This is a genomic window from uncultured Ruminococcus sp. (assembly GCF_947301925.1).
Lineage (GTDB): Bacteria > Bacillota > Clostridia > Oscillospirales > Ruminococcaceae > Ruminococcus.
Genome location: NZ_CAMYUE010000002.1, coordinates 115,343 through 532,103 on the forward strand (window position 1 = coordinate 115,343; position 416,761 = coordinate 532,103).

The 416,761-nt window shown below is 47.2% G+C and carries 356 protein-coding genes, 1 tRNA gene, 2 pseudogenes and 2 other annotated features (1 of these 361 only partly in view); of the genes and pseudogenes, 116 read left to right on the top strand and 243 right to left on the bottom strand.

The annotated features are described in order from the left end of the window. Nucleotides 1-1,215 carry the 5' portion of a glutamine-hydrolyzing GMP synthase gene (gene guaA, locus Q0Y65_RS03975; RefSeq protein WP_297957368.1) on the bottom strand. The gene continues 339 nt to the left of window position 1, outside the view, so the window shows 1,215 of its 1,554 coding nt (coding positions 1-1,215); it begins with the start codon at nt 1,213-1,215; the stop codon falls past the left edge of the window. Nucleotides 1,216-1,523: 308 nt separating this feature from the next. On the opposite strand from guaA, the gene Q0Y65_RS03980 reads away from it, so the two are divergent. From Q0Y65_RS03980 to Q0Y65_RS03990, 3 genes are all read left to right on the top strand, one after another. After that, nucleotides 1,524-2,126, top strand: coding sequence for an HD domain-containing protein (locus Q0Y65_RS03980; RefSeq protein WP_297957370.1), 603 nt, complete (start codon nt 1,524-1,526; stop codon nt 2,124-2,126). 17 nt (nt 2,127-2,143) lie between these two features. Further along, nucleotides 2,144-3,730, top strand: a complete 1,587-nt coding sequence (locus Q0Y65_RS03985) for a DUF1653 domain-containing protein (RefSeq protein ID WP_297957373.1) — start codon at nt 2,144-2,146, stop codon at nt 3,728-3,730. A gap of 166 nt (nt 3,731-3,896) precedes the next feature. Beyond that, nucleotides 3,897-4,679 carry a ZIP family metal transporter gene (locus tag Q0Y65_RS03990; RefSeq protein ID WP_297957376.1) on the top strand — a complete coding sequence of 261 codons (783 nt, stop codon included), beginning with the start codon at nt 3,897-3,899 and terminating at the stop codon, nt 4,677-4,679. Between the two features lie 28 nt (nt 4,680-4,707). Here Q0Y65_RS03990 and Q0Y65_RS03995 read toward each other — a convergent pair whose 3' ends face one another. Further along, complete coding sequence (locus tag Q0Y65_RS03995; protein WP_297957378.1) at nt 4,708-5,172, bottom strand: GNAT family N-acetyltransferase; 465 nt, start codon at nt 5,170-5,172, stop codon at nt 4,708-4,710. Nucleotides 5,173-5,431: 259 nt separating this feature from the next. Between Q0Y65_RS03995 and Q0Y65_RS04000 the strand changes: the two genes are divergently transcribed. Continuing rightward, entirely contained in the window at nt 5,432-8,155 is a 2,724-nt protein-coding gene (locus Q0Y65_RS04000; RefSeq protein ID WP_297957380.1) for a cellulose 1,4-beta-cellobiosidase, read from the top strand. 326 nt (nt 8,156-8,481) lie between these two features. On the opposite strand, the gene Q0Y65_RS04005 is transcribed toward Q0Y65_RS04000, so the two are convergent. Together Q0Y65_RS04005 and Q0Y65_RS04010 are read right to left on the bottom strand one after the other, a co-directional pair. Beyond that, the gene (locus tag Q0Y65_RS04005) at nt 8,482-9,213 is read right to left on the bottom strand and encodes a MerR family transcriptional regulator (RefSeq protein WP_297957382.1); all 732 of its coding nucleotides are present in this window, start codon (nt 9,211-9,213) and stop codon (nt 8,482-8,484) included. A gap of 183 nt (nt 9,214-9,396) precedes the next feature. Next, nucleotides 9,397-10,284, bottom strand: a complete 888-nt coding sequence (locus Q0Y65_RS04010; protein ID WP_297957385.1) for a leucine-rich repeat domain-containing protein — start codon at nt 10,282-10,284, stop codon at nt 9,397-9,399. Between the two features lie 276 nt (nt 10,285-10,560). Between Q0Y65_RS04010 and Q0Y65_RS04015 the strand changes: the two genes are divergently transcribed. The 9 genes from Q0Y65_RS04015 to Q0Y65_RS04055 all read left to right on the top strand — a co-directional run bounded on the left by Q0Y65_RS04015 (nt 10,561) and on the right by Q0Y65_RS04055 (nt 25,598). Continuing rightward, the gene (locus tag Q0Y65_RS04015; protein WP_297957388.1) at nt 10,561-11,256 is read left to right on the top strand and encodes a GTP pyrophosphokinase family protein; all 696 of its coding nucleotides are present in this window, start codon (nt 10,561-10,563) and stop codon (nt 11,254-11,256) included. Between the two features lie 213 nt (nt 11,257-11,469). Beyond that, nucleotides 11,470-15,753 (top strand): glycoside hydrolase family 2 TIM barrel-domain containing protein, encoded by a 4,284-nt coding sequence (locus Q0Y65_RS04020; RefSeq protein WP_297957391.1) that lies wholly within the window; start codon nt 11,470-11,472, stop codon nt 15,751-15,753. A gap of 89 nt (nt 15,754-15,842) precedes the next feature. Continuing rightward, entirely contained in the window at nt 15,843-16,196 is a 354-nt protein-coding gene (locus tag Q0Y65_RS04025; RefSeq protein ID WP_297957394.1) for a hypothetical protein, read from the top strand. Between the two features lie 111 nt (nt 16,197-16,307). After that, entirely contained in the window at nt 16,308-17,369 is a 1,062-nt protein-coding gene (locus tag Q0Y65_RS04030) for a hypothetical protein (RefSeq protein WP_297957397.1), read from the top strand. 11 nt (nt 17,370-17,380) lie between these two features. Then, a complete protein-coding gene (gene radA / locus Q0Y65_RS04035) occupies nt 17,381-18,757 on the top strand; it encodes a DNA repair protein RadA (RefSeq protein WP_297957402.1) in 1,377 nt (458 codons plus the stop codon). A 107-nt stretch (nt 18,758-18,864) separates the two neighbouring features. After that, nucleotides 18,865-21,408 carry a LamG-like jellyroll fold domain-containing protein gene (locus Q0Y65_RS04040; protein ID WP_297957404.1) on the top strand — a complete coding sequence of 848 codons (2,544 nt, stop codon included), beginning with the start codon at nt 18,865-18,867 and terminating at the stop codon, nt 21,406-21,408. A 143-nt stretch (nt 21,409-21,551) separates the two neighbouring features. Then, on the top strand, nt 21,552-22,952 hold the full coding sequence (locus Q0Y65_RS04045) for a family 16 glycosylhydrolase (protein WP_297957406.1): 1,401 nt from the start codon (nt 21,552-21,554) through the stop codon (nt 22,950-22,952). 163 nt (nt 22,953-23,115) lie between these two features. Then, on the top strand, nt 23,116-25,035 hold the full coding sequence (locus Q0Y65_RS04050; RefSeq protein WP_297957409.1) for a GGDEF domain-containing protein: 1,920 nt from the start codon (nt 23,116-23,118) through the stop codon (nt 25,033-25,035). Between the two features lie 11 nt (nt 25,036-25,046). Then, nucleotides 25,047-25,598, top strand: a complete 552-nt coding sequence (locus Q0Y65_RS04055; protein ID WP_297957411.1) for a GNAT family N-acetyltransferase — start codon at nt 25,047-25,049, stop codon at nt 25,596-25,598. On the opposite strand, the gene cls is transcribed toward Q0Y65_RS04055, so the two are convergent. Continuing rightward, the gene (cls, locus tag Q0Y65_RS04060) at nt 25,595-27,127 is read right to left on the bottom strand and encodes a cardiolipin synthase (RefSeq protein WP_297957413.1); all 1,533 of its coding nucleotides are present in this window, start codon (nt 27,125-27,127) and stop codon (nt 25,595-25,597) included. The genes Q0Y65_RS04055 and cls overlap by 4 nt on opposite strands. A gap of 111 nt (nt 27,128-27,238) precedes the next feature. Between cls and Q0Y65_RS04065 the strand changes: the two genes are divergently transcribed. Continuing rightward, a complete protein-coding gene (locus tag Q0Y65_RS04065) occupies nt 27,239-27,673 on the top strand; it encodes a thioesterase family protein (protein WP_297957415.1) in 435 nt (144 codons plus the stop codon). Nucleotides 27,674-27,726: 53 nt separating this feature from the next. Here the strand turns inward: Q0Y65_RS04065 and Q0Y65_RS04070 are convergent, their stop codons facing one another. Further along, nucleotides 27,727-29,820, bottom strand: coding sequence for a glycosyl hydrolase (locus Q0Y65_RS04070; protein ID WP_297957417.1), 2,094 nt, complete (start codon nt 29,818-29,820; stop codon nt 27,727-27,729). Between the two features lie 247 nt (nt 29,821-30,067). On the opposite strand from Q0Y65_RS04070, the gene Q0Y65_RS04075 reads away from it, so the two are divergent. Then, entirely contained in the window at nt 30,068-32,104 is a 2,037-nt protein-coding gene (locus tag Q0Y65_RS04075; RefSeq protein WP_297957420.1) for a dockerin type I repeat-containing protein, read from the top strand. 82 nt (nt 32,105-32,186) lie between these two features. On the opposite strand, the gene Q0Y65_RS04080 is transcribed toward Q0Y65_RS04075, so the two are convergent. The 35 genes and pseudogenes from Q0Y65_RS04080 to Q0Y65_RS04245 form a co-directional block, all read right to left on the bottom strand. Continuing rightward, a complete protein-coding gene (locus Q0Y65_RS04080; protein WP_297957422.1) occupies nt 32,187-32,693 on the bottom strand; it encodes a DUF6465 family protein in 507 nt (168 codons plus the stop codon). A gap of 19 nt (nt 32,694-32,712) precedes the next feature. Then, a complete protein-coding gene (locus Q0Y65_RS04085) occupies nt 32,713-32,988 on the bottom strand; it encodes an HU family DNA-binding protein (RefSeq protein ID WP_297957424.1) in 276 nt (91 codons plus the stop codon). Nucleotides 32,989-33,428: 440 nt separating this feature from the next. Next, the gene (gene clpB / locus Q0Y65_RS04090; protein WP_297957426.1) at nt 33,429-36,026 is read right to left on the bottom strand and encodes an ATP-dependent chaperone ClpB; all 2,598 of its coding nucleotides are present in this window, start codon (nt 36,024-36,026) and stop codon (nt 33,429-33,431) included. A 50-nt stretch (nt 36,027-36,076) separates the two neighbouring features. After that, entirely contained in the window at nt 36,077-36,721 is a 645-nt protein-coding gene (locus Q0Y65_RS04095; protein ID WP_297957429.1) for a hypothetical protein, read from the bottom strand. Nucleotides 36,722-37,235: 514 nt separating this feature from the next. Then, entirely contained in the window at nt 37,236-38,618 is a 1,383-nt protein-coding gene (locus tag Q0Y65_RS04100) for a carbohydrate-binding domain-containing protein (protein WP_297957432.1), read from the bottom strand. Nucleotides 38,619-38,726: 108 nt separating this feature from the next. Then, nucleotides 38,727-39,467: a DUF4956 domain-containing protein gene (locus Q0Y65_RS04105; RefSeq protein WP_297957435.1), complete on the bottom strand. Its 741-nt coding sequence runs from the start codon at nt 39,465-39,467 to the stop codon at nt 38,727-38,729. A 4-nt stretch (nt 39,468-39,471) separates the two neighbouring features. Continuing rightward, complete coding sequence (locus Q0Y65_RS04110; RefSeq protein ID WP_297957438.1) at nt 39,472-40,284, bottom strand: polyphosphate polymerase domain-containing protein; 813 nt, start codon at nt 40,282-40,284, stop codon at nt 39,472-39,474. A gap of 486 nt (nt 40,285-40,770) precedes the next feature. Further along, complete coding sequence (locus tag Q0Y65_RS04115; RefSeq protein WP_297957442.1) at nt 40,771-41,295, bottom strand: DNA-3-methyladenine glycosylase; 525 nt, start codon at nt 41,293-41,295, stop codon at nt 40,771-40,773. A 1-nt stretch (nt 41,296) separates the two neighbouring features. Further along, complete coding sequence (locus tag Q0Y65_RS04120) at nt 41,297-43,048, bottom strand: NFACT family protein (RefSeq protein WP_297957444.1); 1,752 nt, start codon at nt 43,046-43,048, stop codon at nt 41,297-41,299. A 112-nt stretch (nt 43,049-43,160) separates the two neighbouring features. Beyond that, on the bottom strand, nt 43,161-43,979 hold the full coding sequence (locus tag Q0Y65_RS04125; protein ID WP_297957447.1) for a putative RNA methyltransferase: 819 nt from the start codon (nt 43,977-43,979) through the stop codon (nt 43,161-43,163). Between the two features lie 9 nt (nt 43,980-43,988). Next, nucleotides 43,989-45,446: a Nif3-like dinuclear metal center hexameric protein gene (locus tag Q0Y65_RS04130; RefSeq protein WP_297957450.1), complete on the bottom strand. Its 1,458-nt coding sequence runs from the start codon at nt 45,444-45,446 to the stop codon at nt 43,989-43,991. Between the two features lie 95 nt (nt 45,447-45,541). Beyond that, entirely contained in the window at nt 45,542-45,817 is a 276-nt protein-coding gene (locus Q0Y65_RS04135) for a zinc-ribbon domain containing protein (protein ID WP_028521131.1), read from the bottom strand. A 90-nt stretch (nt 45,818-45,907) separates the two neighbouring features. After that, nucleotides 45,908-46,501: a sigma-70 family RNA polymerase sigma factor gene (locus tag Q0Y65_RS04140; protein WP_297957454.1), complete on the bottom strand. Its 594-nt coding sequence runs from the start codon at nt 46,499-46,501 to the stop codon at nt 45,908-45,910. A 91-nt stretch (nt 46,502-46,592) separates the two neighbouring features. Further along, nucleotides 46,593-48,125 carry a hypothetical protein gene (locus tag Q0Y65_RS04145; protein WP_297957456.1) on the bottom strand — a complete coding sequence of 511 codons (1,533 nt, stop codon included), beginning with the start codon at nt 48,123-48,125 and terminating at the stop codon, nt 46,593-46,595. 384 nt (nt 48,126-48,509) lie between these two features. Then, nucleotides 48,510-49,133, bottom strand: coding sequence for a helix-turn-helix domain-containing protein (locus Q0Y65_RS04150; RefSeq protein ID WP_297957458.1), 624 nt, complete (start codon nt 49,131-49,133; stop codon nt 48,510-48,512). A gap of 195 nt (nt 49,134-49,328) precedes the next feature. Next, nucleotides 49,329-50,459: a cell division protein FtsZ gene (ftsZ, locus tag Q0Y65_RS04155; protein WP_297957460.1), complete on the bottom strand. Its 1,131-nt coding sequence runs from the start codon at nt 50,457-50,459 to the stop codon at nt 49,329-49,331. A gap of 182 nt (nt 50,460-50,641) precedes the next feature. Further along, the gene (locus Q0Y65_RS04160) at nt 50,642-51,727 is read right to left on the bottom strand and encodes a cell division protein FtsQ/DivIB (protein WP_297957463.1); all 1,086 of its coding nucleotides are present in this window, start codon (nt 51,725-51,727) and stop codon (nt 50,642-50,644) included. 22 nt (nt 51,728-51,749) lie between these two features. Then, nucleotides 51,750-53,009: a UDP-N-acetylglucosamine 1-carboxyvinyltransferase gene (murA, locus tag Q0Y65_RS04165; RefSeq protein ID WP_297957465.1), complete on the bottom strand. Its 1,260-nt coding sequence runs from the start codon at nt 53,007-53,009 to the stop codon at nt 51,750-51,752. 52 nt (nt 53,010-53,061) lie between these two features. After that, nucleotides 53,062-53,940, bottom strand: a complete 879-nt coding sequence (locus Q0Y65_RS04170; protein WP_297957467.1) for an alpha/beta fold hydrolase — start codon at nt 53,938-53,940, stop codon at nt 53,062-53,064. After that, nucleotides 53,927-55,069 carry an undecaprenyldiphospho-muramoylpentapeptide beta-N-acetylglucosaminyltransferase gene (murG, locus tag Q0Y65_RS04175; RefSeq protein WP_297957469.1) on the bottom strand — a complete coding sequence of 381 codons (1,143 nt, stop codon included), beginning with the start codon at nt 55,067-55,069 and terminating at the stop codon, nt 53,927-53,929. The genes Q0Y65_RS04170 and murG overlap by 14 nt, the downstream gene beginning before the upstream one ends. After that, nucleotides 55,066-56,352 carry an FtsW/RodA/SpoVE family cell cycle protein gene (locus tag Q0Y65_RS04180; protein ID WP_297957472.1) on the bottom strand — a complete coding sequence of 429 codons (1,287 nt, stop codon included), beginning with the start codon at nt 56,350-56,352 and terminating at the stop codon, nt 55,066-55,068. Before Q0Y65_RS04180 ends, murG begins: the two co-directional genes overlap by 4 nt. A 34-nt stretch (nt 56,353-56,386) precedes the next feature. Then, nucleotides 56,387-57,424 (bottom strand): phospho-N-acetylmuramoyl-pentapeptide-transferase, encoded by a 1,038-nt coding sequence (mraY, locus tag Q0Y65_RS04185; RefSeq protein ID WP_297957474.1) that lies wholly within the window; start codon nt 57,422-57,424, stop codon nt 56,387-56,389. A 22-nt stretch (nt 57,425-57,446) separates the two neighbouring features. Continuing rightward, the gene (locus Q0Y65_RS04190; protein ID WP_297957476.1) at nt 57,447-58,886 is read right to left on the bottom strand and encodes a UDP-N-acetylmuramoyl-L-alanyl-D-glutamate--2,6-diaminopimelate ligase; all 1,440 of its coding nucleotides are present in this window, start codon (nt 58,884-58,886) and stop codon (nt 57,447-57,449) included. Nucleotides 58,887-58,925: 39 nt separating this feature from the next. Beyond that, a complete protein-coding gene (locus tag Q0Y65_RS04195) occupies nt 58,926-61,352 on the bottom strand; it encodes a penicillin-binding transpeptidase domain-containing protein (RefSeq protein WP_297957478.1) in 2,427 nt (808 codons plus the stop codon). 317 nt (nt 61,353-61,669) lie between these two features. Further along, a complete protein-coding gene (locus tag Q0Y65_RS04200) occupies nt 61,670-62,167 on the bottom strand; it encodes a hypothetical protein (protein WP_297957482.1) in 498 nt (165 codons plus the stop codon). Beyond that, nucleotides 62,160-63,101, bottom strand: coding sequence for a 16S rRNA (cytosine(1402)-N(4))-methyltransferase RsmH (gene rsmH, locus Q0Y65_RS04205; protein ID WP_297957485.1), 942 nt, complete (start codon nt 63,099-63,101; stop codon nt 62,160-62,162). Before rsmH ends, Q0Y65_RS04200 begins: the two co-directional genes overlap by 8 nt. Before the next feature lie 57 nt (nt 63,102-63,158). Further along, entirely contained in the window at nt 63,159-63,590 is a 432-nt protein-coding gene (locus Q0Y65_RS04210) for a division/cell wall cluster transcriptional repressor MraZ (RefSeq protein ID WP_297957489.1), read from the bottom strand. A gap of 425 nt (nt 63,591-64,015) precedes the next feature. After that, a complete protein-coding gene (locus Q0Y65_RS15725) occupies nt 64,016-64,645 on the bottom strand; it encodes a SpoIID/LytB domain-containing protein (RefSeq protein ID WP_363293519.1) in 630 nt (209 codons plus the stop codon). A 6-nt stretch (nt 64,646-64,651) separates the two neighbouring features. Further along, nucleotides 64,652-64,756 (bottom strand): annotated as a pseudogene (locus tag Q0Y65_RS15730) (stage II sporulation protein D); the annotation flags it as partial. 604 nt (nt 64,757-65,360) lie between these two features. After that, a complete protein-coding gene (locus Q0Y65_RS04220) occupies nt 65,361-66,320 on the bottom strand; it encodes a class B sortase (protein WP_297957494.1) in 960 nt (319 codons plus the stop codon). A gap of 20 nt (nt 66,321-66,340) precedes the next feature. After that, nucleotides 66,341-68,047, bottom strand: coding sequence for a class B sortase (locus tag Q0Y65_RS04225; protein WP_297957497.1), 1,707 nt, complete (start codon nt 68,045-68,047; stop codon nt 66,341-66,343). Beyond that, nucleotides 68,047-68,583: a CinA family protein gene (locus Q0Y65_RS04230; protein ID WP_297957500.1), complete on the bottom strand. Its 537-nt coding sequence runs from the start codon at nt 68,581-68,583 to the stop codon at nt 68,047-68,049. The genes Q0Y65_RS04225 and Q0Y65_RS04230 overlap by 1 nt, the downstream gene beginning before the upstream one ends. 70 nt (nt 68,584-68,653) lie before the next feature. Continuing rightward, on the bottom strand, nt 68,654-69,832 hold the full coding sequence (gene thiI / locus Q0Y65_RS04235; protein WP_297957502.1) for a tRNA uracil 4-sulfurtransferase ThiI: 1,179 nt from the start codon (nt 69,830-69,832) through the stop codon (nt 68,654-68,656). A 32-nt stretch (nt 69,833-69,864) separates the two neighbouring features. Beyond that, entirely contained in the window at nt 69,865-70,377 is a 513-nt protein-coding gene (locus Q0Y65_RS04240; protein WP_297957504.1) for a hypothetical protein, read from the bottom strand. Nucleotide 70,378: 1 nt separating this feature from the next. Then, a complete protein-coding gene (locus tag Q0Y65_RS04245; protein ID WP_297957507.1) occupies nt 70,379-71,509 on the bottom strand; it encodes a cysteine desulfurase family protein in 1,131 nt (376 codons plus the stop codon). 190 nt (nt 71,510-71,699) lie between these two features. Here Q0Y65_RS04245 and Q0Y65_RS04250 point away from each other — a divergent pair, with 190 nt between their 5' ends. Together Q0Y65_RS04250 and Q0Y65_RS04255 are read left to right on the top strand one after the other, a co-directional pair. Further along, nucleotides 71,700-74,216 carry a YfhO family protein gene (locus Q0Y65_RS04250; protein ID WP_297957510.1) on the top strand — a complete coding sequence of 839 codons (2,517 nt, stop codon included), beginning with the start codon at nt 71,700-71,702 and terminating at the stop codon, nt 74,214-74,216. 16 nt (nt 74,217-74,232) lie between these two features. Then, a complete protein-coding gene (locus Q0Y65_RS04255) occupies nt 74,233-74,769 on the top strand; it encodes an NUDIX domain-containing protein (protein ID WP_297957513.1) in 537 nt (178 codons plus the stop codon). 44 nt (nt 74,770-74,813) lie between these two features. Here the strand turns inward: Q0Y65_RS04255 and spoVG are convergent, their stop codons facing one another. After that, on the bottom strand, nt 74,814-75,125 hold the full coding sequence (spoVG, locus tag Q0Y65_RS04260; RefSeq protein ID WP_297957516.1) for a septation regulator SpoVG: 312 nt from the start codon (nt 75,123-75,125) through the stop codon (nt 74,814-74,816). A 265-nt stretch (nt 75,126-75,390) separates the two neighbouring features. On the opposite strand from spoVG, the gene murC reads away from it, so the two are divergent. The 14 genes from murC to Q0Y65_RS04330 all read left to right on the top strand — a co-directional run bounded on the left by murC (nt 75,391) and on the right by Q0Y65_RS04330 (nt 89,137). Beyond that, entirely contained in the window at nt 75,391-76,806 is a 1,416-nt protein-coding gene (murC, locus tag Q0Y65_RS04265) for a UDP-N-acetylmuramate--L-alanine ligase (protein WP_297957519.1), read from the top strand. A 3-nt stretch (nt 76,807-76,809) separates the two neighbouring features. Next, a complete protein-coding gene (lexA, locus tag Q0Y65_RS04270; RefSeq protein ID WP_297957522.1) occupies nt 76,810-77,391 on the top strand; it encodes a transcriptional repressor LexA in 582 nt (193 codons plus the stop codon). A 30-nt stretch (nt 77,392-77,421) separates the two neighbouring features. Further along, on the top strand, nt 77,422-78,306 hold the full coding sequence (locus Q0Y65_RS04275; protein ID WP_297957526.1) for a hypothetical protein: 885 nt from the start codon (nt 77,422-77,424) through the stop codon (nt 78,304-78,306). A gap of 188 nt (nt 78,307-78,494) precedes the next feature. Next, nucleotides 78,495-78,857 (top strand): cell division protein ZapA, encoded by a 363-nt coding sequence (locus Q0Y65_RS04280; RefSeq protein WP_297957529.1) that lies wholly within the window; start codon nt 78,495-78,497, stop codon nt 78,855-78,857. After that, entirely contained in the window at nt 78,857-80,890 is a 2,034-nt protein-coding gene (locus tag Q0Y65_RS04285) for a U32 family peptidase (RefSeq protein WP_297957531.1), read from the top strand. Before Q0Y65_RS04280 ends, Q0Y65_RS04285 begins: the two co-directional genes overlap by 1 nt. Continuing rightward, entirely contained in the window at nt 80,890-81,327 is a 438-nt protein-coding gene (gene dut, locus Q0Y65_RS04290; protein ID WP_297957534.1) for a dUTP diphosphatase, read from the top strand. The genes Q0Y65_RS04285 and dut overlap by 1 nt, the downstream gene beginning before the upstream one ends. Before the next feature lie 36 nt (nt 81,328-81,363). After that, nucleotides 81,364-81,627, top strand: a complete 264-nt coding sequence (locus Q0Y65_RS04295; protein ID WP_297957538.1) for a DUF4321 domain-containing protein — start codon at nt 81,364-81,366, stop codon at nt 81,625-81,627. Between the two features lie 171 nt (nt 81,628-81,798). Next, on the top strand, nt 81,799-82,815 hold the full coding sequence (locus Q0Y65_RS04300; protein ID WP_028521100.1) for a rod shape-determining protein: 1,017 nt from the start codon (nt 81,799-81,801) through the stop codon (nt 82,813-82,815). 11 nt (nt 82,816-82,826) lie between these two features. Beyond that, nucleotides 82,827-83,693 carry a rod shape-determining protein MreC gene (gene mreC / locus Q0Y65_RS04305; RefSeq protein WP_297957542.1) on the top strand — a complete coding sequence of 289 codons (867 nt, stop codon included), beginning with the start codon at nt 82,827-82,829 and terminating at the stop codon, nt 83,691-83,693. Then, nucleotides 83,683-84,261, top strand: a complete 579-nt coding sequence (gene mreD, locus Q0Y65_RS04310) for a rod shape-determining protein MreD (protein ID WP_297957545.1) — start codon at nt 83,683-83,685, stop codon at nt 84,259-84,261. The genes mreC and mreD overlap by 11 nt, the downstream gene beginning before the upstream one ends. A 52-nt stretch (nt 84,262-84,313) precedes the next feature. Next, the gene (locus Q0Y65_RS04315; RefSeq protein WP_297957548.1) at nt 84,314-86,581 is read left to right on the top strand and encodes a penicillin-binding transpeptidase domain-containing protein; all 2,268 of its coding nucleotides are present in this window, start codon (nt 84,314-84,316) and stop codon (nt 86,579-86,581) included. Nucleotides 86,582-86,704: 123 nt separating this feature from the next. Beyond that, the gene (locus Q0Y65_RS04320; protein ID WP_297957551.1) at nt 86,705-87,559 is read left to right on the top strand and encodes a VanW family protein; all 855 of its coding nucleotides are present in this window, start codon (nt 86,705-86,707) and stop codon (nt 87,557-87,559) included. A gap of 149 nt (nt 87,560-87,708) precedes the next feature. Next, nucleotides 87,709-88,497 (top strand): M23 family metallopeptidase, encoded by a 789-nt coding sequence (locus Q0Y65_RS04325; RefSeq protein WP_297957554.1) that lies wholly within the window; start codon nt 87,709-87,711, stop codon nt 88,495-88,497. Nucleotides 88,498-88,597: 100 nt separating this feature from the next. Next, on the top strand, nt 88,598-89,137 hold the full coding sequence (locus Q0Y65_RS04330; protein ID WP_297957557.1) for a flavodoxin family protein: 540 nt from the start codon (nt 88,598-88,600) through the stop codon (nt 89,135-89,137). 40 nt (nt 89,138-89,177) lie between these two features. Here the strand turns inward: Q0Y65_RS04330 and Q0Y65_RS04335 are convergent, their stop codons facing one another. From Q0Y65_RS04335 to Q0Y65_RS04385, 11 genes are all read right to left on the bottom strand, one after another. Further along, nucleotides 89,178-89,507, bottom strand: coding sequence for a hypothetical protein (locus tag Q0Y65_RS04335; RefSeq protein WP_297957560.1), 330 nt, complete (start codon nt 89,505-89,507; stop codon nt 89,178-89,180). Nucleotides 89,508-89,527: 20 nt separating this feature from the next. Then, nucleotides 89,528-90,391 carry a class II fructose-1,6-bisphosphate aldolase gene (gene fba / locus Q0Y65_RS04340; protein WP_297957562.1) on the bottom strand — a complete coding sequence of 288 codons (864 nt, stop codon included), beginning with the start codon at nt 90,389-90,391 and terminating at the stop codon, nt 89,528-89,530. A 308-nt stretch (nt 90,392-90,699) separates the two neighbouring features. Further along, entirely contained in the window at nt 90,700-91,068 is a 369-nt protein-coding gene (locus Q0Y65_RS04345) for a hypothetical protein (RefSeq protein ID WP_297957565.1), read from the bottom strand. 312 nt (nt 91,069-91,380) lie between these two features. Continuing rightward, a complete protein-coding gene (locus tag Q0Y65_RS04350; protein ID WP_100218852.1) occupies nt 91,381-91,578 on the bottom strand; it encodes a (2Fe-2S)-binding protein in 198 nt (65 codons plus the stop codon). Between the two features lie 28 nt (nt 91,579-91,606). After that, nucleotides 91,607-92,950 (bottom strand): UDP-N-acetylmuramoyl-L-alanine--D-glutamate ligase, encoded by a 1,344-nt coding sequence (murD, locus tag Q0Y65_RS04355; RefSeq protein ID WP_297957568.1) that lies wholly within the window; start codon nt 92,948-92,950, stop codon nt 91,607-91,609. Next, the gene (locus Q0Y65_RS04360; protein WP_297957571.1) at nt 92,947-94,329 is read right to left on the bottom strand and encodes a hypothetical protein; all 1,383 of its coding nucleotides are present in this window, start codon (nt 94,327-94,329) and stop codon (nt 92,947-92,949) included. The genes murD and Q0Y65_RS04360 overlap by 4 nt, the downstream gene beginning before the upstream one ends. 20 nt (nt 94,330-94,349) lie before the next feature. Next, complete coding sequence (locus tag Q0Y65_RS04365) at nt 94,350-94,739, bottom strand: metal-dependent transcriptional regulator (protein ID WP_297957574.1); 390 nt, start codon at nt 94,737-94,739, stop codon at nt 94,350-94,352. Nucleotides 94,740-94,888: 149 nt separating this feature from the next. After that, nucleotides 94,889-96,946, bottom strand: coding sequence for an Eco57I restriction-modification methylase domain-containing protein (locus tag Q0Y65_RS04370; RefSeq protein ID WP_297957577.1), 2,058 nt, complete (start codon nt 96,944-96,946; stop codon nt 94,889-94,891). 50 nt (nt 96,947-96,996) lie between these two features. Further along, nucleotides 96,997-97,500, bottom strand: coding sequence for a GNAT family N-acetyltransferase (locus tag Q0Y65_RS04375; RefSeq protein ID WP_297957579.1), 504 nt, complete (start codon nt 97,498-97,500; stop codon nt 96,997-96,999). A gap of 6 nt (nt 97,501-97,506) precedes the next feature. After that, nucleotides 97,507-99,030 carry a xylulokinase gene (gene xylB, locus Q0Y65_RS04380; RefSeq protein WP_297957582.1) on the bottom strand — a complete coding sequence of 508 codons (1,524 nt, stop codon included), beginning with the start codon at nt 99,028-99,030 and terminating at the stop codon, nt 97,507-97,509. Between the two features lie 184 nt (nt 99,031-99,214). Further along, nucleotides 99,215-100,516 carry a hypothetical protein gene (locus Q0Y65_RS04385; protein ID WP_297957584.1) on the bottom strand — a complete coding sequence of 434 codons (1,302 nt, stop codon included), beginning with the start codon at nt 100,514-100,516 and terminating at the stop codon, nt 99,215-99,217. A gap of 187 nt (nt 100,517-100,703) precedes the next feature. Between Q0Y65_RS04385 and Q0Y65_RS04390 the strand changes: the two genes are divergently transcribed. Continuing rightward, entirely contained in the window at nt 100,704-101,228 is a 525-nt protein-coding gene (locus tag Q0Y65_RS04390) for a VanZ family protein (protein WP_297957587.1), read from the top strand. An 80-nt stretch (nt 101,229-101,308) separates the two neighbouring features. Here Q0Y65_RS04390 and Q0Y65_RS04395 read toward each other — a convergent pair whose 3' ends face one another. From Q0Y65_RS04395 to Q0Y65_RS04455, 13 genes are all read right to left on the bottom strand, one after another. Then, on the bottom strand, nt 101,309-102,529 hold the full coding sequence (locus tag Q0Y65_RS04395) for a helix-turn-helix domain-containing protein (protein WP_297957589.1): 1,221 nt from the start codon (nt 102,527-102,529) through the stop codon (nt 101,309-101,311). A 234-nt stretch (nt 102,530-102,763) separates the two neighbouring features. Further along, complete coding sequence (locus Q0Y65_RS04400) at nt 102,764-103,696, bottom strand: AEC family transporter (protein WP_297957592.1); 933 nt, start codon at nt 103,694-103,696, stop codon at nt 102,764-102,766. 1 nt (nt 103,697) lies between these two features. Next, nucleotides 103,698-106,355: a YfhO family protein gene (locus Q0Y65_RS04405; RefSeq protein WP_297957595.1), complete on the bottom strand. Its 2,658-nt coding sequence runs from the start codon at nt 106,353-106,355 to the stop codon at nt 103,698-103,700. Between the two features lie 110 nt (nt 106,356-106,465). Continuing rightward, entirely contained in the window at nt 106,466-107,449 is a 984-nt protein-coding gene (locus Q0Y65_RS04410; RefSeq protein WP_297957597.1) for a hypothetical protein, read from the bottom strand. A 173-nt stretch (nt 107,450-107,622) separates the two neighbouring features. Beyond that, a complete protein-coding gene (locus Q0Y65_RS04415; protein ID WP_297957600.1) occupies nt 107,623-108,123 on the bottom strand; it encodes a hypothetical protein in 501 nt (166 codons plus the stop codon). 124 nt (nt 108,124-108,247) lie between these two features. Continuing rightward, nucleotides 108,248-108,664: a Fur family transcriptional regulator gene (locus Q0Y65_RS04420; protein WP_297957603.1), complete on the bottom strand. Its 417-nt coding sequence runs from the start codon at nt 108,662-108,664 to the stop codon at nt 108,248-108,250. Between the two features lie 11 nt (nt 108,665-108,675). Further along, a complete protein-coding gene (locus Q0Y65_RS04425; RefSeq protein ID WP_297957605.1) occupies nt 108,676-109,215 on the bottom strand; it encodes a hypothetical protein in 540 nt (179 codons plus the stop codon). A gap of 119 nt (nt 109,216-109,334) precedes the next feature. Further along, a complete protein-coding gene (locus Q0Y65_RS04430) occupies nt 109,335-109,976 on the bottom strand; it encodes a DUF2225 domain-containing protein (protein WP_297957608.1) in 642 nt (213 codons plus the stop codon). A 9-nt stretch (nt 109,977-109,985) separates the two neighbouring features. Next, entirely contained in the window at nt 109,986-112,259 is a 2,274-nt protein-coding gene (locus Q0Y65_RS04435; RefSeq protein ID WP_297957611.1) for a Tex family protein, read from the bottom strand. Between the two features lie 72 nt (nt 112,260-112,331). Next, a complete protein-coding gene (locus tag Q0Y65_RS04440; RefSeq protein ID WP_297957614.1) occupies nt 112,332-113,333 on the bottom strand; it encodes an alpha/beta fold hydrolase in 1,002 nt (333 codons plus the stop codon). A gap of 72 nt (nt 113,334-113,405) precedes the next feature. Then, entirely contained in the window at nt 113,406-113,711 is a 306-nt protein-coding gene (locus tag Q0Y65_RS04445; protein ID WP_297957618.1) for a hypothetical protein, read from the bottom strand. Further along, nucleotides 113,695-114,450: an MmcQ/YjbR family DNA-binding protein gene (locus tag Q0Y65_RS04450; RefSeq protein ID WP_297957621.1), complete on the bottom strand. Its 756-nt coding sequence runs from the start codon at nt 114,448-114,450 to the stop codon at nt 113,695-113,697. Before Q0Y65_RS04450 ends, Q0Y65_RS04445 begins: the two co-directional genes overlap by 17 nt. Before the next feature lies 1 nt (nt 114,451). After that, nucleotides 114,452-115,021, bottom strand: coding sequence for a PolC-type DNA polymerase III (locus tag Q0Y65_RS04455; RefSeq protein WP_297957625.1), 570 nt, complete (start codon nt 115,019-115,021; stop codon nt 114,452-114,454). A gap of 209 nt (nt 115,022-115,230) precedes the next feature. Here Q0Y65_RS04455 and Q0Y65_RS04460 point away from each other — a divergent pair, with 209 nt between their 5' ends. Continuing rightward, a complete protein-coding gene (locus Q0Y65_RS04460) occupies nt 115,231-116,778 on the top strand; it encodes a hypothetical protein (protein ID WP_297957628.1) in 1,548 nt (515 codons plus the stop codon). A 312-nt stretch (nt 116,779-117,090) separates the two neighbouring features. Here Q0Y65_RS04460 and Q0Y65_RS04465 read toward each other — a convergent pair whose 3' ends face one another. Beyond that, nucleotides 117,091-118,068 carry an AraC family transcriptional regulator gene (locus tag Q0Y65_RS04465; RefSeq protein WP_297957630.1) on the bottom strand — a complete coding sequence of 326 codons (978 nt, stop codon included), beginning with the start codon at nt 118,066-118,068 and terminating at the stop codon, nt 117,091-117,093. A 148-nt stretch (nt 118,069-118,216) separates the two neighbouring features. Between Q0Y65_RS04465 and Q0Y65_RS04470 the strand changes: the two genes are divergently transcribed. Next, on the top strand, nt 118,217-119,770 hold the full coding sequence (locus Q0Y65_RS04470) for an alpha/beta hydrolase (protein WP_297957632.1): 1,554 nt from the start codon (nt 118,217-118,219) through the stop codon (nt 119,768-119,770). Nucleotides 119,771-119,919: 149 nt separating this feature from the next. On the opposite strand, the gene Q0Y65_RS04475 is transcribed toward Q0Y65_RS04470, so the two are convergent. From Q0Y65_RS04475 to Q0Y65_RS04500, 6 genes are read right to left on the bottom strand one after another with little or no spacing between them, the layout of a single operon-like run. After that, complete coding sequence (locus tag Q0Y65_RS04475) at nt 119,920-121,365, bottom strand: ABC transporter ATP-binding protein (protein ID WP_297957636.1); 1,446 nt, start codon at nt 121,363-121,365, stop codon at nt 119,920-119,922. 9 nt (nt 121,366-121,374) lie between these two features. Then, on the bottom strand, nt 121,375-122,094 hold the full coding sequence (locus Q0Y65_RS04480) for an energy-coupling factor transporter transmembrane component T (RefSeq protein ID WP_297957639.1): 720 nt from the start codon (nt 122,092-122,094) through the stop codon (nt 121,375-121,377). Further along, nucleotides 122,094-122,678 carry an MptD family putative ECF transporter S component gene (locus tag Q0Y65_RS04485; RefSeq protein WP_297957642.1) on the bottom strand — a complete coding sequence of 195 codons (585 nt, stop codon included), beginning with the start codon at nt 122,676-122,678 and terminating at the stop codon, nt 122,094-122,096. The genes Q0Y65_RS04480 and Q0Y65_RS04485 overlap by 1 nt, the downstream gene beginning before the upstream one ends. A gap of 18 nt (nt 122,679-122,696) precedes the next feature. Then, a complete protein-coding gene (locus Q0Y65_RS04490; RefSeq protein WP_297957645.1) occupies nt 122,697-124,433 on the bottom strand; it encodes an ABC transporter ATP-binding protein in 1,737 nt (578 codons plus the stop codon). Next, nucleotides 124,430-126,172 carry an ABC transporter ATP-binding protein gene (locus Q0Y65_RS04495; protein ID WP_297957649.1) on the bottom strand — a complete coding sequence of 581 codons (1,743 nt, stop codon included), beginning with the start codon at nt 126,170-126,172 and terminating at the stop codon, nt 124,430-124,432. The genes Q0Y65_RS04490 and Q0Y65_RS04495 overlap by 4 nt, the downstream gene beginning before the upstream one ends. Beyond that, nucleotides 126,165-126,800, bottom strand: a complete 636-nt coding sequence (locus tag Q0Y65_RS04500) for a TetR/AcrR family transcriptional regulator (protein ID WP_297957652.1) — start codon at nt 126,798-126,800, stop codon at nt 126,165-126,167. Before Q0Y65_RS04500 ends, Q0Y65_RS04495 begins: the two co-directional genes overlap by 8 nt. Nucleotides 126,801-128,040: 1,240 nt before the next feature. On the opposite strand from Q0Y65_RS04500, the gene Q0Y65_RS04505 reads away from it, so the two are divergent. From Q0Y65_RS04505 to Q0Y65_RS04515, 3 genes are all read left to right on the top strand, one after another. Then, nucleotides 128,041-129,288 carry an AAA family ATPase gene (locus Q0Y65_RS04505; protein ID WP_297957655.1) on the top strand — a complete coding sequence of 416 codons (1,248 nt, stop codon included), beginning with the start codon at nt 128,041-128,043 and terminating at the stop codon, nt 129,286-129,288. 457 nt (nt 129,289-129,745) lie between these two features. Beyond that, complete coding sequence (locus tag Q0Y65_RS04510; protein ID WP_297957658.1) at nt 129,746-129,907, top strand: hypothetical protein; 162 nt, start codon at nt 129,746-129,748, stop codon at nt 129,905-129,907. Between the two features lie 98 nt (nt 129,908-130,005). Beyond that, the gene (locus tag Q0Y65_RS04515) at nt 130,006-131,643 is read left to right on the top strand and encodes a recombinase family protein (RefSeq protein WP_297957660.1); all 1,638 of its coding nucleotides are present in this window, start codon (nt 130,006-130,008) and stop codon (nt 131,641-131,643) included. Nucleotides 131,644-131,947: 304 nt separating this feature from the next. On the opposite strand, the gene Q0Y65_RS04520 is transcribed toward Q0Y65_RS04515, so the two are convergent. From Q0Y65_RS04520 to Q0Y65_RS04610, 20 genes are all read right to left on the bottom strand, one after another. Next, on the bottom strand, nt 131,948-133,567 hold the full coding sequence (locus Q0Y65_RS04520) for a carbohydrate binding domain-containing protein (RefSeq protein WP_297957662.1): 1,620 nt from the start codon (nt 133,565-133,567) through the stop codon (nt 131,948-131,950). 268 nt (nt 133,568-133,835) lie between these two features. Then, nucleotides 133,836-134,855 (bottom strand): UDP-glucose 4-epimerase GalE, encoded by a 1,020-nt coding sequence (galE, locus tag Q0Y65_RS04525; RefSeq protein ID WP_297957664.1) that lies wholly within the window; start codon nt 134,853-134,855, stop codon nt 133,836-133,838. Between the two features lie 190 nt (nt 134,856-135,045). Continuing rightward, the gene (gene rfbC / locus Q0Y65_RS04530; protein ID WP_297957666.1) at nt 135,046-135,654 is read right to left on the bottom strand and encodes a dTDP-4-dehydrorhamnose 3,5-epimerase; all 609 of its coding nucleotides are present in this window, start codon (nt 135,652-135,654) and stop codon (nt 135,046-135,048) included. Beyond that, nucleotides 135,654-136,541: a dTDP-4-dehydrorhamnose reductase gene (rfbD, locus tag Q0Y65_RS04535; RefSeq protein ID WP_297957668.1), complete on the bottom strand. Its 888-nt coding sequence runs from the start codon at nt 136,539-136,541 to the stop codon at nt 135,654-135,656. Before rfbD ends, rfbC begins: the two co-directional genes overlap by 1 nt. Further along, on the bottom strand, nt 136,498-137,586 hold the full coding sequence (locus tag Q0Y65_RS15735) for an acyltransferase (RefSeq protein WP_363293506.1): 1,089 nt from the start codon (nt 137,584-137,586) through the stop codon (nt 136,498-136,500). The genes rfbD and Q0Y65_RS15735 overlap by 44 nt, the downstream gene beginning before the upstream one ends. 1 nt (nt 137,587) lies before the next feature. Beyond that, nucleotides 137,588-138,616 carry a dTDP-glucose 4,6-dehydratase gene (gene rfbB, locus Q0Y65_RS04540; protein ID WP_297957671.1) on the bottom strand — a complete coding sequence of 343 codons (1,029 nt, stop codon included), beginning with the start codon at nt 138,614-138,616 and terminating at the stop codon, nt 137,588-137,590. Nucleotides 138,617-138,629: 13 nt separating this feature from the next. Next, nucleotides 138,630-139,517 (bottom strand): glucose-1-phosphate thymidylyltransferase RfbA, encoded by an 888-nt coding sequence (gene rfbA, locus Q0Y65_RS04545; protein WP_297957674.1) that lies wholly within the window; start codon nt 139,515-139,517, stop codon nt 138,630-138,632. 17 nt (nt 139,518-139,534) lie between these two features. Next, complete coding sequence (locus Q0Y65_RS04550) at nt 139,535-140,122, bottom strand: guanylate kinase (protein ID WP_297957677.1); 588 nt, start codon at nt 140,120-140,122, stop codon at nt 139,535-139,537. 2 nt (nt 140,123-140,124) lie between these two features. After that, nucleotides 140,125-141,177: an NAD(P)-dependent oxidoreductase gene (locus tag Q0Y65_RS04555; RefSeq protein ID WP_297957680.1), complete on the bottom strand. Its 1,053-nt coding sequence runs from the start codon at nt 141,175-141,177 to the stop codon at nt 140,125-140,127. A 16-nt stretch (nt 141,178-141,193) separates the two neighbouring features. Continuing rightward, nucleotides 141,194-142,678 carry an oligosaccharide flippase family protein gene (locus tag Q0Y65_RS04560; protein ID WP_297957682.1) on the bottom strand — a complete coding sequence of 495 codons (1,485 nt, stop codon included), beginning with the start codon at nt 142,676-142,678 and terminating at the stop codon, nt 141,194-141,196. 144 nt (nt 142,679-142,822) lie between these two features. After that, nucleotides 142,823-143,971, bottom strand: a complete 1,149-nt coding sequence (locus tag Q0Y65_RS04565; RefSeq protein WP_297957684.1) for an EpsG family protein — start codon at nt 143,969-143,971, stop codon at nt 142,823-142,825. 4 nt (nt 143,972-143,975) lie between these two features. Continuing rightward, on the bottom strand, nt 143,976-144,842 hold the full coding sequence (locus Q0Y65_RS04570) for a glycosyltransferase (RefSeq protein WP_297957687.1): 867 nt from the start codon (nt 144,840-144,842) through the stop codon (nt 143,976-143,978). 2 nt (nt 144,843-144,844) lie between these two features. Beyond that, nucleotides 144,845-146,071: a CDP-glycerol glycerophosphotransferase family protein gene (locus tag Q0Y65_RS04575; RefSeq protein ID WP_297957689.1), complete on the bottom strand. Its 1,227-nt coding sequence runs from the start codon at nt 146,069-146,071 to the stop codon at nt 144,845-144,847. Between the two features lie 24 nt (nt 146,072-146,095). After that, on the bottom strand, nt 146,096-146,815 hold the full coding sequence (locus tag Q0Y65_RS04580; protein ID WP_297957692.1) for a 2-C-methyl-D-erythritol 4-phosphate cytidylyltransferase: 720 nt from the start codon (nt 146,813-146,815) through the stop codon (nt 146,096-146,098). Between the two features lies 1 nt (nt 146,816). Continuing rightward, entirely contained in the window at nt 146,817-147,722 is a 906-nt protein-coding gene (locus Q0Y65_RS04585; protein WP_297957695.1) for a phosphorylcholine transferase LicD, read from the bottom strand. Nucleotides 147,723-147,733: 11 nt separating this feature from the next. Then, nucleotides 147,734-148,696 (bottom strand): ATP-grasp domain-containing protein, encoded by a 963-nt coding sequence (locus Q0Y65_RS04590; RefSeq protein WP_297957699.1) that lies wholly within the window; start codon nt 148,694-148,696, stop codon nt 147,734-147,736. Beyond that, nucleotides 148,693-149,604, bottom strand: a complete 912-nt coding sequence (locus Q0Y65_RS04595; RefSeq protein WP_297957702.1) for a 1-aminocyclopropane-1-carboxylate deaminase/D-cysteine desulfhydrase — start codon at nt 149,602-149,604, stop codon at nt 148,693-148,695. The genes Q0Y65_RS04590 and Q0Y65_RS04595 overlap by 4 nt, the downstream gene beginning before the upstream one ends. Beyond that, nucleotides 149,597-150,106, bottom strand: a complete 510-nt coding sequence (locus Q0Y65_RS04600) for a GNAT family N-acetyltransferase (RefSeq protein WP_297957705.1) — start codon at nt 150,104-150,106, stop codon at nt 149,597-149,599. Before Q0Y65_RS04600 ends, Q0Y65_RS04595 begins: the two co-directional genes overlap by 8 nt. Then, nucleotides 150,087-150,713 (bottom strand): sugar transferase, encoded by a 627-nt coding sequence (locus tag Q0Y65_RS04605; RefSeq protein WP_297957708.1) that lies wholly within the window; start codon nt 150,711-150,713, stop codon nt 150,087-150,089. Before Q0Y65_RS04605 ends, Q0Y65_RS04600 begins: the two co-directional genes overlap by 20 nt. Next, nucleotides 150,713-151,999: a DegT/DnrJ/EryC1/StrS aminotransferase family protein gene (locus Q0Y65_RS04610; protein ID WP_297957711.1), complete on the bottom strand. Its 1,287-nt coding sequence runs from the start codon at nt 151,997-151,999 to the stop codon at nt 150,713-150,715. The genes Q0Y65_RS04605 and Q0Y65_RS04610 overlap by 1 nt, the downstream gene beginning before the upstream one ends. 505 nt (nt 152,000-152,504) lie before the next feature. On the opposite strand from Q0Y65_RS04610, the gene Q0Y65_RS04615 reads away from it, so the two are divergent. The 8 genes from Q0Y65_RS04615 (at nt 152,505) to Q0Y65_RS04650 (ending at nt 158,533) form a co-directional block, all read left to right on the top strand. Beyond that, a complete protein-coding gene (locus tag Q0Y65_RS04615) occupies nt 152,505-153,065 on the top strand; it encodes a DUF3592 domain-containing protein (RefSeq protein ID WP_297957713.1) in 561 nt (186 codons plus the stop codon). 133 nt (nt 153,066-153,198) lie between these two features. Continuing rightward, nucleotides 153,199-153,594: a hypothetical protein gene (locus tag Q0Y65_RS04620; protein ID WP_297957716.1), complete on the top strand. Its 396-nt coding sequence runs from the start codon at nt 153,199-153,201 to the stop codon at nt 153,592-153,594. Between the two features lie 18 nt (nt 153,595-153,612). Beyond that, nucleotides 153,613-153,873 (top strand): PqqD family protein, encoded by a 261-nt coding sequence (locus Q0Y65_RS04625; RefSeq protein WP_297957719.1) that lies wholly within the window; start codon nt 153,613-153,615, stop codon nt 153,871-153,873. After that, nucleotides 153,870-155,003: a nucleotidyltransferase family protein gene (locus Q0Y65_RS04630; RefSeq protein WP_297957721.1), complete on the top strand. Its 1,134-nt coding sequence runs from the start codon at nt 153,870-153,872 to the stop codon at nt 155,001-155,003. The genes Q0Y65_RS04625 and Q0Y65_RS04630 overlap by 4 nt, the downstream gene beginning before the upstream one ends. Further along, a complete protein-coding gene (locus Q0Y65_RS04635; RefSeq protein ID WP_297957723.1) occupies nt 154,984-155,715 on the top strand; it encodes a hypothetical protein in 732 nt (243 codons plus the stop codon). Before Q0Y65_RS04630 ends, Q0Y65_RS04635 begins: the two co-directional genes overlap by 20 nt. After that, complete coding sequence (locus Q0Y65_RS04640; protein ID WP_297957724.1) at nt 155,712-156,149, top strand: S24/S26 family peptidase; 438 nt, start codon at nt 155,712-155,714, stop codon at nt 156,147-156,149. The genes Q0Y65_RS04635 and Q0Y65_RS04640 overlap by 4 nt, the downstream gene beginning before the upstream one ends. Then, on the top strand, nt 156,136-157,842 hold the full coding sequence (locus Q0Y65_RS04645) for an ABC transporter ATP-binding protein (RefSeq protein WP_297957726.1): 1,707 nt from the start codon (nt 156,136-156,138) through the stop codon (nt 157,840-157,842). Before Q0Y65_RS04640 ends, Q0Y65_RS04645 begins: the two co-directional genes overlap by 14 nt. A 148-nt stretch (nt 157,843-157,990) precedes the next feature. After that, nucleotides 157,991-158,533 carry a stage V sporulation T C-terminal domain-containing protein gene (locus Q0Y65_RS04650; protein ID WP_297957728.1) on the top strand — a complete coding sequence of 181 codons (543 nt, stop codon included), beginning with the start codon at nt 157,991-157,993 and terminating at the stop codon, nt 158,531-158,533. A 44-nt stretch (nt 158,534-158,577) separates the two neighbouring features. Here Q0Y65_RS04650 and uvrA read toward each other — a convergent pair whose 3' ends face one another. Together uvrA and Q0Y65_RS04660 are read right to left on the bottom strand one after the other, a co-directional pair. After that, nucleotides 158,578-161,400, bottom strand: a complete 2,823-nt coding sequence (gene uvrA / locus Q0Y65_RS04655; protein WP_297957730.1) for an excinuclease ABC subunit UvrA — start codon at nt 161,398-161,400, stop codon at nt 158,578-158,580. A gap of 135 nt (nt 161,401-161,535) precedes the next feature. Then, nucleotides 161,536-163,005 carry a DUF1846 domain-containing protein gene (locus tag Q0Y65_RS04660; RefSeq protein WP_297957732.1) on the bottom strand — a complete coding sequence of 490 codons (1,470 nt, stop codon included), beginning with the start codon at nt 163,003-163,005 and terminating at the stop codon, nt 161,536-161,538. 219 nt (nt 163,006-163,224) lie between these two features. Between Q0Y65_RS04660 and Q0Y65_RS04665 the strand changes: the two genes are divergently transcribed. The 4 genes from Q0Y65_RS04665 to Q0Y65_RS04680 all read left to right on the top strand — a co-directional run bounded on the left by Q0Y65_RS04665 (nt 163,225) and on the right by Q0Y65_RS04680 (nt 167,165). Beyond that, entirely contained in the window at nt 163,225-164,352 is a 1,128-nt protein-coding gene (locus tag Q0Y65_RS04665; RefSeq protein ID WP_297957734.1) for a GGDEF domain-containing protein, read from the top strand. A 55-nt stretch (nt 164,353-164,407) separates the two neighbouring features. Then, nucleotides 164,408-164,616: a binding site (T-box leader), on the top strand. A gap of 47 nt (nt 164,617-164,663) precedes the next feature. Then, the gene (locus Q0Y65_RS04670; RefSeq protein ID WP_297957736.1) at nt 164,664-165,125 is read left to right on the top strand and encodes a hypothetical protein; all 462 of its coding nucleotides are present in this window, start codon (nt 164,664-164,666) and stop codon (nt 165,123-165,125) included. 117 nt (nt 165,126-165,242) lie between these two features. Continuing rightward, nucleotides 165,243-166,460, top strand: coding sequence for a tyrosine--tRNA ligase (tyrS, locus tag Q0Y65_RS04675; protein WP_297957738.1), 1,218 nt, complete (start codon nt 165,243-165,245; stop codon nt 166,458-166,460). Between the two features lie 141 nt (nt 166,461-166,601). After that, nucleotides 166,602-167,165 carry a type II secretion system protein gene (locus Q0Y65_RS04680; protein ID WP_297957739.1) on the top strand — a complete coding sequence of 188 codons (564 nt, stop codon included), beginning with the start codon at nt 166,602-166,604 and terminating at the stop codon, nt 167,163-167,165. A gap of 87 nt (nt 167,166-167,252) precedes the next feature. Here Q0Y65_RS04680 and Q0Y65_RS04685 read toward each other — a convergent pair whose 3' ends face one another. Further along, nucleotides 167,253-167,789: a hypothetical protein gene (locus Q0Y65_RS04685; RefSeq protein ID WP_297957741.1), complete on the bottom strand. Its 537-nt coding sequence runs from the start codon at nt 167,787-167,789 to the stop codon at nt 167,253-167,255. 69 nt (nt 167,790-167,858) lie between these two features. Continuing rightward, the gene (locus Q0Y65_RS04690; RefSeq protein WP_297957744.1) at nt 167,859-168,842 is read right to left on the bottom strand and encodes an RING finger protein; all 984 of its coding nucleotides are present in this window, start codon (nt 168,840-168,842) and stop codon (nt 167,859-167,861) included. Between the two features lie 199 nt (nt 168,843-169,041). On the opposite strand from Q0Y65_RS04690, the gene Q0Y65_RS04695 reads away from it, so the two are divergent. The 8 genes from Q0Y65_RS04695 (at nt 169,042) to Q0Y65_RS04730 (ending at nt 179,565) form a co-directional block, all read left to right on the top strand. Continuing rightward, entirely contained in the window at nt 169,042-170,307 is a 1,266-nt protein-coding gene (locus tag Q0Y65_RS04695; protein ID WP_297957746.1) for a pitrilysin family protein, read from the top strand. Beyond that, a complete protein-coding gene (locus Q0Y65_RS04700) occupies nt 170,307-171,584 on the top strand; it encodes an EF-P 5-aminopentanol modification-associated protein YfmH (RefSeq protein ID WP_297957748.1) in 1,278 nt (425 codons plus the stop codon). The genes Q0Y65_RS04695 and Q0Y65_RS04700 overlap by 1 nt, the downstream gene beginning before the upstream one ends. Before the next feature lie 4 nt (nt 171,585-171,588). After that, nucleotides 171,589-172,815, top strand: a complete 1,227-nt coding sequence (gene lgt / locus Q0Y65_RS04705; protein ID WP_297957750.1) for a prolipoprotein diacylglyceryl transferase — start codon at nt 171,589-171,591, stop codon at nt 172,813-172,815. Beyond that, nucleotides 172,816-173,673: a bifunctional methylenetetrahydrofolate dehydrogenase/methenyltetrahydrofolate cyclohydrolase FolD gene (gene folD / locus Q0Y65_RS04710; protein WP_297957751.1), complete on the top strand. Its 858-nt coding sequence runs from the start codon at nt 172,816-172,818 to the stop codon at nt 173,671-173,673. It abuts the gene before it with no gap. Nucleotides 173,674-173,877: 204 nt separating this feature from the next. Further along, nucleotides 173,878-175,287: a sodium-dependent transporter gene (locus Q0Y65_RS04715; RefSeq protein ID WP_297957753.1), complete on the top strand. Its 1,410-nt coding sequence runs from the start codon at nt 173,878-173,880 to the stop codon at nt 175,285-175,287. A gap of 236 nt (nt 175,288-175,523) precedes the next feature. Next, complete coding sequence (locus tag Q0Y65_RS04720; protein ID WP_297957755.1) at nt 175,524-177,215, top strand: MBOAT family protein; 1,692 nt, start codon at nt 175,524-175,526, stop codon at nt 177,213-177,215. 12 nt (nt 177,216-177,227) lie between these two features. Beyond that, complete coding sequence (locus Q0Y65_RS04725) at nt 177,228-178,190, top strand: GDSL-type esterase/lipase family protein (protein WP_297957756.1); 963 nt, start codon at nt 177,228-177,230, stop codon at nt 178,188-178,190. Nucleotides 178,191-178,248: 58 nt separating this feature from the next. Further along, entirely contained in the window at nt 178,249-179,565 is a 1,317-nt protein-coding gene (locus Q0Y65_RS04730; RefSeq protein WP_297957758.1) for a protein kinase domain-containing protein, read from the top strand. 49 nt (nt 179,566-179,614) lie between these two features. Here Q0Y65_RS04730 and Q0Y65_RS04735 read toward each other — a convergent pair whose 3' ends face one another. Beyond that, the gene (locus Q0Y65_RS04735; protein WP_297957760.1) at nt 179,615-179,920 is read right to left on the bottom strand and encodes a hypothetical protein; all 306 of its coding nucleotides are present in this window, start codon (nt 179,918-179,920) and stop codon (nt 179,615-179,617) included. An 87-nt stretch (nt 179,921-180,007) separates the two neighbouring features. Continuing rightward, the gene (locus Q0Y65_RS04740) at nt 180,008-181,279 is read right to left on the bottom strand and encodes a hemolysin family protein (protein ID WP_297957761.1); all 1,272 of its coding nucleotides are present in this window, start codon (nt 181,277-181,279) and stop codon (nt 180,008-180,010) included. Between the two features lie 274 nt (nt 181,280-181,553). Here Q0Y65_RS04740 and Q0Y65_RS04745 point away from each other — a divergent pair, with 274 nt between their 5' ends. Continuing rightward, nucleotides 181,554-183,137: a S1C family serine protease gene (locus Q0Y65_RS04745; protein WP_297957763.1), complete on the top strand. Its 1,584-nt coding sequence runs from the start codon at nt 181,554-181,556 to the stop codon at nt 183,135-183,137. Nucleotides 183,138-183,208: 71 nt separating this feature from the next. Here the strand turns inward: Q0Y65_RS04745 and Q0Y65_RS04750 are convergent, their stop codons facing one another. Further along, nucleotides 183,209-185,830 (bottom strand): valine--tRNA ligase, encoded by a 2,622-nt coding sequence (locus tag Q0Y65_RS04750; RefSeq protein ID WP_297957765.1) that lies wholly within the window; start codon nt 185,828-185,830, stop codon nt 183,209-183,211. A gap of 85 nt (nt 185,831-185,915) precedes the next feature. Further along, nucleotides 185,916-186,153: a binding site (T-box leader), on the bottom strand. A gap of 137 nt (nt 186,154-186,290) precedes the next feature. Next, nucleotides 186,291-186,578: a zinc ribbon domain-containing protein gene (locus tag Q0Y65_RS04755; RefSeq protein WP_297957767.1), complete on the bottom strand. Its 288-nt coding sequence runs from the start codon at nt 186,576-186,578 to the stop codon at nt 186,291-186,293. Between the two features lie 494 nt (nt 186,579-187,072). On the opposite strand from Q0Y65_RS04755, the gene prfB reads away from it, so the two are divergent. Continuing rightward, a complete protein-coding gene (prfB, locus tag Q0Y65_RS04760; protein WP_297957769.1) occupies nt 187,073-188,191 on the top strand; it encodes a peptide chain release factor 2 in 1,119 nt (372 codons plus the stop codon). Between the two features lie 103 nt (nt 188,192-188,294). Here prfB and Q0Y65_RS04765 read toward each other — a convergent pair whose 3' ends face one another. The 4 genes from Q0Y65_RS04765 to gdhA form a co-directional block, all read right to left on the bottom strand. Then, complete coding sequence (locus Q0Y65_RS04765) at nt 188,295-188,672, bottom strand: DUF4363 family protein (protein WP_297957771.1); 378 nt, start codon at nt 188,670-188,672, stop codon at nt 188,295-188,297. Next, entirely contained in the window at nt 188,659-189,378 is a 720-nt protein-coding gene (locus tag Q0Y65_RS04770; protein ID WP_297957772.1) for a DUF421 domain-containing protein, read from the bottom strand. The genes Q0Y65_RS04765 and Q0Y65_RS04770 overlap by 14 nt, the downstream gene beginning before the upstream one ends. Before the next feature lie 77 nt (nt 189,379-189,455). Continuing rightward, nucleotides 189,456-190,079, bottom strand: coding sequence for an AAA family ATPase (locus tag Q0Y65_RS04775; protein ID WP_297957773.1), 624 nt, complete (start codon nt 190,077-190,079; stop codon nt 189,456-189,458). A 256-nt stretch (nt 190,080-190,335) separates the two neighbouring features. Continuing rightward, nucleotides 190,336-191,703, bottom strand: coding sequence for an NADP-specific glutamate dehydrogenase (gene gdhA, locus Q0Y65_RS04780; RefSeq protein ID WP_297957774.1), 1,368 nt, complete (start codon nt 191,701-191,703; stop codon nt 190,336-190,338). Nucleotides 191,704-192,037: 334 nt separating this feature from the next. On the opposite strand from gdhA, the gene Q0Y65_RS04785 reads away from it, so the two are divergent. From Q0Y65_RS04785 to Q0Y65_RS04795, 3 genes are read left to right on the top strand one after another with little or no spacing between them, the layout of a single operon-like run. Next, on the top strand, nt 192,038-192,571 hold the full coding sequence (locus Q0Y65_RS04785) for an HD domain-containing protein (RefSeq protein WP_297957776.1): 534 nt from the start codon (nt 192,038-192,040) through the stop codon (nt 192,569-192,571). After that, nucleotides 192,568-193,836, top strand: a complete 1,269-nt coding sequence (locus Q0Y65_RS04790) for an O-acetylhomoserine aminocarboxypropyltransferase/cysteine synthase family protein (protein ID WP_297957778.1) — start codon at nt 192,568-192,570, stop codon at nt 193,834-193,836. Before Q0Y65_RS04785 ends, Q0Y65_RS04790 begins: the two co-directional genes overlap by 4 nt. Nucleotides 193,837-193,875: 39 nt before the next feature. After that, nucleotides 193,876-194,403, top strand: coding sequence for a flavodoxin domain-containing protein (locus tag Q0Y65_RS04795; RefSeq protein ID WP_297957780.1), 528 nt, complete (start codon nt 193,876-193,878; stop codon nt 194,401-194,403). Between the two features lie 74 nt (nt 194,404-194,477). On the opposite strand, the gene Q0Y65_RS04800 is transcribed toward Q0Y65_RS04795, so the two are convergent. Then, nucleotides 194,478-194,942 (bottom strand): hypothetical protein, encoded by a 465-nt coding sequence (locus tag Q0Y65_RS04800; protein WP_297957782.1) that lies wholly within the window; start codon nt 194,940-194,942, stop codon nt 194,478-194,480. Between the two features lie 218 nt (nt 194,943-195,160). Here Q0Y65_RS04800 and Q0Y65_RS04805 point away from each other — a divergent pair, with 218 nt between their 5' ends. The 8 genes from Q0Y65_RS04805 to Q0Y65_RS04840 all read left to right on the top strand — a co-directional run bounded on the left by Q0Y65_RS04805 (nt 195,161) and on the right by Q0Y65_RS04840 (nt 203,296). Further along, the gene (locus Q0Y65_RS04805; protein WP_297957784.1) at nt 195,161-196,135 is read left to right on the top strand and encodes a metal ABC transporter substrate-binding protein; all 975 of its coding nucleotides are present in this window, start codon (nt 195,161-195,163) and stop codon (nt 196,133-196,135) included. Continuing rightward, nucleotides 196,136-196,858 (top strand): metal ABC transporter ATP-binding protein, encoded by a 723-nt coding sequence (locus Q0Y65_RS04810; RefSeq protein ID WP_297957785.1) that lies wholly within the window; start codon nt 196,136-196,138, stop codon nt 196,856-196,858. It begins immediately after the preceding gene. Then, nucleotides 196,851-197,723 (top strand): metal ABC transporter permease, encoded by an 873-nt coding sequence (locus tag Q0Y65_RS04815; protein ID WP_297957787.1) that lies wholly within the window; start codon nt 196,851-196,853, stop codon nt 197,721-197,723. Before Q0Y65_RS04810 ends, Q0Y65_RS04815 begins: the two co-directional genes overlap by 8 nt. A 175-nt stretch (nt 197,724-197,898) precedes the next feature. Continuing rightward, nucleotides 197,899-198,444 (top strand): helix-turn-helix domain-containing protein, encoded by a 546-nt coding sequence (locus Q0Y65_RS04820; RefSeq protein ID WP_297957789.1) that lies wholly within the window; start codon nt 197,899-197,901, stop codon nt 198,442-198,444. 40 nt (nt 198,445-198,484) lie between these two features. Further along, nucleotides 198,485-200,161: an AMP-binding protein gene (locus Q0Y65_RS04825; protein ID WP_297957791.1), complete on the top strand. Its 1,677-nt coding sequence runs from the start codon at nt 198,485-198,487 to the stop codon at nt 200,159-200,161. Between the two features lie 123 nt (nt 200,162-200,284). After that, nucleotides 200,285-201,007 carry a sigma-70 family RNA polymerase sigma factor gene (locus Q0Y65_RS04830; RefSeq protein ID WP_297957793.1) on the top strand — a complete coding sequence of 241 codons (723 nt, stop codon included), beginning with the start codon at nt 200,285-200,287 and terminating at the stop codon, nt 201,005-201,007. Next, complete coding sequence (locus Q0Y65_RS04835) at nt 201,004-202,104, top strand: hypothetical protein (RefSeq protein WP_297957794.1); 1,101 nt, start codon at nt 201,004-201,006, stop codon at nt 202,102-202,104. Before Q0Y65_RS04830 ends, Q0Y65_RS04835 begins: the two co-directional genes overlap by 4 nt. A gap of 187 nt (nt 202,105-202,291) precedes the next feature. Next, on the top strand, nt 202,292-203,296 hold the full coding sequence (locus tag Q0Y65_RS04840; protein ID WP_297957796.1) for a hypothetical protein: 1,005 nt from the start codon (nt 202,292-202,294) through the stop codon (nt 203,294-203,296). A gap of 218 nt (nt 203,297-203,514) precedes the next feature. Here the strand turns inward: Q0Y65_RS04840 and Q0Y65_RS04845 are convergent, their stop codons facing one another. Then, nucleotides 203,515-204,360: a Rossmann-like and DUF2520 domain-containing protein gene (locus Q0Y65_RS04845; protein ID WP_297957798.1), complete on the bottom strand. Its 846-nt coding sequence runs from the start codon at nt 204,358-204,360 to the stop codon at nt 203,515-203,517. Between the two features lie 201 nt (nt 204,361-204,561). Continuing rightward, nucleotides 204,562-204,771: a hypothetical protein gene (locus tag Q0Y65_RS04850; RefSeq protein ID WP_297957800.1), complete on the bottom strand. Its 210-nt coding sequence runs from the start codon at nt 204,769-204,771 to the stop codon at nt 204,562-204,564. A gap of 270 nt (nt 204,772-205,041) precedes the next feature. Here Q0Y65_RS04850 and Q0Y65_RS04855 point away from each other — a divergent pair, with 270 nt between their 5' ends. The 6 genes from Q0Y65_RS04855 to Q0Y65_RS04880 all read left to right on the top strand — a co-directional run bounded on the left by Q0Y65_RS04855 (nt 205,042) and on the right by Q0Y65_RS04880 (nt 211,464). Beyond that, nucleotides 205,042-206,697 (top strand): biotin/lipoyl-binding protein, encoded by a 1,656-nt coding sequence (locus Q0Y65_RS04855; protein WP_297957802.1) that lies wholly within the window; start codon nt 205,042-205,044, stop codon nt 206,695-206,697. 17 nt (nt 206,698-206,714) lie between these two features. Continuing rightward, nucleotides 206,715-207,449: an ABC transporter ATP-binding protein gene (locus Q0Y65_RS04860; RefSeq protein WP_297957803.1), complete on the top strand. Its 735-nt coding sequence runs from the start codon at nt 206,715-206,717 to the stop codon at nt 207,447-207,449. Further along, entirely contained in the window at nt 207,415-208,677 is a 1,263-nt protein-coding gene (locus Q0Y65_RS04865; RefSeq protein ID WP_297957805.1) for an ABC transporter permease, read from the top strand. Before Q0Y65_RS04860 ends, Q0Y65_RS04865 begins: the two co-directional genes overlap by 35 nt. A 97-nt stretch (nt 208,678-208,774) precedes the next feature. Then, the gene (locus Q0Y65_RS04870) at nt 208,775-209,482 is read left to right on the top strand and encodes a response regulator transcription factor (RefSeq protein WP_297957806.1); all 708 of its coding nucleotides are present in this window, start codon (nt 208,775-208,777) and stop codon (nt 209,480-209,482) included. Beyond that, the gene (locus Q0Y65_RS04875) at nt 209,463-210,686 is read left to right on the top strand and encodes a sensor histidine kinase KdpD (RefSeq protein ID WP_297957807.1); all 1,224 of its coding nucleotides are present in this window, start codon (nt 209,463-209,465) and stop codon (nt 210,684-210,686) included. The genes Q0Y65_RS04870 and Q0Y65_RS04875 overlap by 20 nt, the downstream gene beginning before the upstream one ends. Before the next feature lie 115 nt (nt 210,687-210,801). Next, nucleotides 210,802-211,464 (top strand): nitroreductase family protein, encoded by a 663-nt coding sequence (locus tag Q0Y65_RS04880; protein ID WP_297957808.1) that lies wholly within the window; start codon nt 210,802-210,804, stop codon nt 211,462-211,464. Between the two features lie 59 nt (nt 211,465-211,523). Here Q0Y65_RS04880 and Q0Y65_RS04885 read toward each other — a convergent pair whose 3' ends face one another. Next, complete coding sequence (locus Q0Y65_RS04885) at nt 211,524-214,181, bottom strand: CotH kinase family protein (protein WP_297957811.1); 2,658 nt, start codon at nt 214,179-214,181, stop codon at nt 211,524-211,526. A 364-nt stretch (nt 214,182-214,545) separates the two neighbouring features. Between Q0Y65_RS04885 and Q0Y65_RS04890 the strand changes: the two genes are divergently transcribed. From Q0Y65_RS04890 to Q0Y65_RS04900, 3 genes are read left to right on the top strand one after another with little or no spacing between them, the layout of a single operon-like run. Further along, nucleotides 214,546-216,135, top strand: coding sequence for a polysaccharide biosynthesis tyrosine autokinase (locus Q0Y65_RS04890; protein WP_297957813.1), 1,590 nt, complete (start codon nt 214,546-214,548; stop codon nt 216,133-216,135). After that, nucleotides 216,128-216,802, top strand: a complete 675-nt coding sequence (locus Q0Y65_RS04895) for a CpsB/CapC family capsule biosynthesis tyrosine phosphatase (protein ID WP_297957814.1) — start codon at nt 216,128-216,130, stop codon at nt 216,800-216,802. Before Q0Y65_RS04890 ends, Q0Y65_RS04895 begins: the two co-directional genes overlap by 8 nt. 12 nt (nt 216,803-216,814) lie before the next feature. Then, nucleotides 216,815-217,261, top strand: coding sequence for a hypothetical protein (locus Q0Y65_RS04900; protein ID WP_297957816.1), 447 nt, complete (start codon nt 216,815-216,817; stop codon nt 217,259-217,261). A 61-nt stretch (nt 217,262-217,322) separates the two neighbouring features. Here the strand turns inward: Q0Y65_RS04900 and Q0Y65_RS04905 are convergent, their stop codons facing one another. Both Q0Y65_RS04905 and feoB read right to left on the bottom strand, forming a co-directional pair. Beyond that, nucleotides 217,323-217,466, bottom strand: coding sequence for a FeoB-associated Cys-rich membrane protein (locus tag Q0Y65_RS04905; RefSeq protein WP_297957817.1), 144 nt, complete (start codon nt 217,464-217,466; stop codon nt 217,323-217,325). A 3-nt stretch (nt 217,467-217,469) separates the two neighbouring features. Next, on the bottom strand, nt 217,470-219,815 hold the full coding sequence (gene feoB / locus Q0Y65_RS04910; RefSeq protein WP_297957818.1) for a ferrous iron transport protein B: 2,346 nt from the start codon (nt 219,813-219,815) through the stop codon (nt 217,470-217,472). Nucleotides 219,816-220,354: 539 nt separating this feature from the next. On the opposite strand from feoB, the gene Q0Y65_RS04915 reads away from it, so the two are divergent. Continuing rightward, nucleotides 220,355-222,406, top strand: coding sequence for a leucine-rich repeat protein (locus Q0Y65_RS04915; protein ID WP_297957820.1), 2,052 nt, complete (start codon nt 220,355-220,357; stop codon nt 222,404-222,406). A gap of 80 nt (nt 222,407-222,486) precedes the next feature. Here Q0Y65_RS04915 and Q0Y65_RS04920 read toward each other — a convergent pair whose 3' ends face one another. The 23 genes and pseudogenes from Q0Y65_RS04920 to Q0Y65_RS05030 all read right to left on the bottom strand — a co-directional run bounded on the left by Q0Y65_RS04920 (nt 222,487) and on the right by Q0Y65_RS05030 (nt 258,720). Then, nucleotides 222,487-223,284: a trans-aconitate 2-methyltransferase gene (locus Q0Y65_RS04920; protein ID WP_297957822.1), complete on the bottom strand. Its 798-nt coding sequence runs from the start codon at nt 223,282-223,284 to the stop codon at nt 222,487-222,489. Between the two features lie 104 nt (nt 223,285-223,388). Beyond that, complete coding sequence (locus Q0Y65_RS04925) at nt 223,389-223,865, bottom strand: hypothetical protein (protein WP_297957824.1); 477 nt, start codon at nt 223,863-223,865, stop codon at nt 223,389-223,391. Between the two features lie 14 nt (nt 223,866-223,879). Continuing rightward, nucleotides 223,880-231,106 (bottom strand): polymorphic toxin-type HINT domain-containing protein, encoded by a 7,227-nt coding sequence (locus Q0Y65_RS04930; protein ID WP_297957826.1) that lies wholly within the window; start codon nt 231,104-231,106, stop codon nt 223,880-223,882. A gap of 393 nt (nt 231,107-231,499) precedes the next feature. Continuing rightward, nucleotides 231,500-233,134, bottom strand: a pseudogene (locus Q0Y65_RS15740) (DNA mismatch repair protein MutS). Between the two features lie 124 nt (nt 233,135-233,258). Then, nucleotides 233,259-236,624, bottom strand: coding sequence for a glycoside hydrolase family 97 catalytic domain-containing protein (locus Q0Y65_RS04940; RefSeq protein ID WP_297957828.1), 3,366 nt, complete (start codon nt 236,622-236,624; stop codon nt 233,259-233,261). 195 nt (nt 236,625-236,819) lie between these two features. Then, nucleotides 236,820-238,139, bottom strand: a complete 1,320-nt coding sequence (locus Q0Y65_RS04945) for a radical SAM protein (RefSeq protein ID WP_297957830.1) — start codon at nt 238,137-238,139, stop codon at nt 236,820-236,822. Nucleotides 238,140-238,151: 12 nt separating this feature from the next. Next, entirely contained in the window at nt 238,152-239,504 is a 1,353-nt protein-coding gene (locus Q0Y65_RS04950) for a B12-binding domain-containing radical SAM protein (protein WP_297957832.1), read from the bottom strand. Between the two features lie 12 nt (nt 239,505-239,516). Next, on the bottom strand, nt 239,517-240,827 hold the full coding sequence (locus Q0Y65_RS04955) for a B12-binding domain-containing radical SAM protein (protein ID WP_297957834.1): 1,311 nt from the start codon (nt 240,825-240,827) through the stop codon (nt 239,517-239,519). A gap of 3 nt (nt 240,828-240,830) precedes the next feature. After that, nucleotides 240,831-242,156, bottom strand: coding sequence for a B12-binding domain-containing radical SAM protein (locus Q0Y65_RS04960; RefSeq protein WP_297957836.1), 1,326 nt, complete (start codon nt 242,154-242,156; stop codon nt 240,831-240,833). Further along, entirely contained in the window at nt 242,156-243,520 is a 1,365-nt protein-coding gene (locus Q0Y65_RS04965; protein ID WP_297957838.1) for a B12-binding domain-containing radical SAM protein, read from the bottom strand. The genes Q0Y65_RS04960 and Q0Y65_RS04965 overlap by 1 nt, the downstream gene beginning before the upstream one ends. Nucleotides 243,521-243,523: 3 nt before the next feature. Next, nucleotides 243,524-244,540, bottom strand: a complete 1,017-nt coding sequence (locus Q0Y65_RS04970) for a GNAT family N-acetyltransferase (RefSeq protein WP_297957839.1) — start codon at nt 244,538-244,540, stop codon at nt 243,524-243,526. Continuing rightward, the gene (locus Q0Y65_RS04975) at nt 244,521-245,606 is read right to left on the bottom strand and encodes a GNAT family N-acetyltransferase (protein WP_297957841.1); all 1,086 of its coding nucleotides are present in this window, start codon (nt 245,604-245,606) and stop codon (nt 244,521-244,523) included. The genes Q0Y65_RS04970 and Q0Y65_RS04975 overlap by 20 nt, the downstream gene beginning before the upstream one ends. Continuing rightward, the gene (locus Q0Y65_RS04980) at nt 245,603-245,836 is read right to left on the bottom strand and encodes an acyl carrier protein (protein WP_297957843.1); all 234 of its coding nucleotides are present in this window, start codon (nt 245,834-245,836) and stop codon (nt 245,603-245,605) included. The genes Q0Y65_RS04975 and Q0Y65_RS04980 overlap by 4 nt, the downstream gene beginning before the upstream one ends. Beyond that, nucleotides 245,829-247,394, bottom strand: a complete 1,566-nt coding sequence (locus Q0Y65_RS04985; RefSeq protein WP_297957845.1) for an AMP-binding protein — start codon at nt 247,392-247,394, stop codon at nt 245,829-245,831. The genes Q0Y65_RS04980 and Q0Y65_RS04985 overlap by 8 nt, the downstream gene beginning before the upstream one ends. A gap of 196 nt (nt 247,395-247,590) precedes the next feature. After that, nucleotides 247,591-248,490, bottom strand: a complete 900-nt coding sequence (gene pfkB / locus Q0Y65_RS04990) for a 1-phosphofructokinase (protein ID WP_297957847.1) — start codon at nt 248,488-248,490, stop codon at nt 247,591-247,593. Nucleotides 248,491-248,557: 67 nt separating this feature from the next. Further along, the gene (locus Q0Y65_RS04995; RefSeq protein WP_297957849.1) at nt 248,558-249,817 is read right to left on the bottom strand and encodes a DUF4434 domain-containing protein; all 1,260 of its coding nucleotides are present in this window, start codon (nt 249,815-249,817) and stop codon (nt 248,558-248,560) included. Between the two features lie 158 nt (nt 249,818-249,975). Further along, nucleotides 249,976-252,435: a dockerin type I repeat-containing protein gene (locus Q0Y65_RS05000; RefSeq protein ID WP_297957850.1), complete on the bottom strand. Its 2,460-nt coding sequence runs from the start codon at nt 252,433-252,435 to the stop codon at nt 249,976-249,978. A 233-nt stretch (nt 252,436-252,668) separates the two neighbouring features. Then, a complete protein-coding gene (locus tag Q0Y65_RS05005; RefSeq protein ID WP_297957851.1) occupies nt 252,669-253,931 on the bottom strand; it encodes a glycoside hydrolase family 11 protein in 1,263 nt (420 codons plus the stop codon). Nucleotides 253,932-254,119: 188 nt separating this feature from the next. Then, complete coding sequence (locus Q0Y65_RS05010; protein WP_297957853.1) at nt 254,120-255,367, bottom strand: hypothetical protein; 1,248 nt, start codon at nt 255,365-255,367, stop codon at nt 254,120-254,122. Beyond that, on the bottom strand, nt 255,364-255,936 hold the full coding sequence (locus Q0Y65_RS05015; RefSeq protein WP_297957854.1) for an RNA polymerase sigma factor: 573 nt from the start codon (nt 255,934-255,936) through the stop codon (nt 255,364-255,366). Before Q0Y65_RS05015 ends, Q0Y65_RS05010 begins: the two co-directional genes overlap by 4 nt. A gap of 202 nt (nt 255,937-256,138) precedes the next feature. After that, nucleotides 256,139-257,038 (bottom strand): PHB depolymerase family esterase, encoded by a 900-nt coding sequence (locus tag Q0Y65_RS05020; protein WP_297957855.1) that lies wholly within the window; start codon nt 257,036-257,038, stop codon nt 256,139-256,141. Nucleotides 257,039-257,225: 187 nt separating this feature from the next. Further along, the gene (locus Q0Y65_RS05025) at nt 257,226-258,179 is read right to left on the bottom strand and encodes a hypothetical protein (protein WP_297957856.1); all 954 of its coding nucleotides are present in this window, start codon (nt 258,177-258,179) and stop codon (nt 257,226-257,228) included. Next, nucleotides 258,166-258,720, bottom strand: a complete 555-nt coding sequence (locus Q0Y65_RS05030; protein WP_297957857.1) for an RNA polymerase sigma factor — start codon at nt 258,718-258,720, stop codon at nt 258,166-258,168. Before Q0Y65_RS05030 ends, Q0Y65_RS05025 begins: the two co-directional genes overlap by 14 nt. A gap of 354 nt (nt 258,721-259,074) precedes the next feature. Between Q0Y65_RS05030 and Q0Y65_RS05035 the strand changes: the two genes are divergently transcribed. Then, the gene (locus Q0Y65_RS05035; protein WP_297957858.1) at nt 259,075-260,019 is read left to right on the top strand and encodes a flavodoxin family protein; all 945 of its coding nucleotides are present in this window, start codon (nt 259,075-259,077) and stop codon (nt 260,017-260,019) included. Nucleotides 260,020-260,099: 80 nt separating this feature from the next. Here the strand turns inward: Q0Y65_RS05035 and Q0Y65_RS05040 are convergent, their stop codons facing one another. The 13 genes from Q0Y65_RS05040 to Q0Y65_RS05100 all read right to left on the bottom strand — a co-directional run bounded on the left by Q0Y65_RS05040 (nt 260,100) and on the right by Q0Y65_RS05100 (nt 277,722). Next, the gene (locus tag Q0Y65_RS05040) at nt 260,100-262,196 is read right to left on the bottom strand and encodes a glycosyl hydrolase family 18 protein (protein ID WP_297957861.1); all 2,097 of its coding nucleotides are present in this window, start codon (nt 262,194-262,196) and stop codon (nt 260,100-260,102) included. Nucleotides 262,197-262,314: 118 nt separating this feature from the next. Further along, nucleotides 262,315-263,046, bottom strand: a complete 732-nt coding sequence (locus tag Q0Y65_RS05045) for a polyphenol oxidase family protein (protein WP_297957863.1) — start codon at nt 263,044-263,046, stop codon at nt 262,315-262,317. A 1-nt stretch (nt 263,047) separates the two neighbouring features. Beyond that, entirely contained in the window at nt 263,048-264,067 is a 1,020-nt protein-coding gene (locus Q0Y65_RS05050; RefSeq protein WP_297957865.1) for an SGNH/GDSL hydrolase family protein, read from the bottom strand. Between the two features lie 126 nt (nt 264,068-264,193). Further along, nucleotides 264,194-266,893 (bottom strand): cellulose binding domain-containing protein, encoded by a 2,700-nt coding sequence (locus Q0Y65_RS05055; RefSeq protein WP_297957867.1) that lies wholly within the window; start codon nt 266,891-266,893, stop codon nt 264,194-264,196. A 529-nt stretch (nt 266,894-267,422) separates the two neighbouring features. Further along, nucleotides 267,423-268,361 (bottom strand): hypothetical protein, encoded by a 939-nt coding sequence (locus tag Q0Y65_RS05060; protein WP_297957868.1) that lies wholly within the window; start codon nt 268,359-268,361, stop codon nt 267,423-267,425. Further along, entirely contained in the window at nt 268,358-268,912 is a 555-nt protein-coding gene (locus tag Q0Y65_RS05065; protein WP_297957870.1) for an RNA polymerase sigma factor, read from the bottom strand. Before Q0Y65_RS05065 ends, Q0Y65_RS05060 begins: the two co-directional genes overlap by 4 nt. A 234-nt stretch (nt 268,913-269,146) precedes the next feature. Next, nucleotides 269,147-271,486, bottom strand: coding sequence for an ABC transporter permease (locus Q0Y65_RS05070; RefSeq protein WP_297957872.1), 2,340 nt, complete (start codon nt 271,484-271,486; stop codon nt 269,147-269,149). Continuing rightward, nucleotides 271,480-272,244, bottom strand: coding sequence for an ABC transporter ATP-binding protein (locus tag Q0Y65_RS05075; protein ID WP_297957874.1), 765 nt, complete (start codon nt 272,242-272,244; stop codon nt 271,480-271,482). The genes Q0Y65_RS05070 and Q0Y65_RS05075 overlap by 7 nt, the downstream gene beginning before the upstream one ends. Before the next feature lie 135 nt (nt 272,245-272,379). Next, nucleotides 272,380-273,654: a HAMP domain-containing sensor histidine kinase gene (locus tag Q0Y65_RS05080; RefSeq protein ID WP_297957876.1), complete on the bottom strand. Its 1,275-nt coding sequence runs from the start codon at nt 273,652-273,654 to the stop codon at nt 272,380-272,382. Next, nucleotides 273,651-274,343 (bottom strand): response regulator transcription factor, encoded by a 693-nt coding sequence (locus Q0Y65_RS05085; RefSeq protein ID WP_297957878.1) that lies wholly within the window; start codon nt 274,341-274,343, stop codon nt 273,651-273,653. The genes Q0Y65_RS05080 and Q0Y65_RS05085 overlap by 4 nt, the downstream gene beginning before the upstream one ends. Before the next feature lie 23 nt (nt 274,344-274,366). Further along, a complete protein-coding gene (locus tag Q0Y65_RS05090; protein WP_297957879.1) occupies nt 274,367-275,500 on the bottom strand; it encodes a YcjF family protein in 1,134 nt (377 codons plus the stop codon). Nucleotides 275,501-275,732: 232 nt separating this feature from the next. Next, nucleotides 275,733-277,142: a hypothetical protein gene (locus Q0Y65_RS05095; protein WP_297957880.1), complete on the bottom strand. Its 1,410-nt coding sequence runs from the start codon at nt 277,140-277,142 to the stop codon at nt 275,733-275,735. 13 nt (nt 277,143-277,155) lie between these two features. Then, a complete protein-coding gene (locus tag Q0Y65_RS05100; RefSeq protein ID WP_297957881.1) occupies nt 277,156-277,722 on the bottom strand; it encodes an RNA polymerase sigma factor in 567 nt (188 codons plus the stop codon). A gap of 268 nt (nt 277,723-277,990) precedes the next feature. Here Q0Y65_RS05100 and Q0Y65_RS05105 point away from each other — a divergent pair, with 268 nt between their 5' ends. After that, nucleotides 277,991-278,611, top strand: a complete 621-nt coding sequence (locus Q0Y65_RS05105) for a pseudouridine synthase (protein WP_297957883.1) — start codon at nt 277,991-277,993, stop codon at nt 278,609-278,611. 155 nt (nt 278,612-278,766) lie between these two features. Beyond that, complete coding sequence (locus tag Q0Y65_RS05110) at nt 278,767-280,374, top strand: expansin EXLX1 family cellulose-binding protein (protein WP_297957886.1); 1,608 nt, start codon at nt 278,767-278,769, stop codon at nt 280,372-280,374. A 193-nt stretch (nt 280,375-280,567) separates the two neighbouring features. Here the strand turns inward: Q0Y65_RS05110 and Q0Y65_RS05115 are convergent, their stop codons facing one another. The 4 genes from Q0Y65_RS05115 to crcB all read right to left on the bottom strand — a co-directional run bounded on the left by Q0Y65_RS05115 (nt 280,568) and on the right by crcB (nt 284,059). Then, nucleotides 280,568-281,671, bottom strand: a complete 1,104-nt coding sequence (locus Q0Y65_RS05115) for a flavodoxin (RefSeq protein WP_297957888.1) — start codon at nt 281,669-281,671, stop codon at nt 280,568-280,570. Between the two features lie 50 nt (nt 281,672-281,721). Next, complete coding sequence (locus tag Q0Y65_RS05120; RefSeq protein ID WP_297957890.1) at nt 281,722-283,077, bottom strand: MATE family efflux transporter; 1,356 nt, start codon at nt 283,075-283,077, stop codon at nt 281,722-281,724. A gap of 70 nt (nt 283,078-283,147) precedes the next feature. Continuing rightward, a complete protein-coding gene (locus Q0Y65_RS05125; RefSeq protein ID WP_297957891.1) occupies nt 283,148-283,585 on the bottom strand; it encodes a DUF188 domain-containing protein in 438 nt (145 codons plus the stop codon). 99 nt (nt 283,586-283,684) lie between these two features. After that, nucleotides 283,685-284,059, bottom strand: coding sequence for a fluoride efflux transporter CrcB (gene crcB / locus Q0Y65_RS05130; RefSeq protein ID WP_297957893.1), 375 nt, complete (start codon nt 284,057-284,059; stop codon nt 283,685-283,687). Between the two features lie 172 nt (nt 284,060-284,231). Here crcB and Q0Y65_RS05135 point away from each other — a divergent pair, with 172 nt between their 5' ends. From Q0Y65_RS05135 to Q0Y65_RS05155, 5 genes are all read left to right on the top strand, one after another. Further along, nucleotides 284,232-284,756 (top strand): hypothetical protein, encoded by a 525-nt coding sequence (locus Q0Y65_RS05135; protein WP_297957895.1) that lies wholly within the window; start codon nt 284,232-284,234, stop codon nt 284,754-284,756. 14 nt (nt 284,757-284,770) lie between these two features. Beyond that, nucleotides 284,771-285,331: a DJ-1/PfpI family protein gene (locus Q0Y65_RS05140; RefSeq protein WP_297958081.1), complete on the top strand. Its 561-nt coding sequence runs from the start codon at nt 284,771-284,773 to the stop codon at nt 285,329-285,331. 389 nt (nt 285,332-285,720) lie between these two features. After that, the gene (locus Q0Y65_RS05145) at nt 285,721-286,170 is read left to right on the top strand and encodes a low molecular weight protein-tyrosine-phosphatase (RefSeq protein ID WP_297957897.1); all 450 of its coding nucleotides are present in this window, start codon (nt 285,721-285,723) and stop codon (nt 286,168-286,170) included. 141 nt (nt 286,171-286,311) lie between these two features. After that, nucleotides 286,312-286,830 carry a hypothetical protein gene (locus Q0Y65_RS05150; protein ID WP_297957900.1) on the top strand — a complete coding sequence of 173 codons (519 nt, stop codon included), beginning with the start codon at nt 286,312-286,314 and terminating at the stop codon, nt 286,828-286,830. Between the two features lie 167 nt (nt 286,831-286,997). Then, on the top strand, nt 286,998-288,188 hold the full coding sequence (locus Q0Y65_RS05155) for a reverse transcriptase/maturase family protein (protein ID WP_297957902.1): 1,191 nt from the start codon (nt 286,998-287,000) through the stop codon (nt 288,186-288,188). 80 nt (nt 288,189-288,268) lie between these two features. Here Q0Y65_RS05155 and Q0Y65_RS05160 read toward each other — a convergent pair whose 3' ends face one another. Next, nucleotides 288,269-289,360, bottom strand: coding sequence for a DUF5131 family protein (locus Q0Y65_RS05160; protein ID WP_297957904.1), 1,092 nt, complete (start codon nt 289,358-289,360; stop codon nt 288,269-288,271). 620 nt (nt 289,361-289,980) lie between these two features. Here Q0Y65_RS05160 and Q0Y65_RS05165 point away from each other — a divergent pair. Further along, complete coding sequence (locus tag Q0Y65_RS05165; RefSeq protein ID WP_297957906.1) at nt 289,981-290,787, top strand: hypothetical protein; 807 nt, start codon at nt 289,981-289,983, stop codon at nt 290,785-290,787. A gap of 97 nt (nt 290,788-290,884) precedes the next feature. Here the strand turns inward: Q0Y65_RS05165 and Q0Y65_RS05170 are convergent, their stop codons facing one another. Beyond that, complete coding sequence (locus Q0Y65_RS05170; RefSeq protein ID WP_297957908.1) at nt 290,885-291,865, bottom strand: WYL domain-containing protein; 981 nt, start codon at nt 291,863-291,865, stop codon at nt 290,885-290,887. Next, complete coding sequence (locus Q0Y65_RS05175) at nt 291,849-293,111, bottom strand: WYL domain-containing protein (RefSeq protein WP_297957909.1); 1,263 nt, start codon at nt 293,109-293,111, stop codon at nt 291,849-291,851. The genes Q0Y65_RS05170 and Q0Y65_RS05175 overlap by 17 nt, the downstream gene beginning before the upstream one ends. 149 nt (nt 293,112-293,260) lie before the next feature. Between Q0Y65_RS05175 and Q0Y65_RS05180 the strand changes: the two genes are divergently transcribed. The 8 genes from Q0Y65_RS05180 to Q0Y65_RS05215 all read left to right on the top strand — a co-directional run bounded on the left by Q0Y65_RS05180 (nt 293,261) and on the right by Q0Y65_RS05215 (nt 300,241). Next, entirely contained in the window at nt 293,261-294,496 is a 1,236-nt protein-coding gene (locus Q0Y65_RS05180) for an RtcB family protein (protein ID WP_297957911.1), read from the top strand. 396 nt (nt 294,497-294,892) lie between these two features. Next, nucleotides 294,893-295,000: transfer RNA gene (locus tag Q0Y65_RS05185), tRNA-OTHER, on the top strand. A gap of 40 nt (nt 295,001-295,040) precedes the next feature. After that, nucleotides 295,041-296,510: a DUF2828 family protein gene (locus tag Q0Y65_RS05190; RefSeq protein ID WP_297957913.1), complete on the top strand. Its 1,470-nt coding sequence runs from the start codon at nt 295,041-295,043 to the stop codon at nt 296,508-296,510. 179 nt (nt 296,511-296,689) lie between these two features. Next, the gene (locus tag Q0Y65_RS05195; RefSeq protein ID WP_297957915.1) at nt 296,690-297,829 is read left to right on the top strand and encodes a glycerate kinase; all 1,140 of its coding nucleotides are present in this window, start codon (nt 296,690-296,692) and stop codon (nt 297,827-297,829) included. Nucleotides 297,830-297,838: 9 nt separating this feature from the next. Continuing rightward, nucleotides 297,839-298,408 carry a carbonic anhydrase gene (locus Q0Y65_RS05200; protein WP_297957917.1) on the top strand — a complete coding sequence of 190 codons (570 nt, stop codon included), beginning with the start codon at nt 297,839-297,841 and terminating at the stop codon, nt 298,406-298,408. Nucleotides 298,409-298,591: 183 nt separating this feature from the next. After that, the gene (locus Q0Y65_RS05205; protein ID WP_297957918.1) at nt 298,592-299,320 is read left to right on the top strand and encodes a histidine phosphatase family protein; all 729 of its coding nucleotides are present in this window, start codon (nt 298,592-298,594) and stop codon (nt 299,318-299,320) included. 36 nt (nt 299,321-299,356) lie between these two features. After that, nucleotides 299,357-299,656, top strand: coding sequence for a barstar family protein (locus tag Q0Y65_RS05210; RefSeq protein WP_297957920.1), 300 nt, complete (start codon nt 299,357-299,359; stop codon nt 299,654-299,656). Between the two features lie 54 nt (nt 299,657-299,710). Next, nucleotides 299,711-300,241, top strand: a complete 531-nt coding sequence (locus tag Q0Y65_RS05215; protein ID WP_297957922.1) for a 3'-5' exonuclease — start codon at nt 299,711-299,713, stop codon at nt 300,239-300,241. Between the two features lie 59 nt (nt 300,242-300,300). On the opposite strand, the gene Q0Y65_RS05220 is transcribed toward Q0Y65_RS05215, so the two are convergent. Further along, a complete protein-coding gene (locus Q0Y65_RS05220) occupies nt 300,301-301,065 on the bottom strand; it encodes a hypothetical protein (RefSeq protein ID WP_297957924.1) in 765 nt (254 codons plus the stop codon). Nucleotides 301,066-301,267: 202 nt separating this feature from the next. On the opposite strand from Q0Y65_RS05220, the gene Q0Y65_RS05225 reads away from it, so the two are divergent. Next, nucleotides 301,268-302,212, top strand: a complete 945-nt coding sequence (locus Q0Y65_RS05225; protein WP_297957926.1) for a nitroreductase family protein — start codon at nt 301,268-301,270, stop codon at nt 302,210-302,212. Nucleotides 302,213-302,530: 318 nt separating this feature from the next. Here Q0Y65_RS05225 and Q0Y65_RS05230 read toward each other — a convergent pair whose 3' ends face one another. The 3 genes from Q0Y65_RS05230 to Q0Y65_RS05240 all read right to left on the bottom strand — a co-directional run bounded on the left by Q0Y65_RS05230 (nt 302,531) and on the right by Q0Y65_RS05240 (nt 305,098). After that, nucleotides 302,531-303,262, bottom strand: coding sequence for an HAD family hydrolase (locus Q0Y65_RS05230; RefSeq protein ID WP_297957927.1), 732 nt, complete (start codon nt 303,260-303,262; stop codon nt 302,531-302,533). A gap of 358 nt (nt 303,263-303,620) precedes the next feature. Further along, nucleotides 303,621-304,532 carry a hypothetical protein gene (locus Q0Y65_RS05235; RefSeq protein WP_297957929.1) on the bottom strand — a complete coding sequence of 304 codons (912 nt, stop codon included), beginning with the start codon at nt 304,530-304,532 and terminating at the stop codon, nt 303,621-303,623. Nucleotides 304,533-304,558: 26 nt separating this feature from the next. Beyond that, nucleotides 304,559-305,098: a suppressor of fused domain protein gene (locus tag Q0Y65_RS05240; RefSeq protein WP_297957930.1), complete on the bottom strand. Its 540-nt coding sequence runs from the start codon at nt 305,096-305,098 to the stop codon at nt 304,559-304,561. A 368-nt stretch (nt 305,099-305,466) separates the two neighbouring features. Here Q0Y65_RS05240 and Q0Y65_RS05245 point away from each other — a divergent pair, with 368 nt between their 5' ends. Continuing rightward, nucleotides 305,467-306,669, top strand: a complete 1,203-nt coding sequence (locus tag Q0Y65_RS05245; protein ID WP_297957931.1) for an SH3 domain-containing protein — start codon at nt 305,467-305,469, stop codon at nt 306,667-306,669. A 166-nt stretch (nt 306,670-306,835) separates the two neighbouring features. On the opposite strand, the gene Q0Y65_RS05250 is transcribed toward Q0Y65_RS05245, so the two are convergent. Beyond that, complete coding sequence (locus Q0Y65_RS05250) at nt 306,836-307,315, bottom strand: hypothetical protein (protein WP_297957932.1); 480 nt, start codon at nt 307,313-307,315, stop codon at nt 306,836-306,838. 675 nt (nt 307,316-307,990) lie between these two features. On the opposite strand from Q0Y65_RS05250, the gene Q0Y65_RS05255 reads away from it, so the two are divergent. Continuing rightward, nucleotides 307,991-308,212, top strand: coding sequence for a hypothetical protein (locus Q0Y65_RS05255; RefSeq protein WP_297957933.1), 222 nt, complete (start codon nt 307,991-307,993; stop codon nt 308,210-308,212). Nucleotides 308,213-308,293: 81 nt separating this feature from the next. Here the strand turns inward: Q0Y65_RS05255 and Q0Y65_RS05260 are convergent, their stop codons facing one another. The 7 genes from Q0Y65_RS05260 to Q0Y65_RS05290 all read right to left on the bottom strand — a co-directional run bounded on the left by Q0Y65_RS05260 (nt 308,294) and on the right by Q0Y65_RS05290 (nt 318,025). After that, nucleotides 308,294-310,330, bottom strand: coding sequence for a leucine-rich repeat protein (locus Q0Y65_RS05260; RefSeq protein WP_297957934.1), 2,037 nt, complete (start codon nt 310,328-310,330; stop codon nt 308,294-308,296). A 1,214-nt stretch (nt 310,331-311,544) separates the two neighbouring features. Continuing rightward, nucleotides 311,545-312,300, bottom strand: a complete 756-nt coding sequence (locus Q0Y65_RS05265; protein ID WP_297957935.1) for an MBL fold metallo-hydrolase — start codon at nt 312,298-312,300, stop codon at nt 311,545-311,547. Nucleotides 312,301-312,325: 25 nt separating this feature from the next. Next, nucleotides 312,326-314,617: an ABC transporter permease gene (locus tag Q0Y65_RS05270; protein WP_297957936.1), complete on the bottom strand. Its 2,292-nt coding sequence runs from the start codon at nt 314,615-314,617 to the stop codon at nt 312,326-312,328. 1 nt (nt 314,618) lies between these two features. Next, on the bottom strand, nt 314,619-315,365 hold the full coding sequence (locus Q0Y65_RS05275; RefSeq protein ID WP_297957937.1) for an ABC transporter ATP-binding protein: 747 nt from the start codon (nt 315,363-315,365) through the stop codon (nt 314,619-314,621). Between the two features lies 1 nt (nt 315,366). Beyond that, nucleotides 315,367-315,972, bottom strand: coding sequence for a hypothetical protein (locus Q0Y65_RS05280; protein WP_297957938.1), 606 nt, complete (start codon nt 315,970-315,972; stop codon nt 315,367-315,369). Next, nucleotides 315,965-317,227, bottom strand: coding sequence for a hypothetical protein (locus tag Q0Y65_RS05285; RefSeq protein WP_297957939.1), 1,263 nt, complete (start codon nt 317,225-317,227; stop codon nt 315,965-315,967). Before Q0Y65_RS05285 ends, Q0Y65_RS05280 begins: the two co-directional genes overlap by 8 nt. A 495-nt stretch (nt 317,228-317,722) precedes the next feature. Further along, entirely contained in the window at nt 317,723-318,025 is a 303-nt protein-coding gene (locus Q0Y65_RS05290; protein ID WP_297957940.1) for a Fic family protein, read from the bottom strand. A 145-nt stretch (nt 318,026-318,170) separates the two neighbouring features. On the opposite strand from Q0Y65_RS05290, the gene Q0Y65_RS05295 reads away from it, so the two are divergent. After that, the gene (locus Q0Y65_RS05295) at nt 318,171-320,099 is read left to right on the top strand and encodes a dockerin type I domain-containing protein (protein ID WP_297957941.1); all 1,929 of its coding nucleotides are present in this window, start codon (nt 318,171-318,173) and stop codon (nt 320,097-320,099) included. Nucleotides 320,100-320,307: 208 nt separating this feature from the next. On the opposite strand, the gene Q0Y65_RS05300 is transcribed toward Q0Y65_RS05295, so the two are convergent. The 9 genes from Q0Y65_RS05300 to Q0Y65_RS05340 all read right to left on the bottom strand — a co-directional run bounded on the left by Q0Y65_RS05300 (nt 320,308) and on the right by Q0Y65_RS05340 (nt 328,628). Then, complete coding sequence (locus Q0Y65_RS05300; RefSeq protein ID WP_297957942.1) at nt 320,308-321,102, bottom strand: YwqG family protein; 795 nt, start codon at nt 321,100-321,102, stop codon at nt 320,308-320,310. 129 nt (nt 321,103-321,231) lie between these two features. Continuing rightward, nucleotides 321,232-321,939, bottom strand: coding sequence for a CDP-alcohol phosphatidyltransferase family protein (locus Q0Y65_RS05305; RefSeq protein ID WP_297957943.1), 708 nt, complete (start codon nt 321,937-321,939; stop codon nt 321,232-321,234). 11 nt (nt 321,940-321,950) lie between these two features. Continuing rightward, on the bottom strand, nt 321,951-322,529 hold the full coding sequence (locus tag Q0Y65_RS05310; RefSeq protein ID WP_297957944.1) for a hypothetical protein: 579 nt from the start codon (nt 322,527-322,529) through the stop codon (nt 321,951-321,953). 14 nt (nt 322,530-322,543) lie between these two features. Continuing rightward, nucleotides 322,544-323,764 (bottom strand): YqiA/YcfP family alpha/beta fold hydrolase, encoded by a 1,221-nt coding sequence (locus tag Q0Y65_RS05315; protein ID WP_297957945.1) that lies wholly within the window; start codon nt 323,762-323,764, stop codon nt 322,544-322,546. Then, nucleotides 323,761-324,744, bottom strand: coding sequence for an ADP-ribosylglycohydrolase family protein (locus tag Q0Y65_RS05320; protein ID WP_297957946.1), 984 nt, complete (start codon nt 324,742-324,744; stop codon nt 323,761-323,763). Before Q0Y65_RS05320 ends, Q0Y65_RS05315 begins: the two co-directional genes overlap by 4 nt. 117 nt (nt 324,745-324,861) lie before the next feature. Beyond that, nucleotides 324,862-325,377, bottom strand: a complete 516-nt coding sequence (locus tag Q0Y65_RS05325; protein WP_297957948.1) for a hypothetical protein — start codon at nt 325,375-325,377, stop codon at nt 324,862-324,864. Nucleotides 325,378-325,582: 205 nt separating this feature from the next. Beyond that, nucleotides 325,583-327,406 (bottom strand): recombinase family protein, encoded by a 1,824-nt coding sequence (locus tag Q0Y65_RS05330; protein ID WP_297957950.1) that lies wholly within the window; start codon nt 327,404-327,406, stop codon nt 325,583-325,585. After that, a complete protein-coding gene (locus Q0Y65_RS05335) occupies nt 327,406-327,555 on the bottom strand; it encodes a hypothetical protein (RefSeq protein WP_155267021.1) in 150 nt (49 codons plus the stop codon). Before Q0Y65_RS05335 ends, Q0Y65_RS05330 begins: the two co-directional genes overlap by 1 nt. A 707-nt stretch (nt 327,556-328,262) precedes the next feature. Next, nucleotides 328,263-328,628: a hypothetical protein gene (locus Q0Y65_RS05340; protein WP_297957953.1), complete on the bottom strand. Its 366-nt coding sequence runs from the start codon at nt 328,626-328,628 to the stop codon at nt 328,263-328,265. 268 nt (nt 328,629-328,896) lie between these two features. Here Q0Y65_RS05340 and Q0Y65_RS05345 point away from each other — a divergent pair, with 268 nt between their 5' ends. Together Q0Y65_RS05345 and Q0Y65_RS05350 are read left to right on the top strand one after the other, a co-directional pair. Then, complete coding sequence (locus Q0Y65_RS05345; protein ID WP_297957955.1) at nt 328,897-330,069, top strand: DUF6076 domain-containing protein; 1,173 nt, start codon at nt 328,897-328,899, stop codon at nt 330,067-330,069. Nucleotides 330,070-330,140: 71 nt separating this feature from the next. After that, the gene (locus Q0Y65_RS05350; RefSeq protein ID WP_297957957.1) at nt 330,141-331,274 is read left to right on the top strand and encodes an XRE family transcriptional regulator; all 1,134 of its coding nucleotides are present in this window, start codon (nt 330,141-330,143) and stop codon (nt 331,272-331,274) included. Between the two features lie 236 nt (nt 331,275-331,510). On the opposite strand, the gene Q0Y65_RS05355 is transcribed toward Q0Y65_RS05350, so the two are convergent. Both Q0Y65_RS05355 and Q0Y65_RS05360 read right to left on the bottom strand, forming a co-directional pair. Beyond that, complete coding sequence (locus Q0Y65_RS05355) at nt 331,511-331,909, bottom strand: rhodanese-like domain-containing protein (RefSeq protein WP_297957959.1); 399 nt, start codon at nt 331,907-331,909, stop codon at nt 331,511-331,513. A 217-nt stretch (nt 331,910-332,126) separates the two neighbouring features. Beyond that, nucleotides 332,127-332,369, bottom strand: coding sequence for a helix-turn-helix domain-containing protein (locus tag Q0Y65_RS05360; protein ID WP_109727842.1), 243 nt, complete (start codon nt 332,367-332,369; stop codon nt 332,127-332,129). A gap of 140 nt (nt 332,370-332,509) precedes the next feature. Between Q0Y65_RS05360 and Q0Y65_RS05365 the strand changes: the two genes are divergently transcribed. Continuing rightward, complete coding sequence (locus Q0Y65_RS05365; protein ID WP_297957962.1) at nt 332,510-333,001, top strand: SLOG family protein; 492 nt, start codon at nt 332,510-332,512, stop codon at nt 332,999-333,001. A gap of 139 nt (nt 333,002-333,140) precedes the next feature. Beyond that, a complete protein-coding gene (locus Q0Y65_RS05370; protein ID WP_297957964.1) occupies nt 333,141-334,472 on the top strand; it encodes an ATP-binding protein in 1,332 nt (443 codons plus the stop codon). Nucleotides 334,473-334,703: 231 nt separating this feature from the next. Here the strand turns inward: Q0Y65_RS05370 and Q0Y65_RS05375 are convergent, their stop codons facing one another. From Q0Y65_RS05375 to Q0Y65_RS05385, 3 genes are all read right to left on the bottom strand, one after another. Next, nucleotides 334,704-336,128 carry a type I restriction endonuclease gene (locus Q0Y65_RS05375; protein WP_363293520.1) on the bottom strand — a complete coding sequence of 475 codons (1,425 nt, stop codon included), beginning with the start codon at nt 336,126-336,128 and terminating at the stop codon, nt 334,704-334,706. 727 nt (nt 336,129-336,855) lie between these two features. After that, entirely contained in the window at nt 336,856-337,683 is an 828-nt protein-coding gene (gene mutM / locus Q0Y65_RS05380) for a DNA-formamidopyrimidine glycosylase (RefSeq protein ID WP_297957966.1), read from the bottom strand. A gap of 21 nt (nt 337,684-337,704) precedes the next feature. Further along, a complete protein-coding gene (locus tag Q0Y65_RS05385; protein WP_297957967.1) occupies nt 337,705-338,580 on the bottom strand; it encodes a DUF5131 family protein in 876 nt (291 codons plus the stop codon). A gap of 215 nt (nt 338,581-338,795) precedes the next feature. On the opposite strand from Q0Y65_RS05385, the gene Q0Y65_RS05390 reads away from it, so the two are divergent. The 3 genes from Q0Y65_RS05390 to Q0Y65_RS05400 are packed head-to-tail and all read left to right on the top strand — an operon-like array spanning nt 338,796 to nt 339,699. Next, nucleotides 338,796-339,011 carry a DUF3791 domain-containing protein gene (locus tag Q0Y65_RS05390; RefSeq protein ID WP_031562366.1) on the top strand — a complete coding sequence of 72 codons (216 nt, stop codon included), beginning with the start codon at nt 338,796-338,798 and terminating at the stop codon, nt 339,009-339,011. Further along, a complete protein-coding gene (locus Q0Y65_RS05395) occupies nt 339,008-339,490 on the top strand; it encodes a DUF3990 domain-containing protein (RefSeq protein WP_297957969.1) in 483 nt (160 codons plus the stop codon). The genes Q0Y65_RS05390 and Q0Y65_RS05395 overlap by 4 nt, the downstream gene beginning before the upstream one ends. Beyond that, nucleotides 339,487-339,699 carry a hypothetical protein gene (locus Q0Y65_RS05400; RefSeq protein ID WP_031562364.1) on the top strand — a complete coding sequence of 71 codons (213 nt, stop codon included), beginning with the start codon at nt 339,487-339,489 and terminating at the stop codon, nt 339,697-339,699. Before Q0Y65_RS05395 ends, Q0Y65_RS05400 begins: the two co-directional genes overlap by 4 nt. Nucleotides 339,700-340,180: 481 nt before the next feature. On the opposite strand, the gene Q0Y65_RS05405 is transcribed toward Q0Y65_RS05400, so the two are convergent. The 7 genes from Q0Y65_RS05405 to Q0Y65_RS05435 form a co-directional block, all read right to left on the bottom strand. Further along, entirely contained in the window at nt 340,181-340,531 is a 351-nt protein-coding gene (locus Q0Y65_RS05405) for a thioredoxin family protein (protein WP_297957972.1), read from the bottom strand. 12 nt (nt 340,532-340,543) lie between these two features. Beyond that, nucleotides 340,544-341,506 (bottom strand): permease, encoded by a 963-nt coding sequence (locus Q0Y65_RS05410; protein WP_297958085.1) that lies wholly within the window; start codon nt 341,504-341,506, stop codon nt 340,544-340,546. A gap of 32 nt (nt 341,507-341,538) precedes the next feature. Continuing rightward, nucleotides 341,539-341,985, bottom strand: coding sequence for a C-GCAxxG-C-C family protein (locus Q0Y65_RS05415; RefSeq protein WP_297957974.1), 447 nt, complete (start codon nt 341,983-341,985; stop codon nt 341,539-341,541). A gap of 74 nt (nt 341,986-342,059) precedes the next feature. Further along, complete coding sequence (locus Q0Y65_RS05420; RefSeq protein ID WP_024860988.1) at nt 342,060-342,368, bottom strand: helix-turn-helix transcriptional regulator; 309 nt, start codon at nt 342,366-342,368, stop codon at nt 342,060-342,062. A gap of 143 nt (nt 342,369-342,511) precedes the next feature. Then, complete coding sequence (locus Q0Y65_RS05425) at nt 342,512-343,246, bottom strand: GNAT family N-acetyltransferase (RefSeq protein WP_297957977.1); 735 nt, start codon at nt 343,244-343,246, stop codon at nt 342,512-342,514. 14 nt (nt 343,247-343,260) lie between these two features. Next, nucleotides 343,261-343,827, bottom strand: a complete 567-nt coding sequence (locus Q0Y65_RS05430) for a chromate transporter (protein ID WP_297957979.1) — start codon at nt 343,825-343,827, stop codon at nt 343,261-343,263. Beyond that, complete coding sequence (locus Q0Y65_RS05435) at nt 343,814-344,377, bottom strand: chromate transporter (RefSeq protein ID WP_297957981.1); 564 nt, start codon at nt 344,375-344,377, stop codon at nt 343,814-343,816. Before Q0Y65_RS05435 ends, Q0Y65_RS05430 begins: the two co-directional genes overlap by 14 nt. A gap of 129 nt (nt 344,378-344,506) precedes the next feature. Between Q0Y65_RS05435 and Q0Y65_RS05440 the strand changes: the two genes are divergently transcribed. Continuing rightward, nucleotides 344,507-345,235 (top strand): DUF134 domain-containing protein, encoded by a 729-nt coding sequence (locus tag Q0Y65_RS05440; RefSeq protein WP_297957983.1) that lies wholly within the window; start codon nt 344,507-344,509, stop codon nt 345,233-345,235. Continuing rightward, the gene (locus Q0Y65_RS05445) at nt 345,235-346,044 is read left to right on the top strand and encodes an MBL fold metallo-hydrolase (protein WP_297957986.1); all 810 of its coding nucleotides are present in this window, start codon (nt 345,235-345,237) and stop codon (nt 346,042-346,044) included. Before Q0Y65_RS05440 ends, Q0Y65_RS05445 begins: the two co-directional genes overlap by 1 nt. Nucleotides 346,045-346,536: 492 nt before the next feature. On the opposite strand, the gene Q0Y65_RS05450 is transcribed toward Q0Y65_RS05445, so the two are convergent. From Q0Y65_RS05450 to Q0Y65_RS05490, 9 genes are all read right to left on the bottom strand, one after another. Beyond that, on the bottom strand, nt 346,537-346,779 hold the full coding sequence (locus Q0Y65_RS05450) for a hypothetical protein (protein WP_297957988.1): 243 nt from the start codon (nt 346,777-346,779) through the stop codon (nt 346,537-346,539). 89 nt (nt 346,780-346,868) lie between these two features. Next, a complete protein-coding gene (locus Q0Y65_RS05455) occupies nt 346,869-347,342 on the bottom strand; it encodes a hypothetical protein (protein ID WP_297957989.1) in 474 nt (157 codons plus the stop codon). Nucleotides 347,343-347,543: 201 nt separating this feature from the next. Further along, complete coding sequence (locus Q0Y65_RS05460) at nt 347,544-347,765, bottom strand: hypothetical protein (RefSeq protein WP_297957990.1); 222 nt, start codon at nt 347,763-347,765, stop codon at nt 347,544-347,546. Between the two features lie 211 nt (nt 347,766-347,976). Further along, complete coding sequence (locus Q0Y65_RS05465; RefSeq protein ID WP_297957991.1) at nt 347,977-348,765, bottom strand: hypothetical protein; 789 nt, start codon at nt 348,763-348,765, stop codon at nt 347,977-347,979. Nucleotides 348,766-348,811: 46 nt separating this feature from the next. After that, nucleotides 348,812-348,997 (bottom strand): hypothetical protein, encoded by a 186-nt coding sequence (locus Q0Y65_RS05470; RefSeq protein WP_009984301.1) that lies wholly within the window; start codon nt 348,995-348,997, stop codon nt 348,812-348,814. 6 nt (nt 348,998-349,003) lie between these two features. Next, entirely contained in the window at nt 349,004-349,654 is a 651-nt protein-coding gene (locus Q0Y65_RS05475) for an RloB family protein (RefSeq protein WP_297957992.1), read from the bottom strand. Between the two features lie 3 nt (nt 349,655-349,657). Next, a complete protein-coding gene (locus tag Q0Y65_RS05480; protein WP_297957994.1) occupies nt 349,658-350,926 on the bottom strand; it encodes an ATP/GTP-binding protein in 1,269 nt (422 codons plus the stop codon). Between the two features lie 568 nt (nt 350,927-351,494). After that, complete coding sequence (locus Q0Y65_RS05485; protein ID WP_297957997.1) at nt 351,495-352,718, bottom strand: ATP-binding protein; 1,224 nt, start codon at nt 352,716-352,718, stop codon at nt 351,495-351,497. A 281-nt stretch (nt 352,719-352,999) separates the two neighbouring features. Beyond that, nucleotides 353,000-353,122: a hypothetical protein gene (locus Q0Y65_RS05490; protein WP_297957999.1), complete on the bottom strand. Its 123-nt coding sequence runs from the start codon at nt 353,120-353,122 to the stop codon at nt 353,000-353,002. A gap of 175 nt (nt 353,123-353,297) precedes the next feature. On the opposite strand from Q0Y65_RS05490, the gene Q0Y65_RS05495 reads away from it, so the two are divergent. Next, nucleotides 353,298-353,429 carry a hypothetical protein gene (locus Q0Y65_RS05495; RefSeq protein ID WP_297958000.1) on the top strand — a complete coding sequence of 44 codons (132 nt, stop codon included), beginning with the start codon at nt 353,298-353,300 and terminating at the stop codon, nt 353,427-353,429. Nucleotides 353,430-353,611: 182 nt separating this feature from the next. After that, nucleotides 353,612-354,343 (top strand): site-specific integrase, encoded by a 732-nt coding sequence (locus Q0Y65_RS05500; protein WP_297958002.1) that lies wholly within the window; start codon nt 353,612-353,614, stop codon nt 354,341-354,343. A 106-nt stretch (nt 354,344-354,449) separates the two neighbouring features. On the opposite strand, the gene Q0Y65_RS05505 is transcribed toward Q0Y65_RS05500, so the two are convergent. Then, the gene (locus Q0Y65_RS05505) at nt 354,450-354,902 is read right to left on the bottom strand and encodes a hypothetical protein (RefSeq protein ID WP_297958004.1); all 453 of its coding nucleotides are present in this window, start codon (nt 354,900-354,902) and stop codon (nt 354,450-354,452) included. 56 nt (nt 354,903-354,958) lie between these two features. Between Q0Y65_RS05505 and Q0Y65_RS15745 the strand changes: the two genes are divergently transcribed. Then, nucleotides 354,959-355,069 (top strand): hypothetical protein, encoded by a 111-nt coding sequence (locus Q0Y65_RS15745; protein WP_363293521.1) that lies wholly within the window; start codon nt 354,959-354,961, stop codon nt 355,067-355,069. Between the two features lie 400 nt (nt 355,070-355,469). On the opposite strand, the gene Q0Y65_RS05510 is transcribed toward Q0Y65_RS15745, so the two are convergent. The 24 genes from Q0Y65_RS05510 to Q0Y65_RS05615 form a co-directional block, all read right to left on the bottom strand. Beyond that, entirely contained in the window at nt 355,470-359,942 is a 4,473-nt protein-coding gene (locus tag Q0Y65_RS05510; protein ID WP_297958006.1) for an ATP-binding protein, read from the bottom strand. Next, the gene (locus Q0Y65_RS05515; protein WP_297958008.1) at nt 359,924-360,583 is read right to left on the bottom strand and encodes a hypothetical protein; all 660 of its coding nucleotides are present in this window, start codon (nt 360,581-360,583) and stop codon (nt 359,924-359,926) included. Before Q0Y65_RS05515 ends, Q0Y65_RS05510 begins: the two co-directional genes overlap by 19 nt. A gap of 147 nt (nt 360,584-360,730) precedes the next feature. Continuing rightward, nucleotides 360,731-361,642 carry a hypothetical protein gene (locus tag Q0Y65_RS05520; RefSeq protein ID WP_297958010.1) on the bottom strand — a complete coding sequence of 304 codons (912 nt, stop codon included), beginning with the start codon at nt 361,640-361,642 and terminating at the stop codon, nt 360,731-360,733. 26 nt (nt 361,643-361,668) lie between these two features. Continuing rightward, a complete protein-coding gene (locus Q0Y65_RS05525; protein WP_297958012.1) occupies nt 361,669-362,208 on the bottom strand; it encodes a suppressor of fused domain protein in 540 nt (179 codons plus the stop codon). Between the two features lie 59 nt (nt 362,209-362,267). Further along, nucleotides 362,268-364,844, bottom strand: a complete 2,577-nt coding sequence (locus Q0Y65_RS05530; protein ID WP_297958013.1) for a DEAD/DEAH box helicase — start codon at nt 364,842-364,844, stop codon at nt 362,268-362,270. A 13-nt stretch (nt 364,845-364,857) separates the two neighbouring features. Beyond that, nucleotides 364,858-365,487: a hypothetical protein gene (locus tag Q0Y65_RS05535; RefSeq protein WP_297958014.1), complete on the bottom strand. Its 630-nt coding sequence runs from the start codon at nt 365,485-365,487 to the stop codon at nt 364,858-364,860. A gap of 82 nt (nt 365,488-365,569) precedes the next feature. Further along, the gene (locus tag Q0Y65_RS05540; RefSeq protein WP_297958015.1) at nt 365,570-366,031 is read right to left on the bottom strand and encodes a hypothetical protein; all 462 of its coding nucleotides are present in this window, start codon (nt 366,029-366,031) and stop codon (nt 365,570-365,572) included. A gap of 57 nt (nt 366,032-366,088) precedes the next feature. Then, complete coding sequence (locus Q0Y65_RS05545) at nt 366,089-366,871, bottom strand: DUF4238 domain-containing protein (protein WP_297958016.1); 783 nt, start codon at nt 366,869-366,871, stop codon at nt 366,089-366,091. Nucleotides 366,872-366,881: 10 nt separating this feature from the next. Then, the gene (locus tag Q0Y65_RS05550) at nt 366,882-367,715 is read right to left on the bottom strand and encodes a hypothetical protein (RefSeq protein ID WP_297958017.1); all 834 of its coding nucleotides are present in this window, start codon (nt 367,713-367,715) and stop codon (nt 366,882-366,884) included. Nucleotides 367,716-367,736: 21 nt separating this feature from the next. Then, the gene (locus Q0Y65_RS05555; RefSeq protein ID WP_297958018.1) at nt 367,737-368,291 is read right to left on the bottom strand and encodes an RNA 2'-phosphotransferase; all 555 of its coding nucleotides are present in this window, start codon (nt 368,289-368,291) and stop codon (nt 367,737-367,739) included. Between the two features lie 145 nt (nt 368,292-368,436). After that, entirely contained in the window at nt 368,437-369,726 is a 1,290-nt protein-coding gene (locus Q0Y65_RS05560; RefSeq protein WP_363293512.1) for an ATP-binding protein, read from the bottom strand. Nucleotides 369,727-369,876: 150 nt separating this feature from the next. Next, nucleotides 369,877-370,134: a winged helix-turn-helix domain-containing protein gene (locus tag Q0Y65_RS15750; protein WP_363293513.1), complete on the bottom strand. Its 258-nt coding sequence runs from the start codon at nt 370,132-370,134 to the stop codon at nt 369,877-369,879. A gap of 129 nt (nt 370,135-370,263) precedes the next feature. Further along, a complete protein-coding gene (locus tag Q0Y65_RS15755) occupies nt 370,264-370,950 on the bottom strand; it encodes a Fic family protein (RefSeq protein ID WP_363293514.1) in 687 nt (228 codons plus the stop codon). A 106-nt stretch (nt 370,951-371,056) separates the two neighbouring features. Next, nucleotides 371,057-372,664: a recombinase family protein gene (locus Q0Y65_RS05570; RefSeq protein ID WP_297958020.1), complete on the bottom strand. Its 1,608-nt coding sequence runs from the start codon at nt 372,662-372,664 to the stop codon at nt 371,057-371,059. Further along, nucleotides 372,636-373,532 (bottom strand): recombinase family protein, encoded by an 897-nt coding sequence (locus Q0Y65_RS05575; protein ID WP_297958022.1) that lies wholly within the window; start codon nt 373,530-373,532, stop codon nt 372,636-372,638. Before Q0Y65_RS05575 ends, Q0Y65_RS05570 begins: the two co-directional genes overlap by 29 nt. 87 nt (nt 373,533-373,619) lie before the next feature. Continuing rightward, nucleotides 373,620-375,182 (bottom strand): recombinase family protein, encoded by a 1,563-nt coding sequence (locus Q0Y65_RS05580; RefSeq protein WP_297958024.1) that lies wholly within the window; start codon nt 375,180-375,182, stop codon nt 373,620-373,622. Nucleotides 375,183-375,287: 105 nt separating this feature from the next. After that, nucleotides 375,288-375,398: a DUF3789 domain-containing protein gene (locus Q0Y65_RS15760; protein ID WP_363293515.1), complete on the bottom strand. Its 111-nt coding sequence runs from the start codon at nt 375,396-375,398 to the stop codon at nt 375,288-375,290. Further along, entirely contained in the window at nt 375,380-375,559 is a 180-nt protein-coding gene (locus Q0Y65_RS05585; protein WP_297958025.1) for a hypothetical protein, read from the bottom strand. The genes Q0Y65_RS15760 and Q0Y65_RS05585 overlap by 19 nt, the downstream gene beginning before the upstream one ends. Further along, nucleotides 375,552-377,453, bottom strand: a complete 1,902-nt coding sequence (locus Q0Y65_RS05590; RefSeq protein WP_297958027.1) for an ATP-dependent DNA helicase — start codon at nt 377,451-377,453, stop codon at nt 375,552-375,554. Before Q0Y65_RS05590 ends, Q0Y65_RS05585 begins: the two co-directional genes overlap by 8 nt. Beyond that, on the bottom strand, nt 377,453-377,812 hold the full coding sequence (locus Q0Y65_RS05595) for a type II toxin-antitoxin system PemK/MazF family toxin (RefSeq protein WP_297958029.1): 360 nt from the start codon (nt 377,810-377,812) through the stop codon (nt 377,453-377,455). The genes Q0Y65_RS05590 and Q0Y65_RS05595 overlap by 1 nt, the downstream gene beginning before the upstream one ends. A gap of 507 nt (nt 377,813-378,319) precedes the next feature. Beyond that, on the bottom strand, nt 378,320-378,742 hold the full coding sequence (locus tag Q0Y65_RS05600; protein WP_297958031.1) for a hypothetical protein: 423 nt from the start codon (nt 378,740-378,742) through the stop codon (nt 378,320-378,322). Between the two features lie 494 nt (nt 378,743-379,236). Further along, complete coding sequence (locus tag Q0Y65_RS05605) at nt 379,237-379,911, bottom strand: hypothetical protein (protein ID WP_297958033.1); 675 nt, start codon at nt 379,909-379,911, stop codon at nt 379,237-379,239. Nucleotides 379,912-380,044: 133 nt separating this feature from the next. After that, entirely contained in the window at nt 380,045-380,683 is a 639-nt protein-coding gene (locus Q0Y65_RS05610; protein WP_297958035.1) for a hypothetical protein, read from the bottom strand. A 123-nt stretch (nt 380,684-380,806) separates the two neighbouring features. Beyond that, on the bottom strand, nt 380,807-382,723 hold the full coding sequence (locus Q0Y65_RS05615; protein WP_297958037.1) for a hypothetical protein: 1,917 nt from the start codon (nt 382,721-382,723) through the stop codon (nt 380,807-380,809). 286 nt (nt 382,724-383,009) lie between these two features. Between Q0Y65_RS05615 and Q0Y65_RS05620 the strand changes: the two genes are divergently transcribed. The 3 genes from Q0Y65_RS05620 to Q0Y65_RS05630 are packed head-to-tail and all read left to right on the top strand — an operon-like array spanning nt 383,010 to nt 384,212. Then, complete coding sequence (locus Q0Y65_RS05620) at nt 383,010-383,405, top strand: helix-turn-helix transcriptional regulator (RefSeq protein ID WP_297958039.1); 396 nt, start codon at nt 383,010-383,012, stop codon at nt 383,403-383,405. A gap of 15 nt (nt 383,406-383,420) precedes the next feature. Beyond that, nucleotides 383,421-383,912: an ImmA/IrrE family metallo-endopeptidase gene (locus Q0Y65_RS05625; protein WP_297958041.1), complete on the top strand. Its 492-nt coding sequence runs from the start codon at nt 383,421-383,423 to the stop codon at nt 383,910-383,912. 39 nt (nt 383,913-383,951) lie between these two features. Further along, entirely contained in the window at nt 383,952-384,212 is a 261-nt protein-coding gene (locus Q0Y65_RS05630) for a hypothetical protein (protein ID WP_297958089.1), read from the top strand. 96 nt (nt 384,213-384,308) lie between these two features. Here Q0Y65_RS05630 and Q0Y65_RS05635 read toward each other — a convergent pair whose 3' ends face one another. The 22 genes from Q0Y65_RS05635 to Q0Y65_RS05740 form a co-directional block, all read right to left on the bottom strand. Next, nucleotides 384,309-388,550, bottom strand: a complete 4,242-nt coding sequence (locus Q0Y65_RS05635) for a hypothetical protein (RefSeq protein WP_297958043.1) — start codon at nt 388,548-388,550, stop codon at nt 384,309-384,311. A 9-nt stretch (nt 388,551-388,559) separates the two neighbouring features. After that, on the bottom strand, nt 388,560-389,387 hold the full coding sequence (locus Q0Y65_RS05640) for a hypothetical protein (protein WP_297958045.1): 828 nt from the start codon (nt 389,385-389,387) through the stop codon (nt 388,560-388,562). Then, the gene (locus tag Q0Y65_RS05645) at nt 389,380-394,593 is read right to left on the bottom strand and encodes an ATP-binding protein (protein ID WP_297958047.1); all 5,214 of its coding nucleotides are present in this window, start codon (nt 394,591-394,593) and stop codon (nt 389,380-389,382) included. The genes Q0Y65_RS05640 and Q0Y65_RS05645 overlap by 8 nt, the downstream gene beginning before the upstream one ends. Nucleotide 394,594: 1 nt before the next feature. Continuing rightward, on the bottom strand, nt 394,595-396,130 hold the full coding sequence (locus Q0Y65_RS05650; protein WP_297958049.1) for a hypothetical protein: 1,536 nt from the start codon (nt 396,128-396,130) through the stop codon (nt 394,595-394,597). 14 nt (nt 396,131-396,144) lie between these two features. Beyond that, nucleotides 396,145-397,929 carry an AAA family ATPase gene (locus Q0Y65_RS05655; protein ID WP_297958051.1) on the bottom strand — a complete coding sequence of 595 codons (1,785 nt, stop codon included), beginning with the start codon at nt 397,927-397,929 and terminating at the stop codon, nt 396,145-396,147. Nucleotides 397,930-397,941: 12 nt separating this feature from the next. Next, complete coding sequence (locus Q0Y65_RS05660; protein ID WP_297958053.1) at nt 397,942-399,090, bottom strand: aminotransferase class V-fold PLP-dependent enzyme; 1,149 nt, start codon at nt 399,088-399,090, stop codon at nt 397,942-397,944. A 59-nt stretch (nt 399,091-399,149) separates the two neighbouring features. Continuing rightward, nucleotides 399,150-402,704, bottom strand: coding sequence for a hypothetical protein (locus Q0Y65_RS05665; protein WP_297958055.1), 3,555 nt, complete (start codon nt 402,702-402,704; stop codon nt 399,150-399,152). A gap of 3 nt (nt 402,705-402,707) precedes the next feature. After that, nucleotides 402,708-403,613, bottom strand: a complete 906-nt coding sequence (locus Q0Y65_RS05670; RefSeq protein WP_297958057.1) for a DUF4007 family protein — start codon at nt 403,611-403,613, stop codon at nt 402,708-402,710. Next, nucleotides 403,610-405,340, bottom strand: coding sequence for a phosphoadenosine phosphosulfate reductase family protein (locus Q0Y65_RS05675; protein ID WP_297958058.1), 1,731 nt, complete (start codon nt 405,338-405,340; stop codon nt 403,610-403,612). Before Q0Y65_RS05675 ends, Q0Y65_RS05670 begins: the two co-directional genes overlap by 4 nt. Nucleotides 405,341-405,477: 137 nt before the next feature. Further along, nucleotides 405,478-407,511: a MobP3 family relaxase gene (gene mobP3, locus Q0Y65_RS05680; protein ID WP_363293522.1), complete on the bottom strand. Its 2,034-nt coding sequence runs from the start codon at nt 407,509-407,511 to the stop codon at nt 405,478-405,480. Further along, on the bottom strand, nt 407,512-407,985 hold the full coding sequence (locus Q0Y65_RS05685) for a hypothetical protein (protein ID WP_297958059.1): 474 nt from the start codon (nt 407,983-407,985) through the stop codon (nt 407,512-407,514). Nucleotides 407,986-408,260: 275 nt separating this feature from the next. Then, nucleotides 408,261-408,488, bottom strand: a complete 228-nt coding sequence (locus Q0Y65_RS05690) for a DUF6103 family protein (RefSeq protein WP_297958061.1) — start codon at nt 408,486-408,488, stop codon at nt 408,261-408,263. Beyond that, nucleotides 408,485-409,681, bottom strand: a complete 1,197-nt coding sequence (locus tag Q0Y65_RS05695; RefSeq protein ID WP_297958063.1) for an antirestriction protein ArdA — start codon at nt 409,679-409,681, stop codon at nt 408,485-408,487. Before Q0Y65_RS05695 ends, Q0Y65_RS05690 begins: the two co-directional genes overlap by 4 nt. Further along, nucleotides 409,678-410,133 carry a hypothetical protein gene (locus Q0Y65_RS05700; RefSeq protein ID WP_297958065.1) on the bottom strand — a complete coding sequence of 152 codons (456 nt, stop codon included), beginning with the start codon at nt 410,131-410,133 and terminating at the stop codon, nt 409,678-409,680. Before Q0Y65_RS05700 ends, Q0Y65_RS05695 begins: the two co-directional genes overlap by 4 nt. Before the next feature lie 4 nt (nt 410,134-410,137). Then, nucleotides 410,138-411,124: a hypothetical protein gene (locus Q0Y65_RS05705; RefSeq protein ID WP_297958066.1), complete on the bottom strand. Its 987-nt coding sequence runs from the start codon at nt 411,122-411,124 to the stop codon at nt 410,138-410,140. 11 nt (nt 411,125-411,135) lie between these two features. Further along, entirely contained in the window at nt 411,136-411,489 is a 354-nt protein-coding gene (locus Q0Y65_RS05710) for a hypothetical protein (protein ID WP_297958068.1), read from the bottom strand. Nucleotides 411,490-411,546: 57 nt separating this feature from the next. Continuing rightward, nucleotides 411,547-412,797: a HipA domain-containing protein gene (locus Q0Y65_RS05715; RefSeq protein ID WP_297958069.1), complete on the bottom strand. Its 1,251-nt coding sequence runs from the start codon at nt 412,795-412,797 to the stop codon at nt 411,547-411,549. Between the two features lie 46 nt (nt 412,798-412,843). Next, a complete protein-coding gene (locus Q0Y65_RS05720; RefSeq protein WP_297958071.1) occupies nt 412,844-414,670 on the bottom strand; it encodes a VirB4 family type IV secretion system protein in 1,827 nt (608 codons plus the stop codon). Then, nucleotides 414,654-415,241, bottom strand: a complete 588-nt coding sequence (locus Q0Y65_RS05725; protein WP_297958073.1) for a hypothetical protein — start codon at nt 415,239-415,241, stop codon at nt 414,654-414,656. The genes Q0Y65_RS05720 and Q0Y65_RS05725 overlap by 17 nt, the downstream gene beginning before the upstream one ends. Next, nucleotides 415,228-415,509 carry a hypothetical protein gene (locus Q0Y65_RS05730; protein ID WP_297958074.1) on the bottom strand — a complete coding sequence of 94 codons (282 nt, stop codon included), beginning with the start codon at nt 415,507-415,509 and terminating at the stop codon, nt 415,228-415,230. The genes Q0Y65_RS05725 and Q0Y65_RS05730 overlap by 14 nt, the downstream gene beginning before the upstream one ends. Before the next feature lie 11 nt (nt 415,510-415,520). Next, nucleotides 415,521-416,459: a conjugal transfer protein TrbL family protein gene (locus Q0Y65_RS05735; RefSeq protein WP_297958075.1), complete on the bottom strand. Its 939-nt coding sequence runs from the start codon at nt 416,457-416,459 to the stop codon at nt 415,521-415,523. After that, the coding region (locus tag Q0Y65_RS05740) for a helix-turn-helix domain-containing protein (protein ID WP_363293517.1) at nt 416,452-416,761 on the bottom strand (310 nt) is incomplete at its 5' end. The genes Q0Y65_RS05740 and Q0Y65_RS05735, both read right to left, overlap by 8 nt.

The following is a 416,761-nucleotide window of genomic DNA, read 5'->3' on the forward strand; positions in this document are numbered from 1 at the left end:
GATGATACGGACTCCGAGACCCGGACCCGGGAAGGGCTGTCTCCACACAAGATCGTGGGATATGCCAAGCTTCTCACCCACCTGTCTTACCTCGTCCTTGAACAGGTCTCCCAGAGGCTCGATGGTTCCTGCAAACTTGATGTCCTCGGGCATCTTTACCATGTTGTGGTGGGTCTTAATGACAGCTGTGCTGCCGTGACCTGCCTGATTTCCTCTGCCTGACTCGATACGGTCGGGGTAGATGGTTCCCTGTGCGAAAAATCCGTCTGTTCCCTGCTCTCTTATCTTGTCCCAGAATACGTTGTAGAACTCTGTGCCGATTATCTTACGCTTCTGCTCGGGGTCGCTGACGCCCTTGAGCGCCTTGAGGAACTGGTCCTTGCAGTTTACACGGACAAAGTTCATGTCAAAAAGCTTTGTAAAGGTCTCCTCGACGAAGTCTCCCTCGTCCTTGCGCATAAGTCCCTGATCCACGAAAACGCAGGTGAGCTGCTTGCCTACTGCGCGGCTGAGAAGTCCTGCTGCTACAGAGGAGTCTACTCCGCCCGAAAGGCCGAGAATTACCTTCTTATCGCCTATCTGCTCGCGGAGCTTCTTTACTGTATTCTCAATAAAGTCGTCCATTACCCAGTCGCCTGTGCAGCCGCACACGTTATAGAGGAAGTTATGGAGTATCTGCTTGCCGAATTCGCTGTGTGTAACCTCTGGGTGGAACTGTACAGCATAGAGCTTTCTCTCAGGAGCCTCAAAGGCAGCGCAGGGGCAGTCCGCAGACTTTGCCGTAACGCTGAAGCCCTCGGGGAGCTGACTTACAAAGTCGGTATGGCTCATCCATACCACGCTCTTTTCGGGAACATCGCGGAAGATAAGGCTGTCGCTGTTCTGAGAGATCTCGATCTTACCGTATTCGCTTTTCTCGCAGCTCTCTACCTTTCCGCCGAGGGTATATGCCATGAGCTGACAACCGTAGCAGATACCGAGGATCGGAACGCCGATGCTGAATATCTCCTCGGAAATATGGGGCGAGCTGGGATCATATACGCTGTTGGGGCCGCCTGTAAAGATGATGGCGGTGGGGTTCATAGCCCTTATCTCGCTGATAGGTGTGTCGAATCTCTTGATCTCGCAGTATACACCGCACTCACGGACTCTTCTTGCAATGAGCTGGTTGTACTGACCGCCGAAATCCAGGACGATACAAAGCTGGTTAGACATAAGTCCCTCCTTAACCTCCGCTTTGCGGCAGCGGACGCCGTATTTAACAATCAAAAAAACAGTAAGCAGCAAGCATGAAACGGCTTTGTGGGACAAAGTTCCCTGCTGCTCACTGCTTACTACTCTCTACTCACTAATTATGCCACATTTCAGCATAAATTTCAAGTGCCTGAGGGCACTTTTTTTCTGCATGAAAACTTGTACTGCCAATTATAGCTATAATCCATAAAAAAATCATATACGGCTATTGAATTTAGCAACATTTTGTGGTATAATATATTTGTATCGTAATTAAAGGAGTATAATTTATGACTGCAAAAGAAGAATTCATCTCGATCTATAAGGAAAACATCAAGCGTGAAGGAGCCGACAAGCTTCTTGAGTACCTGGAACGGAGCGACTTTTTCAGAGCTCCCAGCAGTACGCGCTTCCACGGTTCCTACGAGGGCGGTCTCGTTCAGCACAGCGTCAATGTCTATCACTGTCTGAAGGACTATCTGTCAAGACCGCGCACAAAGGAGCTCTACGGGATGGATTATTCCGAGGAGACCATCGCTATCGTCGCTTTGCTGCATGACGTGTGCAAAACGGATTTCTACACCACCGAAATGCGCAACAAAAAGAACGAGACCACTGGACAGTGGGAAAAGGTCCCCTACTACACCATAAATGATTCTCTGCCATACGGACACGGGGAGAAGTCCGTATACATACTCTCGGGTTTTTTCTACGGTGACAACCGCCTGACCCGCGAGGAAGCATTCGCAATACGCTACCACATGGGCTTTTCATACGGAGGTACGGAGGAAAGAGGAACTATCGGCAAAGCCCTCGAAATGTATCCGCTGGCACTGGCACTGAATGTTGCGGATATGGAAGCCTCCTATTACCTTGAAGGGTCTGACAAATAAAAAAAGGAGTGTTTATTATGAATTGGTACGATAACGCGATAATCTATCACATCTATCCGCTGGGCTTCTGCGGAGCGCCAAAATTCAACGACGGCAGCGAGGACGTCACCTACCGTCTCGACAAGGTCCTTGACTGGATACCGCACCTCAGGGAAATGAACGTTGACGCCGTTTACTTCGGTCCCGTCTTTGAGTCGGTGGAGCACGGCTACGACACAATAGACTACAAGAAGATAGACCGCAGACTGGGCGACAACAACTCTTTCCGCTTCATCTGCGACAGACTTCACGAAAACGGAATACGCATAATCCTTGACGGCGTTTTCAATCATGTGGGAAGGAAGTTCCCGCAGTTCGTAGACATACAGGAAAAGGGCCAGGGCTCGGAATACTGCGACTGGTTCCAGAACCTGAACTTCGGCGGCCCCAGTCCCTGCGGTGATCCCTTCTGGTATGAGGGCTGGAACGGCCACTACAATCTGGTGAAGCTCAATCTCCGCAATCCCGGAGTCTGCGACCACCTCCTTGACGCCGTAAACTACTGGATAGAGTCATTTGACATAGACGGCATACGCTTTGACGCGGCAGACTGCATAGACTTCGATTTCTTCAAGAGGATACGCAGCTTCTGCAAGGGCAAGAAGCCCGATTTCTGGCTCATGGGCGAGATAATCCACGGCGATTACAACCGCTGGGCAAATCCCGAGATGCTTGACAGCGTTACCAACTACGAATGCTACAAGGGACTGTGGTCCTCACACAATGACAAGAACTACTTCGAGATAGACTACTCCATAAACCGCCAGTCAGGTGCCAACGGCGGCATATACCGCAATATCGACCTTTACAACTTCGTGGACAACCACGACGTCAACCGTCTGGCAAGCACTCTCCACAATCATGCTCACCTGCCGCTGGTATACACACTGATGTACACCATGCCCGGCATACCCTCCATATACTACGGAAGCGAGTACGGCATAGAAGGCCGCAAGGAGAACAACTCCGACGACAATCTCCGTCCCTGTCTCCACCTTCAGGATATGGAGCGTGAGAACGTTTCACTCTATAAGCACATAGTAAAGCTGGGACGTATTTACCGCGCATACCCTGCTCTCAGAACAGGCAGCTACGAGCGCATCATGATAACCAATCAGCAGCTCCTCTTCAAGAAGGTGCTTGGGGATCAGACGGTATATGTAGCCCTCAACCTTGCAGACTATGACTTTGACCTTAACTTCGGCACCCATCTCTCAAGGCTGGTGGACGTATTCACTGCCTCGCCCTTACAGGTGGAGAACGGAAACGCCTATGTCCGCATGAGACCCTATTCCGCTATGATAATCGTTGCAGACGATATCGTGAATACCGAGCCCTGCGACGAGGAAATAGTTGAGGACAAGGATACGGAAATAGTCATCGGCGGCAAATACCGTCACTTCAAGGGCAATGAATACGAAGTCATCGCTGTTGCACGCCACAGCGAGACAATGGAGGAACTGGTAATATACAAGTCCCTGAAGGACGGCGAGGTCTGGGCCAGGCCCAAGGCAATGTTCGTCGGAAAATCAGGAGAAGTAAGACGTTTCACCAAAATAGACTGATCCAAAGGCAGCTTCTGCGGAAGCTGCCTTTTTCATGCACATTTTACTGACCGCTGATGTATAATGTATTGATCTGCATTTTATGCTGTTGACTTTATCCGAAAAACATAATATAATATAATCAGTTAGTATAGCATAACATAATAACATCATGAAAGGAGTCAATATGACCGAGATCATAAAAGGCCTATCCATACCATTTCTCGGAACTGCACTGGGCGCAGCCTGCGTGTTCGCAATGAAGAACAACTTCAGTATTACCGTACAGCGCATACTTACAGGCTTTGCCGCAGGGGTCATGACCGCAGCCAGCGTCTGGAGTCTGATTATCCCCGCCATTGAGCAGTCCCGTGAGAAAATGGGCAGACTGGCGTTCATTCCTGCCGCAGCGGGATTTCTGGCAGGTATTGCCTTCCTGCTGCTTATCGACAAGCTGGTTCCACACATTCACATGAACAGCGAGAGCTCCGAGGGCATAAAGGCACACCTCTCCAAGAACACCATGCTGCTTCTGGCAGTTACCATACACAATATCCCCGAAGGCATGGCCGTAGGCGTGGTATACGCAGGGCTTTTCTACGGAAACGGCGGTATAAACACTGCGGAAGCCTTTGCCCTTGCGCTTGGTATAGGTATACAGAATTTCCCCGAGGGAGCAATAATCTCCATGCCTCTCCGCTCTGAGGGCATGAGCAGGAAAAAGGCCTTTCTCATGGGCGTTCTCTCGGGAGCAGCCGAGCCTGTGGGAGCTGTGCTGACTATACTTGCGGCAGGTCTTGTGATACCTGCAATGCCCTATCTCCTCAGCTTTGCCGCAGGAGCCATGATCTATGTGGTGGTGGAGGAACTTATCCCCGAAATGTCCGAGGGAGAGCATTCCAATATCGGAACCATATCCTACGCAGCAGGCTTCACGGTAATGATGATACTGGACGTGGCACTTGGCTGAACAAAAAAACGAGCCGTAAGCATTACGCTTACAGGCTCGTTTCCTTTTTCATCCCGTCATAGCAGAGGAAGTCTCCGCCCTCGCACGGTATGCTGTGAAAACCCGTACAGGTATATCCTCTGCCCAGATATATGGGCTTTGCAGGCAGCGAAGCGTCTATGACTATGCGTTCATAGACACCGAAGATACGGTTCTCCGCAAAATTCAGCAGTTCTCTGCCGAATCCCCTGCCCTGATACTCCGGGAGCACAAAAAGCCTGTTGAGCTCATTGCCTGCCGTTGTCACCGTACCCACAGACTTACCACTGTCATCACAGAGTATGAACACGTCGCCGCTGCTGATATCCTTCATGATATTCTCATCGCAGTGATGAGCAAGGAAGAAATCCACAGCTCCCTTGGGGTAATAATGTGGATAGACTGCGCTTATAGTGTCCCTGACTATTTGCCTGACTGTACTGAGATCGTTTTTTTCTGCCGTTTTTATTTCCATAGTGTTCACTCCCTTCTGTAATGATTATATACCGAAAACAACTCCGTGTCAAACACCTGCAATACCAGTCAGCATATGTCCTATAGTATCACATAATAGTGCAAGCATGAATACTATTGTGCACATTGTCTGTAATTATGTACAATAAGCGTGAAAAAAGATACAATAAATCATTGCAAAATCCTGTTTTTAATAGTATAATATAATGGACAAGGAGTGTGCTGACTCCGAAAAACGAAAAAACACAGGGGGAATTACAATGAACCTAATACCAAAACGTCTTACAGCTGCCGCAGCCTCTCTTGCGATAGCTGCAAGCTCCACCCTCAGCGGAGCTTCCCTGCTCACCGCTGACGCCGCCTACGGAAACGGCGGAAACGGCTCTGCCATAATGGAATACCTTGACCGCGGCATTTACGCTATAAAGTCCGGCGACGGTATGTTCATCAGCTGGCGCTTCAACGCAAACGACGATGACAATGCGGAGTTCCGGCTCTACCGTGACGATCAGCTCATCTACACCAGCAAGGCAGGCGAAGCTACCAACTACTGGGACGCAAGCGGCAATTCAAGCTCCAAGTACCGCGTTGACACTCTCGTTAACGGCAATGTGGTAAGCTCGGAAGGCTGCCGCTTCACATCTGGCAGCAATTACTTCGATATACCGCTTGATGTTCCGCAGGGCGGTTATCTCAACGGCCAGAATTATTTCTATTCACCCAACGACTGCTGCGTGGGAGACGTTGACGGAGACGGCCAATACGAGATATTCGTTAAGTGGGATCCCAGCAACGCACAGGACAACTCAAAGGCAGGTCCTGATTTCTTCACAGGCAACGTATATATAGACTGCTATACCCTCACAGGAAAGAAGCTCTGGCGCATAGATATGGGCAAAAATATCCGCGCAGGTCAGCACTACACGCAGATGGCAGTTGCCGACTTCGACTGCGACGGAAAGGCGGAGCTCATAACCAAGACCTGCGACGGCACTGTTGACGGTACCGGCAGAACTATAGGAAACGCCAACGCCAATTATGTTGACAGCAACGGAACTATCCTCACAGGTCCCGAGTATATGACCCTTTTTGAAGGCGCAACAGGCGCAGCTCTCGATACTATCGACTTCCCCGTTTCCAGAGGCGACGCCACAAGCAACACCGCCAAGAGCACATGGGGCGACAACTATGGAAACCGCTGCGAGCGCTATAACTGCGCTATTGCTTACCTTGACGGTATTCACCCCTCGGCTGTATACGGCAGAGGCTATTATACAAGGCTTTCCCTTTCCGCGGTTGACGTAAGGGACAAGAAGCTTGTGAAACGCTGGGTATTCGATACGGGATTTGATACGAGCAATCCCGCCTACGGAAACGGTAACCACAACGTAATGGTGGCAGACTTCGACAACGACGGCAGGCAGGAGGTCTGCATGGGACCTTGTGTTATCGATGATAACGGCACTCTCCTGTGGTCCACAGGCCAGGGACACGGAGACGCTATGCACGTCGGCGACCTTGATCCCAACCGAGAAGGCATAGAGGTCTTCATCTGCCACGAAGGCGGAAACCACGGCATCACTCTCGTTGACGGAAAAAACGGTCAGAAGATATGGCATTACGACGGCGATAAAGATACAGGTCGTTGCTGCGCAGACAATGTTCTCGCAGGCAACAGCGGCGCTGAGTTCTGGGGCTCAAGACCTGCTGGCGCGGTATACGACGTATCGGGCACACAGATCGGCAGCAAGCAGCCCGCAATGAACTTCCTCATCTACTGGGACGGTGACCTTGAGCGAGAGCTCCTTGACAATATCTACATCACAAAGATGAAGTCCACATCGGATATACAGACTATATTCACAGCATCAGGCTGCGCTTCAAACAACGATACCAAGGCTGTTCCCTGCCTCACAGCCGATCTCTTCGGCGACTGGCGCGAGGAGCTTGTCCTCAGAACGGAGGATAACTCAAAGCTCAGAGTATGGTGTACAAATACCGAAACAAAGTACAGGCTGACAACTCTCATGCACGATATGCAGTACCGTATGCAGTGCGGCTGTCAGCAGTCGAGCTACAACCAGCCCCCTCACCCCAGCTTCTACCTCGGCACAGAGGCTCCCCTTCCCGCAAAGCCCGATGTTAAGATGAACAATACTCCTCCCGAGCCCGTGAACGGCAGACTGGTAAAGAACCTTATCGTAAAGGATTACACCAACTCCGATTCATGGAAGCTCATGGAATCCAACACCACAGGCGGACTGATATACGGCGACAGAGACTTTACATATACCGAGCTTGCTTCAGAGCTTCAGAACTGCGAGTACATCATGACAGCCTGCAACTCCAAGAATACGGACTCAGACCTTGCAGAATTCACCGCTGCTGAAAAGTCGGAAGTATATGTACTGGTCGATACACGAGAAGAAGCCGCCAATTCTGTCCCCTCATGGCTTGGCAGCTACACAAGAACAGACCTTACCGCAAAATCAAGCAACGGCGTTGACTTTGCAGCTTACAAGAAAACTGTGGAAGCAGGCGAAAAGGTAGTCCTCGGCACAAACGGCATGACAGGAAACGTAATCAACTACACTGTTTTCGTCAGGGAACCCGAGATCGTTACCACAACGACGACAACAACAACTACTACAACGACCACCGAAACTACTACAACGACAACAACTACCACCACATCTGAAACTACAACAACGACCACCACAACAGCTCCCATCATAACCGAAAGGCACTGGGGCGATACTAACTGTGACGGCAAGGTTGAGCTTGCCGACGCGATACTCATAATGCAGGCTCTTGCAAATCCCAACAAATACGGCCTCTCAGGCAGCTACGAGAAGCACCTGACAGAGGAAGGCAAGCTTAACGGCGACGTTGACAAGTCCACAGAGGGACTTACCTCAAACGACGCACTGAAAATACAGCAGTTCCTCCTGAACAAGATATCCTCGCTTGATCCCGACGCATAAAAGAACCAAGCCCCTGTGCATTAACCGCTATACTCATATAGTATTTTTACTGGTGATATTGAGGGAAACCCTTTTGAAAAAGGGTTCTCCCTCAAACTCCCTTCCTAAAACTTTTAGCATTAAATTTAGCCCGTGCAGGGCGCTTCCCGGTTATTACCGGATTTCACATTTTGTGAAGAGCGCCCTGCACGGGCTAAATTCAGTTATAAAGTCTTTGGAAAAGGGGTTCGGGGAAAGAACCTTTCCTCAGAAAGGTTTGTCCCCGATAATTACGCATAAACTTCTATATAAGCACAACTGTTAATGCACAGGGGCTTTTTATTCTTTCAGTTTTCACCGCAGCAGGCCTCTATAGCGGCCGCGGCAAACTCCGCCGTACCCTTTCCGCCTGCCTTGTCGATATTCTCGGTGAATTCCCCGCCTGCGGCGTACATCTTCCCCAGTTCGAGGAGTATCTCGTCGGTGCAGTTATAGAAGTTTTCGGTTATGAACCGCTGAAGCTTCCTTACCTGCTCCGCCGCCTCTGCCGATGAGGGACTTTCGTTTTTCATTGCGCCGAACTCTGCAAACAGAGCCATCATCTCAAGGCTGAGACCGCTTTCCTCCTCCGCAGAACGTCCGCCGTGCTTTTCGGAATACTCCCTGTATTCGGGAGTATCCCCCCACTGTTTTTTTGCCTTTTCGGCATATTCTTCGAGCTTTGACTTGTCAAATGCAGAAAAATCCACTGCTCTCACTCCTAACATCTTTATTCCGCGAGCGAAGCCGATGAGGTCCTCAAGGTGCTGCTTTTTCAGTTCAAGAAGCTCTATCTGCTGTTCAAGAGCCTTTTCGCGGTCGAAATCCGCGGCTCCCATTATGCGGATAATATCCTTCAGTGGGAATTCCAGCTCCCTGAACAGGAGTATCTGCTGCAATCTTTCCAGCGCTGCATAGTCATACAGCCTGTAGCCTCCCTCGGTGTGACCCGACGGACTCAGCAGCCCTATCCTGTCATAGTATCTGAGAGTGCGTATACTCACTCCCGCAAGCTCGCTTACCTGTCTGACTGTCATCATAAATATGACCTCCTCTCGTGTGATATCAGTATAGACCATGACGCAGCGTCAGAGTCAATACTGTTTTCTGATCTTTGTAGGAATGCACAAAAAACAGTTTGTGAAATTATAAAATATGCACCCGACCTGGATCGGGTGCATAATATCATATATTTCTCATGTTTTCAGAATGACCGCTACCGATCAATAAATACCATGAAGTGCGTTGTAGTAAGACATATACATCTTTACATTGTCGTTGTAAAGAGTTGTCTCATAGGGAGTTACATAATCCCTGATCCACTGGTGGATATAGGGCTGACCAGCCTTTGTAGCCCAGATACGGAAACCGTTGAGTTTATCAAGGTTGCTTGCGCCTCTGAAGCCGTGATGGCTGAAAGCGTATGTGAGGTTTGAATACTCTGTATCAATGTTTAACAGATTCTCACAGCCGCTGAATGCATCGGAATTGATCCTCCATGTGCCGGGGAGTGATACTTCACTGAAGTTATGGCAGTTAAGGAACGCATTTGAGCCGATAGTCCTTGTGCCGCTGATAGCATAAGGAATATTGAACGAAGAGATATTGCTGTTTTCAAAAGCATTTGCACCGACAGTCGTAAGGCCTGTGGGAATGTAGAAGGAAATAAGGCTGTTTGTATTCTTGAACGCTCTTGCACCGATAGATGTTACGCCGGGTGAGAGTGTCATGTACTTGAGATTGCTGCAGTTCATGCAGAACTCAGAAGGTACAGAACCGATGCCTCTGGGGATAGTAAGGCTTACAAGCTGACCCTGGTTCTTGAAAGCACCTGAGCCGAAGCTTGTAACTGAATGGCTGTCGATAGCCTCGGGAACGATAACGGTTGATTCATTTCCGAGATACTTTGTTACCCTGCAGGTATAAGTGCTTGTAAATTCGATCCTCCATTTTCCGTCACTTGATACATGATCAGCTGCGGAAGCAGAAATTGTATTTGTGGGGATGATCTTGCTGATAACGTTTGAACCTGCACCTGCTGTTGCAGATGTGATAAGTGTAAGTGCCATTAAAGATGATACGATCTTTTTTGATTTGATGCTAAAACTCATTATTATATTCTCCTTGTAAAGTTACTGTCGCGACAAGCATATCATACCATAGTTTTCGTAATTTGTCAAGTATTTTTTACAAAAAGTATAAAAGTTAACTTGCACATAATTAGGTCTTATTTAACGCAATGGGTTATAAAACTGCTCCACAGCACCGTGATCCGCCTATCTCTTCATCATACTGTGTCAGACAAATGAAAAAAATTCAAAGCGATTGACCTGTATCCGCTTTGATGATATAATAAAGATACCATAAGAAAACAAAGGGGATAGACCATGAATAACAACACCGATATAATACGAACGCTCCACGAGCTGGCGGAGGCGGATATGTCAGAGGCAGAATTCCTTCAGTCCGTGGAAAACAATATGGTGCCCATGCAGCAGTTCTTCACCTATTACAAGTGTGCCATAATGGAGATAGAGACCAAGTTCCGCGTGCTCAACGAGCAGTTCTCCCTTAACGGAGAGAGCAATCCCATTGAGTTCATACAGTCCAGGATAAAAAGCTATTCAAGCATTTTCCGCAAGATCATGACAAGGCACATTCCACGCAACATAGAGGCAGTTGCCCGTGATATCAACGATATCGCAGGCATAAGGGTGGTGTGCTCGTTCGTGCAGGACATATACCGTCTCGCGGACTGCTTCCTTCAGCAGGAAGATATCACCCTCATCGAAAAAAAGGACTACATAAAGGAACCCAAGCCCAACGGCTACAGGAGCCTCCACCTCATCGTAGCGGTGCCCATCTTCCTTGAAAACGAGAAGCGTCTTGTGAAGGCCGAGGTGCAGCTCCGCACCATTGCCATGGACTTCTGGGCAAGCCTTGAGCATAAGCTGCGCTACAAGAAGGACCTTCCGCCATACAAGCTTGACCTGCTCACCGACGACCTGAAAAGATGCGCCGATCAGAGCGCCGAGTGGGACAGCCGTATGCAGGACATAAAAAACATACTTGAAAGCGACTGAGCTTCGCCCCCGTTCTTTAGCAGAGTGGGGGCTTTTTTGGTAAAATCCTGTCATTAATTCCCTCACAGCGCCAAAAATACACCTTATCTTTAATTTTTCTGTTGCATTCCATGCTTTTTTATGATATATTAGACATAATAAGAGGATACACTCCGCAAAAACATATAAACACAGCACAAAAACAGGGGAATTATTAAAAGGAGGAATACTTATATGAAACGACTGATCTCAGCAGCTGTTGCAATCACAACGGCTGCAATGTCGCTGTCTGTCCTGCCGCCCGTGCGGTGGGAAGCCGCAGGCGCTCAGTTCAGCGGCAGCGAATGGACGGGCAGAAACGGCGCGGAGGACGTTTTCGCGGTCAACCGCGAGGACGCTTCATGCAATCCCGTGCCGTTCCAGAGCGTTGACGCCGCTGTGAATGCGGTATGGGACTACAATGCCCGCACCGATTCGGATTATTTCCAGCTGCTCACAGGCACCGGCGAGGACTGGAAGCTGACTGTGGTGCAGAACGCAAAGGAAGCAGAACGCCACCTTGACTATGCACTGAAAAACAGCTACATCGACGATCCTACGGAGAGCATATGGAAAACGGTGCAGCTCCCGAAAAGCTGGACCTGTCAGGGCTTTGACTTCCCTATATACTCAAATATAGGCGAGCCGTGGCAGGCAAAGTACGACAGCAATGTGTCCGTACCCCAGGCTCCCACAAACTATAATCCCGTGGGTATCTACAAGAAGAACTTCACTCCCGACAGCGCCATGCTGGCAGGAGGAAGAAAGACCTACATTGAATTTGACGGCGTTGAATCCGCCTACTATGTTTACCTCAACGGCAATGCCGTAGGCTACAGCGAAGACAGCTTCAGCCCCCACCGCTTCGACATCACCCCCTATCTGAAGGAGGGCGAGAACGACCTGGTGGTAGAGGTACACAAGTTCTGCGACGGCACATGGTTCGAGGATCAGGATATGATATACGACGGAGGTATCTTCCGCGATGTATTCCTGGTAAGCGCTCCCGATGTGCAGATAAGGGACTACACCGTACATACAAACGTCGATACCGCAAAGAACGGTTCATCTCTTACGATAGACCTTGATCTGCGCAACTGCTCGGGCAGCGATACATCGGGCTGGAGCGTAAAGGCCGAGGCCTATGACGCTGATGGCAGCAATATCCTCAGTTCGGACGCATCTGCCTCCGTATCCGTAAAGGCCTTCGGGAACAGCACCGCAAGGATAGAGACATACGTTTCCGATCCTAAGCTCTGGTCAGCCGAGCACCCGAACCTCTACGCACTGGTGCTCACTCTCACAGACGGCAGCGGCAATCAGCAGGAGATACTGTCCACACAGCTGGGCTTCAGAACTATCGGCTTCACACCTGCCGCGGTAGACTCGTCATACAGAGTCACCACAAGCAGCTGGGAGCCTGTTACCATAAACGGAAAGCGCCTGCTCTTCAAGGGCGTAAACCGCCATGACACCGATCCCTTCAACGGAAAGGCAGTCACACAGGAGGCAATGCGCGAGGACATAAAGCTCATGAAGCTCAACAATGTCAACGCGCTCAGGACGTCTCACTACAGCAACGATTCATACCTATACTGGCTGTGCAACAAGTACGGCCTGTATGTAATGGGCGAGACAAATATGGAGTCTCACGCTCTTATGGACGACAACGACGGAAAGGCTCTCTTCTATGAGCTGGCTATGGACAGAACAGAGACCGCCTACAAGCGTCTGAAGAACAATCCCTCCATAGTTGCATGGTCCATAGGAAACGAAATGGCATATACAGGCAACCCAAATGACGCAGGCGGTATGTTCCGCGATATGATCTGGTACTTCAAGAAGAACGACGGCTCACGCCCTGTTCACAGTGAAGGTCAGGGCAGCGGCATGGGCGTTGATATGGGAAGCAATATGTACCCCGGCTCCGACGGCATAAGATACAATGCAGGTCACGGCAAGATGCCTTATGTAATGTGCGAATACGACCACGCAATGGGCAACTCGGTGGGCGCACTCAAGGAGTACTGGGACGCTATCCGAAGCGCCGACAATATGCTGGGCGGCTTTATCTGGGACTGGGTAGACCAGTCAAGAGCAACTCCCCTGCCCAACGGCGGCTGGGACTACTACTCCGAGCCATACGCCCACAAGAACCTCTACTCTGAGGAGAGCAAGGGCAAGTACTTCGCATACGGCGGCGACTGGGGCGACTGGCCCAACGACAACAGCTTCTGCGAGAACGGACTTATCAGCCCCGACAGGACTCCTCAGCCCGAGCTCTCGGAGGTAAAATACCAGTACCAGAGCTTCTGGTTCTCGGCAGACTCCGCCCTTCTTGCGGATCATAAGGTCTCGGTATACAACGAGAACGATTTCACCGACCTCAGCGACTGCAATGTATCATGGAAGCTGCTGAAGAACGGTATACAGATACAGAGCGGCACTATCGAGGACGCTTCCTGCGCTCCTCTCACAAAGAACACTCTGAGCGTACCCTTCTCACTGCCCAAGAGCTCCCTTTCGGGCGACGAGTTCGTGCTTGATATCTCGGTGACCACAAAGACAGGCAATGACCTTATACCCGAGGGCACGGAGATATCCTACGGCCAGATAGGCGTAAACGCCGACGGCAGAACGGTGAAGTACGACTACGGCACCGATACCGTTGAGGTAGTGGAGACTCCAGAGGCATTTGTTCCCGTGGGACACGGCTTCAACATGATGATAGAAAAGTCCACAGGCCTTATGAAGAGCTACGCGATGGAGGGCGACGTCCTCATCGAGGAAGGCCCTGCACCTGATTTCTGGCGCGGCAATCTTGAAAACGATAACGGCTGGAATGCAAAGGGCTCATTCGACTCAGCCTGGAAGGGCGCTATGAACAAGGCCCGCTGCGACGGCATTGACGTAGGCGACGGAGCTGACGGCGCCAAGGTAGTGACCTCCCACCTTACCCTCACAAACGCAGGCAACGCAAAGGTGGATATCGTATACACCATACACATAAACGGAAACGTGGACGTTGAATTCAATGTTGACGCTTCACAAGCAGGCCTGGGCAACTTCATACGCGTGGGCTCCACCATGAAGCTCCCCGAAAACACCGAAAGCCTCAGCTGGTACGGAAACGGCCCCGTTGAGACCTTCAACGACAGAAAGACCTGCGGCAGACTTGGCGTATGGAACAGCACCGTATCGGAGATGTTCTACCCCTATATGAAGGCCGACAGCTGCGGCAATCTCACCGACGTAAGATGGATCTCGGTAAAGAACGATAACGCCGGTCATGCTCTGGTAATCGCAGCAGACGGCACTGTGGAAGCAAGCGCTCTCCACTTCATGACCACCGATTTCGACAACGCAGACCACCCCTACAAGCTCCGTCCCCGCTCCGAGACCTATCTCGGCGTGGATTACGGCTCAATGGGTACGGGAAGCGCTACCTGCGGTCAGGCGACCCTCGATAAGTACCGCCTGCCATCGTCAAGGAAGTACACATGGAAATATACCATTATCCCCGTATCCTCATCGGCAGGAGCAAAGGATATCGCAGACCTTACAGCAAAGCTCCGCTCTGACGGCGTATCCGTTCAGGACAAGAGCAGCAACGCTCTCACTATCCCCGTAGGCGGCACAGCAAAGCTGGGAACCTCCGACAGCGGAAACTATGTAACAGGTTCGCTGACCATACCTCACAACAGCAATATAGACTCATCACTTGAAGGCAATAACTCCTTTACAGTTGAGGCAAATGTTGTTCCCACAGGCACACAGCAGTTCAATATGATCGCCAGCAAGGGCGACTACGCATTCGGTCTCCGCGGCGGAAACGGAACTATCGACTTCTTCATCTACGCAGGCGGCGAATGGCGCAGTCTGAACTGCGATCAGCCCTCCGACTGGATAGGCAGAAAGCATCAGGTGGCAGGAATATACGACGCAGGCAGCAATATGCTACGCATATACTGCGACGGCAAGATACTGGGCGAAAAGGCTACAGGCACTACAGCAGGGGTTGCTCATTCCGACTACAACCTCACTCTGGGAGCCTGCCCCGAAACGGGAAGGAACTCCATAGCCGACTTCTACGAGCTGAGAGTCTACAGCAAGGCACTCACAGCCTCAGAGCTCTCCTCACAGAACACCTCATCGCCTGCATACGCTCCCGACAGTCAGTACGTTCAGCTGTGGCTGGACTTCGACAATCTTGCACAGGCTTCGGAGGAGCCCGTCATAGAGCCTGTATACGGCGACACCAACTGTGACGGAAAGATAGAGCTTGCCGACGCCATACTCATTATGCAGGCTCTGGCAAATCCCAACAAATACGGCCTCTCAGGCAGCTACGAGAAGCACCTTACAGAGGAAGGCAAGCTTAACGGCGACGTGGACAAGTCCACAGAGGGACTCACCTCCAACGACGCCCTGAAGATACAGCAGTTCCTGCTGAACAAGATAAGCTCCCTCGAACCGTAACAGCAATATCAGCCCCGATGCACGGAAAGCATCGGGGCTTGCTTTACACCGCCGCTGAAATATGCTACAATATATCCGAGGTGATATCCATGAACATCGAATACATACACGAGCCTACCGACCTCCAGTGTGGACAGGCCGTTCTGGCAATGGTGCTGGGTAAAACTCCCGAATACATCTGTGAGCTGCTGGATAACGACCGCGAGACCGACCTGAAGGAGATGAAACGTACTTTCCGTTCCCACGGGGTATGGATATCCGACGAGAGAAAACAGGCACAGTCAAAAGCCGACCTTCCTCCCCTTGCGCTCCTCAGCCTGGAAACTCCCCGCTGCTGGCACTGGTCCCTGTACTGCGAGGGCACCTTCTACGATCCCGAGCACGGCGTACTTGACGATTTCCCTCAGTGCAGCAGGAAATACTACTGGGAGCTGAAGCTGTGACCGTTCTCACAGCCGACTGTCAATTTATCTGAACTGTAATAATATATTTATTGACAGCTTACGTCAAAAGTGGTAAAATAATCATATGCAGATATTTGGGAGGAAACAACAATGAAACTAAACAGAATTCTATCGGTACTTGCGGCAGGAGCTGTTCTGACTGCCTGTGCCGGATGCAGTAATACAAAGAAATCAGTAAGCTCGGAGGTTGATCCTCTCGCTCCCAAGACCGCTCCCCAGAACGTTACCTTCGACTGGCAGGAGCCCTTTGAGACCGTTATAATGGCGTTCAAGACCTCCGACAGATGCACTGACACTTCCATGTTCGAGATACGCGACCTTACAGGCGACGACATTCCCGAGCTGATAATCTCCCCCTCCGATGACGTTGCTTCAAAGTGCGAGGTATACCGTCTCATCGGAAGCAGAGCCGACCTTATCACCAATGCAGGCTCCTACGGCACTCTGGACTATATCCCCTCGGAGAACGCTATCGGCTTCTCATACGAGGGCGAGGGCTTCACAATGGGAGAATACCAGACCTATCAGGACGGCAGCTTCTCCACAGCCGTAAGCTTCTACACGAACGCAGGCAGCGCCGCTTCGGGAGCCGTTATCTTCTACAAGATAAACGACGAGGACGTTACCCTTGCCAAGTATCAGGAGGCCCTTATCCCCTATCAGGACGTATTCACCGTAAAGGTAGGCAGAAAGTATTCTCTTGGCACCAACGCCGTGAATTATGCCATCCGCCGCAGCAAGTGCTGGAACGATGTGCTCACGGACGAGCAGAAGCAGCTCTACAAAGACAAGCTCACGGAGATAATGAACAGCTCAGACCTCCACGACGCAGCCTTTGAGATAGTAGACCTTGATCTCAACGAGCTTCCCGAGATAGTGGTATCAACAGGTCTCCTCAACGATTCCGAGACACGCATACTCTACCTGGACACCGACGGCGTAAAGGAGCTAACGGTAACATCTGACGCCGATGGCGGAATACAGTTCGATGTGAACTCCAAGATATTCTTTGCTTCGGATTACTACGGATCAATACAGTGCTGGTCAATGGCAGGCTCGGATATCAGCAGCTTCCAGCCCTCAGACAGCACCCTGCGCTGCGGCAGAGAGTTCAACCTCAACGCAGAAAACATAGAAAAGGCCTTGCTCTGATGAGGTAAAATATGGCAAGATCAAAATATATCTACACCTGTAACCAATGCGGATATGAAAGCTCCAAATGGAACGGAAAATGCCCTTCCTGCGGCGCGTGGAACAGCTTTGAGGAGGATATCGCAGATATCTCTCCCTCAGGGGGACGCGGCGCTGCTTCACAGGGAGGCGCCGCCGACCTGTCCGACAATATCCTCGAACTGGAGGATATCGGAGCCGACAGCGATATCCGCTACGACACAGGTATCGGAGAGCTGAACAGGGTACTCGGCGGAGGGCTTGTGAAAGGCTCTCTTGTTCTTCTCGGCGGCGAGCCGGGCATCGGAAAAAGCACCATACTCCTTCAGATATGCCAGTTTCTCGGCGAGGAGCACTCGGTACTGTATATATCGGGAGAGGAATCCGCAAGGCAGATAAAGCTCCGCGCCAGGCGCCTGGGCGTTGACACGGAGAATCTGTATATCCTTACCGCCACCGACGCAGAGGCGGTATCGCAGACCATCGCCTCCAGCGCTCCCGATATCGCCATAATAGACTCCATACAGACCATGAGCATAGGAAGGATAACCTCCAGCCCCGGAAGCCTTACGCAGGTAAGGGAATGTACCAATCTTTTCATGCATACCGCCAAGGATCAGGAGATCCCCATAATCATAGTAGGCCACGTCAACAAGGACGGCGCTATCGCAGGTCCCAAGGTCATGGAGCACATCGTTGACGCGGTGCTCTACTTTGAGGGCGAGCGCCACCAGAGCTACCGTATACTCCGAGCGGTCAAGAACCGTTTCGGCTCCACCAACGAGATAGGCGTGTTCGAGATGCTGGACAAGGGGCTCCGCGAGGTATCAAACCCCTCACAGATGCTTCTTGAAGGACGTCCACATAACGTATCGGGCACCTGTGTGGCCTGCGTCATGGAGGGCAGCAGACCTATACTTGCGGAGGTGCAGGCTCTTGCGGCCAAGACCAGCTATTCCGCTCCGAGACGTATGGCCACGGGCTTTGACTTCAACAGGCTCAGCATAATCATAGCCGTGCTGGAAAAGCGTCTGGGCATATATATGGGAACTCTTGACGTATACCTGAACATCGTAGGCGGCTTCCGTCTGGACGAGCCCGCAGGCGATCTTCCCGTTGCAATGGCTCTGTATTCGGGAATAATGGACAAGCAGATAGACGAGCAGCTCATAGCCTTCGGGGAGATAGGTCTGGGCGGCGAGATACGCTCGGTATCGCATATAGTTCAGCGTATCCGCGAGGCAGAACGCATGGGCTTCCGCACCTGCATAGTGCCGAAGCAGTCCATGTCCTCCATAGACCCGGGGGACTACGATATAGACATCATACCCGCAGCCACTCTGAAGCAGGCCTTTGCGGTGATAAAATAGCCTTTAAAGATGATACCGGGTGTATCATCTTTTTTGTTGCTATTTGTCGGTCATTATGCTATAATTAGGGTAACAGCATCGTTATTAAAATATAAAGGAGGCAAAATATGAAAATAAGTTCAAGGATACTGTCCCTTGCCGCAGCTGCGGCACTGCTGTTTTCGGCCGCTCCCCTGCTCCCCGATAACGCACGGGCAGCAGGACAGAGCCCCTCGTCATCTGTATCCGACGAGATAGGTCTGGCGGGGAACCTATACACCATATCCGACAGCGGCAGAGCCGATCACGCGGAGCTGCAATGGGCGACCACACTTTCCGCACAGAGCTATGTGCTGTACCGCTCCACAGACAAGAGCAGCGGCTTCGTACCCGTATACGAGGGCACAGGCACCTCATGGCAGGACAACGACATGGCCATAGGTCAGACCTACTACTATCAGCTGAAGGTAAAGGACAAGAACGGAGAGAGCTTCTCCTCCGTAAAGGAGCTTGCTCCCTGTGCACTCCCGTCGGGACTGAGCACCTACGACAACCAGAAGGGCAGCAATCTCGTCTATGAGACAAGCGGCTACAAGGTAGGCGACACCTACTACAGCTATTCCCTGAAAAAGCACGCAGGCAAGGACGACATATACCTTGCGGAGACCACCTCAAAGGACGGAAAATGGTTCTCCAACGAGAAAAATGTGGCGGACAGCTCCCAGAATTCGGCACTGGCAAGCTGTAAGATTGAGTCCGTTCACATCGACTATATCCCCGCTAAGAACAAGGTAGTCGTATGGGCGCACTGGGAAAAGCCCAGCGGCTACAGCGACGGAAAGGCACTGGTCATCACAGGCACTCCCGGCGGACAGTTCACGGTGCATCACGTTTACAATCCGCTGGATATACAGGTGCGGGATATGGCCATCTTCTTTGACGACGACGGCACGGGCTATCTCATAGCCGCCGCCAACAAGGAGGGACAGGGCGCAAACGCCACCATGTACATCTTCCGTATGAACGAGGACTACAGCGACGTCACCAAGGTAGTGAAAACGCTGTTTGAGGATCAGTACAGGGAGTTCCCCAACCTTATCAAGAAGGACGGCTACTACTTCCTGTTCACATCACAGGCAGCAGGCTGGTATCCCAGCAGCGGCGCCTACAGCGTCGCCACCGATATCGCAGGCGAATGGAGCGGCCTGCGCAGCATAGGAAACAGCTCCACATTCTCCTCACAGTCGGGCTGGATAGTGAATATGCAGGACAGGAACTACCTCATGCACGCCTACCGCTGGCTGAGAGCCTCGGAGACCAGCGGCACCACGCTTTGCCCGCTGTACTTCGACAAGGGCTTTGCATTCTATAACTACTATCCATACTTCAAGTACAACACCTCTACGGGAGACCTCTTCCCCGTTCAGCAGGGACAGCTTCTCTCGCAGGACAGGCCTGCCTCCTCATCACTGGCGGCAAAGGGCGGAAGCGCCCCTGCGCAGGCAGTGGACGGCTCATATCAGTCCTCCTTCAACGCTATCGGCGACTATAAGAAATGGCCGTTCTATTTGCAGGTGGACCTGGAACAGGTCTGCGACCTTGCGAATATACAGACCTCATGGTACATATGCAAGGGCTCAGAGGGCTACTATACCTATACCGTGGAGGGCAGCACCGACGGCATAAACTGGACGCAGTTCCTCGACCATACCAACAAGAGCAGCGAGACCGTCAGCAAGACCTACGGCTTCAACAGCGATATGCTCAAGGGCAGGGCAAGATATGTCAGGCTCAATGTAAAGGGAGCGACTCTCCAGAACAATCCCGACAACAACTGGTACAATCCCCAGATATACGAGATGAAGATATTCGGCACCCCCGTCACCGATGCGGAAAGGCCGTCGCCCTATATCGACCTGAACTTTGAAGGCGATACGGGCAACCTCTATCTCGGCAGCGGAGCTTCCGTAAAACAGGACGCACAGAAGGGCGGAGTCCTTTACCTCGACGGAAGCGACGGCTCATATGCGGAGCTTCCCGCAGGTATGCTGGACGGCTGCCGCGACTACACCGTAAGTATGGATATAAAGTCAGAGTCCGAGGGCAATTTCTTCACCTTTGCCGCAGGACAGAACGACGAGAAGTATGTATTCTTCCGCGTTGCACAGGATAAGTTCAGATTTGCGGCAACTACCGATTCATGGCGTGACGAGACCGTAATTGAACGCAACGCAGACGGTACGCAGTGGCACAATTACACCATGGTGTTCAGCGGCGCTGCAACAAAGCTGTATATTGACGGGGAATTCGTCACCGGGACTACCGGGACACACGGACAGATAGCGGATATGGGCTCGGGAAACACCTGCTATATCGGTAAGTCATACTACAAAGACGATACCTGCTTCAAGGGATATATCGACAACCTGAAGATATACAAGCAGGCTCTCACCGACGCGGAGATAAGGGGCGGAGAAGCTCATCCTCAGCCTGTGAAGGGCGATGTCAACAACGACGGCTCGCTCAGGGTCTCAGACCTTGTGGCCATGCAGAGCTTCCTGCTTGGCAAAGGCAGTCTTGAAGCTCCCATGAACGGCGACTTCTGCGAGGACGGCGTCATAGATGTATTCGATCTGACAGCCATGAGGAAGTATATGCTCCGCATGAGCTGAAGGCAGAACGCGCTCTGAAAACGAGCGCGTTTTGTTATGTCACCAGCTTACTATAAATCAGTCCATTTTGCTATATTTTTTCACTGCAAAAAGTTATAATAATGCCATAAGATATCAACTACTATCCTCAAGGAGGACCAAACATGAAAAAGATCAAGGCATTATCCTTAATTGCTGCAATGACAATGATCGCAGGTGCGGCAGGCTGCGCAAACAATAACGGCGGCTCCGTTTCCGAAAACGGGAATGCTTCGGAGACAACAACGGAAGCAGTTGACGTACCCGAGATAGAGGGCTACGACCTGCTGTGGAACGACGAGTTCAGCGGAAGCGAAATGGACGAGAGCAAGTGGAACTACGAGCCCCACGAGCCCGGCTGGACCAATCAGGAGCTCCAGGAATACACCACTTCTACCGATAACGTTTTCGTCCGCGACGGAAAGCTTGTGATAAAGGCCATAAAGACCGACAAGAACGGCAGGGACTACTATACCTCGGGCAAGGTAACAGGTCAGAACAAGACCGACTTCACCTACGGAAAAGTCGTAGTCAGCGCAAAGGTACCCGAGGGTCAGGGACTCTGGCCTGCTATATGGATGATGCCCAAGGAGGAGGGACACTACGGACAGTGGCCCAAGTGCGGCGAGATAGATATTATGGAGGTGCTGGGCAACGACGTTTCCACAGCCTACGGCACTCTCCACTTCGGTGAGCCCCACGGCGAGGTACAGGGCACATGGGGACTCACAGGCCAGACCTACGCAGACAGCTTCCATGAGTATTCTGTGGAGTGGGAACCAGGCGAGATACGCTGGTATATCGACGGCAACCTCTACAATACCGCCAACGACTGGTTCACAGCGGAAAGCGGCGGCGACGAAAAGCCATACCCCGCGCCCTTCGATCAGCCCTTCTTCGTACAGATGAACCTTGCTGTAGGCGGCTCATGGCCCGGCAATCCCGACGAGACCACCGACTTTGACAAGGCAGAATTCGAGATAGACTATGTAAGAGTATATCAGAAGCCCGAATATGACACCAATGTCAAGAAGCCCGAAAAGGTATTCCGCGAGCCCCTTGAGGACGGCAACTTCATATTCAACGGCGACTTCTCCGAGGCCGAGGATCTCACCGACGACGTAAACTGGAAATTCCTCCTCTTCAACGGCGGCGAGGGCTCCGCAGAGATCAGGGACAATATGATAGTCATAGAGTCTCAGGCAGAGGGCACAGAGGACTACTCGGTACAGCTGGTACAGCCCGATCTCCCCATGATAAAGGGCAAGAAGTACCGTGCCACCTTTGACGCCTACTCCGACGAGGAGCGCGATATCGTGGTATGCGTTTCGGCTCCATCAGCAGGCTGGATACGCTACCTGAAGGATACAAAGCTCACTGTGACTCCCGAGAAGCAGACCTTCATCTACGACTTCGAGATGAAGGAAAAGGACGACAACAACGGCCGTCTTGAGTTCAATCTGGGACACAGAGGATCCACCGCAACAGTTTATATCTCCAACGTAAGAGTTGAAGAGATAAAATAAGATTTTTACCCCCCCTCACAAGAGTCAGCCGATACCAAGGTACGGCTGACTTTTTTGCTGTAAAGCCAATGTTTTCACAAGTATCTCTCCTCAGCTATTGATTTTTTTGTCTGTTTGTGCTATAATATGGTATCATTCATACTTCTGCAAGGAGGGACTCACCATGAAAAAAACTGTTGAGATAGCAGTCATCGTCGCAGGCATCGACGAGGAATACCAGAACAGTATACTCGACGGCATAATCAGATGTGCCAGGCTTTCCCATGCGAATATATCCTGCTTCTGCGCCTTTGGTGGAGTCATCTCCAGCAACAAATTCGATATAGGCGAATACAATATCTACTCGCTCATAAACTATGAGAAGTTCGACGGCGTCATACTTCTGACCAATACCATCAGCGACCCCGCCGAAAAGGAGAAGATACTTCAGAGCGTAAAAAACTCGGGACTTCCCGTCACAGTGCTTGACTGCGATGACTATCCCGAATTCTATAACGTCAGCATCGACAACTTCAAAGCCATGAAAGAGCTGGTGGATCATGTCATAACCGTTCATGACGCAAAGCTCATAAACTACATCTCGGGTCCCCTTACAAATCCCGAGGCCGCAGACCGCTACAGAGCCTTCCTTGAAGCCCTGTCGGAGCACGGCCTCAGCACGGATACCGACCGCATATACTTCGGCGAATTCCGTCCCTCAGACGGCATAAAAGCCGTAGCCAGGTTCATAAGCTCGGGCAAGCCACGTCCCCAGGCCATAATATGCGCCAACGACGCAATGGCTCTGGCAGCTGTTGAGGAGCTTGGCAATTTCGGCTACAGGGTCCCCGACGATATCATAGTCACAGGCTTTGACAACACCTACAACGCAAGGCACCATCTGCCTGCGCTGACCACTGTATCCCGTCCCCTTGACGAGGCCGGCTACAAGGCCTGCAGTATACTCATAGACCTCATCGGCGGCAAGGAGCACCCCAGGACCACCACTCTGGAGGCCTCCCCTGTATTTGCGGAGAGCTGCGGCTGCACCGCCGTCAACAGAGCAGATATCACAGAGTATCTCTCGTCCATATACAAGCTGCTGAACAGCTGCAGAACGGACATCTCCGTCATAAACCGCATGACCACTGAGCTTGCGGAAAATGACGACTCGGAATCCAACCTGAGAACTATCGCCCGCTTCATCAACGAGATAAAATGTGAGAGGTTCTGTCTCTGCCTGTGTACAAACTGGGACAAGGTGCTGATGGACGAGCAGCGCGGAAACCCTGACGCCGTGATACAGATACAGGGATACACAAGCAAGATGAAGGCTCCCATCGTACTTGAAGGCGGCGTAAACTCACCCACAGAGCTTTTCGACACCGCAGATATGCAGCCAGCTCCGCTGAAAAACGGCGGCAACGTCAGCTACTTCCTGCCGCTGCACTTCCGCGAGCAGTGTCTGGGCTACTATATATTCACAAACAGCCTTTTCCCCACAAAGAGCCTGCTGTGTCACACACTGCTGCTGAACATAAGCAACTCCGTGGAGAATATACGCAAGCTGCTCCACCTGAGCAGCGTCATAAACGAGCTTGACAGGCTATACGTCATCGATCCCCTGTGCGACATCTATAACCGAAACGGCTTTATCCGTTCTGCCGACGCTCTGTTCAGGAAATGCAAGGCAAACGGCGAAAAGCTGCTTGTATCCTTTATTGATATGGACGGTCTGAAGCTCATTAACGACAACTTCGGCCACAAGGAGGGAGATTTCGCCCTTCAGCGCCTTGCCGCAGTAATAACAGACTGCTGCAGGGAGGGCATGATATGCGCACGCTTCGGCGGCGACGAGTTCATCATAATCGGCAGCAGCGACTCCGAGGACGATATATCCGCCGTTGAGTCCACCTTCTATTCAAGACTGGACGGTATCAATGCCGTTATAAAAAAGCCCTACACCATATCCGCAAGCATAGGCACCATAGTTACAGAGATATCGGAAGGCAAGAATCTTTTCAACCTTATAACGCAGGCTGACGAGATAATGTACGAAAAGAAGAAGCGCAAAAAGACCTCCAGATATCTCCGTCACGATTAAAAGGAGCATATATGCACCATACAGGAACAGTTGAACTTGAAACAAAGCGCCTCATACTGAGGCGCTTTGGATATAATGACGCAGAAGCGGCTTTCAGGAACTGGACAAGCGATCCGCAGGTAACAGAGTACCTCCGCTGGAAGCACCATACAGATATATCCATGACCCGCAGCACAGCGGACTACTGGAACGAAAAATACCATGATATCCGCTGGTATCACTGGGCCATAGTCCCCAGGGACTCAGTGGAGCCCATAGGGACTATATCCGCATCACGCGTGGACGACAGCACCGACACCGTGGAGGTCGGCTACTGTATCGGCAGGAAATTCTGGAACAAGGGCTATGTCACCGAGGCTCTCACCGAGGTGATACGCTTTTTCTTCACCACAGTTGGAGCCTGCCGCATAGAAGCAAAACACGACCCGCGCAATCCTGCGTCGGGCCGTGTCATGGAAAAATGCGGTATGACCTACGAGGGCACCCTTCGCCGCTCAGTGCGCTCCAACAAGGGCGTAGTGGACGTAAGGGTGTACAGTATCCTCGCAGAGGAATTCTCTTAAAGCAACGGAGCAAACATATTAAGCAGCGCACCTGCCACCTTTCTGAATACAGGTCTGGCAGCGCACTCCTCCGCAGTGACAAGATGAGATACCGCAGCAGTCTTTTCAAAGTCGCGGACTATCTCCTTTATTACGGAGCAGTCATATAGCACCGAACCGCACTCAAAATGAAGATAAAAGCTGCGGTAATCGAAATTGATAGTGCCCACCACAGCTGTCCTGCCGTCTGCGACACAGGTCTTTGCATGAATGAAACCGGGAGTATACTCGTATATCTTCACGCCCATTTCCGTAAGGGTGGCATAATTGTTCCACGCTATCATGTGGACATACCATTTATCGGGGATATGGGGCGTGATTATGCGCACGTCCACGCCCTTCTTTGCGGCAAAGCCGAGAGCATTTGTCATCTCCTCGTCAAGTATGAGATAAGGCGTGGTTATGCAGACATATTCGCGGGCATTATTGATAAGCTCCATATACACTCTCTTGCCCACGGGCTCCTCATCGAGAGGAGAATCGGAAAAGGGCTGTATGAAGCCGTCGGTGCCAAGGAAAGAGTACACATCCGGAACAGGAGGCTGATACTTCAGCATCTCGCTGCTCTCCGCCTTTGACCATAGCTGAAGGAACATGACAGTGTAGTTCCACACAGCCTTTCCGCGGATCATTATGGCCGTATCCTTCCAGTGTCCGAAGCGCACCTTGCGGTTGATATACTCATCGGCCAGATTTGTGCCGCCGTTGAAGGCTGTATGACCGTCGATCACCACTATCTTACGGTGGTCACGATTATTCTGAACAGAGGATATCATGGGACGGAAGGGGTTGAACACCTTGCACTTCACGCCTCCCTCTGCAAGTATGCGGAAGGGCTTGACGGAATTCAGCATACCTGTGCCGATACCGTCGTACATGAGGCGGACGTCCACCCCTGCCTTTGCCTTGCGGATAAGGAGCTCGCTCATAACATCGAACATATACCCCTCTGTGATAATAAAGAACTCAAGGAATATGAAATGCCTGGCAGTTTCCAGCTCCGCTACCAGCTTTTCAAACTGCAATTCGCCCAGAGCGAAGTATTCGGTGCCTGTATTCTCATACACGGGATACAGGCCGTATTCCGTTACATAATGAGCAAGGTTATAGGAATCGGGACAGCTGAGCTTCAGCTCCTCCATTATCTTTTCGTCCTGCACAAGGAGCTCCCTGCTCTGCTTCTGATTGCGGACGTCCACCGATTTCGGAAGCTGCTGGGTAAGCTTGATGAACAGGTATGACACTCCTCCCAGAAGCGGGAAGATACTGATAATTATTATCCACGAGACTCGGTATGAAAGAGGATCGTTCTTATTGGTAAGATAGATGGCAAGTACGATATCCAGGATTATGAGAGCGATGTACACGAATACGAACCGCTCCCCGAGGGTCATCACAGCCAGCATGAGGAAGCCTATCTGCAACAGCAGAAGGATAACAAAGGCTGCATTTGTACTGAGTATGCTGCTTAGTAATTTTTTGATCTTCATACCTCACCTCCGTATTGATAAGCATATACGATAAGGCTATTATAACACAAAAAAGCTGAAAAATCAACGTCAGCAGGAATAAGATCACATTTTTCAGAAAGGAAGATACTATTGAACAGGATCAGACCATATGAAAGAAAGGTTTTTTACTACGAGACCGACAAGATGAGCATAATGCACCACTCCAACTACATACGCATTTTTGAGGAGACCCGTGTCCATTATCTTAACGAGGCTGGAATGCCCTTTGAGGAGATAGAAGCGGCAGGAGTTCTCATGCCCGTGCTTTCGGTGGAGTGCAGCTATAAGCGTCCCCTGACCTTTGACGAGCCCTTTGCGGTGTACCCGAAGATAACGAAATTCAACGGCACCACCCTGCACCTGTCATACAGGATAGTCAGCAGGAAAACGGGAGAGCTCTGCGCCGAGGGAAGCTCCTCCCACTGCTTCACCGATCTTGATATGAAGCCTCTGCGAACAAAGAACAAATACCCCGATATATACAAGATATTTGCCGACTATCTGAACTATGAGATAGAAGAATGAAATGAAAAAGCTGCACGATGATGTGCAGCTTTTTCTATGTTAGGAGGTCTTTATCATTTTTCGGGATCAAGAGACGCTCTCTTGTTCAGCAGATATTCCTGTATGAACAGTGCGTCATTGGAGGTAAGCCCCTCAACGGACTTATCCACATCTCCGTTGAGCTTTCCCTGCTCGGTGAGATGCTTTTCATATGTACCCTTCACACCGTATTTATTGGGATTTGCAAGAGCCTGCATGATAAGGATAGCGTCAGCCAGCTCCACCTTTGTATCGCAGTTGGTATCGCCGTAAACTATATCCTCATGGGGTGCAGTTGTTGATGTAGTCGTGGTTGTTGTGGGCCCTGGAGCGGTAGTCGTAGTAGTTATCGGCTGTGACGAGCCGCCTTTGTACAGATCCTTTGGAAGCTCCGAAAGAGTGATACAGAAGTCGCTGGTATAAAGCTCCTTGAGAGTATCGGGATCCTGATAGTCCTCACCGCAGAGGAAGTGAGCCTGCTCGGAGTCATACCACGGGCAGAAGTACAGCCAGTAAGCGTGCTCCACAGTCATATTTGTAAGGCTGGGAACGGAGTCATTCTCGGGCATGGATACCATTTTCTTCCCCTTGACGAACTTGTTGAGGGTATAGAATATCCCTGCCTCAGCGTCCTCATTGGGAACGCCCTGCTGCTTGCCGTCGTGGCGGTTGTACTGGCAGTTGTACTTATCAAAGCCGACTATATCCACTCTGTCATCGCCGGAATACCACTTTGCCGAGGCGTCAGACCAGGCATAGAGATTCTGCTCCCAGATAAGGTTATGGAGACCGTACTCATTGTTGAGAGTGTCCTGGAGGAAGTTCCAGAGCTGATTGTATACCACAGCACCCTCCTTAGACCACCAGAACCACGCTCCCGAGCCGTCAATAGGATCATTGGTGCGGCTGGGGTTGCCCTCGGCCTCGTGGAAGGGACGGAATATAACAGGAACGCCTGCGTCCTGGAGCTTTTTCAGCTCCGCCGCAAGATTTTTCATACAAAGCTGGAAGTAATCGTACTCCATAGTGCCCTTGACCATGCAGTTCTTGGTGACGAAATCGGTCTTTTCGGTATATGTGGTCTTTTCAAAGGCCAGAGGCTCGCCAAGAGTATAATCCGCCTTTTGAGTGGGGACATTAACGTGCCATGAAGCCGTGCATATACCGTTCTTGTTTTTGGTCCAGTCGATCATGCGCTGAGCCACGCCGTCGTCCCAGGCATAGCAGGGGCAGTAGCTTCCGAAGTCAAATCCGCGGATAGCGGGCTCCTCTCCTGTGAGGCCCTTGATATATCTCACCTCATAGTCGTAATCGTTGTAGGTGTAATTGCGGTTCTGAGTGCTGTAGGTATAGACCTGTCCGTCGGGACCCGTACAGTGCCAGGGGAACTTCTCGCCCTGCTCCGTCTTGTCCCAGCTGTCCTGATCGATGACGTATTCCACGCCGTCGGAGTCCACACATTTATCTGCATTTGCGTCATAGCGGATAGTGGTCTGTACACTGTGGCCGCCGCCGTATATCTCCTGCTGGCCGGAGAGGATATTCTTCCCGTAAACGCTTTTCAGATAGGCCATCAGCGCCTTTGTCTCGGGAGTAGCGTCGGGATCAACAGGAGTTCCGTCCGCTAAAGACAGATCAGGGAACTTCGCATTGTCCACAGTAACGGTATCCATGGCCAGATAGCCGTATTCGCTTATAAACTCAATAGTATTCTCGCCCTTGTTCATTCTTACCATACCAAAATCATAATCAGTCCACTCTTCTGAATACGCAGCATAGGTTGTATACTTTACACCGTTTATCTTCACAGCCTGCTGTCTGCCTTCCTCGTTGAGTATCTGCGCTCCCCTTACGACTATGGAGTACATACCGTCCTCGGGAACAGTCACCTTGAATGAAGCGGGATTTGCTGTGAGATAGAAGAAGCCCTCTCCCGAATACCCGGGTATCTCCCTCTGATAGATATCCTTCCAGAGATCTGCGCCCTTCATGTCCTCGCCCTCTATGACATAGGGAAATGCAGTCTCATCTGCGGCATCGGTGGTAAACGCCCCCGACGCTCCGCACTGAACAGCCGCCATTACACCCGCAGCTGCCGCAGCCAATGCTTTTTTCAGTTTTCTGTTCATTTTCATATCCTCCTTAATTGAGTAGGCAAATAATTCTTTAGCTTTATTATAACGTCTTTTAAGTCCGATGTCAAGCTTTATAAGCTATCGGATATGTACAAAAAACGGCATAATTTAAGTTGTTTGCTTAAATTATCACAATAACCATTGAAAACTCCCTCAAAAATTTTTTTGAAAAATGTGAGAGTTTCTTCAGCTTCATACGTCTAAGTTACAGAAAGCATGAAACAGTAAAGGAGGTATTTTTATGCTGTTCAAAAAAATCTTATCATTCACACTTGCGGCTGCTCTTTCATCAACTATGATAGCAGCTGTACCCTCAGTTCCCACCGTTAGCTTCGGCAGCAATGTCAGCGCCGCCGCAGTGACTACAACCACTGTAGCAGGCGGGAACACCTTCGCTCTGCTCAGCACCTTCTACGAAGTGCAGGCAGGCGAGACCATCACTCTCAGACGCTGCGGCACAGCACTGCCCGATTCCTGGGAGATAGATAACGAGGATATCATCTCCATAGACTCCACAGGTCTTGAGATAACCGGCCTCGCAGAGGGTCTTGCCGTTATCACCTACCATACAGGAGATACAACCGTCAAGGTGAATATATCCGTGCAGGAAGGCACCACCACAGTCGATCCCTACGACTTTCCCGTAACCACCACAACGACCACCACCGCACCGCCCGAAAGCTTTGCACTGATGTATAACACCTACACCGCAGTTGTCGGTGATGATATTTACATCGCCATCTGCGGCACAGGCCGTCCCGATTCATGGACAGTTGACAACGAGGACGTTATCTCCGTCAACACCGCAGGAACCAAAGCAAAGGCTCTGAAAGCGGGCAAGGCGACCATAACCTACAAGTACTGCGGCATAGATATAAACGCCTATATAACCGTAACCGATCCCGCTTCCCAGGAGAAGGCTCCCTGCGCAAACTGCGGCAAGGAATATCCGATGGCTGAGCTTACAAAAACAGACCTGGATAAGCTGGTCTGCCATGACTGCATAGACTGCTGCTGGAGCGGAACTATCAGCTCATGCCTCTTTGAGGATACCGTAACCGATATAGACGATACATACATCTGTTTCTCAAACCGCAGCAAATACTACTATACAAGAGCCGTAGAGACTCAGGAAGGCATGAAGCTGGCAGACCTCAGGGTAAATGACAGAGTGATCATCGGCTTCACAAGCTATGAGACCTATGACAGGTTTATCGACCATGTTGGAACGCTCCGTAGGGCAACAGGTATCACAACCTCATCGCAGACAACAGCCCCTGACCTTACCACCACTACCACCATGACCTCATATACTGCTATCTGCGACACCACACCCGTCACCTCTACCACTACAAAGCTGCCGGATCCAACACTTACCACCACATCAACGGAACCCGAGGTCTGGATGTGGATGACAGGCGTGGATCACTTCGACAGCATTAAGACTCTCCCCACAAAGGTGATATACAACGAGGGCGAGGAGCTTGATCTCAGCGGCCTTGTGATAAACGCATATCATCTGGCAGACAAATTCTCAAACAAAGGCAACTTCATGTCTGTAAGGACCGACTATGTATGGGAGATAGAGAGTATTGATCCCAAGTATATCACAATAGAAGACCTCAGCGGTACAGTTGTGGCCTCCGACGGCGATATAAGCAAGCTCCGCGGCAAAGAAGCCTATACGCTGGTCATCGGCGGCGGAAAGGTCATGCAGCTCAAAACAAAGAACGATCAGTATGAAAAGACCCTGTACGACACAAACGAGTTCAGGTTCAGGATATACATTTCTCCCAAGGACGGCGCAGGCAAGTTCATAGCCATTGACAACGCGGAGGTCGAGTCTTTCAGCTACGGATACAATAATAAGGGCTTCAGACTGAAAGAATACGGCGAATACTCTGTTGATATGGATTCCATCGGTGTGAACGCAGGTTATAATTTCGACAGCCGCATCATGAAGGGCGATATCGTTTCCGGAGTCCTCTACGTCAGCACAAAGGACAACTATGTATGCTTCGGAGACCTTGAGATAGTTGATTCTCTTCTCGGCAACGGCGATACCAACTGCGATGGAAAGGTGGAACTTGCCGACGCAATACTCATCATGCAGGCACTTGCCAACCCCAACAAGTACAATGTAGGCGGCACATACGAGCACTGCCTTACAGCGGCAGGAAAGGCCAATGCAGATGTAAACGGCGGCGGAATGACAGTAGATGACGCTCTTGACATACAGCTTCATCTGCTCAACATCACCCACCTGAGAAAGCTCTGATAATACAAGACAAGGCTCCCCGCGGGGAGCCTTCCTTATTAATATACAAAAAAGCTCCGCAAGAAGCGGAGCTTCATAATTCTCAGAACAGATCGAAATTGCCGAATGTGTTATCGTCGATAACATAGTAAACCTTGTTGATCTCGGGTCTAACGTATACAACAACACTCTTAGCAGACTTTACCTTGGCGTCAGCCTTAGCCTTGTCGATAAGAGCTGTACCAGCTATCTCAGCACCGTTGTACTGGATAACAACCTTTCTCTCCTCAACAGCAGCAGTCTTCTTTGCTGCGGGCTTCTTAGCAGCTGTAGCCTTCTTCTCAGCAGGCTTCTTAGCAGCAGTTGCCTTCTTCTCAGCAGGCTTCTTAGCAGCAGTTGCCTTCTTCTCAGCGGGCTTCTTAGCAGCTGTAGCCTTCTTCTCAGCAGGCTTCTTAGCAGCAGCCTTCTTCTCAGCGGGCTTCTTAGCAGCAGTTGCCTTCTTTTCAGCAGGCTTCTTAGCAGCGGGAGCCTTCTTAGCGGCAGCCTTCTTCTCCACAGCAGGAGCAGCAGCTGTCTCTACTACCTTTGTTTCTGCATTCTTCTCCGGCATGATTGTATCCTCCTTAGAATTACTTGTTTACAGCGTTCTTGAGAGCCTGACCAGCCTTGAATGCGGGAGCCTTTGAAGCAGGAGCAGTCATCATCTTCTTAGTCTGGGGATTGATAACCTGCTTCTCCTTACGGTCACGAACCTCAAAAGTACCAAAACCAACGATAGAAACCTTCTCGCCGCCTGCGAGTGCTTCTGTGATCGTAGAAATGATTGCATTTACAGCTGTTTCTGCGTTCTTCTTAGTGAAGTCAGCCTTCTCAGCTACTGCACTGATTAATTCGGTCTTTGTCATAGTATTATCCTCCATAAAATAAGATTTTACAATTGAATTATATACCCTTTATAACGATTTGTCAAGTTATTCCCGAAAAAATGACAAATCCACCTATATTTGGGTATTTACAGCCTGTTTTTTATTCAAATCATCTATAGAATTTGCCTATTTTCCGTTGACATTAATTCGAAGGCGGTGATTTTTGTTTACTATTTGTATAAAACAGGCGTTTTATTCCGAAATATACAGTTTTCCGCCCTCCTTCTCATTTATAAATAGTCCCTTTACATTATTTATCCTGCACAAATACAGCCGCATTATTTGTGCACATCTACAAAGATGAAAAATTCCTTTTTCTTATTCAACTGTTTCCGTTTGAATCCCCCTTTTCCGCCCCTTTTACAGAGGGACAAAAATCAGGAGGGAAGCCCAGACGTCTCCCCTCCTGCACTGATCTATTATTCTGCTGTGAGTTTTCCGTTGATATCCAGGTCTATATCTATAACATCGCCTGCGGCAAGATTGCCGCCGATGATACGTTTAGCCGCAAGGGTCTCAACATTGCGCTGTATGAACCTTCTCAGAGGTCTTGCACCGAAGTTGGGATCATAGCCGCAGTCCACGATGTAGTTCTTTGCGGCCTCGCTGACATTTATGCGGATATGCTTGTCGTCCAGACGCTTCTGGAGATCCGCCAGCATCAGATCGACTATCTTCATGATATTATCCTTTGTGAGCGGCTTATAGAAGATTATCTCGTCAAGACGGTTGAGGAACTCAGGCCTGAACTGTGTTTTCAGCAGTCCCTCCACCTGAGCCCGTGCCTCGTCGGTTATCTCGCCATTTTCGTCGATACCCTCCAGGATATAGGGTGAACCCAGATTTGATGTGAGTATGATGATAGTGTTCTTGAAGTCTACCGTCCTGCCCTGTGAATCGGTGATACGGCCGTCGTCCAGCACCTGAAGCAGGATATTGAACACATCAGGGTGAGCCTTTTCAATCTCGTCAAAGAGAATTACCGAATAGGGCTTTCTGCGCACAGCTTCCGTGAGCTGACCGCCCTCGTCATAGCCGACGTATCCGGGAGGCGCTCCTATAAGACGGCTTACGCTGAACTTCTCCATGTATTCGCTCATGTCGATACGGATGATATTTCTCTCGTCATCGAACAGTATCTCCGAGAGAGCCTTTGCCAGCTCTGTTTTACCAACGCCCGTAGGACCTAAGAACAGGAAGGAGCCTATAGGCCTGTCAGGAGCCTGTATGCCTGCCCTTGAACGGAGTATGGCCTCGCTGACCTTTGTAACGGCCTCGTCCTGGCCGATGACTCTCTTGTGGAGCAGTCCTTCCAGACCGAGTATCTTTTCCTTTTCGCCCTCCATGAGCTTTGAAACGGGGATACCCGTCCAGCGGCAGACTATCTTGGCAATCTCGTCCTCTGTGACCTTGTCGCGGAGGAGCCTGCCGTTCTCCACGTCATGCTCGGCCTGCTTTTCCAGCTCCTCCAGTTCCTTCTGAAGCTGAGGAAGCTTGCCGTATTTCAGCTCTGCGGCCTTGTTGAGGTCGTACTCGCGTTCTGCCTTGTCTATCTCTCCGCCTGTGCGCTCTATCTCCTCGCGGAGCTTCTGAACTGCGGATATATCGTTCTTCTCGTTTTCCCACTTGGCTTTCATGCCGCTGAATTTATCGCGGAGCTCCGCAAGCTCCTTCTGTATCTCCTCAAGGTGCTCCTGAGAGATATTGTCGCTTTCCTTTTTCAGAGCCGCTTCTTCGATCTCCAGCTGAACTATCTTGCGGGAGATCACGTCCAGCTCGGTAGGCATTGAGTCCATCTCGGTGCGGATAGTAGCGCAGGCCTCATCAATGAGGTCGATAGCCTTATCGGGGAGGAACCTGTCGGTGATGTATCTGTTGGAGAGCACAGCCGCAGAAATAAGCGCGTTATCGCTTATCTTGACGCCGTGGAATACTTCATAACGCTCCTTGAGTCCGCGGAGTATGGATATGGTGTCCTCAACGCTGGGCTCGTCAACCATTACGGGCTGGAAACGACGCTCCAGAGCAGGGTCCTTTTCGATGTACTGACGGTACTCGTTAAGGGTGGTCGCTCCGATACAGTGGAGCTCGCCCCTTGCCAGCATAGGCTTCAGCAGGTTGCCTGCGTCCATAGCGCCGTCGGTCTTGCCTGCGCCTACGATAGTATGGAGCTCATCTATAAACAGGAGTATCTGTCCGTTGCTGTTCTTTATCTCATTGAGGACAGCTTTCAGACGCTCCTCGAATTCACCTCTGTACTTGGCGCCTGCCACGAGAGCTCCCATATCCAGCGAGAAGACCTTGCGGTCCTTGAGGCTGTCGGGAACGTCTCCGGCCACGATACGCAGGGCAAGGCCCTCCGCAATGGCAGTTTTTCCCACGCCCGGCTCACCGATGAGCACAGGGTTGTTTTTCGTCTTTCTTGACAGTATGCGGATAACGTTGCGTATCTCGCTGTCACGTCCGATAACGGGGTCGAGCTTGTTGCGCCTGGCAAGACCCACCAGCTCCTGACCGTACTTGGCAAGGACGTCGTAGGTATCCTCGGGATTTTCGCTGGTGACTCTGGTATTGCCCCTGACGGACATAAGAGCGCTGAGAAAGCTGTCCCTGCTTATATTGAATGTATTCAGCAGCTGTGAAACGTCCCTGTCCTTGCTGTCAATAAGGGCAAGCATCAGGTGCTCAACGGACACGAACTCGTCCTTCATATTCGAGGCTATACCCTCAGCCGCAGTGAGAACGCGGTCGCATTCTGCGGATATACCGAGATTGCTGCTCCTTCCGCTACCCGTGACCTTTGGGAGTCCGTTCAGCTTCTTCTCAACCTCGCCGTCGAAAATATCCTCATCTATATTCATCTTCTTCAGGAGCTGCGGAATGAGGCCGTTCTCCTGGCGCACAAGACCTGCAAGGAGATGTATGGGCTCGATAACAGAATTCGACTGCATAACAGCGATACTCTGAGCCTTCCTTACAGCGTCAATGGATTTCTGTGTAAGCTTCTCTGCATTCATAATAATATCCTCCATTCTTCATTTTTCACATTTATCCTTTATTCCTGTGACTAAACTATATACCTTCCAAGCAGTGCCCGATATGCCTTTTCAAGTACGGGAGCATTCTCCCCGAAGGCCTCCGGCGCAGCAAAATAAGTCTTTACCGCGCGGTCGAGATCCTTGATATACTCGCCTATGGCCTCGCCTGCCTGTTCCTCTGTAAGAGCACCCGTGTTTATGAGCCGCCGCGAAAAGCTGCCGTCGCCTATCTCGAAGCTGTACCCCTCAACGCCCAGCCCCGCAAGGTAGCTGTGCTCCAGCTTTGCCCTGTAGGCGAAAAAGCTGTGGAACATATCTATAAGAGCGGCGCTCTGGGTGCGGATATTCACTCTCAGGGTACCAAGATACTGCTGAGGGACTCTTTCCAGCTCCACCTTATAGCTTATAGTGGGACGGTACTTGTATTCCAGCGCGGTCTTAACCGTCATAAGGGAGGGCGACCGCTGCTCCTGTATTCGGAAGCTGCTGTTCATCAGCTCGGCTATCTGGCCGAATATCTCTCTCATGCGCATTTCGGGAGTCACGCAGGACAGCCTTTCCGCAAGTATCTGGTTTATGAGGTTGGAGCGGCTGGTGCCCAGTCTGTAGGCCTGCTCGTCAACAGCCTTTATAACGTCGTCCATGAGGACGAGGCTGTACACGCTTTTTTTCATGGCGGATCACTTCCCTTCTCTGTTATATTCATCTTAGCACGGATTATAGAATTTGTCAAGCAGATTATATAATCTTTCACGCAAATTTCACAATGCAAAAAAAGTCCGCTCACAGGGAGCGGATAATTCGGCCCAAACGGCTTTCACCGTTTAGCACTGTGGACCGAGCCATAGACAATAAGTTAAAAAAAGTTATTGAGAATAGAAAACATGAAAAAATTACAAATGAAAGGGGTTAGTTTTATTACTTGACAAAACTATTTCTATGGCGTGCAAGTGAACTAATACTCAGTATCAAGCACATGAGAGGGGAGGGTACTTGATATTGAATACCAATAATCTTCATTTGCTGATATTATTATATTGCAAAACTGCCCGTTTGTAAATATACATTTGTACACCAAAATATAATAATGTGTACTTTTCTCAGTTTTTTGCGATTTTTTATTGTCAATTTTTTATAAATTTGTTTTCTGTTCTTACATATTTACATCTTATTTATAAAAAATCTTTGTTATTTTAATTTAAACAGGTTTTGTCCCGCGGATACGTTGAATTCCTCGCTGTCGTTTCCGTTTATAACTGTGTAGAAATTTGAACCCTCATGTATATCGGGTGAGAGCATCATCAGACAGCGGAAGTCAATGTGTGGTTCCATAGTCACAACCTGTGTTCCGTCCAGCACCATCTCCACAGAGCTGCCGCCGCTTACGGTCTCTCCCAGATCAACAACTATGAACGGGTGGTCGGCATACTTGGGAGTAGAAACTAAAGTACCTGCCGCATAGAGATAGCCTGATTTGTAGCTGAAGTTGCCTGCGGAATAGACAGAGTTCTTCTCCTCCTTATTGCCGTTTCCGCCCCGTATAACTGTATAGCCGCCATTGATATTCATAGTTCCCTGCGACTTGATACCGTTGGTACCTGCCGTAACATTTATGTTTCCATCGTCTATTGTAACATCAGTGTTGGCGATGATACCTGATTTACGGGAGTCTATATTATATGTACCGCTCTCAAAAACAATATCGTCATCGCTGTTTATACCGTGGGAGGCAGTTGCCGTAACGTTAAGTTCGCCGTTGCCCTTGAACTTGATAGTATCATTTGAGAATATTGCTCCCGTTTCGTGGATATCCTTTTTCGCAACGCCGCTGGAAACGTAGTTTACCGTGCCTTCCTTTGACTTGATAGTGCAGCGCTTCGCCTCATCTATATAAATAGCAGGTGCAGATGAATTGGATATGTCAACGCCGTTGAGGACTATCGTTACCTTGTCCTCTGTAGCTGCTTCGCCTGTCCTTACAACGATCTGTCCCTCTGAAACACTGCCCGTGAACAGGTAATCGCCTTCGGCTGTTACAATGACCTTAGAGCCCTCAACAGTAACATTGCTTCCCGTTACCTTGGGACTGCTTCCCAGTGTTATCTCCGCAGTGTACTCCTTGACTTCCTCGCCGCCGTTTCCGCCCGAGCCGCTTCCCGTACCGCTTCCGCCGCCCGATGACGAACCGCCCCCATTGGAACTTCCGCCGCCAGAATTATTGTCCGAGCCGCCGCCCGATGACGAGCCGCCGCCATTGGAGCTTCCGCCGCCATTCTTTGCGGTTGTGGTGGTCGCAGCCTTCTTGTCCCCTGCCTTCGTTGTAGTCGTATCCTTTTCCTTGCCGTCCTTTGCCGCTGTGGTGACTTCCTTGCCGTCCTTGTCGGTGGTCTTTTCGGCAGTCTCCTTTTCGCTTCCGCTCTTATCAGAGGACTCTCCCGATCCTGCGGAGTCAGATGTGGATGTCTGACTGTCAGTTACCTCAGATGAGCTTTTCTTGTCCTTTCCGCATGAGCAGACCGATGTCATTACCGTAAGAGCTGCAAATGCTGCCAATATCCTTCTATATTTCATAATATACACTCCTTTTTCCCTCCATATACAAAATTTGCCAGACCTGTGATCAAATCAAGCCTGACAAATTTTTATGTAAGAGGGTGGTACTTTCTTATTTATTTCTATTTAGTTTTCGTAGATCTTATCATCGTACTTGAAGAATACGAGGTTTATGGTCATATTGCCGTTAAGTGCGCGAAGCTCGTCAACGAACTTCTTCTGATCCACATTTTCGAGAACGTCAACGCTGTAGATAAGCTCGAACAGTGTTCCGAAGTTTGTGGTCTTTACTCTCCTGAGCTTGTGATATGTGGTATATCTTGAGAGTACGGGCTCGAAAACGCCCTGATAATCGAGGTTTTCGGGAATAGCTATCTTCAGGGTCATGTGTCTCTTCTTGCAGCCGCCGAAGTCGGTCTCGCTGAGAATGAACATCACGATGCCGAGAATTATGAAGAATACGATAGCAAAGCCGATATATCCGATACCGCAGGCAACACCTGCTGCCATTGCGAAGAAGATATACGCGATATCCTTCGGATCGCCCGCCACGCTTCGGAACCTGACAAGTGTGAACGCACCTGCAAGACTGAGAGCGCCTGCCGTGGTATTAATGAGAAGAAGTATCAGCGATACTATTGTCGGGAGCATTATCATTGTAAGAACATAGCTCTGCGAATAGCCTTCTTTTCTGTGAGTAACGATGTATATAAGGCTTATGAGGAAGCCTATAAGAAGTGCAGCGCCCACGCAGAAGAAGAATTCCCCCGGCTTTATGGTGCTGAGATCCGAACCGTTGCTTATCACCGAGTCACCGTTTTCATAATACTTTGAAAGTACATTTCCGAAAAAACCGTGTTCAAACATAAAATCATACGCTCCTGTTCATAATGATGTTGTGGTTTACCATTGAGATCCCCGATATATATATACGTGGCCTGCCTCCCGACGCCTGCTGAGCGCCCTCTACCTGACTTTTAACGAAGTTCTGGTAGGCTCTGCCGTACTTGGAGAAGCTGGTCTTGTAGATCTCAAGCTCGGACAGCTTGTTCACCAGCCAGTCGGGTATCGCATTGGAAACCTTGACCTCCATGAGTCTCTGGTCAGCACCGATTATGTAGTTGCCGTAGCTCTCGTAGTTGAGTCCCAGGTCGTATCTGCGTTCTGTGATCTTTCTGTCGAAGGTAAGGCGGAAGTCTCCGTCGTCCTTTCCGAAAAAGGCCTCGCGCTGATAGCTGATGTACTGCTTGGGAGCAATGGGGTAGTTGTCAAGGAATGCGTCAAGCTCTCTGAATACCTGCTCGGTGATGTACTTTGTACACTCGGGCTTGGAGCGGTCGCGCAGGTAAGCGTCGGACTCCGCAAGAGTCATTGATACACGTCTCTTAGTAACGATGCCGCCGATCTTCTTTTTTATCTCAAGGAATACAGTGTCATCGGGTGCAGCGGGAGAATAATAGCTGCGGAGCCTTATCTTTTCCTTGTAGTAAGGCTTTGACAGGGATTCCCTTATAAGATAGTCGTCAGGGGTGTCGTAGTAGATGTTGTATATGCCGTATTCCTTGCCGCCTATGCAGTACTTATCGGGGTTCATATACTGTGATATGACTTCCATGAGTCCGTGATACTGATCCATATTGAGCAAAAACTTGATTTCTTTACGAGCGAATGTATTAATAGCCATAATCACCTTCGCAGCGGTCACTGCCGCCCGAAGCTCACACTCCTTTCGTATCATTTGATTATATTATAGAATCGTTTTCTTAAAATAGTCTTAAGTTTGCTAAAAAGTCACCAAAAAAGCAACTTTCCGCCGCAATTTTTTCATGTTGCGGGAATTCGGCTGTATTACGTTGTTTAGAGAGACTGTTAATGTGATTTTCAGTGCTTGTAACGACTTGATATAAGTTTTTTACCATTTAAATTCGCTGTTTTTTTGTTTAGTTTTTACTATTTCAACACATGTTTAGTGTTGATTTTTAATATTAATCACTCCCTCGATCCATTATTATAGCAATTTTTGAACAAAGCTGCGCAATAAATGACGCAAACGCCCTTTTTTCGGAGCTTATCAGCTCTTTCCGAGCAGTACAATAATGATATTGTCAGCTCTGATGTTATATGCCTCGTCATGCTCAGACTCGTTTCACGCACGGAGCGCTGCCTGCCTTCACTGCTGCTCATCGCAGGCGATAAAGCGCCACTCAACATCCTTCCAGTACTCCCCCGCGTAGTCTATGCCTACTCTCGGAGCAGTCCTGATAACCGGCCGATAGCCGTCGTCCTCGAACCATATCTCACCGCAGCTGCGGAGATCGGCTCCGTTAAAGCTTCCGTCGATCTTCATATTCTTTGTCAGCTTTGCAGGCCCGTCGTATCTGACCCCTGCACGGAGAAGCAGTCCCTGGGGCTGATCCTTCTCCCCTGTTATTATATTCATGAGCCAGTGCATACCGTAGCACAGGTATACATATATGACACCGCTTTCGCCGTAGAGCAGCTCCGTGCGCCCGGTGCGCCCCTTTGCCGCGTGGCAGCCCTTGTCCTCCTCGCCGCGGTAGGCCTCGGTCTCGGCGATCCTCTCGCGGAGCTCGGTGCCGTCGGGCAGGCGGTGTACAAGTATCTTCCCCACAAGGTCGGGAGCCGCTTCAAGTACGTCGCGGTGGAAAAAACCGGGATCTATCCTCTTGTTCATATCATACCCTCAGACTTTTTTCAAGCTCTGCGTCGGGCTTCACGAAAGCGGTCTTATAGTTTGTGAATATGACCTTTCCGGGCTTTGCGCCGGCAGGCTTCTTCACATACCTTGCAAGGCAGTAATCCACGGGCACAAGTCCCGAATCCCTGCCGCTGCTGTTTACCGCAGCTATGACAGCCGCCTCCTCGATAGTCTTATCGGGAGGAGTCTCCCCGTCTGTGAGTATCAGCACATGGGAGCCCGTGATGAGCTGGGTGTGCAGCCATATATCCGTCTTTTCCGCGAACTTCAGGCTGAGCTGGTCGTTCTGTTTGTTGTTACGGCCTACCAGTATGGTAAATCCGTCGCTTGACTTGTATTCTATGGGCGGCAGAGCCTTGGGCGGCTTAGCCTTTCCGCCTGCATAGCGGACATAGCCCTGTTCCTTCAGCTCAAGTCTCAGCTGTATTATATCATTCTCCGAGGAGGCTCTGGTAAGTGAGTCGAACACGCTTTCAAGGTACTGAAGCTCCTCCTCGCCCTTCTGTATCTGCTCGGCCAGCTTTTCCTCGGCAGTGACCGATTTCTTGTACTCGCTGTAGTAATGCTGGGCATTCTGTGCAGGTGTCTTTCTCACGTCCAGAGGAATGGTCACAACAGGACACTCCTCATCGTAGAAATTCTCCACGGCAGCCGAGCTGTCGCCCTTCTGTATGCGGTACATATTGGCGGAGATAAGGTCTCCCCACAGCTTTGCCCTGTCCTTGTCGGCGCAGGCTGCAAGCTCCTCCTTCTGGGCAGCTATACGCCTTGCGGTCCTGTCGGTCAGGTTCATGAGCAGCTTGAAGAGGTCGTTTGCACGCTGCTTTGTACGGGCAGCTCTGTCACGCTCCGCATAGAAATAGTCCAGAAGCTCGGATGCGCCTCCCAGCTCCTTTGTGTACATAAGGGTACCGAACTGGGAAAGACGTACAAAGGAGAAGTCCTTCAGCTGTCCCTCCTTGTCGCTTACCGCAGAGAAGCAGCACTCGCCGCTTTCAAGCTGTTCACGGGTGCGCTTTATGGTAAAGAGCAGCCTGTCAAGCTGGTCATCGGTAATGGTATCGCTTTCGATATGGGCTCCTCTCCCCGCAAAAAACGCCCACTCACGGGCAAGTATGGGAGATATGCCCTCAAATATCCGTATCAGTGCCTTGGAAAGCTCCTTCGGCTGCGTTTCGCGGAGCCTTTCCCTGATAACGTCAGGCTCTGCTGTCAGGAAATTCAGCCTGTCGTCTCTCGGCGGCAGGGTGTATTCCATTCCCGGGAGCACAATTCTCTCGCGGGACATCTCCTCGTCAACGCGCTTGATACTGTCGATGACCCTGCCCTCCCCGTTTATCATTATAAGGTTGGAGCAGCGTCCCATTATCTCGCAGGCCAGAGTTACTGTGACTATGTCCCCCAGCTCGTTGACGCACTCAAAATCAAGGAAGAGTATACGCTCCAGGCCGTCCTGACGGATATCTATGAGCTTTCCGCTACCCAGACGCTTCCTCATCAGCATACAGAACATGGGCGGAGTCTGTGGGTTATCCACGCTGTTTTCCGTGATGTGGACTCTCGCGCTTCCTGCATTTGCCGATATATAAAGCTTTTTGCTGCCGCTCCTCAGACGTATGGAGATGATGATCTCCTCGCGGGAGGGCTGGTGTATCTTTTCCACTCTGCCGCCTATTAGGGGCATGAGTTCCTGTTTCACTGCATATAAAAACGCTCCGTCCAGAGCCATAAGATCATTCCTTTGCTATTGTATTGCTCATTATAGTATACGGCGGGGCTCCGACAAAAACTGCATAATATTTTCTACATATATTATAACATTTTGTGCGCAATACTTCCAATCAATTATTGCGATAAACAAGGAGCTCAAAGTCAGCTTTTGTTGTAAGCTGCTGAAGCTCCGCAAGCCTCTCCTGCTGCTCCCTGCCTGTACGGTAGTAATAGGGAGTCATGGAGAAAAGTGCCGTTATATCCTCTGAGGAGCCAAGCTCCATTGTATATGTGACCCTCTTTGCAGACACAAAGGTGAAGCCTTCCAGCTCGTATGGCTTTACCTCGTTCCTGTAGGGGGTATCATATACCGCCTGTTTCAGCTCCCACAGGTGGTCTGCCGACGGGATAGCCATTATCATTACCCCGTCCTTTTTCAGTACCCTGCGGAACTCCTCGCCGCAATACGGCGCAAACAGCGTCACCAGCATATCGCAGGAGCTGTCTGCCGCAGGTATGTGGAACACGCTTGCCACGGCAAGCTCCGCCTCTCTGCACCTCTTTGCGCAGTATTCCACCGCCGCCTTTGATATATCTATGCCGCAGACCTTCGCCGCAATATCCTGCGACTTCAGTCGGTCGATAATTGCGCTTGTGTAATAGCCCTCGCCGCAGCCTGCGTCAATAATCGCCCCGCCTTCAAGGTTCTCCGCGACAGCGTCACAGAGGGCGTCACACAGTGGCTTATAGTAGCCCTTGTCGAGAAAGCGCCGCCGTGCCTGCACCATGAGCTTGTTGTCGCCGTGGACCGTCTTGCCCATGTGCTTTGAAAGCAGCAGGTTCACATAGCCGCTCTTTGCTTTGTCGAAGCTGTGACGCTTCGGGCAGATGTAGCTGTTCCCCGATATTTCCAGCCGTTCGCCGCATACGGGGCATACGAATATACTCATAGCCTCACCTCAGACATATTCGCAGGGATCAACAGAGGATTCCGCTATCTCGATATCCAGCTGAGGGAATCTTTCCTCCAGTACGCGGCGGAGCTCCCACAGCACAAGGTTCTCGGTGTGGAAGTGTCCGCAGTCCAGCAGCGCCATGCCGCGGTTGTTGGCGTCTATCCACACATCATGCTTCACATCGCCTGTAATAAGAGCGTCGCAGCCCTTTTCCGCCGCAAGCTCCAGCATTGAACCGCCTGAGCCCGAACAGAAGGCTATGCGCCTTATCTCCATGTCCGCGCAGTGGGACGTCCTTACCCTTTCGCAGCCGAATATCTCCTTGCAGAGCTCCGCAAGAGCCCTTCCCGTAATGCGCTCACGAAGTTCAATTATCCAGCCCAGACTGTTTCCGCCCCCCAGCTCCTCAAATGGCTGAGGCTCGCCTTCAATGCCGAGCTTTTCGCGGAGCTTCCCAAGAATAACGCCGTTTATGCCGCCTGCGGCTATATCCAGATTGGTGTGGAGACAAACCGCGCCTATGCCGCTCTCGATGAGTGTGTAGACGGGATCATCCCGCATCAGGCGCTTACGGGGCTCAAATATAACGGGGTGATGGGAGATCATGAGCTCCGCGCATTTGATATCCGCCTCAGCTACCGCTTCATTTGTTATATCAAGACTGAGCAGTAACTTGCAGCATTCCTGTTCCGAGCTCTCCACCAGATAGCCTGAATTGTCCCATTTTTCCTGAGCTGCAAAGGGATACAGCCCGTCAAGGAAGTCTACGATATCGCTTATCTTCTCAAAGCCTATACCCTTTTCCGTCTTTTTCGCAAGAGCGCGGAAATGCTGCGCTTCGCACTCCCTGCCTGCTTTTCCCAGGTTCTCGGCGACTCTTTCAAGGCGCTGCGCCTCCCTTGCTCTGTACCTGCTGGCAGTCTCGTCATTCTCGTCAAACTCACCGCACAGCGCCTCGGCCTCGGTGAGTCTCCGCGGGAAGGGACAGTATTCCGCTGTCATGATGACATACATCTTGTCTCCGTCCTCAACAGCATACTCGTCGGTTATGGCAAGGTCGTACTCATACAGCTTCCTGCGCAGCACCTCGGGCTTTGTCATGGGCTGAAGTATCCAGCGTATATCTATATTCTCCTGAGCTCTTGTGTCAACGGCTCCGATTATCTCCGCAATGGTCTCGCCGCCCATGCCTGCGATAACGACATCGGACACGCCATCAAGGGGAACATTTTCCAGACCGTCGGAGAGTATCAGCTCCACCTTATCCTGTATGCCGAACCTCTCAACGGTATTGCGAGCCGACTCCAGAGGTCCCTCCTTCACATCGGAGGCTATTACCCTGCTGCACTTTCCGCTGTTTATAAGCTCCGCGGCAAGATAAGCGTGGTCGGTACCAACGTCAACGGCGACGCCCTCTCCGCTTACCAGGGCGGCTATCTTTTCAAGTCTTTTATCAAGCATATTGCACCTCATTCAAAAAATAGCGCACTGCCGAAACAGTACGCATAAACAAAACCAAGCACAGCCGTTTCCGACTGTGCTTTCGGTCTCATTAATTATGCCTCGTTCATCTTTGCAAAGCAATCGCTGCAATAAACAGCTCTTCCTTCCTTGGGCTCGAAAGGAACCTTTGCTTCGCCGCCGCATGAAGCACATACAGCTGTGTACATTACGCGCTCAGCCTTTCCTGCGTTCTTTCTGGCGTCACGACATGATTTGCATCTCTGGGGCTCGTTCACGAAGCCTTTCTCTGCATAAAATTCCTGTTCGCCTGCGGAGAAAATAAACTCCTGTCCGCACTCCTTGCAAACTAATGTCTTGTCTTCGTACATAGTACAATACCTCGCTTAAATTTTTTCGACCACGGTCGGATTTACACCCACATCTTTGTAAAACAACGCTCTCTGGGTTGAGCTACACGGTCATATTTCATTTGTATCGTGCATCACTGCACGGATCTTCCTTCTTGCACGCTGCATGGCGTTATCCACCGCCTTCTCAGTCATGCCCAGCTTTTCAGCCGCACTTCTGTAGCTGAGTCCCTGAACGCACAGCGTCAGGACATTGAGCTCTGTGAGAGACAGCACCGAGCATATATTCTTCCACATCTCGGAAAAGAACTCCTTATAGAAGTAGATGCTCTCGGGAGTTTCCTCCCCTGATATGATATCCTCCGCCTCGTCGCCGATGCTTTCCGTGAACGTCATATCCTTCACCGTTTTACGGGAGAGAGTCCTCATCCTGTTGACGATACATACCTCGGCAAAGGTGGAGAACTTCACGCCCTTTTTCGGATCGAAGGCGTCGATAGCCTTCAGAAGGCTCATCATGCCCTCCTGATGGAGGTCCTCGCAGTCCGTTTCTGAGCCTGCAAAGATCTCGGATTTAATAAATACGAGCCTTGAAAAGCGCGATATCAGTACAGCGGCAGCTGTCTTGTCGGTCTTGCCGAGCACGGCCAGTTCCTCGTCTGTTTTGCTGTTAAGTTCATTGAGATCGTGATCAAAATCAAGCAAGATATCCACCCAACAATCCGCAGTTTATCATACAAGCGTTTTATTTCCGGCTCCCCGGAGATCTCTCCCCGGGAGCCGGATAACAATGATCTTAGTTTTCCTTAGCGGCTTCTTCCTCGGCAGCCTTGAGAAGCTCTGCCATATCGAAGTTGAAGTTTGCGCTCTTGTTGCCCTGTGCAGGCTTGTTCTGCTGCTGATTCTGAGCAGGTGCCTGAACGGGCTTGTTATTGATATTATTATTGTTGTTGTTATTATTGTTGCTCTTGTTGGCGTTATTGAAGTTGCCTACATTTGCAAAGGGATCGCTGACAGCAGCGGGCTTTGCGGAGGCAAGGTCTGAAAGATCAGCCTTGGGAGCCTTTGAAGGATTGAATTCAGCTCTGGGAGCCTCTGCCTTCTTTACGCTGTTATCTGACTTTGCAACATCGACTGTCTTGCGAGCCTCGCCGATGATGTTCTGAGCTTCGTTCATTCTGCTTGAGCACTGACCTGTAAGGTTATTGAGTACAGAAGCGATATCTGTGAACTTGCTGTTTACGCTCTCGATCTCTGTGAGGAGCATCTCGCGTACTGTCTTGGACATAGCGTTGACCTTATCGGCGTGTGTATTAGCCTCGTCAACTGTGTTCTTAGCCTGATCGTTGGCTTCCTTTATGCAGGCCTCGGCAGCAGCATTTGCGTTTGCGATAGCCTTTTCAGCCTCAACGTTAGCGTCCTTGAGGATCTGTGCAGCCTTGTCGTTAGCTTCCTTGGTAACAGCGTCAGCGTCAGCCTTAGCCTGATTCTTGATCTGGTTAACGTTCTTCTGAGCCTCTGCGAACATTGCGCCCATCTGAGCGATAGGATCGGTATTCTCTTCCTTGAGCTTTGTGATCTGCTCGTTGAGTGACTTGATCTCCTCGTCCTTCTTAGCGATCTCAGCGCTGATCTTGGAGGAATCGTCGCCCTTCTTAACAAGCTCTGCTATCTTGCTGTCCTTATCTGCAAGCTCCTTGGTCTTTGCAGCAAGGTCCTTATTCTTTGCATTGAGCTCTTCTGTGATCTTAGCAAGCTCCTGTCTGATCTTGGCAACTTCGCCGTCAGCAGCTGCGGCACCTGCGGCATTGCCTGCTGAAGCAGCCTTTACCTCTGCGGCCTTGAGACGGTTCCTGAGATCCTCGATCTCCTTCTTGGCAGCCTCGAGAGCGGCAGTAGTCTGAGCATTTGCCTGTGCATTATTGCCTGAAGCAGCGATCTTGGCCTCTGAAGCCTTGAGCTGCTCCTTGAGAGTTTCTATTTCCTTCTTTGCAGCCTCAAGTGCAGCAGCAGCCTGAGCGCTTCCTGCGGCTCCGCCAGCAGCCTTGAGCTGTGCAATAGTTTTCTGGAGTTCTTCGTTTTCCTTCTTAGCCTGTCTGAGTGCATTATTGGAGGTATTGAGCTTCTCCTGAAGATTCTCCACCTGATTCCTGTACTTTATAACTTCCTGAGGGTCTGAAGGACCGTTCTCCTTTGAAGCTTTAAGCTCGTCCTCAAGAGCTACGATCTTGGAATTGAGTTCGTCGAGGTAAGTAATAACGTCTTCCTTTACGAAGCCTCTCTGACCCATCTTGGTTTCTCTTAATACTGTTGGTGACTGTTCGCCCATGGTACTCTCCATTCCCCTCGGTAGGACCGAGGTAAAAAATTAAGGAATAAGAACCCATACTCAGCTCATGTGAAGGCTGTTTTTGGTGATGTTGCATATAAAAGAGCCTTCACAGCCCATGAATACAGGTTCTGATGATTACGCCTTACATAAATTATATCATAATTATTATATTATTTCAACTATTGAAATGTAGAAAATTTGGATTGATTTTAGTGCAATTTACTATAAAAACGGGCAAAATTATACCACCCGTTAATAATGCAGTCAACTCCTTTATCATAATACGTTATATCAGCTCATTAAGTTACAATTTGTAAACATAAAAACTATACGAAATATGCTTTTTTCATATCCATTGAAAATTGCCGGAGGATATTCACTTCAAATCCAAAAATATCCCCGACTCTCCAGAAACAGGACGAAAAATACGATAAATTCCACCACCAGGCCTATACCTAAAACCAAAGCCAGAGTCAGAATATATTTCTTTTTCAAGCCCTTTCGCTTTTCGAGCTCCTTTGCCTTTTCGATGTCATCGAGAGTTTCGCCGTTCATGAACGCAATGACCTCGCGATAAGTCTGAACGTCGTTCTCCATCTGCATTTTACCCATTTTATGAAATGCTATATATGCGGCTACCAGAAACGCACCGGTAAGCATCGCAAACAACAATCTCAGCGGCTCGGCGTTCAGTACAGAAGCAAGCACTGCCGATGCAAGAGCTGCAAGTGTTACCATACCTGCAAGATTATAAAGCTTTTTCATTTCTTTTCCGTCATTCTTTGTAACAGTCTCTTTCATAGTATCAACATCTCCTTTGATAAGTTCGTCAAGAGAAACGCCGAATACATCGCTCAGGATAAGCAGACTGTGGACATCGGGATAGCTCTTTTCAGTCTCCCAGTTGGATATGGTCTGGCGGCTGACATACGCGCGTTCTGCCAGTGTCTCCTGTGACCAGCCTTTTTCCGTTCTCAGTTCTTTTATCCTTTTGCTCAGTTCCATACGTTTCACTCCTTTCCGCAGGGGCATCTCCCCTGTCTGAGCTCATCATAGCAGATGCAGCCAGGTTATGCAACCAAATGCCTTTTACAAGATACAGAATACGCTGTCAAATGTCTTTGACACGTCTGTATTATGCCATTTGAAGCCTCTGTTGTATATAACAAAAGCGGCCCCGCAGGACCGCTTATATTACTATTAGTTGCCGAGCATCTTGAAGATATCATCAAGGTCGTAATCCTGGCTTGATGATGAGGGCTTTGCAGCAGCGTTGCCGCCGAAGCCGAGACCGTCAATGAGAGGATTGTCGATAGGAATGATGTCCTCCTCGGGATTTGACTCCTCAATAGTTGTGGAAGCAGGAGCATCGTCATCGTCGAAGCCGGCTGCGATAACCGTAATGGTCATCTCATCCTGCATATCCTCCTTGAACGCTGTACCGAAGATGAACTCAACGCCCTCAGCAGCTGTATCTGTGATCATCTTTGTAGCTGCATCCACATCGGAAGAAAGGATATCCTCGGACATAGCGATATTGATAAGGAGTCTCTTTGCGCCCGAGATAGATGTCTCGAGAAGCGGGCTGGAGATAACTGCGTTTGCAGCGTCTCTTGCCTTGTCCTTGCCTGTACCGTGACCGATAGCCATGTGAGCATAGCCAGCGTCCTTCATGATGGTGGAAACGTCTGCGAAGTCCAGGTTTATGTAGCCTTCCTCAACGATAAGGTCGGAAATGCTCTTTACACCTGTCTTGAGAACGTCGTCCGAAAGTGCGAAGCTCTGCATCATTGTAAGGGGCTTATCGAGGCCTACGAGAAGTCTCTCGTTAGGGATAACGATAAGTGAATCAACATACTTTCTCAGCTCTGCGATACCTCTCTCAGCCTGAGCCATCTTCTGCTCTCTCTCGAAGAGGAAGGGCTTTGTAACGACTGCAACTGTGAGTATATCCATTTCCTTTGCTATCTTTGCAACTACGGGAGCAGCACCTGTACCAGTTCCGCCGCCCATACCTGCTGTAATGAAGATCATGTCGGCACCCTTGAGGTGTGTCTCGATCTCGTCGCGGTTCTCCTCGGCGCTGCGCTGACCGATCTCGGGCTTGTTGCCTGCGCCTCTGCCCTTTGTGAGCTTGGCACCGATCGGTATCCTTGTTGTGGCCTTGGACTTGTTGAGAGCCTTTGCGTCTGTGTTGATAGCGATATATTCTATATTATTGACACCCGAATCTACCATGCAGTTAACAGCGTTTCCGCCGCCGCCGCCGACACCGATGACCTTTATATTAACATCGGGTTCGAGTGTTTCCTCATAATTGAAATCTGACATTTGAACTCCTCCTACTATTTAATTATCCTTATTTTATCAATATTATATATTACTCTATAAATACACTTTATATTTTAGCATATAGGAGCATTTTTTTCAAGTGCATACAAAAATTTTTTTATTTTCAGCATAATTAACAATTACAGAATAGCTGATATTGCCATTTTGCACATATATATCAGTCACCACTGAGTATTTTCGTAGCCTTCGCCGTATCCGTTATCGATATAGCCCCCGTCGGAATAGCCGCCGTAATCGCCCCACTGGCTGCCGTCGTCGTAGCCGCCGTTATAGTCCGTATCGCCGCTCCATTCCGTTACAGCCTCGGTAACTGTGGTAACTATGGTAGTTGTACGGCTGTTGTTTATCTCGCTGAATTTTGCCTCCATATCGGGATCCTGCTCGCTGATCTCGTCTATAGGATTGCCGTATTCGTCGGTCTTCGGAGCTGTTGTGGGCTCGATTATACCGGGTACCGCAGCGGGAGAATCGCTGTCCCTGAAGCTGCACTGGTTGGTGCCTATCATGGTGAGATAACCCTTCTTGCCCTTTACGTTCTCGTCGTTCATGACGGTATTGGCAAGATCGAGCTTATACTCAACGTCGCTCCAGTTGCCCATCTTGAAGATCATATCGTTCTTGTAGTTGACTATTATGGCGTACTCGTCGCTGAGGTCAACGGACATGATATTATTGTAGCCCTTTTCGATCATGCTGGTTATGAGGGCGGTAAAGGCTTCGTTCTTGTGCTCGTTTTCGGAGGCCACCATTTTTCCCGCCTCCGTCTCGGCAGGCTCAAGGCCGTAGATTATGGGAAGTCCGTCGGTGATAAAGCCGTTGTCCGCAAGTATCTTGCCCTTTTTGCTGACAAGGAGCGTTCCTCCGCTGTACTGCACGTTGAAGGCAGGTATGCACTTGGTAACGGTAATGCTCAAAGTGGAGGGAAAGTCGCGCTCCACCTTTGCCGTCTCCACATAAAGGAGCTGATCGAGTATCATCTGCTCGCTCTTTCCGCAGTCCAGCCTCAGAAGATTGTCGCCCTCGTTTATGCCCGAGGCCAGAACTATCTCCTCAGCCGAATACATATCGGATTCGCCCGATACCCTTATCTCGTTTATGTTGAAGAGGAAAGTATAGCTTATGGTTATAACAGCCGTTGCCACAAGGAGGATAACTACCAGACCGTAGACATTCCTCATTCTGTTGCGCCGCCTTATGCGCTTGCGGCTGTTCTTCCTTTCCACACTTGTTTTCTCGACGTCTTTCATACCTTCTCCAATTCTTTCAGCCTTATGCCCGGCGCATATCCCCGCCCAGCATTCTTACGGCTTCCTCCATTTTTTCATATCCTCTGTCTATATGACAGATGCGTGTCATTTCCGTTGTGCCCTCGGCACACAGCGCAGCTATCACCATTGCAGCACCGCCGCGCAGGTCCGTCGCCTCAACAGAGGCCCCCCTCAAAGAGGACACGCCCCTGACTACTGCCACCTTGCCTAGCACATCTATATCGGCTCCCATTTTTATGAGAGCCTCCGCGTGACGGTAACGGCAGTCGAAGATGTTCTCCTCGAATATGCTGGTGCCGTCAGCCACTGAAAGCGCAGCCATAAGCACCGCCTGAGCGTCTGTGGGGAAGCCCGGATGGGGCATTGTCCTTATCCGCTCCTTTACCGCAGTAAGCCTTGCGCCGCTGCGCAGATATATTTTATTGTCGGATGTATACACACTGCATCCCGTCTGTTCCAGCACCGATAAAAAGGGCTCCATTTCGGGAACGCAGGCATTAGTAAGTATAAGCTCGCCCTTAGCCGCGGCAGCCATTGAAAGATAGGTGGCTCCCACTATCCTGTCGGGCATTATTGTATATTCACAGCCGTGAAGCTGTTTTTTTCCGTTTACTGTGATACGGCTGCCGCCGTCGCCTTTTATATCCGCTCCGCAGGCTCTGAGGAATCCGCAGAGGTCGCATATCTCTGGCTCTCTGGCAGCATTGTTCACCACGGTCTCGCCGTCGGCTGTGACCGCGCAGAGGATTATGTTCTCGGTGGCTCCCACAGAGGGAAAGGCAAGTGATATCCTTGCTCCCTTTGCTCTGCCGCCCGCGGCCTTACAGATTATGCTGCCTCCGCTCTCACGGATATCCACGCCCATTTTCCTCAGCGCCGCAAGGTGCATATCTATGGGCCTCGGTCCAAGCTCGCAGCCCCCCGGGACGCTGACTACGCACTCCCCCGCTCTGCCGAGCATGGCTCCCATGAAGATTATTGAGGAGCGCATCTCGCGCATAAGGCATTCGGATATTTCTGTCCTGCCGATGAACTCCGAGCTTATCACAGCCGTATTGTCGGAAAAGCTGCATTTGCAGCCAACCCAGTTCAGTATCCTGGAAGCGGCATACACATCTGTGAGCCTCGGACAGCTGTGCAGCGTACACTCCCCTTTGCAGAGCAGTGCCGCCGCCATTATCGGCAGCGAGCTGTTCTTGCTGCCCTGAAGGGCAAGCTCGCCTCTCAGCCGCCTGCCGCCGTTTATAATGAATTTCTGCATTTCATCACCCCACAGCATTTTTATGTATATTATGCTGTAAGGTGAGCTTATGTTACTCTGCGCCCATGCCGTGCGCAGCAAGGAATTTTTCAAAGGTATCCGCCATTTCGCCGGGAATGGCTGTGTACATCATGTGTCCCCTGTCGGAGAGATGTACCTCGGCGCCGCATTTCTCTGCGTATTCCAGACCTGCCTGACGCCATGTTTTCTTTTTGCTCATGCCCTTCATGTCGCTTATATAGAAGCAGCAGGGGCAGCGAAGATATCCTGTGCCAACGGCCGCTGCCGCATTTGCGGTCATGAGCCGCGACTCCTCGATATACTCCCGGTTTGCTATGTTCTTGTAGAAGTATTCGCGGTAGAGCTGCTTTTCCTCGTCGGTGAGCTCGTTTCCTGCGATCAGTCCCGAGACGTTCTCCGTCCTGTTCTTCAGCAGCCTTGCCAGCAGTCCTCTTTTTGCTATGAGCTTCAGCAGCTTATGCTGCTTTGCAAGGAGTCTGTCCCTCTTTTCATCGGGGACCTCCTCGGCCTGCAATAACGCATAGTCGGGTATGCCCATATCCATGCTGAGCACCGCCTTTACCTCGTCGGGGTATGTATTGGCCCAGTAAACAGCCTCCAGTCCCGAATAGGAATGTGCCGCAAGAACATAGGGCGGCTCAATGCCTGCCCTGCGAAGCGCCTCTCTGTCCTCGCCGACAAGGTTTTCAATAGTTCTCGGAGTCTTCGCACTGCCGCTGAGACCGTAGCCTGCCTTCTCAACAACTGCTATGCGGTACTTCTGCGACATCCTTCTGTATATGGGCTTGTATTCCAGCACGGGAAGAGTGACTCCCCCTCCCGACATGAATACTATGGTAACAGGACCGCTGCCCTCGGTGTATACGTTAAGGGAAGTGCCGCCGACTTCCACTTTCTTACCTTTTTCCATTATCGCTTTTTGCAAACAGCTTTGCCACCACATTGAGGATACGGTCATTTGTATCCGTCAGGTGGAGCTTAGCCGCATTTCCGGACATTTCCTTCACCTTTTCGCTGTCGCTGTAGAGCTTTTCGATCTCTGCGATCATCTTTTCGTTGGTGACGTCCTTCTGTTCGATGACTACTGCCGCCCCTGCGTTGCCCAGCACCATTGCATTGTGGTACTGGTGATTTCCCGCAACTATTGGCGACGGGATAAGTATGGAGGCCTTTCCCGCGGCTTCAAGCTCCGCAAGAGTTGAGGCTCCCGAACGGCATATAACAAGGTCTGCCGCCGCAAGACAAACGTCCATATCGTTTATATACTCGGTAATGCGGAGCCTGTCAGACTTCAGGGGTATGCCTGCCGCCTTCATGGCCCGTGGGAAGGTATCCTTGCCCATTCCGCCGTAGCCGTGTATATGGTTTATGGGGAGCTTCTTCCCCGTATGCCACTTTATGACCTCTGTCATGGTCTCGTTGATACAGCCTGCGCCCAGACTGCCGCCGAAGGAAAGAATGGTGAAGCTGTCGTCGAAGCCCAGCTTCTTCCTTGCCTCCTCACGGCTCATGGTATTTATATTGCTGCGCACGGGAAGTCCCGTAACGCTGTACTCGAATTTGCTCTTGTCCATGAACTTCAGGGCTTCCTCCACGGTGAGCATAACGTAGTCCACTTCCTTGGAGAGGAGCTTGTTTGTAACTCCCGGATAGGCGTTCTGCTCATGTATGGCCGTAGGTATACCCATTCTTGCCGCCTTGCGGATAACGGGACCTGCCGCATAGCCGCCAGTTCCGATGGCTATATCGGGCCTGAAGCCCTCTATTATCTGCTTCGCCCTCCTGCCCGATGTGGCAAGATATGCAAGAGCCTTGGCGTTCCTGCCGATATTCTCAAGGGATATCTTCCTCTGAAAGCCTGCCACCTTTATGGTCTCAAGCCTGTATCCTGCCTTGGGCACCAGCTTTGCCTCCATGCCCTTTGGAGTGCCAGCAAAGAGGAACTCCGTATCGGGATACTCGTCTTTTATTATATCCGCTATGGCCAGACCCGGATTTATGTGTCCGCCTGTGCCTCCGCAGGCAATCAATACTCTCATGCTGATTCTCCTTCAGGCTTTGGTGTTTTTTTCGCTTTGGACTGTTTTTTCTTCTTTTTCTCCTTTGACTTCTCGTCGGGATAGTATCTGTGCTGCGATATGTTCAGCATTATGCCCATTTCCGCCAGCTGCATGATAAGGGCTGTGCCTCCGTAGCTGAAGAAGGGCAGGCTGATACCTGTATTGGGTATCAGATTGCTTACAACGGCAAGGTTGAGGATAGTCTGTATGCCTATCTGTGTGGTTATACCGACCGCAATGAGCATACCGAAGCGGTCCTTGCAGCGCACAGCTATGGAATAGCCCTCTACTATGAGAAGGAAGAATACGATGATTATTGCCAGAGCTCCCACGAAGCCCAGTTCCTCGCAGACTATGGGGAAAACGAAGTCGTTCTTGGTCTCGGGGAGATAGAGATACTTCTGACGGGAGTTGCCCAGTCCCAGGCCGAAAAGTCCGCCCGAGCCTATGGCGATAAGCGAGTTTGCGGTCTGCCATGTGTCGCCAAGCTTGTCGGCAAAGGGATTCTGCCACGACTTGATACGGACGGCAACGTAGCTTCCCGGCACCTGTGCCTGCCATGAGATATAGGCTATGGCAAGGCCGAGAGCTCCTGCGCCCAGGGCGATGAAATGCTTCTTGTTCACGCCGCCGCAGAGTATCATTGCCACGGCGATGGTGCCTATGAGTATGATACCGGAGATGTGCTTCTCCAGCGCGATAAGCAGGACGTAAACGCCCAGTATCACTGCATACTTCACAATGCCTGTGGTGAAGTTGTTCATCTTCTGGCCGTCGCGCTCCATGCTGTAGGCAAAGAAGATTATCAGCGCCAGCTTCGCCACCTCTGAGGGCTGGAGGTTTAGAGGACCGATGTCGATCCATCGTCTCGCGCCCATGGAACCGCCCTCGTCGTTACCGATGAGGAGAACGGCGATAAGCAGCACAGCTCCCAGTATATAGAGCAGGCTTGCGATATTCAGTTTTTTGAGCACGGGCAACTTCAGGTTCTTGAAGTTGTGATAGTCCATCTTCATGAAAAAAACCATGGCAACGAAGCCGATAAGGGCATTCTTTGCCTGATTCTTTGCGTAGTAAAGTCCGTCTCCCCCGTGCTCGCTGTACGCCCATGCATAGCTTGCGGACGACATCATGACTATGCCGACTACCAGCAGTATCATGACATACGCAAAGAAAGACAGACTTATATCACCGCGCCTGCCTCCCGAAAAGGGATTCGGGATAGCAGGACGCTTCTTTTTTTCGGTTTTGCTTGCTGCCATTTTTCCTCCTTAAAGACCTTCGGCTCACGCCTTATCAGAATACCAGCAGTGTAATTATTCCCAGAACTCCGAAAATAATGCCGCAGAGCGAAAAAGTTATGACGATCTTGTACTCGCTGAAGCCGCTCATCTCGAAGTGGTGGTGGATAGGTGTCATCTTGAAGATACGCTTGCCCTCTCCCGTCTTTTTCTTGGTGTACTTGAAGTAGCTCACCTGTATCACTACGGAGAGCGCCTCGATTATGTATACCATTGCAACGAGGAGTATGAGCAGATGCTTGTGGAGTATAAGTCCCACGCCTGTAACGGCTGCTCCCAGGAACATTGAGCCCGTATCGCCCATGAAGCACTTGGCAGGGTTCAGGTTCCACAGCAGGAATCCCAGACAACCGCCTGCCAGAGCCATTGTGAAGCAGGTCATCTCTCTCTGTCCGAGTATTGAGCAGCATACCGTGAATATCAGCATGGCGACGAATGTCACCGAGCCGCAGAGGCCGTCAACGCCGTCTGTGAGGTTCACCGCATTGGTGAGGTAGATTATCACGGGTATCATCAGTATATAGTAGAATATCCCCAGTGAGGGAGATCTCCAGAAGCCCAGGTCAATGCAGGTAGAGCCGTCGCCGAAGAAGTGAACGGCTGCCAGGAAGCCCACGGAGAATACCAGCTGAAGCGCTATCTTCTGCCAGGGGGTGAGTCCGTCGTTCTTCTTCCTTGCCACCTTGGTATAATCGTCTATGAAGCCTATAAGTCCGAAGGACGCCGAGAAAAGCACACAGCTCAGCAGCATATAGAAGGGCTTGAAGCTGTCCTTGTCAGTGGTGTCAATGCCTGTTTTCCACCTGTATATCCAGTAGCCGACTATGGCGGTGATAACAGTGGATATGATGAACATGAAACCGCCCATGGTGGGAGTTCCCTGCTTCTTGGCGTGCCACTTGGGTCCGTCTTCGGTCTTTATGGGCTGACCGAATTTTATCCTGTGGAGGAAGGGTACAAGGAATATACCCGACACTCCCGCGATAACGAATGACAAAAGTGCTGATACAAGATCGATTATCCAGAATGACATTTTATTCCAACAACTCCAGTTTTTAATTCTCGAGGAGCCTGAGCCCCTCAGCTACCACTTCGCGCTCGTCGAAGCGGATATGCTTCATGCCGGCAAGGATCTGATAATCCTCATGTCCCTTGCCCGCAAGAACTATTATATCACCTTTTTCAGCAATTTTCAAGGCATGATATATAGCTTCCCGTCTGTCTGTGACAACATCATAGTTGACGGGCTTATCCTCAACGCCTGTGAGTATGTCCCTGATGATAGCCTCGGGGTCCTCATTGCGGGGATTATCGGAGGTTATTATCAGCTTATCAGCGTACTTTGCAGCCGCCGCAGCCATTTTCGGGCGCTTTGCCGCGTCACGGTTTCCGCCGCAGCCGAAAAGGCAGATAAGATCGTTTTCCGTGTACTCCTTAACGCTTCTGAGGATATTTTCCAGAGCGTCCGGAGTGTGGGCGTAGTCGCAGATAACGGTGAAGTCCCTTCCGGTGGGAATGACCTCGCAGCGTCCCTTGACTCCGTTATAGTCCTCGATGGCGGGGATTATGCTCTCAATGGCGAGCCCCTCCTCAAGGCAGGCGGCTATTGCCGCAGTAATATTCGATACATTGAACAGTCCCGGCATCCTTGTCTTTATAAAGTGGGACTTGTCGCCGCAGCACAGCCAGAAGCTTGAGCCCGTGGACTTTATCTTTATGCCGTCGGCATAGTAGTCGGCGTTGCCCTTTACGCTGAAGCTGCGCTTATCACAGTTTATCTCGCCGAAAAGACGTCTGCCGTAGTCGTCATCGGAGTTTATCACGGCACAGTCGCAGATGTCAAAGAGCATCTTCTTTGCCTGATAGTAATCCTCCATATCCTTGTGGTAGTCCAGATGATCCTGTGTGAGGTTGGTGAACACCGCCACATCAAAGTGGGAAGCTCCTATCCTGTACTGGCAGAGGCCGAAGGAGGACACCTCCATCACCACATACTCACAGCCCGCGTCTGCCATTCTGGCAAGAAGTCCCATGAATTCATAGGTCAGGGGCGTGGTATTGTCGGTGTGAAGCACCTCATCGCCTATCTCGTTCTGTATCGTTCCCACAAGACCTGTCTTGTGACCGTTTCTTGTGAGTATATGCTTGATAACGTTGGTTATGGTGGTCTTTCCGTTGGTGCCCGTAACGCCGATGAGCTTCATTCTGCGCTCGGGATGTCCGAACCATGCGGAGCATATCTGTCCGTAGAGCTTTCTGGAATTGTCCGTAAGTATCTGTCTGTCGCCCAGCCCCAGATCACGCTCACACACCACTGCCGCAGCACCCTTTTCAAGCATTTCCGCAGCTGCGGTATGTCCGTCGAAGCTGCCGCCCTTTACGCAGACAAAGAGGCTGCCCTCAGTCACCTTGCGCGTATCGTCGGTCACGGAGCTTATTTCGGTGTCGCCTATTGCTGTAACGGCATTATCTTCGATAAGATCCCGTAATTTCATTTTTTGTCTGCCTCCTGTCTTTTTCTCTTTTTATATGCGTCAGTCGTTGAACTGCTGCGCTTTGAACTTTACCTCGATGGTGGTTCCCTTGGGCACCATTGAGCCGCCCTCTATGTTCTGGGACTCAACGTAGGCGTCCTCCTGCATACCGACGATGTTCTTGGACACATAGTTCAGCTCATAGCCGTACAGTGTCTGGTTCACCGCCTCGGGAGAATAGCCTGTAAGGTCGGGCACCATTACCATCTCGCTTGTGTTGCCCTTTTCAGTATAAAGGTATACATAGCCATCCTTGGAGATGGACTGTCCCGTCTGGGGAGACTGCTCCACTACCTCGATACCGCTGCCTATTACCTTTATATTGTCCTGTAATACGCCGATGCCTGCAAGAGTCCTCTTTGCGTCGTCTATGGAAGCGCCCTTTACAAGCGGCACCTTTATGTCAAGGTTCTGGAGCTCCAGCTCGCTGTACTCGGGGCTCTTGTCCATGTATTCCAGTACGTCCTCAAGTATATTTCCCGCACAGGGAACCGCGCACTTGCTTCCGTAGTACTGATCGTTGGTCTTGTCGGGCATATCCGCAAGAACAAGAAGTATCAGGTCGGGATCCTCCGCAGGTGTGAAGCATATATATGAAGCTCCGTACTCCTGCTGCTCCGCTCTCTCCTGCTTGTTCTCGTCGAGAGTCTGCTTTGTCTCGCTGAGTCGCTGAGAGGTTCCCGATTTGCCGCCGATGGCATAGCCCTTGATGTTTACGTTGCCTGTCTGGTTCTCTATAACTACGTTTTCCAGAGCCTTGCGCATCTTTGCGGAGGTGTCCTCTGAGATGACCTGACGTCTTACGGTGCGGTCATTCTTCAGGATTATATTTCCGTCGCTGTCAACTACTCTGTCCACCACATAGGGCTGGAGCAGATAGCCGCCGTTCACAACTGCGCTGCAGGCAGTTATGAGCTCAAGGGGAGTAACGGTCTCGCACTGTCCGAAGGAGGAAAGCGCAAGGTCGATATTGGTCATTGCGTTTCTCTCGGGAGTTGCCACAACAGGAGGCACATCGCCCTTCATCTCCGCAGGCAGGTCTATTCCCGTTTTCTCCTCGAAGCCGAATGCGTCGAAGTACCTGTGGAAGTTCTCGATGCCCAGCGCCCTGCCTATAGCCATGAAGGAGGGGTTGCAGGAATCGGTGAGAGCCTTCTGGAAGGACTCGGGACCGTGTCCGTCAAGCTTGTGACAGTTGATGGTGATAGGTACGTCCGTACCGTCGTCAAGGGTCTCATGGCCCGAGCATACATATGAGAATTTATTGATGTCTATAGCCTTTTCCTCAATGGCAGAGGCGGCTGTGATTATCTTGAATACCGAACCGGGCTCATAGCGCTCGCTGACGCACTTGTTGCGCCACTGACGCTCACGCGCCTCGGGAGTATATTCCTCTATGTCCTTTTCCGTCGGCTCGGTGATCTCCTTTTCGGTGAATATCTTGTTGAGGAGCATACCGTCGTCCGCCAGCTTCATGGGCTGGTTGAGGTCGAAGCTGGGATAGGTGGCCATTGCAAGAACTGCTCCTGTCTTGGGATTCATGAGAATGGCACAGGATCTGTTCTTTACGCCGTGATCCACCGACATCTCCTGAAGACGCTTTTCAAGTATGAACTGGAGCTCTCTGTCGATAGTCAGGTATACATCGGCGCCGTCCTTTGGCTCGAAGGTCTTGGAATACCTGTAGGGCAGTTCCTTGCCGTTGGAGTCAACGGCGGATACTGTTCTGCCGTCAACGCCCGAGAGGTAATCGTCGTAGTAGGCCTCCACACCGTAGGCGACGTTTCCCGTAGTAAAGCCCACCACCTGCGCAGCCAGCTCGTTCTGGGGATAATAGCGCTTTGTATCCTCCTTGGTACCTATGGATATGAAGCCCATATCCGCGAAATACTTCTGTATATCGTCCGCCACGGGCTTTTCCACCTGACGGGCGAACTCTACATAGCGGCTGTCGTCGGCCATGGCCTCCTTCACCTTCTCCGAGGTGAGGTTGAGCTTTGAGGCAAGGAAGCCTGCGGCTCTGTCCCTGAACTCATCGGACGAAGCGGGAAGCACGTTCATCTCGTTGCCGGCCTCGTCATAGACGGGAGTGTATGTACCGTTGGCCTTCTCGGCGTTGCGCTTGTCTATGAGCTTCTGGAGGGACTTCAGATCCTCATTGAAGCTCTGGGGGTCGATATAGATCTTGTACACCGTGGCGCTCTTGGCAAAGGTATAGCCGTTGGCGTCGTATATCGAGCCTCTGTGGGCCGATATGCTTATGGAACCGAAGTGCTGGTTGTTTGCCATGGTCTGATACTTCTTGTTATCGAGCACCGATATCCTGAAGAAGTTTGCAGCTATGGCTATAAAAAGCAGGCTGAAAACAGCCGTCATAACTATCTTGCTCCGAAACCTCATGGCGTTGGATGGATTGGTATTTATCACGCAAGGATCTTCCTTTCTGTGAAAAAGTCATCTATAAATAAATAAGGCAGGGTTTTCATGTGCCCCGCCTCTGAACATCTTATTTTTTTCTGGGATGTCCTCTTGTACTGATACGACGAAGGATTTATCGCTATTCAAGCGTGGGACTGCCGCTCCCGGGCTTCTTTTCCGCCCAAAGCCCGGGAACTGCAATTCCGTTATTCCGATCACCCGCTGTATCTCCGTGTTCTACATATAACTTCGGCATATATATTTTTTCGTTGCCGATAGTGTTCATTTTAATAACAGGCAGTCCATGTGTTATATTTATATTGGTACTACCCTCTGAAATATTCCACGCATTTATCGAAAAGGGACTTTATTTTCGCGATCACGCCCTTTTCCTGCTCCGGAATAGTCACGACATCGCCTGTCTGAATCTTCTTGTAAGTGATCTGCGAGGAATTGAGTTTTACCATTCCAAGCGACTGCGCATATTCTTCTATGTTCTTTGCGGACATCTTACTGTCAAGTTCAGACTGGAGTCTTACGTTTTCGGCTTCGGCGCTATCCAGCTTCTCGTTCATTGCGGACACCTTGTTGTACATGGTGTTTCGCTTGTCAAGGGAATAGATAACCGAGCCCAGCAGCGCGGCAGCCAGCAGAGATACGAATAATATGGTGAGTATGGAACCGCTTCTTGCTTCGTTCTTACTCATTTCGATCTCGGGCTTCTGCTCAGAACCGTTCTGCACTACGCCGTCAACATCGGTTGTCTCATCTGTGTCGGCGTCGTAGCTTTCGTCGTTATAATAGCGTACAGTGTTTTCAGCCATTGCTTTCCGCACTCCTTTCTATTATTCTGAGCTTAGCGCTTCTGCTTCTGTTGTTTCTTTCGAGTTCCTGTTCTTTAGCCTCTAACGGCTTTCTGTTTACAAGTTTCCCCTGCGGCTTGTGTCCGCATACACACTGGGGGAAGTCCGGTGGACATATACAGCCCCTGCACCATTCCGCGAATTTCTGTTTGACTATTCTGTCTTCAAGGGAATGGAAGGTTATGACTGCAAGGCGTCCGCCTGCCCTCAGGCTGTGGAAGGCATCGTCGAGGCCCTTTGAAAGGTGCTCGAACTCTCCGTTTACCGCTATCCTTATTGCCTGAAAGGTCTTTTTGCATGGGTTCTTTTCGCGTCTCGCCTTCTGAGGAACACTTTCTCTTATTATATCGGCAAGCTGCATAGTAGTTTCTACGGGAGCGCTTTCTCTTGCTCTGACTATATTCGACGCTATTCTGCGGGAGAATTTTTCCTCTCCGTACTCGAATATTATCCTTGCGAGCTCCTGCTCCGTGTAGGTATTGACTATATCGGCTGCGCTCATGCCCTCCTTGCTCATACGCATATCCAGCGGAGCGTCGGAGTGGTAGGAGAAGCCTCTGCTTCCCTCGTCGAGCTGGAATGAAGAAACGCCGAGATCCATAAGGATCCCATCGACGTGATCGATCTCAAGTTCATCGAGGACCGCTCTTATTTCCGAATAGTTCCTGTGGAACACCTTCGCGTTTTTGTAGACCGAGAGCCTTTCCGTCGCAACTGCGACAGCATCGGGATCTCTGTCAAGAGCGATGAGCCTGCCCTGTGCATTAAGGCGGGCTGCTATTGCAGAGGAGTGACCTGCACCGCCTGCGGTACCGTCAACATAGATACCGTCCGGACGGATATTGAGTCCTTCGATACATTCCTCGAGCATAACAGGTATATGGCTGAATTCCATTTGCTAAAACTCTCCTTAATCCGACGGGTGTCGGAAACAAAGACAAAAACGTCCGTATCAGAGAACGAGATCGGCAAGAACGCTGTTGATCTCTTCCTGAGAGATACTTCCGCTGAATTCTTCCCACTTTGCCTTATTCCATATCTCAGCTCTGTGATTTGCGCCGATAACAACGACCTCGTCGGTGATACCTGCATGGTCTCTGAGCTGCTGGGTGATGAAGATACGACCCTGCTTATCGGGGGTCTGCTTATCCGCACCTGCAAGGAGCATACGTCTTATGTCGCTTCCCTGCTTACCGGGTATGGAATTGAGCTTGTTGCAGTATTCCTGAAATGCTTCAGGCGAGTAAACGGCGATGTAGGCGTCATCAGGTCCCTGACAAAGGAAAAACTCGGGTCCGAGGATCTCTCGGAGCTTGGTGGGAAAGCTCATACGGCCTTTCTGATCTATACTGGGGTAATATGTACCGCATAACAGATCTGCCATTGAACTTCGCCTCGCTTTCCTTTGAAACTCAGGAATGATTTACCATTTTTTGGAAAATTTCACTTCCCATCACCTTTTTTCACCCTAAAACTATTTTATCATCATTCGGGGAGAATATCAAGATGGAGTATTAGACAATGATTAACACAGAAATCGCCTATTTTTTGTTGATTTTGTTCAATCATTAACCAAAGGATGTTCAGAAACGAAACAAACGTTTTTATTTTTGTTAAATTATTTTCTTGCAAATCACCTTTTTTCACCTTTTTGGATGTTTTTCAGGTTTTTTTCACCTCTCGGCTTCACCTTTCATCACCAAAAAGGAGAAATAAGTCTCCGGATATAGAGTGCCGTATCGTTCTCCTCTATCCAAAGACTTATTTCTTTTGTTCTTCTTTTATCTGTTTGCAGCCTTCCGCTGCTCATCAATCATATGTATATGTAAGATTGAATTTCGATGATTTAAGTCCCATCATCATTGAGAAGGGGTAGCCCTTTGCGTAGGTCTGTCCGTCAATGAGGACGTCGGTGACATAGCCTGTCTCGTCTGAGTATACAGGCTGGATCCAGTTGCCCGGATCATCGGAAAGGGTGATGTTGTAGGCTGTTTCCAGCTTCTTCTTCACGGTCTCCGCGCTCATATATGTAACTGTTCCCCAGTGGGGATCAAAGGCTGCGTCGTAATCGCTGGGCACGCTTCTGAGGTAGGGATAATCCGCATAGAACACCTCATAGCAGTTTGCCGAGCAGCCTCCGCTGGAAGCGGAGAATACGGTCAGCGCATAGTTGTCGTCGTAGTAAAGCGCCTCGCCAAGCACCTCCTCACAGGCGTCTATGACAACCTGGGGCGGATTGGGCTTGCCTCTGAGGTCCTTTGAGTCGTCGCCGTTATACTTTATATAAGTATATACCGCAACTGCCTGTGCCTTGATAGCCTCGTAGGAGAAGCTTCCTCCCACCTCTCTGTTGACTATCTCGGATACTACTTTAAGAGTATCGCCCGCAGGCTCGTGAGCTATGGTGAGCTCCTCCTCATCGGTGAGGCCTGTATTCATAAGATATGTTCCGGGATAATAGTGGAACAGGATATCCTGATATGTCCAGCCTGCATAGGCCGCATAGAAGTTGGCGCCGTTCTGGCTCATGCCGACTCCGTGTCCCCAGCCGTAGGTCACAAATGCGAACTCTCCGGGCTGTGCCGCTATGCTGGGATCGGGCTGCGACTCGGGGATATCTCCCACATAGGCGCCCGAGGTCTTGAGCTCGACAGCCGTAGGCTCCTTGCTCCTGCTCTTTGCGGCATTCTTTGACAGAGTAGGCGTACCCTTTCTGAGTGCGCTCTTTTTCTTTGCGATCTCTTCCTCAAGAGCCTTGCGTTCCTCCTCGGAGAGACCCTTGAAGGGATCGGCGGGCTCGCCCACCTTTGCCATTTCAGGCGTTGCAAGCTCATAGCTTATAAGCGACAGACTGGAATCGTATTCGCTGATATCAGCCTTCACCCAGTCCTCGGGCATCTGCTGCTCGTCCTCGGCCGTTTCGGCTCCGGCAGCGGAAGAAGCCTCCGTTTTATCAGCTGCCGTGGTATCCTCCGCAGTTGCAGTTACCGCCGTGGTTTCCCCGGTATCGGTACTGTCCGCAGTTTTCATACCCGTTGTGCCCGAGATAACAAGTACTCCCGAGACAGCAGCTGCTGCGCGTTTAAGCAATTTCTGCTTTTCCATAACGATCTCCTTTTAAAAACATAAGGTCAGTTCACTTTTACGGATATAATCAGTCGTTCTTTTGGGGCGTGTCATGCTCGGCTGCTTCTTTCTCTTTTTCCTGCTGAGCCTTCGTCCATGCCTCCGTGTGCTGTATAGTTGTCATGTCTCCTGCGACCTCGCCCTCCCTGAGTTTTCTTGCCACTACGAGGAAGCGTGAATTGTCCTCGTCCGCATAGCAGGTGGAAAGGGTAAGCAGCTGGTCGCCGTATTTTACGTCAACTCCCGTATCAAGCAGCTGTCTGCTGCGGCAGTTGTCAATGTAGAAATTGAATTCTTCCTCTGAATCCAGCTCCTCCATGTTCCAGTAATGGAAGTCTGTTGCATTGTAGCTTCCGCTGGTTATAAGGAAGGCGAAGATAACATAATCGTATTCCTTATAGTTGGAGCTGTACTGTATAAAGGGACTTGCCTTGTAGAACTCGAAGTCCTGACGGTACCGTCTGAGGCAGCCCATCATATTGCCGTTCCACATGGCGTGTCCGTATATCACCTGATTTTCGGAGTGCATACTCTCGTCGCTTCCGAAATCATCACGGTAATCAAGGTAAAGGGTGCCCTCCTGGTCGTGGTTCCTGTACAGGTCATGATCCAGATAGAAGGCGTCGGGGATATAGCCCTCGGGACCGTAGTAGGGATCGTTTTCTGCGATCTCTCCCGGATCCTTGACAACGGGATAGTCCAGCTGGAGCCCGTCTATTTTAAGCCAGCCGACGATATCCTTGTTTTCTCTGAGCAGGGACTTTGCTCTCTCTGTCCTGCCGTCCTTGGACGGGGCATAGCCGATCTTGTCAGACCAGCCGAGAGGAAGGACTCCGCTCTGCTCGGTAGAGGGCTCGGCAGTCTCTGTGATACTGCTGACCGTGGGCACATCTTCACTGCCCTTGTTCAGCAGCAGAGCGTATCCGCCCAGTCCGAGAGCAGCCGCACAAACTGCGCAGGCTGTAATGGTTTTAACTTTTTTGCTCATTGGTGATTCATCTTCCTCCATCAACCGTACGGAACGAATTCTCCGTCAGGATCGTAGCGCTCATTGGGGTGAGCCTGATAGTACATAGTGGGCCACTTGATATTGGGGTTGGGTCTGCTGTTCTGTGTGCCCGCCTTTGGATCCTCGCCGTCCCTTACACGTCTTGCCATTATTATGAGACGGCCTGCCTCCTCGTCGGGGAGGGTGGTATTGCAGGTCGAAAGAGTTATGAGCGGATCGCCGTACTTCACATCGACGTCGTTCCAGCCGAGAGACCTCTTCTTCGCCTCGTTCACAAAGCCGTAGAACTCGTTTTCGTCAGAGAACTCCAGCTCGTTCCAGCAGTCGTACTTTGTCTCGGACTCGTCTGTTGCGTCAAGAATGAAGTAAGCAAATATCTTATATGTGTACTTCTGGTAATTGGAGCTGAGATATATGATCGGATGCTTGCTGTAGTAATCCGCGTGTCTCTGGTACCATTTAAGGCTTCCGAACATCTGCTCATCCAGCATATTGTGTCCGTATATAACAAGGTTTCCGGAATTGGGGCACTTGAGATAGCCGTCCTCGTCCACCTCGTCGAAATGGTTCCTGAAGTCAAGGAACAGCTCGCCTGCCCTGTTCTCGCTCATGTCGAACTTCTTGTCCAGGTACTTTGTATTGTCCTCGGACTGCATAATGGGGTTATTTATGGGAGTATCGGGGATAGTGATGACTCCGACGATATCGTGGTTCTGATCCCAGAGCTTGCGCGCTCCGTCCAGCATACCCGAAAATCTGATCCTTGTCTCTCCGTTCTCCTCAACAGCCTCAGTGGTGGCTTCCCTGTCCTCGTAGATGTCGTATATTTCCATTATCTCCCTGGTCTTGTGCTTGCTTGCCCACAGCTCGTAGTAATAATCACCCACGAGATATCCGCATACGAATATGGCAGCGACAGATCCCAGGAATACTATCTTTCTTATGCACTCAGGCACGCTGTCGCCCTTTTCGGGGAGAAGTCCGCGCAGCTTCTGTGCAAAGGTCTTTTTCTTCTTCTTTTTCTTCTTTTTTACGGGAGGCTTCTGTGAGACGCCCTCCTCCTGCGCAGCCCTCATAACGGGTGCAGGCTCAAGCTTCTGCTCCTCTTTCGGAGCAGCCTCCCCGGTGAAGCGCTTCACGGGAGTGAACACAACAGTATCCTCGGCGGCGTCAGCCCGTAAAATATCAGCTGCCGACTCTGTGTGTATCTCCTCTTTGCTGAAGCTCTCATCGTTTATATTGCTTTCAGCGGCATACTGCTCCTCAGCTGCGTGATCGTCAGCGAATACATCGCCTGTGTCCGCAGGGGGCTCCGAGAAATCCTCGGTTATCCTCTCCGCTATCTCATGAAGCTCCTCCTGTGCGGGAGACTCCATGGTAGGGATGATGTCCGAGATATCGGGACCTGCTTTTTCCGCAGCGGCGGCAGCTGCTCTGGCCTCCTCGGCCGCAAGTCTTGCAGCCTCCGCCTTTTCGTGGGCAATGGCCTCGTCCAGCTCGTCAAGTATATCAGCGGCAGTGGAACTGTGTCTCGGCTCGGTGCGTCTGAGCTGCCCCAGCTTCGCCTCGGCGCGTTCCGTATCCGCCTTGTTTTCGTATGTCGTCGGAGCGACTTCCGCTTCGCCGCGGATAGACCTTCTGATAGCTCTGATCTTTTCAGCTCTGCGCTGTGCCTCGGTCATTCCGTCGGTCATCTTCTCGCTCATCAGTCCGTCCTCGCCTCCAACAGTGTTTTTTCTACGGTCTCAAAGGCAAAAGCAGCGGCGCATCTTCTGATGTTTTCCCTGCTCATGTCGCTGAGCTTCCAAAGCTCGGGCAGACACACGAATTGCCTGCCGCAGATATCGAAGCCGATATATACCGTTCCCACGGGAGTCTCGGCAGTTCCGCCCGAAGGACCTGCGATACCCGTTACCGAAATGCATACATCCGCCCCCGAGCATTCCTTCAGTCCCCTGACCATGCTCAGAGCCGTCTCCCCGCTTACCACGCCGTACTTACTGATAGTTTCGGCAGGTACGCCAAGGAACCTGGTCTTTATGCGCTCGGAATAAGTACATATCCCCAGCTCAAAGACCGCAGACGCGCCCGATACTGATGTAATAAGCTCTGAAAGAAGTCCGCCTGTACAGCTTTCCGCCGTAGCAATGGTCAGACTTTTCCGTTCTAATAATTTTACAACATTACTGACCAATTTGTCAAGTTTTTCGGCATTACATTCAGAAAATTTACTGCTTACCACTAAATCGCCATCCTTGCTTTAGTTAATATTGTACAAATATACTGTGATGATTTTGTGAGAAAATTAAGAATTATTCTCCAAAATTAAAGGTTTTCATCTCTGTGTTTTCCACAGCCTTCCGGATAAGGGGCTCGAAATCGAAGCTGTTCTGAGCCTTTTCGATATCCGCAAGCTGAGGTCTCACCTTGGGATGACGTGGAGTAAACACCGTGCAGCAGTCCTCATAGGGCAGCACAGATGTATCGAATGTGTCTATTTTACGCGCGATCTCGATGATCTCTGTCTTGTCCATGCCTACGCAGGGACGGAACACGGGGATACGGCACACTGCGTCGGTGCAGACCATGGCTGCCATAGTCTGGCTGGCCACCTGTCCCACGCTCTCGCCCGTAATAAGTGCAAGGCAGTTGTCCTTGGCCGCAATGCGCTGGGCTATCTCCATCATGAGTCTTCTCATTATAATAGTAAAGAACTCCTCGGGGCAGTTATCCTTGATAGCCTCCTGAAGCTCCGTAAAGGGCACGCAGTAGAATGCGATTCCGCCGCAGTAGTCCGTCAGCTTCTGACAGAGGGTCTCAACCTTGAGCTGTGCGCGGTCGGAGGTATAGGGCGGGCTCACATAGTGTATGGCTGCTATGTGTACTCCGCGCTTTGCCATCATGTAGCCTGCAACGGGACTGTCGATACCGCCAGAGAGAAGAAGCAGTGCCTTGCCGCTGCTTCCCACGGGAAGTCCGCCTGCTCCCTTGATATTTTCCGCGTGAACAAAGGCGTTCTCGTCGCGTATCTCAACTGTAACGGTGACCTCGGGGTTCTTGACGTCGACCTTCAGATGAGGGAACCTCTCCAGCAGCCTGCCGCCCAGCTCCATACATATCTCGGGAGACTTCATGGGGAAGGCCTTGTCGGAGCGCTTTGCGTTGACCTTGAAGGTCTTTGCGCAGCTCAGTACCTCCTCAAGGTATTCATAGCTCTTGCTGCATATGTCCTCGAAGTCCTTTTCGCACACGCAGGCGCGGCAGTAGGCGGCGATACCGAATATCTTGCCCACTCTGTCCGCCACCTCGCTGAGGTCGATATCGTCATCCAGGGGAGTTATATATGTTGTGGACTGAGCGCTGGTCAGCTGAAAATGCCCCAGGGGCTTCAGTCTGCGCTTGATGTTCTTTATGAGCATATCCTCAAAGGTCTTTTTGTTGAGGCCCTTCAGTGCCATTTCACCGTATTTTACAAGTATCAGTTCTTTCATTTTCTTCTCCTATACTATTATAAATATAAACGTCAGCCGGTATATGTATCTCCCTCGGCAGCATTGTAGTAACCGAGAACCAGCTTGTCCTGCCTCAGAGGGTGCTCATTGCTCATTTCGATAAGCTCTGAACGGCTGTAATATCTGAGCTCGCTGTCCTTTATGGGGCGACGCGCCGCCCACGCTTCGCAGGCCTTGCCGTCCTCGAACTTTACCACCCAGCAGATCTCATGGTCGTGGATGTACTTATTTGTCATGCTCTCCGCAAGCAGCTCGCAGGGATCGTTTACCGAGCCCTTTCCCCTGATGATGTACTCCTTGTCGGCAGGCACCTTCCCGCCGTTCTCCTTGTAATATTCCTCCACCTGGAGACTTACGGCATTGAAATAGGTCTTTGCCGTTGCGTTTCTGGAGCTGACCTTTGAACCCGTGGTCATTTTCATCTCCGCGCACAGCAGCCAGAATCCTCCCGCTGCCAGCACGGCAAGTACCACAAGAACTATGATTATTTTTTTCAACGGGTTCTTCTTTTTTTCTTCTTCCATATTAACCCCTTACCTTTTCCATACCCTCACGGAGAGCCTCGCAGAACATATCAAGCTCCGCCTCTGTAGTCTCCGCAGTCATGCTTATACGAAGTGCGCTGTCCGCACGCTTATCCTTAATGCCGAACTGTCCCAGAACGCCGCTCTGCTGTCCTTTTGAACAGGCCGAACCGCTGGAAACGTATATCTCTTTGCTTTCAAGGAAGTGGAGCATTATCTCCGAGCGCTTGCCCACCGCGGATATATTCACCACATAGGGCGAGCCGTCTTCGGGAGAGTTCACGGTCACTCCCTCAATGCCGCTGAGTTTATCGAGCAGATACGCTTTAAGTCCGCTTACCTTCTCATAGCGCTCGGTGATAGTCGGAACGAGCTTCTTCACAGCCGCTCCGAAGGCCGCTATGAGCGGAACGCTCTCGGTACCCGAGCGTATGCCCTTTTCCTGCTTGCCGCCCGTGATGACGGGAAGTACGCGGACACCCTTCTTTATGTAAAGAGCTCCCACACCCTTGACTCCGTGTACCTTATGGGCGCTGAGGGAAATGAGGTCGGCGCAGAGGGCGCTCGCCTTTACCGGCAGCTTCATGTAGGCCTGCACGCAGTCCGTATGGGTTATGATATCGGGGAAACGGCGCTTTACAGCGGAAAAAGTCTCCTTTACAGGCAGGATATAGCCTGTCTCGTTGTTGACGTACATCATGCTGATAAGACAGGTCTCATCATCGCAGGCGCTTACAAAGTCCGCCGCATAGAAGCGGCCGTCCTCACGGGGGGATACCCTTGTGACCTCAAAGCCCCTGCTCTCAAGGTCGGAGGCTGTCTCGTCAACAGAGGGGTGCTCCACGGAGGATATGACTATCTTCTTCCGCTTTCTGCCGTAGGCTGCGGAGGCTCCGCGGAGAGCCAGATTATTGCACTCTGTGGCTCCCGAAGTGAAGTATATGCAGCCGCTGTCAGCGCCCACGGAATCCGCTATGGTCTTTCTCGCCCCGTCCATAAGGAGCTGCGCCGCAAGACCTGCACGGTGCAGCGACGAGGGATTCCCGTATTTATCCGTCATGGCTTCCACGGCAGCCGCAGCTGCTTCCCCGCAGGGCTTTGTGGTCGCCGCGTTATCAAGGTAAACTTCCATTATCCGTCCCCTTCATTTCATTATAGTAACGTAACTTATATTATAACATATCTTTATTGTAAATGCAAGCTGTACGGGCAAAAGGGCAACTCAGCCGAAAAATCGAAAATATATTCTGTTTTTTGTTGCTTTTTATGAGTTTTTGTGATATAATCAATTTGTATATCTATTTTTAACGGAGGAAGAAACAGTGAAGAAAAGGCCCCGTACCTCTGACTGTACCAAGGAAAAATACCTGCTCGCTTTTCTGCTGGGCTTCGGCACCATGCTGTTCACGGTACTGCCCATGATGGTCAGCGAACGCGGATATTTCATCTATTACGGCGATTACAACGCTCAGCAGATACCCTTCTACAGTCTCGCCAACGACGCTGTCCGCAGCGGCGGTCTCGGGTGGAACTGGTACACCGATCTGGGCTCGGACTTTTTCACCTCCTACTCCTTCTACCTCAGCGGAAGTCCCTTCTTCTGGCTGACGACGCTTCTCCCGAGAGGTCTGGTGCTGTACTCCATGCCTGTGATACTGGCTGTGAAGCACGGCGTGGCCTCGCTGACGGCCTACGCCTTCATCAGACGCTTCGTCCGCAGCAGGAACGCCGCGCTGACGGGAGCTCTCCTCTATGCCTTTTCCGGCTTTCAGGTATACAACATCTTCTTCAATCACTTTCAGGACGTTACGGCCCTGTTCCCACTTATGCTCATCGCCATGGAGGAGAACGTCAACCGCCGCCGCAGAGGCGTCTTTGCTCTGACCGTGGCGCTTATGGCCTGCGTGAACTACTACTTCTTCGCAGGTCAGGCCGTGTTCCTGATACTATACTACTTCTTCAGAATGAAATGCGGCGACTTCCACACATCATGGCGGAAGTTCTTCGGCCTTGTCCTTGAAGCTGTGCTGGGTACTCTTATGGCGGCATTTATACTGCTGCCCTCGGCTATGGCGCTTATGGGCAACTACAGGATAAGCGAAAGGCTCTACGGTACGGACATGACGGCCTATACCGACAAGACCCTGCTGCCGAGACTGGTGCAGTGCCTGTTCATGCCAGCCGATCCCCCAGCATACATCAACCTTTTCCCGTCGGAGTACGAGAAATGGGCCTCCATAGGCGCATACCTGCCGCTGTTCTCAATGGCTGGAGTTCTCTCCTTCATGCGTATGCGCAGAAAGCACTGGGCGACAAAGCTGCTGCTGTGCTGCGGTGTATTTGCTATGGTGCCCATACTCAACAGCCTTTTTCAGGCTGCCAATTCCTACTATTACGCACGCTGGTTCTATATGCCCATACTGGTAATGGCCATGATGACCGCCCATACCATCGACGACGAGGACAACGACGGCTTCTTCGGCCTGAAGGTCTGCGCATTTATGACCGCTGCCTTTGCAGTCATCGGCTGCTTACCGAGAAAGCCCGACGAGGGCAAGAAGTGGAAGCTCTTCACTCAGCCCGAGGATATCCTGTACTTCTGGATAACCGTGGCTGTGACCGTAATATTCCTGATCTGCGCCTTCCTCATATTCCGCAGGAAGAAAAAGGGCAGGCTCAGCACCGCCTTCGTTGTATTTGCCACTGTTGCCGCATCTATCGGCTGCGTATTCACCACCACTCTCTACGGCGCCAACAGCGTGGGCTACGCCCGCGAGTACATCGACACCGCCATTGACGGCGAGGACGAGGTATGGGAGACGGTGGACAGCGACAGGTTCTTCAGGATAGACATATCCTCTGACTGCGACAACTATCCCATGATATGGGGGCTCCCCACCATGAGAGCCTTCCAGAGCGTGGTCAATACCTCTATCATGGACTTCTACAGCTATGTGGGTGTTCCCAGGGACGTGGCGTCAAGGGCAAAGCTCAGCCACTATGCTCTCCGCGGTATGCTCTCGGTAAAATACTACTATAAGGAAAAGACCGAGGGATGCAGCTATCAGGAGCTCCTTACAGCTCCCCCGGACAGCTCCTCCGAAGTGTCCTCCGACCTTTCCGAGGAGGATATCACAAAGGTCATTATCCCCGACGAGCTCCCTGCCTTCCGCTATGTCGGCGAAACGGAGCACTTCGAGATATACGAGAATACCCTGTATGTTCCCATGGGCTTTGCATATGATACCTATGTGACAAAGGCCGCTGCCGACGACAAGTCAAAGCTCAAGCGCGAGAAGCTGATGATGAAGTCCCTTGTGCTCTCGGAGGAACAGGCCGAGAAGTACGGCGATATACTCACCGAATACGATCCCGAAGCCACAGTGGGTCTCACAAAGGCCTCCTATGAGGACTTCTGCCGCGAAAAGCAGCTCTGCGCCGCCAGGAGCTTCACCTATGACTCTCACGGCTTCACCTCGGAGATAGACCTCGACAAGCCGCAGCTGGTATTCTTCAGCGTCCCCTACAGCAAGGGCTGGACCGCCGAGGTCAACGGCAGAAAAGCGGATATCGAAAGGGTCAACGAGGGCTTCATGGCCGTAAGGGCGGAAAAGGGCAGCAATACCATAGTTTTCCGATACTCCACTCCCTACCTCAGGGAGGGCATAATCATAAGCTGCGTCAGCGCCGCAGTGCTTGCGCTGTACGTCCTCATCTTCCGCAGGAAGCGCGGAAAGGGCGACTTTTATGACATCGGCCGCTGCTACGGCTACAACTCATGCGAAAAGATAAAGGCCGCACAGGAATACTGTGACAGCCTCTTCGATAACAAAAAATAACAACGGAGGAAAAGCAATGCATCTTCAGGAAAAAACACTCACCAGCGATGAGGTGTACAAGGGTCCCATATTCACCATAACTCACGACACTGCCGAGCTGGAAAACGGCAATACGGCAGTGCGCGACGTGCTCCGCCACAACGGAGGAGTCTGCGTTATCCCCATTACCGACGAGGGAGATATCTTTCTCGTAAAGCAGTTCCGCTATCCCTTTCAGACCGTGACCCGCGAGGTACCCGCAGGCAAGCTGGAAAAGGGCGAGGATCACGCGGAATGCGGACGCAGGGAGCTGCTGGAGGAGACGGGCTTTACCTGCTCCGAGTACATCTATCTGGGGGAGATGCTCCCCACTCCTGCATACAACAGCGAGATAACCCATATCTACCTTGCAAAGGGACTGAAGTTCACCAGACAGTCGCCTGATCCCGACGAGTTCCTTGACGTTGAGCGCATACCTCTTTCGGAGGCCGTGAAGCAGGTCATGGACGGCACTATCCGCGACGGAAAGACCCAGGTGGCCATACTGAAGGCGGCAAGGATAATGGGTATATAACAAAAAGACCCACCTCCCGGCAGGTCTTCATGCGATCCAACATATCAAAGCTCTTCAGCTTCTTCCTCAGCGGCTTCCACGGCAGACTCAGTCTCCATTATAGCCAGCTGTCTCTCGTAAGCTTCAAGAATATTCTCCTCAAAGAGCTTTCTTGCGGCAGGAGAAATGGGATGAACAATATCACGGAAAACTCCGTTCTCGTCCTTGCGGCTGGGCATTGCCACGAACAGCCTCTCATCTCCCTGTACGACTTTGATATCATGTACGGCGAACATATCGTCGATAGTAAGGGATACTACCGCTCTGAGCCTGCCATCGGACATGATCTTTCTGATCTTTACATCTGTAATTTCCATAGTTCTTCCTCCTTAATAAATAGTGTGACTCATGGGTTACGCGCTGAAAAAATTATATCTTTTTCTCAGCCATTTCAGCGAACAGTAAACCTGTAAACTATTATAGCGCATATTTTGTAAAAATGCAAGCTATTTTTTGCAAGTTATAAGAAAAAATTATAATTATTTGTTTTTCTGCTTATTGTCAGGCCGCTCAGAAGCGGTCTGCTGATATAAGTCCTGTCCCTTCAGGACCATTCTATTCATTCAAAGAAAGGTGATCATTTTGGATATCAACATATTAAAGGGCAAAAAGCACATTCACTTCATTGGCATAGGCGGTTCGGGTATGTACCCCCTGGCACAGATCCTTCACTCACAGGGCTACTACCTGACAGGCTCGGACAACAACGAGACCGAGACTCTCGACGCCGTCAGAAAAATGGGCATTCCCGTTTTCATCGGTCAGAGAGCAGAGAATATCGAAGGCGCAGACCTCATCGTCCACACAGCCGCCATTATGGCCGACAACCCCGAGCTCATGGCCGCAAGAGCCAGCGGAGTCCCGGTGCTGGAGCGTGCTGACCTCCTGGGTATCGTAACGAGCTGGTACGACAACGCTATCTGCGTTTCGGGCACTCACGGCAAGACCTCCACTACCTCTATGATCACTCAGATACTCTTTACCGCAGGCGTTGACCTCTCCGCTTATATCGGCGGCAAGCTCCCCTGCATAGGCGGAAGCGGCGTTGCAGGCAAAAGCGACATCATGGTATGCGAGTCCTGCGAATTCGAGGATCACTTCCTCAAATTCTTCCCCGATATATCCGTTATACTCAACATCGACGCAGATCACCTTGACTACTTCGGCACCCTCGAAAATATCATCAAGTCATTCCGTAAGTTCAACGAGAACACCTCAAAGTGCATTATCGTCAACGGCTCCGACGAGAACTCAATGAAGTCGCTTGAGGGTATCAGCGGCAAGGAGATAATCACCTTCGGCAGGGACAGCTCCTGCGACTATTATCCCGAGAACGTAAAGCACGAGAACGGCCTCCTCACCACCTACGACGCCATGTACAAGGGCGAAAAGCTGGGAACTGTGACTCTCCATGTGGCAGGTATCCACAATGTGCTCAACTCCCTTGCAGCCATTGCGGCTTCACGCTATGTGGGCGTTGATTTCAGGTTCATACAGAAGGGCCTTGAGGACTTCCGCGGCGCCAAGCGCCGTTTCGAGAAGCTGGGCTTTGAAAAGGGTATAACCGTAGTTGATGACTACGCCCACCACCCCACAGAACTGGAAGCTACTCTCAATGCCGCCATGGAGATGAACTTCAATCATGTATGGGCAGTATTCCAGCCCTTCACCTTCTCCCGTACAAAGCTGCTGCTGGACGACTTCGCAAGGGTGCTTCAGATCCCCGATCACGCCGTGCTCACGGATATAATGGGAAGCCGCGAGAAGAACACCTACGGCATCTTCACACGTCACCTTGCGGAAAAGATACCGGGCTGCATATGGTTCCCCCAGGACGAGTCCGCAGAATGGACCGACGAGAGAAAATACGCAAACTTTGAGCAGATATGCGACTATGTATGCGAGCACGCTCAGGAGGGAGATCTGGTCATCACTCTGGGCTGCGGCGACGCCTACAAGATCGCTAAAATGATACTGAAAAAGCTTTCGGAGGAATAAGCTATGCTGAAAGATAAAGAAATCGCTGTCTTCAACTATATCAAGTCCCGTCTCAGCGACGGTATGTCCCCTTCTGTAAGAGAGATCATGGACGCTATGGGCTTCAAGTCCACGTCCACGGCTCACAGATACATAGAGACCCTTGTCCGCGAGGGACTTATCGAAAAGACAGGCAACCTCAACCGCACCCTGCACCTCCCCAACAGCGGAACTACCTCTGTTCCCGTTATGGGTACGGTCACTGCGGGCAGGCCTATCACCGCAGTGGAGGATATAACAGGCTATATCGGCTTTGAAGCTCCAGGCGTGGATCCCCAGGAGCTCTTCGCCCTGAAGATACGCGGCGAGAGCATGATCGACGCAGGTATCCTTGACGGTGATATCGTTATCGTCAAGCGTGTGAACTACGCAGAGAACGGCGATATCGTCGTTGCCTTCATCGACCGCGAGGAAGCTACGGTAAAGCGCTTCTTCAAGGAGAAGGGACACTACCGTCTCCAGCCCGAAAATCCCACAATGGATCCCATTATCGTGGACGAGGTGGAGGTGCTGGGCAAGGTCATAGGTCTGAAGCGCTACTATTGACGGCTGCCCGTTGATATGTGAAACATGGCTATGAAAAGATTCGTAAGGATATTCGGCGTACTGGCTGTGCTGCTGACGGCTGCTCTCCTTGCCGGCTGTCATGCAATGTACCCCATTACGGTAAATGTCAGCGGCAGCAGCATCGACGATGAATTTGTAGATATCCTCCTTCCCATAGATGAGGACGATACCAATTACCTTATGATAAGCGGCGAGGCAGGATATGTCCTCAATATGGAAGACACCGGCGTAATGCGCACGGAGCTGTACAGCTACTGTGACGGCGGCTACAGAAGTATGCTTATCCATCACGAGCTGTCCGATTACAGGATAACCCACGGCAGCAATACCGCCGAGGTAAATCTGTACCTCAACGGCCGGAAGGATTTCACGGAGATGTGCGATAAATACCGCACTTTCAAAATAGCACTTGTCGACAGGAACGGAAATATCCTCGATGTTTCGGAGAAGTTCGATCTCAGCACATACAAGGGCGTATACGTCGATAAGATAAACTACGACCGCAGCACAGGCAGATTTGATGTGAGTTATCTGTACAACAGATCGTTACTCATAGCGGTGACCGAGGCCGCAGCAGAGACTGCAATGCTGGCGATCCCCATGATAGCCGTACTCGGACTTGCGGCAATTATCATCATCAGAACGAAGGAAAAAGGCAATATACCAAATATCGCCCACAGTCTGCTGTTTCTGATACCGCTGCTCCCACTTGTCCTGTATATCGTTATACGCATTGACTACGCCGTAAAGACCGCCGCTCCCCTGTCGGAGGCGTGGACGGACTTCACCGCCCTCAGCGGCGGAAATATCCTCATGGCGGCATACCGACTGCTGCCCGTTCCCATATTCATCGCCGTAACGGTTTGGGCAGCGATAAACAGGAAAAAACAATGATCCCTGCACGAGCAGCCCCACAGGACTTACAGGCATAATAAGCACAGCCCCCGATCTACAGGTAAAACTGCTTGTATCCGCTGTGCTGAGTAAAAAAATAAAAAATTTTTAAAAACCTCTTCCATTCTTATAAAAAATAGTGTATAATGTAAGGTGGTAAAAAATTCGCCACAGAAAGGACGATACAAATGCTTAATGAAGTAAAGGTCATAATCTGCGGTAAGGAGTACAAGATCAAGACCGCTGAAGCTCCCAATTACGTTTTTGCCCTGGCAAGAGCGCTGGAAACAAAGATAAACGAGATCACTTCAGCAAACGGTTCTTCTCCCTACGCAGCTTCCATAATGGTGTCGATGGCTCTCCTCGACGACCTCAACAAGGCTAATCAGCGCCTTGACAATATCCGCGACCAGACAAAGGAATATGTGGACGAGGCAGGCAGGACACGCATCGAGCGCGACGCTGCACAGAAGGAGATCGAGGTGCTCAAGTCCAAGATCGTTCAGCTTGAGAATATGGTCAAGCTCAAGCAGCTCAGCGACAGTATTTAATGAAGCAAACGGAGATACTCGCCCCCGCAGGAAGCATGGAGACTCTCCGTGCCGCCCTGAGATCGGGTGCGCAGGCCGTCTACATAGGTGGAAAACGCTTCTCTGCCAGAAGCAGTGCCGCCAATTTCTCCATGGAGGAGATAGCAGAGGCCGCAGAGCTCTGCCACAGATACGGTGCAAAGCTTGACCTGGCAGTAAATACCGTTATTTCCGACGGCGAGGCCGCAGACTTCTGCGAATATATAAGGGCTGCCGCCAAAAACGGCGTGGACGCCTTTATCGTTCAGGACTGGGGCTGCGCGGAGCTCATACGCCGCTGTGTGCCCGACGCCGTTCTTCACGGCTCCACACAGATGTCGGTGCATACCGCCGCAGGCGCTTCCCTGCTCCGTGAGCTGGGCTACGCAAGAGTGGTCCCTGCAAGGGAGCTGGACAGGAACACTATTTCCCGTATATGTGACACGGGTATAGAGACCGAGATATTCGTACACGGTGCGCTGTGTATGTCAGTCTCGGGTCAGTGCTATATGTCGGCCATGATAGGCTCCCGCTCCGCCAACCGCGGATGCTGCGGACAGGCCTGCAGGCTGCCGTTTTCTGCTTTGGGAAATAAGGACAGAGCCGCACTTTCACTGAAGGATCTCTCCCTCCTGCCAAGGGCAAGGGAGCTTGCGGACATGGGCGTGGATTCCTTCAAGATAGAGGGGCGTATGAAGCGTCCCGAGTATGTGGCGTCGGCCGTACACGAACTGAAAACCGCACTTGAGGGCGGTATCCCCGATATGAAGCTCCTCCGCGGAGTTTTCTCCCGAAGCGGCTTTACGGACGGCTATTTTACAGGCAAAAGAAATGATATGTTCGGCGTCCGCGAAAAAGACGATGTCATCGCCGCCAGTGAGCTCATTCCAAAGATACATGAGCTTTACCGCTTTGAGCGGAAGGCGTATACCGCTGACTTCCATGCCGTCATAAAAGCGGGACAGCCCGTTGTGATAACCGCTGTATGCGGTGATCTGTCGGCTTCCGCACAGGGAGACGTCCCCGAAAAGGCCATGAACCGTCCCACTGATGAGGAGGGGCTGAAAAAGCAGCTCTCAAAGCTGGGAGATACGGTATTCACATTCGGCACTCTCTCCGCAGACATAGATGAGGGGCTCATAGTCCCCGCCGGAAAGCTCAACGAGCTCCGCCGACAGGTGACGGAAAGGCTGACAGCTCTCATCATAAAAAGCAATACTCCCGTATATACCGTTACGGACTACTTTCCTGCAGCAGATACGGACGCGATACATAAAGACGCGGAAAAGCTTCCGCTGAGGACATTCTGCCGTACCGCTCAGCAGGCCATAGCCGCCGCAGAGCTTTCGCAGTACGTCATAGTTCCAGAGGAGCTGATTAATGAGGAACTTCTCGGCGCCGTGGACGCTGAAAGGATCATCGCCTCTCCCCCTCGGTTCATCACCGACGAGGACGGCCTTACAGACAGGCTGCAAAAGCTGAAAGCTATGGGCGTGAACAGGCTTTACTGCCACACTCCCGACTCTCTTGCCATTGGCAGAAGTCTTGGCATGAAGCTTCACGGCAGCTTCACGCTGAATGCGTTCAACTCCTTCAGCGCTGAGTACCTGCGCGGACTTGGTCTTGAAGACTGCGTCTTCTCCGTGGAGGCCACACTCGAACAGACAGGTGCAGTCCGCACGGAGCTTCCGCTGGGAGCCGTTGTTTACGGCAGACTTCCCCTTATGCTCACAAGGAACTGTCCCATACGCAATGAGGCGGGCTGCGGAAGATGTACAAAAAAGCTCACCGACCGCACGGGCAGAGAGCTTCCCGTCATATGCTCAAAGGACTATACCGAGATCCTCAATCCCGACAGGATATATATGTTTGACAGGCTCGGTGAGATACATAATATCGCCTTCGGAGTGGTATACCTCTCTGACGAGGACGCCGAAGACACACGAAACGCCCTTACAGGGCGCAAGCCGCAGGGAAACATCACCCGCGGACTATACTACAGAGGTATCCTATAATGAAACTGACTTTCAAAAAGCTGGACCCGCGGGCCGTTATCCCGTCAAGGGCAACTGCGGGAAGCGCAGGCCTCGACCTGTGCGCCTGTCTGGACGCTCCCGTAATTCTTGAGCCGGGAGATATAAAAATGATCCCCATAGGCATAACCGCTCAGCCCGATTCGGACGATATCGCACTGCTCATCTATCCCCGCTCGGGACTCTCCTCAAAGTTCGGAGTTTCCCTTGCAAACTGCGTGGGCGTAGTGGACAGCGATTACCGCGGCGCATGGTTCGTGCCCCTTATAAATCACGGCAGAGAGCCCTTTACCGTTGAACACGGTATGCGCATTGCTCAGCTGATACCTACCCGTATATTAATGCCCGATATAGAAGTGAGCGACGGCCTCTCCGAAACGGAAAGAGGCAAAGGCGGCTTCGGTTCGTCGGGTATATGATAAATATGCTATATAACAAAAGATAGGAGATCAATCATGAAAAAAACACTCTATTTTCTGCTTCTTTTAATCTGTGCCTGCGTCCTGGGCGGCGTTATCGCAAACGGTGCTTCGGGCTCGTTTTCATGGCTTGGCTGGTCAAGGGGCATCTCCCTCTCGCCCAGCACCTTCTCAACGGATATCATATCCCTTACCTTCGGCTTTGCTCTCAGCATAAGCGTTGCACAGGTGATATGCATAGCAGTTGCGATATACATATATATCAAGACCGTTGGAAAGGTTTGCCCCGACGGCAAATGATCCGTTATTGTATTTTTTGACAGTTTTTTATCACCCTGCGCCCCTTCAGTTTCCGTATTATACTAATTTTTCCGCACATCTGCAAATCCCTGCGGAATAAACTTGTACATATCCCGCCTTGGTGATATAATATGATAAGTACGATAACAGCATAAATTAAGGAGCTTCAAAATGTTTACAAAAGATATTGGCATTGATTTGGGAACTGCCAACACCCTTGTATATATGAGGGGAAAGGGCATAATAATAAGAGAGCCTTCGGTAGTTGCCGTAAATACCAGAACAGATAAATGCCGCTATGTCGGCAAGGAGGCAAAGGACGTCATCGGCAGGACCCCCGGTTCCATCGTTGCCGTAAGACCTCTGAAGGACGGCGTTATCGCCGACTTCGACATAGCCACCACCATGCTTCAGGAATTCATCAGGAAGGCACTGAAGGGCACTCTCTTCACAAAGGCTAACGTTATAATCTGTATCCCTTCGGGCGTTACGGCTGTCGAGAGGCGTGCGGTGCGCGAATCCTGCAAGAAGGCAGGCGCCAACAACGTCCTCATCATCGAGGAGCCCATGGCTGCCGCTATCGGCGCAGGTCTCCCCACAAACGAGCCCGCGGGAAGCATGATAGTTGATATCGGCGGCGGCACCAGCGAGGTTGCTGTCATATCCATGGGCGGCATAGTTGCCTCACGCTCGGTAAGATGTGCAGGCGATGAGTTCGACGCGGCTATCATCAACTATATCAAGAAGAAGTACAACCTCCTCATAGGCGAAAGGACTGCCGAGAACATCAAGCTGGATATCGGCTCTGCCTTCCCCAGCGAGAAGGAGGAATCACAGGAGATAAAGGGCAGAAACCTCCTCAACGGACTCCCCGAGAATATCACCGTTACCTCAGCCGAGATACGCGACGCCCTCGTTGAGCCCCTTTCAAGAGTCATTGACGCTATCAAGTCCACTCTTGAGGAAACTCCCCCCGAGCTCTCCGCAGATATCATAGATCACGGCATCACCCTTGCAGGCGGCGGCGCTCTGCTCCGCGGCCTTGACAAGCTCATAAACCGCGAAACAGGTATGCCCGTTTATATCGCCGAGTACCCCCTGGACTGCGTTGCCGAGGGTACGGGAAAGATACTGGAGAATATCAGCGATTATCAGGACGCTCTCACCGAAAACGTCAAGTACTATTAAGGAGGAGCGCCATGCGTGATTTCTTAAAAAGCACCAGATTCAAGATATTGCTGGGCTTTCTCGCCTTCCTTGTGGGCATTATGATATACGCTGTCACCAAGGGCGGATATTCCGTTTCGGGAGCTTCCTTCATAAACACCATAACCAAGCCCTTCCGCTCTGCCTCAAACGGCATTAGCATGAAGATGGAGGGCACGGTGGATAAGCTCTCCAATGCTGACAAATACTATGAGGAGAACCAGAAGCTCAAGAAGCAGATCGGCGAGCTCAATGCACAGCTCACGGAATACGACGCCATAAAGGCCGAGGTGGAGGAGCTCCGCAAGTTCGTCTCCATAAAGGAGGAGCACGAGGACTATATGCTCTCCCAGCCCTGCAAGGTACTGGGCTATGTGACCAACGATCCATTCAAGTCCTTCACTATCGACAGGGGCTCTGCCGACGGGATAAAGGTCAACTGTCCCGTTGTTACCGCAGAGGGTCTGGTAGGCATAACCGTTGAGGTCTCCGAGCACGTCTCAACCGTAAGGACCATACTCTCCCCCGACCTCTCCGTAGCTGCAATGGCTTCGTCCTCCAGCGCGGATCAGGGCATTATCGAGGGCAGTGTGCTGGCATCGGAAAACGGCCGCACCAGACTGATACACGTTCCCAAGAAGAACAAGCTCAAGCGCGGCGACCTTATGATAACCACGGGCACCAGCGGCCTCTTCCCCAAGGATTACCCCATAGGCACCATACTGGATATCGGTATCGACTCCAACGGTCTGTCGGTATGCGCCGATATACAGCCATGCGTCGATGTCAACCGTCTTACCTCTGTTATCGTCATCACCGATTTCAGCGGCAAGAAGGAGGAAGATAAGGATGAGGATTAGAACTACCCGTGAGCAGCGTATTTTCCGCTTCAAGACCACTCTCAGGTGGATAATATACTATCTGCTCATATTCATAAGCTTCATCATTATGACCTCGGGCACTCTTTACAAGCCCGTGATACTTGTCCCACTGGCTGTAGGCATTGCAATAAACAACAATATCTACGCCTCAGCCGTAACAGGAGCCATATGCGGCTTCCTCATCGATATATGCTGCGGTAAGCTCTTCGGCTATAACGCCGTGATACTGGCATTCTTCTGTATCGCCGCAAATCTGGTCTTTGAGCTCTACCTGAAGGACAGGTTCATAAACTACTTCATCATCACCGCTGCGGCTTCATTCCTCCAGTGCTGGCTGGACTACAAGTTCTATTACCAGATCTGGGGATATGAGAACGTGGGCAGGATATTCAGGAAGGTATCCCTGAAAATATGGATATATACCGTGATATCCTCAGTATTCGTGTTCCTTGTGCTGAAGCTGGTGAACCGTCTCCTCATGCCCCGTGAGCACCTCACTATCGAGGAGGCCATAAATACCAATATACAATCGGAAAACAGACGATAAACTCACCGACCGCACAGCAACGTGCGGTCATAATCATAAAGGAGGCAGACTTTTGAAAGGATTTGCGGAAAATCTCAAATCTATCCTGATAATACTGCTGGTGGTCGTTCTGGCTCTGCTCAGCTCCCTTCGCCTCATGAAGATACAGGTGGTAGGCGACAAGGAGATCAAGGCTCCGCAGCTGTATGAGCCGGGCACACTGACCTATACCAAGGGCATAAAGGCTACCCGAGGCGAGATAATGGACTACGCAGGCAATCTGCTGGTGACCAACGACTCCCGAACCGACCTTGTGCTCCGCATGGCCTTCTTCCCCACAGACCTCCAGGAGGGCAACAGGGCTCTGCTGGGTATATACCGCGCTCTGGAGGAAAGAGGCATAAAGTTCAAGGAGTCTATTCCCATATCGTTCAACAAGCCATATGTTTTCAAGTCGGAGGACACGGAGGAGCTCATCTCCGACCTTAACCTCAATATCTACGCAACTGCGGACAACTGCATAGACAAGCTCATTTCCGACTATGAGATAAGCGATAAGTATACCGACGAGGAAAAGCGTATCATCGCAGGTATGCGCTATCAGATGATAGACAAGGACTTCTCCTACAGCAACGATCTCCTCCTTGCAGAGGGCGTTGACGAGCAGACTGTCATAGATATGAAGGAGCTGGGCAACTTCTACCGCGGCATCGAAGCCATAGACGCCTCCGAAAGGCGCGTGGTGCGCGGCGATATCCTCCCCCATGAGATAGGCACTGTCGGTCCTATCTACGCAGAGGAATACGACGAGCTGAAAACAAAGGGCTACAGCTATAACGATACTCTCGGAAAGAGCGGTATCGAAAAGGCCATGGAAACTCCCCTCCGCGGTATCAACGGCGAGGAGCAGATAGCCGTCAAGGACGGCGTTGTACGCGATATCAGGACCATCACCGAGGCCACCTCGGGCGAGACCGTAAAGCTCACCGTTGACGGAAGCTTCCAGCTGAAGCTCCAGGGCATACTGGACAATTTCCTGACCAATACCTTCCCCGCCCTCAATCCCAAGCCATGGGTGCTGAAGGGAAACTGCGGAGCCATATGCGTTCTTGACGCCAAGACAGGCGCTGTTAAGGGTATGGCCACTGCTCCCACCTATAACCTGAAGGACTACGTTGAGAATTACGAGTATTTCTTACAGGCCAAGGATTCACCTCTGGTAAACCGCTGTACCTACGGCCTTTACCGTCCCGGATCCACATTCAAGACCATAACCGCTACCGCAGGCCTCAACGAGGGCGTGGTAACAGGCGGCACTCCCCTTGTATGTAATCAGGGCTATGATTTCTACGGAACACATTACTCATGTACGGGTTATCACGGCAATATCACCATGCGCCGTGCAATCGAGGTATCATGCAACTCGTACTTCTACGAGGTATCCCGTATGCTGGGTATCGACAATATTACAAAATACGCAAAGCTCTACGGACTGGGTGCCAGCACTGGCATAGAGACAGGCGACGCTCCCGGTTACCTCTGTAACCCCGAGACCTTTGCCGAGCACGGTCAAGAATGGTATATCGGTTACGTTATACAGGCAGGTATCGGTAACCAGGACTGCGGCATGACTCCCATTCAGATGGCAACGGTCGCCAATACTATCGCAAACCGCGGTATCAGATATCAGCCATATCTCGTCGACAGCTACTATGACTACGGTACAGGCAGTCTCATCAGAAAGACCGAGCCCACCATTGCCCAGCAGATAGAGCTGAATACTCCCGACCTCTATGATTATATCGTAGGCGGTATGATGGACGCCGCAAAGAATATGCCTGCCAAGTACTCGCTCAGCGACCTTGGCTTCGATGTGGCTATCAAGACAGGTACTCCCCAGACAGGTAAGGTGCTGGACGAGCAGAACTCCTTCTTCATCGGCTTCGCTCCCGCAAACAATCCCGAGATAGCCTTTGCAGGCGTTATCGAGAGCGGTGAATACTCCAAGTACATGATACGCGATATCCTTCTCGCATATCAGGAGTGCTACGGTCTTAACGGAGTAAAGCCCACCAAGCAGAAGCTCCCCGAGGAGGTCCGTCACGAACTGGTGACCTCCACAACTACGGAGTCCACCATAACTACCACCACTACAACCGAGGCTATCGTAACAACAGAAGCTCCCTATGTGCCCGAGACCGAGGCTCCCTATGAGCAGCCCCAGCAGCCTCAGCAGCAGCCCTGGACAGAATATCCCGCTGCTGTCCCCACAGAGCCTACAACTGCATACGACCCCAACGGCTACGCTCCCGAGGCCTCTCAGGAGCCCGACTACAACTGACATAATAAGTCAAATATAGCAATAATTGAACAGCATTCGGAATTTATATCCCGAATGCTGTTTTTTTGACTTGACATAAGCAGATTTTACGGTTATAATTGATAATAAATAAACAAAGTGGAGATGACAACAATCAAAAGGAAGCTTTTTTGCGAGATATCGCCCCTGACCTATGCGATATCCGAGAAAAAATGTATATTTATAAGGTCAGTGAAAAACCTTGTGGGGCTGCGGCACCTTGCAAAGACCAGACAGGAAAAGAATCTGAAGTATGTTATCTACAGGCATAATTCACTCATAAGACGCAGGCTGGGCAACGTAAATATGGAGCTCCAGGAGAACAAGGCTGTAAACCTCGGCCTTGCCGCTCCGAAAATAAACAAGATACTTATACGCCCCGGCGAGACCTTCTCATTCTGGTATCTGGTGGGAAAGACCACTGCCAAAATGGGCTACAAGGAGGGACTTACCATATTCGGCGACCACACCGCTTCGGGAACAGGCGGCGGAATGTGCCAGATGACAAATCTCATCCACTGGATGATACTTCATTCGGAAATGAAGATAACCGAGCACCACCACCATGACGGTCTCGATCTCTTCCCCGACTTCCAGCGAAAGATCCCCTTCGGCACAGGTACATCCATAATGTACAATTATCTGGACTACCGCTTCAGGAATACCACTGACAGAACGTACCAGCTCATAGTGTATACTACCGATGAATACCTCTGCGGCGAGCTCCGTGCGGACAGCCCCCAGCGCTACAAGTACCATATACAGGCCGAGGACGTTTACTTCTCCCGCGAGAACGGCGTTGTCTACCGCAACGGCAAGGTCTACCGCGACAAGGTGGACTGCGTCACAGGCAACCACCTTGGCAGAAAGCTCATCCGCGTGAACCACGCAAAGGTAATGTACGATACCGAGGGTCTGGATATCAGGGAGGAAGTCCCCTCCGAAGAAGCTACAGTATAAACAGTACAGTTTTGCCCCGAAGCATATCAAAGAGCTTCGGGGCATTTTATTCGTAAGCTATACGGTCTACGTTATTTTTATTGATAGTCTTTTCCTTTTCTATGTATATTTTCCGATTTTATGACAAAAATAATGTCGGAGGTGTTAGTGTGAAGAAAAACGAACTGACCGATAAGCATTACGGAAAAGGCTCAAAGGGCTTCTACGCCGCACTGGGTATCAGCGCCGTCATGATAGGAGCTGCCTGCCTTTTCGCTCACAAGCAGGGGGACAAGCTCCCGGAGATACGTCCCTCGGCGGAAAAAGCGCCAATAGTACAGGACGCTCAGGTCAACAGGCCTGTTACCGACATACCCAAGGTCACAGCTCCGGCATACAGAGTTACGACACAGACTGTCACCGCTCCTGTGTTCAGCGACGAACCTCAGGTCACCATTCCTGCTGCGGATATCATCGCCGATGTCCCGCCCGGACAGGAACACGGCTTTGCGGAGCAGCCAGCGGCGGCGGTGGAGAATATGTCGGGGGCAGGAGCTCCGCTGAAAGAAATGAGCAATGTACTGACCCCTTTCAGCGGCGGCGAGCTGGTAAAGAACGAGACCACAGGCACCTGGCAGACCCATAACGGTACGGATATTGCCGCCGAGGTGGGAACTGACGTCTATGCCACTGAAAGCGGCGAGATAACCGCTGTCACAAAGGATCCTCTCTGGGGCGTGACAGTCCTCATCGACCACAAAAACGGCTTTACCACAAAATACTGCGGACTTGGCTCCGATCTTGCGGTACAGCAGGGCGATACCGTCACCACAGGCGACCTCATCGGAGCTGTGGGCGAAACAGCTGATATAGAGAGCTCGGTACAGAGCCATCTGCATATCGAGATAACCCACAACGGAGACTTTATTGACCCCATGACCGTTCTCAGCACACAGTAAAAAAGGATCACTTCCGCAAAACGGGAGTGATTTTTTTCTTGACATTTTTCATTTTATGTGGTATAATCCGATTTATATTTTATAAATCGGAGGTATCATCATGAATGCACTTATCATCAATTGCAGTCCCGTGCGAAACGGCGCTACTGCGGAGATAGTCCGTATAATCACCGAAGAGCTGTCAGGGCGTTACAACGCAAAGGCCGTATGTATAGACGACTACAGCTTCAGCTTCTGCAAGGGCTGCCGAAGCTGCCACAAAACTGCAATGTGCGTTCAGAAAGACGATGTGGAGACTCTGATGGATGAATTCGAGAAGGCAGACATCATCGTGTGCGTGGCTCCCTCCTACTGGGCGGATGTGCCAGCCCAGTTCAAGGCCTTTATCGACAGGTGTACTCCCTGGAGCAATACCCACCAGCCTCACAGAAGTCTAAGCAGGGGCAAAAAAGGCTATGCTGCTGTTCTGCGGACAGGTCCCAATATGAAGGAGTGTGAGCGGCTCATAGGTACTATCGAGCATTTCTACGGTCACCTTGAGATAGAAGCCTGCGGACATATGGGACTGTGCTCGGTGGAATGCAGAGACGATGTAGAGCCAAGGATCAGCGAGATCAAGGCCTTCTGCAATGATATATGAAACAAAAAAGCCTGAGGAAATATCCTCAGGCCTTTGTTATCTATCTGGGGGGAAGGAACGAATTCAATGTATTGACAAACTTCAGAACATTTCCTTCATTTCTTGATTTTGCAGCGATCTCTGTACCAAGATTTGACACGCTGGCAATATTCACGCCTGTCTTTCCGTCGGGAAGGACACCCAGTGTGATATTTACCTTTTCACCGTATGTCAGAAGTGAGAGACCTGTAGAAAACTGCACCTTATATGCTGCTCTGTCAGCCTTCTTGAGCTTCAGCTTCAGAGTGGAACCGGTACGCATGACCGCATCCAGCACATAATTTATATCATAATTGTAGACATAGTTCTGCTCATAATGTCCCCAAGCCATAGCTGTTCCCTCCTAAGAAATTATGCCTTGTTAACGCTTCCGAAGAGCTCCATCTTCTCCTTGACCTTAGCCTTGATAGCCTCAACACCGGGTGCGAGAAGCTTTCTGGGATCGAAGCCCTTGCCCTGCTTGTCCTTGCCTGCCTCAACGTAGCCTCTTGTAGCCTCAGCGAATACCAGCTGGCACTCTGTGTTAACGTTGATCTTTGCAACGCCGAGAGAGATAGCCTTTGTGATCATATCGTCGGGGATACCTGTACCGCCGTGGAGAACCAGAGGCATATCGCCTACTGTCTTGTTGATAGCCTCGAGAGTCTCAAAGCTGAGTCCCTCCCAGTTTGCAGGATATACGCCGTGGATATTACCGATACCTGCTGCGAGGAAATCTACGCCAAGATCAGCGATCATCTTGCACTCTGCGGGATCTGCGCACTCGCCCTTGCCGATAACGCCGTCCTCTTCGCCGCCGATAGCGCCTACCTCTGCCTCGATTGAGAGACCAAGGTTATGAGCAGCGTTTACCAGCTCTGTTGTCTTGGCAACGTTCTCGTCGATGGGGAAGTGTGAACCGTCGAACATGATAGATGTAAAGCCTGCCTTGATGCACTTGTAGCAAGCCTCATATGAGCCGTGGTCGAGGTGAAGTGCAACGGGAACTGTGATACCGAGAGACTTGTCCATTGCTGCTACCATAGCTGCAACTGTCTCGAAGCCGCACATATACTTGCCTGCGCCCTCTGATACACCGAGGATAACGGGAGAATTGCACTCCTGAGCTGTAAGGAGAATAGCCTTAGTCCACTCAAGGTTGTTGATATTGAACTGACCAACTGCGTATTTGCCTGCTCTTGCTTTCTGGAGCATTTCTGTAGCTGAAGTTAACATAGATATAATTCCTCCTGAGAATTCATTTACGGGGCTTCTGACCCCATCGTTAATATTATATCATAGCTTGCTGTGAATTGCAAGAGTTTAATAAAAATTTAGCAATAATAGTCTATTCAGCAAGTTTTTAGCGATCAGTGTGCACAGTGAATAGCAGAACTGATCAGACAGGCTGTTTACAAGGCTTTATGAGGATAATGCTTCAGGTAAGATATCCGATGAACGCTGCGCTATGATATCGGCGGGATATGAGGACGAGCTGATGGAGAGCCTTTTCTTGAATAAATGCTGTTTCAGGCGTTCTGTTCTCAGAGCAGAACTTCATTCGTTCGATACTGTATTTCGTAATGAAGTACCTTTTTACACAAGTTACAGTAGGTTTTTATTTCACGGCGCTGGTATTCGCGCTTTACCCAATAAATACGTAATCTATTAGTAAATAGTCCATAACCCGCAGACACCCCGGGAACAGCGATACTCTCTTCTTTATAAGTTACCCAGCCTGAATCCTCAGTAACTACATGATAACTTCCTCCATGACAATTATTACAAGTAGTTGCACTTGCAACAATTGTGTTGTCCTTCTGCGGTGCGATAGTTTTTGTTAAGGTTGTTCCTGTTCCAAGGAGTGTGAATGCCATAGCAACTGCTATGAGTTTTTTGAATGCCTTTTTCATTGTGTATCAAGTCCTTTACATAATATTTAAGGGAACGCCCCTTATGCCGATATTATATATTACTTTCAAACTATTGTCAATATTTTTGTGTGATTATTCACAAATAAGAAACAAATGATACAGGCAAGCCACATATGTAATTACTTGCAGAGAACGCCGCCTCCCCACGTTCCATGCAGTTATTTTGTAGTGGCACACAGTGTTCGCCTGTTTGTTTGCTTGGATATCCCAATACAAATACAGGGGCTGATGACTACATCAGCCCCTACAAATCGTATATTGCATAAAGTCGAGGGCGGCGTCCCATGCCTATCATGCCATCATAATTTCTGATATAACTTTCATTATGTCATCATGACAGCCGCCGCAGCCCGTGGAACAGTGAGTAGCTTCCTGTACCTTGTCGAACAAAGCCACAACGTCTGTGAGCTGCTCATTATCGTGAAGAGCGTCCTCAACATCGAAATAGGTAACGCCCATGCAGTGACATATCTCGTAATTCTCTTTCATTTCAAACACCTCTCTGTAGCAAGTGAGTTTACTTCATATCGGAAACAAGCTTCTTGAAGGCGTCGCCGCGCTCCTCGAAGTTCTTGAATATGCCGTAGCTTGCAGCCGCAGGCGACATAACGCAGCTCATGCCCTCGGGAGTTATCTCCGCAGCAAGCTTCACTGCGTCCTCAAGGTGGTCTGCGTAGTATACGCGGGATCTTTTCATGAACTCTTCCCTTGCCTGTATCATATCATATACTCTCTTTCCTGAAGCCTCCATGCAGATGACTCTCACGTCAAAGTCCGCAAGGAAGTCCACAAGGGGGGTATAGTCGATGCCTCTGTCCATACCGCCTATGAGGATAGTTCCCACCTCGGGAACGCTCTGCAATGCAGATATTGCCGTAGCACAGGCAGTTGAGATAGAATCGTCATACCAGCGTATGCCATTTACGGTGTCCACATATTCAAGGCGGTGAGCCAGCGGAGAGAATGTACAGAGAGCCTTTGTGAAGTCACCCTCCCGTATGAACATGATTGCGATAAAGTAGGCAACAGCTATGTTGTAGTGATTGTGAACGCCGAGAAGCTTCACCTTGTCGGTGGGGATAACGTAGGGCTCTGCGCAGTGAACCATGCCGCTGTTCACATAAACATCGGCGCTGCTGTCCCTGTCAGAGACAGTGTAGGTGTTCCATGAGACAGGCTCTTTCGGAGCAATATCCGAATTAATGAGCAGAACGTCGTTCTCATGCTGGTGCAGGTATATGTTCTTCTTGGCGTTATAGTAGTTTTCAAGTGTGCCGTAATGGTCGAGGTGCTCCTCATAGAGATTGAGGAATACCGCGTACTTCGGCGATACGGTCATATACTCCAGCTGGTGGCACGAGAGCTCGCAGACCACGACTGTGTCCTCCTCCATGCCCTCGGCGATGTCGAAGACGGGGATACCGATATTTCCTGCGATACGGCAGTCAACTCCGCTCTCCTTCAGCACATGATATATAAGAGAGGTAACGGTGCTCTTGCCCTTGGTGCCCGTGATGCCGATTATCTGCTCGCGGAACACCTCGAAGAACACCTGCGTCTCGCAGGTTATCATGCAGGAGAGCTCCGAAAGCGGCTTCTCCAGCACGATACCAGGGCTCTTGAATACCATATCGAAGCTGTTCAGGCAGTCCTGATATTCCTTGCCGCATATGAGCTCCACGCTGTCGGGAAGGCCGTTCGCCTCACGGTCTACGGGATTGAGGTCGGCAATGGCCAGCGAGGCCTGTGCGCCGTATTTCTCAAGTATCCTGTAGGTGGACTTTCCCTCCCTGCCGAAGCCGAGTATGCACACTCTCCTGCCGTCGGTGTACCGTTTTATATAGTCTCCGAAATTATTCAAAGCAGACGCTCCATTTCATTCTTTAGTATAGTTTTGAATTCGTCGGGCAGAAGATTCTGCTCGTTGAAGGAGCTGCAATACTCCTTGTTGATGCGGTCAATGCTGACCGGGCTGTACATTCCCAGCGCCTTGTATTCCTCAAACAGCAGCGGGAGCTCCTCTCCTTCACGTTCAAGCCTGCGTATGGCAAGGGACACCGCAAGGTTCACCTCGTCGATACTGCCCACGCACTCAAAGGGCTTGTGCTCTGAGCGTCCTATGAGCTCGATGAAGTATTCCTTCATCTTCTCATCGTTGAGCATATCCTTTCCGAAAATGCCCCTGAGCTCAGAAAGGCTGAGGAAGGGCGAGAGTATCAGGCTGACAAACAGGCACTTGGGACACTCTCCGCACCATATATCGGGAGATACCTTGCTGCCCAGATTGCAGCTCCTGAACACGGGGAGATACTTTCTGTGAGATACGAACATCTTCGCTATCTGGAACTCTGAAAGAGGTCTCAGGAAGCTGAAGTAATACTGTCCCGTGCGCAGGTACTTCTCCTCATAGCTGTGGAAGTCCTGCTCGAACTCGAAGCTCTTGGAATACTGGTGATTAACGTCCTGCCCCACAACAGTGCTCTCGTTGGCGCTGGACTCGTTGGACAGAACGATGTATTTCAGGTCGTTGAGGTATGCGGTTATCTCCGCAGAAAAGGCAACTATCGCCGAAAAAGGCGTATGGCCGTTGATGAAGCCCTTACTGTTAAGGTCTACCAGCGAGCGGTCAAAGTGACGGTGAGCCGTTATCAGTGCCGACTCGGGAAGTCCCGCAGCCGCTACCGTACCGCTTATGGAGCGGCGCTTGTTTATGGAATAGCACTTGCAGTCCATGCCTGCGCCCACAAGAGTCTCAAGAGTGAGGGCTGAGTCCTTTCCGCCGCCTATTGGCACAAGACAGCCCTTGGGCTGACGGTCGGTCTCGGCAAGGGAGCTGTCATAGCTTCCCGCGGAGACTATCTCCACAAAGTCGTCGGGATCGGCAGATATGCCGTTTACGAAGAAAAGCTCGCCGAGTCCCATGAACCACAGCTTCTTCCACCACTTCTTCTGCTCCTCGTCCAGTTCTCCGCATTCTGCGCGGAAAAACGGCGAGCAGGTGGCCTTCCAGTAGCTTACCGCCTCGGCCATACCCAGTGAAAACGCCAGCCTTTCAAACTTCAGGTCGCCCTTTACGGACATACCCGCAGGCCTGGCAAATGTCCAGCTGGGACGGAACTCCGCAAGTCCCTCTATGCCGAATTTATAGCCGATCTCAACGGTCTCGGCAGTCTCGTTGACGTTATAGGATCTGTAAACAAAAACGGGATACTTCTCCCTGAATTCTTCAAATTTACCCATTGCTGCCTCCGCTCGGTGTCTCACTTTCCGTCCTCATTATTTCCCGAAAGCTTCAGATAATGCGCCTTCAGAAGCGAAAAAGTCTCATCTGAGATATCATGCTCCACCTTGCAGGCGTCCTCTGCGGCGATATCCTTCTTGACGCCAAGATATGTGAAGAATGAAGTGAGTACTGTGTGTCTGTCATATATATGCTCCGCAACTCTGCGGCCTGCGTCCGTAAGCTTTATATGATTATCCCCGTCAACAGTCACAAGTCCCTCGTCCTTCATCTTCTTGAGTATGATAGATACCGTGGGGCGCGAATATCCGAGGTATGAGCATATATCTATAGCATGAACATCAGGCTGCTTCTGGGAAAGAATAAGAATGGTCTCCAGATAGTTTTCAACTGCTTCAGTAATAGCCATAACGATTCTCCTTTGATAAAATTTTTACCGTGTTAATCATTGTATACATATTCATTATATCATACTATCCGCAAAAAAGCAACATCCGCCGTAAATTCTTTCCTCCCCCGGATAAATTATATTCGATCTCCACTGCTATTAAGCCCTTTTCACAGCAGAGGATGACGGCGGAAATCCCACGAGGTCTCGAAGCTGTCCCAGTCCTGACGGCACAGGGCGATATTCTCCCTTACAAGAGCGTTTATCTCCCGGCTCTGTCCGGTTTTTCCGGGCATGGGCAGCCTTGCTATATCCCCGGGGTTCATGTTGAGTGTGGGATTCAGCACACGGGAGAGCTCGCGGACAGGCTTGCTGTTAAGCAGTCCCAGCAGGAAGAGCAGCGCCTCCTCATCATCGGGGAAGGCACTGGTGCCCGCCACGTTGAACATAAAGTTTTCGTCGAAATACCGCACGGAAAGCTCTCCGCTGGTTATCTGCGACCAGCTTACCGAGGGGCGGAAATTATAGGCAAGCCCCTGGGGACGCGAACGGAGCTTCCCCTTTTCGTCGCGGAAATCGTTTATCTCGGCGCCGTCGTTCTCCCAGTTCACTACGAACTCGCGGTTCCCGTACCACTTTCGGTAGCTGCCGCCCTTGTTGAGCAGATACCATTTCTTTTTACGACTGCCCGAAAATGCAGTATTGTTCTTTTCAACCTCAAACCACCTGCGCAGGAAACGGTCATTGTCTCCAGTTATAAGCCCTTCGCGGACGGGTATGAGACTCCCCAGCGGTACGCCCTCAAAAGCACGGAGTACAGCCTTCCCAGGCCAGTATGCCACAGGAGAAGTCGGGATCCGCAAGAAATCCGCCGCCGAAGCTGTGAAGCGGTATCGGCAGTCCTTCTCCGACAGGGCCGAAAGCACCATTTTACGCTGCTGTTCCATATCTCCCCTGAAGTCTGTCAGCCGCAGGAATATGCCTGTATCGGAAGAATGGTCCTTTCTTGCCGTGAACGAACACAGGGGCACAGTGGCGTCCCCAAAAGCAGAATACTCGAAATGAATGAGGGTCTGCACAGGACACTCGGTACATATCAGCCGCCGAAGTTTCTCATAGGACTGCAGAAAGAGCCATGTAGCAGGAGTCAGGAAGCCGATATATCCGCCTTTGCGGAGGTTTTTTATGCTCCTCGCCATAAAGGCTGAAAACAGATCTGCGCTGTAATCACGGTAGTCCCTGTCCATCAGCTCCGACAGCTCGCGGTTCATGGCGGACTTTCCAAGGTAGGGAGGATTGGTCACAATTATGTCGTAATCCTGAGTCAGAAGCTGACCGATAATTGCGCTCTTATCATTACGCTCCGTAAGATCATCGCAGCTCATGAGTGAGCCTGCCGCCTGACTTATACCTGCAAAATCATACACCATAGGACGTGCTGACGAGCCGTATGCGGCCGCTTTCATGCGCAGGGCAGTCTCCGCCAGAGCCCTCGCCCTCTCGTCCAGCTCAAGGCCGAAAAGATTGCAGCCGAGGGTCTTGTCTGCCGCCTCTTTATCCGTATATCCACATTTGCGGTAGAGCTCCATGAAAACGTCAAAGGCATAGAGCAGCACATTGCCGCTGCCCATGCATGGGTCAATGAACCTTATTTCCTCCGGAGCGCGTTTTTCCGCCTCGGCACCGCCGCCGAAGCTCAGCTCCCCTGCGCCGGTATCATAGCCCATGCCCCGCAGATACACGGTCAGGGTATTCTGCACCATATACCTCACTATCCACCGCGGAGTGAATATCTGTGTCGCCGCCGCTATCCTGTCTGCGCTTAGACGTTTGCTGTTTTTCAGACCTGCAGCGATCTCGTTCCTGATAGGCTCGTTGAAATACTGGTGGAGCTGTCCCAGTGCGTATCCGCCGTCAGATAATGCGTCGCCCAGCATGAGGAGCTTCGCAGCTGTTCCGCCGTCAGCTATCAGCTGCGGCGGAACGGGCAGCTCGGGGTACAATGTGAATATACCGCCGGATATGCCGCCGAGCTGCCTGCACTTTTCCGTGAAAAGTGCACTGCGAAGCTCCCCAGGGGCGTCCATAAGTGCGGAGATAAAGTCGGGCTCAGCCATATATGCCGCGCATAGCCGCATAAAACCGTAATAGGCCGTCTTTTCGTCGGAATCCGCCATGAGCTCGTTTCTGGCGCTTACGGCGAATCGTTTCAGCTGTGCTGTATCCACATTATACCTCCTCACAATTTCCAAAGGCGGACATGAAGTCCGCCTTTATATTATCTGATATGAAGCTCCGAAACAATGGCCTCAAATACTGTCCTGCCGTTGTCACGGGAATACTGCGCATTGTACTCGGGAACAAAGCCGCACTTTTCAAGCACCCGTCCCGATGCAGCGTTATCTCTGGCATAGTAAGCAGTGAAGTCCCTGATACCGCGCTCCGAGACTGCCCACTCTATAACAGCCCTTGCCGCTTCGGTGGCATAGCCCTGCCGCCAGAAGCGACGGTTCAGATTGTAGCCCAGCTCGTAAAGACCGCATTTTTCACTCCATTCCAGAGTGATGTCACCTATGACCTTTCCTGCGCCTTTCAGCTCGATGGCATACTTGTCGCCGTCCGCGATCCACTCCTCTATCCTCTGCCGCGTCTCTTCGATGTCAGCGTCGCAGGGATAGGGCATGAACCTGTTCACCTCGGGATCGGAGCGCCATTCAAAGGCGTCCTCTGCGTCGGAAGTTTGAAACGGACGTATTAGAAGTCTTTCGGTCTTTATTTCCATTAATTATCAGAGTGAAGCCAGCTTTGCGAACTGTGCCTTCAGTGCGGGATAGATCTCTCTGTAGAGCTGATAATACTTCTCGTACTCGGGAACGTTCTTCTCGTCGGGAGCCTGTACCTTGTCGGTCCTGATGATAGCTCCGCAGGCCTCTGTTACGCTGCTGTAGATGCCAGCGCCAACGCTTGCAAGGATAGCTACGCCCAGTGCGGGTCCCTCCTTTGAAGCAACTGTCTTAACGTTGCAGTTGTAAAGATCGGCAAGCATACTTCTCCAGAGCGGTGAGGATCCGCCGCCGCCGCAGGCCATCATGTCGTTTACGTTTACGTTCATCTCACGGAATACCTCTACGCAGTCACGGAGAGAGTAGGTAACTCCCTCAAGAACAGCGCGGAGCATATCCTTTCTTGTATGTATGGCTGAAAGGCCGAAGAATACGCCTCTTGCGTCGGGATCAAGGTGAGGAGTTCTCTCGCCCATGAGGTAAGGCAGATAGAGAAGTCTGTTTGCACCTACGGGAACTGTCTCAGCCTGCTTGTCCATGAGGTAGTACTCGTCAACGCCCATGAGCTTTGCGGTCTCCTTCTCGGTCATGCAGAAGTTGTCCCTGAACCACTTCAGTGAAAGGCCTGCGCCCTGTGTAACGCCCATAACGTGCCATGAACCCGGAACTGCTGCACAGCAGGTATGAACTCTGCCCTTCTTGTCGATGGATATATCCGAAGTATGAGCGAATACAACGCCCGATGTTCCTATAGTTGTAAAGGCCTTGCCGTCCTCAACGACGCCTGTGCCCACAGCAGCTGCTGCGTTGTCGCCTGCACCGCCTACTACGATGGTGCCCTCGCAGAGACCGAGAGTCTCGGCCATCTTCTTTGTAAGAGTGCCTGTTACCTCACAGCTCTCATGCACCTTGCCCAGCCAGTTCTTGTCGATCTCGAATGCGCTGAGGAGCTCGTCGGACCACTTGCGGTTAGGTACGTCAAGAAGCTGCATACCGGAAGCGTCGGATACCTCTGTTGCGTATTCGCCTGTGAGTATGAGTCTCAGATAGTCCTTGGGGAGGAGAATATGAGCCACCTTTGAGTACACCTCGGGCTCGTTGTTCTTTACCCAGAGTATCTTTGCGGCTGTCCAGCCTGTGAGGGCAGGATTTGCCGTGATCTCAACAAGCTTTTCCCTGCCGACGATACGGTTCATTTCCTCTACCTCGGCAGCTGTTCTCTGGTCGCACCAGATAATGGACTTGCGGAGAACGTTGTTGTCCTTGTCCAGCATAACGAGACCGTGCATCTGTCCCGATATACCGATACCCTTTACGTCCTCCTTCTTAACGCCGCTCTTTGCCATTACAGCCTTTACGGTCTCGATCATTGCGTTTGCCCAGTCAGCAGGCTCCTGCTCCGCATAGCCGTTCTTGGGCTGATACATAGGATATTCGATGGTCTTTGAAGCGATAACGCTTCCTTTCTCGTCAAAAAGGACTGTTTTTGTACCGCTGGTACCGCAGTCCACACCAATTACATATGCCATAAAATGCAACTCCTTTTGAATATTTACAGGGGCCTATCCCTGCATTATCATTCTCTAAATCATAATATCCCTTGTCAGCATCATAATCGGGAGCTATCCCCATCCGCAGTCTGTGCCGCGGTAATACTACAGCGCTGCGGACATTCTCCTTGCGGAGCCGCTGTCTCCGCAGCGCCCTGTTTCATCAGTTAAGAAGGTCTATGGAGAAATGTCTTGAGTTCACGTCGTAGTAGTCCTCAAGCTCAGCCACATAGAAGCGGAATACCACCTTGTCGGTGATGACCTCGGTGTCGTTGACGCCCTCGGGTACTTCCTCGCCCTCCTCATAGGTACGGGGCTCGGCTGATACCAGCATAACGTCGCCGCTCTCTGAAACGCCCAGAGACGCCAGCTGCTCGTCCGTGAGAGAATTAAGGAGAACTGTGTGGTTCTTCTTTACGTTGAAGAGGGTTATGCCTGTTGCGGCGTCCACCTGCTCGCTGTTGAATATCCTCAGAGCCTTGGGTGTGAGCTCCTTGAAGTATATCCTCTGGCCCGCGGACTTTTCCATCTCATCCATTACCTCTGCCGAGGGAGCCTTGATGTAGTACCTTCCGTCTGCCTCCTTGCCTATGCCGAAGAAGTCCAGCTGATCGTCGGTAAGAGTGTCCAGCGGAACGGGATCAACGTCGGAGGCGGTCTTGTTTATGGCAAATTTGCGGCTTGCCGAGAGAGTTGTCAGCACCAGCTTGTTATCGTAGGTGTAGCCAAGCTTTTCAAGCTCTGCGTCTGTAACCGTTACCTCTATCCTGTCGGAGATGGAATTGAGGTGATCTGTTATCTCCTGACGGTTCTGGGTGGTCCAGTTGACTACAACGTTCTGCTGTGTGGGACGGTGCATATATACTACCCTCTCCATATTCTTGAGGGTGAATGTAGCGAAGGAGTACTTCAGATCGGCCGTATTGGGCTCAACATATATGGCAGTGCTGCCGTTGGAGGTATCCTCGGTATTAACTATCCTGTAGCGGTATGCTCCCGAGGGAGATACGCCTGTGTCGATGACCTCCTCCTTGGTGGCAGCCACAAAGAACGAGGTGAAAAGGAAGTAGCCCAGTGCGCCGAATATATACAGAAGAAGTATGATAGTGGCAATGGCCGTTTTCATTCCCTCTCCCGCGCCCGAAAGCAGGAGTATGACGATACCCACTATCACTATGGGTATTATCAGTCCCCACTCGCCGAAGTACAGCAGCACCACAGGCAGCATTGCGGGAAGGATTATGAAGCTGGATATCCTTGTGATGATCTGGTGGCGGGTGTAGAGCATTACTATCAGCGCCAGCAGGGATATTCCCGAAACTGCAAGACACAGTGATGTACGCTGTGATATGTGCATATCATAGAATATGGACAGATACGAGAGCTTGCACACAAAGAAGGTATACACCGCGCTCAGTATCGAAATGACTCTTTTTGTCCAGACATTTCCAAAAAACTTTTTCATTATTGCCTCCGAATATCTTGATCTATATAAAAGCTATGCGGCTAAAAAAGTCACACACAGTATATTATATCATTTTTCTTCTCGGTTTACAAGGTATTTTTGAAAATTTTTCCTTTGAAAACTGCCGCTTTACAAAAGTCAGCAATAATTGTATAATATACATAGCAAGAAATGGAAGGGATAACCAATGAAGAAACATCTGAATATAACAAAGGTATGTCAGATACTGTTCATGATACTGACAATTGCCATAATGGTGACTATATTCGTGCTGTCTGCCGAGGACGCGGAGGAGTCGTCGGATACCAGCAGCACCCTTACAAAGGCTGCCGTAGTCATAATCGACAGGAACTACTATCAGGAGCCCCCCGTAAAACAGCAGGAGATTTGGCACAAGGCCTCCTTCATAGTGAGGAAGCTGGCTCATTTCTCAATATATGCAGCTCTCGGCTTCTGCGCTTCGATAACGGCGGGAAAGCGCAGGCTGTTCACGCTGAAAAGTCTGGGAGTTATCGCCTTCGGCTTCCTGTATGCTGTCTCCGACGAGTTCCACCAGAGCTTCTCCGCAGGCCGCTCCTGCGAATTCAGGGATATGATGATAGACACAGGCGGAGTTACCGCAGGTATGCTGGTATCACTTGTGTTCATGGGGATAATTGCTTTTTTGGTGCGCAAACGGCAAAAAGCAGTCGAGCTGAGAGCTAAGAACTAAGATGAAACGCCGTCCCCGGCGTTCCAGGCAAACAAAAAGCCCGTAAGAAGTATTAGCTTCTTACGGGCTTTACTGCTGTTTTACTGCATACCGCCTCTTACATAGAAGTTATCCTGAATGATAAGAGCACAGCCGCCAAGGAAGTTGTTCTTGCCGTCAAGCTTGCTGAGAACTACCCTGTCTGCGATCTCCTCACTTACAAGGCGTATCATCTCACGCTTGCAGTAATCGAACTGCTTTTCGTTGAGCTTGAAGTTGTGAAGAACTATCCTCTTTGCAAAGTGACTGATAGCCAGATTGTTGATAAGAACAGTATACTTGGCGATAAGATCGTCCACAACGTTCTTTACCGTCTCCTCGCCTCTCATGAGAGCCATGAACACGTTATCGGTATTGATAGCGTTCTTGTCGCCCTCTGTGAGCTCATAGAGCACGGGTGTCTTGTCCTTGGAATAGATCTCGCAGAAAGCATTGAGCATAGCCGTCCTTGAGAGCTCTGCCTTTACGGAGCCGTTGGGATAGCCCTCATAGGACTTTCCGTTGGGACATACGATGTATCTCTCGATAGTGGAGGTATAGGAAACGTAGTCTGCGGAGAGCTCGTTCTTGTTGATGATTGCAAGATTTACCTGATTTCCGTTGTGGATGAAGGCCTGATTGGTCTGATAGCCGTTCTGTGTCCTGAAATCATTGCTTGCAAGAGCCATAAGTCCGATGGCATTGCCGCAGTGTATCTCAAAGTTGAGACCGCCCGAGAGCTTGTCTATAAAGTTGGTGAAATCCAGCACGCCGTCCTTGTAGAAGATCTTCAGCTTGCCCCACATGGAGGGCACGACGCCTACGCCCAGACCCAGTATCTTGTCCTTGGTAAGAGCGCTGTTCTCGACCATTTCATTGCTTGTCTTGATTATGTAATTGATGATATCCTTGCTGGTGGTCCTGTCGTCGATGACCATGCTTGCCTTGTCCAGCACCTCGGAATTGAGATTGGTAAGACCTATGCTTACCTCCTTCTCGTCAACGGTAGCGCCGAGAGCAAAGCGGCTGTTTACATTGATATCGATGAGGATCTTCCTTCTGCCCTTCTGGAGCTTCTCGGTATTTACGGGAGCCTCGCCGATCTCGACAAGTACGCCCTCCTCGATCATTTCGTTTGTGATAATAGTTACGGCAGCCCTTGTGATCTCGAGAGCGCTGGCAACATCAACTCTGGAAATAGGGCCTGATTCTCTTATTACCCTCAGTATCTGCATTCGGTTTCTTCTTTTAAGATCGAGCTTACTGATACCTCTTTTTTCCATATTACAACAACTCCATTCTTCTTGATCTTTTTTCGGGATCGTGTCCCAAGCTGTACAAACTGCATATCCCCACAGGACTTTTTAACATTGTTTACTGTTATAACTGCCTGTATAATTTTATTTTTTTATAAAAAAGTCAATCTCTTTTAACGTAATTATATTATAACACATTATTATTAAAATTCAAACCTTTTAACGCAATTATTTATAAAATCAGCGTTTTTGACAAAGGATTCAGAGCTTTTTTGTTAAATATTCCGTAGCATTTACCACCAGCGGCAAAGATGCTACAGAAAGTATAGTTCCCGCAGTAAAGATCTCCGAAGCATAGACAGAATTTTTGCCGTACCTTATGCTCATCAGGGTGCCCATTGCCGCAGGAGGCGCGGCAGCTGCTATGAGGACAGTCATGCGAACCTTCCCGTCTATCCCAGTCAGCAGAGCCAGCGGCACTGCAAGTATCAGCGGGAATATTATCAGCTTCAGCAGGCATACGAAGTAGACCCTGTAGTTTTTCAGCATTTTCGGCACATTTGTAGCAGCTATGGTCACTCCCGATACTATCATGGCAACGGGAGTGTTCATCTCCTTTATGTAGCCCAGGGCGCTCAGCGCCACCGAGGGCAGCCTTATCTCAAGGAAGAAGGTGATGAGTCCGAGGAAAATGGAGATTATAGTCGGAGAGTAAAAGACCTTCACCACCTGCCTGAAGTCCTTTTTCCCCGATATGAGTATAACGCCGTGAGTCCATACCGCCAGATTGAACACGGTGATGAATGCGGTAAGGTAGAACACGCCCTCTTCATGGTATATGGCGTCAACAAGGGGGATCCCCATGAAGCCGCAGTTGGAATAGACAGATGAAAAGCGCTCTATCTCGAACTCCCTGCCCTGCTTTTTTCTCACGAACACGCAGGAGAGGAGTATCACGGCGGCTATGACTGCCACAGATATAACAAAGGTCAGCAGCAGGTTCCTTGCAAGCTCTGTTTTATAGGGCTTCTGATAGGACATGAATATGACCACGGGATTTACCACCTGGAGCACGAACCTTGACAGCTCCTTGTTGGAGGCCTCGCTTATGAGGCCTGTCTTCGAGCACATTACGCCCACGCCGATGAGTATCAGCATGATAATCGTCTGGCTGAATATAGTAGATGATACCATTTTATCCTCCGATAAGGAATATTATATTCGCAACAGCCCATACAACGGGAGCTGCCGCATAGAACAGCGCCGCAAAGCATACGCTCAGGCCGCATACCGCTTTTACGGCGGTCTTTTCTGCCCTGACCGATCTCTTCTTTCTGCCCGTGACCGTCAATGCTGCCGCAAACAGCAGCGCTCCCGCTGCCGTAAGAACCGCTCCCGGCTTCAATCCCCGGGGACAGAAGCGAAGCTCAGCCGTTCCGCCGTCCTCCGGCAGCTCTACAGCGGAAAGGGAGCCTATGGTCTTTATCAGCGGAGCCTTTTTACCGTTGACGGTACAGCTCCAGCCCTCTGACCAGGCTATGGGAAGGTAGATATATCCTCCTCTGTCCGCAGAGGCGGTGAGAGTGCTGCTGCTGACTTTCACAACGGCAGTATCTGCGGCGGCGATAGCATCCGAAGCTCTGTCTGCGTCAAAGAGATACAGTCCGAAGCTTGCAGCGGTAAAGTCCTTGAGTATTCTTATACGGACAGACAAGGTCTCGTCCTCATAGGTGCCCAGGTCGATGATGCCGTTGCAGGAGCCGTTGGGATAGTTGCCCAGCACGAGCTGATCGTTCACGAACACCTCTGCGCTGTAGTAATAGTCCTCCTCAACGTCGGCGGAGTACCTGCCGAAGAGGTCGAAATACAGCTCGCGGCGGCCATTGACGTCAATATCGTATATGAGCTCCGACGGCTGGTCGGGCAGCCTTTTAACCGTAACGCTGCCGTTGTTTTCCGTTATATCCAGCCCCTCGGCAGTATCGGGAACAAGCTCCTCCACCACGCCCTTCTCTCCGAAGAGCCTGTCTGACAGGAACTCCGTTGCCGCCATGCGCTCGCAGCTCTCAAAGTCCGCAAGCTCAGAGGGAGGAACGTCGGATATCACTGCTCCGTCGGGGACGCGGGGGTCGGTGCGGACGGACAGGCTTCCCGTAACGTCATAGGCTCTGTAGAAGCGGTTGACGCCGTAGGAACTGCCTATGATATACCTGTTCAGCAGCAGCTCGTCAGTGAGCATGGTGCCTCCCGAGGTGTCCATATCCAGCCAGTGGGAGGAATAGCCCAGCCGCTTCATAGTGTACAGCATATCTCCGTCAGTAAGGGAGGTATAGTGGCCAGTGGAATACTTACCCATGGCCTCGGCGTAATTGGGGTAATAGTACCTTCTCAGCGCCTTTACGCGGACAAATCCTTCATCATCTATACGCTCAAGGGTATCACAGGCAGACCTGAAGCCTGCGGAAACGTCCTCTGTCTCAGCCACGTTTATGCCGAAGGTCATGAAGCTCTCGCCAAAGAGCAGCACAGCCATTACAATGACGGCAAAGGCCTTTTTCGTCCTGCCCCTTCGGAAGCTGTAGACTGCGGCAAAATATGCAGCTCCGCCGAGAAGTCCCACGGCGGTGATGATGAGGCCGTCCTTCGGCTCCACCCATAGGCTGTGAGGGTAGGAGCTGAGGCTGCTGCGCTTTATATAGGCCGCAGCCGCAGCCGCCGAAAACAGCACAGCCGCTGCTGCGGGAATTATATGAGCCGAAGCAGAAGGCTTATCCTCCTGTCTTTCGGAAATAAGAGCTCCGCAGGCAGAAAACATCAGAAGTATGACTATAAAGCCGTATCTCAGGGGATAGGCCTGATAGCTGCCCGTTTGCAGGAGCTTGTTCACGGGCTCGATAAATATGCCGATAAACGATATGAGTCCGCCGACCGCAAAGAAACGGGCTCTGCCCGAGGCCATGCTCCTGCGGAATACTATGAGCAGCACAGCTGCCGCAAATACAAGGCCGCTGCCCGAAAGCAGGGCGGTCTTGTCAAATGTCCTCTGTATGAAGTAGCCGCCGAAATACACTTCGCTCAGGGAGTTTCCCCTGCCCGACGAGGTGTACTGCGAAAAGGCAGGCAGCCAGACAACGCCGCTGAGCAGGGCGGCACAGATATCGCCAAGGAGCAGCTTCTTCGCCCTGTCGCCGCGCTTTCCGGCATCGCAGCACATATGCAGCGCAGCTCCGCCAAGTATGACGGTGAATATTATCACCATGAAACTGATATAGAAGTTCATGAGCAGACACATGGCAAAGCAAAGAGTATAGGCGCCCCATTTTCCGCTTTCCGTAAGCCTGAAAAGCGCCGTCATCAGCAGGGGGAATATTATCATCATGTCCAGCCACATATTGTTCTGATAGTACATCATGACGTAGCCGCTGACGCCGTACATCACCGACATGAGCATACTGAAGGATACGTCCAGCTTCGGCAGCACCCTGCGGAAATAATACTCCGCGGAGGCAGAGCTAAGTCCCGCCTTAATTACAAGGAGGATATTCACGAACCATATCATCTGCGAATTGTCCGCCGCCAGAGATAACAGCGACAGCGGCGACGACAGGAAGAACAGGAACACGCCGTAGAAGCTCATGAGTCCGCCGCCACGTCCCAGAAGGAGAGAGCCGTCGGAGAGAGCGGTTTTCAGCTCCATGAGCAGGGGCACATACTGCTGATCCATGTCGCACCAGGCAACGGAGCGCTCCCCGAAGGGATAGAAGCCGTGGAGGGCATAAAACAGCATAAAAAGCAGCGCCGCAGCGGCTCCTGCCGCAAGAGGCGATAAATATGTCTTTATCTTATTTTTCATGCCTTTCCTCCTTTGCATTGACCAGATAATTCTATCACATTTTCCCTGTTTAGTCAATAAAAAAGATCCGAAGCATCTCTGCTTCGGATCTCTGTGATCATAAGATCTTATCAATCATAGTAATCGAGGTCGTCAGCTGACATGGGTATGATCTTCCAGCCTTCGCCCTTAACCTTAACAACGCACAGTGTAGTCTTGTCGTGCTCTGTGTCGCCGTCTTCGTCCTTGTTCTTTGTCTTGACTCTCATCTCGTAGCCCTTGATGACCTTTACTGTATCATCATCAGCATCGTAGTCGTCGCATAACTCCTCGAAGTAGTTCTCAGCGTGTCTGATATCAGACTTCTTGAGCTTCTCCTGACGTGTGATTTTGTCGAACTTGGGAAGAGTCTCCTTGTCCTCGAGGTCGTCGATCCTGTCCTCGATCATCTCATTGAAGCTGTCAACTCTGTCCTCGTACTCGTCCTCGTCCTTGAGGGCATCGATAACCGAATCGGGCATTGTGAGCTCGATCATTGTCTTTCCGCCCTTCTTGTCAGAAGCAGACTTGATATACTTCTTTACAGCGCCCTTTGCGCCACCGCCGCCTAAAAGAAGAGCAAGAAGCAGTACCAGGATAAGAGCAACGGCACCGAGAGCGATATAAACGATGCTCTTGTTGTTCTTCATGCTTCCGGGAAGATTCTCGGAAATACCGCCTGCAATGTTGTCCACCTTCTTTGCGATGTCAGAACCGTTGATCTGCTTCATGCCGTTTCCTGCATTCTGTGCAGCGTTGTTTACAGCCTGAGCAGCATCATTCTTGACCTCATTGGCAGCATTTGCAGCATTGTTCAGAGCCTGAGCAGCGTCATTCTTGACCTCGTTAACAGCATCTGCAGCCTTCTGCTCTGCGTTCTCAACAACGTTTGCAGCCTTTTCTGCTGCGTTGTCAACAGCCTGAGCAGCGTCATTCCTGACCTCGTTAACAGCCTCGGCAGCGTTGTTGACGCCGTTCTCGACTGTCTCCTTTACCTCGCCTGCTGCCTTTGATTCAGCACAGTCACAGGCGCCTCCTTCGGGGATCTGCTTTCCGCAGTACTTACAAAATGCCATAAGAAAACCTCCAGATAAAATATTTCAATAATTATTCTATCATATAACCCTATATGTTGTCAAGCAAAACCAGTTATTTTGATAGGCAAAAATTTCTTTTCGTCAATTTGCATAAAAATGAAAAAACGCACTGTGCTCATTGTATGAGGCGGCGCATTGTATTACCGGCTATTTCACCTTATATCCTGTCCGCGAAGGCTTTTCAGAGCCGCGGCATATGACAGCAGCAGAGCACAGGCAGGCACCGCTGCTGCGGGCATTATTGCCGCAAGCTCTCCCATCGAAAGGTCGGCCGCAGAGGCTGAGGGCTCGATGAAATTGTACAGGCGCAGAAATGACGGATCAAGCAGCTTGAAAAGGCCGTAGAACTCAAAGGCGCCGCCCCGCGATATGCACAGGAGCACGCGGCTTATAAACGGAACTGCGGTCACAGCTGCCGCTGCGCCAAGCATACCTCTCACCGGGGCGCGGCTCTCACTGTGTTTTTCCTTTTTACAGTCCGCCGAGGCCTCATTTATGCCAAAGTCCGCCAGCACGCACACCATAACCGAAAAAGTACACACAAGGCATATGGCACTGATAAGCGTGCCTCCCGCCGCCGCCAGCATTATATTCACGAAAAGGCTGAGCAGCTGAGCGGCTGTATATCTCAAAAATGCTCTGAATACTCTCATATTCTCCCCTTCACGCGCATATATCCTTCCCTGTGGGGCATAATATATGCGGAGGTGTTATCATGTACGATACCGAAGAAAAAGACGTCAAGATCTACATTCCGGGAAGCTCCGCCGACAGCGGTCATTCCCTGCCGCCGCACTCCGAGCAGCGTCCGTAGAACACGGTCTGTGAGTAATCAATGTCGAAGCCATGCTCCTCCTCGATATGACGGGTGAGCTCCGCAAGATGCTCGCAGTCAAGATGAATGAGCCTGCCGCAGCACAGACACTTCAGGTGGAAATGGCTGCGGCATTTCTCTTCGTCCTCGATATACTGATAGCAGGCCGATGTCTTTCCGTCAAAGGCGTATTTGCGCACAAGCCCCTGCTCCACCAGTCTGTCCAGCTGGCGGTAGATAGTGGCAACTCCCACGGGTGTACCCTCGGCTGACAGATACGCGCCTATCTCCTGCACATTGGTATGCTTGTCCTTGTTTTTTATAAGATATGACAGAAGATTTTCCTTCTGTCTGGTATTGTATCCCGCGTCCTTTTTCATTTTCCCCTCCGTCACTGTGTTATGACCTTCCAGCCCTCGTCGTTGAGCCTTACTGCCAGCACAGTTTTTTCCGCGGCTTTTTTGCCGTCCTTTGTATAGTCGAAGGTGAGCTCATAGCCCTCCTTTATCTCCAGCTTTTCCGCGTCAAGAGCTGCATAGGGAGCGCTGACCGTCACAAAGTACCTTCTCACCGTATCCTTCTGCTCGTCGGTGAGCTCCTTTGATGAGGTGACCTTTCCGAAGCTGTACTCCGCGTCGTCCTTTTTCAGGCTCTTTTCCTGGCTCTTGTTGTAATTGCTTACCATTTTATCGTACTTTCCCGCGGTCTTCATAGCCTCAACGGCTTCGTCGGGAAACATATAATCATAGAATATCTCTCCGCCGCCTCTTGTGTACATAGCGCCGAAGTACTCCTTTACCGCCTCGTCGCAGGACGAGCCGTCCTGATATGAAGCCTTTACCCCCGAAAGGGTCTTGCCCCCTGACTTGCAGCCCATTGCCGTACAGAGCACAGTACCGCACACAAGAAGGAGCACTGCCGTTTTTTTCATACGGTTTTCCTCCGCAATAAATATTCATTCAGATTATATCACTATTCTGCCCCGTTGTCAATGCGGCATACATAAGAAAGCCGCACCGTCAGCCTGGTGCTTACGGTACGGCTTTGATATCATCTGATCTCCACTCCGGGGATCTCGTCTGCCTTATGGCATGAGCTGTCGCCCTTTACGGCGAGGCCTACCTCATATGCTGCGATGAGCCTGTAAAGAGCCGACGGGAAGTATTTGCCGCGGTACTCGCGGATAACGCGGTCATGATCGCCGCTCCTGCGCATGAGATCGGCTGCAAGTAGCACGATGTTCTGATCCTCTGACAGGGCTGCCTTATGGGTATCGTAGACCTTAAGGGCTGCTCTGCGGCACTCGGCCGCCTTTTCCTCATCGCCCCGGTCGTCGCATACCCAGGCCGCATAGAGAGCCGCCTTAACAGCCTCGTTATAGACCTTGTTCTTCTCGCAGGAGAGAGACATTTTCATAAAGCGGCCTGCGAGATCGTCTCCCGGCTTCCTGTATCTGTCGCTCATAGGATACTCCTTGGTGAACTCCGCGGGAATATCTATGGAGGCATTGCAGTAGCCGCAGTGAGGACACTCCATCACCCAGTATTTTGTATAGGAGCGGTGAGGCTCATCGGGTCTCATGTCAAGATCGGGAACGCTGGTGTCGGGATCGAACTCGGCCACCACGGTCTGTACGGAGCTTTCGCCGCATACTGCGCAGACCAGCTCTTTTTCCTCTGTTCTGAATGCCATGGCTCCTCCTTACTTCTGCTTTATGCGGAAGCTGCTGTTGCGGAGCTGAGAAGCGTCAAAGCCCTTGGGCCTGCGGTCCTCGCGCTTTCTGTTATTGGGTCTGCGCTCGGACTTCTGCTTCTTCTCCTCCTCGTCGTTGAGCCGCATGGTCAGTGATATGCGGTTTCTCTTGAGGTCAACGTCAAGGACTCTTACCTTCACTACCTCGCCCACCTTTACGGCTTCAAGAGGGTGCTTGATGTATCGGCTGCATATCTGTGAGATGTGGACAAGTCCGTCCTCGTGAACGCCGATGTCCACGAAGCAGCCGAAGTCGATGATGTTGCGGACGGTTCCCACAAGCTCCATACCGGGCTTGAGGTCCTTTATCTCCATAACGTCGCCGCTTCTGAGAAGTGGTGCGGGGAGCTCGTCACGGAGGTCGCGGCCGGGCTTTTTAAGCTCGCCGATGATGTCGGTGAGAGTGGGAACGCCTATGCCCAGCGTCTTGCTGATATTGTCTATGCCGATGCTGTTTGCCTTCTCGGTGATGCCCTCTGCACCGCTGCCTGCGATGTCCGCAAGGGTAAAGCCGCACTCGCTGAGCAGGGAGGAAGCTGCCTCATAGCTCTCGGGGTGAACTGCGGTATTGTCAAGAGGGTTCTTGCCGTCGCGGACTCTCAGGAAGCCTGCGCACTGCTCGAAGGCCTTTTTGCCCAGCTTGGGCACCTTGAGAAGTTCCTTGCGGTCGGTGAAGCGGCCGTTCTCCTCACGGTAGGTAACGATATTCTTTGCAACTGTGGCATTTATGCCTGCGATATAGGAAAGAAGCGAATGTGAAGCGGTATTGAGGTCAACTCCCACGGAGTTAACGCAGTCCTCAACTACGCCGCCCAGAGCTTCGCTCATTCTTGCCTGGGGCATATCGTGCTGATACTGTCCTACGCCGATAGCCTTGGGGTCTATCTTTACCAGCTCCGCAAGAGGATCCTGAAGACGTCTTGCAATGGATATAGCGCCCCTGATAGATACGTCATACTCGGGGAACTCCTCGGCAGCTACCTTGGAAGCGGAGTATACGGAAGCTCCCGCCTCGCTTACTACCATGTAGCTTACGTCCTGGGGCACCTCCTTGACTATCTCTGCGGCAAAGCTCTCGGTCTCGCGGGAGGCTGTGCCGTTTCCGATAGAGATGACGTTTACGTTGTACTTCTGTATGAACTCCTTGACCTTGCGCTTTGCAGCCTCAACCGCTCCCGCAGATCCTACGGGATAGATTATAGCCGTATCCAGCACCTTGCCCGTACCGTCGATGACTGCGGTCTTGCAGCCGTGTGCGTAGCCGGGATCAAGTCCGAGAATTATGCTGCTCTTGAGGGGGGGCTGGAGAAGCATCTGACGGAGATTTGCTGCGAATACCTTTATGGACTCCTCGGCAGCCTTTGCGCTCATCTCTGAGCGTATCTCTCGCTCGATAGAGGGGAATATAAGTCTCTTGTAGCTGTCTGCGGCTGCGGCTCTTACCAGCTCTCCGCAGGCATTGTTTGCCTTGATATACTTGCCGAAGATAACGTCTGTGGCAAGAGTCTCGTCCAGTGTGACAGCCACCTTGAGGAAGCCCTCCTTCTCGCCTCTGTCAAGGGCGAGAACGCGGTGGTTTGCCACCTTTGGGATAGCCTCGGAGTACTCATAGTAATTCATGTATACGCTCTCAGCCTCGGGGTCGGAAGCCTTTGATACCAGCTCTCCCTTTTCGCCTGCAAGGGCACGGAGCTTCTTTCTGATATCGGCATCGTCGGAGATATCCTCCGCGATGATGTCCATAGCTCCCTGGAGAGCGGTCTGGACGTCGTTTATCTTCTTCTCCTCGTCGATGAAGGCTTCTGCCTCCTTCTCGGGGTCTGTGGAGTTCTCCTGTGCCATGAGCAGCTCAGCCAGAGGCTCAAGGCCGTTCTCACGGGCAATACTTGCACGGGTGCGGCGCTTGGGCTTGAAGGGACGGTAGATGTCCTCCACCTCTACCAGAGTAACAGCAGCGCTGATAGCTGCCTCTATCTCGGGAGTCATCTTCTCCTGCTCGGTAATGGCGGCAGTTACCTCCTCCTTGCGCTTTTCAAGGTTGCGCAGGTACATGAGTCTGTCGTAGAGCTCACGGAGTATCTGGTCGTCCAGGGAGCCTGTGAGCTCCTTACGGTAACGGGCTATGAAGGGTATGGTCTTATCGTCGTCAATAAGAGCCACGGTGTTGTCCACCTGTTCCTGTCTGAGTCCGAATTCCTTTGCGAGTGTCTTGTTGATATCCATAGTTATTCCTTTCATTTTACGATACAAGGACCGTCAGCAGAGCCGCGGTCCCGTCCGTTGCATATATTGCGTTCATTCCTCATTTTCTGCCGTTTCGGCTGTCTGAACGGCCTCAGCAGGCATTTCCTGAGCCCGTCTGTCATTCCAGCGGTCAAGCCATGAGAAAAGAGTCTTTGCAATGTCCTTATATACGTTAATGGAGTTCTTCTCCATAAGCACGTCGTGTCTCATACCGTCAAAAAGGCGGTGGGATATGCTCTCGTAGCCAAGCTTTTCCAGCCTTCTCATCGAGCGCATGAAGCGTTTTTCCGATATCATGGCGGAGTCGTCCCTGCCTGATATGAAGCGTATGGGCAGCGACGGATCGGTCATCTTCCAGCCCCTTCCCGACTCGGACTGCCTTATGAGCCATACAAGCTCCTGATAGGCATTGAGGGTGGGCTTGAAGTTGCAGAGGGGATCCTCATTGTATGCCAGCACCACATCAGGATCGCTGCATCTCCATGAGTTTATGGGATCCTCGAAGAATTTGCCGAAGCTGTCGTCCACGGTATCGAATATCTTCTCGCTCCTGAAGCGGCTTCCGGGACGCTTTGATGATACCGAGCTTATGGCTCTTGCAGCAGGTGAGAACACACTGTGACATATTGTACCCAGCAGCACCAGACCATTTATCTCGCCGTCGTGCTCCTTCAGGAAGCAGCGGGCGGCGGCAGCTCCCATACCGCTGGCAGCCATGAACACAGGCACACCCGGATAGGCAGCTTTTATCTTTCCGCAGAGCTGGACGATATCGCTAATCAGTCCCTCTCCGCCCATTCTGAACATAAAGCCGAGATCATCGGGCTCCACGATGCTCTTACCGTGGCCTCTGTTGTCGCATATCACCGTGATGAAGCCCTGCTCCGCAAGGTAATCCATAAAGGGATAATAACGCTCCTTGTGCTCGTTCATGCCGTGAACTACCTGAACAATGCCGTTTATATCTCCCGAGGGCACTGCCAGCACAGCCGAGACAACAAGCTCGTCATAATCGGAAGTAAATTCAAATTCCTTCAGATCAGCATTAAGCATAGAGATCCTCCTGTCAAAAATCGGGGAAAAAATTAAGTGTACAAGTTTTTTTGATTATATATAATGAATGCTTCATTCATTATACCATAAAAGCGAAGCGTTATGGTATAATCGCCCGATTGCAGGGAGCAGATCTCCGATCTGCGTATCTGCAAGGGCATTCAGATCATTATAATGAATGCTCCATTCATTATACCATAAAAGCGAAGCGTTATGGTATAATCGCCCGATTGCAGGGAGCAGATCTCCGATCTGCATATCTGCAAGGGCATTCAGATCATTATAATGAATGCTCCATTCATTATACCATATTGATGGAAATAAAGCAACTGTTTTCTTGTTTTTGCGTATATCACGCAGTTTATCCGTCCTTCTCAAGCTGTCTCAGCCTGCACAGAAGGGCATCGGGGACTCCTCTGGGACCGCGCACCGCCGCTACTCCCAGCTCTCTCATCTCAGAAAGGGGCATATCCTCCGCAGCGAACCTGTGTATCAGCTTCAGCTTCATCACCTTTCTGATGTGATAGTCGCCGTTGTCGTAGGTATAAGGGATATTGACCTCCACAGCCTCGCACCTGTACATTATGGCAGACAGGGGCGCAGCCATATACATATAAACGGTGTCGCCCGCTATCACGTCGGAGGTCTGCTTCCAGAGTATGGTGCCGTCACGGCGGAAGTCCCGCTCAACGTCATACATTACAGGCGACGCAGGCACCAGCCATTCTTTGTTCACGGTGCGCAGCTTCTTTCCGCTGCCGCTGCGGGAGGCCAGCTCATGGCTCATATCCAGCAGCGCCTTCACCTGCTCATCATCGGCGCTGTCGTCCAGCAGCACCGATACCCACTGCGCCTTCTGCATATGATAGGCAGGAAATATGCCATTCATTGCAAGCAGTGAGCCCGTCATAAGAGGACTGCACCTGACATTTACGATGTCCACCTTTCTCCCCTTTTCAAGGCCTATCTTCGAGCCGTCCACATTCATTACAATGGCGTACCATTTATCGTTGGTATCGCAGCGCAGAACGCCGTGCTCCGGTGAGCTTCTCCAGAGATACTCGGGCACGGTGCCGTATCTTTCAAGGGCATAATCAAACAGCTTTTTCCTGTCCATATCATTTCTCTCCTGACTGAGCCTTAAACTCCTCTTTCAAGCGGAGATAGCAGGCGTTGCATATCTCGCAGTCCTTTGCCGCACGGTGGGCGCCCTCTGTCTCTATGCCGTAATGAGCAGCAACAGTGGTCTGACGGCGGTTCGGCAGAAACGGCAGCACCTTCCTGGAAAAGCGCAGCACGTCCACAAAATCATTGGTGAGCAATATACCGTGACAGCGGAGAAGATTGTCGTAAAGGAAGTTTATATCGAAATTCACATTATATCCCATGAGCATATCGCTGCCTGCAAATAAGCAGAAGTCCATTATGGCCTCCGAAATGTCGGGAGCGTCCTCCACCATATCATTGGTTATGCCCGTAAGCTCTGTGATAAAAGGAGTTATCCTGCTGTGCGGCTTTATGAGAGTGCTGAAGACCGCAGCCTTTTTGCCGCTCCTGTAGCGTACAGCCGCTATCTCTATGATCTCGCATTCCTCGGGAGACAGCCCGGTTGTCTCTATATCCACTACGCAGTAATCCTCGGGGAAGGCTATCCTGCTCTTGCCCTTGAAGCGCTTTACGTTGCCCACATCAGAAGCTCCTTTCCGTTATATCCGAATCTCATTATAATATATATACCGCCGATTGTCAAATCCGCAGGCAGGCATGGCTGTACTCCGCAGGGTAAAATTCACATTATTTTCCGAAAAGACTTGATTATTACAGTGAAAAATGCTATGATTAAAGTGGGTCATGTTACCCATTACGAATAAGACGCAACAGAAAGGGGTTTTAAACCATGAAAAAACTAATCTCACTAAGCGCAGCACTCTCTATCGCAGCAGGAGCTGTTTCAATGTCAGCGAGCGCTGCATACGAAAACGTTATCAAGGGCAGGATATGGGACGAAGAGATCGAAATGTTCGATGCCATTGACAACGGTTCTGTAAACACCGATATCAACGGCGACGGGGTCTTCGATACAAAGGATTGTATCATTTACTATGCTTACACAAACGGCTTCACTTACGGTGACGAATACAATGAAGCTCTCGAAGCCATAGGCGACCTTGACGGCGACGGCCAGATCTACTGGTCGGACGCAGAGCACTTCATCAGATACTATATGTTCACTAATCCGCTGAAATTAAGCGATTTCGACGCAGAGAACTATGCCGACTATGAGATCATTTACCAGAGCGAGCATACAGATTACTGCACCCATGAAGTATATGTAACAGATCATTCTCTCGTTGAGGGCTTCCTGATGCAGATGAATTCCGACAGCTGCTACCTCATGGCAGGATATAATATGTACTGCGAATACGTTGACAACGGCACTCTCGATCCCGACCTCAATGCCGACGGGAAATACGATCTCACCGATCTCACCTACTTCTGGGTTTATTCCATGGACAGAGAGGTATTCACCATAAACTCTCCTCACGAGACCTCTATGGAGGAACTGGACCAGGACATTTTCGACCGCGCAGCGGCGCTCTATGACGCTCTCCCCGATAGCGACTCCGTAGGAGAGTGGATATATGAATTCACCAATATGTACTATTACCAGCACGGCAATGTCACCAAGGACATGATAACAGACGAGTTCTTTGAAAGCGTTGTCAAGGGCTCATCAGAGCTTGGTCTGGAGAGAATGGTAAGATTTGATTATTTCTCTGTAGTTTCTCAGAACGATCCTTATATCGACTTTGACGGAAAAATGTTCGACAGAGAGTACAGAGCCTTCGTTCAGGCTGTAAAAGACGGCGAAAAGGCCATCCCCGACACCAACGGCGACGGCATACTCAACTCACTTGACTCCTTCAACATCTACATATACACAGAAGAACTGAAAAACGACATCACCGCGGAGAACTCCATTCTTCCCGATGATATCCACAGCATCTTCAAAAATAATATGGACGTAAACGACAACGGACTCAGCGGAGACATGAACGACCTCACCATCATCGACCTCTATGTATGTATCGAGGATAAGGAAGTCGAGGAAATGGACGAGATCTGTGAAAACTTTATCGATCGTCTCAATGATTACGCCGCTCAGCTGGCAGCTGCAAAGAATATGCCTCCCGTAAAGTTCAGCCCCGAAGGCGGATACACACCTATGCTGTTCGATTCGGATGCTGAGCGCACAGGCGACTCCAACAACGACGGCACCACCGATCTTGCAGACGCTATTTTCATCATGCAGTCCCTGGCCAATCCCGACAAATACCAGCTTTCTCCCTTAGGAAAGTTCAACGCCGACGTTGACGAAACAGGCGGCGGTATAACCTCTAACGACGCCCTCACTATCCAGAACAGACTCCTCGGTCTTGAATAAGCATAAAGAAAGAGCCTGGCTTTTAACCGCTATACTCATATAGCAGCTTTACGGGTGATATTGAGGGAGAACCCTTTTGAAAAAGGGTTCTCCCTCAATTGCCACGGTTCTTAACGAAGAAAATATTACATCAAATCGAATAGGACAGTTTTCCCCATACATTTAAGTCGGTACTTATAAAGAAGTTTTCCCAAAAGCTAATATGAAAGGTCTATACAGTAGGCAACAACACAAAGACAGACAGATACTTCATGTATTTTTGAAGTATCTGTCTTTTTCACTATAAAGAGGTCTGATATTTATACTGAGAAATCAAAACGTTATCGGTGATATTTTTTCCTCTGGCTCATCGGGGAAGGCACGGTATTCACTCGGACTTTTGTCCAGTGCTCGACGGAAAGTTTCTGCATAGTAACTCGCACCAGAAAACCCACACGCAAATGCGATCTCTGTAATGGTCATATTTGTATTTTTCAGCAGTGTAATGCTTTGTTTAAGTCGGAATTCATTGAGGTATTTCATTGGAGAAATAAAAATGTAGCGCTCGAACAGATTACCGCAGGTACGTTTGGAAACGTATCCAGCTATAGCAATGCGATTCAGTGTAAGTTTTTCGGAGTAATGCTTTTCGATAAAAGCGATCATTGCTTTCATCGAAGTAAGTTGGCTGCATTCGGTATGAGGTTTCTCGTCCGGGCGAATATTTTCAGTGATTTCGCTCCAGATCAGATTTACCAATCCAATCATAGCGCACTTCTCAGAGTTATCCTGATTATCCTTGAGAACAGAATACTCGATCGGTGCGAATGCTTTAGGCATAGCCTTGTCAATGTGCCGTTTTCTGATGATTGAAAACCAGTGTAGGATATTCTCATGCCACGTCGTCCCTTTTTGCAGTAGGATATAATCAAAAGTCGAATTGAGGATTGGCTGAACTGCATTCTTTTCGATATCTTCTGAGATACACAGGATCATCGGATGAAAAATCAGCAGATTATAACAACAGTCGCGTATATCTTTTAAACGAGCTGAATGAAGTCGCCGTGAGTTGATGAGCAATCCTTCACCCGATCTTACAGTGACAAGCTTTCCGTTTATGTTATAAACCGCCTCTCTCTCATTGGGAACAATCAGTTCGATATCCTCATGCCAGTGTGTCGGGACTGAAGCATTCGGATAGGCAGAAAATCGACCGCTGAAGAAGCCAATTGGGATATCGGTATAACTGTATCTGACTGTTTCGCTGCAGTCGCTGTTCACCTCCAGCTCATAACTATAACGTAGTTCCACTGATATCACTTTCCTTTTTGTTATAGTTCTCTGCAAAATCATGATAGACATCGCACATTTTCTGCGTTATAATGATAACATATAAATGTGCATAAGTCAACCGACTATTATTGACTTATGCCAATAGATGAATAATAGGGGGATAATTATGAAAAGAGTAATAGCAATTCTTTTATCTCTTACGCTTCTTACATCAATGTCTGCTTGCAGCAACAGTGAAAACAGCTCGCTATCTACACAGGTAAAGACATCTGAGTCTGTTGAAAACACTGAGCCGATACATCTTACAAATAAGATGACCGAAACAGAGTTAGCCAAAGTGGATAAACATAGCCTTACGCTGCTTGACGCTCCTGAAGAGACCACAAATACAACAACCGAACAATCGGGGCATACGGTTAGAATTGAGTTCGCTTCAATACCGATTGATAAAATAATCACAGGTCTTGAGGCTGCAAAAGAAGAGCTTACCGACGAAGAATATGGGAAGCTTTATGAAAAATTTGACTCTTACATTGAAAGTAGTGAAGACTATACATACCCGAAGTATATTTTTGTAGACGATCAGAATATTTTTGATAATGCGCCCTTAATGCCCCCAACCTACGATGACGGAAAGATAACTGTGACAGATACAAAATACAACAGTGAAACTGACAGTTATGAAACAACAACAAACACCTATGCTGATATGGACGACTACCTTGATTGGATACGCTGCAAGTTTAGAGACTGGAACTATCCTGAGGAAGAAATAGAAAAAATAGAAGAAAGAATTCTAATTGCAGACGAAGCATACAGAGATAGTAATTATGAAACGCTGCCAGAGGGCTCTGTTGTTTATTCTGAATCGGATTATAGCTATATCATCAGCACTGATGAAAACAAAGATTACCGGAATGAATGGGAGTTTGATCGTCAGGCTGTTGAAGACATCAAGGACAGCATTGATGAAATAGATATTTACGATGAAGAACTTGACAAGGCGTTTGTTGTTCATGTGACACTTCCGCCAGAATATGACAACAAAAAAGAATATCCTGTAATCCTGCTCACAGACGGAATATGGCGTTTTGGCAATACTCCTGAGATGAGAAAAGTTATGGAGGACGGAAAAGCAGCACCTGTGATACTTGTGAGCATATGGTATTCCTACGATGTAGAAGACACGAGTGGAAGTAAGCGCTATAATGATCTTGTGTTAGAACGCAGCAAATCACTTGATTTCATAACAGACAACCTGATGCCGTATCTTGGTGAGAACTACAGTATCGACTATAAGAATTCTACGCTCTACGGTCATTCTGATGGTGGTGTCTTCTCCCACTATGCACTCTTCAACTCTGACCTCTACGAAAATCAGCCATTCGGCAATTACATCATCGGCAGTCCAGCCTTCTGGGGACTCTATTATGATTATCCGGATCTCAATCCCGAAGAATATGAGAAGGATTACGGATACTTTGACAGAAATGAAAAGCTCAGTAAAAGCGTGTTCCTATGCGCAGGCTCACAGGAGGATCCTGACTATACAGACAGTTACAACGGACATGACACAACGCTTGAAGGCGTTGCAAAGCTGAAGGAACGGCTTGAATCGCATGGCGCCAATCTGACATACAAGCTTTACGATTCACATCACTATCAATATGTACCCTCGATGCTTCTTGAATATCTGAAAGCGGAATATCCTGTGCAATAACAGATTGAACAAGCATCAGGGCATAGTACAGTGCTGATAAAGAAAAAATGTGCCATAGTATTTCTAATGAATTTGTCAGAAATACTATGGTAGTTTTTTATATTGACAATGAAAATGATGGGTAGGAAATTAAACGAGGTATCAATTAATCAATTATCCGCAACACAGCCATTTTCAAGTCTGACAATATGATCGCAGCAGGAAAGAATAAACTCATTATCGTGAGTAACAACAATAATTGTCTTGCCTATTTCTTTCAGCTTTTTTAGCTGGTTTGATACCTGTTTCATATGTGCAAGGTCAAGACCGCTGGTGGGTTCGTCAAAGATTATAACAGGCTTGCTTGAAGCCACCCCCGATGCGATTGCTGTACGCTGTTTCTGTCCGCCCGAAAGCGCCATGGGATGCGTATTGGCATACTCCAAAAGATCAAGCTGTGACAGTATTTCATCAGCTTTTTTTATTTTCTGCTCATCGGTCAGTAACTTATCCGTCATGCTCAGCATGACCTCATCACGCACGCTCTCTGTAAAAAGCTGGTGGTTCACGTCCTGCATTATCATATAACAAGAATGCAGACGATCTTTCGCTTTTAGCTTTTTGCCGTTCATTATGAGAGTACCTTTACACTTGCGTTCAAGTCCGCAGATATTTCGTGCGAGGGTGCTTTTGCCTGCGCCGTTGTGACCGATAATCGCAATGATATGATTTGCAGGTAATTCGAGCCGAGGGATATTGATACCGTGCTTGCCGTCATTATAGGTAAAACGGAAATCCTCCAGTAACAGAACATCGCCTTGTACGTCTGTATTTTTTTGCGAACAGTGTATTTCGGGGAGCATCGTAGGACGTATACCCATTTTTTCGGTATCGTCAGCAGTAAGTTTTTTTATCTCTTCGGTAATCAGTTCTTTTGCAATTCTGCCGTTTTCAAGTATCAGCATTCTGTCTGCAAGTTCACGCAGAAAATACAGACGATGCTCTGCGATAACTATGGTTTTGCCCTGTGACTTCCAGTCTGTCAGCACGGCTTTCAGCTTCTCTATCGCCTCGCTGTCAAGATTAGATGACGGTTCGTCAAGTACGATGATATCAGGCGACAGAACATTGATGCCTGCACAGGCTATGATTTGCTTTTCTCCGCCCGAAAGCTCAAATATATTGCGATCAAGCAGTTTTTCTATGTGCATGGAAGCTGCTGTTGCAGTTATCGCTTTTGATATTTCAGCAGGCTCACAGCACTGATTTTCAGCGGCAAATGCGATCTCGTCAGTGGTATTCACATTGAAAAACTGCGAACGAGGATTCTGGAAAACACTTCCGACTTTTTTAGCAGTTTCAAATATTGGTGTGTCGGGAACGCTCTTTCCGTCGATCATCACTTCACCATTCAGAGTTCCGCTGTAATAGTGAGGAATAAGCCCGTTGATAAGCCTTGTGACCGTTGTTTTTCCGCAGCCTGAGCCGCCGGTCAGAACGATAAACTCGCCATTCTGTATCGTCAGGTCAAGACCGTTGATACTTCCTTGTTCAATAGCCCTGCCGTTGGCATCTGTCGAGCTGTATGCAAATGTTACATTCCTGAATTCTATCATATTCTCACCCTAAAATGCAAAGAATAAAACGATCATAGCCAGTGTGCCGAACATCAGCAGCCAATCGTACAACCTGATACTGATCTGACAGATATGCGTTCGCTTTCCGCCTGCACACAGTCCCTTTGTCAGTGAAGCAGCTGAAAGCTCGTCCGCAATACGGACAGTTGACATCATGATCGGTACAAGCACATACTCGATATAAGTGAACGGATTCTTCACGCTCTGCCCGATCTCACGCATTTTCATGGCATCGTGGACACTACGGTATTCCTCGCTAAGTGTTGGAAAATAACGGAACATCACAGAAAACGGTATCGTGATAAAATACGGAACGTGCATCCTGTCCATTGCAGTCATAAACTCGCTGACAGAGGTTGAGCGTACAGTGTACCAGCCCATCATATATCCGGGAACAAACCTTGATATGATACCACATAATATCATCAGTATCAGATTAGGCGCTCCGCTGATATTGGGGATCACACTGCCTTCACAAAATACAGAAAAAGCAATAAGTACGACATAAATAAGTGCGGATTTTATGTGCCTGACTGTCAGAAGAAGCACAAACGGAATTGCTGCACATATCACTCTCAGAATGTATTCCACGCCGGCTGTTTTTCCGCCCACCATAATAAGACTGATCGCTATCAGCAGACAAAGTTTTGTTCTCGGATCGAGTTTCAGTACGCTTTTGTCCGAAGTTGATGAAAGTCCGAGTTCCATCAAGCCATACCTGCCTTACGGAAGTGCTTTCTGAGTACCTTTGCGCCAAGCAGACCGCCGATCAGTCCCCCGATGATACACATAGCTATCATAGTGAAGAACACCCATGTCGGAGTATATCCCGACATTTTATCGACGTATTCCTGACCGTATCCGTCAGCGAGCGAATTGAGATATGATTCACGGAATCCGAAGAAGAAAGCAATGACCATACCGAGCAGCCATAGACTGAATGTCGAAGAACCGATCACGCACGACTTGATGCTCTGATAATCACCGAGTTTCAGTACGATCTCTGTCAGCAATCCTGCACCGATACAGAAGATAAAAATCGGATAAGGGTGTCCTGTAATGAACATGAGAATTGCAATGATAACGCTTGTAATTGTGACCATTCCGAAATGCTTTATCTTTGAAAAATACAGCATAAGCGGCATTCCTGCAAATATCGGAACAAGCAGCGGCATAAATACCATGAATATCGGGATAAATCCGATACAAGCGACTGCAAATGTTATCGCAAAATACAGTGCGGTAAAAATACCTACCGTGATAAGATCTTTGACCTCAAATTTCTTTTCCATAAATATACTCCTTCAAACTTAATTTTTCCAACCCGTGCTGACTGCACGTTTTGTGACCATGTTATGATAGATACCGCCCATATCCATAAGGCTCTTATGATCGCCCGACTCGGCTATCTCTCCGTCTTTGATAACCATGATGTTATCGGCATGAGCGATAGTATTGAGCCTGTGTGCGATGACGAGCAATGTCTTACCCTTGCAAAGCTCGGATATTGCCTGCTGTATGTAGCTTTCATTGTCAGCATCAACGCTTGCAGTCGCCTCGTCAAGAATGACAATGGGCGAATCTTTCAAAATACATCTTGCAATTGAAAGCCGCTGTGCCTGACCGCCCGAAAGCGAAGCACCACCCTCGCCGATGACTGTATCAAATCCTTCGGGCAGCTCCATGATGAAATCATAGCAGCGAGCCTTCTTTGCAGCTTCGATGACTTCTTCACGGCTTGCATCGGGTCTACCGAGCGCGATATTGTTGTAGACCGTATCCTGAAACAGATACACCCTCTGGAACACCATACTGATATTATCCATAAGTGTTGCAAGCGGTATCTTTCGTATATCCGTACCGCGCAGAAGTATCTCTCCGCTTTTCACGTCCCAGAAGCGTGTCAGCAAACTTGCAATTGTGGATTTGCCGCCGCCGGACGGACCGACCAGTGCAGTCATTGTACCTTTGCCTGATTTGAATGATATGTCTTTCAGCACGTCTTTTTCGCCGTAGGCAAATGTGACATTGCGGTATTCTATCTCGGGAGCATTGCTGTTTTTCAGCATTTCTGCTCCGTTGTCAGAAAGCTCCTTTTCAGCAAACAGTGATTCAATTCTGTCCATACAAGCGTTCATTACCGTCAGCCTTGCAATCTGTCCGTAGAATGACTTCATCGGTACAAACAGATCAAACAGGAACAGCAGCATACCGATATAGAAATTTAGTGGCATAGTTCCCGAAAAATAGAGATATGAGGATACTGCAAGGACTATAACGGTTCCGAAAGTGTATATCAGGTTCACTCCTGTCTGCCACGGTGCATGGTCGAACTCGAAGTCGAGATTGACCTTGCAGTTGAGCTCGAAGCTGTCGGTCAGCTCCTTTGATTTATCGCCCATTAGGTTAAAAGTCTTGATGATTCCGATGCCCTCTGTAAAGTCAAGCACCGACTCCGTCAGCTTTTCTGAAGCCTCCTGACGTTCGTCTGAATGATGCAGGGTACTTTTTTTCATGGCAAAACCAAGCATGAGCATTCCCAATGTTACAATCAGGGAAATAAATCCTAAACGCCAGTCAAAGAAAAACATGAACAGCACCATGATTGCCTGTGAAAACAGGTAACTCATCATATCCGCCAATGTCATCATGCAGTTTTCCTCGATGAACACCATATCCGTTGACAACACCGAGCTGATCTTTCCGATATTGCCCTCCGTAAAATATCCCATAGGCAGACGACGCAGATGCTCACCCAGTTTCATTCGCATATCCGCAAAAATCATATAACCTGCTGCACTTTGCAGTCTGTCGGCGAAATACTGGAGCAATGCCTGCACAGCAACGCTTGCCACAAGTGCAACAGCTATGTAAACACAATGCGTTTTCGTGACCGTTCCCTCTATGAATGCCGTAACAACGAAATATGCCAGCATAATAGGAACTTTCATCAGCATCCCTTTCAAAAATGAAAGGAACATAGCACCGTATATTCTGCCTTTGTATTTTCCCGAAACGCCGAGAATCCGTCCGATAAGTCCTATCATGCTCTCACCTCATTTCCGATAGTCCAGCTTGCTCTTGCTTCGCTGCTGTTCCATAACTTCTGATACTCCACACAGCTTTGCAGGAGCTTTTCGTGAGTGTCGGCGGCGATGATATTTCCGTCATTCATAACGCATATCTTGTCGGCGTTCACGATAGTCTGTAAACGGTGAGCAATGACAAGAACGGTCTTGCCCTTTATTATCTCAGCAATAGCAGAGTTCATTTTCTCCTCGTTCTCAGGATCAATGAAAGCTGTTGCTTCGTCAAGCACGATAACAGGAGCATCTTTCAGTATCGCCCTTGCAAGAGATATTCGCTGACGTTCACCGCCTGACAGCATCTTTCCGCCGTCGCCTGCCATAGTGTCGATGCCTTTTGGAAGACGTTTGAGGAACTCTCCACATTGTGCTTTTTCTGCTGCCGCCATCACTTCTTCACGACTCGCATCAGGCTTGCCGATGAGGATATTCTCGTACAGCGTTGTGTTGAACAAAAACTGTTCCTGCGATACATAGGAGATATGATCGTTGAGTGCTTCGATGCTCATCTCGGTAATATCCTGACCACCCAGTGTGATACGTCCGCTGCTGAGGTCGTAGTAGTGAACAAGCAGCTTTGCCAGTGTGGACTTACCGCTGCCGGATTCTCCCACAAGAGCTGTGAGCGTCCCCTCACCGAGTTCAAGGGATACACCGTGCAGGACTTCTTTTTCCTTGTAAGCAAAACGTACATCTTCAAATTTTATGATATGTGAATTACCGATAAACGAATTATCATTAGTTTTTAAAGGTTCACTATCCATTGCTTTTTCAATTTCATCTATCTTATAGCCAAGCTGTGGGAATTTGCCTGCAAAGCTCAGTGCTTTCAGCAGCGGTACACCAATCGACAGCGACAGGCAGAACACAAGTACCAGATTGGCAAGTGTTGATGTTCCATTGATAACAAACAGCGTTCCGACAGGCAGCATGACAAGAGCCGTACATGGAAGTATCGCACTGTAAAGAGCCATCCAGCCCCAGCAAGCTTTATACCACGCAAGGGTAAAGTCACGATAGCTTCGGATATCGGTTGCATAGCGCTGATAGGATTCACCGTCCCGTCCAAACACCTTGACGACTTCCATACCGTTGACATACTCGATAATGGTTGCATTCATCTTAGCTGATGCGGCGTAGTAGGCGTTCATTCGTTTCATACCCGTGCGGAACATCATGCCCATTGCAAACAATCCGAGCGGCAGAGAGCAGAGAGACAGAAGTGCCAGTTTCCAGTCTGCGAAGAACATACATATAATCGCCATCAATGCCATTGCAAGGTTGGAGATGCCTTCGGGAATTGCGTGTGCCAGCAGAAGTTCCACCTGATCTATATCATCGGTAAACAACTTTTTTATTCTGCCGTTACCCATATCCTGTATTGTGCCGAGCGGCTGACGCTCCAGCTTTTTTTGCAATGAAATACGGATATTTTTTAGTGTGTTGTATGCGGAAATGTGCGAGTATTTCAATCCCAGTACATATAAGATAGCGTAGGCTAACTCACATACAAAAATAACAGCTATATGCACTGCATAATAGCCTGCGGATAATGATTCGCCGCCAATCAGCGGCTTGATAATGCGGTACACCATAAAAAACGGCACAGCGGAGGCGATCAGTCCTGCGAACATGACCGCCAGAGCCGCATAGGTATACTTGATGTAGTCGCCCATATAGGGCTTTATCTTGTTAAACACTGTTTTCATCGCCTTTCTTTAGCATTATGACCTCCTGCCAGTTGAAGAAACGACAGACGATACGGCAATGCTCCTCGATCTGCTTCCATGACATATCGTGAATGATCGGTTCGCATACGCAAGTCCAAAAAGACGAGATCAGCACATGAAATTCTTCTCTGGTAACTTCTGCTTGAGCAAGTCCTCTTTTGTACGCCTCTGCGTAGAACTGCTCATAGGCATAACTCATTTTCGTGACATATTCGTGGTTGAAATTCTCATAGCGCGTGCCGGCAGCCTTGTCTATCAGCAAAGAGACAGTCTCACGGTTATTGTAGAGAAGCTTGAAAAGAGGTATCATGGATTCATACGACATCACCCATGAATCATATATCTCATCGTCCGAAAGTACCGAAAAATCCAAATCTGAACGGCTTTCAACGAAATGATTCAGCTCATCTGCTATATCCTCCACAACAGCGCTGAACAGGTCTTCCTTGCCCTTATATCGCTTGTAGACTGCGCCCGTTGTGATGTCGGCGTTCTCGCAAATTGTTTTCAGTTCTGCTTTCAGATAGCCGTGCTTTATGAATTCTGTCTGCGCACTGGCACGAAGTCGTGGGTCGATACTTTTATCAGGTATTGCCATTTTATCCCTCCTACGAAAATTTGATTATCAATAATCCACTTATCATTATAGCATATGCTAACTACGATGTCAAGGGGTTATTCATATGATTTGTATGAACAAACAAAAAACGACGGTGCGTTGATTTGAATGCATCGCCTGTATCGCTAACGCAGTCAAGGATTTTGTGAATAAGCGTATGGTACTGCAAAAAAACTGAGAGTATGTTCTTTAAACGGTCAATCACGATGAAAAAATGAGAGAGATAATAAATAAAGGCTGAATTTGTGCGCAATGCATATTGACCACCTCCTCAAAAAATCGAACGTTTGTGCAATCGAACAAAGTTTCTTGAAATCTCTTGACAGAACTAATGTTTCGCGATATTATGATAATGTCCCTTAATGGGAGAGTAGCTTGAAAATCGAATATCAACACATCAGTGTGCAGCAAGACCAGTGCCGGCAAAACCGACAAGCCGCGAGCTTCCGTACGCCACGACCTCGAAAGAGCGAGCGATAAATACGTGAAGGCGGTAGGAGAGACTTAGCGAGTCGAGTCAAGGATGACCAACAGAACTCAGCTGAGTGCCATGGGAATACACGTTTAAGGATTGTGGACTCCCCGCCGCTCCTATAATGGCAATGACAGCCGGCTTGCGCGCCCATCCGCACGTGCGGCTCTGATTCCGTAAGGGCAGAGAGACAAGGAGCTATGTGAGAGTTGAGGACGACTCTCGGCTGATGTGTTCCCGGCTTCGGAGGGTGCAGGCGTATGCCTGTAGGAGAATATCAGAAGCCTCGGAATGAGGAAAACGTCATGGCACAGCGCCATGATAAGGTACCTCCGCGGGGGTACAAGGCTATCAAATTGATAGTCAGCATTTCAAGGGGCAAACTATGCCCTTTTACAGATGAAATGCGGTTTTGAATTTGGAAAAATGCATGGCACGGATAGTTATGCCCAAATATAAGGTTAAGAGAAGGCAGAGTAACGTCAAAGGCGTCACTCTGCCTTTTTATTTTGTCAAAAATTAAATATAAAGCGCTCAGCGGTTCGTCACGGACTGCTGTGCGCTTTTTTGTTTGCACATAAGCTACAAAAATCAGTGGCATCTCTTGTGCAAAAGCTCCGAACAAATGGTTAAAACAAAATTTTATTTTGTAAAAACGCCATTTTTCTGCTTAGTAATATATGGAGGGTGGTGATAACAATGAGCAATTCAATCGCAAACTGAACTCAAATCGAAAGGAGAAATCGAATGAAAAAACTTGAAACTGTAAGCTGTGAAACACTTATGACAACGCCGTTGAAGCCAATGGAATTTCTCGTAGACGATCTGATAGCGCAGGGACTGTACATCCTCGCTGGCAATCAGAAGGTCGGCAAGTCTTGGCTCGCACTCGACATCTGCCTCAGCATTGCAAAGGGAGAAACGGTGCTCGGACGCGAAACAACTCAGGGCACGGCACTCTACCTCTGCCTTGAGGACAGCTACGTCCGACTGCAAAATCGCCTCTACGAGCTGACCGATGAGCCGACCGACAAGCTCTATTTTTCTCTGCTTGCCAATACGATAGGCGACGGACTTGAAGAACAGATACGCGATTTCAAAAATGAACACACTGACCTGAAATTCGTCGCCATCGACACCTTGCAGAAGGTCAGGAGCGGCGACGAGCAGACCTACGCCTCCGACTATCGGGAGATGAGTGTGCTGAAAAATCTCGCCGCCGAGCTCGGTATCACAATACTGCTTGTACATCACCTCCGCAAGTGCAAGGACAGTGACCCCTTCAAAATGATATCGGGAACGAGCGGTATTACAGGCTGCGCGGACGGCAGTTTCGTACTTAAACGCGAGGACAGGTCTCAGCCGTATGCCACTCTGAGCGTGGTTGGCAGAGACATCGAGGGCGGCGACATCGCTCTGAAAATGATCGGCAACCGCTGGACTGTGACCGAGCCTGTGAAGCAAACTCCGCCCGACAACTTTGCATTCGCCGTCCACGACTTCATGGTCGAGAGAGGTCAACTGAAAGTGACTGCGACCGAGCTTGCCAATGAACTCAACGAGCACTTCAGACTGATTGTCCCGAACAATATGATAACCAAGAAGCTCGTTCAGCACGGCATTGAACTGCAAGGCTATGGCGTCCGCTTCGTGATTAAGCACAGCCACGGAAAGCGTTGGCTGGAGCTGACCTACGACCGTTCGGGTGACAGCGGTGACGGCAGAACGATGTGGGCATCGCCGAGCTGTCCTGCCGCTACCCGAGAGCATGAAAAGCTCTTAGATTCGTCATCTGAGTTGGGTGACAGCTTGACTGAGGGTGACAGCAAAACCGCTTCGGGTGACAGCTCGGAGTACGCGATAGTCAACGGCAGACCTGTCCCGATAACGCGCATGAACATCAACGATGTCATCAACCAATGCGCCGAGCGTCTGAGGGAAAGGATAGCAGCCGAGCGCGGTATAGTCGTCCCCGAATTCAAGTTCGCGCCGTAAGCCGATATTTGCCGCGAGAGTACCGAGGTCGAGTGAGTATCCCACCTGCGGCGATAGAAGCGATTGTCGCGCAACGTGGAGCGAGTGTGTGGATGTATCCGCGAAGGAAAGAAGCTGCGGCGAGCGACAAAAAGTCTTCCCTTTTGGGAAGGCAAGCATCGCAGACGGCATTCCGCCTGCCGCTGAAAACGGGAGGACCCGAGCCCCTTTGTGGTTTGCAGGAAAAAGGCTGGCGTCAAAGCGCCTGCCGATTCACCTCGGAGGGCAGTGCCCGCCGAAATATCGGAACTTGCAGGAATTGAAAATTGGGGGCAAAATGAGAAATGGAGAAAAAGTGTGGGGTCAAAATTTGAAAAGAGCCATGATAAGGGCTATATTTCGGAAGGAGTGACTGGCGTCAGAGCGTATATTTACGATAATTAAGAATTGGAAATCGTGTGACATGAAAGGAGCTTGTATGCAAGAGAAAAAACAGGAAGAAATACTTTGCGTTGACAAGACAATGATCATTGACGGTCAGAAGTTTGAGATCACTCTCGTGTTCAAGTCTCCCGACAATGAGCACGAAACGGTCGAGGAGAAAATAAGACACTTGATAAACGGCGACAAAATAAAGTGAGAATAGGTCTGGACTTTCGAGCCGAGTAGTGATATACTATTGGTGTATCCTATTCGGTTTGATTCCCAGAACGAGTACGTTCGGAACAGGAGGAAACAATGAGAGAATCAAATACGGAACAGATAACAGCACTGTATTGCCGCCTGAGTCAAGAGGATATGCGTGCGGGAGAGTCGCTGTCAATTGAAAATCAAAGACTAATGTTGAAGGACTACGCCGACAAAAACGGCTTCCGCAATTGTCAATATTACATCGACGACGGATACAGCGGCACCGATAATACCCGTCCAGAGTATGTTCATATGCTTGATGATGTGCAAAACGGATTGGTCGGAACAGTTATTGTCAAAGACCAGTCGCGGCTTGGACGTGACCATCTTGAAACCGATAGACTAATGGAGTTGGTGTTCCCTGCATATGATGTTCGCTTCATTGCGGTAACAGACGGAGTTGATTCCGCCAACGGCATCAATGAAATGTCAGGCATACGTAACCTGTTCAATGATATGTACGCTCGCGATACAAGTAAGAAAATCAGAGCTGTGCAGCGAGCGAAAGGTGAGCGAGGAGAGCGCGTCGGAACGACAACTCCCTACGGTTACATGAAGGACGAAAACAAGCATCTGATACCTAATCCCGAAACATCTCCGATAGTAAAACGCATATTTGAAATGAGTGCAGATGGAAAAGGCGTCCGCAAGATATGCGACATACTTACAGCCGAGGAAGTGCTTACTCCAAGTGCGTATTCGGCTCATAAATCGGGCAAGCAGAAAACAAGCTCACCGTACCGCTGGTCGCTGAAAACGGTCAGAGAGATGTTAAAGAATCGAATCTACTGCGGCGATACCATCAACTTCAGCACCTACACTAAATCATACAAGCTGAAAAAGACGCTCAAGAACGAGCCCGAAAAAATGCTTATCTTCGAGAACACACACGAAGCTATAATCAGCCGAAAGTTGTTCGACATCGTGCAGAAACACTACGAAGGAAGAAAGAAGTCGGACAAGTTCGGTGAAACTGATAAGTATGCAGGCTACCTTTACTGCGCGGAGTGCGGCTCAAAGCTCTATCTTCACCGAGCGAGAACGCTTGACCCAAAGAAGAACAATTATATGTGCGGAGGCTATCAGAGTCGTGTCACAGACTGCACTGCGCACTACATCAGGGAAAAGGTACTCGACGATATTGTGCTGCGCTATCTGAGACAGGTCGTAAGCTATGCGAAAGACAAGTCCGACGAGTTCTACTCAATGGCAATGGCGAATGGTGAAGCTGAAGCGAAAAAGCAGTTCAAGGAGAACGAAAAGCTCCGCAGTGAATATGAAACAAAAATCAGTCAACTCGACAATGCGATACAGCTTCTCTTCATGGACAGGTCAAACGGAAAGATCACGGATGAGCGCTACGATATACTCTCTGCAAACTTCGAGAAGGAGCAGTCAGAGATAAAAGTCAAGCTCAGCACTCTCGATTCTCAGCTGGACAAGATGAAAGTACGCGAGAAACGTGTCAGGGAGTTCATCAACAACGCCAAGCAGTACACAGAGATACATAGGCTCACTCCCGAGATACTGAAGTCTTTCATCGGGCGCATTGAAGTCTACGAAAAGGCAGTCAAGCGCTCGAGAACCTGTGGAAACCGCATCGTCATCTACTTCACATTTTCAGCTGATAAGGCGATAGCTATCGACAGAGTGATTACTGAAAATGGCGATATACTGATACTTTAACAACAAAAATCTCCGAGGGGCTATCCCTCGGAGATATAATAAAACCAATGTTCGTTAACGAACGTGAACTAAACTCCCTTCCTAAAACTTTTAGCATTAAATTTAGCCCTTACAGGGCGCTCCCCGGTTATTACCGGATCTCACGTTTTGTGGAGAGCGCCCTGTACGGGCTAAATTCAGTTATAAAGTCTTTGGAAAAGGGGTTCGGGGAAAGAACCTTTCCTCAGAAAGGTTTGTCCCCGATAATTACGCATAAACCTCTATATAAGCATCACGGTTAAAGTCGGGCTCTTTTCCGTTATTATCAGTCTGTTGCCTGGAATACTGCTCTTACGAACGTATAGAGATGTGAGTGTATGGAGTCATCACCGTGGTGACCGTTCTGTACAACGTGCCATACATGAGGTACGCCGTTCTTGTTGAAGTTATTGTGATAGCCCTCGGGAGTATTCAGACCAACTACGTCGTCCTGAGTACCGCCTGTTACCATTACCAGATAAGGAGTCTCCTCCTCGCTGTTCCACTTCCATGCGCCTGAAGCACCGGGTGCGGGACAGATAGCGCCCACATAACCGAACTTGTCGCCGTACTTCATACCGATCTGGAGAGACTCGCGTCCGCCCATTGAGAAGCCTGTAACGGCTGTATTCTCTCTGCCTGTCTTGACGCTGTACTTCTCCTCAATGTGAGGCATGAGGCTGTCAACGATATCGTCAACGAAGTTGTCGTAGCCCTCGTTGGAGCCTGGATCTGCAAAGCCTGTAGCATCGTTCATCGTAGCGCTGGTGAATACGAAGGGTACTACTACGATCATATCCTTGGCCTCGCCCGAAGCGATAGCGTTGCCCACGATCTGCTTGGTGTACATCTGGCCGTTGCCCTTGGTTATCATTCGGTCCTCATTCTCGAAGAAGCCGTGGAGAACATAGAGTACGGGGTATTCCTTGCTCTCGTCATAGCCTGCGGGAAGGAGTATATTGTAAGGCTTGTTCTTGTTTGCCTTCTTGGAGTAGTAGGTCTCCTTCTTGATAGTACCGTACTGTACTCCGCCCTTCTCCATATGAGAATCATTGGGCTCGTTGTTTACCAGCATATTCTGTACGATCTCTGCATATTCCTCCATGGTGTACTTGCGCTGACCGGGAACGATGACCGGCTCTACTACGGGGAATTCTGTAATCTTGCCCGCTACGAACTGCATGATGAGCACAGCGTCGTTGAGCTCGTACACTCCGTTGCTGTCGGCGTCTGCGGCCTTCAGCCACTTCTTGTCGGTGATCTCCTGGATAAGTCCCTTACGAGCCTGAACGATATCCAGCGAGTCGATTGTTCCGTCATAGTTAATGTCGCCCTTGTTCATCTTTACCGGCGGAGAGGGTTCGCCTATTTCTGTGCCGACGTTAGCGCCAACTACTTCATCGATGTAGAAGCTGCAGGTGGTGCCTTCCTCAGACTCGATATAGAGCTGCACGCTTTCCGCGCCTGCGGGAATGGTGAACTCCTTGTTCTCAAGATGCGCCCACTGCCCCTTTTCGGCAGTTACCTCAGCTATCTTCGGATAAGAGGTAGTGCTTCCGTCGCTGTACTGGAGAGTCAGGTAGAAGGTAACGGGAGAGGTGGTGTCCTCCGTCATTACATAAGCGCTGAAAGCATAGTCCTGACCCGCCCTGAAGTCAGTACCGAGGCTCATTGTTGCGCCGTTCCATGATGACTCTCTGCCGCTTGTGAAAAGTGAGCCTTCACCCGAACGTGAGATGCCTGTGACCGCCTTTACAGAAGCGGAACCGCGGCCGCTCCACTGTTCCTTTCCATCCTCGAAGGTACTGTGAAGCAGGTAATCGGTATCTGCCGCCGAAACAGGTACCGATGCGACAGCTGAGAGGGATAACGCTGCCGCTGTGATGAGTGGTAATATTTTTCTCATTTCCAATCCTCCTTTTTTAATTCCGTAACCGAAATTATTCTATTATAATCATTGCATATATTTTTTCATCCGTCAACCCACAAAATGAAGATTTTGTACAAATTTTAATTTGTTTTTATTTTTATAACATTTTTATTACCTGTTTAATATGATTATAGCACAATTATGATACACATTTCATTTTTCTTCATAATACCGTCACCATGATAGCACGATCGTGCTGTTCAGAATAATTAAAAAATGCCTCATCTTCCGATGAGGCATCAGATTATTTATTGTATCCGTTGGGGTTATTTTTTTGCCAGTTCCATGAATCGCGGCACATATCCTCAAGGGTCTTTTCCGTTTTCCAGCCAAGCACCTTCAGAGCCTTGTCCGCATTGGCATAGCACTCGGCAAGATCACCTGCGCGTCTTGCTCCGTATACGTGATTTACCTTTATACCGTTGACCTTCTCAAATGTGTCAACGATCTCGGTAACGCTGTAGGGCGTACCTGTGCCAAGGTTGAATATCTCCACGCCGTTATGGCTGAGGATATAGTCTATAGCCTTGACATGGCCCTTTGCAAGGTCTACCACATGGATATAGTCACGGGTGCAGGTACCGTCGTGGGTGGGATAATCGTTGCCGAATATGGTGAGACACTCACGTCTGCCCACAGCCACCTGTGACACATAGGGCATGAGATTATTGGGGATACCCTGGGGATCCTCGCCTATCATTCCCGACTCGTGTGCGCCTATGGGATTGAAGTATCTCAGCAGCACCACGGAGAGCTCCTTATCTGCCTTTGCCGCGTCCTCGAAGATCTGCTCCATCATGACCTTTGTCCAGCCGTAGGGATTCGTGCATACGCCGCGCTTCATCTCCTCGGTATATGGCACCTTGTTCTCCTCGCCGTAGACAGTTGCGCTGGATGAGAAAATTATATTCTTCACGCCGAACCTGCTCATATTCTCGAGAAGCGAAAGAGTCGTATCTATATTGTTGCGGTAGTACATAACGGGCTTTTCCACGGACTCGCCTACTGCCTTCAGGCCTGCGAAGTGTATAACGGCGTCGATCTTATTCTCGGCAAACACCTCTGCCAGCTTGTCCGCGTCCTTTATATCCAGCTCATAGAGCTTTACGTTCTTCCCTGTGATCTTTTCGATCCTGCGCACTGCCTCGGGGGAGCTGTTTGCAAAATTATCCGCTATAATAACATCGTATCCTGAATCCAGCAGCTCAACAGCGGTGTGGGAGCCTATATATCCTGCTCCGCCTGCAAGTAATATGGTAGCCATAACAATTATTCCTTTCGTATTCCGTATCGATACTGATGACGTTATATCATCTGTATACTATTATACACTATCCGCGGCACAAAATCAACTCTTTTGCAGCAAATCCTGCACGACAGACCGCAGGAGCCCTCCCCATGAGGAGATAACAGACAAAAACCTCCGATACAGAAAATGTACCGGAGGTGGATTTTCAGAATTTGAATGTATTCTCAAGAGTGTCCCACTTCTTGTCCTTGTCGGAAAGATTCAGTGCAGTTCCGTCCTGAAGGGCATAGCCCTCGCTGTCAGCGCTGCCCTTGTACTCTCCTGTCAGCTCAGGCCAGTTTATGCCGATAGCAGGATCGTTCCATGCAAGGCCGCCCTCGTCGTTGGCATGGTAGAAGTCGTCGCACTTGTAGCAGAACTCCGCCACATCGCTGAGCACAAGGAAGCCGTGAGCAAAGCCCTTGGGAATGAGGAACTGCTTCTTGTTCTCCTCGGTGAGCTCAACTCCGTACCACTTGCCGTAGGTCTCGCTGCCGCTTCTGAGGTCAACGGCAACGTCGAATACTCTGCCCTTGATAGCTCTTACAAGCTTGGTCTGAGGGAACTGCTTCTGGAAGTGAAGACCTCTCAGAACTCCCTTTGTGGAGCATGACTGATTATCCTGTACAAATACGATGTCTATACCTGCCTCCTCCATGTCGCGCTGAGAATAGGTCTCCATGAAGTAGCCGCGGTTATCGCCGTGAACAGCGGGAGTTATAACGCAGAGTCCCTCGATGCCGCCCACGTTCTTTTCAACTGTGATCTGTCCCATTATAATATCTCCTTTAAATATCTTGAAAGTGCGTCCTGCCATGCAGGAAGCGGAGTAAAGCCGTTTTCAGCCAGCTTTGACTTGTCAAGTCTGCTGTTGAAAGGCCTTGCAGCCTTGGAAAGTCCGTATTCTGCTGTAGTAACAGGGGTTACCTTTGTGGACATTCCTGCCTGTCTGTATATCTCAACTGTGAAGTCGTACCATGAGATATAGCCGCCCTCGTTGGTAGCGTGATAGTAGCCGTACTTCTCGCTCTCTGCCATATCAACAAGAAGTCTTGACAGGTCAAGGGTATATGTGGGAGTTCCTATCTGGTCGGAGACTACTCTTACTTCATCATGTGTCTTGCCTACGTTTACCATAGTCTTGATGAAGTTCCTGCCGTTTACTCCGAATACCCATGCGATGCGCACGATGAAGTATTTGTCAAGAGTATTTGCCACTGCAAGCTCGCCGTCCAGCTTTGACTGTCCGTATACGTTCTGGGGAGCGTAGTCCTTGCAGTCGGGCTGCCAGGGCTCTGTTCCCTGTCCGTTGAAAACGTAGTCTGTGGAAATGTATATCATCTTGCAGTCAAGCTTCTTGCACACATTTGCGATATTCTGCGTACCGTCTACATTGATTGCCTTGACCTTTGGCTTGTTTTCCTCGTCCTCGGCAGCGTCGACCGCTGTCCATGCCGCACAGTGGATAACGATATCGGGCTTTACCTCGGATATCGCCTTGTCTACTGCTGCTGCATCGGTTATATCAAGCTGTACATAGGGATAGTCCGTGGGAACAGACTCCAGTATATCGGAACCTACGCCCTCATATCCGCGCTTTGCCAGCTCGTCCATAACATCATGCCCCAACTGTCCGCCTACACCTGTTACAAAAGCTCTCATAAAAATCCTCCAAATGTAATACTCTGCCTATAAAATAAAACAGTTTTTTCCTGATTATATCAATCAATATGCAGACAAAGAATAGCATTACTGCATATATAATTATTGCAAAAAAGATAACAATCTGATTATTATTTCTCACAATAAATTGCTTTAATGGATAAAAAACTACCTTGCGCGCATAATCAAAATCTGTAATCAGATAAACTGCCAGTGCATATTTTGAGATTTTACTTGAAAATTTGACTATAGCGTTATTTGAATTCCATATTATAAATGCCAAACTAAGACTTATTGCACTTATAATTATCAAGGGATCATTATAGCTGTATACTTGCCACGAAATAGTTGAAAATGATAACCTATACATCAAATATGCTACCCCCGAAACAACTAATGATATTATGACGTAAATGAGAGCGTATGGAGTTTTCGTTGCTGATAGTGAATCTATATTCTTACTACACAGAATTCCTACATAATACATATACATTCCTTGCAAAAAGGTATGTCCACGTCCAATACCATCCCAATCAAATACAAAACCATAAATTACAGTAATTAAACTAAAAATGATGAGAAGCCTTTTCCGGTTAATATTATTGAGTGAATTAACATATTCATTGACAAACGGTGACAGAATACAAAGCAAAAAGTATGCTCCCATAAACCAATAAGAAGAAAATGGCAAAGCGCTTTTTAAAATATACTTTATAGATTGAGTCGAAAATAGGGAAAACTCATTCCTTAAAAGCATGATTATATACCAGATAATTGAGTAAAACTGCATCTCTAAGTATAATATAATCAGCTTTTTAGAATTAAACTTGATAGAATAAAAACCACTGATAAAGAAAAACGAATTTACAGCTATAATACAAAAAGAGTTAAGCAAAAATAAGGAATAATCTAATCGATCACTAAGCCCTTCTTCTGTTCCAAGTGCTCGCATATTCAGTGAATGAACAATTGTATGATGAATAATTATCATTACCATCAGAAGGCAGCGAAGTAAATCCGTAGAGTAATTTCGCTTAACCGACATCTCAGACCTCCGCACGGTTGCCGTACATCTTCTCGTAGTAGTTCTGATACTCGCCGCTGATGATAGTCTCCCACCACTCACGGTTCTCCAGATACCACTTGATGGTCTTCTTTATGCCGTCCTCGAACTTTGTCTCGGGCAGCCAGCCGAGCTCATTGTGGATCTTTGTGGGATCGATAGCGTAACGCATATCGTGTCCCTTTCTGTCCTCAACGTGAGTGATAAGGCTCTCGGGCTTGCCAAGCTCCTTGCAGATGAGCTTTACGATGTCGATGTTCTTCATCTCGTTGTGTCCGCCTACGTTGTAGACCTCGCCTACCTTGCCCTTATGGATGATAAGATCGATAGCACGGCAGTGATCCTCAACGTAAAGCCAGTCTCTTACGTTGAGTCCCTCGCCGTATACGGGGAGAGGCTTGTCTGCCAGAGCATTTGCTATCATAAGGGGTATCAGCTTCTCGGGGAAGTGATAGGGACCGTAGTTGTTGGAACATCTTGATATTGTCACGGGCAGACCGTATGTCCTGTGGTAAGCCATAACCAGAAGGTCAGCGCCTGCCTTTGAGGAGCTGTAGGGGCTGCTTGTGTGAATAGGCGTCTCCTCTGTGAAGAAGAGGTCGGGACGGTCAAGTGGAAGGTCTCCGTACACCTCGTCTGTGGATACCTGATGATAGCGCTGTATGCCGTACTTTCTGCAAGCGTCCATAAGTACCTGTGTACCCAGGATATTTGTCTGAAGGAATATCTCGGGATTCTCGATAGAACGGTCAACGTGTGACTCTGCTGCGAAGTTTACAACAATATCGGGCTTTTCTTCCTCAAAAAGCTTGTATATAGCCTCTCTGTCGCATATGTCGATCTTCACGAAGCGGAAGTTGGGGTTCTTCATTACAGGCTCAAGAGTTGAGAGGTTGCCTGCATAGGTGAGCTTATCCAGACATACGATACGATAATCGGGATAGGTATTCAGCATATGAAAAACAAAATTTGCGCCGATAAAGCCTGCGCCGCCTGTTACGAATACTGTCATTTTTCAGTTCTCCTTAATACATAACTTTTCCCTCGGCTACCTTCCTCAGGTGTGCGCCGTAAGGTGATTTACCGTACTTTTCTGCCGATGCAAGAAGTCCTTCCCTGTCTATCCAGCCGTTTATGAAGGCTATCTCCTCGGGAGCGGATATCTCTATGCCCTGTCTGTTCTGTACCATCTGTACGAAGTTGGTGGCCTCTGCAAGGCTGTCCATAGTTCCTGTATCCAGCCATGCGAAGCCGCGTCCAAGAAGCTGTACATCGAGGAGCTCGTCCTGAAGGTACATCTCGTTGAGGGTGGTTATCTCAAGCTCGCCTCTTGCAGAGGGCTTGACCTGATCTGCTCTTGCACTTACTCCTGCGGGATAGAAATAAAGACCTGTTACAGCGTAATTGCTCTTGGGCTGTGCAGGCTTTTCCTCAATGGAAAGAGCCTTGCCATTTTCGTCGAAATCAACTACTCCGAAGCGCTCGGGATCGGGTACATAATAACCGAATACAGTTGCGCGGCTGTTATTCTCCGCATTGTCCTTTGCTGCGCGGAGTATGCTTCCGAAGCCGTTGCCGTAGAAGATATTGTCGCCCAGCACCATTGCGCAGGAGTCGTCGCCTATGAACTCCTTGCCCAGTATGAAGGCCTGAGCAAGTCCGTCGGGACTTGGCTGCACCTTGTAGCTGAGGTTTATACCGTACTGAGAGCCGTCACCGAGAAGTCTCTCGAAATTGGGCAGATCAGTGGGTGTGGATATGATGAGTATATCCCTTATCCCCGCCAGCATCAGCGTTGACAGCGGATAGTACACCATGGGCTTGTCGTACACGGGAAGCAGCTGCTTCGATGTTACCATTGTAAGCGGATAAAGTCTTGTGCCTGATCCGCCTGCTAAAATAATACCTTTCATTTTTCACCTCGTAATGATTATTTTTTCAGGATCGTCCTTATATATTCATCGGCCTCCGAAAAGCATTCTTCAAAGGCGCCGCTGTTGCTGAACCTGCGCTTTATGCCCGCCTCATTCAGCTTCTCCTCGGAGAAGTCCTCGCTGTCGGCGATAAACCTGCGGCAGAGCTCGGTATATTTGGGCTTTTCCTCACGCATCTCTCTCTCCACAGCTCTTATGAGCCTGATGCCGTCGTCCACCTCGATGTACACGGGGATGACGCACTCGCTGCCGAAAAATGCCCTGAGCTTCACATAGGATTCAAGGGTACCTATGCCCAGATAGTTGCCCCTGACGAGGTCTATACTGTCACTGCAGGTGAAATAGGTCCACTTACCGTAAACAGTGTCGTATGTCCTCTCCTCTATCACCTTTCCCTCGGCAAGCTTCTTTTCAAAGCCCTGTCTGTCGGTAAAATGATACTCGCGTCCCTCCTGCTCGTTCTCACGCATGGGGCGTGTGGTATAGAGCACAAGTGGCAGCAGCTCCCCTGATTCAAGGAGCTTTTTATATATAGTATCCTTTCCCGATGAGCTTTTTCCCATTATATAGAAAATACGGTTCATTTTTATCGCCCCGTTTCCATAACTTCCATCATGCGCTCATACATATAGGCAAGGTCGCCCTCAGGCTTCCAACCGAGACCTGTGATAGCGTCCACAGAGAGATTGAGGAATGATGTATCCGGATATTTTGAAACATCGCCGTTCTCGGCAAAGGTCACAGAGATCTTTCCGCCGCCGAACCTTTCCGCCACAAACTCACCCATTTCCGCAATTGAGCAATAGGTGTCGGGATTTGAAGCATTATAGCTCTTTCCAGCCTCTCCGCGGAGGAGCACCGTGAGTATAGCAGTTGCAGCCTGTGCTGTGTAAAGGTAAGGGTGCTTGCTCTGACCCTTTGTCAGGAGCTGTATATCCTCTCCCTTCATAGCACATCTTGCCATCATCGCAAATACTCTCTTGTCATCATAGAGAACTCCGGGGCCAAAGGTCTGTGCAAGACGTATGCTCATTGCTCTTACGCCATATTCGCTGGCATAGGAGGCTGTGAGCGATTCGCTCATGCGCTTCGTCTCGGGATAACAGCTTCTTATGACAACAGGATCTATATATCCCAGCTTATCCTCCGTAAGGATATCCTCACTGGTGATCTTTCCGTATATCTCCATGCTGGAGAGGAATAGAAAGGCCTCTGTTTTCTTCTTTACTGCAAGATCAAGAAGATTGAGAGTACCCATTATACCTGCCTTTATGGTCTCTACGGGATGTGAAGCAAAGTAAGCGCTGGCTGTGGGGCTTGCGCCGTGGATTATATAATCCACATCTCCGTCTATCTCAAACGGCGTATCAAGATCCTTGCATATGAAGCTGAGGCATTCGTTCTCTGCCTCGCTGTCATCAAAGACCTCCTTTACTCTTTCAAGGGATCTTACAATGACTTTTATTTTTAATCCGAGGTCTTTCTTAATATTTGCAAGGAGCAGTCCCCTTATGACAGTGGAACCGATAAGTCCCGTTCCGCCTGTAATAAGAATAGTCCTGCCTTTCAGCTTATCCCAGGGGATATATGCTGCATTGCAGATATACTCCATATCCTCCTGTATGATCCTATGGGACATGATACATTGATCCTCCTTATTTTGATCTTATCATCTTCCATGATGACATCAGTTTCTTTCTGAATACTATTACCGCAGCAACTATGCAGGCTACAATAATATATCTGACAAGGATACTGTCGTAGAATGCGTTTGCTACACCGAATATAGCCAGCATTATCAGGCTGAAGCCCCATATGGTCTTTGAATCCACGGGACTCTCTTCAACATGAGCCTTCTTGCAGGTTATAAGCATGAACACATAGTGCAGGAACGACATCAGTGCATAGCATATCAGCGTGGTATACGCACAGGCTACATAGCCGAACATCTTTATTCCTACATAGTTGAGACCGATATTGAGCAGTGCACAGAATGTTGAAACATAGGCGATGTACTCGGTTTTTCCGTAATATGACTCAACGTCAACAAAAAGTGTGTACAGAAACAGGAAGTAAACACCGATAGTAACAGGGGGCGCAACCTTCAGTGCCTGATGATAGCTTTCGGGGAATATGAGAAATACCTCGGGGAGCAGCAGCATGAACATAACTATGACACCGCCCACAAGTATGACAAGCACGTTGGATATGTCCCTTACGTCCTTGTATCCCTTCTTGTCCAGCTTCTGGAAGCGCCAGGGCTTCAGTACCTGGTTCAGGGAATTCTGGAATATTATGATAACGCTTGCAAAGCTGTAAGCCACAGAATAAAATGCAACGTCAGCCTTGCTTGAGAACTTGTCAATCATTACTCTGTCCGACTGATTGAGTACATAGTAGGAAAGAGAATGAAAAACAAGCGGTCCCTGAAATCTTATGGCATACTTCACATAGTTGAAGAACCTCTGGGTGTTCTTGAATATGTGCGAGAAGTTAACGTGCTTAATCCAGAACGGAAGGCAGAAAACTATCTGTATGGCAAGAGTGCTGATGACCTTTATATATGCTGTAGCGCCAAAAAGCTTTATTGTTATGATAGGAGCTAGGTTTGACACCAGCGCCATAAGTATGGTCACAGTTACAGCTGCCTTGTAGTCATACTCGAATCTCTTTCTGTTGAGCCAGCAGTGATACGGGGTATAGAATATGAAGTACAGTGAGAACAGCGAATAAAGCGCCAGCGTTACTCCTGTAAATCCTGAAAGTGGCCCCCTTAACAGCATGAATATAAAGAAGCATATAACTGTAAGTACATTAGATATAAAGACTATGGTCTGTTCAAAGTTCTTTACATCATCCTTATATTTCAGCAGACCTCTTTGGAAGGCGCCGAGATAGAGCTCGAATGTTGCAAATATAGTGAATATCAGCTCATACGAGGTTATCAGGCTCATGGTGCCGTATTCTTCTTCGGACAGGAATCTTGCATAGATAGGCATACATATGAAGCTTATGCCCTTCAGCACAAAATTACATACCGTGAACCAGAACGCTGCTCTCAGCGTTACAGGGAACGAACGGTACTTGTCCAGAAATTTTTGGGGTACCACCTTTTCTGCTATACTATCTAATTTAACCACTATCCTACCGACCTTTATATGTTATTTAAGCGATTACGTCACTGATTTTTCTTCTCAAGCCTGTCAACGACAACGTTATGCAGATTTGAGAATAGTCATATTAATCATTTTCAAAACCATCTTTTCTATATACAGCACTTTGATTTACTTGATAAGCTTATTATTCTCGAATAATGGATAAAATGCTATATCAAGATAGCCGCCGCGAACATAAAAATAATACAATGTATGAACTATATAAAATCCATAGTACGAAAAATACGTTGCAGGTACTCTTTCTGGTTTTACCTTTTTCTGTTTAAGGAAATCCGCAAAAATACAATATGATAAAATCAAGGTTACACGGGCCAGTCTCTCATAATCCTTTACATAAAGCTCTAAGGATAAGAAACTGAGGCTCAGTAATGTAGTTTTGAATACCATCTCAACAAAATTCAGATATTCTTTGGACACAGTTCCGCTTTTTCGATAGCTATCCAACATAAAGTATTCAACTATAACTGTTCCTATCCTTACAACCACAAGGAAAAACAAACCTATAATAGTTCTTGTTCCATCAGACAAGAGCCATGAATTGATCTTGCTACGCGAAATAAAATGTGAAAGAAGACTTGCTACAAAAGGTATATGCAATGAGAAAAGCAAAACAAAAAGAACTGCAGTAATTATCATTATTTTTTGGGTATCAAAATACTTTGCAACAAAAAAAATCACAAAGAAAAACGCAGTTCGATGAAAGAGAATGCCAATAAAAATAAAGAAAAAAAACATCGCACTTCTGAAAGCGTCACTATGTAATATCTTCTGAAGTTTGTTTTTTCTTTTAAAAAAATATATTTTTTCTTTCTTGGGATCAAAAAAGAGGAAATAAATTCCTATCATTACAAATAATGTAGCTATATATGATCGATATTGACATACCATTATCCAATACGGATATAGAATCGACAAAGCTAAAACCAGATTTGGACGTTTAGAAAACAGATCCACAACGATTTTTAAAAGAACTGTACACACGGTAGCAATAAAGACCAGAAATTCACCATAATTCCAGCCTATAATACGCCGGCATAAATAGCATAAATAAACAAATCCTTCTTCGCTAACCGTTGTTCCCCAAAGATCTCCTGTACCGATTCTTTCATATATCCAATAGTAATTCATATAATCCGCATTCCATGTATTGAACGCGAACAATACCCACATATAAAGAAGAATAACAATATTTACAATTTTATTTTTCGGGAAAACGAACCCAAGAACTATAAGAGTTGCGGCTGCCGCATATAACATCGCATTACCTGCCCTTTTTTTTACGTTTATAATCTCTTACGCCTCTGATAAGAGCCCTGAGATTAGCTATCCTGTGCTTCTCAAGCAGGAGCTTCTTTGTCTCCCACTTGATAAGGAAGTTGTATTCTCCTCTCACATTGAGGAAATCCCTGTGCTTGTTTATGTAGTACAGGCCGTTTCTCACAAAGTAATAATTCCTGAAGGGAGAATGGTTATATGTTGTTGCAAAATTGCGAAGCTTCTTGATATGCAGGAGCTTTCCGAGGCCGTTGAAAAAGGAATTCACGCCCAGCTTGCCCAGCTCCTGAATAATACGGGTAGTATTTATCCTGTATATCTTGTAACCGGCTTTCCTCAGGCGGGTCTCGATATCATAGTCCACATAGTCTATGAACATCCACTCATCGTACTCTCCGACCTTGTTCCAGGCCTCCGTACTTATAAAGAAGCCTGCCGTGGGACACTTCTTCACTGTCTCCACCTTTTTGCTCAGGTCTCCGACAATGCCCTCGCCTCTCTTCTCGACAGCAGGGCAGAGCGCGCCTGCCTCCGGGAGCTTCAGGTACTTCTTGTACTCCTCCAGCAGGTTTTCGGCTACCATAGTATCCTGATCCAGAGAAAGAGTCCACTGTGAGCCGTTTTCCACAGCAGCTCTCATTCCTGCATTCAGAGCAGCAGCAATACCTTTATTCTCGCTGAACTCTATGAGCCTGTCACAGCCAGAACGCTCTCTTATCTCAGCTATACTATCCGAATTATTATCAACAATGACCACAAAAAAGCCCTGTCTCTGAAGCTCTCTGACGTTTCCGATGACTCGCTCAAGGTCCGGCTGATATGTAACGATCACAACAGCATATTCACTCTGCATAATTACTTCCTTGCGATTTTTTTGATCTCTTTGTAGACACGGTCACAGTTGCCGTTATCATGGTGCTTGAAAAACTCGTCTACTCTTTTTTTATACTTATTATCCATTACAAAGCCGTCTTTATACGACTTTTCAACGGCATTTATAAGCTTATCCTCGTCGAAGAAGACCTCACCGAAGCCGTCCTCATCATAAGAAAAGCTCTCTCCGGGGGCATACTGATACTTCTCGAAATCTTCCACATCGAACTGATAATACATAACGGGCTTGTACATATAGGCAAAATCGTACACCACGCTTGAATAATCTGTTATCAGCAGAGCTGAAGCTCTCAGCAGATCCTGAATTGAATAGCCGGAGGTGGTTCCCACCTTGATACGCGGAGAAGCAGGCTTTATGTATTTTGAATACTTCTGGGCGTACTCATGGAAATAGAATACAACGCTGAGGTCGTTCCTGTCAAGGAAGCTTATGAACCTTTCGCTGTTCACAAGGCCATTAAGGCACTTGTAATACCTCGAATCGAAGAACTTTTTCATGTTCTCCTTCTTCTGCTCATCAGTGGTGAGCAGTCTGTAGTCTATCCACTTTCTCCATGTAGGCATTATAAGGATCTGTTTTTTATTCAGTATATCATCGTTGAGAGTATCATGCCTCGGATATCCCGGACAACGCATGATACGGGGCGACTGACCGTTATCCTTGACTATGATGTCAGCGTCCTTCTCCGAGCAGGTGAACAGAAGCTGATAATTAGTCTCCTTGGCGTCAACAATGGAGGAATAACCTCTTGTAAATCCATGATTGAGGAAAACATACTTGAATCCTGTCAGCTTCCACTGGACAAGATCCTCGCATATCCTTCTGTAAGGAAAACCATAGCACTTGGTAGTGCCGATATAAACGTCCGCAGCCCAGAACAGCAGGAAATGCTTCCAGCCGCCAAAGGGTATGACGTTGCCGAACTGCTTTACAAGCTTATAATCAGCCGAATCGAATTCAATAGGATAGTAGACCTTCTGCTCCTTATGCTTTTCACGCATATACTTGAAGAACCAGTATCCGTTGTCTCTTGCGAGAGCTTCGTATTCCGATACGACCCACATCCTTGGAGAAGCCAGTTTCCACAGCTTTCCCGGGATAAAGGTCAGTCCGAGCTTTATTATGCCCTTCCAGTCATCAGCCTTCATCTTCTTCAGCTGAACTGACAGTTTGTTCACAGCAGACATTGAATGATCATCCCTTCGTCAGTATCAGAGTCCGAATATCTGAGAGTCCTCTCTCGCGTCAACTATCGCACGGAATATATAATAATCCGAAGGCGTAGTTATCTTGATATTCTCTATAGCGCCGGGCACGGTATATAGCTCGTGACCATAGTGGCGCATCATGCTTGCAGAATCTATAAACTGTATGTTTCCGTCCTTTTTTGACTTTTCATGAGCCTCGATTATATCCTTCAGCACGAAACACTGAGGAGCTCTTGCCATACAGCATCTTGATCTCTCAAAGATATCCGATATCTTTCCGTCTTCATCTGTAAGAGAAACAGTCTCGATGGCAGATGTCACGGTGATGGCATTTCCGTTCTTTTCAGCACACTCGATATCGGCAGTGATAGTAGCCTCGTCAACAAGAGGCCTTACGCCGTCATGTATGAGAACTATGCTGTCGTCGCCAAAAAGCTCGGCTGCCTTTGTGAGGCCGTTGTATATTGAGGCCTGTCCCGTATCTCCGCCTGCTATAACTGCCTTGACCTTTGTAAGGCGGAAGCGGTCAACCAGCTCACGGCAGTAGTCTATCCAGCTCTCAAGGATAACAAGAACGATGCCGTCGATATCCTTATGCTTCTGGAAATGCTCTATAGTATAGACAAGTATGGGCTTGCCGTGAAGCTCAAGGAACTGCTTGGGCTTGGTTTTGGAATTCATTCTCTGGCCGGTGCCGCCGGCAAAAATCACAGCTACATTCATATTACTTTTTCCTTCCATTAGCTCCCTTTTCGGGGAAATAATAGATTCCTCTGTATTTAGTATAGGGATTATCCATATCGATATAGACGATATCGTGCTTTGCAACACGCTCTGGAAGCGGAGGGCGCTTCATATAGTTTCCGAATATCATTGTAAGGTACTCGTCATAGCCTTTGGGCAGCGGCATTTTATAGCCTTCAAAGTCCATCCATACAACGGAATCGAACCATTCCTTGGGGAAATTTATGAAGGAGGTCTTTCCCCATAGTTCCTTGACGTACTTGCACTTGTCCCATGAATACTTTGCCTTCTGCTTCTGGGCAAATATCCAGATATCGTCCTTTATCCTCTTTGAAGGGATAAGAGTATATATGATCTTTGTGAGCACTCTCGCAGCCTTTCCGCGGTTATTGGGAAGGCGCTGATTATTAAACAGAGCGTAAACATATCCCCAGAAGATCTGATTGTACTGTAGTATCTTGCTGTCGGGTGCAGCGTCCATAGCGCCGAATTCAAGAGAAATACCATGACAAAGCTCATAATTCTGATTATAAGTACAAATGAAAGTGGTATTGGGATCTCTCAGTGAAGAAGCACAGTGATGATAATTCACCTTGCGGTCGGAGCGGCATAATACATAGCGATCCTTTGCGCCGTACTTCTTCCAGAGCTTATGGAACTTCTCATAATCCTCACGGGGCATCTGTACATCAACATCATCGTCCCACGGAACGAATCCGTGCTCTCTTACAGCACCAATGGCACCGCCGCCGATAAGCCAGAACCTGAGCTTGTACTTCTGGCAGAACTCCTTGAAGTACAGCAGCATCTCAAGCATTTTACGCTGCATTTTCTTCAGCGTCTCATCGTCGATCTCATATGGTTTAAAATACTGTTCAGTAGCCATCCTATTAACCCTCACATCTTAACAATTTTGATCTCGTTATACTTCATCATATAGATATCATCATCATAGCCGCCGATATTCTTTTCATTGGCAATGCCCTTCAGATTATTCAGGATCAGGCTCATATGGTCACAGCCGCTCTCGTAGGCATGAGGATAACCTCCGCCGAAGCGCGGATTGACCTCGCTGATGTAATACTCGCCTCCGATATCGAAGATATCTATGTCTATCTGACCGCTGTAGCCTGCTTCCTTGGCAAATCTCTCGATCAGAGCGAACAGCTTGTCGTCCTTGAAGCTTACAGCCTTATCGGTCTCGCCTGCACGCATTTTTATCTTCTTCTTAGTGAATATTGAAACGACCTCTCCTGAGATCATGTCTATGTATACGTCTGCGCCGATCTCCTGACCGTCAAGGAACTCCTGTATCATCAGGCCCTCCTCATGGTTCATCAGAAGCTCTACCGTTTCCTTATCATAGACCTTTGATATACTTATAGAGGCAGATCCTCTTGCAGGCTTTACAAAAACAGGGAAAGAGACCTGACCTGCGTCGACTGCTTCAAAGAATTTCTCCTTGTCTTCCCATGAACGGGCACATTTATACCCGTGAGCCTTGAGCCATTCATACATCTGCATTTTATCAAGCGACATCTCGCACAGCTCATAGGAACTACCTATCACTGTGACGCCGGCCTCACGGAACCTTTCGGAATTCTGTGCCAGCAGGCTCAGCTCGGGATCGATCAGGCTCAGGACGCCGCTGATATTCTCCTTGCGGCAGATATCCAGAATGATATCCATATAATCCGGATCTGTGATCGACGGTACTATATAATATTTATCCGCTTCATAGATCGCAGGGCCAAGCTTGCTGGCATCTGTCGCAACGATAGTTCCGATACCGTCAAAGGCCCTTCTGAAATACTGAACGACCTTGTTTCTTGTTCCTGCTGCTAAAATCAAAAAATTCATTCTTTCCTCCTCAGCAAATCAAAAAATAACGGTGTTCCGCCTGTATGGATAAACAAAACGTTCTTTCCGCTGATATTTTTCATATACTCCGTCATGCCGCGGAATGCCAGACCCGTATATGTGGGGTCGAGGGATATACCGTAGCGCTTCAGGATATCAGTTATCAGAGCCGTTACTTCAGGACTGCCTTTTCCGTAGCCTGTAACATATTCATCTATAAATACAGTTTTTTTCTGTATCTCATCTTCCGATACACGATCACCCAGATAGGATCTAAGGCTGTCGATGACAACGTCACGTCCTCTCGGGTTCTTGCGGGCGATGCTGATACCGATTATTTCACGCTCATCGCCGTTCAGCAGCTGACCTGCCACAAGGCCTGCGTGAGTCGTACCTGTTCCCGACGCAAAAAAAATATGATCAAAATGAACGCCCAGTTCCTGCTCCTGCTCCACGATCTCACGGTAGCACTGAACATATGCTTCAGTACCCGTATTGCCGTGACCGCCGCCCTCGATGAAAAACGGGCGATATCCGTCCTCACGGAGCCTTCTCAGCGTATCCTCGATCGTATCATGTACCTCACTGACAGGAACGGTTTTCATCTCTGCTCCGAACAGTTCCATCATATAGCTGTTGAAGGTAGGCTCGCTTGCCTCCTCGGGACTGATGATGCAGCATTTAAGACCGCGCCTACAGCATTCATTTGAAATAACACGGCAATGATTCGAGCTGCTGGATCCGTAGGTCACAACGCAGTTATAGTCGGAAGAATCGATCTCCCTGAAGAAAAGCTCCGCTTTTCTCGCCTTATTGCCTCCGAAAGAAAAAGGGATAAGATCCTCGCGCTTGATCCAGAGATGATTGCCGCTGTACTCACCCAGATCCTGAATGATCGTTTTATTCATAGTGCCATTCCTCTCTCAGACAGCCGTAAACATAACGGTCAGCAAGCTTGCCGTGAGATAGGATATCCTGTCTTACAAGCCCCTCCTTCACAAAGCCTATCTTCTCGAAAAGGCCCTGTGCAGCCGTATTATCGGCTTCGGTATAGAGGTATATACGGTTGAGGCCAAGCACTTCAAAACCGTATTTCAAAAGAAGCAGACTTGCCTTCTTGGCAATTCCCTTTCCCTTATACGCTACCTCGCCCATGGCGATGTAGTATTCTGCCTTGCTGTTCTTTCTGTCAATGCTTAGCAGCCCTATGGTGCCCACAGGTACGCCGTCAGCAAGTATAGTTGCGTCATAGCGTGACTCATCGCCGATATGACTGTCGAACCATTTCTCCGTGCCCTCAACGCTGATAGGGATATCATAGTGAAGGAAACGGTTATTCTCCGAGCAGTTGATCCATTCAACCTTTTTAGGGATATCCTCCCTCTCAAACTTACGGATTTCTACTGTCACGTCTTGCCACATCCAATCTTCCTGCCTTGATCTCGCTTCCCACGAGGATATCCGATCTCTTAACGACCTTGAGAACAGTCATCATGATCACCTTGATATCCATTGCAAGCGAAATATTATCAACATATTCGATATCGTATCTGAATCTTTCTTCCCAGCTGCCTATGGCATTTCTGCCGTTGACCTGAGCCCATCCGGTCAGTCCGGGTCTTACCAGATGGCGGCGTCTCTCGTTCTTTTTATAATACGGGAGATATTCCACCAGCAGCGGTCTGGGGCCCACTATGGACATATCGCCGCTGAGGATATTGAAGAGCTCGGGGAGCTCGTCCAGGCTGGTGCTCCTGAGCCATCTTCCGTAGGCAGTGATCCTTTTATCATCGGGAAGCAGCTTACCGTGCTTGTCCTTCTTGTTGTTCATAGTCCTGAACTTGACAAGCTTGAATATCTTCTCGCGTTTTCCGGGGCGTTCCTGTGTGAAGAAGGGATTTCCGCCCATAGCAACAGCTCCGACAACAGTCAGGACAATAAGTATGGGTGAAAGGACAATTATCGCTCCCAGTGAAAGAACGAAGTCGAACACTCTCTTGAAACACTTAGCATACATTATTCAAAACAACTCCTGATAAGTTCTATTATGATATCCTGCTGTTCGGGTGTCATCTTGTTATCGCTGGGGAGACACAGGCCCCTTTCAAATATATCAGCACCCACATCAGCTGCCTCGCCCAGATCAATGTAAGCGTTGGACTGGCCTCTGCCGTTTCCGTTTGCGGTAACGAAGCTGTTCATGCGGTAAACGGGCTGCATATGCATAGGCTTCCATATGGGACGTCCCTCGGCATTGAAGGAAGCCAGGGTTTCCAGTATCTCGGTAGGGCAGCTCTTTCCCTTTTCGGGGATATAGAGAGCCTTATCGTCGCTGCGAACCTGTCTGCACATTGCGTCCTTATCTACGAGAAGGCAGCTGAGCCAGAAATTAGGCGAGCTGTTCTTTTCGTCAAAGGGGTTCATGGATACGGGAAGTCCTTTGAGGCCTTCCTTATAGCGCTCGTATATAGCCTTTTTCTGAGCGATATGCTCGTCCAGATAGTTCATCTGTCCGCGGATTATGCCTGCGATGATATTGGACATACGGTAATTGTAGCCGATCTCCTCATGCTGATACCAGGGTGCAGCCTCTCTGGACTGAGTGGACCATTTGCGCACCTTATCGGCGTCTTCCTTGCTGTCGGTAAGGAACATACCGCCTGACGAACCTGTGATTATCTTGTTTCCGTTGAAGCTGATGGCGCTGTAATCGCCGAAGCAGCCTGTTTCTCTGCCCTTATATGTAGCTCCGAAGGATTCGGCGGCGTCCTCGACTATGAGTGCGCCGTGCTTATCGCATACAGCGCGGATCTCGTCGATCTTTGCGGGAACACCGTAGAGATGAACGAGTATCACCAGCTTTACATCGGGATAGAGCTCAAAAGCCTTTTCCAGAGCCTCGGGGCTCATATTCCATGTATCTCTCTCCGTATCAATAAAAACGGCCTCACCGTCCTCATAGGCAACGGGATTGATCGTAGCGTCAAAGGTCATGTCCGCACAGAAAACCTTGTGTCCCTGGAGGGTGCCGCAGTTGGGTCTGGGCTGTCCGTAGAGCTTTTCGCCCGCAAGCTTTGTAGCGAGGTGGAGAGACGCCGTTCCGCATGAAAGAGCAACAGCATACTTTACGCCTGCATACTCGGCAGCAAGCTTTTCGGCTTCATTGACATTGTCACCCGCCGTGGTGATCCAGTTCTTCTCGAATGCGTCATTGACCCACTTCTGCTCGTCACCGTGCATAGTAGGAGATGAAAGCCATACTTTTTCCTTGAAAGGGATAATATTGCTTTTGTTTACAAACATCGGATTACCTTCTTAAATAATATTTTATGTCAGTCCCGCGAAGCAGAGCCTTCTGAAGGACATGACTATCAACCATCTATTTAACTATATAATTTTACTTATAGTTATACAGTCACAAATATATTATACTATCTATCCGCCGAAAAATCAATACCCAAAATGTGGAGCATATGGTTTTTTGGAAAAATTCGTCAAAATAGACAAGTATTGAAATGATACATTATAAATGGAGTGTTTTATGCTGCCGGAGCCTGTTTGCAGAGGAACAAAAGTATACATAATGTATAATCCGTTATTTCATTACAGCCTCTTTCGGTCATCACAGCTGCGGAGAGCAGTTCCTGCCGGCGGACTTAACTGCCGCAGACGAGGTGCGTCCCGTGAAAACACCGCAGTCTTAAACAGAAAAAATTTACAATTTGTCCATATATTGTCTCCGCAAAATATTATAATATAATTATAGCGGGCAAAACCGCCATTACATTCACAGGGGGGGAGATCATCCATGACAGTATGGCCTGTATTTTTAACTGCGGGAGCGTTAGTGCTCTTTCTCGGAATAGGTTTTATAGTCCTTTTCAACTATCTATATATTCAAAAGCCCAGGTACAGGAGCGAACACTATACAGCCACCGTCACAGGCACGGTTAAGGGGAGATCCAACTTCATCAGCAACGATATCTTCGTACCGCTGGTAGAATATGAGGTGAACGGCCAGACCTACAAGGTGGCAGGTCCCCGATTCGCAGGCATCGTAAGCAAATCCATCGACATTGCAGGCATGGAAATAGCCAAAGAAAAGAGCAACATACCTCTCACAGGTGAGCTTCCGCTGGTAGTGCATACCTCGAGCGGCATATCGGCTGCACAGGCTGCAATGGACGAGAGATACCCCACAGGCAAGCAGGTCACCGTATACTACGATCCTGACTGCCCGAAGAACGCTTTCGTTGAGCGCGACGCTCCCGTTTCCAGGTCCCTGACCTCTGTTCTTATCGGCATATCTGCTGCGATAGCGGTCCTCGGCATAGTTTTTATAGTAATAGCTCTTATCAGCGCGATCTGATGTATCCGCTGAAGCTAAAAACGTGAATATAAAGCTTACAAATGGCAGTCCGTTCAAGGGCTGCCATTTTTCTGTTGTTTTTTCGTAAGGAATGTGATATAATATTTTTATATGAACTTTAAAGGAGATCATCATGAAAAGAATAATACCGATATTTTTTGCCGCAGCTCTTATTCTTGCAGGCTGTAAGGACGACAAGGCCACAGGTTCGGGAAGCAGCTCTGCCCCCGTGACCACCACAGCCGCACAGACAACTGCGGATAATACCCAAGCAGCTGCCACCACCACAGCAGCCGAAGCAGTCACCACCACAGCATCGGCAGCAACGACTTCAACTGCGGAGGCCTCTGCCGACGCAGGCACCACAGCCGCAACAGCAGCAGCCACCACTTCAGCCACGGCTGATGACGGCGGGATCATACCTCCCGAGGCAAACGAAGCTCCTGCGGAAAGAGAGCTGGAATATCCCGCAACCGACCCCAACGACGAGGACGCTCCCATAGAGCTGCCGCTGATACCCATAACCTGATAGAAAGAGAGTGTAATCATGAGACTTGATCCAAGATTTCTCACCCACGAATCCAAGGGCGAGCACATAACCGTATCCACCAGCGGTACGTCCTTCAGCGGTCTTATCCGCAGCAACTCCACCGCAGCCTTCATCATCGAGTGCCTGAAGACCGACACCACAGAGGCTGCCATCGTTGACAAGCTGCTGGAGAAATACGACGTTGACCGCGCCGTTGTCGAAAAGGACACCACGGCAGTAATAGCCAAGCTCCGCTCCATAGGAGCCATAGAAGAATGAACGCCGAGCGCAGGGATCTGATATACCTGCTCTCCTGTGCCGTTAATTCCATTGTTCCCGACAAAGAAAGAGTCGAGGCCATGGATCTCGGCAAGCTCTATGAGCTCTGCAAGCTGCACACTCTCAGGGGAACGGTGTTCACCGCACTGAACAGCGCAGGGATACAGCATGAAGGCTTCTCCGCTGCCTATAACAATGCGGTGAGAAAGAACATTATCCTCGATTCGGAGCGCGGAGCCATAACCGCCGAAATGGAAAAACAGGGCATATGGTATCTGCCACTGAAGGGCGCCGTGCTGAAGGAGCTCTACCCCAAAACCGGTATGCGTGAGATGTCCGACAACGACATACTCTACGACTCATCAAGGCAGAACGACCTCAAGGAGATAATGCTTGCAAGAGGATATACCGCCGAGAGCGTGGGCAAGAGCTACACCGACGAATACAAGAAGCCTCCCGTGCTCAACATGGAGATGCACACCTCTCTGTTCGTGTACGGACAGAATGAAAAACTTTTCCGTTACTATGAGGACATGAGCCGTCTCATGAAGCCCGACGAGGACAGCAGATACGGCCGTCATTTCTCCGACGAGGACTTCTACGTCTATATGACCGCTCACGAATACCGCCATCACAACGGCGGCGGCACGGGTATACGCTCGCTGGTGGACTGCTATGTCTTTATGAAGGCCATGGAAGGAAAGCTGGACAGAGGCTATATCGAGGAGCAGCTGAAGCAGCTGGGCATTGCCGATTACGAAAAGCAGCGCCTCGAACTCTCCATGAAGCTGTTCTCCTCAGCGGAGGAGCCCGTCCTCACCGGGGACGAGGAGGCAGAGCTGGAAAAATACCTTGTATTCGGCACATACGGCACCGTTGAAAACGTTGGCACCAACAGCGTCAGGAAGTACATCGAGAAGTCGGGAAGGGGCTCAAAGGCAGGCTTCATAAGAGCAAGACTGTTCCCCGACCTTGAATTCATGAAGCATCACTATCCCTTTTTCTACAAAACGAAGGTACTGCTCCCTGTGGCATACGTCTGGCGCTGGATAAAGGGAATATTCACAAGGCCCGAAAAACTCAGGGCAGAGATGAAGGCACTGAAGAAATATGATAACAAGAAACTATAAGATAGCGGACAGAGTGGTGAAGATAAGCTCTGTGTACGACGATGTCCACACATACTGCCGGGACTATGCCACCGACGAGCCCGCCGACTATTCCGTTGTGACCTCTCAGGAGGACATTGAATTTGAGCGCATGAAGTCGCGCAGGGAAGAAGAGCTGGAGGGCATACCAGTCCACAGCTTCTCAGACGGCTATCTGGAGGAGCTTGCGGTATACCGCCGCATAGCCAAAGAGATGATAGACCATGACACTATCCTCTTTCACGGCTCGGTCATAGCCGTTGACGGAGAGGGCTTCCTGTTCACCGCAAAGTCGGGCACAGGCAAATCCACCCACACAAGGCTTTGGCGTGAATACTTCGGCGAACGCGCAGTAATGGTCAACGACGACAAGCCCCTTTTAAAAATCGGAGAATGCGGCGTCACCGCCTACGGTACTCCCTACAGCGGCAAGCACCGTCTCGGGGCAAATATCTCCGTTCCGCTGAAGGCCATCTGCATACTCACAAGGGCGGAACAGAACCATATTGAGCGGATATCCCGCGAGGAGGCCTACCCTATGCTCTTACAGCAGGTCTACCGTCCCGCGGATATGCTGAAAATGAGCAGTACCCTTTCTCTGGTGGACAGACTGGCCGACAACGTCAGGCTGTACCGTCTGGGCTGCAACATGGATATAGAGGCGGCAAAGGTCGCCTATGAGGGCATGAGATGACCACTTTTGAAGAAATACTGGAGCGGGACGGCAGGCTGGTCTATACCAATGTGGGAGACAGTATGCGTCCGCTCATACGACAGGACAGGGACCTTCTCATCATAGAGAAGCCGAACGGCAGGCTGAAGAAGTACGACGTTCCGCTGTACAGACGCGACAGCGGCCAGTATGTGCTACACAGGATACTGAAGGTGCGCAGCGAGGACTATGTCATATGCGGAGACAACCGCACAAATAAGGAATACGGCATCACAGACCGCCATATCATCGGCGTGCTGACGGCAGTCGTGCGCGGCGGCAGGGAGATCCCCGTCACAGACAGGAAATACAGACTGTACGTCCATATGTGGTGCGACTTCTTCCCCATACGCGCTTTCATACTGAAAGCAAAAAAACTCCCGAAATGGCTGAAAAGGAAATATGGAAAGAAATAATGCGATAAAATGGCTCTACGCCGTTCCCGGCAGAAACAAGCTGTATATCCTTGCGCTGACAGTGATACAGGCTCTTTTCGGAAGCAGCGGCGTGCTGTACGCGCTGCTGCTGCGCAATATCGTGAACTGCGCCACCGATCACGACCGCAGCGGCTTCCGGTACAACGTTTTGCTTGCGCTGCTGCTGGTGCTGGGACAGGTGGCTCTCCGTGCAGTCATGCGCTGGCTGAACGAGCTTTCAAAGTCCACCTTCGAGAACCTGTTCAAGGAAAGGCTCATGAAGAATATCCTCCGCAAGGATTTTGCCAGCGTCAACGCCGTACACTCGGGAGAATGGCTGAACCGCCTCACCAACGACACGGTGGTGGTCTCCGACAGCTATGCGGAGATAATCCCGGGACTTGTGGGCATGATAGTCAAGATGATAAGCGCAGTGGCTATGATGATAGTGCTGGACTGGCGCTTCGCCTGTGTGCTTCTCCCCTGCGGCATCGTGCTGATACTGTTCACATATGCCTTCCGACGGGTGCTGAAAAAGCTCCACAAGAACGTGCAGGAGCGTGACGGAAAGCTCCGCATATTCCTTCAGGAACGCATTGGCAGCATGATGATGATACGCTCATTTGCCGCCGAGGAGCAGACCTCTGCGGAGAGCGCCGAGAAGATGGCCGAGCACAAGACCGCACGAATGAAGAAGAACCGCTTCTCCAACGTGTGCAATATAGGATTCGGCCTGGCTATGAACGGTATGTACCTCTTCGGCGCCTGCTACTGCGGCTACGGCATTCTCATCGGCACCATAAGCTACGGTACTCTTACCGCTATAACACAGCTTATCTCACAGATACAGACTCCCTTTGCAAATATAACGGGATATCTTCCCAAATTTTACGCCATGACCGCCAGCGCAGAGCGCCTTATGGAGATCGAGAGCTTCGAGGACGAGAGCAGCGCTGCTCCCCTTGAGATAGACGCGGTCAGGAGCTATTACGGCAGCAACTTCGCCTCCTTCGGGCTTAAAAACGCCGACTTCACCTACTATCCCGCAGTGGACAGCATAAAGAAGCTCTCAAAGGATGATATGCCCGTAGTTCTCCACGATATAAGCATGGAGATAAAAAAGGGCGAGTATGTGGCCTTTACGGGACACAGCGGCTGCGGTAAATCCACTGTGCTGAAGCTCCTTATGAGCATTTACCGCCTTGACGGCGGACAGCGCTTTCTCAGGGACAGGGACGGCACGGAACGGACCCTTTCCGCGGAATGGCACAGGCTCTTCGCCTATGTGCCCCAGGGAAATCAGCTCATGAGCGGCACTATCCGCGAGGTCATCGCCTTTGCGGACAGATCCGACAGCGGCAACGATGAACGTATAGCAAACGCCCTAAAAATAGCCTGCGCCGGGGATTTTGTGGCAGCTCTTGAGGAGGGCGCGGACACCCTTCTCGGCGAGCGCGGAACAGGCCTCTCGGAGGGACAGATGCAGAGGATCGCCATTGCCAGAGCCATATTCTCGGAGAGCCCCGTGCTTCTTCTGGACGAAGCCACATCCGCTCTGGACGAGCGCACGGAAAGGCAGCTGCTGGAAAATCTGCGGAATATGACCGACAAGACAGTTGTCATAGTGACACATCGTCCTGCTGCTCTGGAGATATGCGACAGGGTGATCGACTTCACCGAAATGATGAAATGACGTCAGATCCTCATGAATATCAACCATAGCGGAGACCTCCTGCACGGAGGTCTCCGTTTTTTGATGCTTTTATCACAAAAAATGTATAATCCCACTTTTTTCTGCGTAAACTATTCCCACAAAGCATTTATCAAACGGAGGGAATATAATGAAAGCAACAGGAATAGTAAGACGTATAGACGACCTCGGACGCGTGGTGATACCTAAGGAGATCCGCCGCACCATGCGCATACGGGAGGGCGATCCGCTGGAAATATATACCAACAGCGAGGGCGAGGTAATATTCAAGAAGTACTCCGCCGTCAGCGAGATGAGCCAGAATGCAGTCTATGTGGCGGATATCATGCACAAGATAGCAGGCTGTCCCGTGCTGATAACCGACAAGGATCACATTGTGGCCTCTGCGGGAGTGCCCCGCCGCGAATTTGCCGAGCGCCGCGTAACAGGTCAGCTGGAGGAGCTCATGGAGAGCCGCGGCCAGTTCTTCTGTCCCGACGGAAAGACCAACAGCTTCTTCCCTGCTGAGGGAGTGGACAGAACAGCCATAGCTGCCCTTCCAATAATAACCGCAGGTGACGTTTCGGGAGCCGTGGCCTTCCTGACCAGTGAAAAATGCCATGAGGTAACCGACCTCCAGAAAAGTCTCATAAACGCCGCCGCACAGTTCCTTGCGCGGCAGATAGAAGGATAAAAAAAGGAGTATTCCCTCCCCACGGAGAGAATACTCCTTATTTATTATTTGAGGTAGGGCTTCAGATACTGTCCCGTGTAGGACCTTTCGCACTGTGCCACTTCCTCGGGAGTGCCCTGCGCCACGATGGTGCCGCCGCCGTCGCCGCCCTCGGGACCCAGATCGATGATATGGTCCGCCACCTTGATGACGTTGAGGTTGTGCTCGATGACCAGCACCGTATTTCCCTGATCCGTCAGCTGCTGGAGCACATCTATGAGCTTGTGTACGTCCGCGGTATGAAGTCCCGTGGTGGGTTCGTCGAGGATATAGATGGTATTGCCCGTGGAGCGCTTCGACAGCTCCGTGGAGAGCTTCACACGCTGAGCCTCGCCGCCCGAAAGTGTAGTCGCAGGCTGACCTATCTTTATATAGCCCAGTCCAACTTCCTGTAAGGTCTTCAGCTTCTTGGCTATCCTGGGGATATGCTCGAAGAACTCAACGCCTTCGTCCACTGTCATTTCCAGCACATCGTATATTGACTTTCCCTTGTAGTGTATATCCAGGGTCTCACGGTTGTACCGCTTTCCCTTGCACACCTCGCAGGGAACATAGATATCCGGCAGGAAGTGCATCTCTATCTTTATGATGCCGTCGCCCTCGCAGGCCTCGCAGCGTCCGCCCTTTACGTTGAAGGAGAACCTTCCGCTTGAATAGCCGTGAGCCTTGGCGTCGGGAGTCTTTGCAAAGAGCTCGCGTATATCGCCGAAAACTCCCGTATAGGTAGCGGGATTTGAACGGGGCGTCCTGCCTATGGGGGACTGATCTATACATATAACCTTGTCCAGGTATTCTGTACCCTCCATATCCTCAAAGGCTCCGCTCCTTGTCTTGGCGCGGTTGAGCCTTGCGGCAAGGTGCTTGTATATGACCTCGTTCACCAGCGAGGACTTGCCCGAGCCGGAAACTCCCGTAACGCACACCAGCTCACCGAGAGGTATGCTTACGTCGATATTGCGAAGGTTATGCTCGGAAGCTCCGCGGACGGTAAGGAATTTTCCGTTTCCGCTCCTGCGCTTTACGGGTATCTCTATCTTCTTTTTTCCGCTGAGGTACTGTCCCGTTATGGAGCTCTTACACTTGAGAAGCTTGTCCACAGTGCCTGCGAACACCACTTCTCCGCCGTGGATACCTGCTCCCGGACCGATATCCACGATATAGTCCGCCGCCAGCATGGTATCGTCGTCGTGCTCCACCACTATCAGCGTATTGCCGAGATCGCGGAGCCTTTTCAGCGTAGCTATCAGCTTGTCGTTGTCGCGCTGATGCAGGCCGATACTTGGCTCGTCAAGGATATACAGCACTCCCACCAGCGAGGAGCCTATCTGTGTGGCAAGACGAATCCTCTGGCTCTCGCCGCCCGAAAGGGTGCCTGCTCCGCGGGAGAGCGTGAGGTATTCCAGTCCCACGCTGCCCAGGAAGCCCAGACGTTCCTTTATCTCCTTTATGATACGCTCGCCCACAAAGCTGTCATGCTCCGAGAGCTTCAGCCCGTTGAAGAAACGCAGTCCCTCCTTCACCGAGAGGTCGGTGAGCTGGCTGATATTCTTATCCCCTACCGTAACGGCAAGGTACTCGTCGCGGAGCCTTCTGCCCTTGCATACAGGACAGCTGACCTCGCTCATATGCTCCTCTATCTCGTTCCTTGACAGCTCGCTGGAGGTCTCCTTATAGCGGCGTTCAAGGTTGTTGATAACGCCCTCGAAGGGTGAACGGTAGCTGCCTCCGCCCAGAGAAGCAGGCCTTTTCAGGTCAAGCATATCGTCTCCCGTACCGTACAGGAACAGATCCATCTGCTCCTTTGTCAGCTCCTTTACGGGAACGTCCAGAGGAATGCCGTACTTCTTGGATATGGCGCGGTAATACATGGAAGATATGGAGGCCTCGTCGCGGCTGTTCCAGCCCGAGGCGGTAATAGCTCCCTCCTCTATGGAGAGCTCCTTGTCAGGCACGACAAGGTCGGGATCTATATGCTTGAAAACGCCCAGGCCAGTGCATTTCGGGCAGGCTCCCACGGGATTGTTGAATGAGAACATAACCGGCTCCAGCTCGCCTATACTTATGTTGTGCTCGGGACAGGCGTAATTCTGCGAGAAAAGTATCTCCTCGCCGCCGATGACGTCGGCAATGGCAAGTCCCCCCGTAAGGCTGAATACAGTTTCAAGGCTGTCGGTGATACGGGACTCTATGCCCTCTTTTATGACGATACGGTCAACGATTATCTCGATATTGTGCTTCTTGTTCTTGTCAAGCTTTATCTCCTCCGAGAGCTCGTACATGATACCGTCAACTCTTACGCGGACAAAGCCCGACTTCCTTGCGCTTTCCAGCTCCTTTGCGTACTGTCCCTTGCGGTTCCTTACGATAGGAGCAAGAAGCTGAAGCTTTGTACCCTGCGGCAGCTCCATAAGGGTATCCACCATCTGGTCAATGGTCTGCTGGGATATCTCCCTGCCGCAGACAGGACAGTGGGGCACGCCGATACGGGCGTACAGAAGTCGCAGATAGTCGTATATCTCCGTTACGGTACCCACGGTGGAACGGGGATTTTTCGAGGTGGTCTTCTGGTCAATGGAGATAGCGGGAGAAAGTCCCTCTATGCTGTCCACATCGGGCTTTTCCATCTGTCCGAGGAACATTCTCGCGTAGGAGGAAAGGCTCTCCACATACCTGCGCTGACCGTCAGCGTAGATGGTATCGAAGGCGAGGGAGGATTTTCCCGAGCCCGACAGTCCCGTCATTACGATGAGTCGGTCGCGGGGCAGCTCCAGATCTATATTTTTGAGGTTATTGGCTCGTGCGCCTTTAATAATAATCTTATCGGTCATATTTTTCTCCTGAAAGAACAAAGCATATTGCGAACAAAGTATATTATACCATATTATTATTCAAAAATAAACACCCAGAACATATTTTCTTCTTTTAACATTATAAAAGGCTCCCGTTTATTCGGGAGCCTTTTTTCATGCCTGATATTTGGGTTCGCAGGTGAGATTGATGCCGAGGCGCTTGAAGATACGCTCGTCAACCGATGAGAGGATAACCGTGGAGTGTACCTCGCAGCCGCGGAGCTTTGATATCTGATCCATGGCCTTCTTGGCGTTCTCGTCGGTATTGGCGCAGATGGAAAGAGCCAGCAGAGTCTCGTCTGTGTGCATTCTGGGATTGTTGTTGCCCAGGTGGTTCACCTTCAGCTCCATGATGGGCTCAATTACATGAGGCGACATGAGAAGTATCTCATCATCTATCTGAGCGAAATGCTTTAGAGCGTTGAGCAGCAGAGCCGAAACAGCTCCCAACAGGTTTGAGGTGCGTCCCGTAAGGATAGTACCGTCGGGAAGCTCCATAGCAGCCGCAGGGCCGCCTGTCTCCTTCTCCTTTTCAAGGGCAGAGGCAACCACCTTTCTGTCCTCGGGAGTAACGTTTGCCTGCTTCATGAGGAGCTCCAGCTTCATTACCTCCTCGATGGAGATAAGACCCTTTCTGTTGTCGCACATACCTGTGTAGTATCTGCGGATGATCTCCTGCTTTGCGGCCTCGCAAACGGCCTCGTCGTCAACTATGCAGTTGCCTGCCATATTCACGCCCATATCCGTAGGAGACTTGTAGGGCGACTCGCCGAGGATATTCTCGAACATGGCATTGAGCACGGGGAATATCTCCACATCGCGGTTATAGTTAACGGTAGTCTTGCCGTAGGCCTCAAGGTGGAAGGGATCTATCATATTCACGTCGTTGAGGTCGGCAGTAGCGGCCTCATAGGCGATATTCACGGGGTGACGGAGAGGAAGGTTCCATATGGGGAAGGTCTCGAACTTGGCGTAGCCTGCGTCCACTCCCCTCTTGTGCTCATGGTAGAGCTGAGAGAGACAGGTAGCCATTTTTCCGCTTCCGGGACCGGGAGCTGTGATGACCACGAGCTTTCTGGAGGTCTCGATATAATCGTTCCTGCCGTAGCCCTCGTCGCTGATTATGTACTGAAGGTTAGAGGGATAGCCCTTGATGCTGTAGTGATGATATACCTTTATGCCCAGAGCCTCCAGACGCTTCTGGAAGGCGTCAGCGGTGGGCTGGCCGTCGTATCTTGTGAGAACAACGCTGCTGACATAGAGACCTATCTTTGTGAACACGTTGAAGAGCCTGATAACGTCCACATCATAGGTAATGCCCAGATCTCCCCTGACCTTGTTCTTCTCGATATCATCGGAGTTGATTACTATTACGATCTCTGCGTCTTCCTTCAGCTGAAGGAGCATCTGCAGCTTGCTGTCGGGTTTGAAGCCCGGAAGCACTCTTGAAGCGTGGTAATCGTCAAAGAGCTTTCCACCGAACTCAAGGTAAAGCTTATCGCCGAACTGAGCGATACGCTGCCTGATATGCTCAGACTGCATTTTCAGATATTTTTCGTTGTCAAATCCGACCTTTGTACTCATTTCTGATTCCTCCCGTTACACTATAATAATTAATTATATATCAAACCTCGTCAAATTTCAAGTACCAAACAGAAAAAAATTGATTTCCCCCGCAGTTTTTTCTCACGGAGGCGCTCCACACCCATTGGGCATAATTTGTAAATTTTTAGTTAATCTCTTGAATGTTTATATGTAATATGTTATAATAGTATAAGGTCTTCTGAGGGGAAGGAGGATACTATGAACCTGCAATGCATTATAGTTACGAACGGTATAGGTATAGCAATGCTGGTGATATTACAGATAAGCAGCTATCTGGTAAGACAGAGAAAGCTGCCAAGCGACCGGGTGTTCACGGCAATGATACTGCTGACCGCTCTTGCCTGCGCAAGCGAGACGATATCATTCATCGTCGACGGCAAGACTTTCTTCGGAGCTCACACAGCCGCTATGCTCACAGATACACTTACATACGCCATAAACGTCACAACATCATATCTCTGGTGCATATATGTTGACCTCAGGCTCTACAAGCAGGAGAGCCGCCTGAAAAAATACTACTCATGGCTGGCCGTACCTACCCTGATACTCCTGCTTGCGCTCATACCTAATCTGAAATGGGGATACCTGTTCAGCTTCGACGGAAACAACCTATACAGCCGTCAGCCGCTGGGATACATTTATTATATCTCGGTATTCATGTATCTCGGCTTCAGCGTCTGCGTCAGATACAGATACTACAAGGGCTCTGCAAAGACAAGGTTCTTTCCTATATGGATGTTCCTTATGCCCATAATAATCGGCACCACTGCCCAGATGGTATTCTACGGCATTTCGCTGGCATGGTGCTCCGTGGCCCTGGGCCTTGTAGGCACCCACATGAGCTTACAGAACGAGCTGTCGTATATCGACCCGCTGACAAAGCTCTGCAACCGCAATTACCTCGACCATGTTCTTGCCGATGTGTCCCGTAAGGGCACGGAGCTTGGCGGAGTAATGATAGATATCGACTTCTTCAAGAGCATAAACGATATGTTCGGCCATTCCGTAGGCGATGAGGCTCTCATCTCCGCCGCAGAGATAATCAATGCGGCAAAGCCTGCAAAGAGCATATCCGTTAGGTTCGCAGGAGACGAATTCATCATAATCGCCAGAGTTAACAATGAATTCGAGCTCATGAACATCGAGAACAGCCTGCGCAATCAGCTGGAGAAGTTCAACGTCTCCGACAAAACTGAATACAAGCTCTCGTTCTCCATCGGTACGGCTCTCTACAACGGCAAAAGGAGCATCGACAGCTTCCTCAACGAAATGGACGACAAGATGTACTCCGAGAAGAAGCGCAAGCACTGCCGCTCCACAGCGTGAAAAAACAGGCTGCTCCCCACTTGACAAGCGAAAAAAGTTGTGTTATGATATAAGGGCAAAAACCGTGAACGAATAAAACCTGTGCAGTGCCCGATCCAGAGAGTTCCCGTATGGTGCGAGGGAATGACGGCGTACAGAGACCTACATTCGGGAGTTGCCGCATTGAACACAAGTAGGTGCGGACGGGTATGCCCGTTACAGCTTGACGAGGCTGAGTATTGCTCAGTGAATCGGGGTGGTACCGCGAGTAGCTTCGCCCCCGGACAGTTTATGCTGTTCGGGGGCTTTTGTATTTGCAAAGGAGGAGGATCATGAAAAAGGCAATACCTTATCTGTGCATCTCGGCGATCATCTTTCTGCTGCCGCTTCTTTTTCTGTACATCGGCTTCATAAACCCCGCAAATTCGGACAGCAGCTCGCCGTTTATCCGCATGGCTGTATGTACCGCTCTGGGCTTCATGCTGACGGCTCTCCTCACAAGGTATATGCACCCCTATACGGGACTGGCGGGACTTGACAGCGCAAAGCTCAATCTTGGCTTCACTATCGCCCTGCTCCTTGCGCTTTTAGTGGAGTTCGTCACCTTCGGCGGCGATAGGGTGGCTCCCTATATGGAGAGACTTGCCGAAAGGAACTCAGGCGGCGCAGGCGAATACTTCTACGGATACATTAAATATGTATTTATGACCGGACAGGCTCTCATAGCCCTCCGCACCTTCATACATTCGGCCCTGCTGGGCGCCCTGAAGGCAATAATGAGGCACGCTGACTGAACAGTAACACCGAAAGGTCGTGATATACATGAAAACGCCCGATGTTTTCATTCTTTATGGCAGTATGGCTGCCGATCAAGCTTAATAATAAAACAATAATATAAAGGAGAATAAATTATGACTACTTTTGAAGAACTCAAGCGCAGAGGTCTCCTCGCGCAGCTCACAGACGAAAAAGAGATAGAGGAGCTCGTCAACGCAGGCAAGGCTACCTTCTACATCGGCTTCGACCCCACAGCGGACTCTCTCCATGTAGGTCACTTCATGGCGCTCTGCCTTATGAAGCGTCTCCAGATGGCAGGCAACAAGCCCATCGTGCTCATCGGCGGCGGTACAGCCATGATCGGCGACCCTTCGGGCAAGACCGACATGAGAAAGATGATGACTCCTGAGACTATCCAGCACAACGTTGACTGCTTCAAGAAGCAGATGAGCCGATTCATCGACTTCTCGGAGGACAAGGCCATCATCGTCAACAACGCAGACTGGCTCATGAAGCTGAACTACATCGAGCTTCTCCGCGACGTGGGAGCTCACTTCAGCGTAAACCGTATGCTCTCTCACGAGTGCTACAAGCAGCGTATGGAGCGCGGTCTTACCTTCCTGGAATTCAACTACATGATAATGCAGAGCTACGACTTCCTTGAGCTTTTCCAGAAATACGGCTGCAATATGCAGTTCGGCGGCGACGACCAGTGGGCAAATATGCTGGGCGGCACAGAGCTCATCAGAAGAAAGCTGGGCAAGGACGCTTACGCAATGACCATCACCCTGCTCCTCAACTCCGAGGGCAAGAAGATGGGCAAGACCGAGAAGGGCGCAGTATGGCTGGATCCCGAAAAGACAACTCCCTACGAGTTCTTCCAGTACTGGAGAAACGTGGACGACGCAGACGTTATCAAGTGCCTGAAGATGCTGACCTTCGTACCCGTTGAGCAGATCGAGGAAATGGAAAAGACCATGGAGGGCGCACAGTTCAACGCTGCCAAGGAGCTCCTTGCTTACGAGCTCACAAAGCTGGTTCACGGCGAGGAGGAAGCTGAAAAGGCAAAGGCAGCTGCAAAGGCACTCTTCGGCGGAAGCGGCTCCAATGAGAATATGCCCGTAGCCGAGATAGACTCCGCAGACCTTACCGACGGCGCCATCGGCCTTCTCAACCTTCTGGTCAAGGCAGAGCTTGCTCCTTCCGTATCCGAGGCAAGACGTCTTGTACAGCAGGGCGGCATCACAGTGAACGACGAGAAAAAGACAGACCCCAAGGAGATGATCCGTCTTGACGGAGAGCTCATAGTCCGCAAGGGCAAGAAGGCATTCAAGAAAGTCATAGCAAAGTGATTACATAACGTAATATAGGCAAATCTTTATACACCTTTATGAAATTTTTTTGAATAAGCTATTGACAAATCCTGTAAAACATCGTATAATGTAATCAAGAACACAAACTTTTTTGCACTATAAAACTATGGGGGGATTTATATGGCAAAAATATCAAAAAAGGGCTTCACACTGGTTGAGCTGATCGTCGTTATAGCCATCATTGGCGTTCTGGCAGCAATACTCGTTCCATCAATGCTGGGCTATGTCAAGCGCTCAAAGCGTACATCTGACATTTCCAGTGCAAAGAGTATCCACGACAGCGTCATGGCTATCCTTGCAGACAACGAGGAGGCAGCTGAATCCTTCGGTGCCAGCGGTACTTCAAAACACCATGCAAGCGGCAAGACCGGCGAAAATACCGACAACTATGACTTTGTTATAGTATGTTCCAAGGATGGTGCTTCCAACAACGGAAAGAATCATTCCTCATGGACAAGCGGCAGCAAGGATGCAAAAGCATTCCTGGATGCACTGAATCATTTCATGGGAAAGGGCAAGACACCTGTTAAGTTCCAGAAGTCATCTTCCGGCAAGAAGCTTAACCGCTGGTTCATAGGCTACCGTGATCCAGATCCTATCGACGTAGAGATCTGGGTAGGCGACGGTACTACTAATACGCCTATGTACAGAGTATGGCCTGACGCAAACTCAGATTATGAGTAAAAACAGTATCCCCGTATGCAGCAAATGCTTACGGGGATGTTTTTATGGAAAAAGCTCCGCAGCCGCGGAGCTTTTTTTGTTATATGTTCAGTCCTTGTAATTGTAAAATGCCATGAAGCTGTCCGAGCTGTATCCGCAGGACAAGAACCTCTTCTGTGCCGACTCAGCCGTTACCGCACCGCGTACAGCCGCCGCCAGCTTTGAATAGGAGCGCTTGTCGATATCGCTCATTTTGCCGGTGGCTCCGCTTATCTGAAGCATATTGAAGTTCAGCCTCACGTCCATGAATCCGTCCGCGATTATGTACTCGCCGAACTGAGACTTCATATAGTAATAGTCAACCTTATCCTTGCTGCATATCAGCATTATCTGCGAAGGTATATACGAATCACAGCCCGTATAGGCTCCCCCGTCGTAATCGCCGATCTTATCCTTATCCCTGAAGATCTTCACACGGGTGGTATTATCGGGATAGCCAGTCTGCTCGCAGTAATTCACCAGATACCTCTCCCCCAGCGGATTGCTGAGCTGATAGGTATAGGTGGGATAGTCGCGGAGCCCGCAGCCTGCAAGAGCAAGACACAGCACCGCTGCAAAAAGGATACAAAGCCTTCTTATCCTCATTTTCGTCCCCCTTGTATCAGAAGCCTCCTGCCATGCCCCCGCAGGAACGGCTCCCCTTTTCTTATGTTCTTATACCTTATAGACCTCCCTGAATGTGAACACGAACTCAACGCAGAAGAACAGTGCCGCAAAGGCTATCAGCGTAACACCGTACCTTATGAGCATAATGAATATCACGTTCAGGGGCTTAATGCCGCCTGATGACTTTATCTGCGAGGCAGGACCGCGGCGCATCTTTATCTTCTTTATGGAGCGCATGGTGAACCTGTAGTAAAGCCAGTTGGAGAAGAAGCATATCAGCGCTCTTGCGCTGAGATTAAGGGCAAGGCCTATATCTCCCAGCAGCCTGATAGTCTTTGTATTGTCCGACAGGAAGTTTGCCAGCTCCGCAGGAATCTCCTCGGCATACTCCTTCAGATATATGAGCAGATCCGACGGAAAGCCCAGCAGAGTGCCTACCACCACGGTTATTATCGCCCAGCCCCACATTCTTCTGTTTGCGAAGAACAGAGACGGGAATATCAGTCCCAGTATATTGAACGACGGACGGACGCCGTCCTCCTTCAGGCGCTTGAACTTGGGCAGATAGTATATGGTATTGGGGCCGACGAAATCGCTGACCTCCCGCATTGTGGCTCCGCCCATATCCTCATTCTGGTCGTAGCCCAGATAGTTTATGGGATCTATGAGCTCGTCTGCGTCGGGGATAGGAAATCCTTCATTCCACTGACTGCCGCTGCGGTCCCCTGTCTGTCTCTGACCGCCGTCCCCGGAAGCTCTCACAGCTCTCAGGTCGGTGCCGCAGCGCTGACAGCTTTCATCCTTCTCACTGTTTGAAAAGCGGCATACGGGACATATCCTGTACCGCGGACCGGATACGGTTGCCTTTTCCCATTTCCTGCCTTCTGCGTGAAATCCGGCATTTGCGCAGGTCATCGTGGAAGTATAACAATCCCTGTGATGAGGCGTGCCGCAGTCGGGACACACTACTATATCGTCATCGGGAGTAAATATCTTATTGCATACGGGGCATTTCTCACCAACATAACCCATTTTTCCTGCCTCCTTTTTATCTGTTTGCATATGTCTGAAATATATTATACCACTTTCGCAGGTTAAAAATCAAGTATTTTAGCACAATATCCGTTACAAGAGAGTAAAAAAATGAAAAAAAATCAAAATACTATGGTAATTTCTTCTCAAGTGTGCTATAATATGGTGTATAGCTTTTTTAGATTGGAGTGTTATCCTGATGATATACAAAAGGTCTGAACTTGGCGATAAAATCGGCTTCACCTCTATAATTGACAAAAAATTCAAGACCTGTTCCCTTGGTGTATATTTCCTGACGGAGCTGAGCGAAAAGACAGCTGCCGTCAATAACCTTGCCACCGGCATACTGACAGTCTCCAGCAGCGGCTTCAGGACATACGCAGCACTGTGCGAAAAGCTCTCCGAGCTCTACGGCGCAGGTCTGGGCTCCTCGGCCCGCAAGAAGGGCGACGCCCAGATACTGGGTCTGAAGGCCTCATGGCTGGACAACAGATACGCAATAGACGGCGAGGATATCAGCGGCGAGATGCTCAGCCTTATAAGGGACTGCCTTTTCAGTCCCAATGCAAAGGACGGCGCCTTTGACGAGGATTCCTTCGCAATGGTGAAAAAAGACCTCATCGACCGCATAGACGGCGAGCTCAACCAGAAGCGAAGCTACGCTCTGGCACAGGCGGCCGCAGTGGCATACAGGGGCGAGCCTGCGGAGTGTACAGGCTACGGAAGCAGAGAGGCCGCTTCGTCGGCAACTCCCGCAGAGGCCTTCAGAGCTTACCGTGAGCTTCTGAAAACCGCTCAGATAGAGATATTCTACGTTGCACCGCAGGAGGACGACTCGTTCGCGGAGATGTTCCGCAGCAGCTTCGGCAGCATTGACAGAGCTCCCAAAGCAGTGAACATACGCAACCACAGTCCCCTGAAGGCTCAGGTCGAGACCGTCTCCGAGGAATTCGACGTGAATCAGTGCAAGGCTGTATTCGCCTTCAAGACCGATTCGGACGACAGATACGCCCTGAAAATGCTCAGCATAATCTACGGCGAGCTGCCATTCTCCAAACTCTTCCTCAACGTCCGCGAGAAGAACAGCCTATGCTATTACTGCACCAGTCGTTCCATCTCCGTAAAGGGTTCATTTTTCGTGGATATCGGCGTTGAGCGCAGCAACATAAAGACCGCCGAGGACGAGATAATGGCTCAGCTTGATGAGGTAAGAAAGGGCAACATCACCGACCAGGAAATGCAGGGCGCTCTCATGGCGCTGGATAACGCAGTATTACAGGTAGGCGACACTCCCACCTCATATATAGGCTGGTATCTGGACTGCTTCTGCGACGGGGAGTTCATCACCCCAGAGGAGCACTTCCTCAGATTCAAGGCAGTCACAAAGGAGCGTATCGTCGAGGCAGCTAAATCGCTGAAGCCCGACAGCGTATACCTCATGCTCAACAAGGAGGTGCAGGGATAATGGAAAAAGAGATCATCACAGGCGCCCGCACGGGAGACAGCTGCATACACGTCAAGCACAGCAGCGGTCTTGATATCTACATCTGCGAGATGAACGACTTCAGCAGCATAGAAGCCATTATCGGCACCAGATACGGCTCCGTGAACAACATATTCAAGAACGCCGCCGACAGCGATTACACCACCGTCCCCGAAGGCATAGCCCACTTCCTTGAGCACAAGCTCTTCGAGAATGAGGACTGCGGTGTATTCGAGCTCTACGCAAAGACAGGAGCCTCCGGCAACGCATTCACTGCCTTCGACAAGACCTGCTACACCTTCAGCTGCTCCAAGAACTATGAGAAGAATCTGGAGATACTGCTGGATTTCGTACAGAAGCCCTACTTCACCAAGGAAAACGTGGACAAGGAAATGGGTATCATCGGCCAGGAGATAAAAATGACCAACGATAACCCCGAATGGCGCGTATTCTTCAATATGCTCCGCTGTATGTTCCACGCCCACCCCATAAAGACCGACATCGCAGGTACAGTTGAAAGTATCTCGAAGATAGACGCAGATCTGCTCTACAAGTGCTATGACGCCTTCTACAACCTGAACAATATGGTGCTCGCCATAGCAGGCAACATAAAGGCCGATACAGTGCTTGAGATATGCGACCGCTGTCTCCGTCCCACCGAGGACAAGGGACTTGAGACCGTATTCCCCGATGAGCCTGCCGGCATTGTGCAGCCCGAGTTCATCGAAAAGCAGCCGGTGGGAGCCTCCATATTCCAGCTGGGCTATAAATGCACTCCGAGCGACGGCGCACAGCGACTGAAGGACGCTGCCGCCGCCTCCACAGCCGCGGCTCTCCTCACGGACCCCGCCCTCCCCATGTGCGAGAGGCTCCTTAAAGAGGAGATCATCAACTCCACATTCGGCGGAGAGGTGTTCTGCGGAAGCGGCTATTTCACCGTGTTCTTCAGCGGCGAATCGGATCACCCCCAAAGGATCAGGGAGGCCGTAAACGCCGAGATAGAAAGACTCATCAGCGAGGGCATAAGGGAGAAGGACTTCCAGAGGATAAAGAAATCCTCCTACGGTATGCTCATACGGGAGCTGAACAATGTGGAAGCAGTGGCAAGTCTCATGCTCTGCGCACACATGGACGAAGTCGGTCCTTACGACGCTATAGAGGCTCTTTCAGACCTTACCGGCGCCGATGTGATAGATTATATGCGCAGGGAGCTGCGCCCTGACAGATGCGTTCTGTCGGTAATTGAAAAGGAGGCATAATCCCATGAATGAAACAACACTATTAGAACCCCACGAAATACAATTCCCCGAGCTTGGCTGGAAATTCAGCATCGACCCCACAGCCTTTACGGTATTCGGCTTCCAGATACAGTGGTACGGTATCATCATCACTATCGGACTGATACTCGCCCTTGTATACGCCCTGCCAAAGATGAAGCGCTTCGGCCTTGATTCCGACAGAGCCATCGACGCAGTCATAGGCGGAGTCATCGGCGGCATAATCGGCGCCCGTATCTACTATGTACTCATGCGCTGGGACGAATACAAATGGGACTGGAAGGCAATAGTCAACACCCGCAACGGCGGCCTGGCCATTTACGGCGGTATAATCGGCGCACTTTTAGTCGGTTTTATAATATGTAAGATCAAGAAGATAAAGATTCTGCCCATGCTGGACATCACCGCTCTGGGACTTCTCATAGGCCAGGGCATAGGACGCTGGGGCAACTTCGTCAATCAGGAGGCCTTCGGTACCAATACCGATTCCTTCCTGGGCATGACAGGCGGAACTATCCAGCGCACTATCTCCGAGGGCATGAGCCTTGATGGTGATATGTACAAGAACGGTCTGGAAATGCTCTGGGAAAAGCCCGTACACCCCTGCTTCCTCTATGAGTCGGTATGGTGTCTGCTGGGCTTTGTGATACTGGCATTTCTCTCCAAGCGCAGGAAGTTCGACGGCCAGATCTTCCTCATGTACCTTGCATGGTACGGCGCAGAGCGCTTCGTAGTTGAAGGCCTCCGCACCGACAGCCTCATGCTGGGCAATATCCGCATCTCACAGGCGCTGTCCGCAGTATTGTTTGTTGTGTCAGTGCTCCTGCTGATAGTATTCTTCATCAGAAGGAAGCGCGATCCCGAGAGCTTCGTGCTCTACGCAAACACCGAGGAATCCCACCGTCTTATCGAGGAGAGCCGCAGAAAGCGCATGGGTATCTCCAAGGAGGACGCCAAGGCAGGCAGCGGTGACGATGATGAGGACGACCTTGACATCTTCAACGATGATGATGACGACTTCGACGAGGACGAGCTGGACGATGAGGACACTATCCTCGGCGGCGATGATGACGACGATGATGAAGATGATGACGATGACGAGGAAGACGAACATCAACCTGTTCCTGTAAAGGACGACGATGAAGATAACGACGAAGATGAAGACGACGATGATGAGGACGAGGAGTCCGATGATGATAAGGAGGATAAATAAATGGCACAGATTATCGACGGAAAAGCAGTTTCCGCAGCAGTAAAGAACGAGGTAGCAGAGGAAGCTGCCAGACTCAGGGACGAAAAGGGACTCAAGGTAGGCCTTGCGGTAGTTATCGTAGGCAACAATCCCGCTTCAAGAGTATATGTCAACAACAAGAAGAAGGCCTGCGAGGCAGTAGGCTTCCAGTCATTCGAGTACGCTCTGGACGAATCCACCACACAGGAGCAGCTTCTTGACCTGGTAAACGTACTTAACCGCGACGACAGAGTAAACGGAATACTGGTACAGCTCCCCCTGCCCAAGCACATCGACGAGAAGGCTGTTATCAACGCTATCTCACCCGACAAGGACGTTGACGCCTTCCACCCCATCAACGTGGGCAAGATAATGATAGGCGAGTATTCCTTCCTTCCATGCACTCCCGCAGGCGTTATGCGCCTTATTGAGAGCACAGGCACGGATATCACAGGCAAGCAGTGCGTAGTTATCGGCAGAAGCAATATCGTCGGCAAGCCACAGGCAATGCTGCTTCTCCAGAAGAACGGCACCGTTACTATCTGCCACTCCAAGACAAAGAACCTCAAGGAGGTATGCCTCGGCGCTGATATCCTTGTAGTTGCCATCGGCCGCGCTAACTTCGTTACAGGCGATATGATAAAGGAAGGCGCTGTAGTCATCGACGTAGGCATGAACCGCCTCGACAACGGCAAGCTCTGCGGCGACGTTGAGTTCGAGTCCGCCGAGAAGAAGGCTTCGTTCATCACTCCCGTACCCGGCGGCGTAGGTCCCATGACTATCGCAATGCTTATGAAGAACACCCTCACAGCTGCAAAACAGCAGGCAGGAATCGAATAATTTGTAAGGAACGCCGAACCCGGCGTTCCTTTTTTGTAGGGGTAGATAATATCAGCCCGCAAAATTTCTCGTTATATCGGGCGGCGGAACGCCGCCCCTACAGACAATTTTTTTGCAAGACTTGATATTGATTTTTCCTATAACTAATGCTATAATTATATTTGTATCGCATCATACCAACGACAACGAAAGGAATGTATCATAATGAAAACTGAAACAAAGGCTGAGACCTCCAGAGGAGGCTTCGGCTCTAAGATAGGCTTCGTCCTTGCCGCAGCAGGCTCCGCGGTGGGACTTGGCAACATATGGCGGTTCCCTTACCTTGCCGCAAAATACGGCGGCGGCATCTTCCTGCTGGTATACATAATATTCGCCATAACCTTCGGCTTCACACTGATGCTCACTGAGATAGCCATAGGCAGGCGCACGGGAAAAAGCGTTATCGGCGCCTACAAAACCGTGGACAAGCGCTTCTCGCCTCTGGGTATTCTTGCGGCAGTGATACCTGCACTGATACTCCCCTACTACTGCGTCATAGGCGGCTGGGTGCTGAAGTATATGACGGTATTCGTAACAGGCGGCGGAGAGGCTGCTTCCGTTGCGGAATACGCCTCCTCCTCAGACCCCGGTACGAAGCTGACCTTCTTCGAGCACTTCATAGGTATGCTGGAGCAGCCTGCCGCATTCTTCATAATATATGTGCTCCTCACCTCTGTTGTAGTCTTTCTCGGAGTTGAAAAGGGCATTGAAAAGGTCAGCAAATTCCTCATGCCCGTGCTGCTGGTGCTGATAATCGGCATAGCTGTATACACTCTCACACTTGACGGTGCAGGAGAGGGCCTGAAGTATTACCTGCTCCCGGATTTTGAGGGCTTTACCGCCTCAAAGCTGCTGAGAACAGTAGCTGCGGCCTGCGGTCAGCTGTTCTACTCGATGTCCATAGCTATGGGTATCATGGTGACCTACGGCTCGTACATGAGAAAAGAGGACTCCCTTGAAAGCTCGGTGCGCCAGATAGAGATCTTCGATACTCTTGTAGCTATCCTTGCGGGAATGATAATCGTCCCCGCAGTATTCGTATTCTCAGGCGGCGACCAGACAGCTCTCAACAAGGGGCCGGGACTCATGTTCATAACCCTTCCCAAGGTATTCGCTTCCATGCCCGCAGGCCAGATAATAGGCACAGCCTTCTTTATCCTGGTATCACTGGCAGCCCTCACCTCCTCCATATCCCTTATGGAAACAGTGGTGGCAGTTGTCATGGAAAAGTTCGGGCTCAGCCGTTCAAGCAGCTGTATCGCTGTCATCGCAGTGACTGTGGCTGTCGGTATGCTCTCCGTACTGGGCTACAGCGTATGGTCTGAGGTAAAGATATTCGGTATGCAGATACTTGATTTCTTCGACTTCGCCACGAACAATATAATGATGCCCGTCCTTGCCTTCTTCACCTGCATACTCATAGGCTTTACAGTAAAGACAAAGTATGTGGAGGAGGAAGTGATGTTCGGCGAAAAGCGCTTCCGCTCAAAGCTGATGTACAGCGTCATGATAAAATACATCTGTCCCGTATGTATGATAATGATACTCATTACGCCATTTGTTACAGAGATATGATATCAAGGCTCCCCTGCTTTCGGGGGAGCTTTTTGCATTGTCAAAAGCAACGAAAAGACAGGCTGTTTACCGACGGTTTACGGCAATCTGCTACATTATTCCAAAGCTATTGACATTTAATTAGCAAACGTGTAAAATAATAGTGTATGAGTTTTTATAATGCTATTTTCCGCAGATTTTAAAGAGAAACAAACAGCGGGAGCTCTAACAAATGAATTAACTAAAGGGTGGTATATTTGGTATTCAGCAGTCTGGTCTTTATCTTTATATTCCTGCCTGTTTTTTTGATAGCCTATTCGGCGTCCGAGAAAAAATACAGAGATGTCGTGCTGGTAATTTCCGCACTCGTGGCGGGTGCGGCATTGTTCTATTCCATGAGGCTCATAAGGCCTCTCCCCATTCTGATTTATCTGGCATCGGTGATATGGATACTCTATGAATCCAGAAAAGCATCGGAAAAGGGCTTCCGATGCGTGGTCATATTCTTTGGCATCGTCATGGCGGCCATTGTTTTCTTCTATATAATGAAGCTGACAAAACCGCTTTACATAATAATCTTCCTCATCACATCAGCCTTCCTTCTGATACAGGCCTATACCTCCACAAGGATAGGCTATCAGAACCTTATCATATTCACGGGAAGCGTACTGTTCTACAGCTTCGGCGTAAAGGATCCCATATACATAATGCTGTTCCTGCTGACGGTGCTGCTCAACTTCATCGTGGGACAGTTCATCGAATGCAGCAAATACACAAAGAAGCTCTGGCTCATTTTCGGCATAGCCTTCAACTTCTGGTGGCTGATATTCTTCAAATACTGGACCTTCGGTACGGAGAACATCAACCACTTCTTCCACCAGAGCCTGACGGTAAAGAATATAATCCTTCCCATAGGTATCAGCTTCTACACCTTCCAGAACGTCTCATATATTATCGACGTTTACAGGAGCAAGGCCAAGGCTGAAAAGAACCTGATAAACTACGGCGCTTACATCACTATGTTCCCCCAGCTCATAGCCGGCCCTATCGTCACCTACGATCACGTCGCCAAGGAGCTGAAGTCCCGTACCCACACCGCACAGAAGATCGAGGACGGACTCAAGACCTTTACCATAGGTCTGGGCTACAAGGTGCTCATCGCCAACCAGATAGGCGGCCTGTGGAGCGATATTTCCGCCATAGGCTACGAGAGCATATCCACCAAGCTGGCATGGCTGGGCATATTCGCATACTCCTTCCAGCTCTACTTCGACTTCTGCGGATACTCTCTCATGGCCATCGGTCTGGGAAAGATAATGGGCTTCAATATCCCAAGGAACTTCGATCACCCGTATATGTCGCTGACCATGACAGAGTTCTGGCGCCGCTGGCATATGACTCTGGGTACATGGTTCAAGGACTATATCTATATCCCTCTGGGCGGCAACCGCAAGGGACCGAAAAGAATGGTGTTCAATACCCTTGTGGTATGGCTGTTCACCGGACTCTGGCACGGCGCCAGCTGGAACTTCGTGCTCTGGGGACTTGTGCTCTTCATCATCATAATGAGCGAGAAATTCTGGACAGGCAATGCGCTGAACAGGATAAAGCCTCTGGGTCACGCCTATATGCTGCTTATTATACCGCTTACATGGCTGATATTCGCGGTAACGGACTTCCACCAGCTGGGTATTTACTTCAAGCAGCTGATACCCTTCGTCCACCAGAAGAGCCAGGCCGTAATGCCGGGAGACTATGCGCATTACTGGGCTAAATACTGGAAATACTTCGCGGCAGCCCTGGTGTTCTCCACAAGGATACCCGAGGCCATCTACAAAAAGATGAAGAATTCCGTTGTGACGGCAGTCCTGCTGATAGCGGTATTCTGGGCAGCCGTATACTGTATGTACATGGGTATGGACGACCCGTTCATGTATTTCAGATTTTAAGGAGAGACTGAATTGAGCAATTTAAAGAAACTGATATATACTCTGCTGCTTGCAGTCACCTGCGTATTCGCTTCGCCCTTCATATTCAGACAGATATGGAATAAAAGCGATCTGAAGCAGGTCAGGGCAGCTAAAAAGGAGCCCACACTGAGCTCCGCTGCGGATCCTGCGTCGGGAGAACAGACTACAACCGCTCCCGCTAACGCTCAGCCCACCTCCGAGGGGGAGACAGCTCCCGCAGACAATGCCGAAACACCTACAGAGCCAGCTCCCACTCAGAACATATTCGTTCAGAGCGGCCCGGAATACTTCGATGACGCACTTTTCATAGGCGATTCCAGAACAGTGGGTCTCAAGGACTACGGTACCCTGAAGAATGCGGATTACTTCTGTGATATCGGCCTTTCGGCATATAAGATAGACAACACCACTGTCGGCGGAAGCACCGTCTGGGGCAAGCTCAACGCCAGGAAGTACGGCAAGATCTACGTTATGCTCGGCATAAACGAAGTGGGCAATGATATCGAATCCACTGCCGCCTCCTACAGAAAGCTGGTGGACGGCATTCGTCAGGTGCAGCCCGACGCTGTGCTCTACCTCGAGGGCAACCTCCACGTTACCTACGCGGCTCAGACCTCCCTCATCAGCAACGAGCGCATTGATATGCTCAATGCAAAGCTCCGGGAGATCGCCGAGTCCAACACCAATACATACTATCTGGAAGTAAACAGCGTTTTCGACGACGAATACGGAGCCCTCACAAGCGATTATACCGAGGACGGTATCCATGTATTCGCTAAATACTACCCCATCTGGTGCGACTGGCTCTGCCAGAACACCGTATCACAGGGCGGAGCTCCTGCGGCTGAGCCTGCACCTGCGGAGGCAACTGCTGCTCCCGCTGAGGAAAAGCCTGCGGAGACAGAGCCGACAACTGAGGCACGTCCCCAGAATGAAGAATTTTCAAATCGCTGATTACTGCGGGCGGACATCTCCGCCCGTACTCATATAGGGAATATGAAAGGAGATCACCATGGCAGAATTAAAACCCGGCTACAAGGGCAGAACAGTCTATAACTCCACATTCACAATACTGGAATTTCTCGGCGGAGGCGGTCAGGGAAACGTTTACCGCGTGGAATGCGGCGGCAAACAGATGGCGCTGAAGTGGTATCACAAGTCCACTATTGAGAAGATGAAAAACCCCCAGGAATTCTACGAGAACCTGAAGGCCAACATCAAAAAGGGCGCCCCCACAAAGAACTTCCTATGGCCAGAGGAGCTCTCCGACTGGATAGACGGCAGCTTCGGCTATATCATGCCCCTGCGTCCCAAGGGCTATGAGGAGCTGACACGCTTCCTGCTCTGGGATCCCAAGACAAGACGCATGAAGGCCAGCTTCGCAAATATCACCGCACGCTGCAATGCGGCTATCAATATCATCGAGGGCTTCCGCGCCCTCCACAACGACGGCTACAGCTATCAGGACCTGAATAACGGCAACTTCTTCATCGATCCGCAGAACGGCGACGTTCTTATATGCGACAACGACAACGTTTCCGAGCGCGGCGTCAATTTCGGCATTGCAGGAAAGCAGCGCTATATGGCTCCGGAGGTAGTTCTCGGCGGCTCTCCCGACAAGCGCTCCGACCGCTTCTCGCTGGCTGTTATCCTGTTCCGTATGCTCTTTATCGAGCACCCGCTGGAGGGCAAGTATTCCACTCCTCCGTGTATGACTCCCGAGCTGGAAAAGAAGTTCTACGGCAGCGATCCCGTTTTCGTTCTCGATCCCGAGGACGACCGCAATGCCGCAAACAATCAGCTCAATACCAATACTCTCCGTTTCTGGAAGATATACCCCGACTATATACGCGACCTCTTTATACAGTCATTCGGCAAGAGCTCCGTTAAGCCGCCCTACGACCGCGTCATTGAGATGACCTGGCTGGACGCCTTCGTCAGGCTCAGGAGCGAGACCGTTCCCTGTCCTCACTGCGGCAAGGAGACATTCATAGCTCCCAAGTATTCGGTGAACTGTATGTACTGCGGCGGTCAGCTGACCTGCACTGACAGTATAAAGTTCAAGCGCTTTGAGCTGCCAGCCTTCGGCGGTGCAAAGCTCTATGACGGAATGGCAAGCGACACCGAGGGTGACTTTCACAAGATCATCGGCGAGGTGGTCCGCAATAAGAAGGACCCCAGCAAGCACGCTCTCCGCAATCTCACAAATGATACATGGAACGTAAAACTCCCTGATAATACGGTAAAAACCGTTGACCCCAACGGTATCATGCCTATTAATAAGGGCTTCGTCCTCACTATCGGCAGAAGTGAGGGCACTGTAGAATAAGCCAAAAACCGAAACAGGTTTACTGTTTCGGTTTTTTCATTTTATGATATTATTTGGGACGTCGAGGACGCCGTCCCCTACATAAGCTCACTATTCCAATGATAATGAGTATGGGAGCTGCTATTATCAGCGCAAGGCCTGCTTTTTCGGAAATACTGATATCCATGAATAATCTTTCGGAAATGAATATTGCTGTCGGGCCATCTGCGCCGCCGATAATTCCTATGCTCTCGGGTTCGGGAGCTGTCAGCAAGCTCACAAGCCTGATAATATTCCGTATATTAAAGAGCGCTCCAACTGCAAGAAAGATGATACCCGTTAATATAAAAGCTTTTCCTTTTTTCATGTCTTTCACCAGCTCACTTCCCTCAATAACCGAACGGGCTGCCAAAGGCAGCCCCTAAAATCTTAGTTCTTAGTTCTTAGCTCTTAGTTCTAATTGCTATTCTTCGTCCTCGTCATCTTCCTCATCATCGTCGGTGGGAAGGATCTCGATTATGACCTTTTCCACGGTCTGCTCGTTGACCTCGGCAGCCGTTATGCGGAAGATACCGCTCTCGGCGGTCTCTCCTGCTTCGGGGATATGCTCCATGACATCGGTCACCCAGCCGCCTACGGAGGTATAATCCGTAGTTATCATATCCTCGTCAAGGTCAAGCATCTCCAACATATCGCTTATGCTCATATCGCCTGCGACCTCGTACTTATCGGGAGCGATCATCATGATATTGGTCTCGATCTCATCGTCCTCGTCGTATATCTCGCCTACCAGCTCCTCGATGATGTCCTCAAGGGTAACTATACCCTTGGTACCGCCGTACTGGTCGATGACTACTGCAAGATGTACCTTTGAACGCTGCATATCACGCATTGCCTCGCTTATGAGCTTGGTATCGGCTATGTGGGGAACCTCCTGTATGATGGAGGTTATGTCTCTTCCGCCCTCCACAAGCATTTTGAAGAAGGCCTTGTTGGTGATGATACCGCGGATATTGTCAAGGCTCTTCTCATAGACGGGCAGACGGGAATACATTTCCCTGCTGAAAAGCTCCTTTATCTCGTCGATGGTGGAGCCTATCTCAACGCCTACCACCTTGACGCGGGGGATCAGTATCTCGTTGACGGTTATCTCGTCGAATTCAAGCGCACTCTTCACAAGCTCGCTCTCCTGCTCCTCTATGACGCCCTGCTCCTCGATCTCGTCGATCATGTACTTCAGCTCGTCCTCGGTGACGCTGGGAGCCTCATCACCCTTGGCTACTGCCGACGACAGCTTGTTCAGCAGCCACACGAAGGGCTTGAACAGAGTCACAAGAAACGAAAGCGGCCCTGCAAAGGCAAGAGCAAGCTTCTCAGCGTTCTTCTTGGCGTAGGACTTAGGCAGAACCTCGCAGAATACCAGCACCAGCACTGTGATGACGATAGTGGACACCGCAGCGCCCTTGCTGCCCATTATACTTATAAATATGATAGTGCTGACGGACGATGTGGCGATATTGACGATATTATTGCCTATGAGAACCGCAGTAAGCACCTCGTCGAAGCGGTTTGCAAGTCTCAGCGCCTTTTTCGCCTTTTTGCTGCCCTGTGCCTCGTAGTTCTTGAGGCGGAGCTTATTGACGCTGGAATATGCGGTCTCGGTACCGGAAAACACCGCCGAGAACAACATCATCACAATGACCAGAACTATCTTCCATATATCCGAACTGTCCATAATATTCCTTTCCTTGATATATAATGTTTTTATTATATCATACATTATTGAATAATGCAAGCGGGAAAAATCATAATTCAGCAGCGTGAAGCTGCTGAAGCTTCTCTTATAACACAGTTTTCACATAAGGATGGCTATTGTGAAAGAAATTACACAAAAACTTCCTCAAAACGATACAATTACCGCAAACTTATTTCACATAAGCCAAATATAATATAGTCACAGCCTGAGGGAAAGCCTCAGAGATAACATACCGAAAGGAACAGTGAAAATTATGAGTGAGTATAATTACACATACAATTCAAATAATGATCCCCAGTACAACGGGAATACATATAACGGCTCCGAAATGGGCGGAGCTCCCTCCCCCAAGAAACCCAAGAAGCATACAGGCCTCAAGATCGCCGCTGGCATTATGGCCATGGCTCTTGTATCCGGAGGCTCTATCGGAGCTTACCGTTACTTCGCAGGCGAGAACTTCCCGCTGACTTCTATTTCCGATGAAGCCGACAAGGACAAATCCAAGGATACGGTGTCCAAGTCAGACAGCGCACTTACCGCTCAGAATATCAGCATCATCGAGCCCGTTGAGTCAGACGGCAAGGCACTCTCAAACGAGGAGATCGTAAAGAAGGTGCTCCCATCTGTAGTAGGCGTTGAGTCCTCATTTGAAGTTGAGACGCAGATACAGTCCTCTATCCCCGATGACTTCTTCGATTTCGGTTTCGGAGGCTTCGGCGGCTTCGGAGGTTATGACTACGGCGAGACAACTCCTCAGACAAGACAGTATAAGGGTACAGGTACAGGCGTTATCGTCTCCGATAACGGCTACATCGTTACAAACGCTCACGTTATCTACGACAGCGAGTACGGCGCAGGTCTGGCAACGGAAGTAAACGTGCTTCTCGGCGACGACAACACATACGAGGCTGAGGTCATCGGCTATGATGTTGACCTTGATCTTGCAGTTCTCAAAATAGACGAGACAGGTCTTACAGCCGCCGAATTCGGCAACAGCGACGAGCTTGAGCTCGGTGAATCCGTTATCGCTATCGGAAACCCTCTGGGCTTCGATCTCATGAACACCGTTACAGGCGGTATGATCTCCGGACTTAACCGTGACATCACTATCAACGACAAGGCCATGAACCTTATCCAGACCGACGCTGCCATAAATTCGGGCAACTCCGGCGGTCCCCTTATCAATAAATACGGTCAGGTCATCGGTATCAATTCCTCAAAGATGTCATCGTCCTACTCCACATCGGGAGCTTCCATCGAGGGTATCGGCTTCGCTATCCCTTCAAATGTAACAGCCTCTATCATTGACGATATCATGAAGTACGGCCATGTTACAGGAAAGCCTCAGTTAGGCATCAGCTGCAGGACCATTGATGAAACAGCTGTAGAAATGTATAATCTCCCCGCAGGCGTTATCGTAAACAGCGTAAACGAAGGCGGTGCTGCCGACAAGGCCGGCATACAGGAAGGCGATATCATCGTAGAGGCTGACGGCGAGAAGGTCACCTCCACAGCAGATCTTACCGTAAAGAAGAACAAGCACTCCGCAGGTGATGATCTCGAACTGACCATCATCAGAAACGGCGAAGAAAAGAAGATCGTCGTAACTCTCGACGAGCAGGAATATGAGGCTCCCGAAGAGAGCAAGGAAAAAGAGGAGGAATCCGAAGAGGATACCGCCGAGTCAAAGAAAAATAAGTCCGACAAGGACGATGACGAAGATGAGGACGAGGAAGAAGAGACCACCAAGAAGTCTTCCAAGAAGTCCAAGAGCGAGAAGATCGAACGCCCCGACTTCCTTGAAAAGGACGCAGACGCCGAGGCAGAGCAGGACTGATAGTTTTCATATCACTTCTTCATTTATAAAAATAAGCTCCCCGAACTAACGGGGAGCTTATTGCGTTTATATCACTTTCTGAAGGCTGCCATAGACTGCTCTATCTTTGCCATCTTCTCCTCTGCCTTTGCCAGCTTTGCCTTTTCGGCTTCAATGAGCTGCGCGGGAGCCTTTGCGATAAAGCCCTGATTGTTCAGCTTTCCGCTTAGGAAGTCTATATCCTTCTGTACCTTTGCCTTCTCCTTTTCGAGACGTGCTATCTCCTTCTCCTTGTCTACCAGCTCGTCCATAGGGATAAAGATACGGGCGGAATCGGTAACTGCGTTGGCAGAATCAGGGATATCGAACTTGTCCCCTGTTTCTACTGCGGAAGCAGATGCCAGCTTCTCAAAGAATACTGCGCATGAGCTGAACAGTTCCTTGTCGGCTGTCTCGATGAAGAGCTTTGCCTTTACCGACGGAGGTACGTTCATCTCTGTACGAACATTGCGGACTGCCTTTATTGCGGAGATTATCTTCTCGAAGGCCTTCTCCTCTGCACTGTAGTCGATAGCTTCATCGTAGGTGGGGTAGGTCTCAAGGATTATCATTGATTTCTCGTTATTGAGAACCTGCCATATCTCCTCAGTGATGAAAGGCATGAAGGGGTGAAGGAGCTTCAGCATACCCTGCATAGCCCATACCAGTACAGCCTGAGCCTTTGCCATTGTCTCGCCGCCTGCCTGTATACGGGGCTTTGTGAGCTCGATGTACCAGTCGCAGTAAACGTCCCAGATAAAGTCGTATATCTTCTGTGAAGCTACGCCAAGCTCGTACCTGTCGAGGTTTTCGCCAACTTCCTTTGCAAGCTGATTGAACTTATTTACCAGCCACTTGTCCTCAAGCTCAAGCTCTGAGGGAAGTCCCTTGAACTCGAAGTCCTCGGGAAGGTTCATCATGATGAAACGTGAAGCGTTCCAGAGCTTGTTTGCGAAGTTTCTTGCTGCCTTTACCTTTTCATCGATATAACGCATATCGTTTCCGGGCGAGTTACCTGTTGCCAGCATAAATCTCAGTGCGTCTGCACCGTACTCGTTGATGACCTCAAGGGGATCGATACCGTTGCCCAGTGACTTGGACATCTTGCGTCCCTGTGAATCGCGGACCAGTCCGTGTATGAGAACTGTGTCAAAGGGAACCTTGCCCATGTTCTCAAGACCGCTGAACATCATTCTGATTACCCAGAAGAAGATGATATCATATCCTGTTACGAGGGTATTTGTGGGGTAGAAGTATTTAAGGTCCTCTGTGTTCTCGGGCCAGCCCAGTGTGGAGAATGGCCAGAGTGCAGAGCTGAACCATGTATCGAGAGTGTCTGGATCCTGTCTCATGGGCTTGCCGCACTTGGGACAAACCGCGCTGCTCTCCTTGGTGACTACCATTTCGCCGCACTCGTCGCAGTAGAATGCGGGTATCTGATGTCCCCACCAGATCTGACGGGATATACACCAGTCCTTGATGTTTTCAAGCCAGTGGAAGTATACCTTGTCGAAGCGCTCGGGAACGAACTTGGTATCGCCGTTCTTTACTGCTGCGATAGCAGGCTCTGCAAGGGGCTTCATCTTTACGAACCACTGTGTCGATACCTTGGGTTCTACGGTAGTTCCGCAGCGGTAGCAGGTACCTACGTTATGGCTGTATTCTTCTATCTTGACGAGAGCGCCTTCTTTTTCAAGGTCCTCAACGATCTTCTTTCTTGCCTCATAGCGGTCCATGCCTGCGTATGCAGGATAATCGTCGTTGATAGTGGCGTCGTCGTTCATTACGTTGATAACCGGCAGGTTGTGACGGAGACCTACCTCGAAGTCGTTAGGGTCGTGAGCAGGAGTGATCTTAACCACGCCTGTACCGAAGTCCATCTCAACATAGTCATCGGCAACTATAGGTATCTCTCTGTGAACGATAGGCAGGATAACTGTCTTGCCCACAAGGTCTGTGTAGCGCTCGTCCTTGGGGTTTACGGCTACGGCTGTATCGCCCAGGAGAGTTTCGGGACGTGTGGTAGCAAGCTCCAGATAGCCGTCGGAGTCCTTTATCTTGTAGCGGAGGTGCCAGAAATGACCTGCCTGATCCTCGTAGGTTACTTCAGCGTCGGACAGCGATGTGCGGCACTTGGGACACCAGTTGATTATACGCTCGCCTCTGTAGATAAGGCCTTTTTCGTAGTACTTGATGAAAACTTCCTTAACTGCCTTTGAGCAGCCCTCGTCCATGGTGAAGCGCTCGCGTGACCAGTCGCAGGAGGAGCCCAGCTTTTTGAGCTGCTCAACGATACGACCGCCGTACTGCTTCTTCCACTCCCATGCACGCTTCATGAAGCCCTCACGTCCCAGGTCTTCCTTTGTAATGCCTTCCTTGCGCATGGCCTCTACTATCTTGGCTTCTGTAGCGATAGCAGCGTGGTCTGTACCGGGGAGCCACAGTGCGCTGTAGCCGCTCATTCTCTTCCAGCGGATAAGGATATCCTGTAATGTCTCATCAAGGGCGTGTCCCATGTGGAGCTGTCCTGTGATGTTCGGAGGGGGAATAACTATAGTGTAGGGCGTTTTCTTGGGGTCAGCCTCTGCACGGAAACAGCCCTTTTCGTTCCATGCGGCGTAGATACGGTCCTCAAAGTCCTTGGGATCGTAAGCCTTTGCAAGTTCCTTTGCCATTTTCATTCTCCTTTTTGTGACAGCCAGCCGCCGTCACCGTATTTTTGTCGGTCCGTGCAAATAAAAATCGCCCCGAACCTTTACGGTCCAGGGCGAACAAAAGTCCGTGTTACCACCTGAATTCGGGTATTATCCCGCACTCTGCGAAGCCGCTTAGCTTCTTCCCCTGTAACGTGAGGATCACGCCGCATACTACTGAGCATTTGCCGTTGGCACGCGAAGCTCCGAAGCTACTTCCGCAAGCCCCTCATACTGCCTTTCACCCTGCGGCAGCTCTCTGAAAATCGGGTATCCTGCGTACTCCTCTTCATCATCGCCTTTGAATACTCTCCTATTATACACGATAAAATTCCGTTTGTCAAGGGAAAAGTCAAAGACTAAGAGCTATGGACAGAAATTGCAGGGGGGGGACAATACTCGCCTCAAACTTGCATCTTTTTTCGGACATATGACATCTGTCTTACTTCAATTTCTGCCAAATAATAAAAAGCACGACATAAATAATAGTTCCCAAAATGTTTCCGCTAAGCAAATCTTTAGATTTTAAAGCAGTTTTATCCATAATCGCATATACTATCCAACCGATTAGTGGGAGAAAGATTCCAAGTGCAGCAATTCCATTTGTATTCCTTGTACTTCCAATAACATTATCAGAAACATTTATATTCGTATTTTGTTGTACTCCACATTTCGGGCATATAACAGCTTCGTCATCAATTTGACTACCACATTTTCTACAAAAAGCCATTACTTTTCCTCCTTAATAATTTATGATAAAGAACTATTAATAAACTTGTTTGTTGATGATTTCAGAAATGATTTGTTTGTATTAACATTAATATTGTAACATGCAGTAAAAAAATGTCAAGTATGATAATTGCTGAATTAATACGAAACATTTATAACATAATGACGAAATTATATCTTATGACCTTCAACGACGCTCCCCCTTGTGAAATAGTTTAATTCTATTATTTTTATCTCTTGATGCGAAAGACATTCCCCTGCAAAAAAACGTGAAAAATTCTGTTTTCCCCTTGTACTCCGCGAAAAGCTGTGATATAATATACCCGAGGCGGGGTGAAAAAGCTCGCCCCCTCTCTCTCACTATTTAAGGAAGCAGCCAACTTGTGTGAGAGCAAGTCAGCTGCTTCTTTTTTCTAAAAAATAACGTTTTGCTCTTGAAGTTGCAATAAAACTGTGTTATAATATATGTATCTATGTTTGAAAGGATTTGAAACCATGATCATACTTGACGAACTCAGAGTCGAAATGACGGGCTACCGCAAGGAAATGGCGGAGCTTGCCGACGTTCTGAATATAGAAGCTGCCAAGAAGCGCGTTGCGGAGCTTGGCGACGAAACTGCAAAGGAAGGCTTCTGGGACGACCTGGAAAACTCCCAGAAGGTACTCAAGGAGCAGAAGTCCCTTGAGAAGAAGATCGAGAAGTACAACCAGCTCAACGAAAATCTCGAGGATATCATCACTCTTATCGAGCTCTCTATCGAAGCTGACGACGAGAGCGATATCGAGGAGATAAAGAGCGAATCCGACGCATTCAAGACCAAGCTGGAGGACGAAAAGCTGGCTACTCTCCTCACAGGCGAGTACGACGGCGCTAACGCTATCCTCACATTCCACGCAGGCGCAGGCGGTACAGAGGCTCAGGACTGGGCAGAAATGCTCTACCGTATGTACAACCGCTGGGCTGAGCGCCACGAGTTCAAGGTGGAGCTCCTCGACTACCTGGACGGTGACGAAGCAGGTATAAAGTCCGCTTCTATCCTTATCGAGGGCGAAAACGCCTACGGCTACATGAAGTCAGAGTCAGGCGTTCACAGACTTGTCCGTGTATCACCCTTTGACGCGCAGGGACGCAGACACACTTCATTCGCTGCTCTGGAAGTAATGCCCGAGCTCGATGACTCCATTGAGGTAGATATCCGCCCCGAGGATATCGAAATGGAGGTTTACCGTTCAAGCGGCGCAGGCGGACAGAAGGTAAACAAGACCAGCTCTGCTGTACGTCTTATCCATAAGCCCACAGGTATCGTTGTATCATGTCAGACTCAGCGAAGCCAGTACCAGAACAAGGACTACGCCATGAAGATGCTCCGCTCAAAGCTGGTGGAGATCAAGGAGAGAGAACACCTTGAAAAGATCGAGGATATCAAGGGCGTTCAGAACCAGATCGCATGGGGCTCGCAGATACGCTCATATGTATTCATGCCCTACACTCTTGTAAAGGACACCCGTACAGGCTTTGAAAACGGTAATATCCAGGCCGTTATGGACGGAGATATCGACGGCTTTATCAATGCTTACCTGAAGTCCCTTTCACACGGAACTCTTGAAAAATAAGTTGAGAGTTGAAAGTGGAGAGTTGAGAGTTTTTATACACTCAGCTCTCCTTTTTATAATATCGCCGCAGGCGATACCTTAACTCTTAACTCTCAATTCTCAATTAAAAAACACTATTCATCAGCGGCGTTTCGCCGCTTTTCATCATTTCAAGAATATCGTGGAGCTCCGCAAGCTCTGCACGGAGCTCTGTATCCTCCGACTCCGACAGCTCTGTGATGCGGGAGCATAATCTGTCCGCCTCCACAAGCTTGTCGTATCTTACCAAAAAAGAAGCCCTGCTGCGGAAATGCTCCCACTTTCCGTTAAGCTCCTCCGCCCCCGGTGACAAGACCTCAGTCTGTCCGTTCTCCGCTGCCGTGCTCAGCCTTTCTATATCCCGAAGCATCCCGTCGCAGCGGCGGTTCACCCATATGCCCGCAAATGTGCTGACCGCCAGCAATATCAGCAGCACCGCCCCGCTGATCTTAACTCTCGTCATGGCTACCTCCTTTAAGGCTCAGGCTCAGGGGAGGGCTCCCCTTTTTGTCCGCCGCAAAGCAGCTCCCCGAGCTGTCTGCGGTCATTATGAATACGTCCCCGATCCTAAGGCCGTTGGCAGCCAGCAGCATTTCCACAGTGCTCCTGCCGAGCTTCAGGGATTCCAGCGCGTTGTCCACAAATCTGCCGTCTGATATTATCAGCACGGGGGGATCCTGCTCCTCCGCCTTTATCCTCATATCTCTCCTTGTGGGAGTATCAAGGGACTGCTTCTTCATTACCGAGACGCTGCCCGTGGTCTCCACTATGGCGTACTGCACCTCGCTTATATCGAATATATCGTTGCTGCGCAGAGCCATGAGCAGGTCGTCCGCGGAGAACCGCAGCTCCCGCATAACAGCTCTGTCGATTATACCGTCACGGATAATTATTTTCGGACTTCCCGATATTAGCTTCCTTAGCCGCGGAAAGCTGAGGCTAAGCCGCGACACCAGCACCTCGAAGCACACAAGGGACAGTATAGGCGTAACTCCCACTATTACAGGGATATTCACGTCCTCTATGGGCAGGGTGGCGATATTGGATACAAGTATGGTGATGACCAGCTCCGAGGGCTGGAGCTCCCCCAGCTGACGCTTGCCCATGAGTCTCACCGCAAATATTACCAGTATATAAAGCATAACGGAACGTATAAGAACAACGCACATAAAAACAGCTCCTTCGGGCTTATTCTGCCTCAAAGGAGCTGATATATACACAAAGCCCCGTAAAAACGGGGCTTTTTTCAGTCGTCGAAACGGGCGTTGTATTCCTGATAGGCCTTCACGATGATATCCGCGCAGAGCTCGTCGCCCAGCTCGGCACTGTTGAGGCAGAGGGAATACTGATCCTTGTCCTGCCATACCCTGCCGGTATTGACATTGTAGAAGGTCTCGCGGCGCTTATCCGCCTTTTTCATTATGGATTCGGCTTTATTCTCGCTGATCTCATACTGTTCCACGGCACGCTTCATTCTGGACTCGGGATCTGCATAGATATACACGCTGAAGCAGCCCTTATCCTCCAGGATATAGCTTCCGCAGCGTCCTACCAGCACGAAGCTCTTTTCCTTCTCGGCTATCTCGTTTATGATACGGCTCTCCATAAGGAAGACCTTGTCCGAAAGGGGAAGGTTCTCCTCCATTGTCCTTGCGGGATTTGCCGACAGCAGCAGCGAATACAGAAAGCTTGTAGGCACGTTCTCCTCAGCGCTTTCAAGGTATTCCGGCGCAATGCCGCATTTCTCCGCAGTCATTTCAAGTATCTGCCTGTTATAGCAGTTGATCCCAAGCTTATCGGCAGCAAGCTTTCCGATAATGCTTCCGCCGCTTCCGTACTGTCTTTCGATTGTAATGATGGTCTTTTTCATCGGATATTCCCCCGTGATATGAGATTTCTTATTAGATATGATAAAATAACTACAAATATATTATACCACGTTTTGCACATATTTCAAGATTATCACTAATAATAATTGTCTAAATAGTAAAATTCTATATTTTCAACAATTAACCTTCCCCCGAATTGTGCATTTTTCAGGATAAAAAACCTCCCGTCGCTTAGAACAACGGGAGGTTATAGGTTTACTTTACCGCTCTACTGATGAGTCACCGTCAGTATATCGATCAAACGCAGCCCTGAGCCTTCATTGCCTCAGCAACCTTGAGGAAGCCTGCAATGTTAGCACCAGCCATGTAGTTGCCTTCCATGCCGTACTCCTTAGCTGCCTCGTCGCAAGCCTTGAAGATGGACTTCATGATGCCGTGGAGCTTCTCGTCAACCTCTTCAAATGTCCAGCTGAGTCTCTCGCTGTTCTGGCTCATTTCAAGACCTGATGTAGCAACACCGCCTGCGTTAGCAGCCTTAGCGGGACCGTAGAGAATGCCGTTTGAAAGGTATGTCTCGATAGCCTCGGGAGTTGAAGGCATATTAGCGCCCTCAGCTACAGCGTAGCCGCCGTTTGCAACGATAGCCTTTGCGCCGTTGCCGTCGATCTCGTTCTGTGTAGCGCAGGGAAGAGCGATATCAAGCTTGATGTCGCCTGCATTGCACTTGAGTGTCCATACGCTGCCCTCGTGGTACTCAGCGTTCTTGTGTGAAGTTCTGCCGATGTATTCCTTGATACGTCCGCGCTCAACCTCCTTGATCTGCTTAACGAGATCAAGGTCGATTCCGTCGGGATCGTAGATATAACCGTTGGAGTCGGAAACTGTAACTACCTTAGCGCCGTACTGTGTAGCCTTCTGTGTAGCGTAGATAGCAACGTTGCCTGAACCTGAGATAACAACTGTCTGATCCTTGAAGCTCTTGCCGTTAGCCTGGAGCATCTCGTTTGTGAAGTAGCAGAGACCGTAGCCTGTAGCCTCTGTTCTTGCAAGTGAACCGCCGTATGTGAGGCCCTTACCTGTGAGAACGCCTACGAACTCGTTGCGGATCCTCTTGTACTGACCGAACATGAAGCCGATCTCTCTTGCGCCTGTTCCGATATCGCCGGCGGGAACGTCGCAGTCAGCGCCGATGTGCTTGCAGAGCTCTGTCATGAAGCTCTGGCAGAAACGCATTACCTCTCCGTCGCTCTTGCCCTTGGGGTCGAAGTCGGAACCGCCCTTGCCGCCGCCCATGGGCAGTGTTGTAAGGCTGTTCTTGAATACCTGCTCAAAGCCGAGGAACTTGATGATTCCGAGATATACTGAGGGGTGGAGTCTGATACCGCCCTTGTAAGGTCCGATAGCAGAATTGAACTGGATCCTGAAGCCTCTGTTTACCTGCACCTTGCCGTTATCGTCAACCCAGGGTACACGGAACATGATCTGTCTCTCAGGCTCTACGATACGCTCGAAAACGCCTGCGTCGATGAGATCCTGTCTCTTCTCAGCAACGGGCTGAAGTGTCTCGAGTACCTCTGTAACTGCCTGGATGAACTCAGGCTCGCCGGGATTTCTCTTTTCTACTCTTGCTAATAAATCGATGAGATACTGATTTTTTAACGCCATTGTTAAAAAACCTCCTTTACAATATTCTGCGTTGCCACAGTTCATTTAAAATTATATCACTCCCCGTCATGATTTGCAATACTTTATTGCATTAAATTTGCAAATTTCTCCGTTTTTGTGCTATACACACAAAAAAACTTATCCGCTTTGTGCAGACCGACGATTTTACATCTGTGATATGACTGCGTTATCTGTTTTTCCGACTTATACCGCCTTTGCCACAGCGTGCATATCCGCTTTTTACGGCCTTTTTCATTTTATGTATTGATTTTCCGAGTAAAATGATATATAATATATACTATCGGACAGACCGATGGATCAGGAGGTAGATCAGATGCTGAAAGCTATCTGCTCCTCAAAGGAGCTGACAAACAACAGCTATTACGCCTGTATCTGCGATATAATAGACAGCAGACAGGTGCAGCAGCTGAAAAATATAACTCATCACATCTCCACCACTCGTTTCCAGCATTGCGTCAATGTGTCATACTACAGCTATCTTGTGTGCAGAGCGTTCAGGCTCAACGCCCGTTCCGCCGCAAGGGCAGGGCTTCTCCACGACCTTTTCTACTACGACAGAAAGGTTTACAACGCCGGAAAGCAGAAGGGGCAGGCGTCTCACAGCAGCAACCACTCAATGTTAGCCTGCGCCAACGCCTGCGAGGTAACCGACATCACCAACCTCGAACGTGACATGATAGAGAAGCATATGTGGCCTGTCACAAGACCCATGCCCAGATACAAGGAGACATACATCATAACCGTTATCGACAAATACTGTGCTGTTCTCGAATTCTGCGTACCGAAGGTGCAAAGGATAGTCCGCAGAAAGCGCGGTAATATATATTCAGGAGGTATACCACAATGAAGATCGAAACCAAATGCCTGCACGCAGGCTACACACCAAAGAATACCGAGCCGAGAGTCGTTCCGATAGTACAGAGCACGACCTATGTCTACGATTCCACAGACGATGTCGCCGCCGTATTCGACGACCCTACCAAGAGCCTTATATACTCAAGATTTGAAAATCCCACAGTTATGGCTGTTGAGGACAAGATAGCCGCTCTCGAGGGCGGTATAGGTGCTATGTGTACCTCCAGCGGTCAGGCAGCCTCTCTCCTCTCCCTTCTCAATATCCTGAAGGCAGGAGACAGCTTCATCTCGGCAGCTACCATTTACGGCGGTACTATCAACCTTTTTGCCTATACGCTCAAGAAGCTGGGCATCGAGTGCATTTTCGTTGACGCAGACGCTCCCGAGGACGAGATCAGGGCAGCCTTCAAGCCCAACACAAAGGCTGTTTTCGGCGAGACTCTCGCCAATCCCGCACTCTCTGTCTTTGACATTGAGAAATTCGCTAAGATAGCTCACGAGAACAAGGTCCCCCTCATCATCGACAACACCTTCCCCACTCCTATCCTTTGCAGACCCTTTGAGTACGGTGCGGATATAGTTATCCACTCCACTACAAAATACATGGATGGTCATGCAGTACAGGGCGGCGGCGTTATCGTTGACTCGGGCAACTTCGACTGGACAAACGGCAACTTCCCCGAGTTCACCGAGCCCGACGAGAGCTATCACGGCACTATATACACAAAGACCTACGGCAAGGCTGCCTATATCATAAAGGCAAGGATGCAGCTCATGAGAGACTTCGGCTGCTACCCCTCGGCTCAGTCCGCATTCTACCTCAATCTGGGTCTTGAGACCCTCCACATCCGCATGAAGCAGTACTGTGAAAACGCAACCAAGGTGGCAGAATATCTCGAAGCTAACGACCACGTTGAATCCGTAAACTATCCCGCTCTCAAGAGCAGCAGATACCACGAGCTGGCAAAGAAGTACCTCCCCGACGGTACAAGCGGAGTTATCTCCTTCATCATCAAGGGCGGCAGGAGCACAGCCGTAAAGTTCATGGATTCACTGAAGCTGGCCTCAAACGAGGTACACGTTGCCGATATCCGCACCTGTGTTCTCCATCCTGCAAGCGCTACACACCGTCAGCTCACTGACGAGCAGCTTGTCGCAGCAGGCATAAACGGCGGTCTTATCAGACTTTCCGTAGGCCTCGAGAACGTTGACGATATCATCGACGATCTCAAGCAGGCATTTGCAGCTATCGACTGATAATCATATTTTGCCACTGCTACAAAAGAGGAAACAATCATGAAATCGATCATCGTATATTCATCTCAGACAGGTTTTACCAAGAAATATTCCGAATGGCTGGCAGAGAGCATCGGTGCGGAACTGATGACTGTAAAGGAAGCAGCAAAAAAGGACGACTCCTTCTTTGACAGCTTTGATACCATAATCTACGGCGGCTGGGTGGCTGTCGAAAAGATACACAAGCTGGACTGGTTCACCAACAGGATAGAAAAATGGCGTGACAAGAAGCTTGCCGTGTTCTGCACGGGAGCAAGTCCCGCAACCTATTCCGGCGTACAGAACCTCCTTGACAGATCTCTCACCGATGAACAGAAAAAATACGCAAAAGCCTTCTACTGCCCCGGAGGACTTGACTACAGCAAGATGTCCCTGGGCTCCAAAATGCTCATGAAGACCTTTGCCGCTATGCTCAAGAACAAGAAGAACAAGACCGACGACGAGATCGCCATGGCAGAGCACGTTGCCCACTCCTGCGATCAGACCGACAAAAAGTATCTTGAGCCCATTTTAGAATATCTGAAATAAGAACACGCTCCCCTGTATGCTCAGGGGAGCGTTTCTGCATGAAAATGCCGTACCATAAGGTACGGCATTTATTATCAGTCTTTTCTGAAGAGCTCTCTCAGTACCAGCGCACCGCCTGCGGCTGTCAGGCCGAACATGACGATGAAGGTGAAGGCGTTGGATCTTACCCAGTGGAGATGAGTGGTCATCATTACGCTCAGAAGCACGATGACGATACCTATGGAAAGCACCACCCAGCCGAAGATCTTCCTATCCATGAGGAACAGCATACCGATACCTATGATGATAGGAAGCATTATAAGTCCGTTTGCAAGGTGGAATCCGCCGAAGCTGAAGATATGTCCGCCGTAGCCCCATGAGCTGGTGACCTCGATATTCTGGAATATCATGAACAGTCCGCCGCCCAGCATGAGAAGTCCCACAAAGAAGGTCAGCAGACGGTTCCCGCTGTCAGCGGAAGTGGCCCTCACCGACTTGCGGCTCTCAAGGAGCTCCTTGTACATTTTATCAAGCTCTTTGTCTTTTGTTGTTTTTGGCATAATACCGCCCCCCTATATCAATATTGCAAGTATATTATACTCCATAGGCCGTCCGGTGTCAAGTATACTGCGGAAAATTCATCTTCTTTTCATCTTTTCCGTTACCGCCCCGCCGTGAAAGTTTTATGAAATTAACAGGCCGCTATTGACAAGGCGGTAATAATAAAGTATAATATAATTTGAAAATGATTATCAAATTCAATTACGGAGTTTCAGACATGAACAGAAACATAAGATCGTTAGCTTTCGCGGCCGCAGTTTTTATTGCTGCCGCTTCGTTTACAGGCTGCTCGGCAGGCGGCAGCAAGCACAATGACGGCAGTATCAGCATAGTCTGCGCGTCATTCTCCGAATACGACTGGACAAGGAATATCATCGGCGACAGCGACGGCGCTGAGGTAACATATCTCCTCAGCAGCGGCATAGACCTTCACAACTATCAGCCGAGCGCAAAGGACATAATGACCATATCCGACTGCGATGTATTCATATACGCAGGCGGCGAGTCGGACAGCTGGGCAAAGGACGCCATGAGAGACGTCAGCAGCAAGGATATGACGGTAGTCAGGCTCTTTGAGGTGTTGGGAGACGCCGTCAAGGAGGAAGAGCTCAAGGAGGGCATGGAGGCCGAAGAAGACGAAGAGGACGGCGGGCCCGAATACGATGAGCACGTCTGGCTCTCTCTGAGAAATGCCGAGACCATATGCGGCGAGATATGCGATGTCCTCTGTGAAAAGCTCCCCGGGAACGAAAGCGTATACCGCTCCAATCTGGAAAGCTATACCTCGGAGCTCCGCACTCTTGACGCTGAATATACGGAAATGGCGGAGGACTCGGCCAAGAGAACAGTACTCTTCGGGGACAGATTCCCCTTCCGCTATCTCTGCGACGACTATGATATCGACTACTATGCCGCATTTCCCGGCTGCTCCGCCGAGACCGCAGCCAGCTTCGAGACCGTCACCACCCTTTCCGACAAGCTGAACGAGCTGGACCTCGATACCGTATTCATCATCGAGAATTCCGACGACTCCATAGCGAAGTCCATCATCAGCAATTCAGGCCGCAAGGACGTATCCATAGAGACTCTCAACTCAATACAGTCGGTGACTCAGAAGGATATCGACGGCGGCTCCACATATTTATCCATAATGAGGAACAACCTTGAAACTTTAAAGAAGGTGCTTGATTAAATGGGCGCATTACTGAAATGCGAGAACGTCTCACTGGGCTATGAGGGAGACGTTGTTACAAAAAACCTCAACTTCACCGTCAGCAGCGGCGATTACCTTTGTATAGTCGGCGAGAACGGCTCGGGAAAGAGCACGCTCATAAAGGCTCTGCTGGGACTGAAGCCCCCAATAAGCGGCAGCATCTCCCTCTGCGGAGAGGTGGGCAGGAACGAGATAGGCTATCTCCCTCAGCAGACCATGGTTCAGCGCGACTTCCCCGCCTCGGTGCGGGAGATAGTGCTGTCGGGCTGCATGAACCGCTGCGGCTTCCGCCCCTTCTACAACAGGGAGGAGAAAATGCTGGCTCATGATATGATGCGCCGCCTCGAGATAGAGCCCCTGTCAAAGCGCTGCTACAGGGAGCTGTCAGGCGGTCAGCAGCAGCGTGTGCTCCTTGCAAGAGCCCTCTGCGCCGCAAGAAAGATGATACTCCTGGACGAGCCCGTAACAGGTCTTGACCCCAAGGCCACAAACGAGATGTACGAGCTCATAGACAGCCTCAACAAAAAGGACGGCATAACCGTCATAATGGTGTCACATGACATGAACGCCGCCGTGAGATATGCATCCCATATACTCCATGTCGGCAGAAAGCAGCTTTTCTTCGGCACCAAGGAGGACTACCTCACCAGCAAGACAGGTCAGGCCTTCCTTGCTGTAATGGGAGGTGACGAGGATGAGTGATATCTTCGGCACCCTTCACGAGTATTTCCGTCACGACTTCATCATCTACGCCATGATAGTGGGGCTTCTCATCGCGCTGTGCTCCTCGCTTCTGGGAGTCACCCTTGTAATGAAGCGCTTCTCCTTCATCGGCGACGGACTTTCACACGTTGCCTTCGGTGCAATGGCTGTGGCCACCATAACGGGCGTCACCAACAATATGCTCATAATCATGCCCGTAACCATATGCTCGGCCATACTCCTTCTGCGCACAGGCAGCAACACCAAGATAAAGGGCGACGCTGCCATTGCCATGATATCGGTGGGAGCCCTCGCTCTCGGCTATATGCTCATGAATATTGCCGCACGCAGCGGAAGCGGCCGCACCACCAGCAACGTCACCGCAGACGTATGCAGCACTCTTTTCGGCTCCACCTCCATACTCACCCTTACACTGACCGATGTGTGGATATGCGTTGCCATGTCCGCCATAGTAGTTGCGGTGTTCCTGGTGTTCTACAACAAGATATTCGCCGTGACCTTCGACGAGAACTTCGCCAAGGCTACGGGAGTGCGCTCGGATATGTACAACCTCCTCATCGCGGTGGTAATAGCGGTCATTATCGTTATCGCCATGAAATTCGTGGGCTCGCTGCTCATATCTGCGCTGATAATCTTCCCCGCACTGTCGGCAATGAGGGTGTTCAAAAGCTTCAGGAGCGTCATCATATGCTCGGTGGTGATATCCCTCATATGCGCTGCAAGCGGAATACTCATATCCATTATTGCGGAAACTCCCGTGGGCGCTACCATAGTATCCGCGGATATATGCGTGTTCTTCCTGTTCTGTCTCACCTCCTTCGCAGCGAAGAAGGTCAGCAGATAACGGAACGCTCCCGTTACACATCAGCAAAAAGCACAAAACACTTCCGAAAACATATACGGAAGTGTTTTTCTTTACCATAAATAACGGTACGGCTTGACAAGCCGCTCTTAAATGTGCTATCATTAAAGTTATACAGTTTAAATGTATCAATATATTCTACAGAGGAGGTTACGCTATGGAAACCATTAATGAGATCGCAGCTCGTATCCGCGAACTGCGCGAAGTATGCGGCTACACACAGGAGCAGCTATCAGAGGAGCTGGGACTATCAGTGGAGCAGTACGCAGGCTATGAACAGAACGGTGATTTTCCTATCAGCGTCATCTATGAGATCGCAAACAAATTCGGAGTCGATTTCAATGAGCTCGTCACAGGCGAACCCAGCCGTATCGACACATTCCAGGTCGTCCGCCGCGGTAAGGGCAGAAGCATAAGCCGCTTTCCCGGATACCGTTTCAAGGATCTTGCTTTCCGTTATGCAGACAAGGTGATGCAGCCCCTTCTCGTAACTCTCGAACCCTCAGACGAGCCCGCAAAGCTTGTCTCACATTCAGGCCAGGAGTTCAACCTTGTCCTGAAGGGCAGTATCGCTGTGGTATTTGAAGATCAGGAGATCATACTCAACGAGGGCGATTCCATATACTTCAACCCCACATATCTCCACGGACAGCGCTGCGTCGGCGACAGCAAGGCAAGATTCCTCACCATGATCGCTGAATAAGACCGCTTGAACAAGCGTATACAAAGGAGTTATTTCAGAAATGCTTTTAGACCGTTATCTCCCTCGTATAGAATTCGATTCATACGAGGATTTCAAGGAAAATTACAGGGTAAATGTTCCCGAGAACTTCAACTTCGGCTGGGATATAGTTGACGAATGGGCTAAGCAGGAGCCCGAAAAGAAGGCTCTTGTATGGCTCAGCCACGACAAGCAGGAGCGCATCTTCACATTTACCGATATATCAAAGCTCTCAAATCAGACCTGCAACTATTTCCGCAGTCTCGGCCTCAAAAAGGGTGACGTTGTTCTCCTTATACTCCGCCGCCGCTGGGAATACTGGGTAATAGCAACAGCTCTCCATAAAATGGGAGTTATCCTTATCCCGGGCAATCTGCTCTTTACCACACACGATATCGCTTACCGCGGCAATATGGCAGGTATTTCCGCCATCATTGCCTGCGACGATGAATATATCCGCGGCCAGATCGACGGAGCGGCTCCCCAGATAGAGACTCTCCGCAAGAAGATAGCCGTTGCCGAGCCCCGCGAAGGCTGGGACTTCTTCGAGGACGAGATCGCAAAGTATCCCGATACCTTTGAGCGTCCCACAGGCGAGGAGGCCACAAAGGCCACGGACACAATGCTGATATACTTCACATCGGGCTCTACAGGTATGCCCAAGATGGTATGTCATAACTACGCACATCCCCTGGGGCATATCGTTACCGCCAAATACTGGCACCAGGTACAGGAGAACAAGCTCCATATGTCCATATCCGACTCAGGCTGGGCCAAGTTCGGCTGGGGCAAGATCTACGGACAGTGGATATGCGGCGCTATACAGTTCGCATACGACTTCACGGGCAGGTTCAACGCAAAAGATATCCTGGAGGTAATAAGTCACTACAAGCTGACCACCTTCTGCGCACCTCCCACCATGTACCGCTTCATGCTCCAGGAGGACATGACAAAGTACGACCTCTCCTCAATCCAGAACTTCTGCAACGCAGGCGAGCCCCTCAACCCCGAGGTATTCAACCGTATCTACGAGCTCACAGGCAAGAAGATGCGCGAGGGCTTCGGCCAGACAGAGGGCACCGTACTTATCGCAAACTTCCCCTGGATAGACCCCAAGCCCGGCTCAACAGGCAAGCCTTCTCCCCTTTACAATATCCACCTGCTCCGTGCAGACGGTACAGAGTGCGAGGACGGTGAAGAGGGCAGCATCATGGTATGCGGCATAGACAAGGAGCGTCCCACGGGACTCTTCTGCGGCTACTACAAGAACCCCGAGCTCACCGAGGCCGTTCTCGGCGGCGAGAACTACGACACAGGCGACGTTGCATGGCGCGATTCCAAGGGCTATTACTGGTTCGTGGGAAGAAACGATGATGTGATCAAGTGCTCAGGCTACCGTATAGGCCCCTTCGAGGTAGAGAGCGCTCTCCTCACACACCCTGCTGTTGTTGAATCCGCTATAACAGGCGCTCCCGATCCCATAAGAGGTCAGGTAGTAAAGGCCACAGTCGTTCTGGCCGAGGGCTACACTCCCTCACCCGAGCTCACAAAGGAGCTTCAGGATCATGTAAAGCATGAGACTGCGCCCTATAAGTATCCCCGTGTCATCGAGTACGTAGACGAGCTCCCCAAGACTCTGGGCGGCAAGATAAAGCGTGCTCAGATACGTCATCAGGACGAGGAGAACTCAGCAAAATAACACATAAGCAAATTCATCGCCCGTCCGCAGAAATGGTCGGGCGATTTTTGCAAAAAAACAACGGGATACCCCGTTTATTATTAATAGTATCCGTAATCTATAAGTACAATGGGGGTGGCATATATGAATTCTGATGCGCATCAAATCATATCCCAGGTCTATAAGGCAAAAACAGACAGCCACGCGGCAGATGAGCTCATCTCTGCTTATATGCCGTTCATAAAGTCGGAAACAGCCAGATTTATCAACCGTCCTCCCGACAAGAGCGACGACGAGCTCAGCATCGCCATGTTCGCCTTTTACGAAGCTATACAGAACTATTCCAAGCTTCGCGGATCATTCCTGAAATTTGCGGCACTGCAGATAAGGAACCGCCTGATAGATAACTACCGAAAAGAAAAGAAAAACAAAGGACAGATATCTCTCGACGTTTCAGATGACGAAAAAACAGACCTGAAAGATACTATCCGTGACGAACACGACGTATATGAAGAAAACGAGCTCCGCGAGGCCACAAAGCAGGAGATCGCCGAGCTGACTGCGCAGATGCAGGACTTCGGCGTTTCCATGAGCGACGTCGCAGACAATTCCCCCCGTCAGAAGCGTACTCTCGAAAGCTGTCAGAAGGCTGTACGCTATGCAAGAAACAATCCCGATATCCTTGAGGAATTCCTCAGGACCAAACGTGTCCCGCTGGCCAGACTTGCCGAGGGAGCAGATGTGGAGAGAAAAACTCTCGAAAGGCACAGACGCTACCTGGTGGCGGTGCTGCTCATATGCACCAACGGCTACGAGATAATGCGCGGACACATCATGCAGGTACTTAAAGGTGGTGAGAAAACATGAAATATATAGTTATGGAATGTAATAAGGGTTTCGCAGTCCTTATGGACGAGGAATCCCGCTTTGTCAAGGCTGCCGATCTGCGCTATGAGGTGGGTCAGACAGTAACCGATCCCGTACTCATGGAAGAGGAGTCAGGCAGAGCAGGTAAAATAACTTTTCATGTGGGCCGCGCGATCGCAGTCGCAGCCTGTCTTGTACTCATGGTATCAGCCGGTTCGATATACTATTCAAGGAACCTCAAGCCTCATTCAACAATCGTTATCTCATCGGACGCTAATATCAGACTGGATCTCAATAAAAAGGGCAAGGTCCTCCATATAAGATGTGAGGACAGTCTCGGCAGGGAGATACTGAAGGACTACAACGGCAAGGGCAAGGATATGCTCACCGTTGCAAACGAGATACTGGAGCTTGAAAAGGAAAAGGGCGTCATATCAGACGGCGACACGGTAAACTTCTATATAGAGTCGGATAATTCCGGAGACTTCAATACCTATAAATCCGATGTGGAGCACGGTATCGCTGATATCAATGTAAATGTACGCGGACTTGACAGATCCGCCCCCGAACCTCCAAAGAACGGCGAAAAGTCTGCTGCTCCCGCAAAGCCCGGAGCTGAAAAACCGGATCCTGCAAAGAACGATACAAAGCCCGACGCTCCCAAGCCTCCCGCAAACGGCGAGAAGGTGCCGGAGCCTCCGGCTCCTCCCGCAGCTGCCGATCCTCCTGCTCCTCCGAATGGCGAGGTAAAGCCGGCGGAAGTAAACGATCCGCCCGCTCCGCCTGAACCGGCAGTAACACCGGAGCCTCCCAAGGAGGAGATAAAGCCCGGCAATAACAATGCGGAGCCTCCCAAGCCCGACGACGGAGTTGAGCCTCCAAAGCCCGAGGATCACCCTGCGGCAGTTCCGCCGAAGCACGATCCGAAAGCACTGCTGCCTGTGGGAGAGCACTTCCCAGACGCAGCTCTCATTGCGGACGAAGCACATATAGCTGTTCTTGCAGAGGAACCTGCTGAAAATATAACAGGGAAAGATGAAACGGAGCCTGCTCCGGTTCCACCTCCCTCTCCCCTTCCCCCGAGAAAACATGAATAAATATAGAGAAAGTACAGGACGCACGTAAGCGTCCTGTATTTTTTTATACCCTCTGAAATATTTTTCAAAAATATTTTTGTGATACCCCTTTTTTTGTATTGGAACTCCGTAAACTGTTAATGTAACACAAAACAAGTGTTAAACTCCCGAAGAGGAGTGTAATAAATAAGTAAAGGAGTAATCAATCATGAAAAGCAAAAAGCAAATTCTCGCTGCAATCGCTGCTATGTCTGTTCTCTCATCTGTAGCAGGACTTAACACATTTGCTGCAAACGAGAAAACAGAAGAGACAGCTGTAACAGTTGCAGCTGAGGAAACAGCAGAAGCTGTTGAGGAAGTTACCGACGACGCTGAAGCTGTAGATGCTGAGGCACCTGCTCCCGCTGAAGAAGACGGCGAGAAGCCCGAGCCCCCTGCACCGCCCGTAGCTCCCGAGGACGGCGAGCTCCCTGAGCCCCCCGCTCCTGTTGAAGGCGAAGAGGCTGAAAAGCCCGCTAAGCCCATCGTTATCGATGTAACAGATCTCCTCGATCAGATCCGTGACTTCATCGACGCTAACAAGATCGATATCCTCACAGACGATATCATCGAGAACTGGGACAACATCAAGAAGGTTGACGTTCACTTCGATACAAACGAGAAGCCCGAGGCTCCCGTAGCTGAGGACGGCGAAGAGGCTGAGAAGCCCGCTAAGCCCGTTAACCCCAATGTAATCAATGTAACAGATCTCTTCAATAACTTCCGCGGTCTTATCGACATCAACGACCTTGACTTCGTAACAGACGAGCTCAAGGAGCAGATCGATAACGTTAAGGACGTTAATGTACACTTCCACTTCGCTAAGGCTGAAGGCGAGAAGCCTGAGCCGCCCGTTCCGCCTGTAGCTATCGAAGACGGCGAGAAGCCCGAGCCTCCTGCTCCTCCTGTAGCTATCGAAGACGGCGAGAAGCCTGAGCCTCCGGCACCTCCTGTAGCTCCCGAGGACGGCGAGAAGCCCGAGCCCCCTGCTCCTCCTGTAGCTCCTGCTGACGGTGAGAGACCTGAGCCTCCTGCTCCTCCTGTAGCTCCCGAGGCACCCAAGGGTCCTGCTCACGAGCACCTTGGCCCCAAGGAGAGAGAAGCTCTCAAGGCTGCACAGGCTGAAGCTGAAGCTGCATCTGAGACAGCAGCTGAGACTGAAGTAAGCGACTGATCGCTTATTCATAATATAATTGCTCTTTCCCCAAAAGGGATTCCCCATAGAGCAGTTTCATTTCCATCCAATCCCCTTTTACCCCTTTAACACTGCACTCCCGTAACGGTGCAGTATTACAGCAACTTTAAAGGCGCCGCAGAAGCCCGTTCTTGCGGCGCTCTTTTTTTGCCATGGCAACAAAAAACCTGAGCAATGGATTGCTCAGGTTTTTTTCATCATTTCAGTATCTTTTTCATTTCCGTATAATCACTGTAGGGGTGCTTATACTGCGCTATCTCCACCAGTCTGCGCGAGATCGCCTTGTACATATCCCTGTCAGTGCCCTGCTCGATAGACTCCGCGTGTCTGCGGACGGTTATGATATCGTTGCGCTCCACGGGCCCTTTAAGAGCCTCCGCTGGTCCCACGGCAAGAATGCTCCTTACGTTGCTCATGATAATCGGTTCAAGAGCGTCAAGAGCCTCCTTGTCGGTAAAGCCGCATTTTTCCATGAGCGAAAGGCCCATAGCCGCAAGTCCGCAGGCCATCTCGCTTGAAATGGCGCAGGCTGCATGGTATTCCTTCTTCTGGCTGCCTGCTATAAGCCTTGTGCGGTTGCCCATATCCTCCAGAAGCTTCTGCCATTCCGCCGCCGCAGCTTCATCGCCCTCTATACAGAAGAAGGCCTTGTGGAGCTCCTTGAAGGAATCATATTTGCTGCTTATGGGAAACAGCGGGTGTACCGAGCATATCCTCGCTCCGTATTTTCTTGCGTCGGGAAAGGCCTCGGCAGCCGAAAGAGCTCCGCTGCAGTGGCATATCAGCTTTCCGCCTATGCCCGTTCCCCTTATCCGGTGATAAACCTCCGTAATGGCGCTGTCAGGCACCACGATGAATATGGTATCGCAGGCTTTCACAAGCTCGGAAACTTCCGTGAACAGCTGCGTACCAGTGAATTTTGCTGCCTCCGCAGAGGACTGCACGTTGCGGCAGTAATACCCCGCGACCTCAAGGCCGTTCCCTGCGAAGTACCTGCCCAGGGAAAATCCCACTTTCCCCGCACCGATAAAACCTATTTTCATTTTAATATCCTCCCGTAACCGAAAATGTTACTTATAAGCTAAGTATATCACATTTTTCCAGTTCTTACAAGAAATTTGATACTGTTTTTCGCAAAATAATGACATACAATACATTTTTTTCGTCACCGTCCGCAATTTTTTCAGAGTAAATACAATAAAGCCGCCTTCCAAATGGAAGGCGGCCTGCTTTACATATTATAGTCAGTTCCTGCCTGCGCGTTCACGCTGCATCATGCGGCGCTGACGCTCGGCCTCTTCTCTCTGAGCGGTGCGCTCCTGGCCTCTCCTGATCTGCTCGCTGTAGTACGCATCGTTGTCCACTGCCTTTTTCTTGTGTACTGCAAGGATTATAACCAGCAGTATCAGCAGAACTACCGCCGCAGCAATTATTATGAGTCCCGTCATCGACATGACCGATCTACCTCCTTATGATTAGTGTGACGTAATACTATACTTAAATTTTACCACGATACGGGGCAGGTTTCAACTCGGAAAAACGCCGAAATCAAGCCCTCTGCATTGTATACTTTGCACAGTGGCGCTCCCCGCCGCCGCAGGAGTTCCCTGTCACCTGTTAACGATAATTAATATTATCATTAAGAAATCTTAAGCTTTCATGAAGCCGGAATACAGGATTATGTCGTATAATCATATCATCAAATACAAACGGAGGGATATTGAATGGGAAAAAATAAAAAGAAAGCTGCTGTAATATGCCTTGCCGGCATTGCCGCATTATCAGTTGGCGGACTCGCAGTATACAACGCCTTCGGCTCAACTACCGAAACGGCTGCTGCACCGCATACCGCAGCCATAGAGAGAATGGACATTAAGCAGTCCGTTACCGTTTCCGGCACCGTAAAGAGCAGCGAAAGCTCAGAGCTGAAAAGCAGCGCGGTCAATACCAAGGTGAAGAAGTTAAACGTGAAGGTTGGCGACAGAGTCAAAAAGGGCGATATCGTAGCCGTACTTGACGATTCCGACCTGCAGGGACAGCTGGAGGCTGCGGAGAAACAGCTTCAGAACATAAAGGCCAGAAACGATATCGAGCTCAGCTCCGCAAAACGTATGTATGACAGCGCTGTTGCGGAAAAGGCCGAGAAAACCGAGAGAAGCAATCAGATACTCTCGGCTGCGAAGGAGAACTACGACAAGGCTGTCAGCGAAAGGAATGAGGCCGCAGGAAGCTACGATGAAGCGGTAAACAACAGGATAGAGATGTCAGACCTGCTCCAGCAGGCTATGGAGGAAGCGGAAGCTGCCGCCGCCGAAGCCAATGAGCTGAAGACGGCTGCCGATAATGCAAAGGCTGAGTACAAGTCGCTGAAGGCAGAATACGACCTGATCTCGGCGGACAGCAGCGCTGCTCCCGAGGACATAGCCGCCGCAAAGGAGAGATGCGACGCGGCAGCAGCCCTTTCGGCAGAGGCAGACGACGCTCTCACCGACGCCAAGGCAGCAGCAAAGTCCCTTGCAGACGCAGCGGCAAAGTATTCCACGGAGCTCTCATCGGCTGTGCTCGACGAAAAGGAGACCAGGGCGGAGCTCTCATCGGCAGGCAAATATGTGGATCAGGCAAAATCAGAGATCACCAGCGCTTCGTACTCCAAGACAGATACAGACGAGGCCTATGCAGGAGACGTTGCAGCCAAGGCCGACTCCCTGAAGACGGCAGGCCTCTCCGCAGAGGATAGTCTCAGCGAATCCCAGCGCCAGATAGATCAGCTGAAGCGCAGCATAGAGAGCTGTACAGTAAAGGCCGACTGCGACGGCGTCATCACTGCCGTTAATGTCAAAGAGGGCGATGTCTATATGGGCGACGCCATTGCAGTTATCCAGGACGACAGCAGCTTCATGATATCGGCTGCGGCAGATCAGTACGATATCGGCAAGCTGAAAAAGGATCAGCCCGTAGAGATAACCATAAACGCTGTCAGCCGCGACGCCATGAAGGGGTCCCTCAGCTTTGTGGCCCCCACACCCAACGCACCTACATATTCCGCAGACGGCACTCTCTCAGGCAGCACCGAATACGCACTTGAAGCGGATTTCAGCAGCCAGCCCGAGGGCCTGCGCATAGGCATGACCGCAAGGCTCAGCATTATCACAGGAGAAAAGGACGGCGCTCTTGCAGTTCCCGATAACTGCATATTCACCGACGCTGACGGCATCAGCTACATCACCGTTTCGGGTGACGGCAAGGAAGAGAAGAAGATCGCCGTTGAGCGAGGCATCTGCAACGATTACTATACAGAGATTATCAGCCCCGAGATATCCGAGGATATGAAGGTCATAGTACCCGAAGAAGACAACAGCGGTTCAAGCGTATTCTATTGATGATGCGGAGGTGTACTATGAACAGCAGCAAGGTCATTGACCTCAGAAAGATATACAAGCGATTCTATGTGGGCACTCCCAACGAGCTGGAGATACTCCACGGCATAGACCTTACCGTGAACAGGGGCGAATTCGTCTCCATAGTGGGAGCCTCGGGCTCGGGCAAATCCACTCTCATGAATATCATCGGCGCTCTGGACAGGCCTACCTTGGGGGAATACAACCTCAACGGCATAGATATATGCTCGGCAAAGGACGGAGAGCTCTCCCATATACGCAACAAGCAGATAGGCTTCGTGTTCCAGACCTACAACCTTATCCCCAGGAACACGGCTCTGAAGAATGTGGAGCTTCCTATGATGTACGCGGGCATAAGCAGCCACAAGCGCAGAAAACGCGCCGAAGAGCTCCTCGAAATGGTGGGCATGGGCGACAGGATAAAGCATACCCCCGACGAGCTTTCGGGCGGCCAGAAACAGCGCGTCGCCATAGCAAGGGCTCTTGCCAACGAGCCCTCCATAATACTTGCGGACGAGCCCACAGGAGCTCTTGACTCCTCTACGGGACGCATGATAATGGATCTGTTCCACAAGCTCCACCGCGAAAGAGGCATAACCATAATCCTCATTACACACTCAAACGAGCTGGCCGAGGAGACCGGGAGGATACTCACTCTCATGGACGGAAGGATAATATCTGAAAGGAGGGGCGGCGCTTATGCTGAAGGACAACATACTCCTTGCGCTCAGTGAGCTGAAGGCCAATAAAATGCGCTCGCTGCTGACTATGCTCGGCATAGTCATAGGTATAGCCGCCGTTATCTCCATAATGATACTGGGCGACGGCATGAAGCGCTATACCGTGGACGTCATGAGCAGCCCCGAATCCAGAAGGGTCTACTTCTTCATTATCCAGAACGCCCAGGAAGATATATACGATGACGCGAAATACGATGAAAGCGTAAGGGAAATGAGACGGTCGGACTACTTCTCGTCAAAGACCTTCGACAAGCTTCAGGAAAGCTTTTCCGACAGGCTCGAAGGCATTTCTCTGGACCGCGATCTCGGACAGATGAAGGTGGGCAGCGAAAGCATAAACGTATGCGGCGTTAATCCTACCGCTCTTTCGCTTAAAGGTGAGATAAAGGTCATCGCAGGCAGGGGCATCAGCAGCGACGAATACAACAAGGGCAAAGCTGTTGTGATCATCCCAGAAAAGAAGGCAAAGTCATTGTACGGCAGCGTTGAGAACGCACTGGGAAGATCTCTCGAGTGCAAGAAGAACAACGAGCTCAACTGCTATACCGTTGTAGGTGTTTACCACAAGGAAAAGGAATCCATGATGCAGGATATGCTTTTCGGCTCCTCGGGAGAGCCTGCATTTGTCCCCTATGCAAACGCCGCCACAGTAGCTGTCACTGACGACTGTTTCTACTCTTTCTCGGCTGTGGCAAAGCAGGACACCGATCTCAACGGGCTTGCAGAGGACCTGAAGAAAAGCATCAACAACAGCTTCTACAAGGACAACGACGCATATAAGGCAGATGTTCTGGTGCTGGAGGACGCACTGAAATCTGTGGGACAGATAATCAGCCTCATGAAGCTGGTGCTCATGGCTATCGCGGCCATCTCCCTCATAGTCGGCGGTATAGGCGTTATGAACATCATGGTGGTATCCATAACCGAGCGTACCCGCGAGATAGGCACAAGAAAGGCTCTGGGCGCTACCAACGGCAATATCCGCACACAGTTCCTCATCGAGGCTATAATAATCTGCATGATAGGAAGCGCTGTGGGAGTAGGTCTGGGACTGCTTCTCGGCAAGTTCATGAGCAGCCTCATGGGGATACAGGGCGTGGCTACCCTCGGCACCATTGCAATAAGCGTAAGCTTCTCAATGATATTCGGCGTGTTCTTCGGCTTCTACCCTGCAAGCAAGGCTGCAAAGATGAATCCCATCGACGCCCTGAGATACGAATGATGTCTTATTGCAAAACCACTGCTTACATGATATAATTATAGAGGTCACTTTCAAAGTGGCCTCATTCTGACATTTTTACGGAAGTGAGGAAAGCTATATGGCTTACAGGATACTCATTGCCGAGGACGACGCCGATATCCAGGAGGTCCTCAGGCTCTACCTTGTCAATTCGGGCTTTGAGGTAATAAGCGCCTACGACGGCGCCGAGGCTTACGAAACTCTCATGGCTGAGTCGCCTGATCTGGCGCTGATAGATATAATGATGCCCGAGATGAACGGCTACGAGCTTACAAAAAAGATCAGGGAGACCAGCAATATCCCCATTATCATTGTCTCTGCCATGAATGCGGACAGCGACAAGATCCTTGGCCTCGATATCGGTGCGGACGACTATATAACCAAGCCCTTCAATCCTCTGGAGGTCATTGCACGCATACAGTCAAATCTACGCAGGAAATACAAGCTGGACGCAAACTCTCCCGTCGGCAGAAGCGGCGATATGCTCTGCGTGGGCGAGCTGAAACTGGATCAGAAGAAGTTCCTGCTGTACAAGAACGACGAGGAGATATTCCTCACCCCCACCGAATTCAAGATACTGTCGCTCTTCATGGAAAAGCCGGGCATGGTGTTCACGAAATCCCAGATATACGAGCGTATAAACGGCGATTTCTACGAGACCGACGACAACACCATGATGGTGCACATCTCAAAGCTCCGCGAAAAGCTGGGCGACAACAGCAAATCTCCTACCTACATAAAAACTGTGAGAGGACTGGGATATAAAATTGAAGCTCCGAAAAAATAAAAAGCCGAAAAGCAGTCTGAAGGTTTATGTTCTGGGAAATCTGGGACTAATGCTTGCAGTTATACTGTTTTTTATAGATATGCTGAATATTTCCATTGAAGTGCTTGCAGGCAGAAAGCTTAAAGAAATATACCTGAAATACTACCCCGAAAGCTCTGTTTCCGAGGCATCTGATTATGCAAAGACATATCTCGAAGGACTAAACGAATATGATCCCGACCATAAAGAAATGGAAAAGGAAATAAATTACTATATTGCGAAATTCAGTTCGTGGGCAACTATATCCCTTTATATCGTAGTCATAGTGATAATATTCATATTTGGAGTAAAGATCATTAAGCGTATATCCAAAGAACTTAAAAAGCTGGATACGGCTCTTGAGAATTTTTCCCGAAGTGCTGCTGCAAACAACGAAATATCCGAGATCAATTCCGATATCAAGGAATTCAACAACATCTGCACCAGCTATAACAGACTGGTCACCAGACTGAAGGAGAGCGAAAATGAACGTACACAGCTGGAATCCGAGCAGCGCCGCATGATAGCCGATATCTCCCACGATATCAGAACTCCCATAACCGTTATGCAGGGCTATGCAAAGGCTATCAGCGACAATATGGTGGACGAGGAGACAAAGCAGAAATACCTTGACAGCATATGCCGCAAATCCGAGACCGTTGCAGAGCTGGTCAGCACTCTCCACGAGTACAGCAAGCTGGAGCACCCCGACTTCGACTTCAATATGGAGGAGGGCGATATATGCGAATACTTCAGGAGCTATCTTGCCATGAAGTATCAGGATCTGGATCTGGCAGGCTTCTTCCTTGAAGCCGATATCCCCGAGGAGAAAATGCCATTCTCCTTCGATCACAAGCAGCTCAACCGCGTTTTTGAGAACCTTATCATCAATTCCTTCAGACATAACTCCGCAGGCACCACCATATACACCGAGATAAGAAATACGGAAGGCGGCATCATCATAAGGATAGGCGACAACGGAAAGGGCATACCCAAAGAGCTTAGGGAGACTATATTCGATCCCTTCGTGGTGGGCAACAAGTCCCGTACAGGCGCCAAGAGCTCCGGTCTGGGACTGGCCATAAGCCGCAAGATAGTGGAGGCTCATAACGGTACGATAGCCCTCATAGACGATGAGAGCGGCAGAATGAACACGCTCTATGAGATAGTGCTGCACAGGGCATGATACAGCCGCGCCTCCGAAGCAAAAAACAACAGAAATATATCACATTTATATTGCATTATCAGTGAAAATGTGGTAAAATGATAAAAAATGCAGTTTTGCAGAAGAGAGGCGTTTTATGAACATCAAGGAAGCAATAAGTACAAGGCACAGTGTAAGGCAGTACCTCCCAAAGCCCATTTCTCAGGAGCACAGGGATCAGCTCAATGAACTGGTGGAATCCTGCCGCAAGGAAAGCGGTCTGAATTTCCAGATGATCTATGACGAGCCGATGTGCTTCAATTCATTTCTTGCTCATTACGGCAAGTTCACCAACGTGAAGAATTATATTGCTGTTGTGGGAAAGAAATCGCTGGAAAACATGGAGGAGCTGGGCGGCTACTACGGTGAAAAAATAGTCCTGGCCGCACAGCAGATGGGACTGAATACCTGCTGGGTAGGAGGTACCTACGGCAAGCGCAAGCAGAAGGCCGAGATAGGTCCCGATGAAAAGCTGATATGCGTTATCGCCATAGGCTACGGCGCCAACGAGGGCAACAAGCACAGGTCAAAGCCCGTGGAGAAGCTCTGCGATATCAAGGGCTCGGATATGCCCCAGTGGTTCAGGAACGGCCTTATCGCTGCAATGATGGCTCCCACTGCGCTGAATCAGCAGAAGTTCTTCGTGACGCTTGACGGAGACGAGCCCGTTATCACCACCAAGGGCGGTATGATGACAAAAATAGACCTCGGCATCGTAAAGTATAATTTCGAGGCGGCTTCGGGACATAAGTGTAAATAACTTAATGAAATATCAAAAACGGACTGTTGGGGGAGCTACCCTTCACAGTCCGTTTTTTACTATTTATCCCCTGAAAGGCCGATCACCTTTCTTCTCAGCGACGATACATCAAGGGAATCAACTTCCTCGTCGCCGTTCATATCTGAATTATCATAGCTCTGAGCCCTGTCCGCCTCCGCAAGACCTGCGGCTCCGATAATATACCTCTGGAGCATTACAAGATCCGCAACGCCTACGGCTCCGTCAAGGTTGACGTCGCCTGCAACAGGAGCCTTGCGCACGAAGCTGCACCTGAGCTCTGCGGTATCCTGCATGGTGACGGTGACCGTCTCCTCCGACGAGTTCACCGCTCCCGTCCAGCCTGCGAATTCATAACCATTATGGGGAACCGCCGTGAGTGTGACCTTGTCTCCTCTGCCGAAGCCTCCCGACCACATACCGTCAACAAAGCTGACGCTGCTGCCGTTGCAGCTGACCGAGCCGCCCTCCGAGGCGATAACGGTACAGTACAGCATATCGCTGCTTATGCCGAGATACTCTCTCATGAACTTCATGGCGTACTGCGGACGGTTCCTGAAGAAGTCCTTCATCACGCCCAGTTCCTTGGAGTAATACGCCGCCTCATCGGAAGCAAAGCCGCTGTAGTCCTTTCTTGGAGTACCGCTGTTCCAGCGCCAGGCCATCATGACCATATACGGCATATATCTCTGCTCCTGTTCGCTTATGAGGTCAACCATCTTCTGCGGCTCATAAACATTTGTGGCAAAGGCCGAGAACATAGCCGCAAACTTGTTCCTGAAGCCCTCGTTTGCCAGCATTGCCTTGAATATGGATGAGGGCATATCAGCTGTGGCTTCGTCCATTTTGCGGAAGGAATCATGTGCATAGCCCTGCACACCGCCGAAGCTATCATAGGTTATGCCTGCGGAATAGTCAAGGTCGAAGGTGCCGAAGCGCCATTTGCCGTCGCTGTAGGCATTGCCCTCTATGGGCTCGCCGTTGTTCTTCCACATAAGGTAATTATAGTTCGGCCAGTCCCATGTGCCAAGGTAAAGACCTGCGCAGTAGTGCATTATCATGCTGTCAACGTCTATCCGTGAGGCTGCATACTCATAGGCCTCCGCATTGCTGAGGTCGTGGCTCATGCAGTATTCATCCAGCTCCAGCAGAGCGTCGTATTCGGATTCGGGTCCCTCCTCCAGCTCGCCGTTCTTGATGATGGAGACGTTCCCGGCAGGAACGCCGTAATTCGACTGTATATAGTAATCGGAGCACTTCTCCATTATCTCGTACATTCCCCACAGCTCGCCGTCTATGAAAAGCATACATCTTTTGCTGTCATAGGAGGCAAGATCGTCCAGCTTTTTCAGCGGATCGTTAACTGCCAGCTCCCGCATACGGTCCACCCAGCCAACTGCACGGAGACTGAAGGAATCATACTTCTTTATGAGCTTTCCGTCATCTGCGGAGTAATTATCTTCAAGCAGAGTATAGTTCAGCTTTGAATCGCCGTACTCGCTCCTTGCGTACACATTGAAGCTCTTGGACTGGCTGTTGCGTGTGGAAGCGCCCTTTATCCTTATGCCCATATCCTGTGAAAAGCCAAGGCTGCCGTTCTCGAAAAGGGTTATATTCGCAGGTCTCTCCCACGCCCTGCCCTTTGAGAAGAAGTTGGCCACATTGGTGGTATCCCACTCGCTCCTGAATGCGCGGGGGTCGTTTTTCCTCCATTCAAGGAACTGGTTGCCGCAGACATATATGCCCTTGTCGGGATCAAAGAGGTTATCGGGATCCGTCACCATTGACACCACGGGGATATCGGAATAATAAGCCAGCTTGTCCTCGGGCATGACAAAGTAGGTGTTTGTGGTCACCGAACTGAAGGTGCCGTCTGCGGATCTTGCCGCCGCGCGTACCACCGTGACCTTGTCGAACAGTGAGGAACTGGCCCTGTAATTGGTGGACAGGATAATGGACTGCGCTGTATTGTCGTGCTGATAGCGGCTGTATACATTGGGGTCCGAGCTTCTGTCGTACATGGGGATAGCTCCCGTATAGACCTGTGCGGTATCCGATGTGGTAGGGTCTGAGCTGTCCAGGGTATAGTATATTGTATCCTCCGCACTGAGAGTCAGCTCAAGCCCCTGCTGTGCGGCATAGAAGCCGGACTGCATTGAGAATACGGGCTCGGCAACTGCCTGAGCATTTGCAGCACCGGGAGTAGGTCTCATTTTGCCGAAGGTACTTCCGCCGTCGGGTATCCTGCCGTAGGTCTCGTCCTCCTTCAGCGCAGGTATATCCACCCTATCCGCAAGGCTGCCGTCGGGATAATACAGTGCCAGTGTTTCTCCGCTCTTGCTGAGGGCAAAGCCTGTGTGGAGCTCTCCTTCCGCGGAGGGATCCTTTGAAGCCGCAAGGACTATCCTCTCCCCTCTGCCCAGCACGGTGCCTTCGGGGAAAACAAATGCAGGAGGAGAAGCAGGATCGTCGGAAATGCCGTAACCGCCCATATCCATATCGCTTCCACCGATGTTTATTAGCTCTATCCAGTCCGATGCCTTTCCGTAGCTGTCGGTATAAGATGTCTTGTTCTGTGTGCACACCTCATTTATCAGCAGGCCGCCGCTTTCCGCGTGTACTGAAGGGACTGCGATAATGAGAGATGACGCTGATGCCGCTGCACAGACAGCAGCCGCGATCTTTTTCAGGATGTACATGGAATTACCCCTCTCTGCTGTACGCTGAAATTTCTTTATCTATGACCATTATAGCATATACATGGCGTAAAATCAACGAAAAACCGCTGTCCTGAACCACGAAATATCAGCTTTGCAATTGTTTATCATGAACAATCAGCGGCTGTGAAAAATGTCACTTCTCACATGATAAATTAACTCATGATGAATTGAGATATATTATTACTTTATAAACCACCTGCAATCTACCATATGTATATTGCACCTTTTCTATTACAGCAGACAAAAAACATTTTCATATATTCACTAACGTTATTGACTTTGCATTGGCTATATGTTATAATTTTATTTATAATGGATATGTATGCCTCAGGAGTTATTCCATGTGCCGTCCGAACGGTGGGAAGGACACACAGATGAGCTTTCATACGCAGAGGTATACTGTAAGGGGAAAAGATTCGATTTTAAACGAAAGGATACCACTAAGATGAACAACACCTACACCATCAAGGACCTGATAGACCTTCTGCTGAGCCGCATATGGATCATCATAATCGCAATGATCCTCGGAGGCGCAGCCGCATTCGGCGTGTCAAAGTTCCTGCTGCCTCTGGAGTATTCCTCACATATCTCCATGTACGTCCAGAGCTATACGGGCATATCCGAAAACAACAATAACGTTAACAATATAAGCAACTCAAAGCAGCTTGTAAATACATATATGGAGGTGCTCAAGGACGACGCGGTCATGAACGCCGTAGGCGATAAGCTCGTCACTCAGTTCGATGACAGCACTCTTTCCGAGAGTTTCTCACTGTCTGACGGAAAAATATCCCCTGCTTCCATAAGGAACTGCCTTTCCATCAGCTCCGTCACCGATACCTCTGCGGTAAAGGTGGTTGCCACAGCAAAGGATCCCGAGGTCGCCGCCGCAATATGCAACGATCTTACCTCCGTAGCTCCCGCATATGTGGAGGAGGCTGTAGGCGTAGGCTCCATCAATACCATAGATACCGCAAAGATCTACAACAGCCCTGTTGCTCCCAACACTAAGAAGAACACCGCTCTCGGCATTGCGGCCGCTCTTATGCTGACGGTGATGATAATATTCGTTATCGATTACTTCGACAACACAGTAAAGGAGCCCGACGCTATCGGAAGCCGCTTCTCCAAGCCCATAATAGGCACCATAGAGCAGTACGGCGATACCAAGAAAAAGAGCAGAAAGAAATCGGATCATGACAGCAGGATGCTGCTCTCAGACTCGAAGATGCCCTTCAACGTGTCCGAAAGCTACAGATCCATCCGTACCAACCTTCTCTTTGCCCTCGGCACCTCAGAGAAGAAGATCGTGGCTATATCAAGTCCCAACCCATCGGAGGGAAAATCCACAACAGCAGCAAATATCGCTATCGCCCTTGCACAGACTGAAAGCAAGGTGCTCCTCATAGACGCTGATATGAGAAAGCCCGTTCAGCACAAGACATTCAAGTGCAAGAACGCCGAGGGACTTTCCACTCTTATAATAAAGAAGTCAACTCCCGCAAAATCAGTAAAGACCAATGTCGTCAAGGGACTTGACCTTCTCCCCTCCGGGCCTACTCCGCCCAATCCTTCAGAGCTTCTTGCCTCTGAGCAGTTCTCACAGCTGCTGGATCAGTTCGCAGAAAACTATGATTATATCATAATAGATACACCTCCCGTAAACGTGGTGAGCGACGCTATGGTAATGAAGGACTGCATAAACGGTATCCTTCTCATACTCAGATACGGTCTGACCACCAACGAGGAGATCTCGAACTGCATGAAGCAGATCGAGCTTGCGGATACGAATATGCTGGGCTTCGTCCTCAACGAGGTCAGCAACAAGCGCCGCAGCCCCTACTACAAGTCAAAGTACGGCTACAAGTACAAGGAATACGGCTACGGCCAGCAGCCCGCCGACAAGAAGAACGAAGAAGTGAAAAATGACTGAGTATCACTGCCATATACTCCCGAACATTGACGACGGCTCCCGAAGCGTGGAGATGTCGCTGGAAATGATAAAAGCTATGAGAGCTCAGGGCGTGAGCCGCATAGTGGCAACTCCTCATTTCTACGCCCACAGGGAAAAGAGCGTGGCCGCCTTTCTGAAAAAGCGCAGAGCCGCTCTGGAAAAGCTGGTAAAGGCCGATCCCTCCTGCTCGGATATACTCACGGGTGCAGAGGTCTCCGTGGAACAGGGACTCAGCAGTCTTGCAGACGTGGAAAAGCTGCGTATCGCCAATACGGATTATATCCTGCTGGAGCTCCCCTATGCTCCCTTCTCCAACCGTTTCCTCGAGGAGATAAACGAGATCGCCTGCGGCTTCGGCCTGAAGCCCGTACTGGCACATATCCACCGCTATCTCAGCTTCTACAGCAGGTCTGAGATGGAGGAGGTGCTCAGAACAGACGCTGTATTGCAGTTCAACAACGAGGCATTCGGCAGCTTCAGGGAGAAGCGCTTCGTCAAGTCCCTCATAAAGGAGGGCTACCCCTATGTTTTCGGCAGCGACGCCCATAATCTCACCGACAGGCGCCCCAACTGGGATCTGCTGTGCAAAAAGGCAAAGCAGGAGGTCATCGACGGCGCCGAGGATATACTGGGACAAGATAAATAAAGGAAGATCACTATGAGCTACAATTTCTACGGCTGGGAGACAGCCGATGTACCGCCTGTAAATGATGAATTCCGCTCCATATCCGACCCGAGAGCTTTGTATGACGCCCTTTCGCAGATATGGTGCCGGTATACCTGCGCACCCAGGCTCCGCGAGAAATGGAGCAGTGACAATATGACTCTGGGACAGTGCTCCATAACCGCATTCCTGGTGCAGGACATATTCGGCGGTGAGGTATACGGTGTACTGCGCAGCGGCGGCAACTACCACTGCTATAACGTGGCGGGAGACAAAGTGTTCGATCTCACCAGTGAGCAGTTCGGAGATGAAAAGCTCTGCTACGAGAACAATCCTCAGCAGTTCCGCGAGGTGCATTTCGCCAAGGAAGAAAAGCTGGAGCGTTACAAGTACCTCAGAGCTGAGCTTGAAAAGCTCATAGCCGATAATAATAACGGCTGATATAAGCCGTAATACGAAGAAAAGCCCGAAGGCAGCCGCAATGGCCGCTTTCGGGCTTGTTTTATCTGTTCTGCTGTTTTTTATTGCAGCCTGCGCATTTGCCGCAGTCTCCGCCGCAGCTGCCGCGGTTCCTGATAACGTACCTGACAGCAAGACACATCGCCCCCGCTATCAGCAGCAGGACTATTATATCAATGACATTCATGGCTCACACTCCGATAAGCAGAAGAACGGCACGTATAACAAGTGTTGCGGCCCATGCGACTCCGCACTGCCATACCACCTCCGCAAGCGCCCATTTCTTTCCCAGCTCGCGCTTTACGGCAGCTATGGTAGCTACACAAGGCGTATAGAGCAGAGAGAACACCAGCAGGCAGGCTGCGGAAAGCGATGACATTGAGGCGGTAACATCGCCCTCGTAGAGTATCTTCAGTGTGGAAACCACGCTCTCCTTTGCCATGAATCCGCTGATAAGGGCTGTGAGTATGCGCCAGTCCCCAAGGCCTATGGGCTTCATTACGGGAGCAAAGAAGCCTGCAACTCCCGCAAGTATGCTGTCCTCGGCATTATCCACCATATTCAGCTTGAAATCGAAGCTCTGGAGGAACCACACAACGACAGTAGCTATGAGTATTACGGAAAAGGCTCTCTGTAAGAAGTCCTTAGCCTTTTCCCACAGCAGCTGCACTACGTTGCCGATGGCAGGCAGACGATAGTTTGGGAGTTCCATTACAAATGGCACCGCCTCGCCGCGGAAAAGCGTTCCCTTGAATATGTAGGCGGCGATAATTCCCGAGACTATGCCCAGCAGATAGAGCCCTATCATTATGAGTCCGCCCCTTTTGGGGAAGAAGGCGTTCACAAAGAATGCGTATATGGGCAGCTTAGCGGTACAGCTCATGAAGGGCGTAAGGAGTATGGTCATTTTTCGGTCACGGCCGCTGGGAAGGGTCCTTGTGGACATTACCGCAGGCACCGAGCAGCCGAAGCCTATAAGAAGGGGTACTATGCTTCGTCCCGAAAGGCCCACCTTTCTCAGCAGCTTGTCCATGAAGAAGGCGACTCTGGCAATATAGCCGCTGTCCTCAAGAAGCGACAGGAAGAAGAAAAGGGTGACTATAACGGGCAGGAAGCTGATAACGCTTCCCACTCCCGCGAATATACCGTCTATAACAAGGTCGTGTATCACAGAATTGACGCTGGCATTTGTCAGTGCTCTGTCGGTAATCTCCGTTATCTTATCAACTCCCGTTTCACACAGTCCCTGAAGAAATGCGCCGATAACGTTGAAGGTCAGGAAGAATACCAGCCCCATTATAAGTATGAATGAGGGTATGGCCGTATACTTTCCCGTGAGGAATTTGTCGATGCGGCGGCTGCGGATATGCTCGCGGCTCTCCGCAGGTTTTTTTACGGTATCGTCGCAGAGCCTGTGTATGAAGCTGAAACGCATATCCGCTATGGCGGCGCTTCTGTCGAGGCCGCGCTCCTTCTCCATCTGGGATACGATGTGCTCAACTGTTTCGAGCTCGTTCCCGTCAAGCTCAAGCTTGTCTATGACCAGCTTGTCGTTCTCTATGACCTTTCCAGTTACGAACCTCAGAGGCATACCCGTTTTCTCGGCGTGATCCTCGATCAGGTGGGATATTCCGTGAAGGCAGCGGTGTACAGCTCCGCCCTTTTCGTTCTTGGCACAGAAATCGTAGCGGAGGGGCTTCTCCTGATAATAGGCTATATGCACAGCGTGCTCCACAAGCTCCTCAATGCCCTTGTTCTTGGCAGCGGAAATAGGCACAACAGGCACTCCCAGACGTCTTTCCATCTGGTTGATGTCAATGCTTCCGCCGTTTGAGGTAAGCTCGTCCATCATATTCAGGGCGACTACCATGGGTATGTCCATTTCAAGGAGCTGCATGGTGAGATACAGGTTCCTCTCTATATTTGTGACATCGACTATATTGATTATGGCGTGGGGCTTTTCCTCCAGCACGAAATTACGGGAGACGATCTCCTCGCTGCTGTACGGCGACATGGAGTATATACCCGGCAGATCGGTGATAAGAGTATCGGGATAGCCCTTTATGGCGCCGTCCTTGCGGTCAACGGTAACTCCCGGAAAGTTGCCGACGTGCTGCTTTGAGCCTGTAAGCCTGTTGAACAGGGTAGTCTTGCCGCAGTTCTGATTTCCCACCAGTGCAAAGCGTATGACAGTCCCCTTCTCCAGAGGCTCGCCGTCGTCCTTTGCGTGGAAGCGTCCGCCCTCGCCGAAGCCGGGATGATCGGATCTGTGATGTCTGTGAACTTTTTGTTCCGCCGCTTTCTTAGCAGCGATGGGACAGACTGTTATCTGCTCTGCGTCAGCCAGCCTGAGAGTCAGCTCATAGCCGTGGAGCCTCAGCTCCATGGGATCGCCCATAGGCGCATACTTGACCAGGGTGACCTCCTCGCCGGGGATAAGTCCCATATCGAGAAAATGCTGCCTGAGAGCTCCGCTTCCGCCGACGCTCTCCACCCTGACAGTCTCGCCTATCTTTACATTCCTTAGAGTATCCATAATATACCGTTACGCTCCTTCTTAGCATAAGCTAACGTAATTATATCACAAAGGATACATCAAGTCAACCGTTAGTCTATGAGATTTTTTTGACCTGAAAGAAGTTTTTTTGTGTTTTATGTTACGCTGTGATTTTATACAACGATAGTATAAAGTGCAGGATCTTGTGATAACTGCTCTCAAAAAGCAGTTATTTTATCATGGAAAGCTTTTCCGCCGAAAGCCAGGGAGCTTTTAGTTAAATATAATTTGTTTACAAACTGTTACTTGGCAAACTTTAATAATTATTTATGACCTCAATGGCAATTATTATCCAATCAGTAGATTTGTAATAAAAAAACCCTCAAAGCCCTTGATTTTATTTCGATACGGTGTATAATGTTTACAGATTGTACATTCTAAATATTCACACACTACATATTGTTAAAACCATAACTATGTTTCTGCGGGTTTTTGAATATTATATCCGCGGACATCTCACCCGAAACTGTATACAGTAAAACAAATAACAAGAAAAACACTGAACCGGAGGAAAAACAATGAAGATAAACAACAAAACAACCGCTGTCCTGGTCTCCGCTGTATCAGCATTATCGGCTCTGTCGGTACTTGCTCCCGTACAGCTCAGCGCAGGCGCGGCAGACTTAAAAAAGATAAACGTGAATGCCGTAAAGAACACTGAGTTCAATATAGACAAATACAACCCCGCTCTGGATTTCGGACGCAGAAACGGCTGCGGCAAGGATCAGAAGAACGATTACTACGATTTTCTCGTTATGGAGACTGAGATAAACGATCTCTTTGCAGCTCAGGGCTATCCCGACAGAAAGCTCGCCTGCAATGCGGTGACTCTTTCCGACGATGCGCAGAAAGCAGGTCTCACCCCCTATGACCTGGACCTCACCAAGGACGGTCACCTCTCCCCCGAGGACTACTGCATCTACCTCAGAGCTATCAGCAAGGACTATAACGTAACATTAAATAAAGGCGACTCAGCTGCCGAGATCACAGCCTACAAGGGCAAGAATACCGACGAGCTGGTAGTGCCCGCTTCTGTCTATGATGACGATTACGCTGTGATACTTCCCGTTATGGGCATTGCTTCCAACGCTTTCTCATCATGCACAAATCTCCATACGCTCTACCTCAGCGATTACCGTCAGGCAAACTGGATCAACTGCATAGGCCAGCCCATGAACCCCGATCACAAGATCATGGCAAGCACTTATCTCAATATCCGGGAAGGCGCTTTCACGGGCTGCGATCAGCTCTCAGAGGTATATTTCCCCCAGAACCTCGTAATGACCAATGATTTCTGGCCTGTTGACGGTTTTTCGGGAACTCCCTTCAGCAAGGACCCCGAGCACTGCTTCAACCGTCTGGGCGTGTACTACTATAAGGACTGCGATACAGAGTCGCCTAAGATCGTTGCCTTCAACACAGACGACCGTATATACGACTACGGCACCGAGATCGCATTCATTCCCGGAACAACATCTATCAACAACAAGTTCTTTGAGTCATTCTATTATTCAAAAAATGATATCGAAAATGTTGTTATCCCCTTCTCCGTGAAGTATATCGGCTTTGAGGCCTTCGCAGGAGCTGAGAACCTTTCCGCCGTAAACGGCGTCAGCTTCTCCGGTCTTGACAGCAGAATACAGGACACTGTCATAAAGTTCGTCAATGCCTTCAACCGCACTCCCTTCATGGCCGAGGAGACCCAGAACAAGCTGGACGACATAATCGCCGAGCTTGCAAAGGACGGTATCACAAAGAATTCTCCCGAGGCCGACAAGGAGCTTGCAGCTGCAAAGGCAGTAGTAAAGAGGGTAACCTACTCCAGCTATACCACAGGCAGAAGCTTCTCACTCTACCCCGACGGATTATACAATACAATCGACTTCAGCCGTGCAAACTATGCTTCCGAGCACGCAGGCCTCAACACAGGCTTTACCGAGTGCGGCGGAATCGCAGCTACATATTCGCTGTTACTCGATATGCTTGACGTAAAGAATTACCGCGTAGGCGGAGACGAGCACTCCTTCAACGTTGTAAATATCAACGGTTCATGGCGCGCAAGCGACCTTTCTGGAACCTGCGGAAATACAAACTACCTGATTGCAGCAGATCCTTCTCTTGACCGTGCAGAAGCTGCCGAGGCATATGCAGACAGCCTGACATCAGCTGATATAAACAGCGACCTCATGCGTGTGGGCGCTAATCTCTACGGAGAGCCCTCTTTCAGCTTATTTGAGGCTTCAAAGGATAAGCAGTTCACCGATGAGGAAAATGCATACTACTTCGTTCTCGATGACACCGACCGTTCAAAGCTCCGCGTATACTGCTATACAGGCGAGGACGGAAATACCTCGGCACCGAACGAGATCAACGACAGACTGGCAAAGTTCAGCGACAACACTGTTACAGCAATAGAGCTCAGAAGCGGACTTCAGCAGGTAGGAAACATTGTTTACTTCATAAATGACTATTCAGGCACAATGCAGCAAACCGACAACTTCATGAAATATGAAGACCTGAAGAAAGCAGGTCATAAATTCGATGACTGGTCATACAGCTATAAAAAGTAAGCTATCCCCATAAGTACAATACCTATACAGAAAAGCTCCCGAAAGCAGTATATGCTGACGGGAGCTTTTCCTTGTGTATTTCAGGGCTTTCTTGCAAGCTGAAGATCCATGGTATCGGATATGGTCAATATGCCGCCGTGAGCGTTTATGGCTTCTCTTATCCCAGCGAAGAACTTGCCCCTGACGGTCTTTTCAATGGCAATGTGGTCGGAATAGGTACTCAGCAGCAGCAGGTATTCATCTGCCGTAAAGCTGCGCTCCCGTCTGAAAAGGCGGCAGCGTATATCCTCAAAGCCGTATCTGCCTGCTATTTTCGCGACGGCCTCGGCCTCCTCCTGTGAATACCCGGCAAACGCGCCGCGTTCCCTCTTATAGTAAGGGTAGTAGTATTCATCGTAGAGCCTCTCTATATCCGCTGCAAGCGCACTGTTGTCCCTGCACGGGAAGGGGTGATTTGCAAAACGCGCAAAGGCTCCGCCGGGGCTGAGCATGGAATATACCTTCCTATAGCCTGTCTCCTCGGGGATCCAGTGGAAGGCCGTGGCCGAAAACACAAGATCATAGGCGTTTTCTTCGGTCTTTACGTCTTCAAACCTGCCTGTTATGACTTCAAGTCCGTCATACCCGCGGTATTTCTCTTTCAGCAGCGCGGAAAGATTACCGCCCCATTCTATGGCTGTGAGCTTACAGCCTCTGTCCAGCAGCGGCTTTGTAGCCTGTCCGCTTCCGCTGCCCACCTCAGCCACACGGCTGTCCGCACCTATGTCAATATAGGCGAATATGGCCTGATAGAGCCCGTCCGCATACCCCGGACGCATTTTGTCATATAACGCGGATTCACTGTCAAAAGTCTCTGCAAGTCCGTTTACTGATGCCATTGCATATATACCTCCCTTGTCTCAGATCTGTACAGGTCTCTATTATAAACCGTGTAGCAGAAAATGTCAATAAAAAAGGTCGGGCAGTTGTCCGACCTTCGGTATTATAAATTGCTTAATGCCTCCGATATGCTGTATATCTGTTCATGATCCGCATATACAAGCACACCAAGATCATTCTTCATTTTATAAACGAAATCCTTATATGCGCAAAGACTTTTTTCCGCAAATTCTTTAAAAGGAATGCTGCACCTTTTTGACACCGCTCCGTTTCCGACAGTAAACAGGCACATTCCGTTTTTTATCAGTTCAATGCCCGCCTTTAACGGCTGATCGGGAAAAAGGAATTCTGCTTTTCCGTTTGTCAGACAGTCATGCAGCATGGTGATAATATATGCCCATAACTGATCGACAAGATCCCAGTGCCGAAGTCCGATTATTTCCTCAGACCAGTAACTCATGGTTATTGCTCCTTCAATATAATCCTCATCGATCCTTCCATAAAGATTTTTCAGTTTTTTCTCGTCTTCAACATCTATAAAGTCATCATTATACTTCAAAAAAGTCTTGATTTCAATCATAAAGATCCACCTTATTATTCAGGATAAAGCTGACCTACTCGTCCTTTCTTTAATCCGAGCACATAATTTACTCCGTTTACATTTCCTTTGATCCGACCCATTTTCAGGCCTATCCTTGAAACCTCATCTGCATTGCTGAGCATCAGCCTGTTGGCTATGTCATCAATATCCGAGATCTTCAGCTTCTTGCTGAAGAAGCTCTGACTGCTTTTTACGCTTCCGTTCCAGAACTTCGGATGATGTCTTTCAAGGATATGCTTCATGCTCTTTTTATTCATGGTATAAGCATTCCCGCCTATATTCCATTTCTTTGTCTTATAATTGGAAAGAGCGTTTTTAAGCTTTTCGGGTTTAGCTACCCTTGGAAGCTTGTCAACAGGGCAGGTATTATGTACCAGAATGTATGAATCCGAAACATAATATGTATGGAAGTCAGCGACCTTGAGGTTGTATACGATGGTATACTGGTCAACGGGAAGCGGAACTATCTCAACGCTGTGGATAGCCTTAGCATTGCCGCATGAGTCGCGAAGCATATCTCCTGCCTCGAGGAACTCAGCCTTTGTCCAGCCCTGTCCCTCTACCCAGAAGGGGTGCTCCTTGGTAGTTTCGATGGTCTCGCCGTTGACATCTACATATACAAGAGTATCCTTCACATAGGTATATGTATCGAGGACTTCCTTATATGCCGTCTCGCCGGTTTCGGGATCTGAAGCAAGAACCATATCTCCGGGCCTGATTGTCTCGATAGCCTTGCCGCCAAAAATAGTTGCAACGGTAGTGCCTGCAACGAAGCAACCGCCTGTAATAGCACACTTTACCTTACCTAAAGCTGCGGGAGCCTTTGCCATTGCTACCTTGCCGATAGCGCCTTCCGCAATACCCACCGAAGCTCCGCCGAGAGCGTATGCCGTCTTATTGGCTATGCTCTGCCAGTCTCCGTTATGGATATCCTTGGCCAGGCTGATAGCAGAGTTGATCTTCTCCTTGACCATGCTCTTGACGCTGCCCACAGGATCGTTGACAAACGACTTGACTCCGCCTATGATGGACTTGGCTGTCTGAACAGGATGTCTTATGGCACTGATCTGCGAACCGAGAGTATCAACTACGCCCTGGCAATAGCTTGCGAATACCTGTCCCGCAGGACCGCTGTCCTTGAGGACGCCCATGCCTGTTTTCCAGTCATCGACTCTGTCCTTGCCCCACTGCTTGATAGCCTTTCCTGCCTTTGAAGCAGTTTTGCATATCTTCTTGCCTGCCGACTTCAGCGCACCCTTTATAGAGAAGTGTCCGCTGGGGTCAAAGTTGAGGACGGGGTTATTGTGACAGTAGGTATAGAGGTTGAGGCTGAGGGGATCCCCTGCCGAACCGCTGTAGCTGTCGCGGGTAAGGAATCTTCCGTTGTCGGGTGAATAGTATCTTGCTCTGAGGTAGACAGTATCAGACTCAGCGTCGTAGTACTCACCGCAGTACCTGAATACGTTGGTATCGCTCTCGTCGAGGTTCTTCTCAACGCCGAAAGCGTCGTATCTGTAGGTTCTGATGTTATTTGCGCTGCTGTCTGTTATGCTTACAACGTCACCGTGAGCATTCCTGCGGTAATAGCTGTAGTCTGTCTTTGTACCGCTGCCGAAGCTGTACTTTGCCGTGATGCCTGCACCGAAGAAATAGCAGTCGGCAAAGTAGGGGCCGTCCTCGCTGACATCTGCGATGATCTGCTGGTTGCCGTCCCATACATGAGCGATAGTCTGTCCGTTTACGGTCTTTGTTGATCTGAGACCGTCTGCATTGTAGGTATAGCTTGCGGTGTTCTCACCGTCTGTATAGCCTGTGAGCTGATCAAGAACGTCATATGTGAAGTTCTCGGTCTTCTCGTTCGATATCTTTGAGAGCTGATTGCCGTTGTTATCGTAGGTGTAAGCGGTAATATCCGTTACTTCCTCATCAGTCTCCTCGTTTACTCCTGTCTTTTTCTCGCTCTGGAGAAGTGCGGTATAATTGCCTGCGGCGTCATTGTAATTATAAACTGTATCGGAGTTTACCGTTCCTGTTGCAGCCATTCTTACACGGTTGCCGAAGTCGTCGTAGGTATAATCATACTTATCGACGAGAGCGCCGTTTTCAACCTTCTCCTCTGTGAGCTGGCCGAAACCGTTGTAGACGTAGGAAGTCTTTTCTATTATACCATTTTCAGATACTGTTTTGCAAGAGTCTGAACCGTCAAGATAATACTTGTATGTTGACGAAGCGATCTCATTCTCGCCGTTGAAGCTTCTGATATCAACAACAGCGTTTATGCAGTTATAGGCATACTCTGTCGTTATGCCGTTTGCAAGGCTCTCCTTGCTTCTGTTGCCGTTTGCGTCGTATTCAAATGAAACGATCTCGCTTCCCGACTCAGATACAGAGGAAACTCTCATCTCGTCATCGTATGTATACTCTGCATCGGAGTAGATGAGGAGGTGTCTCTGTCCTGTTACAGCTCTTGCAACGTAGTCGGAGATACCTGTGTAGAAGTATCCCTTGAAGTTGCCGTTGCCGTCTGTCTCGCTGACAACACGGCCCATCTTGTCGTACTCGTATACTGTAACAGCGTCTCCTACCTGAGAGAGGATATTCCTGCCAAGCTTATCGAAACGGTACTGTGTTACTACCGAATCGTCGGGATCGGATCCGTTTGTGGTCTCTGATCTTACAAGTCTGTCAAGAGCGTCGTAAGTATTTACAGTGATGTTTCCGTTGGGGTCTGTTGATCTGATAACATTGCCGTTGAGATCGTATTCTGTCGTGCCCGAGTTGTAGCCTGTGCTGTCGGTAGTTCTTACAGCTCTGAGGTACTCGTCGTACTCATACTCCGTAAGGAGGTAATCGGTGTCGTTCTCCGAGGAGAGACCTGTGTATCTCTTCTTCACGTTGCCTGCGTTATCGTAGGTATATCTTGTGATGTTCTCGGAATTGCTCTGAGGATCAACAAGCTTTACCTCGATAAGCTTGCCTGCTCCGTCGTACTTATTCTCGGTGATGAGGAACTTCTCGGTGTCGGAATCCTGCTCGCCTGCGGGATCGATAGTCTTTGTTACGTTGCCGTTCTTGTCGTACTGTACTTCCGATACGGCATATCTGATATTTCCGTCCTCATCTGTTGTGAAGGGGGTATAGGTCTTTGTAAGACCGCCGAGGAAGCCGTACTCATACTTTACGGTATTGCCGAGAGCGTCGGTCTCTCTTGCAAGTGAGCCGTCTGCATAGTAGCTGCTGGTTTTCTTTACCTTGCCGTTTACCGACTCGGAAACGGTATTTCCTCTGAAGTCCTGGAGAGTCTCGGATATGACCTGCTTTTCGGCAGTGATATATGCGTAGCTTCTCTCCCTGAGTCCGTGGAGACGTCTTGTGTAGCTCTCGTCAAGAGACGTATAGATATGGTAATCAGCGTCGGTGTACTCATACTCGTTCTTTGTGATGATCTGTCTGGGTGAGGAAGCGCCGTCCTTGAAATATGTGGCGGTCTCTCTCTGAAGAGCGTCGTACTCTGTGATGCTGATAGTGCCGTCGGGGTTGACGGTCTGTATAAGATTGCCGTAAACGTCATACTCGAAGTATGAAACATTGCCTGCGGCGTCCTTTATCATTGTGGGAAGGTTGCCGCGGTTGTAGGTATAGGTGGAGCCTGCGCTCCTGTCTGCTGCGTAATTGGGAGTAAACTCGGCTGTCTTTCTTCCGAGGGCGTCATACTCATATGCAGCGATGACAGGCTCTGTACCGGTACCGTAGCTGAGGATGCCGGTTACGTTGTTGAGCTGGTCATACTCGTACTCTGTCCTTGTGTATACGTCGTTTGCGATATCAACGTATTCCTTTATCTCCGAGGGCTGGAGGGCGTCGTTATAGGTGTAGGAGAGCTTGCCGAGGATATTTCCGCTGCTGTCCTTTGTGACAGTAGTCTCTGCAAGTCCCAGCGAATTATAGGTATACTCCGTAACATTGCCTTCGGGATCGGTGACAGCTCTGATAAGGCCAGCCACAGCAGCTCCCTGATCCTCGCTGTGCTCATAGTAATCGTATGTGGTGACAGCATAGCCGCTGAGATCAAATGTACTGAGATCGAAGCTGTCCGCTGCCATATCATACGCATTTGCAACAGGTGTGATGCTCCTGCTCTCCTTTATGACATTGACGCCCTTTGCGTCATACTCATAAATGGTTATGTCCTTTGCCTCGTCAATCTCAAGGACAGGCATATTCTTGTCGTTGTATCTTGTGAGGGTATAGGTGCCGTCGGGGTTGATGGTCTTGGTGATGTTTCCGTTGGAATCATACTCGTACTCAGTAACATTGCCCGAAACGTCCGTAGCCTTCTTTATCTCGTCGTACTTGTTCTTGCCCTCGGCGTTCTTGTAATACTCCGAGCGGTCAACGTACTCGACGCCGTCAACCACTGTGTGGTTTCCTACGATAGCGTAGTCCTCATCGTAATCGTATGTTACCTTCTTGAGGAGCCTGCTTCCGTCGTATTCCTCCATACCTGTCTGGCAGTTTTCCCTGTCGTATACGAATACCTGCTTGAGCCCCTGCTCGTTTACGGTATTGTCTACCCTGCCGTTGTCAACGTATGCAACTGTGAGGATCACCTCGTTGAAGCAGTTCACTATCCTGTTGAGCTTGCCGTTCTCGTCATAGTAGTATGACTCCCTGGCGCCCTTGACGTTGGAAGCTGACTTCAGCTGGTTCTTGTCGTTGTACTCGTAAACGACCTCCTTGTGAGCGGAGGGATCCTCCAGCTTTGTGATCCTTCTGTGGTCGCTGCTTCCGTTGTACCAGATGTAATACTCTCTGCCGATGGAGTCCGTGACTGTCCTCTTGTTGTTCTCAATATCGGAGATAGTCATTTTGTTGCCGTTGGGATCGAAGATCCCGTCCAGACGGCCGTCGGTATTGAAGTGGTATCTGCACTGTGCCGGGTTGGTCAGTGTGTACTCGTACTTTGTGCCGACCTGTACTTCCTCGAGAGTGCTGTGGGCGTTGATACACCTGAAGCTGTTTGCGCCAAGCTTCTCAAATGTGGTATTTGAGCCGTCGGGAAGAACTACCTGTATGTAGCTGCTGTAGGGAGTAGTCTCTATCCTGCTGACGTCGATGTTGAACTCCCAGCCTGTACCGAATGAGCCTTCCTCGGGATTTGTGGAGTTGTAGGAACGTATGAAGTCTGCGCCTACACCCGGAGCCGTGATGCTGTAATCCTCGAAGGACTTCTTGAAGTTTCCTGTAGCGGCATTTACGCCGTCGGGACCCTCCCATGCCTTGCGGTAAGCAGTGAGCTCGTCCTCGGATGTCCTGAACCAGGGTCTGAACCAGTAAAGGTCGGGTGAATAGCCGTAAGGGAAGATAACACCGAGGCCGTTGCCGTTCTCGTCAACATAGTCGAAGTTGAAGCGCCTGCCTGTGGAGGTGTTTCCTGCGTCATCTATGTATGTCTCCGTGTTTGCCCAGAGGACTGTCTGATGACCATTGGGATTGAAGAACTCGATGGAGTGTGTTCCCGAGGAGTAGATGGACTTGTCGCCCGAAGCCTCGTTTACGTTCCAGTTCTCGCCGTAGAAGTGGATCTTGCCCGCTGTCCACTTGCCCTCCATATCGGTATCTGTGATGTAAGTCCAGTTGCCGCATATGGTGAGGTCGTCGGCTGCATTTGTCATAAGGATAGTATCGCAGCAGTTAGCCTGTCCGAAGTCGAAGTTCTCGCCTACGAACACAGTACCGCCGTTGATATCCAGAGTCTGTCCCGGCTTTGTGTCCCAGCCGTCGGGAGAGGCCGTCCTGAATACCAGATTGCGACCTATCATGAGAGCGCCGCCGTTGACGTCAAGGCGTGCGCCCACGCCGCCTGTCCAGAACTGAGGCATATCCGTATTGAAGGACATATGCTCGTTCACGCAGAGGGTATGGCCGTTCATATCAAGGTCTGTGTCGTGAAGATTGAAGCTGTAGGGGAAGTATGCGCCTGCATCGACTCTCAGGTATTTTCTGAAAGCGCCGTCGCAGCCTGTATCTCCCGTATAGGCAGCCTCGAACCACGCAAGGTCGTCGGTGCCGATAACGCCGTCTGCGTTCTTGTCCATGTACTCGAAGTAATTATCCGAGCGCTTCGGAAGATTCGCATAGTATTCAAGGCTGTTCTGATCGTCGGAATCAACCGTTCCGTCATGGTTCAGGTCCAGATCGTACCACTGGAGGAGCTCTGCACCGCTTTCGCCGAAGATGAAATTCCAGTATGCCACACAGTCATCGTAGTTCACATCGCCGTCGCCGTTGAAGTCCCTTGCATTGGGAAGGCTGGTGATGACATTGTCAACGTACTTGTCGAAATCAGCCGCATCGTTTGTATTTATCATGCCGTCGCAGTTGAGATCGTATGAGGCCGCATTTGCAGGCACCTCTATGCTCTCGTCACCGAGCTCGATATAGTAGCTCTGCCAGTAGTCCAGCTCCTCCTGGGATACATCTCCGTCGCCGTCGCTGTCAAGGAAGGGATTGGAGTCTGTTGCGCCCTTTATTGCGCCGAGACAGCTCTCAACATACTCCGCGTCGTACTCGTTGAGCCAGTCGTCGCTCCACTGATTTCCGCAGTCGGGGTTATTGGTGGTATCGCCGGGAACAAGGGTCAGCGTATCATGGGAGCCCCCCGAACCCAGCGTAAATGTACCGAGGCCGAAATCCTTCAGATAGAAGGGCAGATAGCCGTCGCACTCGAACTTTACATGATATACGTCGGAATAGCCCTCCTCTATGGTGATCTCGTAGCTGTCGCCGTTATGAACGGTCTTATGTTTGAGCTCCTCCCAGCTGCCGTTGAATATACGGATAAAAATGGGCGGATCGTCTGCTCTGCCTGCTCCTGCCACCTCGCCGAGAGCAACGCTGCCCCTGATGGTAAGGGCGTGTGCGATATCATCGTAAGGATCTGCGGAGGCAGACTTTGCCTGTGCCTTCCTTGCGGACTTCACGGAATTCTTCGGACCTGCGGTCTCAAAATAATCCACTCCGCCCAGCTCCGAGGCCATCTGCTCAAACTCATCGGCAAGCTCCTTCTCGTTTTTCCACGCCTTTACCGCGTCGGCAGCATAGGCAACGGAATCGGGGTGAAGAGGTCCGATGGAACGGCCGTCGCCGAACACCAGAGCCTGACCCACGAACACCGATGACAGTGCCGCGGCGATCACACGATTGATGTTTTTACTCATTGGATCAAACCTTTCTGAATAATTCTCTGTGACTGTGCTGCGGAGCAGACCGCTCCTTCTGTGACAAAGGGCTGACAGGCAGCGTCCCCTGAACGCACACTCTGTTATATGCCCCGATCATGAGCCGCCCGACTCAGCGGCTTAACCGTTTCGCAGGGAGCCGGTACACTATGTCCGAGCAGTCACAAAGAAGATTCTATCATATCTGCCGCTCATTATCAAATGTTTATTTTTTATCCGTATATATTGAAAAAATATATATTTCACTTCCGCCTGTTTTTCGCAAAAAATGAAAAACGGTCATAATAACAGAGTGGAATCTTTTTGTAAAATCTGCCCACACGGGAAAACAAAAAGTGCCTGCCGTTTCCACAGCAGGCACAAAATGTTATATTATTGAAGCTCTGACATGGCGTCCGAGACTATCTTCTCGGGAAATCCCATGACGCTCAGCAGCCTTATGGCGTTGCTTGTACGGCTCATGCCGTCATGTATGGTATAGTCGAAGGATATCTCCCCGTCCTCAAGGGTCTCGCAGAAATGATGATTGTCGAACTCGCCGTCAAAGGCTCTTGCGATCTCCATATCGTGGGTGGCTATCATCAGCATACAGTTCCTTTCGGCGAAATACCGCAGCACAGCCTTGGAAGCTGCCACACGCTCGGTATTGTTGGTGCCCTTGAGTATCTCGTCAATGGCAAGGAACAGCAGCCTGCCCTCGTCCGAGAGCTCCACCATGCGCTTCAGATATTATATCTCCCTTATGTAGTAGCTCTCGCCAGACAGCAGATCGTCGCGGATAGCCATTGAGGTGATGACGCCGCAGCGCGGAACAGAGGCATACTCCGCCGTGCAGGTGCATATGGTCTGGGCAAGTATGAGGTTTATGGCCACCGCCTTTATGAAGGTGGACTTTCCCGAGGCGTTGGAACCCGTGATGATAACGCTGCGGCTCTGCATTAAGTCATTTGCAACGGGATCGGCAAGCATGGGGTGAAATACTCCTCTGAACTCCAGTACCCTGTCCTCTCTTATCTCAGGCACGCAGAACTGTGAAAGGCTCCTTCTGAACGAGGCAACGGCAATGGAGCAGTCTATGCCGCCCACATAGCGGAACACCTCAAGGTACTCCTTTGTCTTGTCAGCAAGCTCCGACACGCCTTTGTTATAAAGTATATACTTGATAAAGAGAGGCTCCGTAACATATGAAAGCAGAGACGAAAGCAGGTCATCGGAGCTTGTCATTGACCTCTCCATGTTCAGAAAGCTGATTATCCTTGCCGCCTTTTTCAGCTTTTTAAGCGGAGCGGCAATGCTCCCCGACATTTCCGGCAGCTTTTCACTTAGGGTGAAGGCTCCGTTTATGGTCACGCCGGTGCAGAAAAGGGTCTCCAGCTTGCCTGAATAGCTTATCTTCGTAAAGATACATATTACCAGATTTACAAGATATATCAGGATACAGAGCATCGCAAAGGCGGGACTTCTCAGTACGGCCGCAAGAGCTCCCGACAATATCAGCGCCGCAAGCAGAACAGGATAGATATGCCGCCGCGGCAGATATCTGTCCTTAATATCCTCCTCCGAGTTTATTGAGTAGTATGAGCTTATGGGCTTGCCGATACTGTAGAGTACACGCCTTACTTCATTGCGCTTCGCCTCATTGCCGTCAAAAAAGCTGATGGTCTCCTCACTTAGGGCAACATGGCTGCCAAGGGTATGGAGCGCGGAATAGAGGTACTGCTCCCCCGCAAAGCAGTCGGTGTGATCTGCGCGGAAGAATACCGATTTCATGTCAAGGTCTTCCCATGTGATGTCGTCCACAAGTTCGCTGTCGCTGTAGTTCTCTTTTTCCTTCTCGTAGAAAAGGGCTATGCTGTCGAGCCTGTCGAGAACGTCGTTTTTCACTCTTTCCGCGTCTCCGAATGAATGACGGATATAGAAGTCCACCGCCTGTCTGCTGCGGACAGTGCGTATGATAATGAACATTACGATACATACTGCGATCCCTGCTATTATGAATGGTGCCATGTTTTTCCTCCCATATTGTAATATCAATATTATATCATATCACGGCAGTATTATCAAGCGGCCGCAGAGACAAAAAAGCTCCGTATACGGAGGGGTATACCGTACACGGAGCAGCACTTTTATATTATGCAATAAGCATTCTGCGTATGCGGATAAGATCGTATATGTCCACGATCCCGTCCTTGTTAAGGTCAGCGGCAGCAGCCTGCTGCTTGCTGAAAAACTCTGACTTCAGCAGATACTTCTGCATCAGTACAAGATCAGCGACGTTGAATTTTCCGTCCAGATTTATGTCGCCTTCTGTCTCCTCGAAGGGGATAGCAACTGCTATGCGGTCTATGGAGGGGCCGTAGCTGCTGTTATTGTAGAGCTTTACCGTATTCTTTCCCTCTTTCAGGGTAACTGTGGTATCCACAGCCGCAATGCCCGACCAGTCGTTCCTGTTGGCGTAAAGCCCGTCGAGAGTAACGGCTTTTGAACCGTTCACGTCCACGCTCAGGCTTCTTCTCTCGCCCGAAACGTAGTATATCCTCAGCTTATACTCTCCTGCCCTGTCCACAGTGACGTTGTCGAAGGTGACATAGTTGTCGGCTCCTCCGCCTACATAGCCTACATAGGCGCTGCCGGAGCTGTACTTGCCGTCCTTGCCGGAGGTCACGGAAGCCTTTCCCGAAAGCTTTGCGTTCTCTGCCTCATAGAACCTGAAATTGCTGTAGGGAGTTGTCAGCTTCATGCCATTCTTTGTGATCTTCATGGCAAAGCCGCCGTTTGCAAGGAGCTTTCTGTCTATAACGCTGTCCCTGGTAAGATCCTCGAGGACAGTCACTTCAATTCTGCTTCCGTCGGCGTTATCGCCGAATATATATGCGGTATAGGTATCGTCGTCGCTTATGAGCTGCGAGAGCTTTACGCTCACCGTTCTTGCCGAGAGGGTGGAAGCTCCGACATACCAGTCGTTACCGTTTCTGCGTGCTGTAACATTGAACTGCATGGGATAGCCGTCAAGTACCTTCATATCGTCCCATGCCACGGGTACATCATTGAGGAAGGGCAATGCCTCGTTGCCCTGATAGGTGTACACCGAGTGTGCAAAGTGCTGTATGCCCGATTCTATGGTGACGGTATCGGCAAGGGCAAAGCCTGCGGTGGCCTTAACTCCGTATATGGGTATGCCCGTGGGAGTAAAATCAGCCGAGCCTGTCACGTTTCTTGTAAAGGTATAGGATACTCTGTTCGCCAGCGACGGACTTGTGCCCCACTTGTAGTATTCCGTACCGTTCACTGCCTCATATGAAACGATATTGGGGTAAGTCCTGCTCTCTCCGCGTGGAATGGTACAGCCGTGGAAAAGCACCATAAGGTGATTTTCGGCAGCTATCTTCGCACAGAGGTTCATCTGCTTCATGGTCTGCTGGGTGTCGCTCTCGTAGTAGTCCACCTTGACGCCGCTTACGCCCAGCTCTCTTATGCGCCTGAACTCGCGGACGATGGTCTCCTCGTCCAGCAGCGAATAATAGGGATATGCAGGATGTCCCGCACTGTCCTTATAGCCCGAATGGCCTGTATTGTTAACGCCGTACCAGAGGTAGATGCCTATATCCCTTGCGGCAGCGTATTCGCAGAGCTCCTTCACCTTTGCGGCGCTGTCGTCCCACAGTGCCCAGCCGAAGTCGAGACATACGAAGTCCCAGCCGTTTTCGGCAGCAAAGTCGATATAATCCTTCTGTGTGTGGTACTCAACGGGAGAATCTCCGCCGCTGCTCCACCATGACCATGCGGTCTTGCCGGGCTTTATCCAGCTTGTGTCCTCAATTACCGAGGGCGGATTAAGATTGAGTATCAGGTCGCTGGAGGCCATCTGATCCAGTGAATCGCCTATAACCACAGCTCTCCAGGGTGTGTGGAAGGCGCTTCCCATAGATATGGAGCTTACCTTCACGCCGCCCTTGTAGCGCAGGCGGTGATAGTTGCCCACAAATTGCAGGGCGCCTGCACAGTAGGGTGTGTCCTCGTTGAACACGCTTGCCTCCGTGACAGTGACCCAGAACCTGTCGTTGATAACGCCTGTATAAGGGCAGGAATATGTGGAGCTCGTCTCGTTGGAGCGGTCTTTTGGCAGCTCCACCATGTCCCATTCGTATGTGTTGTTGGGCCAGTTGCCCCAGAATCTGCTCTTATCGGGGAACATCACCTGGCTGGTCTCTTCCTTTATGGTGGCACCGTGATCGAGGGCGTATCTGAAGCCCATGCCGTCATCGTATATCCTGAAGTAAACCGTAAGAGTGGAATTGCCTTTCTTCAGCGGGAACGAAAGCTCGTTGCAGTGATCGCGTATGATCCTGTGCTTGCCGTATGGCATAGAGTAGGTCTCGTCATGCTCCGTGGTCACAGCTGCGGGAGCCGTCTGCGAAAAGCCCGACGAAAGATCCTCGGCAGTAGTGACAAGTCCCAGCTTTGAAGGCTCGATGACAGTGCTCCATGAGCCCTGACTCTGCTTCTGCACCGAATAGTAATAGCTTCCCCTTGCGTCCGTCCAGAACTTTGCTGTCAGCGAACCGTCGGGAGAAGAGGTCTCCAGCTCGGGAACGCTGCTGAGAGGAGTTCCGTCGGGAGCAGTGTTGTTCTCCTGCACAGGGGCAGGGTCGCCCTCCCTGACAGTGTCCTCCTCGAAGGTGTAGAGATAAAGCGGATCATCGGGAAGCGCCGCAGCCTGCGCCGCTGTAAGCGCATAGCCGTAAAACGCCACATCATCCACACGGGCGTTTATATCATGATCCGAATACACGGAATGTCCTATGGAATTGTATGTGTAGGAGGGCAGCACGCCCTCGCCGAAAAGGCTGCTCATGGTGTCGGCAAGGTTCTCGTTTTCCCCTGTTGACAGTAGCTTGCCGTCCATGTAGAAATCTGCGCTGTCAGCGGAATATACCGCCGTCAGCTCATGCCATTTGCCGCTGTCACGGGCAGTATTCAGGTCGAATATGGCCCTGTGCCTGCCGTCGTTCTCCGTAGTGGCGCCGTTTCCTGCAAATATGCTGGCGCGGTAGGACTTCCCGTCCTTCAGATCCACCGAGATATCGGGGGAAGAATAGCTTGGCGCCGAGCCTGCTCCGAAGGGTACGGGCGAGAACTGGAAAAGTCTCGTGTAGTCCTCTGCTCCGCTGCCGAGGCAGAACTTCATGGAAAAGCTGAAGCCCTTGTCACAGCCGCTTTCAAACATTGCAGGCAGCTGGAGCCAGCCTCCGCCGAAGCTTCCGCCGCTGAGGGCGAGAACATCAGAGCCGAGGGTGCTGTCATGTATCACCGCGGCTCCCGTGCCTCTGATGACCGCGTCCCTATCTGTCTTTCCCTGACTGGACACCAGAGCGTTTGAATAGTTTTGCAGTGCCGCATCTGCGGTCAGCTGCGTGACGGCGGCGGGGGCGGACTGCAAAAACACGCAAAGCGCCGCAGCCACACCCGTAGTCCGTCTGATCAAGTGATCCCTCATTCAATAACCTCCTTCTAAAAGTTTTTGGATTCCCGTTCTATATTTATCTATTTTTTACAATTATACATGATTGTTCCACAAAGTTCAACCCACCTGATAAAGAACAGGTGGATATTTTACCGAAAAAATACAATTATTGCTATTTCAGTCAAAAATTGCGCCGCAGAAACTGTTTTTCAGTCCCTGCGGCGTATCTTATACTATATTCGGTACTATGCCGTGCTTTATATGCTTCCTGTAGAACAGGTTCACTCCGAAGTAGAACAGCGCCGTAAACGGCCGTCTGAAGAAGTTGGCGGTGAATATGGTGCGTTTCAGTATGCACCTGTAGGAGTACACCCTGTTGTACAGCTCCCAGTAGGCCTTTGTAAGCTCCTCGGGAGTCATATTCTTCGGGTAGTGTACCGCCTCGCAGGAGTTATAGGAATACATATCCGTGTTGTATATCCTGTTCTGCTCCTTCATCTCGTCATAGAACTGGGTGCCGGGAATGGGGGTAAGGATATAGAAACGCGGAACGGTAATATGATTGCGCTCCACAAAATCCGCGGTAGCCCTTATGGATTCGAGGGTGTCCCCCTCTGCTCCCACCACCATTTCCGTGGATATGTCTATGCCGTGCTTTCTTATTATTTTAAGCTGCTCGCTGTACCTGTCGGGGTGAGCCCATGCCTTCTGCATACCCACAAGGCTTTCGCGGCTTATGCTCTCCAGCCCGAAGCTCAGCACATAGCAGCCGCTGTCGGCAACGGCGGTCAGCAGCTCCTCGTCCCCGGATATATCTATGGAGCACTGGGTCATCCACTTCATTTTCAGCTTCTTTATCTCGCCGCATAGCTCCAGAGCGTAGTCGCGGTTGGAGAAAAGGTTGTCGTCCAGCAGCAGGAACTGCCTGAAGCCCAGCTCCTTTACCCGCTTTATGTCCCTTATGACGTCGGGGATGCTCCGTTTCAGATACTGACCGTGATACAGGCAGTATATGGAGCAGAAGCTACAGGTCTTGGGGCAGCCCCGTCCCGCCTGAACAGGCAGGAAATTGCCTATTTTCTTGTTCAGTATCAGCTCATACCGCGGCAGGGGCGTCTCCAGCTTTGTCAGCTTTTTCCTGTAGGTCTTTTTCAGTGTGCCGTCAAGGTAGTCCCTGAGCATTTCGCCCCAGGTCTCCTCGGAGTCGCCTATCATGACCGCGTCGCAGTATTTCTGCGCCTCCTCGGGCATGAGGGACACCATATATCCTCCCAGTATGACGGTCTTGCCCAGCTCGCGGAACCGCTTTGCGATATCTATGGTGCGCATTACCGCGTGTCCCATGCTGCTTATGCCAACAAGCTCGGCGTCGGTATCGAAGGGCACGTCCTCGATGGTCTCGTAGCACAGCTCCACCTCGAAATCATCGGGAGTCAGAGCTGCCAGCAGAGGCAGGGCAAGTCCCACGAAATACAGTCTTTTCTTCTTGACCAGCTTTCCGTACTGGTCGTAGGGCGTAGGCTGTATCAAAAGTATTTTCTTCTTCATATCCTTACCTTTTCAGAAGCTGAAAAGCCGTTTCAGCTTCACAAGGAGCACCTTTATGATGAACAGGCTGCTCCTGAAATACTGATTATCCTTATAAAGTCCCGAATGGCGGTTTTTCCACGCCAGCTTCAGCGAGAGCTTGTAGTATTGCAGAGTGAAGCTCCTGAGGCTCATATGCTCCGGCGGCAGTATGCAGTGGAAAAGGTCCTGCTTTGTGACGTCCTTTGTCAGCAGCTTATCCTCGTACCCGCCGTACATGGCAGAGCCCTGCATGGGCGTGAATACCGACACTGTAGGGATTATGTCCTTGTCTGCTATCCAGCGGTAGAGCCTGCGGAAATCCGCCTTTGTCATGCCCTGATGCACGATGAAGAGCCCTGCGCAGTATATGCCGTTCTCATGGAGTATCCGCACACATTCGAGATTGTCGTCGGAGGTGGTGTGCTTGTTGTAGGAGTCCAGCTCGTCATTATCGGGGGATTCCAGCCCCACCATGACCAGCGACAGTCCTATTGAGGCCAGCTCCTTTATGATATCCTCGTTATGGGCGATGAAGTCCGCCCTGCCGTAGATGAGGAACTTCTTATGTATGCCCCTTTCCCTGATGAGGCGGACGAACTCCGTCAGATACTCCCTGCTGATGAGAAAGTCGTCGTCGGTTATGTGTATGGCAGGCACCTTCAGGGAGGCTATCTCGTCCACCAGGCTCTCAACGCTGCGGCAGGCATATCTGCCGCTGTTCCTGTTGGTGCAGAAGCAGAAGCTGCACTGTCTCGGGCAGCTGAAGGAGTTCTTCACCAGCGCCAGCGGACGGAAGCAGAGATATCTGAACCTGTCCTTGTTGCGGTAAAAGTAAGTGCGGTCGGGCACGGGAAGGCTTGCGGGACTTTCGATGACCTTGGGGTTCACCTTCCATTTCCCGTCCTTCCTGTAGCATATACCCTTTATGTCATCAACGGGAGCTCCCTTTCCTATACGCCTTACCAGCTCCGCAAGATTGCTCAGTCCGCTGAGATGGTAGAGATAGTCCGCCCTTGAGCGGAAGTAGTTCCCGTAATTCAGCTCCACATTCGAGCCGCCCAATATCACCTTTATGCGGCTGTCAAAGTCCTTTATCACGTCGCAGTATCTTATCATCAGCTCCTGCTGGGTGATATAGCCCGTTATACATACGATATGCGGACGGGTCTGTCTCAGCTTCCTTTTCAGTGAGGTCAGATCGTATCTGCGGTCGTATATCACGGCCTTGCAGCCCATGCTGCGGAACATGGTATAGAGGTATTCCAGCTCCAGAGGCTCATGATCCACCAGATTCGTGAAGCTGAAAATACCTACGGTCTCGGGTTTTATCAATAATATCCTCATATCCGCCTCTGACTATTTCTTCTTGTACTTGTGATTGAAAAGTCCCGTGATGCCTGCCCAGTATATCCTGGGATAGTTCACATAGTAAAGGAAATGGAACTCCAGCTTGAACAGCAGCATCGGCAGAGCCGACGGCCTCATGAGTACGCTTGTGCCGCCTGTCCTGCGATACTTATACTTGTACAGTCTGTCCTTGTTCTCCTCGTATACGTCTGTCCCCTTGAAGGGGATAAGTATACTGAACAGCACCCATATGAGCTTTTCCCTGCGTATGAATTCGTTTATGCGCATGAAGTCCCTGTGAGTGAAATCGTAGTTTATGACAAAGAGCCCCACGCATATCATCCTATGCTTCCTGAGTATCTTTATTGCTTCCTTGTTGAGGTATACGCTGGAATTCTTGTTGTATTTCTCAAGAGTGGTATCCTCCACGGCCTCCAGTCCCACAAGCATATCACGGAAGCCCGCCTTGTATATCAGGGGCATTATGTCCCTGCAGCGGACGATGCTGTCGGCTCTGGCGAAGATCATGAAGGTCTTGCGGCAGTTCAGCTCAAGGAGCCGCCTGCATATCCTTATGACTCTTTCCCTGTTCACAAGAAAATCGTCGTCGATTATGAACACCTTGTCGTTATCCAGGCTCATTATCTCCCCGATCACCTCGTCATCGGGTCTCTCCCTGTACTGACAGCTGTTGAACTGCCTCGATATACAGAACTTGCAGTGCTGAGGGCACGAAAATGAGGTCTTCATAACGGAAAAGCAGCCCTTTGCCAGCACCCTGAACTTCTTGCGGTTGTTGTAGAAATGGCTCCTGTCGGGAAGTATGCCGTAGCTGTCAATGGGCTCGCCCTTGGGATTGCAGACCCACCTTCCCTTTACTCGGAAAGCGTGGCCTGTACAGTCCTTCAGCGCGGATACCGCCAGATCGTTCCTGACAGCCTTGCGGAAGGAGTCGAGACCGTTGTCATAGGACACATAGTCTATCTCTTTAAGGAGGAAGTCCTCGTGATTGACTATGACCTCGGGACCGCCCACCATTATCTTCACCTTTGGACGCGCCTTTCTCAGCTTCTTTATCAGCTTCAGCACATACCACGCGGTATTTGACATCACCGAAAAGCCCACAACCGTTATGCGGTTGTCGTCCACCTTTTTCAGCAGCCTCTTAAATCTTCCGAAGGGGCTCTCTATACCCTCGTCGTGTATCATGCAGAATCTCTTTTCCGCCTTTACGCAGGCCATGAGATATTCAAGACCCAGGGGCTCCAGACTGGCAACTCTTTTGTCATAATGGACGCGCACGAACATATATCTTTCCATAGCTCAGAACCAGCCCTTTCTCTTGGTATCGTAGCCCGTCCCGAAGAATGTCCTCACCATTATCTTCGGATAGGTCAGGACGTGTATCCAGTAATACCTCATCATGAACTCAAACGAGGTCATATGTGTGGGCTTCAGGGTAATGTGAGTTCCGTCAAGCCGCCACGACCTGAAGTTTACGACCTGATCCTTGTACCGGTCGTAGGCGTCGGTCCCCCTGTAGGGCGTGAATATGCCGAACACCACCCAGAGCAGGTTGTTCTCCCTGACAAATCTCATCAGGCTGCGGAAATCCTCTCTTGTGGCGGTATGGCTTATGACGAAAAGGCCGTCGCAGACGATGTTGTTATCGTGAAGGTTCTTTATAGCCGTGATGTTCTCGTATCTGGTGGTCTGCTTGTGATAATCGGTGAGCTGATCGTCGTTTATGGCTTCAAGCCCCACAAGTATATCGCGGAAGCCCGCCTTGTAGGCCAGGGGCAGTATCTCCGGATTTGCCGCAAGGAAGTCAGCACGGGAGTAGGCCATGAAGGTCTTTTTTATGCCTCTTCTGAGTATCTCGTTGCAGAACAGCCTGACTCTGTCCGCGTCGAAGAAGAAGGTGTCGTCCACGAACCATATCTTGTCGTGACGGATCTCCTCCACCTCGTCGACCACCTCCATGATATCCCTTTCGGTGTACTTTCCGCTGTTCATTTTGGTGCAGTAGCAGAAGCTGCATCTGAAGGGACATGAAAAGGAGGCCTTGCTGAGGGCATACTTTCCCTTCATGAATATGTAGTTCTTTTTCAGTCCCTTATAGAAGGCGGTCCTGTCGGGCTTATTGATGAAGCAGTCAACGGGAGCGCCCTTCTTCTTTATGACCCAGCGCCCGTTCCTCTTGTAGCATATGCCTGTCTGCCTGTCAAATACCTCTGTGGCAAGCCCCTGCGTCCAGATATTCTTCAGAGTGGAGAGACCGTTGTCGTGGTACACAAGGTCAACGGCCTTCTTGCAGAATTCCGTATAATTGAGCTCGGCCTCGGGACCTCCCACCATAATGAACAGGTGAGGGTACTTCTCCTTCAGCTGCTTTGCCCTTTTGTTGATGTAGTCCACTGTATTGGCGTTGGCATTGAAGCCTATGAAGTTATATCCGCCCTTATCTATGATCTCGCACATCCTTCTGAAGCGGAACGTCCAGGGATACTGGAATTCGTCGTGTATCCTGCACTTTATGCCCAGCTCCTTGGCAAGGCCTGCAAGATATTCAAGGCCGAGGGGCTCAAGATTTGCGACTAATGAGGTATACTTGGGTCTTATGAGCAGAACTCTGAGTTTCTTAGCCATCATTTGCCTCCTATGAGCTTTTTCAGGTACTGATTGTTTACCTTTACAGCTCCCCAGCTGAGCTTCAGCGTATCGTGAAGCCCGTATTTCTTCACCATATACCAGCCGCTTACGGGGTTGGCGGTTATCTTGTAATACAGCAGCATAGTGTACCAGTAGTACCTGCGGACGGATATCTTCTCGGGCTTTACCACCAGATGGGCAAGGTCCCATTTCTCATACTCGTCCTCCCTGACTATGAACTGCGGCCTGTACTTTTCGTATATATCCGTGCCGCGGAGAGGAGTGAGGGGCTGAAGGTTCACGAAGACAAGTCCCAGCTTTTTTATCCACCTGTAGAGAGCGTCGAAGTCCTTCTTAGTCCAGTCAAGGCCGAGTATAAAGGTGCCGTAGCACTCCACGTCGTACTTCCTGAGTATGCCCACTGCCTTCTCGTTGATCTTAACGTTTGTACGCTTGTTGTAGTCGTCCAGCTGACGGCTGTCGCAGGATTCCAGTCCCACTATGACAGCGCGGAGACCTACCTGCTTGAAACGGCGGATAACGTCCTCGTTGGCGGCGATGAAATCAGCGCGGCCGTAGATGAGGTATTTCTTGTGTATCCGGTGCTTTTCCAGCAGGTCGCAGAACTCCAGTATCCTGTCCCTGCCCACAAGGAAATCATCGTCAACTATATAGATCTCGGTCTCCTTTATCTGCTCCAGCTCGCTGATGATATCGTCAAGGCTCCTTGCGAAGTACCTGTCGTCCATTATCTGGCGGCAGAAGCAGAATTTGCAGTTGTAGGGACAGCCGAAGGAGGTCTTTATCAGGCTGCAGTTCCTGTGGAACATATAGTAATAGCGGGAGCGGTATTTCTTCACCTTGTCCCTGTCGGGATAAAGGTAGCTGAAGGTGAGATCCTTTTCAGGGGCAGGCTTGTTCCTGCCGTACACACAGGCAATATCCCCTGCGGGAGCCTTGCCGCTGAGGCTGTTGAGTATGTCTATGAAGGTGCGTATGCCGTTGGCGCGGATGATATAGTCCACATACCCGGACTCGAAGTCCTGGGGATTGACCTCCGCATGGACTCCGCCTATGATGGTCTTTATGCGGGGATCGCACTCCTTGACCTGCCTTGCGTAGTCCTTCATGATGTTAACATGGGAGATATAGCCTGTTATCCCCACAACATCGGGACGGAACCGCTTCACGAAATACGGCACGCTCTCCTTTTCGATTATCATATCCACTATACGGCATTTGTGTCCCAGCGCCTCGATATTTGCGGAGATGTACTCCAGCTCAAGGGGCTCGCATATCATGACGTTCTGCAAGCCTATGGTCTCCTTGTGAGGTCTGGGTCTGAACAGTAATACTCTCATATCCTACCCCTTAAAAACATGAAAATCGGGAAAATCATACTTGTATTCAAGTATGCTCTTTCCTGCTATTGCTGCGATATTCAGCAGCGGATTGCTGTGATGCGCACAGAAATACCGCTTTTCAAGCACCGCCCCGAACCTCAGCTTGGTCTTTTCCGAGGTCTGGCCGAAGTCGATCACCCTGCACCCGTGAGCTATGGCGTAGTCCACTATCTTCAGCAGCATAAAGTAGTACAGGTCGGCGGTATCGTATGTATAATCCATGCCGCATAGCATGAAGACAAGCTCGTCGCCGTTCTTTTTCAGCAGCACGAAGCCCACGGGCTCATCACCGCTGAAGAATACCAGCCTGTGGCCGTCCGCCTCGTCAAAGAACACCTTTTCAAGCCTTTCCAGCTTGTAATCCGAGCGCTCGTAGGTCTGAAGATACAGCGAATGGATATCGGTGACGCCGCCCTCCGTCTGCTGAACTCTTATGCCGCTGCATTTTCTCATTGCCAGCATGAGCCTGCGCCTGTACGGGCTCCGCAGGCTTTTTATGTACGCTTCGATGCTGCTGTGCTGCGGAAGCAGGGTCAGTTTGCAGGTGGGCAGGGTCTCTCCCGAGGCCATACCCTTTATCTTGGTCTCCTCGGGGATATTCAGCACCAGCTTGCAGCCCTTTATGGTCTTTATGTACTCCAGCATCATGGGCAGGTCATTGGTGACATATCCGCCGCAGCTGAGAGAGCAGGGAAAGGCCACGGTCTTTATTTTCATGAACAGCTTTGCCTTTCCGAAGGTGAACAGGTTCATCCTGTTCACATATACGGTAAAAAAAGCGTAGCTGCTGCCCCTTTCGATAAAATAGAAGCTCTGCCTGAGGGGATTGCCCTTTTTCAGAAGTGTGAGCATATCCTCCGTGAAGGGATAAGGCAGCTCCCTGCCGCCGAGAGCCCTGCTCCTTTTCATTACGGCGAATATCTCCGAGGGCTCGGTGCTCACATGAGCTTCTATATCCTTAGCCGATCTCCTTTTCATACACAACATATCCCTTATATGATTCGTCGCACAGCTCCCTGCAGAAGCTGTTTGAATCCGTATTCTCATCAAGTATCCACGAGGTCTCAACCTGCTGACAGCCGTAGTTCTTCAGCCTGTCATAGACCTTGCTTATAAGCGCAAGCGGCAGTCCCGAGCCGCGGTACTCCTCAATGACGCCGTACTCCATGACCTTTGCGGTCTTTATTCTGTTGCCGCGGAGGATATTGCGGAAAAAGTGCTTCGTGCCGAATATCTCTCCCCTTTCCGCAAGCTCGTTATAGTCGGGATACCACATTATGAAGCCCACGGGATTTCCGTCCTTAAACGCGAAAATGAGGGAGTCCTCCTTCATGAACAGGAAAAGGGTCTTCAGCATCTCAGCGTCGTCCTCATACTGCCTGCGGTAGTAATACCTGTGACCTGTAAAGCAGGCGTTATTCAGATCGGTGTATATCTCCGAATACTTTCCGAACTCCTTCTTATCAAAGAAGCGGAACTCATAGTTCCTGTCCAGCTTTGCCAGCAGGCTCCTGTATCTGGAAAGTCTGCTGTCGAGGCTGTGGGTGAAGTAGGAATTCAGCTTTATCTCCTCACAGCCCATGCTGCGGAAATAATCGTTGTAGTATACGGGATTTCCGGGAGACGAAAAGGAGTTCTTCTCATCATAGTGGGAATCCAGAAAGCCCAGACCGTAGTTTACATGACCCGAAAGGCCTATGACTATCCTCTTGCAGCCCAGCTTCCTTCCCAGCTCTGCAGTCTCACTCACAAGGAGCTCCGCCGCACTCTGCATACCGGGTAGGGACTCGAAAAAGCACAGCTGTATATATTCGGGCAGCTCCTTCGTATAGGCAGCCACCCCCTGACAGACTGTTTTTCCGCCGTCGATGATATTTATGGGATAGATCTCCATATTCTCGGTAAAATGCAGCTTTCCCGAGAATATCTCCTTCAGCATGAAGTAGTTGTTGTCCACATACAGGCCGTCCCTGCGGTACAGTTCCTTCCTGAAGCGCAGGAAGTCACGCCGTCCCTTTTTATCCCTGACGATCTCAGCCTTCATATTCCCTGCTTCTCCGCAAGAGCTCCAACCATATCGCACATCTCGCCCACCGTAGTAAGGTGGCGGTACTGCTCCTCGTCAAGCTCTATGCCGAACCTCTCCTCAACGATACAGATGAGGTTCATCAGGTCGAAGGAGCTGAGTCCCAGATCCCTGCGGATATTCATATCGGGAGCGATATCTGTGATACCGTATTCCTCCTCCAGCACCTTCTTCATTATCTCAAACATACAGATCCCTCTTTATCTTTTTGGAGCTGTTCTTCTCAAACTCACAGCTCATTATCTCATAGTCGTCTATGCGCATATAGTCGGGGAGCTCACTGTTGAGCGCCTTTAAAGCCCCGGCAAGGCCGTCCCCGTTCTCCCCGTCCTTCAGTACTATCAGAGCCTTCAGTATAGTGCTTCTGCCTGCGGACTTCCGCGGCACCGCAAGGCTCTCCCTGACGCAGGGGATCGCGTTTATCCTGTCCTCAAGGTACTCGGGAGGCACGTTTTTGCCGTTTTCCAGTATGATAAGGTTCTTTTTCCTGCCCGTGACATATATGAGCCTGCCCCTGGTATAGCCTATATCTCCCGTAGCCAGCCAGCCGTCCTTCATACATTTTTCCGTGGCTTCCCCGTTCTTGTAGTAGCCCAGCATAACACTGGGACCCTTTACCAGTATCTCGCCGTCGTCGGCTATCTTGACGTCGATGTGCTTCATTATGGTGCCTGCGCTGCCGGGAGCATTGTTGCAGGTCCTGCTGACCGCAATGGTAGGAGCGCACTCCGTCAGTCCGTAGCCGTTGAGTATGGTTATGCCAAGCTGCCCGAACTTCTCCACCACGCCGCTTCCAAGAGGAGCTCCGCCGTTGACCACAAGTCTCAGCCGCTTGTTTATGAAGCTGCCGAAAAAGATATGCCGCAGATCAATATGGAAGCGCAGGAAGAAGCTGCTAACCGCTATCATGCGCCTGAATGTCTTTTCCTTGCCGCGGCGTTTCACCTCGCGGATAATGCCATCGTACATGGCCCCTATGACCATGGGGACAGCGCCGAAGAAATACGGATCGAAGGTCTTGACGTCCTTCATGAACCTTTTCAGCGAAAGACACAGGCAGAGCGTAGTGCCGTTGTAAAGAGTCGCCAGCATACAGGGATTGAAGCCGTAGGTGTGGTTCATGGGCAGGAACGCCAGTGTAGGCGTTTTCAGCACGTTGTTTTCCAGAGTGCCGCGGACATTGACAATAACGTTGTACTGACTGAGCATAACGCCCTTCATCTCGCCGTCCGTGCCCGATGTGGAGGCCAGCACCGCAAATCTGTCCTTGTCGGTATCCTTCACCTCGTCAAAGAACTCCTCCACCGATACCTTTTCGCCGATAATGCCGCTGTACTCCCTGTCAATATTTATTGCCGTCACCCCGCCGCGGAGCTTGCCGGCGGTCTTGTCCGTGCAGAACACAGCGTCAACGTCGAACCGCCCGAGACAGTCCGCTATGGTATCCCCGTCCAGTTCCCTGTCTATGGGAACTATCACGCTGTCCAGCACAGCAGCAAGGTATATCACGATATACTCGTACCTGTTCTCTGAAACAATGGCTATATGCCGCCCCGTAAGACCGCGGCTGCCTATAAAGCGGTGCATGGCCGCTATCTCCGCGGTGAGGCGGCCGTAGGTTATACTGACGATGCTGTCCCCGTCCATATACCTGACGGCGTCTGTATCGCGTCTGTTATCGTATCTTCCCCTGATCATCTCATAGAAATTATCATAGATGACCGTATCCAGATATGGTTTATCCACTGTATCACTCTCTCGTATGCGCACATCGGTACGCCTGTAATAGCAGAACTACATTCTGCACAAAAACAAAGCTGTTCACTTATATTATATCGCTGTTTCGTACAAAAGTCAAGCGCAACTCAGGCATATCACCTGCTCTGAAGTATAACCAAAGCCCACACTGTTAACGTATGGGCTTATTATATGTATTTCCGCTTTACAGCTGCTCAAGGAGCTCATATATCTGTTCTTTTTTCGCCAGTCCGTCGGAAAAGGCAGTTGCACCGCCGCAGGCTGTACCAAGCTTCAGGGCGTATTCCGTGCCGCCCTTTGCACAGCCTGCGATAAAGCCTGCAAGCATGGAATCTCCTGCGCCTACCGAATTGCGGACCGTTCCCTTGCAGGCTCCGCACTTGTGTACGGCTCCTCTTTCGTCCAGAAGCACGGCTCCCTTTTCCGCCATGGACACAAGGACGTTCCGCGCCCCCATTTCCTGAAGCCTTGCCGCATATTCCGCAGCCTCCTCATGAGTGGTTATCTCCGTCCCGAATATCTCCCCAAGCTCGTGATCGTTGGGCTTGACAAGGAAGGGAGAATACTTCAGCACGTTTACCAGCAGGTCGCCCGTAGCGTCAACAACGGTCTTTACGGCTCTGTCCGAGAGCATTTCCAGTATCCTCTCATAGGTGTCGGAGGGCAGGCTTTTCGGTATGCTGCCTGCAAGTATAAGGGTATCGCCGTCGGTGAGCCTGTCAAGCTTGTCAAACAGCTTTTTCAGCGCCGCGTCGTCTATATCGGGGCCCTGACCGTTGAGTTCGGTCTCCCCGGCAGACCTTATCTTGACATTGATACGGGAATTGCCGCGGTCAAGCCTTACGAAATCCGCCTCTATGCCCATGGAGCATACTCCCTGCTCTATGGCCTTGCCCGTAAAGCCTGCGGTAAACCCCATGGTCTTTGAAGCAACTCCCAGCTGAGCAAGCACCGCCGACACGTTTATGCCCTTGCCGCCGAAGTATATCTCCTCACGGGACGAGCGGTTCACTTTTCCAAGCTCCATGCCGTCGGTATGCACCACATAGTCTATTGCGGGATTGAAGGTAACGGTATATATCATATTTCATTCTCCTTTCATGTTCACTCCGATCAAATGCGCAGTAACCTTTTTGCAGCGGAAGAAATACTCACCCTTCATGGGCGGCCAGCATTTTCCGCATAGCTATCATATCAAATACATCAACTGTTCCGTCGGCGCAGAGATCCCCAGCCGAAGGGACACCGAGCTCCGCCCTGCCCAGAAGGAAGCTCTGCATCGCCGCAAGGTCTGCCGCGTTCAGTCTGCCGTCTCCGTTGACGTCGCCTCTCACAGGCTCAAAGGTGAATTCCCTGAACTGCCTGTCAAGCTCCTCATCTGAAGCGTAATAGTGATCCCATGAAAACAGTATGTTCCCCTCTGCGAGATCAGCCGCGGCAAGATAGTTCTCTCTCAGGGCAGATACAGGCTTTGCGGTCATATCCCTGCCGAAGCATTCGTTATTTATCCAGAACGTCATTCTGCCGTCGGCGGCCTTTTTCTGAGCATCCGCCCACTGACGTATCACCGCGGGACCGTATTCCTTTCCGCCGCCGTCCTGTCCTGCATATATATCCTGCGGACGCAGTCCTCCTGCCTCTATGATATCCCTCAGAAAAGCAGTATACTGCTGAGGCCCGGAAATATCGGGATTGTAAAACGGACTTATGAGCAGGGGCTTTTCGGGGCAGCTCTCCTGCACTGCCGACACCGACGCTTTTATATTGCTGCCGATGATACGTGCGTACTCTCCGTTATCCTCTCCGAGGCAGGCAGCGTCCATATTCCATATTTCGTTGACATAATACCAGCCTGCTATCTGCTGACCGTAGCTGCCGCCGTATCTGCTCCACATTTCGGTTATGAGATCGGCGCCGAGGCTTCCGTTTTCCTCCGACCAGTCGGCAAAAAAGCTTCCCTCGGGGACTCCCCAGCCGTATTTCCACCACATATCGTCGCTGACGGTCCCCAGCCAGAGCTTCATATCCGTATTCCTTGCAGCCTCAAGAGCCACAGCCAGCTCGTCGCCGCCGTTCTGAGAGGAGTGATATGCGGCCGTATGCTCCGAAGGGAACATACAGAAGCTCTCGGCGGAGCTGTATGCGGCAGGATCCTGAGCATTCTTCCCCTGCGGACATTCGCCCCTGACTATATCGTATACCGATTGTACGACAACGGAATCAAAGCCTGCCTCCCTTGCAGAGCAAAGCTCCTGCTCCCAGCGCTGCTGCGTCCAGTCGCGGCAGTACCAGTTCTGTATGAACGTTGCCCTGAATTTCGAGGGACGTTTCTCAGCGCTGACAGCCCTGTTCCCCGTGATACACAAGCAGCACATCATCGCCGACACAGCGGCAGCAAAAAGTCTTTTCACGGCAGGCTCCTTTCCGCAGCTCAACGGCCGCTTTTTCTTACCTTCAATTATAGCACGTTTACGCAGTACGGTCAACAACACCGCTGCAATAAAATGAGAGAAGCCCCGCCGCAGAAATGTGCAGCAGGGCTTCTCATATGAAGATGGTTTTGGAAATATCATGAAAGGGTCTTCAGTCTGCCGATAACGTAGGACTGAAGTGTGACTACGTCAGCCACCTCAAAGGTGCCGTTATTGTTGAGGTCATACTGCCTCTCAGCCTTTACGGGCTTGTCGGAAAGCTTGCTTACAAGCAGCTTCTTGGCGGATATCACATCAAAAGAGTCAACACAGCCGTCGTTGTTGAAGTCGCCTGCAAACACCTGATCTATGTTCTTTTCGCCTTCGCCGCGTTCCGCCTCCGTGATATAGATATTGTTTTTGTCCACGCTGACACTGCCCTCTGCGTCCCTGACGGAAACAAAGAACTCTATACCTCTCAGCGATCTGATATTCCCGCCTTTCCGCTCCGGCTGAGCGAGATGCCTTGACAGATTGATATGTCCCGAAAGAGCGGTGCTGTCAGCCTGCTGATCCCTTCTTACGGCAAGGAAAACGCATACGGTACTGGACGAAAAACAACCTCTATTTTCAAACAATGCCTTGTGCAGGTCGTATTCGTGACCGTCCGCGCTGTATACTCCAAGGTATTCAGAGGATAACAGAGAAGTGGAATTTGTGTTGAAGCTCGGAGGGAACAAACTGTCGAAGATATCCCCGGAAGTCATTCCCACGCTGTTCTCAATAACATACATCGACAGCGGTTCATATGAATCTCCGCAAACCATGCTTACGGAATAACCCATGTAGTATTTTCCGTCAAAGCGGCAGCTTGCGCTGTAATCCGCCGCATAGTCCTCTTCATCCGTGATACCCACATCGACGCCGAAATCATAGCCCCCCGAGAAAGAGTTATCACACTTCATACGGGTCTCTGCCGAGAACCGTCCCTCGGTATATGCGGTCATGGAAGCCTTATAGGTGCTGTCACAGAGGAACGTATATGCGTCAATAGTGGTACTGGCGCTCTTTATGTCCATGTCGGCATAAAGCTTCAGTGCGTCCTCGTTGTCAAGGACAGATGTGCTGTCCTCGGTAAGCTCGTTTTTCAGGACGCTGATATTGACCTTCCTTCCGTATCCCCGGGTGCCGAAGGTGATACTGCTCAGCTTCGACCCATTCAGTCCATAGTGACAGGATGCCGAGATAAGCGCATATAAGGGTATGGAGCCCTTTCTGACTTCCTGCGGAGCAGCAGGGACGTTCCGGTGAACTATATCATAACGAACAGGCCCGCCCCAGCCAAAGCCTGTCGGCATATTGAAATGATTCGTATACACCTCATACGTTTCGCCCATAAGCTCTATGCAGCCCGCATAGCCTGCCGAATACCCCATAACAGCCCATATGTCTTCTTCATCGTCGAATAACTCATAGAAGTTCATAGTCGTCTCCGGATCGGCTAAGCAAACCTTTGCGATGCACATATCATATGAGTCCGATGATGTGAACTCATAGTTGAGTCTGTAATTATGGTCCAGCACGTTTTCGCTGCCGTCAAACACTCTTCCCGCAAACACAGAATAATGCTGTGTTTCGTCGATTTCCGCTGTAAAAGTGCCGTTCTCCATGGGAGTGACGGAGGAAGTACCGTCATCTGCGTTAAGCTCATAGTAACAGCCGCCGAGGAGCTTGCTGATATTGTTGTCATATTTCCTGTATCTGCCGTCATCGTCTCTGAGCAGCTCTTCCTCAGGAGGCAGGCTGTCGTCCTTCACAAGGGTGCTCCGTATGAATCCGTTGCCCCTGCCATCGCAGCCGTCCATACAGAAGCCGTAGCGCTCCAGCCTTTCTCCTGCGCCTGTGAGCTTTTTCAGCTCTGTGAGATGATCGCTGAGAGGAGTACTGAATGTTTCGGGAGCCCATTCAACTGAGGAAGCGATATACTCGCCCTCCGCATTTACCGCCCAATAGGAGACCTTCCCCTCATCGGCGGCGACCTTCCTGTACAGGTCGTAGGAAATACCCCCTGCGGTGTATGTGCCAAGCTTTTCGTCGGCTGACATATCGGGAGCAGCTGTAAATCTCTCGATCACGAACAGCTCCGCGCTGCCGTTGTCAAGAGTCAGCAAAGGGCCTGCCCTGAAGTCTGTCATGCGCTGGATATTTGTAAACAGCTCCGACTGCATAACAGGAGAGTTATAGCTGTAATTATCGGGATCCGAATAAGAGGCATAGGAATAATAATTGAAGTCGTCGCAGTCGTACCAGAAGCCTGCGTAAGCTATAGTGTCTCCGCCGCCCTGAGTGGAAAACAGCGAATAGCCGCCGTTATGGCTGCATTTATTGCCTGTGCCGCCCTCGCTGAACTCATCATTGTCTACGCGCTGGTTCTCGCCGAGTCCTGTCCAGTCTATATTAAAGGCGTCAAGCACCTCCTGGGGAAAATCGGGTATATAGATCTCATGCTGTCCGCTCCCGCTTTCAGAGCCGTCTGCGGCAAACACCGCCGCTGCGGGCAGACATGAAAATGCAAGGACGGCTGCTGTGATAACGGACAGGTGTCTTCTGAACTTCATATGTTATTCCTCCTCTTATGCAAACGTCTCCTGTGGAAAAGCCACAGGTGTCTTTCTACTGATTGAACACAAATATATGTTTATTAAACTTGTAAAATTGTAAACATTATCCCATTATGTATATTATATCATGCCCGCAAAGCATTTGCAAGTCTTTTTTGACCCGCATCATCAAAAAAACTGCCGCCATTCGCAGGCGGCAGCAATCATGTATCATTTTTTCACTGAAGAACTCATTCGCCCTCTGCGCCTGAGACCTCGTCTATGTAAAAGTCCGTAAGGCTGTCGGGAGACTCAACGTAAAGCATGAGCTTCTCGGCGCCCTCGGGGATAACGTATGCGGGATTCTCGAGAGTTACCCACTCGCCGCTCTTTGCGCTGACAAGTGCTACCTCGTCGTACTTCTCGCCGTCGTTCTCATACTGCATGGTCAGCTTCATTGTGACCTCCTGGCCGCTTTTCTGCATAGCCTTGGCGCTGAACTTATAGGCCTTGCCGGGCTTGTAGGTATCGCTGCTGAGCATTATCGTAGCGCCGTTCCAGTTGTCCGTTCTTCCGCTGACGAACAGTGACTGTGAACCGTCGGAAGCGTTTTCCTTGTCGATAGTAAGCAGCGGGCCGCCTCTGGTTATCCAGCCCTCCTTGCCGTTTTCAAAGCTGATATCGAAGAAGCCGACCTCCTGGGGCTCGTCATCCTCGCCTGCATCCGCAAGTCTGGCTATGGCGTCCTCGTCAACTGTGACCTCGATATCGGTAGCTTCGGTATACTTGCCGCCCACATTGAGCTTGTTCTTATAGATAGTTGCCTTGCCCTTGGACTGATAGCCCTCGATGTTGAGAGCCACCTCGTACATCTTGCCCAGCTCCAGACCGCATTTTGCCCATGCGTCGAAGTGCTTGGATATGGATATGGTGCCCTCTATCTTTGTACCGTTGGCCTCGGGCTTCAGCTGCCTTACGCTCCAGTACTGATCGAAGGTCTGTGTGCCGTCGATGGAGGGCTGCTCCACTCTTGTGGTCTTGTATATATCGTAGGTGCCGCCGTCAACAGTGACCGTACCAAGAGCAACGGGAGCTCCCGGCGGTCTCCAGCTTCCCCATGATTCCACGATATAGAACTCGATGAGGGGCTCTCTTGTCCAGCCGTACACGCACATATATGAGTTGCCGTCGGGCTGGTAGTCAACGCCGTAGTCAACGGATATGTTTCCAAGCTCCTGATACGTCTTTGTGCAGTCATACTTCTTTCCGCGCCTGAAAAGAGCGTTGTTGATATTGCTCCATTCGCAGGAGAAGTTTCCGCCGCCGGGCTCTACGTTGAATGTTGTATCGCCGTTGTCCTTCCACAGCTCATAATCATAGCCGTCGGCAGTGCCCGTGATATTCTCGGTGAACACCTGCGTCTCGCCGTTGTTAGAGCTGCATCCCGTCAGCGCACCGATCATGCATATAGCTGCCGCTGCTGCTGTGATTTTTTTGAAGATGCCGTTTTCCATTAAGGTCATGACCTCGCTTTCGTTTTTTCAGCGTCCCTGCAAAGGGGATTCAACTTTAATTGTAGCATAATATCTGTTTTTTTTCAAGTCGTTTCTTGCGGCTGCTCGGTCGAATGTTGCTGTCAGCCCCCTGCTGATGCGGCATTATAAAGAAAACCGCCCCCGGTAAAAGCCGGGGGCGGCTGCTTTCAGTCTCTGTAATCGGTGCCGAAAACGGTACCGTTATCGTCAACATAAAGAACAATTCTTCCAAGTATAGCATCATCCTCTGAGTCATAGAACGAGAATCTGTGCCAGTTATTGTTGTCTATATAGTCGTCGGTCACATGATAATAGGATTCGGGCAGCTTATCAACGGGATCGTAGAAGTATTCATCAATGATCTTGTCCGGGTAGTTCTCATTCATGTAAGCTAAGGCAGCATCTATTACATCTACGGAGACAACCTCTGTTTCCGCACTGTAGTTTATGATCGGATCGTATTCCGTGTCGCTTACAATACCCGTATCGATCTTCCACTGTCCTTCAGCGTCCTTTACAAAATCAAGATTGAAGTGTCTTGCCATATCGCCGAATTCGTCCTGATACCTTACTACCTTTTCATAGCTGAATGAATCTGCGGTAACATTGTACGCCCTTTTTCCGAGAGCTCCCAGTGATTCATCGTATACGATGGCGGTTTTAAGGTTTCTTTCAGCATAGAGCCTGCCTTTATACTCCAGTACATTTCCGAACTCTATAACGTCGCCCTCGTTCTTATCGCTCACATCGCCTGCGGTATTGAATAAGATCTCGGGATTGAGGAGATACTGCTTGTAATAAGCCACAAGCTCGTCATAGTTGACGAACCTTCCGTCCTCGACCATATAATAGGTCTCGTCATAGTAATTGTCGTCCATGCCGTTTCCTACGGCAAATGTGATCTGCTCCCATTCGGGATCGATACGGTCTGAGCAGTTGAAGCTCTCCACCTCAAGATAATAGGGCAGATACTGATCGAACAAGCTCTCCATCTCTTCCTCGGACGGAAGTATATCCATCGACTCGGTGGTCTCTGTCTCCATGGTTGACTCAGTCGGCTCTGTCGGGTCGGTCTGCTGTCTGCCTACCCTATGTCTTCCGAACAGTGCAAGTGTGCCGAAGCTTCCTGCCATGATAACTACGGCAGCAGCCGCGCACAGCGGCTTATACCATACAGGCCTGCGGTAGACCTCCACGCCCTGTACCACTGTCTCGTCGGCAGCCTTCATCGTGATGCCGCCGTTATCGTCTTTGTTTTCTGCTTTTTCTTCTGCTCTTATAAGAGCATTGTACTTTTTCTCGCTCATAGCAAAAACCCTTTTCATTGTCTTTTCTTCCTCTGCTGAAAAGGGAACCAGCTCCTCGAGAACATTATCCTCTGCATTTTCAAGAATATCCATATTCAAGCTTTTCATATCATACCCTCCTTTACTCCCCTGAGTTCAAGGACCTTGCGCAGCTTTTCCGCCGCCCGCTTGCAGCGCATACGGACGGTCGAGGGATTCATTGATAACAGCGTACCTATCTGCTGTGACCTTCTATTATAGTAATACTTCTGTATAAGTATTGTAGAATCAGGCTCTCCCAGTTCCTTAATGCTGTCGATCAATATACGTCTGAGCTCCGAATTTTCGCTTTCTCCCACCAGATCGACTCCCGAGCTGATCTCAGGAGCCCCCTCATCATCAATGGAGACTGTCTTTCCCGCTTTTCTGGAAAGCCTTCTGTAGTGATCTATGCTCATCCTCTTGGCAACGGTGCCGATAAAGCCCTTCATGTCGCCGTTTGAGTATTTCTCACAGAAGGTAAAGAATATCTGTGCAAATATATCACTGATACATTCCTCAACGTCCTCACTGGTACCTGTGCTTCTGAGGCGGTTGAAAGCGATGGTCCGAACGTAGTTATAGTATTCACCGAAAAGCTTTTCGTGAGCAAGCTTCGGTGATCTCTCGAGTAAAGAAAGATATTCGCCGCCTGTCATGCGGTCCCCTCCTTTTTAGATTGCCCGGCCGACCGAAGTGCTTTCCCTCTCATATAAAAGCACGGTCGGCGGAGCTGTAAGCTTCCATGGTTGCTTTCACTACATACTATCGCTGCCTGTCATCACAGTGTCACAAAAAATTCCACTCTCACGGAATATTTTTTATGCACCCTTAAAACTCCCCTGTATTTCGCGGCATACGTCACGACTGAGCGTCAAGGAACTCCAGTATGAGCTCGGTGGTGTCGATACCGTTTATGTCGTTGTCAGACCACTTCCATGTATGTCTGCCGTCCTTTATGAACAGGTCCCAGACCTGTCTGCCGCTGCTGCCAGTATACTTTTTCAGCTGAGAGCCCTTGCCTATTTCCGAGATCTCTGTCAGCTCCAGCCCGTCGGACTCCGCCCAGTAGCTCATAACGTCCTCTATGGCAGGAGCGGAGACATGATCCGCGCTGCCGTCGCTTTTCTTTGGCACAACGTCGTCCTTTTCACCTGTGAGCTGGAACACCCCTGCATTATTGGTCTCCGGCCGCTTTTTCCATACGCTCTGCTGCATCATGCCCGAAACACTGACAACAGCGGAATAGGTGTCCCCTGCCTGTGCCGCCAGGCGGTGAGCCATGAAGGCTCCGTTGCTGAAGCCCACCGCATAGGTGCGTCCGGGATCGAGACCGTATCTCTCCTGAAGGTGCTTTGCAAGGGCTCTAAGGAAGCCAAGATCGTCGTTTCCCGTACCGTCGTCCCATGAGGTCCAGCAGTTGGAGGAGGTGCGATCGTCGGGATCGCAGGCCCCCGTAACGTACACCACCGCATAGCCCTCCTCGTTGGCGCGTTCATGGAATCTCACGGAATTGCGGAAATTATCCGCCGTGTCCCCGTAGCCGTGGAGCATGACCACCAGCGGAGCATTCTGCGTATTCTCGGGAAGATCGGTGATGATATCATGCTGTACGCCGTCGAAGGTGCAGGAGGTGACAAGTCCGTCCGCCTCAATGATATCCTCAAGCACAGGCGGCGGAGAAGGCGCCCGTCTCACTGCGCAGCCTATAAGGCAGAACGTCACCAGCAATACCTCTATCAAAGCAAAAACCTTTTTCATACTCATCACCTCTGCTGTTGCTTTTCAACTATTATACCACAGCTTGCAGCCAAAAGTAAATACGGAAACCGTATCAGCCCAAAACAAAAAGGAGCTTCCGCTCCTTTTCGTCCTGTATGCCCCCCTTACACGAAAGGGATTTACTTTATATGGTAAAGGATACCAGTGCCAATATCCAATGCCCGCGCTAATGTCTGTAATACTCCGCCATAAAGCTGTCCAATACGGTCGCATCGCAGTAAAGCTCCGTATACAGATAATAACCGCCGCCTTCGTCAAAGCGCACCGCTATGATCTGGTTGGGATCGAAGCCCGTTATGCTGTATACAGGGGCTGTCATATAGCGTATCTCACCATTTTCGGGATCACGGGCCTCAAGCTTTATGCTGCCGATACAGCTTTCCGTCATATCAGCCGGCACATCACTGCCGTAGGCACAGTATCTTCTGCCGTCCAGATCGCCGAAGGGATAGAACCTGTCAGGCATTTCGCCTGCGGGCTCGCCCCCGCTCACGGGCGCTCCTCCGCCTCCAGGAGGCAGCTCTCCACCGCCTGGTACCTCTCCCCCAGCTGAAGGAACAGTAGTAAAGGTCGGGATAATCGGGCCGGCCGGGCTCGTGGTTGTCTTAGGCACAGATGTGATCTTAGGCGCAGTTGTAGTCTTGGCCGCAGTTGTAGTCTTTGCCGCAGTCGTAGTCTTTGCCGAAGTTGCAGTGCCTGCCGCAGTTGTGGTGGTTTTCCCGTCAGGACGTGTTCCCGTCTCACCGTGAGGAGTCTCCTCGTATTTGACGGAGGTCTTCGCAGTTGTGGTGACCGTGCCCTTATGTTCAGACGATGTGGTCTTTGCCGTCGCTGTCGCAGCGGGAGCTGTCACGGAAGACGTCACAGCAGCCGATGAAGGCGCTGTTGTCACCTCTGTATATGATGTTGAGGAGGTAGTTTCTGCAATTATTATATCAGGCTCATGAGGTATCTTGTCGGCAGGCGGCCTCAGCATGACCACTGCTGCCGCTATCGCAGCGCAAAGTCCCGTCACAGCAGGTATGCACCTGCGCATGACTATGCCGCGCCTGCGTTTCTTTTCCTCATATCTGTCACGGGCTTCAAGCACGTTCTCAGCCATTTCCTTATATGTCATCATAGCTGAAGCCCTCCTTTTCAAGCTCTGATCTGAGCGCTTTCCTTGCATTATACAGCAGGTTCTCCACCTGTCTGCGTGACTTTCCCATTACGTCCGCTGCCTCGGTAGCGCTGAACTCCTCAAAATAGGTCAGATACAGCGCCTGCCTGTATTCCTTTTTCAGCCTTTCCAGGGCGCGGTACAGCGTAACTCTGCGTTCTGTTACAAGATAGCCGCTCTCAAGGTCGGAAACATCTGCCACAGCCTCAAGCTCCTCCTGTCCTGCGTTTCTGTGTCTGTTTCTTTTTCTTGCGTGGTCAATTGCTATATTCCTTCCTATGGTATAGAGCCAGGTCTTGAAAGTGCTCCTGCCGCTGAAATGCGGCTTCTTCACTGCAAGCCTTATGAATGTATCCTGAACGCAGTCCTCTGCGGAAGCCAGATTATCGGTGTAGCTGCTGAGGTAGATGATGAGTCCGTCCTTGTAGACACGGATCAGCTCCACCATTCCGCCGTCATCACCTGCAAGGAAACGGCGGTAGCTACTTTCACCGTTATCCATAGCAGAAACTCCTTCCTGTGTTTTGCCTTTCATTTATTAGACGATGCCACAGCGGCAAAACTCTTAGTTTTGCGCCATAAAAAAATCATATATCCGTCATTCAGCTATAAGTCGGGATAAATATTTATTTTATCACATAAACCGTCTTTTTTCAAGTGATAACATTTACAATTATTTATGTGAATAATTGTGATATTTTTCAGCAATAAACGGGTTGCTTTTTTGTTGAAAACAACGTATAATTAAATATACAGACTTACAGGCTGTCCCTCAGCAGCCTGCTTCACCAAAAATAAACTATCATAAGCCGGATCCGACACACCACCTGCAAGGATCAGAAAAGGAGTTTTTATTATGGCATTCAAAGTAATGGGCGTTACAGCCGGCAGAAAAGACAGTAACTGTGAGATACTCACAAAGGAAGCTCTCCTCGTCTGTCAGGAGATGGGCGCGGAGATCACAATGATAAACCTCAAGGACTATGAGCTCCTTGACTGTACGGGCTGTACAGCCTGCACCATGGGTATGTCCATGGGCAAGAACACAGGCTGCTCCCTCAAAAACAAGGATGACAAGCACAAGATAATGGAGGTCATGCTCAATCAGGACGCGGTGATCTTCTCCGCTCCTACATATGCTCTCATGCCCTCATCGCTGTTCCTCAAATTCATGCACCGCAACCTTGCGTACGAGTCGGCATTCCTTACAAAGATAGGCGCTATCGAACCCCGTGACCGTGTAGGCGCTCTTATCGCTGTAGGCGGCTCTACACGTTCATGGCAGTCCCTTGCTATGGAGTGTATGCAGATAACCACAGTGACCAACAGCTTCAAGGTGGTCGATATGTATATGGCTACCCAGGTGCCTGCTCCCGCACAGGTGCTCCTGTATGAGGAAAAGCTTGCCCGTGCAAGAGAGATCGGTCAGAACGTTATGAAGGCGCTGAATACTCCCGCAGCAGAGCGCAAATGGCTGGGAGATCCCGACGCAGGCTGGTGTCCCAACTGTCACAGCAACTGCCTCTGCCTGGGCGAGGAGCAGTGGGGCGGTCTCAGGTACCCCATTGAGTGTGCGGTATGCGGCGCAGGCGGCGACCTTGTAAAGACCGACGACGGCAAGTGGAAGTTCGTTATCGCCGAAAACGGTCTCGAGCGCGACCGTACCACAGAGGAGGGCCGCGGAGTACACTGCGATGAGATAGCAGACGTTCAGGGAGGCTACTTCATGGATCCCGTAAAGCAGCAGACTGTTGCAGAAAGACTGGAAAAGTACAAGAAGATCACCTTCAAGGGCATCTGAGCCGGATAGTAAGAGAAATAATCATCTCCTAAAGAATAAACGGGAAGAGCCGCCTTCGGGCGGTTTTTCCCGTTTTGCCGTTATTTAAGATATGTAACGTAATCGGAATTGTAGTACTCCCAACTGTCTGCGGGGACAAGGCCGTTTCCGTAGTCCACCATATTGTTCTTTACGGAAAAAGCACTGAACCAGCCGTCCACCACATACATCCTGCGGCTCGTATCCTCCGCGCCGTAGGGCTGATCCATATACAACGTATTGTTCTCGAACACATGATGATACCCCCAGCCCTGAACCTGCTCATGCACCTCAAAGGCCGCAGCTATCTTTGGATTGCCGTTCCTGTAGCCCACATTGTCATGTACATAGCAGTCGTTTCCGCTCAGGTCAATGAAGCTGCCCGCATAATTCTCTCCCGTCATGCCGTCGCCGAAGAAGGTACAGCCGCTTATCTCCGTATCGGTGGTGTACTCCTTGACGTCGATATGCTCGGCAGCCACATTTTTAAAGGTGCAGCCTATGATCCTGTTATGGTCGCATTTGTAGTCATATCCCGTGGTGGACTTGGCGCTGCCCACATATACTCCCTCGCCGTACCCAGGGGATACAAGTCCCGTATCGTGGATATTGCAGTCCTTTACGGTACACCAGGAGCTTCCGTCGCGGATAGCCACAGCCTCTGCGCCGATCTTCCGCAGCTCACAGTTCCGTATCACCGTATGATCGGAATGATCGAGGACTATGCCCTTCTGTGAGTTGGTGCAGACAAGCCCGTCGATCACCCAGTAATCACCCGTTATATGTATAACGTAGCCTTGCCCGGTGGTGCTGCCCGTCAGTACAGGCGGATCATCGGGATCCAGTGCGGCCAGGGTTATGGGAGCCTCGGCTGTGCCGTCAGTTTCCGGGCTTACAGCTTTTGTGCCGCATTCATAGGTCCCCGGAGCTGCCTTTATCACATCGCCGGGAGAGGCGTTTTTTACCGCCTCATAAAGGCTCTTTGTATCCGTAACGATAACGGTGTTCTGCCTTGCAGCTTCAATAAGCGCCTTTTTCAGCAGCACCAGATCGAATACGTCAAGGCTGCCGTCGCTGTCGAAGTCGCCTGCCTGCCAGTTTTTCAGCGTCGTCTCCTTCTTCAGCAGCCAGCCCTGAAGCGCCGCAGCGTCCGCGATATTGAAACTTCCGTCGCCGTTGACGTCGCCCGTGATGAACTGCTCTCCGCCTGCAAGACGGCTGTTTATCACTCTCAGCAGCGAGTTTTCGCCCTTTGCGTCCTGAGTCAGCTCCCATATCATGATACCGCCGTAGCTTTTTGCAAGCTCTGCCTTTTTCGCCATGGTCTCCGCACCGTTATAGGCTACGCCGTTATAGCTGTCGCGGCTGTAGTTGGCGGAGTCCTTTTTCACCAGCTCTGCAAAGGGCTCATAGGAATCCCAGTCAAGCTCGCCGTCCGGCGTATAGCCGCGGCCGTAGAAGGGAACTCCCAGCACCAGCTTTTCAGCGGGGAGCTTTTTCACCGACGAGAAGTAGTCCAGACATTTCTCCGCATACTCATAGGAGGCGTGGGAGTATCTGTCCTCGTCGTTGTCATAGGCCATAACGTTGACGAAATCAAAGAGGGCAAAGGTCTCGGGAGACACCCTTCCCGCCACCCACTGAGCCGTGGCAGTGGACATCTCCATGTCTCTTTCGTCGCACAGCGACCTCAGCTCTTTACACCAGTCGCCGTAATATTTCCATATTTCATTCCCCGAGTCCAGCTCTATATCCAGGTCTATGCCGTCAAGGCCGTACCTCTCGCAGTAGGTCATGATATTACCGCTGAACGTCCTCATCTCATCGGGGGTATCTATGTACTGCATATAGCTGTCGCAGCCGCCTGCGCCGCCGAGAGCGGCAAAGACCTCCGCTCCCTTCTCATGGGCTGAGGAGACTATCTTCTCAAGCTCGCTGTCGGGTATCTCACAGCGCAGCTCTCCCCTGCTGTCGGGATTGCAGAACGCGATATTTATGTGAGTCACCTGAGAGAAGTCCATATCCCTGCAGGCGCTGTAGCTCCAGTCGGGAAGATAGCCCACTATGCGCTTTCCGCCTCTGTCCCGTGCAGCGGAGGTCTGCATGGGAACAGCTGCCGCAGCCACCGCAAAAGCAATGATAATATTTAACGATCTCATATATCTCAGCTCCTGTCTTATAAGAATGGTTCGTCCATTCGTCCTGTTACCTTCATTATATAGGAGCTCCGCCCCTTTGTCAACAGAAAACGGCAGCATGAGCACTCATGCCGCCGTTCTATTTCATCATAAAGAATGCAAGATCCTGTCTGCCTCTGTCACCGCGCCTGTAGGAATAAAAGCCTCTGCCGTGACAAGTGCATACCGATGTGCGGAATATCCTGTCAGAAGCTATGCCGTAACTTTCCGCTTTGTATGTCAGCGCCGCCGCAAGGTCAAGATACAGTTTCCCGTCTTTCCTGCGGAATATATTCCCCAGCTCCGCCTCCGTGAAGCTGCCTGTGAACTCGCCCGTGACCTCCTCGCCTACCTCGTAGCAGCTGCCGCATATGTGATGACCTATGGTCATGCTGAGCCTTTCCGCAGAAGCGCCCAGCTTCTCCATAAGGCTTATGCCGCTGCCGAGGAGCTCTCCTGCCGCCGCCTGCCTTCCGCAGTGCAGCAGACCTATTACTGCCGCCTCGTTATCGGCAAGGTATATGGGAACGCAGTCAGCGGCTATGACCGTCAGCATGAGACCGCGCTGTGCGGTCACAAGGCCGTCCGTCTTCTTCAGCTCGTTGTCCTTGATTATGCCGCTGCCGCCGTGACGGAATGAAACCTCCGCCACAGTCGTCCCCCCTGCCTGATAGGGTCTCACCATATGCTCAAAGGGAACGCCCAGACTGCGGCTCAGCTCGGTATAATCGTCAGTAGGCGGCATATCCGCGCTTTCTCTTGTCCATATGCCGCTGTCTCCCGAGGTAAAGCCGCCGAGGGCGAAATCATCGTCAATAAAGATATCCCTCATACTATTCCCTGCTCCTGCGCTTTCTTTTTATAAGGACTACCGTGAGTATGACTGCGGCTGTGAGAAGTACATCAGCTCCCACTATGCCGCCTGCCAGCGCCTTTTTTCCGTCGGCGGTAAGCTGCTTTTCGCCGTGCTCCACAGTCACATAGCTGAAGCCCGTTGTACGGAGCGTCTTGTCCACGGTCTCCGCAATGGCCTCATGTCCGGCCGCATTGGGGTGGATATCGAACTGTCCTATGCGTGTGAGCTCTCCCGCACGCCCCTTGAAATCCGAGGCAACGTCTATGACTCTGTAGCCCCTTGCAGCGTTCTTTGTGATTATGGTGTTGAGCCTGCCTATCTTCTCGTCGGAGAACTCGGTCACCATGCTGAAATCGCTGTAATACTCCAGAGGATCGTACAGAGTCTGGATAAAGACCTTTCCCTCCGTCCGCTTCAGCAGCTCCTCGGAGATCACCGCCATATTGTCGCTGAAGTGATCGAGAGCCCTGTCCACATCGCCGTCCATGGTCATAAAAGCAGTTGCAGCGCTGAACAGATCGAATCTGCCCGAATCGAATGTACCGCTCTCGTCAACTCCCAGACTCATTATAAGTGCAAGCATTATATCCAGCAGGTCGTTGCCGCCGATGGATACCACAACGGCGTCGCTGTCGGCAAGGTCCGTGTCAAGCTCTCCGCTTTTCAGCAACTCTATGAAGTCATCGGACGTATCTCCCGACACAGCCCTGTTGACCATGGTATGTCCGCATTGGCCCTCCAGCTGGGCAGTATACCTCTCGCCCAGTATATTCGCATAGGAGCGGCAGTGGTAGAGATCATCGGAGGCATAGCCCTCCAGTCCGTAGCCCGAGGCTATGGAATCCCCCAGGAACAGTATCTTCGGCGGCACCTCCGTCTCGTGTACCTCCTCCCATTCGGGTATCTCGGTCATGGTGCAGGAGGACAGACACGCCGCCGTCACAACGGCACACGCCGCTGCCGCAAGCCTTTTTACAGCATTCTTGGGATAAAGCATCTTCTCATCTCCTTTTCATAATTATATCATATGAGCCTGAAAATAGCAACAGACGCTGCATAAAAATATCCCCCTGCATACACAGGGGGATATCCTTTCAGCGGACCTGATGTCCGTTGTCATTTCTTATGAGAAAGAAACGTTGTCGATGAGAACAGCTGTATCATAGATGGAATCACCAACGTCTGTTACGCTGAATCTCAGTGAGATGTACTTGCCTACGCACTGGCTTACGTCGATATTGACCTTCTTCCAGCCTGTCTCGTAGCAGGTGTGGTCACCGCCGTCGAAATCGATGCCGCTTACAGGAGTCCACTGTGAAGTGTTTACCGACTCGTATGCAGCAGAAAGGACCTCAACATCGTTTACGTCGTAGATAGTAGCATAGAATCTGTCATCATACTGTGAACCTACATACTCCATAGGCTCCTCTGATACGAAGTCATAGTAGAAGCTGAGTGTCTCTGCGCCCTCGGGGATCTTGAAGGTCTGTGAGAGATAGCTTCCCTCTGTACCGCCGCTGATGTAGACATTCTCACCTGAGCCTACACCTGTTGTGAGGATAGCCATACGATTATTGCTTATAGTATCGATAGATCCGAGCTGAGTAATAACTCTTGCATCTCCGCCCTTCTTCCAGCCGGGAATAAAGAGGTTGAGTGTTGTGAGCGGCCATAATGTCTTTTCAAAATCGCCGTTTATAAGGTTACCTGTGTCGATAAGAGCATCGCCGTCACCATATAAAACAGGAGTACCGCCATCTCCGTCATCACTGCCGTATGTGGAAATGCAGTTTGAATAAGCAGTACCAACTGTATCACCTGAGAGCATATCCTCAAAGAGATCAACAGCAAAGGGGATAGCATAATCAGCATAAACAGAATTGTGGAAGCCTAAAACTGCGCTTGCACCTGAGTTGATGAAAGCATCGCCCAGACCGTAGAAGTAATCAGCGCCTGCACCGAAGCTCTCGCAGGTACAGAGAGCTACAACAGAATCATCGAGCTTTCCGCCGCTGTAGTAATCGCTGAACAGCTTGGGAAGAACAACATAGTAGGGATCTTCCGAATCCTCTGTCATTATAGCAGAGATCCTGTCCTCTTCCCAGTCATGAGAATGAGCATCGATGTTATCTTCCGAGCAGATCTCATTTGTGAGCATAATGGTAGTTGTTCCGATCTCATCAAAATCAGCATAGAGGCCGTGCATTACGATATAAGTAATCTCCTTGCCTGTAAGCTCTGACTTGAGCTCATCAACTGTAACTGTATCATCATATGATACTGAAGCGCCGAGATCCTCCCAACCGTCAAAAAGACTTTCGGGGACAGAGATCTGGGGAGATACTGCATTGAATACCTTTGCGTCTACGCTGCCTGCGGGCACGCCGTCTGCAATAGGTGCAGTGAGTACAAGATCAGTCTCTGAAACGACAGAAGAACCGCCGAGTGTTGAGCCCGCGCCTACTTCATCAAGCTTAACAACGCTGATGATGCCTGAGGGATACTTGAAGGTGAATACCTTGCTTGCTTCGTTATAACGGATGCTTCCTTCCTTGATAAGGCTGAAGGGCTTGTTCTCTGTGCCGTTCTCAGAAAGGCTTTCGAGAAGAGCCTGTGTCTGTGCAACCTTTTCCTCAATAGGAAGAGCATGGAAGCTGTCGCTGTTGATAAGGCCTGATATAGCGTTCTTTACTTCCTGAATACAAGCCTTCTGGTCGTCTGAGAAGTCCTCATAAACCACTACAGCGATATCGTTGGAGATATAATCGCCGTCAGCGTCGGTTCCCTTTGCAACGAAGCTGTAATCCTTCTTTGCGGAAATATCCAGATCCAGCTTGCAGCTGTAGATGCCGTCGCCCTGCATATCGTCGCCGCTGACGCTGAATTTGCCGTCGTCGAGCATAGAAGCAACAACGGAATCTGTTGAAGCGTCATAAAGTGTAACAGAGGTTACGTCAAGCTCTGTCTGAGCGTAGAAGTATACTGTCTTTGTGCCTGCTGACTTATGGATCTCCTTCTCGCTTGCGGAGAGTACAAGATCCTCAGTGGGCTGGGGCTTATCCTCGGGATCGATAACAACTGATGTAAGCTTGTAGTTATCAACTGTAGCGGTGTAGTCATCACCCTTGTCGGCAACATTGCCTACGAAGCCGAAGGTGACGCTTCCGCCTGCGGGGATAGCATTTGTCCATAATGTGCTTGCAACCGTATATCTGTTATCCTCAGTGCCTATTAGCCTTGCATCCCAGAGATCGGTTATTGTGAAGTTGGTATCAAAGGCAAGTGTCCATGCCTCAAGGGGAGCGTCGGTGTTGTTGGTTATAGTTACCTCACCGCGCATACCCGTGTTCCATTCGTCGGTGTAGTTCACGCTTACATCGTAGTCCTCTGTAACATCAACACGCTGGCTGCAGAGCTCGAATGCTGTGGGAGCGACAGCCTCTTCCTCGGTTGCGAGGATATAGCCGAAGCTTACGCTGTGGTCGGGAGCTACCTCATAGTTCCAGCCGAGGTTCTTTACGATATACTCTGAATCCTCATTGCTGTATACAGATGCATTCCACATATATGTGGGTGTTCCTTCGAGGTCATACTTGAGAGCCCAGTTGAGTATGGGCTCATCGCCTGTGTTTGTGAGGGTAACACAGATACTCTGTGCGCCTGTCCATGACTGCTCAACGGAATATGTCACATCATATCCGTCATAGCTGTAAACTGTTACATCAGCTGCGTGTGCGAATATAGCAGCCGGAACGAATGTGGTCACCAGTGCTGCGCTGAGGATACCGCTGGCAGCACGTCTCATAAATTTGCTTGTTCCCATTTTTACTCCTTTTGATAGTTAGTGTTTTTTAAAATAAGATAAATTATGTGCGGCAATATGTATCAGGGATCAGCCTATCCTGAAAGCAGCTCGCACGGAAACAAACAAATATAATCATATCATACAAATGGCCGCATCAAGGAGCCGTATGGCTCTGAAAGGGGGTGGTGCAGCCGTAAAACGGCAAAAAAATAAACGCACCTGTGCGCGTTCCTATCACGCTCCTTTGGTGTAAGAATTGATAATACTACAATTGCTGAATCTTAATGCGGGAAGTTTTCTTGAATAAGTGATCTGATCATAAAGCGCTGAATCCATTATATACCGTTGAATTCTCCATGTCAACAATCTTTTTGAAAATAAAATATAAAACGTCACATCGCACAAAACTGCTCATTTAAAATGCTGCCGGTTTATTCGTACATCACAAAGACGCGTTAGCCTTAATCAACGTATCAGCGTAAAAAAGTCCGCGCAGGGCACAAGAGCTCTGCGCGGAAAGAAGAATAAAAATGAGAAGTAATGATCATCAGGATATCAGATCGTTTTTTTCAGAAAGATCTATAACAGCAATCACACCATTTGAATATCTGTAGGTTATCACATAATTTGAATCGGATACGGTTATGCTGTCCTTGCGGACAAGGCTGTGAGGAGCATCTTCCGTTCCGTTATCAGCCAGCTCGTTCAGCAGTTCGCAGGCCCTTGATACCTTTTCCTCTCTTGACAGAGCCTTGAATCCTTCGCTTTTCATCAGCTCCGATACTGCTCTGTTTACCTCCTTGATATCGGAGACCTCTGACTTATCGAAGGTCTTATACACAGTTACGGTGACCTCATTCGACCGGAGGGTGCTGCCTCCAGAGGTGCATTCGGCACAGAATGTGTATTCCGCAGGCACGGACAGGTCGATATCCAGCATACAGCTGAAAACTCCGTCCCCCTGCATATCGTCGCCGCTGACTGCATTATCGGCATCGTCAAGCATTTCCGTTCTGCTTCCGTCCTCACTGCCTATAAGAAAGACACCGGAAGCACCGGCAGGCACCTCCGCCGTAAAGCGTACAGGCTTTTTCCCTTCTGCCGCCTTTATCTCATTTTCCGCGCATGAAAGAGAAATATCATACACGGGCTTCTGCTGTCTTGTTGCTTCGGTAGTCATAACGGTAGTCTTCTCCTTTTGGTCTGTTGCAATGTTTCCGCCGCCTCCCAGGCCGTATTCTTTTGCATTTTCGGCTGTCACGGTGACTGAAGCTTCATCAGACTTGATAAAGGCTTCTTCACTGCGATCAAAATTTTTATATCCCAGGACTCCCCCCGCTGTCAGAGCCGCTATGGCACAGGCCGCGGCAAGACATGGCTTCCATATGGGCTTTACGGCTTTTTTCTTCGGATTATCGGGAGAAGCCTCCTCGATAAGATCGTCGCTTATGCCGTTAAGTGTTTTCAGTATGCGCATCTGCTTCATAAACTCATCCCCTCCCTCTCCAGGTAACGCTTCAGACGGTTCCTTGTCCTTCTCAGCACAGAAACCACCTTTGTCTCTTTAAGTCCATGATCTTCTGCAATTTCTTTTATGGGGCTCATATACCAGTAACGGCGCAGGAATATGATCCTGTCTGTCTTTGGCAGCCTTCTGAGGAAGCCTTCAAGGCATTCCTGCAATTCCAGCTCCTCTGTCATATCGCAGCTGCTGTCGGGTATGCACTCCGCAAGCTCGTCAAGAGCAACCTTTACGGTATCGGAGCCTCTTTTTACGGCATGGATCCTTTCATATGCACTCAGGGCGGAATTCCTGACTATCCTGCCGATATAAGCCTTCAGGCTGTGGGGCTTTACAGGCGGGATAGTTTTCCAGAGCTTCAGGTACGCATCGTTCAGGCACTCCTCAGCGTCCTCGGTATTCTTCAGTATACCGCAGACTATGGTATTACAGTAAGCGCCGTATTTTTTCTTTGTCTCGATAACAGCGTCCTCGGAGCGTTGGAAATAGAGCTCTATGATCTGTGTATCTTCCATAGTTCCACCCCCTTCACTTATAAAGACAGATTTAAGACGAGATTAATGGAAGAATTTTTGTGAATTTTTTGTTAATTGTTTGGTGATACGGAAAGGGCGCTGTGCGCACAGTATCATTATATCACATCTGTCAAGGGGGTGTAAAAACTAAGCGGCAGGCAGCATCCGTCCGCTTTATGTGCAAAAACAGAAGGGACGCCCGACGGCGCCCCTTCAAACCGGCAAGGTTCGGTATCACTCCTGAATGAGCCTGTACGCCGATATCTTTTTCATTTTTCCCGACATCACGAAGCTGAATACGAACACCAGCAGCGTCACCGCAGCTGCCGAAACTATTATCAGCAGCGGCTTTGTGATAAGGTCGGCGTTCATAACTCCGTATCCGCTCAGTATCAGGGTGAACAGCGGATTCATCATGAAGTAGCCCAGCACCGAGCCCGCAGCGGCTGCCAGCACGGTCGTGGGCATCAGCGAAAGCGAAAGCTGATACCTGAGCTGTGTACTGGTAAAGCCCACAGCCTTCTTTATGCCGAATTCCTTCTCCTTTTTTATGAACACCGTCTTGAGCAGCAGCCTTATGACAAGCACCACCGTAGCTATACTGAGCAGTATCATTATCATAACTATAAAGCTCACCGCAAATACAGGCATATTATCCTTGCTTCTCTGTCTCCTGAAGTCGTTGCGCGTACCTGCTACAGCGCTGTCGCCGAGAGCATCTATCCTTTCAAGCACCTCGTCCACCTTCCCGGCGTCTGCGTCGTCCACTCTTACTCTGAGGTCTCCGTAGACCGTATCCACGCCGAGCTTCCGTGCGGCGCCGTCCGTCACATATATCCTGCTGTTCATAACGGACTGCTGAAGTCCCGTTATAAGGTATCTTGCGCTTTTTCCGTTATAATCCACGACTACCTCGTCTCCTACGCCGACTCCCAGCTTTTCCGCAACAGTGCTTCCCAGCACCGCCTCGTTGTCCTCACGCATGATATCCCCTTCATAAACGCCGCAGTAGACATTATCGGGATCGGTAACGTATATCAGCATAACGTCGGAACCCTCTATGTACGCCGTTGCCGACCAGAGTCCGTAGACCTGAGATACCCCGTCGACCTTTTCTATCTCATCCCTGACCCTGACGGCCGTTTCGTATGAGCTGTCGTTCAGATCAACATACGCGTCGGGAGTGTCTCCCTGTATCATGCGCTGAAAATTGGTTATATCCACCTTGGCATTGTAATAGAGCGTAGCCGAAAACTGCGTCACGAACGCCACAGCGGTGATGACAAGGAAGATTATCATATTCTGTCCCATGTTCTGAAGGGAGCTTTTCAGCGCCAGCAGTATGTTCAGCTCTCCCTTTGTCTCGCTGAGAGGCAGATGATTCTTTTTGAAGCTGTTTGACTTCAGTCCGAATCTCAGAGCCGTTGCGGGGTGGAGCTTCTTTATCTTCACAGTCGATACTATTACCGCCGCTATCACCACTGCAAGTATACCCGCAAGGACCGACGCGGTGATGACGGGACAGAACCTGTTTTTCCATACAATGCCCGATATCTCCCTGATGTACAGATACTCTATCACAGGGAAAAGCACATAGGAAAGTATGATACCGATGACCGTTCCCGTAAGTCCGAGAATGACATATTCCGATATCAGCGCAGACCTTATCTGGCCCACGGTATGCCCTACTGCACGGAGAGCGCCGATATTCCTGATATCCCTGCTGATATTGTTGTTGACGGTGAAAACTATCATGCAGATACATATAGTTATCATTATCAGGGCAAATGCCGCCATGAAGCCTGCAAGTATGTTGACTATGACGGTATATCCGTTCCTGCCCAGTATCCTTGTATATCCGTCAGCGCCTTCGCCGTTGTCTCCGCGGAGCTTATCAAGCGCATTTTTAAGGCTGGCCTCGGGATCGGTGCCGTCACTGCACTTGACGTACACTATCCGATCCTCCCCGGGATATGTTTCTCTTTTCGCCTCCTGAAGCTCCCTGAAGCTGTCATCGTCCACCATTGCCAAAAGGTAGTAATAGTAGTTTCCCATAAGCAGGTGCTGATATATGCCTGCAACGGTATATTCATAGCTTCCCACAGGGGTATCCAGCCTGACGTTGTCCCCGACGCACAGGTTGTTGCTGTAGGCCGTACGCAGATTGAGGTAAAGCTTTCTGCCGCTCACGCTGTCGTCACGCTCCAGGAATCTGAGCCTGTCATAGCCTGCATTGTCTCCCATTCTCTGTATATACAGGCTCTTGTTCTCCTTTTCTTTCCCTGTCTTTTCCGAGTATACCGTCAGGTTGTGGATAATGACAGTTTCCTCCGAATGATACTCCGTTATATCCCCGATGCTGTCAAGAGCTCTCTCTATGGTGTCCTCATCGGCCGCCGTAAACATCAGATAGTCCGCAAGTCCGTCCTCTTTTACATATTCGTCATAAAGCCGCGGATAGGTGGACACCAGCATACCCGTATGCAGCAGCATTGTGGATACGGTTATTATGAGCAGGAACACGATGAGCACAGCCCTGTCCTTGCGGAAGCCAGACTTTATAAGCTTTACCATCCCATCTCCTCCAGAAATTTCCTTATCCTCTCGTGACGTTCCTTGTTTCCGCTCTCATACCTGCCGGGCCTGCACTCTCCCATTATACCGCCGTCCTGAAGATAAATTATGCGATTGCCGCGGCGTGCTGACTTGATATCGTGAGTAACCATCACCACCGACTGCCCCGAATCGTTTATATCCGTCAGCACATCGAGCACTGCCTTTACGCCCGCGCTGTTGAGAGCGCCTGTGGGCTCGTCCGCAAAGACTATATCGGGATCGTTTATGAGAGCGCGCACCATTGCCGCACGCTGCGCCTCACCGCCCGATATCTGCGCCGGAAACTTCTTCGCAAGGCTTTCGTCTATGCCCATTTTCTCAAACAGTCCCAGAGCCTTTTTCTTCAGCGCATTCTGCTTCTGACCGGTGAGCATACCCGTGCTTATGGCGTTATCCATAAGGCTCATGCTGTCCACAAGGTGTATCTGCTGGAATACGAAGCCGCAGTGCTTTCTGCGGAACACCGCCAGCTGATCGTCGGTCATGCCCGTTATTTCCTCGCCGCAGTAGTTTATCTTGCCGAGAGTCGGCTTGTCCATCCCCGAAAGCGTATACAGCAGCGTAGATTTTCCTGCTCCCGAAGCTCCCATGATAACGGTGAAATCCCCTTTGTATATCTCCATATCAAGATTCTTTATGACGTGCTGCTGTTTTCCGCCCACTGAAAAGCTCTTTGAGAGCTTCTCCGTGCTTATTATGACTTCCCTGTTCTCCATAGCGTCCTCCCCGAAAAAAGATAAAGGCCATACAGCTCTCTGCTGCATGACCTTATTATAGCATATGATTTCCGTAAAATCTTTGTCAGTTCTTTAATCGTTCTTTAAATCGCCCCTGTATTCTTTAACAGTTCTTTAAACCAGTCTCAGACGCAGCGACACCGTAAAGCCCTCGCCGTTATTGCGGCACAGCAGCTCTCCGCCCATTTTATCCATGAGATAGCCCGATATATACAGTCCTATGCCCGAGCCGTCCTTGCCTGCGGCATTGGAGCCTCTGCGGAACTTCTCCGTTATGAGCTCCAGCTCATCGTCGGGGACTCCGCCGCCTCTGTCGGATATCTCCGCAACAAAGAAGCCGTCCTCGATAAAGCTGGTGACGGTAATATCCGTATCCGCGTATTTATAGGAATTGGAGATTATGTTCCCCACCACCTGCTCCAGCCTGAGCCTGTCGGCGTATATTACACATTCCTTTATGTCTGAGCTCTTTACCTTCCTGAGGGGATCGCTGTCGGCGATGATGCGCTCCAGCCCGGTGGAAGCAAGCTCCTCGGGAGAGACCTCCAGCTGCTCCAGCTCCTCCAGAGCCGCATGGAACAGATTTGACACCAGCCTGTCTATCTGATCGGCCTTTCCGTTTATTGCGGAAAGGGTCTCCTTCTGCTCGCTGTCCTCCGACACCAGCTCAAGGTAGTCAGTCATGGCCTTTATGGAGGAAACAGGCGTCCTTATATCGTGAGACAGCTCTGCTATGAGCTCCTTTCGGCTGTTTACGGCAGCCTCCTCACGCTTTCTCGAAGCCTTCAGCTCCTCCCTCATTATGTCGAAGCTCTCCGTAAATGCGCCGAAGATGTTGCCCCTGTCCATTTCCAGAGGGGTTTCAAGATCGCCTGCCGCCATTCTTGCGGCAAAGCCCTTCAGCTTTGCGAAGGGCACAATTACTCTCCTTCTGAGGAATATGAAGTACCCCACTGACACCGCCAGCATCGCCGCCGCCATACCGCCTGTCATAACAGCGTTCCTCCGGGCGCTCCTGCGTCTCAGTTCGGGATAGTCATTGTGTACGATCAGCTTGCCGACCACCTGTCCGCCGCTTTCTATGTCGCGTATGATATCATAGCTGCCCGTTGCTGCGGAGACAGACTCCGACATTCCCTTCTTCGTGCAGAAAAGCAGTCTGCCGTCATTGTCTGTTACGGCATAATCGAACTTCTCTCCGCTGCTGCCGTATACCCCTTCCCGTGACGAGATATCCTCCCAGTCCTCACCGATACTGATAAGGAGCCTGTTTATCTCCGTGGTATACTGCGGCATGGCCGCACTGTCGTCTCTCATGACGGCCATACACATAATGGCGCTCATCAGCGAAAAGAAAACTATGTATATGATAACATAACGCCGTTTCAATTGCCGTCCTCCAGCATGAAGCCCACGCCCCATATGGTCTTTATGACTCTGGGTTCGCCGGGATCCTGCTCTATCTTCTCCCTGAGATGGCGGATATGGACGTTCAGCGTCACGTCGCTGACGTAATCCGTCTCCCACACCTTCTCGAAGAACTCGTCCTTGGGTATGACTCTGCCCCTGTTTTTCAGCATATACACCAGCAGCTTGTACTCCATGGCTTTCAGTCCCGTGCTGACGCCGTCCCTGATTACGGCCGCCTTCTTCATGTCGAAGCAGGAGCTTCCCAGCTGTATCAGCCCCTCGTCCGATGTACTGCCGCCCTTTTCCTCATAGCGCTTCAGCACAGCCTTTACCTTTGCAAGGAGCACTCCGAGAGAGAAGGGCTTGCAGATATAGTCGTCGCCGCCGATGCTCAGCGCCAGCAGCATATCGTCCTCGGATGACCTTGCGCTTATGAAGAATATAGGGACATCCGTGGTGCTGCGTATCTCCCTGCACAGGTCAAAGCCTGAATCGCCGCCTAAATTTATATCGAGCAGCACCAGCGAGCAGGTATTCTCACCGAGGAAGTCCAGCGCCTCCTGCCTGCTCAGCACAAATCGGGTATCGACTCCCGACATATTGAAGTATTTGGCCGTATATTCCGCAAGCTCGGGCTCGTCGTCTATGACGAGAACGTTTGTATGCATAAACGCACCTGCTTTCCGTAGTATTATTCTGTCTCCTTCAGCTTTTTCCTGAAGAGCTCCGACATGGCCTTCCTGCCCTTGGAGGTGCCCAGCTCGTCAAGGCTCATATCTCCCTTGAACACCAGCTCCATAACGCCTATGTAGGCCTCTCCCAGAGCCGCGGTGATAACTCCTGCGGTGCCTGCCGAGATAGCTCCTCCTATAAAGGAGCCCGCTCCGGGTATGAGCTTGAGTATATTGGAGACCACTGTCTTGCCCAGCACCGTAGCTCCTCCCGAGCCGATAGTGGAGGACAGCAGAGCGGTTATTATGCTCTTGCTGACATTAAAGCCGAATATCACCGTGATAGACGCTATCATTCCGAGCTGTGTCGGTATCATCATCGCACAGTCAGCAAAGGGCAGAGGTGCAGCTCCCTCACCTGCCGCCGCCAGTGACGCTGTGGCCACAGCTGCCTGTGCTCTCAGTTTTTTTGCCTTCAGCGAGGCTATCTGCACGTTCTGGAGAGTATCCATCAGCTCCTCGGGGAGCGCCTCCTCCATCACCTGTATCAGCACATCGAGACCGTATGCGGGAGCAGTTCCCAGACCCTTTATCTCATAGCTCTCCGCAAGCACGGGTACCACCTGGATTATGTTCAGATTCTCGTTGAGCAGAGTGTTCCTCATCTCCTGAGCGTTTGCCTCTGAGAAGGACTGGGTGAGCACAACTATTATAGGCACCTGCATTATGGCGTTCTCGCTTGATATCTCCCTGAGCCACTGTATCTCCTCGGGCTCTATCCTGTTGGAGGCGGTATTGATACAGTACCATATGCAGTGTATCACCTCGTTCACGTCGTTTGAGGCCAGTCCCCTGCTTATGGTGTCTGCGATCTCCTTCCTGACCTCGTTCTGGACGTCCTTGCCCAGCTCGAAGCCGCGGGTATCGTATATGGAAAGGGGCACGCCCTTCTTGGTTATCTTCCTCATGTGGCTGGTAACAGGCCTTCCTATGCCTGTCTCCGCCAGCTTGTCGCGGAACACCGCATTTATAAGGGTGCTTTTTCCCACGCCTGTCTTTCCCGCAACGATAATATTCAGGCGGTTAAGATTCTTTATCCTCTCCGAGATAGCGTTTATGGCTTCCTGAGCGATCTTGTTGACATCCGTTGTCATGCTGCACCTCTCCTTTATAACATGGTATCCCTTTCGGGGAGCGTCGGGACCTCTGCCCTTTTATTCTGCCAGACTCATTATAGCAGAAACCGTTCCGATAATCAATAGCATGACAGACTTTGTTATCAATTTGTCGCTTTTTGTAACGGAAACAGACAAAAAGCGCCGCTGACCTATCAGCGGCGCTTCAGCATATATTTTTATATCATGTATGAACACACTTTTATCCGACTCAGCTTATACGGGGCAGAGTTCTTACGTTGTATTCCGCAAGCTTCCAATTGCCGTTATCCAGTCTGAGAACGCCCTCCATTATCATATCATCATAACCCGGCATCTCAGTCATATTATCCGCTATGTCAGCTTCAAAGCTGATATAGGAATCGGTGGCTTCCGTTATACTGATATTGCTTTCAAGCTTTAATCCCTTTAATTCGGTATTCCAGCAATAGAGCTTTCCGTCCTGTTCAAGGAAGATCGGACAGCCGGGAAGGTTCTGTCCCTTAATGGTGGCTAAGAGCATATCCTTGATTTCTGCACAGGCACGCTGGTCTATGAAGTCAGCAACGTCGTCATTTGACGCAATTCTCTCGTCTGTAACCTTTGAGTATCCCTCTGTTTCATTATACAGGATAGTATCGTTGGAGTCTGTCTCTATACCTCTGCCATAACTCATGTCAAAGAGCTCATTCAGAATCCTTGTGGAATCCGCAGCTATTTGCTCAAGCTCAGCATCTGTATAGCCTGTGCCGGTATCCGCAGGATCGCTTCCTGCAATAGTATAATCATCAAGCTTCCATTCGCCGTTGTCCAGGGCTGCATAGAACTTAATAGTCTCGGTACAGCCGGGGATCTCGTTATCTATCGTGATAATGAAGGTCTTTTCCGCGTAGTCGCTTACCACGGGATCGCCTGTGAAATGGAACCTGCCCTCTCTAACGGTCTCACGGTAATAGAGCATACCGTCGTATTCAATGTAATAGGGTTTTTCTGCACCGAGGAGCATCTCACTGTAGGACTTATAAAGGCTGCCCGAAAGCACGCTGCGGAGATAATCCTCAACAGGAGCTGTTGAATCGCAGCCCTCCACTCTTTTATAGATCATGCCGTCAGCGTCCCTATAGGTCTGTGTTTCACCTGCTGCGGGGGCGATATATCCACCTGTTCCGCTGGCCATGGAGTCGATATCGCTCATTCGGTCGATCAGGTATACAGCTACATCGTTCAGCTCCTCGTCGGTCATTGCCTCGGGATCGGCAGCTGTAGGCTCAGCAGCTGTTGCGGGAGCCTCTGTTGTGGCCTCAATGGTGGTGGTCACCTCTGTCATGGGATCAGTGAATGAGCTGCGGTTCTTTCCCAGCGCAAGAGCAGTGCCGGCAACGCCGCCTGCGATAACAAAGCAGGCTGCCACAGTGGCTGCTATACGCCACTTGGGTCTGCTGTAGCGCTCCACGCCGCTTACCTGATCTGCTCCCTCATTGATGTTTATATTACTTTCTCTGTTCATTTTATCCAGCTTCTTCTTACTCATAGCCAGCATCCTCTCTTTTTCTTCGTCTGTGAGCACAGGAACTCCCGAAAGGAGCTCAACTGTCTTGTCGTCTGCGTTTTCAAGCATATTAAGATCACTCTTCTCTCTCATGATACACATCTCCTTATAGTCTGATACCGTCGTCCGCCAGTTTGACTCTGAGCTTCTCGAGAGCTCTTGCGGCTCTCATTCTTACAGCGGAGGCCTTCATTGAAAGCAGCTTGGCTATCTCCGAAGATGAGCGGTCATAATAATACTTCTGAAGGATTATTGTTGAATCGGGCTCGCCCAGCTCGCTGATCTTTTTTATGAGTATACTGCGTGTTTCCGCCTTATCCGAATCCGCTTCTATATCGGTATCGGAGCCCATGTTCACAAGCTCCTCCTCCGCGTCATCGGCTATACGGCCTTTACGCGCCGTGAGGCTGTGGAAGGCGTTGATCGCGCGGCGTTTTGCAACAGTCCCTATATATCCTTTCATGTCGCCTTCATGATCGCTCTCCGTATCGTAGCCGAAGAAAACGTCCGCAAAGATATCGCTCACACATTCCTCTATATCCTCTCTGGAAGCAGTGCTTCTCAGCTTGTTGTAAACTATAGCGTATACATAGTCGCAGTAGGCTGCGAACAGGGCGTCATATGCCTTGTCTTTCGACTTTCTGTACAGGCTGGTATATTCTTTACCCGTCATGATTTATCCTCCTGATCTCTGAAAGTGTTCCATGGAAATCGTGCTTTCATAAATAACATTCAAGCGAGAGCACCCATGTGTCACATTTTTTCGAAAAAATTTTTTCAAGTTATCTGCAAGGGCTTATAAATAAATAATGAATGCTTTTGCATTTATTATAGCATATATTCTGCTGATTTACAATTAATGTCCCCTGTGCCTTGTATTCCTAAGACGTATACTGTATAATAATAGGTGGACTTTAACATTTCGGAACGGAGCTGATACCATGCTTTACTATATGCTCAACAAGCCCCGCGGCTGCGTAACCGCACGGCGTGACGCAGTTCACAGGACGGTCATGGACTTCTTCCCCACGGAACTGGCGGAGAGGCTCCACCCTGTGGGGAGACTTGACAAGGACACCTGCGGTCTGCTGATACTGACCGATGACGGCGATCTGGATATGAGGATAATGCAGCCGCGTAAGCACGTCAGCAAGACCTATTTCTTCTACGCCATCGGCACCGTCGACAACGGGAAGAAGCAGCTTCTGGAAAAGGGCATACCCATGGCGGACTTCACCACAGGCAGGGCGGAGTTCTCCATGATAAGGAAATGCCGTATCCGCGACCTTGAGCAGTTCATGCCCGCGGAGCGCCGCGAAAAGTACATGAAAAACCCCGACGGCCCCGCTTTTGCCGCCGCTCTCACGATATGTCAGGGCAGAAAGCATCAGGTGAAGCGTATGCTTGAAGCCATAGGGTGCAGGATATTCTACCTGCGCCGCGAAAGCATAGGCGGACTTGCTCTGGATCCCTCACTGAATGAGGGAGAGTACCGTCAGCTGACCGCCGACGAGGTGGAGCTGCTCTGCTGTCATGATACAGAGAATGAAGAGGCAGAATAATATACAGCTTGTACTAAGCACCGTTAATTATACAGGATTTTGCATAAAAAACTTCTTGATTTTTATATATTTTTATGTTATACTTATAAAAGACGCAGGTATTGATCCCATCCGATCATGTAATTGCGTAAAATTTTTTGGAGAGGAAGGTTTTTATGCAGAAAAACAAAGTCATCACAGGCAGGTTGGCCGCCGCAGCTTTGTCGGCTGTTCTTGCGGCAACGGCAGCAGTGGGAGGATATGCTCTCCCCGCAGCACGGACACTTCCCGCTGTGGCAGCCGGGACATCGTCCTCCGAGAGCATCCCGGAAGCCTCGCTCAACATGGGACTCTCCGCAGGAGGTTCAAAGATAGGCATATCCTTCTACCTTACACTTGAGGGAGACCGCAATGACTACGTCATCACTCTTGACGACGCGCCTCAGTCTCCGGAGAAGACCGACAAGGGCTGGCTCATCACTACCGACGTGTTCGCAATGAATATGAATAAGCCACATAAGGTCACCGTATCAAAGGGCGGTAAAGTGCTGCTGAATCAGGAGGTCTCAGTCAGCGATTATCTGCACCTCCTTCTTGACAGCAGCGAATATTCCACATATCACGACCTGGCAAAGGCTATGCTGAGATACGGCGGTGCAGCTCAGGCATATTTCGGAGTTGACGCCAATGCTCCCGTTGACGGCGATATAGTTGGTGCGGAGATAAGCGGCGTTACCATAGACAGCGACATATTCGACAAGGACGCATTCAATTCGCAGCTTGAGGGCAAAACTGTCAGCTATTACGGAATGAACCTTTCACTCCGCTCGGAAACAAGCCTCACCCTGTATTTCCAGTGCAGCGAGGGGGCTTCCATACAGGAGGCAAAGGAGTTCATAGAGGGCTTCACCTTCAACGGAAAGGCTGTGACCGCAGTCGCCAACGGTCAGAGCTTCGTTACGGTATCCCTTGATATCCCTGCTTCGGGAATAAGCAAGGATTACACCTTCACCAACGGCAGCATTTCCGCCGACTTCAATCCCTGTCAGTATCTTGCGGCAGCCTGCGCCGACAATGATGAAAAGCTGGCCAACGTCTGCAAGGCTCTCTACGCCTACGGCAAAGCAGCTTCAGTGCAGGGACAGCAGCAGGAGCCTCAGTGGCTGCTGGAGCCCAAGGGCACCGTTCATACGGGCGAGGCCACATTTTACGACCTGGCGGACGATAATCTCGGAAACGCCATGCTCAACGACGTAAGAGGCGGTCATTACTATGCCGCAATGAATACCGAGGACTATGACACCGCTATGCTGGCAGGAGCCTACGTTGAGGTAAAAGGCCCCAAGGGCACGGTGGACGTTTACATAGTGGACAGGCTCCCCGAGGGCGCAAAGGGCGATATCGACCTTGATCCCGCTGCCTTCGAGAAGATCGCCGACAAGAGCGCAGGCAGAGTGAACATAGAATGGAAGATAATCCCCTTCGATGACGCTGCCAAAAAACCCATGAGCTACAGATTCAAGAAAGGAGCTTCTCAGTACTGGTTCGAGATGCAGGTATTCGGTCAGAGATATCCTATCTACTCCTTTGAGGTGCTCAAGGACGGCGAGTATGTTACCGTTCCCCGTGAGGAGTACAACTACTTCAATTACAAGGGCGCTATGGGCGCAGGTCCGTACACCTTCAGGATTACAGATATCTACGGTCATGTGGTAATAGATGAGAATGTTGCTCTGACCACTCCCGAGGTGATAGTTGAAGGCTCTGCACAGTTCCCGCTCTGATGGGCAAATACTAATGAATCGAGGTAATAGCTATGAAGGATATATACACAACACCCGAGATGACCGTGATAGAATTTCCCGCGGAGGATATAATAACCACCTCCGTTCCTGGTATAGATCCGGTCACAGGACTTCCCATATACTGATAATACAAAAATGTCCCCGAAATCTCCGGGGACATTTTTTGTCACGATCATTCTTCTGCCAGCTCCTTCAGCCAGCTGCCTATGCGCTCCCTTGAATACGGGATATCGTCGCAGTATATGCTCATGACCTTGTGGACCTCTGCTCCCGCAGCCATTTTGCGGACGTCCTCAACGCTGCTTCCGTAGCCGCTGCTGCCCTGTGTGGCTATCAGGTAGATATCCTTGCCGCTGAAGTCGGCACCTTCAAGGAAGGTCGCCACAGGCATAGGCACTCTCCCCCACCACAGAGGATAGACCAGTATTATCTTATCATATCCGCGTATATCTATGTCCTCTATGGGAGGTCTTGCGTTTTGGCGGAGCTCTTTGCCTGCCGCGGAGACTGTATCGCCGTAGCCCGAAGGATACTTTTCTCCCGTAAGGGTTATAGCCCTGACGTCGCAGTCAACAGCATTGCTTATCATATCCGCTATGAGCTGGTCGCTGCCCATGAGTTCGCCGTCCGCCAGCAGCAGGGAGGCTCCCGATACAGCGTCCGCATCATCATTGAAGTCTGTATTGCCCAGCCTCGTAAAGTATACCACAAGGGGCTTTTCGCCGTGCAGCTCCACCTTATCGCCGCTTATAGCCTCGGAATAGTCTATACGCACAGTCTTGTAATGACGATTAAGATACGGCACAAGAGCAAGTCCCACAGCTATGGCCGCAACACAGCCCAGTGCGATGAACAGCGCCGCACGCTTCTTTTTCTTCGTCCTTGCATAACCGTGCATTCCTCCGTGAAGCACCGAAAGTGCCAGCACAGCCGTTGCAAGGTATGTGTGCAGCCCGGCGCTGCCGATAATGCTGACCTGCGGCAGCAGAGTCCTCGACACGTCCATACTGCTTACCATAAGCGCCGCTGAAGACAGCATGAGCAGTATTATAACAGCGTCAGAAAACCTCCTGACGGCAGACTTTCCCCTCAGCTTAGGTATCGAAGGCAGGTACTTTCTCTTTATCGCCATGTGTATTATCAGGCACAGGAAGAACCCTGCGCCGAGGAGCTCGTGTATAACGTTGCCTGTAAAGACGTACACCATCTGCACCAGCATTATCGCATACATCAGTATATCCACAGCTGTGCCTGTGTATTTCACGGACTTTTTCATAGAAACCTCCGAATTGTTCTGTATTATGGCGCAAATACCTCAGATCGCCGCTATTCCCTGTCTGCGCCGCGGAGCTGTCTGTCCTTGCCGCTGAAATAGAAATACGCCGCAAAGCACATGATTATCTGTAAAACCGTGGAACAGGGTATGGACATACCTATCAGGAACAGCGAACCGTCTCCTATCCTCTGCATAAGAAAAGCAACGGGTATCCTTACGAGGAAGGCTCCGCATATCCCCTGAAGCATTACAAATCCAGTCTTTTCGATACCGTTGTAGTATCCGATAAAGCAGAACAGGAAGCAGGTGTTCAGGCAGTCTATGGCATAGGCCTTGAGGTAGTCCCATGCAGCCTTCACCGTGTCGGTATCATGTGAGAACACGCCTGCAAGCAGGTCTCCGCGGAAGAATGTCAGCAGGAACATGACAAATCCGAACGCAAAAGACACTGCAACACCTGTTTTCAGAGCCTTACGGGCGCGTTTCATCTTACCTGCTCCGTAATTCTGTGCTACGAATGCGGTCATTGACTGCATGAACGCAAGAGGCACAAGCATTATGAACACGCATACCTTCTCTGCCACTCCGACTCCCGCAGAGGCAGTTACTCCGAGACGGTTTACAATGGCAAGCATAACAAGGAAGGATATCCCCACCAGGAAATCCTGAAGGGCTATGGGCGTGCCTATACGGAATATTATTGCCGCATACCCTTTCACAAGCTTTATGTAAGCCCTGTGGAACTCAAACGGGAGCTTCTTGTGACGTATCATCACAAATGATATGACCACGCTTATGAGCTGCGCCATTACCGTAGCAAGAGCAGCTCCCGAAGCCCCCATATGGAACACCGCCACAAACAGAAGGTCGCCTATGATATTGAAAGCGCAGGCTATTCCCACCGCTATCAGCGGCGTCCTTGAATCACCAAGTCCTCTGAAAATGCTGCCAAGGAGATTATAGGCCGTTATTACAAGGAAGCCTCCGCCGCATATCCTTATGTAACCCGATGTCTTGTCAAAGGCCTCCGAGGGAGCCTGCATGAGCCGGGCAAGTCCCGACGCGCCCAATGAGCAAAGCAGGGTAAGGACAGCTCCCGTAACCGCAAATATAACAAGTCCCGTTCCAATGGTGCGGGCTGCTTCATCGGAACGCTTCTGTCCTATGCGCTGGCCAACCGCAACTGTAATGCCCATGGAAAAGCTTACCAGGATATTTGTCAGCGTCATCACTATCTGCGAGCCCGTTGATACTGCCGACACATCAGCCTTTTCCGCAAATCTTCCCACTACCAGCAGGTCAACCGCTCCGTACATGGCCTGAAGGAACATGGCCAGAAGCACCGGCAGCATGAACTTCAGCAGCTTGGACAGTATCCTGCCCTCTGTAAAATCGTTGTTTTCCATAAAACCTCCATAAAAAAGAGGATAAAGCAGCCTGCTGAGACCTGCTGCCTTATCTCATAAACCGTTAATATCAGATATTGTTTCCAAGTATCTCCGAAAGCGCCCGCTCAAAGTCCCTGTCCTGCTGGAGAGTGCGTTTCGGAAGTCCCCTTGTTCGTCCGCCGCCGCGGCGTATCTTAGCAGAAACGGCGCGGAATTCCAGCAGTCCGGAGATATTATCCTCAGTATAGCGCCTGCCGTCCTGATTCAGGACTATGGCACGCCTGCTGAGGCACATAGCCGCAAGTCCGTAATCCTGGGTCACGGCTATGTCCCCTGCACCGATAAGGTTCACAAGGCGGATATCCGCACTGTCCGCACCCTTGTCAACTATTATTGTATCTGCACCGTCACGCTGTATGGAATGAGACGTATCGCATATTATCGTACACCCGACGCCATATCGCTTTGCAGTACGCACAGCTATATCCACCACGGGACAGCCGTCTGCATCTATAAATATCCTCATATCAGTCTCTTATGAACTCCTTATCAGTATCGGGAACGCCCTTTTCTCCCGTATAATATATGTTTACCGTGATACTCATATGATGCGCCCTTCTCTTTATCAGAACACCTTATCAACAATGAACTGCGCCCCGAAGACCGCCGCCACTCCCAGCAATATGCTCAGAATGACATATGACGCAGCCGTCAGACAGGAGCCCCTTCCGATAAGTCCGCCCGTCTCAAGGGCAAAGGAAGAAAATGTGGTAAATCCGCCGCACAGTCCCACCTTCAGGAACAGCACCAGCCTGGGATACTCAGAAAGCTGCTTTGACGCAAGAGCTGCCACAGCTCCGATAATGATGCAGCCCGCTATATTTACAATGAAAGTCTTCACGGGAAAGCCCTGCTGGCTGCCAAGGGGCAGCTTTCCTGCAAGATATCGCAGCACTGCGCCCAAAGCGCCCCCTGCCGCAACTGTCAGGCAGTCCTTCATGCTATCGCCTCCTACGAATGATATTATTATTATATCATACAAGCGACCCATTTACAATACCGCGCTGAAATGATATAATATAAACAGACACAGGTTAAGCTCCCTACGGCAGAAGCGCAGGGCAGTACTAACGTACAGGAGGTCGGGATATGAAGCACTATGGAGACGCGGAATGTCATTTTTTGTCCTCTTTGTCTTGATGAAACGGAAGGATCATGGTATAATGGTATGGTACGAAAAACTATATGAACGGAGCAACGATACAGTGAAAAAAATCTATGCGTGGGAACCGTGGTTCTTTATCGTGTTTGGTCTGTTTCATCTTCATAGAGTCTGGGCATTGCTTGACAGAGAATCTTATGCAGCATTTTGGATGGGAATCTTGAACAGCAAAGGTGCAGCATATTTCCTGATCATGGGAGTGCTTGCGGCACTATGTGTCACTGGGATCATAGCTTTTTTCAAGAACAGGAAACAAAATTTTTGGTGGAGATGGGTATACATTTTCGGCGGGGGCTATGTCCTATTCGATTTGTTTGCCATTGCAGCGGGGCTGAAACTATGGAGCCGCTTGCTGCAATTGATGTTTGACACTGCCTCACCGTACTGGAATGCAGTTTGGTCATTCTTTATTGTTCTTGGTGGATTGTCTTTCTCATTAGGCGTAATTTTGTTATATGAGAGGAAGCAGAAATGAGAGGTGCTGCAGATATGAATGTATTACTGTTTCTCGCAAATGGCTTTGAAACAATGGAAGCAAGTGTGTTTGTCGATATTATGGGCTGGGCAGGTATTAAAGTTACAACCTGCGCTATGCGAAAAAACATTACAAGTACCTTCGGAGTATCGGTCAATGCGGATATTTTGATAAGTGATGTTTGCATTGACGATTATGATGCACTGGCTATTCCCGGTGGATTTGAAAAATACGGATTCTATGAAGACGCTTTTTCTGAGCAGGCAGCAAGGCTCATCAAGGAATTCAATGACCGTGGCAAACTGATCGCTACAATCTGCGTTGCAGCACTTGCACTCGGAAACAGTGGCATATTGAACGGCAAAAGGGCTACTACTTATCATCTGAACAACGGTCGCAGACAGAAACAGCTCGCAGAATATGGTGCGATCGTTGTAAATGAGCCGGTAGTAAGAACGGAGAATATCATCACCTCATACTGTCCGCAGACCGGATCGGCGGTGGCGTTTCTACTGCTGGAAGAACTGGTGGGGGCAGAACAAATGCAGAAAACAAAGACTGCTATGGGATTCTGAATAGTTAGTTTTCCTATTTGGCTCACTTCGGTGAGCCGCTATTTTTTTGCCCGTTTTGACTTGATGAAATGGAAGGATTATGGTATAATGAAAAGGCATATACCGGCGCTTTAGTAGTATCATACTGTGATCTTGGTAGTAAGCGCAGTAGTAAACGTAGTAGTAATTGATATACAACCGGCGATCAGCCGGAACACGCGCCAATTCCTTAGTAGTAACACACCCTGTGTTTACTACCATTTTTACTACTAACGATGTCCTTAGAATGCCAAGATATGCCGCAATTTGCCGAGTTCACCGTGAATCTTGACAGAATCAGCACACCCGTTCGTCGAAGTATACAACGGCAAAATGCGGCAAATTACGGCAAAAACGGGAGGTTTATACCTATGATAAAGGTTATGTTTGTGTGCCACGGCAATATATGCCGCTCGCCAATGGCGGAGTTCATAATGAAAAAGCTTGCAGCCGACGCAGGGAAAAGCGACTGCTTTTATATAGCCTCATGCGCCACCAGCACCGAGGAGCTGGGGAATCCCGTTTATCCGCCTGCCCGTTCGGAGCTTGCGCGGCACGGTATAGGCTGCACCGGAAAGACAGCCGTACAGCTCAAAAGATCGGACTACGGCAGCTATGATTATTTTATAGGCATGGATTCCGCAAACATACGCAATATGAACCGTATCTTCGGCAGCGACAGTGACGGGAAGGTATACAAGCTGCTGACCTTTGCGGGACGGAGCGACGATGTCTCCGACCCGTGGTACAGCCGCGACTTCGGAAAGGCCTATGCCGATATCGAGGAGGGGTGCAGAGCTCTCCTCAGAAAGCTCACTTAACAGGAATAATAAAAGCCGCTTTGTAGGAAATGCACAACACAGACTCCGCAATTTCAGCATAATTACAGGTTGAACCCTTTGAGCCTGTATGATAAAATTAGTATAAGATCAGAGGCTGGAATGCTGAAGGAGGGATAGGATATGGGCTTATTTTCAAAGCTTCTCGGTGAGAAATCCGAGCTGGGCGGCCTTCTGAAGGACGTTGCAAACGTCATAAAGCAGGAGTCCGTCAATCTGCACGAGAGCGAGATGACGGAGACCGCCGCAACTTATACCGATGACGTTAACACTGCGTCAGGCGTGGGCTATGGGAAATCAGGCTTTTCATGGGGGCCTGAGATGCCCGCGGAGGAGAATCAGTTCAACTTCAACGGCACCTACAAGGAATACTTCCGTGATGTGTTTATGAATGAATTTCCTCAATACAGCATTGTCTCAGCCGATTCCAACAACGGCAGAGCCACGGTGTTCACCTTCAATCTGGGAGTGAAAAAGGCGCTTGTGGTGGAGCTGCTGTCGGAAAAGAGCTCCGCATATAAGCTCCGCGAGGAATGCAAACGGGAGCATATCCCCTATCTTCGCTATTATTACGACCACCACGGCTGGTGGAACACAAGAGCGTACGTCGCAGAGCGTACAAGAAAAGCCCTTGAGGGCTGATAAAAACGAAAAAAACAGAAAGAGAACGCCTTGCGCCTGCGGCGGATCAGGCACGGCTCAGCCAACGGCTTCGCAGGCAGCCGAACCGTGTACGGTCTTGTACATCCAAGAATTTTCTTGGCTTTAACGATTTCTCTTTCTGTTTTTCTTATTGTGAAGGAGAGAAAATGTCATTACTCGAAAAGCTTTCACAGCCCGGCTGCTGGGAGAGCTTCTACCGATACAAGAGCTCCCTGACAGGCAGCACCGCCTTTTGCAGGGAGCTGCGCAGCTTTATGGACAGCAGAGGCTATATGCCTGTCTGCGAGGCCATAGAAAAGGGCTGCCCCTTGCCGCTTCCGAGGAGAGCGGTCATAAGCAAGCAGGATACGCAGAAAAAGCGAACGGTATATACCTACCCCGTGGCCTGGAACATGGTGATGAAGCTGCTGACCTACCTGCTGCTGAGAAAATACGACTGCCTTTTCAGCAGCGGACTGTATTCCTTCCGCCCCAACAGGACGGCCAAGGACGCAATACGCCGACTGGCAGGGACTCCCCGTATCAGGGAGATGTATTCCTACAAGGTCGATATAAGCAACTATTTCAATTCCGTTCCCGTGGAGAAGCTTCTGCCCATGCTGGAGGAGATAATGCCCGACGATAAGGAGCTGTATGCCCTTCTGAGCAGTCTGCTCACAGAGCCGCGCGTCATGGACGGGGATAATATCATCACCGAGGAAAAGGGCATCATGGCAGGCACGCCCCTGTCCGCCTTCTTTGCCAACGTATACCTTATGGAGCTGGACAGCCGCTTTGCAGCCAAGGGCATACCCTACGGGCGATACTCCGACGATATCATACTTTTTGCGGACTCGGCGCAGGAATGCCGGAGCCTGGCCGCAGAGCTGCGCAGCTTCATCGCAGAGCGGGGACTGACCGTCAATCCCTCAAAGAAGAGCTTCTGTGCTCCCGCAGAGGGCTGGACATTTCTCGGCTTTTCCTATACGGACGGCGTTATAGATATAGCTCCCGCTTCCGTCCGGAAGCTGAAGAACAAGATGCGCCGCAAGACCAGAGCCCTTATGCGCTGGAAGCAGCGCAACCAGCTGGACGGTCAAAAGGCCGCACTTGCATTCATACGGATTTTCAACAGAAAGCTGTTCGAGTGCTCGGAGAACAGCGACCTCACATGGAGCAGATGGTTCTTTTCTGCCATAAACACCGATGTGAGCCTCCGCGTCATTGACAATTACGCCCAGGACTGCGTGCGCTACCTTATCAGCGGAAAGCGCACCGCCGCCAGGTTCAACGTGAGATATGAGGAGATACGGGATCTGGGGCTTCGCAGCCTTGTACATGAATATTATCAGAAATAGTATATATATGGTGTAAAAGCGTACAAAAAGCCCCTGCGCATACTGCACAGGGGCTGTATCTCTATATATGTATATTCGTCTCAGGACACCTTGACTGTTTTCATGGCAAGATTTCTGCTTCTTACAGCCTTTGAGTCCCTTATGGGCTTGGGTTCCTGCTCATAAAACTCATAACCTGCTGCCTTGACAACAGGTCTGAGGTCAGGCTGCATTTTAAGCGGTATACCAAGTTCAACGCACTTGTCAATAATATCCTTTATCCATTCAAACTGTAAAGGAGAAGCCTTTTCGCCGATCTCTCCACCTATGATGACCCATGAATTATCAGCTCCGAAGGTCTCCACCAGCTCGTCCAGATGAACGGGATCAATATGCTCAAGAACAGGCTGATATACAACACAGGCAGTGATCCTGTGTCTCTTAGTCCTTTTGATAAGGTCGGTTATACGGTGAGTGCAGTCGTTCCTGTCCACAGTACATGAGATGACAACATTCTGGATATCGGTATTCGCCGGGATATTATCCAGCCTGATACCCTTGGGACATTTCGTTACCAGCTGGAAGGTATCAACGCACTTGCCCTTCCTGCGCTTCAGCTCATTTGCTGCGATAATCTGCTCAAGGACGTTTTCCTGCCACTCGGGCTTCCAGCAGCCGAAATCAGACATATATGTCAGGAACCAGTCTATGGGGTTTTCGCTTTCTATATTGAAGAGCTCGGGGATATTGTTGCCATCCTGATCCTTCATCATCTTGTAGAAGCCGCGGAAAACAGGCTTCTTGAAATCGTCGGTAACTCCGAAATGATCTACCACCTTTTTGGTAAAGCAGTAGGAACAGCCTATGGGACATCCCACAACTGGAGAATATACCTTTGTATTCAGATGCGTGTCGTAGTTTATATCTCTCAGGATACGCTTCAGCGCAAGGAGATGCCCGTCATAAAAGGCCCGCACCTTTTTGATCTGTTTAAGAAATCCCTGATTCAGGTTCTTGTACTCCTCAAGCTCCTCTCTGACATGGTGCATATCTATCTCGAGCTTCATGAAGTCAAAGTCTCTGAAATTACAGATGAGCGTATTGAGAAGTCTGTTTACAACTTCGGGCTTCTCAAGCATGGTGATAATGCCCGCTGACAGAGCGTCAGTGTAATAGTCCTCGATTTTCAGCATAAACATCTTACCCCTTAATATTTCTTCATTTCTCTTTAATACTATACAAGAAGGCGGCCTATGCAGGAGCCGTCTCCCAAACGTCTGTCTGTTCTGTCTTTTCTGAGGCTGCGCCGATGCCCTCTCCGCCATAGCGGCTTTAACGGCGAGCTGTCTGTTTAGAGGATATTCCGGAGTAGTTTGTTTGTTGAAATGAAGAGTTGATTAAAAGATAATTGTTGTGATATGCCAAAAAAGACTTGTATCCCGCATCCTTACGAAGCGCTATACATAATTCTATTATATACTGTCTGCGCCGTTCCGTCAAGCCCTTATCAAACAATTTGTTGCAAAGCACAAGAGCGCCCCTGTTCAGAGCGCCCTTTTCTGTTATTCAGACAGCATGATATGTGTTTTTGTACGCTCGGGAGGCACATAACGGCTCCACAACGTAAAACCATTTACAATAATGGGTGGAAATGCTGTGGCCGCTACGGAGGACCCTGACCTTGCCCGAAGCCGGAAGATCCTCCCGGAAAGGCGGCCGCAGCGGAGCTTTACCGCTTGACACGGCATATGGCCTGTGCTATAATGAACATGATATTTCATCGGTTTTCCGTACAATGAAAAGGAGAGATAATATGAAGGATACAGATGTCAGGAAAAAGAAAAAATGGCCGAAGGTGCTGCTGGTGATAGTGCTCATCATCGGTCTGCTCAGCGGATTCATCGCATTCAACGCCTCAAAGAACATGAAGGTCATGAACGACACCATTGACTCGGGTATGGAGACGCTGTCCTCATACGCGAAGGTCACCCCCGTTGACCCGGGCGAGTACAAAAGTATAAAGATGTACGGCCTTATGAAATTCAACGTTGAGCAGCATGATATCGAGGATATCGGCAATCTTTCCGTTATGACGGTGAATATGGGCTTTATGCAGATGGTATCCTATGTCATTACTCCCTACAAGAAGAATATGCCCATGCTCTCAATGGATTTCATGTATATAATGGGCAAGCGAAAGGCATATGCCGAATTCTACGATCTTGTCCCCGACGCCTCGGCTCCCGAGTATACCGCGGTTCTTGACAATATAAAGGAATTTGAAAAGAGGTACAGCAGCCTTGAGGATATAGAGGTGGAGCCCGCATGGTATGACGAATACCTGACAGTTGTCCTCCATAAGGCAGGCAAGAGAAGTGACGACGATAAGATCGGGGAGATGTTCACCGACGCTATCCGCTGTTATATGGAGACCGCAAGAGACCTTGAACCCCTTTCCGACGAAGAAAAGGCTGCCAAGCTGGAGATAACGCAGAAATACTGCGACGATCTTGTTGATAAGGGCGGAGTCTCCACCGATGTGTTCAAAAAGGCTCTCGGCGAGGAAGCCACAAAGGATTTCTTTGACAAGGTGTTCTTCGGCACCGAGAAATACAGATAAAAGCCGAACGGAAGGCCGTCGGCTCTGATCTGTGCTTTATGAGATCAAGGCTCCCTGAGCAGCCGTGTGCAAATGCCGCATGAAGCCAGGATGTCTGTCATTGTCCGTTCACAAGCAGCCCATACTGCCGCTCCAGCCGTTCCCGCGCCTGTGAGCGCAGCTTCCCGGGACCAAGTATCTCAATAACAGGACCGAAGCTGAGCAGCATTATAAGCACCTCGGTTTCGTCCTGTTCATCGTACCAGAGCTCCACGGTGTACTCGTTCTTTTCAAGATCGCGTACCGTATGCTTCTCAAAGGACGCAAATTCAAGCATAAATCGCTCCACGCCGTTACGCTCGTTGGTCACTCTTATAACAGCAGGCTCCTTGCATTTGCGGCTGCTGAAATAATCGTCCATGGAAACAGGAGTACGGAACACTCTTCCCGTATCGGTTATGCTCTCGATACGTCCTATATTTATCAGACCGCTGCTGCGTATCTTATCATTTCTCAGCAGATAGCAGTATGCTCGGAACTTGCCATTCTTAGGCGAAAACTCTATTTTCAGCAGAACAAATCTGCCGCTTGCACGCTTTCCACGCCCGGTATGAAAGCTTATATCAACTATTCTCCGATGCTTTACGGCGTCAAGCGCAGCACGGAAGTTCGATATATACTTTTCGTCGGAATAGTCGTCATGGTCGGCAAATCTGTCCGTGAGCCTGAAATGCTCATGACGGTACAGCGGCTTTACATCGGCAAGGGACTGCCGCATCTGCTCTATGGTCTCATCCTCCATGAACAGTCTTATCCTCGGATCCGAGAGCTTTGCCTTCAGCCACATCTTCTGAAGCCTTGTAAGCACCTTCACAGGTGCTTTTTTTGTTATACGCCTGAGAGTATTATTCTTTTCCCGTCTGAAAAGTCCCCAGTCCTCGCCGCCCGGGATAAGCTTCTGAGGCAGGAACAGCACGGAATCACGAAATCCGTTACGCATTACAGTTTCACGGACGTTCTTTTCATCAGTGACCTCTTTTTTCAAAAGCTTCGCAGCTATACGGAAATATGTACCATATATCTCACTGAATATGTTCATCTTCAATACCTCCGTACATCCTGTACATTCTGCGGATATCATTGTAAAAACGCATTCTGATCTTCTGTGTACCACCCTCAATTGACACTATGCGACCGATAAATGTCTTTGCCCAATGCATTATTTCGTTTGGATCGAATACATCGGCAGTAAAAGTATATAGACCATCTCCTGTCTTTTCAAGTACGGCACAGCGCTTCTCACGTTCAAGGCGTTCTATAATAAAGCCTTCTCTCGTCTCATCAACAGTAAAAGTTATCTTTATAGCATTTACTGTTCCTATCTCATGTCTGTCTCCAAATGAAACTCCGAAACAACGCCGTATATTCACATCATAGCGCTCCTTGATCCTGTCATAGTCTGTACATACGATGTTTTTCTTTATCTGCTTTATCCTGTCAAGTCTGTACGAAGCAAATCTGCGTGTTTTCGGTACATATGCGGCGATATATCGTCTGCCTGTCTGAACTGAGACAAGTATCTGCATAGGTATTATTATTTCCTCAGCGGGTTCTTCATCTTTTCTCCATGTGAATTTCTTTACTAATATACTACACTTATCATCAATAGCTTCCAATATATCAGGAACAAGTATGTCTTCAAGAGAGTGATTCATATAATTATGCTTGATATGGAACAAATCATTCTTTATATCTACAGCTTTCATTATACTGTTGCCTATAACTCCAAAATCAGGTGCCTCAGAAAAGAACTTCACCGCGTCTGCAAGGCCCTTGTATTTCTCCATGTATTCGTCTGTACGGTCGGCAGACAGGGAATAATACATGACTCTGCCCTGCTTTTCGGCAGTGATTATCCCCTCTTCCGTGTACTCCCTGAGCTTGTTGCGCACCGTCTGGTCGTCGAAAAGCTGCTCATACTCGCTGTTGAGAGTATCGGTGAGCTCTCTGAGAGTACGGCTTTTTCCGTCGCAGAGAGTGTCTGCAAGAAGGAAATGAAGCTTTATATCGTTATCCGTAAAGCTCTTTGAGTAGTAGGCGTTATACAGCGGATTCTCCGAAATATGGCCGCTGTCTGCGGAGATGGAAACACTTCTGCCGTGAACGGAATCGTCATAGCGCATATAGTCCCGCATCCAGCTCTCCACGCGGCGCTTTTCGTCGTCATAGGTGCGGACGCTCTTTTTGTCGAAATCGCTTCTTACCTTACAGCCGTATATGAAAAAATCGCGGACATATTCTCTTGTTTTGCCGAAATTCTTTATGAGCTCCGAAAATCCTGCCATTCCAGCCACTCCCCTTTCCTTATTTATATATTATCAGAAAAATCTGTCATTTTCAAGTGACAGATGAGTGTGCGCAGATTTTTTTATATGATTATTTCCATTTCATGTGATATACTAAAGTCAGGCTAAATGAAAGAGAAGTGAATGAAATGTTCGTACATTACGAAAAGAACCGGAATATGCTCCCCATAAAGATATGGCAGACAGATATGGAAGCTGTCGGCACAAAATGTATCGAACAGGCGGAGCACCTTGCGAAGCTTCCCTTCGCACACAAGTGGATAGCGCTCATGCCCGACACTCATGCAGGAAAGGGTATGCCCATAGGCGGAGTCATCGCCTGTGAGGACGTTGTTATCCCCAACGCGGTAGGAGTCGATATAGGCTGCGGTATGGCGTATGTTCAGACCGATATCCCTGTATCGCTTCTCCGTGAGACAATAACAGGCAGCGGCAGCCTGGTGCAGACTATATGCGGCGATATCCTGAGAAATATCCCCACAGGCTTTGCACATTACAAGACAATACAGCCTTCCGGGGTGCTTGACCGCGCAAAGGCTGAAATGGGCCGCTACGAAGCCGATAACCAGCTCATACCTCAGATCGAGGAGGGCTATTATCAGGCCGGTACTCTCGGCGGAGGCAACCACTTCATCGAGATACAGCAGGACGATGACGGAATGTGCGGTATCATGCTTCATTCCGGAAGCCGTCATTTCGGAAACATAGTCGGACAGTACTTCAATGCCATTGCCCACGGGCTGAACGACAGATGGTTCTCACAGGTTCCGAATGAATGGAATTTACCGTTCCTGCCTGTTGATACCGACGAGGGACGGCGCTATCTGGCATGGATGCAGTTATGTATGGACTTTGCCTATGAAAACCGTGCCATAATGCTCGGTAAGGTAAAGGAGATATTCACAAAGCACATCGAGAAGCACACAGGTATTGTTCCTGTTTTCTCAGGCGAGATAAACTGTCACCACAACTACGCTGCTCATGAGAATCACTTCGGTAAGGATGTGTGGGTACACCGTAAGGGTGCTATCCGTGCAGGCGAGGGCGAAATGGGCATTATCCCGGGAGCTATGGGCTCATACAGCTACATAGTCCGGGGCAAGGGCAATCCCGACAGCTTCATGTCCTCATCTCACGGTGCAGGCAGAGCTTACTCCAGAACAGCGGCAAAGGACAATTTCTCCGTGGAGTCCGTAATGGTAGACCTCAAGGAGAAGAATGTAGTTCTGGCCAAGAATAACAAGGGCGATGTTGCCGAAGAAGCACGTTTCGCCTACAAGGATATAAACGACGTAATGGCAAATCAGCAGGATCTTACAGAGCCTGTAAAGAGACTGTTCACCGTCGGAGTAGTAAAAGGCTGATTTTTCGCCGCTTCCAGCAATCATGGCAGTTCGGTTCAGAACGGGTTCAACTCCCAAAGCGACGAGTTTAAGGCACAAACAGCAACCGTATCATCTTTCCTGAATGATCGATCGTGCCTTGCAGAATAAAGTGAAAAAATAAGGCGCACACAGCAGACGCAATGACTATGCTGTTAACGTAGTATCATGACTTACAGCGCCTTGATAAGACGCACACAGCAGAAGTCAATATTTCATCTTAAAAATGAATAAGGCGTCTTGCGAGCTGAGCCGGCTCGACCGCTTCCACGTTGGCGCTTGTTTCACGCGCTCACTCTTATCAGAAACGATGATCTCACATCGCTTACAGCACATTTATGAATCAATTATTTTCGGCTCTGACAGCATTATTCAGGGGCGCAGGAAGCTGCCCTACAGGGTAAGCACTGTGAAAAAATGAGCCGCGTATAAGTCAGCAACAGCATAAGAAATTGGTTATTACAGGTTCAAATCCTGTCCTGCGGAAACGTATGGTAAAAAATGCTGTCTTGAAAGGAGAAGTACTATGCTGAACTTTCTGAAGAAGGAAAACAACTATACATTTACCGAGAACGGCGGTACTGCCTACCGTTCAACGAATTCATTCTGCCTTGATATGTTCTTCAAGGCAGGCGCTATGCGGAATTCCACAGCCGGGGAGATAGCGGACGTGGTCACACGGGCTTACGCAGAGGATCCCGACAAGACCATGAAGATAGTCTTCTTTGCCCGTGACGCAAGAGGCGGACTGGGTGAAAGACGTTTCTTCCGCTGCGCTGTGTCCGCACTGGCTAAGACAGCTCCTAAGGCTGTTGAGAAGAATATACCTCTGTTCGCTGAGTACGGCCGTTACGATGACCTGTGCGTACTGCTCGGCACTCCTCTGGAGAACGCGGCTGCAAAGGTAATAAAGGCGCAGCTGGACAAGGATATGGCAGCTATGACGAGAAACGGTCAGGCTTCCCTGCTGGCAAAGTGGCTGCCCTCCGTGAACGCCTCCTCCAAGGAGACGCGGAACAAGGGCAGACGCATGGCAGCTCTGCTCGGCATGACCGAGCCTGCTTACAGAAGGACTCTGGCCGCTCTGAGAGCGTACACCGATATCCTCGAAAACCGTCTCCGTGAGCGTGACTACACATTCGACTATGAGGTCCAGCCCTCCTGCGCTATGTTCAAGTATCGCCGTGCTTTTATCAGAAATGATAACGAGCGCTACGTGAACTACCTGAACAGAGTTCACAGCGGCGAAGCAAACCTCAACGCAGGCAGACTGTTCCCCTACGACATAGTAAGAGCGGCTCTGACGGGCAATATTTCCGATGAGGAAAGAAAGTCCCTTGACGCTGCATGGAAGTCCCTGCCCGACCTGACCGCTTCAGGACGTGAGAACGCAATAGCTGTCATCGACGGTTCGGGCTCCATGACCTGGGGCAGAGGCATACGTCCTATAGACGCGGCACTGTCGCTGGGAATATACTTCGCCGGGCACAATACAGGCGCATTCGCCAACCACTTCATCACCTTCTCACAGTCTCCCCGAATAGTGGAGATAAAGGGTGGGGATATCGTGGAGAAGGCACGCTACTGCAATACCTTCAGCGAAATAGCCAACACCAACCTCGAAGCGGTTTTCCTGCTGATACTCAGGACCGCAAAGAAGTATAACGTATCGAAGAAGGAAATGCCTTCCAGGATATACATTATCTCCGATATGCAGTTCGACTGCTGCATAGTCGGCGGCAACGACGAGTCAATGTTCCGCAAGATGAGAAAGCTGTTCAGGGCCAACGGCTATGAGCTGCCTGATATCGTCTTCTGGAACGTCAACAGCAGATGTGACGCGATGCCTGTCACACGCTCCGAAACAGGAGCTGCACTGGTATCTGGCTGCTCGCCTGCTGTATTCGATATGGTCATGGGCGGAGATATCTCCCCCGAGGCTGTAATGGATAAGATACTGGCTTCAAAGAGATACGCTCCTATAACAGCAACATGACAGAAACGTTTTCCCCACCCTTTCGGGTGGGGATTTTATATGTATTTTCATTTTGCAGTCCTGCTATCCCATATACCGCGAACAGCACGGCATTTCCTTTATTACAGCCGGCTGACCGCTATTTACAACAGATCCGAAAAATGCTATAATAGAACCAACAAAAACATCGGAGGCGCAAAATGAAAGCAGTTATCGCAATGGATTCATTCAAAGGCAGCATTTCTTCCATCGAAGCAGGCAATGCTGTATCAGAGGGGATACTCCGCGTTTTTCCTGACGCAGACACCATAATAAAGCCCGTTGCCGACGGCGGAGAAGGAACCGTTGAAGCTCTCGTCAAGGGACTGGACGGACGCTTATGCGAAGCAGAGGTATCCGATCCTCTCGGCAAGACAATAACCGCAGTATACGGCGTTCTTCCAAACAATACAGCTGTTATCGAAATGGCTGCGGCTTCGGGACTTACTCTGATCCCTCCTTTTGCAGACGCTCCATGGCACACCACGACCTATGGCACGGGAGAACTCATACTTGACGCTATAAAGCGCGGCTGCCGCAGCTTTATCATCGGTATCGGCGGCAGTGCAACAAATGACGGCGGTATCGGCTGTTTGCAGGCTCTCGGCTTCGGTATGCTGGACGCCAACGGACAGCAGGTCGGATTCGGTGCAAAAGGTCTTTCGCAGCTTGCGGAAATAACTGACAGTAATGTTATACCCGAACTGAAGGAGTGCACCTTCAGGGTCGCCTGCGACGTTACAAATCCTCTTTGCGGCGAAAACGGGTGCAGTATGGTATTCGGCCCTCAGAAATCCGCCTGTGCGGCATCTTTAGTTATCATGGACACAGCCATGCGTAACTATGCCGAACTCACCAAGAACTATAACCCGGCAGCTTCTCCCGATACAAGCGGTGCAGGTGCGGCAGGAGGTCTGGGATTTGCACTGATGTATTATCTTAACGCTGAATTTGAATCGGGCGTTGATCTGATAATGCAGGAAACAAACCTTGAAGCCGCAATAAAAAACGCAGATATAGTCGTCACAGGAGAGGGCTGTCTCGACAGTCAGACCGCCATGGGAAAAGCTCCTGCGGGCATTGCAAGGTTAGCGAAGAAATACGGTAGACCTGTTATAGCGTTCAGCGGGGCAGTAAAAAACGGAGCGGAGCTTTGCAATCAGCACGGCATAGACGCTTATTTCCCTATACTAAGGGAAGTATCGACCCTTGAACAGGCTATGGACAGATCCAATGCTTGTCATAATCTCGCTGATACAGCAGAACAGGTTTTCAGAACGATAAAACTATTTTCAAAGTGAGGTACAGCTATGCAGTCATACAGAATAACTGCCGAAGAAGCAAAGAAACGTCTCATTACCGGCAATCAGAAATACATAAAGTCTAACGAACTGACAAGCGACGTATCGCCAGATACGCTCCTGAAGTTCAGTCATAGCGGTCAGCAGCCCTATGCGATCATCATTACCTGCTCGGATTCGAGAGTGGTTCCCGAGCTGATATTCTCGGCCGGTATAGGCGACCTTTTCGTTATCAGAGTTGCAGGCAACGTTATCGACTCGCATCAGCTGGGAAGCATAGAATACGCCGCAGAGCACCTCGGTACAGGTCTTATCGTTGTACTCGGACATGACCGCTGCGGAGCAGTTGACGCTGCGATGAATCACGAGCCTGACGGATATATCAGGTACATTACCGACGAGATACTGAAGGCTATCGGTGATGAAAAGGACGAGGTGAAAGCCTGCTGCCTCAACGTGAAGCACAGCTGCGATATTATCGAGCACAGCCTGCAAATACAGAAGGACGAAGCGGAATACGGACTGAAAGTGCTCGGAGCTATCTATCATCTTGAAAACGGCGAAGTGGAGTTTCTGTGATACATCAGCTCCCTCAGATGCTTCCGAAAGCGCTATGGCCGTTTCATGGGGATCGGTTACAGCAGCACCGGAACAAACAACTGTCATTACCGGCGAAACGCGCTGCCGGGCTTTTCAGCCATGTCTCTGACATACAGGGTCTTATATGTCAGAATGCTGTGGATTTTTTGAAAGGAAATAATTATGAAATTGCTGATTATCAGACACGGTGATCCGGACTATACTATTGACTCCCTTACTGAAAAGGGCCGCAGGGAAGCTGAACTGCTTTCAGAACGTATAGCGCCTATGGACATTGCTGCCTATTATGTCTCTCCTCTCGGCAGAGCACAGGCTACTGCCGAATACACTCTGAAGGAATGCGGCCGCTCAGCAGAAACGCTGGACTGGCTCCGCGAATTCGACCGCAACCTCATTATGGGACCTGACGGTCAGCGCCGCATTGCCTGGGATATGCTGCCTCAGAACTGGACAGCTGTTCCCGAGTACTACGACAGGGAAAAGTGGACTGACGTTCCTGTTATGGCGGAAGCAGATATGCGCAGCGGTATCGCCTGTGTGCAAAACGGCCTTGATTCTCTGCTTGCTGAACACGGATATGAGCGGAACGGCAATTACTATAACGCCGTTCGTCCGAATGAAGACACCATTGCACTGTTCTGCCATTTCGGAGTGGAGTGCGTAATGCTCGGTCATCTCCTCGGTATCTCCCCCATGTTGCTCTGGCACGGCTTTATGGCAGCTCCCACTTCCGTAACAACCGTGTGTACGGAAGAACGACGTAAAGGCATAGCGTACTTCCGCGTAACCGCTTTCGGTGATATTTCTCATCTTAACAATCACGGCGAACCGCCTGCCTTTGCAGGACGCTTCTGCGAAACATTCAGCAACACTGAACAAAGGCATGATTAATTAAAACCCTGTTTTTCACGATTGGAGGAGATACTAATGAGAACTTACATAATAGACGGCAGCAGCTTTTCCGATATTGAAGGCTTCTACAGCGAAGTCGACCGTATCATGACAAAGGAACTCGGATTCAAGACAGGTCATAATCTCAACGCATTCAGGGATATACTGTACGGCGGCTTGGGAGCTCATGCCCCGGAGGAGCCCTTTGTGATAAAATGGATTCATTACGATAAGAGCAGGCAGGACTTAGGAGACAGCGTTATGCTGGCGGTACTTGATACTATCGCTGACCACGATAACAGCGGTTATGACTGCAAGCTGGAAATATATCGTTAAACCGACCGCCTCATATTTAACCGATCATCATACAACATACAGGAGATGTTATTTATGGCTGTATACATAGCTTTTGACGTTGAAACGCCTAACCGTGCAAACAACCGCATGAGTGCGATCGGTATATCCGCGATCAAGGATAACAGAATAGTTGCAAACTACTATTCTCTCGTAAATCCCGACACGCACTTTGACTACTTCAACACCCGTCTCACCGGAATAGACGCGAATAAAGTCAGGAATGCTCCGAACTTTGCAGAACTGTGGAAGGAAATTGAACCTATAATGAGCAAGGGCATACTGGTAGCTCATAATGCTGTTTTCGACATGAGCGTTCTCCGCCAATGTCTGAATTACTACGGTATCGCATGGAAGCCGTCCGCCGATTACCTGTGTACAGTGCAGATAGGCAGGCGTGTTCTTCCGAATATGAAGCATAATCTCGACGTCATGTGCGATTACTACGGTATCGCTCTTGATCACCATCAGGCTGACAGCGATAGCCGGGCCTGTGCAGAGATACTGCTCAGATATATGGACAGCGGCGTAGATGTAAATAGTTTTGTAAAGAAGTATCGTTTTTAGCAAGGATAATCCCGGATGATCGCTATTGGGTACATCGAAGGAGCAGTATTCTCATTCCTTTATTTCGGTTCCTTTCCGATAAGCTTTATTATTTCAGCTTCATCAGCGTCGGGATAAAGCTCTTTTACCCGGTTGAATATGCGCTTCCAGGATTCATGCGGAGCTTCACTGTATGCGGAAGTAACTCTGTCATATCCCCACACAGCCTCGGGCGGAAGAAGTACCGATACCGGCATACCGTATTCCGCACCTTTCTTATTTCTGCGCCTGTGAAAATCGGCAGTAACCAGATACGTCTTCATCATAAGGTCGGTTGTAATACCCGTGAAGTTCTTTTCGCCGCCTTTGCCGAAGCCTGCCAGCTTTTTCAGGTCACTGGCGAGTATCTGCTTGTCGCTCCAGATGATTTCTCCGTCGCTGTCGGTATCAGTAAGAACGTCCATTATCAGCTTCTCACGGCGGTTGACCTTGCTGTCCTCCCAGGCGGAGTCGAAGTCATAGCCGTCGCGTCTGTAATTGGCGAAACAGGGCAGCCACTCCAGACTGATAAAGCCTGCTTTTTTATCGAAGAACTTGCCGTAGGCTACTTCATGACCTGAAGCGATAATCTCGCGCCACTCCCACGGATCCTGCTCCCTGTCACCTGTCCACCAGTAATCTGCTGATACGCGCTCCTCTGCGGAAAAGCCCCTGACCCCGTTGCCGAACAGAGGCAGAAAACCCGCTTCATTTATCTGTTTCACAAGCTCCTCGGGACTGTGTATCCTGTTGGGATCGTCCCACGCAAGTCCGTGCATTATCCATTCACCGTTTTCTACTGACATAACCTGCTCCTTTGTTTTTTCTTAATTATAGCATACAAAGGAGCTGTTTACAATACATCCTTCCGTTTTCACCTTGAGGAGAGAGCAGGTATGTGATATAATAAAAGCAATACAGGGCGTTGTATCATGCATACTGTGCGGAATGACAGGCAATCAAGCTCACTCATTATATTTCTGAAATAAATTGAACGGAGACTTTTCTATGAATAAGATAATTGCAGCCTGCGGAAACGATTGCTCGGCTTGTCCGAGATATATCGCCCATCCGTATGAAAAAACAGAAGAAGAATTACGGCACACAGCTGAACTATGGCTGAAGACAGGATACCGTGACAGAATCGTTTCCAATGACGAAATATCCTGCAACGGTTGTAAACCCGAGAACTGGTGCAGGTATAAGGTCATTAAATGCTGCGAGGGCAAAGCTATAGGCAACTGCTCTGAATGTCCCGAATTTCCTTGCGATAACATGAAAGAATGTTTTGCTGTAACAAAATCCTTTGAACCGAAATGCAGAGAGGTCTGTACCGATTCTGAATATGAACAAATGAAAACGGCTTTCTTTGAAAAAGAAAAGAATCTTCTGGCACAGCGTGATCTACGGGTGAAAAGTACGGATATACTTGATATTATAAGGAACAGGACCAGTTACCGCGGAAAATATATAAACGCTCCTGTTCCCGCAGCTGATCTGGCAAAGATCCTTGAAGCGGGAGCAGCTGCACCGTCAGGCTGCAATAAACAGACCGCTTCATTTATTGCCGTCGATGATGCAGTGCTGTTGAAGGAAATTAAATCGCTGATAGACCCTCCGATCGCCGAAACCGCACCTGCTTTTATTCTCGTTCTTACGCAAAGAATAATTGCTTATCGCAATAAATGCTTTAATGTTCAGGATTACAGTGCAGCTATCGAAAATATGCTGTTAGCGATCAAAGCGCTCGGCTATGAGAGCTGCTGGTACGAAGGCCACATAACCGATGATGACGATATAGCAGGAAAGATCGCCGCTCATATGGGAATACCCGACGACTATAAGATCGTATGTATCCTGCCCGTGGGAAAACCTGCCGAAGAAACTCATCAGACAGCTAAAAAGCCGTTTGAAAGCAGAATATGGTTTAATGGATTCGGGAAAAACAAGTGATTATCAATACTTATGCAGAGAAAGATTTTCTTCTCTTATAAAACTGCATCGCCGATCTGTATATATAAGGGGCTGAACAGCCGGAGTAGGACGGCGGATCCTGCGCCTGTGCAGCCGCCTAAGCAACCCGTATTGCCAACGTGACCGCACCCGTCAAGACCGTCAGCAGCACCTGCAAGGACACACTGGTGTATGACGTTGTTCGGGAAATTTATGTCTTATCACTGCGTCACAACTGCGATCGTCCCACATATCCATATATTCTCCCTCTATCAGCGGATATGCGATTATAGAATATCCGACAGCAAAAATCAGTATTCAGTTTTCCGAAAGCTTGTCTATGAGGTCGTCCCAGCTGCTGAGATGCAGATAAGGAAAATCAATCATAACCTTATCATTTTTCTCATGAAGTCTGCTCGGAACGCTCCTGTCATCATAGAACACAGGAAAAATACCAGCTTCATGTGCTCCGATAATATCGGCTTCCTTATTATTTCCGCAGTACCATATATCAGTTTTATCAAGTCCTGACTTCCTTACTGCCATATCAAAAATATGCACATCGGGCTTGCGGAAAATATACTCACTTGATGTCATTACAAAATCAAAGTTATGGTCGGGAAACGCCTCTTGCAGACGTCTTGAAAGCGCTGTCCCTGACCAGCAGAGATTGCTTACAATTCCTGTCCGTATTCCAACGTCCTTTAATGCTTTCAGCATTTCGGCTGTTTTCGGTAAAGGAACAGCATGAGATACACCGTTCATTATTATCCATTCTGCTTCTTCGATAGATACTGAAAGTTTCATGTCGAAGTGTTCAAGCACATTTCTCAGGAAAATATGCTCATGTATTTCGATCAGTTCTCCGCGCAGTGCTTTTATCTCATCAAAGAGATCCAGCAGATACTCGCTATATTCCTCAAGACTGACGTTATGAGGATTCTCACTGATATACGGATATATCGCTTTATTCCCATTGAATGGGCAAAAATCAGGCTCATACATCAAGGTATCGCCATAATCAAAAAGAATCATCTTTGGTCTGAACATATTCTTCACAACTTTCCACTAATATAATTTCAGGAACTCTTTTATAAAAATCATTATCTCCTAAAGGCACTTATCCTTTCAAAATATCACAGGCAAGTTTTGACATATGTGATATAATAAAAGCAACTTCAAACGGTAGGTGTACAATATTGCCTATCTTATTTCCCATTTATTGCTGCTTTATCTGCTATCCCTTATACTTGCCGGTATCGCTTATGCAGTGATCGACATATCTGATCTTGATGCCGGAGATTTTATACTATCGGCGATCTGTGCAGCGCTCACGGAATTGATTGCACGGCTTGTCCGCAACAAGGCTACTCCCCGCAACCGTGATAAGGAAGAGATCATGTGATATTCAGAACAGATCCAGCATACTGTCGAGATATACCTCTTCACGGACAGTAAGCTGATATTCCGGCTTTGTGAGATAATAAAGCAGAAATTCGAGATTGACAGCACTTCCCAGTCCCCTGCCCTCTATTTTGAAATTAGAAAAACCGAGGGGCAGATATGTGTTGATGATGTCATCTGTACTGATAAATCCGGGATTTTTCATTGCCTTTGAAAAACGGTACCCGTCCTTGGCATCAGGTGCGGTACAGATATGCTCGGGACAGTTTTCTCCGAGATTTTTCCTGCTTACATTTTCATAGCAGGCTTTTCTGTCTTTGCAGTAAAACGAGCAGCATTCATTGCACAGAAATTCAACTTTATCTTTCTGATACTGCGAGAGTGTATCAAGTTTATCATACAGCTTATTCAGCCTGAAATCAGGAACAACATACCTAAAATCATTCCGCTCTGTTTCCTTTATGAACTGAGTAAAATCAGTCTGGACCTTTGTAGTCGAGGAAACAAAATAAAGGGCGGGATAATTATTTTTAATATGCTCAAGCAGAAGATCCGAGTAGATTATAACACCGTTCTGTACACCTTTGCTTCCGGCAAAAAGTTCACAGAGGGCATTACATTTCCTGTCGGTTAGATGTTTAGGTTTTAAAAGTGAATTGCTGAATGTGAGCCTTGAAGAAATACCGTACCCATTCATAAGTGCGAGTACATCTTCAGCTTCACATTCTCCGAATCCGACACGTCCGCCGCTCCAGATACAGTCAGCAGGAGCACCATAGACAGATGCTATTTCGCTCCAGTCGTAGAAATATTCCCGGTGCTCACGGTACAGCGGCAGAAACACACTGTACAGGTCATAGAACTCAAACAGACCCGGAAGATGAAAATATGCTTTGTTTTTTCCAGTGTTTTCCATATGTTATCATACCATTTCCTATAATTTCACAGTATTGATCTGCGTTTTATTTCGATAACGTCAACGTCCTTTTCCTCTAATAAATCCTCGAATTGCTCACTTCCATACTTCTTTATGTATTCTGATTCTTCTTCAGAAACGAAGAATCCCATATAGATATGGCATTTATCGACGAATGTAAATTCTTCAGGCAAAACATAAACGTCAGTGAAATACAAAGCTGTTTTACCGCATTTCTCAGAAAACCCTTCAATAATGCTATCAGCTCCTTCTATCAGAAGTCCTCTGCCAATGCTCATATTATTTGATAAAGCATAGAATATGGAATTTGCAAATATCTCCGCACATTCATCGTAGAAATCATCTACAGGAAGTATCACTTCACAACAGTTCCCATGATAGTCATGCTTTGATATTCCAAAAGATGTCAGGACCAAACAGTCTTTTATCGCATTCGGAAAGCCAAGGATCTGAATTTCATAATCGTTATTGGCATAAACGTCAGCTCCTATGTAATCACCTAAAAACTGATTGTAATGATCAAGAAGTTTCTCTCCCAATTTCATTCATGTCACCCCGCAATAATATATCTTTTTGAGTTCATATCTAAATTATATCACATACAAACGCAAAAGCCAATAAGAAACGAAGATTTTACAAAGAACATTTGATGTATTACGCAATTAAGTGACTTACTTTTATCAGCTAAGCTCATGAACATCCAGCTTTGTGTATTATTGCATAATATACAATTAAAACATCTTGAGCTTGTAAACTATGACAAAAAAATTTGCGATGTATTGTTAACAGATCCTCCATGCATTCGGTAAATAAATATGTTATTATATATCGGTAGAATTACACATTCATTGAATTGATAGGAGTATTAAAAAGCTTGTTTGCATTAATGTAAAAATCTAACGGAGGAATAGTTATGAAATCTTTAAATGATAATATCACTAACGACAATGCACCTGTCAATTGTGAACTTGATAAATCACGGCTTACAGAATCTTCATCTGAGTACGTTGACAAAAACGATACTAAAACCAATACACAAACTTCAGCGATTACAGAAAACTATAAACATGAAGAAAAAAAGAAGTCACCTATCGTTTGGATCCTTGCAGGTGTTATAGGCTTGCTTATACTTGGAATAGGTATCCTTGGCGGTATGTTGCTTATGAAAGATAAAAAAAGCAGCGGATCGGATAATAATGATATCACTGTTAACAGCACAACTACAATTGAACAGAAAGAAGGAATCACAACAGCTACAGTAGTCACTTCTGCAACTGAAATCCAAACAACAATTGCAGAGACCACTACAGTAGTAATCACCTCTCCTGCTATATCTGATGAGCAGTTCAATTCAGCAGTGGATAGCTTCATTTCTTCATATAGCAGTGATTCTAATGACCCGGTAATGGATACACAGTATTCACTTTATGACGTTAATGGCGATGGCATAAAAGAGCTGTTCATAAAAGCAGAACATATATCCGGAAATTATACTCATATGTATTTATACAAGAATGGAAGCTTTTCTTCCACTGATGTAACAGGAAACAGCATAAGATTCAGTGTAACCGACAATCTTATTGAATGCTTAAAATTGGGAGGCGGCGAAGTATATGCTTATTATCGTATAAATAACGACAACAACATCGAACTTATTGAACGAATCTACAGTTACGCAAAACAGTTTACTCATGATGGCAAGACAATAAATGAAAACGAATTCCGTTCACTGATTGCAGATAAGAATAAACTTTCATGGGTATCACCAAGTTATACTTATTTTACACCGCAAATTCAAGTCCGGAATCAATCAGTAAATGTACCGGATTCTTATTTGGATTTTCCCAATATAGGAAACGCTGCATCAGATATGGTATTCTACGAAGGAGCCGATCTGTCATATGGAAGAATTACGACAGAATCATCCGGCTTGAATCTTCGTAAAGGTCCGGGCTCTGCTTATGATATAATAAAAGAACTTCCCAAAGGTGATGTCGTTTGGATCCTTGGTGAAAACAGCGAATGGTATTATGTGGGCGTAAATGAAAATGGAAATAGATATGTTTACTCAGATGTTGGCTTTGTAAGCAAACAATATGTTTCCATAATTAATTGATTTCTGTTATTCTTTTTATTTGAATTGGCTTGATAGTACCAAATCCAATAATCAAATTCCAATGAAAAGAGGCGGGGATTTCACCCGCCTCTCTTTTTATATGATTGACTCTGAAAAAAATTGTATTGCAAGCAGATCACCAAGTTCCATATGCGCTATTAATGATCTAAATCAGTTTTCCGTCAGATAAACTTATTCTTTTCGTTATCCAACCATCCGGCGGATCCATTTCACAAGATACAACCATAGTATCGCCTTCTGTTTTATAAAATGTCACTCCATCGATCGCAATATTTTCACTAATCCATTTTTCATTCATGCATGAGTCAAATGCAGTAATGTTATTCATGCCTAAAACATAAAGATTGTCATCTATGATTTCATAGTGTCCAAAATAGCCTGAAATTTCTTTATGTTTTACTTCCAAGTCGAGCATATTTATGGCATATATACCTTCGTAATAATTCCCAATCACAAAATAATTATGAAAGAAAACAGTATCCGAAAAAAAGTCAAACAGGCGTACCTCTATTTTTACATAAGGTTTATCATCTCGATAGATATAATAAAAACGACCGGAGCCGAGTACGATGCTTTTTACGTTCTCAAATTCCTCATTATATTTTTCTTCGCATCTATAGTTCATATCGTTATCCTTTCTGATTGATTTATAGATCATAATTCCGCTGCGTAATCCAGATTTTCCAGTGACTTCACTACACCAGAATTATAGCACAGCAGGGTGAAAAAGTCAATCAGAAGGAATCGAAAGCCGACTTGCTACTTTGAGAGAGCGAATATGCGGTAAGAAGCAAAGCGTGTTGCTATGCAGAAGTCTAAAACGCCAAAGGATAAATCCCCAAACAAACACTAGGTGCTTGAATAATCAACTTTGATCCCAGTGGAGTCATAGTTAAAGCGTTTGTGTATCATTGATAAATCAGCCATTATGCTCTATTATATATTGTAGTATAGAGCATTTATTACGAATAGATAGTATATACCAAAAATGATATTGCCGAGCGAAAAAAGGTATATGTACTTACTTACGAACGAGCACCCGCTCGGACTGGTATTCGGGATAACCATACTGATCGTCAACAGCTTATGTATCCACTGGACGGGAACTATAAATGTTTTCAAACATCTCCGTCCTGCCTGCGGAAGCATCCGGTATACTCCTGCGGAAATAGACGAGCAGGCCAACCATCCCGAATCTGTCTGGTATCCTTTGGCAGGAATATATATAACGCCAAATATGATTATCGGGACACAAAAGGGAATGTCAGCAGCCTAATATACTGATATAGAAAAAGCCTATATGCGAGCAAGGTGGCATACCAAACGTTCAACTCCCTATTATACGCCGAGGAGCAAACAGAAGTACGATGATTACTATAAATATCAGCTTGTGATCATGACAAAGAACCACAGAAAGCTGATAATGAACAACTCCGCTCATTTTGAAAAAGATATCGTGGAGACAATAAAGGAGAAGTGCGGTCCGGAAGTATGGATTGAAAAACAACTACCTGAGAGTTGATATACGAGCATGAAACAAATCAAGCTTAAATCATTAACATTTCATCTTCATTCTGCACCGTTAAACCAGATGCCTGAATCTTCAGGGAAGATCGAACACGACCTTTGCAGGCACACAGAGCGAGGCGATCGTGTACTCATAATCCGAACCGTATGAGGCCTCCATTCGTGAAGCGCTAAGATGGACCGTTGCGTACGGCACCTTTTTGAATGCCTGCGCACCGATAGTATCAGCACCGGGGAAATAAATATCCGTTATGCCGTTACCTGAATTCCATGCGTCGCCGCCGAATGCATGTTCAAACACATACCTGACCGTATCATCAAAGAAAATCCGTATCGGTGGATTCTGTTTGACATAGCGGTAAAGCAAAGAGTTATTCCTGCAAAAGCGAAGCATTTCTGCATCGGGACGAAAGATCTGCGAATCAGCCCATTTATTCATCCAGAAGGAACCATGGCCCAGTGATCTGAGCTCGCCATTGCAGCAGAAGCCTACCATTGAAGGAGTATTGTAGAATGTATAATCGCCAATGAATCTGATACCTGCACCGATAGAGACCGTCCGCAGAGAAAGTGCATCTGCACAGAACAGGTTTCCGATGGATATACATTTATCTCCGATGGCAAGGGTCTCAAGTCCCGACGCGCCGCGAAAGGCTTCATTGCCGATGCTTTCCAGTTCTGCCGGCATTTTTATATGTCGGAGGTAGATGCAGCCCTTGAAAAAGAAATTACCGATACGATGTATCGTGTCAGGCATAATGAGAGTTTCGATGACTCTGCACAGTGAGACAGGATCGTTTGCAAAGGCGTTGTCACCAATAGAAATAACAGGCTTTCCGTTCAGCTCAGACGGAACAGTTACCTCCTTCAGCGAGTCTTTGTTGACGCAGCGGTTGATGACACAGCTGTCCCACTGTTCTGTTATATCCCACTGACAGCCGTTAGCCTGGACGACAGAACGGACAGGCTCAGGAGGGAGCATATCAACAGAATCGTTCAGCATCTCGATAAATTCTTCGATGCTGTCCGCGATCAGTATCTTATCGTCGATCTCCTCATGGAAAACATAGTAGACCTGTTGTGTTTTGCTGCTCCAGAAGAAATGATCGCCGCCTTCATCCTCTGCCAAAGGATACCAGTCAGCAGGAATATACCTGTTCATCGGTTCGGCACGGTATATGCTGTCAACAAGCCATTCAAAGCCGCCGTCTTCATCTTCCAATGTGACCAGCTCATAGACTTCATAGCCGTAATCATCTATTTCAAGATAACAGGTTCTCATTCCCGAACCATCTGTTCTGGAATAAAGATCCTTTAATATGTCAGGAAAAACTATTCCGTATTTCTGTTCGAGATAAGCTATCCGTGCTTCACTTTTTTCCCTGTTGTCTGTCTCTTTCTCCAGGAAACTGTACTTTGAAGCCACTTCGGATTCCCTGGTTTCAAGGGGCTTATTTACTGTATTTCCAAAATAGTAAAAATCATCATGCATTGAATACCAACTGGTCAGCACTTCATGACGTATCCCCCGGTCATCAGTATATATCAGCTGCATCTGCGATACATCACCCTGTGCATTCCATGTGCGGTAGAGCCTGTGTTTATCCTCATATTCTGTCCAGACTTCCTGACCGTCGCCGAATTCTTCATAAAAGCGTTCATCTGTTACTGTTTCGGGTATAACTTTATAAAGCTGATCGAAGGGAATAGTTTTTAACACTGTTGCGTATATAATAGCAGAAAAGTCATCCGCACAGAGAACCTCTTCAAAGCGGCAAAGTACAGCACAGGCTTTGCCGATATCGTCAGGACTTTCAGCACTGTCCCAACCGTTCAGGAACATTTGCCACGGCTCGAAAATCGTAGTGAATGTATCGCCTATTTCCTCGTCAAAAGGTGCTGTGACCTTGAGTATCCGCTTTTCTCCGACGATCGGAACCTGATTTGTGTGCAGCCATTGCCTTTTATTGACCGGCAGGGACAATTCTTCCTTTGAGCATTCCATCCATGCCAGATGATATCCGATATTATGGATACCTGCGCCTTCAATCAGATGACGTTTCTGATTATCATTCGTGATACGTCTTTTACAACAAGAGCATAAAAAGTTCACAGTATAATCTCCTCTCCAGTTATAGTAGCCACGGCGGCTATCTTTTTTGCTTTGAACCAAATAAACGCTTATAATGCTTTATTTTCTCATCTTTTATTCTTCGCAAAGTCCTCAATAAGAACACTTATAATGAAGTTAAATCTACGGGCATAAGAGTTTTCAACACGGATGAATATCCAAATTATTATAATATGGTTAAAAGCTAATATTGATGTTAAAAAGCTATTTTACATTCATTATTAAGCTTGATAAGATTTTTATGGGGGAAATAATAATCAAAGTCTTCAGGTTCGCTGGACAAATGCTGTTTCGCACCAGTCGTAGAATATTCCCGGTGCTCACGGTACAGCGGCAGAAAAGCACTGTACAGGTCATAAAACTCAAACAGCCCCGGAAGATGAAAATAAGCTTTGTTTATGCAGTGTTTTCCATTTGTGATCTCAACATTTCCTTTAATTTCAGGCCATCAAACTGCATATACTCACTGCACTTCAAGACCCTTTAACAGGTTTTTATGACTGCCTTTATAGTTTTTAAACACCAGCTTACCTTCGTCGTCTGCATTAATCTTATAAAGCCTTATCTCAGTCGCTTTCAGATGATAGCGTTTATCACCGAGCTTTAAGGCAAATGAAAAATCGTTTTCTAACGTCCCTATCAGCATTAATAGTTGCTTTTACTTCAATCATGATCGGTGCTGTCATCTTGATATTTCAATTATAACACACCTTAAAAGCATTTACAATATCTATTAGCAGTAAAGAGCAAACAATATAAAGCGTGTAAACATTGATGGTGGCCATCCCGGCGCCTCTTCTTATATTCAATTATAATTACAACTATGCTTGACGTCATGATTGTTTTATTATATACAAAATCCCAGATAAAACACATTGTGGAGTCTTTTTCACGTATGTCCGAATTAGAAAAAGGCTAAAATTCTAAACGGGCTATAGCCGCATCCAGGAAGATCGAGGACTACTATATTACGACTTGAAGGAACTCGACTTCTCAGAACTTCTTACCTGCTTTGTTTTTCGCAACAGAAACCGCATTGTATCTTCGTTCAAATACTTTGCCCGGAACTATCATCTGCGGAACTCCGTGAAGCAGACCATCGACTACACTGTTCTGACCGCCGTGGTTTATAAATAATATGCGGTTTACAAATAAAAACCTTTCTGAACATGTATGTTCAGAAAGGTTTAATTATATCAACATTCTATTTCATCGCCCGGCATTATCTTTCTGTAGCCTGCTTTTTCTATATCCTCCATAGTCATGTCATAATGAGAATAATCATCTACATGGACAGGGATAACGACCTCGGGACTAAGCAACTTTACATAGCTGTCAAGCATATCCGTGTCCATTGTCAGCGGTCCGCCGAACATCTCGCTTTTGGCATTGCCCATGTTTGCTATCATTACGTTTACCTTTTGGGGCAGAGCCTTGATGATGTTCTTATGATAGACCGTATCGCCTGTGATGTATACTGTCTTTCCGGACTTTTCCGTGCGGATATCAACAACATAACCGTTTACTGCTCCTATGATCTTTCTCATCAGAAGATTGTTTCCGTGATATGCAGGAACTGCCTTTATCTTGACAGATATGCCCTCCTTTTCAAAGGAGTATTCTCCGCCCCATGCAAGCACCCTGCTCTTCAGCGGAGACAGCCTGCCTGCAGTAGCTTCCGAATCACATATCACCATCGGCCCCACATTCTTCAGCTCGTTTATACCAGCCTCGTCAAGATGATCCTCGTGACCGTGGGTAATGAGCCAAAGCTCAGTCTTTTTTATCAGCTCCTCTGAATACACAGGAGCCTTTTCGCGCTTTGAATCAAATTTCTTGAAAGCGGCAATATGCCCCTTTGGTGAAAAAGCGGGATCTGTTCCTATATACAGCTTATCGTCTATAGCCAGAACTCCTGATGCGATACCGATATGATAATACTTTAGTTTCATAAGACAGCTCCTAACATTCTGCATTTTAATGATTTACATATCTGTACTTTCTTATGCGTGATGTCGCTATAGCCGAGATCAAAGCTCCCGCAACGACAAATACAAAAGCAACGGTAATATATGCCCATTTATCTGAAATAACGTCTATTTTGCTCAGCCCCGCAATAGTAACGAGCTTGTTGAACATTGAATCGGAAACAAGGAAGAATACGACAAAAGCGATCAGACAACCAATAAGACTTGAAATAACTATCCTGAATATATACTGCCATCTGAGCACAGATAATCTGACGCCGAGAAGTCTGAATTTCTTCAGATCGCTGTCTTCCTTTGCAACAGACATTATGGTCAGCATTAGTGTTATGACTCCTGAAAGAAGAATAGATATTATCATAACAACATATATCAGTGCGTTAAGACTGCTCTGTACAGTTGATATCAGTCCGTCTGTGCTTGCGCGTCCGTTGACCACCCTTACATTATATTCATTGTCCTCAAATTCGTTTGCAACCTTTTCGATCTCCTCACCGTCCTTCAGCTTCAATACTTTCTGCGTAAATGCTATATCCGGGTTGAGCTGACGGAAACCTTCCTCAGTCATGTGAAATTCCTTGCCAAGGTTGTTTGCAGTCTGATAGAGTCCGACGATCTTATATGTAAAACTCTCTCCGTCCACAGATTCGATGGAAACTGTGTCTCCCTCCTTCTTATCGAGAGTACGTGACAGTGAATATCCCATAATAATTTCATCATCATTCTGTGGCTTATTTCCCGAAACAAGTTCCAGAGTCCCCGGTATCTCGCTATAAATAAGAGCAACAGAGCTTTGATCGTCTATATTCAGTGTAGCCTGATGGAAAGAACTGTATGCACCTGTCTCATATTCAGAGGCAATCTTCTCTTTCACAATTTCCATATTATCAGCATTTTCAGAGATAAGCACGATGTCATTCTGAGGAAGCCCCAGTATCTTGTACACCTGCTCTTTTTCACTGAATGTTTTACTCAGGGATATGACGCTGCACATCAAAAAACCGAAAAGTCCTGCAACAATGATTATTGAAAGATACTGTTTCGCCCTTGATATCCACTGCTTGAATAACAGTCTCAACGTAAATGGTATGAATCGCGGTCTTATAATACTGCCTGTATTCTTTTCCTTTCTTCTCCTGATACCTCTGATGGCTTCAACGGGAAGGATTTTTTTCAGCGGATGAAGAGAAAGTGTTACTATAAATGCAGCGATAATCAGAAATACAAGTAGTATGAATATACCGATTCCACTTCTTGAACTTCCAAGATAATCCTTTCCGTCTATACCATTGATATTGAGATATACCTTACATATTATTCCAGAGAGGAACAGCGAGATTATGTAACCGATAACACCACCTGTCAATACCAGGAAAAGATAGAACCACGCATAAGCCTTCTTAATATTCCTGTAATAACAGCCCAGCGCCTTAAGAGTTCCTATTTCCTTGTAATCTCCCTCAATAGAATTCTTCAAAGCATATCTGAGAACATACGCAGAACCCAGACCTATAAAAAAGGTAGCAAGTATCATTACTATGGATATGATATTCGGGATCATAGTATACGCTTTGCGTATATATGTCTTGTCATATATGAATTCCGACAACGATCTGCCAGAGAAATTTGAAAGCGTCTCGCTTACAGAGTCAGGGAGCTCATCCTTGCTGATATCATCATTCCACCATGTGTATATGAGATATTTTTTATTTGCATCCCTGAGCTCTCCTGTTTCGCAGATCTCATTGAATTTATCATCAGAAATCACCATCTGATTATACTTCATTATAGACGAACCGAATACAGGATCCTCAAAAAAACCGGATACAACAAATTCGCCGCTGTAGTCTCCGATATTAACCTCTACTGTATCGCCTCTTTCAAACTGGCTGGTATTGCTGTAGTAATTCGACAGATACAGCTCATTACCGTTGACATCCATATCAAAAGCTTTTTCGGATCCGATAAGAGCACTTATTTCCTTATCTTCCTTGTTCTTTATCGATGTAAACAGTTCCTCGATAGATTCAGCATCGGTGATATTATCATATTCCTTCAGCTCCTCCAGAAGAGAATCATCATAATTTCCTCCGGGATAACACATAAGAACGTCTGGTGACGAAGAGGCTTCATATACCTTATCGTAAACATCTCCGTTCATTTTAAGGCCGCAAATGGCAGAACTTCCCACCAGCACAACAAGCAGTGAAAGAATCACGATAGAAACAGAGAAAGTCTTTCTTTTTCTGAAATTGTTTTTTAAGAGCAGTAACAATGATCTCATATTACCACCCCATATTCTGTAACCATTCGGATACCTTCTTCTCTCTTGTACCGTCGTCTGCTCCATTATACTTTTCAAGCTTCATCTCATCGCCGATCATGCCGTCCTTTAAATAAAGGATCCTGTCGGCTCTGAGCGAAGACTTGATATCATGAGTTACCATAACAATACTCTGACCCTTCTTATTGATCTCGGTCAGCATATCCAGGATTATTTCACTGGTCTTGGAATTAAGTGCACCTGTAGGCTCGTCCGCAAAAATAATATCAGGTGAATTGATAAGAGCTCTTGCAATTGCAACTCTCTGCTTCTGACCGCCTGACAACTCCTTAGGCATCTTGTTCTCACTGCCGCTGAGTCCAACATTTTCAATAAGAGCTTTACCCTTCTGTACCACTTCCTTATCGGGTATCTTCTTTGCAAGATATGCAGGAAGGATGATATTCTCTAGTACAGACATATTCTCAATGAGATTCATGTCTTGAAAAACAAAGCCCATTTTTTTTACGCGAAAATCAGACACCTTTTTGTCGCTGCCTTTGAATACGTCCTCGCCCTTGAAAAGCACCTTTCCGTCTGTTGGTCTGTCCATACTGCTTATACAGTTCAGAAATGTAGTCTTTCCGCTTCCTGAGCTTCCCATAACAACAGTAAACTCACCTTCGTTTATAACAGTATCAAGTCCGTGAAGAATTGTTTCTGTGTCATACTTTTTCGTCAGCTTCTCAATTTTCAACAATGCGCTCATATTAGCCTCCTAATTTTACTGATAATAATTCTGAAACTTTTACTCCCACCGGTATCGTATCAGTTCCCATATAGTATCTGTAATTACCAAGCGGATATATAGGGTATTTTAATCTTAAAAGCTGTTTATAAACTCTCTTATCAAGGCTCGCAAACAGTCTGCTGTCTTTTATGTTTACCACCTGTATGATCCTTTTGAACATACTTACAATAAGGTTGAAGGAAATATTTCCGTTGCTTGCAAAACGACCAATCTCAAGCAACGGAAACTCCTCAAAATAATTCAGATCAATACCGAATTCTTCCTCAATCGGAAGAAGCCAGTCAGGTGAATCCTTTTTAAAAAGCTTCAGGGTACAGCATATGTCATTTTCCCTGTTTAATAAGCAGAATATAAATGAATGCCGATCAAGTCTTTCATCATTTTCATGGATATTATCTTTTATGATCTCAAAATCATCCTCGAATTTATAGTGCTTCTTATTGTAGTACACCTCTGCAACAAATGAAGATACTTCGGAAATATGCATATCAGCAAATGATAACAGCTTGTAGGTGTCATTAATAACATATTCATCATAAGCGCACTCTATAAAACGTTTATGCATTAGCACCCTCCGCGATCAGTAAACCTTTTCTGTAGATATACTTATCGCCATTGAAAACAAAGCTTTCATTATCATGCTTTGGATAATCATCACGCAAAACCTTTCTGATCTCATCAACAGTAGGCGCAGTCATTCCCTTTGCACCATTTCTGATAGCTGTAGCAGAAACATTATCCGTTCTTCTGATGACATTAGGAATTATAAATTTCTCATCATATATAGCCCTTACCATCTTTCCACCGCCGTCGCTGCCGTGAAGTCCGTAAATACGCTTTCCCTTGTTATGCTCCTTAACATAGTCAATAATACCGTAGAATCCCTTCTTTTCATATACCTCAGGCATAAAGAGAATCTCTACCTTATCCTCAAGTCCTGCATCCTTGACAGCAGCCTTGAGCATAGCAAATCTGTTTTCTGCCTCATAGAAAGCATTTCCTGTAGCGAAATAATTAATATGGAAATCAGCTTTGTCTGTTCTTTCATAAAAACGCATTCCGTCCTTCTTTTCCTTTATACGGATAACTCCGTCCTCAAGGAATACCTGATGGAGCTTCGGAACAACTGTAGAATGAAGATATACCTTTTCCAAGTCTCTCTTTTCAATAAAGTTCTTGAGAATCTTCATGTGTGTGACATGAACGGGATTGAAGGTACCACAGAATACTCCAACTCCGCCCTTTAAAGGAAGTATTCCGAGAATATCTGTGTAAAGACTATAAAGAGCACCTATGCATCCCATAATGAGGCCGAAAATAACATAGAATACCTGAACATTCTCATAGCCCAGAGATGCAATAGCTCCGAGGCACATATTAATGCTGAGAGCCAGCGTTATGTTAAGGTACATATTTCCGATATTTCTGTTTGCCAGAGCCATCATTATGTACTGAAGTCCCTGAGAAGCAAATGATAACAATGCGATCGCACCAAATACGCCTCCGACTCTGTCAAGTCTGTCTGTCTGAACGATATCTCCTTTGATAAGCATAGTTATCGCAAAAAGATTAAACAAATACTGCCATAGAAATCTTGCTATCTTTCCAGCAAATGCACTTCCTGTTTTAAGGAAAGCGAATGATTCAACAATCTCGCTGATCTTCGTAAAATAAGGAAGGAAAAAGAATACAAAAACCGAAACAAAAATCAAGTAACCGTTTTTAAATCCATTCGTCGGTATTGCGTAAGAAAAATACATTACAAGCGCCATAATCAGAGATAATTTTGTGTAGAAACTTTTCAACATTTTTAATATCATATAGACCTCCACTAATTCTTCCTAGTTGCAAACTTTTACTTCTTCCTAATTTGATTCTTCACCTCTTTTTTATGTATTGAGTCCCCAACTAGTTAAAATAATATTATATTGGCGTTGCCAATATTTTACGTAAAAAAACACTTCCGCAAGGAAGTGAGGATGAAATAAGTATTTGCCAATTATGTCAGGTGACAGGTGATAGAATTAGTGGTAAATAGAGTCTAAATATATTTGATAAGAAATATAACCAGCAATTGTCTTTTCATGTAATCCCCTCTGCCACTCCCATCATGGCAGTACAAATGTATTATATCACTCGATTATACTACCTGTCAATGATTATTTTTTATTTTTTATTTTTCACAGTTACAAATCGAAAAATGATAGATTTTTCTATATACATTGCACAATATTCAACTATCTCAAGTGTACCTTATCACCACATTTTCATGATTGATACTTGATGACATTGCCTTGGCATTATGTTGACAATGGTTAACAATACCACAAAATATTACCATTGCATACTTCAAACGCCTTATAGTATTTGGATATGTTTTCTTTTATCGTATATGATAGTCTGAACCCTATCAGGGGATTGAGCTGCCTTGAGAGAAGATAACTGCTGATGAATCGGCTCGTTCTGCCGTTGCCGTCGTAGAATGGATGAATACATCCGAACAGATAGTGGAATACGGCTATCCTGATGAAAATGTCAATATCATCATTATTCAGCACATTCAAGCTCTGGTTCATTGTATCGATTATTCCGTATACTGTCCGTAACGTATAAAACACGGTTTGACGAGATTATCAAATGAAGCTACGTTGCTCTTTGATAAGGGGAGTTGTTCTCTTTTTATATTGACATTCTATAATATCTGTGATATTATTTGAAAAAAGCCGAACTATGAACAAATCTAAAGATGGGAGGAGACTGATTTTGAAAAAAAGCAGATTACTTTCTTTTGCAGCAGCATTGCTATGTTTTGCATATACGTTTACATCAAACTCTGCTTTTTGTAGAGCGGTGGGCGCAAGTGTAAAACAGGATGAAATACATGGTATCGACGACACGGTATTCTGTATCACAAGACCTGATGAAGCTGGTCTGACTTCTAAGAATGCCTCGGATTTCGGACTCTCAGCAGATGCAGCAGACAATACACAGGCAATGCGGGCTGCTTTTGACTACTGCCGCAGCCATTCAGGTACAAAGCTTGTTATAGAACCTGGCATCTATCATTTCAGCCCAGAAGAGGACATCTATCTGAACAGACTGCATGATGTACTTATAGACGCGAATGGTGCAGAGTTCATTTTTAGTACACCTCATTATTTCAAGCTCTATGCCTGCGAAAATGTTGAACTCAGGAATATGATAGTTGACTGGGACTGGGATACACTCCGACTGGGGTCTCTCGTAAAGATAGAAAATGAAAATGACACAGAAAATACACTTGAGATCGAATTTACTGAGATTGATGAAGTAGATACGGATATTCCTCTTCTAAGCTTTATGCAGTATGATCCAATTGATTTTGTAGCTGGCGATCATGGCAGCTTCAAGATATATAGTCCCTTTGTTGATACTGACTGTATCAGAAAAGTGGAAAAGGTGAATGGAAGACCAAACGTGCTGAAGATTACCCACAGCGGTGCACTCGATTATTTCAGAAACGACGAGGTATACCTTCTCAGGCACTATATATACGGCGCTCAGGTGTTCAACACCGTTGAAGAATCGTCAAACATTACCTTTGACAATATCAGTATTTATGGGGCTTGTGGCATGGGCTATGTTTTTGCTTACGGTTCAGATCACTATCAGATACTAAATTCGTATATAGGACTGCGTCCCGGTGCAGAAGACAAATACAGGATATCCACTACGGCGGATGGCATCCATATTGCTAACACCAATGGCCATTTCAGGCTCGATAACTGTGATCTGAGCTTCTGTGGAGATGATATACTGAACGTTCATGACGATATGTTTTATATCGAAAGCGTTGACAGCAGCCGGACGGTTATGAAAGGAACTGTAGCAATAAAGATAGTTGAGCCGGGGCATACGCTCGGATTCAAGGATATGAGCCTCAACGATATCAGCTATGAAGCCAATGTTGCTGACATTACAAGGAATGGCTATGAAGCGACAATTACCCTTACAGAACCACTGCCGGAGTTTATCACCACGGATATGCTTGCATATAGCAAAACAAGAGCTTCTGCAAACTATGTATTGACAAACAACTATGTTCATGAGACAAAGGGAAGAGGCTTCGTAATGAATGCGGACAACTGCCTGTGTGAGGGGAACAACTTCTATCGTACCTGCAGTCAGACTTTGCAGTCTCGAACTGATATTCCAACTTCACACGTTATTGAAGGAACAGGCGCTGAGCATATTCAGATTAGTGGAAATACCTTCACTGAATGTAATTTTGGAGGCAGAGGAGATGTTATCACAGTTGAGAGCCTGCTGAATGGTGAACGTATCGACAATACTCCATTAGCAGATATACGTATACTGAACAACGAGTTTAACTCTTGCTATCAGCCACCAGTCAATGCGGATAACGTCGACGAACTGACAGTTTCTGATAATATATTCAGGGATTGCGAGAAGCTCCAGATTGGTGAGCATTGTAAAAAAGCTGCTGTATCAGATAATAAATTCCTTCCTAAAGGCGATTGCAACGCAGACGGAAGCTTCAATATATCCGATGTTGTTCTTCTTCAAAAATGGCTGCTTGCAATGCCGGGGACAGATATAGCTGACTGGAGGTCATGCGATTTGTGTCGTGATGACAGATTGGACGTTTTTGACTTGTGTTTAATGAAGAGAGAACTGGTTAACGACAAATGAATAGTTCCTTGGTAACCGCCAAATGATATTGGATGTTTTACTATCGTTAGTTTATATTAGTTGGTTGTTATGATTTGGAATTGAATATATAAACAGGCACGGTTAATTACGCCGTGCCTGTTTTGTGTTATTATTCAGTTGCCTATAACTGGATTACTTCTATTAAAAATTCTTGTGATATAGAGCCTTTTCGCAGATTCACTGAATATCAGTAACATTCCCATGAATACTTTACATTGCTGAAATTCCTTGATCTCAGATCGTCTCTTGTTATTTTAAAGTGAGCGATACCGTCATCTCCTATCTGAATGCCGTCTCTGCTGACGATCTGCAGTAAAAGAACATCTGTATTATTCCATCCTGCATCCCATACATCGTTCTGATAACCGCCAATCTTATGCCTCAAGTGCTCAAAAAATACGTCTTCAGCACAGAAAATGTTTTCTAGTTCAGTTTCATCTGCGACAGAGTATTGATTGTATATTTCAAGGAAGGCTTCTTCAAAATTCTCGTCATCATACTTATACGGAATACAACCTATCTTCTTCTCGAAACTAATTTTTGCAGGTTCTGGAACTGGGAAATCACATGGATTCATTTTCGGGATACTGTCAGAGTTATCGGCAGAATAATCTATGTTTTCGTGATAGATTATTCTGTATTCGCTTTGGTTTTCAAGTTCTTTCTGCTCAAAATGTCTTATTCTGTCGTCACATCCGAAAAATCTGTCATCTTCGGGGTCGATATAGATCTGAAGAATACCTTTTTCGGGAAAATCTTCAAGTGACGGCATTTCTTCAAAGTTGATCTGTGCCAGAAGCATAAGCGGTTTATCGGGATAAAGACGGCTGAACGGATATTCAAAATTATCGGGAAGATAGGGAACACCGCCGAATTTGCTTTGATATACTGTCATATAATCATCGGGATCTGCTGATAATTCAATGTATTCACGTTGATATTTCTGTTTGAATTCTTCAATTGTTTTTTTGAGAATGTCCATATATTACACCTCTTTTATTATTATTCATTAAGGATAATTTTATTATATCACAGTAGGTTGTGAAAAACAATCCATATAAAAAAATCTGAAAACTTCCTAAATGAAAAAATAACAGATATACGATATGTGTTAGGTCAAAGAATCATTAGGTTTAGCGGTATGGGACATTTTTATATTAGATGCGTGTTGCAAAACAGAATAACTTTCGTGTATTGCTGCTGCAGTTGCGATAAAGCATAGAAATGATGCAAATAAGGTAGTATCAATCAGATTAAAGCAAAGAGGAAAAATGAATAATACTGCACCTGCGATCTTGTTTATAACAGAATGTACTGAGGTAAGATTCTTTAGCCTGATAAAGTTGATAAGGACGGTATCAATCTTGATAAATGCAATGCCGGCTATCCACAGATATATCCAAATTGGGATATCTATCAGAGGAAGCAATTTGATGATACAAACTACTGTGAATACTATATCTGCGATAGTATCCAGTTTTGAGCCGAATTCGCTGACTGTATCTGTTTTTCTTGCTACTGTACCGTCGATCATATCAGTCAGACCTGCGGTTAAGTACAAGGTATAGAAAGCAGGTGAGAACGGAGTGCAGAAAAGCAATAATATACTTAGAACGATCCTGCTTCCAGTTATATAATTTGCCATCACATGATCTAAAGTGCCGTTTTCGTCAATGTGAAATTCTTTTCTGTTGTTGTCTTCATCAGGACTATCACAATAATATTCATATATTCCGGCTGTTTTGCCGTTACAGGTATATTCTGTAGAACTGGTTTTGTGGACTGTACTTCCATCTTTCCTGTAATAGCCTGTATTCAATGTTACCGATGCTATGTTCTGAATATTATCAACTTTGATCTCGCCGTTTTTTTCATCATGATAACCGGTATCATAATCATATCTGATATCATAAGAATAAGATATCTGATCAAAATTCTGTGTCCTGCCGTTTTCACATATAGAGAATTCAGTGTAATGTATCTTTCTCCGTTCTGTCCGCAATACATAGGTGACTTTTTGAACTGCCTGAATGTATATCCCCTGCATAAACGCTCACCAAGCAATATAAGCTCACCACTGTGGAAATCCATATATCCCATTTCCTGATTCATCTTATAATCAACGATATCAGCAGCCTGCGTCAAAGGAAAAATGCTTTCATTTAATTTTTCATATATTTCCAACTCTGGAACCAATAGCTCATAACCGCTTTTACTGTCACCTTTTACCTCACCAATAGTCTTTTCGCCAATTATTATTCTGCAAGGTGTGATAGAACCATAGCCATACTCAGATTCAGAAAAATCATATCTTTTACAGTGCGGACAAAAAGCTATAAAGTTGGCCACACCTTCATATTTATATTCTTTGCCGCAATAACGACATTTCCTTTCTAACATCTTTCCCATTGATTTTCCTCTTTTTAATCATATAGCCTTGCAAGCTTCAAAGTCGTATTGGAAATCATCCTCTTTATCTCATCCTCTACATCAAGATGCATGATATAAATGTGAACTCCACCGTCTGTGAGTCTGATGAACTCAGGCAGCATATCCTTCAGACAGAGGTGAACCTCACTCTTGTAGAATGCCGCTTCAGTATAAAGGAATGAACCGTTTTTCAGCAGCGGCCTGAACGGCTCAAGAGTTGCGGTATCGCCTGTATAAACAACGTTATTTCCGCGGATATTCAGATGATAACCGAAGCATTTACCTTCAAGCGGCTTCACATGGATAGTCGGCACTGCTGAAATAAACCACTTCTTATCAAGTTCATCCGCTGTAATAATATTGAACCACGCCTGCTCGCAACCCTCTATTCTCATAAGGAGCAGAAGCAGATCCTCCTTAACTTCTTCCGAAGGTGCAACTATAGTGACTTTCTTTTTCATATAGCTTGCAAACCACACATATTGCAGCATTGTTCCGACTCCTCCGCTGTGGTCGCCGTGAGTATGGGTAATAAGGATATAGATATTATCGTACTGCTCCCAGTTCATCTTCTTGACCTTCTGATATGAAGTCGCAGGACAGTCGATGAGTACAAGCTCGTTATCCTCAACAAAAAAAGCAGAATTATGTTCGTCAGCAAATGCCGAACCTCTGCCGAGAAACATAAGCAAACTGTCATTCTGTATCTCAGCAAGCATATCTGAGATATGTTCCTCAACATTTTCAATGGTACTGTGACTGCCGTGAACTCTTTTTACAGTGCGGAACAGTTTTACGCAATCCGTATAATTATCGGGCAGAATTGTATCAGCGTCGCTGCAAAGAGTGTACGCACGTTCATTTTCATCAAATGATGACATCTTTCTATACTGCTCCACGAATTCAGAATCAATGCCCGAAGCAGTGATAAGCTTCAGTTTATAGGGATAATTACAAGGATTTGTAAGTATGCAGGGACGCTTGAACTTTCGGCTCAGCTTGTCCGCATACCAACCTCCGAGACTCTGCCCCACAAATATAAATTCATCGGTATCCACCATATCCGAAAGCTGTTCAATCAACTTTTCTGGAGATGTTTCCTTGTAATTCAGTTTGGGTGAAATGATATCTTCCGCAGGAAAAATCCCACAAAGAGCCTTGTAGTTCTTGTTATCGGCTTCACCCATGAAGCCGTGTAAATTCAGTATCTTCATTCTTTTTCACCTGCATGATTGCTTATATCCTGAATAAGCTTATTTATCAATTTATTGACCTTATCCTTGTCTCTCAGCTCGTTGAGCCAACGGCTAGGGATATCATCGTACCCGAATTTTACTCCTGCGATCCCGCCTGTGATACAGGCAGTTGTATCGGTATCGTCGCCAAGAGCAATAGCCTGCTTAACAGCTTCTTCATAAGAATTTGCAGCTTTCATTATCATAACAGCACTTCTTAGACTATCAACAACATAACCGCCGCCTTTACCTATCCATATATCAGGTTCATCAGGCTGAAGTCTGAAAAGGAATTCATCTAAATACGCAGGTTTATCAGCATAAATACTGCGAAGCTTCTGTACTGCGCTATCAAATGATACATCAAAACTGCTACCTTTAAGAAGTTTCCTTGCAATAAGGCAGTATAAAGCACAGCATACCTGATTTGTAATATTTCCGTGAGTGATAAGGCACTGCTTATGAGCATCGGACACAAGTTCAGTATCTGTTCCTGTATGCCATAACGCTAACGGCAGCACACGCATAATAGCTCCATTGCCTTTACCGTCAGGTCGAACATTACCGCAGTCCTCCGGCTTACCACCGCTCTTATACATAGAAAGAGCCATTGATGTCTGTATGCCTACATCGAATACACGATTATCAACTGCCCATAAACCGTTTTCATACCATGCAAGAACTCTGTCCGAAAAATCTGTCAGATCAAATCTGCCTTTATAAAGCAGACTATCCAGAAGGCAAAGCGCCTGAGCTCCGTCATCAGACCATGTTCCGGGAGCAGTACCTGAATGAGCCCTGACAAATCCATCGGGCGGAGTCATTTCTATTTGATCTATAGTTGGTATATCCTCTTTCATGTGAAATTCATAAGGTACGCCAAGAGCGTCACCTATAAGAAGTCCATAAATACCGCCTTTAATCTTACTGATATATTTTTCACTTGTTACCTTAGCCATGATATCACCCGCCTTTTTCTTCATTATATCATACATCCAAGTCTTTTACAATTATCATTATATACAAAACGAAAGGCAGCCCATAAGGCTGCCAAATCGTTATATATTATACTTGTATTATTGTTTTCTGCGCTCCAGAACTTTCAGAGCAGCTTTATTATCCATCCTTTTCTGTAGCAGGTCAAGTCTTGTCCTGCCAAAACGTCTGTCAGCAGCTTTCAGAATATTTATAAGTCCCCAATGGTCGTTATCGAAATGCTTTGAAAACACCTCATCCTTAGGAGTGTCGATATATTCGCGAATTAGCGCCGAAATATCAGGGATATCCGTCTGATATGGATAGTACATTTTTTCTCCGCTCAAATTCTTTATGAAACTGCCCGTTTCATCTTTGAAAACGAATTGCTTCGGATAATCAAAAATTATCTCATCGTCCAATGTTATCCAGTAACGTGGAAGGTCAGCAGAACCGTGCTGACTGCTCATTCTGTATACTGATAAATGTATCCGGAATCCTATATTCTCATCAATTATCTTGTATAATTCCCTTTGCAATGAACTCCATCTTTTCATTATATGACATAACAAAGCCGAGATCAATACAAGACCCAGCAGGATAATATAGTATTTCATTTCGTATTCAATATCCTCACTTTACGGAAACAGCCGTTTTAAATATCATAGCACAGGAGAATAGAAAAGTCAATTTGTTGAAGAAAAAAGCTCTCACAGTTTCGACTGTGAGAGCCTTATTGTTTTTATTCAGATAAACACGTTAACGTGAATATCATGCCAGCTTAGTATCCTACGCTTAGTAGACTTCGCGTAAAGGTATTCTTTAGCATCGTCCAGATCCAGCGTAAAATAGCCAATCTGAGTATATTTCCGAATTACTTTCCTTCGTTGATTGCAGCCTGTATGGTCGATTGTTCAGGCAGGTGTGTTGCCTGTTAAACGAAGCGGACTCCCCGTCAGGGGAGCCCGTTATCTCGTCGATATTTACGACAGCTTTGTTCCGTCTGCCGTTGACATTGCCTTTTATTGCACCTGTATAATTTTCGCTGTATCTGATGTTGAAGATGTAGCTGTTTGAGTTGACCACCTGTACACTGCTGATGAGCTTGTCCATAAAGGCTGCGGAAGCTCCGCCATTGAAGTCAGACATTGCATGAAGTGTCTGTTCAATATTTCGTATGCTTGCTTTGAAATTCTCTGCATTATCCTTCGGCACTTCCTCAGCAGAAACATTGAGCAGTCTCTTATTTTCATCTATCTCCGCTTGGATTTTACTGTGCTTTTGGGTGAACGCCTCCTTTGTAAGCACTCCTTCGGCTCTCATATCTATGAGGTTATCAATCTTGCTTTCGAGTGCTTTTATCTCTGAAAGTATCTCACTGTCGCTCTTTTGTGTCTCGGGTGATGTATCGTCAGGGCGATAATATTTCTTCACAAGCTCAAGTGCTTTTGCAAATACCGCTCGCTTGTTTACGAATGTATCCTCGAAGATATGCTCAGCAATGAGGTCAAGCCGCCACTGCGGAAGCATTTTCATTTCGCAGAAGTCAGTGGTGTCAAGTCCTGCTTCTCTGCGGACCTTTGCACTGCCGTGATTGAGCTTGTTGTAGCAGCGGTATCCCCAGCTCGGAACTCCCGCCTTGTTCTTGCCCCACAGGTCACGTCTGAAACCAGAGCCGCAGGAGCATATCAGCTTGTTGGTCCACATATTTGTTGAGGGATTGCACCTCGACCTCAGCACCGTTCCGCCGACTACCAGCGTCGGCTTTTTCTTTGATCTGCGCATTGCATTTGCCTTGTACCATTTGTCCTCATCTATGATAGCTTCAAACTTTTTCTCACCGATGATGTATGTGTCCTCGTCCTGATTTACTATACGCCGCTGGTCAAGATAATTATTGTTGTGGGACTTATTGTATACCACTCGTCCCATATAGGTCGCATTGCGGATGATGCGCAGGATATTTCCAGAGTCCCACTTCACAGCTCCAGAAGCGTTTTTGTAATGGAGTCGTGTCAGCTCATCGCCTATCTTCTTGCCGCCAAGCCCTTGCAGGTACAGGTCGAATATCATTCGGACCGTCTCTGCCTGTTCGGGATCAACGACATAGGTCTCACCGACTTTGTTGTAGCCGAGAATATTTCCGTTGCCGTACAGTATTCCTTTTTCACGGCTTACCATCTGACCTGCACGAACTCTCTCCGAGACCTTCCGACTCTCGTCCTGCGCCAGCGTAGCCATAAGCGAGAGCCGAAGCTCTCCGTCGCCGTCCATCGTCCAGATGTTGTCCTCGACGAAGAATACTTCAACTCCTATGTTGCGGAGCTCTCTTGTGAAGGAGAGCGTGTCCACAGTGTTTCTTGCGAATCGGCATACTTCACGGGTAACTATCAGGTCGAACTTTCCGTTCTTCGCGTCCGCTATCATTCTCAGAAATGACGGACGCTTCTTTGCCTGCGTACCTGTGATGCCTTCGTCTATGTAGCGGTCAACTACATTCCAGTTCGGATGATATTTTTTCTGATCCTCATACCACTGGATCTGATTTTCGAGTGCAGACAACTGCGCCTCGTGATCTGTTGATACTCTGCCATAGAAAACCACCTTTCTCGGACGATTTCTATCGAGCATTATGTTATTGTACATCAAGCCACCATTCCTTTCGTATCATTTTCAGCCTTGTTCTTGAATTCATTTTTGATGATGTTGAAGTATGTGGCGCTGTTAATAACTCCTTTCTCGAACAGCGCTTCGATGAGACATTTTACTGCAAAGTCCGTATCGATTTTTGTCATACTCTGCCCTCCGTACGCAACATTGTACCACTATTCAATTCAAAATGTAATCACCAATACCACCAGATTTTTTCTCACGTCTGTGTGCAGTATTGACATTGTTTTTTTCGATTGACTCCTGTCATACCTCCCCAATTATTGGCGATAATTGTAGTTTTTCCTTTTTCTGACCCCAAGATTTTTCTTGTTTTCTAATTTTGACCTCAATTTGCAAATACTGTAAGTTCCGATATTTCGGCGGGCACTGCCCGTCCGATGTGGAATGGCGGGCGCAAATGACGCCAGCCTTTTTCCTGCAAACCAAAAAGGGGCACGGGTTCTCCCGTTTCAGCGGCAAACGGAACGCCGTTTGCTATGCTTGCCGGTCTTGCGGACCGACTTCCGTACCACAGGTTTGTCCGTTTTTTCTCCCTCTGATATATCCCCCAACTCGCTCCACGTTGCGCGACAACCGCATTCAACGGGAGCGGTGGGGTAGCTATACCATTTTGGTTTTGAATGCGGCAAACTCGGGGCTTTCTGCGCGTGTTTCGGATATTCGCTCCTTAGACGTTTCCTGTCATAGTTATTATTGCAAAGAAAAGAAGGCGCATAGTTTATATTATCTTTGATAGCTAATATATATCTTCCTTCTCTGTATTAAGTATATATTCTCTTGTATACTTAATATATAAGCCTATGACACCATGACACAGCCCCTATGACAATTAACTTTTAAATTTCAATGCCAACTCTGCATCGCGAAGCTTGTCCTCGTCCATATCATAGTTGAGGAATGCGACCTCATAAGAGTTCTCGACCTGACGGCCATTGTCAGCGTAATTGTTGTGGATACGAATGATATCCTTCTGCGCAAGAGTTTTCAGTGCGCGCTCAACATTGCTCACCGACATTGCAGTGTCTCTTGCAATACCTGTGCGGCTTATGGACGCACTTTTCTTTTCACTGTCGTAGTAGCAGAGTAGATCCATCACCACCTTGAACTCGGCAGGCGTAGTGATGTTGAGATACTCCAGAGGCGAATTTACACTGTTGGAGTAAGCTGTGCAGTTGATTACGTTCATGTTTTTCATTTACATCTTCCTTTCAAATTGACAATAGCTTTTGAACGAATGATGTCAAGAGTTGTCCGGACGTCTTAACTGTGTTCAGTATACACCAGTCCTTGACAGAAGTCAATAGATGTTGTATAATAACTCTATCAGTTTCGATTTATTATCTATTAATTGTAAACTTTTTGTGAACAATAAAAATCTAAAGCGTTATGCAGATGATTATTGATAACAAGTGTTCTGATAGTTGTATCAACTACTGCGAACACAAATTCTGAAAGGAGAAGCTATGTTTGAGATAAAAGCACACTACCACGACCGCAAGATCTATTTGTCAGACGGGAGAGAGTACCCGCTCGGAGAAATACTTCTGCGCTATTTTTCAGCGAATATAAAGGACCTGGAAGATGTTTACGACGTTTGTAAACGTGCGAAATCACAACTGAACATCAGTTCTGAGTATCAACCGTATGCGATCGGCGAACGAGCACAAAAGATCGAAGATGCTTATGAACGTATCTTTGATATCGCAAAGAAGCTTCCACCGTATGACAAGCAACACTTCCGCAGAGGTGTTCTGAAAAACTTGTTTGCTTATTATGATGACCTGTTTGTAAATTATTATAGGGAACAGAAAAACGACGATGAAGACGATGACAATTATTATTTCATAGACAGGTCAGAAGGAATAGATGACGGATATATCAGTGAAAACCTCAACGAGCTTAAACGACTTCCTGACTATCATCTTGATGATGAGAAAGCGTTGAATGATTCTGAGAAAAAGCAGTATGCGATAGAATTCATTGCACATATCAGAAGGATAGCTGATGAGTTTGAAACATTTGTTGCAGACCTGCTGCGAGTAAAAAAAGTTTTTATGCCATTCGCTGACGAACTCTGTAACCACAACAACTATCCTTCAACTGAAAAAGTTATCGAAGTATTTCAGAAGTTTACCGCAACACATAATCTCAGCAACTCATATCTAAATCTGGAGTCCAGCGGCAGTATGTGCATGGGACATACAGTTATCGAAACGAAAAAAGGTCCCATACTCTGTGAGACCTATCGTTTCACATCGCTGGGAGCCTTTCTGTATTTTGAGTTGTTCAAGTGTATCGAGGAAAAGTATATGCCTGTCAAGTGCCGCAACTGCGGACGCTGGTTCATCATGAAGCATACGACCTTTTCGCATTACTGTAAGAAACTTATAAGCAGCAATCCGCCTAAGTCCTGCCGTGACATATCCATGCGTCACACCTTCAAGGACAAACTCAAGAATGATCCTGTGTGGGAGATATACAACCGCGCCTACAAACAACACTACGCTCGTTTTATGAAAAAGAAAATGAGCAAGTCTGAGTTTGCTGAGTGGGGAGAGTACGCTATTGAACTGCGGCAGAAGGCTGCCGATGGTGAGTTGGAGATGGAAGAGTATCAGAGGTTAATGAGAATATAGCATGACATGGCTCTTGATTAAATCGCTCTGTTGTGGTATAATAACTACATTAAACGAAAGGAGGCGGTAACATGGCATATGAACTGCGGCACTTTGATACTACGCTAATGAGGTTCACAGCGACTGAGGATACAAGCACGCCCGAGATAGAAATACTCTGGGTGAACGAAGAAAAGAAGGCGTTACTGCCTCTTGATATGAATATTGACGGCGACAGCGTTTCGCGTTGGCTGAGGCATAGGACTATACCGAAGAATCGTGCATACGTCCACAGCTTCCTCAGCAAGTGCGGACTCAATCTCAACCGTCCTATGAGCATACTCAGCGTATCAAAGGGACTGTCGCTGAACGACTGCTACTGGGTAGTCGAGGAAGGCTTTGAGGGCGGCTTCTCGCAGTACAATCTGTACGAAAACAGGTTCAGCAGAGTGCTGGGACTTATCGCCTTCACAGGCTATGGCAGCTCTGTGAGAACTTCTCTGGCGTCCTGTCCTGAGTTCACAACTAACGGTATGCTGCCTAAGTGCTGGCGCAGAGAGAACGGAGTTATCAGACTTTACAAAGGCGGAACAAGCGGAGCTTCAAATACAGGCAATGAGCCATATTCGGAATTTTACGCTGCTCAGATAGCAGATGCTCTGGGTATCAACGCTATCTCCTATGGGCTGTCAAAATGGCAGGGTGAACTGTGCTCCACCTGCGAACTGTTCACAAGCAAGGATTATTCATTTATGCCTATCGGCAGACTGGTCACAAAAGGCGGTATGAAAGCTGTCCGCGAATATTACGAGTCACTGGGCGAGGAGTTCATAAATGCGCTTGATGATATGCTTGTGCTTGATGCAATAATCTGCAACGTAGACAGACATTTCGGAAACTTCGGATTTCTGGTTTATAACCGTACAAACAAGATAGCCGCTCCTGCACCGCTGTTCGACCACGGCAATTCGCTGTTCAACCTTGCAGGAAGGGATGACCTTTCTTCCGAAAAGGCACTCAGCGATTATGCGGATACGCTTGTACCGTGCGTTTATGACGACTTCATCGGCACTGCGAAACAGGTGCTAAGCAACAGGCACAGAGACGGACTTCGCAGGCTGCTCGACTTCCGCTTCAAGCGCCATTCAAGATACAATCTCGATAGTAAGCGACTGAAGCTCATCGAAGAGCAGATACACAAACGAGCACAGGAATTGCTGAAATAAACAAGCTGTTCAAATCGTCTAATAGTATAATAGCCGCAGGAATCAACTCCTGCGGCTTACTTTTTGTGTTGCAAAAACTGTTTCCGTATAGGTAATACATGGAATTAGTCTGCTATAGATTTACATACATAAAAATCAGTTAGTTTCAAAATTTTCCAACACTTCATCGGTAGCCTTTCCGCATTCTTCACATGAGAGACAAGTTATTCCTTCATTTTATCATATTCCTGTTAACGTCATTCGCTTGTGACTACCTCTCCGGTCCAGTCGATAATCCCGCCGAACTCGTAAATGTGGGTATATCCCATATCAGCCAGCTTCTGCGAAGCCTCCTTGCTGCGTCGACCGCTTCGGCAGTATATGAGAATGACCTGGTCGAGGTCGGGCAACTCCTTTGGCTGTTCCGTACCGATAGACTCGTTGGGAATAAGTATCGCACCGGGGATATGTCCGCTGTCGTACTCGTCCTGACGCCGCACATCGACGATAATGTGTCCGTCGTCAGCCTGCATCATTTTCTTAGCCTTTTTCTGCGTTATCTGCTGATAGGTCGCCGCAGAAGCCGTTGCTGTCCTGACTTCCGACTGAGTACCTTCCGAAGGACTTGCCCCATTTCCGCAGGCTGTCAGCAGCATACATAATACAGCGAAAACAGCAAGAGTTGCTCTCCGTGCTTTTGAGTTTCCTATAACATCACCTTCCTTCTGTTCCGAGATGATTCCAGATAACTACATTCTACCATTTTATCCGCAATAAAGCAATGGTCGGGTGCAGAAATAATTGCTGGTCCGGTGTTATAAATGAAGAATCCCTGTAATCAGGCACAAATTTGCTCTGGTCACAGGGATACTGTTATTTTATTTCCTGTTCAAGATCATCAAACAGGTCAGAATCGAAGAAGTGCCTAAGAGAAATATCAAGCCCGTCGCAGATTTTCTTAATGGATACTACTCCGGGATTCTGACTTTTTTCATTCAGCATACTATACACAGTTGAAGGCGAAACACCCGAACTGTTTGCAAGTGCATTTATTGCAATGCCATGCTCTTCACACAGCTCTATTATTCTTTTTGCGACAGCTTCTTTAGCATTCATTACAATCACTCCAGTGTTTGGGATATATCGTATATCTAATATTACCAAACATCGGAATCAAATGTATGGGATATATCGCAAATTCAGTTGAAATGTGTTATAATATACGATATATCCCATATTATGAAAGAGTGATTTTTATGACATGTACCATCATATCAACAGGCGAGGAACTGAACTTCGTCTGCAAAAATGAAAATGAACCTCCATATCCCGAGATAAAAGCAAAGCTCCGTGAAAAAATATGGGAGCTTTACTGCAAGGGATATGACAGGTTCTGGATAAACTGTGAGTATGGAGTGCCACTGTGGTGCGGAGAGATAATAACAGCACTGTCTATGTACAACGACATCGAGCTGAACATCGCCATGCCATATGAGGAGCAGTCTACAAACTGGGTTGAGGAGCACCGTGACCGCTTTTTCAAACTTCATGCTGAATCGGATAATGTTGAGATCATTTCACATCACTACACCAATGACTGCTATGAGCTTGCAGACGAGCATATGATAGATGATTCCGACCTGCTACTTATGGTCGGAACTCACACTGATTGTTACGGAGCTTCTTACGCAAAAGAGAATGGTATAAAAGTCGAGCGGTTATTATTCACGCTGCCATACCAACTGTAATAAAAATATGTGTCAATTCAAGAATTATTCGCTTTGATTTTGTGCAAAAATGTTTATTAATGACTATAAAAATGTGTGAAAGCACTTGACTTTTGGCTCTGTTTATTGTATCATAGAGAGGACAGGAGGTGCAGTGTATATGTATATACCGCGTAAAATAGACAAGTTTCTCACTGATTGGAAATCCGAACAGGAAAGGAAGCCACTTATAGTAAAAGGCTCACGTCAGGTCGGCAAGACGGAATCCATAAGGCACTTTGCCGCTGACAATTATGACAGCTTTATTGAAATAAATTTTGTTGAAGAACCAAAATACACGATGATCACTTCCGACGGATACAAAACTGACGATATTATAAAAAGCATCTCGCTCATTGATCCGTCCAAGAAGTTCATTGACGGCAAAACACTTATATTCTTTGACGAAATACAGAGCTTTCCCGATATTGCCACAAGTCTTAAATTCTTTAAACAAGACGGCCGTTTCGATGTGATATGCAGTGGCTCTATGCTCGGTATCAATTACCGAAAAATCGAGAGCAATAGCGTCGGCTATAAGAAAGACTTTACTATGCGCTCACTTGATTTTGAGGAGTTCCTTTGGGCGAAAGGTTATGACGATTCATTCCGTGAAAACCTGTTCAGCCACATGATTGAGCAGAAGCCGTTCAGCGAGCTGGAGCTCTCGGTTTGCCGCTCTTTATTCCTGGACTTCTGTGTGCTTGGCGGTATGCCTGCGGTGGTTTCGCAGTATATCGAAAACGGCACATTTGAAGGCTCCCTTGATACGCAGAGACAGCTTCTCGCGGATTACAAAGAGGATATTCGCAAATACGCAGAAGGCGTTGACCAGACTCGTATTCTTAACGTGTTCAATCGAATCGCTCCGCAGCTTGCAAAGGAGAACAAGAAGTTTCAGATCTCAAAGGTAGCCTCTGGAGCTCGTTTTCGCGATTACCGCGGCTGTATAGACTGGCTCGTTGATGCTGGCATCGTCAATCCCTGTTACTGTCTAAACTTTCCTGAGTTGCCACTAAAGGGCAACTATGATGAAGATAAGTTCAAGCTATATTTTGCAGACAGTGGTCTGCTTGTGGCAATGCTGGACGACGAAGCTCAGGACGACCTCCGTGCCAATAAAAATCTCGGCGTATATAAAGGCGCTCTCTATGAAAACATTGTAGGCGAAGCTCTTGTCAAAAGCGGCTGCGACCTCTATTACTATCGTCGTGAGGACTCCACACTTGAACAGGATTTCTTCATGCGAACTAAAGATTCGCTTGTGCCTGTTGAAGTCAAGGCAGAAAATGGCAGAGCGAAGTCCCTTAAAACGCTGATAAACTCTGATAAATATGCTGATATTAAATTCGGTGTCAAGCTGTTCAATGGTAATGTCGGCTATTCGGATAATGTTTATTCATTCCCGTATTTCTGTGCATTCCTGATTAAGGAGTTTTTGCAAACTAAATAAAAGAAATGATCCCGAAAGCGGACTTTAGGTGACTGCTTTCGGGATTGTTATTATAGTTTTTTAGCATATCATATTCCAAGCGAATCAAGGGAACGAAAAAGATTTGAAATGATAGTAAGAAATACCTGCTTGCATTATAAGAATTACAATCTGTGTATTTTTATAATTAAATCTGCAGGGATTGGATTACCATTATTTGAGAAAGAAATATTGCTATGTAAGCTTGGTTCTTCATTGTGTATAATATGATACAAGGAAACTGCCTTTAGGATTATATCCTCTGTGTGCTTCATCAATAATGAAGATACGCTGTAAATTCGTAGCATAGGACGGCAGAGTGACTCTTTCCTTATCCTCGGCAAAACGCTGGATATTGACAACCGTGATCTCTTGCTGACCACTGTTGCCCTCCTGAGCCTGATTATTGCGGAACTGTTCCATAAGTTCTGCACGGCTATTTGCAGTCTTTACCACAAGCCCACGAGCTTCAAATTCCTGAGAAGCCTGTTCAAGCAGGTCAAGGCGATCTACGATGAAATAGAACTTTGCGACCTTATTGTTACGGGCAAAATAGTCAGAGAGATAGTAGCTGAGATAATATGACAGCGCAGTCTTACCGCTGCCCTGAGTATGCCATACCACACCTGATTTAACGCCGTCAGAGAGTTTTTCACGGATAGCAAGGGCTGCGAACATCTGCTGATAACGCATAATGTGTTTCTGATTGATCGTTTCGATCTTGCCGTCAACTTCACGTTCCATATTAACATAAGCAATACCGTATTTCAGAATAAACAGCAATCGCTCAGGAGAACACATGGAAGTGATAATACGGTTTGTAGGAGTATTGACGTTCAAATTTGTCTGATATTCGGGAGAAGTATGAATAACCTGATTATTAAAGTCTTTCAGTATCTTCTTCTCTACCTCTGCGTCAATAGCCCTATACGGATAACCTTTGATGTACGGAGCAACATCTTCATTTAAAGGATTTTCCTCACGGAAACAGTTAAAAGGTGCAGCTTTTTTAGCGGAAGTGCAGTAAAAAGCACCCTGAATAGGCACAATACCACCCTCTGCATCATATTCCATGTTGTTGGAGAAGATCATAGGCTGCGTGATATTGATAAATCTGCGGAATTTCTTGTTAGGAAAACGCTTTCTGTTCATACGGTCACTCTCAGCGACCATACCACCATGATTATTAGGCTTTTTCACCTCAATAAACACCAAAGGCAGACCGTTTATAAACAGTGTTATATCGGGACGGAATTCGTCCTGACCGTTCTTGCAAGTAAACTCCGCTGTGCAATGAAATTCATTGTTCCGAGGATTATCGAAATCTATCAGTCTAACAGGAGAAGTCGTTTTCAGACGAGAATAAAAGCTCTTGCCGAGATCGTCATTATCAAGCTCTTGTCTGATTACTTTCAGGACTTGCTCTGCTTCTCCATCATGTTCGGGATTCAGTTTCTTAAACTGAGATATAAAAACATCTTTCAATATATTTGTATCGGAATCATAGACCGTATCAGCCATATCCTCGAAAATTCGACCATAGTATGTATATCCGAGCCTTGTCAGATGAACAAGTGCAGGCATCTGAACACGAGTCATCTCGTTGAAAAGACTTTTTCCGTTACTTGCTTTAGCCATAATACACGCTCCCTTCGATGAAAATTTATTTACTGTACGAACAGCATCTATACTACATATAATTATAGCACAAATCGCACAATTAGTCAATCTACAAACTGGTGTTTTTCTCTGTTTTCAACGAAGAAAACAGTTGTTTTGCGTATGGCTTAAGCACATTATTTATTTATAAAAAATATTGGTATGTTAGGAAACAAATATACGTATCTAATAAACAGCCATGTAATATAGACTCATGTCTTATCTGGACTGACAGTAGTTCACAAATCTGCTATCAGTCCAGAAAAAAACGATTATTTCTGTAGCGTATAAGTTGCGTAAAGTCAATTTATATATCATCTACAATTGATATTCCGCTACTGCTGTACAGACATGTATAACGGTCAATTCCATACACAAAAAATCCCCCTGAACCGAAATGATTCAAGGGGATCATTATTAACATCAGTTATCCGCATATACGAACTTCAACATTGATATCTTCCCATATTTTGGATTTTATCGTTTGTCCGTTCGCGGCTCTGAAAGCCTTTGCTTCTTCCAATGTTATATCGAATTTGCACATTAACTCTAACGAGTCGAACTTACCTCTTATCTGCGATAGCAGCCTGACAGGAAATAAATACACCTATCTAATATAAAAGTGCGTAATATGGGCGCGTGTCCTCTCTGGACTGGCAGTGTCCTGATAAACTGCAATCAACACAGAAATTGAGATATGCGAAGTTTATTTCTTCTGACATTTCGGGCAGTAGCAGCTGCTCCGACAGCCGACAGTTAACTTTTCAAACAGAGTTCCGCAGAACTCGCAAGGCTTACCGTTATGACCGTATGCTTTCAGAAACGGCGTGTTACGGTATTCCTTGCCATTGCCTGCAAGATAGTCCTCGGGAGTTATCTCATTTGCTTCTGTCGCCCATGCTATAACCTTAGGTATCTGTTCTGCTAGACGTTTCCATTCTGAGCGAGTGAGATAACAACACGGCTTTTCGGGGTGAATTTTCGCTGCGTGAAGTATCTCGTCAGAGTAAATGTTGCCGATACCTGCAATGATAGTCTGGTCGTGAAGCATTTCCTTTATTGCTTTCTTTCGTTTGTTCAGCTTTTCTATCAGGAAATCGGCAGTCAGCAGCGCGTTATCAGGCTCGATACCGAGCTTGTCCATTCCTGTAACGGTATCGGCTTCGTCATTGCTTAGTAGCCAGAAGCGTCCAAAACGGCGGACATCAATATAGCGTATCTGTTTTCCATCAGACAGTTCGGCTTTGAGATGAGTGTGCTTTTCTTCCTGATGATCAGCAGGTGTAACAAGCAGTTGTCCCGTCATTCGCAGGTGGAGCACCAGCCTACTTCCGTTATCAAGGTGAAATATGAGAAACTTGCCCCTGCGGCTCATTCCTGTGAATGAACAGCCAACGAGAGAGCTCGAAAACGTATCCGCATCAGGAAATGCGATTATTTGCGGATTGTGTATCTTCAGTGAAGTAATACTCCTGCCGCTGATCTGAGGTCCGATTATTCGGCGTATCGTTTCAACTTCTGGTAATTCGGGCATTTCCTTCATTCCTTTCAGATATCATTTTTCGCACTTCCCACAATTGCTGCAGCCGTTGCAGGAGAGACGCATACCACAGGTCTCGCAGCGCTCTCTGAAAGTAGGCTTGTACCTATCCTCGTCGGAGAGAGGATATCCCATGTCGTTGTACAGGTTAAAGTGTATCGGCTTACCCTTGAAGCCCATACCTGACTTGTACGCCTGCTGACTTTGCAGACCGTTGCCTTCTATCTTGTACAGCCTTCCGTCTTTTACAAAGCGTCTGCCTGTCCCGCAGAAAACAAAGGTGATGTTGTTGTCAACACATTCCTGCCGAAGTGAGCGCACCCAGTCGAAGTGACAGGGACGGGCTCCGTCGTAGTTCTCACCGTCACAGAGGACTTGCTCTATCTGTCCTGTTTCAAGGTATCTGCGCATACTCACGGGACCAATGAACGGAGCACACATCACGCCTTTATGCTTGAAAGGCAATTCGAGAAGTATATGAATCCGCTCGTCTGCGCGGAGCTGATTTTCAGCAGTGACGTTGAAGAAGATGTTGTCCCAACCGTCGCCCCAGTCCTTGGGCAGATGATCCGCGACTCGCTCGGGGCGTTTGGTCAGCAGGAAGAATATCACATCGCTGCGAATACGCATAAGCTCCCATGCTTCATCACGCCACTCGTCTGCTTCAGCGAGAAAGAAGTCGGATGTCATGCATACTCGTATCATCTCACCGCTTTTTATCTTGTAATTGCCACCCCTGTCCTTTTGTATGGGATAGTTGAAGCCAGCTTTTGTACGATATATGTGTGAGCCGTCCTGGTCTCTCATTTTATCGAGAAAATACATATAGCAGTTGTCACAGCCCTCACTTTTTTTGATACAGCCGTGCCACGGATTCCATATATCGTGCATTTTATCACCTCGACTTCAAAATTTGACTCATTTATCATATCATAGGAACAGAGAAAAGTCAATTCATATACCGCCTTCAATTGACATTTCTTCATTCCGATATCAGTTAGTAATATATTTGTTGAAATCCGATTACTTTTATGATATAATAATCATAGAGAGAGCAGCTGGCAAAATCGCTCTCATGTAGCTTAAATATAAAAGGAGGTACTAATATGACCAGAGAAGTAACTGAGTTTGTGATATATATTATAAACGAAATTGCCAACGCCAATGGATGTTCAACTTCGGATGTTTACCGTATATTAGAGAGCACTGGTTGTATTAGCAACTACCTTGTTCCTTTTTATGATGTGCTCCATACTATGAGTTCGGAAAGTATAGTTAGCGACGTTATGGAGTTTATTCAATCGAAAGGAGCAAGAATATGATAGTATATCATGGTTCGGATGCAATAGTAAAAACTCCTGATCTGCTTCACTCTGCAAAAAGGCTTGATTTTGGCGTTGGATTTTATGTAACAACAGTAAAAGAACAGGCAGAGCGTTGGGCGAAACGAAAAGCCGCAATTCATGGAAAACAGAGAGAATTTGTCAACGTTTATGAGATGACATTATCTTCAGCTCAGCACATCATGGATTTTTCAGAAGACCTTGAGACTTGGATTGATTTCGTGTGCGATTGTCGTAACGGCTCTGATGAATATCTAAAATATGATATAATCAAGGGGAAAGTTGCAAATGACAAGGTGTTTCGTGTTGTGGATATGTATAAACGCGGAATCTGGGACAAAGTAAGGGCAATACAGGAGATTCGTGTGTACAAGACGTACGACCAGATAGCGTTTATTTCACAGAAGTCAATCGACTCTTCGTTAAAGATTCAAAAATCCATAGAGGTGGTATTATGAGTGAAAAGGACCTTGAAAACTTCTATAGGGAGCATCTCGAGGAAGATATTATCTTTTGCTTGAGCGAGAGACGGAATATCACCACAGATGCTGCTATGAAGCTATTCTATAACAGCCGTTTAGCAGAGCGTATCCATAAAGGCGAATTCGGTATACAGTACCTTGACTATTCGATTTTAACTGATTTGCTGGAACAAGAATTAGATTGAGGCTGATATGCCCTACAAGTTTGATAAGCTTGTAGGGCATTTTTGTATCTCGGCTTGATCTTTCCTAACCCAAACTGATTACACCTATACTGCTATCAGACAAGTAAAACAACCAAATTCATACAAAAAAATCCCCCTGAACCATAATTGATTCAGGGGGGATCGTTGTTAACATCAGTTATCCGCAGATGCGAACTTCAACATTGATATCTTCCCATATTTTGGGACGTATCGTCTGTCCGTTCGCGGCTCTGAAAGCCTTTGCATCCTCTAATGTTATCTTGAATTTGCACATTAACTCTAACGAGTCGAACTTACCTCTTATCTGCGATAGCAGCCTGACAGGAAATAAATACACCTATCTAATATAAAAGTGCGTAATATGGGCGCGTGTCCTTTCTGGACTGGCAGTGCTTTTACATACTGCCGTTAGCGCAGGAATATACAAGAAAAACAGGCTTAACGGCTATCTTAAATATTGTCATTTGCCTATAAGCTTTAATATCTCAGCAGGATCCAGAGTTTTACCAGAAGAAACGAGTTTATCATTGACTACAAGCGCAGGCATAGACATTGCTCCGTACTCCATTATCCTCTGCAAGTCTGTGATATACTCGACCTCGATGCCCATTCCCTCAACTGCCTTGACAGTGTTGTCGTAGAGCTGATGACAGGCTTTGCAACCCGAACCGAGAACCTTGATACAGCAGATACCGTCAACCTTTTCACCACAGCAAGTCGAAGCTGTCTCAGTTGCAGTCTGCTCTCCGCCGCAACAGCAGAATGAAGTGTCCTCTTTCTTCTCTTCTTTTTTCTTCCCGAATAATACCATGATAAATTCCTCCTAAATAATGTAATTCTGAATGAAATTAAAGAAATATCCGACAAGGATAATTCCGACCGTACAGATAGCGATAAAAATGCCAAGCAGCTTTGGCTTGATAGCTTTTTTCAGCATTATCAGTGACGGCAGTGACAGCGTAATAACGCCCATCATAAATGCGAGAACTACGCCGAGCTTTGCACCCTTTGCGACCAGTGCTTCTGCAATGGGAATACAGCCGAAAATGTCAGCATACATCGGTATTCCGCATATCGCAGCTATGATAACTCCGAAGGGATTTCCGGTTCCAAGAACGTTTACTATCCATTCCTCAGGTATCCAGTTGTGGATGATTGCTCCGATACCTACGCCTGCTATAATATACGGCAGGACTTTCTTTGCTGTTTCAGCTACTTTCTCCCAGGCGTATCTCATTCTATCACGCTTTGTCAGCTCATTCTGCGGAGTATCAATGCTCCTGCCGTTTCGGATGAATTCCTCCATCTGATCTTCAAGGTGCAGCTTTTCGATAAGCGTACCGCCTGTGACTGCAATAACAAGTCCCACTATCACATATATTACAGCGACCTTCCAGCCAAAAATGCTCATAAGCAGGATAAGCGAACCGAGATCTACCATTGGTGATGATATAAGAAATGAGAACGTCACGCCCAGCGGAAGCCCTGCACTTGTGAAGCCCATAAACAGTGGTATGGACGAGCATGAGCAGAAAGGCGTGACAGTGCCGAGCAAAGCTGCGATACAATTTGCGCCGATGCCGTGAAATCTGCCAAGTATCTCCTTCGTTCTTTCAGGAGGGAAATAGCTCTGTATATAGGTTATCACGAAAATCAGAAAACCGAGCAGTATCATGATTTTTATCGTATCATAGATGAAGAACTGCAGACTGCCGCCCAGCTTGCTCTCAGTATCAAGACCGCAGGCGTTCAGCAAAGAGCCGATAAGCCTGTTCAGCCATTTCATGCCGAATACTTCGTCCTGTATGAAGTCCCACACTATTCTTCATCACCTCCGAGGATTTCGGTCAGTATCTCTGCTGCTGTCCTGACCATTTCCGGACAGAGGGTTCTGAACAGTCCGTTTGACCTTGCTTTGTTCCTGTCTTCCTCATTCCTGAGGTCACAGCCAAGGATATCGCGGCAGATATACGAGTCCTTGCGCTTCTCAAACTCATCAAGGAACTTAACTGCCATATCACGGCCTTTGGCACGGCTTGCTGTATCATTGAGGTCGAACTGTCCGTACTTCATTCCAAGAACCATGAGTGCTCCTGTACAAGCGCCGCAGACTTCTCCCTTGCACATTCCTCCGCCGAAACAAGCACCTATCTGGAATGCCTGTTTTTCGGTAATGCCGAACTCCTCCGCAAACGCAGCAAATACCGCCTGCGAGCACATATAGCCATTTTCATAATACTGTACTGCTTTTGAAACATTATCCATTTTCTTATCCTCCGATTGTTATATTTAGATGTATCAATTTGTTCCCGCTGTTTAAAGCCGTATGACCATACGGCTTATTTATTGCAGCAATTACAATCGTTTTCATTTACTGCCGTGATCTCTTTCAGGCAGTCCATAGCAATCTTAGCACCTTCCTGCGAAATAGAGTAGTGCATCCACTTGCCATCTTTTCTGCCGACCACAAGTCCGCTGTCGCAGAGCACCTTCATATGGTGAGAGAGTGTCGGTTGACTCAGGTGAAGCTCCTCAAGGAGATGACAGGCGCATAATTCGCCGTTTTGCAGGATTCTGAATATCTGAACTCTGTTTTCATCGCACAGAGCTTTGAATATCACTGTAATTTGCTTGTTTGAAAGCTCCACGTTCTCACCTCATATTGAAGATTTTCTATATTATAGCATACACATTGGGATTTGTCAATGTGTAACTGAAAATTTTTCTAATACTTTCTAAGCAAAAGAGAAGTCTTGTTGTTGAGAGCTTCTCCTTAATAATAATGATAAGACTATTCTTCCAACAGATTATAGATACCGTCCTCTGAGAGAACGCCGCGTTTCATGTCTTTCGGGAGCAGTCCGGCTTCATCGGCTGCATAGTCTCGTTTCCACGCAGAGCTGCTATAATAGTCGGATAAAGCTTTCAAAAGTTCAGGAGAACCGTTTTCTGTCTCCTGCATTATTTTTTCATAATGGGCTATACGTTTTATCTGCTCTTGTACAGATTCCGGTGTGGAAGGCAGTATTTTCTTAAATCGGAACATTTCAAATAATTCGCCGTCTTTATCATCCGGCGCACAATGATGCTCATTGAAATACTCGACGATATGGAAGCCGCAGCGGTTCACATAGAAATGGATATTGCGCTTTTCAAAATAAGGCGTAACAGTTTCCCAGACTGTGACCTCCGGATGCATAGCTTCGATCTCACACCACGTTGCGTATCCTATGCCTTTGCTGTGAACGTCAGGCGATACGAACAGCAGTTCAAGCTCACCGTGATCGTATTCTGTTTTGATAACAACACCGCCGACAGGTTTATTGTCCTGCATGATACGGTAGGCAGCACCTTCATCAATTGCATGAGAAATAGTATCATGTGAGATTATCTCGCCGTCCTCTTCAAAATGATCGTCCCGCTGACCAAATTCTTCCAATGCGCCGTAATTGAATGCTTCCTGATTGTCCTTTATAAACTGCTCTCTTTCTGACGCTTCCAGCGGAATAAGCTGTACTTCTGTCATAATTATTCTCCTTTTTATAATCCAAGTCCATATCCTGCCCCGATACCGATAACAGCGGAAAACAGAATGATCTTTATCGGGTGTATTTTTCTGAAAGCAAGCACGGAAGCAGCGGCAGATAATCCGAGAAATACCCAGAAACTTACATCTGAAAAAGCCGATACACTGACACCTGAAGGAAAAAACACAGTTCTTGCAACAGATATAAAGGCTGCACCTATCATTCCGACAACAGCAGGTTTCAAGCCCGACATGATACCGCCTACAGCTTTGCTTTTCTCATACTTCTCAAAACACTTTGCGATGATAAGTATAATGATAAAGGAAGGCAGAATAATACCAAATGTTGCGATGATAGCTCCGAGAACACCGCCAGTTCTCATTCCTACAAATGTAGCCATATTTACTGCAAGAGGTCCCGGCGTGCTCTCACTCAGAGCGACGAAATTCACAAGCTCTTCCTGTGTCAGCCAGCCCTGACTTTCAGCTTCCGCCTGTATCATAGCGATCATAGCGTATCCGCCGCCAAAGGTGAACGCACCTATTTTCAGAAAGGCAAGAAACAATTTAAGCAGTGCCATTGCTTTGCTCCTTTCTGTTAAAAATCGACCAGATCAAACCAAACAAGCCACAGCCGATAATGACAAAGACAGCATCAATTTTCAGAAAAGCAGTCAGCACAAGTGAAAGCCCCATGAGCGCATAGGAAAATGGTTGCTTTTTCTTCTTCACCTGATGAAACATCATCCACAGGGCTTTCAGTATCAGTGCAAGTACGGCTGCTCTGATACCCATAAAAGCATACCTTACTGCTCTGATGCTCTGAAACTGCGTCAATATCATAGAGATAAGCGAAATAATAAGGAAAGATGGCAGGACAACTCCGATAGTAGCCATACACGCACCGAGAAAACCCGATGTCTTATATCCTACAAATGTTGCGGCATTGATCGCGATCGGGCCCGGTGTTGATTCTGAAATTGCAACAATATCAGATATTTCTTTTTCATTCAGCCATTTTTTGTTTTCGCATACTTCCTTCTGGATCAGCGGGATCATTGCATAACCGCCGCCGAAGGTAAAAGCCCCGATCTTCATAAAGGTCAGGAACAATTCAAGATTCTTATTCACAATATCACTCCCACAGAAAATTATACCAAATGATGTAATATCCGTCAATATCCGAAAACGCCAAGAATATACTTGACATAAGTCGATAAATATGTTATAATCGACATAAGTCAGAAAGGAGATGCTATTATGCCAAGACCACAAAAATCACGCCGTATCTGTTGTTACCCCGATTACTGGAGCTTTGCGCCCGATCAGGATACAGCAAACGATACAGTCGTTATGTCGCTTGACGAGTTTGAAACGATACGTCTGATAGATTATCAGTCAAAGACGCAGGAACAGTGCGCTCAGGAGATGAACGTGGCGAGAACGACCGTCACAGCGATATATGACACCGCAAGAAAAAAACTTGCTCAGGCTTTGGTCGAGGGCAGACGCATCGTCATTTCAGGCGGAAATTATACTCTTGACAACACTATCTCAGAGGAGATAACTCAGAAAGGAAGCACAATTATGAGAATCGCAGTAACCTATGAAAACGGACAGATCTTTCAGCATTTCGGCAGAACAGAGCAGTTCAAGCTGTACGATGTTGCCGATGGCAAGATAATAAACGAGCAGGTAGTTGGAACAATGGGCGCAGGACATGGTGCGCTTGCAGGATTCCTGAAAAACGCTCAGGCTGACGTTCTTATCTGTGGAGGTATCGGCGGAGGCGCTCAGATGGCTATGCAGGAGGCAGGAATCGCTCTTTACGGCGGTAATATAGGAAGTGCTGACGAAGCTGTAAAGGCATTCCTTGCACAGACACTTGTTCAAAATGAGAACCCTACATGCGACCACCACCATGAACACGGCGAAGGTCATTCCTGCGGAGATCATGGCTGCGGAACTCACAGCTGTGGTAACCACTGATGAGAATTGTAACCCTTGTAGAGAATACCTGCGGACATGAAGACTGTATCGCAGAGCATGGACTCAGCATCTATATTGAGACTGAGAATCATAAGCTCCTGCTCGATACAGGACAGACTGACGCTGTTGTGAAGAATGCGGAAGCTCTCAGTATAGACCTGTCTGCTGTCGATACTGTGATACTGAGTCACGGTCACTACGACCATTCAGGCGGTATACTGCCGTTTGCCGAGGAGAATCCGGAAGCAAGGATAATTATGCAGAAATCCGCAGCAGAGCCCCACTACAACGGAGAACGTTACATCGGAATTGATACAGATATCCTTAAACTGCCGAATATTCAGCTCATAGACGGCGATATGGAACTTGATGACGAGCTGTTCCTGTTCAGCGGTATTACAGGCAGACGGTGCTACCCACAGGGGAACAAAAAACTGTCCTGCATAAAAAACGGCAAAAAGGTCTGTGACGATTTCTGTCATGAGCAGTGCCTTGTCATAAAGCAGAACGGCAAGCGCTGGCTGCTGTCCGGCTGTGCTCATAACGGCATACTCAATATCCTTGACCGATACAAAGAACTGTTTGATAGCTATCCCGACTATGTTATCACAGGATTCCACATGATGAAGCGTGAGGGCGAGCACACCGAGGAAGAAAAAGCTGTTATCATTCAGACGGCGCAGGAACTTTCACAGCTTGATACCGTATTTTACAGCGGTCACTGCACGGGTATTCCCGCATTTGAACTGATGAAGGTGATCATGGGTGACAAGCTCAATGCTCTGCACAGCGGAGAAGAAATACTATAATAAAAAAGCTCTTACAGTTCAAAACTGTAAGGGCTTTTTGTTGATGTACAGGTTACATTTCTCTGTACTGATTACACCTATACTGCTGCCAGACCAGTAATCGTATCAACTCCATACAAAAAAATCCCCCTGAACCATAGTAGTTCAGGGGGATCGTTATTAACATCAGTTATCCGCATATGCGAACTTCAACATTGATATCTTCCCATATTTTGGACTTTATCGTTTGTCCGTTCGCGACTCTGAAAGCCTTTGCTTCTTCCAATGTTATATCGAATTTGCACATTAACTCTAACGAGTCGAACTTACCTCTTATCTGCGATAGCAGCCTGACAGGAAATAAATACACCTATCTAGTATAAAAGTGCGTAATATGGGCGCGTGTCCTCTCTGGACTGGCAGTGTTCTGAGATACTGTAATCAGTACAGAAATATAATAGGTTTCAGTACCACACTAAGTCGCAAGCATATAAAAATTGCTAAAGCCTCTGCTTATAGCATTACAGGGGAAATATCTTCACTTTGTAATTCTTCTATTTCCGTATTCAGCGGAACAACAATGGCTGCTGCATTCTTTACCGCTGCTATCACCTCATTCCAGGTTAAATCTTCAACGAAATAGCTCTTAAGCTTGAAGTTCTCCCATTTATTATTAGTATCAGTGTCTGTCTCAAAAAAGTCAAGTACAGTATGTATTTCTTCAGATTTTGCAGTTGTTCTGCGCTTACGGCTCATTGCTTCAAATGCTTCTTTTAATGTTGCATTAGTATTGTAATCATTATATAGAGACCTTGGACTAAGAATCAGAAATATTCCACTTTATATTAGTTATTAATTGATTTGCTTACCCTAAGTTCTTTTCTTATTTCTTTTATAAGCATATCACTATTGAGTTTTTTTGATTTTTCAAAATCATCAGACATAGCAATAAAAGCATCGTACACAAGATCAGATGAATTAACTGCGAATTTGTGATGATACTCTTTTAGCAATTCACTTACCTTTGATTCATTTTGTATATTACACAGTTCATGCAGAAACGCTTCATATATTTCACACATTTTTGATTTTTGTGCTGCAAATTCAGTTCCTTTTCGCTCTATTGTTTTAGAAACAGCGTTTACTATGATTGCAAATAATCCTGATAGAATTGCAACTACAATTGTCGGTTCAATTGAAGAGGTAAACTCTCCAAATGATTTGACCATTGCTGTAAACAATGCCCATACAAGCACAATTAATGTGACAATAAAAGCTAAGGAAAGAATTGTCTTTATTATTTTTAGTATTGGTTTCATTTGATCTCCTTTTTCAAAATGGAATTGCATATCGGCAAACGATTTAACTATTATTTAACATTGGATGCAGAGATTTTATTATCTTTTCTTGCATCAATTAATCTAATATCAGAATCGTTTGTTAGGTTAAGTTCGGATAGAACTTTCTTGACTTTATTTAGTTCGATTTCTGAAAAGAATAAATCAGTAAGTTTCCTCTACTCAAAGGGCGGACAGATAACCTTTGTCGGCTCGCTCAGAAAGGCTCCTGATAATACCGCTGTTATTGTTTGATATCAAGAAGTCTATCTCGATATCATTGCGGTGCTTTTCAGCGTTGTACTGCGTATAGAAATACAGCTTGTGACCGTTAGCCGTCAGCATCTGAGCGATATCACGCCAATTATGGAATTCACGCTTCTCGGACTTAGCTTTGAAGTACATCTCTGCATCGCCCTGAAACAGCGTAAAATCGCCGATTTTGAGATAGTCGTGAATTACTTGTTTTCGCTGATTGCAGCCTGTTAGTTAACCAAATACATCTCTCTGATATAAAAGTGCGTATTCTTTCCGTACTAGCAGTGAACTATGATACTACGATCAAAACAGAAATACTGGTTTATTCCTGGATGATAGATTATTAATGGTAAACTTATTAACAAAGATGCGACTCAAGATAACGAATATACCATAATAATTGTCCAGCTAATTTAGCATTATTTTTAAGCAATGCGTGATCAAGTTCTTTTTTTACATATTCAATACAACCATTCAAAAGACTAAAAGCCACAGATCCTTCCCGTTTGCCCTGGCACATATAATCAAGAAAATCCAAATAGAAACAGGAATCTTTTTCATCTTTTGTGAAGAAGTATTCTTCGGGTGATTTACCTAAATTATTCAAGAGTCCAATAAAACTATTGTCAGTAATTATTCTTGGATAAATTGCTTTTGAAGACTCAAGCTCATATGCTGTAATTGGTGCCTGACCTAAAACGATATTTGTGTTTAAAAGTATTCCTTTATCTTTAGCAGCTTGATCAACTACAAATACCTTTCCGTATGTTATTCCACCACGAAGTTTAAAGCAATCCCAGTCTATTTCATTCCAGTGTGATCCATCTTCATTAATATGAATCGTTGGAAGTCTATTCATCAACATAGTATAGGACATATTTGCTAACTGACATACCAAATGATCTAAATATTGTTTTTCGCAAATAATGTACATACAATCTGAAAACATGGTAATATGTAGTTTGCCTTCTGCAAATGGCTGATTTGCTTGACCATTAAGAAGCGTTGCATACATTTTCAAATCCTTTGGTGTTGCAGCTTGTTTCATTCTATTTTTAATTCCCATAACATCTACAAAGGCTACTATTCTATCCTGATAATTATCCGCATTTTCAAATGCTTTTGATGTTTCATACATAATATTCATGATTATTCACCTCTCAAGATTTATAGATATTTTTTCTCAATATTGTTCATAAACCTAAGTATTTGATCATCGATAACATATTCTCAATTCTGTCGGCCTGAGCGGCACAGGCATCTACACGAGCTTTTTGCTGTTCTTTCTGAATTGGGTTCAGAAGGGGATTATTGTCTATCGCTTGTTTCATCATGTCTTTTATCATTTCATGCTGCATATGTTTTTCAATTTCGTTCATGCAATATCATCTCCTTGATATCTTCGATTTTATCTCTCCCACCAAACTATGCACGGTAGTACAAGGACACATTTCTGACGGCTTGTCCTTACCGATTGCTATGTGCTCATTGTACTTCTGTTGAGCGAGTTTTACTGCCTGTCCTTCGTCACCGTAGCGATTAAGTTTTTCATAGATATCCTTATCCGACTTAGCATATTTCTGACCAGTAACTCTTCTGAAAGTCTGTGCAAAACCGTTGCAACAAGCTACGGAATCCTGATATGTAGGCATAGCGCCGAAATAAGCGTTGAACCACTCCTCGATACATGGATTAGTCCAGCCGACGTTAATGCCTTTATCCTCTGCTTGACGGATTATCTCATCAAAATTCTTGACCTTGTCACGATCAAAGATTATCCATATCTCACCATATTGTGGATTTATGGACGCAAGATTTCTGGCTTCTTCAACGAGATTATTGGATTTGGTCTTTATAACCTTGATGACCAATTTGCCTTGCAGTTCTTTAGGAATAGAGTCCCTGAGCCCATACATATAATTTTGTTCTGTTTCTTCTGTATCGGTTACTATAAAGTAATATCCAAGTTCAGGGACTCTTCTTTTGACCATCTGATCACGGGTTTTTCGCTTTCCGTTTCTTTCAACATGAGCCATACTTTATTCCCCCTTGAACATATCAAAATGCTTCAGAGTCGGTATTGCCCCGTACTTGCCCAACAGATAGTTCTTCTCGTAATTCTCATCCTTGCGAATCTTAACGCCGTCTTCATCTACAAAATCAGCTAATGAGAAAAGATATGATATTCCGTTTGAATCCTTTTCTGTAAACCAAATCTCATCTCTTCTGAGGATGTTGCCGTTAAGCTGCCACGAGTCATGAGATGTAAAAATCAACTGAGCGTGATTAGTATTGATCTCAGGATCAAGGAACGTAATAACAAATGCTCTTACAAGCAGGGGATGAAGTCTGGCATTAAGCTCGTCAATAAAGAAAACTCCACCCGTTGACAGCACATCCTGTAACATAGGATATAACGCAAACATTTTAAGAGTTCCTGCCGATTCATGCTGAAGGGGGATAGATGTGGTCTGATCGGAATCTATCATTTTGTGAACTGCGTCGATTCTGAACTGCTTATCTGCATCATCGACTTCAGACTTGATAACTTCAACGTTAAAACCAATTATGGACGGATCAAATGATGAAAAATAGTCAACGACCTTCTGCTGAACCTTTTTATCTTCTTCAAATCCTTCCGGGATAAGCTGAGATAAGAAAAAGTTCTCTATTGGTCTGCCAAAATCTGCAAAATCATTATGCACAAACCAATCCCTTATAAACTTAAGCTTTGCTATTTTGAGCTTCGCACCAAGTGATACAACGAGGGTTTCCTTTTCTAATGCGATAATTAAGTTCTCCCTACTTTTTGCAGGAATACCAGCAAAATCGAACTCTTCTCCATTACGGTAGAAAATACGCTTGAAATCACCTCTCGATGATTTAGCCTTATAGTTTAACCATTCCTCACATACGCCATTACTATCGACTGTGAATCCATAATTGTAAGTCTTTGCACCATTTTCTTCTGAGTCTATAAAATAAACTTCAAATGATGATTCGGCATTTTTGCTGGTACTATCAAATAAAAATGGAGTTGGCCTGAAAAACTTTGATTTTTTCTTTGAATCAGATTCATCGCCGTAATCAAGTGAATTGATAACATACGTTGACATATATCTGAAAGCTTCCTGAACATTTGACTTTCCGCTTGCATTTGCACCAAATATAGCCGCGACAGGCAATACCTTTTCATTTGCAATTGATACAACATGATTATTAAAATCTGAAATCTTAGTTGCTGAAAGATCTAAAGTAGTGTCATCCTTAAATGATTTAAAATTCTTATAATTGAACTGTAGTAACATATTGTTAAGCCTCCTTATAATCTCCTTACTATATATTATACTCAAAAAAAGCAAAATGTCAACACATAATTGAGAAAAAACCTCATTTAGATGTATGATTTACTTCATTTTTCATGAGTTGCTTTATAATTCATAAATGAAACAAATCATTTTGTTTACTGTACTGATTACACCTATACTGCTGCTATACCAGTAAAACAGTCGATTCCAGACATAAAAAATCCCCCTGAACCATAGTAGTTCAGGGGGACTGTTATTAACATCAGTTATCCGCAAATACGAACTTCAACATTGATATCTTCCCATATTTTGGATTTTATCGTTTGTCCGTTCGCGGCTCTGAAAGCCTTTGCTTCTTCCAATGTTATATCGAATTTGCACATTAACTCTAACGAGTCGAACTTACCTCTTATCTGCGATTGCAGCCTGAGCGGCGGCAAGACTAGCGATCGGAACGCAGAAAGGCGAGCAAGAAACGTAGTCAACACCAATCTTGTTCCCAGTTCTTGAGCCCACGATAGTAGAAAAGATATGTATGGCGGTGCTATTGCACCGCTGTTCTTTTGTATTAGTTCTTATCAAGCAGCCAGTCAACTGCATTTATGACTTCGATACCTTCATAGTCGCCGAGGGTAAAACGGTCAAGAGTTAATATAGTCTTGGCATAATTATCATTGATATTCTTCAGCGGAGTTATTTCGCGATTGAATGTACTTTCATCTGTAAGAGAAGCTGTCACCTGATAATAGTGCAGGCGGCTTTCTTTTTCTGCTATGAAGTCAACCTCAGTTGTACCAAGCTTGCCTATATTGACCTTATAACCTCTGCGGAGAAGTTCAAGGTACACGATATTTTCAAGTGAAAATCCAAGGTCATAGTTGCGGCGTGGTAGAAGATGATTCCTGATACCGAGATCCACGATATACAGCTTCTGATTCATTTTAAGAGCCTGCTTGCCTACGATATCATATCTTTCCACGGGATAGAATATAAACGCCTCAACAAGTGCGGAAACGTAATCATTTACAGTATTAGCACTGACTTTGCGACCGGAGGAAGTGATATAGTCCGAGATGCTCTTTACAGATATAGGACTTCCGACTGATCCTGAAAGGAATTTAGCGATACTTTTCAATAGTGCTAAGTCGGTTATCTTACGCTTGTTAGGATCAGTCTCGCGGCGCTTCTGACGTTCTTCGATATCCTTGACGATTATCGTATTATAGATACCTTCAAGGTACATCTCAGCCTTTTCCTTTGAACTGTCCATTTGTGCGATATAGGGGAAGCCGCCGGTACGCATATACTCTGCAAACACTTCATCAGGAGTACCGCTGCGGAGCTGAGCGTATTCCGCAAATGATAGCGGCAGCATAGATATCTCAACATATCTGCCTGACAACAGCGTTGCAAGCTCTCCCGAGAGCATATAGGCGTTAGAGCCTGTGATATATATATCAGTCTTATCTTTGACATAAAGGCTGTCTACGACCTTCTCAAAGCTATCAACCTTCTGTATCTCGTCTAGGAATATATAGGTGTACTTATCAGGAACAAGTCTCTCTGTGATATAGCTGTAAAGTTTGTGATAGTCCTGTAGCTCCTCATATTCCAGCTCTTCAAAATTGATGAAGATTATCTGCTCAGGGGATACTCCGGTGCTGAGAAGATATTCACGATACTGCTGTAGGAGCGTAGACTTTCCGCAACGTCTGATACCGGTAACAACCTTTATGACCTGTTCCTCATGCCATGCTTTTATTTTTTCGAGATATTCTTTACGTTCTACCATAGTATGCACCTCACTTTTCCTTAGTATATCATATCCAGATGTAGTTGTCAATATAAAATGCCGATTTCGGAATACACCTCTTAAATCCCTATAAAATTCATTCTAAACCGGAATTTTTTAATAATCTTATTTATACCACATTCCATATTTCCTGCAAAGGATTATTTTAGAAAGCAACAAAAAAAACTCACGGTTTCGATGAACTGTGAGTTATTGATAGATAATGTTCATAAGAATAATGAAAAATCATTTTTTCTTGTTTTGAGTAATCAGTGTATTCTTTATTTCTTTAAGATAAAATATGGTTTAGCGCTCCATTCCTCTTTTCCGACAGTTCCTTTGTCGAAGAATCCTCGAATATATATCAATTCAAAATACCATTTAGGTGTTTTATTCTTAGCCATATCTATCACGCTTCTCCTCAAAAAAATAATATAAAATATAAAATTGTATAATATTTGATTTTTGATATCATAAGAATTAAGGACAAAAAGTCCGGAGCATTCAAATATGTTTTATCATTATTTGATGCTGCTTGTGGCCACGAGCAAGAAATACAATTATATGGAGGAATATCATATGAAAGAATTCATCCCACGCGTTAAAGAAAGCCTTTTACTTTCTCCTGACGGAACCATTAACGCACATATTGATATCGATGAAGACAGTATAGGGGTATGCAGTAACTCAGTTGAAGTTTGTCTGTACTAGAATCAGCAAAGAAGATAGCAACTGCATTTGATAGGCAGGTTGAAAAGCTCTTTGAGATTCACTCAGAGACCACAGGCCTGTCATCAAAAACTATTCTTCATTATCACAGGCTCATAAGTTCAATACTTGCACAAGCTACACGCGACAGGCTCGTTCCTTTCAATATAGCAGATCACAACTACATGAAAGCTCCGAAACTTGAGCATTCAGAAGCTGCGTTCCTTGATGAAGAACAGGCAAGACATGTTTTAGAACTGCTCAATGACGAACCGCTCAAATGGAAAGTAGCTATGTACCTGCTTATATTCAGCGGTATGCGTCGTGATGAGCTTCTTGGTCTTGAATGGAAAGATATCGACTTCGAGAAACGAATCATACATATCAAGAGAACCAGTCAATACGTTCAGCACATGGGCATTATTACCAAATCACCTAAGAACGCCACTTCATACCGTACCGTTAAGCTTCCGGAGTTTGTATTTGATCTTCTTCGTGAGTATCAGGCTTACTGGAACAAGCTCCGTAATGATATGCTTGATCGCTGGGAACACTTCATCACAATTACGCTTGCAGACGAAAGTACACAGACCATCAGGAATGACAGACTATTCATAAAGGATGATACTACACCTATGAACCCCGACAGTCTGACTGACTGGACAAGTAATTTTGTAAAACGTAATAAGCTGCCCCATTTTACTCCTCATTCGCTCAGACACACACACGCTACTCTTCTCATTGCTGAAGGAGTATCTATACCCACTGTTTCAAAACGTCTTGGACATTCTTCTATAACTACAACGAGCAAGATATATGTCCATGCAATACAGTCAGCTGATGAAGTAGCCTCAGATGTGATAGACGGGAAGCTTAATCCCATTCATCACGGCGATGATAAGGAAGAGGCAAAGTAACAAGAAGATCCTTCTCCACAATGGGGAAGGATCTTTTTTCGAGAATTAGGAAGTATATCTAATTTATAATACGGAGCTTCCATTATCTTTTCAATATCCATAAATTCTATTCCTTCTTCAATGCAAGGTAAGACTCAAGTTCTTCATCGGTGAGTCTTAGGTATTGTGTTATCGTTTCTCCGTCATTGACAACAAGTCTTCCGCCAATATACGTATACGGGAATCCACTGGCCTTTTCTGTATCATTAATCAGATAAAAATTCTGTTTGTCAAAAGTATACTCTGTTATCTCTCCATCGAGCTCAAAGAAAGCTGTGCCATCATCTTTCAAAACAAGGTAGCCCTTTTTCATTATATCGAGTGATTCTTTCATTTCTTCAAATGTCTCGCCGGTTTTAGAGATCCCGATCCGTTTATAATATCCGACAGATTCCTTATCCTGTGAGATATATTCAGTCTGACTAGTCGTTTCGGAGTTGCTATTGTCTGACTTATCATTGTTATTGCATCCGGATAATAAACAGGAGAGAAGCGCCATTATTATGGCAGCGTATATCATCGGTTTTGCTAGGAATAAGAAATAATGCCGTAAAGGAATATGTAAATGATTGGATTGTGCAAATTGAAGATATAACCCCATATGTCAAAGAACTTAATCTATCAAGAAGAAAGGGAATTGATATAACACCTTTTCTTCCAAATGAACAGGTTTATCCTTTGCTATAACTTTTAAGAAACCGCATATAAGAAAAGCCCCTTCGTGGGGCTTTTCTTATAGCTATCTATTTTCATAACAACAAACCTCGTTTTCGTTAACCTCGGTTAACAAAATCCGCAATATTCTTCAAAAACTCTAAAAAACACTCAGTGATTCTCAGCGATATTTCGAGGTAAAATAAACGCGTTGCTGCACGGTTGCTGCAATCGGATAAAAAAGGGCATAAAAATAAGCACTTCCGAATACTCGAAAGTGCCGATATTACGTTGTAAGTTCATCTCTTAAAAGATGACACCTGAAAAACAGCTATTTTTCGGACTTTGTCAAAACAATCATATCATAAAAATATATGTAACTGTTTTTTACTTTGTAGATTCAGCTCCATGTGTATGGCACATGGAGCTTTTTTTATTTTTCCAATGACGTATTCTCTATTTGATCATCTATAGTAATATCACCATCACCAATCTGCTTGGATACAAAATCTCGGAATGTTGTAATATTTGGATCAAGGATTATTGTCCTTTTAGAAATAGTAAAATTGCCAGCTGCAGAAATGATTGAATAATGCATTCTGCAAAGATCAGAATATATTAATTCAATTTTGCTTGGATTGAATTGATAATTGTAATATAGAGATATATATTCCAAATCATCATATATACTGTAAAAATTATCAATATCCCAAATATCAGCGGAAAATCTATTAGAAACATCCATAAAAATAGAAAACCAGTCATCTAAAGTTAAATCTGGATACAGGGCACTAATAATGGCTGTGTTGCCATTAAATCTAAAACCATACTTATTTCGACTATGAAGATAAGGAAGCACAATATTATCTTTAAATATGATTTTTTCTTTATCACAAAGAATGTCGATAATATTAAGAATAAGCCTACACGAGCTCGAACCTAAATCATTTAAAATTGAATTGATCTCCATTTCGATTTCATGATTATAACCAGATTGCTTTATTCTCTCTAGTAGATCACCATAGTTCTCATCATTATTAGTAGTTATTGTATATTCCGAAGATGTAGTATCATTTGGCGAACAGTTTCCATATGATATAAGTGTTTCCTTGAGGGAAGGATTTTTTATCATAGATATTATTGTATTATTATAGCTATATAAAGCCTCGGCATCACTTCTGTATCGAATGCTGCTACTTTCTATCATGTAGTTTATCCAAGCATTTACTAATCTATATAATTGTATCAATTCTTCATCTGTGTGGAACAATGATTCTGCATGGCGAAACAAAGCTGAAATGAGTGTTTTACGCCAGAATAAAAATTCTTCAGGATAGTTTTTAATTTCGAATAAAGCGTCTACGTACTTATATCCAAGTTTTATTGCAACATCAAATAATTCATCTTCTATATGAATACGGTTGTCACCCATTTTATTTGCATAATCTGAAATTGTAAGTAGTTCCATTCCATGTAAACTTAGTTTTGAATCGTTTAATGGCAAGAACTGATAGCAATCTAGTAGACCATGAAGTGAATAATCCTTATGACCAACATACCCTAATATCCTAGACTGTATTCTTGTAGATATTACTTGAGAAAGCGTTAATTCGCCGAACTGATTTAGTATGTTAATAATATTGTTTCCTACACTTTCTATGACGTCGTATTCCATTTTCCAAAGAATACCATTGATACCACACCAATGTTCTTCAATTTGAAGAAATAAATCTTTTCTTTTAGAAATGTAATACAAATATGCTAATTCTTTATAATAGTGCGGTTTTGATCCTATAAAAATCTCTATAACGTCTTCACATAGTCTAGAAGTTAAAGAAAACTCAGTATTATCAATGAAAAATTGTAAAAACACTTTTTTGATATAAGGAAGAACTTCAAACGCACCAAAATCATTGCATGAGCCGGTACCATGATGGCTTAAAAATCCAAACAGATTATATGTCATCGCAACCATTTCGTCATAAGAAAGTTTTTTGCCATAAAACATAGAGAAAATCTTCATAGTCAGATCTTTAAAAATATGTGCAGGTTCAAATCCACGCTTCCCTTTTGAAACATGTTTATCATTTAAAGTCGCATCATATAATGCATCCCAGTCTATGTCATTCTCAATATTAAATAGGCAGAACATAGCTTCAAAATAAAAGATTACACCGTGTGCTTTATAATCTAATGAAGGAATAGAAGGTAAGCTGAGTATTAATTCGCTAATCTTATTTTGTAATCGTTTATCTATGATTCCTTGTAAAATCATATGAAAGCACAATTCAGTCAATAATTGAACTGATATTTCCGATGAATCGCACAGTTTTTCTGAGAGCAATTCTATCGAATCTTTATTTATATCTCTTTCAACTATTGTTTTAGAAATATAATTATACAGATCCAAATCATAGTAAGTTTTGAAAGATAGTGTAACTGTTATATCTTCTTTTTTAGTAAAACCAACGCTTGCTTCTAACCAGCCTGTAATAAATGAAGCGTAGAATTTATAATCCGAAATTTTATCCACAAGATTAGGTGCATAACATCTGATGATATATCCCATTTTCTGGCTATTGCTTTCATCTAATTCATTGATTAAGGCGATTAAATCTTGCTCATCATAATCTCCAAAATACTCCTTATATAACCTTGAACTACGTACTGATTCCTTTGCCAACAATAGTAAGTATACATCATTGATTATTAATTCCACATGATTTTTAAAGTCAAGTGTATATTTCTCAGACTGAGTTAAATGGCAAGGCATTTTATTCTCAATAAATTGTTCTTCTTTTTCATAGTATTGAACACACGAAATTAGCTGTGAAATTGAAGTTGCTACCATGTTGAGAGGATGTATATAATCTAGTTTATGTGGAGAATTTATTAAATCCGTAACAGAGCTAAACTGTTCTAATAATTTATCTATTGAAATACTGTAATAGACAGATTTAATGATATAATCCGGATTGAAAAACTCAAAAAGTTTGTCAATCGATTGTGTATCAATCATCAGATTAAAAACCAAGTCGTATTTATACTCATCTAACGAGCTGTTTTTTAAAACTGCATTGACGATTGAATCGACGATTATTGAATAATTACGGTTTTCTCGTATTTTGTCTCTTAAATACAGCCTAAAGTCATTGTGTAATGGCGCATATCCGTAATTATCTTTATTAATTAGTGGATATAACTCGTTCAAAATAAATTCGACATTAAGTTTAGGAATTTCCAAAATGGTGGCAAGACAATCTGCTTGATGTTTAATTGATGAAAATGCGAATATTGTTTCGATGCGCAATAAATTTAGTTCATCTATCGATTTGATTGAGCTGATAATCCATTCATAGTACTTCGTAATATATTCATTTAAGCCGCAGAGTGTTAATCTTGAAATAATACTATCGAAGTCAATAGGGGGAGTCATTTTTTTAATTTCATATATAGCAAAAATTACATTTAATGCATTATTTCCTACAACTGAGATTATTGATGATGATAATGTGTCCAGATCAACATTTTCAATTTCTATATTCTCATATTCTATCAATTGACGAATATCTTGTTCTTTAAGTCCGGGTAGACTTTTACAAACTGCATTCTCGTCACTGACAAGTCGATTGATATCTTCATTATCTATAGATTGGCCGACTAGTACAAACTTAACATCACCATGAATAGTATCAGGCTGTGGAATTTGTGATAGGAATGTTTCTTTTTTATCAGATGCCCTTGCAGCATGATCAATTCCATCGATAAAAATATAACACGTCCTTCCAAGTTTTTCCGAATAGATTGGTAAATAATCCAGAACAATTGAACGAAGATCTTTAACCTGTAGATGATCATATATTAACGGGAATTTTAATTCAGAAAGGATATTTAGCTCTTCAAATTTCTTTTTAATTTGACTGAGTATACTAATCCACAAAACTCTACCACTATAATACCCATCATCATCAGTAAAGCATGGAGAGTCTTTGTCCACTGGTAAATAGGTGTAATACCTAAAATCAACAATTGAATCTTGCTCTTGAGCAAGGTAACTAACAAAATTCGTCTTTCCAGTTCCTGGATCACCTTTAAGATATATTATTTTTTTATCAGTATTCTGCAAATACGCTCTAAAGCTATTAGCAAAATCTATTCTCGATGAAAATATAGGCTTCTCTGGACATAGCTCGTGTTTAGGAATCGTACAACTTGGATTACCTAACAAACTATATATATCTTCTCTATATATTTCTTCTTTTTCTCTTCGAGAGGTTGCCCATGTTTCTAATCTAGAAAACAGTCTTTCTCTTCCAACCCGAATAATATCCTCTCTATCAGTTCCTAAAATAGTCATCAGAATATCATTAATAATAATATCCAATCCAGCTAAATCACTTTCATTTTTAAATTCAAGTATTTTTATAAACTCTTGTGTGTCTTTTTCAGATAATGCAATAGTATCCTTGAACCATTTTATGGTGGTCGCTTCTTTTTTGTTTCCTTTGTATAAATGATCCTTTTTTAGAGCAGGAAGAGTTGTTGTTATAAATGTTAATATCGAACATTTTCCACCTTTTTCCATTGTTCCTAATTCTTTGTTAGTCATGACACATATTTCATCTATTCTGTACTTAGTCTTCGTGTCATGCCATTCCTTTGCCCATTTCTTAATTTCAGGCTCTAAAAATGAAAATGTCAGGTTATTATCCTTATCAGTGTGCTTTACTTGAATGTTTTTCATTCGACCATCAGTATATTTGACAACAACATCATCAAGCGATTGAAATGCAGATGACTGAAGTGTTACGCTTTCAACTGAATAATCGCTCATCATTTTCAGGCATTCTATTAATCCAATTTTCCATTCATACCAATATGGGGTTCCTATTCCATAATCTGGCATACTACTTCCTCCATCTTTTCATATGTTAGTTGGCTGATGTTAAATGCATACTTTCTAATATCAAATTCATTAAAATTAAGATGATATCCCTTTATTAATGCATTGATAACATATTTGAATTCAATCACATAGTCTTTAGAGATATAATCATACGGAAATAATCCATTTAGTCTTTGGGCGAAGATATAGAGCTCGGGAACGGTGATAGGATAATATATACTCTTTCTATTTATTATAAATCTGTTCAGCAGTACTGTATTAGATATAATTTGTTTGCATACAAGAGCAAATGGCTCTACCTCATCTATTGTTTTATTTTCATCATTAAACCACAGATAGATAAAGGAATAGGATAGAGTAACTTTTGGTAAATCGGTAATATTGTATTCTTCCATCTCCTGTATGAAAGTTGGCAATAATCCTAATAATACAATTTCTGGAATGATGACTATATCGAATTGAATATCAATTTGAAGAATCCGAAAGCGGTGTGTGTCTATACAATAGTAACCACATATTAAATAGTATTTCTCGATTATAGGTATTGAATCGCGCGAAAAGCATACTAATCCATTACATTCTTCTTGATTATCTAGTATATCTCTATACGTTTTGGTTTGGGTATCGAATACTTTTATCATAAACTGACTCCATATTTATAGCAAATACTCTATTTATTTATCAAGCATCTCATTCACACAGGTTTCGGGTGCACATTGAGACGGTGCAGAACCATCAGGATAGTTCTGAAGCAATCTCTTCGCATTCTGATACTATAATCATCTTATTCAGAACAGATCCAACATGCTGTTGAGATAGATTTCTTCACGAACAGTAAGCTGGTATTCCGGCTTTGTGAGATAATATATCAGAAATTCGAAATTGACAGCACTTCCGAGTCCTCTGCCTTCTATTTTAAAATTAGAAAAACCGAGCGGCAGATATGTATTGATGATGTCATCTGTACTGATAAATCCGGGATTCTTCATTGCCTTTGAAAAACGGTATCCGTCTTTGGCATCAGGTGCAGTACAGATATGCTCGGGACAGTTTTCTCCCAGATTTTTCCGGCTTACATTTTCATAGCAGGCTTTTCTGTCTTTACAGTAAAACGAGCAACATTCATTGCACAGAAATTCGACTTTATCTTTCTGGACCTGTGAGAGTGTATCAAGTTTATCGTATAGCTTATTCAGCCTGAAATCAGGAATAACATATTTAAAATCACTCCGGTCTATTTCCTTTAAAAACTGATTGAAATCAGTCTGAACCTTTGTAGTCGATGAAACGAAATAAAGATCAGGATAATTATTTTTAATATGTTCAAGCAGAAGATCCGAGTGGATTATCACACCGTTCTGCACACCTTTGCTTTCTGCGAAAAGCTCACACAATGCATTACATTTCCTGTCGGTGAGATGTTCAGGTTTTAAAAGCGAATTGCTGAAAGTGAGCCTTGAAGAAATACCGAATTCATTCATAAGTGCGAGTACATCTTCAGCTTTACATTCGCCGAATCCGGCACGTCCGCCACCCCAGATACAGTCGGCCGGAGCACCATATACAGATGCTATTTCGCACCAGTTGTAGAAATATTCCCGATGCTCACGGTACAGCGGCAGAAACATACTATACAGGTCATAGAACTCAAACAGACCAGGAAGATGAAAATAAGCTTTATTTTTTGCAGTGTTTTCCATATGTGATCATACCATTTTCTTTAATTTTACAGTATAGATTTGCGTTTTATGTCGATTACGTCAACTTCTTTTCCCTCTAATAAATCCTCAAATTGCTCGCTTCCATACTTCTTTATGTATTCTGATTCTTCTTTAGAAACGAAGAATCCCATATAGATATGACATTTATTATCAACGAATGCAAATTCTTCAGGCAAAACATAAACGTCCGTGAAATACAAAGCTGTTTTACCACATTTCTCAGAAAATCCTTCAATAATGCTATCAGCTCCTTCTATAAGAAGCCCTCTGCCAATACTCATATTATTTGATAAAGCATAGAATAAGGAATTTGCAAATATTTCTGCACATTCATCGTAGAGATCATCTACGGGAAGTATCACTTCACAACAGTTTCCTTGACCATATTTTGATAATCCAAAAGATGCAAAAACCAAACTGTCTTTAATCGCATTTGGAAAGCCAAGAATCTGGATTTCATAATCGTTATCGGTATAAACGTCAGCTCCTATGTAATCGCCTAAAAATTGATTGTAATGATCAAGAATGTTTTCTCCTAAGCTCATTTATATTACCTCTCTTGACAACCAACAAACAATTAAGTTTCATCTGGTTCTTTTTGAAATCACATATCATTTATGTCAAATTCAAGCATTGTACCATCTAAGAAGTGTTCACATTCCTCATAATTAGGATATTCATGCTCCAGTCTTCTGAAATCAGCATTATGAAAAGGATTGTCACGATGCAGCATTTCATGGTATATCACGAATTTTACTACTTCTCTTGGAACATCCTTGCTGTTCAGTATAGAATTGATCATAATGGAATGATCTTTCCTGTAGTGAACACCGTAATAAGTTTTATATGGCTTGTCTGTCCAGCTTATCGATGAAATACCATTAAACTCCCCTTGAAAACGTTCATTTTTAACCTCATTAAACAACTCATTTATATCATAAAACCGAGTCATATCGAAAGGAATCAATTCAAGAGGCATTTCTTCAACTCTAGTTCGAAGCACACTGCTGTTGCCGTATTTTTGAAAATTGCATACTTCTTGAAGAAAACCAACACATCCTTCATAGATATCACGAATTATCTCATGCTCATAATACATGTCAATTGCCGTTGCATATACATCCCTGTTTTCTTTTCTTGCACGCTCAATCACATAACGTGGATCAGCGAACGCTCTATTCTTCAAAGGATGAAATTTTGGAGTTTCTTCAAGTGTCCTTAGATTATCTATAAGTAATTCAAGTTCATGAATATCTGGTTTATAACAGAAGCCTGAAAAATAGCTGTCAATAGCGTTTTGAGCATTGAAGTCTGGATTATTGAGCCATTGCTTTTTATCCTTCATCATTCTGTTCAGACCGACTAATTGATCTTCAAAAATAAGCATTCTTGTTGATTCGCCATACTCGTCCATTAGTGTATACCATCCCGAAGGAACAGCAACAGTACAGTTAGATTCAGCTGCATTGATTCTTAAAGCGCGATATAAAGCTTTGCATGCTTTCCATTCATAAGAAACCATTTCACGTTTTTTCTTCTCATAGACCTTCTCGTCAGGTTCTTCGAGTTCTTCTTCTATAAGCCACTGTGGATCCAACCATTTATTAAATACATCCCATTGGTCATGGAAATCAACTATATTGACAGTTTTGGTTCCTTTAGCCTCGGGACCTCGCATTCCTCGTCCTATCATTTGCATTAGAAAGCCTTCGCTTGTAGTCGGACGAGTAAGGAATACAGTCTGAATATTAGGAACGTCGGTTCCTTCTGTAAGAATATTAACATTAACAAGTACATCAAGCTTGTTATCTTTGAAATCATTGATAACTTTAGAATTATCTTCCTTTCCAGAATATACAAGCCCGCATCGAACTTTCTTCTTGGAGAGTTCCTCATACAAGAAACGACAATGAACCACATTTAATGCAAAAATCAAAGTTTTTCCATATTTCTCAGTGTTATCAAGGTATTGTTTCAGTATAATAGCATTTCTTTCTTTAGATACTGCAATTTTATGAATGAGAGTATCTGGTAATTCACCATATTTGTTTATAAACTTTGCTTCATCATAAGAAATGTCAGGCTCAAAGTTTTCGGAAGTTTCTACACGTTCATACTGTGGATCAGCAAGTATCTTCTTAGCTATTAGGTCTGACATTGCTACCTCAAATATTCTTTTGTTATCAAATATTTTTAGCAGATGAGCAGTTTCCTTATCATTGGAGCGAATTGGTGTTGCAGTTAATCCTAGCAATTTAACTTTGCTTCTGCATTCTCTTATGAATTTTAGTGTATTACGATATGATTTTGCTTCGGTGTGATGGCATTCATCGATAACCACCATTACTTTGCCACGCTTAAGGATTCTGCGAAGATGGTCAAGGCTACGACAGATAGATTGTATACTTGCTACAATTACTTCAACCTTATCTACTTGTCTGATACTCAAATGCTCACCGGAAATACAGCTTATCCGATAATCTTTGATATCGGGCTTATTGATTTTACAAAGACCTGCAAACTGATAAAAGCAATCGGCTGCCTGATCAATAAGCATATGGCGATGAGCTATCCAAAGTATCTGGTAGCCTCTGGATATCATCTCTTTTATGAGAAAATATGTAGCAGTACGACTTTTTCCGCTACCTGTTGGCATAACAAGTATACCTGAATCCATATCATCCGTGATATAGTGCTTAGTAAGCTCTTTAACAGCTTCTTTCTGAAAATCATATAGCGGTACTTCTTCTGCATATGTTTCAGACATTCGGAGAGACACTGTTGTTTTGAATTTACTGTATTCATTGAGCTGTACTTCGATATCGCTGATGTTATACATTGCTCGTATATATGCATCTATAAGACTCGATGAAGTAGCCTTTTTCATAAGAGCAAGCCATCTATCATTATATGAATGACCTGTTATGTATAATGCTTTGAAGATTTTTTCAACTTCATCTTTGAAATTCTTAAGAAGTGAGTTTTCGACTATTTTTCTATGTTTACGAATAAGTGAAGTATTTGGTTCAGCATACACTGAACACATTACACTTATTAGACTATCGATATCATCGTATTTTATTGCATAATCCATCTGCTCTATCTGACCTTTGTCAAGATCAGATGCCTCAAGGATCTCTTTTATAAAAGATGGATAAAAGTTTACCCATGTAAAGCCCATACCCCCACTCCTTTCAAATTACATTCTCACCGTTGTAGTTCTCTATGCTTTCAATCATTTTATTGACATAGTTGATCTCGTCCATATTGTACGTATTGCTGCCTGCGAACCAAATATTGTTGTGACCATACCCAAATGAATATCCCATTTTTCCACTGGTCGGCACAAACCAATCTCCTGTTCTGAAACGCTCTTGATACGGAAGCAGTACGCAATCCTTCTTTTCAGCTAAAAATGAATAAGATTGAACGTAATCGTTTCCGTCTTCACTTGGGAACACGCATTCCTGATAGTCTCGAAAAACCGTACCATTTTTATAAAAACCAACAACTCTCATAGTCTTGCTGTTATGTGCTTTGGAACAAAAGACTACAATAACATTATCAACAGACAAAGCATCTTTCATTCCTTTGCATCCTACAATATGCTCAATGTGAAGTTGAGGATCCTTACCGCCAAGAAGCTGTGTAAATCCAAGGCAATACTCCTTTTCGTCTTCCAGTATTACTGAATCAAAGTTATAGCATTCATGGGCATAGTTTGTATCTTTGACATATGATCCGCCATTGACTGGTTTGTCGGTATCGGTGATACCTTTGTAGAATTTCATATCGGCTATTCTTGCAAAAATAATAGGTTTCATAATGATTACCTCCTGTGTATTTTCTATGCTTTTATCATACCACAGGAAAATAAGAATTGCCAGGTAAAACTTTTCACCTTTGTTATCTGGTTAGATTTTTACCTATGTATTCTTTGTATTGTTCGCAGAACTTATGTATATCATCTTTGGTATTAAGGTAGTTTATGCATATATAATCAGCTGGATCTGTTTCCCTTAATGGTCCACCGCATAGATTAAATAGGTCGTTAGCTTCATCAATAGACATATGTAAACCAATAGTAAACTTATAAAGGAATGTACGTGTTACTCTAATTGATCGATTTATCGTTTTCTTAAGAGTAGCTTCACTAATGAGGCATTGTTCTTCTATCAAGCCATAACCTGGTGTTGCTGTAACTCCATGTTTTTTGTCGTTTTCCATCTTCTTTGTAGATATGAGTGTAGGAAGTTTATCATTAATCTTAAAGCGTTGCATTTCCTCAGGAGTTACACTATAAGAAGCTTGATTTCTTTCCTTCTCGGCATTTTCCATAACTATTCTCATCTCTTCGTAAGTTACCATCTAATTAACCTCCAAATCTATAGAATCAGAATTTTAGAATAATAATGAGTTTAGTCATTATCTAGTTAATAATTCTTTTAAAACTGTATCAGAGCAAGCGTAAATACGTTCGACAATACGATTTTTATAATAAAGATTTGTAAAACGCAAGTATTCTTCGTCAGTTATTCGTTTTATCATTTTATCCTCATATTTACTAGACGCTGAAAAACGTGCAACTATATATGGACAAATAGGAAAGTAATACTCTTTCCGATAGCTAACCTGATGTATCATTTTATCACAAAAGATTATATTTGGCTTTTCAGAAAAGAGTAACTGCATATTACTTAAGAGAAGAGTCTCTTCAAATTCGCCGAGTATTTCTTCCTCTCCTCCAAATATCTCGTACATTCCACCTTCGGAAAAAGCGAGTAGATTTTGAATCGAACGTCTATCAATGCTTTTGTTTTTGATTCCCAAAGTGAATCTTTCCGCCCAAGCATTGTTCATTGGATTCCTATAGATGTTTATAGGATGCCTTGCAGAAAAATTAGCAGCAATTCTACAAATCAACCTTTTTTCTTCATTTGAAATCTTATATAAATACGCTCGTTTTCTAACCAATTCCTTATATGGAACGGAATACTTGGTTTCAAAACGCGAATACCAATTCTCTATAGCATCATCAGGATTATCAATATCTGGCTCATAGACATGAAACTCACTATTCCTTGATACTATAGCCTGTTTACGTATACTATTATAGTTTTTATTTAGTTCCCATATGTGTCCATTTGCTTCAGTACACTCCCAATACCTTTGATAAAACTGAGGTATGTAATGTTGATTCTTTCCCATTTTTCTATTCCTATTCTTTTTTATCTGGATCAAATACATTAAACGTTAAATTATCAAAGCACTCTTGTGAACCATCATATTTTTTCTTTTGCATCGCCATAGAGAGCTGTGTATGCATAGTTCTCGGATCAAGGGCACACATAGGCCTTTTATCATAGATCTTCAAGAATTCAACTTTTTGATTATCTATTATTTTACTCATATTTATAATTTGCTTTCCAGTTGGATTAGTTTGTTTATATATGTATTCATAATCCATTTTCATATTCTCTAGTATTACTTTATACATATCCATTCTTTTTTGAGTATGTAACCATAGACTTTGCACGTGTTCAAGCTTATAATATACAATTATTGTTGTTACAACTGGATTAGGCATAAAAGAAGGCGTTAATATTTTCTCCAATTTTGAGGGAATACCTTTTTTATTTACCTCGTCAACAGCTGATAATATAGAATGAGTATTATGAAATATCGTATTTCTTAATAACAGTAACGAATTGAGTATTTCTCCAACGTCCTCTTCCAATTCATAGTCAATCCATTTCTTCTCTTTCAATACTTTTCTTAAATTCTTATATGAGAAAGAGTTTTTTTGTTCATCAGCTATGTATTTTAAAAGCATCATTTGACGGTATTTAATCTTATCATCAAAATTCTCAAATTGCTTAGCTCCAACTATATCTTTTTTATTTGATAAGCAATCACAAATAAAATCTTCCAATTCCTTAGAATACTCTTCATATTTTATCAGATGGGATGTAACATTAATTATCAAGTCGTAAAAAACTCTCAAAGCATCTTCTAAAGTCTTTATAGAATATTCTTTATACTTATCCGCCATTAGTTTCTCCTTAATACTTATTCATTTTCTGTATATCCTGTCACAGATATACTTCACAGGCACTTCCTCGGTACACCAGACCTCATTCTCGGTTACTCCAAATCTGTATCCGTCCTTATTCATCTCTGATGTTGCTATTTTCAGCACTACCGGAGTCTTGTGCCAACGCTCGGCTGACTGCCATGCTTTGCTTATATCGGCTTGCATATGTACAGCGTGTCGCTTCATCTTCTTTATAACTCCGCTCTCCTCAATGGCTTCAAGAGCCTTTGTAGTGGTTCCGTGGTACAGGAACTCAGGCGGTTCACAATACTTCAACTCAGGTTCAACCCACGGAACCGAGTGTCCCTGACAGCACTTGATCTTTTCATGTTTATCATCAAATCTGTAACGTCCCTTGTTGTCTTCGGCTACTATCTGTTCCAGTAGTTCACGGTCCAGCTTATAGCTGCTGTGGCGATTAACGCCCTCAATAAGCTGTTCTACTGATACCCAGCCATGCTTGTCCATGTCAAGCTCTGCTTTCTCAGGCTGATGTCGAAGGAGCAAACACAGATATTTCGATAATTCGTTCATTATATCACCTCATAAATGGTCCATGAATATAATAGTCTGCAATTAAGTGAATTACGAGTTAGTAACTTACGAGTATGTTATTAATTCGATATTTTCAAGCGCTTCACATATAACACACATTTTGTGTCTATAGGTGATTGTAGGTTTAGCAATTATTATGCATCTCCAGTAAAGACTCGAACAGATCAGGCTCAGGAAGAGCACCAAATACTCCTCGCTTGTATTTTTCTACAAGATTGCTCGTATCTCTTACTCCGTTCTTTTCAGCTGTGAACTCAGATAATGAATACAAATACGCATCATCCAAGTTTCTATGAGCAAACCATATCTGTTCTTTTCTGAACAGCTTCTGGCAATCAAGCAGATTAGTATCGTGAACAGTGCAGATAAGCTGTGCCTTTGTGTTGAGTTCGTTATTAAACATAGCTATTATTGCTCTAACAAGCTTGAAATGCAGGCTATTGTCAAGTTCATCCACCACAAGTATACGCCCGTTTTCAAGAGCATCTATCACATAACTTGCAAGACAGACCATCTTCTTTGTACCGGTAGAGTCAAAAGCCATGCTTGGAACCGTCACTCCCTTGTAAGTCGAGAACAAGCGAAGCTGCTCAATAAATGTCTCTGATCCTTCTATAGCCTTTTCCTGTATATGAATTTCATCATCGCAATTCAATACCTTGCCAATATCGTTATTGGAGTTAGCTTCTTTATGATATTGATAGTTTTCAAGGTATAGTCCTGCGTTAAGGATGAAGTTTACTATCTTTTGCTTCTTCTCATCGGACTGCTTTAGCATTTCGATAGTCTTTTTCATCGGGATATTATTCATATCCACGATATCTATCTTCCTGGCAAATGAAGTGATGATATTCTTTATATCAAACATAACAGAGAACTGCGATGTATCAAGGAGGTAGATCAACAGATTATTCTTTGCAATTACTTTCATTGCCGAAATTACAGCGCTCTTTTCATCTTCGTCCGCTGTATTGCAGACGTAATCCTTGTTTTTTATATCTCTGAGAAGAATTATTGTTTCCTTCTTGTTCTTATGTATATCATAGGTAATTTTTGAGAACTTCTCAAAAAAGTATTCATTTTTAGAATAATCATATTTCAGCTCAAAGCAATACTCAAAGCTGTTATCACAAAAAGATATTACGAATTCGCACTTCTTATCATCATTGAATATATTTGGGACCATCCGCTTGCCTTCATTGAGCATGATACTCCTTACAGTATCAAGACATCTGACAAAAAGGGTTTTTCCTACGTTATTAGGTCCCACAATTATTGCAGACTTCAATACATTTGTAGAGTTTACTGATATTACATTGCACGGAAAATGCTTGTTTCTCATATCAGAGCGCATAGTAAACTCTGTTTCCGCATTATAAATAAAGCAGTTATTTACCTTTAACGAAATTAGCATTATATCAACTCCTAATGCATCATTTCTTATATTATACCGTCAAAGCAGATTTTATGCAAGTATTTTCCACAAAAAATAACAACAGTCTCCAGACATCTGCTTAATTTATGTCAAATGCCTGGAGACTACTTTCATTTGGTCGACGTATTGTTATATCTCAACAAGTACTTCCCACAGGCCGTTTCTCTTACCGTTCTTGCGGCGCAGGAAGCCGTTATTCTGAAGCTCAACCGTTCTGGTCTTAACAGTTCGCTCGGATTTACCGATTGCCTCTGCTAGCTCCTTCTGGGTTATAGATGGATTCTTTGAGATTTCCCTAAGTATAGCAAGTTCTTCCAAAGTGCAATTTTTGCACTTTGAAACATTATCATTTGCACTTTGGGCTGACTCCGTATATTCGATATGCATATATCGGTTCTTCAGTTCATGATCGGTCCCTGTCAGCAGGTTTTCGATGAACTTCTCTAAGAACTCAGTTGTTGCATGAACATCGTTCTGGAGATCGTTATAGTTCGCTCTGACAAGAGCATTACGGAATTACCATGAATTATCGGCAAATACCTGGTTACTTACGTTGAATCCGAAGGTTTGCAGGTACTTTATCATGAATACAGCCGTGGTGCGGGTATTTCCTTCACAGAACGGATGTATCTGCCAGATACCTGATATGAATTTGGCAATATGCTTTATGGACTGAGCTACATCAAGTTCCGAATAGGAGAAGGCTTTCTCCTGACCGAAGTCGTAGTCGAGGGTATCACGGATGCTGTCGAACGCGGCATAGAACACCGTCTTACCGTTAAGCACCCATTCCTTCTTAGAGATGTTATATGTTCTGTACTGACCAGCTGTCTTGAACACGCCTGTGAAAAGTCGGCGGTGTATGGTTTGAAGCTCTGCCGGTGAGAACTGGAAGGTCTTCTCAGCAAGAAGTTCGGCTATGTGAGCTGCTACAATGTCCGCCTCCATCGTATCCTGTTCAACAGTCATACGAACATCTCGCTGTTCATAGTAACTGTAGATCCGCTTTTGTGCGGTGGATATGTCAATCTTTCCCTCAATATGCTCCTTGGCTGTTTCCAGCAGGTATTCCGAGGTCTGGAGGCCGTCAACATCCTGCAAGCCTATTGCAGTCTGCCACGCAGCACTTTTCTCTGAACGGTCAGGCTCGCCCTGACGTATGTATTCATCTAAGTCATATTGCCAGTCGTGTTCCTGTTCCATACCGATCCTCCCGTATAACTGGATTTAATAATAATATTATACCACAAATCAGCAGAAAAATCAAGATAAATGCAGTTTATGACAGTAGTGGGATACATATTTTGCTTTATTTTTCAACTTCTGCGGTCACTTCATATCCACCCTTGAAAATGATCTGTATTTCAGTCTTGCTCACTACTCTTACGCATTCTATGAGTTTTCTGGTCAGTATATCATTGTATTCAAGTAATTCGCAGCTGTTTTTATCGATTTCCTTTAGCGTCCTGTCAATCCGGTCGCTATCGTCTGAATCGATGCTATTTTTAGCTTTTATCTGCTCTAAGCGTTCATTCAGGCTTTGTTCTTCGTCATAGAGCTTCTGGAACTGTTCGTCAAGCGATTCTTCATCGATTGATCCTGAGGATATGAGGGAAATGTAGTCGTTACGGGTTTCATCTATCTCTTGTAATCTGTACTCTATCTTCCTGATCTCACTTACTTCTATTCCGGATAGAGTCTCTTCCACACTGCCTTTCAGGATCCTCCTTATTTCATTTCTGCATTCATAGTTTTCATTTATGGCGTTCATTATTGCTTTTTGAAGCTTATCTTCGTGGATCGAAGGTGACTTCTTGCAATATCGGATTCCATTATCAAGCCTGTTTATGCATCGCCATACAGGACATCTCTTCTTGCCATGTACGTTCCATATCTGTCTTTTATAAGCTGATCCGCATTCAGCACATACCATTAACTCACTTAATGCATATTTTGAGTATCTTCCTTGCATTAATAATGTTTTTTCGCTCTTTCTTCTCATTGAAGTTCTTCGAGCCATTTCCTGTTGTACAAGGTTATATGTATCTCTGTCAATTATCGCTTCATGCGCATCAGTTACAAGGTATTTTGCCCGTTCTCCGTTGTTTTTTGCTTTCTTGTGGGTAATACAGTCTACTGTATAGGTCTTTTGCAGCAATGCATCGCCGACATATTTTTCATTGGCCAGAATACCACTTATACTGTTAATAGACCATTCTGTATTACTTCGCTTTTGTATATTCATTTCAGTAAGATGTTTTTTGATCTGTCTTAGTGTTAATCCGTCAAGATACAGTTTGTATATTAGCTTTATAACTTTAGCTTCTTCAGGCACTATTTCCGGTTTCCCGTCCGCGCCCTTGCGATAGCCATACAGGCGACTTAAGTTATACTTGACTTTTCCTTCACGAAAGGCTTTTTCGATACCCCATGATACGTTTTTGCTTATTGATTCCGACTCAGCCTGAGCGAAGCTGCCATATAAGGCTATCATGAATTCGCTCGTCATCGTCATAGTGTTTATGTTTTCCTTTTCGAATATAACGGCTATTCCAAGCTCCTTCAGCTGTCGGACGTATTCAAGGGTATCAACAGTATTTCGGGCGAATCGGCTTATTGATTTGCAGAGTACGAGGTCAATCTTCCGCTTTTTACATAATCGTATCATCTTGTTGAATTCAGTACGCTTTTTTGTCTGCGTTCCAGATATTCCTTCATCAGCGAATATTCCAGCGAGAACCCATTCCTTGTTTTGATTTATAAGGTCGGTATAGTAATCTATCTGTACCTGATAGCTGTTCTGCTGTTCTTCTTGTTCAGTACTGACTCTGCAGTAGGCTGCAACTCTGAGCTGATGATATTTGTCGGTATTTTCAGCATTCAGATTCTTAGTCGCAGGTATTATCGTAACACTCATTATCTCTGCTCCTCTCTGTAATATTATTCAGTTTTACGCCGTTTATAAGTTCAAGACCTATAGTTGCGTTATGACTTACAGTTATATATTCAGTGCATTTCAGGAGTAACTCTACATCAAGTGTATCAAGTCTCCTGATATCCATAAGTATTTCCTTTAATAATGCTGTTTTCTGCGGTACATCGTCATATGAACAACAATCGTATTTTAGTTCAGCAAGCTCCATTACTGCATTTTTTATCCTGTCATAATCGATATCAGGAATGCTCATAAGTCTCGATATTTCGTTTTTCTGCTTTATAACCGCTCCGTTTGGCGTATACACGCTCATCTCGGCATCGGCATCCAGAAGACTGGGATTTGCTATGGCAGAATTTAGTATATTAAGCACCGCAGATAAGATCATCTGATCGGTTGCTACATACTCAAATTTACCGCATCGGTATGTTTTGCAGTTCCATGTACCGTTTTGATTTCTGTACAGTCTTTTTCTGCACTCAGCGCACAGTGTAATATCTCTTATACCTTTCAATTCATCAGGTACTATGCAGATATTAGTGGCTTTTCTGGTCTTCTTATTATTAGCTCGATGGAATATGTCGGCAGATATGATCTGCGGATACGCATCGTTGCCAAGGTATTTTTCATTCTCAAGGATACGCTTCACCATATTCTTGTTCCAACTGAGATCCTCACCTGGATGATATGGAATCTTTTCTTCCTGAATGGATCTGGATATTTCGAGCAGGCTTTTGCCTTTTAGGTAATCAGCAAATATCTTTGATACGGCGTACAGTTCTCTCGGCTCGGTTACTATCTCGCCGTTTTTCATCTGATAGCCGAACGGTATTTTTCGATTTTTAGCCATTTTCTGACCTCCTTCACACACAAGAATACCACATCTACTTCTTCTTATCTATCATCATACCTGACAAAAATGGTGCTTTGTTTTTGTTCACAAAGCACCACATTTTTCTTTTATTTCTTCTTTGAAGACTATTCCTGATATAAGCGAGAATTCCAGTTTATTGTTCCTTACAATAATTTTCTCGACTATCATTCCGAATAATTTCTCGTTAAATCCTGACATTATAGAGATTTGATTCTCAAAGCAGTCTATCAGGATATCCAATTGTTCGATCGTTTCGTCCTCGATATCTATTTTGGTATGTTTTTTCAGTTCGCGATCAAGTCTTGCCATCTTACTCTCGAGTTCAAATAGTTTCTCGTTATATTTCTTTTCGTCAAGGAACCCTCTTTTACGAAGACGCGCTATGACATGGCGCTGCTCTTTAAGAGCAGCCATATCCTGACGGATATTAAGCACCTTCGTATTAGTGCTGAATCTTCGGATATTCAGTTCCTGAAGCGTTCTTTGTATTGGTACTAGTATCTCCTTATAATGCCGTATAAGCTTATTGCACAGTGATACAAACGCCTGCATTATGGATTCTTCAGCTATGGGCTTGGAACTGCAGTTTTGTGAGTTAAGGTCATGCTCTATGCAACACCAGTAATATTTACCACTGTTGCATTTCCTCTTATATGTACTTCCGCACACTCCGCATTTTATCATTGAGCCTAATATATGCTTTCCTTTTGATTCCCTATGGAATTTTGAAGCCGATATTGTAAGTAATTCCTGGACCTTCTGAAAGTCAGCTTTGGATATAATGGCTTCATGGGTATTCTCAACATAGAACTGATCATATTCTCCGTGATTCCGTTTCTGGATCATGGGAAGCGTTTCAGTCTTATATGTCTTCTGCATGAGCGAGTCTCCGGTATATTTCTCGTTTGACAGGATATACTTTACTATTTTGTGATTCCATTTCTTTTGGTACATACCTGTCAATATCCCACGGCTGTTCAGGATCCGAGCTATAGTGTTTGTTCCTGTGCCTCCAAGATACATTCTGAATATTTCCTTTACGATCTCAGAAGTTTCAGGATCAACAACCAGTTTCTCATTTCTCTTGACATAACCATATGGCGGAACGCTTTGAACGAAGGTACCGTTCTCCATACGCTTTCTTACGCTCCATCTCATATTCTGAGATATGGAAGTAGATTCTTCCTGAGCCAGTCCGCCCATGATAGTTATCATCAATTCATCTGTATTCTTAGCTGTATCGATGTTTTCTTTCTCGAAGAACAAGGTTATTCCAAGCTCTCTGAGTAATCGTACAGTATTAAGGCACTCTTTGGTGTTTCGGGCAAATCTACTCAAAGATTTGGTATATATCCTGTCGATTTTTCCACGCTTACAATCCCGTATAAGGCGTTGGAATTCTGTTCGCTTATCTGCGCTGGTTCCGGTTATTCCTTCGTCAGCGTATATATCGATAAGCTCTTCCGTATCTGAATCATCGAACTTTTCACTGTAGAATTTGACCTGAGCTGCATAGGAGTGAAGCTGGTCTTCGCTGCTCGATGATACTCGACAATAGGCTGCACATCGTATTTTATGTATCGTACCCTCTGCTTTCACAGGAGGGATAACTGTTACATTCGCCATACTGAGCCTCCTTTCAGTACACAAGGATACCACACAACACTCGGAATTGGTATCACCAAAGCCAACAAATGCGGCGGTTCACATTTGTGTAAACCGCCGGACACTCTATTGTTCTTCGGCTCTGCTTGCCACTATGCAGAGACACATTGCCAAAACGCCCATAGTCCCTCCAAACATAGCACCTGCGATGAAGTGAATCATGTGTTTACCTCCCATTCTCGTATAGTCATGTACCTTTCGGTAACAGTCACTTCGTTGATCTCACGAATCCTTATCTTCTCGGACTCAGATATTTCCTTTTCTATTGCAGCACTCCCAATTATCTGGTCCATTACTGCTATCATATAGTCTGCTATTCCCGGTCTGTTATCATTCATTTTTATCTTCCTCCCTTATACTTTTCCAGAACTTCTTGAGCTCCGTTGTTTTTTCGGTTATACTCTTTTCGGGTAGTGATGACAGTGCCTCCTCCTTATATGCTGTCTTCAGTCTGCTGCTTGCTCTTGGATCGAGTATCGAAACGATACCCTTGTCATCTGCACTCCTGATGAGACGTCCTGCTCCTTGTTTCAGTTTTATTACCATCTCAGGTACTGCTACTTCCATGAGCGGACACTCAACTTTAGACATTTTGTATTCCATTATAGGCTCCGGAACAGGAAAGGGAAGCTTAAACACTATCACCTGTGACAAGCTCTCGCCCTCGACGTTGATGCCTTCCCAATAGGTTCCGGTACCAAGGATCACCGAATTAACATTTTTTCGAAAATCACTGAGCCTATGCTCCTGAGATGAGTCGCCGCTCTGGATCATTATCTTATACGGCAAGCCCATATTTGACAGCTTTCCAAAGACATAATCTCTGTCTTCCTTTGCTGTAAAGAGTATAAGTGACTTTCCATGAGTTACCTTTAACAGTTTTACTATCTCCTCAACTGCTTCTCTGCGGTATCGTTTTCTGTTAAACCTATTTGGACACGGAAGCTTATTTGAAACATACATCATAGAATGCTCATCATAGTTATATGGTGACTTCTTTGGTTCGGAGATGTTTACATCATCAGGACAGCCGAGGCTATCCATGAAGTATCCATATCTTTCCTTGAGTGTTCCTGAATTCTGAGATGTTAATGTTGCCGAAGTCAATATTGTTCTTCTTGCATTTGAGAACAGTAGCCTTCCTATATCCCGGCGAATGTCCTTTTTGCACACGTTTATTCGAACTCCATGTTCATTGGATAGCCATACAAGATTTGAATTGTTTTCAGACTCTCTCAGCATTTGAAGGCTATACAGCCTCCGATTTGTCTTCATTTCTATCTCCCTCATATTGGATCGTAGCTTTAGAAGCAGTTGTTTTATCTCATTAGTCGGTCTGTAATAGAAGGTCCTCATATCTGCAACAGCAGCTGCCTGTTGCTGGGATATGTCGTTTTTAAGGAAATTGAATAAAGTATCGACCATTTTTAAAGTTTCGATTATAAGGCGCGACATAGTGTTTTTTCTATTGTGTGTTACTTTCAGGATTTCTCTACTAATTTCCTTCTGGCTGAAAGATGTGGTAAATGCGTCCCTGAACTTACTTTCAAGGTTATGAGCTTCATCAACAACTATTGTGCTGAGATTGCCTTTGAATATCCCTCTGCCTGATTCCATGTTGATCAGGTGCGATGCCAACATATTCTGATTACAAATAACGATTGAATCATTACAGCGAATACGCTCACGCATCTGAAGATACTCACATCTGTTTCTGTATTTGCAGTCATCGCATTTCTGACCTACTGAGTTTATGCAAACCTTATCCCAAGCTTTGTCAGTAACGCTAAGTTCGGATTTACGCTGTACGCCGTGTAATGCAAGTTCATAGAGAGCTGCAAACTCTTCATCTTCTTTGCGATGTTTTCTTGCTTCCCTTAGACATATGTAATTCTTCATTCCTTTTGCCACCTCGACTTTAGTTTTTACGCCTATCATATTTAGAACGTTCTTTACATCGCGCTCGAGCTGTTCCTGCAATGCTATATTTGATGTCGCTATCACAACTTGTCTGCGATCACGAAAAAACTGCTGTACTATCGGTACAAGATAGGCAATTGACTTTCCGATACCGACTTCAGCTTCAACCACTAATGATCTCTTATCCATAATAGCTTGTGCTATCTCCTGTGACATCTCGACCTGACCTGGACGACGTTCAAGTCCGTTTCTTGCAGCCTCATCAAAAAATCTGTTGACCGCTGTGTCAAGCGGCAATTCCTTTATTTTCATCAATATTTCCACTCCTTATTATTCAGATCAAGGCTTATCCGCAGAGCTTTTTCTATTCTTCGGATATCCTTTTCACTAAGCCTGCCGATGTACTTTTTCAATCTGTATACTGAAATAGTTCTTATCTGCTCAGTCAGTACACATCCCTTGTACTTCGTAAGGATACCATAATGGATTATTACATGATTTGGTATCTGAGTTTTCATCTGCGAAGTTATAGGGACTATTATCGTAGTATCGGCGTAGTGATTGCCCTTGTTGTTCTGTATTACTATCACAGGGCGTTCATTTGCCTGTTCTGAGCCAATACCTTGTCCCAGATCGGCAACGTACATTTCTCCACGTTTTGGTATCAGCATCGTATCTCTCCTTTATGTATGTGGGACTGCCTTGCGACAGTCCCGTTTATCGTTGTCCGCATATATCGTTTCATACGCAGACGCACCCCCGCAGGGGTACTTTACCGTCACGCTGTGCGACGGCATTTTCCTTTAATCAAAGGCCTCGGATAATCTCTCGTCATTTCTGACGCCCTCCGGGGAAGGGAGCGCATAAGCCGAACAGAGTCCTCACTGTTCACGCAGATCCTTGTCTCTCTGCCCTTACGGAGTCAGAGCCGTTGTTACGGACGGGCGCGCAAATCGGCTGTCATTGCCATAATAGGAGTGGCTTCGCTCCCACCGTCATGCTCATATTTATCGCTCGCTCGTTTCCGAGGTCGTGGCGTATGGATGTCCGCGGCTCGTAGGGTTGTTGCCCACACCGATCTTGCTGCACACTTATGCGCTGCTATTCAATTGTCAAGTTTGGCGAAGGGCTTTATTGCCCTTCACTAAGTAGCCGTTGGGAAAGGCTGTTTTGAACCGCTATTTCAAAATTTTGGAGATTTTTACAATCCAGCGAGCTATTGAAGACTGCGGTTTGTTTATTATCACAACAGCATCCCGCTGAGACATATTCTTTATTTTGCATAGATAGTAAGCTCGTCGCTGTTCCGGACGCAGCTCGGACAACTGTCTTCTCTTATCAATGTCCGTTATGTACTCATGCCAGTTTTCTTCAATATTGCACTCGTCAATGTTTGAATCATCACTTTGAAGAGTCTCCTCATATTCTGAAAGATCCATTTTCTTTTCAAAGTACACTCTGTCTGAACGAAAAGTCTTATAGTCAAACTCCCATATAGCTGTTATCTGCTCATCAGTCATGCCAAGTTCTCGATAAAGCTTTTCGTTTTTCTGCCATTCCTCGTCGAACTTCTTCTTTTCAAGCCCATGATTATATCCCATTTGTGTCCTTCCTGCGGACACAAAAAATGGAGCCTGCATATATCCTGTACGCAGACTCCGAGTTCACCTGAATATGGCATGACAAGGAAAGGGTACAAAATATATGATTTTCACAAGAAAAGCCATATTTGTATCCGCGGCCCTTAATGCATATCAGGCTTTGAATATTATATTCAGCCACGGAATCCTGTCCCTTGACTGTGTCTATATATTACCATAGAATATAATGTGAAAACAGACATAAAAAATAGGAGTTGTTTTTTGTACAACTCCTTGATAAATGTGTATTTAAACCTCGGTTCATAGAGCATTTCTCACAATTATTCGAGATTTTATGTGACGATGTGGTGGTAATCAGATAAAAATCGACGATTTTACTCCTATTTTTAATATGGGTATTTCAAAAAAATGAGAACACAAAAAAGAGGCTCTCGAGCCTCTTTTTTAGAATGGGGATAAATCTAATATAGCATTTTATATGTCGTTCCATTTTTTTACATCATTTCATATGATATGTATTCTTCTAAATTGCTATATTCTATAAACTCAACTATTCTTTTCTCTAAATCTACTAAAGTCCAAATGTTCTTTTCAGATGATGGGAGAATAACATAAATCTTCCTATTTAAAAGAATATTTTCGTTTTTCATTGTTTCATAGATTATATTAAGATAGTTTGAAGCTTGATTTAAGAATTGTGTTCCGTCAGCAAAATAAATTACAATAGGAAAAGGAATAAAATATATTATATCTTCATCTGGTTTGTCATTTAAAAGTTGCTCTCTCATTATTTTATAAAGTTTTGTTGAAGTAACACTATAATTTGGATCTTCTCGTAGCTTTAACGGACTGAAGTCACTTGTTTCATCACTCAATTGCTTTAGCCATTTGATAATCTGTGGAGATTGTAATTTGCCATCTGTCAATAATCTAATTTGCTTTGATTCAAAAGGTATTTTAGCATCATATTTCTTGCCTGAGGCAAGGCCTACATAATCGCATTCTCCTCTAGATTGTTTCTCGTTGTATTTAAATTTCTCTAGAAACACATCCTTTGATAAATTAATAATATCATTCACTCGCCGTTCATATTCTTTAGATTTATCTTTATTTGTGCTAAAGAGTTTTATTATATCATTTGAAACGATTATTTTATGCCTAATATTCATTAGTGTATCCTCCTATCATTCTATCAATTCAGAAGTTTCCAGTCAATACCTTTTCCGTCCATGCTAGGTCTTTCGCTGTGAAAAGTGGAATTGAGCAATCCCCCTTCTCTTCTATAAAGGTAATTCCGTTATATTACATTCGTCTATACATATATTCGTTGTAAAGATTATTTACTGTTTCGGCAAGTATAGTCCTTGAATGCTTTTCCGGATCATTATTCCGATTTTTATAGATCAGATAACACTCACGAAGCTCTTCTTTTAAGTGATTGTCTTTTATCCATTGAAGTTTATCACCGATATAATAGTCGTTTCCACGGTACTCCCAGCTATATGAGCAAGCAAATTTATTATAGCGAATATATTGCTGTTGCCCATTACTGCAATGGAATACTATAGCAAAATCACAGCTGTGCTCGATCCGACGGTTATCCCTGTCAATTGCTTTTATGGTAATTACGCTTGTTGAGTTTTCTATCTTAGCGTATCCGTATTTACCCATATGCTTCTGTATAGCATCAAATATGAACCTTCTGATATTGGATGCAGGATATTTCTCTTCCGGATCGTTCGGCTCGATATTCACATCAAAATCATAACCGATATTGCCGTTTCTCTCGCAAGTTATCATATTTCTGCTTGAACTGCCTACAAAATCAAATCGGAAGGTGAAGTATTCCTTAACTTCTTTCTGGACTAGTTTTAAAAGGCTGATGATCTCATTCTTATATGGTGCAGCCTCTTTTTTTGATACATACGAAAAGTTATGCATATACAATACTCCTTAAAACGTATTATCCCATACCGTCCATTTGAATTCTTCAAATCATTATATAATATCATAAGTTCATTGCATTGTCAAGTAAAAATTTCTCTCGCTGACTAAACACAGCATTCATATTGCTGTTTGTTCTTGTTTGAGCTCTCGTTCCTGAGTCCAGGGAGTGAATCCTTCTTCTTTCAGGAATTCATTGATCTGGAATACATTAGCGTCTGGTAAAAGTTCAAGTATTGTGAGATACATATTATGGGCTGGATTTCGTGCATCGAAGTTGAGATTAGCTTTCTGTACAAGGTCAAGCATAAAAGTCTTTTCAAGTTCCAATGCTACACTAAAAGCGAGAATTGTCTCTAGCTTTACTTTCTTGCCGTTCCTTAACTTCGTTATAGTGGCTATACCAAGCCCTGAACGATCAGCAAGGATATCTGAAGTTACTTTACATCGCTTCATATGGAACTTTATAGCCTCTCCGAGAGGATTGGTTGTAGCTTTATTGCCGAGTTTCTGTCCCTCAGACTTACGTTCGTCCATGGCAAGACGAAGTCTTTTCTTCTGTTCGCTATCAAGGGTATGCTCAACTATGATCCTCAGATCCTCTTTATTAAGCTCGCCGTAAGTATATGAATACTCCTGTTTACCATATATCTGCTTGAAACTAATACAGCATTCAGACATATGATGCTTTGCGTATTCTGTTAGTCCGAAAGCTACGCCATACTCCTTGATAACGTATTTCTCGTCGTTGCGACACATATGACCGTCAATGTAAATATATCTCCTGGAGCTTGCGAGCGTAGCAAACTCTTTGGACTCTCCGAATATCTGAGCTATACACCTCAAGGGAAGTGTATAGGTCTGATCCGCAGGCAGCCGGCTTTCGATTTCATGATCGTCTACATAACCGGTAGTGCAGTAAGTGTAAACTCCTCGTACCTCAGTCCAACCAAGTTCTATGATACGCTTCTTGGCTGCATATCTTGATACTCCAAACCTGTTTTTTACCATATCAATCAGTTCACGATAATCATCAAAGCTCAGTTCTTCATCATGTCTGTCGATGAAATCGATTATAAAGTCAGTTGTTTCGCCTCGAGGCATCTGGATATGTCTTGCAATGGAGTTCGCTTGCGTTTCCATCCAGCGTATACAGTCCTTCTGCGTTTCTGAATAGAAATAGTCAAGAAATTCTGGAACCTCTTTACCAATAACACTACGATAGAGGCTCTGAGCATAATAAAACAGATTATGCAAGTAAATATGCACACACTCATGGATTATAACGTTATCGAGCTTAGCGTCTTCTTTAAGTGACTTGTCTACAAGAATCGTCCTTGCAGGTATCAACAGTGTTATCGGATGGCCCTTGCTATCGTAGACAACAACGTCTTTTCGATCAATAATAAGCTTTGATTTTAGGTTGCCGTTTACCGATAGACGCCGATACTGGATGGTATACCCCATACCTTCAGCAAGTGCTTTACCGTTTATTCGATTGTTATAGCCATATTCCTTGTTATAATACTTATCCAGGATTTCTGCTGCAACTATATCAAAACCGCTTTTGGACATTACCGGAACAAGAAATTCATCAAGTGGAGCTTGGCAACGAATACGTTTTCTGTTGTAGATTTCAACGCTATTAAAGAAATCGGATGGGCCGAACATTCTGAAATAGCCACTTACGCAGTATTCCTGATGAATAAGAATACCATCACAATTGAAAAAAACGTCACAAATAACGTATAACAGAAATGACGAGTAGTCCACTCGATCATATTTTCCCGTAACGATTGTGACGTTTAGTATCTTTGAGTTAGGTTTTATAGTATATGGTATTGGTAAGACGTGTTCTGCGTGTAGTTTCCTTATGTGCATTCCATAGTTAAAGGTATAATTCCATCGTAAATAGTCGGTGAACGAGATGATTTCCGGCATTCCCTGCCAATTAAGGTCTTTATATTTCTTATACTGTCCTGGGTGCAGTGGATCCTGAATAGTTACTTCAGGGCCTCTATTGATATATCTGATCATAAAAATCCCCCTATCATTATGTCAGTTAATATCTCTTTCCCATTCTACACAACGTTCTTTCGAAAATTCCTTGGCTATATTCTATCACCTAAAATCGACCTTGTCAAGAGAACATTTTTGATTTGTCTATGTTGTTGAAAAATGTGTACTTCGATTATTGACAATGATGAATTTATGGAAATTCGCTTAAAACCTATTGACAAAACAGATGTTCTGTGATATATTATGGTTACATCAAAATGTGAACAATATTCGTTCAAATACACTTTAAAAAGAGGAGATCACTATGACATTTGCCGAAAAACTGAAGCAGGTCCGCATAGGATGTCGTTTGACGCAGGAACAAATCGCTGAAATCATAGGGGTAACAAGAAAGACCATTATTCTCTATGAAGCAGGTGACAGGACTCCGAAACAAGAAAAGGTTTATGAAAGCCTCGCAAAACATTTCCAGACTTCTGTTGATTTCTGGAAATACGATAATAAGGGAGACTTTGAAAAAACCGCAACTATAGCATACGGAGCAGACGGTAAGCAGCAGGCTCAAAAACTGTTATCAGATGCTGCAGGTCTTTTTGCCGGCGGAGCTTTATCTGATGAAGACAAAGAGGCTGTATTCAATGCTCTTCAGAAGTTATATTGGGAAATTAAGATGGAGAAGGCAAAGAACAGTAACGAATAACGGGGAGGCGTTCGTATGACTATATTTGAAGTAGTTGAAGAACTAAAAGAAAAATATGGCACCACAGACCCCTTTGTACTATGCGAATACCTTGGCGTTAAGGTATCCGTTTCACCTTTAGGCTCTCTAAAGGGCTTATATACTTACATTGACAATGAACCCGTAATTATAATATCATCTACAATAAAACGGATACCTCAACTTCTGGTTTGCGGTCACGAGCTTGGGCATCATGTCCTTCACGCTAATATCGCTATGCAAGGTACATTACGTGAATTCACCTTTTTCAATATGCGCGACAAAACAGAAGCTGAAGCCAACCGCTTCCTGGCTAATCTTAATATTGATGACGATGAGCTGGACGCCCTTTTCCGTGAAGGACGCAGTGTTGCGGAAGCCGCTCAGATCCTGTGCTTTCCGGAAGAGCTGTTGAATATAAAGATTGCCGATATGGTACGAAGAGGATATGAATACGAGAATTACAGCGGTAATATAAGGCTATTTTAATGATTTACTGAAAGAGACATAGTTATGGGACGAGTCTATATGTGTATCGACTTAAAGTCGTTTTATGCAAGCGTAAAATGTGTTGCCCGAGGCTATGATCCCTTTCAAGTCCCTTTAGTCGTAGCCGGTCCTACTCGTGGAGATGGAGCGATAACACTGGCGATATCTCCGGCACTCAAAGAATTGGGCATTAAGAATCGCTGCCGGATCTTTGAGATTCAAAAACAGATTCAGTATAATATTGCCATGCCCAGAATGAAGAAGTACATTGAAGTTTCTACTCAGATTTATAGTATATAAGAAAAACATTAAAGCAGTTGATGATGTGAAAGAGAAAAATTTTGTATTTAAGAGTATAGGAAAATATTATTAAAGTAATAGTTTAGATGCAATTCTTTAGCCCTTAAAATTATTTAATCGACGTAAACATTCTGTTTTCTCTTCAGCTGTAAGAGCTACAAACATTTCTATAATACCGTTGATTTTTTGAGTCTTAATCTTTTCTGTGATTGCAGAAGAAAGCAGTGTTATAACTTCTAAGTCATTTTCTGTTAAGAACTCTGGAAGTTCGGTCATTGTTCCTTGCCACTGGACACACTGTGATACCGTCATTGTTTCAATCGAATCACGTATATTCTGAATATTCTTTCTAAGCCATTCATTTCGTTTTTGAGCCTGAATATCTTTTAGCGAAAGGATATATTCCGTCATGTACCGATCACATACAGTACCTTTCCATTTGTTGTTGTATTCTTCTTCAAGACTTTCAATTATTGAATTATCAGCTTGAATTATGCTTTTTTTGACTTTTATGAACTCTTCAATAAGATTCAGCGTACTTGTGAGAGCAATCACTGTCTTTTCATCAGGGTTAAGACGAATAGCTTTAGAAATATGCTCGGACAGAAGTGCATAACTCTCAGTTGGCTCTTCAATTTCTTTTAGAATCTGCTGTATCTGTTTGTCAAGCTGAGATTTCTGATTCTTAACCTTCTCCTGAGCTTCGTGGAGGTTGCGAACGAATTCGTCCCTTACTGAACTTACCATATCATTTGCAGCATTGAATGTGTCAAGCCAGCCAGAAAGCTGTGCTGATGTTTCCTCACACTTTGGAAAATCGAATGTATGAACGGAATTATCAATAGCAGATATGAAACGACGAGCATCTGCTATGGTAGAAGCGTATTTCTGTTCAAGCTCTGCTTCTTGTAAAACCACATCAATACGTGCTTTCAGTATGCTTGCATACTCCTTCTTGCCGAGTTCCTGAAGCTTTTTGGCGGTCTGCTGATATTTCTTCTTAAACTCACTTGACTGCGAATAAGAACATTTCAGCTTTGAAACAAACGGAGAGAAGTTCTCATCAAGCGTCTTTGATGCCTCAGACAGTAATTTTTCTACACGGGCAACATAAGTTGGACTGTACAGGAATTCTGAGTATTCTTCTATCTTGCTGTCAACCTCTGGTTTTTCTACATTTGACAGCACAGAAACGATTTGTATCAGACTGAATGTGTTTTTGCACGTCTCAATAGCATTTTCTGCTTTGGTTAATAATCCATATTTTGTAGTATTGTAATTAACACCTTGCTGTAACTTCATCTCACAGGCGGCAATTTCGCCCTTGATAGAGTCGATGTTCTCTGAAGCTTCAACAAGTGCCTTTAGCTGTTTTGAGTACTCTGAGCATCTTTCGGTATATACAAGTTGTTGTATGTCTTTTATTAGATCGGTTAGTGCTTCATCGTCTGTTTGTGTTTTGAGTACAACACGGAGCTTCATCAGATTTTCAAGCATCTTTCTGTCGCTTTGTAGAAAGGTGTCAATGAACTGTTGCTTAGTCATCAGGACTGTTCCATCAAATATGCTTATTTTCTTGCTGTTCAGCGAAAGGACATAAATGATAAATAAGAAGAGCGAATAATAGTTCAGACCGTATGGTGCAGAACGGTAGTATCCAAACAACTGACCTATGGTATGTTGACTATCAGCGGAGAATTTTTCCATTACTTCCTGATAGATTTTCTTTACTTTGGCGTTTCTCGGTTCGCAAAGATTATAATTAGCATCAAAAACCTGCCATGAAGTGGATGGTGTCTGAGTATGCAATGCGGTAACAATACGCCGTTTCTCTGTTGGATCAAGCCCCTGATAAGATTGTTTGTTGCACATCGTACCTGTGAACATACTACGGCACATGGAAAGAAGCGTCTTTTTAGCTGTAGGGGTAGCTTTCTTTTCAAACTCCGTGAAAGAGAATGGTATTGTATTAGGATAGCATTTTTTGAACTTATCATAGCAATGCTGGTTGATTCTGCCGGTCAGCGTTTCAATGCCATTTTCAGTAAGTATCTTCTTTTCGCCGGTCATACGAGTAAACTCTGATGAAATCGCTCGTATTATCGCACGACTCTCTTTTCCAAGAAATCGAGCATACATTTCTTTTTCGGATTCTGTGAATTTGCGATATACCGCACGGCGTTTCAGATGCCCAAACCACTTTTCATCATCATCAAACAGTAGACAGAAAACAATCGGTAACTTATGTAGCTCCAAAGTCTTGATTAGCTTCGTGACAATAGGAATATCTCTTTCCGATGTTTTGCCGCAGTACAGGTATACAAGAATGCCACGATACATCTCACCGTCAGTCGCATCCTTAACTTTTGCCATAAGAGAACGGCAGTACATTTCATTTATCTTAGAAATATTGATAAGTATCTGGTTATATTGCCACTCCAGTGAGGATATACTATTTTCTTGACTGAAAGCAGTTGATACAGGAACATTCAGCCTCAATTCGTTTGAGAGTTCCTCGTCCATCTCATCTATCGGATCATAGCCACGGAGCATAGTCATCTTCTTCATTATGCAAATGGTGTACTCCTGTTTGCCATGAGCTTCTGCGTTAAGGTCAAAACGATTGGCTTCTGTATCATATGTGATAACACAGTATTCATTTTCAAGTCCAGCAACAGCAGTATTTGTATCTTCTTCGTTTAGTCCGGAGCATAGTTTCAAACAGCTGAGAGCGCTGTTACGATCGTAGAATTTAAACTTCAGGATACTGCATATCAGTATAGCACGAAGCACTTTAACAGCATTTTCTGTTATCTTGCCATCGAGTTTTGTAATAATAGTCTGATATGTAAGACAATTCTGACTTGCCACGAAGCCTTTTTCCTCAGAACTGAGCATTTCATCAAACAGACTTGTACCGATAATATCTACTGGATAAATATAAGGAAGCCATCTTCCACTTACTTCATTATTCTGGATAGCCTCAAACATTTCGGCAGTATAGGCAATAGTAGAACGTTGCTGCATCCATGACGAAGTATTTGCCAGAAACCATACTGTAATAGGATGAATCGGATAGCAACCCTTAGCGATTACATCAAAATACATCCTCTGATTAACCCAAACGGCTCTTTTGTTGATCTCCGGAGCTGCCCAATTGCATAGATTCATAAAAGTGTTTTTATGAAAATGAGCATAAACGTCATCTATGTTCCTTGTAACTATCCGTTCAAACGCACTCTCGTCTTTCTTTTCAATCAGATTGGCAAGTATTGTTTCAAAATTTGATGACAAATAGAATTTTTCGCTATTCTCATATCTTCCGACATATCGGGAGATATTTGAGCCGGCATTTTCTACTCGTCTTATGTATGAGTTCAGATCGTTCTGAATGAATGCATCAAAAACTATTCTGCCCTCGGCATTCTGAACTGCTTCAAATATCTGCTGTAATGATGAATCGCCGGCAACACGGGGATTATTGGCTGTGAACTCTATGTATCTTCCAAATTCGTCAAATAGAATGTAGATACGATCAAATACAGGGGTTTCGATGCAATATTTCTTTACAAGTAGAGTCAGTACATCAGCGGCAGATACATCTGATTCAGCATGAATATATGTACCCATGAATTCTTTGTATACTTCATTAACAGCGTTGAATACAGCCTTGTCAGCGTTTTCGAGAGCCTCACATATTGCTTCAGGTGTTACCGAACCACTCAGACTGGTATTGGCGAGATAATACTCATACCGTTCTTTATGTGTTTCAAAAGTGTTATTGCAGAAACTAATAGCCTGCTTGTACTGTGTAGTAAGCTCATCGAATATATCAGCAGACAGGTTGTGTTGTGCAAGGGCTTTCTTAGCAGTAGCCAGAACTTCACTATTAAGGTTGAAGTCACGCATACCATTAAGAACAATAACAAGATTCTTACGAAGATCTGTTATGATTTCTTCGCCTATTTGTCTGTCAGCAGCGGAGATATTTTTCAGAACCAACTGACGGAGTTCTTCGTCATGACCAGAGAGAAGTGAAGCCAGTGCAACGGACAAATGAGATTTACCGGTTCCGTATCCGGCAATCGTCATACAGAAGCGGTTGCTTTCTGTTTCAGAAGCCCTTTTTGCAAGCTTCATCGCATAGGTTGCCGTATCATTTAATTTGTAACTTGTATTCTGCCATTCCTGCTGGTTGACACCATGATACTTCGGTCCATGAAAAACATAGCTATCTGCTATTGCACTTACCTTGTCAGCATCATAAAACCAGTTAGCCTGAACAGCACCGCCGAAATACTTGTCCTTATTAAATTTCAGTATATCTCTTATCTGCATTGTATCACCTTAATTCAATAATTCGTATAGGTGCGGAAGAACATCAGCTGCGTCCGCATTTTTAATAACAGTATACGGAACGAGCTGTTTGTTCAGTCTAATCAACTGTTTTCCTTCCATTTGTTCAAGAGCAAACAGCATTTCGTCTTCATCAAAGCCGAAGCGCTTGTTCCATTTCATATCTATTATCTGATCTGCTGTGATTTCCTGAGCTTCAGGATATTTTTTGTCCCATGAACTGAAAAGAGCATAAGCATAAACGTAAAGTCTCTCATCCTTATAATATGAGCTGTTTATGCGGATACCCTCAGAAAAATCGAGGAGATCAAGTAGAGCGAAAAATCCGTCATCGCTGTATGACTTTCTGAGCGCGCCGAGATCTGCCTTTACCATAAAAAAGTCATTGTACTTCTTTTTCATAGCTTCTTCGCTCATGGTTTCATCAAGCATTAACGGTAATCCGCTGTATATGAATGACCAGAGATAAGCTCCCGTATCTTCATTGCACATATTATAATGACAAATCAATCTTGAAATGTCCTCAAACAGATATTTATCGTTTTCAAGAACGGTTTTGCCGAGTTCGGTCAATTCAAGTGTATACTTTCCCTTTGAAAGAGAGTGTGTTGTCAGCCCCATATACTGTGCATACAGTATATGGGGAACAACCTTACCACTTGTTTTTCCGGTCGGAATCCCTGTTTCTTCACTAATTTCTTCCTTTGAGCCTGTATAACAGGACTTTGCAAGTTCCATTATTTTAGTGATATAGGAATCCTGTGGGGAAAAGGTCTTGTGAAAATTTACGCTGTCATAAGAAAAAGTAGTTTCATTCATTATCCAGTCTCTCCTGCATACTTGGAACTTTGATAACCTTCGGAGGATATACTGTCCATTTTTCGTTCTTAATCATACTTCCGGAAGTGACACATTCTCCCTTTCTGAGCTTTTTAAGACGGGCTGCCCAATCTTTCTTGCCCTGTGGTGTTGTATCAAGGTTCTTGGCTACAGTATCTACTCCGTCATCAGGAGGACAGAAGTACAGCTTCTGACCTGACTGCTGTAATCTCTGTATCTCATCATCGGATAACTGTGGCTTCATGAACTGAGTTGCATACCAGCCTGAAATACCGAACTTTCTGCCTTCTGTAAGTATCTTTGCACTCGGAGACTTCTCACCGTGATCAAGGTTCTGTGCTTCGTCCATTACAAGAATGAACGGCTTGGTTTCGTCTCCAGTTTTACTACAAAAACTCCATATATCCCATAACATAAGCTCTGTCAGTAGAACTTGAACGTCTCTGCCGTATCCGGCAAGCTGCATGACATATACAGTTCCTTTTTCTGAATCTCTTATTGCTTCCCAACCAAAGTTATCATCAGCTGCGAATGGATTCATATCAATAAAGGGCTGTATTTTGCTTAATACGGTTTTCGAGTAGTTGTTATCGAGGGATTCCAGTTCAGAAGCAAGGTGTTGGAAACTCATATTGTCCCCATAAGTCCTAAGACCGTTCAGTACTGCTGAATACACAGCACTCTTCTGCTGATCTCCGAATTTATATACACTTGTCATTATTTCAGCTATTTTACTTGCAACATCAATATCCTCTTCAGGAACAAAGATATCCTCGTCAATTTGAATATCGCCTTTCTTGAAAGGATTGATAGGTATCTTAACTGCTTTGACAACTCTCTGTTCAATTTTGTCAGCCAGTTCCTGCTTAAAAACTGGATCGAGTTTACTATTGGTAAATCCGCCTGTATAGTCAAAGACAACCGAGGATATACCCTGACGGGCAGCACTCATAAGCAACCCTTGAATACAGTAAGTCTTACCGCAACCAGAGTTACCGTTTATAAGCAAATGGCGATTGTTCAGGCTCTTGTTTCCGAACTCCCAGTAAATCTTTTCGCCATTTTTCATATCGCTTCCGAGCCAAATACGGACATTGGCAATAGTTTTCTTTTCAGAGGCTTCATCAGATACGCTTGGAGTATCACTATCCTCTGTGGATGTGATTGTAGGTTCAGTTTGGGTTGTACTGTTGCTATCTGGTGTTGTGGGATCAGAGCTTTCTGTAGAAATAGATATATCTGTATTGTCTGAAACTTCGGGATTAACCGGTTCTTCTACATCGCCGGAGGAAAAAGTATTCGGGCTTTCGTGAGTGTCGCCGGTGCCTGTGAAGATGATGCCAGTTGAGGTTTCCGATTCTTCTACGTACTCTTCTTCCTCTTCATCAGAATTAGTGTTTTGGTCAATCTCGATATATTCAACGGTTTCACCATCATCACGAGGAAGAAGCATTTTCTGAATGGAGGTCTGACCATAGGTGTGTACGTTTATGTCGAAAGTGCCATCATTATTCTGTTCTGTGTTGTCATCGTCACCCTTGAGGTCAAAGGCAAACACTTCGCCTTGCCAGTGTATATTGAATTCACCGCTCAAAATATTGTATATTTTGGAATTGATAGCTGTATACTTAGGATCGTTGTCATCAAGGCTGAGCTTTGAGAAGACAATAGCACGATAAAGCTGCGTAAACCAATATCTTCTGTCAATACCATTATTATGTTCGTTCCAATACTGTGAGAAAGAACTCATTGCAGCTGATACCTGACCAACAGCTTCATCATAATACCCTTCAACATTCACGCTCATCTTGCATTCGATAATCTTTACCGAAACATCAAGTGGCTTGCCTGTATCGGCAATATCATCATTGTTTGGTATTTCAATCAGCATAAAGTCAGGGCGTGTCTCATTGTTCTTGAACCAGTGCTGATAATTGTCAAGGTTTATTAGACTTCTCAGTACATACTTGCCGTTATCAGGCTGATCTATACCGAGAATCTTGACTGTTAGTGCATATGCAAGGAAGTTATGTATTTCATAATCATAGGGGTTGAGAGCTTTCAGTATTCTGCTTCCATCAAAAGACTCAGTAAGATTGACACAGTATTCAGCAGACGTTTCAGCTCTTGCCATACTCCAGTTTGTGAACTTACCAATGAGACGCTGCTTGAGCATTGCCTTAATATCTTCAAGCAGGTCATAACGTGCTGACACAGTTACGTTATATTCTCCAAAACAGCCTTCACCAGTTGTAAAACCGATAATTCTCCTGTTGTCATCAGCATTCAGAAGTTCTTTGTCGATAGCCCTGTCCTCACATACTACCCAGCGACAACAATCATGAGCTATTTTCAGAAGTGCGTTCTGTTTACTTTGAAGTTCAAGCACCTGCATAACCTTATACTGCGAATCAACAGCATTAGGCTGCATTACTTTATTTGTAAGCTGCGTATATGCTTTCGATACAATGAACTGAAGCTGAGAAATGTTTACTTTTCTCTTATAATCGTGAGAAGATGAGATGGTATCAGGTATAAAAGTCATCGGGAATTGACAATTCACCTGATATTCAAGCTCTTGCTTGTCACTGGAGAGATACTGATCGAACTGAACGTTTTCGGTCTGAAGGATATCATATATAAAGCAGATGTCCTGGTTATGAAGCAGTCCTGGCAATTCGTTTTCAAACTTGTCACGGGAAATATACTGTAAATAGGTCTTGAGAGTTACAGTACGCTCTTTGTTCATGTAGTTGTTTAACCAGTATTTCAGATAACCACTGACATTCTTTGATCCGCCGAAGCATATCACTTTCAGATGTATGGTAGCATTGACCTTTTTCTTTTCAAGCTCATTGGTTACCTTATTGATTCCTTCAACCACATATTGTATCTCGGTCGGAGAAACAAAAGCGACATTCAGACCGTCTATCCTGGACGGGAAAGTACGAACATAATTCATTATGTGGTGAAGAATGATGTTTGACTGTTCGGAAACATCAGCATTGCTGTCGTTTTCCTCCGGAATCAATTCAATGTTGCTGATATAGTTCTTTTTGTTTTCCCCGTAATAAATGGCATAGAATCCCCATACATTCTTGCAGATTAGTTTGTCGCTTCCACACGGTATCATATCCACGCCTTGTGTAATAGCAGCAAGCTTGCCAAATTCTCTAAATTTACTCTCAATTTCGGAGAATTTGAGTTCTTCAAGGTAGTTTATAAGATCACGGAAGCTGAAAATGATATAGTCATTCCTCGCAATGATCTTTTCAAGCATTGCCGGATTATACGCAGGCACAATAACTTCCGATGACTTGGCACTATCAAGGAAATCAGAGTCGGAAATGATATTGAAGATATTAAGAATATAGCCTATCTTGTTCTGGACAGCACTGGTATACCCTGAATAATTCTTCGTTATGGTTTCAAGTAAGTCTGTATAGTTAGTTATCAGTTCATTCATGGATGCAATTGAACTAAAAAATCCATTTTCGAGTACATCCTCAGTCCATTTTGAAAATGACTGATGAAGCAGGGCAAACTCATTAGCAAAGCATTCCTTAAAGGTCTTATTTACTGCGCTTGAATAGTTTGAAAGAATCTTGCAACGGATACTTTCAAGCTTTATGAAAAATTCATCTTCACATTCGCTTGCAATAAGCTCGTCCATATTACTACAAGTGGTAAGGAGAGGCGCTTCCGGAGATATACCATTCTGTTCATTAGTACAGAGATGCCTTAGAAGTGAGAAAGCGTTTTTCCAGTTAGCATAAGGAGAAAAGCTCCACTTCACCTCTGTTTTTTTCTTTTCGTTCTCGGATTCTCCAACATTAAGTATCTCAAACTTGATCTCGGAGTCTACGCCCCACTTATTGATAGTTTTTAATTTTGATTTTATATAATCAAGGTTATCAGTAAGAAATGGATCGGTGTCATCACAATAACGGACGCTAATATTGGAATTTACAAGCCCCTTATCTTTGATATAGTCAAGCATACCGCCCATATAAGTACAGATGTTGTCGAAATGGGTACTGAGTGATGTATCATCATCGTCATCATCGGAGGAAGTACAGTTTGATAAGCGGATAGCTGTAACGGTGACCTCGGTTGTAAGCGGATCATGATCGAATCTTTCTCTGAACCGTAGCCATGAATAAATTAGCATTTCAAGATAAACTGTAAGAGGTTCGCCCTTGACTTTATATACCTTTTCTTTTGGCGGCTTCGGCTCATCATCAATGGCGAGATCAAGTATATTTGATACGATACCGAAATCAGTCTCCATAAACTTCTGACGGTTTTCGTTTATTTTCTTATTGTCAATGAACTCTGCCAGCGAAGAACGAAACTCTGAAAAAGTGCTAAACCCTTCAAACGGAGCTGTTTCGTCGATTCCGTTATCTTCTGCAAATCGATCAAGTTTTTTGCTTAGACTTGATCTTTTGGCAGAACTGATGGTCAGAGCATTGTTTATAAACTGGTATGCGCTTGAAATGTATTTCAAAGGCTTCTTGGTAGGCTTTTTGATGTTTGTTCTGATAGATGGAATGCCCCAAAACTGCTGTAAAGAACCGTAAATGTGTTCAACAAGCCCATCAAGGGTATCTATATCATGGTTGTTGAGATCATCTACAAACCGGCTGAGTTGCATTGCATCAATGTTGATATGACGGAAAAGGTCTTTGTAAACATTGTTGATACAGTTGCTACTCTTTTCTGTGTCAGAACTAAAATCACTCAGCAGATCGGTGAACCATATACTGAAATCCTTTTTAAGGCGTTCAACTATATCATTCATTGAGATATGTGTAAAGTCCTTCAAACTTCCTCTGTCAAGTGCGGTTTCAGCACCCATTAGCAGGAACAGAGTTGTACCTGTAACAGAAGCGGCAGCTTGATTGCGGAAGAAAGTCAGCGGTTCATTTTTTGCATAGCCGTTATCACGGAGATACTCAAGAGCAGGTACCCACTCCGGCTTATTCTTTTCCATAAAGAATGTCAATTTACTATATTCAAGATTTGATATGAATCTCAGACCACTTTTGGATGAAAAGTGCTTACAAATCTCCATGTATATTACAGGAGTATCGAAGTCCTCCAGTTTGAGCAGATAGGTTCTATCTGGAACTTTCATCTGATTTTCGATCATGTTGATGATCTCGTTTATCAGCTTTTTCAACTTAATCTGCCTCACTTTCATACGGGTTTTCTACGATAGATGTCGCATCAGAAAGGTCACGCAGGAAACCACAGTTTTTGAGCTTCTGAGCAAAGTCAGATTTGTTCATTTGCAGGAATGTTACGTTTGACTGATAGGGAGCTTTGTTTTCTGAGACAGCTCTTGCGTAATGTTCCGGCGAAATCACAATTTCAAAATGCTCATAGAGCATATCAAGGAAATTGTCAAAGGTTACTTTTTTTTCGACAGGTATGAGCGACATTACAAGGAATTTTAGTATCTCTTCGGGAAGTGTATACCGCATATCCGGTCCGTTCATAGGAATAATCATACCCATATTTTTACCGAGTTTTCTTATAACCTTAATGGTGTCATCGGAAGCTCCCTTCCTTCTCTTGTTGATTTTATCTTCATCATCATGAGGATAGAAGTATGCTATGCCTTTGTCGATGTATTTGGTAAAGCTTTCTTCATTCAGAGAGAAACAGTGATGAGCAAGTTTTTTGACTTCTGCGTGTTCTTTTTTGTCCGGCTCACAGGTATCTATTAGCCAGACTGAGCCTGCTGTTTCACTACCTTTTGCAGCAATAGTTATCATCATTCGGAAAATTTGAATCACAATTCCATAGGAAAGCAAATCAAGTTTCTCCATTGGCTGGATACGGTTGTCAAGGAAGGTAGTTAGCTCGGACACAGTATACTTGTCCCTGTACTCATAATCAAGAGGGATAGCTTTCATGGTTTTCCGGACTGCTGGTTTATCTGTATCACGATCATAGAAATCCATTTCATCTTCCCATTTTTGCTGTATGTACTCACTTATCTTACTAAGCTGAGGAATTCCTGAGAGCATCATCCTTATCTGCTTTTCAAGAAGTTCCTTTTTATCACATTCTGCGTTATTGAGAGCGTGAAGAAGATGAAGATAGTATATTTCTCCGCCTCTTGCCATATATGTATAACTATTGAAGTCAAAGGAATTATCGGTAGAAACACTGTCAATCGAAGCTCTTTCCCTGTGACCTTTTCTCGCAAGTGATTCAGGAAACAGAACTTCAGGACATACAGGAAGCAGATTCTTGTTAAACCATGAACGACCGGCATTTTCAATGCTGAATCCGTATAGAATATTCTGTAATACGAAAATTGCCTCCTTATCTTCCAGCTGTGTAGATTCCTGTTCAATGTTATCGGTTATTATCTTAACACATTTCTTATATGCTTCATCATCAATGGCAGACTTGGTATCAAGGCGGCTGTTATCAAAGAAAATAAAACGCTTAAGTCCCATGTTTGAAATAGGAGTGTATTCGATCATGTGGTCGTTTACTTTATCACTAATAATAAACATTTCGTTAGTAGACTGCGAATTATCATCGACAATACGTTTTTTCGACATGGCAATTTGTAAAAACTCTGCCAAGTATTCATAACGTGTCTGCTGAGGTTTAATTCTGTGTCCGAATAATAGACTCTGTATAGAGCAGTCATTTGCATCAGGGGTTAGAGCACCCTGTGGAAACAATTCATAGAGCATGAGATCACCTGCTTTCAGTTATCTTCTATCACAAGATTATCTTCAACGATTATTTTGAGTTCGACAGGTTTGTCAGTATTATTGACAATAACCGAGATTTCGCCTTCATCCGCCTCTTCCTCAGAAAGCTTTTTCAGCATTGCTTTCAACTTTGACAATCCGTGGGTGAGGGAAGGATTTGAGATAGTTGAGATCATTCCATTAGCAATTTCACCGAAGTAAATGACCATAGGCAGGGAAAGCTTGAAAGAAATATCCGATCCGAGCTGAAGATCAACTTCCTGTTTTGAACTGCTATCTTCAAAGTCAGCATTAAATGCCGTTCCTTTCACCTTGAAGTTCGTCTTTTTGAAACTTCCAGTCGTTATCATAACACTCTGGAAGTAATCATCGTTTCTTTTGATAGTCAAAGGAATATCCCGTGCCATTTTAGATGATGTGCCTGTCATTTCAAGATACAGTGCATCCGTTATCGTGCTGCGAAGGTCATTGATAAGCTTACTTGACACTTCGCTATTTTGTATCCTAATGTATGTGTTATATCCGACACCGAACAGTTCATCATATAGGGGGAGATACTTGTTGTCCTGCGGATTATTCTTCGGATCGCCAAAGAAAATGAAAACTCGCCTTATTGCTCTGCGGTATTCAAAATCATTCGTGTTAAACTCGTTATCCTTATCGTCTATGTTCAAATGACGTTTAGCAAACATTCTATGCTGCTCGCTTACAAGTTTTCCAACTTCTGCCGGAATATCTGAAAAATCACCGGTCACAAAGAGCTTATAGTCAACGTCAAGACCTCTGGTATCGAGTTTCAGTTCTTTTGCATAAGCGATACCCTGAATCTGATCAGCATTGTCAATCTCTTCAATACCCTTATAACCGAAGAAAAGATTGGAGAAAAGATATTTGAACTTAACAGAATCCTTATAGCTTGCTTTAATATCATTGCAGGTGAGATTACCTGTAAAGGCAAAACTGAGCTGAGATAGAATCTGACGTATCGTCATACGCTTATCGTTCTCGTAAAGATAACGATAGAACGCTTCGACTGCTGAAGTTACTCTGTCCTGATACTTTCTTATCTGATTTACATTAAAGTATATCGGACATTTGTTGCATTTGGGGCAAGCTTCACAATCTTTCCAGAGTTCTGCTGAGAGCAACTTGCTCATGATGTCTCTTGCAAAGCTGACATTATCGACTCTTGCCATGTTTATCATCAGGAATTGACAATCACCGACAAAAATCATTTCATTTTTATTCTCATCGAGTTGATCAAGAAGCCGTGTTTGAAGAGCAATCTTCTCACTCTCATCAAAAGCGATGCCTTGAGCTTTGCACTGCTCTTCTCTTATAAGTTCAAGACATTTGAGGAGCGGCCCTGTATTGGAGATTATTATAGAAGATTTGTTATTATTAGGTGCATCAAGAGCTTTCCAACAAAAAGCGATCTGCTTATCTTCCGGAAGTTCACTCATGTCCTTGACTGCATAGAGATTGATACTGCCGTTATCATACTCCTTTTCAGGTTCAAGGGAAGAGTTTTCGTCAAGGAAGCCGAGCTCCTGCAGGATCTGAACAAGAATGCTGGTTTTACCGTCACCGGCATGACCTGTAAGAACAACAGCAAGATGCTCGCCTGAACTAATACGTTTAGACAAGTATTTACCGAGATTTCTTTCTATCTGTATCTTTCTGAAAAAAGGCGAATTAACCTGTGATTCTGCAAGAGCAGCTATAGTATCACTGCTTGCATTATTCATCGAGTTCAGATAATCAACAAATGGATTCATCAGCTATCCCTCCTAATCCAATTCTCTTAATGCATTTATCAGAGAATCTATATCATCTTTCGTATTAAAATAGCCTATACTTATGCGGACAGTACCTCCGTTACCCTCAGTGCCGATAAGACTATGCACATACGGAGCACAGTGGTATCCGCTCCTTACAGCTATATCAAAATCATTATCAAGTATTTCTGCAAGTTCTTCTGGACGATAGTCACAGTGCGTAATTGAAATAATTGAAATATGGTTTTCTCTGTGTTCCGGCAAGTATAGTGTAACAGAAGAAAGCTCTTCGAGTTTTTCAACAGCATAATCTGTCAGTTCTTTTTTATGTGCGTATATGGTTTTTACGCCTATATTACTTATCCATGAAAGAGAAGCATTCAGCGCAGAAACAGATACAATATCATGACTTGCCGGTTCATAAAGATCGGGCATTTGCTCTGGCATATCAAGATTGAGCGAATCTGAACCAGTGCCTCCCGTCAGAAATGTTTTCAGCTTAACACTGCTGTTATATATAAATCCGCCTGTACCAAAGCTCCCATAGAGATTCTTGTGTCCGGCAAATACGATAAAATCAGTTCTCTGCAATGAAAGATCAATAGGGACAAGTCCAAGCGACTGTGAAGCGTCAAGTATGTTTACCGCTCCGTATTCAGCGGAAGCATTGAATATCACATCAATCGGTAAAACATTGCCTGTGACGTTGCTTATATGGTTTACAATAACAACATCTGGATGCTTAACAATGAACTTGTTTTGCATGGTTTCGACATCAAGTTCCTGAGTTTTCTTGTCAAAGGGAATCATCTCAATACTGAATCCGTAAATGTCTGCAAGTTTTTTAAGAGGACGTGCAACAGCATTATGCTCAAACGGAGTAATATATATAGTGGTATTTGGAGTGTATTCAAGTCCGTTCAGAACAATGTTCATTGCAATAGTTGCAGACGGAGATAGTATTACATTGTTCTCATTGCTTATGTTCACAAGCTTTGCAAGTGCAACTCTTGTGCTGCGGATAATTTCCGAAGCCTGCCTTGCAGTCCTGTATGTTCCTCGTCCGGCATTTACAGCATAGTTTCTCTGACATTCATTAACTGCTGTATATACGATTTCCGGCTTCGGATAAGTTGTAGCTGCATTGTCAAAGTAAATCATTACGCACTTCCTAAATATTATTTTGCGCACCTCTTTATACTTTGATTGTTGCGTGCGCTTTACAACTGTTCCAGTTCTTTTTTCAGAAGTTTCAGAAGAACTGCAACACGCTCTTTGGCGGTGATTGCTTCTCCGTATTCTTCAAGGTGTGACTCAATATTGTTCATAGCTGTTTCAGCAATTCCTGAGATTTCAGTATTAGTGATGTTGTTTTCGTAAACCTTTCCGCCGTATTCGAGCGAAAGGGTGATCGTGCTGTCTTTATCAGTATCGACTTCTTCCATAGTAAAGCTTTCTACGGTATCAATATATGATTTTATATCGGTCAAAAATGTTGTAACGAGCTGATCGTTCCAGTCTTCTATGGCAAGCATGGTCACACACTTTGCAAGTTCGGAAATAACGTCATTATCATCAAATGATGCATTTTCCTTAATGAAGTGAAGAAATCCGTTGATTTCAGAAGAGAAAATATGCGTTCTCGTGGTTTCCTGTAAGGAGTTATACCAGTCCTGCATTATTGAAGACAAACTGCCTTTTATGGTTCTGTCGAATATACGTTTTGCCTTGTCAACAAGATATGACTTTGTTTTAGTAATAAAAGAATTATATTCCTCGGCAAAAGCACGAATACTATCGAGTGTATGTACATAATCATTCTCACTGTCAAAATACTTAGGAATATCTATGAATAAGAAAGCGTGAGGGTTAATATCATACTGCAAGAGCTGTGCTTTGAATTTCAGCATTTTCTGCTGAACAGGTGTCGGTGCTTCATCATTGTAACTCATCGTATGGTCTCTGGTAAACTTAGACAATCCTCTGAACCATGTCTGAAGAAGTTCGGATGCAAATGCACACTTGTTATTTACAGTTGATGGACCGACCTGAGAGAAAATTGAGATGATACCCTCAAGATACGTTTCCTTTTCCTGTGTTCCTTTTTCTACATAAAGGGTATAGTTTTCAGGAGCGACTTCTATCTGTGACAAGGTATCACCATTTATCGGAATCTCTTTTCCCTTGAATGACAGTACGACAGCATCCTGGTTCTTACGAAAACACCAAGCAAGATATACTGGAATAGTTCCTTTTTTCATGCCATAAGGTGAATTGCAAAGGGTTCTGTAAATGATTTCAAACGAAGCTGGTTCGTTTTCTGCTTCTTTTATTGAAGTGTTTATAGCGTTTATTATTGCATTAAGACATTCATCATCAGAAGAATTGCTATTGCTCAGCTGTTTTACCATTATTGCTGAGCGAAGAATGCTGACTTCCGGACCATAACCCTCCATTATCGGAATTTCGTCCGTATGTGACAATATCCAGTCAATCGTTTTAGCTCTTGCCTTGCGAATCTGAGCAGAAAGCCTGTTTTTGTTGATCATCTCGTTGTTGATGTCAGGCGTGGCAGGATATACACGATCGCAGATATTTGAAAGTTCACGATTTAATAGAAGCGGCTTTGTTATTTCGTCAAGGCATTGTTCTGAATTATAATAAGCTGCGACCGGATTGGACGGAGAGTAGAGTTGATCTGCAATCTCTCTTATGGTTTTGAACAGATCATATTTGTATACAGCGAGTTCTTCTCTGAAATGATCGTCTGTGTCCGTATTCTGTTTTTCAAGGAGACACGCAGCTTGGTATTCGTTTAATAGATCATTATGCTTCCATACTTCCGTTACGCATACCACTACGCTTTCATCAAGACCGAGTTTGTGTAAGTGATCAGCGATATTATGTGTGTCATCTTCACTATCGGAAATAAGATAAATCAATAATCCGTCAGCAGTGCCTTTCAACTCATTAAAATCGCCGGTGTATTTCCAGAAATCAGAAGCCTCCATAAATTCTGTTACAAAGTAACGCTGAATGTGCATCTTTGCGTTGTGCTGCCTCGGAAGTATGAACGGAGTTGAATATGCTTCTTTAAGTGTGTGCGGACGGTCAAGTTTTACAAGACCTTGTTCGATAAGGTTTTGTATATTCTTCTTTATATCAACACCGTTGGCGGTCAAAAACTCATAGATACCGTCTCTACGCCTTGTTATGATGTGAAGTGAAGCAAGGGAATCAACGATATTGCGATAAATATCATCACTATAATTCGATGCTGCTTTAAGGTTTATGTCTGTCGCTTCAAATACATCGCTTGAAATGATCTTACAAACAGCGAGTATTTTGACTAACTTTATCTGCTCTTCATTTTCACATTTTCTAATTGCTGACTGTGTTTTCGCCCAAATACTGTGTATTTTCGGATTAAACACTTCGACACGAAAAAGTTCAGCAAAATAATCGTAAATCCATTCAGGAGTTAGCAGAGCACATTCTTTTTTGATAGGATACTGAGCTAAAAAGCTCTGAAAAGAGTGCTCTTCTGATTGAGAGAGAAATGTGAACAGGGTTCTTTCGTTTTGTCCGACAAGTTCACTGATATGAATAAGTGCGAATACGCTTAACGGATGTATAGGAAAGCACTTCTTCTCAAGTATCTCTGTATACATTGTGTCAGATAGTTCACTGAAAATGCCTGTCATCTGACAGAGCTGTGTAACGCTTGAAAGATCATCTTTATGCTTGTTGTAAAACTTCTCGAACTGATCACCATGAGTTATTGCATTAGATACAAGCTCGTAGGATTGCTCAGATGAAGCTATAAAGTATACTTTTTTGAATCTACCGTCAACCGTTCTGAAACTGTCACTTTGTGAATAATCGAGTATTTCTTTGTGAGTTATGCAACATAGGTGCATTTTATTGCTGCGTACAGCCATTTCTGCGAAATCCTGAATCAGTTTAAGGTTCTGCATATTTGCCATAGCAGCTGATGATTCAAGGAATTTGCTGAATTCATCGAATATTATATATACACCGCCGAAAGATTTCTGCTCTATCAATGCATCACAAACCTGTTCGTACATTTTGACAACGTCAGTATTCTGCAATGGGTTAAAGCTTGCGCCATTGCTTACTACGGGGTAAATCTCGCAAAATGTCTGATAAGCAGAAGCGGAGCATTTATTGAGCTGATCCTTAAAGTCTGAAAGCTTTATTTTTCTGATATGAAGCTCTTTTTTGAACAGCTTTATCGCATTTTCAAAATCTTTTTCCCAAGTTTTTATCATTCTGAGGGCAGAATCAAAGTATGTTTCCGGGAAAAAATCGTTCAGATCATTTCTTTCGAGTGCTTCACGCAGTGCAATAATAAATGACTGATTGATGTCAGTGTGATTGCTGTTTATTATTATAGGAATATAAGGCTTGTTCTTACCATGAAATACATTTAGCAGCTCACCAATCGAGCTGTCAGCAGCAGAGAGTTTATGTGTCAAATCAGCAATTACAGGTCTATCAGCAGAATGAGACAGTATAGCAGAAAGAACAAGAAGCAGGTGTGACTTACCACGTCCGTAAGGACCGATCAGCACAGTTGCATTATCTTCATTGTTATTATCACTGCAAACAGCATTAAGATAACGTTTGAGTATGGAGAGCGATTGTGTAGTCGGAATATATCCTCTTAATTTATCTTCCTTATTCAGGTCATACTGCAAATTTACAGAGGTCTGGAAATTATTATCAGCGCCAATAAATTTGTTGTACTTCATTCATCACACCTCTGTTTCGCTTTGCGTATAGTATATTTCGAGTATTTCGGCGGGAGAAAGTTTTTTACTGATATATACCATATCAAGCCCCGCTGTTCTGTTCAACTCAATGAAACCTTCCTGACGTAATCTGTCAAGGTATTCGTTTATCATGTTTCTGTCAAGGTTGAATATTTTGCCAACATTATTATCTTGGGTAAGCAGCGTATCAATATCGACACTTATCTTATCATCCGGAAGATTTACCGTCATAACATATAAAACAGCAAGTCTGTCAAGTTTGCTGTAAAGCGGACGAGTTTTCATATAGCTACTTCTTTCTGAACCTCTGGCAATAAGTCCTAACTCGGAAAAAGGCGATGTAAGGTTTTCTTCCGGATCAGTGATGGTTTCTTCTGACGAAGTATACATTTTTAGTAATACACCACAATCAGAATCTATTGAATTATAAAGGCTATTTCCTTTGTCATAGATCTTGTTACACTCATCTACAAGCTTGTCAACCATCGCATTCTTTGTGAAGTCAGTAACATTAAACCGATTGAAGAACAAGCTCCACACAGTATTGAACTCAATATCTGCTGTAATGTAAAAATGAATGATCCATAACGTGAAAATATCCTCAAAGTACGGATCATGCTTTTTAACGACTTCACCGAAATACTGTGTTGGTACAAGACTATGCTTGGCGTTCTTTTCTCTCTTTTCTTCAACAAGATGAGAAGCAAGAAGCCAATATTTTATTGACTTCACCATTTTGCTGCCGACTCCGAGATTGTCCATGGCTGTTTCCTCGGAAAAGACATACTTGTTTTCTTCAAGCGCAAAAATACCTTTAGCAAGCCAGCCCTCACGTATGCTAAAAGACTCATTGCCTTTTATCTTGTATTTCAATTCATTAGTGCTCATTTTCCTTTATAGTCCTTTCCTCGTGGAAGTAAGACACGACGCATATAACAGCCACCTTGATAATGCGTGATACATTCAGTGCATCGAACACATTTGTTGCTGTCGATACGGTAAATATAATCGCTGATAGTATTCGGAACCTTTTCAAGTGTTATAGCTCCGTGTTTGCAGGCAGTCTCGCAAGCGTGGCAACCAGTGCAAAGCTGGAATTTTGTGATCTGTGATTTGAATTTCAGCTCTATTTCAACAGTTTTGGTTCTCTTGGCAATCGGTCTTTTAAGAATTGTGATTCTCAGATTTTTCGAGCCGATTCGTCCTTGTAGTTTCAATAAGGGTTCATTGGTTTTGAAGTCAAGGACAAACACTTCTCCCAACCGCTTGTTCCCCATATCAAAATTTAGTATTCCGAACGGTTTGAAGAATTCATAAAGCTGTTCGGAAATCGGTTTATTCAGTTCATAGTTGAAACTGCTTTCATCTGTGGCACATGGTTTGAATTCAATAGCAACATTTTTACTACGGTCAATACCTGCACCGCCTGATCTTGCTTTCCAACCACCATTAATGACATACTCCATAGGATCAGTCTTACCCATTTTAACAGCGAAATCATAGATTATTTTTGTAAACTTATCATTAAGTTCAGGGTAGTAAACAGAAAGAAGGAACTGAGACCACCGGCTGTTATTAGGACAACACCAGCAGCCTACTCGTGAATAACCAAGACGGTAAGCGCCGTTAAAATCTATTCCGGTAGATAAGATATATAGCCAAATATCATAATCAAGCCAATCTATTATAGGAGAAGTGACTTTTTGTTTACTAATCTTAGGGCTATCCTCCTCACGGTTGTAATTACTTCTGCTTTTAGACTCATTTCTCCTGATTCCGTAAAAAGTACGAATAGTTTTTTTGTTCTTAAACGTGCTGTCTATTCTCTTACTTATGAAACCTGTTTTAAAGATTGTACAGCACCAGCGCAGCATTCTGCTTGGTGGCCCAAATTCCTGACAAAGTTCAAAGAAGTCCTGTTGGTCGTTCCTTGATGTAAGCATCGGCGTTTTACGGTTTTCCTGCTTGAAACGCTTAACATATTCAATGGTATCTGGAAGTTCGAGAGTAGTATCACCAAAAATATGGATAATGCTCGGATTGCTCAGTGCCGTTCTAACTAAATGACTGGTAACAGTAGAGTCCTTGCCTCCTGAGAAAGAAACAAACATAGAGGTCGAATCATACCCTTCAGAGGCTTTTTCAATATAGTTCATAGCCTCTGAAGCAATATCATCATACCTGATCTTATTTGCTTCTATATACGATTTTATGTTTTTTTCAAAGAATGAATAGTTGTTTTCAGTTTTATGTTCAGCTATCATCTTTCTTATTTTTTCTGGATTTTCTTCTGTGAGACTCTCAATACTAAATTTTATTTTTTTACCATTGACATAATAGATTCCGTTTGAATTCCATACAGAACAGTTGTAGTATTTCATAGGTTCACCTAAAACGGATTCTATTAGAAGCCGTTCTTCGGGGAACACTGGACGTGCATCTGTTGCAAAATAAATTCCTTTATTCCCACATTTTGGACATATTTCATGATAAGTCGGCACATTGCACTTCTCACACCAAAAAAGTTTAGAGGTTAAAGATGTTCTGTTTCCACAAATATCACATTCAGATTTAGCTGTTATGATGTTGCATTTTTTGCACAGGTACGTAATCATCCCGCCGCTCCTTTATGGTAATATTGCACATTTTTTCACTAAAAAAATTCGTTTAGATATATTAATTATACCACTTTTGGGCACAATCGTCAATAGAAATTCAAAATATAATTAGCTGTTTGTCAGGCTTGAATATATTATTCAAACTTCATATCTCCCACCTCAGATTTTATTCCAAGCTCACGTTTCTTACGCTGTATAGCCTGCATGAGTTTTCTATCGGTGCGAGATATGTTCTTACGGCTGCGGCTGTTATCATCTTCTATTATTCGTCCAAGGTTGGTGAGCAGACTCACTATGCTATTTGCTAATACAGTGCTATTGTTATTGTCAGAATGATTCATAAGCTCCTGAGCATAATGATTACCACTTTCGGCAGACATAGTTAGCCACCTTATTGCCTCAGCCTTATTCTTTTCAACATCTCCATTCCCAAATAAATACACCTTCCCAAGCAGATATGAGCACAAGCCATTGTTGTCTGCGTTCTCTTTCAGGAGCTGTATTGCATTTTCAGTATCATGAAATTCGTTATCATCAAGGAGTATCTTTGCGTAAGCGTAAGCGGCATAAGGTCTGACATCCTTATTTTTACAAGCCTTTCCCAGTAGCCGAATCGCTGCAGATAGATTCTTTCGCTCATCAGTCATATACAGTTTGGCGAGAGTATACATAGCATACTCGTTGTCAACCGAGGCTTGTCTCAGATATTTCTCGGCTTTATTAAAATTCCTGTATACGATATCACCTTTGAGATAAATCTTTCCGAGCATATATGCTGACATGGTATCACCATTCTCAGCAAGCTCTGTTAGTGTCTTTATACCTTTGGATATATCTTGTTCTTCATAAGTGCTATCAATATATTTATGTGCCTGTTTTCGTTTTAGGGTTATTTCTTTAGTTGCAGTATCTGGAAAAATAACTGATTCTTTGGACTGTGCAGTTTTCTCAATATGCACATCATCCTGTATCTCAATGAACTCAGGCTCCGCTAATACCGCCTGAGCATTATCCATTCTCATGACAGTTCTGATGATCATATTCCTGACAGACCTGAACTCTTTGTTATCAATAAGAGCTGGAAATCTTTTATCCTTTTGTGTGAACATTCTATACTTAGCCTTTTCAAATTCGCACCACTTATCATACAGCTTTTGAATATCTTCATTCTGTGATAGCAGAAAAAAGATATCATCTACTGTCTGCTTGATCTCTTTAGGGAGATATCCATACACCTTCTTTCCGCCGATGCTTTGCAGTTGAGCATTTAATTCCCTGACCTTTGTAACAAGCCTTTCATCAACAAATCCGCTTCCGATCTGAGATAATATTTCACTCATCTGATCTTCGGACAGTGCTTTCAGTTCATCACGGGTAAGAGTTTGCTCCTGATAAATGCTTTTCATATCTTCATGAAAAATATCGTTTGCAAAAGCTGAACGTATTGCAGCCATACCTTCTTTTGTAAGGTATCCTTGTCTCGGATCCGCAGAATACACTATGAGATGTATATGTGGATGATGAGTAGTATCATGGAAAGCCGCATACCACTTCATATTTGCAAGCGGAATATTCTGTGCCTTTGATATATCGTCAATGTGACGCTTCACAAGCTCACGCCACATATCAGAATTTGTATAGCCAAGCCGCACTGCGTCCTCACGACGTAGTGAGACTACATGAGTCCATACATATCCGGGATGCTCTGCGACTTCATTTGCAACCGCATTCAGGTCAATAGGCTCATCACTTCCATTGAATAATCCATGTTCGCCATGTCTTTCTGCTCCTGGTCTCATCGCCATATATCCCACGAAGTTCCTTCTGTTACCGATAACATCAGCATGACGTTCTATGATAGTTGAAATGAGTTCAGAAGCGTTTTCTGATGAAGGATTCTTAGTGTAATCTGTATATTCAAGGTACTGCTTCACCATTGGGAACTCTTTAATCAGTTCCGCTATGAGCTGCTTTTGATTTGCAGTTGTTTTACCTGTATTCTGCGGACGCTTTTCCACTGACTCACGGGTAGCAATGTACTTTGTAAAATTCCTGCGCTTTGTTTTACCACGCTTGCCGCTTTTTAGATAGCGGCTTGAAACAATTAATTGAGCTATACTCTCACCTCCATGATATATGTATAGCGCTGTATCATACAGCGCTTTTATTTATTCCTCACTCCGCTGATATCTCACAGCACTTTCAAAGTTTATTATACCGTTTATGCGTCTGACCTCGTCCGTGACCATATCACGAAGTTTGAAAAGAGTTGTGTCATCAATATCATTGATAGCAGCAAGCATATGTGTCTGCACCCCTACCTCTACAGCCAACTTGAATATGGCACGAGATAATCTCTGCTCTGTTCCTTTTATAATTCCGTCAACTATCGTACCTACCTGCGGTGCAAGATATTCAATGAGTTCAGGCTTGTTCTGCATAAGGTGAGCACAATAAAAACGTATAGCCTTTTCCATAAATTCAGTTTTTGTAGGACAACAGTCAGCCTTGTACAGACTATTAACTGTTTTCATTGTCTCCGGATAGATGTACAGCGGAAACTTGATTTTAGAGGCGGTGACTCCATCAAAATTTTCCGAATCACTGCCGTTTTTCTTTCCTTTTGTATTATTTGACTCCAAGATTTTTCACCAACTTTCATTTTGACTCCAATCGTTAAATTCTGAAAAGCTCGAAAATGCGGTCGGCTTTGCCGGTCCGCTGTGGAATGGCTGGCGCTTTGACGCCAGCCTTTTACCTGCAACCCAGAAACCACCCTCGGAAGCTCTCCAAAACCGCTGTTTCAGACCGCCGCCAAAACCACCCGAAAACGGCTCGGCACTCCCAAGGTGGTATCCTTTCCCGACCGTGCCGCACAAAATCGCACACAGCGCATTCTCGTGCGACACGGGGCGAGTTACTCTTCGGGCTTTGGTCCGGTTATTATAGACTTGCGAGGTCTGCGTATCTGCTGCTTTGCTGTCAGTTCGATGTACTCTCTGACGTTCTGCGGCACAACCTTGGTATATATCTGCTCGACCTGCTTATCGAGCTCCGCCGCAAGTGTCGTGTTCTTCTGCTCGAGATACATCTCTATCGCAGACAGCTTTTCTTCGGGTATCTGTACTGTTATTGATCTTTTCATGTCATACCTCCCATGCTCATTTCCTCAGACTCATCTTCTGTCTCGGACTCGTCCTCGGTTAACTTCTCTGCTTCTTCCATTGTCTCAGGCTCAGCACTCAGCGTAGTATAGAGCTTCTGACCTTTGCCTGAGAGTACACCGTACTCAGTAAGCTCTCCATGCTTACGACTGAGCACCTGCTTTCCGAAGTCGTCCATGTCACAGTTCTCCAGAATGAACCAGTCGAAGTTCGTCGGGAAGACTCGGCAGGCATACACCTTTCCGTACTGACTCTCGTCCTGAACCATCGGATCGAAGTCGTATTCGTTCAGGCAGTCGATAGCTTTTCTTGCTCCAGAGAAGGTCTGGACATTCTCTGCCTCCATGACTGCTTTCAGCTTCACCATCTGTGCCTTGCTCATACAAGTCATCTGCTCGGAGAGTGCTATCATGTCCTCGACCCAGTATGCTTCGTAGTAGGCTGCATCGGTGATGTTCGGAAGTACCGACTCCACCTCTGTGATGTACATCTGCTCCGGAGTTGAGTTGTGTTCGACTGAGTATTCTCTTAGCCTACGTATATCCTCGGGCAAGTTGAACCACTGTGCCTGGTCAGTAGTAGTTGCTGACGGAGATACCAGAACTCTGAAAAATCTCTTGTCAGGCACCTCTATCGTGAGGGATATATCAGGTTTCTCATAGCTGTCAGGCATACAATAATAGCCGTCAACGAATATACCGTTATCTCTTTCTGCAAGTAATTTACCGACTTTTTCATAGTCCAATAGTCCTATGACGGCATCGGAGCATTCCTCGATCTCAGGCAGGATTTCATTTTCAACAGCTATCTCACCAAGCTCGGCATAGTTCTTCGCCGGATACACAGGGACACAGTCGATGCCATAGGTCATCGCTATCATATCGTCAATGCTGCTGTCGGGATTTCTCATAAGCACACTCTTGAAGCCTGCTTTCTGATGATCCTCGAGCCGCTGAAAACGGTCTGCGAATACATTCAGCTTATAAATATCCGCCTTGTGCCACTTATCAAGTACGTTGGCAGGCAGGTCGACCATATCGTAATTTGAGAACTTGTACTCGATCTCTCTGCCGCTCTGTACGTTCATCCTGTCGAGGATATCCTGCACATGAATCGCAGATACAGGCAGTCCCCAACGGACTTCCATGTCTCCATATCTAAGTGTTACTGTCATGTGTTCATCTCCATTCCTATTTTTTCTTCTTCAGTTATATCCTCAGATAGAGCCTGTTCCAGCAACTCGCGCTCATAGCAGAAGCAGTAACAGTCGTAGTCTCCGGGTTGCGGCTTACACCGCAGGTAGTAGGTATGCTCATCCGTCTGAACCTTGTATCCGTTGCCACGACTGCCGAGATCCAAGGACGGATTCTCTCGGATAAATTTACCCATTTCTGTCCTGTCCTTGAGCAGTCCCTGTCGGAGCTCCTTCGTTATCTCATTGAACTCTGTTATGAATTCATCATCGTTCAGCTCGCTTGTAGTTCCGAACCATGATCCATAGAACTGTCTTCCCGTTCCAAAGTCGAACCGCATATGACCGATCTTAGATGCCTTTATTTCTTCTTCGTCGCAGGCGTAGAAGAGCTTTTCTTCACTCTTGTCTGCCGCTGTAATTGATATTTTCATATTCTCAACCTCCTGTAGTTGTTTCAGTAGTCGCTTCTGTCGTTGGCTCCTGAAGCTCATTAATCCTGTCCTGTACCTCCTGCGGATATGTCACCGCATCGAACGTACACCATGAAGTCCAGCCTCCCTCTGTGAGGCTCTGGCGCTGAACGCCGCCCATAGCAGAGGAGAAAACAACCTCACCGCCGCCGACATACACGCCGAACTCGCTGCCGTTAAAAACTCCCACACCTTTCACATCAGGCATCGTATCGAGGCTGCCTTGCTCGGTATAGTACAAGTCGATAGTGTCGGAAGTGAACACCTTATTCTCCGTATCATACCTGACGTATCCCATGATAAGACCGACATTATCAGCACAGCGCAGTCTGTTCTCTCCGGTCCTTTCACCGAAGCAATTGTCAGCATACTGCCATTCAGACATATATGCATTCTCTGCCCAGGCTGCAAGGTCGGCAGCATTTTTGGTGGCACTGTCTGTAAAAATATGAGGATCAATAGTTGCATTCATCACAAAAGTATAGGTCCTCATGAACTCATTGTAGTCAATGCTCAGTCCGTAATTCTGATTGATGCTGTCGATGAGTATCTCATCATTGGGTGCAGAATAAAAAAGATGAGCGTAGAAGTTTGCATTGAAACCTTCTACTTCATCGAAGTATGACATATATATGAGCTGCGCCTTTATGGTCTGATTTGGTATGCCAAGTGCTGTCAGCTCTGCTTCAATTGCATCACCTGCGGACTGTATTTCAGACATCCGCTCCTGCTGCTCTGGAGATAACTGCTCTATGAATGCACTTTCATTGAAGGTATTTCGGTCTATCTCCGGTGGTTCTATTTCTACATTACTCAAGGTGTAAATGGCAATTATAGGGGCCGCAAGCAGGAGCAGAAAGCCGACAACTATACTGCCGATAAATATCAGCACCTTATCTCTGGTCTTTTTATCGGCAAGTATCTTCGCCAGCAATATCAACACTTTTTCCATTTGCCGCCTCCTTACTGCATCTGCATTCCTGAGTCCTCGTTAAGTTCATAGTCAGAATACTCATCCTTCTTGTCATACATCTCCGATACCATATCGCTGAACTGCTCCTTAACAGCTATATTGGTCGGATCGTTGAGAGCGGTTATTCTGTCGACCAGTATCTCCAGCGGAGCCTTGAACTGCAGCAGATATTCCGCTTCATCCTCTGTGAATGAGTCTTGGATATTATCCTTTACGAATCGGGCAGCAGATATTTCATCGGCTTTCTCTATGAGTTCTTCGTGACTCAGGTTCAGCCATTCGGCATATTTGTTATTGTATTCTTCTTTGATAACAGACTCGAGTTTATTGATCACATTCTCCATTTAGATTTTCTCCCTTCTGCAAAAAAAAGGAGACCGCTTTCGCAGTCTCCGCATTGTTTATTCCATTTTCATTCCGTAGCTCTCAGCTACATCTTCTTCAACATCTCCCTCAGTAGAAGAGATGTCATATTTGTTTGTATGACTCATCGCCATGCTTGCGACAGTTTCTATCCTGTTTCTGACCTCGGCAGCAATAGTCTTCGCACGTTCAGTATCAATATACCGAGCTGCCTTATCACCGCTGAACACTTCGATTATCTCATCCTCGATGCCGTCGAGCTTTGAAGCATCGAACCATTCAAGGGAGGATACAAGTTTTAACTGCTCGCCGTGTGTCTTCTTGAACGGCTTACAAATTATGTTATTCCGTGCTATTTGAGCTGTATTCCGGTTATACCACAGTGACGTTCCACTGTCGAATATAGGAGCTGCTCCCTGCCATTCAAGTGTATTGGCATCACGCAGAAGTCCGAAGTTATTAAAGTGCCTGTCCTCGTTTGCTATGATGTAATCAAGTACTATCATTTTGTCAAGATCCGGAACAATGTCAATACCAAGCTCCTGACAGATATTAACGTAGTAAAGATATTCGTTTTCATGGTTGGCCTTCGGTCTGAGATGCATTACACGCCACGCACTTATCAGTTCGGTGTCCTTTGTGACAAAATCCTCGCACACGCTGTACGGCTCATCATTTATCCACGTTACTGAATACGGAATATGATCTATTCCGAGCCTATCCATTATCCTTGAGGCGATGACTTCATTGAATGGCTGCTGCATAAGTAGGTTGGAGCCTGATTTGAGAAGACAGCGCTTTCCGTCAATTATCTTCCAACGCTTTTTCAGATTACCGTCAGAAGTATTATCTGGCGACAGAAAATCGAATCCAGCATTCTTATCACTTGTGCCGAAAAGAACATCGCCTATATCATCTGAGAAGTCGTTGTCAAAGAAATTTACATTTTCCCAGGTCATATCGCTTCCGTAAGGCTTTATCCAGTAATGATCAGATAAACTCAGACCGAGACATTTCGTAAGAAGCAGCTTAGAATTATATACACCGAGCTTTTCCAAAGCATCCTCAACGCCCATTCTACTTGCTGGAATTGACCTGCCTGCCCACCATTGATTCAATGCATAACGGTCAATACTTTCGCTGTGATGAAGCGGATGCACAACACCGATTGGTAGATGCTCTTTTGCTGATATATTATCAATTACGCTAATACCGCCAATAGCCTCATCTATTTCAACATCTGCAACAGCTATATTCTTATGCATAAGTGTATATTTCAACGCTCTCACCTCGCTTTTTTACCATTATACCACACCTCTATATCAAAATCAAGCTTTATCTTCCACCAGCCGAGCCGAAAAGAACCGCCTTGTATTTCGGTGCCTTGACCATGAGCAGATACCTCTCATTGCCACAGCGGTAGAGGCAGGTACCTCTCTCCGGAAACCTGATCAGCTCATATTCCGCAGGCTCAAGCTGAAGTGTGTCTATGAATTCCTCAGCCTTTATGTTGCCGGGGTTGAACAGGAAGTGGTGAGTCGGGATACTGAACAGCGGCTTTGTCAGCTCCCTTATCTCAGGCTGCAGGAAGTCCTCGAGGTTCTGCGATGCGAGAATAAATGCCGATTCCTTCTTGCGACAGCGTTTCATACCGTTTCTGATGTACTCGATAGCTGTCCTGTTGTAGAGGAAAAGGTATGCCTCATCGATAGCCGCTATAGAATTTCCCTTGCCAAGTATCTGGTCGTTCATATACGACAGAATATTGAAGAGCAGAGTATCTCTCAGCTTTTTGTTGGTATCCATAATACCCTTGACTCCAAAGCATACGAAATCGCCGCTGCGAATATTTGTGTGACCGTTGAAGTATTTGGATTCGGCACCCTTGCACATAGAGTAAAGCCCGAGGCAGATATTCTGAAGCGTATCCTCGGTATAGATGTACTTCACCTCGGGGTCGAAGCTCCTGTACTCCTTTTCGCAGAGCTCATATAAGTCGTCCATAAGAGGATAGTCATCGCCTGTAAGTGTATCAAGGTCTGTGGTATCGTCAATACCGAAACGTGCATACAGCCTTATGAGCATAAGCTCAATGGTATCTATCTCCGCATCGGTAAAATCCTTGTATGCCCTGAAAAAATCCTTGAGATATGAGATGTGCTGACTGAGCTTTGATATCTTTCTGAACGCCTCCGGTTCGTCCTTATTCCCTTTATCACCGTCAGTCCACGACTTTGGTTCAAGCGGATTTATCATATATTCACCGCTCATCATATCAATGTAGGTGCCGCCAAGGTTGTCGCAGAGGTCGTGGTACTCCTGTTCTGGATCAAGTACAAGGATATTCTTGCCTGATTCCCGGAGATTGCAGAGCAGGAGCTTCATCAGGTACGACTTACCCTGACCGCTGTTTCCAAGGATAAGGATATTGCTGTTGGTCTTGTCCTCGGTACGCCTATCGAAGTCCACAAGCACATTACTTCCGTACTTATCTCTGCCAAGGTAGAAGCCATGTTCATCAGTTTTGCCGCTGTAATTCAGGGGATAGAGGTTAGCCACTGCACTGGCAGGAAGTATTCGCTCGTACTGACCTCCGAACATATTCATTCCGCTCGGAAGCACGGACAGGAAGCCTTCTTTCTGTCGGAGGATAAGTCTGTCTACTGATATCTTCGCTCTTGTGAGCTCCATTCTTGTATCGTTCTGGAGCTCCCTCAGCTTATCATCACTATCTGCTTTCAGCTCAATAAAAACGGAGCAGTGAAGGAGAGGTTCCTTGTTTCGGTTCATGTCACTTACGAGCTCAACTATGTCATTGATGTTGTCCTGAGCCTTTATGCTCTCGTTGACGTTATTGACAGTAGTCATCATATGATTCTTGCGCATAGCCTGCTGTACTATTTTATCCTGTTCAATGCTGTCTACCAGCCTGTTGTAAATACGCAGTGTCACACCATTCTTATCTGCCAGATGTGCCAGTATTGCAAGCTGCTCCGTTGTGGGCGGATACTCCGTTATTACCCATACGGATTTATAATAATTACCGCAGATATAGTGGTCAGTGTAGAATTTGACTGCTCCCGGTACTATGCGGTCGAAGTAGCTCTTTACACTCATTTCTTCCTTCTGCTCGGCAGTCAGTTCCTTAGTTCTTTTCTTCATTTCCAGTTACCTCCTTCAGATAGTTTTCACCCTCGATATCGGGTATCTCATCTCCGATAATGCTTGCACCGAAGTACAGTGCCAGCATTCTCTTGATCTCAGCTTTATCCATACGCTTTACCGAGAATCCATGCTCGGAGATGTTTTTCTGCACCTGTGATATGATACCGAATATCTGCTCAGGTTTCTCACGTCTGAATCTTACTGCGAACATGAAGCGTCTCGCTGAAGACATTTCCAGCTGTATCTCGTCAAGAAAGTCATGATCCGCCTGAAGCAGTTCTCTTACCGCAGGATTTTCTTCTTTCTGTAATCGCTCTTTGACGTACCATTTGTTGCCGTCGAAACGCTCTGCACTGTCCATGGCAATTATTTCAAGGTCAGGTATCATCGACAACACTATTGTCAGGTCATGGACCTTTATCTCGATATTTGCCGATGACAATACAGAGATATTTGTCGGCTCGACGGCGAAGAATACTATCTCCGCCTTATCAGTTTTTATGCCGTAATTAGTAAAGCGTTCAAGGCCGATGAGGTCCTGAACGCCATTTCTTTTATTCTTTGCCATTATTACGCTCCTTCCAGCGGTACTCCTGCTGACTGAGCAAGAAATATTTAACCGCATTTACTATATAGTCAAGCACCGACATATCGTCTGCTCTGAGGCTTATGAGTGCAAAGCAGACCGTCACCGCCGCAGGTATCACATTCCAGAAATTAGCGAACACCGCTACTGAAATGATGATGCCTGCACAAATAATGATGAAGTCCCTTACCGACCAGAACCACAGTTTTACTGTAGCTCTGAGGTTTTCGGGGTATATATACGTTTTCATTTGGCACCTCCTTATGTCGCAACCTTGGATGCACTCTTTATGAGACCTACAGCTCTTGAACCCATATTGACCGCATGACCTACCGCCATTACGTTAACTCTTGTTGAGGTATCAAGTCCGTACATCTGAGCTATACGAGGAACTTCGTTAGCGGATAAGCATATTCCTGCCGCCAGTATCGGGTGATTGGGACAGGTCAGCAGTCCGAGAAATAATATTGTTGTCTGCAGGAAAGCTGTGAGGCAGGTAGCTATGACCTGCTTGCACCAGTTTACAAATCCGTCGGTATATCCTCTCGGTACGCTGAACATATACAGACTGCCTACCGCTATCTGACACAGCAGGATACCGCCTCTCTTGATATTTGCAAATACCACCTTTATGGTGCAGTATCCGAAAAGTATTATGAAAAACAGACTTGAAAGCGATACGTCAGCTCTTAGAGCTTCCAACGCCTCCATTCCCGCACTTGTAAGAGTTGCACTTCTGTTTTGTATCAGTGCTCCAACAAGGTCATTGGCAAAGGTGTGCTGCAGAGATACGCAGAATGAATACAGCCGCTGCGGTACTACAGTCAGGAGACTACAAGCAAAGAAACCTTTCAGCACATTAAGACAAGTGTCCTTTATATTCGCATGACCGTTTTCATAGGCTATAGCCGTATCGAACACAGCAACTACCATTCCTGTGATAAACAGTATCCAACCGATATTATGGAACAGTGTCAGGAATGCCTGTATCCAGCCGAGCTGAAACAGGTCTGTCGTTGACTCGTTGATAAAGTTAAAAATGTCCGCTATGCCGTCATATACAAGCATAAAAAGCCAGTCGAACATTACATCGAATATCGCTCGGGCTGCTTCGCTTGTAACAACGCCGACCGTGTTGTCCCATAGCGACGAGATACCGTCACCGATCCAGTCTATGGCATCGCCGATCCAATCAAACATTATCGTCCACCTCCTTCGAAACATCCGTCAGCCTGTAGAGGTTTGAGCTTGAACCTCCGTTGTTGCGAAGTCTCGGCTGCTTCTCTATGAGACCCTTTTCAAGGAGCTCATGGAGAGCCCTGAATACTGTTCTTCGGCTAAGGCTCAGGTCCTGAGCTATTGTCTTGGCAGACGGAAAGCATTCTCCTTTCTTATTCGACCTGTCGCAGAGGTAGCAGTATACAGTAACTGCTCTGTGCGGCAGACTTAAGTCATATATTCGTCTTTCAACATTCAAATGATCAACTCCTCTTTTCTGTCTT

Bases quoted from the DNA above. Each gene is read 5' to 3' on its own strand.
- Q0Y65_RS03980 (WP_297957370.1), top strand. From the start codon at position 1,524: ATGACTGCAAAAGAAGAATTCATCTCGATCTATAAGGAAAACATCAAG.
- Q0Y65_RS03985 (WP_297957373.1), top strand. From the start codon at position 2,144: ATGAATTGGTACGATAACGCGATAATCTATCACATCTATCCGCTGGGC.
- Q0Y65_RS03990 (WP_297957376.1), top strand. From the start codon at position 3,897: ATGACCGAGATCATAAAAGGCCTATCCATACCATTTCTCGGAACTGCA.
- Q0Y65_RS03995 (WP_297957378.1), bottom strand. From the start codon at position 5,172: ATGGAAATAAAAACGGCAGAAAAAAACGATCTCAGTACAGTCAGGCAA.
- Q0Y65_RS04000 (WP_297957380.1), top strand. From the start codon at position 5,432: ATGAACCTAATACCAAAACGTCTTACAGCTGCCGCAGCCTCTCTTGCG.
- Q0Y65_RS04005 (WP_297957382.1), bottom strand. From the start codon at position 9,213: ATGATGACAGTCAGACAGGTAAGCGAGCTTGCGGGAGTGAGTATACGC.
- Q0Y65_RS04010 (WP_297957385.1), bottom strand. From the start codon at position 10,284: ATGAGTTTTAGCATCAAATCAAAAAAGATCGTATCATCTTTAATGGCA.
- Q0Y65_RS04015 (WP_297957388.1), top strand. From the start codon at position 10,561: ATGAATAACAACACCGATATAATACGAACGCTCCACGAGCTGGCGGAG.
- Q0Y65_RS04020 (WP_297957391.1), top strand. From the start codon at position 11,470: ATGAAACGACTGATCTCAGCAGCTGTTGCAATCACAACGGCTGCAATG.
- Q0Y65_RS04025 (WP_297957394.1), top strand. From the start codon at position 15,843: ATGAACATCGAATACATACACGAGCCTACCGACCTCCAGTGTGGACAG.
- Q0Y65_RS04030 (WP_297957397.1), top strand. From the start codon at position 16,308: ATGAAACTAAACAGAATTCTATCGGTACTTGCGGCAGGAGCTGTTCTG.
- radA (WP_297957402.1), top strand. From the start codon at position 17,381: ATGGCAAGATCAAAATATATCTACACCTGTAACCAATGCGGATATGAA.
- Q0Y65_RS04040 (WP_297957404.1), top strand. From the start codon at position 18,865: ATGAAAATAAGTTCAAGGATACTGTCCCTTGCCGCAGCTGCGGCACTG.
- Q0Y65_RS04045 (WP_297957406.1), top strand. From the start codon at position 21,552: ATGAAAAAGATCAAGGCATTATCCTTAATTGCTGCAATGACAATGATC.
- Q0Y65_RS04050 (WP_297957409.1), top strand. From the start codon at position 23,116: ATGAAAAAAACTGTTGAGATAGCAGTCATCGTCGCAGGCATCGACGAG.
- Q0Y65_RS04055 (WP_297957411.1), top strand. From the start codon at position 25,047: ATGCACCATACAGGAACAGTTGAACTTGAAACAAAGCGCCTCATACTG.
- cls (WP_297957413.1), bottom strand. From the start codon at position 27,127: ATGAAGATCAAAAAATTACTAAGCAGCATACTCAGTACAAATGCAGCC.
- Q0Y65_RS04070 (WP_297957417.1), bottom strand. From the start codon at position 29,820: ATGAACAGAAAACTGAAAAAAGCATTGGCTGCGGCAGCTGCGGGTGTA.
- Q0Y65_RS04075 (WP_297957420.1), top strand. From the start codon at position 30,068: ATGCTGTTCAAAAAAATCTTATCATTCACACTTGCGGCTGCTCTTTCA.
- Q0Y65_RS04080 (WP_297957422.1), bottom strand. From the start codon at position 32,693: ATGCCGGAGAAGAATGCAGAAACAAAGGTAGTAGAGACAGCTGCTGCT.
- Q0Y65_RS04085 (WP_297957424.1), bottom strand. From the start codon at position 32,988: ATGACAAAGACCGAATTAATCAGTGCAGTAGCTGAGAAGGCTGACTTC.
- clpB (WP_297957426.1), bottom strand. From the start codon at position 36,026: ATGAATGCAGAGAAGCTTACACAGAAATCCATTGACGCTGTAAGGAAG.
- Q0Y65_RS04095 (WP_297957429.1), bottom strand. From the start codon at position 36,721: ATGAAAAAAAGCGTGTACAGCCTCGTCCTCATGGACGACGTTATAAAG.
- Q0Y65_RS04100 (WP_297957432.1), bottom strand. From the start codon at position 38,618: ATGAAATATAGAAGGATATTGGCAGCATTTGCAGCTCTTACGGTAATG.
- Q0Y65_RS04105 (WP_297957435.1), bottom strand. From the start codon at position 39,467: ATGTTTGAACACGGTTTTTTCGGAAATGTACTTTCAAAGTATTATGAA.
- Q0Y65_RS04110 (WP_297957438.1), bottom strand. From the start codon at position 40,284: ATGGCTATTAATACATTCGCTCGTAAAGAAATCAAGTTTTTGCTCAAT.
- Q0Y65_RS04115 (WP_297957442.1), bottom strand. From the start codon at position 41,295: ATGAACAAGAGGATAGATCCCGGTTTTTTCCACCGCGACGTACTTGAA.
- Q0Y65_RS04120 (WP_297957444.1), bottom strand. From the start codon at position 43,048: ATGGCTCTGGACGGAGCGTTTTTATATGCAGTGAAACAGGAACTCATG.
- Q0Y65_RS04125 (WP_297957447.1), bottom strand. From the start codon at position 43,979: ATGAGTATATTCGTATGCCCCGTATGCGGCGAACGGCTGGAAATATCG.
- Q0Y65_RS04130 (WP_297957450.1), bottom strand. From the start codon at position 45,446: ATGCTTGATAAAAGACTTGAAAAGATAGCCGCCCTGGTAAGCGGAGAG.
- Q0Y65_RS04135 (WP_028521131.1), bottom strand. From the start codon at position 45,817: ATGTACGAAGACAAGACATTAGTTTGCAAGGAGTGCGGACAGGAGTTT.
- Q0Y65_RS04145 (WP_297957456.1), bottom strand. From the start codon at position 48,125: ATGGGCGAACAGTCACCAACAGTATTAAGAGAAACCAAGATGGGTCAG.
- Q0Y65_RS04150 (WP_297957458.1), bottom strand. From the start codon at position 49,133: ATGGAACTGAGCAAAAGGATAAAAGAACTGAGAACGGAAAAAGGCTGG.
- ftsZ (WP_297957460.1), bottom strand. From the start codon at position 50,459: ATGTCAGATTTCAATTATGAGGAAACACTCGAACCCGATGTTAATATA.
- Q0Y65_RS04160 (WP_297957463.1), bottom strand. From the start codon at position 51,727: ATGAAAGACGTCGAGAAAACAAGTGTGGAAAGGAAGAACAGCCGCAAG.
- murA (WP_297957465.1), bottom strand. From the start codon at position 53,009: ATGCAGAAATTCATTATAAACGGCGGCAGGCGGCTGAGAGGCGAGCTT.
- Q0Y65_RS04170 (WP_297957467.1), bottom strand. From the start codon at position 53,940: ATGGAAAAAGGTAAGAAAGTGGAAGTCGGCGGCACTTCCCTTAACGTA.
- murG (WP_297957469.1), bottom strand. From the start codon at position 55,069: ATGAGAGTATTGATTGCCTGCGGAGGCACAGGCGGACACATAAATCCG.
- Q0Y65_RS04180 (WP_297957472.1), bottom strand. From the start codon at position 56,352: ATGGCAGCAAGCAAAACCGAAAAAAAGAAGCGTCCTGCTATCCCGAAT.
- mraY (WP_297957474.1), bottom strand. From the start codon at position 57,424: ATGTCATTCTGGATAATCGATCTTGTATCAGCACTTTTGTCATTCGTT.
- Q0Y65_RS04190 (WP_297957476.1), bottom strand. From the start codon at position 58,886: ATGAAATTACGGGATCTTATCGAAGATAATGCCGTTACAGCAATAGGC.
- Q0Y65_RS04200 (WP_297957482.1), bottom strand. From the start codon at position 62,167: ATGGCTGAAAACACTGTACGCTATTATAACGACGAAAGCTACGACGCC.
- rsmH (WP_297957485.1), bottom strand. From the start codon at position 63,101: ATGGAATTCAGCCATATACCTGTTATGCTCGAGGAATGTATCGAAGGA.
- Q0Y65_RS04210 (WP_297957489.1), bottom strand. From the start codon at position 63,590: ATGGCAGATCTGTTATGCGGTACATATTACCCCAGTATAGATCAGAAA.
- Q0Y65_RS15725 (WP_363293519.1), bottom strand. From the start codon at position 64,645: ATGAATACAGGCCTCACCGATGAGGAGGAGCTCACCATAGCTCACGAG.
- Q0Y65_RS04220 (WP_297957494.1), bottom strand. From the start codon at position 66,320: ATGAGCAAAAAAGTTAAAACCATTACAGCCTGCGCAGTTTGTGCGGCT.
- Q0Y65_RS04225 (WP_297957497.1), bottom strand. From the start codon at position 68,047: ATGAGCGAGAAGATGACCGACGGAATGACCGAGGCACAGCGCAGAGCT.
- thiI (WP_297957502.1), bottom strand. From the start codon at position 69,832: ATGAAAGAACTGATACTTGTAAAATACGGTGAAATGGCACTGAAGGGC.
- Q0Y65_RS04240 (WP_297957504.1), bottom strand. From the start codon at position 70,377: ATGGAAGAAGAAAAAAAGAAGAACCCGTTGAAAAAAATAATCATAGTT.
- Q0Y65_RS04245 (WP_297957507.1), bottom strand. From the start codon at position 71,509: ATGGAAGTTTACCTTGATAACGCGGCGACCACAAAGCCCTGCGGGGAA.
- Q0Y65_RS04255 (WP_297957513.1), top strand. From the start codon at position 74,233: ATGCATCTTCAGGAAAAAACACTCACCAGCGATGAGGTGTACAAGGGT.
- spoVG (WP_297957516.1), bottom strand. From the start codon at position 75,125: ATGGAAATTACAGATGTAAAGATCAGAAAGATCATGTCCGATGGCAGG.
- lexA (WP_297957522.1), top strand. From the start codon at position 76,810: ATGCTGAAAGATAAAGAAATCGCTGTCTTCAACTATATCAAGTCCCGT.
- Q0Y65_RS04275 (WP_297957526.1), top strand. From the start codon at position 77,422: ATGAAAAGATTCGTAAGGATATTCGGCGTACTGGCTGTGCTGCTGACG.
- Q0Y65_RS04280 (WP_297957529.1), top strand. From the start codon at position 78,495: ATGCTTAATGAAGTAAAGGTCATAATCTGCGGTAAGGAGTACAAGATC.
- Q0Y65_RS04285 (WP_297957531.1), top strand. From the start codon at position 78,857: ATGAAGCAAACGGAGATACTCGCCCCCGCAGGAAGCATGGAGACTCTC.
- dut (WP_297957534.1), top strand. From the start codon at position 80,890: ATGAAACTGACTTTCAAAAAGCTGGACCCGCGGGCCGTTATCCCGTCA.
- Q0Y65_RS04295 (WP_297957538.1), top strand. From the start codon at position 81,364: ATGAAAAAAACACTCTATTTTCTGCTTCTTTTAATCTGTGCCTGCGTC.
- Q0Y65_RS04300 (WP_028521100.1), top strand. From the start codon at position 81,799: ATGTTTACAAAAGATATTGGCATTGATTTGGGAACTGCCAACACCCTT.
- mreC (WP_297957542.1), top strand. From the start codon at position 82,827: ATGCGTGATTTCTTAAAAAGCACCAGATTCAAGATATTGCTGGGCTTT.
- mreD (WP_297957545.1), top strand. From the start codon at position 83,683: ATGAGGATTAGAACTACCCGTGAGCAGCGTATTTTCCGCTTCAAGACC.
- Q0Y65_RS04320 (WP_297957551.1), top strand. From the start codon at position 86,705: ATGACAACAATCAAAAGGAAGCTTTTTTGCGAGATATCGCCCCTGACC.
- Q0Y65_RS04330 (WP_297957557.1), top strand. From the start codon at position 88,598: ATGAATGCACTTATCATCAATTGCAGTCCCGTGCGAAACGGCGCTACT.
- Q0Y65_RS04335 (WP_297957560.1), bottom strand. From the start codon at position 89,507: ATGGCTTGGGGACATTATGAGCAGAACTATGTCTACAATTATGATATA.
- fba (WP_297957562.1), bottom strand. From the start codon at position 90,391: ATGTTAACTTCAGCTACAGAAATGCTCCAGAAAGCAAGAGCAGGCAAA.
- Q0Y65_RS04345 (WP_297957565.1), bottom strand. From the start codon at position 91,068: ATGAAAAAGGCATTCAAAAAACTCATAGCAGTTGCTATGGCATTCACA.
- Q0Y65_RS04350 (WP_100218852.1), bottom strand. From the start codon at position 91,578: ATGAAAGAGAATTACGAGATATGTCACTGCATGGGCGTTACCTATTTC.
- Q0Y65_RS04360 (WP_297957571.1), bottom strand. From the start codon at position 94,329: ATGGGTAAATTTGAAGAATTCAGGGAGAAGTATCCCGTTTTTGTTTAC.
- Q0Y65_RS04365 (WP_297957574.1), bottom strand. From the start codon at position 94,739: ATGGCTATTACTGAAGCAGTTGAAAACTATCTGGAGACCATTCTTATT.
- Q0Y65_RS04375 (WP_297957579.1), bottom strand. From the start codon at position 97,500: ATGGAAATAAAGACCGAAAGACTTCTAATACGTCCGTTTCAAACTTCC.
- xylB (WP_297957582.1), bottom strand. From the start codon at position 99,030: ATGGCATATGTAATTGGTGTGGACTGCGGTACCAGCGGTACAAAAACA.
- Q0Y65_RS04385 (WP_297957584.1), bottom strand. From the start codon at position 100,516: ATGAAAAAGTTTTTTGGAAATGTCTGGACAAAAAGAGTCATTTCGATA.
- Q0Y65_RS04390 (WP_297957587.1), top strand. From the start codon at position 100,704: ATGAAGAAACATCTGAATATAACAAAGGTATGTCAGATACTGTTCATG.
- Q0Y65_RS04395 (WP_297957589.1), bottom strand. From the start codon at position 102,529: ATGGAAAAAAGAGGTATCAGTAAGCTCGATCTTAAAAGAAGAAACCGA.
- Q0Y65_RS04400 (WP_297957592.1), bottom strand. From the start codon at position 103,696: ATGGTATCATCTACTATATTCAGCCAGACGATTATCATGCTGATACTC.
- Q0Y65_RS04405 (WP_297957595.1), bottom strand. From the start codon at position 106,355: ATGAAAAATAAGATAAAGACATATTTATCGCCTCTTGCGGCAGGAGCC.
- Q0Y65_RS04410 (WP_297957597.1), bottom strand. From the start codon at position 107,449: ATGGCATTTTGTAAGTACTGCGGAAAGCAGATCCCCGAAGGAGGCGCC.
- Q0Y65_RS04415 (WP_297957600.1), bottom strand. From the start codon at position 108,123: ATGAGAGTATTCAGAGCATTTTTGAGATATACAGCCGCTCAGCTGCTC.
- Q0Y65_RS04420 (WP_297957603.1), bottom strand. From the start codon at position 108,664: ATGAAAAAGGACGCGGGATACAATACCAGACAGAAGGAAAATCTTCTG.
- Q0Y65_RS04425 (WP_297957605.1), bottom strand. From the start codon at position 109,215: ATGAAAAAAACGGCAGTGCTCCTTCTTGTGTGCGGTACTGTGCTCTGT.
- Q0Y65_RS04430 (WP_297957608.1), bottom strand. From the start codon at position 109,976: ATGGCATTCAGAACAGAGGAAAAAGAGCTGGTCTGCGCAGTATGCGGC.
- Q0Y65_RS04435 (WP_297957611.1), bottom strand. From the start codon at position 112,259: ATGGATATCAACAAGACACTCGCAAAGGAATTCGGACTCAGACAGGAA.
- Q0Y65_RS04440 (WP_297957614.1), bottom strand. From the start codon at position 113,333: ATGCTTAATGCTGATCTGAAGGAATTTGAATTTACTTCCGATTATGAC.
- Q0Y65_RS04450 (WP_297957621.1), bottom strand. From the start codon at position 114,450: ATGGACAGGAAAAAGCTGTTTGATTATGCCCTTGAAAGATACGGCACC.
- Q0Y65_RS04460 (WP_297957628.1), top strand. From the start codon at position 115,231: ATGAAAAAACTAATCTCACTAAGCGCAGCACTCTCTATCGCAGCAGGA.
- Q0Y65_RS04470 (WP_297957632.1), top strand. From the start codon at position 118,217: ATGAAAAGAGTAATAGCAATTCTTTTATCTCTTACGCTTCTTACATCA.
- Q0Y65_RS04475 (WP_297957636.1), bottom strand. From the start codon at position 121,365: ATGATAGAATTCAGGAATGTAACATTTGCATACAGCTCGACAGATGCC.
- Q0Y65_RS04480 (WP_297957639.1), bottom strand. From the start codon at position 122,094: ATGGAACTCGGACTTTCATCAACTTCGGACAAAAGCGTACTGAAACTC.
- Q0Y65_RS04485 (WP_297957642.1), bottom strand. From the start codon at position 122,678: ATGGAAAAGAAATTTGAGGTCAAAGATCTTATCACGGTAGGTATTTTT.
- Q0Y65_RS04490 (WP_297957645.1), bottom strand. From the start codon at position 124,433: ATGATAGGACTTATCGGACGGATTCTCGGCGTTTCGGGAAAATACAAA.
- Q0Y65_RS04500 (WP_297957652.1), bottom strand. From the start codon at position 126,800: ATGGCAATACCTGATAAAAGTATCGACCCACGACTTCGTGCCAGTGCG.
- Q0Y65_RS04505 (WP_297957655.1), top strand. From the start codon at position 128,041: ATGAAAAAACTTGAAACTGTAAGCTGTGAAACACTTATGACAACGCCG.
- Q0Y65_RS04510 (WP_297957658.1), top strand. From the start codon at position 129,746: ATGCAAGAGAAAAAACAGGAAGAAATACTTTGCGTTGACAAGACAATG.
- Q0Y65_RS04515 (WP_297957660.1), top strand. From the start codon at position 130,006: ATGAGAGAATCAAATACGGAACAGATAACAGCACTGTATTGCCGCCTG.
- Q0Y65_RS04520 (WP_297957662.1), bottom strand. From the start codon at position 133,567: ATGAGAAAAATATTACCACTCATCACAGCGGCAGCGTTATCCCTCTCA.
- galE (WP_297957664.1), bottom strand. From the start codon at position 134,855: ATGGCTACCATATTACTTGCAGGCGGAGCAGGATATATAGGCTCCCAC.
- rfbC (WP_297957666.1), bottom strand. From the start codon at position 135,654: ATGGGACAGATCACAGTTGAAAAGAACGTGGGCGGCATCGAGGGACTC.
- rfbD (WP_297957668.1), bottom strand. From the start codon at position 136,541: ATGAGAGCTTTTGTAACAGGTGTAGGCGGACAGTTGGGGCATGATGTT.
- Q0Y65_RS15735 (WP_363293506.1), bottom strand. From the start codon at position 137,586: ATGTCGGTTAAGCGAAATTACTCTACGGATTTACTTCGCTGCCTTCTG.
- rfbB (WP_297957671.1), bottom strand. From the start codon at position 138,616: ATGACAGTATTCGTAACAGGCGGCGCAGGCTTTATCGGCGCAAATTTT.
- rfbA (WP_297957674.1), bottom strand. From the start codon at position 139,517: ATGAAAGGTATTATTTTAGCAGGCGGATCAGGCACAAGACTTTATCCG.
- Q0Y65_RS04550 (WP_297957677.1), bottom strand. From the start codon at position 140,122: ATGAACCGTATTTTCTATATAATGGGAAAAAGCTCATCGGGAAAGGAT.
- Q0Y65_RS04555 (WP_297957680.1), bottom strand. From the start codon at position 141,177: ATGTCCCATAGGATCATACAGGAGGATATGGAGTATATCTGCAATGCA.
- Q0Y65_RS04565 (WP_297957684.1), bottom strand. From the start codon at position 143,971: ATGTTATATGCGGCAGCCGCAACTCTTATAGTTCTTGGGTTCGTTTTC.
- Q0Y65_RS04570 (WP_297957687.1), bottom strand. From the start codon at position 144,842: ATGCAGAGTGAATATGCTGTTGTGATCGTTACATATCAGCCGGACCTT.
- Q0Y65_RS04575 (WP_297957689.1), bottom strand. From the start codon at position 146,071: ATGTCTGCTGTGAACAAACTGTCAGTTCAGCTGAAGAAGATGAAGGCT.
- Q0Y65_RS04580 (WP_297957692.1), bottom strand. From the start codon at position 146,815: ATGAATGTAGCTGTGATTTTTGCCGGCGGCACCGGCCAGAGAATGAAT.
- Q0Y65_RS04585 (WP_297957695.1), bottom strand. From the start codon at position 147,722: ATGGCTACTGAACAGTATTTTAAACCATATGAGATCGACGATGAGACG.
- Q0Y65_RS04590 (WP_297957699.1), bottom strand. From the start codon at position 148,696: ATGAATTTTTTGATTTTAGCAGCAGGAACAAGAAACAAGGTCGTTCAG.
- Q0Y65_RS04595 (WP_297957702.1), bottom strand. From the start codon at position 149,604: ATGAATAAAACGATCATTCAGGATCTGGGTGAGTACAGCGGCAATCAT.
- Q0Y65_RS04605 (WP_297957708.1), bottom strand. From the start codon at position 150,713: ATGTATGCTAAGTGTTTCAAGAGAGTGTTCGACTTCGTTCTTTCACTG.
- Q0Y65_RS04610 (WP_297957711.1), bottom strand. From the start codon at position 151,999: ATGTTTGTAAACAAAAGCAATATTATCCCTTTCAAGGAAAAAGTATGG.
- Q0Y65_RS04615 (WP_297957713.1), top strand. From the start codon at position 152,505: ATGACAGTATGGCCTGTATTTTTAACTGCGGGAGCGTTAGTGCTCTTT.
- Q0Y65_RS04620 (WP_297957716.1), top strand. From the start codon at position 153,199: ATGAAAAGAATAATACCGATATTTTTTGCCGCAGCTCTTATTCTTGCA.
- Q0Y65_RS04625 (WP_297957719.1), top strand. From the start codon at position 153,613: ATGAGACTTGATCCAAGATTTCTCACCCACGAATCCAAGGGCGAGCAC.
- Q0Y65_RS04630 (WP_297957721.1), top strand. From the start codon at position 153,870: ATGAACGCCGAGCGCAGGGATCTGATATACCTGCTCTCCTGTGCCGTT.
- Q0Y65_RS04635 (WP_297957723.1), top strand. From the start codon at position 154,984: ATGATAACAAGAAACTATAAGATAGCGGACAGAGTGGTGAAGATAAGC.
- Q0Y65_RS04640 (WP_297957724.1), top strand. From the start codon at position 155,712: ATGACCACTTTTGAAGAAATACTGGAGCGGGACGGCAGGCTGGTCTAT.
- Q0Y65_RS04645 (WP_297957726.1), top strand. From the start codon at position 156,136: ATGGAAAGAAATAATGCGATAAAATGGCTCTACGCCGTTCCCGGCAGA.
- Q0Y65_RS04650 (WP_297957728.1), top strand. From the start codon at position 157,991: ATGAAAGCAACAGGAATAGTAAGACGTATAGACGACCTCGGACGCGTG.
- uvrA (WP_297957730.1), bottom strand. From the start codon at position 161,400: ATGACCGATAAGATTATTATTAAAGGCGCACGAGCCAATAACCTCAAA.
- Q0Y65_RS04660 (WP_297957732.1), bottom strand. From the start codon at position 163,005: ATGAGTACAAAGGTCGGATTTGACAACGAAAAATATCTGAAAATGCAG.
- Q0Y65_RS04665 (WP_297957734.1), top strand. From the start codon at position 163,225: ATGAACCTGCAATGCATTATAGTTACGAACGGTATAGGTATAGCAATG.
- Q0Y65_RS04670 (WP_297957736.1), top strand. From the start codon at position 164,664: ATGAAAAAGGCAATACCTTATCTGTGCATCTCGGCGATCATCTTTCTG.
- tyrS (WP_297957738.1), top strand. From the start codon at position 165,243: ATGACTACTTTTGAAGAACTCAAGCGCAGAGGTCTCCTCGCGCAGCTC.
- Q0Y65_RS04680 (WP_297957739.1), top strand. From the start codon at position 166,602: ATGGCAAAAATATCAAAAAAGGGCTTCACACTGGTTGAGCTGATCGTC.
- Q0Y65_RS04685 (WP_297957741.1), bottom strand. From the start codon at position 167,789: ATGAGGATAAGAAGGCTTTGTATCCTTTTTGCAGCGGTGCTGTGTCTT.
- Q0Y65_RS04690 (WP_297957744.1), bottom strand. From the start codon at position 168,842: ATGGGTTATGTTGGTGAGAAATGCCCCGTATGCAATAAGATATTTACT.
- Q0Y65_RS04695 (WP_297957746.1), top strand. From the start codon at position 169,042: ATGATATACAAAAGGTCTGAACTTGGCGATAAAATCGGCTTCACCTCT.
- Q0Y65_RS04700 (WP_297957748.1), top strand. From the start codon at position 170,307: ATGGAAAAAGAGATCATCACAGGCGCCCGCACGGGAGACAGCTGCATA.
- lgt (WP_297957750.1), top strand. From the start codon at position 171,589: ATGAATGAAACAACACTATTAGAACCCCACGAAATACAATTCCCCGAG.
- folD (WP_297957751.1), top strand. From the start codon at position 172,816: ATGGCACAGATTATCGACGGAAAAGCAGTTTCCGCAGCAGTAAAGAAC.
- Q0Y65_RS04715 (WP_297957753.1), top strand. From the start codon at position 173,878: ATGAAAACTGAAACAAAGGCTGAGACCTCCAGAGGAGGCTTCGGCTCT.
- Q0Y65_RS04730 (WP_297957758.1), top strand. From the start codon at position 178,249: ATGGCAGAATTAAAACCCGGCTACAAGGGCAGAACAGTCTATAACTCC.
- Q0Y65_RS04740 (WP_297957761.1), bottom strand. From the start codon at position 181,279: ATGGACAGTTCGGATATATGGAAGATAGTTCTGGTCATTGTGATGATG.
- Q0Y65_RS04745 (WP_297957763.1), top strand. From the start codon at position 181,554: ATGAGTGAGTATAATTACACATACAATTCAAATAATGATCCCCAGTAC.
- Q0Y65_RS04750 (WP_297957765.1), bottom strand. From the start codon at position 185,830: ATGGCAAAGGAACTTGCAAAGGCTTACGATCCCAAGGACTTTGAGGAC.
- Q0Y65_RS04755 (WP_297957767.1), bottom strand. From the start codon at position 186,578: ATGGCTTTTTGTAGAAAATGTGGTAGTCAAATTGATGACGAAGCTGTT.
- prfB (WP_297957769.1), top strand. From the start codon at position 187,073: ATGATCATACTTGACGAACTCAGAGTCGAAATGACGGGCTACCGCAAG.
- Q0Y65_RS04765 (WP_297957771.1), bottom strand. From the start codon at position 188,672: ATGACGAGAGTTAAGATCAGCGGGGCGGTGCTGCTGATATTGCTGGCG.
- Q0Y65_RS04770 (WP_297957772.1), bottom strand. From the start codon at position 189,378: ATGTGCGTTGTTCTTATACGTTCCGTTATGCTTTATATACTGGTAATA.
- Q0Y65_RS04775 (WP_297957773.1), bottom strand. From the start codon at position 190,079: ATGAAAAAGACCATCATTACAATCGAAAGACAGTACGGAAGCGGCGGA.
- gdhA (WP_297957774.1), bottom strand. From the start codon at position 191,703: ATGGCGTTAAAAAATCAGTATCTCATCGATTTATTAGCAAGAGTAGAA.
- Q0Y65_RS04785 (WP_297957776.1), top strand. From the start codon at position 192,038: ATGCTGAAAGCTATCTGCTCCTCAAAGGAGCTGACAAACAACAGCTAT.
- Q0Y65_RS04790 (WP_297957778.1), top strand. From the start codon at position 192,568: ATGAAGATCGAAACCAAATGCCTGCACGCAGGCTACACACCAAAGAAT.
- Q0Y65_RS04795 (WP_297957780.1), top strand. From the start codon at position 193,876: ATGAAATCGATCATCGTATATTCATCTCAGACAGGTTTTACCAAGAAA.
- Q0Y65_RS04800 (WP_297957782.1), bottom strand. From the start codon at position 194,942: ATGCCAAAAACAACAAAAGACAAAGAGCTTGATAAAATGTACAAGGAG.
- Q0Y65_RS04805 (WP_297957784.1), top strand. From the start codon at position 195,161: ATGAACAGAAACATAAGATCGTTAGCTTTCGCGGCCGCAGTTTTTATT.
- Q0Y65_RS04810 (WP_297957785.1), top strand. From the start codon at position 196,136: ATGGGCGCATTACTGAAATGCGAGAACGTCTCACTGGGCTATGAGGGA.
- Q0Y65_RS04815 (WP_297957787.1), top strand. From the start codon at position 196,851: ATGAGTGATATCTTCGGCACCCTTCACGAGTATTTCCGTCACGACTTC.
- Q0Y65_RS04820 (WP_297957789.1), top strand. From the start codon at position 197,899: ATGGAAACCATTAATGAGATCGCAGCTCGTATCCGCGAACTGCGCGAA.
- Q0Y65_RS04825 (WP_297957791.1), top strand. From the start codon at position 198,485: ATGCTTTTAGACCGTTATCTCCCTCGTATAGAATTCGATTCATACGAG.
- Q0Y65_RS04830 (WP_297957793.1), top strand. From the start codon at position 200,285: ATGAATTCTGATGCGCATCAAATCATATCCCAGGTCTATAAGGCAAAA.
- Q0Y65_RS04835 (WP_297957794.1), top strand. From the start codon at position 201,004: ATGAAATATATAGTTATGGAATGTAATAAGGGTTTCGCAGTCCTTATG.
- Q0Y65_RS04840 (WP_297957796.1), top strand. From the start codon at position 202,292: ATGAAAAGCAAAAAGCAAATTCTCGCTGCAATCGCTGCTATGTCTGTT.
- Q0Y65_RS04845 (WP_297957798.1), bottom strand. From the start codon at position 204,360: ATGAAAATAGGTTTTATCGGTGCGGGGAAAGTGGGATTTTCCCTGGGC.
- Q0Y65_RS04850 (WP_297957800.1), bottom strand. From the start codon at position 204,771: ATGTCGATGACGGGACTCATAATAATTGCTGCGGCGGTAGTTCTGCTG.
- Q0Y65_RS04855 (WP_297957802.1), top strand. From the start codon at position 205,042: ATGGGAAAAAATAAAAAGAAAGCTGCTGTAATATGCCTTGCCGGCATT.
- Q0Y65_RS04860 (WP_297957803.1), top strand. From the start codon at position 206,715: ATGAACAGCAGCAAGGTCATTGACCTCAGAAAGATATACAAGCGATTC.
- Q0Y65_RS04865 (WP_297957805.1), top strand. From the start codon at position 207,415: ATGCTGAAGGACAACATACTCCTTGCGCTCAGTGAGCTGAAGGCCAAT.
- Q0Y65_RS04870 (WP_297957806.1), top strand. From the start codon at position 208,775: ATGGCTTACAGGATACTCATTGCCGAGGACGACGCCGATATCCAGGAG.
- Q0Y65_RS04880 (WP_297957808.1), top strand. From the start codon at position 210,802: ATGAACATCAAGGAAGCAATAAGTACAAGGCACAGTGTAAGGCAGTAC.
- Q0Y65_RS04885 (WP_297957811.1), bottom strand. From the start codon at position 214,181: ATGTACATCCTGAAAAAGATCGCGGCTGCTGTCTGTGCAGCGGCATCA.
- Q0Y65_RS04895 (WP_297957814.1), top strand. From the start codon at position 216,128: ATGACTGAGTATCACTGCCATATACTCCCGAACATTGACGACGGCTCC.
- Q0Y65_RS04900 (WP_297957816.1), top strand. From the start codon at position 216,815: ATGAGCTACAATTTCTACGGCTGGGAGACAGCCGATGTACCGCCTGTA.
- Q0Y65_RS04905 (WP_297957817.1), bottom strand. From the start codon at position 217,466: ATGAATGTCATTGATATAATAGTCCTGCTGCTGATAGCGGGGGCGATG.
- feoB (WP_297957818.1), bottom strand. From the start codon at position 219,815: ATGGATACTCTAAGGAATGTAAAGATAGGCGAGACTGTCAGGGTGGAG.
- Q0Y65_RS04915 (WP_297957820.1), top strand. From the start codon at position 220,355: ATGAAGATAAACAACAAAACAACCGCTGTCCTGGTCTCCGCTGTATCA.
- Q0Y65_RS04920 (WP_297957822.1), bottom strand. From the start codon at position 223,284: ATGGCATCAGTAAACGGACTTGCAGAGACTTTTGACAGTGAATCCGCG.
- Q0Y65_RS04925 (WP_297957824.1), bottom strand. From the start codon at position 223,865: ATGATTGAAATCAAGACTTTTTTGAAGTATAATGATGACTTTATAGAT.
- Q0Y65_RS04930 (WP_297957826.1), bottom strand. From the start codon at position 231,106: ATGAGTAAAAACATCAATCGTGTGATCGCCGCGGCACTGTCATCGGTG.
- Q0Y65_RS04940 (WP_297957828.1), bottom strand. From the start codon at position 236,624: ATGAGGGATCACTTGATCAGACGGACTACGGGTGTGGCTGCGGCGCTT.
- Q0Y65_RS04945 (WP_297957830.1), bottom strand. From the start codon at position 238,139: ATGAAGAAGAAAATACTTTTGATACAGCCTACGCCCTACGACCAGTAC.
- Q0Y65_RS04950 (WP_297957832.1), bottom strand. From the start codon at position 239,504: ATGAGGATATTATTGATAAAACCCGAGACCGTAGGTATTTTCAGCTTC.
- Q0Y65_RS04955 (WP_297957834.1), bottom strand. From the start codon at position 240,827: ATGGAAAGATATATGTTCGTGCGCGTCCATTATGACAAAAGAGTTGCC.
- Q0Y65_RS04960 (WP_297957836.1), bottom strand. From the start codon at position 242,156: ATGGCTAAGAAACTCAGAGTTCTGCTCATAAGACCCAAGTATACCTCA.
- Q0Y65_RS04965 (WP_297957838.1), bottom strand. From the start codon at position 243,520: ATGAGAGTATTACTGTTCAGACCCAGACCTCACAAGGAGACCATAGGC.
- Q0Y65_RS04970 (WP_297957839.1), bottom strand. From the start codon at position 244,540: ATGAAAAGGAGATCGGCTAAGGATATAGAAGCTCATGTGAGCACCGAG.
- Q0Y65_RS04975 (WP_297957841.1), bottom strand. From the start codon at position 245,606: ATGAAGGCTGAGATCGTCAGGGATAAAAAGGGACGGCGTGACTTCCTG.
- Q0Y65_RS04980 (WP_297957843.1), bottom strand. From the start codon at position 245,836: ATGTTTGAGATAATGAAGAAGGTGCTGGAGGAGGAATACGGTATCACA.
- pfkB (WP_297957847.1), bottom strand. From the start codon at position 248,490: ATGATATATACCGTTACCTTCAATCCCGCAATAGACTATGTGGTGCAT.
- Q0Y65_RS05000 (WP_297957850.1), bottom strand. From the start codon at position 252,435: ATGAAGTTCAGAAGACACCTGTCCGTTATCACAGCAGCCGTCCTTGCA.
- Q0Y65_RS05005 (WP_297957851.1), bottom strand. From the start codon at position 253,931: ATGGAAAACGGCATCTTCAAAAAAATCACAGCAGCAGCGGCAGCTATA.
- Q0Y65_RS05010 (WP_297957853.1), bottom strand. From the start codon at position 255,367: ATGAAAAGCTTGAATATGGATATTCTTGAAAATGCAGAGGATAATGTT.
- Q0Y65_RS05015 (WP_297957854.1), bottom strand. From the start codon at position 255,936: ATGACAGGCGGCGAATATCTTTCTTTACTCGAGAGATCACCGAAGCTT.
- Q0Y65_RS05020 (WP_297957855.1), bottom strand. From the start codon at position 257,038: ATGAAAAAGGTTTTTGCTTTGATAGAGGTATTGCTGGTGACGTTCTGC.
- Q0Y65_RS05025 (WP_297957856.1), bottom strand. From the start codon at position 258,179: ATGATGACATATAAGGAAATGGCTGAGAACGTGCTTGAAGCCCGTGAC.
- Q0Y65_RS05030 (WP_297957857.1), bottom strand. From the start codon at position 258,720: ATGGATAACGGTGAAAGTAGCTACCGCCGTTTCCTTGCAGGTGATGAC.
- Q0Y65_RS05035 (WP_297957858.1), top strand. From the start codon at position 259,075: ATGGCATTCAAAGTAATGGGCGTTACAGCCGGCAGAAAAGACAGTAAC.
- Q0Y65_RS05040 (WP_297957861.1), bottom strand. From the start codon at position 262,196: ATGAGATCGTTAAATATTATCATTGCTTTTGCGGTGGCTGCGGCAGCT.
- Q0Y65_RS05045 (WP_297957863.1), bottom strand. From the start codon at position 263,046: ATGAGGGATATCTTTATTGACGATGATTTCGCCCTCGGCGGCTTTACC.
- Q0Y65_RS05050 (WP_297957865.1), bottom strand. From the start codon at position 264,067: ATGCTTTATCCCAAGAATGCTGTAAAAAGGCTTGCGGCAGCGGCGTGT.
- Q0Y65_RS05055 (WP_297957867.1), bottom strand. From the start codon at position 266,893: ATGGGAACAAGCAAATTTATGAGACGTGCTGCCAGCGGTATCCTCAGC.
- Q0Y65_RS05060 (WP_297957868.1), bottom strand. From the start codon at position 268,361: ATGAAGCAGATGCGCATACTGAAAACACTTAACGGCATAAGCGACGAT.
- Q0Y65_RS05065 (WP_297957870.1), bottom strand. From the start codon at position 268,912: ATGGAAGATACACAGATCATAGAGCTCTATTTCCAACGCTCCGAGGAC.
- Q0Y65_RS05070 (WP_297957872.1), bottom strand. From the start codon at position 271,486: ATGGTAAAGCTTATAAAGTCTGGCTTCCGCAAGGACAGGGCTGTGCTC.
- Q0Y65_RS05075 (WP_297957874.1), bottom strand. From the start codon at position 272,244: ATGGAGAACAGGGAAGTCATAATAAGCACGGAGAAGCTCTCAAAGAGC.
- Q0Y65_RS05085 (WP_297957878.1), bottom strand. From the start codon at position 274,343: ATGCATACAAACGTTCTCGTCATAGACGACGAGCCCGAGCTTGCGGAA.
- Q0Y65_RS05090 (WP_297957879.1), bottom strand. From the start codon at position 275,500: ATGACAACGGATGTCAACAAGATCGCTCAGGAAGCCATAAACGCTATC.
- Q0Y65_RS05095 (WP_297957880.1), bottom strand. From the start codon at position 277,142: ATGAGAGAGAAGAGTGATCTTAATATGCTTGAAAACGCAGACGACAAG.
- Q0Y65_RS05100 (WP_297957881.1), bottom strand. From the start codon at position 277,722: ATGACGGGTAAAGAATATACCAGCCTGTACAGAAAGTCGAAAGACAAG.
- Q0Y65_RS05105 (WP_297957883.1), top strand. From the start codon at position 277,991: ATGCTTTACTATATGCTCAACAAGCCCCGCGGCTGCGTAACCGCACGG.
- Q0Y65_RS05110 (WP_297957886.1), top strand. From the start codon at position 278,767: ATGCAGAAAAACAAAGTCATCACAGGCAGGTTGGCCGCCGCAGCTTTG.
- Q0Y65_RS05115 (WP_297957888.1), bottom strand. From the start codon at position 281,671: ATGAAAAAGTCCGTGAAATACACAGGCACAGCTGTGGATATACTGATG.
- Q0Y65_RS05120 (WP_297957890.1), bottom strand. From the start codon at position 283,077: ATGGAAAACAACGATTTTACAGAGGGCAGGATACTGTCCAAGCTGCTG.
- Q0Y65_RS05125 (WP_297957891.1), bottom strand. From the start codon at position 283,585: ATGAGGATATTTATAGATGCAGACGGCTGTCCCGTGGTGGATATAGCT.
- crcB (WP_297957893.1), bottom strand. From the start codon at position 284,059: ATGAAGGACTGCCTGACAGTTGCGGCAGGGGGCGCTTTGGGCGCAGTG.
- Q0Y65_RS05135 (WP_297957895.1), top strand. From the start codon at position 284,232: ATGTCATTTTTTGTCCTCTTTGTCTTGATGAAACGGAAGGATCATGGT.
- Q0Y65_RS05140 (WP_297958081.1), top strand. From the start codon at position 284,771: ATGAATGTATTACTGTTTCTCGCAAATGGCTTTGAAACAATGGAAGCA.
- Q0Y65_RS05145 (WP_297957897.1), top strand. From the start codon at position 285,721: ATGATAAAGGTTATGTTTGTGTGCCACGGCAATATATGCCGCTCGCCA.
- Q0Y65_RS05150 (WP_297957900.1), top strand. From the start codon at position 286,312: ATGGGCTTATTTTCAAAGCTTCTCGGTGAGAAATCCGAGCTGGGCGGC.
- Q0Y65_RS05155 (WP_297957902.1), top strand. From the start codon at position 286,998: ATGTCATTACTCGAAAAGCTTTCACAGCCCGGCTGCTGGGAGAGCTTC.
- Q0Y65_RS05160 (WP_297957904.1), bottom strand. From the start codon at position 289,360: ATGCTGAAAATCGAGGACTATTACACTGACGCTCTGTCAGCGGGCATT.
- Q0Y65_RS05165 (WP_297957906.1), top strand. From the start codon at position 289,981: ATGAAGGATACAGATGTCAGGAAAAAGAAAAAATGGCCGAAGGTGCTG.
- Q0Y65_RS05170 (WP_297957908.1), bottom strand. From the start codon at position 291,865: ATGAACATATTCAGTGAGATATATGGTACATATTTCCGTATAGCTGCG.
- Q0Y65_RS05175 (WP_297957909.1), bottom strand. From the start codon at position 293,111: ATGGCAGGATTTTCGGAGCTCATAAAGAATTTCGGCAAAACAAGAGAA.
- Q0Y65_RS05180 (WP_297957911.1), top strand. From the start codon at position 293,261: ATGTTCGTACATTACGAAAAGAACCGGAATATGCTCCCCATAAAGATA.
- Q0Y65_RS05190 (WP_297957913.1), top strand. From the start codon at position 295,041: ATGCTGAACTTTCTGAAGAAGGAAAACAACTATACATTTACCGAGAAC.
- Q0Y65_RS05195 (WP_297957915.1), top strand. From the start codon at position 296,690: ATGAAAGCAGTTATCGCAATGGATTCATTCAAAGGCAGCATTTCTTCC.
- Q0Y65_RS05200 (WP_297957917.1), top strand. From the start codon at position 297,839: ATGCAGTCATACAGAATAACTGCCGAAGAAGCAAAGAAACGTCTCATT.
- Q0Y65_RS05205 (WP_297957918.1), top strand. From the start codon at position 298,592: ATGAAATTGCTGATTATCAGACACGGTGATCCGGACTATACTATTGAC.
- Q0Y65_RS05210 (WP_297957920.1), top strand. From the start codon at position 299,357: ATGAGAACTTACATAATAGACGGCAGCAGCTTTTCCGATATTGAAGGC.
- Q0Y65_RS05215 (WP_297957922.1), top strand. From the start codon at position 299,711: ATGGCTGTATACATAGCTTTTGACGTTGAAACGCCTAACCGTGCAAAC.
- Q0Y65_RS05220 (WP_297957924.1), bottom strand. From the start codon at position 301,065: ATGTCAGTAGAAAACGGTGAATGGATAATGCACGGACTTGCGTGGGAC.
- Q0Y65_RS05225 (WP_297957926.1), top strand. From the start codon at position 301,268: ATGAATAAGATAATTGCAGCCTGCGGAAACGATTGCTCGGCTTGTCCG.
- Q0Y65_RS05230 (WP_297957927.1), bottom strand. From the start codon at position 303,262: ATGTTCAGACCAAAGATGATTCTTTTTGATTATGGCGATACCTTGATG.
- Q0Y65_RS05235 (WP_297957929.1), bottom strand. From the start codon at position 304,532: ATGGAAAACACTGGAAAAAACAAAGCATATTTTCATCTTCCGGGTCTG.
- Q0Y65_RS05240 (WP_297957930.1), bottom strand. From the start codon at position 305,098: ATGAAATTGGGAGAGAAACTTCTTGATCATTACAATCAGTTTTTAGGT.
- Q0Y65_RS05245 (WP_297957931.1), top strand. From the start codon at position 305,467: ATGAAATCTTTAAATGATAATATCACTAACGACAATGCACCTGTCAAT.
- Q0Y65_RS05250 (WP_297957932.1), bottom strand. From the start codon at position 307,315: ATGAACTATAGATGCGAAGAAAAATATAATGAGGAATTTGAGAACGTA.
- Q0Y65_RS05255 (WP_297957933.1), top strand. From the start codon at position 307,991: ATGCGAGCAAGGTGGCATACCAAACGTTCAACTCCCTATTATACGCCG.
- Q0Y65_RS05265 (WP_297957935.1), bottom strand. From the start codon at position 312,300: ATGAAACTAAAGTATTATCATATCGGTATCGCATCAGGAGTTCTGGCT.
- Q0Y65_RS05270 (WP_297957936.1), bottom strand. From the start codon at position 314,617: ATGAGATCATTGTTACTGCTCTTAAAAAACAATTTCAGAAAAAGAAAG.
- Q0Y65_RS05275 (WP_297957937.1), bottom strand. From the start codon at position 315,365: ATGAGCGCATTGTTGAAAATTGAGAAGCTGACGAAAAAGTATGACACA.
- Q0Y65_RS05280 (WP_297957938.1), bottom strand. From the start codon at position 315,972: ATGCATAAACGTTTTATAGAGTGCGCTTATGATGAATATGTTATTAAT.
- Q0Y65_RS05285 (WP_297957939.1), bottom strand. From the start codon at position 317,227: ATGATATTAAAAATGTTGAAAAGTTTCTACACAAAATTATCTCTGATT.
- Q0Y65_RS05300 (WP_297957942.1), bottom strand. From the start codon at position 321,102: ATGGACATTCTCAAAAAAACAATTGAAGAATTCAAACAGAAATATCAA.
- Q0Y65_RS05310 (WP_297957944.1), bottom strand. From the start codon at position 322,529: ATGGGAAAGATGTTAGAAAGGAAATGTCGTTATTGCGGCAAAGAATAT.
- Q0Y65_RS05315 (WP_297957945.1), bottom strand. From the start codon at position 323,764: ATGAAGATACTGAATTTACACGGCTTCATGGGTGAAGCCGATAACAAG.
- Q0Y65_RS05320 (WP_297957946.1), bottom strand. From the start codon at position 324,744: ATGGCTAAGGTAACAAGTGAAAAATATATCAGTAAGATTAAAGGCGGT.
- Q0Y65_RS05325 (WP_297957948.1), bottom strand. From the start codon at position 325,377: ATGAAATACTATATTATCCTGCTGGGTCTTGTATTGATCTCGGCTTTG.
- Q0Y65_RS05330 (WP_297957950.1), bottom strand. From the start codon at position 327,406: ATGTACAATAACATAATGCTCGATAGAAATCGTCCGAGAAAGGTGGTT.
- Q0Y65_RS05335 (WP_155267021.1), bottom strand. From the start codon at position 327,555: ATGACAAAAATCGATACGGACTTTGCAGTAAAATGTCTCATCGAAGCG.
- Q0Y65_RS05340 (WP_297957953.1), bottom strand. From the start codon at position 328,628: ATGAAAAACATGAACGTAATCAACTGCACAGCTTACTCCAACAGTGTA.
- Q0Y65_RS05345 (WP_297957955.1), top strand. From the start codon at position 328,897: ATGTTTGAGATAAAAGCACACTACCACGACCGCAAGATCTATTTGTCA.
- Q0Y65_RS05350 (WP_297957957.1), top strand. From the start codon at position 330,141: ATGGCATATGAACTGCGGCACTTTGATACTACGCTAATGAGGTTCACA.
- Q0Y65_RS05355 (WP_297957959.1), bottom strand. From the start codon at position 331,909: ATGCTGCTGACAGCCTGCGGAAATGGGGCAAGTCCTTCGGAAGGTACT.
- Q0Y65_RS05360 (WP_109727842.1), bottom strand. From the start codon at position 332,369: ATGAATGCTAAAGAAGCTGTCGCAAAAAGAATAATAGAGCTGTGTGAA.
- Q0Y65_RS05365 (WP_297957962.1), top strand. From the start codon at position 332,510: ATGACATGTACCATCATATCAACAGGCGAGGAACTGAACTTCGTCTGC.
- Q0Y65_RS05370 (WP_297957964.1), top strand. From the start codon at position 333,141: ATGTATATACCGCGTAAAATAGACAAGTTTCTCACTGATTGGAAATCC.
- Q0Y65_RS05375 (WP_363293520.1), bottom strand. From the start codon at position 336,128: ATGGCTAAAGCAAGTAACGGAAAAAGTCTTTTCAACGAGATGACTCGT.
- mutM (WP_297957966.1), bottom strand. From the start codon at position 337,683: ATGCCCGAATTACCAGAAGTTGAAACGATACGCCGAATAATCGGACCT.
- Q0Y65_RS05385 (WP_297957967.1), bottom strand. From the start codon at position 338,580: ATGCACGATATATGGAATCCGTGGCACGGCTGTATCAAAAAAAGTGAG.
- Q0Y65_RS05390 (WP_031562366.1), top strand. From the start codon at position 338,796: ATGACCAGAGAAGTAACTGAGTTTGTGATATATATTATAAACGAAATT.
- Q0Y65_RS05395 (WP_297957969.1), top strand. From the start codon at position 339,008: ATGATAGTATATCATGGTTCGGATGCAATAGTAAAAACTCCTGATCTG.
- Q0Y65_RS05400 (WP_031562364.1), top strand. From the start codon at position 339,487: ATGAGTGAAAAGGACCTTGAAAACTTCTATAGGGAGCATCTCGAGGAA.
- Q0Y65_RS05405 (WP_297957972.1), bottom strand. From the start codon at position 340,531: ATGGTATTATTCGGGAAGAAAAAAGAAGAGAAGAAAGAGGACACTTCA.
- Q0Y65_RS05410 (WP_297958085.1), bottom strand. From the start codon at position 341,506: ATGAAATGGCTGAACAGGCTTATCGGCTCTTTGCTGAACGCCTGCGGT.
- Q0Y65_RS05415 (WP_297957974.1), bottom strand. From the start codon at position 341,985: ATGGATAATGTTTCAAAAGCAGTACAGTATTATGAAAATGGCTATATG.
- Q0Y65_RS05425 (WP_297957977.1), bottom strand. From the start codon at position 343,246: ATGACAGAAGTACAGCTTATTCCGCTGGAAGCGTCAGAAAGAGAGCAG.
- Q0Y65_RS05430 (WP_297957979.1), bottom strand. From the start codon at position 343,827: ATGGCACTGCTTAAATTGTTTCTTGCCTTTCTGAAAATAGGTGCGTTC.
- Q0Y65_RS05440 (WP_297957983.1), top strand. From the start codon at position 344,507: ATGCCAAGACCACAAAAATCACGCCGTATCTGTTGTTACCCCGATTAC.
- Q0Y65_RS05445 (WP_297957986.1), top strand. From the start codon at position 345,235: ATGAGAATTGTAACCCTTGTAGAGAATACCTGCGGACATGAAGACTGT.
- Q0Y65_RS05450 (WP_297957988.1), bottom strand. From the start codon at position 346,779: ATGAGCCGTAAGCGCAGAACAACTGCAAAATCTGAAGAAATACATACT.
- Q0Y65_RS05455 (WP_297957989.1), bottom strand. From the start codon at position 347,342: ATGAAACCAATACTAAAAATAATAAAGACAATTCTTTCCTTAGCTTTT.
- Q0Y65_RS05460 (WP_297957990.1), bottom strand. From the start codon at position 347,765: ATGTACTTCAAAGCTAAGTCCGAGAAGCGTGAATTCCATAATTGGCGT.
- Q0Y65_RS05465 (WP_297957991.1), bottom strand. From the start codon at position 348,765: ATGAATATTATGTATGAAACATCAAAAGCATTTGAAAATGCGGATAAT.
- Q0Y65_RS05470 (WP_009984301.1), bottom strand. From the start codon at position 348,997: ATGAACGAAATTGAAAAACATATGCAGCATGAAATGATAAAAGACATG.
- Q0Y65_RS05475 (WP_297957992.1), bottom strand. From the start codon at position 349,654: ATGGCTCATGTTGAAAGAAACGGAAAGCGAAAAACCCGTGATCAGATG.
- Q0Y65_RS05480 (WP_297957994.1), bottom strand. From the start codon at position 350,926: ATGTTACTACAGTTCAATTATAAGAATTTTAAATCATTTAAGGATGAC.
- Q0Y65_RS05485 (WP_297957997.1), bottom strand. From the start codon at position 352,718: ATGGTAGAACGTAAAGAATATCTCGAAAAAATAAAAGCATGGCATGAG.
- Q0Y65_RS05490 (WP_297957999.1), bottom strand. From the start codon at position 353,122: ATGGCTAAGAATAAAACACCTAAATGGTATTTTGAATTGATATATATT.
- Q0Y65_RS05495 (WP_297958000.1), top strand. From the start codon at position 353,298: ATGAAAGAATTCATCCCACGCGTTAAAGAAAGCCTTTTACTTTCTCCT.
- Q0Y65_RS05500 (WP_297958002.1), top strand. From the start codon at position 353,612: ATGAAAGCTCCGAAACTTGAGCATTCAGAAGCTGCGTTCCTTGATGAA.
- Q0Y65_RS05505 (WP_297958004.1), bottom strand. From the start codon at position 354,902: ATGATATACGCTGCCATAATAATGGCGCTTCTCTCCTGTTTATTATCC.
- Q0Y65_RS05510 (WP_297958006.1), bottom strand. From the start codon at position 359,942: ATGCCAGATTATGGAATAGGAACCCCATATTGGTATGAATGGAAAATT.
- Q0Y65_RS05515 (WP_297958008.1), bottom strand. From the start codon at position 360,583: ATGATAAAAGTATTCGATACCCAAACCAAAACGTATAGAGATATACTA.
- Q0Y65_RS05520 (WP_297958010.1), bottom strand. From the start codon at position 361,642: ATGGAAAACACTGCAAAAAATAAAGCTTATTTTCATCTTCCTGGTCTG.
- Q0Y65_RS05525 (WP_297958012.1), bottom strand. From the start codon at position 362,208: ATGAGCTTAGGAGAAAACATTCTTGATCATTACAATCAATTTTTAGGC.
- Q0Y65_RS05530 (WP_297958013.1), bottom strand. From the start codon at position 364,844: ATGGGCTTTACATGGGTAAACTTTTATCCATCTTTTATAAAAGAGATC.
- Q0Y65_RS05535 (WP_297958014.1), bottom strand. From the start codon at position 365,487: ATGAAACCTATTATTTTTGCAAGAATAGCCGATATGAAATTCTACAAA.
- Q0Y65_RS05540 (WP_297958015.1), bottom strand. From the start codon at position 366,031: ATGGTAACTTACGAAGAGATGAGAATAGTTATGGAAAATGCCGAGAAG.
- Q0Y65_RS05545 (WP_297958016.1), bottom strand. From the start codon at position 366,871: ATGGGAAAGAATCAACATTACATACCTCAGTTTTATCAAAGGTATTGG.
- Q0Y65_RS05550 (WP_297958017.1), bottom strand. From the start codon at position 367,715: ATGGCGGATAAGTATAAAGAATATTCTATAAAGACTTTAGAAGATGCT.
- Q0Y65_RS05555 (WP_297958018.1), bottom strand. From the start codon at position 368,291: ATGAACGAATTATCGAAATATCTGTGTTTGCTCCTTCGACATCAGCCT.
- Q0Y65_RS05560 (WP_363293512.1), bottom strand. From the start codon at position 369,726: ATGCTAATTTCGTTAAAGGTAAATAACTGCTTTATTTATAATGCGGAA.
- Q0Y65_RS15750 (WP_363293513.1), bottom strand. From the start codon at position 370,134: ATGCATATCGAATATACGGAGTCAGCCCAAAGTGCAAATGATAATGTT.
- Q0Y65_RS15755 (WP_363293514.1), bottom strand. From the start codon at position 370,950: ATGGAACAGGAACACGACTGGCAATATGACTTAGATGAATACATACGT.
- Q0Y65_RS05570 (WP_297958020.1), bottom strand. From the start codon at position 372,664: ATGAGTGTTACGATAATACCTGCGACTAAGAATCTGAATGCTGAAAAT.
- Q0Y65_RS05575 (WP_297958022.1), bottom strand. From the start codon at position 373,532: ATGGCTAAAAATCGAAAAATACCGTTCGGCTATCAGATGAAAAACGGC.
- Q0Y65_RS05580 (WP_297958024.1), bottom strand. From the start codon at position 375,182: ATGGCGAATGTAACAGTTATCCCTCCTGTGAAAGCAGAGGGTACGATA.
- Q0Y65_RS15760 (WP_363293515.1), bottom strand. From the start codon at position 375,398: ATGGGAGGTAAACACATGATTCACTTCATCGCAGGTGCTATGTTTGGA.
- Q0Y65_RS05585 (WP_297958025.1), bottom strand. From the start codon at position 375,559: ATGAATGATAACAGACCGGGAATAGCAGACTATATGATAGCAGTAATG.
- Q0Y65_RS05590 (WP_297958027.1), bottom strand. From the start codon at position 377,453: ATGAAAATAAAGGAATTGCCGCTTGACACAGCGGTCAACAGATTTTTT.
- Q0Y65_RS05595 (WP_297958029.1), bottom strand. From the start codon at position 377,812: ATGCTGATACCAAAACGTGGAGAAATGTACGTTGCCGATCTGGGACAA.
- Q0Y65_RS05600 (WP_297958031.1), bottom strand. From the start codon at position 378,742: ATGGGATATAATCATGGGCTTGAAAAGAAGAAGTTCGACGAGGAATGG.
- Q0Y65_RS05605 (WP_297958033.1), bottom strand. From the start codon at position 379,911: ATGAATATTAGGCATAAAATAATCGTTTCAAATGATATAATAAAACTC.
- Q0Y65_RS05610 (WP_297958035.1), bottom strand. From the start codon at position 380,683: ATGCATAACTTTTCGTATGTATCAAAAAAAGAGGCTGCACCATATAAG.
- Q0Y65_RS05615 (WP_297958037.1), bottom strand. From the start codon at position 382,723: ATGATCAGATATATCAATAGAGGCCCTGAAGTAACTATTCAGGATCCA.
- Q0Y65_RS05620 (WP_297958039.1), top strand. From the start codon at position 383,010: ATGACATTTGCCGAAAAACTGAAGCAGGTCCGCATAGGATGTCGTTTG.
- Q0Y65_RS05625 (WP_297958041.1), top strand. From the start codon at position 383,421: ATGACTATATTTGAAGTAGTTGAAGAACTAAAAGAAAAATATGGCACC.
- Q0Y65_RS05630 (WP_297958089.1), top strand. From the start codon at position 383,952: ATGTGTATCGACTTAAAGTCGTTTTATGCAAGCGTAAAATGTGTTGCC.
- Q0Y65_RS05635 (WP_297958043.1), bottom strand. From the start codon at position 388,550: ATGCAGATAAGAGATATACTGAAATTTAATAAGGACAAGTATTTCGGC.
- Q0Y65_RS05640 (WP_297958045.1), bottom strand. From the start codon at position 389,387: ATGAATGAAACTACTTTTTCTTATGACAGCGTAAATTTTCACAAGACC.
- Q0Y65_RS05650 (WP_297958049.1), bottom strand. From the start codon at position 396,130: ATGCTCTATGAATTGTTTCCACAGGGTGCTCTAACCCCTGATGCAAAT.
- Q0Y65_RS05655 (WP_297958051.1), bottom strand. From the start codon at position 397,929: ATGAATCCATTTGTTGATTATCTGAACTCGATGAATAATGCAAGCAGT.
- Q0Y65_RS05660 (WP_297958053.1), bottom strand. From the start codon at position 399,090: ATGATTTACTTTGACAATGCAGCTACAACTTATCCGAAGCCGGAAATC.
- Q0Y65_RS05665 (WP_297958055.1), bottom strand. From the start codon at position 402,704: ATGAAGTACAACAAATTTATTGGCGCTGATAATAATTTCCAGACCTCT.
- Q0Y65_RS05670 (WP_297958057.1), bottom strand. From the start codon at position 403,613: ATGAGCACTAATGAATTGAAATACAAGATAAAAGGCAATGAGTCTTTT.
- Q0Y65_RS05675 (WP_297958058.1), bottom strand. From the start codon at position 405,340: ATGATTACGTACCTGTGCAAAAAATGCAACATCATAACAGCTAAATCT.
- Q0Y65_RS05690 (WP_297958061.1), bottom strand. From the start codon at position 408,488: ATGAAAAGATCAATAACAGTACAGATACCCGAAGAAAAGCTGTCTGCG.
- Q0Y65_RS05695 (WP_297958063.1), bottom strand. From the start codon at position 409,681: ATGACAGTAACACTTAGATATGGAGACATGGAAGTCCGTTGGGGACTG.
- Q0Y65_RS05700 (WP_297958065.1), bottom strand. From the start codon at position 410,133: ATGAAAATATCAATTACAGCGGCAGACAAGAGTGAAGAAAAGCTCTTC.
- Q0Y65_RS05705 (WP_297958066.1), bottom strand. From the start codon at position 411,124: ATGGAAAAAGTGTTGATATTGCTGGCGAAGATACTTGCCGATAAAAAG.
- Q0Y65_RS05710 (WP_297958068.1), bottom strand. From the start codon at position 411,489: ATGGAGAATGTGATCAATAAACTCGAGTCTGTTATCAAAGAAGAATAC.
- Q0Y65_RS05720 (WP_297958071.1), bottom strand. From the start codon at position 414,670: ATGAAGAAAAGAACTAAGGAACTGACTGCCGAGCAGAAGGAAGAAATG.
- Q0Y65_RS05725 (WP_297958073.1), bottom strand. From the start codon at position 415,241: ATGGCAAAGAATAAAAGAAATGGCGTTCAGGACCTCATCGGCCTTGAA.
- Q0Y65_RS05730 (WP_297958074.1), bottom strand. From the start codon at position 415,509: ATGAAAACGTATATATACCCCGAAAACCTCAGAGCTACAGTAAAACTG.
- Q0Y65_RS05735 (WP_297958075.1), bottom strand. From the start codon at position 416,459: ATGTTTGATTGGATCGGCGATGCCATAGACTGGATCGGTGACGGTATC.